This is a genomic window from Thioflexithrix psekupsensis (assembly GCF_002149925.1).
Lineage (GTDB): Bacteria > Pseudomonadota > Gammaproteobacteria > Beggiatoales > Beggiatoaceae > Thioflexithrix > Thioflexithrix psekupsensis.
Genome location: NZ_MSLT01000006.1, coordinates 1 through 461,373 on the forward strand (window position 1 = coordinate 1; position 461,373 = coordinate 461,373).

Annotated in this window: 348 protein-coding genes, 3 tRNA genes and 1 riboswitch (1 of these 352 only partly in view); of the genes, 147 read left to right on the top strand and 204 right to left on the bottom strand. The window is 42.5% G+C overall.

Annotated elements, in window-relative coordinates; genetic code table 11:
- The 9 genes from ftsW to TPSD3_RS01410 all read right to left on the bottom strand — a co-directional run.
- A partial coding sequence (gene ftsW, locus TPSD3_RS01370) for a putative lipid II flippase FtsW (protein WP_140048456.1) occupies positions 1-1,134 on the bottom strand: 1,134 nt, incomplete at its 3' end.
- A 9-nt stretch (positions 1,135-1,143) separates the two neighbouring features.
- Positions 1,144-1,692, bottom strand: a complete 549-nt coding sequence (locus tag TPSD3_RS01375) for a Smr/MutS family protein (protein ID WP_086486802.1) — start codon at positions 1,690-1,692, stop codon at positions 1,144-1,146.
- Positions 1,693-1,742: 50 nt separating this feature from the next.
- Positions 1,743-4,346, bottom strand: a complete 2,604-nt coding sequence (locus TPSD3_RS01380) for a response regulator (protein ID WP_086486803.1) — start codon at positions 4,344-4,346, stop codon at positions 1,743-1,745.
- 259 nt (positions 4,347-4,605) lie between these two features.
- On the bottom strand, positions 4,606-5,373 hold the full coding sequence (locus TPSD3_RS01385) for a type 2 periplasmic-binding domain-containing protein (protein ID WP_086486804.1): 768 nt from the start codon (positions 5,371-5,373) through the stop codon (positions 4,606-4,608).
- Positions 5,374-5,775: 402 nt separating this feature from the next.
- A complete protein-coding gene (locus TPSD3_RS01390; protein WP_086486805.1) occupies positions 5,776-6,015 on the bottom strand; it encodes a PP0621 family protein in 240 nt (79 codons plus the stop codon).
- 25 nt (positions 6,016-6,040) lie between these two features.
- Complete coding sequence (nusB, locus tag TPSD3_RS01395; RefSeq protein ID WP_086486806.1) at positions 6,041-6,499, bottom strand: transcription antitermination factor NusB; 459 nt, start codon at positions 6,497-6,499, stop codon at positions 6,041-6,043.
- Positions 6,500-6,530: 31 nt separating this feature from the next.
- Positions 6,531-7,001, bottom strand: coding sequence for a 6,7-dimethyl-8-ribityllumazine synthase (gene ribH, locus TPSD3_RS01400; RefSeq protein ID WP_086486807.1), 471 nt, complete (start codon positions 6,999-7,001; stop codon positions 6,531-6,533).
- A gap of 58 nt (positions 7,002-7,059) precedes the next feature.
- Positions 7,060-8,169 (bottom strand): bifunctional 3,4-dihydroxy-2-butanone-4-phosphate synthase/GTP cyclohydrolase II, encoded by a 1,110-nt coding sequence (gene ribBA / locus TPSD3_RS01405; RefSeq protein WP_086486808.1) that lies wholly within the window; start codon positions 8,167-8,169, stop codon positions 7,060-7,062.
- A 131-nt stretch (positions 8,170-8,300) separates the two neighbouring features.
- Complete coding sequence (locus TPSD3_RS01410; RefSeq protein WP_086486809.1) at positions 8,301-9,197, bottom strand: sigma 54-interacting transcriptional regulator; 897 nt, start codon at positions 9,195-9,197, stop codon at positions 8,301-8,303.
- A gap of 52 nt (positions 9,198-9,249) precedes the next feature.
- Here TPSD3_RS01410 and TPSD3_RS01415 point away from each other — a divergent pair, with 52 nt between their 5' ends.
- On the top strand, positions 9,250-10,281 hold the full coding sequence (locus TPSD3_RS01415; protein WP_086486662.1) for an IS630 family transposase: 1,032 nt from the start codon (positions 9,250-9,252) through the stop codon (positions 10,279-10,281).
- Between the two features lie 25 nt (positions 10,282-10,306).
- Here the strand turns inward: TPSD3_RS01415 and TPSD3_RS01420 are convergent, their stop codons facing one another.
- The 4 genes from TPSD3_RS01420 to TPSD3_RS01435 form a co-directional block, all read right to left on the bottom strand.
- On the bottom strand, positions 10,307-11,005 hold the full coding sequence (locus TPSD3_RS01420) for a GAF domain-containing protein (protein ID WP_086486810.1): 699 nt from the start codon (positions 11,003-11,005) through the stop codon (positions 10,307-10,309).
- 480 nt (positions 11,006-11,485) lie between these two features.
- Positions 11,486-13,144 (bottom strand): nitrogen fixation negative regulator NifL, encoded by a 1,659-nt coding sequence (gene nifL, locus TPSD3_RS01425; RefSeq protein WP_086486811.1) that lies wholly within the window; start codon positions 13,142-13,144, stop codon positions 11,486-11,488.
- Between the two features lie 94 nt (positions 13,145-13,238).
- Positions 13,239-14,423, bottom strand: coding sequence for an 8-amino-7-oxononanoate synthase (bioF, locus tag TPSD3_RS01430; protein WP_086486812.1), 1,185 nt, complete (start codon positions 14,421-14,423; stop codon positions 13,239-13,241).
- Positions 14,424-14,450: 27 nt separating this feature from the next.
- A complete protein-coding gene (locus TPSD3_RS01435; protein ID WP_086486813.1) occupies positions 14,451-15,335 on the bottom strand; it encodes an NAD(P)-dependent oxidoreductase in 885 nt (294 codons plus the stop codon).
- 174 nt (positions 15,336-15,509) lie between these two features.
- Between TPSD3_RS01435 and TPSD3_RS01440 the strand changes: the two genes are divergently transcribed.
- The 5 genes from TPSD3_RS01440 (at position 15,510) to TPSD3_RS01460 (ending at position 21,032) form a co-directional block, all read left to right on the top strand.
- Complete coding sequence (locus TPSD3_RS01440; protein ID WP_086486814.1) at positions 15,510-17,519, top strand: ATP-binding protein; 2,010 nt, start codon at positions 15,510-15,512, stop codon at positions 17,517-17,519.
- Positions 17,520-17,564: 45 nt separating this feature from the next.
- The gene (locus tag TPSD3_RS01445; protein ID WP_086486815.1) at positions 17,565-18,596 is read left to right on the top strand and encodes an IS630 family transposase; all 1,032 of its coding nucleotides are present in this window, start codon (positions 17,565-17,567) and stop codon (positions 18,594-18,596) included.
- A gap of 47 nt (positions 18,597-18,643) precedes the next feature.
- On the top strand, positions 18,644-20,452 hold the full coding sequence (locus TPSD3_RS01450; protein WP_086486816.1) for a WD40 repeat domain-containing protein: 1,809 nt from the start codon (positions 18,644-18,646) through the stop codon (positions 20,450-20,452).
- 82 nt (positions 20,453-20,534) lie between these two features.
- Entirely contained in the window at positions 20,535-20,765 is a 231-nt protein-coding gene (locus TPSD3_RS01455) for a DUF2281 domain-containing protein (RefSeq protein WP_086486817.1), read from the top strand.
- The gene (locus TPSD3_RS01460; RefSeq protein WP_086486818.1) at positions 20,766-21,032 is read left to right on the top strand and encodes a Txe/YoeB family addiction module toxin; all 267 of its coding nucleotides are present in this window, start codon (positions 20,766-20,768) and stop codon (positions 21,030-21,032) included.
- Positions 21,033-21,358: 326 nt separating this feature from the next.
- On the opposite strand, the gene TPSD3_RS01465 is transcribed toward TPSD3_RS01460, so the two are convergent.
- From TPSD3_RS01465 to TPSD3_RS01490, 6 genes are all read right to left on the bottom strand, one after another.
- Positions 21,359-21,622, bottom strand: a complete 264-nt coding sequence (locus tag TPSD3_RS01465) for a ParE family toxin-like protein (protein WP_086486819.1) — start codon at positions 21,620-21,622, stop codon at positions 21,359-21,361.
- Positions 21,619-21,852, bottom strand: coding sequence for a hypothetical protein (locus TPSD3_RS01470; protein ID WP_217884344.1), 234 nt, complete (start codon positions 21,850-21,852; stop codon positions 21,619-21,621). Before TPSD3_RS01470 ends, TPSD3_RS01465 begins: the two co-directional genes overlap by 4 nt.
- A gap of 130 nt (positions 21,853-21,982) precedes the next feature.
- Entirely contained in the window at positions 21,983-23,059 is a 1,077-nt protein-coding gene (locus TPSD3_RS01475) for an ABC transporter substrate-binding protein (RefSeq protein ID WP_086486821.1), read from the bottom strand.
- 7 nt (positions 23,060-23,066) lie between these two features.
- Positions 23,067-25,190: an MFS transporter gene (locus TPSD3_RS01480; protein ID WP_086486822.1), complete on the bottom strand. Its 2,124-nt coding sequence runs from the start codon at positions 25,188-25,190 to the stop codon at positions 23,067-23,069.
- On the bottom strand, positions 25,177-26,013 hold the full coding sequence (locus TPSD3_RS01485; RefSeq protein ID WP_086486823.1) for a hypothetical protein: 837 nt from the start codon (positions 26,011-26,013) through the stop codon (positions 25,177-25,179). The genes TPSD3_RS01480 and TPSD3_RS01485 overlap by 14 nt, the downstream gene beginning before the upstream one ends.
- A 2-nt stretch (positions 26,014-26,015) precedes the next feature.
- A complete protein-coding gene (locus TPSD3_RS01490; protein ID WP_176329681.1) occupies positions 26,016-27,224 on the bottom strand; it encodes a formylglycine-generating enzyme family protein in 1,209 nt (402 codons plus the stop codon).
- A gap of 783 nt (positions 27,225-28,007) precedes the next feature.
- Here TPSD3_RS01490 and TPSD3_RS01495 point away from each other — a divergent pair.
- Positions 28,008-32,003 carry a non-ribosomal peptide synthetase gene (locus tag TPSD3_RS01495; protein ID WP_086486825.1) on the top strand — a complete coding sequence of 1,332 codons (3,996 nt, stop codon included), beginning with the start codon at positions 28,008-28,010 and terminating at the stop codon, positions 32,001-32,003.
- A gap of 36 nt (positions 32,004-32,039) precedes the next feature.
- Positions 32,040-38,390, top strand: a complete 6,351-nt coding sequence (locus TPSD3_RS01500; RefSeq protein WP_086486826.1) for an SDR family NAD(P)-dependent oxidoreductase — start codon at positions 32,040-32,042, stop codon at positions 38,388-38,390.
- A 101-nt stretch (positions 38,391-38,491) separates the two neighbouring features.
- Here TPSD3_RS01500 and TPSD3_RS01505 read toward each other — a convergent pair whose 3' ends face one another.
- The gene (locus TPSD3_RS01505) at positions 38,492-39,178 is read right to left on the bottom strand and encodes a nuclease-related domain-containing protein (RefSeq protein WP_086486827.1); all 687 of its coding nucleotides are present in this window, start codon (positions 39,176-39,178) and stop codon (positions 38,492-38,494) included.
- Between the two features lie 277 nt (positions 39,179-39,455).
- Here TPSD3_RS01505 and alaS point away from each other — a divergent pair, with 277 nt between their 5' ends.
- Positions 39,456-42,071, top strand: coding sequence for an alanine--tRNA ligase (gene alaS / locus TPSD3_RS01510; protein WP_086486828.1), 2,616 nt, complete (start codon positions 39,456-39,458; stop codon positions 42,069-42,071).
- Between the two features lie 105 nt (positions 42,072-42,176).
- Positions 42,177-43,244 carry a PH domain-containing protein gene (locus TPSD3_RS01515; RefSeq protein ID WP_176329682.1) on the top strand — a complete coding sequence of 356 codons (1,068 nt, stop codon included), beginning with the start codon at positions 42,177-42,179 and terminating at the stop codon, positions 43,242-43,244.
- On the opposite strand, the gene mshL is transcribed toward TPSD3_RS01515, so the two are convergent.
- Both mshL and TPSD3_RS01525 read right to left on the bottom strand, forming a co-directional pair.
- A complete protein-coding gene (mshL, locus tag TPSD3_RS01520; RefSeq protein WP_086486830.1) occupies positions 43,233-44,867 on the bottom strand; it encodes a pilus (MSHA type) biogenesis protein MshL in 1,635 nt (544 codons plus the stop codon). The genes TPSD3_RS01515 and mshL overlap by 12 nt on opposite strands.
- A gap of 168 nt (positions 44,868-45,035) precedes the next feature.
- Positions 45,036-45,497: a hypothetical protein gene (locus TPSD3_RS01525; RefSeq protein ID WP_086486831.1), complete on the bottom strand. Its 462-nt coding sequence runs from the start codon at positions 45,495-45,497 to the stop codon at positions 45,036-45,038.
- 221 nt (positions 45,498-45,718) lie between these two features.
- On the opposite strand from TPSD3_RS01525, the gene TPSD3_RS01530 reads away from it, so the two are divergent.
- The 4 genes from TPSD3_RS01530 (at position 45,719) to TPSD3_RS01545 (ending at position 49,291) form a co-directional block, all read left to right on the top strand.
- Positions 45,719-46,120 (top strand): hypothetical protein, encoded by a 402-nt coding sequence (locus tag TPSD3_RS01530; protein ID WP_176329683.1) that lies wholly within the window; start codon positions 45,719-45,721, stop codon positions 46,118-46,120.
- 45 nt (positions 46,121-46,165) lie between these two features.
- Entirely contained in the window at positions 46,166-46,855 is a 690-nt protein-coding gene (locus tag TPSD3_RS01535; RefSeq protein WP_086486833.1) for a lysozyme family protein, read from the top strand.
- A 15-nt stretch (positions 46,856-46,870) separates the two neighbouring features.
- Positions 46,871-47,164, top strand: coding sequence for a ribosome assembly RNA-binding protein YhbY (gene yhbY, locus TPSD3_RS01540; protein ID WP_086486834.1), 294 nt, complete (start codon positions 46,871-46,873; stop codon positions 47,162-47,164).
- 255 nt (positions 47,165-47,419) lie between these two features.
- Positions 47,420-49,291 carry an SLC13 family permease gene (locus TPSD3_RS01545; protein ID WP_217884345.1) on the top strand — a complete coding sequence of 624 codons (1,872 nt, stop codon included), beginning with the start codon at positions 47,420-47,422 and terminating at the stop codon, positions 49,289-49,291.
- Between the two features lie 173 nt (positions 49,292-49,464).
- Here TPSD3_RS01545 and pheA read toward each other — a convergent pair whose 3' ends face one another.
- A complete protein-coding gene (gene pheA, locus TPSD3_RS01550) occupies positions 49,465-50,565 on the bottom strand; it encodes a prephenate dehydratase (protein ID WP_086486835.1) in 1,101 nt (366 codons plus the stop codon).
- A gap of 263 nt (positions 50,566-50,828) precedes the next feature.
- On the opposite strand from pheA, the gene rluB reads away from it, so the two are divergent.
- The 6 genes from rluB to TPSD3_RS01580 all read left to right on the top strand — a co-directional run bounded on the left by rluB (position 50,829) and on the right by TPSD3_RS01580 (position 62,508).
- Positions 50,829-51,692 (top strand): 23S rRNA pseudouridine(2605) synthase RluB, encoded by an 864-nt coding sequence (rluB, locus tag TPSD3_RS01555; protein ID WP_176329684.1) that lies wholly within the window; start codon positions 50,829-50,831, stop codon positions 51,690-51,692.
- Between the two features lie 47 nt (positions 51,693-51,739).
- A complete protein-coding gene (locus tag TPSD3_RS01560) occupies positions 51,740-53,320 on the top strand; it encodes a peptide chain release factor 3 (protein ID WP_245391500.1) in 1,581 nt (526 codons plus the stop codon).
- Between the two features lie 2 nt (positions 53,321-53,322).
- Positions 53,323-54,210, top strand: coding sequence for a class I SAM-dependent methyltransferase (locus tag TPSD3_RS01565; protein WP_086486837.1), 888 nt, complete (start codon positions 53,323-53,325; stop codon positions 54,208-54,210).
- 15 nt (positions 54,211-54,225) lie between these two features.
- Complete coding sequence (gene hldE, locus TPSD3_RS01570; protein WP_217884346.1) at positions 54,226-55,656, top strand: bifunctional D-glycero-beta-D-manno-heptose-7-phosphate kinase/D-glycero-beta-D-manno-heptose 1-phosphate adenylyltransferase HldE; 1,431 nt, start codon at positions 54,226-54,228, stop codon at positions 55,654-55,656.
- Complete coding sequence (gene rfaD, locus TPSD3_RS01575) at positions 55,653-56,597, top strand: ADP-glyceromanno-heptose 6-epimerase (RefSeq protein WP_086486839.1); 945 nt, start codon at positions 55,653-55,655, stop codon at positions 56,595-56,597. The genes hldE and rfaD overlap by 4 nt, the downstream gene beginning before the upstream one ends.
- Before the next feature lie 238 nt (positions 56,598-56,835).
- Positions 56,836-62,508, top strand: a complete 5,673-nt coding sequence (locus TPSD3_RS01580; protein WP_086486840.1) for a type I polyketide synthase — start codon at positions 56,836-56,838, stop codon at positions 62,506-62,508.
- Between the two features lie 32 nt (positions 62,509-62,540).
- Here the strand turns inward: TPSD3_RS01580 and TPSD3_RS01585 are convergent, their stop codons facing one another.
- From TPSD3_RS01585 to TPSD3_RS01600, 4 genes are all read right to left on the bottom strand, one after another.
- On the bottom strand, positions 62,541-63,500 hold the full coding sequence (locus TPSD3_RS01585) for a DUF2887 domain-containing protein (RefSeq protein ID WP_086486841.1): 960 nt from the start codon (positions 63,498-63,500) through the stop codon (positions 62,541-62,543).
- 178 nt (positions 63,501-63,678) lie between these two features.
- Positions 63,679-65,709, bottom strand: coding sequence for an Lcl C-terminal domain-containing protein (locus tag TPSD3_RS01590; RefSeq protein WP_086486842.1), 2,031 nt, complete (start codon positions 65,707-65,709; stop codon positions 63,679-63,681).
- A gap of 11 nt (positions 65,710-65,720) precedes the next feature.
- On the bottom strand, positions 65,721-65,945 hold the full coding sequence (locus TPSD3_RS01595) for a hypothetical protein (protein WP_086486843.1): 225 nt from the start codon (positions 65,943-65,945) through the stop codon (positions 65,721-65,723).
- Between the two features lie 106 nt (positions 65,946-66,051).
- Entirely contained in the window at positions 66,052-66,945 is an 894-nt protein-coding gene (locus tag TPSD3_RS01600; protein WP_086486844.1) for a DMT family transporter, read from the bottom strand.
- 112 nt (positions 66,946-67,057) lie between these two features.
- On the opposite strand from TPSD3_RS01600, the gene TPSD3_RS01605 reads away from it, so the two are divergent.
- The 4 genes from TPSD3_RS01605 (at position 67,058) to bktB (ending at position 71,347) form a co-directional block, all read left to right on the top strand.
- A complete protein-coding gene (locus TPSD3_RS01605; RefSeq protein ID WP_086486845.1) occupies positions 67,058-67,525 on the top strand; it encodes a DUF697 domain-containing protein in 468 nt (155 codons plus the stop codon).
- A gap of 41 nt (positions 67,526-67,566) precedes the next feature.
- Positions 67,567-68,544: a tetratricopeptide repeat protein gene (locus TPSD3_RS01610; protein WP_086486846.1), complete on the top strand. Its 978-nt coding sequence runs from the start codon at positions 67,567-67,569 to the stop codon at positions 68,542-68,544.
- 201 nt (positions 68,545-68,745) lie between these two features.
- The gene (locus TPSD3_RS01615; protein ID WP_086486847.1) at positions 68,746-70,041 is read left to right on the top strand and encodes a citrate synthase; all 1,296 of its coding nucleotides are present in this window, start codon (positions 68,746-68,748) and stop codon (positions 70,039-70,041) included.
- Positions 70,042-70,165: 124 nt separating this feature from the next.
- Complete coding sequence (bktB, locus tag TPSD3_RS01620; RefSeq protein WP_245391501.1) at positions 70,166-71,347, top strand: beta-ketothiolase BktB; 1,182 nt, start codon at positions 70,166-70,168, stop codon at positions 71,345-71,347.
- 411 nt (positions 71,348-71,758) lie between these two features.
- On the opposite strand, the gene TPSD3_RS01625 is transcribed toward bktB, so the two are convergent.
- The 19 genes from TPSD3_RS01625 to TPSD3_RS01710 all read right to left on the bottom strand — a co-directional run bounded on the left by TPSD3_RS01625 (position 71,759) and on the right by TPSD3_RS01710 (position 89,511).
- On the bottom strand, positions 71,759-72,877 hold the full coding sequence (locus TPSD3_RS01625) for a formylglycine-generating enzyme family protein (RefSeq protein ID WP_086486849.1): 1,119 nt from the start codon (positions 72,875-72,877) through the stop codon (positions 71,759-71,761).
- A gap of 113 nt (positions 72,878-72,990) precedes the next feature.
- Positions 72,991-73,986 carry an Lcl C-terminal domain-containing protein gene (locus tag TPSD3_RS01630; RefSeq protein ID WP_086486850.1) on the bottom strand — a complete coding sequence of 332 codons (996 nt, stop codon included), beginning with the start codon at positions 73,984-73,986 and terminating at the stop codon, positions 72,991-72,993.
- 119 nt (positions 73,987-74,105) lie between these two features.
- Positions 74,106-74,984 carry an Lcl C-terminal domain-containing protein gene (locus TPSD3_RS01635; protein ID WP_086486851.1) on the bottom strand — a complete coding sequence of 293 codons (879 nt, stop codon included), beginning with the start codon at positions 74,982-74,984 and terminating at the stop codon, positions 74,106-74,108.
- A gap of 91 nt (positions 74,985-75,075) precedes the next feature.
- Positions 75,076-76,392 carry a protein kinase domain-containing protein gene (locus TPSD3_RS01640; RefSeq protein WP_086486852.1) on the bottom strand — a complete coding sequence of 439 codons (1,317 nt, stop codon included), beginning with the start codon at positions 76,390-76,392 and terminating at the stop codon, positions 75,076-75,078.
- An 83-nt stretch (positions 76,393-76,475) separates the two neighbouring features.
- The gene (locus tag TPSD3_RS01645; protein WP_086486853.1) at positions 76,476-77,309 is read right to left on the bottom strand and encodes a PP2C family serine/threonine-protein phosphatase; all 834 of its coding nucleotides are present in this window, start codon (positions 77,307-77,309) and stop codon (positions 76,476-76,478) included.
- A complete protein-coding gene (locus TPSD3_RS01650; RefSeq protein WP_217884347.1) occupies positions 77,303-77,728 on the bottom strand; it encodes a vWA domain-containing protein in 426 nt (141 codons plus the stop codon). The genes TPSD3_RS01645 and TPSD3_RS01650 overlap by 7 nt, the downstream gene beginning before the upstream one ends.
- 155 nt (positions 77,729-77,883) lie before the next feature.
- Positions 77,884-78,753: an IS630 family transposase gene (locus TPSD3_RS01655; protein ID WP_140048457.1), complete on the bottom strand. Its 870-nt coding sequence runs from the start codon at positions 78,751-78,753 to the stop codon at positions 77,884-77,886.
- Positions 78,754-78,759: 6 nt separating this feature from the next.
- Complete coding sequence (locus TPSD3_RS17395; protein WP_176329685.1) at positions 78,760-78,915, bottom strand: hypothetical protein; 156 nt, start codon at positions 78,913-78,915, stop codon at positions 78,760-78,762.
- 9 nt (positions 78,916-78,924) lie between these two features.
- Complete coding sequence (locus TPSD3_RS01660) at positions 78,925-79,152, bottom strand: hypothetical protein (RefSeq protein ID WP_086486855.1); 228 nt, start codon at positions 79,150-79,152, stop codon at positions 78,925-78,927.
- 43 nt (positions 79,153-79,195) lie between these two features.
- Complete coding sequence (gene mazF / locus TPSD3_RS01665; RefSeq protein WP_086486856.1) at positions 79,196-79,531, bottom strand: endoribonuclease MazF; 336 nt, start codon at positions 79,529-79,531, stop codon at positions 79,196-79,198.
- Complete coding sequence (locus TPSD3_RS18275; protein WP_086486857.1) at positions 79,528-79,758, bottom strand: AbrB/MazE/SpoVT family DNA-binding domain-containing protein; 231 nt, start codon at positions 79,756-79,758, stop codon at positions 79,528-79,530. Before TPSD3_RS18275 ends, mazF begins: the two co-directional genes overlap by 4 nt.
- Positions 79,759-79,821: 63 nt before the next feature.
- Positions 79,822-81,108, bottom strand: coding sequence for a hypothetical protein (locus TPSD3_RS01675; RefSeq protein ID WP_086486858.1), 1,287 nt, complete (start codon positions 81,106-81,108; stop codon positions 79,822-79,824).
- The gene (locus tag TPSD3_RS01680) at positions 81,105-82,886 is read right to left on the bottom strand and encodes an ATP-binding protein (RefSeq protein ID WP_086486859.1); all 1,782 of its coding nucleotides are present in this window, start codon (positions 82,884-82,886) and stop codon (positions 81,105-81,107) included. Before TPSD3_RS01680 ends, TPSD3_RS01675 begins: the two co-directional genes overlap by 4 nt.
- A 160-nt stretch (positions 82,887-83,046) precedes the next feature.
- Complete coding sequence (locus TPSD3_RS01685; RefSeq protein ID WP_483439868.1) at positions 83,047-83,844, bottom strand: DUF6311 domain-containing protein; 798 nt, start codon at positions 83,842-83,844, stop codon at positions 83,047-83,049.
- A gap of 142 nt (positions 83,845-83,986) precedes the next feature.
- Positions 83,987-84,250, bottom strand: a complete 264-nt coding sequence (locus tag TPSD3_RS01690; RefSeq protein ID WP_086486861.1) for a hypothetical protein — start codon at positions 84,248-84,250, stop codon at positions 83,987-83,989.
- A gap of 223 nt (positions 84,251-84,473) precedes the next feature.
- Positions 84,474-85,400 carry a histone deacetylase family protein gene (locus TPSD3_RS01695; RefSeq protein ID WP_086486862.1) on the bottom strand — a complete coding sequence of 309 codons (927 nt, stop codon included), beginning with the start codon at positions 85,398-85,400 and terminating at the stop codon, positions 84,474-84,476.
- Positions 85,401-85,669: 269 nt separating this feature from the next.
- Positions 85,670-87,391 carry an AAA family ATPase gene (locus TPSD3_RS01700; RefSeq protein WP_086486863.1) on the bottom strand — a complete coding sequence of 574 codons (1,722 nt, stop codon included), beginning with the start codon at positions 87,389-87,391 and terminating at the stop codon, positions 85,670-85,672.
- 43 nt (positions 87,392-87,434) lie between these two features.
- Positions 87,435-88,877, bottom strand: a complete 1,443-nt coding sequence (locus TPSD3_RS01705; protein ID WP_086486864.1) for an MlaD family protein — start codon at positions 88,875-88,877, stop codon at positions 87,435-87,437.
- A gap of 22 nt (positions 88,878-88,899) precedes the next feature.
- A complete protein-coding gene (locus tag TPSD3_RS01710; RefSeq protein ID WP_086486865.1) occupies positions 88,900-89,511 on the bottom strand; it encodes a paraquat-inducible protein A in 612 nt (203 codons plus the stop codon).
- Between the two features lie 189 nt (positions 89,512-89,700).
- Between TPSD3_RS01710 and secA the strand changes: the two genes are divergently transcribed.
- The 3 genes from secA to TPSD3_RS01725 all read left to right on the top strand — a co-directional run bounded on the left by secA (position 89,701) and on the right by TPSD3_RS01725 (position 94,309).
- Positions 89,701-92,469, top strand: coding sequence for a preprotein translocase subunit SecA (gene secA, locus TPSD3_RS01715; protein ID WP_086486866.1), 2,769 nt, complete (start codon positions 89,701-89,703; stop codon positions 92,467-92,469).
- Complete coding sequence (gene argJ, locus TPSD3_RS01720; RefSeq protein ID WP_086486867.1) at positions 92,470-93,699, top strand: bifunctional glutamate N-acetyltransferase/amino-acid acetyltransferase ArgJ; 1,230 nt, start codon at positions 92,470-92,472, stop codon at positions 93,697-93,699.
- Between the two features lie 112 nt (positions 93,700-93,811).
- On the top strand, positions 93,812-94,309 hold the full coding sequence (locus tag TPSD3_RS01725) for an N-6 DNA methylase (protein ID WP_086486868.1): 498 nt from the start codon (positions 93,812-93,814) through the stop codon (positions 94,307-94,309).
- Between the two features lie 414 nt (positions 94,310-94,723).
- Here TPSD3_RS01725 and TPSD3_RS01730 read toward each other — a convergent pair whose 3' ends face one another.
- From TPSD3_RS01730 to TPSD3_RS01775, 11 genes are all read right to left on the bottom strand, one after another.
- On the bottom strand, positions 94,724-95,419 hold the full coding sequence (locus TPSD3_RS01730; RefSeq protein ID WP_086486869.1) for a hypothetical protein: 696 nt from the start codon (positions 95,417-95,419) through the stop codon (positions 94,724-94,726).
- Between the two features lie 13 nt (positions 95,420-95,432).
- Complete coding sequence (locus TPSD3_RS01735; protein ID WP_086486870.1) at positions 95,433-95,924, bottom strand: hypothetical protein; 492 nt, start codon at positions 95,922-95,924, stop codon at positions 95,433-95,435.
- A gap of 2 nt (positions 95,925-95,926) precedes the next feature.
- The gene (locus tag TPSD3_RS01740) at positions 95,927-103,246 is read right to left on the bottom strand and encodes a hybrid sensor histidine kinase/response regulator (protein ID WP_086486871.1); all 7,320 of its coding nucleotides are present in this window, start codon (positions 103,244-103,246) and stop codon (positions 95,927-95,929) included.
- A gap of 59 nt (positions 103,247-103,305) precedes the next feature.
- Positions 103,306-103,491: a hypothetical protein gene (locus TPSD3_RS17205; protein ID WP_176329686.1), complete on the bottom strand. Its 186-nt coding sequence runs from the start codon at positions 103,489-103,491 to the stop codon at positions 103,306-103,308.
- Positions 103,492-103,582: 91 nt separating this feature from the next.
- Positions 103,583-106,126 carry a methyl-accepting chemotaxis protein gene (locus tag TPSD3_RS01745; protein WP_176329687.1) on the bottom strand — a complete coding sequence of 848 codons (2,544 nt, stop codon included), beginning with the start codon at positions 106,124-106,126 and terminating at the stop codon, positions 103,583-103,585.
- Between the two features lie 84 nt (positions 106,127-106,210).
- The gene (locus tag TPSD3_RS01750) at positions 106,211-106,750 is read right to left on the bottom strand and encodes a chemotaxis protein CheW (protein ID WP_086486873.1); all 540 of its coding nucleotides are present in this window, start codon (positions 106,748-106,750) and stop codon (positions 106,211-106,213) included.
- A 6-nt stretch (positions 106,751-106,756) separates the two neighbouring features.
- Positions 106,757-107,851, bottom strand: a complete 1,095-nt coding sequence (locus TPSD3_RS01755) for an ABC transporter substrate-binding protein (protein WP_176329688.1) — start codon at positions 107,849-107,851, stop codon at positions 106,757-106,759.
- 368 nt (positions 107,852-108,219) lie between these two features.
- Positions 108,220-108,588, bottom strand: a complete 369-nt coding sequence (locus TPSD3_RS01760; RefSeq protein ID WP_086486875.1) for a response regulator — start codon at positions 108,586-108,588, stop codon at positions 108,220-108,222.
- A 256-nt stretch (positions 108,589-108,844) separates the two neighbouring features.
- Complete coding sequence (locus TPSD3_RS01765) at positions 108,845-109,660, bottom strand: response regulator transcription factor (RefSeq protein ID WP_086486876.1); 816 nt, start codon at positions 109,658-109,660, stop codon at positions 108,845-108,847.
- Between the two features lie 78 nt (positions 109,661-109,738).
- Complete coding sequence (gene zapD / locus TPSD3_RS01770) at positions 109,739-110,515, bottom strand: cell division protein ZapD (RefSeq protein ID WP_176329689.1); 777 nt, start codon at positions 110,513-110,515, stop codon at positions 109,739-109,741.
- Positions 110,516-110,640: 125 nt separating this feature from the next.
- Complete coding sequence (locus TPSD3_RS01775; protein ID WP_086486878.1) at positions 110,641-111,417, bottom strand: (Fe-S)-binding protein; 777 nt, start codon at positions 111,415-111,417, stop codon at positions 110,641-110,643.
- A gap of 95 nt (positions 111,418-111,512) precedes the next feature.
- Between TPSD3_RS01775 and queF the strand changes: the two genes are divergently transcribed.
- The gene (queF, locus tag TPSD3_RS01780; protein ID WP_086486879.1) at positions 111,513-111,893 is read left to right on the top strand and encodes a preQ(1) synthase; all 381 of its coding nucleotides are present in this window, start codon (positions 111,513-111,515) and stop codon (positions 111,891-111,893) included.
- A gap of 7 nt (positions 111,894-111,900) precedes the next feature.
- Here queF and TPSD3_RS01785 read toward each other — a convergent pair whose 3' ends face one another.
- Positions 111,901-112,719: a ferritin-like domain-containing protein gene (locus TPSD3_RS01785; protein ID WP_245391502.1), complete on the bottom strand. Its 819-nt coding sequence runs from the start codon at positions 112,717-112,719 to the stop codon at positions 111,901-111,903.
- Between the two features lie 81 nt (positions 112,720-112,800).
- A complete protein-coding gene (locus TPSD3_RS01790; protein WP_086486880.1) occupies positions 112,801-113,949 on the bottom strand; it encodes a porin in 1,149 nt (382 codons plus the stop codon).
- 515 nt (positions 113,950-114,464) lie between these two features.
- Between TPSD3_RS01790 and TPSD3_RS01795 the strand changes: the two genes are divergently transcribed.
- Positions 114,465-115,235, top strand: coding sequence for a DUF4198 domain-containing protein (locus tag TPSD3_RS01795; RefSeq protein WP_086486881.1), 771 nt, complete (start codon positions 114,465-114,467; stop codon positions 115,233-115,235).
- Positions 115,236-115,454: 219 nt separating this feature from the next.
- Here the strand turns inward: TPSD3_RS01795 and TPSD3_RS01800 are convergent, their stop codons facing one another.
- Positions 115,455-116,396: a flagellar biosynthesis protein FlhF gene (locus tag TPSD3_RS01800; protein ID WP_086486882.1), complete on the bottom strand. Its 942-nt coding sequence runs from the start codon at positions 116,394-116,396 to the stop codon at positions 115,455-115,457.
- A 210-nt stretch (positions 116,397-116,606) separates the two neighbouring features.
- The gene (locus TPSD3_RS01805) at positions 116,607-116,993 is read right to left on the bottom strand and encodes a hypothetical protein (protein ID WP_086486883.1); all 387 of its coding nucleotides are present in this window, start codon (positions 116,991-116,993) and stop codon (positions 116,607-116,609) included.
- Between the two features lie 276 nt (positions 116,994-117,269).
- Between TPSD3_RS01805 and TPSD3_RS01810 the strand changes: the two genes are divergently transcribed.
- Positions 117,270-117,632 carry a hypothetical protein gene (locus tag TPSD3_RS01810; RefSeq protein WP_086486884.1) on the top strand — a complete coding sequence of 121 codons (363 nt, stop codon included), beginning with the start codon at positions 117,270-117,272 and terminating at the stop codon, positions 117,630-117,632.
- Positions 117,633-117,685: 53 nt separating this feature from the next.
- On the opposite strand, the gene TPSD3_RS01815 is transcribed toward TPSD3_RS01810, so the two are convergent.
- Complete coding sequence (locus TPSD3_RS01815; RefSeq protein ID WP_176329690.1) at positions 117,686-120,634, bottom strand: ChaN family lipoprotein; 2,949 nt, start codon at positions 120,632-120,634, stop codon at positions 117,686-117,688.
- A gap of 49 nt (positions 120,635-120,683) precedes the next feature.
- On the opposite strand from TPSD3_RS01815, the gene TPSD3_RS01820 reads away from it, so the two are divergent.
- Together TPSD3_RS01820 and TPSD3_RS01825 are read left to right on the top strand one after the other, a co-directional pair.
- Positions 120,684-122,219 (top strand): extracellular solute-binding protein, encoded by a 1,536-nt coding sequence (locus tag TPSD3_RS01820; protein ID WP_176329691.1) that lies wholly within the window; start codon positions 120,684-120,686, stop codon positions 122,217-122,219.
- 346 nt (positions 122,220-122,565) lie between these two features.
- Positions 122,566-123,654, top strand: coding sequence for a cysteine protease StiP domain-containing protein (locus TPSD3_RS01825; RefSeq protein WP_086486887.1), 1,089 nt, complete (start codon positions 122,566-122,568; stop codon positions 123,652-123,654).
- Positions 123,655-123,676: 22 nt separating this feature from the next.
- Here TPSD3_RS01825 and ubiH read toward each other — a convergent pair whose 3' ends face one another.
- The 4 genes from ubiH to TPSD3_RS01845 form a co-directional block, all read right to left on the bottom strand.
- On the bottom strand, positions 123,677-124,978 hold the full coding sequence (gene ubiH / locus TPSD3_RS01830; RefSeq protein ID WP_176329692.1) for a 2-octaprenyl-6-methoxyphenyl hydroxylase: 1,302 nt from the start codon (positions 124,976-124,978) through the stop codon (positions 123,677-123,679).
- Between the two features lie 46 nt (positions 124,979-125,024).
- Positions 125,025-127,280 (bottom strand): response regulator, encoded by a 2,256-nt coding sequence (locus TPSD3_RS01835; protein WP_086486889.1) that lies wholly within the window; start codon positions 127,278-127,280, stop codon positions 125,025-125,027.
- A gap of 136 nt (positions 127,281-127,416) precedes the next feature.
- A complete protein-coding gene (locus TPSD3_RS01840; protein ID WP_086486890.1) occupies positions 127,417-127,761 on the bottom strand; it encodes a slr1659 superfamily regulator in 345 nt (114 codons plus the stop codon).
- Between the two features lie 22 nt (positions 127,762-127,783).
- Complete coding sequence (locus TPSD3_RS01845; protein WP_245391503.1) at positions 127,784-128,413, bottom strand: slr1658 family protein; 630 nt, start codon at positions 128,411-128,413, stop codon at positions 127,784-127,786.
- Positions 128,414-128,655: 242 nt separating this feature from the next.
- Here TPSD3_RS01845 and TPSD3_RS01850 point away from each other — a divergent pair, with 242 nt between their 5' ends.
- The 7 genes from TPSD3_RS01850 to TPSD3_RS01880 are packed head-to-tail and all read left to right on the top strand — an operon-like array spanning position 128,656 to position 134,115.
- Positions 128,656-129,273: an L-threonylcarbamoyladenylate synthase gene (locus TPSD3_RS01850; protein WP_086486892.1), complete on the top strand. Its 618-nt coding sequence runs from the start codon at positions 128,656-128,658 to the stop codon at positions 129,271-129,273.
- A gap of 53 nt (positions 129,274-129,326) precedes the next feature.
- A complete protein-coding gene (locus TPSD3_RS01855; RefSeq protein WP_086486893.1) occupies positions 129,327-130,004 on the top strand; it encodes a site-2 protease family protein in 678 nt (225 codons plus the stop codon).
- A 36-nt stretch (positions 130,005-130,040) separates the two neighbouring features.
- Positions 130,041-131,258, top strand: a complete 1,218-nt coding sequence (locus TPSD3_RS01860; protein ID WP_086486894.1) for a tryptophan--tRNA ligase — start codon at positions 130,041-130,043, stop codon at positions 131,256-131,258.
- Positions 131,255-132,088 (top strand): segregation and condensation protein A, encoded by an 834-nt coding sequence (locus tag TPSD3_RS01865; RefSeq protein ID WP_245391504.1) that lies wholly within the window; start codon positions 131,255-131,257, stop codon positions 132,086-132,088. The genes TPSD3_RS01860 and TPSD3_RS01865 overlap by 4 nt, the downstream gene beginning before the upstream one ends.
- A gap of 2 nt (positions 132,089-132,090) precedes the next feature.
- On the top strand, positions 132,091-132,783 hold the full coding sequence (scpB, locus tag TPSD3_RS01870) for an SMC-Scp complex subunit ScpB (protein WP_086486895.1): 693 nt from the start codon (positions 132,091-132,093) through the stop codon (positions 132,781-132,783).
- Between the two features lie 51 nt (positions 132,784-132,834).
- Positions 132,835-133,785: an AAA family ATPase gene (locus TPSD3_RS01875; protein WP_086486896.1), complete on the top strand. Its 951-nt coding sequence runs from the start codon at positions 132,835-132,837 to the stop codon at positions 133,783-133,785.
- Positions 133,786-133,812: 27 nt separating this feature from the next.
- Positions 133,813-134,115, top strand: coding sequence for a hypothetical protein (locus TPSD3_RS01880; RefSeq protein WP_086486897.1), 303 nt, complete (start codon positions 133,813-133,815; stop codon positions 134,113-134,115).
- Between the two features lie 229 nt (positions 134,116-134,344).
- On the opposite strand, the gene truB is transcribed toward TPSD3_RS01880, so the two are convergent.
- From truB to rimP, 5 genes are all read right to left on the bottom strand, one after another.
- Entirely contained in the window at positions 134,345-135,280 is a 936-nt protein-coding gene (gene truB / locus TPSD3_RS01885) for a tRNA pseudouridine(55) synthase TruB (RefSeq protein WP_086486898.1), read from the bottom strand.
- Between the two features lie 6 nt (positions 135,281-135,286).
- On the bottom strand, positions 135,287-135,649 hold the full coding sequence (rbfA, locus tag TPSD3_RS01890; RefSeq protein ID WP_086486899.1) for a 30S ribosome-binding factor RbfA: 363 nt from the start codon (positions 135,647-135,649) through the stop codon (positions 135,287-135,289).
- Positions 135,650-135,720: 71 nt separating this feature from the next.
- Positions 135,721-138,624, bottom strand: coding sequence for a translation initiation factor IF-2 (infB, locus tag TPSD3_RS01895; RefSeq protein ID WP_086486900.1), 2,904 nt, complete (start codon positions 138,622-138,624; stop codon positions 135,721-135,723).
- 125 nt (positions 138,625-138,749) lie between these two features.
- Positions 138,750-140,249: a transcription termination factor NusA gene (nusA, locus tag TPSD3_RS01900; protein WP_086486901.1), complete on the bottom strand. Its 1,500-nt coding sequence runs from the start codon at positions 140,247-140,249 to the stop codon at positions 138,750-138,752.
- A 125-nt stretch (positions 140,250-140,374) separates the two neighbouring features.
- On the bottom strand, positions 140,375-140,878 hold the full coding sequence (rimP, locus tag TPSD3_RS01905) for a ribosome maturation factor RimP (RefSeq protein ID WP_086486902.1): 504 nt from the start codon (positions 140,876-140,878) through the stop codon (positions 140,375-140,377).
- Positions 140,879-141,191: 313 nt separating this feature from the next.
- On the opposite strand from rimP, the gene TPSD3_RS01910 reads away from it, so the two are divergent.
- The 10 genes from TPSD3_RS01910 (at position 141,192) to TPSD3_RS18085 (ending at position 155,256) form a co-directional block, all read left to right on the top strand.
- Positions 141,192-142,484, top strand: coding sequence for a PilN domain-containing protein (locus TPSD3_RS01910; RefSeq protein WP_086486903.1), 1,293 nt, complete (start codon positions 141,192-141,194; stop codon positions 142,482-142,484).
- Between the two features lie 24 nt (positions 142,485-142,508).
- Positions 142,509-142,976, top strand: a complete 468-nt coding sequence (gene dut / locus TPSD3_RS01915; RefSeq protein WP_086486904.1) for a dUTP diphosphatase — start codon at positions 142,509-142,511, stop codon at positions 142,974-142,976.
- Positions 142,977-143,071: 95 nt separating this feature from the next.
- Entirely contained in the window at positions 143,072-144,259 is a 1,188-nt protein-coding gene (locus TPSD3_RS01920; RefSeq protein ID WP_086486905.1) for an ATP-binding response regulator, read from the top strand.
- Between the two features lie 420 nt (positions 144,260-144,679).
- On the top strand, positions 144,680-146,575 hold the full coding sequence (locus TPSD3_RS01925; protein ID WP_086486906.1) for a SurA N-terminal domain-containing protein: 1,896 nt from the start codon (positions 144,680-144,682) through the stop codon (positions 146,573-146,575).
- A 109-nt stretch (positions 146,576-146,684) separates the two neighbouring features.
- Positions 146,685-148,514 carry a PHA/PHB synthase family protein gene (locus TPSD3_RS01930; protein WP_086486907.1) on the top strand — a complete coding sequence of 610 codons (1,830 nt, stop codon included), beginning with the start codon at positions 146,685-146,687 and terminating at the stop codon, positions 148,512-148,514.
- A gap of 135 nt (positions 148,515-148,649) precedes the next feature.
- Positions 148,650-152,240, top strand: a complete 3,591-nt coding sequence (gene ppsA / locus TPSD3_RS01935) for a phosphoenolpyruvate synthase (protein ID WP_140048462.1) — start codon at positions 148,650-148,652, stop codon at positions 152,238-152,240.
- A 140-nt stretch (positions 152,241-152,380) separates the two neighbouring features.
- Entirely contained in the window at positions 152,381-152,674 is a 294-nt protein-coding gene (locus tag TPSD3_RS01940; protein WP_086486909.1) for a hypothetical protein, read from the top strand.
- Complete coding sequence (locus TPSD3_RS01945; protein WP_086486910.1) at positions 152,667-153,047, top strand: type II toxin-antitoxin system VapC family toxin; 381 nt, start codon at positions 152,667-152,669, stop codon at positions 153,045-153,047. The genes TPSD3_RS01940 and TPSD3_RS01945 overlap by 8 nt, the downstream gene beginning before the upstream one ends.
- A 108-nt stretch (positions 153,048-153,155) precedes the next feature.
- On the top strand, positions 153,156-154,910 hold the full coding sequence (locus tag TPSD3_RS18080) for a HAMP domain-containing protein (RefSeq protein ID WP_217884349.1): 1,755 nt from the start codon (positions 153,156-153,158) through the stop codon (positions 154,908-154,910).
- A 4-nt stretch (positions 154,911-154,914) separates the two neighbouring features.
- Complete coding sequence (locus TPSD3_RS18085) at positions 154,915-155,256, top strand: PP2C family protein-serine/threonine phosphatase (RefSeq protein WP_217884350.1); 342 nt, start codon at positions 154,915-154,917, stop codon at positions 155,254-155,256.
- Between the two features lie 21 nt (positions 155,257-155,277).
- On the opposite strand, the gene TPSD3_RS01960 is transcribed toward TPSD3_RS18085, so the two are convergent.
- The 10 genes from TPSD3_RS01960 to uvrB all read right to left on the bottom strand — a co-directional run bounded on the left by TPSD3_RS01960 (position 155,278) and on the right by uvrB (position 169,693).
- Complete coding sequence (locus TPSD3_RS01960) at positions 155,278-155,937, bottom strand: hypothetical protein (protein ID WP_086486911.1); 660 nt, start codon at positions 155,935-155,937, stop codon at positions 155,278-155,280.
- Positions 155,937-157,160, bottom strand: coding sequence for a response regulator (locus TPSD3_RS01965; RefSeq protein ID WP_086486912.1), 1,224 nt, complete (start codon positions 157,158-157,160; stop codon positions 155,937-155,939). The genes TPSD3_RS01960 and TPSD3_RS01965 overlap by 1 nt, the downstream gene beginning before the upstream one ends.
- A 202-nt stretch (positions 157,161-157,362) precedes the next feature.
- Entirely contained in the window at positions 157,363-158,280 is a 918-nt protein-coding gene (locus TPSD3_RS01970) for a GGDEF domain-containing protein (RefSeq protein ID WP_086486913.1), read from the bottom strand.
- A gap of 60 nt (positions 158,281-158,340) precedes the next feature.
- The gene (locus TPSD3_RS01975) at positions 158,341-160,632 is read right to left on the bottom strand and encodes an NADP-dependent malic enzyme (protein ID WP_086486914.1); all 2,292 of its coding nucleotides are present in this window, start codon (positions 160,630-160,632) and stop codon (positions 158,341-158,343) included.
- A gap of 103 nt (positions 160,633-160,735) precedes the next feature.
- A complete protein-coding gene (locus tag TPSD3_RS01980; RefSeq protein ID WP_086486915.1) occupies positions 160,736-161,281 on the bottom strand; it encodes a hydrolase in 546 nt (181 codons plus the stop codon).
- A 14-nt stretch (positions 161,282-161,295) separates the two neighbouring features.
- A complete protein-coding gene (locus TPSD3_RS01985) occupies positions 161,296-161,787 on the bottom strand; it encodes an OmpA family protein (protein WP_086486916.1) in 492 nt (163 codons plus the stop codon).
- Positions 161,788-161,960: 173 nt separating this feature from the next.
- Positions 161,961-164,171: a DNA methyltransferase gene (locus TPSD3_RS01990; RefSeq protein WP_086486917.1), complete on the bottom strand. Its 2,211-nt coding sequence runs from the start codon at positions 164,169-164,171 to the stop codon at positions 161,961-161,963.
- Between the two features lie 51 nt (positions 164,172-164,222).
- Entirely contained in the window at positions 164,223-166,433 is a 2,211-nt protein-coding gene (locus tag TPSD3_RS01995) for a DNA methyltransferase (RefSeq protein WP_086486918.1), read from the bottom strand.
- 194 nt (positions 166,434-166,627) lie between these two features.
- Entirely contained in the window at positions 166,628-167,656 is a 1,029-nt protein-coding gene (locus TPSD3_RS02000) for a CDP-6-deoxy-delta-3,4-glucoseen reductase (protein WP_086486919.1), read from the bottom strand.
- A gap of 24 nt (positions 167,657-167,680) precedes the next feature.
- Positions 167,681-169,693 carry an excinuclease ABC subunit UvrB gene (uvrB, locus tag TPSD3_RS02005; RefSeq protein WP_086486920.1) on the bottom strand — a complete coding sequence of 671 codons (2,013 nt, stop codon included), beginning with the start codon at positions 169,691-169,693 and terminating at the stop codon, positions 167,681-167,683.
- A 256-nt stretch (positions 169,694-169,949) separates the two neighbouring features.
- Between uvrB and TPSD3_RS02010 the strand changes: the two genes are divergently transcribed.
- Positions 169,950-170,273, top strand: coding sequence for a (2Fe-2S) ferredoxin domain-containing protein (locus TPSD3_RS02010; protein ID WP_086486921.1), 324 nt, complete (start codon positions 169,950-169,952; stop codon positions 170,271-170,273).
- 67 nt (positions 170,274-170,340) lie between these two features.
- Here TPSD3_RS02010 and TPSD3_RS02015 read toward each other — a convergent pair whose 3' ends face one another.
- Positions 170,341-171,750 (bottom strand): AAA family ATPase, encoded by a 1,410-nt coding sequence (locus TPSD3_RS02015; RefSeq protein WP_086486922.1) that lies wholly within the window; start codon positions 171,748-171,750, stop codon positions 170,341-170,343.
- Between the two features lie 102 nt (positions 171,751-171,852).
- On the opposite strand from TPSD3_RS02015, the gene TPSD3_RS02020 reads away from it, so the two are divergent.
- On the top strand, positions 171,853-172,290 hold the full coding sequence (locus tag TPSD3_RS02020; RefSeq protein WP_086486923.1) for a response regulator: 438 nt from the start codon (positions 171,853-171,855) through the stop codon (positions 172,288-172,290).
- Position 172,291: 1 nt separating this feature from the next.
- Here the strand turns inward: TPSD3_RS02020 and TPSD3_RS02025 are convergent, their stop codons facing one another.
- Genes TPSD3_RS02025 through TPSD3_RS02035 form a run of 3 tightly spaced genes read right to left on the bottom strand, consistent with a single transcriptional unit; the run spans position 172,292 to position 175,121 of the window.
- A complete protein-coding gene (locus tag TPSD3_RS02025) occupies positions 172,292-172,828 on the bottom strand; it encodes a cob(I)yrinic acid a,c-diamide adenosyltransferase (protein WP_086486924.1) in 537 nt (178 codons plus the stop codon).
- A 29-nt stretch (positions 172,829-172,857) separates the two neighbouring features.
- Positions 172,858-174,030: a DNA-processing protein DprA gene (gene dprA, locus TPSD3_RS02030; RefSeq protein WP_245391505.1), complete on the bottom strand. Its 1,173-nt coding sequence runs from the start codon at positions 174,028-174,030 to the stop codon at positions 172,858-172,860.
- Complete coding sequence (locus TPSD3_RS02035) at positions 174,027-175,121, bottom strand: hypothetical protein (RefSeq protein ID WP_086486925.1); 1,095 nt, start codon at positions 175,119-175,121, stop codon at positions 174,027-174,029. Before TPSD3_RS02035 ends, dprA begins: the two co-directional genes overlap by 4 nt.
- Before the next feature lie 181 nt (positions 175,122-175,302).
- Between TPSD3_RS02035 and TPSD3_RS02040 the strand changes: the two genes are divergently transcribed.
- The 3 genes from TPSD3_RS02040 to TPSD3_RS02055 all read left to right on the top strand — a co-directional run bounded on the left by TPSD3_RS02040 (position 175,303) and on the right by TPSD3_RS02055 (position 177,829).
- Positions 175,303-175,378 (top strand) — tRNA-Thr (locus TPSD3_RS02040).
- 250 nt (positions 175,379-175,628) lie between these two features.
- Complete coding sequence (locus TPSD3_RS02050) at positions 175,629-176,837, top strand: ATP-binding protein (protein WP_086486927.1); 1,209 nt, start codon at positions 175,629-175,631, stop codon at positions 176,835-176,837.
- Positions 176,834-177,829, top strand: coding sequence for a ParA family protein (locus tag TPSD3_RS02055; RefSeq protein ID WP_086486928.1), 996 nt, complete (start codon positions 176,834-176,836; stop codon positions 177,827-177,829). The genes TPSD3_RS02050 and TPSD3_RS02055 overlap by 4 nt, the downstream gene beginning before the upstream one ends.
- Positions 177,830-177,977: 148 nt before the next feature.
- Here the strand turns inward: TPSD3_RS02055 and TPSD3_RS02060 are convergent, their stop codons facing one another.
- The 5 genes from TPSD3_RS02060 to TPSD3_RS02080 all read right to left on the bottom strand — a co-directional run bounded on the left by TPSD3_RS02060 (position 177,978) and on the right by TPSD3_RS02080 (position 185,918).
- A complete protein-coding gene (locus TPSD3_RS02060; protein WP_086486929.1) occupies positions 177,978-179,171 on the bottom strand; it encodes a WD40 repeat domain-containing protein in 1,194 nt (397 codons plus the stop codon).
- Between the two features lie 351 nt (positions 179,172-179,522).
- Positions 179,523-180,200: a VC0807 family protein gene (locus TPSD3_RS02065; RefSeq protein WP_086486930.1), complete on the bottom strand. Its 678-nt coding sequence runs from the start codon at positions 180,198-180,200 to the stop codon at positions 179,523-179,525.
- Positions 180,201-180,381: 181 nt separating this feature from the next.
- Positions 180,382-182,877, bottom strand: coding sequence for an SUMF1/EgtB/PvdO family nonheme iron enzyme (locus tag TPSD3_RS02070; protein ID WP_086486931.1), 2,496 nt, complete (start codon positions 182,875-182,877; stop codon positions 180,382-180,384).
- A gap of 27 nt (positions 182,878-182,904) precedes the next feature.
- Positions 182,905-183,987, bottom strand: coding sequence for a hypothetical protein (locus TPSD3_RS02075; protein ID WP_086486932.1), 1,083 nt, complete (start codon positions 183,985-183,987; stop codon positions 182,905-182,907).
- A 65-nt stretch (positions 183,988-184,052) separates the two neighbouring features.
- Entirely contained in the window at positions 184,053-185,918 is a 1,866-nt protein-coding gene (locus TPSD3_RS02080) for an esterase/lipase family protein (RefSeq protein ID WP_086486933.1), read from the bottom strand.
- A 385-nt stretch (positions 185,919-186,303) separates the two neighbouring features.
- On the opposite strand from TPSD3_RS02080, the gene TPSD3_RS02085 reads away from it, so the two are divergent.
- A complete protein-coding gene (locus TPSD3_RS02085) occupies positions 186,304-188,940 on the top strand; it encodes a vWA domain-containing protein (RefSeq protein ID WP_086486934.1) in 2,637 nt (878 codons plus the stop codon).
- 66 nt (positions 188,941-189,006) lie between these two features.
- Here TPSD3_RS02085 and dauA read toward each other — a convergent pair whose 3' ends face one another.
- The 3 genes from dauA to TPSD3_RS02100 all read right to left on the bottom strand — a co-directional run bounded on the left by dauA (position 189,007) and on the right by TPSD3_RS02100 (position 195,424).
- Positions 189,007-190,761, bottom strand: a complete 1,755-nt coding sequence (gene dauA / locus TPSD3_RS02090) for a C4-dicarboxylic acid transporter DauA (protein ID WP_086486935.1) — start codon at positions 190,759-190,761, stop codon at positions 189,007-189,009.
- A gap of 94 nt (positions 190,762-190,855) precedes the next feature.
- Positions 190,856-193,015, bottom strand: coding sequence for a SulP family inorganic anion transporter (locus TPSD3_RS02095; protein ID WP_176329693.1), 2,160 nt, complete (start codon positions 193,013-193,015; stop codon positions 190,856-190,858).
- Between the two features lie 264 nt (positions 193,016-193,279).
- A complete protein-coding gene (locus TPSD3_RS02100) occupies positions 193,280-195,424 on the bottom strand; it encodes a sensor histidine kinase (protein ID WP_086486937.1) in 2,145 nt (714 codons plus the stop codon).
- Between the two features lie 668 nt (positions 195,425-196,092).
- On the opposite strand from TPSD3_RS02100, the gene TPSD3_RS02105 reads away from it, so the two are divergent.
- The 5 genes from TPSD3_RS02105 to TPSD3_RS02125 all read left to right on the top strand — a co-directional run bounded on the left by TPSD3_RS02105 (position 196,093) and on the right by TPSD3_RS02125 (position 203,154).
- The gene (locus TPSD3_RS02105; protein ID WP_176329694.1) at positions 196,093-197,214 is read left to right on the top strand and encodes an adenylate/guanylate cyclase domain-containing protein; all 1,122 of its coding nucleotides are present in this window, start codon (positions 196,093-196,095) and stop codon (positions 197,212-197,214) included.
- Between the two features lie 143 nt (positions 197,215-197,357).
- Positions 197,358-198,002 carry a Tll0287-like domain-containing protein gene (locus tag TPSD3_RS02110; protein WP_086486939.1) on the top strand — a complete coding sequence of 215 codons (645 nt, stop codon included), beginning with the start codon at positions 197,358-197,360 and terminating at the stop codon, positions 198,000-198,002.
- 172 nt (positions 198,003-198,174) lie between these two features.
- Complete coding sequence (locus TPSD3_RS02115; RefSeq protein ID WP_086486940.1) at positions 198,175-199,371, top strand: RtcB family protein; 1,197 nt, start codon at positions 198,175-198,177, stop codon at positions 199,369-199,371.
- 146 nt (positions 199,372-199,517) lie between these two features.
- Positions 199,518-200,633 carry a flavodoxin-dependent (E)-4-hydroxy-3-methylbut-2-enyl-diphosphate synthase gene (gene ispG / locus TPSD3_RS02120; protein WP_086486941.1) on the top strand — a complete coding sequence of 372 codons (1,116 nt, stop codon included), beginning with the start codon at positions 199,518-199,520 and terminating at the stop codon, positions 200,631-200,633.
- A 49-nt stretch (positions 200,634-200,682) separates the two neighbouring features.
- Positions 200,683-203,154: a glycogen/starch/alpha-glucan phosphorylase gene (locus TPSD3_RS02125; protein WP_086486942.1), complete on the top strand. Its 2,472-nt coding sequence runs from the start codon at positions 200,683-200,685 to the stop codon at positions 203,152-203,154.
- On the opposite strand, the gene TPSD3_RS02130 is transcribed toward TPSD3_RS02125, so the two are convergent.
- The 3 genes from TPSD3_RS02130 to speA are packed head-to-tail and all read right to left on the bottom strand — an operon-like array spanning position 203,151 to position 207,236.
- The gene (locus TPSD3_RS02130; RefSeq protein WP_086486943.1) at positions 203,151-203,975 is read right to left on the bottom strand and encodes a glycosyltransferase family 2 protein; all 825 of its coding nucleotides are present in this window, start codon (positions 203,973-203,975) and stop codon (positions 203,151-203,153) included. The genes TPSD3_RS02125 and TPSD3_RS02130 overlap by 4 nt on opposite strands.
- A 28-nt stretch (positions 203,976-204,003) precedes the next feature.
- On the bottom strand, positions 204,004-205,293 hold the full coding sequence (locus TPSD3_RS02135; protein ID WP_086486944.1) for a glycosyltransferase: 1,290 nt from the start codon (positions 205,291-205,293) through the stop codon (positions 204,004-204,006).
- Between the two features lie 47 nt (positions 205,294-205,340).
- A complete protein-coding gene (speA, locus tag TPSD3_RS02140) occupies positions 205,341-207,236 on the bottom strand; it encodes a biosynthetic arginine decarboxylase (RefSeq protein WP_086486945.1) in 1,896 nt (631 codons plus the stop codon).
- A gap of 184 nt (positions 207,237-207,420) precedes the next feature.
- Here speA and TPSD3_RS02145 point away from each other — a divergent pair, with 184 nt between their 5' ends.
- A complete protein-coding gene (locus TPSD3_RS02145; RefSeq protein WP_086486946.1) occupies positions 207,421-208,230 on the top strand; it encodes an ABC transporter permease in 810 nt (269 codons plus the stop codon).
- A gap of 104 nt (positions 208,231-208,334) precedes the next feature.
- Positions 208,335-209,942, top strand: a complete 1,608-nt coding sequence (locus tag TPSD3_RS02150; RefSeq protein WP_086486947.1) for an Rne/Rng family ribonuclease — start codon at positions 208,335-208,337, stop codon at positions 209,940-209,942.
- A 538-nt stretch (positions 209,943-210,480) separates the two neighbouring features.
- Here the strand turns inward: TPSD3_RS02150 and TPSD3_RS17400 are convergent.
- The gene (locus tag TPSD3_RS17400; protein WP_176329695.1) at positions 210,481-210,651 is read right to left on the bottom strand and encodes a hypothetical protein; all 171 of its coding nucleotides are present in this window, start codon (positions 210,649-210,651) and stop codon (positions 210,481-210,483) included.
- A 1,013-nt stretch (positions 210,652-211,664) separates the two neighbouring features.
- Between TPSD3_RS17400 and TPSD3_RS17405 the strand changes: the two genes are divergently transcribed.
- Genes TPSD3_RS17405 through pdsS form a run of 3 tightly spaced genes read left to right on the top strand, consistent with a single transcriptional unit; the run spans position 211,665 to position 214,661 of the window.
- Positions 211,665-211,880 carry a hypothetical protein gene (locus TPSD3_RS17405; RefSeq protein WP_176329696.1) on the top strand — a complete coding sequence of 72 codons (216 nt, stop codon included), beginning with the start codon at positions 211,665-211,667 and terminating at the stop codon, positions 211,878-211,880.
- Positions 211,855-212,550: a proteobacterial dedicated sortase system response regulator gene (gene pdsR, locus TPSD3_RS02155; RefSeq protein ID WP_086486948.1), complete on the top strand. Its 696-nt coding sequence runs from the start codon at positions 211,855-211,857 to the stop codon at positions 212,548-212,550. Before TPSD3_RS17405 ends, pdsR begins: the two co-directional genes overlap by 26 nt.
- Positions 212,547-214,661 (top strand): proteobacterial dedicated sortase system histidine kinase, encoded by a 2,115-nt coding sequence (gene pdsS, locus TPSD3_RS02160; protein WP_086486949.1) that lies wholly within the window; start codon positions 212,547-212,549, stop codon positions 214,659-214,661. Before pdsR ends, pdsS begins: the two co-directional genes overlap by 4 nt.
- On the opposite strand, the gene gspL is transcribed toward pdsS, so the two are convergent.
- Genes gspL through TPSD3_RS02195 form a run of 7 tightly spaced genes read right to left on the bottom strand, consistent with a single transcriptional unit; the run spans position 214,641 to position 221,160 of the window.
- Complete coding sequence (gene gspL, locus TPSD3_RS02165) at positions 214,641-215,876, bottom strand: type II secretion system protein GspL (RefSeq protein WP_086486950.1); 1,236 nt, start codon at positions 215,874-215,876, stop codon at positions 214,641-214,643. The two genes, pdsS and gspL, sit on opposite strands and share 21 nt — an antisense overlap.
- 10 nt (positions 215,877-215,886) lie before the next feature.
- Positions 215,887-216,570: a hypothetical protein gene (locus TPSD3_RS02170; protein ID WP_086486951.1), complete on the bottom strand. Its 684-nt coding sequence runs from the start codon at positions 216,568-216,570 to the stop codon at positions 215,887-215,889.
- 42 nt (positions 216,571-216,612) lie between these two features.
- Positions 216,613-217,560, bottom strand: a complete 948-nt coding sequence (gene pip, locus TPSD3_RS02175; RefSeq protein ID WP_086486952.1) for a prolyl aminopeptidase — start codon at positions 217,558-217,560, stop codon at positions 216,613-216,615.
- 20 nt (positions 217,561-217,580) lie between these two features.
- Positions 217,581-218,627 (bottom strand): type II secretion system minor pseudopilin, encoded by a 1,047-nt coding sequence (locus TPSD3_RS02180; protein ID WP_086486953.1) that lies wholly within the window; start codon positions 218,625-218,627, stop codon positions 217,581-217,583.
- A gap of 18 nt (positions 218,628-218,645) precedes the next feature.
- The gene (locus TPSD3_RS02185; RefSeq protein ID WP_176329697.1) at positions 218,646-219,491 is read right to left on the bottom strand and encodes an Npun_R2479 family HD domain-containing metalloprotein; all 846 of its coding nucleotides are present in this window, start codon (positions 219,489-219,491) and stop codon (positions 218,646-218,648) included.
- Positions 219,492-219,550: 59 nt separating this feature from the next.
- The gene (locus tag TPSD3_RS02190; RefSeq protein WP_086486955.1) at positions 219,551-219,961 is read right to left on the bottom strand and encodes a Uma2 family endonuclease; all 411 of its coding nucleotides are present in this window, start codon (positions 219,959-219,961) and stop codon (positions 219,551-219,553) included.
- Between the two features lie 32 nt (positions 219,962-219,993).
- The gene (locus TPSD3_RS02195) at positions 219,994-221,160 is read right to left on the bottom strand and encodes a glycoside hydrolase family 3 protein (protein WP_176329698.1); all 1,167 of its coding nucleotides are present in this window, start codon (positions 221,158-221,160) and stop codon (positions 219,994-219,996) included.
- Positions 221,161-221,456: 296 nt separating this feature from the next.
- On the opposite strand from TPSD3_RS02195, the gene TPSD3_RS02200 reads away from it, so the two are divergent.
- Both TPSD3_RS02200 and nqrM read left to right on the top strand, forming a co-directional pair.
- Positions 221,457-223,817 (top strand): nitric oxide reductase activation protein NorD, encoded by a 2,361-nt coding sequence (locus tag TPSD3_RS02200; protein WP_086486957.1) that lies wholly within the window; start codon positions 221,457-221,459, stop codon positions 223,815-223,817.
- A gap of 53 nt (positions 223,818-223,870) precedes the next feature.
- Positions 223,871-224,068 carry a (Na+)-NQR maturation NqrM gene (nqrM, locus tag TPSD3_RS02205; protein WP_086486958.1) on the top strand — a complete coding sequence of 66 codons (198 nt, stop codon included), beginning with the start codon at positions 223,871-223,873 and terminating at the stop codon, positions 224,066-224,068.
- A gap of 90 nt (positions 224,069-224,158) precedes the next feature.
- Here the strand turns inward: nqrM and TPSD3_RS02210 are convergent, their stop codons facing one another.
- The 3 genes from TPSD3_RS02210 to TPSD3_RS02220 form a co-directional block, all read right to left on the bottom strand.
- On the bottom strand, positions 224,159-224,875 hold the full coding sequence (locus TPSD3_RS02210; RefSeq protein WP_425353081.1) for a hypothetical protein: 717 nt from the start codon (positions 224,873-224,875) through the stop codon (positions 224,159-224,161).
- Between the two features lie 207 nt (positions 224,876-225,082).
- Complete coding sequence (locus TPSD3_RS02215) at positions 225,083-231,760, bottom strand: ExeM/NucH family extracellular endonuclease (RefSeq protein ID WP_176329699.1); 6,678 nt, start codon at positions 231,758-231,760, stop codon at positions 225,083-225,085.
- A 177-nt stretch (positions 231,761-231,937) separates the two neighbouring features.
- A complete protein-coding gene (locus TPSD3_RS02220; RefSeq protein ID WP_086486961.1) occupies positions 231,938-233,692 on the bottom strand; it encodes an ATP-binding protein in 1,755 nt (584 codons plus the stop codon).
- Between the two features lie 44 nt (positions 233,693-233,736).
- Between TPSD3_RS02220 and TPSD3_RS02225 the strand changes: the two genes are divergently transcribed.
- From TPSD3_RS02225 to TPSD3_RS02235, 3 genes are all read left to right on the top strand, one after another.
- Positions 233,737-234,510 carry a hypothetical protein gene (locus TPSD3_RS02225; RefSeq protein WP_086486962.1) on the top strand — a complete coding sequence of 258 codons (774 nt, stop codon included), beginning with the start codon at positions 233,737-233,739 and terminating at the stop codon, positions 234,508-234,510.
- A complete protein-coding gene (locus tag TPSD3_RS02230) occupies positions 234,507-235,208 on the top strand; it encodes a hypothetical protein (protein WP_140048463.1) in 702 nt (233 codons plus the stop codon). The genes TPSD3_RS02225 and TPSD3_RS02230 overlap by 4 nt, the downstream gene beginning before the upstream one ends.
- A gap of 82 nt (positions 235,209-235,290) precedes the next feature.
- The gene (locus TPSD3_RS02235; RefSeq protein ID WP_086486964.1) at positions 235,291-235,917 is read left to right on the top strand and encodes a prepilin-type N-terminal cleavage/methylation domain-containing protein; all 627 of its coding nucleotides are present in this window, start codon (positions 235,291-235,293) and stop codon (positions 235,915-235,917) included.
- Positions 235,918-236,006: 89 nt separating this feature from the next.
- Here the strand turns inward: TPSD3_RS02235 and TPSD3_RS02240 are convergent, their stop codons facing one another.
- On the bottom strand, positions 236,007-237,836 hold the full coding sequence (locus TPSD3_RS02240) for a TonB-dependent receptor domain-containing protein (protein ID WP_086486965.1): 1,830 nt from the start codon (positions 237,834-237,836) through the stop codon (positions 236,007-236,009).
- A gap of 116 nt (positions 237,837-237,952) precedes the next feature.
- A riboswitch (cobalamin riboswitch) is annotated at positions 237,953-238,159 on the bottom strand.
- A gap of 274 nt (positions 238,160-238,433) precedes the next feature.
- Here TPSD3_RS02240 and argE point away from each other — a divergent pair.
- Positions 238,434-239,603: an acetylornithine deacetylase gene (argE, locus tag TPSD3_RS02245; protein ID WP_086486966.1), complete on the top strand. Its 1,170-nt coding sequence runs from the start codon at positions 238,434-238,436 to the stop codon at positions 239,601-239,603.
- Between the two features lie 37 nt (positions 239,604-239,640).
- On the top strand, positions 239,641-241,107 hold the full coding sequence (gene ubiD / locus TPSD3_RS02250; RefSeq protein WP_086487356.1) for a 4-hydroxy-3-polyprenylbenzoate decarboxylase: 1,467 nt from the start codon (positions 239,641-239,643) through the stop codon (positions 241,105-241,107).
- A gap of 221 nt (positions 241,108-241,328) precedes the next feature.
- On the opposite strand, the gene TPSD3_RS02255 is transcribed toward ubiD, so the two are convergent.
- Positions 241,329-244,241: an insulinase family protein gene (locus TPSD3_RS02255; protein WP_086486967.1), complete on the bottom strand. Its 2,913-nt coding sequence runs from the start codon at positions 244,239-244,241 to the stop codon at positions 241,329-241,331.
- Positions 244,242-244,295: 54 nt separating this feature from the next.
- Between TPSD3_RS02255 and TPSD3_RS02260 the strand changes: the two genes are divergently transcribed.
- The 6 genes from TPSD3_RS02260 (at position 244,296) to TPSD3_RS02285 (ending at position 253,962) form a co-directional block, all read left to right on the top strand.
- Entirely contained in the window at positions 244,296-244,898 is a 603-nt protein-coding gene (locus TPSD3_RS02260; RefSeq protein ID WP_086486968.1) for a hypothetical protein, read from the top strand.
- On the top strand, positions 244,850-248,227 hold the full coding sequence (locus tag TPSD3_RS02265) for a mechanosensitive ion channel domain-containing protein (protein WP_086486969.1): 3,378 nt from the start codon (positions 244,850-244,852) through the stop codon (positions 248,225-248,227). Before TPSD3_RS02260 ends, TPSD3_RS02265 begins: the two co-directional genes overlap by 49 nt.
- Before the next feature lie 46 nt (positions 248,228-248,273).
- Positions 248,274-250,316, top strand: a complete 2,043-nt coding sequence (locus tag TPSD3_RS02270; protein WP_245391506.1) for a PhoX family protein — start codon at positions 248,274-248,276, stop codon at positions 250,314-250,316.
- A gap of 563 nt (positions 250,317-250,879) precedes the next feature.
- Positions 250,880-252,100 (top strand): BACON domain-containing protein, encoded by a 1,221-nt coding sequence (locus tag TPSD3_RS02275; RefSeq protein ID WP_086486971.1) that lies wholly within the window; start codon positions 250,880-250,882, stop codon positions 252,098-252,100.
- Entirely contained in the window at positions 252,084-253,115 is a 1,032-nt protein-coding gene (locus TPSD3_RS02280; RefSeq protein WP_086486662.1) for an IS630 family transposase, read from the top strand. The genes TPSD3_RS02275 and TPSD3_RS02280 overlap by 17 nt, the downstream gene beginning before the upstream one ends.
- A gap of 118 nt (positions 253,116-253,233) precedes the next feature.
- Positions 253,234-253,962: a hypothetical protein gene (locus TPSD3_RS02285; protein ID WP_086486972.1), complete on the top strand. Its 729-nt coding sequence runs from the start codon at positions 253,234-253,236 to the stop codon at positions 253,960-253,962.
- Positions 253,963-254,168: 206 nt separating this feature from the next.
- On the opposite strand, the gene groL is transcribed toward TPSD3_RS02285, so the two are convergent.
- A complete protein-coding gene (gene groL / locus TPSD3_RS02290; protein WP_086486973.1) occupies positions 254,169-255,809 on the bottom strand; it encodes a chaperonin GroEL in 1,641 nt (546 codons plus the stop codon).
- A gap of 66 nt (positions 255,810-255,875) precedes the next feature.
- On the bottom strand, positions 255,876-256,166 hold the full coding sequence (gene groES, locus TPSD3_RS02295; RefSeq protein WP_086486974.1) for a co-chaperone GroES: 291 nt from the start codon (positions 256,164-256,166) through the stop codon (positions 255,876-255,878).
- Between the two features lie 452 nt (positions 256,167-256,618).
- Here groES and TPSD3_RS02300 point away from each other — a divergent pair, with 452 nt between their 5' ends.
- Positions 256,619-259,222, top strand: a complete 2,604-nt coding sequence (locus tag TPSD3_RS02300; RefSeq protein WP_086486975.1) for a penicillin-binding protein 1A — start codon at positions 256,619-256,621, stop codon at positions 259,220-259,222.
- 22 nt (positions 259,223-259,244) lie between these two features.
- Here the strand turns inward: TPSD3_RS02300 and malQ are convergent, their stop codons facing one another.
- Positions 259,245-260,819 carry a 4-alpha-glucanotransferase gene (malQ, locus tag TPSD3_RS02305; protein ID WP_217884352.1) on the bottom strand — a complete coding sequence of 525 codons (1,575 nt, stop codon included), beginning with the start codon at positions 260,817-260,819 and terminating at the stop codon, positions 259,245-259,247.
- Positions 260,820-260,866: 47 nt separating this feature from the next.
- On the opposite strand from malQ, the gene TPSD3_RS02310 reads away from it, so the two are divergent.
- Genes TPSD3_RS02310 through TPSD3_RS02320 form a run of 3 tightly spaced genes read left to right on the top strand, consistent with a single transcriptional unit; the run spans position 260,867 to position 267,436 of the window.
- Positions 260,867-261,637: a hypothetical protein gene (locus tag TPSD3_RS02310; RefSeq protein ID WP_086486976.1), complete on the top strand. Its 771-nt coding sequence runs from the start codon at positions 260,867-260,869 to the stop codon at positions 261,635-261,637.
- Positions 261,638-261,686: 49 nt separating this feature from the next.
- Positions 261,687-266,108, top strand: coding sequence for an NHLP family bacteriocin export ABC transporter peptidase/permease/ATPase subunit (locus TPSD3_RS02315; protein WP_140048464.1), 4,422 nt, complete (start codon positions 261,687-261,689; stop codon positions 266,106-266,108).
- Positions 266,102-267,436, top strand: coding sequence for a glycosyltransferase family 4 protein (locus TPSD3_RS02320; RefSeq protein ID WP_086486978.1), 1,335 nt, complete (start codon positions 266,102-266,104; stop codon positions 267,434-267,436). Before TPSD3_RS02315 ends, TPSD3_RS02320 begins: the two co-directional genes overlap by 7 nt.
- A gap of 299 nt (positions 267,437-267,735) precedes the next feature.
- Here TPSD3_RS02320 and TPSD3_RS02325 read toward each other — a convergent pair whose 3' ends face one another.
- Positions 267,736-267,924, bottom strand: a complete 189-nt coding sequence (locus TPSD3_RS02325; protein WP_086486979.1) for a Trm112 family protein — start codon at positions 267,922-267,924, stop codon at positions 267,736-267,738.
- Complete coding sequence (gene lpxK / locus TPSD3_RS02330) at positions 267,905-268,906, bottom strand: tetraacyldisaccharide 4'-kinase (RefSeq protein ID WP_086486980.1); 1,002 nt, start codon at positions 268,904-268,906, stop codon at positions 267,905-267,907. Before lpxK ends, TPSD3_RS02325 begins: the two co-directional genes overlap by 20 nt.
- A gap of 341 nt (positions 268,907-269,247) precedes the next feature.
- Here lpxK and hemC point away from each other — a divergent pair, with 341 nt between their 5' ends.
- The 3 genes from hemC to yidD are packed head-to-tail and all read left to right on the top strand — an operon-like array spanning position 269,248 to position 270,845.
- Positions 269,248-270,186, top strand: coding sequence for a hydroxymethylbilane synthase (gene hemC, locus TPSD3_RS02335; protein ID WP_086486981.1), 939 nt, complete (start codon positions 269,248-269,250; stop codon positions 270,184-270,186).
- Positions 270,173-270,601 (top strand): phosphoribosyl-AMP cyclohydrolase, encoded by a 429-nt coding sequence (gene hisI / locus TPSD3_RS02340; RefSeq protein ID WP_086486982.1) that lies wholly within the window; start codon positions 270,173-270,175, stop codon positions 270,599-270,601. The genes hemC and hisI overlap by 14 nt, the downstream gene beginning before the upstream one ends.
- On the top strand, positions 270,594-270,845 hold the full coding sequence (gene yidD, locus TPSD3_RS02345) for a membrane protein insertion efficiency factor YidD (protein ID WP_086486983.1): 252 nt from the start codon (positions 270,594-270,596) through the stop codon (positions 270,843-270,845). Before hisI ends, yidD begins: the two co-directional genes overlap by 8 nt.
- A 159-nt stretch (positions 270,846-271,004) precedes the next feature.
- On the opposite strand, the gene TPSD3_RS02350 is transcribed toward yidD, so the two are convergent.
- The 4 genes from TPSD3_RS02350 to TPSD3_RS02365 form a co-directional block, all read right to left on the bottom strand.
- Positions 271,005-271,916, bottom strand: coding sequence for a DUF2202 domain-containing protein (locus TPSD3_RS02350; RefSeq protein WP_086486984.1), 912 nt, complete (start codon positions 271,914-271,916; stop codon positions 271,005-271,007).
- Positions 271,917-272,071: 155 nt separating this feature from the next.
- On the bottom strand, positions 272,072-273,298 hold the full coding sequence (locus tag TPSD3_RS02355; RefSeq protein ID WP_086486985.1) for an adenylate/guanylate cyclase domain-containing protein: 1,227 nt from the start codon (positions 273,296-273,298) through the stop codon (positions 272,072-272,074).
- Positions 273,299-273,382: 84 nt separating this feature from the next.
- Complete coding sequence (locus TPSD3_RS02360; RefSeq protein ID WP_086486986.1) at positions 273,383-273,910, bottom strand: cytochrome b/b6 domain-containing protein; 528 nt, start codon at positions 273,908-273,910, stop codon at positions 273,383-273,385.
- A 4-nt stretch (positions 273,911-273,914) separates the two neighbouring features.
- The gene (locus TPSD3_RS02365; protein WP_086486987.1) at positions 273,915-274,214 is read right to left on the bottom strand and encodes a PepSY domain-containing protein; all 300 of its coding nucleotides are present in this window, start codon (positions 274,212-274,214) and stop codon (positions 273,915-273,917) included.
- Between the two features lie 503 nt (positions 274,215-274,717).
- Here TPSD3_RS02365 and TPSD3_RS02370 point away from each other — a divergent pair.
- Both TPSD3_RS02370 and TPSD3_RS02375 read left to right on the top strand, forming a co-directional pair.
- Positions 274,718-274,903 carry a hypothetical protein gene (locus TPSD3_RS02370; RefSeq protein ID WP_086486988.1) on the top strand — a complete coding sequence of 62 codons (186 nt, stop codon included), beginning with the start codon at positions 274,718-274,720 and terminating at the stop codon, positions 274,901-274,903.
- 174 nt (positions 274,904-275,077) lie between these two features.
- Entirely contained in the window at positions 275,078-276,244 is a 1,167-nt protein-coding gene (locus tag TPSD3_RS02375) for an ABC transporter substrate-binding protein (protein ID WP_086486989.1), read from the top strand.
- On the opposite strand, the gene cysG is transcribed toward TPSD3_RS02375, so the two are convergent.
- Positions 276,241-277,653 (bottom strand): siroheme synthase CysG, encoded by a 1,413-nt coding sequence (gene cysG / locus TPSD3_RS02380; protein WP_086486990.1) that lies wholly within the window; start codon positions 277,651-277,653, stop codon positions 276,241-276,243. The two genes, TPSD3_RS02375 and cysG, sit on opposite strands and share 4 nt — an antisense overlap.
- A 209-nt stretch (positions 277,654-277,862) precedes the next feature.
- Here cysG and TPSD3_RS02385 point away from each other — a divergent pair, with 209 nt between their 5' ends.
- Together TPSD3_RS02385 and dsrE2 are read left to right on the top strand one after the other, a co-directional pair.
- The gene (locus TPSD3_RS02385) at positions 277,863-278,093 is read left to right on the top strand and encodes a sulfurtransferase TusA family protein (RefSeq protein WP_086486991.1); all 231 of its coding nucleotides are present in this window, start codon (positions 277,863-277,865) and stop codon (positions 278,091-278,093) included.
- A 49-nt stretch (positions 278,094-278,142) separates the two neighbouring features.
- Entirely contained in the window at positions 278,143-278,613 is a 471-nt protein-coding gene (gene dsrE2, locus TPSD3_RS02390) for a sulfur carrier protein DsrE2 (RefSeq protein ID WP_086486992.1), read from the top strand.
- 56 nt (positions 278,614-278,669) lie between these two features.
- Here dsrE2 and TPSD3_RS17410 read toward each other — a convergent pair whose 3' ends face one another.
- The gene (locus TPSD3_RS17410) at positions 278,670-278,828 is read right to left on the bottom strand and encodes a hypothetical protein (protein WP_176329679.1); all 159 of its coding nucleotides are present in this window, start codon (positions 278,826-278,828) and stop codon (positions 278,670-278,672) included.
- 172 nt (positions 278,829-279,000) lie between these two features.
- Between TPSD3_RS17410 and TPSD3_RS02395 the strand changes: the two genes are divergently transcribed.
- The 7 genes from TPSD3_RS02395 to TPSD3_RS02425 all read left to right on the top strand — a co-directional run bounded on the left by TPSD3_RS02395 (position 279,001) and on the right by TPSD3_RS02425 (position 284,584).
- Positions 279,001-279,870 carry a TAXI family TRAP transporter solute-binding subunit gene (locus tag TPSD3_RS02395; RefSeq protein ID WP_086486993.1) on the top strand — a complete coding sequence of 290 codons (870 nt, stop codon included), beginning with the start codon at positions 279,001-279,003 and terminating at the stop codon, positions 279,868-279,870.
- A 31-nt stretch (positions 279,871-279,901) separates the two neighbouring features.
- A complete protein-coding gene (locus tag TPSD3_RS02400) occupies positions 279,902-280,288 on the top strand; it encodes a gamma-butyrobetaine hydroxylase family protein (RefSeq protein WP_342587064.1) in 387 nt (128 codons plus the stop codon).
- A 15-nt stretch (positions 280,289-280,303) separates the two neighbouring features.
- Entirely contained in the window at positions 280,304-281,050 is a 747-nt protein-coding gene (ubiE, locus tag TPSD3_RS02405) for a bifunctional demethylmenaquinone methyltransferase/2-methoxy-6-polyprenyl-1,4-benzoquinol methylase UbiE (RefSeq protein ID WP_086486995.1), read from the top strand.
- 50 nt (positions 281,051-281,100) lie between these two features.
- Positions 281,101-281,580, top strand: a complete 480-nt coding sequence (msrA, locus tag TPSD3_RS02410; protein ID WP_086486996.1) for a peptide-methionine (S)-S-oxide reductase MsrA — start codon at positions 281,101-281,103, stop codon at positions 281,578-281,580.
- 56 nt (positions 281,581-281,636) lie between these two features.
- Positions 281,637-282,416, top strand: coding sequence for an alpha/beta fold hydrolase (locus TPSD3_RS02415; protein WP_086486997.1), 780 nt, complete (start codon positions 281,637-281,639; stop codon positions 282,414-282,416).
- Between the two features lie 91 nt (positions 282,417-282,507).
- Positions 282,508-283,692: an AAA family ATPase gene (locus tag TPSD3_RS02420; protein ID WP_086486998.1), complete on the top strand. Its 1,185-nt coding sequence runs from the start codon at positions 282,508-282,510 to the stop codon at positions 283,690-283,692.
- Entirely contained in the window at positions 283,685-284,584 is a 900-nt protein-coding gene (locus TPSD3_RS02425) for a DUF4435 domain-containing protein (protein WP_086486999.1), read from the top strand. The genes TPSD3_RS02420 and TPSD3_RS02425 overlap by 8 nt, the downstream gene beginning before the upstream one ends.
- 141 nt (positions 284,585-284,725) lie before the next feature.
- On the opposite strand, the gene TPSD3_RS18090 is transcribed toward TPSD3_RS02425, so the two are convergent.
- The 4 genes from TPSD3_RS18090 to sucC form a co-directional block, all read right to left on the bottom strand.
- Positions 284,726-285,265 carry a methylated-DNA--[protein]-cysteine S-methyltransferase gene (locus TPSD3_RS18090; RefSeq protein WP_086487000.1) on the bottom strand — a complete coding sequence of 180 codons (540 nt, stop codon included), beginning with the start codon at positions 285,263-285,265 and terminating at the stop codon, positions 284,726-284,728.
- Positions 285,255-285,593, bottom strand: a complete 339-nt coding sequence (locus TPSD3_RS02435; RefSeq protein ID WP_086487001.1) for a P-II family nitrogen regulator — start codon at positions 285,591-285,593, stop codon at positions 285,255-285,257. The genes TPSD3_RS18090 and TPSD3_RS02435 overlap by 11 nt, the downstream gene beginning before the upstream one ends.
- A gap of 220 nt (positions 285,594-285,813) precedes the next feature.
- On the bottom strand, positions 285,814-286,692 hold the full coding sequence (sucD, locus tag TPSD3_RS02440; protein WP_086487002.1) for a succinate--CoA ligase subunit alpha: 879 nt from the start codon (positions 286,690-286,692) through the stop codon (positions 285,814-285,816).
- A 4-nt stretch (positions 286,693-286,696) separates the two neighbouring features.
- A complete protein-coding gene (gene sucC, locus TPSD3_RS02445; protein WP_086487003.1) occupies positions 286,697-287,860 on the bottom strand; it encodes an ADP-forming succinate--CoA ligase subunit beta in 1,164 nt (387 codons plus the stop codon).
- A gap of 181 nt (positions 287,861-288,041) precedes the next feature.
- Here sucC and mutM point away from each other — a divergent pair, with 181 nt between their 5' ends.
- A complete protein-coding gene (gene mutM / locus TPSD3_RS02450) occupies positions 288,042-288,863 on the top strand; it encodes a bifunctional DNA-formamidopyrimidine glycosylase/DNA-(apurinic or apyrimidinic site) lyase (protein WP_086487358.1) in 822 nt (273 codons plus the stop codon).
- 24 nt (positions 288,864-288,887) lie between these two features.
- On the opposite strand, the gene thiL is transcribed toward mutM, so the two are convergent.
- The 8 genes from thiL to TPSD3_RS02490 are packed head-to-tail and all read right to left on the bottom strand — an operon-like array spanning position 288,888 to position 302,557.
- The gene (gene thiL / locus TPSD3_RS02455; protein ID WP_086487004.1) at positions 288,888-289,865 is read right to left on the bottom strand and encodes a thiamine-phosphate kinase; all 978 of its coding nucleotides are present in this window, start codon (positions 289,863-289,865) and stop codon (positions 288,888-288,890) included.
- Positions 289,866-289,871: 6 nt separating this feature from the next.
- Positions 289,872-290,510 carry a hypothetical protein gene (locus TPSD3_RS02460; protein WP_086487005.1) on the bottom strand — a complete coding sequence of 213 codons (639 nt, stop codon included), beginning with the start codon at positions 290,508-290,510 and terminating at the stop codon, positions 289,872-289,874.
- Positions 290,511-290,513: 3 nt separating this feature from the next.
- Positions 290,514-291,032: an archaeosortase/exosortase family protein gene (locus TPSD3_RS02465; RefSeq protein WP_086487006.1), complete on the bottom strand. Its 519-nt coding sequence runs from the start codon at positions 291,030-291,032 to the stop codon at positions 290,514-290,516.
- Between the two features lie 3 nt (positions 291,033-291,035).
- The gene (lipB, locus tag TPSD3_RS02470) at positions 291,036-291,683 is read right to left on the bottom strand and encodes a lipoyl(octanoyl) transferase LipB (protein ID WP_425353083.1); all 648 of its coding nucleotides are present in this window, start codon (positions 291,681-291,683) and stop codon (positions 291,036-291,038) included.
- A 23-nt stretch (positions 291,684-291,706) separates the two neighbouring features.
- Positions 291,707-298,852, bottom strand: a complete 7,146-nt coding sequence (locus tag TPSD3_RS02475; protein ID WP_086487008.1) for a glycosyltransferase — start codon at positions 298,850-298,852, stop codon at positions 291,707-291,709.
- Between the two features lie 59 nt (positions 298,853-298,911).
- Positions 298,912-301,059 carry a GumC family protein gene (locus TPSD3_RS02480; protein WP_086487009.1) on the bottom strand — a complete coding sequence of 716 codons (2,148 nt, stop codon included), beginning with the start codon at positions 301,057-301,059 and terminating at the stop codon, positions 298,912-298,914.
- 10 nt (positions 301,060-301,069) lie between these two features.
- Positions 301,070-302,212 carry an SLBB domain-containing protein gene (locus TPSD3_RS02485; RefSeq protein ID WP_086487010.1) on the bottom strand — a complete coding sequence of 381 codons (1,143 nt, stop codon included), beginning with the start codon at positions 302,210-302,212 and terminating at the stop codon, positions 301,070-301,072.
- 9 nt (positions 302,213-302,221) lie between these two features.
- On the bottom strand, positions 302,222-302,557 hold the full coding sequence (locus tag TPSD3_RS02490) for an STAS domain-containing protein (RefSeq protein WP_086487011.1): 336 nt from the start codon (positions 302,555-302,557) through the stop codon (positions 302,222-302,224).
- A 167-nt stretch (positions 302,558-302,724) separates the two neighbouring features.
- Here TPSD3_RS02490 and TPSD3_RS02495 point away from each other — a divergent pair, with 167 nt between their 5' ends.
- Entirely contained in the window at positions 302,725-303,765 is a 1,041-nt protein-coding gene (locus tag TPSD3_RS02495) for a tetratricopeptide repeat protein (protein ID WP_176329700.1), read from the top strand.
- A gap of 71 nt (positions 303,766-303,836) precedes the next feature.
- Here the strand turns inward: TPSD3_RS02495 and TPSD3_RS02500 are convergent, their stop codons facing one another.
- The 3 genes from TPSD3_RS02500 to TPSD3_RS02510 all read right to left on the bottom strand — a co-directional run bounded on the left by TPSD3_RS02500 (position 303,837) and on the right by TPSD3_RS02510 (position 309,905).
- Positions 303,837-305,810, bottom strand: a complete 1,974-nt coding sequence (locus tag TPSD3_RS02500; protein WP_086487013.1) for a sodium:solute symporter family protein — start codon at positions 305,808-305,810, stop codon at positions 303,837-303,839.
- A gap of 327 nt (positions 305,811-306,137) precedes the next feature.
- Positions 306,138-308,378, bottom strand: a complete 2,241-nt coding sequence (locus tag TPSD3_RS02505) for a methyl-accepting chemotaxis protein (protein WP_086487014.1) — start codon at positions 308,376-308,378, stop codon at positions 306,138-306,140.
- Positions 308,379-308,630: 252 nt separating this feature from the next.
- Positions 308,631-309,905, bottom strand: a complete 1,275-nt coding sequence (locus tag TPSD3_RS02510) for a hypothetical protein (protein WP_086487015.1) — start codon at positions 309,903-309,905, stop codon at positions 308,631-308,633.
- Between the two features lie 80 nt (positions 309,906-309,985).
- Between TPSD3_RS02510 and TPSD3_RS02515 the strand changes: the two genes are divergently transcribed.
- A complete protein-coding gene (locus tag TPSD3_RS02515; RefSeq protein ID WP_086487016.1) occupies positions 309,986-311,017 on the top strand; it encodes an IS630 family transposase in 1,032 nt (343 codons plus the stop codon).
- A gap of 42 nt (positions 311,018-311,059) precedes the next feature.
- Positions 311,060-311,305, top strand: coding sequence for a hypothetical protein (locus tag TPSD3_RS02520; RefSeq protein WP_086487017.1), 246 nt, complete (start codon positions 311,060-311,062; stop codon positions 311,303-311,305).
- 32 nt (positions 311,306-311,337) lie between these two features.
- Here the strand turns inward: TPSD3_RS02520 and TPSD3_RS02525 are convergent, their stop codons facing one another.
- The 6 genes from TPSD3_RS02525 to TPSD3_RS02550 form a co-directional block, all read right to left on the bottom strand.
- The gene (locus tag TPSD3_RS02525) at positions 311,338-311,865 is read right to left on the bottom strand and encodes a transposase (protein ID WP_176329666.1); all 528 of its coding nucleotides are present in this window, start codon (positions 311,863-311,865) and stop codon (positions 311,338-311,340) included.
- 55 nt (positions 311,866-311,920) lie between these two features.
- Entirely contained in the window at positions 311,921-312,370 is a 450-nt protein-coding gene (locus tag TPSD3_RS02530; RefSeq protein ID WP_086486671.1) for a helix-turn-helix domain-containing protein, read from the bottom strand.
- A gap of 657 nt (positions 312,371-313,027) precedes the next feature.
- Positions 313,028-315,058, bottom strand: coding sequence for a sodium-translocating pyrophosphatase (locus tag TPSD3_RS02535; protein ID WP_086487018.1), 2,031 nt, complete (start codon positions 315,056-315,058; stop codon positions 313,028-313,030).
- A 242-nt stretch (positions 315,059-315,300) separates the two neighbouring features.
- Positions 315,301-323,706, bottom strand: a complete 8,406-nt coding sequence (locus tag TPSD3_RS02540) for a non-ribosomal peptide synthetase (protein WP_086487019.1) — start codon at positions 323,704-323,706, stop codon at positions 315,301-315,303.
- Between the two features lie 180 nt (positions 323,707-323,886).
- Positions 323,887-324,252, bottom strand: a complete 366-nt coding sequence (trxA, locus tag TPSD3_RS02545; RefSeq protein WP_086487020.1) for a thioredoxin — start codon at positions 324,250-324,252, stop codon at positions 323,887-323,889.
- A 148-nt stretch (positions 324,253-324,400) separates the two neighbouring features.
- Positions 324,401-324,679, bottom strand: coding sequence for an oxidative damage protection protein (locus tag TPSD3_RS02550; RefSeq protein WP_086487021.1), 279 nt, complete (start codon positions 324,677-324,679; stop codon positions 324,401-324,403).
- Between the two features lie 245 nt (positions 324,680-324,924).
- Here TPSD3_RS02550 and TPSD3_RS02555 point away from each other — a divergent pair, with 245 nt between their 5' ends.
- Positions 324,925-325,614 (top strand): LOG family protein, encoded by a 690-nt coding sequence (locus TPSD3_RS02555; protein WP_245391507.1) that lies wholly within the window; start codon positions 324,925-324,927, stop codon positions 325,612-325,614.
- A 9-nt stretch (positions 325,615-325,623) separates the two neighbouring features.
- Positions 325,624-326,529, top strand: a complete 906-nt coding sequence (gene lpxL, locus TPSD3_RS02560; RefSeq protein WP_086487023.1) for an LpxL/LpxP family Kdo(2)-lipid IV(A) lauroyl/palmitoleoyl acyltransferase — start codon at positions 325,624-325,626, stop codon at positions 326,527-326,529.
- A 13-nt stretch (positions 326,530-326,542) separates the two neighbouring features.
- Here the strand turns inward: lpxL and TPSD3_RS02565 are convergent, their stop codons facing one another.
- Positions 326,543-328,225, bottom strand: a complete 1,683-nt coding sequence (locus TPSD3_RS02565; RefSeq protein ID WP_086487024.1) for a sigma 54-interacting transcriptional regulator — start codon at positions 328,223-328,225, stop codon at positions 326,543-326,545.
- A 1-nt stretch (position 328,226) separates the two neighbouring features.
- Positions 328,227-329,918: a sensor histidine kinase gene (locus tag TPSD3_RS02570; RefSeq protein ID WP_086487025.1), complete on the bottom strand. Its 1,692-nt coding sequence runs from the start codon at positions 329,916-329,918 to the stop codon at positions 328,227-328,229.
- Between the two features lie 204 nt (positions 329,919-330,122).
- Here TPSD3_RS02570 and TPSD3_RS02575 point away from each other — a divergent pair, with 204 nt between their 5' ends.
- The 4 genes from TPSD3_RS02575 (at position 330,123) to phoU (ending at position 335,864) form a co-directional block, all read left to right on the top strand.
- Complete coding sequence (locus TPSD3_RS02575; RefSeq protein ID WP_086487026.1) at positions 330,123-332,423, top strand: ABC transporter permease subunit; 2,301 nt, start codon at positions 330,123-330,125, stop codon at positions 332,421-332,423.
- Positions 332,420-334,132 carry a phosphate ABC transporter permease PstA gene (pstA, locus tag TPSD3_RS02580; RefSeq protein WP_245391508.1) on the top strand — a complete coding sequence of 571 codons (1,713 nt, stop codon included), beginning with the start codon at positions 332,420-332,422 and terminating at the stop codon, positions 334,130-334,132. Before TPSD3_RS02575 ends, pstA begins: the two co-directional genes overlap by 4 nt.
- A 52-nt stretch (positions 334,133-334,184) precedes the next feature.
- Positions 334,185-335,024 carry a phosphate ABC transporter ATP-binding protein PstB gene (gene pstB / locus TPSD3_RS02585; RefSeq protein WP_086487027.1) on the top strand — a complete coding sequence of 280 codons (840 nt, stop codon included), beginning with the start codon at positions 334,185-334,187 and terminating at the stop codon, positions 335,022-335,024.
- A gap of 120 nt (positions 335,025-335,144) precedes the next feature.
- The gene (gene phoU / locus TPSD3_RS02590; RefSeq protein ID WP_086487028.1) at positions 335,145-335,864 is read left to right on the top strand and encodes a phosphate signaling complex protein PhoU; all 720 of its coding nucleotides are present in this window, start codon (positions 335,145-335,147) and stop codon (positions 335,862-335,864) included.
- Between the two features lie 80 nt (positions 335,865-335,944).
- On the opposite strand, the gene TPSD3_RS02595 is transcribed toward phoU, so the two are convergent.
- The 3 genes from TPSD3_RS02595 to TPSD3_RS02605 form a co-directional block, all read right to left on the bottom strand.
- On the bottom strand, positions 335,945-336,484 hold the full coding sequence (locus TPSD3_RS02595; protein ID WP_086487029.1) for a hypothetical protein: 540 nt from the start codon (positions 336,482-336,484) through the stop codon (positions 335,945-335,947).
- A 9-nt stretch (positions 336,485-336,493) separates the two neighbouring features.
- Complete coding sequence (locus tag TPSD3_RS02600; protein ID WP_086487030.1) at positions 336,494-337,048, bottom strand: hypothetical protein; 555 nt, start codon at positions 337,046-337,048, stop codon at positions 336,494-336,496.
- A gap of 135 nt (positions 337,049-337,183) precedes the next feature.
- Entirely contained in the window at positions 337,184-339,496 is a 2,313-nt protein-coding gene (locus tag TPSD3_RS02605) for a 3-hydroxybutyrate oligomer hydrolase family protein (protein WP_086487031.1), read from the bottom strand.
- A 158-nt stretch (positions 339,497-339,654) separates the two neighbouring features.
- On the opposite strand from TPSD3_RS02605, the gene glnE reads away from it, so the two are divergent.
- Positions 339,655-342,567, top strand: coding sequence for a bifunctional [glutamate--ammonia ligase]-adenylyl-L-tyrosine phosphorylase/[glutamate--ammonia-ligase] adenylyltransferase (gene glnE / locus TPSD3_RS02610; RefSeq protein ID WP_086487032.1), 2,913 nt, complete (start codon positions 339,655-339,657; stop codon positions 342,565-342,567).
- Positions 342,568-343,019: 452 nt separating this feature from the next.
- On the opposite strand, the gene TPSD3_RS02615 is transcribed toward glnE, so the two are convergent.
- The 4 genes from TPSD3_RS02615 to mnmC form a co-directional block, all read right to left on the bottom strand.
- Positions 343,020-343,592, bottom strand: coding sequence for a hypothetical protein (locus tag TPSD3_RS02615; protein ID WP_086487033.1), 573 nt, complete (start codon positions 343,590-343,592; stop codon positions 343,020-343,022).
- On the bottom strand, positions 343,549-343,854 hold the full coding sequence (locus TPSD3_RS02620; protein ID WP_086487034.1) for a DUF4435 domain-containing protein: 306 nt from the start codon (positions 343,852-343,854) through the stop codon (positions 343,549-343,551). The genes TPSD3_RS02615 and TPSD3_RS02620 overlap by 44 nt, the downstream gene beginning before the upstream one ends.
- Before the next feature lie 5 nt (positions 343,855-343,859).
- A complete protein-coding gene (locus TPSD3_RS02625) occupies positions 343,860-344,906 on the bottom strand; it encodes an ATP-binding protein (RefSeq protein WP_086487035.1) in 1,047 nt (348 codons plus the stop codon).
- A gap of 164 nt (positions 344,907-345,070) precedes the next feature.
- Positions 345,071-347,086, bottom strand: a complete 2,016-nt coding sequence (mnmC, locus tag TPSD3_RS02630; RefSeq protein WP_086487036.1) for a bifunctional tRNA (5-methylaminomethyl-2-thiouridine)(34)-methyltransferase MnmC2/FAD-dependent 5-carboxymethylaminomethyl-2-thiouridine(34) oxidoreductase MnmC1 — start codon at positions 347,084-347,086, stop codon at positions 345,071-345,073.
- A 30-nt stretch (positions 347,087-347,116) separates the two neighbouring features.
- On the opposite strand from mnmC, the gene htpX reads away from it, so the two are divergent.
- The 4 genes from htpX (at position 347,117) to TPSD3_RS02650 (ending at position 351,568) form a co-directional block, all read left to right on the top strand.
- A complete protein-coding gene (gene htpX, locus TPSD3_RS02635; protein ID WP_176329701.1) occupies positions 347,117-347,956 on the top strand; it encodes a protease HtpX in 840 nt (279 codons plus the stop codon).
- Positions 347,957-348,035: 79 nt separating this feature from the next.
- On the top strand, positions 348,036-349,490 hold the full coding sequence (gene gcvPB / locus TPSD3_RS02640) for an aminomethyl-transferring glycine dehydrogenase subunit GcvPB (protein WP_086487038.1): 1,455 nt from the start codon (positions 348,036-348,038) through the stop codon (positions 349,488-349,490).
- A 28-nt stretch (positions 349,491-349,518) separates the two neighbouring features.
- Positions 349,519-350,679, top strand: coding sequence for a molybdopterin-binding protein (locus tag TPSD3_RS02645; protein WP_176329702.1), 1,161 nt, complete (start codon positions 349,519-349,521; stop codon positions 350,677-350,679).
- A gap of 1 nt (position 350,680) precedes the next feature.
- Positions 350,681-351,568: an AEC family transporter gene (locus TPSD3_RS02650; RefSeq protein WP_086487040.1), complete on the top strand. Its 888-nt coding sequence runs from the start codon at positions 350,681-350,683 to the stop codon at positions 351,566-351,568.
- Positions 351,569-351,646: 78 nt separating this feature from the next.
- Here the strand turns inward: TPSD3_RS02650 and TPSD3_RS18095 are convergent, their stop codons facing one another.
- Entirely contained in the window at positions 351,647-351,778 is a 132-nt protein-coding gene (locus tag TPSD3_RS18095; RefSeq protein ID WP_280938405.1) for a hypothetical protein, read from the bottom strand.
- Here TPSD3_RS18095 and mfd point away from each other — a divergent pair.
- Positions 351,764-355,231, top strand: coding sequence for a transcription-repair coupling factor (gene mfd, locus TPSD3_RS02655; RefSeq protein WP_086487041.1), 3,468 nt, complete (start codon positions 351,764-351,766; stop codon positions 355,229-355,231). The two genes, TPSD3_RS18095 and mfd, sit on opposite strands and share 15 nt — an antisense overlap.
- Before the next feature lie 112 nt (positions 355,232-355,343).
- The gene (gene cobC / locus TPSD3_RS02660; protein WP_245391509.1) at positions 355,344-355,937 is read left to right on the top strand and encodes an alpha-ribazole phosphatase; all 594 of its coding nucleotides are present in this window, start codon (positions 355,344-355,346) and stop codon (positions 355,935-355,937) included.
- A gap of 46 nt (positions 355,938-355,983) precedes the next feature.
- Here the strand turns inward: cobC and TPSD3_RS02665 are convergent, their stop codons facing one another.
- The 3 genes from TPSD3_RS02665 to TPSD3_RS02675 are packed head-to-tail and all read right to left on the bottom strand — an operon-like array spanning position 355,984 to position 361,445.
- Positions 355,984-358,362 (bottom strand): sucrose synthase, encoded by a 2,379-nt coding sequence (locus tag TPSD3_RS02665; protein ID WP_217884353.1) that lies wholly within the window; start codon positions 358,360-358,362, stop codon positions 355,984-355,986.
- Positions 358,346-360,517 carry an HAD-IIB family hydrolase gene (locus TPSD3_RS02670; protein WP_086487043.1) on the bottom strand — a complete coding sequence of 724 codons (2,172 nt, stop codon included), beginning with the start codon at positions 360,515-360,517 and terminating at the stop codon, positions 358,346-358,348. The genes TPSD3_RS02665 and TPSD3_RS02670 overlap by 17 nt, the downstream gene beginning before the upstream one ends.
- 4 nt (positions 360,518-360,521) lie before the next feature.
- Entirely contained in the window at positions 360,522-361,445 is a 924-nt protein-coding gene (locus tag TPSD3_RS02675) for a PfkB family carbohydrate kinase (RefSeq protein WP_086487044.1), read from the bottom strand.
- Between the two features lie 153 nt (positions 361,446-361,598).
- Between TPSD3_RS02675 and TPSD3_RS02680 the strand changes: the two genes are divergently transcribed.
- The 3 genes from TPSD3_RS02680 to uvrC all read left to right on the top strand — a co-directional run bounded on the left by TPSD3_RS02680 (position 361,599) and on the right by uvrC (position 365,050).
- Positions 361,599-362,870, top strand: a complete 1,272-nt coding sequence (locus TPSD3_RS02680) for a glutamate-5-semialdehyde dehydrogenase (protein ID WP_086487045.1) — start codon at positions 361,599-361,601, stop codon at positions 362,868-362,870.
- Between the two features lie 132 nt (positions 362,871-363,002).
- Positions 363,003-363,079, top strand: a tRNA-Met gene (locus tag TPSD3_RS02685).
- A 150-nt stretch (positions 363,080-363,229) separates the two neighbouring features.
- Positions 363,230-365,050, top strand: a complete 1,821-nt coding sequence (gene uvrC / locus TPSD3_RS02690) for an excinuclease ABC subunit UvrC (RefSeq protein ID WP_086487046.1) — start codon at positions 363,230-363,232, stop codon at positions 365,048-365,050.
- Between the two features lie 55 nt (positions 365,051-365,105).
- On the opposite strand, the gene TPSD3_RS02695 is transcribed toward uvrC, so the two are convergent.
- Genes TPSD3_RS02695 through TPSD3_RS02705 form a run of 3 tightly spaced genes read right to left on the bottom strand, consistent with a single transcriptional unit; the run spans position 365,106 to position 368,827 of the window.
- Positions 365,106-365,666: a PIN domain-containing protein gene (locus TPSD3_RS02695; protein WP_086487047.1), complete on the bottom strand. Its 561-nt coding sequence runs from the start codon at positions 365,664-365,666 to the stop codon at positions 365,106-365,108.
- Positions 365,648-366,925: an AAA family ATPase gene (locus TPSD3_RS02700; RefSeq protein ID WP_086487048.1), complete on the bottom strand. Its 1,278-nt coding sequence runs from the start codon at positions 366,923-366,925 to the stop codon at positions 365,648-365,650. The genes TPSD3_RS02695 and TPSD3_RS02700 overlap by 19 nt, the downstream gene beginning before the upstream one ends.
- 6 nt (positions 366,926-366,931) lie before the next feature.
- Positions 366,932-368,827 carry an ATP-binding cassette domain-containing protein gene (locus TPSD3_RS02705; RefSeq protein WP_086487049.1) on the bottom strand — a complete coding sequence of 632 codons (1,896 nt, stop codon included), beginning with the start codon at positions 368,825-368,827 and terminating at the stop codon, positions 366,932-366,934.
- Positions 368,828-369,212: 385 nt separating this feature from the next.
- Here TPSD3_RS02705 and TPSD3_RS02710 point away from each other — a divergent pair, with 385 nt between their 5' ends.
- The 3 genes from TPSD3_RS02710 (at position 369,213) to TPSD3_RS02720 (ending at position 372,066) form a co-directional block, all read left to right on the top strand.
- Positions 369,213-369,875: a Bax inhibitor-1/YccA family protein gene (locus TPSD3_RS02710; RefSeq protein ID WP_086487361.1), complete on the top strand. Its 663-nt coding sequence runs from the start codon at positions 369,213-369,215 to the stop codon at positions 369,873-369,875.
- A gap of 129 nt (positions 369,876-370,004) precedes the next feature.
- Positions 370,005-371,081: a TRAP transporter substrate-binding protein gene (locus tag TPSD3_RS02715; RefSeq protein WP_086487050.1), complete on the top strand. Its 1,077-nt coding sequence runs from the start codon at positions 370,005-370,007 to the stop codon at positions 371,079-371,081.
- A gap of 106 nt (positions 371,082-371,187) precedes the next feature.
- On the top strand, positions 371,188-372,066 hold the full coding sequence (locus TPSD3_RS02720; RefSeq protein WP_086487051.1) for a DUF2726 domain-containing protein: 879 nt from the start codon (positions 371,188-371,190) through the stop codon (positions 372,064-372,066).
- Positions 372,067-372,136: 70 nt separating this feature from the next.
- On the opposite strand, the gene TPSD3_RS02725 is transcribed toward TPSD3_RS02720, so the two are convergent.
- From TPSD3_RS02725 to TPSD3_RS18100, 3 genes are all read right to left on the bottom strand, one after another.
- The gene (locus TPSD3_RS02725) at positions 372,137-372,550 is read right to left on the bottom strand and encodes an RNA-binding S4 domain-containing protein (protein WP_086487362.1); all 414 of its coding nucleotides are present in this window, start codon (positions 372,548-372,550) and stop codon (positions 372,137-372,139) included.
- A 4-nt stretch (positions 372,551-372,554) separates the two neighbouring features.
- On the bottom strand, positions 372,555-373,274 hold the full coding sequence (locus TPSD3_RS02730) for a DUF3108 domain-containing protein (protein ID WP_086487052.1): 720 nt from the start codon (positions 373,272-373,274) through the stop codon (positions 372,555-372,557).
- A gap of 400 nt (positions 373,275-373,674) precedes the next feature.
- The gene (locus TPSD3_RS18100) at positions 373,675-373,797 is read right to left on the bottom strand and encodes a hypothetical protein (RefSeq protein ID WP_280938406.1); all 123 of its coding nucleotides are present in this window, start codon (positions 373,795-373,797) and stop codon (positions 373,675-373,677) included.
- Between the two features lie 466 nt (positions 373,798-374,263).
- On the opposite strand from TPSD3_RS18100, the gene TPSD3_RS02735 reads away from it, so the two are divergent.
- From TPSD3_RS02735 to TPSD3_RS02765, 7 genes are all read left to right on the top strand, one after another.
- Entirely contained in the window at positions 374,264-374,617 is a 354-nt protein-coding gene (locus TPSD3_RS02735; RefSeq protein ID WP_086487053.1) for an H-NS histone family protein, read from the top strand.
- 220 nt (positions 374,618-374,837) lie between these two features.
- Complete coding sequence (locus tag TPSD3_RS02740) at positions 374,838-375,878, top strand: SH3 domain-containing protein (protein WP_086487054.1); 1,041 nt, start codon at positions 374,838-374,840, stop codon at positions 375,876-375,878.
- A 15-nt stretch (positions 375,879-375,893) separates the two neighbouring features.
- Positions 375,894-376,868 (top strand): quinone oxidoreductase family protein, encoded by a 975-nt coding sequence (locus TPSD3_RS02745; RefSeq protein WP_086487055.1) that lies wholly within the window; start codon positions 375,894-375,896, stop codon positions 376,866-376,868.
- A gap of 165 nt (positions 376,869-377,033) precedes the next feature.
- Positions 377,034-378,776 (top strand): SulP family inorganic anion transporter, encoded by a 1,743-nt coding sequence (locus TPSD3_RS02750; RefSeq protein WP_086487056.1) that lies wholly within the window; start codon positions 377,034-377,036, stop codon positions 378,774-378,776.
- A gap of 413 nt (positions 378,777-379,189) precedes the next feature.
- Positions 379,190-379,618, top strand: a complete 429-nt coding sequence (locus tag TPSD3_RS02755; RefSeq protein ID WP_086487057.1) for a YjfI family protein — start codon at positions 379,190-379,192, stop codon at positions 379,616-379,618.
- 13 nt (positions 379,619-379,631) lie between these two features.
- Entirely contained in the window at positions 379,632-380,348 is a 717-nt protein-coding gene (locus tag TPSD3_RS02760) for a PspA/IM30 family protein (RefSeq protein WP_086487058.1), read from the top strand.
- A gap of 59 nt (positions 380,349-380,407) precedes the next feature.
- Complete coding sequence (locus TPSD3_RS02765; protein ID WP_086487059.1) at positions 380,408-380,770, top strand: hypothetical protein; 363 nt, start codon at positions 380,408-380,410, stop codon at positions 380,768-380,770.
- 34 nt (positions 380,771-380,804) lie between these two features.
- Here TPSD3_RS02765 and rnhB read toward each other — a convergent pair whose 3' ends face one another.
- The 8 genes from rnhB to TPSD3_RS02805 all read right to left on the bottom strand — a co-directional run bounded on the left by rnhB (position 380,805) and on the right by TPSD3_RS02805 (position 389,502).
- A complete protein-coding gene (gene rnhB, locus TPSD3_RS02770) occupies positions 380,805-381,395 on the bottom strand; it encodes a ribonuclease HII (RefSeq protein ID WP_086487060.1) in 591 nt (196 codons plus the stop codon).
- A 15-nt stretch (positions 381,396-381,410) separates the two neighbouring features.
- Complete coding sequence (locus TPSD3_RS02775) at positions 381,411-382,727, bottom strand: DUF2066 domain-containing protein (RefSeq protein ID WP_086487061.1); 1,317 nt, start codon at positions 382,725-382,727, stop codon at positions 381,411-381,413.
- A gap of 31 nt (positions 382,728-382,758) precedes the next feature.
- On the bottom strand, positions 382,759-383,328 hold the full coding sequence (locus TPSD3_RS02780) for an NUDIX hydrolase (RefSeq protein ID WP_086487062.1): 570 nt from the start codon (positions 383,326-383,328) through the stop codon (positions 382,759-382,761).
- 26 nt (positions 383,329-383,354) lie between these two features.
- Positions 383,355-384,020: a lipoprotein insertase outer membrane protein LolB gene (lolB, locus tag TPSD3_RS02785; RefSeq protein WP_086487063.1), complete on the bottom strand. Its 666-nt coding sequence runs from the start codon at positions 384,018-384,020 to the stop codon at positions 383,355-383,357.
- Complete coding sequence (locus TPSD3_RS02790; RefSeq protein ID WP_086487064.1) at positions 384,017-385,768, bottom strand: tetratricopeptide repeat protein; 1,752 nt, start codon at positions 385,766-385,768, stop codon at positions 384,017-384,019. Before TPSD3_RS02790 ends, lolB begins: the two co-directional genes overlap by 4 nt.
- Before the next feature lie 29 nt (positions 385,769-385,797).
- A complete protein-coding gene (locus TPSD3_RS02795) occupies positions 385,798-387,147 on the bottom strand; it encodes an adenosylmethionine--8-amino-7-oxononanoate transaminase (RefSeq protein WP_086487065.1) in 1,350 nt (449 codons plus the stop codon).
- A gap of 116 nt (positions 387,148-387,263) precedes the next feature.
- Positions 387,264-388,856 (bottom strand): CHAT domain-containing protein, encoded by a 1,593-nt coding sequence (locus TPSD3_RS02800; RefSeq protein ID WP_086487066.1) that lies wholly within the window; start codon positions 388,854-388,856, stop codon positions 387,264-387,266.
- A gap of 25 nt (positions 388,857-388,881) precedes the next feature.
- Positions 388,882-389,502, bottom strand: a complete 621-nt coding sequence (locus tag TPSD3_RS02805; protein ID WP_086487067.1) for a hypothetical protein — start codon at positions 389,500-389,502, stop codon at positions 388,882-388,884.
- Positions 389,503-389,554: 52 nt separating this feature from the next.
- On the opposite strand from TPSD3_RS02805, the gene TPSD3_RS02810 reads away from it, so the two are divergent.
- Complete coding sequence (locus tag TPSD3_RS02810) at positions 389,555-390,352, top strand: DUF3050 domain-containing protein (protein WP_086487068.1); 798 nt, start codon at positions 389,555-389,557, stop codon at positions 390,350-390,352.
- 15 nt (positions 390,353-390,367) lie between these two features.
- On the opposite strand, the gene rsmI is transcribed toward TPSD3_RS02810, so the two are convergent.
- The 3 genes from rsmI to TPSD3_RS02825 form a co-directional block, all read right to left on the bottom strand.
- The gene (gene rsmI, locus TPSD3_RS02815; RefSeq protein ID WP_086487069.1) at positions 390,368-391,222 is read right to left on the bottom strand and encodes a 16S rRNA (cytidine(1402)-2'-O)-methyltransferase; all 855 of its coding nucleotides are present in this window, start codon (positions 391,220-391,222) and stop codon (positions 390,368-390,370) included.
- Between the two features lie 225 nt (positions 391,223-391,447).
- Positions 391,448-394,117, bottom strand: coding sequence for an aminopeptidase N (gene pepN / locus TPSD3_RS02820; RefSeq protein WP_086487070.1), 2,670 nt, complete (start codon positions 394,115-394,117; stop codon positions 391,448-391,450).
- 46 nt (positions 394,118-394,163) lie between these two features.
- The gene (locus TPSD3_RS02825; protein WP_086487071.1) at positions 394,164-395,021 is read right to left on the bottom strand and encodes a PEP/pyruvate-binding domain-containing protein; all 858 of its coding nucleotides are present in this window, start codon (positions 395,019-395,021) and stop codon (positions 394,164-394,166) included.
- A 209-nt stretch (positions 395,022-395,230) separates the two neighbouring features.
- On the opposite strand from TPSD3_RS02825, the gene TPSD3_RS02830 reads away from it, so the two are divergent.
- Entirely contained in the window at positions 395,231-395,503 is a 273-nt protein-coding gene (locus TPSD3_RS02830; protein ID WP_086487072.1) for a hypothetical protein, read from the top strand.
- A 76-nt stretch (positions 395,504-395,579) separates the two neighbouring features.
- Here TPSD3_RS02830 and TPSD3_RS02835 read toward each other — a convergent pair whose 3' ends face one another.
- The 3 genes from TPSD3_RS02835 to TPSD3_RS02845 all read right to left on the bottom strand — a co-directional run bounded on the left by TPSD3_RS02835 (position 395,580) and on the right by TPSD3_RS02845 (position 398,287).
- Positions 395,580-396,224, bottom strand: a complete 645-nt coding sequence (locus tag TPSD3_RS02835) for a response regulator (RefSeq protein ID WP_176329703.1) — start codon at positions 396,222-396,224, stop codon at positions 395,580-395,582.
- 296 nt (positions 396,225-396,520) lie between these two features.
- A complete protein-coding gene (gene pal / locus TPSD3_RS02840) occupies positions 396,521-397,048 on the bottom strand; it encodes a peptidoglycan-associated lipoprotein Pal (protein ID WP_086487074.1) in 528 nt (175 codons plus the stop codon).
- 675 nt (positions 397,049-397,723) lie between these two features.
- Positions 397,724-398,287, bottom strand: coding sequence for a thioredoxin family protein (locus tag TPSD3_RS02845; protein ID WP_086487075.1), 564 nt, complete (start codon positions 398,285-398,287; stop codon positions 397,724-397,726).
- A gap of 360 nt (positions 398,288-398,647) precedes the next feature.
- Between TPSD3_RS02845 and TPSD3_RS02850 the strand changes: the two genes are divergently transcribed.
- Positions 398,648-399,217: a hypothetical protein gene (locus TPSD3_RS02850; RefSeq protein WP_086487076.1), complete on the top strand. Its 570-nt coding sequence runs from the start codon at positions 398,648-398,650 to the stop codon at positions 399,215-399,217.
- A gap of 13 nt (positions 399,218-399,230) precedes the next feature.
- On the opposite strand, the gene TPSD3_RS02855 is transcribed toward TPSD3_RS02850, so the two are convergent.
- The gene (locus tag TPSD3_RS02855) at positions 399,231-401,312 is read right to left on the bottom strand and encodes an EAL domain-containing response regulator (RefSeq protein ID WP_086487077.1); all 2,082 of its coding nucleotides are present in this window, start codon (positions 401,310-401,312) and stop codon (positions 399,231-399,233) included.
- A gap of 746 nt (positions 401,313-402,058) precedes the next feature.
- Entirely contained in the window at positions 402,059-402,667 is a 609-nt protein-coding gene (locus TPSD3_RS02860; protein ID WP_217884354.1) for a winged helix-turn-helix domain-containing protein, read from the bottom strand.
- A 45-nt stretch (positions 402,668-402,712) separates the two neighbouring features.
- Between TPSD3_RS02860 and TPSD3_RS02865 the strand changes: the two genes are divergently transcribed.
- Positions 402,713-403,744 (top strand): IS630 family transposase, encoded by a 1,032-nt coding sequence (locus tag TPSD3_RS02865; protein WP_086486662.1) that lies wholly within the window; start codon positions 402,713-402,715, stop codon positions 403,742-403,744.
- Between the two features lie 32 nt (positions 403,745-403,776).
- Here the strand turns inward: TPSD3_RS02865 and TPSD3_RS17210 are convergent, their stop codons facing one another.
- A complete protein-coding gene (locus tag TPSD3_RS17210) occupies positions 403,777-403,920 on the bottom strand; it encodes a response regulator transcription factor (protein WP_140048465.1) in 144 nt (47 codons plus the stop codon).
- A 365-nt stretch (positions 403,921-404,285) separates the two neighbouring features.
- On the opposite strand from TPSD3_RS17210, the gene TPSD3_RS02870 reads away from it, so the two are divergent.
- Positions 404,286-404,558, top strand: a complete 273-nt coding sequence (locus TPSD3_RS02870; RefSeq protein WP_086487078.1) for a hypothetical protein — start codon at positions 404,286-404,288, stop codon at positions 404,556-404,558.
- Positions 404,559-404,642: 84 nt separating this feature from the next.
- Positions 404,643-405,674, top strand: coding sequence for an IS630 family transposase (locus TPSD3_RS02875; protein WP_086486662.1), 1,032 nt, complete (start codon positions 404,643-404,645; stop codon positions 405,672-405,674).
- Between the two features lie 229 nt (positions 405,675-405,903).
- Here TPSD3_RS02875 and TPSD3_RS02880 read toward each other — a convergent pair whose 3' ends face one another.
- The 12 genes from TPSD3_RS02880 to nhaA form a co-directional block, all read right to left on the bottom strand.
- On the bottom strand, positions 405,904-407,202 hold the full coding sequence (locus TPSD3_RS02880; protein ID WP_086487079.1) for a Ni/Fe hydrogenase subunit alpha: 1,299 nt from the start codon (positions 407,200-407,202) through the stop codon (positions 405,904-405,906).
- Positions 407,199-407,993, bottom strand: coding sequence for an NADH-quinone oxidoreductase subunit B family protein (locus tag TPSD3_RS02885; protein WP_086487080.1), 795 nt, complete (start codon positions 407,991-407,993; stop codon positions 407,199-407,201). Before TPSD3_RS02885 ends, TPSD3_RS02880 begins: the two co-directional genes overlap by 4 nt.
- Positions 407,994-408,169: 176 nt before the next feature.
- Positions 408,170-408,245: transfer RNA gene (locus tag TPSD3_RS02890), tRNA-Phe, on the bottom strand.
- A 177-nt stretch (positions 408,246-408,422) separates the two neighbouring features.
- Complete coding sequence (locus TPSD3_RS18280) at positions 408,423-411,146, bottom strand: microcin C ABC transporter permease (protein ID WP_086487081.1); 2,724 nt, start codon at positions 411,144-411,146, stop codon at positions 408,423-408,425.
- A 41-nt stretch (positions 411,147-411,187) separates the two neighbouring features.
- Positions 411,188-412,273 (bottom strand): microcin C ABC transporter permease YejB, encoded by a 1,086-nt coding sequence (locus tag TPSD3_RS02900; RefSeq protein WP_086487082.1) that lies wholly within the window; start codon positions 412,271-412,273, stop codon positions 411,188-411,190.
- A 37-nt stretch (positions 412,274-412,310) separates the two neighbouring features.
- Positions 412,311-414,206 (bottom strand): MFS transporter, encoded by a 1,896-nt coding sequence (locus tag TPSD3_RS02905; protein ID WP_217884355.1) that lies wholly within the window; start codon positions 414,204-414,206, stop codon positions 412,311-412,313.
- A 45-nt stretch (positions 414,207-414,251) separates the two neighbouring features.
- A complete protein-coding gene (gene hypA, locus TPSD3_RS02910; RefSeq protein WP_086487083.1) occupies positions 414,252-414,596 on the bottom strand; it encodes a hydrogenase maturation nickel metallochaperone HypA in 345 nt (114 codons plus the stop codon).
- 3 nt (positions 414,597-414,599) lie between these two features.
- Positions 414,600-414,860: a HypC/HybG/HupF family hydrogenase formation chaperone gene (locus tag TPSD3_RS02915; protein ID WP_086487084.1), complete on the bottom strand. Its 261-nt coding sequence runs from the start codon at positions 414,858-414,860 to the stop codon at positions 414,600-414,602.
- A 75-nt stretch (positions 414,861-414,935) separates the two neighbouring features.
- Complete coding sequence (gene pmbA / locus TPSD3_RS02920) at positions 414,936-416,264, bottom strand: metalloprotease PmbA (protein WP_086487085.1); 1,329 nt, start codon at positions 416,262-416,264, stop codon at positions 414,936-414,938.
- Positions 416,265-416,349: 85 nt separating this feature from the next.
- Complete coding sequence (locus TPSD3_RS02925; RefSeq protein WP_086487086.1) at positions 416,350-417,231, bottom strand: alpha/beta hydrolase; 882 nt, start codon at positions 417,229-417,231, stop codon at positions 416,350-416,352.
- Positions 417,232-417,270: 39 nt separating this feature from the next.
- A complete protein-coding gene (locus tag TPSD3_RS02930; RefSeq protein ID WP_086487364.1) occupies positions 417,271-418,122 on the bottom strand; it encodes an SIR2 family NAD-dependent protein deacylase in 852 nt (283 codons plus the stop codon).
- Positions 418,123-418,156: 34 nt separating this feature from the next.
- Positions 418,157-419,353 carry a Na+/H+ antiporter NhaA gene (gene nhaA, locus TPSD3_RS02935; RefSeq protein WP_086487087.1) on the bottom strand — a complete coding sequence of 399 codons (1,197 nt, stop codon included), beginning with the start codon at positions 419,351-419,353 and terminating at the stop codon, positions 418,157-418,159.
- 180 nt (positions 419,354-419,533) lie between these two features.
- Between nhaA and TPSD3_RS02940 the strand changes: the two genes are divergently transcribed.
- From TPSD3_RS02940 to purE, 8 genes are all read left to right on the top strand, one after another.
- A complete protein-coding gene (locus TPSD3_RS02940; protein WP_086487088.1) occupies positions 419,534-420,463 on the top strand; it encodes a hypothetical protein in 930 nt (309 codons plus the stop codon).
- Between the two features lies 1 nt (position 420,464).
- Positions 420,465-421,205 (top strand): DUF3426 domain-containing protein, encoded by a 741-nt coding sequence (locus TPSD3_RS02945; RefSeq protein ID WP_176329704.1) that lies wholly within the window; start codon positions 420,465-420,467, stop codon positions 421,203-421,205.
- A 154-nt stretch (positions 421,206-421,359) separates the two neighbouring features.
- Positions 421,360-422,436 carry a histidinol-phosphate transaminase gene (gene hisC / locus TPSD3_RS02950; protein ID WP_086487090.1) on the top strand — a complete coding sequence of 359 codons (1,077 nt, stop codon included), beginning with the start codon at positions 421,360-421,362 and terminating at the stop codon, positions 422,434-422,436.
- A 48-nt stretch (positions 422,437-422,484) separates the two neighbouring features.
- On the top strand, positions 422,485-423,840 hold the full coding sequence (locus TPSD3_RS02955) for a TRZ/ATZ family hydrolase (protein ID WP_086487091.1): 1,356 nt from the start codon (positions 422,485-422,487) through the stop codon (positions 423,838-423,840).
- Positions 423,841-423,981: 141 nt separating this feature from the next.
- A complete protein-coding gene (locus tag TPSD3_RS02960) occupies positions 423,982-425,529 on the top strand; it encodes a CYTH and CHAD domain-containing protein (protein WP_086487092.1) in 1,548 nt (515 codons plus the stop codon).
- A 38-nt stretch (positions 425,530-425,567) separates the two neighbouring features.
- Positions 425,568-426,812, top strand: coding sequence for a GAF domain-containing sensor histidine kinase (locus TPSD3_RS02965; RefSeq protein WP_086487093.1), 1,245 nt, complete (start codon positions 425,568-425,570; stop codon positions 426,810-426,812).
- A gap of 34 nt (positions 426,813-426,846) precedes the next feature.
- Positions 426,847-428,013, top strand: coding sequence for a 5-(carboxyamino)imidazole ribonucleotide synthase (locus TPSD3_RS02970; RefSeq protein WP_086487094.1), 1,167 nt, complete (start codon positions 426,847-426,849; stop codon positions 428,011-428,013).
- Positions 428,006-428,533, top strand: coding sequence for a 5-(carboxyamino)imidazole ribonucleotide mutase (gene purE / locus TPSD3_RS02975; RefSeq protein ID WP_086487095.1), 528 nt, complete (start codon positions 428,006-428,008; stop codon positions 428,531-428,533). The genes TPSD3_RS02970 and purE overlap by 8 nt, the downstream gene beginning before the upstream one ends.
- Here the strand turns inward: purE and waaC are convergent.
- Positions 428,530-429,546 (bottom strand): lipopolysaccharide heptosyltransferase I, encoded by a 1,017-nt coding sequence (gene waaC, locus TPSD3_RS02980; RefSeq protein WP_086487096.1) that lies wholly within the window; start codon positions 429,544-429,546, stop codon positions 428,530-428,532. The genes purE and waaC overlap by 4 nt on opposite strands.
- Positions 429,547-429,628: 82 nt before the next feature.
- On the opposite strand from waaC, the gene trmL reads away from it, so the two are divergent.
- Positions 429,629-430,084 (top strand): tRNA (uridine(34)/cytosine(34)/5-carboxymethylaminomethyluridine(34)-2'-O)-methyltransferase TrmL, encoded by a 456-nt coding sequence (gene trmL / locus TPSD3_RS02985; RefSeq protein ID WP_086487097.1) that lies wholly within the window; start codon positions 429,629-429,631, stop codon positions 430,082-430,084.
- 70 nt (positions 430,085-430,154) lie between these two features.
- On the opposite strand, the gene trpA is transcribed toward trmL, so the two are convergent.
- From trpA to TPSD3_RS03000, 3 genes are read right to left on the bottom strand one after another with little or no spacing between them, the layout of a single operon-like run.
- Positions 430,155-430,967, bottom strand: coding sequence for a tryptophan synthase subunit alpha (gene trpA, locus TPSD3_RS02990; protein ID WP_086487098.1), 813 nt, complete (start codon positions 430,965-430,967; stop codon positions 430,155-430,157).
- A complete protein-coding gene (gene trpB / locus TPSD3_RS02995) occupies positions 430,964-432,181 on the bottom strand; it encodes a tryptophan synthase subunit beta (protein ID WP_217884379.1) in 1,218 nt (405 codons plus the stop codon). Before trpB ends, trpA begins: the two co-directional genes overlap by 4 nt.
- Before the next feature lie 36 nt (positions 432,182-432,217).
- Positions 432,218-432,847 (bottom strand): phosphoribosylanthranilate isomerase, encoded by a 630-nt coding sequence (locus TPSD3_RS03000; RefSeq protein WP_086487100.1) that lies wholly within the window; start codon positions 432,845-432,847, stop codon positions 432,218-432,220.
- A 249-nt stretch (positions 432,848-433,096) separates the two neighbouring features.
- Between TPSD3_RS03000 and ppa the strand changes: the two genes are divergently transcribed.
- Positions 433,097-433,645, top strand: coding sequence for an inorganic diphosphatase (gene ppa, locus TPSD3_RS03005; protein WP_086487101.1), 549 nt, complete (start codon positions 433,097-433,099; stop codon positions 433,643-433,645).
- A gap of 70 nt (positions 433,646-433,715) precedes the next feature.
- Here ppa and lysA read toward each other — a convergent pair whose 3' ends face one another.
- Positions 433,716-434,981, bottom strand: coding sequence for a diaminopimelate decarboxylase (lysA, locus tag TPSD3_RS03010; RefSeq protein WP_086487102.1), 1,266 nt, complete (start codon positions 434,979-434,981; stop codon positions 433,716-433,718).
- 51 nt (positions 434,982-435,032) lie between these two features.
- Entirely contained in the window at positions 435,033-435,176 is a 144-nt protein-coding gene (gene lptM / locus TPSD3_RS17215; protein WP_140048466.1) for an LPS translocon maturation chaperone LptM, read from the bottom strand.
- Between the two features lie 162 nt (positions 435,177-435,338).
- On the opposite strand from lptM, the gene TPSD3_RS03015 reads away from it, so the two are divergent.
- Positions 435,339-436,925, top strand: coding sequence for a SpoIIE family protein phosphatase (locus tag TPSD3_RS03015; RefSeq protein WP_086487103.1), 1,587 nt, complete (start codon positions 435,339-435,341; stop codon positions 436,923-436,925).
- 16 nt (positions 436,926-436,941) lie between these two features.
- Here the strand turns inward: TPSD3_RS03015 and TPSD3_RS03020 are convergent, their stop codons facing one another.
- A complete protein-coding gene (locus tag TPSD3_RS03020) occupies positions 436,942-437,601 on the bottom strand; it encodes a hypothetical protein (protein ID WP_086487104.1) in 660 nt (219 codons plus the stop codon).
- Between the two features lie 342 nt (positions 437,602-437,943).
- Between TPSD3_RS03020 and TPSD3_RS03030 the strand changes: the two genes are divergently transcribed.
- A complete protein-coding gene (locus tag TPSD3_RS03030; protein WP_176329705.1) occupies positions 437,944-440,877 on the top strand; it encodes a TIR domain-containing protein in 2,934 nt (977 codons plus the stop codon).
- Positions 440,878-440,906: 29 nt separating this feature from the next.
- On the opposite strand, the gene TPSD3_RS03035 is transcribed toward TPSD3_RS03030, so the two are convergent.
- On the bottom strand, positions 440,907-442,379 hold the full coding sequence (locus TPSD3_RS03035; protein WP_086487107.1) for a hypothetical protein: 1,473 nt from the start codon (positions 442,377-442,379) through the stop codon (positions 440,907-440,909).
- A complete protein-coding gene (locus tag TPSD3_RS03040; protein ID WP_086487108.1) occupies positions 442,366-444,990 on the bottom strand; it encodes an SEL1-like repeat protein in 2,625 nt (874 codons plus the stop codon). The genes TPSD3_RS03035 and TPSD3_RS03040 overlap by 14 nt, the downstream gene beginning before the upstream one ends.
- A 174-nt stretch (positions 444,991-445,164) precedes the next feature.
- Here TPSD3_RS03040 and TPSD3_RS03050 point away from each other — a divergent pair, with 174 nt between their 5' ends.
- Both TPSD3_RS03050 and TPSD3_RS03055 read left to right on the top strand, forming a co-directional pair.
- Positions 445,165-446,898, top strand: coding sequence for a PHA/PHB synthase family protein (locus TPSD3_RS03050; protein ID WP_086487110.1), 1,734 nt, complete (start codon positions 445,165-445,167; stop codon positions 446,896-446,898).
- Between the two features lie 238 nt (positions 446,899-447,136).
- Positions 447,137-450,853, top strand: coding sequence for a PAS domain S-box protein (locus tag TPSD3_RS03055; protein ID WP_086487111.1), 3,717 nt, complete (start codon positions 447,137-447,139; stop codon positions 450,851-450,853).
- Positions 450,854-450,950: 97 nt separating this feature from the next.
- Here the strand turns inward: TPSD3_RS03055 and TPSD3_RS03060 are convergent, their stop codons facing one another.
- The 6 genes from TPSD3_RS03060 to TPSD3_RS03085 form a co-directional block, all read right to left on the bottom strand.
- On the bottom strand, positions 450,951-451,457 hold the full coding sequence (locus TPSD3_RS03060; RefSeq protein ID WP_086487112.1) for a chemotaxis protein CheW: 507 nt from the start codon (positions 451,455-451,457) through the stop codon (positions 450,951-450,953).
- Entirely contained in the window at positions 451,441-453,837 is a 2,397-nt protein-coding gene (locus tag TPSD3_RS03065; RefSeq protein WP_176329706.1) for a chemotaxis protein CheA, read from the bottom strand. Before TPSD3_RS03065 ends, TPSD3_RS03060 begins: the two co-directional genes overlap by 17 nt.
- A gap of 5 nt (positions 453,838-453,842) precedes the next feature.
- Positions 453,843-454,205, bottom strand: coding sequence for a response regulator (locus TPSD3_RS03070; RefSeq protein WP_086487113.1), 363 nt, complete (start codon positions 454,203-454,205; stop codon positions 453,843-453,845).
- A gap of 153 nt (positions 454,206-454,358) precedes the next feature.
- Positions 454,359-454,964 carry a cation diffusion facilitator family transporter gene (locus TPSD3_RS03075; protein ID WP_086487114.1) on the bottom strand — a complete coding sequence of 202 codons (606 nt, stop codon included), beginning with the start codon at positions 454,962-454,964 and terminating at the stop codon, positions 454,359-454,361.
- Positions 454,965-454,994: 30 nt separating this feature from the next.
- Positions 454,995-456,083, bottom strand: a complete 1,089-nt coding sequence (locus TPSD3_RS03080) for a hypothetical protein (RefSeq protein WP_086487115.1) — start codon at positions 456,081-456,083, stop codon at positions 454,995-454,997.
- Positions 456,084-456,121: 38 nt separating this feature from the next.
- Positions 456,122-457,798, bottom strand: coding sequence for an NB-ARC domain-containing protein (locus tag TPSD3_RS03085; RefSeq protein ID WP_086487116.1), 1,677 nt, complete (start codon positions 457,796-457,798; stop codon positions 456,122-456,124).
- A gap of 485 nt (positions 457,799-458,283) precedes the next feature.
- Between TPSD3_RS03085 and TPSD3_RS03090 the strand changes: the two genes are divergently transcribed.
- Positions 458,284-461,373: the 5' portion of an Ig-like domain-containing protein gene (locus TPSD3_RS03090; RefSeq protein ID WP_086487117.1), read on the top strand. The gene runs 2,382 nt beyond the window's last position; the window shows 3,090 of its 5,472 coding nt (coding positions 1-3,090); its start codon is at positions 458,284-458,286; its stop codon lies off the right edge, out of view.

Sequence of the window (461,373 nt, forward strand, 5' to 3'; positions counted from 1 at the left end):
AATTAAATGTTGACGTGTCTCGAAATCCACCCGCAATAACACCGCTAATAAAAAACAAACCGTGACCAAACTAGAGCCACCATAACTCATTAACGGTAAGGTTAATCCTTTCGTCGGCAATAAACCCATATTGACACCTAAATTAATACTCACTTGCAAACCCAATAATAAACCAATACCATAACACACATAAGCCGAATAATAATGTCCCAATCGCTCCGTTTGAATCGCAATCCAAAACGTACGCAATACCAAAAAAGCAAAGCCCGCAATAACAATAATCACGCCAAATAAACCTAATTCTTCGGCTAAAATCGCAAATAAAAAATCCGTATGAGCCTCAGGTAAATAAGTTAATTTCTGCACACTATTACCCAAACCCACGCCAAACCATTCTCCGCGCCCAATCGCAATTAAGGCTTGCGTCAATTGAAAACCGCTATTAAAAGGGTCTGCCCACGGATCGAGAAATGCCGTCAAGCGCGCCATACGATACGGTGCCAACCACACCAACGCCGATAAAGCCACTGACACCAGTCCCAAAGACAGCAAAAATTGCCGCATTGGCACGCCCGCTAAAAACAACATTCCCATGACCGTGACAAATAAAACCACCGCCGTCCCATAATCAGGTTGTAATAAAATTAATCCCGCAACAATAATCACCACAAATAACGCATTCATTAAGCCGCGCCATTCCGTGCGAATTTGCATACTGCGCCGCACTAAATAACCTGCAAGATATAAGATTAAAAATAATTTCACCAATTCCGAAGGTTGCCACTGGAAATAACCCCATTTCAACCAGCGTAAACTGCCATTCACCTCATGTCCTAATCCTGGGATTAATACCAAAATTAATAATCCCATTCCTAATAACAATAAAGCCACACTCAATCGCTGCCATATCGCCATTGGAATCAGAAAAATAAACGCGCCCATTCCCACGCCCATTCCCGCAAAAGCCAATTGTCGCAAAAAATAATAAAAAGGCTGTTGCATTCGCTGTGCAGCTAAGTCCATTGAAGCCGAAGCCACCATCACCAATCCCAACAACATTAAGCCAGCAATAACCAATCCTAATAAAAAATCAAATCGGCTTATTTCAGAATAAATCACACGAGAATCAGACATGGTATTTAATTAAGTTTTCAATAAAACATAAATAGCCCCTGTTCCCCCATCGACTTGGCGGGCGGAACAAAAGGCCATGACTTCATCGCGTTGTTGTAACCACTTGTTTAATTTGGCTTTTAATACAGGTTTACGCTGCCAAGAACCATACCCCTTGCCATGAATAATCCGCGCACAACGAACTCCACGCGCTCGACATTCGTGCAGAAATTCGCCCACCGACACCCGTGCGACAGACACCACCATACCGTGCAAATCCAATTCAGCATGAATACTGTATTGCCCACGGCGTAGTTTTTGTAAAACAGAATGCTGAACCCCTGGCCGCATAAACAACAACTCCTCCCCCGTCTCCCACTGCGACGGGTCATAATGCTCTGACAACATGTCATGAATGACTTGCTGCTCATCTAATTGGCGTTGGCGGGCGATGGGTTTGGGTTTGGGCGCGGATAAAGGCAAGCGATCCGTATGCAGCGGAGTCACGTCTTGCACCGCTTGGCGAAATAAAGCCTGATCTTCAGGACGAATCAAGTGAGATTTTTTACGCTTAGACAAAACATTTATATCTCAATAAACATAATCTTAGCGCAATTTTAACAGAAAAATTAAGAACGAGAAAGTACATTAGTCGCGCTCATTAAATTGTGTATTCTAGCTAACAATTGCTCCCGCGAATAACTGCCTTTTTGAAAAATCATTTCCACTTGTCCATGCAATTGGGCGCGATCTTCAATCGTCAAATCTTTAGCCGTTAAAACCACCAAAGGAATAGATCGCCATTGTGGGTTATTACGCAAATGTTGCGTGAATTCAAAACCGTCCATTTCAGGCATCATTAAATCTAATAAAATTAAATCAGGCAAATTTTGCAATTGAGACAATTCACGTAAAGCTTCACGTCCATTACGCGCCAAATTCACATGCCAACCTGCCCGCTCTAACATCTGTACCAACATATCACGGGTGGCATTATCATCTTCAATCACCATCACATACAATTGCTGTTCTAATTGATATTTTTTTAAAACTTGTTGTAATTGATCTCGATTAACAGGTTTAGTCAAATATTCAGAAGCCCCCAAATTATAACCGTGATTGCGATCTTCAACGATACTTAAAATAATCACAGGAATATCACTTAATTCTGCATCAGCTTTTAAGCGAGATAACACCCCCCAACCATCCAAATCAGGCATCATAATATCCAGCGTAATAACACGCGGTTTTAAATGACGTGCCAGAATTAATCCTTGCTCACCGCTGCTCGCTAATGCCACTTGATAACCTAATTTTTTTAAACAACCCGCTAATAATTCTTGTGTCGCAGGATCATCATCAATTACCAAAATTAATTGATTTTTATTTAACTGATCGGGAGAAATGACTTTAGGATGAACCGAATGGGTGCTGGCTTGTAAAGGTAAAGTCACCGTAAATAAACTGCCTTTTCCCAATTCACTGTATACAGTAATAGTACCGCGCATCATTTCCACAAAGCTATGCGCAATGGCCAACCCTAATCCCGTGCCACCATAACGCCGTGTCATTGAGCCATCGGCTTGGGTAAAAGGCGTAAATAAACGATTTAATTGCCGCGCATCCATTCCAATACCCTTATCTTGAACTTGGAAAGAAACCCATTGAGAATCATTAATATGATGCTGCCAAATGCGCAATGTCACTTTACTGTTTTCGCTGAATTTATTGGCATTGTTAATCATATTCAATAAAATCTGCCGCACTTTATTCACATCTGCACACATGGTTACAGGTGCATTAGCCGTTCTTAAAATTAAATAATTATTTCGTTCCTTAAACAAAGGCTGCAAATTAGCCGTGATAGCCCAAATTAATTCAGCCACTGAGAAATCTTCATAATGCAATTCCATTCGTCCCGACTGAATTTTAGCAATATCCAGAATATCGCTAATTAATCTCAACAAATGCGTGCCTGCAAATAAAACGCGCTCAACATCAGGTAATAATTCAGGTTGTGTATCGCCTAATTCATCTTGTAAAATTTCGCTATAGCCAATAATCGCATTTAATGGCGTGCGCAATTCATGACTCATATTTGCCATAAATTGGCTTTTGGCTAAACTGGCTTCTTCTGCGGCAATGCGGGCTTGTTGTAGCGTTTCCTCAGCGCGTTTCTGCTCGGTAATGTCTTCTACTGAAGACCAAATTAAATTTTGTTGATTTTTCTTAATCAGCAAGCCCGATAAACGCACGGGAACACGCTCCCCACTCTTACGTAACAATACTTTTTGATAAGGGCCATAACGCCCATTTTTTTCTAATAATCGCCGTTGAATGCGATCCGTTTCGACATAATCAGAAGGCGTTAATTCTTTTTCATTCAACATTAACGTTTCTGCAATCGTGCGCCCAATAATTAAAGCATAAGCCAAATTAGTATCTATAATTTTCCCATCTGGTTGACTCAAGACTAAACCAATGGGCGATTCTTCAATTAAAGTACGATTATAATTTTCACTTTCCCTAATCATTTGATAGGAATGTAATAAATTTAAACGCATTCGATTAATGGCCGTGGCCACGCGCTCTAATTCATTTTGTTTTAATTCGGGTAATGCCACTTCATAAGGCGCAGGTAATGTTAAGGCTTGATTCAATTTCCCTACATCCAATTCATCCATATAACGCATAATATGATTCAAAGGATGACCAATGAGGCGACGAATTAAAGACAAAATAAAAATAATAATTAACACCACAATAATCAAATTGGTCAATAATAAACGTTGCGCCTCTTTTAAAATACTTTGGTAAATATCATCTAATCCAATGATAATTTCCAATTGACCTAACTCAATGTCTTTTTGATTTTGTTGGTGAATTAAAGGCAGGTAATGAGAACGAACATGTTGTGATTGTAAACTGCCTTGACTGGCCGCTTGTGTGTCAGAAATAATAGCCACTTTTTCAATATGCGGTAAATGCAATAAACCCGCTAATTGCAATTCTAATTGTGTTTGATCATAAGCCCATAAACTATTGACAATTCCCGCTAAAAAACTGCTTTCAATCTGCGCTAATCCCTGCTCTAATCGCGTTAATTGATGGCGATAATCAAAATATAATTGCACACTGGTCAGCAACATCATCGCCACCACACCTAAAGACAATATGTAAACCGTCACGTGCGCAGCGACGCTTCGCGGATGAAAACGAATTGAGTTAAACATTTTTTTTATTAAAATTGCAGGGGTTAGTAAGTACCTAAAGGAAAATAATCTGGCATATCAATATTTCTACCGCCCCCCAGCCCCCTCCTGCTAGGAGGGGGAGAAAGAGGTTATTTTTAGGGTTAAAATTTAACAAGATAACCTCATCTCTTCTTTTCTTCTTTCCCCCTCCTAGCAGGAGGGGGTAGGGGGGCGGTAGAAATGTGAAAATTCTGAACGCTTTTAATACCTGAATATTTTTATTTAACGACTTATTTAATTAGTGTTCAGAATGTTCAAATTGTTTTTGCAAAGGCAACAATAATTCTTCAAATAAACGCTGATACGTACCATCCGCTTTTATTTCGGCTAAAGTGTCGGCTAATTTCGGCACTAATTCCTCTCGCGTATGATTCACATATAAAAACATTTCTTGCACCGTTAAAGGTGGACTCGCCACGTGTATCCGATCTTGCAATTGCAAACGATGCGCATACGATAAACCATTCCAATACGTAAAAACCACATAATCCACCCGATCCGCAGTTAATAATTGAAATAATTGCAACGGTAATGTCACGCGAGTTAAATTGGGATGCTCTTTCAAATTGCTTTCTATAATTTTCATGCCCGTCACAATACCCACCCGATAGCGATACAAATCTTGCCAATTTTTTACATCAGGCTCTGGCTGCAAAGTAAAAGCCACAAAGTCCATTTCTATCATCGCACCTGGTACTTGTCTAGTATTCGGATAAAGCTGCGTTAATCCTGCAATTTTCGCCACATTCCCATCGGCTAAATTCTGATTTAAATTAATAAATGCCCGTTCTGTCGGTAAAAAACTAATGTCCACCGTAAAGCCATTTCTCCGCAATATCTCTTGCGTCAGACGATCTAAAAAGCCCGTCTGTTCTTCGTTATTCAATAAAGGGTAATGATTGGTGTGGAAAATTAAAGGCGCGGCGGGTTTTTCTTCAGCAAATAACAAGGAAGTTTGACAAAAAATAATTGCCACTAAAAATAGGCCAATATGGGCAAATGACATGATTAAATTCCTCCTTTTTTTTAATTGTCAGAATCAGAATTTACAGAATTTTAAGATTTTCAGAATTAAAGAATAAAAAATTTAAGTACCTAAAAGAAAATAATCTGGCATATCAACATTTCTACCGCCCCCCAGCCCCCTCCTGCTAGGAGGGGGAGAAAGAGGTTATTTTTATGGTTAAAATTTAACAAGATAACCTCATCTCTTCTTTTCTTCTTTCCCCCCTCCTAGCAGGAGGGGGGTAGGGGGGCGGTAGAAATGTGAAAATTCTGAACGCTTTTAATACCTTAATATTTTTATTTAACGACTTACTAAAAATAAACGACGTGCAAGAATCAATTTTGAAAATTCTTGTGTCTGTAAATTCTGATTCTGACAAACTATCTATGATAAAACAAGAGGTTACGATTTAACATGCTCTCGCGCACACCGCGTAGAGCAGAAAACCGTCTCGCCTGATTTCACACCCTCTTGCTCAGGAAAATGCACGCCACATTGCGGGCAGCGTAACATTTTTTGAGTGGATAATTCGGTGGGTTGTTGCGCCTGCAATTCACGTTTTTGATGCTCGCGCCATAAACGACGCGCCACATGCCACGTCAACCACAGAATTATCGCTAATACTATCCAACGAAAAAACATATTTTATTATCCCAATCATGTGACGTTATAACTGTTTTCTCGCTAACTTGTCTAATACGCCATTGACGTATTTATAACTTTCGTCGGCTGCGCCAAATTTTTTCGCCAATTTCACACCCTCATCAATCACCGTGCGCCAAGGGACTTCTTTTTGATACTTCAATTCGTAACAACCCATGCGTAAAATACTGTGTTCAATCGGGTCTAATTGGCTTATTTTTCGATCTAACAACGGAGAAATTTCCTGATCTAACTCGCCAATGTGCGCAGGAACGCCGTGTAGTAACAAAAGAAAATAATCCACATCCACTCGCTCCATCGGTTGTTCAGCCAAAAATTGTTCTTCGATGGTCTTGATGTCATGTCCCGCCAAACTCCATTGATACAGAGCCTGCAACGCCCGTTCACGGGCATAAGTACGCGCCTGCGGCACCACAACGCGAGCCTGTTCGCTCACCCCAACAAGCGGATGAAGGTCTGCCATAATGAAAACCTCGTCAGTGCGAATTACGCAGTTATTGTCCCAATTGACGCAGTAAATTGACCATTTCTAATGCCGATAAAGCCGCATCTGCGCCTTTATTACCCGCTTTAGTGCCAGCGCGCTCAATGGCTTGTTCAATGGAATCGACCGTCAGCACGCCAAAAATAACGGGTAAATCATACTGTAAAGACACTTGTGCCAATCCTTTAGCACATTCACCTGCGACATATTCAAAATGAGGCGTGCCACCGCGAATCACAGCCCCTAATGCAATAATAGCATCATAACGTTTAGAAGTGGCCAAGCGTTGTGCAATTAAAGGCATTTCATACGCGCCCGGTACGCGCACCAGCGTCACCGAAGAATCAGCCACGCCGTGGCGTTTCAGCGTATCTAATGCGCCTGCCAATAAACTTTCCGTAATAAAACTGTTAAAACGCGAAATAACAATCGCAAATTGCCCCTCACAAGGAGTTAAAAGACCTTCAATAGAATGGTACATAAAAAGCTCTTATTTTCTCTATAAAAATGTTAAATCGATAAAAACGGAAAAATCACCATTAATGCGTGACATAATCAACCACTTCTAAACCAAAACCCGAAATGGCATGTATCTTTTTAGGCGCACTGAGAATGCGCATTTTCTTCACGCCCAAATCCAGCAAAATTTGCGCGCCCAAGCCATAGGTGCGTAAATCCGTGGTAGACGGCGTGGCAGGAAGTTCTACACCGTGATCGCGTCGGGAATAATGCTGAATCATGCGGATCACTTGTTCACTGCTTTGTGGTTGCTGTAAAATCAAGACGATACCACGTCCTTCTTGGGCGATGCGTTGTAGTGCATTTTGTAAAGGCCAGCCGCATTCTTCACGAGTGCTACTGGTCAAATCACATAATACATTACTAATATGCACCCGCACCAACACCTCATCATCAAACACATGCTCACCCATCACCAACGCAAAATGGACGGTTTCATCAATCACATCTTGATAAGCGAATAAGGTAAATTCTCCGTGTTCTGTGGGCATTTGACATTGGCCAACTCGTTTCACAGCTTTTTCATTTTCCACGCGAAAACGGATCAGATCGGCGATTGTGCCGATTTTCAACTGATGCACCGCCGCAAACTGTTCCAAATCAGGACGGCGCGCCATACTGCCATCTTCGTTAAGAATTTCTACCAACACGCCCGCTGGCGGCAAACCCGCCAACCGCGCCAAATCACAACCCGCCTCGGTATGCCCCGCCCGACGTAAAACACCACCCGGTTGCGCCATCAAAGGAAATACATGCCCCGGTTGCACCAAATCCGACGGCTTGGCATTTTCCGCCACAGCAGCCTGAATCGTCGTTGCCCGATCCGCGGCAGAAATTCCCGTGGTCACGCCTCTCGCCGCCTCAATAGACACCGTAAAATTGGTGGCATAAGCGGCTTGATTATCACTGACCATTAGAGGTAATTGTAATTGCCGACAATGTTCTGGTGTAAGTGTGAGACAAATCAAACCGCGACCATAACGCGCCATAAAATTAATATCTTCAGGTCTGACTTTAACGGCGGCCATAACCAAATCGCCTTCATTTTCGCGGTCTTCGTCATCCATCAACACCACCATTTTGCCTTGACGGATGTCTTCAATCAGTTCTTCAATGCGGTTTAAAGCCATATCCCAAAATCCTACACAAAAATTGCAAAGCCTATCGTGATGTGCATAAAGCTGCAAGTCATGGATGCAAAAAAAAAGCACGGCGATCATTGCGTCCCGAGCGTCCCAACCGACTGAAGCCTGCGCCATGATCAAATATTCTTCACCTTAATATTTAAGGTTTGAATACGATAAGCGATTTGGCGCGGAGTCATATTCAGTAAACGCGCCGCTTTGGCCTGCACCCAGCCCGCTTGTTCCAACGCCGCAATGACGCGGTCACGTTCATTCAGTGAATCGTCGTTTAAATCCACCAAGTTGTCTTGTCTGCTGGCACGAGATGGCTCGAAGGTATCGGCTACGCTGGTGCGTTTCTCAAAACCCGAAACGCCCAAACTAATCGCTTCATCATCAATGATTCCATTGCCCGACATAATGGCAGCGCGTTCTAAACAATTCGCCAATTCCCGCACATTCCCTGGCCAATCATGACGCATTAATAAACGAATGGCACTGTCGGTTAAATCCAATTTGCGATCTTGCATTTTCTCAATTTTCTTAATTAAGAATCGCGCCAATTCGGGAACATCTTCCAAGCGTTCACATAAAGGCGGTAATTTAATCGGCATCACATTCAAGCGATAATATAAATCCTCTCGAAAGTGTCCCGCTTCCACTGCGCCTTCCAAATCCACATGAGTGGCTGTGATAATGCGCACATCGACTTTTAACGTTTTCGTGCCACCGACGCGCTCAAATTCGCCCTCTTGCAACACCCGCAATAATTTGGCTTGAAAACTGGGAGAAATTTCGCCAATTTCGTCTAAAAATAAAGTGCCACGATTCGCCCGTTCAAACAAACCTTTACGCTGTGCGACTGCACCACTAAACGCGCCTTTCTCATGACCAAATAACTCAGATTCTAATAAACTTTCTGGTAATGCTGCACAATTCACTTTAATAAAATTCGCATGATGGCGCGGCGAATTATAATGAATGGCATTGGCAATTAATTCTTTCCCCGTTCCTGACTCACCGCGAATTAAAATATACCAATTTTTTCAGAGTCGTATAATAATACTTTTTAAATAGGAGAGAATAATGAACAAGAGATATGAAGATTTAGAAGAGTTAATGTCAACAGGTGAAGCGAGAGAAGTGAAGCGAGCGATGGCAGTAAGAATGTCTTTGCTTGGTTTTGTGCGTGCGGAAGCGGCTTTAGCGTGTTGTGTCAGTGTGCAATTTGTGGATAAATGGAAAGCCATTTATTTAGCGTCAGGGGTGGAAGGATTAAAGTTAGCGTATAAAGGCTCGCCAGGGTATTTAAAGCCGCGTGAACGAGAAGATGTGATTAATTGGATACAAGAAAAGAAGACAATAACAATAGAGGAACTAAAGAGATACTTAAAAGAGGAGTATGATGTTTTCTATTCTTCAAATACTTCTTATACTAAATTATTAGAAGAAGCGAATTTAAGTTATAAGAAGACACACAAAGAGAATTCGGCAAAAGATGAGGTAAAAGTAGAAGCTAAAAAAAAAGAGATTAAGGATTTAATAGATAAGGAGCGTGAACAGATAGAAAGTGGAGAGGTAATGTACTGGATGCAAGACGAAAGCCATCAGTTGTGGGGAGATATTTGTGGTTATGTTTGGTCGAAAAAAGGAGAAAGAACGTCAATAAAGATGAGTAATTATCGCACTTCTCAAACGTGGTATGGAGCGGTGAATATTTATACGGGAGAATTTATTTTAGATAGGGCAAAGAAAGCTGATACAAAATATACGATAGACTTTATTAACTGGCTCATTTACAGATATAAAGAAGCCCGTCATGTGATTATTTGGGATGGTGCAAGTTATCATCGTTCTGAAGGTTTAAGAACTTATTTAGAGAAATTAAATGGGGGACTTCCAGAATCAGAATGGAAAGTTCGTTTATTAAGATTTGCGCCCAATGCCCCAGAGCAAAATCCAGTCGAGGATATTTGGCTTCAAGGTAAGAATTGGGTCAGAAAGAATTTTCATCGTCTATCAAGCTTTAAAGAAGTCACTAGTATGTTTGAGACCTTTTTGTCAGGTAAAGTGTTTAAGTTTAATAAAATTAAACAGTATCTTATACCTAATATCTAGCTAGATATTAGAACTTAATTTGTTTTTATATCTCACATAATTTTGGTATAGTGGTGTTCCATTTCGCCACCTGCCGCACCATTTCAAATACGCGCTGCATTGCCTTAGAATGCCCCACAATATTGTCAAAACCGTAATTTAAACGAATAGTTCGTTGCAAACGGTCGCGTTCATCGGTTAAATCCTGACGCTCTTTTTCGATTTCATTGGCCAAACGCACACTTTGCGCGATCAATTGCGCTACCATTTCCATAAAACGAGCGCGTTCATCCAACAATTCGCTTTGTGAAGAATGGGGTTGTGCGGCTAATACGCCTTCGACATCTTGATTCACATAAATTGGCACGCCAATAAATGGCAAACGCCGCTCATATAAACCCAATCGATCCAAAAAGCGCGCATCGTCTCCTGCTCGTGGTACAATCAAGGTTTTTTTCGTTTCCATGACCGAGCCAATAATTCCCTCACCGGGACGATAGCTAAATTTAGGCGGTTCTTCCTTGTCACCCGCATACACCGCATTGACAAATAATATGCCTTGTTCATCCCGCAAAGTCACCACACCGTATTGCATTCCTGTACGTTCGTGTAAAACTTTTAAAACTTCTTGTAGTGTTTCTTGTAAATCAAGAGAACGCCCCAAAACTTTCCCCACTTGAAACAGAGCTTCTAATTCTGCTTCAATCAGGTGAAAACGATCCAGCGATACATTATGAGCAGACACATTAACGCTTCCTTAAAAATGTGCAAAATGTTGTGAAAAGAATTTTGTCCAAAATTGCTTTAATTCTTATTGTAATAAGTACCTAAAGGAAAATAATCTGGCATATCAATATTTCTACCGCCCCCCAGCCCCCTCCTGCTAGGAGGGGGAGAAAGAGGTTATTTTTATGGTTAAAATTCAACAAGATAACCTCATCTCTTCTTTTCTTCTTTCCCCCTCCTGCTAGGAGGGGGGAAAGAGGTTATTTTTATGGTTAAAATTCAACAAGATAACCTCATCTCTTCTTTTCTTCTTTCCCTCCTCCTGCTAGGAGGGGGAGAAAGAGGTTATTTTTATGGTTAAAATTCAACAAGATAACCTCATCTCTTCTTTTCTTCTTTCCCCCTCCTAGCAGGAGGGGGGTAGGGGGGCGGTAGAAATGTGAAAATTCTGAACGCTTTTAATACCTGAATATTTTTATTTAACGACTTAACACACCATCTAACGAGTTAATGCCACAGGAAACTCGACAATAAAACGACATCCTTGATGATAATGGGGATCAATGTGCAACGTGCCAGAATGTAAATTAACCACCTCTTGTGCCGTCGTCAATCCCAATCCTGCGCCGCGGTTGGCTTTGCTTTTGGTGGTAAAAAAAGGTTCAAAGACCCGAAAATGTAAATGTTCGGGGATACCGGGGCCGTTGTCTTGTACAACAACTCTAACCCGATCCTCTACGGCTAAGGTTTGAATAGTCAGTTCGGGGGCTTTGGTGCCTGCATCGCGCATGGCATCAATAGAGTTATCGACTAAGTGCTTGAATAAACTGCGAAAACGTCCTACCCGCGCCAACACCGCAGGCAACACCGGGGCCGGCTCCCAATCCACAATCACCCCCTGCGCTAACAAGCGTTGCGTTGAAATACTTAATACATCGCGCAACACCTCATTTAAATTAACGGGCATCACGGGTTCTTCGGTAAACGCAGGAATACTTAACCGCAAATTTTCAATTGCCGTTTCTGCCGAATTAAGCGCGTTTTGCAAAGCCTCGCACAACGGATCGGCTTCCCCTTTATGCTCGGCGCGGCGTTCTAACATCCCCACCGCCGCGGCGATCATGTTCAACGGCCCTGCGAATTGATGAATGGCACCGGCCAAGGTTTCGCGCATATTTTCAATGGCTTCACCTTCGGCCACCATCGTGCGCAATACATTCATTTTCATTTCTTCTTGTTGGCGTTTTAAATCGGTGATTTCTTTGGCCACCAGCAGAAAATAACTCTGTTTACGCGATTCAAAAAAAGCATCCGCCCGCGGATCGCGCTCCCGAAACCAAGTCCCCGAACACACAAACCAACGCGGCGAACGTTTTCCGCCTTGATCAAAACGCACTTCACGGTCTACAAAACTTCCCCCATTGTTTTTCAAATTCAACCACCGCTCCCCCAATTCGTCTTGAATTGCTTGTAAAAAAACCGCGGCAGGATCGCGGGTACGTAAATCACCCAGTAATTTTTTATACTCCTGATTATCAAGAATGACTTGATGATTCTCATCTAACAAAGCAATCACCACAGGCGCGGCATCGACCACCGATTCAATCAAGGCTTTTTGATTTTTAACTTTCTGTTCCAAATCATAAACTTCTGTGACATCGCGGTGCATTCCCAAATAATAAACCGTTTCCCCTTGTGGATCGAGAACGGGCGCAATCGTGACTTCAGCCAAATAGCGTTCGCCATTTTCTCGACGATTGACCAACATCCCTGTCCATGGTTTTTTTTGTGACAAACGTCCCCACAGCGTTTTATAAACAATGGAAGGCGTTTTGTGATCGGATAAGTAAGACTCATTGAGTCCCATCATCGTCTCCAAAGGATAACCCGTCACCCGCTCAAAAGCAGGATTGGCATATAAAATATTGGCTTGCAAATCCGTAATCGAAATAGCCACTTGCGCTTGTTGTACTGCTTCATAAAACAAATTAGGCGGCAACAACGGATTTTTTTGTTGCGCCGCAAAACGAAACGCCGCTAACACTTCAGGGGCTAAATCACGAGGCGGATGCGCTAATAAAGCCGTTATCGCCGCGGTTAAATGCGTAAACTGCTGGGCTAAGGGTAGGTTTTTAGGAGGATTGGAATGTTCAGTCATGGCGTGCTTCGCTCGTTGACAAGGGGTCAGTGCGTCAATTTTAGGGAGTTAAAAACAAAAGTTTTTTTTATCAGAAACCGCTTATTCTATCTCATCATGCGGTGTCAGTGGAAATAAAACAAGGTGACAATAATTCGGCTAATGCGCTGAGTAATTGATCGACTTGTTCTTTTTGGTGCAACGCCGAGAAAGTGATGCGTAAACGTGCGCGATGAAGTGGCACGGTCGGCGGCCGAATCGCCGTGACGAATAAACCCCGTTGCCATAAAGCTTGACTCACCGTCAATGCCCGCTCGGCAGAGCCTAAAATAATCCCTTGAATGGGAGTTATAGAAGGCATTAATGGAATATTTAATATTTTTGCCTGCTGACGAAAATAATCAATGAGAAAATGTAAGTGTTCACGTCGCCAAGATTCGGTTTGTGCGAGGTGTAAAGCGTGACGATTCACCTCAGCTAATGCAGGTGGTAATGCCGTGGTGTAAATATAACTGCGCGCCGCTTGAATCATATAGTCAATCAATAGCGCACTTCCCGCGACAAATGCCCCCATGCCACCAAAGGCTTTACTGAATGTCCCCACCAAAATAGGGACGGAATTAAGCGCATTAAAATAAGCCTCTGTGCCGCGCCCCGTTTCTCCTAAAACCCCTAAACCATGCGCATCATCCAGCATCAACCACGCATCATATTGTTGGGCTAAATGAAGCAATTCAGGTAAAGGCGCAATATCCCCATCCATACTAAATACGCCATCGCTAATGATTAAACGATGTTTTTTTTCACTGCGCGCTAATAAATTGGCTAATGCAGCCATATCAAGATGGGCGTAACGCTGTGATTGGGCGCGAGATAATAAACTGCCATCGACTAAAGAGGCATGATTGAATTTATCGGCAAAAATGGCATCTTCGCGCCCCATTAATGCGGTCATTACGCCGATATTGGCCATGTATCCTGTGGAAAAGACTAAAGCCCGTTCCCGTCCCAAAAATTTCGCTAATGCACTTTCTAATTCTTGGTGCGCTTGATGATGACCACTGACCAAATGAGAAGCCCCACTGCCTATGCCATAATCTTTACTGGCGTGCTGTAATGTGTCTATTAACCGCGAATCGCTGGCCAGTCCTAAATAATCATTGCTGCAAAAACTTAAATAATCACGTCCATGGTGACGTAATAAAGGTTGTTGTTTGCCATGATGCGGCCAGGGTTGGCGATATAATTGATCGCGGTGACGTTGGGCTAATTGGGCGTTTAAAAAATCGTGTAAAGACATGAGGCATTCTCTGCGATTAACCCGCTTTTAAGCCCGTGAGCGAGGCGTGGACAAACGTGCGATTAAGCTGGAGGTGTCCCAACGGTGGCCGCCCAGTTGCTGCACTTCGGCATAAAATTGGTCTACCAAGGCCGCGACGGGTAAGCTTGCTCCATTACGGCGCGCTTCGGCTAAACATAATCCCAAGTCTTTACGCATCCAATCGACCGCAAAACCAAAATCAAATTCCCCTGCGATCATGGTGTTGCCGCGCTGTTCCATTTGCCACGATTGGGCTGCGCCGTGACGCAGAACCCCTAGGACTAAGGACATGTCTAATCCCGCGTGTTGTCCAAAATGGATGGCTTCGGATAGGCTTTGTAATAGGCCTGCGATGGCGATTTGGTTGACCATTTTGGCCAATTGTCCGCTGCCTGATGCACCGATATGGGTCACGGCTTTGGCGTAATGGCGTAATATGGCTTCTGCGCGGGCAAAAATGGCCGCGTCTCCGCCCACCATGATGGTGAGTATGCCTTGTTGTGCGCCCGATTGACCGCCTGATACGGGGGCATCTAGGAAATGGGCTTGATGTTGTTGTGCGGTGTGGGCGAATTCTTGGGCGATGTCGGCGGAGGCGGTGGTGTGGTCGATCCAGATGGCATTGGGTTTGATGTGGGCAAAGATGCCGTGGGGGCCTAAGCCGATCTGGCGCAAGTCGGCATCGTTGCCCACGCAACTGATGACAAAATCAACGCCCGATACGGCGGTGGCGATGTCGGTGACGGCTTGGCCGGGATAAGATTGTTGCCATGCGTAGGATTTGGCGGGGGAGCGATTGTAGACGCGCAGGTGATGGCCGTGTTGGGCGAGATGTGCGGCGATGGGGAAGCCGATCACGCCCAGTCCGATAAAGGCGACTGTGGGGTTCATGGTGGAGTCCTTTTTTCTGGTGCTTGAGTATTGAGGTGAGTCAAGGTGATTGTAACCGATTTGGGAGATTGAGGTAAGATACGTAAACCATTTCATTTTGCTTTTGTATGTCTTATCATACTCAACTATAGGATTTGCGCTGTATCCGTTTGCCATCATCAAGAGACCTGCCCCATGAATTTAGAACAACGCATTGTATTTATTAAAGAAAATTTGTTAGATAAAGGTGGTTATACGATTGCTGCTAAGGAATGTTTAGGCATTATTGAACATGCCTTGCGACAGTTGTTGTTGCGACATTTGGCGGTGTTGCCGAGTGCGGTACAGCAGCGGATTCAGCAGGAAGCACAGAAAACGGCAAAGGGAAGCCGAGCCAGTGGGATTGAAGATTTTACGATGGGGCAGTTGTTGGGCTTGATTCGGACGTGTGATTTTATTAATGAATGGGGTAAGGTGACGGGACGGGATTTGATCAATATTCGCATGATTAATTTGGATAGTTTGAGCGATATTCGTAATCCATTAATCCATAACGGGGCGGAGGCGGATTCTTCGCAGGCATTTTTTTTGTTTTCTTGTGTGCGTTTATTGTTGGAAAATTTTGGTATTGAAAGTTTAGAAGGCGGGGCGGAGGCGTTGCCTGATTTGGCGACCTTGCCCGTGTTGGACAATCCGTATCAAGGTTTGGCGGCGTTTCAAGAAGAAAATGCGCAGTTTTTTTGTGGGCGATCAGCGGAAATTGCCGATTTGCAGCAATTGGTGAGTGATCGGGCGTTTGTCGCGGTGTTGGGCAATAGCGGCAGCGGTAAGTCCTCGTTGGTGTTTGCGGGTTTGGTGCCAGCGTTGAAGCAGGCGGGCGGTTGGTTGGTGATGGCGTGTCGGCCGCTGGATCAGCCGTTGTATCAGTTGGCGGTGGCGTTGATGGATGGGTTGTATCAGTCGGAAGTGAATGAGGTGGCGCGGTTGGCAGAGGCGAAGGCGTTGGCTAAGTCGTTTGCGGCGCAGGATTTAACTTTGGATATGGTGATACAGCGGATTGCGTCGAAGTATCGCGGGCGGGTGTTGTTGGTGTTGGATCAGTTTGAAGAGTTGTACACCTTGAACGACGCGAAAACGCAACAGCAATTTTTAGCCTTGTTGTTGCCGTTTTTAGCCCAGCAAGCGGCGGCGTTGACGGTGACAGTGTTGGTGACGTTGCGGGCGGATTTTTTGGGTGCGGCGTTGGCAGATGCGGCATTTGCGGCGTGGTTTGATGGTTATCGTAATAAGATGTTGGGCAATTTGAATGCGGCTGGGTTGCAAGATGCGGTTACAGTGCCAGCGCAAAAGCTGGGGGTGGGCTTTGAGTCAGGTTTACCTGAGCGAATTGTGCGGGATGTGGGGACAGAATCTGGCAGTTTGCCGTTGTTGCAGTTTGCCTTGCATCAGTTGTGGGGATTGCGACAAGGGCAGCAGTTGACTCATGCGAATTATGAAGCGTTGGGGACGGTGACGGCAGCATTGGCGAATTATGCTGAGGTGGTGTATGGGCGTTTTAGTGCTGAGGGACAGGCGCAATGTCGTTATGTGTTGGTGCAGTTGGTGCGGCCGGGCTTGGGGACAGCGGACACGCGGCGGGTGGTGGCGTGGTCGCGTTTTTCGTTGGCACAACAAACGGTGTTGCAACAGTTAGCGGGAGCGCGCTTGGTGGTGTTGGGGCGGGATGTGGAATCAGGACAGGAAATGGTGGAGGTGGTGCATGAGGCATTGATTTATGGTTGGGTGCGGTTGCGGGAGTGGATGGCGGCGGATCGGGAATTTCGGTTGTGGCAGGAGGGATTATGGCGTTATTTGGCCGATGGCGTGTTGTTGTCGGGTACACCATTGTCGGTGGCGGAGTCGTTTTTGGCGGAGCGGTCGGATTTTTTGGCGGAGTCTGAGCGAGATTTTATTGTGCGAAGTGTGGCGGAGCGGGATCGGGCGTTGGCGGAGCAGGCGCGGCAGCGTCGGGTGTGGGCGACGTTTGTGATGGCGTTTTTTGTAGTTGCGGTGGGCTTGAGTGGGGTGGCTTGGTGGTTTTGGGGGGAGTCGGTGGAGAAAGCAGAAGAGGCAAAACGCCATGAAACAGAATCTCAGAAAAATTTAGCACAATCTAAGGAAAACTTAACAACCTCTATTCGTAATCAATCATTAATGCTGTACTAATTTTTTCAGAGTCGTATAATAATACTTTTCAAATAGGAGAGAATAATGAACAAAAGATATGAAGATTTAGAAGAGTTAATGTCAACAGGTGAGGCGAGAGAAGTGAAGCGAGCGATGGCAGTAAGAATGTCTTTGCTTGGTTTTGTGCGTGCGGAAGCGGCTTTAGCGTGTTGTGTCAGTGTGCAATTTGTGGATAAATGGAAAGCCATTTATTTAGCGTCAGGGGTGGAAGGATTAAAGTTAGCGTATAAAGGCTCGCCAGGGTATTTAAAGCCGCGTGAACGAGAAGATGTGATTAATTGGATACAAGAAAAGAAGACAATAACAATAGAGGAACTAAAGAGATACTTAAAAGAGGAGTATGATGTTTTCTATTCTTCAAATACTTCTTATACTAAATTATTAGAAGAAGCGAATTTAAGTTATAAGAAGACACACAAAGAGAATTCGGCAAAAGATGAGGTAAAAGTAGAAGCTAAAAAAAAAGAGATTAAGGATTTAATAGATAAGGAGCGTGAACAGATAGAAAGTGGAGAGGTAATGTACTGGATGCAAGACGAAAGCCATCAGTTGTGGGGAGATATTTGTGGTTATGTTTGGTCGAAAAAAGGAGAAAGAACGTCAATAAAGATGAGTAATTATCGCACTTCTCAAACGTGGTATGGAGCGGTGAATATTTATACGGGAGAATTTATTTTAGATAGGGCAAAGAAAGCTGATACAAAATATACGATAGACTTTATTAACTGGCTCATTTACAGATATAAAGAATCCCGTCATGTGATTATTTGGGATGGTGCAAGTTATCATCGTTCTGAAGGTTTAAGAACTTATTTAGAGAAATTAAATGGGGGACTTCCAGAATCAGAATGGAAAGTTCGTTTATTAAGATTTGCGCCCAATGCCCCAGAGCAAAATCCAGTCGAGGATATTTGGCTTCAAGGTAAGAATTGGGTCAGAAAGAATTTTCATCGTCTATCAAGCTTTAAAGAAGTCACTAGTATGTTTGAGACCTTTTTGTCAGGTAAAGTGTTTAAGTTTAATAAAATTAAACAGTATCTTATACCTAATATCTAGCTAGATATTAGAACTTAATTTATTTTTATATCTCACATAATTTTGGTATGTCTGGATTTGCTGAAATTGAATTGAATAAAGGTCAAACAGCAACAGCCATGCGATTGGCTTTAGAAGCCTTGCCAAACAGTTCAGAAACGTACCTTGATCGGCCATTTGTGGGAACAGCTAATCATGTTTTATCCAGAGGGATTAATCGGCATTATCAAGGCATTTTGCAACATGATGGTTCTGTAAGCGATGCTGTTTTCAGTCCTGATGGCACACGCTTGCTTACTTACGCTGGCAAACTGGCTTTTGTCTGGGATGTTGAAACGCGCCAACTTGTTGTCACGCTCACGGGGCATGGAGGAAGTGTAAATTCAGCGTCGTTCAGTCCCGATGGTCGCCGCATCGTCACCGCGTCTGATGACAACACCGCCCGCGTGTGGGAAGCCGACAGCGGCAAAACACTCGCCACGCTTACGGAGCATATAGGAAGTGTAAATTCAGCGTCGTTCAGTCCCGATGGTCACCGCATCGTCACCGCGTCTTCTGGCAACACCGCCCGCGTATGGGAAGCCGACAGCGGCAAACCCCTCGCCACGCTATCGGGGCATGAGGAACGGGTATATTCAGCGTCGTTCAGTCCCGATGGTCGCCGCATCGTCACCGCTTCATGGGATTACACCGCCCGCGTGTGGGAAGCCGACAGCGGCAAAACCCTCGCCACGCTATCGGGGCATGAGGAACGGGTATATTCAGCGTCGTTCAGTCCCGATGGTCGCCGCATCGTCACCGCGTCTGAGGACAAAACCGCCCGCGTGTGGGAAGCCGACAGCGGCAAAACCCTTGCCACGCTCACAGGGCATAAAGGTAATGTACGGTCAGCGGCGTTCAATCCCGATGGTCGCCGCATCGTCACCGCGTCTGTGGACAACACCGCCCGCGTGTGGGAAGCCGACAGCGGTAAAACCCTCGCCACGCTCAGGCATGAAAATTGGCTGAATTCAGCGGCGTTCAGTCCCGATGGTCGCCGCATCGTCACCGCTGGTGGATATGACACCGCCCGCGTGTGGGAAGCCGACAGCGGCAAAACCCTCGCCACGCTCAAGGGGCATGGACCACTTAGTGGAGTAAAATCAGCGGCGTTCAGTCCCGATGGTCGCCGCATCGTCACCGCGTCTGTGGACAACACCGCCCGCGTGTGGGAAGCCGACAGCGGCAAAACCCTAGCCACGCTCACGGGGCATGACGGTTATGTCAATTCAGCGGCGTTCAGTTCCGATGGTCGCCGCATCGTCACCGCGTCTGATGACAAAACCGCCCGCGTGTGGGAAGCCGACAGCGGCAAAACACTCGCCACGCTCAGGCATGAAAGTTGGCTGAATTCAGCGGCGTTCAGTCCCGATGGTCGCCGCATCGTCACTGCTTCATGGCATAACACCGCCCGCGTGTGGGAAGCCGACAGCGGCAAAACCCTCGCCACGCTCACGGGGCATGAAGGTTCTGTTAATTCAGCGGCGTTCAGTCCCGATGGTCGCCGTATCGTCACCGCGTCTGAGGACAAAACCGCCCGCGTGTGGGAAGCCGACAGCGGCAAAACCCTCGCCACGCTCACGGGGCATGAAGGTTCTGTTAATTCAGCGGCGTTCAGTCCCGATGGTCGCCGTATCGTCACCGCGTCTGAGGACAAAACCGCCCGCGTGTGGCTATTCTTCCCAACCCTAGAAGAACTAATCATCCACGCCAAAACCTTCCTCCCACCCCGCGACATCAGCAAAGAAGGCGAACCACCCCAACTCCTCCCCGGCCACCTCCTCACCTGCGCAGAACGCGACCGCTTCTTTTTAGAGAAAGTGCCGAGATGTGAATAGCGGACTAAACTTGAAAAACATCCTAACTAACAGCAACAAACGCGCTTTAAAGCAAACCCAAATAAAACCAAGGCAACTGACCATGAACATGCTCGCTGAAGAAATTTATCAACAAGTGCAACAACTACCTGCTGAAAGTGCTAAAGAAGTCTTGAAATTCGTTGAATTCTTAAAATTCAAGCAACAATGCTCAGAAACTGAATACGTCCGCAACAATCCACAATTAATGCAACAAATCCAAGTAGCCGATAGCAACCCCGATCAATGGTTTAAGCCCTCAAAAGCACAACTCAACTTAGAGGGAAATGAGTGAATGCGTGATATTGTTTTTCAGCAATCGACATGGGAATGTTACGAAACATTACGCGAACGAGATAAAAAACTGCACAAGAAACTGCGCGATATTTTGAAAGAAATGCAGCGTAGTGACGATTTAACCCAAGGTTTGGGAAAACCTGAAGCATTAAGACATGAATTAACGGGTAAATATTCTCGTCGTTTATCCGATAAAGAACGTCTCATTGATAGCTTTGATGATGAACTTATTTACATTTACGCAATCGGTGGACATTATGATTGAATAATAACAACAGCAGCAAGCGTAGGCTCGGTTGAGAACAGCGAAGCCCATCAATCGAATGACGCGACTGAGGGGCTTCCTTCGTCAGTCCATCCTACAACACGCCGCCTCACCTGCGCAGAACGCGACCGCTTCTATTTAGAGAAAGTGCCGAGAGGCAAATAGCGGACTAAACATCATCTCGTTCCCCCAAGTTTGTGGCAATGCCGTTCCGACGTGCAAGAACGCGGCGCATCGGGACGGCCGGCCGACAGGGTCGGTGGGAACGAGATATATTGAAAAAATGAGGTTCTTTGTCGCTCTGCGGCACGTAAAAAAGGAGTCCACTAACCAAAAAACGCCTCGTAATCATCATGATTCCCGATCCAAAACCACGTCACCGTATCCCCATCAAGAATTCCCACTGCACGATACCCGCGACTAATCCGTACCGACCAAACCGACTCCCCCCGATGGATACACTTAAAATGCAACGAAGGATGAAAAGGATTCTCTAACCACAACCGATAGGCTTTTCGTGCTTGCTGACATTGCGACTGCTCAAGCCGCCGATAAGCCTCCCAAAATGAAGGCAAAGTTTGCGAATTCATAACCCATCCCAATTCATGGGACGCGCCAGACCTTCAGCAATCTGCTGTCTCGCCAACTGCGCGGCACGTCCCAATCCGTCATAATGCGATTGCTCTAATTGTTCCCAACGCCGCTCACTCTGCAACTCTGCAATATACTCACGTAAATGCACCAAAACCTGTTGCTGCAATTCAACAGATAATGGCTGTATCATTTTCTCAATGGTTGTTAAAGTCTCACTGTGCATCATCAAGCTCCTTATATCCGTGTCATTTATCTCGCTTAATCATCGCCGTTCCGACGTGCAAGAACGCGGCGCATCGGGACGGCCGGCCGACAGGGTCGGTGGGAACGCGTTATAAATTATCCCCCTGTCTCTCCTAAGGCCATTTAAATGTCAATGGCCTTTTATCCCTTAATCGCTTCACCAGCTCTACATGCTCCGCGCGCTGTTGATATTTCGCATAGCCTGCCACAAACAAGGGCGGATAATTCGCCAAATAATTGATAGAAGGCGTATTGACGATAAAGGTAAATTTCTTTAATGGCTCAATGGGAATTTCTTCAGGTTTCTTACCGTGCAATAAAATTTGTTCCGCTTGATAGGCCGCAAATTGTCCTAATGATTTATAAGTACTCACTAAACCAATACTGGCATAACCCCCCTCTTTCTCAATGGCACTTTCGGTCGATGTAAAGGTCATTACTCTTAACCATAAAGCCGTTAATGTCGTCACCCGTTGGTGTGCGCCTGCGGTAAACGAATCAGGCCCCATATACAACACATCCACTTGTGCGGCAATCTCTTCTAATACACTGGGAATCATTTCAGGAATAGGCTGACCTTTTGCGTCTAATGGAATGGAACGTTCGATAAACATAAATCGCTCTTGTTGGGCTAATTCTCTTAATTCTTTCACATTGGCTTTTGAATTATCTTCCTCAGAATTATAAATAATTCCCAAACGTGTAAACTCTTTATAACTACGAATGGCATTGATTTGATTGGACAATGACGCGAGATGACTGCTGCCTGTGATATTGCGCCCCGAATATTTATCCACCGCCAACTTATCAAAAGGATAAGAAACAATCGTAAAAACCACAGGAATATCTCGAATATAACTTAAATCGCCTCGCTGAAAACTCTCATAAGACCCCACTAATTTTTCTGTGACCGTTGTTCCCCATGAAAAAATTAAATCAGGTTTTTTCTCTTTAATTTGAGTCACTATTAAGGGTAAATTATCCTTATTTGACTTGGCATCAAAATATTCAAATTCAACATCAATATTTTTGATACGAAAATATTGTTTAAAACTTTTATCAATATCGGTTTCTCCACGCCATAACGCCATGGCAATGCGAAAAGGTTTTTTCTCAGGCACAATCGATTGCGCACAAACCGCTCCAATTTGTGCCAATAAAAGACATAATGCAATAACATAAAACATCATGATCACCTTACTTTAAACGAGTGGAGTCAAAAGAAAAAATTAAACTAAAAATTAATGCACTCATCGCCAAGCCGCCCCCTAAAATAAAAACGGCTTCTTCTTTATAATAAGTCAATAAAGCCGCCATCACCAAAGAGCCTAACACCGCGCCTAAACGTTCAATTAAACGGAATAAACTAATAATGGTGGCTTGTCCGATTCGTTTTGCTTCCTCTTGACATAATTCAGGCACTAATGCCAATTGAGGCGCGATGCCAATGGCGTGAGCCACACCCAATAAAGCCACACTAAATCCCGTCGCCATTGTTCCATCAAAAAAAACCATGAATAACACACTCATTCCCGCTAAGAAACCACTGCTTGCCACAAAATACCATTGTGCTTTCCATTTGTCGGCTAATTTCGCCGAAATAGGCGTGATAATAATCGCCGTAATGCCATATAACATCAAGATGCGACCAATCGTCGATTGGGTATTGTCACCTGATTCGCTTAAATAAATCGGAATGAAATAAAAAATAAATCCTGTTAATGCAAACTTAGTGGGTAAAGCGGCAAAAAACGATAACGTCACAAAGCGAATATTTTTTAATAGTAATGCAAAATCTGACCAGTGCAACTTGGAATATAAACTATTTTTTCCTGCGGTTGATTCTTTATTATTTTGTGGGGACACCAGAAAATAATAAACCATTAAAGCCGAAGGAATAGCCAACAATGCCGCAATCATAAATACGGCACGAAATCCAAGCTGATCCGCCAAAATTCCACCCACAGGCGGCCCGCACATCGCCGCCCCCATAACCGCAGCCACAAACATCGCCATGCCTTGCGTGCGGGCTTTGCCTGTGGTGTGATGCGCCACATAACCCTGACAGGCAATAAACATCATGCCATAACCAAATGCAGATAAACACCGTGACGCTAATAATTCGTAAATATTCTGAGAAAATGCAGTTAAAATAAAACCCATTGTTGATGGAATTAAACCAATTAAAAAAATGCGCCGACTTCCATATTTATCAGACAATCTTCCAGAAATAGGCATCGCAATAGCAACCACCAGCATAAATAAAGAAATCGGTAAACCCATCGCCACTTCTTTGGATAAATTAAATAATAATGCTTCTGAATTTTGATATAAATCTTCAACATAACGTGGAAAAAAAGAACGCGGCAACTCCTCAGCAAACATAAATAAAAAAACAGGAATCCGAATATTAATTAAAACATTATCCACCAACTCATTAGGACGACCATTTTCCGCAAAATGATAAGCTAATTTGACTTGCAACGCTTTTAAAGAGTGCTGTCCTTGTTGATAATATTCATTTAGGCGAATAATAACTTTATTAAAAGTTTTAATAAAAATCCCCACTTCATCACTAGAATGATTTCTAATGGTATGGGTAAAATTACCTTTTTTGGCTTGATTTATAGCCACGTTAATTAGGTGAATCGGTGCAGCAATATTATGATTAATTAAAAACCTTAAAAACTCAGAAGTGATTAATAATGAAATAATCAACAAGGTAATAACATCATAAATCACTTCTTGAGTTTTATTTTTTACAAATTGTTGATTGACTCCTAAATGCAATAAGCCTGCGATTTTGTTTTCTTCACCGTAGGCAATAATCATTGTGGTATTGTAAACCGTATTGATTAATGAAACATGACTGCTATTTTCATGAATGCGAGCAGATTGATTTAAGGGATATTTTTGCCAAAATTCCCGTGAAGCCTGCTGGAGTAAAGGTGCTAATTCTAAGGATAAAGGATTTGTTTTATATTTTAATTTTCCTTGTTCATCAGTGATAGCAATATAAATAATTTCTTTATGATTTTCTAAATGTTTTTTAAAAAAAACCTCCACATCAACCATGTTTTCAAATGGCATATCATGGTTTAAATTTCTGCGAATAGGCTGAATCACAGAATGTCCCACCGCAACCGATTTTTTATCAATCTCTGGAATTAATTCCTGCTCAAAATAAAACCATGCTTGATAAGAAAGCCAGACCGAAGCCACTATCATGACCATTGCCGCAATAAAAGTTAATTGCCAACTCATCTTATTGGCATAATAAGTGGTATCTTCTTGGGGAGAATGTACTTTATTTGAAAACATCTGGTTTTTCTTCCGTGACGGGATAATCAGTGATTGAATGAGTTAATTCAAATTGCTTAATTTCATCAAAAGCATCTTTTGCTTTTTGATAGAAATCGTCACAATGATGCTCCAGATCATTTTGCTTTATTCTCGAATATCGATCTGTCTCTTTTGATTCAGAAATAGGCGCATCTGTTTTAATTAATGACATCAGTTGTTGGTTCATTCGTTTAAAACTATGCGCCGTTTCACGAAACACATTAAATATCCAAAATGCAGTCAGTATTGTAATGATCGACAACACCAAAATAAAACTAGACAATAAATGCTTAAACATAGTGGCTATTTTATCTTGATGATAATCTTTAGAGCTTTCTAAATAAATGCCTCCAATTTGTTGAGAAAAACTGTTTTCTAAATTAAGACACGCATCTACCGTTTGTGACCGCGCATTTTCATTACATTTCGCCACTTTCCCTCCTGTATTGTCGCTCACCATACGTAAGCGCGCCGCCAACATGGCTTGTCCCTTGTAGTTTTCATCTGTACTGGACAGCACCACACCATCTTGACCAAAAATATAAATTTTTAAAATATGGTCATTTTGCTCTTTAGCCCGATCTAAAATATCTTTCAAATTAGAAATTTCAGATAAAAATAATCCCAAACTTAAATTTGACTCTATATTATTCTTTATATCCATCGCCACCACATCAGAACGAGAACGCACTAAATCAGCCAATGTTTTATCATATTTAAAATAATTAAGCAGGCTAATCATGGCTAAGGATAAACTGAGCAAAATAAAAATAGTAAAAGTAATTTTTAAGGTAAAATTCATCTTTATTCCTGAGGCACGAATTCTTTTAATACACGAAAACCTGTATAATGATTTCTACTGTTCATTTTTTCAGGATAACGCATGGCTGAACGGATAAAATGAACCCGAAAACTCCAGCCACCTCCCTTAATCACTCGCGTCATTGTTTCGGAAGAAGAAGTGCATTGTAAAGCCAATTCTCGCGTGATTTCTTCATTTAAATAAGCCGAACAAGTCCATTCCCATACGTTACCTAATGTATCGTATAAACCAAAAGCATTCGCTTGGAATTGTTTAACAGGGGCTGTGACGCTAAAGCCATCTTGACAGCGATGCCAATTTTTATCACCTGCCCAACTAGAAAAAGGATTAGTAGAAAGCGTGATTTCGTCTAAAACATTGGCGAATTGACAGGCTAAATGCGGATCATCCCCCCAAAATCGAGACGCATTTGCACCCGCCCGCGCCGCATATTCCCATTCAGCCTCAGAAGGTAAACGAAAACGAAATTTACCGTCATACTGTTGGGTCAACCAATCAGCAAAAGCAACCGCTTCATCCCATGAAACGAATACAACAGGCTGTTCATCGTCATTCAAAGTACGCTGCAAATAGTTCCGACTGTCGTGCGCCGCGACAAATTTTCGATATTGGGCGTTGGTCACTTCTGTTTCTCCCAGCCAAAATGCGTCAAGACACACCTCAGAACGAGAATACTCATCGGGATAACGTCCTTCCTCCGCTTCTTGACTACCAATGGTATAACATCCTGCGGGAATTTTTACAAATCGAATTCCTGTCACAGACTCTTGCCAAACAGTGGTGTAACGTGGTACTGTTGTAGAAGTAATCGTCGTATCTGTTTTTTCGCGGGCAGAAGTGGAGGGAGTGGAAGAGCTGATTTTGGCTATTTTTTCCTTTAATTCAGTCAATTGCGGGTAATCAGGCGCAACGACCTCTAAACGCTGTACATATCGTTTTGCTTTATCAGGCCGCTGATCGTGTACCGCTTGTCGTATCCACACCTCATAACGCTGCGCAATTGCCGCCAAACCCGCTACGGCATCAGACTGCTTGGGGTATTTTTCTAAGATTGATTTGTAACATTGATAAGCCGTCCCCGGTTGCCCAGTTAATAAGCGATCAGCCTCAAAATGAATCTGGCACGTTTGTAGCCTGGAACGCAACGCTTCGGAATCTATCGCGGATGGTGCTTGTGCTTGGGATGCCACACAAAAAGATAACCCGATAATCCCTATAACATGCTTATAACAAAAAACTTTTTTACTCATTTCTCAACCTGTTATCGCTAATGCAATTCTGGATTAAATCTTATCTTTCTCAAAAAGATTATTTTTGGTAAAATCACTTTGTTTTATTCTTCACTATAAAAAATAAAAGACCCTATTTTTAGTCAAATTAAGCCAAACGGTTAAGTTTTTATCGCAAATAATAACGCATTTTCTCGCGGTTCAAGCACCGACTTACTTAGTCAGTGGGCGCATGGTTTCAGTTGTCTGTTTCAATGGTTATTTTGAATCATAAGTACCAAAAGGAAAATAATCTGGCATATCAACATTTCTACCGCCCCCCAGCCCCCTCCTGCTAGGAGGGGGGGGAAAGAGGTTATTTTTATGGTTAAAATTTAACAAGATAACCTCATCTCTACCCCCCTCCTAGCAGGAGGGGGGTAGGGGGGGCGGTAGAAATGTGAAAATTCTGAACGCTTTTAATACCTTAATATTTTTATTTAACGACTTAATTAAAATCTTTTGACTAAACATTAACCGCCTATTTATATTACTTATTACCAAGTAAAGTACTACTTAATTAAGGTGGCGATTACAAAAAAAACGAGCTTCTGTTTAATGCTCTAAAGTAAGACTAGAAAAGCAACGCCCATTGACTCCAAAGCTAAGTTTATCATTAAATCACCGTTTTGGTCGTTATTGATAAAAATGATAATGCGGATAAATTGTCAGACTAAATAATAACCCGATTAGGGAGAACACATCTTGCTTACACACTCTGCTACGAAAAATACAACACAGACTTGGCCGACACCCATCACCTTACCTCACACCGCTGTAAACAATACAGACTCGGTTGCGGCAACTTTGCGCTTAACTCATCAATGGAACGCCTCACTTATTCAATCTTTACAAGGCGTTGCGTTTAGAGAACAATGTCCATTGGCACAAATTTTATTGGCAGGCGCATTGAGCGTTTATGCGCGCTATTCTCAACAAGAATCTATTTTGCTCAATTGGCAAGGCTCTGATAATAAAAATATTTTTCCACTTATTTTTGAAATTTCCCTGCTTGATCCGTTCAACGAAACCTTAACAAAAATTCGTGCCAACCTTATTGCTGCTTTGCAACAACCATCTATTGCTTCTGATTCATTAACTTATCCTATTGATAAGATTGATAATTATGAAAATACGCTTTATCCTGTTTTGACTCAATTGTATTTTTCTGAAACCGCACAACAGCCACCTGCTTGGCTGACAGGTTGGGGAATTACATTAGAATGGCAAGATAAGCAATTGATTTCAAATCTCTATGCTCCAGCTCACGTGCCAATAAATACGTTATCGCGCTGGTTTGGACATTGGCAAAACCTACTGGAATCTGCGCTAAATTTACCGACAGTGCCTGTTGCGCGCTTGCCTTTATTGTGCGCTGCGGAATGGCAATATTTGATCAACCACCTCAATTCCACCCCCAAACCCGTGTCAATCGGTTCTGTGTTGACGCGCTGGCAGCATTTTGTCGCACAAAAACCGCATGATTTGGCTTTCATTTCTGAGTCGGATCGTTATTCTCATTATCAATTAAATCAAAAGGTTAATCGTTTAGTGCAGGCGTTAATTGCGGCGGGTGTGCATAAGAATACGTTGGTAGGGGTGTATGTATCTCGTTCAGCGGGAATGGTGATTTCGATTTTAGCCGTGCTGAAGGCGGGCGGGGCTTACGTGCCGCTAGACCCCAGTTATCCCGCGTCCCGTTTAGCCTACATGGTTGCCGACACGCAATTGAGCGTATTAATTACCGAAAAAGCCCTGCAAAGCCACCTGTCTGCGCCCCATGCGCATTATTTGTGCTGGGACGAGGAGCAGCAGGAGCAGCAGGTCGGAGTAGAGGAAAATGCGCACACAACGCCTCTGTCAGAGCCAGCAGTTGCCCTGACAGGCGATGAATTGGCATACGTTATTTACACGTCTGGCTCGACGGGAACGCCCAAAGGTGTGGCTGTCACCCATCGTAATCTGTGTCATTATGTGGATGCCATGCCCGAACCGTTACAGTTCAGTGCGGATTCAGTGTATTTGCACACGGCTTCGTTTGGTTTTTCGGCTTCGGTGCGTCAACTTTTTGTGCCGTTATGTAACGGTGTTCCTGTTGTATTAGCCAGTAGCGCGCAACGTGCTGATCCCAGTGCTTTATTTGCTTTAATTCAGCGGGAAAAAGTGACACATGTTGATTTTGCGCCCTCTTATTGGCGACATTGTTTGGAGCATTTGCTGCATTTACCGCCTGCCACACGGGAAATTTTATTAAATAATCGCTTATCTTGCATTTTATCTTCGGCTGAACCTTTATGGTCAGATTTGCCGTATCGTTGGCGGTATGAATTGGGGCAATTAACCCGTTGCGTGAATATGTACGGGCAAACAGAAACAGTAGGCATGGTCACGGCTTATTCGGTGAATAATCAAGATTTATTAGAGTCCGCATTAACCCATATTCACACCGTGGCAATTGGTCGTCCAATTAAAAATATTCAAGCCTATATTTTAGATCAATATCAACAACCTGTTCCCATTGGCATTCAAGGTTATTTGCATGTTTCTGGGGGGCAAATTGCTCGCTATTATTTAAATTTACCTGAGAAAACGGCGGCCACTTTTATGCGCCATCCTTTCTCCACTGATACTCAAGCAATTTTATGCAACACAGGAGATTTGGCGTGTTTTCGAGAAGAGGGGACGATTGAGTTTATTGGGCGACAAGATAATCAGATTAAAATCCGTGGTTTTCGGGTTGAATTAGGCGAAATAGAAATTGTTTTATCTAAGCATCCTGCGATTAAACACATTGCGGTATTAACCGATGAAATAGGTTTAGACAATAAACGTTTAGTGGCGCATATTATTCCTGCCGATACCTGCGTTCTGACTCAAGAAAAGCAAAAGCAAGATTTAATTCGTGAATGGCGGAATTTTGCGGAATCTCATTTATTTCCTTATATGGTGCCAAATCTTTGGTTATTACATGCTGAATTTCCGCGTTTACCTAATGGAAAATTAGATCGTTGTGCTTTATCGGAACAGTCTAAAAACTATTCTTATCAAGAAGTTAGTATTAGTTCTGAGTCAGAACAGGTTGCCAAATTAACTCAATTGTGGCAACAAGTTTTGCAGTTAAAAACACTGAATCTTCATGATAATTTTTTTGAATTAGGTGGGGATTCTTTATTGGCAGGTCGATTAATTCAAGCCATCAATCAAGCCTTTAATAGTGAATTTTCTGTTTTAACTTTATTTGCTGCACCCACCATTGCCCAATTCTCTCAACAATTGCAATCTGCTATTGTTATGGAATGGCCAAAATTACAAGCCATTTCTCGCACGGATCATTTGCCTATTTCTGCCACACAACATCGTTTATGGTTCTTAGATCAATTACAACCCAATAATCCTGTTTATAATATGTTAGGGGTGTTTCGATTGCGTGGTGTTATTGACGTGATGCGTTTAAAGCAAACTTTTTACGCTATTTCTTTGCGTCAAGAAGTTTTAAGAATGTTTTTTAAGAAAACTGCACACCATGATATTGAAGCGCAATTAGTACCCACCATTAACCTTGATTTTAGCCATGCTGATTTGCGTTTAATAGCCGCTACGGTTAAAGAGCGGGAGCAGATAGCAGAGCAGTATTGTTTAAATGCTGCACAACAGCCTTTTGATTTATCAATTGCGCCATTGTGGCGGGTTTTAATATGGCAGATGGATGAAAATCATTATTGGTGTGCGATTATTATGCACCATATTATTTCTGATCAATGGTCTTATCGGATTTTCTTACAAGAATTATTGGCGCATTATCAAGCGAATTTAGAGCCATATTCTATTGCGCCATTACCCTTTCAATATCTTGATTTTGCCGCATGGCAACAGCACATATTGCGACAACAACGGTTTGCACAACAAGTGGATTATTGGTTACAGACCTTAGCCAATGCGCCGACGTTATCTACTTTTCCCACTGATTTTCCACGTCCTGCACAACAAAACTTTATCAGTGCCTGTATTAAATTTCAATGGAGTGAAGAATTAACGCGCCAATTAAAAGCGTTAAGTCGTGCGGAAAGTACCACGTTATTTACGACGTTATTAACTGCATTTAAAATTTTATTACACCGCTATAGTGAACAAGATGATTTATTAATTGGTTTACCTGTGGCTTATCGTCCTTTTCCTGAATTAGAATCTTTAATGGGTTTCTTTGCCAATACCGTCGTGGTGCGCAGTGATTTATCGACAGTTTCTCATTTTCGCCAATTATTACAACAAGTGAAGCAACGCACCCTAGAGGCCTATAGCCATCAAGATGTGCCATTTACTCAAGTGGTGGCTTTAGCGCGTCCCATTCGTCAAAATAACCATAATCCGTTATTTCAAATTATGCTGAGTTTTTTAGATGAATCTTGGTCAGAATTAATGCAAGGTGAGCAATTCACCATTGAACGCATTCATTTATCTAAATCAACCAGCGATTTTGATTTATTTTTGACTTTATATGAAGATGAGCATTGTCTTTGTGGAACAATGGCTTATGATGTTTCTCTCTTTCGAGAAGAGACGATTAATCGCTTGCTTTATCACTATGAAATTTTGTTAGGCAACATTTTACAACAGCCTGATAAAAAAATAAGTTTGTTGTCATTTGATACAGAAATAAGTGTCAAAAAAACTCAAGCTGAATGGGAAACTTTTGAGCTTTAATTTTCTACAGACAAAATTTAATAATCGGAGGCAAAAATGACTTTAAGTCAATTATTAATGACTTTAAAACAGCTTAATGTTAAGCTTGTTTTAGAGCAAGAAAAATTACATATTGATGCACCTAAAGGTATTTTAAATAATGAATTAAAACAGGCATTGACTCAATATCGAGAAGCACTGATTAATTATTTAAAGCCGCCTATGATTTCTCTTTTTGAAAATCTGGCTTATTTTGCTGAAAAAACACCAGAAGCGATTGCGGTGATTGATAGTGAAGGACAGCAATTAACTTATGCCGAATTGGAGAAAAAAACCAATCAATTAGCACATTTTTTACATCAACATCATTTGACTAAAAATCGGCAAATTGGTTTATATACCCATCCGTCATTGGCGCGAATTATTGGTTTATTGGGGGTGTTAAAAGCGGAGTCGGCTTGTTTTGTGTGGCATCCTGATTATGTGCTACCAAATACGCAGCAAAAACACATTCAACGCCTAGATGCCGTGTTGACACAGGATGATTTATTTGCGCATTTGTTTCCGATGGCGGGGGATAAATTGCTGAATCTTAGCGATCCGCATTGGTCAGATTACCCAGATACGCCACCCACTTACCTTTCACAACCCTTTGATTTACAAACAATTGCCTATCAAATTTACACCAGTGAAAACATGGTGATGGCCATTTCCCACCGCGCCGCGTGGCAGCGTTTAAATGAGCTACAACACTTACACCCGTTATCAGTAACCACGACACTGTTACATAACACTTTGTTACACCGTGAGGTTGGATTTTGGGAAATTTTGTGGCCGCTACAGCATGGGGCAACCATTGTTATTGCAGGGCGCGACGTAATAAGCACTTTGCGAGAACAAGCGGTTAATGTGGCTTTTTTAACGCCGCCGCAATTGGTTTGTTTAAGTGAATTACTTAACGAATTACCTAATTTACAAGTCATCATTGGTTGTGGTCAGGTGTTGGCGCAATATGTTGCACAAAAATGCTTACATTTACGTCCCGACATTCATTTGTATCATCTGTTTACCACGCCAGAAGCCGAGCCTGTATTATCTTACTGTTGCGAAATAATGCCAGAAAATGAAGAGGTTACTGGTTTTGTTCCACTGATGCCGCCATTTTCTTCTGATCATCTTCAGATTGTAGATCGTTTTATGCAGCCCACGCCAACAGGTGTTGTGGGAGAATTGAGTTTATTGGCCAGATGTCATGCCTATGATTTGACTCACCCGCAAGTGGAGACCCTTTTGCGCACGCATAAACGCGCTCGTTGGTTGGAAGGAAATCGTTTAGAATTGCTTGGTGGAACAGAACGTTATGCGTGGCATCAAGGGTTACGCATCAATTTGAACACCATTGAAACCTTGTTGCTGCGTGAACCCAGCGTGTCCGAATGTGTGGTGTTAGAAAAAAATACAAGTCAGGTCACTGATACGGTATTAATCGCTTTTATTGTATCTCAATCAGGATTTTCCGCACAACGTTTACAACAATTTTTATGGGATCAGGCTGCGACATCATCGCAACTCCCTGATTATTATGTTTCTTTAACGAATTTGCCGCGGCTGTCTAATGGTGCAGTTGATGAGGCCTTGTTATTAAGTTTACCGATTTTTGATGAAAAAATAACGAATAAAAAAAATACAAAATGGGCAATGATCCAGCATGATTGTATTTTAACAACACCTCCTTTGCATTTAAGTCAATTATTACCCGCACATTTATTGCCAAAAAATAGTTTTCATTCCACCGTTCATTCCGTTTCTGATAAGGTAAAACTTGATTCTGATTCCAGCGTTATTCCTGAACGTCCTTTGGCTTTTAGTGACGGTGGTGCATTAACTCTTCCTCAAGATGCCCCTTTAACTTTAACTGAGGCTTTATTACGCACGGCTAAAAATCATCCGAATAAGGGAATTATTTATGTAGAAAATAGCGATACCGTTATTTTCCAAAGCTATGCTGATTTATTGCAGCAAGCACGGCAAATTCTGGCAGGATTGCAAGCAAAGGGCTTAAAACAAGGGGATCGCGTGATTTTGCAAGTGCAACATTTGCGGGATCATTTCAGTAGTTTTTGGGCCTGTGTTTTGGGTGGATTTACTCCTTTAACAGTGGCGATTGCGCCCACTTATCGCAGTAAAAATGCGGTGGTGAATAAACTTTATAATATTTGGACATTACTAGAACAGCCTGTTATTTTAACCAGCGACAATTTATATGCAGAAATCGCGCAGTTAAAAGAGTTATTTAACGATAATCAAATAAATTTATTATCGGTAGATACCTTAAAATCCTATTCATCAGAACAAGCGGTTTTATATCCTGCTAATCCTGATGACATTATGTTTTATCAATTAAGTTCTGGCAGTACAGGAACGCCTAAATGTATCCAAGAACGGCATTATAGTCTGGTGTGTCACATTCATGGATCGCAGCAATTTAACGGGTATTGTAGCGATGATGTTTCACTGAATTGGTTGCCTAGAGATCATGTGGTGCCTATTTTAACTTATCATTTAAAAGACACTTATTTAGGCTGTCAGCAAATTCAATTAAAAACTGAGCATGTTTTAAATGATCCGCTGTGGTGGTTGACTTATTTAGAGCGGTATCGCGTGACGCATTCTTGGTCGCCTAATTTTGGTTTTAAATTGGTCAGTGATCGTTTAAAACAATTAAAAGAACCGCGTCATTTTGATTTATCAGCGATTAAATTTTTAATGAATGCAGGCGAGCAAGTCACTCGTTTAGTGGTGCAAGATTTTTTAGAAATGACCGCACCTTTTGGCATCACCGCACAGCGCATTCAACCCGCATTTGGCATGGCTGAAGTCTGCACTTGCATGACTTATCACAATGATTTTGATTTAAATCAAGGTGTGATTCGAGTGGCTAAATCCACTTTAGATCGAGACTTGCAATTCACCGATCCAACAGATACCCATGGGATTGATTTTATCCATTTAGGGCCGCCCATGCGCGGAGTGCAAATTCGCATTGCCGATCATGAGAATAAAACGGTTAAAGAAGGCGTTATTGGTCGCTTTCAAATTCGCGGCGAAGTGGTCACACCAGGTTATGTGAATAATGACGCGGCAAATACAGAATCTTTTGTGGGAGAAAATTGGTTTAATTCGGGTGATTTGGGATTTATTTTAAACGGCTGTTTAACGTTAACAGGGCGTTTAAAAGAAATGATTATTGTGCGCGGTGCAAATTTTTATTGTTACGAAATTGAGGATGTCGTCAATAGCATTGATGGCGTAGAACCTACGTTTACAGGCACGTGCGCGGTCAACAACGAACATGAAGGCACAGAAGGCTTGGCGATTTTTTTCGTCCCTAAAGCCTTTACAGGCGACATTACGCCCGCAATAAAGGCATTAATCGACACCATTCGCCGTCAAGTGAGTCAAACATTAGGCATTTCTCCTGCGATTATTATCCCGTTAAAACAAAATGAATTTCCCAAAACCACCAGTGGAAAAATTCAACGCGCACAATTAAAAACTAATTTATTATCTGGCAATTACCAAACCATTTTACATCAAATTGATGTGGCGCAAGCCAATGATCAGACTTTACCCGATTGTTTTTATCGTCCCATTTGGCAATTAGCCCATATTTATAGTCAACAATCCAGTCAAAATATCTTGGCGATTTTAGTTTTTTCTAATCAAGTAGAATGGGTAACAGCCATTGCCAATCACTTTAAAAATGCAGTGGTCAATGTGCAAGCGGGCGATTGTTTTCAGAAATTAAATAGTTACTGCTATCAAATTAATCCCACTCAGCCCTCAGATTATGTGCAGTTATTCTCTGCATTAGCTGAACAAAAAATGTTATTTAATCGCATTGTGCATTGTTGGAGTTATGAAAATAGCACGTTGCCATTCAGTTTTGATCAAGCCCAATATTATGGGATTCATAGTGTGCGTTATTTGCTACGCGCTATATTGCCTTTTCAAGATACTTTATTGACTGTCGATGGTTATTATTTACCGCGATTACTGGTGATTTCTCGCCACACACAAATTGTTTTTGAACAAGAACCATTGCATTATTATCATGCTCATTTACCTGCGTTATTGAAAACATTGGCGCAGGAATTAATGGGTTTAACATTAAAACATCTTGATTTAAGCCATGAAACCACAGGTGGTTTATTAAAGATATTAGCTGCTGAATTTAATAGCGTACATTCCGCCGTAGAAATCGCTTGGCGACAACAACAGCGTTGGCTGCCTTTTTTGCAAAAAGTGAGCTTCCAAGCACCTGACAATCATTATTCTTTGCCATTAAAAACCACAGGTTTTTATTTAATCACAGGCGGTTTAGGTGGTATTGCCGCTAAAATCGCACAAGAATTGCTGCAACAAAACGGCTATCATTTGCTATTAATTGGGCGTAAAGAAAAGACTTCTTTAACGCCAGAACAGCAACAACAATATCGCCAATTACAACAACAAGCAAAAGCGCATGATTGCCATTTGGCTTATGTGTGTGCAGATATTACTGATTTGGATTCATTACGAACGGTAATTAGCCATTATCAAAACGACTGGCAATTACCCTTATTAGGGGCTTGGCATTTAGCGGGCGTTTATGAAGAACGTTTGTTAATAGAATATGATGATTCCGCTTGGCAATTAGCGATGGCTGCGAAAATAAATGGGGCTTTGGTTTTGCATGAATTATTGCAACATAGTGAACAACCTTTTATTGTCTATTTCTCTTCGGTATTAAGTCATTTTAGCGGTGCAATGATTGGTGCTTATGCGTGTGCTAATCGTTTCTTAGAACGTTTTGCCTATTATCAACGTCAACAAGGGATAGATAGCCGCTGTTTTAGCTGGAGTACATGGCAAGAATTAGGCATGAGCGCGGGTTATCAAGGTAAAGCGGCTTTAGAAGCACGCGGAATGCTTTCTTTATCGCTCACACAAGGTTTACATGCGGTTAATATTGCGTTGTGGCATCAATTACCTTATGTTTTAATTGGCTTAAATGGACAACAACCTTTTGTTCGAGCGCATCGCTTAATTCCTTGTCAATTAACACAATGTTTAACGCTTTATTATGATAAAAATTACAGCGAATTAGCCGAAATTAAACAGCCTTGGTATGATCATTTTGGGACGGCATTAATTTATGAAAAAGTGGCTTTGGAGCAATTGCCTTTAACCGAACAAGGAGAGTGTGATAAAGCGGCATTATTGGCTTTAACGTTACAGGAACATCACTCAACGCCAATAGCCCCACGCAGTGCTTTAGAACAACGTTTATTAAGCATTTGGCAGCGGGTTTTAAAGCAAAATAATATGGGAGTGATGGATAATTTCTTTCAATTGGGTGGCCATTCGCTTTTAGCGATGCACTTAATGACTGAAATTCAAAATGAATTTAAAGTGACTTTGCCTTTATCTGTTTTATTTGCTCAACCTACAGTGGCGCATTTGGCAGAAAAATTAAGCCAAATGGAAACATCGGTTTTAATGCCTTCGGAACAAGAGCATTTATGGGTATATTTTAGTGAAATTGCTCCGAGTTCTTCTAAACCGTTATTATTCTGCTTTCCGGGCTTGACGGGGAATCCTATTTATTTGCAAACGTTAGCGAATTATTTACAGCCTGATATTGATTTGCTCAGTATCCAAACACCGAAAATTGAGGAAAAAACGGTTGAAGCTTTAGCTGCGTTTTATTTAAAAATGATTCGGCAAAAGCAAGCGACGGGGCCTTATTATTTAAGTGGGCATTCTTTCGGCAGTTATTTGGCTTTTGAAATCGCACAACAATTGCTGGCACAAGGAGAAACGGTGGCGCAATTAATCGTGATGGATATTCAAGCTCCCGTACCCGCATTTGCTTTGACAGATACCATGCCATTAGACACTTTTCAATGGTTAAAGAAATGGCAAACATTATTGATGCGATTATCAGGAAAAACTTTACTTATTCCTCTTGATGATCAAACAACATTAAGTGATGAATTAGCAAAAAATGTAGCCTTTGATTGGCTCAAACAATCTGAGTTATTACCCGATAATGCCGATCAGACGCAAGCGGAATCTATTCTGTCTATTTTCCAAACCAATACGATGGCTTATTATCGCTACCAAAGCCCAGCAAAATGGCAAGGAACGCTGCATTTATTGCACTGTCAACATACGGTATCTGGTAGAATGGATGAGGCAAAAACAAATGATTCTGTTCCCGTCGATTTATATTGGCAATCACTTTGTGATCGGGCAGTGAATGTTCAATTCATTGCAGGAGAACATTTCACCATGACTAAAGAGCCTTATGTTCGTACTTTAGCCGAAAAAATTAAGGAATTATTAGGTGTTAAATTAAAATAATGGTTGATTTTATTTAGCGAGCAGATGCAATGACAAAAGACAGTTTGTTTTAAGAAACAGACTGTCTTTTTTTATAAAAGATCGCATTATTCATGCGTTATTTACAATGGCTTAATATAACGACATTGCGGATAATGGCTGCAACCATAGAATGGTGAGCCAGCATGGTGTCCACGTTTTGCCATGCGCAAAACCAGCGCATGACCGCATTTAGGACAAATATTTGGGTTAGAAAAGCGTTTTTCTAATGTGGCAATATGCGCCCGATGAGTCGCCCAACTTTTAGGCAGCATTCCACTTTTTAAAGTAGCCACCATATACCGCACTTCTGCATCGGAAAATAACACTTGGGTATGGCTTTTAATATAGGAAATATAACCGCTTTTCATCACATTTTTAGGCAGCGGTGTTTTAAATTCACAATTCCCCCAAAACATCACAATAGAAAATAATTTATGATGTTCCACATCTAAAAATGCAGATAAGGCTTTAGTGTGGCGATAATTCTGGTGTAATGGATTTTGAAAAGGATACTTTTTATCAAAAAATTGTTGCATCCATTGTGGACTTTTCTCATCTCCAAAAATCCAGCCATTCATATTTTTTGTTTCCACCACAAATAAACCATAACGGGAAATAATGACGTGATCAATTTGCGTGGTGCCATTTTCTGTGGGAATGGTCACATTATTAATATCAATATAAATACTGGAATCGAGAAATATCTTTTTCGCTAATGTCCCCTGAATCTCCCCCATCCAACCTTTAAACCATGATCGAATTGACATGTGAATACACCTCTTTTTTCTAAGATGCTTTAAGTTTACTTTTTATGCCATTTTTGTACTATTGTATTTTTAACGCGACGCTATTGCAAGTCCATTTTAAAGGGCTTGAATCAAAAAATAGCCTGTCTTTTCTGTTTAAGATGACTCGCCCCATTAAAAACGGTTTTGTCGTTTGCACGCTTGTGGTAAATTGGCCATAAAACTCATAGAGATACTTGCTGATCGACATGTAAAGCGAGTGTTATTGTATTCAACAACTGATAAGATTAATAATACCATGATTCGTAGTGTTGCTGATATTCGTCAAGCCTTTTTAGATTATTTTGCAAAACAAGGACATACTATTGTTGCCAGCAGCCCTTTAGTTCCCGGTAACGATGCCACTTTGTTGTTTACCAATGCGGGAATGGTGCAGTTTAAAGAAACCTTTTTAGGTCATGAATCGCGTCCTTATGTGCGTGCGACAACAGCACAGCGTTGTGTACGTGCGGGCGGCAAGCACAATGATTTAGATAATGTAGGTTATACGGCACGTCATCATACTTTTTTTGAAATGTTAGGCAATTTTAGTTTTGGTGATTATTTTAAACGCGAAGCCATTGAATATGCGTGGGATTTTCTGACTCGTGTGTTGCAATTGCCGCCAGAAAAATTATGGGTGACAGTGTACGAAGAAGATGATGAAGCGGCTGATTTGTGGTTGAAACACATTAAAGTCGATCCACAGCGTTTTTCTCGCTGTGGTAAAAAAGATAATTTTTGGATGATGGGAGATACAGGGCCTTGTGGGCCGTGTTCTGAAATTTTTTATGACCACGGAGAAGCGGTTTTTGGCGGGCCGCCCGGTAGTCCAGATGAAGACGGAGACCGCTATATTGAAATCTGGAATTTGGTTTTTATGCAGTATAACAGAAATGCCAGCGGTCAATTAACGCCGTTGCCGCGTCCTTCGGTGGATACGGGCATGGGTTTGGAACGGTTGTCTGCGGTTTTACAAAAAGTACACAGTAATTATGAGATTGATTTATTTCAACATTTGCTCGCTGCGGTAGGCGAGTTAGCTGGCACGAGCGATTACACGAACAGTTCAATGCGGGTCATTGCCGATCACATTCGGGCGTGTGCGTTTTTGATTGTGGATGGGGTGGTACCGTCTAACGAAGGCCGCGGTTATGTTTTACGTCGTATTATTCGCCGTGCCATTCGCCATGGTCATAAATTGGGTTTACGAGAGCCGTTTTTTCATCAATTGGTGGATGCCTTAGATCGAGAAATGGGCGAGGCTTATCCCGAATTACGCGCCTCTAAAGATGTCGCACGCAAAGTATTATTGCAAGAAGAACAACGCTTTGCCGACACTTTAGATCAAGGTATGAAAGTGTTTGAGCAGGCGATTGGGGAATTGACGGGGACAGAAATTCCGGGTGAGTTAATTTTCCGTTTATACGATACTTATGGTTTTCCGACGGATTTAACGGGCGATATTGCGCGGGAACGGGGTTTACGCTTAGATATGGATGGTTTTGAGGCGCAAATGTCGGCACAACGGGCGCGAGCGCGGGCTGCCAGTCAATTTACTGCCGATTGGTCGCAAAATCAGGCGCAATCCGACTTGCAAAGTGAGTTTAAAGGCTATGAAACGGCGCAAATTCAAGCGGCCGTCGTGGCAATGTATGAAAATGGTAACGCCGTAGAACAAATAACCGCGGGACAAAAAGCGCAGGTGATTTTGAATGACACGCCGTTTTACGCTGAGTCGGGCGGTCAAGTGGGAGATCGCGGAGAATTACAATTAGCCCATGGGGGCTGTTTTGTGGTGGAAGACACGCAAAAAATGGGCAAAGCCATTGTTCATATTGGAGAATTGACGCAAGGTATTTTGCGCGTTGGCGACCGTGTGACTGCCCACATTGATGAATCGGCACGCACAGCCATTGCGCGCCATCATTCAGCCACTCATTTATTACATGCTGCATTACGCAAGCAATTGGGTGAACATGTCAAACAAAAAGGCTCTTTGGTCAATGCAGATCGTTTACGCTTTGATTTTTCTCATTTTGAACCCGTTTCACCCGATCAATTACGTGCTTTAGAATACGCTGTAAATCAGCAAATTCTAAGCAATTATCCCGTAGAAACTGAGTTAATGGCTTTAGAACACGCCATGAATAGCGGTGCAATGGCTTTGTTTGGTGAAAAATACGAAGAACAAGTTCGTGTATTGCGTATGGGGCAGTTTTCCACTGAATTGTGCGGCGGAACACATGTAAAACGGGTGGGCGACATTGGTTTGTTCAAAATCGTCAGTGAGACGGGAGTCGCCGCTGGAGTACGCCGTATTGAAGCGATTGCAGGCTTAAATGCCTTACAGTGGGTGAATCACACCGAACATTGTTTAACCCAAGCCGCACAATTATTACGCACCGTGCCTGATGAATTAGAAGCGCGCATTAAACAGTTGCAAGAACAAGTACGGCAACAAGAGAAAATGTTGGAGAAAATGCAGGCGAAATTGGCCAGTAATCGCGGTCAAGATTTATTAAGCGAATCTTGTGAATTGGCCGCAGGGATACGTTTATTGGTGGCTGAATTGGAAAGTTTAGACGCAAAACAATTGCGCGACACTTTGGATCAAGTGAAAAGTAAATTAGATCAGAGCGATGGCGTGATATTATTAGCCAGTATTAAAGACGCTAAAGTGTCCTTAATTGCAGGAGTCACCAAAGGCTTAATGAATAAGGTAAAAGCAGGTGATTTGGTTAATTTTGTGGCGCAGCAAGTCGGAGGGCGCGGCGGCGGCCGTCCCGACATGGCACAAGCAGGCGGAACACAACCTGAAAACTTAGCTTCTGCTTTGGCCAGCGTTGCCGCTTGGGTGAAAGAACGCTTGTGATTTTTTCTTAATCACTAATTTAGCGCGCATTAAGAGGAATAATGTTAGATTAAAAATAACATTATTCCTCGTTGTTTTTTTCTTACCATAAAGAGGGTTATGTGCATGAAATCGCCACTGGTATTGCAACCAATTACGGCCGAGAGAAATTTATATGATGTGCTGAAAGTGCCTCATGATGCCACTGATGCTGATATTCAGAAAGCCGCAGAGCAATTGATCACGCTTTATCAAGCACAAATTGAACAAAATCCACAAGCCCAACTGTGGCTTGATGAAGTGCAAGATGCTTATAAAATTTTATCAAGTCCTTATCGTCGTAATGCTTATGATATTTCTTTAGAAGAACAGCATTTAGAAACGAAAATTAACGCGAGCGTTTTAGATAAATTAGAACAAATTAAAAAACTTGGCCAACACACGTTAGATCAAATTTTAAATCATTTATCCGATAAGACCGAAGCTTTAAAAAATCATTTGGCTAAAATGGAAAAATCGAGTGAATCCGTCGCTGAGGAGTCGCCACCGATTCAAGCTGTGCAACAGAATGCGCCCGTGTTGGATGAATCCCCTGTGCGTATTATTACTTTACCCATTCCCTTAGCGCAAACGAAAAAAGATAATTTATTGCCTGATGAAAAATTATTAAAACGGGCTTATATTCATCCTTTATTTATCTTTGATTTTTGGGGTTTATTTTTAACGGTGATTGCGGGTTATTTTCTTTATACTGATTCTTATGAATTGCACCAAACCAGTCCTATGGTCAGTGTCATTTTTCCTGATATGATCAACCGATTTTTACCTGCGACTTGGATAGAATTTTTAAATCCTATTTCTATTTGGACTTTGGGTATTTTATTATTATTTATGATTGGGATTTTAATTTTATTAGAAGTGATTTTGACGCAATTAAGCACTCAATTTTTAATTACTTCTCGTCGTTTGATTTTGAGAAAAGGGATTATTTGGCGCACGGAAGTTGAATTAAAAATGCCGCAATTAGACAGCATTTCTATTCAAAGCAGTTTATTAGGACGATTATTAAATTATGGCGAATTTACTGTAATTGGCGTGGGAGGAACTAGACTTTATTTTCCCCATTTAATGCAGCCCAAGAAAATACGGCAATTGTTATGGGAAATGTTAGCCGTTTCTGAATTAAGGCAATAAGCCTGTTGGTGCGTAAGATTCAGGCGATTGTACATTGGGTAAATAGCGTTGAAAATCTTGCAAATCACCGTTTAAACTGGCCGTTTTGACCACCACAGGACGTAAGAAAATCACTAATTCCGTTTTAGTATATTGATCATTGCGATAGCTGAATAAATCGCCCACCCATGGCAGTTTAGACAACACGGGGACACCCGCGGTTTGTTTTTCCATATTGTCTTGCATTAACCCCCCAATCACGGCAATATCTTGGTGATTGACCTTTAATATAGACTCAATTTCTCGCACTTGAATCTCAGGAATTTCACTGATCACATTAGCTTCAGCCAATTCAGGATTAGGGTCTTTTTTAAAGCCTAATACTCTGGAAATAGTCGGGCGAATATTTAATGTCACCACGTCATCACCACCAATTTGAGGCGTGACCGCCATCACCAATCCTACGGGGACGGTGTTGACTTGCGTCTCATAAGTCACTCGTCTCGCACCACTGACTAAAGAAGCCTCAGCCACTTCCACTTTAATGGTGAAATAAACTAAATTATCCACCACTTTTAATATCGCGGTTTGATTATTTAATACCATTAATTTAGGACTCGATAACACTTTCACCGAGCCAAATTGTTCCAGCATTTTTACACTGGCAGAAATATCGCCAATTTTACTGTTTTTATTTTGGTATTGAATGGCGTAAAAAGGTGCGCCTGATAATGCCGCCGCAATGTTTTGTTGAAGATAAGTAAAATCACCATCAATTCGTTGCCAATCAATTCCCGCTTGATACTGATCATTTAAACGCACCTCAGCCACGGTGGCTTCAATTAAAACTTGTCTTTTTACACTGTCCACCACTTTATCTAAAAATCGGCTAATGTCTTCGTGTTGTTTACGCGTAGCCAATACGCTAATGGTGCCGCTTTCTGGATTGATAACAATATGATTTTCTACATTAGCCGCGGTGGTCACAGAATTTTGTAATAAAATGGCTTTAATATTTTGCGTTAAGCGTCCCCATAAATCATGAGTCGCTTGATTTTTAATGGTGGTGGTAGAATTATTGCCTTCTAATGACCCGCCGCTGCCTTCAGTGACATTGACACTGCCAGTTTTTGCCACTTGAGTCGCTACGCTGACTTCGCTGGTGCTTTCTCGCGCCATGTTGACGTAACCGACAGAATAAACACGAAAAATAGGTTTATCAGGGAAAATTTTAATGTAATTATCACTCACTTCATACACCATATCCAGTTGCTGTGAGAGTCGCTCTAAAATCTGCACCAGCGTTTGATTCAGTGCGTTTAGGCTGATGTTGCCTGTTACATCGGGATGAATATCAATGTTATACTTTGCTTCGCGGGCTAGGGCAAACAGTAGTTTTTCAATCGGCACATTATCGACCACAATAGTATACTGTTCGGGTACGGTGACAGGTTCTGGCGGCGGCAACAAAGGAACGTGTAAAACAGGTGGCGGTATTTCTGTTGCAGGCGCAGGGATTTCCTGTTGACTTAAATGCCCCGGAGAATGAAGCGGCGGCTTGGGCGCACATCCAAACGAGAAGGTAACGCTGCCGAGCAATAAACTCACACGCAAACGGGTGGAAAAGCGATCAAGCAATATCATGAAAGTGCGATTGAAAACGATGAAATGGAGAGGTGATTTGTTTTAAAGATAAGCCTAAAAACAGATGGTGTAAATTCTAGGAATCTCTACGGTATTTTAATCGAATTTGTTTTTAGAAAAAAGGGGAGTAAAATGAATTTAAAATCTGTTTTGCTCCCCTGTTTTGTTTTAGGGCAAAGGGCCAATATAATTGGCTTCAAAACGAATATCAGTACTCAGACAAGTGGTGGCTTCGCCACCGTTCCCCGTGAAGTAAGTCACGGCGTGCCATATTTCACCAGCAATATGCGTGGGAGTGTCAAACTGACCAAAGCCATACAGTGGAAAACTACGCCCCGGTGTTAAGGCCGCAAAATTGCCATTTTCGTCAAAATCAACATATTGGGAAAAAATCACCATTCCATCTGGACTGGTTCGCAGTCTAAATGTCGTACCTAAACCCCAATTCAGCCCCATACATGCGGGCTTTAATTGGAAACGTATTTTTTTAACCTGACCGCCAACCACTTCAAATGTGAATGATTCACCTTGCGTCGTGCCTCCACCGTAAACACCGTCTTGCGGAGTCACCGCATAAACGTTGATTAAACCAGTAAAGAAAAAAAAGACTAAAGCAATAATAATTTTCATTGTGAATTCCTGAGCATAATCACCAAAATAAAATAGAGAATGAAAACTCTAAAAATAAACATATCATTCGTTATAATTTATTGCAATTCTATTGCAAAATAAGCGAGTAATTAACAATAGATGTTAAATGAATCTTTTTAATTCTAGCAAAATTATTGTCATTATGCCAGTATTGTCTGAAGTGTTTTAGTATGGAACTGTTTTATCTGGGGATCAAAAATATGTCATTATTTTTTAAAATGCGTTTTAGTTTTTTGCTGATGCTGCTCGCGCTGTTGAGTGCGTGTGCTAAAGTGCCGACCCATGAGGGCTGCTATGTGGCGGAGCCGTATGTCAATGGGCGTTATGTGGGCGCATGCGATACGTTTCGCCGCGCCCACGGCCAAGGTGTCGCACAAGGCACAGACACTTACAAGGGCGAATTTAACGCCGGGGTGATCGAAGGTTGGGGGCTTTATACGTGGTCGAATGGGGCAACGTTTTGTGGACAATTTAAAGCAGGAAAAATGTCAGGCGTGGGTATCTACACAGACAGCAGCGGCAAACGTCAGGAAGGCATTTGGAACGGCACGCAACGGGTCGAAACCTATCAAACTGGCCGTTTAACCTGTACAATTCGATAATTCGTTATTTTAAAATTCTACCTTTCACATGGAGGATATTCCATCATGGAACAACCCGGCAGTTCGATGTTTAATTTTTTTCGGCGTATTTTCAATCCGTTGAGTGCGCCCAGTGGTCCTTCCGTTCCCAATACGCCACCCAACGCCCCATCACAAGATATACCGGGACGTTTTCCCACAAATCTCAGTCAAAATAATCCCACTATGATGCGACAATTACAAGAAGTATCGCAATATAAAGGCATTATTGAATTGGCGGCGAACCGCTACCAATTCCCGCCTGCTGTATTATGTGGCATTGGTTCGCGGGAATCGCATTGGGGATTGGCGTTAAAACCGCAGGGGCCGGGGGGACGTGGTGATTTTGTGCGGCGACCGCCGCGTGGTTCGCGTACCACACCAGAACCGCCAGATGGTCCCGGTTATGGTCGTGGTTTAATGCAGATTGATTACGACTGGCACGAATTCGCTCGCACGGGAGCATGGCATGATCCCAGAGAAAACATTTTATATGCTTGTCAAGTTTTAGATCAAGCCAGAACATTTTTAACGCGTAAAGGTTTGCCTAAAGAATTATTATTGCGTGGTATTTTAGCCGCTTATAATGGCGGTGCAACGGCCGCTTGGAATGCGCACAGTGCAGGTTTGGATATTGATGCCAATACAACCGGTAAAGATTATTCCAAAGATGTATTAAATCGTTCGGGTTGGTTTCAATTACAAGGTTGGCGTTAATAAGGATTTAATACGATGCCATTAAACAGTGAACAAGTGCGTTATTTGCGCGGGTTAGCACACCATTTAAAACCCGTGGTGATGGTGGGACAAAAAGGGGTGAGTGAAACGCTATTAGCAGAAGTGGATCAGGCGTTGGCACATCATGAATTAATCAAGGTGAGCATTGCCAGTGATGATCGTGAGGAACGGCAATTGTTGGGGCAGGAAATTTGCGCCCATTGTCACGCGGAGACCATTCAACGTATCGGTAAAATTACCGTGTTATATCGCCCCGCAAAAAAGCCTAAAATTCAATTGCCTCATTAAATGCTCAAGCCCGCACAAGAGGAATAAGACAACAAAGTGCCTCACTGCGTTGTCTTTTTTTATGGGAAAAATAAGAAAAATCGCAGAAAATCTTTATATTAACATTAGCTTATTTAATAATCTGTACAAAGTCAAAAAATCGCCGTAAAGTGGAATAACCGTACTGAATGTGCGGTCTCATTTGGCGTATGTTTACCCAATGCCAATGAAAATAATCCCTTCTTTTTCACATCAAATTATTGCAGAGGATATCAAGTGGGCGATTTAACAATAACAACAGAAATGGTCATTGTGCTTTGCATTTTAGCATTGACCATGTACTTATTTATTTCTGAGATTGTGCGCGTGGATGTTGCCGCGGTTTCTATCATGGTTTTATTGGGAATGATTTCTTATGTCTGGCCGAAATTAACGGGGGGGCATTTATTAGAAATAAAAAGCCTATTTAGTGGTTTTTCGAGTAATGCTGTCGTGTCGATTATTGCGGTCATGATCATTGGTGCGGGTTTGGATAAAGCGGGCTTAATGGGACGCTTGGCTGGACAAATTGTAAAAATTGGAGGAACGACAGAAAAACGCATTATTCCGCTTATTTCTGGGACGGTGGCGTTTATTTCTAGTTTTATGCAGAATGTGGGCGCGGCGGCGTTATTTTTACCTGTGGTCAGTCGCATTGCCAATCGCACGGGCTTACCGATGTCGCGTTTACTGATGCCGATGGGGTTTTGTGCGATTTTGGGGGGAACAATGACAATGATTGGTTCTAGCCCACTGATTTTGTTGAATGATTTAATTTTAAATTCTAATAAAATGCTTCCGACTGACATGCAACCGATGAAAACCTTTGAGTTGTTTGATGTCACACCGATAGGCATTGTTTTGGTGATCACGGGGATCACTTACTTTATTTTAGCTGGGCATTATGTGTTACCTGAGAATCCGCAAAGTGCGGGAATTCGTGCGGGAGATACAGCGGATTATTTGCGTCAAACCTATGGTTTAGAAGGGGATATTGTTGAAGTGAGCGTGGCTAAAAACAGCACCATTTGCCAGCTTACAGTAGAACAATTAGAAAACTTAGCTGATCACAAAATCGCCGCCGTGGCGTTGAAAACAGGCGACAATACTCGTATTTCTCCTGCACGCGATGTGCCGATTGTGGAAGGCTCGACGTTAGCCATTTTAGGCACAAAAGCGAATTTATTGGCTTTTGCAGAAAAACAACACTTAAATGTTCAAGAACAACTTCCTACCCTTGCCGACGCGCTGTCACACACGCAAGCGGGCATTGGGGAATTGGTGATTCCCCCCAGTTCGCACCTCATTGGTAAGACATTATTAGACATCCGAATGCGCAAAACTTATGGCGTAAATGTCTTAGCCGTGCATCGTGGTAATCAGTCATTTCGAGATCATTTGCGTCATTGGGTGTTACAGTCGGGTGATACTTTGGTGGTTCATACCAGTTGGCAAGATTTAAAAGCCTTAGAAAGCAATAAAGATTTTATTGTGGTGACAACGGATTATCCACATGAAGAATTGCGGCCGCATAAAGCGATTTTTGCTTTATTCTTTTTAGTGCTGACATTAGGCTTAGTTTTATTTACCAATATGATATTACCTTTAGCGTTATTTGTGGGCGCAATTGGTATGATTTTAACGGGCGTGTTAAAGATGGACGAAGCCTATGGAGCGGTGAATTGGAAATCAGTCTTTTTATTAGCGAGTTTATTGCCCTTGGGATTAGCGGTAGAAACCACGGGAACAGCCGCGTGGATTGCGCAGGAAACGCTGCGCTTATTAAGCGGTGTACCGACTTGGGTTTTACAAGCGGCATTAGCGGTTTTAGCGACGATTTTTACGTTATTAATGTCGAATGTGGCGGCGACGGTTTTATTAGTGCCATTAGCGGTAAATATTGCGGTGGGAGCGGATGCTGATCCGCGGGTTTTCGCGCTAACTGTGGCGTTGGCAACGTCGAATTCTTTCTTTATTCCCACGCATCAGGTGAATGCGTTATTAATGGGGCCAGGAGGTTATCGGGTTAAGGACTTTATGCGGGCAGGTGGGGGCATGACGATTTTATTTTTAACCATGCTGCTCATTATGTTGAATGTTGTGTTTTAATGGCTTGAAAAGTTAGTCATTCACTAAAAATATCTTTCGTCTGAATCAGAATTTACAGAATTTTAGGATGTCCAGAATTTAAGTGATTTATTCTTGGTAAATTCTTTATTTCTTAATTCTGAAAATTCAGAAATTCTGTAAATTCTGATTCAGACAAATTAACCGTTTTATTATCACGCAATCGCTCGCGGATAAGACCCTAAATGTTTCACTAAAGAAGCGTGGGTTGTTAATAAATCTAATGCGGTTTTTACTGCTTCATCTTCAATATGTCCATCTAAGTCAATAAAAAAAACATATTCCCATAAATTTTGCCGAGAAGGTCGGGATTCAATACGGGTTAAATTTAAGCCGTTATCCGAAAAAGGTTTTAATAAACGCAATAACGCGCCCGAATGATTGGATTGTGCTGCGGATAAGAGAAATGAACTTTTATCGCGTCCCGTGCGTGGCACAAAATGTTTACCTAATACCGCAAAACGAGTGGTGTTTTGGGGATAATCTTCAATATTCGCTTTCACCACTTGTAAATGGTAACGCTCGGCGGCGGTTATTCCTGCAATGGCGGCGGTGTCGGGTTCTTCAGCGGCGCGGCGAGCGGCTTCTGCGTTACTGCTTACCGCAATACAATTAACTGCGGGCAAATGGCCTGACAACCAAGATCGGCATTGTGCCAGTGATTGTTGATGCGAATACACGCGCACCAGCCGTGTGATGTCGCCGCTCTGCGAGAGCAAGCAATGGTGAATGGGTAATTCAATTTCGCCGCAAATTTTTAAATCGCTGGACATAAAACAATCTAAAGTTTGATTCACTCCGCCTTCGGTGGAATTTTCCACAGGAACAACGCCGTATTGGGCGCGGTCGGTTTCCACTTCACGAAATACTTCTTCAATGGTTTGTACGGGAACAGTGTGCGCACCGTGACCAAAATGCTTGGCGGTTGCGGCTTGGGAATATGTTCCTTGTGGGCCTAAGTAGGCGACTTTTAAAGGTTTTTGCAAAGACAAACACGCCGAAATAATTTCTCGAAAAATAGGGGTTAAAGACTCATCAGGTAGCACTTTTGGCTGGTTTTTCTGATTGCGTTCAATCACGCGCAGCAAAATATCGGCTTCGCGCTCTGGACGGTAAAAATTGGGTTGCGCCTCTTGAGCGTATTTGGCGCGTGCGACAGATTGGGCGATTTCAGCCCGTTGGGTGATCAACGTTTGAATTTTTTCATCAATGTTGTCAATTTGTTTGCGTAATTCTTCTAAATTAAGTGTAGTCATGCGTGGTTTTCAATCCATTGGGGACTTTTTTTGGAAAGCACTTTTATCGTTATTTTAACACAAGACAGGTCAATGCGTGCTGCAAAAGCCATTTTTGGGTGAGGCGACGGCTTTCTCAAGTCGCACAATCGGCGCACGGTAAATGTCGGTGGCATCGTTTATTCCATTGGCGTATAATCACGGCGCAAAACGGATGGGATTGAAATTAATTTTTTGTGGGAAATGGATGTCGATTTTTTTTAAAAGAAACGAGTAATTTTGTTATGGTTGATTCTCAGGTGACGGAAAGATTGCAGAAAGTATTGGCGCGGGCGGGTTTAGGATCGCGGCGCACGATTGAGTTGTGGATTCAAGAGGGACGGGTGAAGGTGAATCAAGTCGTTGCCACGCTAGGGCAGCGCGTGGGCGCGGAGGATCAGATTGAAGTCGATGGGCGTAAACTCAGTGCGCGAGTGCTGTCGCCCGTGACACAACAGGTGATTTGTTACCATAAACCCGTGGGCGAAGTGTGTACACGCGACGATCCCGAAGGGCGGCCGACGGTTTTTGAGCGTTTACCGCATTTGGCACAAGGGCGATGGGTTAGTGTAGGACGTTTAGATATTAATACTTCTGGGCTGTTGTTATTGACCACCGATGGCACGCTGGCGAATCGTTTAATGCACCCTTCTTATGCGTTAGAGCGGGAATATGCAGTACGAGTTTTGGGTGAAGTGACCGAAGAAGCACTACGAAATTTGACCAAAGGCGTGTTATTAGAAGATGGCATAGCGCGTTTTGCGCGGGTCAGTGACGCTGGCGGACAAGGCGCAAATCACTGGTATCATGTGGTGTTAAATGAAGGGCGTAAGCGAGAAGTGCGGCGATTGTGGGAAGCCCAAGGGGTGCAAGTGAGCCGTTTAATTCGCATTCGTTATGGTCATTTTGTTTTACCTAAAGGATTACGCGAAGGTCATCATCAAGTCTTATCCGAAGCGGAAACTTCGGCGTTATATTCCAGTGTGAATTTGCCTGATCCTTTCGCGCCTGTGGTCGTGCCTAAAACCAGCCGAATTCCTACACGATCCCGTGCGTCTAAAGCCGTACCCAAAACCGCTACATTAAATCGTTTCTCACGCAAACGTTAATCTTTTTTCTTACTTTTCTTTATCAAAAATTTTAGATTGCAATGTCGATGACTTTACTTGAACAAGAAACCGCAAAACGCCGAACGTTTGCGATTATTTCTCATCCCGATGCGGGAAAAACCACGGTCACTGAAAAATTATTATTATTCGGTGGTGCGATTCAGTTGGCAGGGACGGTAAAAGGTCGTAAAGCCGCTCGCCATGCGACTTCTGACTGGATGGAGTTAGAAAAACAACGGGGAATTTCTGTCACTTCTTCTGTGATGCAATTTCCGTATCGAGATGCGATTATTAACTTATTAGATACCCCTGGACATGAGGATTTTTCCGAAGACACTTATCGCACATTAACCGCAGTGGATTCCGCATTAATGGTGATTGATTCGGCTAAAGGGGTGGAAGAGCGGACGATTAAATTATTAGACGTGTGTCGATTGCGCGATACGCCTATTTTAACGTTTATTAATAAGCTAGATCGAGATGGTCGAGAACCGATTGAATTATTAGATGAAATTGAAACGGTTTTAAAAATTCAATGCGCGCCCATTACGTGGCCGATTGGCATGGGTAAGCATTTTCGTGGCGTTTATCATTTAGCCACTCGTCAGGTGACTTTATTTCAATCAGGTCATAATGAAGTGGCGAATGAAGGGCAGAATTATACTTTAGATGATCCGCAATTGATCCATTTATTGGGGAGCGTTACTTTAAACCAATTGTTAGAAGAATTGGAATTAGTGCAAGGTGCCAGTCATCCTTTTCATTTGGATGAATTTTTAGCAGGAAAACAAACGCCTGTTTTCTTTGGTTCAGCCATTAATAATTTTGGCATTCGGGCATTATTGGATAAATTTGTCGATTACGCGCCTGCACCACAAGCGAGAGAAACAGAACATCGCGCAGTGCAACCGACTGAAGAGCAGTTTTCGGGTTTTGTCTTTAAAATTCAAGCGAATATGGACCCTGCACACCGAGATCGCATTGCCTTTTTGCGTGTGTGTTCGGGACAATATCAGCGGGGCATGAAAGTGCGTCATGTGCGCTTAAATCGAGATGTGCAGATTGCGAATGCCTTGACTTTTATGGCGGGCGAACGTGAACATGTGGAAGAAGCGTGGCCGGGCGATATTATTGGACTACATAATCATGGCACGATTCAAATTGGTGACACTTTTACGCAAGGTGAAGTGTTAAAATTTACAGGCATTCCTTATTTTGCCCCCGAAATTTTTCGCCGTGCGCGGCTGCGCGATCCCTTGCGAATGAAGGCCTTATTGAAGGGTTTATTGCAATTGAGTGAGGAAGGCGCGACTCAGGTATTTCGACCGCTGGCGAATAATGATCTGATTTTGGGCGCGGTGGGTATTTTGCAATTTGATGTGGTGAGTTGGCGATTGAAAAATGAGTATAACGTAGAGTGTAGTTTTGAATCGGTACAAGTGGCGACGGCGCGTTGGATTTATTGTGATGACGAGAAAATGTTAGAGGAATTTAAGCGTAAAGCCTTTGAAAATCTCGCCTTAGATAATGCCGATAATTTAACGTATATTGCCCCCACACGAGTTAATTTAAGTTTAATGGAAGAACGCTGGCCAAAAATTAAATTTCTCGCCACCAGAGAGCATTAATCATGATGCAAATTCGTCGTTTTACTACCTGCCAAGATTTTTTAAATGAATTAACGCATTCTTCCGATTTCTACGAACAAACGCAATATGAATTGGCCATTGCCCGCCGTTATCAAAATGAAGCCGTTTTTCATTTAGATGGCTATTGTAAAGTGTGTGAAAAGCCTACTTTATTTCAAGTGGATCATATTTCTAGTTCGGGAGCGAATGAAGAAGGGATTATTATCCCGAATTGGCGCGAAAGATTGGTGTGTGAATGTGAATTAAATAATCGACAACGTGCCATATTGCATCAAGTGAAATGTGCGGTACAACATATTTCCCCTGCGATGGCAAATAAACCTTTCATTTATGCGATGGAACAAGTGACCCCATTGTATCAAATGTTAGCGCGTTTATTTCCCAATGCGCAGTGTATTGGCAGTGAGTTTATTGATGAAAAATATCCCAGTGGTACGGTTGTTAATGGCATTCGTCACGAGAATGCAGAAGCCTTGAGTTTTGCAAATGATCAGTTAAATATCGTGATTTCTAACGATGTATTAGAGCATGTGAATGATCCACAACAGGCGTTAGCGGAGATTTTTCGCGTGTTGGCACCGGGGGGAGAATTATTTTTAACGATTCCCTTTCACATTACGACAGAAGAAACCGTGCGCCGTGCTGAATATAAAGCGGGTCAATTAACCCATTATTTACCCGCACAATATCATGGCAATCCAATGTCGAGTGAAGGTTCATTGGTGTTTCATGATTTCGGTTGGGACTTTTTAAAACAGATGCAAGCGATTGGTTTTGAATCGGCGGCATTATGTTTATATTGGTCACGTTTTTATGGTTATTTAGGTGCGCCTTTATCTTATTTTTATGCGCGGAAACCTTATGGTTAAAAATGGTTTATTATCATGACCACACTTCCTCCTTTTCATGCGGCACATATTTTAGTGATTGGCGATGTGATGTTAGACCGTTATTGGTATGGCAATGCGTCGCGGATTTCGCCAGAAGCTCCTGTGCCTGTGGTGCATGTTCAGCAGCAAATGGAGCGTCCTGGGGGGGCGGCGAATGTCGCGCTTAATTTGGCCGCTTTGCAAACCCAAACCACGCTCATTGGCTTGGTGGGCGACGATGCGCATGGGGATACTATTCAAACACAATTGCGGGCGCATTATGTCGATTGCCAATTTACTCGTTTGGCTGAACAACCGACGATTACTAAATTACGGGTATTAAGTCGGCATCAACAATTAATTCGTTTAGATTTTGAACACTCTTTTACACTTGAGCAATCGCAACATATTGCACAACAAAGTGTTGATTATTTTTCCAATGCCAATGCGATTATTTTATCGGATTATGGTAAAGGTACATTAAGCGATCCACAAGCCTTTATTCAAGCCGCAAAACAAGCGCAAAAACCCATTTTTATTGATCCCAAAGGCACTGATTTTTATAAATATCGAGGGGCGACTATTTTAACGCCTAATCGCAGTGAATTTGAAGCCGTTGTTGGGACTTGTGCGGATGATGAAACTTTGGTGAGAAAAGGGGAACAATTACGCCAAGAATTGGCTTTAGAAGCCTTGTTAATTACCCGCAGTGAACAGGGCATGACGTTGTTGCGTGAAAAGCATTCTGCGGTGCATTTGCCCGCGCATGTGCATGATGTGTTTGATGTAACTGGGGCTGGTGATACAGTTATTGCGGTGCTGGCTGCGGCGCGGGCAACGGGCTGTGATTGGTTGCAAGCAACGGCGTTGGCGAATGTGGCCGCGGGCTTGTCAGTGACAAAATTGGGTGCAAGTTCAGTGGGTTATGATGAATTGGCTTATGCGGTTAATGCGCATCGTGGCGATCAGTTGAGTCTCACTGCGCTGTCGGCGGCTGTGCGCGCCGCGAAAGCAAAAGGCAAAATTGTGGTGTTGACCAATGGTTGTTTTGATATTTTGCACGCAGGGCATGTACAGTATTTGACGCAAGCACGGCAATTAGGAGATCGCTTAATTGTGGCAATTAATGATGATCATTCCGTGCGGCGATTAAAAGGCAAATATCGCCCAATTCATTCTTTAGAACAACGCATTGCGGTTTTAAATGCGCTGTCTTGTGTGGATTGGGTGATTCCGTTTTCTTCTGATACGCCACGCGATTTAATTTGTGAAATTAAACCTGATATTTTGGTGAAAGGTGGCGATTATAAAGTTGAAGATATTGCAGGCAGTGATTGTGTTTTAAATCAGGGCGGTCAAGTGCAAATATTAAGTTTTGTCGATGGTTGTTCTACCACCGCAGCGGTGGCTACATTAATGCGAGAAATAGAGGCAGATAAACGATGATCATTGTGACTGGAGGCGCAGGATTTATTGGTAGCCGTTTAATTAAGGGATTAAATGATCGCGGAATTCGTGATATTTTGGTGGTGGATAATTTAACGCAAGGAGAAAAATGTGTTAATTTAGCCACATTAGATATTCTTGATTATCAAGATAAAAACGTGTTTTTAAACCATTTAAAACAGCGTTATTATTTTGGTAAAATAGCGGGCTTTTTCCATCAAGGAGCTTGTTCAAGCACGACAGAATGGAATGGGCAGTATATGATGTCTAATAATTACGATTATTCCAAAGAAGTTTTGCATTATTGTTTATATTATAAAATTCCATTATTGTATGCGTCTAGTGCTTCGGTTTATGGCAATCATCAGGAATTTAAAGAACAACGAGAATGCGAATTGCCGCTTAATGTTTATGGCTATTCTAAATTTTTATTTGATCAATACGTGCGGCAACGGCAAAAAGAATTTAAATCGCCTGTGGTGGGTTTACGTTATTTCAACGTGTATGGCCCACATGAACAACACAAGGGAAGCATGGCCAGTGTGGCGTATCATTTTAATCGTCAAGTGCAAGCGCAAGGTTATGTGAATTTGTTTGAGGGATCAGGCGGTTATGGCAATGGAGAACAACGACGAGATTTTGTTTATGTCGATGATGTTGTGGCATTAATTTTATGGTTTTTTGCGCATTCTGAGCATTCAGGCATTTTTAATGCGGGAACAGGGCGCAGTCAAACCTTTAATGACGTGGCACACGCGGTTTTAGCTTGGTATGGACGCGGTGAAATTCGCTATATCCCCTTTCCTGCAACATTACAGGGACGTTATCAAAGTTTTACTGAAGCGGATATGTCGGCGGTGCGGGATTTAGGCTGTGATGTGGCATTTCGTTCGGTAGAAATTGGAGTAAAAGATTATTTGGATTGGTTGAATCGACATTGATGCTTGATTTATTTTAGCCCTAAATTCTTTTAGGAGAAATCATTTCTTTTTCGATATTGCGTTCGTTTTGCTTGAATGTTATTTTTTTTAATGCGACCCATTTTAACCATTCAGAAATTCTGTCAATTCTGATTCTGACAAAAAATGTGATGAATGGCTTAATTTGGGTGTAGAAAATTGAGATGAAAACCTAACTCAACAATTATTGACAGATAGCCAACTAATAGGAGTCGCGGGAATGGGTCGGCCCCCGCCGACGTGCTATCCCCACCGTTCAAGGTGTCCCGCATCGCGTCGAATGACTTTAGAGAATCGCCACATTGAATCGCTAAAACGCGCTTACAAAGCCATAGAGCAATTAGAACAACGTCTACAACAACACGCTCAAAATACAGAACCCGTTGCCATTGTGGGTTATGCCTGTCGTTTTCCCGGTGGGGCAAATCATCCCCAAGCCTATTGGGAATTGTTGCAACAAGGCATTGATGCCATTTCTGAAGTGCCAGCAGATCGCTGGAATGTCGATGACTATTATCATCCCGACCGTAGCCTTCAAGGTAAAATTAACACCCGTTGCAGTGGTTTTTTAGATCACGATGTTTATGCGTTTGAGCCGCAATTTTTCGGTATCGCGCCCAAAGAAGCCTTACAACTCGATCCCCAACAACGTTTATTATTAGAAATCACTTGGGAAGCCTTAGAACACGCCAATATTATTCCTGATCAATTGTTTGGCAGTGCAACGGGCGTGTTTATTGGTATTAGTAGTGTTGACTACGCGATTCGTCAATTGGGCATGTTGCCCGCGCATGAGATCGGCGCGTATGTGGGAACGGGCGCGTTATTGAGTCCGGCCGCAGGGCGAATTTCTTATGTGTTAGGTTTGACGGGGCCGAGTACCATTGTCGATACCGCGTGTTCTTCTTCTTTATTATCCGTACATTTGGGCTGCCAGAGTTTGCGCAGTCGAGAATCGAATATGGTGATCGCGGGTGGCGTTAATTTAATTCTCGCGCCCGAAGTCAGCACGTATTTTTCTACCGCCGGCATGTTGTCTTCAGATGGCAGATGTAAGACTTTTGATCAGCGTGCTGATGGTTATGTGCGTTCGGAAGGGTGCGGCATTGTGTTATTAAAACGATTAAGCGATGCGTTAAACGATGGCGATGTCATTCATGCAGTGATTCGTGCTTCAGCCGTGAATCAAGACGGCCCAAGCGGTGGCTTAACCGTACCCAGCGGCCCGTCGCAACAACAAGTCATTCGTCAAGCCTTAGAACGTGGCAAAATTAACCCCGCTGACATCGATTACATCGAAGCGCACGGCACTGGCACGCCTTTGGGCGATCCCATTGAAGTGGGATCATTGGCGCAGGTTTTTGCTGCCAATCACAACGCCCAACATCCCTTAATTATCGGCTCAGTGAAAACCAATATTGGCCATTTAGAAGCGGCCGCGGGAGTCGCGGGATTAATTAAATTATTACTCGCCTTAAAACATCAACAAATTCCCCAACATTTGCATTTTACGCAAGGCAATCCGCGAGTAGATTGGGACAGTTTACCCTTTAAAATTCCTGTAAAACCCATCGCATGGACAAAAACGGCCGATAAACCGCGTTTAGCGGGCATTAATTCCTTTGGTTTCAGTGGCACTAATGCGCATGTCATTCTCGGCGACGCGCCAAATTCCTCTGCGATAAAGACAGAAGAAGCCGATCCGCGTTCCCATCATCTTTTATTATTAAGCGCGAAAACGCCCGCGGCATTAATGGCGATGGTACAGCAATATCAGGATTTTTTAAATCACAATTCTGATTCATTAGCCGATATAGCTTACACCAGCCAAGTGGGACGGAGTTATTTTACGGAACGCCTCGCCCTTATCGCTGAAAATAAAGCCCAATTACAACAACAATTAGCCGAAATTACAGCCGATCATTTACCTGATTTTGTTTATCGCAGTACAACACAGAAAAAGCCACAAATTGCTTTTTTATTTAGCGGTCAAGGTGCGCAATATATTAATATGGGGAAAACCTTGTATGAAACGCAAGCTTTATTCCGCCAAATCATAGATGATTGTGATGCGCAATTAAAAGATATTTTGCCGATTTCTTTATTAAAGGTTTTATATCCTGATGCCTTAGCAATAGACGGCGAATCGCCTTGGCTGGATCACACGCAATATACGCAACCTGCGTTATTTGTGTTGGAATATGCTTTAGCCAAATTGTGGCAGGCGTGGGGCGTGCAGCCTGCGGCGGTGTTGGGGCATAGTGTAGGGGAGTATGTGGCGGCTTGTATCGCGGGCGTGTTCAGCTTAACCGATGCCTTGACGCTGATCGCAGCGCGGGGGCGTTTAATGGCCAGTTTGCCTGCGGGTGGAGTCATGATGACTTTATTCGCGCCATTGGAACAGGTCAAAATCGCCGTCGCACCTTATGAAAAAACCGTGTCTATTGCCGCGATCAATAGCCCTGCTAATATTGTTATTTCTGGCGCGGCTAAAGAGGTGCAAACCATTGCCGATTATTGTCAGCAGCAAGGTATTAAAACGCGAGCTTTAACCGTTTCTCATGCGTTTCATTCGCCGTTAATGCAGCCCATTTTAAGCGAATTTAAAGAGATTATTGCCAAAGTCACTTTATCTCCGCCACAATTGCCTTTGGTGTCTAATTTAACGGGAAAAATCGTCACCAATGAAGTCACTCATCCCGATTATTGGTGTGAACATTTACGCCATACCGTACAATTTGCACCGAGTTTGCATTATTTGCGCGATGAATTAAACATTAATGCGTTTTTAGAAATCGGCCCCCGTCCTGCATTAACCGCGATGGCGCAGCAAACTTTAGGAGAAGAAGGCTTATTGTGGTTAAATAGTTTGCGTCATGGCCATTCAGATTGGCAGCAAATGTTAAATGCGGCGGGACAATTATTGGTGTCGGGTTGGCGATTGGACGGCGCAGCCGTCGCACAAGGGCATTCTGTGCGACGAGTGACACTGCCGACTTATCCTTTTCAACGCAAACGTTATTGTATTGAACGGCCGCGCACCGCGGCTTTATCGCGTTTGCATCCCTTAATTGATCGACACTCTCCATTACCCACGCAACACGCGCATTTATTTGAAACGAATTTTCATATTGACGCATTACCCATTTTACAAGATCATCGCGTTTATCAACACGTTGTGGTATCAGGTGCGAGTCACCTTTCTTTTATTTTAGGGGCTTTTACGCATTTATTGGCGAAATCGGGTAATTTTGACAATACTAACCCAACATCTTGTGTGTTATCCGATGTTTTTTTCCAACATGCCTTAGTGATTCCGTCGCAAGGGCGCACGGTGCAACTGTGGGTTGAAGAACAATTGCCGCGTAAACAGGCGAATTATCACTTGATCAGCTTCGATCCCGCTCATCCCAGCGATCCCACAACCCACGTCACCGGGCAATGGTCGGCTGACATCATGCCGCCCCATTATACGGAATTAAATTTGGCGCAATTGCACCAGATAAAAAGCCGTTGTCCCCAAGTATTCACGCCTGAACAGGTGTATCAAATTCAAGCCCAGCGTCATATTGATTTGGGCGTGAATTACCAATGGGTGCAGCAGATTTGGCGCGGGGAGCGCGAGGCTTTGTGTGAAATTAAAGTGCCTGCTGCTTTAGCCACAGAAATCGCGGGCTATCAATTGCATCCGGGGTTATTGGATGCGTGTTTTGGGTTGTTAGCGGTGTCGGTGGATTTGGCGGTGTCAGACACTTTTGTGCCATTTGGCGTACAATCTTTGCGCTTTTATCAAGCCCCTTCAGAACAACAACATTTACTCGCCTATGCTAAAGTGCGTTCCGATGCGCGAGAAGGCTGGTTAGAAGGGGATATTTCCCTGTTCGATGCCAGTAATGGCGCGAGAGTGGCTGAATTTATCGGTTTTGAAGGGCGAGAAGCGCGCCGCGACGCATTTTTACCACAATCTACCTCGCCATTAGCCGATTTATGCTATCAAATGACGTGGCAAGCGGCGGATTTGCCTGTGGGTTTACAGGTATTGGATTTCAATTTGTGGACAAATGGGGTGATTTTCGCCGATCAAACGGGAATCGGGCAGGCGTTGGCGCAGGCGATTTTGACTTCAGCCCGCTCTGTTGATATGAATACAATAGCGATTACTTTGGTCTATCTCGGTACGGCAAAAGGGATCGATGATCCCGCGATTCGCGTGTTAAATATCACCGATCCGCTGTCCAGTGACGAATATCAGGCGATTTTTGCCCAAATCGGCGCAAAACCGCTGACTTCGGTGCTGCATTTGTGGAGTTTGGACGCAAAATCAGACGATTTAGCCAGTACACAACGGGAAAGTGTGGGATCGGCTTTATTATTGAGTCAAATTGTATTGGCGCGTGCGGATACGCCTTATTTATGGTGGATGACACAAGGGGTTTTTGCGCATCAGACGACGCATTCCGTTTTACAATCGAGTTTATGGGGTTTTATTTCTGTTTTACACAATGAACAGCCACAACTAAATAGCCGTTGTATTGATTTTACCTTGATAGAACAAGGGCTTATCTCTGAAATGGTTACGCCATTGATGCGCGAAGTGTTGACTAAAACAGAGGATAAACAAGTCCAGTGGCGTGGCACACAACGCTTTATTCCCCAACTCACGCCCTACACACCCGCACAAAAAACCAAGCCTGTCGCCATTCAAGCCCATGAAACTTATGTGATTACAGGTGGCACGGGCGCGTTAGGTCTGGCGTGTGCGGAATGGTTGTTAGAGCAAGGCGCGGAGTCCATTGTTTTACTCAGCCGCCGTGGCACAACGGACAATATTTTGTCTGACAAAGTGCGACTGGTCGCGGTCGATGTGACGGATAAAGTGGCATTGTATGCGGCATTGGATCAGGTTTTGGCGGATTTACCGCCCTTAGCTGGCGTGTTTCATGCCGCAGGAACGTTGGATGATGGCTTAATTCAAAATTTATCGTGGCCGCGTTTGGAATCGGTGTTAGCGGCTAAAGTGTACGGCGCGTGGCACTTGCACGAATACACAACAGCTTTACCTTTACGCTTTTTTGTATTATTTGCTTCGGCCGCGTCCGTACTCGGTAATGCAGGACAAAGCAATTACGCCGCCGCGAATACCTTTTTAGCCCATTTAGCCGCATACCGACAACAACAAGGGATGACAGGTCTTAGTGTCCACTGGGGCCCGTGGGAATTGGGAATGGCCGCTGATTTGATGCCAAAATTGCGCGAACAAGGCATTATTCCCTTAGAAAAAACACAGGCTTTGACCACTTTAGGGCATTTATTGTCGATTACTACAGATTTACCTGCGGAATTGATGGTGATCTCGTGTGATTGGGCGCGTTATTTGGCGATTCGTGGGGGAAATGCGAGATTTTTCGCGCATTTTGCCACGCTTTCCCGCTCAACAGACACCCCCACACATTCCACCGCTGTCACGTCCTCCGCCGCGGGCGCGGGAGAATTAGTACAACGTTTGGCTGATGCGCCTGCGGAATCGCGTTTGAATTTGTTACGCGAATATGTTATTTCAGTCACACGGCGCATTATCGGCATTGAAGCCAATGACAATATTGATGTAGAAAAGCCGTTAATGGAATTGGGAATGGATTCGTTAATGGCTGTGGACATTCGCAACGCTTTAGCCAAAGCATTAAACACCAGTTTGCCTGTGAGTTTGTTGTTTAATTATCCATCAATTGCTGAATTATTAGGCTATTTAAGTGAGCAATTTATTCCTAAAGAAACCATTGCACCCACCACAACGGATAAAGCCGATAATCACACGGAAGAATTCGCCTATTTAGATGATTTAGATGAAGCCAGTTTAGCGGCGTTAATTGAGCAGGAATTGGGGGGGAAATAGGGTATTAAGGTGGGCATTGCCCACCTGAAGATTTATTCTAATTCTTGAAAAACATTATCAATTGTTTTCGCATCCAAAACATTCAAAATCCACTGTTCTAATTCGGCGGAGGTGGCTTTTTTAATTTTGGCTTCGGCAGTTTTGGGTAGTTTTCCAAAACGCTTTTTTAACAGATTAACAAGCGCGATGCGCTGGCCTTTAAGTTCGCCTATGGCCTTGCCTCTTGCCTCGCCTATGGCCTTGCCTCTCGCCTCACCTTTAACCTCACCTTCAGTCATCCCCATGCGATAAAGGTCTTGTCCTGCGCGGGTGTCTAATAAGTCTAAATTTAACATGTTAATCACCTCTTCTTGAGTTAGATAACGAAAACGGTTTAATAGGAATAAACCAACAATATCTAATGCCTTATTTAGCTTGCTAATGTCGGGATAAAGATCGTTCAGTTGTTTATACCAATTTTTTACTTTCAGTTGAAATTGAGGAACATCTAATTTCTCCGAAATAGTAAAAGGCGCAAGCATGACTAAATGCGGATCAATCGCTATTAATTGTTCTTCGGTATAATCGGTTAAAACAATTTCTTGAATGAAATTATTTTCTGGTGAAAATCCGTCTAATATTTCGCTGAATGGTAAAGCGGCTTCCTGATATTTTTTATCAGTATAGACGATAATGCCCGTAATTTTTATGCCATCTTGGTTGGTTAAGCTCATTCGTAACATGTTGCTTAAACAACGATAGCGAATGTAAGGGTCTGAATAGCCTTGAAATTCCAGTGTTACCCGTTTTTTATTGGCGATGTCGATCACAGGAATACCTTCGACATCGGGACGTTGTAGTTGTTTTTCCTTCAATTCAACCGCTCTAAATTGGTAGATTTCAGCTAATTTGGCATCAAAACCTGCCAATTTTAATAAGCCTGCACCAGTTAATTGCATTAATTGTAGAAAATTTTCATCTGTACCGCGTAGGATTTTTGGAGAGCGGGGCATTGTGGGGTGTCCTTTTTTTTTGTCAGAATCAGAATTTACAAAATTTCAGAATTTCCAGAATTAAAGAAAAATTTATTTCTTGAACGGATTAATTCTGAAAATTCTTTAATTCTGAAAATCCTGATTCAAACCAAACCCAAATTCAACCAAAAAGCGAGCCTCAAAGAAAAAATGCAAATCACTGTCCGCCGCGCACCAACCGAACGTTATTACTGCCGTAGCGAGGGCTGTTGTCGTCACTACCATTGTTGAAACCCACGCCCCACGCGTTGCTTGTGCCGCCCGCAACAGGGGAGCAAGACCAAACGAACCATTCAGACGCATCAGGAAACGCTTCCTGCACCAAAGTCGGACGTTGATAGTCCCCTTCACACTTTTTGCCATTATTCGGAAAATAGGCAGGTTTTCCGCTGCTACAGTAAACCAAGCTGCGCAGTTCCTCAATCGTCGGGAGTCGCCAATCGCTATGTCCTGCGAAATCAGCTTTTAGTGCCACCGCTGTATCGCAATACATTTCCTGTGCCTCTCCGTGACAGCGACCATCCTGCCATGTCTGCCCAACTAAGCAGCGCATCCATTGGAGATTGGTTTTAATATCAGTGACAGTACCGTCGCCGTTGTCTCGATAACGGTCTTTAATCAAGACGGGCTTGGAAGCCACAGGCACAACTTTAGAAACCACAGGCACAACTTTAGAAACCACAGGCACAATAGGAGAAGCACAAGGCGGCAATTTCTTAGCCTTATCCAAATACGGCGTTGCCAATTTTCCACGCCCTAATGCAGATAAAGTTTCAGACAAATGCAACCAACCATCGGCACAATCAGGATTCAACTCTACCAATTGCTCAAAACACGTTAAAGCCGCTGATAATTGCTTTAAATGCAACAAACTTAATCCATAATAATTCAACGCAAATACATTTTGCGGTTCTTGCTTTAATACCGCGGCTAATTGCTGTTCTGCTTCGGCATAACGTTCTGCCCCGCATAATGCAATGCCCAAGTACAATTCCGCCTCTGAAAAATCCGCCGACAAACGCAATGCCGTTTGAAAATGCGTCACCGCTTGCGCAAATAATTCCAAACGCAAACACTGCACCCCATCATCATAAGCACTACAGGCTAAATTCCGTTGATGTACGGCTTCTATTAACTCAATTTGAAAAACTAAATCTTCTCTGGGAAAGTCCGATTTTATCGCGGGCAAAACAGGCAAATAATGACGGTCTGAATTAAGATAATACCAATCCACTAAGAAACTGGATAAAACCTTATACATATCAATAACTTCTAAACGCAATTGATATAAACACTCATCGACATCAGGCTCATCTTTTTGCAGGCGATTTTTCTCATCGCGCCAATTCCAAGGTTCGGATGTCACTTCAGCAAATTCAGCATTTCCCCAACCCCAACTGCCCACATGAAAATACACTTCTCTGTCGGTAATGTCACAATAAATCACCACCGTAGGCAAAGGCGATAACACATGACGCAATTGTTTCACATCAATATCAAAAATATCCCGATTAAAATAATCTGCATAAAGCTCTACGGGATAAGTTGAATTTCCGTATTGGGTTTTAATAAACGCCTTTAAATGATTGCGCAATTCTTGTGGTAAATTATTCTGAAAAGAATCAGGACAACTGCGGCTAATATTTGGCGGCGCAATCAACAATAACAACGGATATTCAGTACGACCTTTTAACAACAACTCTTCCGTATCGCGGCGATTTAAACGAGATGGCCAATTTTTTTCTATGGCATCCCATTGCGTTTGAATTTCCTGCAATTTCACATCAATTTCTTGCGTTTTTAACTCGCGCAATAATTCACGATATAACGCACTTTCTTGAGCGCGAAAAACCTGTTCTTGTTGCGCCAAGCGTTCTGTTAAGCGCAATTCTTTGGCTTTTAACTCCAATAATTCGCGTCTATCCTCATGGTCAGATAGCGCAATGGCTTTTTCCATTTCAAGGCGCGTCATTTCAATATCATTACGCTCATGATAAATGATGGCCAATTGCTTTTGATGATTGGCTTGCAGTTCTATTAAACGGCTGTTTCCGCGAATCATCTCCATGAAATCGCGGTTATTTCTCTTGTTGCCATGATTTGCAACCACTTGACCCAAAACCCGTGGGACAGCGTGAATAATTGTTTGTGAAGCGGTAAGCAAGAGAAAGGAAGTAAAAGGTTCCATAAAATTGTCCTCTAATCACTGCTGACATCGTCACAAAAATCATCACTATGGGGAGGTTCGTATTGATCATTGGCATGATGATTAAAATCATAAGACACTATATCATCACTATCCACACCGTAAAACCCATGCAAATCATCAGAAGTATCACAGCAAGAATCAATACTTTCCTGCGCCTCTCTTCTACGACGGCGTAATTCCTCAGTCAAACCATCCAAACTATTTTGTAAACTCATGATCGCCTCCTAAAAATGAATCCAAAGCACAACCGAACTGACAATGTATAGCTATCGTAGCCTATTTTCACTGTTTTTTCTAAAGCGGGGAAAATTCATTTCCTGCTCAAAGAACTGACCCCACCGCTCCCCGATGACCGCGTTGAGATTCAAACATAATCATCAAACCCGCACAACCAATAAATACTGCGCCAATAAAAAACCAATAATCTAATAAATCATCCCACAATAACCAACCATATAAACTAGAAAAAAGCACCGCCACATAACTAAAACCACCCAATTGTCCCGATGGCGCAAGACCATAGGCTTTTGTCATTAATAACTGCCCTAATGTCCCAAATAAACCCAACATCCCCAACAATATCCACCCCTGCTCATCAGGCGTGCGCCAAGCCCACAATAAAGGCAATGCAGCCACCACCGCACTAATGGTTGAAAAATAAAACACAATGCGCGTACTGGGTTCTGTACTGGCCATTTTACGAATGCCCACTTTAGCCAACGCCGCTAATGCACTGCCTAATAAAGCAAATAAAGCAATATAATTAAAATGCTCCCAATTCGGTTGTAAAATAATTCCCACACCCACAAAACCCACACCAATCGCCAACCGAATAAATCCTGAAATGCGCTCATCTAACCATAACCAAGCAATGATCGGAAGAAAAAACGGCAATGTCATTTTTAATAACGCCGCCTCCGCCAAAGGAATATTCGCTAAAGTATAAAAAAAACAATACATCGCCCCCAAACCCGCTAAAGCGCGAATAAAATGCAAATGCAATTTTTCCGTACTTAACAAAGAAAAACCATAATAAAAAACCCAAGGCAATAACAAAATAATAACAATTAAATTGCGAAAAAAAACAATAACCTCAATAGGCAACGCCACCGAAGCAATTTTAATCGTTGCCGCCATAGAGGCAAACATCAACTCCGAAGCCACAATCAACAACGCACTTAATAACAATGGATTATTCTTTAATCGTTCAGGCATATAACACACACTAATGGGGAGATAACACAATGACAAACTTTACTTTTTTTCCCAGATCATTCTATCATGGCCACGATTTCATCCCTTCAACTCACTTTTCAAGGAAAAACCAATGGCCACTCAAACCGATGTCCTAATTGTAACAGAAGAAGGCGATGCCTCTTCTTCAGCCAACCCGCCCAAATTGAGCTATCGAGAACGCAAAGCAGTGCGTAAAGACGCGCTGAATATCGTAAAAAAATACTCCCTGATCGCGGGCGGAGTGGGTGCGATTCCTGCGCCGTTTTTGGGACAAGTGACTGTGGGCGCGTTACTCGCCAAACTGACTTACGACTTATCCAAACTCTACCAAACCCCATGGACAGACCACAAAGCAAAAGTGGCTGTTGCCTCCGTATTGGGTGGTGCGCATACCAGTTGGATTAGTCATTACCTCATTCATTACGCCACCAAAATCACCCCATTAACCACTATCGCCACACTCATTACCAAACCAATTATTTCGGCTGCTATTGTTTATGTCATTGGAAAATTATTTGTGCGGCATTTTGAAAGTGGCGCATGGTTAAAAGAATTGTAATAGAATAGGGAAACTTGACCATTTCCCAAAAGGACAGTTCCATGACCTTGACCAGCACACTCCTCTGTGCCGTTTGGCTGCACACCGCGATTCTAAATGAAGCCCTCGCCACTCCGAATACTTCAGACGAGTCAGAACGCGCTACGGTAGAAATCGCTGCCGATACCCTACACGCCGCCGCACACGCTGACTCGGATTATCAACAAGCCATGACCTTGTTAGAACAAGGGCAAGGAGCAACGGCCGCAGGATTTTTAGAACAAGCGGCTCATCGAGGGGTGGTTATGGCGCAATACCGTTTAGGCTTGATGTATGCGCAGGGAGAGGGCATAGATCGGGATTTAAGTTTAGCCTTACGCTGGTTAAAAGCCGCCGCGCCGCATTACCCGCTGGCGATTGAACCGTTGCAACGTGTGCGCTACGAATTGCGTACCGCTTACACAGACGAATTTGATCGCACATGGACAGCAGCCCAAGCGGGTGATGCGCTGTCAATGTTCAAATTAGCCATCATGTTTCAAGACGGCGTAGGAACTGCACCCAACAGCGCACGCGCTTTAGAATGGTTACAACAAGCTGCTCAGGCCAATGTTGCCGATGCCCAAGCGCGTTTAGGCACGTTCTACTTGACGGGAGAACTGCTTACGCAAGATTTTCAACAAGCTGAATATTGGCTGACACGGGCAGCTTCGTTGGGCGAATCCGTATCAATGGCCTTATTAGGGACACTGTATCGAGATGCTAAGGGAGTAAAACGTAACGTGATTACAGCGATGCAATGGTTTATTCTCTCGGCCTACCACGGCAACACAGAAGCCCTAAGTTCCCTAGATGAGCTGGTGCGCTGGCACAGCACGCCCATACAACAAGAAGCCGCACAACATGCCGCACTCATGTGGCTGCTACAACAACGCGGAATTTCTCCTCCTGCCGAATCCACGCCCACGCCACCCACCCTTCCCCCACAAGAACAGACAACCGAACCACGCCACGAAGACAATTTGGATACAGATGGGTGAAAAATTGCACAGCCATTTATCTCAATGATAAACAAAAATTATAAATCCATTGCCGCTAACCACCAGACAGGTTAAAATCTAATGACATTGTTGTGACTGCAAACCTGTCGTTTACGCCGTGTTGCTGCCATGACAATGCGCCTACCGCAACGCGGATCAAGAGCCTACGCATTTCAGCTCAACCACTGAAAAGGGAAACGTATGAATACTAAAACCGTCACCATTACGGATGATACCACTGGCAAATCGTTTAAATGTCCCGTGCGCGAAGCCGTACACGGCCACCCTGTCATCGATTGTCAAGCCCTACCCAAAGAGTTGGGGATGTTCACTTTCGACCCTGCCTTCATGACCACTGCCAGTTGCGAAAGCAAAATCACCTTTATTGATGGTGACAAAGGCATTTTGTTACATGGCGGCTATCCCATTGATCAGCTTGCTGAAAAAAGCAGTTTCTTAGAAGTATTTCACCTGCTTTTTTATGGGGAACTGCCCAGTGCAGAGCAGTTGATCAGCCTAAAAACTTCCATGAACAGCCACAGTATGCTGCACGAAGGATTGCGCAGTGTTTACAACGGCTTCCGCCGTGATGCCCATCCTATGGCGATGTTGGTGGGCATTGTGGGTGCGTTGTCGGCGTATTATCATGATTCTATGGACATCAATAACAAACGACATCGTGAATTGTGCGCGTTGCGTTTGATTGCCAAAATGCCAACGATTGCCGCAAACTGTTACCGTTATACCAAAGGCTTGCCTTATGTTTATCCGCGTAACGATTTAAGTTATGTGGAAAATTTCATTTACATGATGTTCTCTGCCCCGACAGAAGAATATAAATTTAATAAAACGGCCGTTCATGCCTTAGAAACCATGTTAATTTTACATGCGGATCATGAACAAAATGCCAGTACTTCTACCGTACGTTTAGCGGGCAGCTCGCAAGCCAATCCGTTTGCATGTATTGCAGCAGGGATTGCGACCTTATGGGGGCCTGCACACGGGGGCGCGAATGAAGCCGTAATTCGCATGTTGCAAGAAATTCAAGACGTTAAGAATATTCCTGATTATATTGCTCGCGTTAAAGACAAGAATAATCCCACGCGCTTGATGGGTTTTGGGCATCGTGTTTATAAAAATTTCGATCCCCGTGCGAAAATTATTAATCAAGTGTGCCACGAATTGCTGCACGAACTGAATGCTGAACATGCGCCATTGTTTGAAATCGCCATGGAATTAGAACGGATCGCCTTAGAAGACGAATACTTTATTGAACGTAAACTGTATCCGAATGTTGATTTTTATTCGGGTATTATTTTAAGTGCGTTAGGGATTCCGTTGAATATGTTTACTGCAATGTTTGCTTTAGCGCGGACTGCGGGCTGGATTTCTCAATGGAACGAGATGATGGAAGAAGGCAATGTGAAAATTGGCCGTCCACGTCAGCTTTATGTGGGCGCGGCGATGCGCGATTATGTTGATTTGGGTAAACGTTAAAAAATAGGTTATTTTTAACGTGCCTTAATTAACCTATTATGTAGAGCAGCTTAGGAAGGTTTTTTTCTAAGCTGCTTTCTTTATCTGATCAGAACAAGTAAAACACCCAAAGGAGATAATGAGTATGACACAAGATGTTGTTTTTTTAAGTGGCGTAAGAACCGCTATTGGTGACTACGGTGGCAGTTTAAAAGATCAGCCAGCGACCGCATTGGCCGCTGCGGTGGTGCGCGAAGCGTTAAAACGCGCTCAGGTGGATGTCACCGATGTGGGACAAGTGGTTTTTGGTCACGTCATTCATACGGATGCGCGGGATATGTACTTGTCACGGGTGGCGGCGATTGAGGGCGGTTTGCCGATTGAAACGCCGGCTTATACGTTAAATCGTTTGTGTGGCAGTGGCTTACAAGCGATTGTTTGCGCGGCACAAGCGATCAGTTTGGGTGATGCTGTGGCTGCCGTGGCGGGCGGAGCGGAATCGATGAGTCGGGCGCAATATTGGGTGCCGGGCTTACGTTGGGGACAACGTATGAACGATGCCCAAGTGGTTGATGCGATGGTTGGGGCATTAACAGACCCCTTTGACAGTTGTCACATGGGTGTGACGGCGGAAAATGTAGCCGCTCGCTGGGGAATTTCCCGTGAAGATCAAGACGCGCTGGCCGTAGAAAGCCATCGCCGCGCCGCCAATGCCACTGCACAAGGTTATTTTGCGGATCAAATTCTTCCTATTGAATTAAAATCCCGCAAAGGCACCACTTTATTTACGCAAGATGAGCATATTCGCGGCGATGCCACAGTCGAAGGCATGGCAAAATTACGCCCTGTTTTTAATAAGGAAGGTTCTGTCACTGCGGGCAATGCGTCGGGTTTAAACGATGCCGCGGCGGCGGTGGTGTTAATGGCGCGGGATGCGGCTGAAAGCAAAGGGTTAACACCGATGGGACGCTTAGTCGGTTACGCGCACTCGGGCGTTGAACCCAAGTATATGGGCATTGGTCCCATTCCTGCGATTCAAAAGGTATTGGCACAAACGGGTTTAAGCATCGCTGACATGGATGTAATCGAATTAAACGAGGCTTTTGCCGCGCAGGCTTTGGCGGTGGCGCGGGAGTTAAATTTACCCGCCGACAAAACCAATCCCAATGGTAGTGGTATTTCTCTCGGTCATCCGATTGGTGCGACAGGTGCATTAATTACGGTTAAAGCCTTGTACGAATTACATCGCACGGGTGGCCGTTATGGTTTAATTTCCATGTGTATTGGTGGGGGACAAGGGATTGCAGCGGTGATTGAGCGGTTGTAGTCTTTTTGTTGGAATGGTGAATAAAAGACCTGTTAGAAGTGATTCTGGCAGGTCTTTTTTAATTTTGGCTTCGATCTAACTTCCAGAATTGAAGAAAAACTGATTTTTTGAAGGGATTTTCTGTCTGAATCAGAATTTCAGGATTTTCAGAATTGAAGAATAAAAAAATCTGTTTAAAATAAACGACTGGCAAGAATAAATTTTGAAAATTCTTGTGTCTGTAAATTCTGATTCAGACATTATGGTGTTTTTAAGAGTTCTTTTACAGCCTCGCCATGTGGGAACAAGGAAAGTTCTCCACCTAAATTAAAGTTTACAACTATACCTGATTTTGGTATTACTCTATTTTCCAAAGCCAGCGTCCCCTACGGGGACGCTCTTAAAAAGGGTAAAAGAGTAAAAGTAAAAAGCCTAAAGAATACTTGGGGAAGAGCGCACGACACGGAACCCGAGATTGTAGAACGAGTAGTCAGGAGAATTCCTGCTGCGGAGGGCGGAACGAAGATTGCTGGGGAGGTTGCTCCAAGAACCACCACGCAGCACTCGCATACCATCACCACCTTCCCACGCTGAACCGTCTGTTGGCGCACCTTTATAATCCCCATGCCAACCATCCTGACACCATTCCCATACATTGCCGTGCATGTCATATAAACCAAAAGGATTGGGCTTAAATGAACCCACTGGCGCAGTCTGCTGATTACCCCACCGACTCCCACAACCATCACAATTCGCCTTGTTTTTACCTATCTCATCTCCCCACCAATATCTGGTTGTCGTTCCCGCACGACACGCATACTCCCACTCTGCCTCCGTCGGTAAACGATATGCCTCTCCCGTTTGCTGACTCAACCACTGACAATACTTTTGCGCATCGTTCCAACTTACGTTAATCACAGGACGTTTTCCTCGTCCCCAACCGTTATCGTTCGGCTTGCTTGTTCCTGTCGCTTTACAATATTTGTCGTAATCCTCAAACGTCACCTGATATTTTCCCAGCGCAAAGGGTTTGGTTATCGTAACATCATGAATGGGTTTTTCGTTGTTATCATCATTAGAACCCATCATAAACTTCCCCGCTGGCACAATGACCATCTCTGGCGCAAGTGAACCGTCTTTGAGTTTGTCTTGGAAAGTGTCGCCTGATTTAGGTGTAAATATGGAAATGGAAGGATTTTTCTGAACAGAATTGGCCGCAATAATCTGATTAGACAACGGCTGCTTAATCACACCCAATGCCAATGCCCAAGTTTCTACTGTCCAATGTGCTGCTTCGGGTTGAAGTGATAACTCTTCATGCAACCTTTTAATTAACTGCTGCAATAACATCTCCATAGGAATTCCATTGGGAGGATTTAATAGACTGTTACCAATATCTTCCTCCAATGCACTAATTAATAAACGAATCTCTTTTTTAGCATTAGGGCATAAGTCATTAAGTATCGCTTTACATCGTTTAGGTTCTCCACATAAACTTGTGCCATAACGACGAATCATCTCTTGTAAATGTTGACGAATAGAGCTATCCATTAGATTGTTTCCTAATGACTTTATAGTAAAATTAAAAATAGAGACTTTAGGTTTTGTTTAAGAATATTTTGGGGGAAAGCGCATAACACAGAATCCATAAAGAAAAATGCAAATCACTGTCCGCCGCGCACCAGCCGAACGTGATAGTCGTTGCTGCGATAGCCGTAGTTGCCATTACCATTACCGAAATTCACGAGCCACGCGTCGTTTGTGTAGCCCGCAACAGGGGAACTAGACCAAACGAACCATTGGGGTGCATCAGGAAACGCTTCTTGTACTATGGTTGGACACTGATAGTCACCTTCACACCGTTCGCCATTATTCGGAAAATAGGCAGGTTCCCCGCTGCTACAGTAAACCAAGCTACGCAATTCCTCAATTGTCGGGAGTCGCCAGTCGCTATGTCCTGCAAATCTAATCTTTAGTTTTCGCGCTTCATCCCAACTCATCTCTCGTGCTTCTCCGTGACAGCGACCATTCTGCCATGCCTGCCCAATTAGGCAGCGCATCCACTGGAGATTGGTTTTAACATCGGTTACAGTGCCGTCACCGTTGTCTTGATAACGGTCTTTAATTAGGGGTTTCTTATGTGTTTTAGATACAGGCGTGGAAGGATTTTTCTGAACAGGATTAGGGGTAATGACGTTATTAGACGATGACTGCTTAATTATACCCAATGCCAGTGCGCAAGTTTCCACTACTTTAGACATGAAAGACGGGGAAGGATTTTTCTGAACAGGGTCAGGGGTAATGACGTTATTGGAAATGTTATTAGGTTTTATATTACCAGAGAACGGCTGCTTAATCACACCCAATGCCAATGCCCAAGTTTCTACTGTCCAATGTGCTGCTTCGGGTTGAAGTGATAACTCTTCATGCAACCGTTTAATTAACTGCTGCAATAACATCTCCATAGGAATTCCATTGGGAGGATTTAATAGACTGTTACCAATATCTTCTTCCAATGCGCTAATTAATAAACGAATCTCTTTTTTAGCAGTAGGACACAAGTCATTAAGTATCGCTTTACACCGTTTAGGCTCTCCACATAAACTTGTGCCATAACGACGAATCATCTCTTGTAAATGTTGACGAATAGAGCTATCCATTAGATTGTTTCCTAATGACTTTGTAGTAAAATTAAAAATAGAGACTTTAGGTTTTGTTTAAGAATATCTTGAAAAATAGCGCATGACACAGAATCCATAAAGAAAAATGCAAATCATTGTCAGCCGCGCACCAGCCGAACGTGATTGAAGCTGTGGTGATAGCTGCCGTAGCCACCACCATTATAGAAATCCACGCTCCACGCGAGGAACGTGTTGCCCGCAACAGGGGAACTAGACCAAACCCATGATGCAGGTGAGTCAGGAAACGCTTCTTGTACTATAGTTGGATGTTGATAGCCACCTTCACACCGTTTGCCATTATTCGGAAAATAGGCAGGTTTCCCGCTGCTACAGTAAACCAAGCTACGCAATTCCTCAATTGTCGGGAGTCGCCAATTGCTATGTCCTGCAAAGTTAATCTTCTGTGCCTTCGCCTCTTTCCAATTCATCTTTCGTGCTTCTCCCTGACAGCGACCATTCTGCCATGTCTGCCCAATTAGGCAGCGCATCCATTGGAGATTGGTTTTAACATCGGTTACAGTGCCGTCACCGTTGTCTCGATAACGGTCTTTAATCAGAGGTTTCTCATGTGCTTTAGATACAGGCGGGGAAGGATTTTTCTGAACAGGGTCAGGGGTAACGACGTTATTGGAAATGTTATTAGGTTTTATATTACCAGAGAAGGGCTGCTTAATCACACCCAATGCCAATGCCCAAGTTTCCACTGTCCAATGTGCTGCTTCGGGTTGAAGTGATAACTCTTCATGCAACCGTTTAATTAACTGCTGCAATAACATCTCCATAGGAATTCCATTGGGAGGATTTAATAGACTACTACCAATATCTTCCTCCAATGCGCTAATTAATAAACGAATCTCTTTTTTAGCAGTAGGACATAAGTCATTAAGTATCGCTTTACATCGTTTAGGCTCTCCACATAAACTTGTGCCATAACGACGAATCATCTCTTGTAAATGTTGACGAATAGAGCTATCCATTAGATTGTTTCCTAATGACTTTGTAGTAAAATTAAAAATAGAGACTTTAGGTTTTGTTTAAAACATAAAGTCTTCTTAATAATCCATAATACTAAATGCGGATTTCACCTTCAACCTTTCCGAAATTGATTTTTATCCCATTCGCCAAGGTGACACTGCGTCCGTGTTCTACATCGGAAATCGTCCCATCAGCCAAAGTAACCACCCATTTTTCTGCACTAAGGTTTTTCATTCCCCAAATAGCAGGATTTTTAGGATGGCGGGTCACTTCGCCCTCTACACCAGAATAATCAAAAAGTTTACTGGGGTTAAGATGATGCGGATACAATTTAGTGTCGTGGTTGAGCATCACCACATGCTGCCCTATTTTAATACGTGGTGGCGGCGTGGGAGTCTTTCCGCAGTTCCAACAATTTTCTAATTGTCCGTTGTTTTGCAAGGCCGTTTGATCATAAAACACTTCTGCCCCGCAATGCCCACAATAAATACGGCTATCACGCAACTTAGCCAATGCCTTACGCCATTCCGTTTCCCGTACTCGTCCATGCTGTGGATCACGAATCCCTTCAGTGAACGCTTTGGTAAATATCTCACGAATAAAAACAGGATAAATTGGCCAAAAAATAAGGGCATTATCATGATAACCGCGTTGCGGACGATTGCTGTCATTATGAGGGTCATAAATAAACACGGGATCAGTCCCGTAAAGTTTATTCATCGCAGGCAAATCAAAACATCTAATATCTGACTCTTTTTTACCCTCTAATGGATGATGTCCCATCAACAAATAGAACAACAAAACCGCCAATGAAAACAAATCCGATTGCGTATTGGGATCAGTCTCACCACGCACCACTTCAGGAGCCATAAAACGCGGTGTACCTCGCACTAGCGAATCCGTTTGTCCATCAACGCTAACGTTATCATTATCACAAATCAGCACCTCCCCCGTATTAGGGTCAAAAAACACATTGCCAAAAGAAATATCTCGATAACACAAACCTTGAGAATGTAACTGAGAAAAGCTATCAGCAAGTCCTATCCCCGCAGTCACCAAAGCCAGAAAACTTGGTTCAATGCGGCGCGTCATAAGGTCATTCAAACTTTTAAAACGCGCTTCACGTAAAGGCATAAAGTAACCAAAACCCTGCACACTGTCCGATTCAGCCAAAGCAAACGGCCATAAAAAACGCGATGTCGGTGCGCCTTTTTGAATAATGCTATGGAGTGCTTGATGCTGTTCGGGTGTGGAGGTATTAGGCAGATACCATTTTAACGCCACTGGTTTTTCACCCAGCTTGGCACGATACACTTCACCCTGTCCGCCACCGCCTAAAAAACTTTCGATATAGCAGTCATGCTGTGACTTCAAAGGTAATTTTTGTTTTAATTTCAACAATTGGTTCATGTCAATTTTCCTTGAATGAAACACTCAACATTTTCAGTATTTTCAGGTTAATATAACCCTTTAATTTGTTTGAGTTTTATATTTTAAAACTCACGCCAAATCAAACCCAAAGTGGTATCATCTCCACTGCCTGCTTGTGCCGTTTGTGCTAACCAATTTTCTAAATTGTGCTGCACAAACGCCATGCCTTCGTTTTCTAGCAAGGCCAAAAAATCGCGGCCTGCTTGGAAAAAGTCATCTTCTTCTACAAAAGAGTTACTGTAACCATCAGTACATAATAAAATTAAATCAGGTGGATCATCAATTAAAGGCTGAATCAAAACACGAAATTCTTTCCACGCATCGGGAGAACACAAAGAAGTCGTTTCATTGGCGATAAAACGCGCATCTTTGGACAATGGGCGATCTACTCGTCCATCGCGCCATACTGCAAGAATATCTCCGTCGCCGAGTTGCCAATAACCAATAAAAGTTTCCGTCACCACCACAGTCAACAACGTTGTGCCATACGCCAGTAAAGGGTTTGCATCGCCTAATATTTCACGTTCAGCAAGCGTAAACGGTTGCACATTATCATAATGTTCATGTACCGCATGTCGCCATTGTTTCAGCAATGTTTTTGGAAACTTAGTGGTTGCTTGGTTTTTTATTTCGCTTAAAAATAACTCATTATTTTTCAAGCCACTAAGTATTTCTGAAGCGCATTCAACAGCGCAACGACTCCCCCAATCACTACGCATACTGCGCTTACTGCCATGTCCATCTGCGATTGCAAAAAACAGAGGAAGATCATTAGGACAGGTATATTTCAATGCGTCTTGATTCGGTAAATCACCACGCACATGCTGGGGGCCGCGAATACTTGCCCCCAATGTCAGCCAGCGTTGTTCATTAACAGAACATGTCACGCCTACCATACGTCATCTGCTCCATCTGGGCCTGCGCTGGCAATCGTGACCGTTGGCATGGGTACATTCATTCCTACAGGCAAATCCCCTTTAGCTTGACTGGCAGGACTAGAAGCGGCTTTTAATACCGCAGTCGAAACCCAACGAATAAAACGCACCAATTGTTCTGCGTTATTCGCAAGCAAAGGCTGAATTTCAGAATGTCCGATAAATTCTTGTAAAATATCCATATCGGCATCTTTACCAATCGCAATTGAAATGCGAACGGCTTTTTTACCCCAAGGTGTTTCCATTAACGCCTTTAACCCACCATGAAAATCATCCGTAGGTTGACCGTCAGAAATCAACACCAACACAGGAGGCAAAGCACGTTCTCCCATTTTGCCGATTTCCAATTGTTCAGCCACCATACGCAAGGCTTTACCCATATCCGTCAGACCTTCGATCCCCAAATCTGTCCATTTAAACTCGGCTACAGGGGTTGGCTGTGAAATATGCCATTGTGCGCCACTGGAAAATTTAATGGCACGGACTATACCAAAATTATGTGAGATATAAAAACAAATTAAGTTCTAATATCTAGCTAGATATTAGGTATAAGATACTGTTTAATTTTATTAAACTTAAACACTTTACCTGACAAAAAGGTCTCAAACATACTAGTGACTTCTTTAAAGCTTGATAGACGATGAAAATTCTTTCTGACCCAATTCTTACCTTGAAGCCAAATATCCTCGACTGGATTTTGCTCTGGGGCATTGGGCGCAAATCTTAATAAACGAACTTTCCATTCTGATTCTGGAAGTCCCCCATTTAATTTCTCTAAATAAGTTCTTAAACCTTCAGAACGATGATAACTTGCACCATCCCAAATAATCACATGACGGGCTTCTTTATATCTGTAAATGAGCCAGTTAATAAAGTCTATCGTATATTTTGTATCAGCTTTCTTTGCCCTATCTAAAATAAATTCTCCCGTATAAATATTCACCGCTCCATACCACGTTTGAGAAGTGCGATAATTACTCATCTTTATTGACGTTCTTTCTCCTTTTTTCGACCAAACATAACCACAAATATCTCCCCACAACTGATGGCTTTCGTCTTGCATCCAGTACATTACCTCTCCACTTTCTATCTGTTCACGCTCCTTATCTATTAAATCCTTAATCTCTTTTTTTTTAGCTTCTACTTTTACCTCATCTTTTGCCGAATTCTCTTTGTGTGTCTTCTTATAACTTAAATTCGCTTCTTCTAATAATTTAGTATAAGAAGTATTTGAAGAATAGAAAACATCATACTCCTCTTTTAAGTATCTCTTTAGTTCCTCTATTGTTATTGTCTTCTTTTCTTGTATCCAATTAATCACATCTTCTCGTTCACGCGGCTTTAAATACCCTGGCGAGCCTTTATACGCTAACTTTAATCCTTCCACCCCTGACGCTAAATAAATGGCTTTCTATTTATCCACAAATTGCACACTGACACAACACGCTAAAGCCGCTTCCGCACGCACAAAACCAAGCAAAGACATTCTTACTGCCATCGCTCGCTTCACTTCTCTCGCTTCACCTGTTGACATTAACTCTTCTAAATCTTCATATCTCTTGTTCATTATTCTCTCCTATTTAAAAAGTATTATTATACGACTCTGAAAAAATTGGTATAACACCTCCGCATTTGGATTTTCCTTTGCCACATCCTGCATGTGCGGAATGGCATCACGAATTGCAGTGTTCAACGCTTGAATTTTGCCATCAATACTCATCGAACCTGAACAATCAGCAATCCAAATAAAATGTAAAGGGCGAGTCGCTATTGCACCGCCAGGAAGTTTTGTACTTAAAGTCATTTTTTACCTACTCCGTAGTGAAGACAATTGATATTGAATCCGTTTAGATATTAAGAATTGTAGAAATTAAATCTTTTACCCTGCTAATGCAGGAATTATCGACTTTATCTACCTTGTGAAGATTTCTTGCTTGTCTATCTAAAGACTTCATTTGGTCTGTCAAAACTACACCCGTAGTCTTGTTTGTACCTGAAAGGGGAACTTCAAAAGGATAACCTTTTGCTTGGTTAGTTATTGGACATAACCATGCGAACCCCGTTTTATCGTTAAAGCAATACGGACTGATGACCAAAGCAGGCCGTTTACCAGCCTGCTCGTGTCCCGCTTGTGGATCAAAATCAACGATTACGACATCACCAACATCTGGAATTTCACTCATAAGAGTTCATTTCCCGCGGGTTTTGATAGCATATCCTGATGTTTGTTTTCTTCAGTAATTTGGGAAAGGAGATCGTTCAGATTAGGTTTACATGGTTGAATGACTAAAGTTTTACCCTTTTGCACCAAATCAACCGTATCGCCTATATGTAAAGACGAAGTGTCTAAGATACTCTTAGGTAAACGAATTGCGGCACTGTTGCCCCATTTTGAGATTGTGGCTAACATAATTTGACCCTCTTGCTTGATTTTGTATCATCATTGTAGATACTCTTCGCAACTGGATCAACCTTATTCCGCTCTCAATTGCCCCCACGCGCAGGCATAATTATCTAAATCTTGTAACCAAGCCAACAAGGGCGCAGGAGTCCAATCTAAAGGGTGCATCGGAATTGTGCCTGTATAACCATTGGGATCGTCCAGCTCACAGTGCGGGCGATGAATCGGCGCAGCCGACCATGCCCGTAAAGGCGTACGACTCACTGGTACGCCTGCGATACTCGCTTGTGTTTCCAATGTGTCTAAATAACGCCCTTTGCTACGACGAATTTCTACATCCGCCGTCAAAGTTGGGTCTAAAATAAAGGCATCCACCCCATGCGGTCCCGGAGTCACTAACATGTAATCTGGATGGGTTTCCAACACTTCTCGACATTGAAAACCACTGGGATGCGATTCGTGACGCACAAAACGCGGTTCAATCCACAAAGTCATTTTCACATTGCGTTTGACAAATTGTACTTTTCCACCCAAAAACAACGCCCCCAACGGATCATCTTTAGAATACCAACCGATGTGCGCGAGACATTTCAAAATGTGCAAACCACACCAGCGTTGATACAAATACGGCGTATCCGCGACTTCTACCGTGTCGTTTAATACACGATGTAAAAAACTCGGCAATCCTTCTTCGGGCTGTTGTAAATAGCGGGCGTATTGCCGCAGACGTTGCCAATTGCGGGTGCGCGGAAAAGGCAACGGCGGCGCAGGAGTCGGCAATAACCGCACCTTCGCCCCCCGCACTAACAACAAGCGCGCATGATTCAATTTGGCTTGTGCGTTATAAAGACGGCCGCGCATCGCTAATAAAGTATTGCGATCATGTTGGGCGTAATCGGAGTGACTGTTTTGCAGCAACAAAGAATCTTCAATGTATTTACTCATTTGCGCGATCACTTGCTGCAAAGAATTGTCTTGTAATTCCAACAGATGCAACAACCAACGCAACGGCTGTAAATGCCCGTGATCGCGTGCCAGCGGCCGCTGCCAACGCACAGGCAACAAACGACGAGTCGTATCTTGTTGATAATCCATAGGTCGGTGCGAAAATTTACCTTGCTTGGGAACGGGACTGGCGTATTGCTCTGCGGCAAATCCCCCCTGATCCTGTTGCCATTCTTGTAATAATTTCGGCACCAAACCCGTCAACCAATCAATCGCTTGGAATAAAGCCGACGTACTGGCCACCGTACTTGCTGTGTTACCCACCAAGGTTTGTCCCGACTGCAACCCCGGAGCCAGCAATTCGCTAGAAAACGCTTTTAAATCGTCAATTAACTGCTTTAAAAACGCGCTCATGCTTGAATCACATCCCGTCCATCTTTTAAGGCTTCACCCCAACTGCTGATTAAATTGGCACATTTACGCAGATATTTACCGTAACTTTCGCGCCATTCTTCTAAACCTTGCAATAAACCATCGTTAGACGGATCGCCCACCAATAAACGCACTTTCGTTAATACTTGCTGTAATAACACCACATCTAACGCATCCCAAATACTGCTTAAATTCAATTGTTCTCGATATTCAATGCAGCGTTTCAACGAATCGGCAGCGCGTAAAGAAAAAGTCGCATCTTTGTACTTGAGTAATTCTTCTAATTCCTCAATGGCCATGATTTGCTTTTCTTCTAAAGTGAGTGCGGCGCGTTCTAAAGTGGATCGGGCTTCTAAAGTTAATTCCACAATGGCCGCTCGGTCTAACACGCGGGGAGATAAGGATAAAGTGGTGTGATCGTTATTAATCGTGGCGACAAAACGTAACGCGGGCGTTAAGAAAATTCGACTGCCTTGACTATTACTTACGCCGCGAATACTTTTACCACCCAATTCTAAAGTTCTTAATTTTTCTTGATCATCAGGATATTGCGAACGCACTAAAATATCGGCAAACCAATATTCAGGTTGACTTAAATTAAATTCTTCAAAAATAATTAAATAAGTACGCCGATCATTTTTACGCCAAGCGGCTTCTGCGCGAGCTAAAAAACGAGTAAATTCAGTGGGTTCAAATTCGTTACTGATGGGATTCACATAACCCAATAAATCTTCTCGTCCGCGCCACGTTGATCCGACGGTGACGATCAATTTACGTTCTGGATCGTCGATCAATTCGTTGGCCAGCGTACTTTTTCCTACACCGGGATTGCCCGTTAAAATCAACATATTACGACTGATCGACACGGTGATCAGGGCTTCTAACACTTCGCGGCCATACACAGAGCGGATTTTATCTTGACTGGTTTCTTTTTCTAACAAGCCGTAGGGAGGTAAACGTTTTAGATCGACGGTGGGGATATTTTCGGGCGGGATTTTTTTTACATCTAGGTTTTTTAACTGCTCAAAAGGCCCGCGTTGGATTTCTTGAATGACGGGGGGGAGTTCGGAGGGAGGCGTTTGCGCAGACAGCATTTTTTGTTTGACGCGCTGTACATCAATGCGCGCTTGTTCAAACCAATCGGCTAACCGTTGATGAAAATGGGCAAAACGCCCTTCATCTTCGGGTTCAAACCATGTTGAACTGGGGCCGATGGCTTGTTCTGCGGTTTTAAATAAATTTTCTACCGCGACGCGGTTAATTTCTTTGAGATAAGGGCCTTCTTGAATGGTGCGGTAATAAACCGTTAATGCGTGGGGTTGTTGAAAACGCACCCAACCATCGCTGTAAGGGATAATTTTCCATACCGTTTTAAAATCATTAATGCGAATACACTCCACATGTTGTACTCGATACGCCCCAAACACATAATCTTTGCTACGGGTATTAATTTCACTGATGCCACGCGGTTCTTGAAACCGTTTACCCCAAAATAACATAATCTGATTATTTAAGGCTTCGGGATAACGTTCTAATAACCAACCAATTCCTAAGTCATCAATTAAACAATATGGCGTTCCTTCTTCATACACATGAATGTGATAACAACGTGGGTCTCCCTGTTGGCAATAATCAGTACGAAATTGTTGTTTTGCTGAACAATTCCATGTTTCGGCATTGCGACAAATGCTGCCATCCCAACCTCGCCGATGTGAATTAATCGTACAACCCACAGCATTTCCAGCCGTAATAAAGTTCATTGTGTCTTTTTCCTTTGTGTTTTTTGTTTAAATAAACAATTGTTTAAAAATAAAAAGTCCGTATCGCTCATATCGTATTGATTCCCATTGATTAGGCGATTTTGGCATTATACGATACTGTGTCATGGATCGCTTGAATTTTGGTGAAGCATGAGGCGGATCAATGTTCTCCCTGCACGCAGGTCATAAAACCATCTATTTCACGACAGGAAACAGGATATTGAGCATTGTTTTGAAAATCAGATAAATAAAGAGGATGAACCACATAAATGGTATCAGACTTAATCACGCCTGTTCGTAATTCTTCAAACAAATCCTGACAATAAGCCGCGGTTCGTTCGACATCAAATCGCGCCACTTGTCCCGTATTAATGCTCAAGCCATGACGACCCGCCCAGTAAGCAAAACCCTGATAAGGTGCGGGCGGCTCGCCACAAGCGATAGGTGGCAGGAGGGTGATGTGTTTGTATTGGGCTGCTTGAGTCGCCCAAAATTCAGATTGTAAAGGATTTTCCCAAACAGGCAGCGCAGGATTCCAATGAAAAGCAGGATTACCCCGCGCTTGACGATGGGAGTAATAAACAGACGATAAATCAATCAGTTGAAGTGTTAAACCTAAGATTAAAAGCGATGCGGCCATGATTTGGGAGTTTCTTTTTATTAAAATGGCTAAAATCACAAAGATAATAAAGTAATGAACAGGCCAAAAAAATCGTCCAGTGCTTCTAAACATATTAAAAATATTCCAGAAACCACCTGAGAATTCAACCAAAACTAAACTGCCAAAAGTGATTTTATTACTCAATGCCAATAAGGTAAAAAAGAAACTGGCCACGATTAAAGGTAAAAAATAAAGTAACGTTTTGCGTTGGACAAATCTTTTTTGCATTTCATAAGCAGCCCACAATCCCATCATTAATACTCCAGCTCCCAAATAATTAAAGCCTTCATAAAATATACCAAAATTAAGTCATTCATAAAATTTTTCTGTCAGAATCAGAATTTTAGAATTAAAGAATAAAAAATCTGTTTAAAATAAATGAGTTGCAAGAATAAATTTTGAAAATTCTGATTCTGACAAAATAAGGATTCTACGAACCCTATCTTTTTGGTATAGCACCTAAAAATCCTGAAATAAGTACATTTTTTGATGTCGTAAATGGCGCAGTGAATAATAACGCCATCACCATTAAAATGAGTGAATAACTGCCAAAATATTCCCACCACGCATACGAATTAAGATCAGCAGGAGCTTGCCAAAATGACCACAAACCCGTTATCAATATTCCACTGATAAATAACGTCACTATAAAGCCCTGTAATTGAGACAATGGTTTTTTTAAGAAAAAAGTTGTTTTTAGCATATCATAATCACCTGAATGATTTTAACTTTAAAAAAACAAATGAAACCATAATTTATCAACAATAGAAAAATTAATGGATTTTATAAAGATTGGCAGGGTAACAAATGGGGATTCAATGAGGAATGGTAGAGTAAAATTAAAATTCTGACATTTATTTTTCTGTCTGAATCAAAATTTCCAGAATTCTTGAAATTCTGAAAATTCAGATTCCGACAAAATTAGCCTAATACATCCGCATCAACACCTTAATGTGCGTGGCAACGCTGCGTCCCAGTGAGTGCAATTCATAACCCCCTTCCAATGTCGAAACCACACGCCCTTCGCCAAATTTGTCCGCAATTAATAATAACTCTTGCGTAATCCACGCATAATCGCGCTCACTTAAACTCACGTGAGACATGTCATCATCTCGGTGCGCGTCGAATCCCGCCGAAATAAAGATCATTTGTGGTTCAAATTTATGCAACGCAGGAATACAATGATTCAGCATGGCTTCGCGGAATTTTTCACTTCCTGTATTTGCGGCTAAGGGAACATTGATAATGTGATCGCTGACTGTATCCGCGCCACAAAAAGGGTAAAACGGATGTTCAAAGGATGAACAAAATAAGACACGCGGCTCATTGCGAAAAATATCTTCTGTCCCATTGCCATGATGTACGTCAATGTCCACAATCGCCACCCGACGTAATCCGTAATGGTGGATCGCATGAGCCGCACCCACCGCAACATTGTTAAAAAAGCAAAACCCCATCGCCTGATCGTGTAACGCATGATGTCCCGGCGGACGCACGTTACAAAATGCCGCTTTCGCTTGCTTTTTCATCACCAAATCGGTCGCCATCACCAACGCTCCCGCAGCATGTAATGCGGCTTTAGGCGTTTGTGGCGTAATCAGGGTGTCGGGATCGAGGTAAGTGCTGGGTTTATGTTCAAAAGACAAAACATGTTCAATGTATTTTTTATCATGCACTCTGGCCAATTGTTCGCGTGTGGCTGCGGGGGCTTCGTAATGTCGAATAAAATCAAACAGTTTCGAGGCAATTAACTGGTCTTCAATCGCACTAAAACGTGCGGGGCATTCAGGATGTCCTACCCCCATATCATGGTGCATACAATCTGGATGGTAAAGATAAGCAATGCTACTCATAATGAATACGTCTCCTTAAAAAAATTATTCTTGTTTTCGGTCGCCAAATCAGAGTTAAAACCGATTCTTTTTTAGGAAATGCGCGATTAGAAACATTTCCCAATTGCCACATTATGTTGTGGAAGTGATCTACCAAAGCCTGTTATAAAATATCATGATTGATTCACTAATAACAAACCCCACGCGAAGTCCATGTAAAAAAATCTAAACGGCGGCTTACCCTACAGTGTAATGTGATTTTTATTTTATTCTAAATAAAGCCCAAATTCTCACGATTCCACTTGAAACACACGAAATCCCTGATTACCAAAACAATAAATCACAAATTGGCTAATATTTGCTTCAGGATATTCGCTTTTTAATCCCTCCACATAACCTGCAATTTGTTGGGTGTCTTCTGCTTGCAATTTAAAGTTTTCAATAGTCGTTTTAAATTTAGCAAATTCGGTATTGGAATAATATTTAAACTCAATCACCCAACGCAATCCTGCATAACATTCATTAAATTTTCCTACAAATTCTAAATCACTGCGCCCCGTGGGATAAGAACGCTCCACATGCCAAATAAACCAACGCGATAAATAACGACGACATAATTCGTAAAAAGTGGTGCGGTAAAAGTTTTCATTCATTTTCTGAAACACCGCTTCAGGCAATTGAGACACATATTCACGCCAATAGCCCGCAAATAACGGTTCTAATTGCGGCTCATTAGAAAAAGCCTGCATATATTCAGTGTGGCGTGTTGACACATCAATATGGTGCAATTGATTAAAATATTCAATAAAAATTGTCCGCATATTTAAATTAGGCAATTGCAAATAATAATCATCTTTGCGTGTCAACATGCCTAAATAAAAAAATGAAATAGGAAAAAAACTGGCATCAAAAAATTGATAACTATCAAATTTTTCTGTTAAAAAAGTTTTATCATAATGAATCGTGTTATGAACCACTAAACGATCCACAAATTCTTTAGTTAATTGTGGATTAGAAGCCGTTAAACGACGCACCCATGATAAATCTGTTTTTAAATTTAAATCAGTGAGATATTCAGGAATAGTATAATAATCTTGAAACCATGTTAAAAAGTACATGACTAAAGTAGAATTATATAAGGCTTCGCCATTAGGACTAACAAAATGATAGCCGTTATATTGATTTTTCATGACCGCAGTTACTGCTTCACGAGTGTCTGGATTAATATCATAATCGCGGTAAATTTCATCTAATAACGCATTGGTTTCATTTTGAGTAAATCCAAGCATATTTTCAAATTTAGGGTGTAAAGTAATAAAGCTGGCGACATTAAAACCAGAAGCCATGTCGTCAATTGCAATAGGCAATACTCCCGTAATAAAAATATTATAAATAGCACCGCTTTCTCGTCCTTGTTTTAAGGTTTTAAAAAAGGTTTTGAAAAATCCATTGTCAGCAGTCAATTGGCGATAAAGTTGATCGTGATTAGAAATAATTAATTGATTGGCAAAATTATCATATTCGTCGATAATGAGATAAATCGGTGGCGCATCTTGTTCACGTATATAGCGCAATAAATTGGTTAAATTTTCTGCCACTGATTTGTCAATATCTATTTCAGGCATATTATTGAGTTGATAACGTTTGCGTATAAAATTTAATTCTCCATTACAATAATGTCTAAAATTCTGCTCTATTTGCGCAATAGTTGCTCCTAATTCAATCACGGAAAAATTTAATGATAAAATCATAAATTGATTTTGATTGCCTGTGGGATTTTGTCCAATCCAAGTGTGTCCAAATAACGAAGCAAAACGCGCTTTTTCGCCTATATCATAATAATAACGCAAAATAGAGCAAAATAAGGATTTTCCAAAACGGCGTGGACGTAAAAATATGGGATTTTTAATGGTTTCTAATTTAGCAATATATTCCGTTTTATCGACAAAATAACCCTGATTGCAGACTATTTCTGCATAGTTAGCGACGCTATATAAAACTCTTTTTTTCATGATGTTACCCGAAACATTAGAAATCCCTGATGACTAAAACATGTTAATCCCCCCACAACACCACTTTTCCCTGCCCCGACTCCACCAATAAAATGCCCAATAACGCTTGATCTTTTTCCGCAATGACCGCCGCACCATGCCATTCTTCGCGCATGGGTGTTTCTTTAGAAATAAGCCATATTTCTGCGGATTCGGCGGGATTATTTTCATACTGGTGGCTGGCAATATAAATCGGCGAATGGTCAGGATTGGCAATGATCAAGGTGTTTTCTGGCACGGTGGCATGACGGCGCGATGTCCACGAATCAAACCCATGTGGAAAAGACAAAATCGATAAATCCCCCGATCCTTGCGCTGTCACAGAATCACTTTTTATGTCAACAACTTGCCCCGCAATCGTTAATTGTGCCGTGTTAGGCAAAGCATCAGACGGCGGCGTGACGATGGAACTTGGCACTAATAACTGATTTTCCGCGGAAGGTAAAACCCACGCCGTGCGCCGTTCATCTACTGTAAAACGCAATAAATTACGCCGTTGCCACGTTAAAACCGCTAATAAAGGTTTAGGATAATTTTCAGCTTCTGAATTCAGTGGCGCATAAGTTTCCCATTCTAACCATTCATTCTCAGGTTTATCGTGTAAAGTAAATTGCTGGCCATAATGTGCCAATGTCCCTGGATTAGGAGGAATGGCTAAAGTAATTCCACCCAACAATAAAGATTGGAATGAACCAATATTCATAGAAAAACCAGACCAACCTACCCCCATTTCTAAGCCACTGGTTTTCCAAAAACGAGTCTGCTGCCGAATTAAACCCACATAATCGGGTTGAATATAAACTTGAGCGCGAACCGCTCGCCCATTCGGGGTTAAATCTACCGCTAAAATCGTCCCTATTTTCACATCTCGATACAACACAGGCGCATTCACTTTTAAATTGCCGCGTGCCGTTGTGATTAAATCAATACTTAATCCGCCTGTTTCTAAAATCGCTAAAGCAGGAGTGGATTCTAATCCCGTAAATTTAAATTGATATGGGTCTTCGGCATGGTTGATTCTACCGGGCAACACATTGATATAATTGGCACCTAACATGGTTTCCAAACCGCCCACCGTGGTCATATCCACTTGCGGGCGAACAATCCAAAATTGACTTTTTTCTGTGGCCACATCCATAGCATTTTTCGCTAATTTAACATTGATTTCAATACGATCTAATTGTTCTGTCAATTGCACCGAATGCACCACACCAATATCAATTCCACGATAACGCAACGCATCGCCGATTTTTAAACCATGTCCTTGTTGAAAATAAAGTGTTAAAGACACCGTCGGCCGATGCCAATAATGATAAGCCAATAATCCCAACACCGTCATAGCTAATAATAAAAACAATAATAACGCCAATACTCCCCGTCGTTGTATTTTAGGCTGAACAATTTCTGTCACGGCTTGTGGAAAAGTCGGGTTTTCTAAATCTGCCATATTAAAACTCTCATTAAAAGTATCAATTTAACTTAGATTGCCACATTTGTTGTGGATTAAATAACATGCTGGCGATTAAACTCAATAATACCATCATACTAAATGCAATTAAACCCACACCAATATGAATCGTCACCAAATCACCCATTTTAATAAATGCCACCAATATCGCCACCAACATTACATCCAACATACCCCAACGCCCTAATAATTCTACAATATGATACATTGAGGCTTTATGATGATGTTGCATCATAAAACTGTTTAAAGAAAGCATAAATAAAGTGCTTAATTTAAGCAAAGGCAACACCATAGAAAAAATAAAAATCACAATGGCAATAAACCAATTGCCATTTTCTAATAAACTTAATACTCCCGTCCATAAACTATTCTCATGGCGATGTCCCAATTGCTCCACACTCATAATCGGCAATAAAATAGCAGGCAAATAAAACAATAAAGCCGCCGCGCTTAAACTGGCAACCCAATATTGTTTTTCTGGTAAGGTTTTTATTTTTAACACCGTTCCACAGCGACAACAGCGAATTCGCTGCCGTTTATAAATCAATTCAGGCACTTGTTGAATTAAACCACAACAAGGACAACTGGTTAAATGATCTTGATGATGAGGCATTGCGATTTATCTCTCCAGAAACCAAAATAGCAGAATAAACCTAAAAATAATACTACGACAACTTCCACTGCCCTTTGCTAGCGACATTCTTTGTGAATCGGTACAATAGCGCAAGTATTTGTCCTAAACGGCATCGTTAGTTTAAGGCATGAGCCTTTATTTTTCTCAACTGTTGATGATTAAACACGCATGATCACAAAACTTTTCACCAAATTATTTGGCAGTCGCAATGATCGCCAAGTGAAACGACTTTTTAAAATTGTTGAACAAATCAACCAATTAGAACCCTCTTTACAACAATTAAGCGACCACGATTTGCAAGAAAAAACAGTGGAATTTCGCACGCGCTTGTCACAAGGTTTGCCTTTGGACGATTTGTTGCCTGAAGCCTTTGCGGTGGTACGCGAGGCTTCCAAACGGGTGCTGAATATGCGCCATTTTGACGTACAATTGATTGGCGGCATGGTGTTACACGAAGGCAAAATCGCCGAAATGCGCACGGGCGAAGGAAAAACGCTGGTGGCTACCCTGCCCGCTTATCTTAACGCTTTGACCGGTAAAGGTGTACATGTCATCACCGTCAACGATTACTTAGCGCGCCGCGATGCCGAATGGATGGGCAGAGTTTACCAGTTTCTCGGCTTAACCACGGGTGTTGTGGTGCCGGGCATGGAGCCTGAACAAAAACGCCAAGCCTATTGTGCTGATATTACCTATGGCACGAATAACGAATTCGGTTTTGATTATCTGCGCGATAATATGGCTTTTAGCGTTCAAGATCGCGTACAGCAAAAAGGGCTTAATTACGCCATTATTGACGAAGTCGATTCTATCTTAATTGACGAAGCGCGTACGCCGTTAATTATCTCTGGGCCGACTGAGGATAATTCAGATTTATATCAACGTATTAATCAACTGATTCCTCATTTAACACGCCAAGCCAAAGACCCCGAAGCTCCCAGCAAATTTGAAGAAGCCGAATATGTGCCGGGGGATTATTATGTGGATGAGAAAAGCAAGCAAGTTTTACTCAGTGATGAAGGGCATCAGAAAATTGAAGAATGGTTGATTCAAGAAGGCTTATTAAGTCCCCAAGAAAACTTATATGATGCCACCAATATCAACTTAATGCACCATGTGAATGCGGCGTTGCGGGCGCATACTTTATTCCAAAAAAACGTTGATTACATCGTCAAAGAGGATCAAATTGTCATTGTGGACGAGTTCACCGGACGCACCATGCCCGGACGACGTTGGTCAGAAGGGCTACATCAGGCCATTGAAGCCAAAGAACAGGTGAAAGTGCAAAATGAGAATCAAACCTTAGCCTCGATCACGTTCCAAAACTTATTCCGTCTTTATCGTAAACTGTCAGGAATGACCGGTACGGCTGACACAGAAGCCTATGAATTTCAAACGATTTATAACTTAGAAGTGTTAGTGATTCCCACCCATCGACCAATGATTCGTAAAGATTTAGGTGATTTGGTGTATTTAACCGCAGAAGAGAAATATGCGGCGATTTTGCAAGATATTCGTGAATGCCAACAACGCCAACAACCTGTTTTAGTGGGAACAACATCGATTGAGACTTCAGAATTGTTGTCAAAACGCTTGGTTAAAGAAAAAATCCCGCACCAAGTGTTAAATGCTAAGTTTCACGAGCAAGAAGCGCATATTATCATCAACGCCGGGCGGCCGGGTGCAGTCACCATTGCCACCAACATGGCTGGGCGCGGGACGGATATTGTGTTGGGTGGGAATTTGGAAGCAGAACTACACGCCCAAGCCGATACGCTGACTCCAGAAGTGGAACAACAACTGCGTGCTGAATGGAAAGAACGCCATGAATTGGTTTTAAAATCAGGTGGTTTACACATTATCGGTACAGAACGTCACGAATCCCGACGGATTGATAACCAGTTGCGTGGTCGTTCGGGTCGTCAGGGCGATCCGGGGTCGAGTCGCTTTTATTTGTCTTTGGAAGACAGTTTGATGCGTATTTTTGCCTCAGAGCGGGTTTCTACGCTGATGCAGAAATTAGGCATGGAATCAGGCGAGGCTATTGAACATCCTTGGGTGTCTAAAGCCATTGAAAATGCACAGCGTAAAGTGGAAGGGCGTAATTTTGATATTCGTAAGCAATTATTAGAATATGATGATGTCGCTAATGATCAACGTAAAGTGATCTATGAACAACGCAATAGTTTAATGGAAGCTGAATCAGTATTAGATACTGTTTTAGCGATTCGTGCTGATGTATTGGATAATCTAATTGATCAATATATTCCGCCGCGCAGTTTGGAAGAATTGTGGAATGTACCAGAGTTAGAACAAGCGTTAATTCAACATTTCGCCATTGAATTGCCCATTAAAGAATGGTTGGATAAAGACCCTGATTTACACGAAGAAACTTTGCGCCAACGCATTGCTGAAGCCATCGAAACGATTTATGAGAAAAAATCGCAACAAGTCGGCAACACTGTTTTACGCCATTTTGAAAAAGTGGTGATGTTGCAAGTGTTAGATACGCGCTGGAAAGAACATTTAGCGGCGATGGATTACTTACGTCAAGGGATACATTTACGCGGTTATGCGCAAAAAAATCCCAAACAAGAGTATAAACGCGAGGCTTTTGAGTTATTTTCGCGGATGTTGGAGGATTATAAGCGCGAAGTGGTGCAAATTCTTTCAAAAGTCCAAGTTCGGACGGATGAAGAAGTGGCCGCAGTGGAAGAACAACGCCGTCAAGAAGCCTTATCATCGGGTTTCCAATTCCGTCATGCTGATTTTTCGGGATTAGGCGAAGGACAAAAAGAACCCGCCGCGGCACGCCCAGACGCAGGTGCAGTCGCACAACAACCTTTTGTGCGTGACATGCCCAAAGTGGGACGCAACGATTTATGTCCGTGTGGTTCTGGTAAGAAATACAAACATTGTCATGGAAAATTAACCTAAATGGCTGTTAATCCTCTTCCTCTCAATACATTACACCCCGTGGCAGGTATTCATTTAGCCACGACCAATGCGGGTATCAAGCAAACCGTACGCGATGATCTGTTAGTCATTCAAATGCAGCATTTAGCTGCGCGAGAAGGCACGGCGGCCGCAGTGTTTACACGTAATGCGTTTTGTGCTGCGCCGGTGGTGGTGGCGCGGGAAAATGTGGCGCAGTATCGCGTGGATTACTTGTTGATCAATTCGGGCAACGCTAACGCGGGAACAGGCGAACAAGGTCTGGTCGCCGCTCGCGCCACGTGTCAGGCGATAGCCGAACAACAAGGCTGTGATCCGCGGTCGGTATTGCCTTTTTCTACGGGTGTCATCGGGCAGCCTTTGCCCGTATCGAAAATTGTAGCCGCTTTGCCTAAAGCCTTGTCCAATTTGCAGCCCGCAAATTGGGAAGCGGCAGCCAAAGCGATTATGACTACGGATACATTGCCCAAAGGTGTATCTCATCAATTTTCACTGCAAAATCAGTTGGTTACAATAACGGGTATTGCTAAAGGGGCGGGGATGATTCGCCCTGACATGGCCACGATGTTGTCGTTCATTGCCACTGATGTTGCATTACCTAAAAATTTATTGCAGCAGAGTTTACAGCAAGCTGTCGAAGCCAGTTTTAACCGCATTACCATTGACGGTGATACATCAACCAATGATGCGTGTGTTCTATTTGCCACGGGACACAGTGGGGTGGTGTTGGAACATGCGGATGATTCGGATTACGCTATTTTTCTGGATCAACTGACACAAGTGTGTCGAAAATTGGCACAAGCCATTGTACGCGATGGCGAAGGCGCGACTAAATTTATCACCGTCGATGTTTCGGGCGGCGCAAATGAGGCAGAATGTTTAGCCGTCGCCTACAGTGTAGCCCATTCGCCCTTAGTAAAAACGGCATTTTTCGCCAGCGATGCCAATTGGGGGAGAATTCTCGCGGCAATCGGTCGGGCAGGTTTAAGTGATTTAGCGATTGAACGCGTACAAATTGATCTCAATGACGTAGCAATTGTCAGACAAGGCGGAGTCGCTGCGAGCTACACCGAAGCCCAAGGCCAAGCCGTCATGCAACACAGCGAAATCACTATTCATATCGATCTCGGCCGTGGCACGCACCGAGAACAAGTCTGGACTTGCGATTTTTCTCATGATTATGTGAGCATTAACGCGGATTATCGGACGTGATAAGAAGGGTGTAAGGCAGTAAAGATGTAAAGTTCAGGGATGGCAAGAGTTTTGACTGCCATCCCTCTTTTCTTGTGCCAGTGATCATTCAAAAATTTTACTATATTTATTCTTGCAAGTCGTTTATTTTAAGACGTTTTTAAAACAAGTTTATGAGGATTTTTACACCGCTTATAATCCTAAAGATGCCGATAAATTAGGCATTGTTTATACGCCACAAGAAGCGGCGCGTTTTATTATTTCGGGTTGTGATTGGTTGGCACGGGAGCATTTTGATAAGTTTTTGATTGATAAGGATTTAGATATTTTAGACCCTTGCATGGGAACGGGAACTTTTATTATTGATTTATTGGATTTTTGGCGCGGTCAACAGAAGGATTTAATGCGTAAATTTGCGCAGGAAGTTCATGCCAATGAAGTGTCTATTTTGTCTTATTATATTGCGTGTTTAAATATTGAACAAACTTTTTATGATATAACGAATCAATGGCAGGAATTTAAGGGCTTATGTTTCGTTAATACATTGGATAATGTCGGCTTTAGTAAACGCATCGCTACGACCGTTAATTTCTTTTCTAATAATAATTCACGGTCAAAAAGTCTGGCTTGATTGCCTAACATCGGGTCTTGCAAAGAATACCAACCCGCTGTGTCAACGCCTTCAAACATTTTTGTTTTTTCTAAATAAAAAATATTCCCGTCTCTATAAACGCCATTAAACTCAATAAGCCCTTGTGCCAATAAAACCACATATCCCTGTGGTAATAAAGTGGCAATTATATCGCCATTATTCGGGTCTTTAATGGATAAAGAATCCACCGTATAGCGGGGACGGCTTCCATACTTGAGTTTACACTCATGGCGCGAGGCTTCTAATTCTTTGGGTAGCCAATTTTGGATTTGTGATAAAAAATTATCGACGCGCTTAATATAAATTTTCTCTCTTTCTTCAAGTTTTATCTTTCTAGGTTTCTCTGTTGCATTCACGGCCATTTTTAAGGTTCTCCTAAAAAAATAAATATCCCTACCACTGATACGACACCCCCGTTCTAATTGACAAAATTTGTTCGGAGATATTAAAGTCTAAATCCTCAAAATTTTTATAATAATAATCGTGACGAATTAAAGATAAATCATAAGATAAACGTGGAGTAATATGCGTTTTCCAGCGAATCCCCAAACTCGTACCCGACGCATCACCACGACCGTGACGGATTTGTTGGGATTCGTCATATTGGGCGCGTAAGTGCGCATAAGCCGCACTGAATGACAACAAATGATTGTCCGCAATCGCCCAGCCGCCGCCCGCACCCACGTAAAAACCACGCCCTTCCAAACTCACCTCGCTCCCAATCGCAATGGCTGTGGGCGGCGCGACAATTCGGGTTTCCCCGTATTTGTAACCTGCAAAAAGACTGATCGATTCATTCATGCCATAACCCACAGAAACAGCCGCATCTTGCCGCTCAAAATACGCAGTACCTGTGGGTGAAGGTTCTTTGCCTGACGTGGTATTTTTTTCCGCACTCAGATCGACGTATAAACGCCCATAAGTCGCGGTTAAGCCCACGCCCAGCGAATATAAATTATTGTCAATGCCGCCGCGGCCGACTGAGTATTCAAAATAACGGTAAGAAGCGAATACATTAGGCGTTAGACTTAACTCGCTCGCCTGCGCCACACCACAAAACAGTAGAACTGTTAAAAAATAAGGTTTCATAGTGGAATCAATGTCAATGCGGCTGTTGACTGTCTTGCCAACGGTCTGAAAGCAAGCGCAGATAACGCACCAACGCCGCTCCGTGACACACCACACCCACTTGATCTTGATAATGCGCCAATTGATGAATAGGCATTTGTTCTAAGTGCATCACGGGCGGGAGACGTTGAATTTCAATTTCAACTTGTCGCAAATAAATAGGTTCTACTTCATCACAAGTGATACCGACAGGATAGGCACTGTCTTTCAGCAAAATAAAGTATTCTCGATTTTCGGGTAAGTCTGTCAACAATTGCAATTTATTAGAAAGGCAAAAAATCGGACATTCCTGCCCGTGACCAAACCAACCAATCGCCCCCAACGGAGAGCGTAAAGGATGAATGTCACTGATGATTTCCACAGAACTGACCTCATCTTGTGGCACAAACAGATTCAAGCCGTCAAATTGCGTCAGTACATAACGCTCATAAATGTCATAAGCACGAAGATCGGTGATATTGACCACGGTTACATTTTTCCTGCCAAGCCTTTATCAATCAAATCAAGCAGTTCTGTGTCTTGATAGGGTTTAGTTAAATACGCAGAAACGCCTGCGCTGCGGGCTTGTTCGCGGTGTTTTTCTGTGGTACGCGAGGTGATCATGAAAATAGGCATGGTCTTTGTTGTTGGATTGGCGCGCACGTGAGACGTGAGTTCTAACCCGTTCATGCGTGGCATTTCCATGTCCACTAGCATCACATTGGGTTTATTTTGGCTCATGACTTCAATGGCTTCCACGCCATCTTTTGCCAGTAACACTTCAAAACCCGCATCTTCCACCAAAATCGATAACGATTTACGCACGCTCAATGAGTCATCCACAATCAATACTTTTGGAATACCTTGCGGAGTTGCGGCCAAATTGTGCGGATCAAGCCCTTGTTCAGCCATGTAACTGTTCATTGCCGCTTGCATCGGCGAACGCAGCAATTGCGGTAAATCCAATAAGGGGACAAGACTACCATCACCGAGAATGGACGCACCCGCAACCCCGTGAATATTTTTCACGTATTTGCCCATGTTTTTCATGACCAAATCATGGGTATCGAGTAATTCATCTACAATCACCGCGGTCACGCCTGTTTCCTCATGCACAAGGACGATAGGACGGTGTTCATAGCCTTCAATACTGGGTTTATCACCGGCCACACCCAGTAAATCGGCCAATGATTTCAGCGAGTACATGTGTTTGCCCATTTTCAAGGTGACTTCATCGCCGACGCGGTGAAATTCGCTGACTCCTGCGGCCAGGGCTTGTTCTAAGTGGTTGGTGGGAATACCGTAGCGATTTTGTCCCACACGCACCAGCAATACGTGTACCGTCACCAACGACATGGGCAGTTTGATCAACATTTGCGTGCCGTGACCCGTTTCGGAAATGATGTCTAATGTGCCTTTCATTTCTCGAATATTAGTGTGTACCACGTCCATGCCCACACCACGCCCAGACACTTGCGTTACGCCTGATTTGGTGGAAAATCCTGACATGAGAATTAAACGCGCCAATTCAGGTTCGCTGAGTTCTTGCGTTTCGGTGATGAGACCGCGTTGAATTGCGGTATAACGAATGTTGGTGTAATTCAGTCCTGCACCATCATCTTTACAACTCACCACGATATTATTCCCTTCGCGGTAAAATTTCAGTTCAATACGCCCCGATTCATCTTTACCGAGAATAGCGCGTTCGTCGGCAGGTTCAATACCGTGGTCAATGGAATTCCGCAGAATGTGCATCAATGGATCGCCCAGTTTGTCGAGTACATCGCTGTCGATCATGATGTCCGTACCGAGAACGTCCAATTCAGCTTTTTTCCCCGTAGCGCGACAGGTTTGGCGCACGTTACGCTGTAGTTTTGACACAATCGTGGCCACAGGCACCATGCGCGTGGTCATAATGGTGGCTTGGAATTCTTTATTCAGCCGCTCTTGTTGAATAAACATACTTTCCAATTCGGCCAAATCCGTGCGAATGGAAACGGCTAATTCGCGGGAGTCCGCGATGGACTCGATAAAGCTGTGGGCGACGCTGTGTAATTCGTTATATTCTTCAAACTCTAAGGGGTCAAAATCTTCGTCAAATTCAGCCGTTTCTGCATAACGGGTTTCTACTCCCGTGATTCCGCGCACGTCCACCAGATTTTCTAATTCAAACGTTTTACGTTGTAAAATCATACTTTGGTCGATCAACAACCGCGTACTGCCCGTGACATGGCGTAAACGTTCCTGAATTTGTCCCGCAGCAATTGATAATTCTCCAACTAAACGCATGAGGTCATCAACCGTTCGCGTGGGAACGCGCAAGAATTGTTCGGGAGAACCCGCGGCGACTGCTCCGCCTGCGTCTTGGGTTTTTTCTTCGGTGGTGGCGGCTTCGGTTTTTTTCGCTTTGGGTGCGGCGGCGGGTTTGCTGCCTCCCGCAGAAGCGGCAGCGGCGGGCGGAGCGTTTAACTTGCCTTTGTCGATCTGATTCGCCCAGTCTAACACCGATTGTAAGACTTGTAAGGCATTATCAGGCGGATCGTCTTGTCCTGTCAGCGCGTCCACCATGCTTTCTAAACAGTCGGCGGCGGCCACCATGGTATCAGTGAGTTCTTTGGGTGGCGTGACTCGTTTTTGCGCCAAATATTCCAGTGTGTCTTCAAGGTGATGCGCAATATTGGCAATGCCCTTGATACCAATAATATTCGATGAACCCTTGAGCGTGTGCGCAATCCGTTGGGCGCGTTCAATATCTGGCACTTGCGGATCGGCAATAATATTTTGAATCACTTCAGAAAAGTCCGCGGCATGTTGCGGCACTTCCTGCAAATAGGCTTCTAACAGCTCACGATTGACATCACCGGGTATGGTGAGTAAAACATCTTCGGGTTTGGCTTCGGTTTGACGCGCATAGGCCGCGGCTTCTTCTTCGCTTTCTTCAACCGTAGAACCTTGCATCAATTGATTGAGCAAATGGTGTGCGGTGTCATCGGATAAAGGACGCGCCCATTCGGGTTCACGGAAATTATTAACCAGTGCCACCACGTGTTCTTGGGGAGATTGTAAATAGGCCATGATTTGTTCTGGCCATAATTCCAACCATTTTTTCGCTTTTTGTCGTGCGGCTTTGTCTTTTTCGCCCAATTGGCGCACATTTTCAGATAAGAAAATACAAACGCTCTGCAACCCTTCCAAACCTAACATTTCGGCCGCAGTGTGTAAGCGCATGATAATGTCGGTGTAATTTTCGGTGGCTTCGGCAAAACCAGGGGCGTTACTCTCTAAACTGAGATAAATCGCCATTTGTTCGGCTAATTCATCTTTAGACTCTTGTAATTCGCCCGTTAAAATTTCTAAGGCTTCCGCACTGCCTAAAGACACTTCACCGCTGCTGTCAACAGCGAGTTCAGAGGGTGGCTCACGTTCACTGTCATCTTCCTCTTCGGCTTCGCTTTCGCTTTCGTTGTCAGCAGTGGGCGCGTAGGCGGATTCGGTAGCCAGTTGGGTTTCGTAAGCGGCTCTTTGTTCTACAGAACTGGAGGGCTGCGTTAAAAGCGCGTGCAAATGTTGGGTTTGTGCTGCGTCTAGGGGTTGTGGCCACTCCGCCGCTTGTAAGTGCGCTAATAGCGGTTGTACACCTGTCAGCGGTTGACTCAAGTAGTCTAATACGAGCGATGGCCATGCCGCTAAGTAAGGGCGCAAGGTGTTGCGTTGTTCTACGCTTTGCGCACCCATCGCCATTAAATTGTCGTTGACAAAGGTACAAACTTCTTGTAATCCCTGAAGCCCAGCCATGTCAGCCGCATCCCAAAGGGCTTGCACTTGGTTGGTGTAGTTTTCTATGGCTTCTAAAAGGGCGGGGTTTTCGGTTTCCATCGCTACGCATTCCTCAAGGGCTGCCGTGAGTTCCGGCATCATGTCGTTAAGTTGCTCCCGCACAAGGTCTAAAGTCTCTGGTGCGGCTAGGATAAATTCGGTTTGGGGTTGGCTGGCCACGTTTTGGCGCGGTGTGGGCAGTAAATTATCACGCCATGTGGGAACATCTTCTGCGTCAAGTGGCTGCGGCCAACGCGAGTCTTGTAAGTGTTCTAGTAACGCCGTCGCACCAGACACGGGAGACTCCAGATAATTCTGCACGTTTGTCAGCCAATCGGCAAATATTCCTTTGCGTTCGGCGCGCTGCGGTGTGTCAAAACTGGCAAGTAACATCACGTTGTCATTGATATGACTACAGATGTTTTGTAATCCTGTGAGTCCGGCCATGTCAGCCGTTTCCCATAAACCTTGTACACTCTCCGTATAAGTCGCCGCCGCCGTGAGTAATTCGTCGCCTTCGCTGGTCAGTAATTGTTCTAATAATTCATTGGTTTGTTCTTGTGTATCCACCACTTGACCAATAACCAGTGATAACGTGTCTGGATCGGCGAGTTGCACGATCAGTTCAGGTTCTGATTCGGGTAAGGATGCGGTGACGGATAGATCGCTGGTTGGCGTGAGTTGTTGTTGTAATTCTTCGGCAGCGGTGTCGTCTAAGGGTGAAGGCCACGCGGGGTGTTGTAATTGTTTGACCAGTGCCTGAATACTGTCAGCGGTGGTTTGTTCTAAGTAAGCCAGTAAATAGCCCGGCCACTCGGCAAATAATTGTTGTGTTTCTTCTGCAATGTCGCCTTCTTCGGCCGCCAAACCCATGATGTTATTGTTGGCAAATTCGCATACGGCTTGAACGCCCGTTAATTTTGCCATATCAGCCACATCCCACAAGGCTTGGACTTGTTCGGTGTAGGCTTCGGCTAAGGCGAATTTATCGGTGTCGGCAGTGGGTTGGGTTAAATTGACACGCAGTTCTTCTAAAGATTCGGTGCTGTCGATCAGTTGTCCGATAATGAGTTGTAAGGTATCGGGATCGGTGAGGGTCAGTACCGCTGTGTGAGCAGGTTCTGGTGCTTCTGCGGGAGCAAATGGGTGTGACTGTTCCTCAGGGGTCTCGTCAAGCGGTAAATCGATATTTTGCCCTTGTGTTAATCGGGATAAAAGGGCGTGGGCTTGTTCTGATTTCAAAGGCATCGGCCAAGCCACATGGGTTAAGTGCTTGACCAATAAAGGCGCGGCAATGTGGGGCTGCTGCAAATAGTGTTGCAACAGGGACGGCCACGCCGACAAGTAAGGCCCCGCCGCACGACGGATCGCATAGCCATGCGTGCTGAGTTCAAAAAAGTTGTCATTGATGAACTGGCACACGTTGGTAATGCCTGCGATTTGGGCGCGTTCGCTGGCATCGCTGATGGCTTGGACGTTGTCGGTATACTGCTCTACGGATTCTAATAGGGCTTCGCTGTCATCCTCGGCGGATAAAAATTTATGTGTGGCTTTTTCTAGTTCAGCCATCGCCTCTGCAATTTCTTGACGCAGCACATCTAAGGTATTGGCATCGGTAAGTGACCAATCGCTTTCGTTGGTTGTGATGTCGGATTCGTTTGATGGGGCGATTGCTTCGGGGAGTTCGTCGAGTTCTCCTAATGTTTCTGAGTCTTCTAACGCTCCTAATGCGTCAAGTTCACCCAATTCGCTTAGGGCTTCTGAGGCTTCTAATGCTTCTAACGCATCGAGTTCACCCAATTCTTCCAGTGCTTCTGAGGCTTCTAGTGTTTCGGGTTCATCTTCATTAGGAGACGCGAGTTCATCGGTTAATTCTTCTGTGATTTCTGCCGTTTCTAAGGGGTCTGTCTCATTGGAATCGTCGATGAATGGATCGTTGTCATTTTCCAGTGTTGATTCTGGTGGGGGAAAATCGGCAATGTCGTTTTGTTCTGTTTCTTGTTCTAATAACAGCGATTCGGAGAATAATGGCAGATCGATTTCTGCATCGTCAGCAGATTCGTTTGTCAATTCGTCTGACGTGTCGTCTTGGGTCACGTCTGTCGCGGGCAGATTTGGCGTAACGGTGGCGTTTTCCGAAGCCAAAGCCGTGTCATCATCAATGAAAGCATCGCCTAAATCGGCACGAATAAAATTGTAATTTTGTTCGATCTGTTGGTTGATGTAATCATCATCAAGATCGTCAAGATCGTCGAGTTCATCAAGATCGTCGAATTCGTTTGTAGGTTCTGCTGGGGGGGTTCTATTTTCTGGCGGCGCAGGTTTTACAACAACAGCACGGGTCGCCACAGGAGTCACCGCCGTCACTACGGAAACCACTTTGGTAGCAGAAGAGGTGGGACGACTTGGGGTGTATTCAATTTTAGAAACGATGGTTTCTTGAATCAGTTGTTTTTGTAACGCTTCGGCTTTTTCTGGTGTTAAGGGTTGTGGCCATTGGGGATGTTGTAACTGTTTAATGAGATGGGGCGCGCTTTCGCGGGGCGTTTGCAAGTAATCCAATAGCAAATGGGGCGTTTGTGCCAGAAGATCGTGCGCGGCAAAACGGGTGGTTTGGCTTTGCGCACTCAATTCAAAAAAATTATCATTGATAAGCGTGCAAACCTCTTGCACACCTTTGAGTTGTGCGGCCTCCGCTAATTCCCACAGCCCTTGAATATGATTTGTATAATATTCTACGGCATTTAAGAAATCTTCACTGTCTTCGTCTTGCGTGACAAATTGTTGTAAATTTTGCGCTAATTCGTCGCTGATACTGACAATGTGGTTGGATAATTGCTCGAATTTGTTGCGCGTGAGGCGACGATTGACATCTTCCTCGTGGTTTTCAGAGCTGGAAATATCCGTTTTTTCTGGCGTGAGCAACTGCTCATCCAGCATGAGGTGTTCTTGACTGGGGTCGGCAAAAGACACTTCGTCAATCAGTGCGTCCAATTGTTCGTCGGGTAAAATGACGGGAAGGTCGTTTAGCCCTTCGTCGTGAAGGTCGGCGGTGTCGTCATGCTCAAGGAGGTCTTCAATGGAGTGTTCCTCTTCGGCAGGCCAGTATTTTTGCAGATCGATGTCGTCGAAGACGAGATCGTCTAGTACACGGTTTGATTCTGAGGAATCAAGAGAAAGATTGACATGGGGGGTGTCATCTTCTTTTTCTGTGCTTTCCTCGGTGTCTGCTAATGCAGGCATGTCAAGTTCTGGCCGTGTAGGCATGTCTTCTTCTAGTAAATCATCAACTTGTGCATGAAATAATTTTTCGCTGAAGGCCTCCTCTGCGGCGTTATTTTCTGTTTGTGCTTCTTCGGCTTGTGCGAGAGACAACAGTTTTTCATGCGCGTCATTGGGCATTTCTAGTTCAGGCACCGCCCGCGCCTCTTCCCAATCCAGTTCGGAATCTTCTTTGGCAAGAAGTAATTCGTTGGGGGCTTCTTCGGCTAATGTGTCTAAATCGGTCTCTAGCAGTAAAATATTGTCGGTGGGGATTGGGGGAGAATCCTCTGTGAGCGGGGGATGCTCTAAATGGGTGATGTCTTCGGCCAGTTCTTCACTGAGACCGATTGACTCGTGATCATTAAATAAGCCTGTGGCTTGAAGCAGACGCAAACGCACCCGCTCATCTTCTGGAGAAACCAAATAATGACTGATATGCTGCGGCCAGCGTTCCATATCGCGGCAGCGTGCTAGGCGGGGAGTGATTTCTGAGGGAAATTCAGACAGTTGGTTTTGCATCCGCAGGCAAATTTTTTGAAGGGCGTGCAGACGCAAGCGATCCGCAGACGCTTCAAGCTGTTGCAAGTAGTGTTGGGCTTGGTGTAAGGCGTGTTGCTGCGCGGCGGTATCGCTGTCAACATCCGCCAACGTCGCCAGTGCGTCGTATAGTTGATGAGACTCAGCGGCGAGGTGTTGCTGTAAATTTTCCAAGTATTCCGATTTGAACATGTCTCTTATCCCTAACTCACCTGACGTGGTCTAACCTATTCTTATCTCGTTATCTCGTTTTACCTCATTCCCACATGCCATGTGGGAATGCCGTCTTGACGCGCCGCGTCATGAACCCACATCGTTATTCTTGTTGATACTCGACGTGGCACGTCGTGACTGCGTTCCCACATGGTGTGGGAACGAGATGCAATGAGATGCAATTCAAACCGCACCAAGCCGCTTTCCTCTATATATTCCCACATGGCATGTGGGAACAAGATAAACGAGATAAATGCGGGAACGAGATAAGTTCCCTTGAGAATGCGCAATGAGGACAATGAGCCATTCTTCTCGCTACAACGACGGCAATTTGAACACGCGAATCGAATCAATGAGTTGTTTTGAATAATCCACTAAGCGGTCAGTTTGCACGGCCTGTTCTTCTAACTGCTTACCCGTCTCTTGGGTACTCATTTGAATGGTTTGGGCGCGTTCGCGTAACTCGTTACTGATTTGTGCCTGTTGCCGTGAAGCCATCGCAATTTGTTCTACCACTTGTACCAAGTTAGCCGTGGTGTTTTGCGTCTCTTTCATCTGTTCCCCTGCGCGTTCGGCAAGGCGAGACCCTTCAATCACCTGTTGAATGGTTCTGTCCATCGTGGCAATCGTGTCGTTGGTTTCAAGCTGAATGTTTTTCACCAAGGCAGAAATCTGTGATGTCGCGTTACGGGAACTTTCAGCCAAACGTTGTACTTCGTCAGCAACCACCGAGAACCCCCGCCCTGCTTCCCCTGCGGCTGCCGCTTGCATGGAGGCGTTTAAGGCGAGTACGTGTGTCCGTTCTGCGATGTTGTTAATGATGTCCACGATAGAGCTAATTTCTTGCGAACGTTCGCCTAAGCGTTTAATCCGTTTTTCCGTTTCGTGAATGGTTTCCCGAATTTCACCCATCCCGTCCACCGTACTGGTTACCGTTGCCAACGCGGTTTGGGTGGAGCGTGTGGCTTGGGTGGCGATTTCGTTACACGATTGCGCGACTTCGGCAATTTTATTCATGGCTTCGGCGGCGGCGGATAATTCGGCCATCGTGGCATCTACCACTGCCCGCTCGGCTTCTGCCACTTTGGAGACGTTATCCGCCTGAATTTTCACCTGTTGCGAGGCGGATTCTACGTCATCAGTAATGCGTCGCACATTGAGCAATACCTTACTGGTTTCGGTCGCCATCTGGTTGATCGCGTCGGCTAAGGGGCCTGTTACGTCTTCGGTCACAGGCACTTGCACGGTCAAATCTCTTTGTGACAATTGGAACGAGGCTTTGAGCAGTTCAATGATTGAGTTGTTCAACATTTCGTTTTCTTTTTCCGCTTTAGCCAGAGCCGATAAGCGGTCATCTAACAAGCCGTTGAACGCATTGGACAGCGTTTCTAATTCATCGCCCGTTTGAATTTCAGCACGTGCGGTAAAGTCACCCTCTGCCACTCGCGTCACGATCTGTTCTAGCTGTGAAATCGGTTTGGCAATTCGTCCAAAGAAGAATAACCCCACAATCCCCCCGAAAATCAATACGATCACCGCAACAGGAATAGAACCACGGGTAATTTCAGCGTTTAAGGCTTGCAAGCGTTCCAATGATTCTAATTCTTGCAAATCCGAGAAGATAAACCATTGCAATCCATGCACATCAATGGGGGCGTAAGCCGACAGTACAAACTCACCGCGGTAATCTTCGTAAAGGTCAAATCCAGTGACTCCTGATGCAGCGGCACGGGTACCGGGGTTGTCTACAATCATGAGGCCTACGGTGGTGTCTTTGGTTTCAATATTGGCAATAACCTCTGTGGGCAAACCCGTGCGTTCAATGGAGATCAAAAAGCCTTCTTTGTCTTCCACCATCATACGGCTGTCATTGCGCATCGTGCCGTCGGCAGCCACAATGTAAGTTTCGCCCGTTCTCCCTGATTCATCGGGTCGCCACGCTCGTCCGTAGGTCATGATGTCGTTGATACGGTGAATGGGCAATTGGAAAATCAACACGCCAATTTTACGATCTCGACGGTCAAAAATCGGTACGGCAAGGAAAGCCGCTTGCGCATCGTAAGCAGGAAAGTAAGCCGTAAAATCCACCAACACATATTGGTCAGGACTGGTAAATTGACTGGCTTGCTCAAAAGCCATGCCCAAACCCGTTTTAGCAAAGGGGCCATCGGTCAGAGAGGTGGCAAATTCGATGTTTTTTAATACAGAATAAACCACATTTCCCGTCGTCACGTCCACCAAAAACAAGTCCTGCACATCGAATCGCCGTTGGAAGGCGTTGAAAATCGGGTGGTATTTTCGATGCAATTTGGTATAAGCCGTTTGTTCGGGTGCGGCAAAATACTCTTCCTTCGTCCCAATGGGATTGGGGTTATTGGCAATATAATTGTACTGCAAAGCCGTGGCGTTATCCGAGAGTTGACTTAAAATGGGATTTAAGTCAGGCATGGGATTGGCGTTGGCTAATTCGTATTCTTCTGTAAAATGCGTGGTATAATATTCTTCTACTGCTTCGCGGTAGTCGTCAATGGGGACTTCTTTGGGCGGTGAAGGCCCCTCTTCAGGACTGGCCGCTAAGTCGCGTAAATAACGTGGATAGGCTTTAGCAAACAAACTCATCGCGTCGATCACAGTTTCTGATCCCGCGTACATCTGAATTTGGTTGATTGCCTGCGAAAAATAATCTTCTACTTGGGCTTTTTTGGTGTCTCGAATCGCACTAATGTGACTTTGCGCCGATTCGGTCAAGGCTTGTTGACCCAAGGTGGCGGCAATTCCCCCCGTAAAATAGGCGGTAATCACCACTGGGATCACCGCAAGAAACGCCGACCCAAGAAACATTTTTTGACGAAGTTTCATCGTAGTTAATCTCCGTAGGGCGCAGCGCACTGCCCCAGTCGCCATCACTAAAAATAAACAGGTCTAAAAACCTTATCTCTTTTTTTATACTGCCACACGGGTGGCTAAAGATTCAAAAAATCCTTTGTGTTCAAAATTAAACCACACCTCCCCATTTTTTTCATAGGCCACCGTGGCAAACGGCTTGATGGCCGCAGGCAACGGCGGAATCGTTTCTAAGCGATCCAAAGCGGTCAGCGCAATGTGAATCGGCAAATCATCAATCACAATTCCACCCGCCTCTTCCCCTTGTCCTAAAATTAATAACATGCGTTTTTTCTTCTCCGCGGTGCGTTCCAAACCCAAGAGTAAATTTAAATCAAACACAGGGATTAAATTACCGCGCAGGTTAATAATGCCCATCAGCCAGTGGGCGGTGTTAGGAATGGGGCAGAGTGTGACCCATTCGCGTAATTCGCTAATCGCCCGCTCCCCAATCAATAAGCCGATGTTCCCCACATGAAAGCCTAAACGTCGATTCACCTGAACGTGTGTTAAACCATGAATGCGATCATCCACTTGACGGTTGAGCGGACGGTTGAGGGCTTCACTGGGTTTTAGCCAAGCAGAAGGCAACTCGTTCATGGTGCGTTAGGTTCCCTGATGTTTGCGCACGGGGGCAATGTAGTGTTGCAGCGGGTCGGCGTTAAAGTGGAGTAACGCGGGGGTTCGCCCTGGATAAGAGACCCAATTGGTAAATTCTTCTTCGCCCATCAGGTCGTTTCTTTCGACAAAATAGCGAATGTGGCGCATGGTTTTACGAATAATCCGATCTCGGCGAATCGCCGACAAGGCAGCCGCTGGAGTCATGCTAAAGCTAATGGTGGCGATTTGGCGATCAAATTCTTCGCGGCTCATGTTGGCAATGCGTGCCATCGCTTCGAGGGTACTGGCACGGCGTGTGCCTTGCAGACGCTCCATCGTGGGAAACCAGATGGCTAACAAGGCTTGGGAAAAACCAGGATTATCAATTAAGACTTCTCGATGCACCACGATTAAATCGACAATTTCGTTGGGAATTTGGCGCGAATCGAATAGGGCAACGGCTTGGCCTTGTTGTAATAAGCGCGAGAGGTTGGGATTTTCGGTGACGACGGCATAGGCTTGTTCTGTGCCGAAGACATCGGTGATGTTGTTTTCTGGCACGTCGAGTATTTCCACGCTGTCAAAATCAATTTGTCGTCTGACCAAATAGCGTTCTAGCAAGTAGTGGCGCGAAGAGTGTGGCGTGAGGGCGATGCGTTTGCCATTCAATGAGTGGGTTGCGGTGTTGGGGACTAAGATGGCTTCATTGCCGTTGCTGTAGGCGGCAATCAAAATCACATCGGCTTCGATGTCTTGACGGACAATCTGGGCAATGGCATCGACGCTGTTTATCGAGATGGCATCAATTTCTCGCGCCATAAAGCGGTTCAGATTGACGCGATAATCGTCTTGTTCTATGCGTAGGCGTACGCGGTGGTTGGCGGAGAAATCTAGGCGATTTTCGTCTTGAGCCAGTAGCCACGGTAAGTCAACGGCACGGTTGGAGACGGCTAGGCTCAATTCGGCCACGGTGTTGTCGGTCTCTGGGGCGGCTTCTTTGGTGAGACTGAGCATTTTGGGGTCGAGTTCGCAACCTGCGATAAACAAGACTAAGCTGAGGATAAGTAGACGCATGGCGGTGATGTGTGTTGGGTATGGCATGTTTGGGAAGTCCTCGTGAGGGTGATTCATCTGATGGGGATTGGCACCGCGCCGCTAGGGGATTGGGGAGCGGTGGGTGGGTCGGTGAATCGTGTCACATTCGCTTGGAAGTTCAGCGGGGTCTAGCATAGTGAATTTTTGAGGAAATAACAAGTAAATAACGACTTAGGCTGTTTTCTTGAGAATTGACTTTAAGCGGCGTTGGACGATGGGCTGTGGGGTGAGGTTCGGTCGCGGTGGTGAGTGCGGCGGGGTGTGGCGCGGCACTCACTCATTTCTACATCGCTAGGCGGGGTTATCGCTCAGTGTTTTCACCGTCGGCTGTTCCTCTGTTCCCTCTGTGGTGAGGGGATGGTGGTTTGGGTGATTTAGCCCTTGAAACGGTCGATTTGTTCCAAAATTTGGTCAGGCGTGTAAGGTTTTTGAATCAGTGCTTTTCCGCCTTGCATTTCCGCCCACATGCGGTCGGCTTTTTGTCCTTTGCTGGTGACGAAGATTATCGGGATATTTTTGGTGCTGTCGTCGTGGGTGATTTCTCGACAGGCTTGGTAGCCGTCCATTTGTTGCATGACCACATCCATAAAAATCAGGTCAGGTTTTTCTGACTTGGCTTTTTCGATGGCTTCTTGTCCTGAGCTGGCGGCGACGACGGAATAGCCCGCGTCGGAGATGATGTTTTGGATATTCATACGGTCAACGGTCGAGTCATCAACGACTAATATTTTGTTAATTCCCATGTTGTTGTACTCCAATCTTTGTTGTCGGTGAATGATGGGTCATGATTTGAAGGGTTGGTGTCCATGCAAGGTGCAAAACGGGTGAATTTTTTGGCGTTTGAATCGCGTTTCAATTCGCCCGTGCTTTATGTCAATAATCGTTGTTCATTCTAAGTGGCTTTAGTGTAGAAAGCAACGATAAGACTTATTTCCTCGTTTCCTCGTTGGCATCAGTGCGGTGGGAACGAGGAAATAAACATGGCTAATCCCCGTTTAATTAAGCCGATTTGGTTTCTGGCAGTTTAAATTGCTTAATCACTTCGGCCAGTTTTTCAGGTTCAACGGGCTTGGTGAGGTAAACACTGGCACCGGCCATGGTGCCTTTGAGTTTGTCGAAGCGAGAACCTTTCCCAGTCAGCATGACTACGGGCGTATTTTTCGACATTTTATCGGATTTGATGGTTTTACATACTTTGTAACCATCGACACCGGGTAACATCACATCTAGGAAAATGATGTCGTAAACCGTGGTTTTTACCAATTCTAAGGCTTCTTCGCCCGTTTCGGCAAAATCAATGTCCATTCCCAACAGCCCTAAATGAATTTCCATCGATTTGCGCACGGGTAAGCTGTCATCGACCACGAGGGCTTTTACGCCGGTGCGGGAGGCTTGTTGTGCGCTTTGTGCGGCATCGCGTAAGGCGGCGTTGGTTTCTTCGTCCAATACGCCATCTCCGCCAACGACCAATTCTGGTACGTATTTGTGCGATTCAATGGTGACGCGATCCAGTATTTCTAATACGCGCTTTAAGGTCAAAGGACGACGCAAATAGGTTTCCTTTGTTTCTGCGGGGACGGCTTTGGACACTTTGACCACTGGGGCGGTGGTGTTGTGAACACTGAAGCTGCGCCATTCGTTGACGGCGTTGGGATCATCGGCATCAACCAGTATAATCTCCGCTTTATCCCGCTCTGCGGCCGTCACCAAACGGTATTGCCGACTGCGCGACGCGGCTAATTTAAAAATACTGCCTAATGTATTTTGTTCGTTTGAGGCGAGGCCGAACACGCCTACGGTAAAAACTTTGTCCATTGTGACTGATTCCTGTAAAAAAAGTCGGGTTGTCTCACGATTCGATGTGAAGGTCGCCGTGCCATGTGAGGGTTCACGTTAGAGCAGACAACAACTCAACTCAAAAGAGACTTCTTGTTGGGTTTGTTGTGGGCGTTCCTTGGCATCGGGTTGTTCGTAAAAACGAATACTAAATCGCTGTTTGCCGCCGTTGATTTCGGGATAACACGGGTGATCGTCGGGCAAATGCACTTGAATCAGTTGGTATTCGCCTTGCGCCACCGCTTCCAAGGTGGATTGGTAATAACCCGCATGAGCGCGTTCTTGGGTTTTAAGGGCATTATTACGCAGCAAATATAAAGTAAATTCAATCGCATGGCGCAAAGCCTCTAAGGGAGTCAGCCACTCAATCAGCGTATCTACCCGTTGTTTGGGGGGTTGATTCAGCCAGAAATGATAACTGGCGACATCGGTTGGCGCACACCCTCCAGCAATGCTACCCCGCTGTCGCACTGCGGTGAGTAGGGCGTATTGGGTTAATGCTTCGGGATAGCCGCTGTGGTATTGAGTCAGTTGATGGTGACAGAATTGGGCTTGTTGCTGTAATTGTCCCAGACGTTCGGTGTCAACTTTGGGCAAAGTACGCCAGCGTTCTAGGCGATGTTGATGTTGTTCTAACTCTTTGAGCAGTTCATCGCGCAATTCAAGACGAGTCAATAATTCCAGCAATTCGTTCAACCATGTTAAGGTATAACGACTGTCCCAAACCGTAGGGCCTTTGAGTCCATAGTAGAGTCCTTCAAATAAGTACTCCAGCCGTAGCAGGTAGCGAATACGGTCATTGAGCGGTTGCTCATAGGTAATCTTTTTCTTCACAAGAATCAGCCCTGATAATGAACGACACGGTGGATTTCTCTAGCTCTGTTGCCATCAGACTATCTTAACCCAAAAAGTGGCACATTAAAACGAGTCCCCAAAAAACATCGTAGAACCCAAGCCTTTCACGGTTGGCCGACCGCAGGAATTTCTGTGGCCATTCCTGCCAACACCTCAGCGACATGATAAACGGCAATGGGGAGATGATGTCGGTGCAATCGTCCTGCGATATTTAATAAACACCCCAGATCACCCGCTAATACCACATCGGCGTAGGTTTGGGCGATGTGGGCAATTTTATCATCGACCATTTTGGTAGAAATTTCAGGATACTTGACGCAAAACGTCCCGCCAAAACCACAACAAGCTTCCGTTTCTTTTAATTCGGTGAGGGTTAATTGTTTGACTTGGTTTAACAGCGCACGGGGTTGTTCTTGCACGCCCAATTCACGCAAACCCGCACAAGCATCGTGATAAGTCACGGTATGCGGATAAGTGCAATCGATTTTCACGGGGCGCACGTCGTGTAAAAATTGCGTCAATTCGTAACAACGCGCCGCAAACGCCGCGGCACGTTCTGCCCATACGGGATCGTCAGCCAGTAATGTAGGATAATGTTGCCGTAACATGCCCGCACAAGACCCCGATGGAATCACCACATAATCAAATGATTCAAATAAAGCGATATGCTGTTTTGCCAAGGCTTGTGCGGTGTGTTTATCGCCGTTATTGAAAGCGGGTTGACCACAACAGGTTTGTTGGGTGGGGATGGTGACGTGACATTGTGCGTGTTCTAACAGGCGCAACGCGGCAAATCCCACGCTCGGACGGCATAAATCGACCAAACACGTGACGAATAAAGCGACTTTGGGGCGATGGTTGTCAATTTCTGTGATAGGCATAAAAAAATACTGTCAATAAAGCCAAAATAAACGATAATGCCGCTTTTTTCAAAACAGCCTGATGGTTACCGATTCACTTTTAGGAGACTTGCGTTATGCCAAGCGTACCCAGCCGCGAGTTAGAGGTATTTGCCAATCCGCATCCTCAGCGGGATTATACGATTGAAATGAAAATTCCAGAATTCACTTGTCTTTGTCCTAAGACAGGTCAACCGGATTTTGCCACTTTACACGTTAAATATATCCCCGATTTATGGTGTTTAGAATTAAAAGCGTTAAAACTTTACTGTTGGTCTTATCGCAACGAGGGGGCTTTTCACGAGGCGGTGACCAATCAGATTTTAACCGATTTGGTTGCGGCCTGCGCGCCGCGTTACTTGCAATTGCGTGCTGAATTCTACGTACGCGGTGGCATTTACACGACGGTGACAGCGGAATACCATCAAGGCGAACAGAAAGAACAAGGGCAAGGATAAAACTGCTTTAAACCTTATCCCGTTCCCAATGGGCTAACTGCGCTAATTCTGCCTCTGAAAACCCCGCCGCTAAACGCGCCGCATGATTAAAAGGAGGACGTAATTGGCCGGTGAAATGTTTTTTTAGCAACTGATAAAAAGTGCTTTCCGGTGGCAACCCACGCTGCTGGCAAAGGTAGCAAAACCAACGCGAACCAATCGCCACATGACCAATTTCATCGTGTAAGATAATATCAAGAATGGCAGCCAGTGCGTTATTTTTTTGAGTTTTTAAGCGATGGATCAAGGACGGTGTGGCATCCAGTCCGCGAGCTTCCAGCAAACGTGGCACCAATGCCATGCGCAATAGCGGGTCAGTCTCCGTGGCTATCGCCATCTCCCATAAACCGTTGTGAGCGGGAAGATCGCCGTAATCGAGTGAAAAATGTTGCAATTGTCTTTGCAATAGCTTGAAATGAAAAGCCTCTTCATAAGCCACTTTAACCCAATCATCGTAATAAGCCCGCGGTAAATCCCGAAAACGATACACCGCATCCCATGCCAAATTAATCGCATTAAACTCAATATGCGCCAAAGCGTGCAGTAAAGCGGCTTGTCCGTGTAGCGTGCCTAAGCGACGACGCGGAACGGTCTTGGGATCGACTAACTGCAAAGTCGATGGATGTCCGGGCTGATGAATGTGTTGTGGTGGGAGTGGGGGCGGGGTTAATGTGAGATGATTTAATTGCCAGGCTTGCGCACTGAGAAGGGTGAGATATGTTTTTTCATGCGCGGTTTGGCTCATCAAACAGCGGTGCGCTTGGCTGAATAAATCGGAACAGTCCATGAGAGTTAATACAGTCAGAGCAGAAAGGGATAACACCACATGGCAGTGGGTTATCCCTCGTTGGCAGGAATATGTCTGTGCTTAGAATTTGACCCGTGCGCCTGCTGTCACCACGAAGATGTCTTCAATGTCGCTGACACCTTTACGCTCTAATTCGTGATTACGCAAACCTAAGTATAATTCTGTGCTAGCTGAATCAATCGCTTGCACCATACCGACCCCATAGCTGGTGTATTCGTCATCAACCATAACTTGGTGTTCGGTGTATTTGTAGTCGATAGCAAAACTGGTTTTACCCATTGGCACTAAATTGCCTGAGTAACCCAATTTACCGTAGTAAGAAACAGGATTGTCTTCACCAAATAAAGAACTCAAGGGGTCTTTCAGATCGATGTCATCAAAAATGTCGCCTAAACCACGAGACTCGTCATCATACTCTTGACCCCCCGCGGCTAAGGTTAAACTGAAGCCTGAATGCGCCACAGACAATGAGCCGTTGTACTGATGTTTCCAATCATACACGTCACCGGGATCCGCATAAGCCACCGCAGCTGCAAAACTTAATTCACCAAAAGAAGCGGCATAATTCACAGAAGCATCCCATTGCTTGGCCGTGCCAGCAGCAACGGAGAGCATAAAGCCGTGTAATTTAGGGGTGTCGTAACGCACCCGATCATCACGGCCTAAACCGTCAAAGTTATTAGCGACATCGCCGATGACTGTGTCAATGGCTAAGGCTGCGCCGTTGCTGTCACGAAACCCAAGGTTACCCCCAAAATCCGCCGTGTAGGAATAAATCCCGGCCAAGCTGGCTTCGTTTAAATCGACTTCTGAGGTATTTTCAGAGGCCATTTCGCCTTGACCTAACCACAAAGTCCCCATTTTGTCGCTGCGGAAGAAGACTTCTAACTTGCGTTCTTGGAAGGAGTTTGTGCCGACGGAACTTTTTTGTCCGATGGTGACGGCATGGCTGTTGTTGGAACTGTGGGTGGCTTCGATTTGCATGCCCATCGTCACATCTTCATTCAGCGCATGTTCGCCCATGATGTTGAACAGAGTAGGCGCAACTTCGGAATCAACGAAGAAAGTATCAGAATCCGCTCCATCATCCGCATACATGATGGCACGATTGGCTTGACCCGAAAATGTCACATCGGCGGCTTGTACCGCAGGGACTAGACCAAATACCGCGCTGGCTACGCCAAGAGCAATAAGGTTGCGTTTTTTCATTTGTAGAGTGTCTCCATAGAAGTAAAACAAAATCAGGGGAATCGAGACTCCATTATTTCTGTTTCTGCCTTTGGGCGAGCCGCTTTTCGCAGAGAACGGTCATAATCTTGTCGTGATTAAAAAAATCTTTTGGCATTGACACAGGGCGTTCCTGTGAGACATTAATGCGATGTGGTTTACTTTATCTTAGCTGCAAGAAAAGTGCAACACTTAGTATGCAAAAAAACCACATTTCTTATTTTGTGGTAAAAAAGAGACAATCAAGGTGCGCCCAAAAATTTATCGCCACACCGCTAACTCATTAATAACTATTAAAAAGATAGGATTCACTTCTTTTTTTTGTATTTATTCCGTACCGGTCATCATCCCCACGCCTAAAACTCTATTTTTGTCACACAACGCTGTCGCTGAGGTACGCGGTGGGGTTTTGCCATCTGTTTATGCCGCTCTGGTTTTCCTAGCTCACTTGGCTTAGAATCCCACTGTTTCCTATCCCAATCTTTAGGCGTTCAATCATGTGTTATCGTTTTTTTACCCTTCCCCTCCTCTTGCTTCTCTCTACCGTCTGTCACGCCCATTTTCAAACCTTACTTCCCAGCAGCGATTCTGTCGCTGACGCGGATGATAAAACCCTCACTTTTCTCCTTGCCTTCACCCACCCGATGGCACAAGGGCCGCTGATGTCCATGGAGATGCCGCGCCAATTTGGCGTGTTTTTGGACGGTAAAAAACACGACTTGTTAGCGCAATTAACTGCCCAGCAAAGTCCCAACGGCCAACAATTTTTTCACGCCCGCTTCACCCTCACCCAACCTCGTGATCATCTTTTTTATCTTGAACCCGCACCTTATTGGGAGCCTGATGAGGGTCAGCTCATCATTCACTACACCAAAGTGATTGTCGATGCGTTTGAAGGGGTTTCTGCATGGGATCAGCTTGTGGGTTTCCCCGTAGAAATTGAACCGCTGGTGCGTCCCTATGGCTTATGGACAGGCAATCTCTTTCGCGGTATCGTCAAACACCACGCCCAAGCGGTGCCGTTTGCTGAGATTGAAGTGGAGTATTTTAATGATGACGGCGTAAAAATTCCCGCCAGCCCTTTTCTCACTCAAGTCATCAAAGCAGATGCCCAAGGCGTTTTTTCTTACGCCATGCCCAAAGCGGGTTGGTGGGGATTCGCCGCCCTCATCGAAGCCGAACATCCCCAAAAAAATCCCCAAGGTGAACTTGTTCCCGTCGAATTAGGCGGCTTAATTTGGGTGCGTACCCGTGATATGATCCGTTAATATTACCTCGTTCCCCCAAGCTTGTGGCAATGCCGTCCCGACGTGCAAGAACGCGGCGCATCGGGACGGCCGGCCGACAGGGTCGGTGGGAACGAGATAAGTCGTTAAATAAAAGTATTCAGGTATTAAAAGCGTTCAGAATTTTCACATTTCTACCGCCCCCTACCCCCCTCCTGCTAGGCAAAGGTATCTACTACACAAGTCTATTCAGGTACTAATTTAGCGAATGCGGAGGAGGTTTTTCGGAGTAGGTTGCGGAATTGATGCAACTCGAACACAGGCCATACTCGCAATTAACAGACGTTTGGCTAATGCCAGACCACTTTCTTGTTGCCAACTCTCTAGTTGATGCCCTGCTTGCTTGAGCAATTTGAAAAACGATTCAATACGCCAACACCAGTAATACCATAACGCCGTCGTTTTCGCGTCAACATCCCAAACATTACTCAACAATACCCATTCTGCCAGTACATGACCTTCATTATCGAGAATTCGACTGACTACCAGGCGTACTCTGAGTGGCTTCCCTTTTATCGGTTTGACCCGCTTACCGTCGGCATCACATCGCTTTGGCTTGGCTGGACGAGTCATCGTAACTTCAGCCTCGCCAACATATTGCATCGCTTTTTTGCCTTTAATTTCAACTTCGTGGGTTATTTGAAAAGTCAGACTGTCCGCAACCTCGCCCAGCTTAACTTCTCGACCGTTAAACTCCACTTTAGAACCCACTTTATCACGCAGCACAAACAGATGGTTTGCTTCGTCCCACTGGCGTTGATGTTGTACAGATGCCGCTTCTCGGTCAATGATATGTACCACTCGATGCACAAATTCTTGACTCGCTATCCACGCCATACGTGAAGTCAATTCTTCCAAATGGGCTTGGAACTTAATCCGTTCGTCATGGTAACTCGACCATACACCCGCATCCGTCACCACATTCTGCACCATTGGCGCAAGCGGCTCTCCGTTACGGTCATTCAGTAACAAGGCCGTTTGCAACTCGTAACCGATGTCGTTTTTATGCGCACGCTGCTTACGGTCGAGCTTACTTTGGTGCTTGCCAAAATTCACCATCGACCAATCATGCACACATAATGCGTATTTGTCGCAACGTTCTGCTACCCCTTTATGCGCCTCCATCAATAGAAGATGCTCCATGACCAAACGCCGATAGCGTCCCTGAAGCCGACTTTCAATATTAGGTAAGTTAAATTCATACCGATGATTTATACTCTATTTTCACTTAATTTTCACTTGTGTAGATACCTTTGCCTAGCAGGAGGGGGTAGGGGGCGGTAGAAATGTGAAAATTCTGAACGCTTTTAATACCTGAATACTTTTATTTAACTACTTAAATACAACTTGCGCCTAACCATAACGGGGCAAACAAGCCACTCGATAATCGCCGTGGTCTATATCTTCATCCTCCTCATCCAGCCAGTCTTCCTCATCCCAATCGTCATCATCCCAATGCAATCCTTGATACATTTCTTCAATTAATTCTAAGACTTGCTCGCGGTTTAATGGTTCGGGGCGTTCTTGCTGACATTGATAGGCGTACGTAAATTGTCCTTGATTGGCACATAAAATTAATTCACAATCCTCATCCGTGCGCTCTTTAAAGTACAAAGTACCTTGTTCTTGCGCCACCTGTTCTAAAGCGCGCAACAACATTTCGGCATTGGCAAAATGCGCACTGATCTGATTGAAATAACTGTAAAGATAAAGCGTCACAAGACGCGATAGCGGTGACATGGGCGGGGTATCCTTTTTTTTGCAGTGGCTCAACTATCAGGATACAATCATTTTATTGCAAAACGATGCCAATAGAGTGAATTTTTAACCCCATTTTGTAGTTAAGAATTCACTAAACCCAAGCACAAGGAAATCATAAAAAACATTTTTCGGTTGCCGCAAAAATAATGAATTTAAGCATAGACAGTTTGGCTAATAAGTATTAATATAGTTTTATTGTAATCCACTGGCATTGAGTGCCAGTTAAAACGTAAATAACAACACCGTGAAAATCTAATGAACACACAGCAATTACTCAACATTTTTAATCGTTCCTCGCGCCGCAGCACTGCTGATAAAAAGCAAGTGATTACTGCCCGCATTCCCGAACGTTTAGCGATTCAAATCACAGAATTAACCGAATCTTCTAAATTAAAAAGAAGTGATGTGATTCGTTTATTATTAGAATATGCGTTAAGCAATTATAACGAAGCCACCCAAAGCGAATGGGCGATTGAATTTTCCACCGCAGTACAACAAGTATTGGACATTTACAAACGCGGAGAAGAATCTCCAGAAATATTGCGCGCCAAACTACAAGAAATGAACGCGCTATTACTGGATCATTATCCCGCAAAAAAAGCAGATACCACAGAATAACGCATTGATAGCCTTTCTCGCGTCCTAACGTGTGTTGGGACGCGAAGTGGCTCTTATTCGGGTAAAAACGACACCATCACTTCTATTTGTTGTTTTCCGCGTTGCACAATGAATGAGACGGTTTCGGTGGCATCAATGTGGACTAGAATACTTTTTAATCGCGCCACACTGTCCAGCGTTTTGTCAGACAAACGCAACAATTGGTCGCCTTTTTTGATGCCTGCACGCGCCGCGGCCGAATCATTTTGTAATTCGATAACAATCAATAGTCCTTCTTTTTCTTCCAACATCACGCCCAAACGCGGAGACATGTCTCCATCAAGCGGCGGAGAAAGCAACACGTAATCAGCCACACCGGGACTCACTTCTTCCCCTTGCACAAAGGTCAACGCCGATACCTCCACGCGCCGCGCTACCCGTGCGGGAATCCCATAGCCATGCCGAATATGCCCATTGCCTGCCAATACAATTAGGCGATGTTCAGGGTGTGTGAGTAAAAATTGGGCGGCCGTCTCCGCCATCGCCTCATCCCATAGCAATTGCGCTTGTAAAAATTGCGCCGAATCGGCATGTCCTTGATCACGCTGATGTTGAGAAAAAATATGGCTTAATTCTTGTTGGTAGCGCGTATCGGTGGTATCAATGTATTGCGGCAATTGCGCCCGCTGTTTATCGTCTAAACTGTCAAGACCTTGACGCGCCACTTGACGCGTAATTTCTCCTGCAATATTCAGCGCAATCAACGGGATATGATGTTGTTTAGCGTAGTCAATAATTGGTTTATACAAGCGATAATCGTAACCCCAGCGGGTAAAATATTCACTGCGCACCAAAAATTCCTCCTCCGACAATTCGCCGCGCAAATAAGCATCTAACACCGCTTGCTGTCCATGCTGGAACATTTCCAACCCCACGGCCAGCGGTTCTCCCAAACGATGCACTTGTTGAATCAAATGCAACTGATTGATATGGTGCATCATATTATCGTGCTGCTCGCCAATGTAAATCACCCGATGACGGCGTAATTCTTCGCTGAGATGAGCCAATGGCTGCGCCGCGGCGACGGGAACGGCTTGCGGTGCGGGACGAGAAAAGACCAGTATTCCTTTTTGTGCGATGGTTTGTTGTTTATCGATGCTTTCAGCATTAAAACGTAATTCACTATATTGGCCATAATGGCGAATTCGTCGGGCATGATGTTCTACAGAAGACGCATTGTCGCTGTGTAATAGCGTGATGTATCGTTCTGCATGATACGGATGGCGATGAATTTGTAACCAAAATTCACTGTTTTCTGGTGGTTTTACCGCGGCAAATAAATGGCGCACTAAAGGATGATCGAACGCATTAGTGAGAATATTATGTTGACGCAATTGAGAAAAATTCATTTCATCAGGATGAATCAGCGTCCAATGTTTAAAAGGTTCTTGTTGTAATAAAGCGTGATATTGCGGGCGATCTTCGGGCGTAATGGCAATTAATCCTGTGGCTTGTCCGCGGATTTGATCCACAGTGGGAATTTGCTCTGCCGCGCTTAATTGTCGCCAAGTATCATAATGCGGATCAAGATAAACCGCTGTAGGAATGGCAGGCAATAACCAAGTGATTATCTGTTCTTTCTGATCCAGAATAATTGTTTTGCTCATCACGTCATCGGAAAAATGCAGATCAGCATTTAATAGCAGTTGATAAGGCTGCTCCGTATTTTGCTGCACGGTGAATTGCAATTGAATGTCGTTTTTAACCGCTTTAATTTGTGCGTTGGCCACCGTAATATTGGGGATGTCGCTGCGATCTAAATATTGCGAAAATAAGGCCGTCAGCGGCTGTTGACTCAAGTTGGAATAAGTGTCTATTAAATCTTGCCAACTTAACGTTTGAAACGCATAATGATGCAATAAGTGTTGCAAGCCTGAAAAAAATAAAGTATCGCCTAATTGTTTTCTTAAATGATGAAATAAAAACATCACTTTATTGTAACCTATTACGCTACTGATTTGATCATGCCGCACAGTGAAATCTCGGGCTTTTTGTGCGGTATTGGGCGTGATATAGGCTTGGTATTTTAACAGGGCATTTTTACGATAATCGCTGTCTTGATCGTTATCGGCTTGCAAAGCATGATCGGCTAAATAACTGGTTAATCCTTCCGACCAATTGCCGCTGGCATAATCGGTATATAAAAAATGACCTAACCATTGGTGTAAAATTTCATGCGCCAATGAGGTTTCTAACACGAAAGGAAGCGATAAAATTTGCTGCCCCAATAAGGTATAAGTCGCCATTGCGTAACCTGTCGGTTGGGGATTGGCAACGATGGCAAAACGCTTAAATGGATAGGGAGTGAGTAAAGTTTCATAGCGTTGTAAGTATTTGCGACTATACTCAAAATAAGTGTCTATTAAATGCGCGTGTTGGGGAAAAAAATAAGCCGCTAATTCAATGCCGTTATAATCAGCCGTTTCGTAAATATAATCTTTAGATGCAACAAGATGTAATTCTGTACGCGGATGGGGAAAAATAAACGTGAATTCAGTCTGACAAGCGTCTGATCTTTCTATGATTTCATCGGCTTCAGAATTGGCTACGAATCCTTCGGGTAAACGCGCTGTGAATTGGTATTGCGTTAAAGTATTGGGTTTGGGATACCAATTGTGTATTAATACCAAATGGCGATCATCCACCCAATTATACTGATCTGTCGTTAATAAAACATGGTAAGAAAAAGTGACCGCTTTTCCCGCTGTCAACGGAATGGCCAAATGAGAAACCAAATGTACCCAATCAGGATTTTTTGTTAAAAAATGGGTATCAGGATTTATTGCTAATTCAACAATGCGATCTGTCTCGCTGTGCAAACGCACATGACCCGTTAAACGCCCTTGTGCAGGATCAATCTCAACTGTTAATTCGTATTGTAATGGTGTGGCGAATGCAAAAATAGGCAGAATCAGTAATAAACATAAAATTACGCCTTTAAGTAAAGATAAATATCGAACCATTTTTATTCCTCTAAAACCGCGTCGCGGTGTCATGTTAATAGGAGTTACAGTGAACATTCATTATTATTTTGCCATAGGATTATGGGGCAGTGGCAGTTTATTAACGGTTCAGGCCAGGGATTATGTGGAAGAGTTTCCGATTTTTTTTGTTTCGGATGGCCCTTATTCTTATTCCAATATGGATAAAAAAGATTATACGGGAGTGAAATTAAATATTATTACTTTATCTCCTCCCGTGATGGGCGGCCCCACACAATTACATGCGGCGCAATTTAGCGAATTAACCGGCGCGGAAATGAATGTGGTGACAGTGCCATTATCGGAGTTATTTCAAAAAGTCATGACTCCTTTTTTTACGGGAACACCCACTTGGGATGCGATTATTTTTCCACCGAATTGGGCGGGAGATATTATGGCACCGGGTTATTTAGCCACCGTGCCTAAAGAAATGTTAGCCTCACCACAATGGCAAGAAACCTTACCTATTTATCGCCATTTAACCTTGTGGGGGGGCAAAACTTACGGCATTCCCATTGATGGCGATAAGCATTTTTTAAGTTATCGTTTAGATGCAATAGATAATGCGGATTATCAAGCGAAATTCCAAGATAAATATGGTTATCCTTTGCAAACACCACAAACGTGGAGCGAATATCGAGATGTGGCTGAGTTTTTTAATGGTTGGGATTGGGATGGGGATGGTAAAGTTGAATACGGTTCTATTGAGATGACTGAGCCAAACGCACAATTGTTTTGGCAATTTGTCGTTCGCGCCGCGCCTTATGTCAAACATCCAGCGGTGACAGGAGGCTTTTTTTTCGATGTGGAAGACATGACTCCCTTGATCAATACGCCCGGTTGGGTGCGAGCTTTGGAAGATATGATACAAATTCAGGCTTTTTATCCACCTGATGGGCGTAAGTTTACTTTGGCCGATGTCATTTATAGTTTTGGGGAAGGCGAGGGCGCGTTACAGGTGAATTGGGATGATGGTTTTATACAGGCAATGGGCGAAAAATCGCCCATCCGTAACAAAGTCAGTGCAGCCCTCGCGCCCGGTGCCAAGCAGGTATGGAATCGAAACACGCAACAATGGGATGAATTTCCAGAGATTAATCGCGCTCCATTTATTGCGTGGGGGGGCTGGATTATGGGCGTACCCGCCGACAGTCCGAATCAACAAGCGGCTTTTGATTTTTTAGGTTTTATGTCGAATCCTGAAAATCAAGCCTATGATTTAACCATCGGCAGTTATGGGGTTAATCCGTATCGTGAGGCGGATTTTGCGCCTGAATTTTGGGTAAAGTACGCGGGGTTTGATGAGAAAGTGGCCAAAGAGTATACGCAAACGTTACAAGAGACTTTGAATCATCCGAATCGCGTCTTTGACTTACGTATTCCCGCCAATCAGTTGTATGTTAATGCGCTGTCAACAGCGGTTTCCCAAGCCTTAACCAGAAAAGCCACCCCGCAACAAGCCTTAGATCGAGCGGCTAAAGAATGGGATAGAATCACTTTGCGCGTGGGATTGGAACAGCAGAAACAAGCCTATCGGGAATTGGTTAAATTGCAGGAAAGAAAATGAGTGAGTAAAGAAAACTTCTCTGCCAAAGGATTCTAAAAACACATCAGCTTTGACTGAGCAATTTCCTCGTTTTCCTCGTTCCCATGCCGCGGCTGTAAAAAAACCTCATTTTCTCAGTATTCGATAACGAAAAAATGGTGTTTTTAGGAGTTCTTTTACAGGCTTGCCATGTGGGAACGAGGTAATAATATTTTTATTTAACGACTTAATTTAGTTTTGACTGCCGAAATAGACGCTTTATTCTGATACATATCACATCCCCTTGAGTTTGCCCAGTTTCGCCTGAAAATGTTACCATACCACGTCTTATTTTTGTTCATTCACCTTATCCCATTTAAAACCTGATATGTCTGATTATTCAAGTTCTTATTCGAGCCATTTTCATGGCAGTTACGCCGCCAGCGATGTGCATTTGCTGTTCACCCCGCAGATCATCAGAGAACAACCCTCTGAAGAAACAATTGACGCAGTTTCCGGCGTGCAAGCGGTGGAATATCAACCCTCTGAAGCCTATTTAAAATTTTTTTACGCCGCATTTGCCCAAAATCGGCGGCGATTGGCGCAAGATATTTTGTCTTTAGCGCGTCAACTGATGTTTCGTTCTCGTAAACGTCCCCGTTTACTGGTTTCTTTGGCGCGAGCGGGCATTCCGATTGGTGTTTTACTGAAGCGTACTCTGCAAGAGCATTTGAAAGTGGATATGGCGCATTATAGTGTATCACTTCTCAGCGATGCAGGGTTAGACGAAAACGCTTTAAAATACATTTTACAACATCACGATCCCTTAGGACGTGATATTACTTTTGTCGATGGCTGGACAGCAACAGGAACAGTCGCACGAGCTTTATGGCAAGGCATTTCACAATTTAATCGTCAATATCAAACGCAAATTTCACCCGATTTGCATGTTATTGCCGATTTAGCGGGAATTGCCACGATTGCAGCTACTACGGAAGATTATTTAATTCCTTCTGCTTTATTAAACGCCACAATTAATGGCTTAGTGAGCCGTCCTTGGCGATCTGAAACGGAATTAGATTCGTTTTTTAATTGCTATTTTTTTGAATATCGCTTAGACGAAGATTTATCTCGTTGGTATGTGGAGCAGTTATTGGCAGAAATTAAGCAATTAGATAACACGCCGCCTTGCATTCAACCAGAAGTGCGAATTCGCCAGCAAGAAACCAGTCAAACGTTTATGGATGAAATGATAAAAACTTACCGCTTGGCCAGTTTGCGTCAATTTAAACCCGGATTAGGCGAATCTACGCGCTTATTATTGCAAGGGAATGGTCAAGCCAGTGAATTATTGGTGAGAAATCGTCGGGCTTCGGATATAGAAGGTTTATTACTCTTGGCAAATGAGCAGGGAATTCCTGTCACAGAAATGTCTTCTATGCCTTATAAAGCGGCTTTGGTGATGACTGAAGAGTGAGGTGAATTTTTGGGTGCGGGATTTAAGTATTTTTTTCTCCCGTCCCCGACGGCGGCAAGCCGCGCAACAAATGTGATTGGTGTCCGTGTAATCCAATCATCTGGGTCATTAACCATTGTTTTAACGGTGGAAAATGATTGAGAGCCACCAGTCCCATATTACGTACCAATGACAGCAGCATATTTTCATTAGAAAAAAGAGTGACCAGCGAATCTGTCAAACGAATCATGCGTTGTTGATCAGGTTGTTGCCAATTGTGGTAAGCGCGCAGAAAATCCGCGCTGCCCAGTTCTATCCCTTCTTGTTGTGCCATCCCGATGGCTTCGGTGAGACTGGCAACATCGCGTAATCCTAAATTTAACCCTTGTCCAGCAATGGGATGCAGCGTATGCGCGGCGTTGCCAATGATCACCGTACGATTTGGAATGCTCTCCGCATGAACATGAGCCAATTTCAACGGATAACTGCGACGCGGACTGACCCGAATAAATCGCCCCGCTCGCCAACCAAATGCCTTTTGTAATTCAATTAAAAAATCTTTATCGGACAAATGCAATACTTCCGTCGCTTGCGCGCTGGGAACTGTCCACACCAATGAGTAATCTTGATGCGCCAAAGGTAACAATGCTAAAGGGCCTGTCGCTGTAAATCGCTCATAAGCCACTGTTTCTGTGGATAATTTTTGAGATGACACAGTGACTGTGGCAATCACGGCGGTTTGTTGATAATCGTGGATGTGGTGTTGAATCCCTAATTGTTCTTGTAACGCAAAATTTCCCCCATCCGCTAACACCAATAAACGAGTACACAGCGTGCGGGTTTGCTCTGCATTTTGTAGAGTGACTGCGAGATAATCAGCCTGATCTTGGACGTGTTGTAGTTGACTGGAGGGGAATAATTGCGTCGTCGCATATTGGTAAACGGCCTGTTGTAAACTTTGTCCCAATACTCTAGCCGACACTGTATAACCTAAAGCGGGTAAACCCAGTTGTTGCCTTGTCAAATGCGCCGCCCCAAAATGACCCCGATCCGACACATGAATACAATGAATAGCTGTACTCTGTTTCGCCACGTGATGCCATACACCCAGTCCTGAAAGAATACGTTGTGAGCCGTAATTTAACGCAATGATTCTGTCATCATAGCCCGCAGGCAAATGCTGCGGAGTCCATGCGCTGGCCTCAATTAATCCCACACGCCATTCACTGTTACGCAAGGCCACCGCTAAACTTGCCCCCACTAATCCCGCGCCTACAATTAATACATCATAGTCGATAGGCGTTGTTTTATGGCTTGCGTCATTTGATGGGATAGGGTGATTCATTGTTGTTATTTCTTTGGCTGGTTTTAAAAAAATTTGACACGGTTCTTTAAGAGGACATTGGCGCGTCAGATAAGTCAGAAGATTCATGGTTTAAATTTAATAAACATTGATGAATTTCAAATAATAATTCATCACGTTGATACTGCCCTTTTTGGAAAATACGCTCTACTTTATTATTTAAAACATCTCGATCTTGGGGCGTTAAATCTTTGGCAGTGAGAACCACCACGGGAATTTTTCGCCAGACTTCAGTGTTTTTTATGGTAGAAATAAATTCAAAACCATCCATTTCAGGCATCATTAAATCGGAAATAATTAAATCAGGTGAGGTTAATGCCAAATATTTCAAGGCTTCCACGCCATTTTCTGCCGTTTGAATTTGCCAACCTGCTTTACGCAACATGGTGGCAATCATATTGCGCGTGACGTGATCATCTTCAACCACTAAAATTAATTGTGAGCCTTTATCATTCACATCTAAAAATTTCTTTAATACCTGATTTAATTCTTCTCGATCAATAGGCTTCGTTAAATATTCAGCCGCACCGAGAGAATAACCAATGCTTTTATCTTCGATAAACGACACCACAATCACCGGAATTTTTGTCAATTCAGGGTCTTTTTTCAAGGCATTTAAGACCATCCAACCATCGACCCCCGGCATCATGACATCTAAAGTAATGGCATGGGGTTTTAATTCTCGTGCCAATGCCAAGCCATTTTGTCCATTATCAGCCAGTGCCACTTGATAGCCTTGTTTGTTTAAATAATTTTGTAACAACTCCCGCACCACCGCATCATCATCAATCACCAAAACCAATCGATTGCTGATTAAGACATGGTCAGTCGTTGTTTCACTGTCTTGGGGGGGAATTTGTGACAAACGATGGGCTAAGGTTTGATTTTCTTTATTTTCCGTATGTTCCGCGGCCAAGGCGGGCAAGGCCACGGTAAAAGTGCTGCCTTTTCCGTATTCGCTTTGTACGCGAATATAGCCGCCCATCATGGTGGCAAAACGTTGCGTAATGGTCAGCCCCAATCCCGTGCCACCGTATTTGCGGGTGGTGGACATGTCGGCTTGAGTGAACGGTTGAAACAGTTTATTCACCTGTTCTTCCGTCATGCCAATGCCTTGATCATGCACCGTCATTTGCACCCAATCGCGGGCTTCCAACGCATAACGAGTAATCGTTAAATGAATCATGCCATTTTCGGTAAACTTGGCCGCATTACTTAATAAATTAAACAAAATTTGCCGAATTTTCGTTAAATCGCTATAAATTTCCCCAATCTGCCCTACGGTTTCAAACATTAATTTATTATTTTTACTTTGAATTAAGGGGACAACGGTTTGCACCACATCTTTTACAATTTTAGTCAGATCAAAATGTTCATTATAAATATCCATTTTGCCTGCTTCAATTTTAGAAATATCTAACACATCATTGATCAAGCCTAATAAATGCTTTCCTGCATTATGAATTTTATCAATATCAGGCGTTAAATCTTCACAAGCCATTTCCGTCATATCTTCTTTTAAAATTTCACTATAACCGATAATGGCATTTAACGGCGTGCGCAATTCGTGACTCATATTGGCTAAAAAAGCACTTTTGGCTTGATTGGCTTCTTCAGCGGCTTCTTTAGCGGTGCGTAAGGCTTGTTCGGTCTGTTTACGCTCGCTAATATCCACCATCATGCCCACCAAACCCACCACTTGCCCTTCGGAATTTTTAAATACCGTTTTATTAACAATACAATCGTGTCGAGATTTATCCGCATAAATCAGTGTGGTTTCATAACTTTGCAATTCTTGCGTTTGAAACACCACTTGATCTTTCGTACAAATATCAGCGGCCACTTCAGGAGGAAATAAATGAGTGGCATTGCGCCCGACAATATCGGCTTCTTTCATGCCTAAATATTGCTCAAATGCAGTGTTGCATCCCATGTAATAACCATTTAAATCTTTATAATAAATGGGACTGGAAATACTGCAAATAAGGGTTTTTAGAAAAATTAAACTATTACGCTGTGCTTCTTCGATCCGTTCACGTTCATGAATTTCTTGTTTCAGCAACTGGTTTTTTTCGGCTAATTCTTGCGTGCGATCCAACACTTGTTGTTCTAAATTATCTCGTGCCTCAACCAATTGCTGTTCAAATTCATCGGCGTGTTCGGTCATGGTTTCCAGAGAAATTTCTAAATCTTGTTTCTCTTGCTGTGCCTGTCGCAGTTGCAAGGTTATCGCTGCCAATTGCTCACGTAATTGCAAATTTTCTGCGTGTAAATTGTCCGTCATAAGAATGATAACGTCTCAATGAAGAAAAAAATGGGAAATAAGCAATTTGTTATTATTGTGGCGGTAAAAATAGTTAAAAATACCTGTAATAACAACTCATCAAGCTCACATTCCTAACTTAATAAAACTAATAATTCTATTCTAAATTCAACTGCAAATCAGGCATTAGGCGTTTTAAATTTTTCAGTAAACGCACCTGCCAAGGAATTTCTTCATAACCCATTCCCGTGAGTTGTAAAGTTTGCCGATTGCGCACATTAATCACAAATTTAGTCAAGGTATTAATCCCTGAGCTGTTTAAAAACTCCAATGGCCGCAAATCCAAAACCAACTGTTCTGCTTGTTGTTCGGCGGCTTGATTGAGCAGGTCAAGAATGGGTGCGTATTCTTCTGTGCCACTTAACAGCAGCGATCCCTTACAAATCACCGTCGCAGAGGGTTTGTCGAAAATAATGTGATAATCGTCAGTTTTAATTTCCATGATCGTTCCATTTTCCTTGTTATTAGAGGCTTAAATAGACCATTGTGGTCACCGTAGTCATGTTTTGGTTATGCAGTTCTAATACTTCAAATCGCCAGCCCAACTTTGCCTCATAATCGCAAATCATACTCAAAAAACCCAAACCAGAATGTCCTTGACTGCCTTCATTTGCATTGGCTTCCATCTGAAGAAAATAAAGGTCATGCGGGTCTTCTCGTTCTATCTTTTCAATAAATGCCTTCAGTTTTTTAGCATTTTCTGGATTAATGCTATTGGTGACATGAAAAATCAAACTGTCGCTGTGCAAATGAAACGCGATTCGTGTAGAATAATGAACCGCTTCATCACTAAATTTCATTGCGTTTTCTAATAATTCATTAGCGATATATTTAACCGCATTTTTTTTCACCTGAATTTGCTTTTGACTAATGGCTTGGTCTTCAGTCACAAAAAAAGTCTGTAAATAATCCGCAATAAAATCAGCCGATAATCCATTGTTACGCCAACGTCGTTTTAATGGAATCGAAGTGGGGGAAAAACCCACCACCAAATATTCAGAATTTTCGGGAAATTCATTGATATAATTGCCAAATACTTCAATCATAACGTGCAGCAACTCCGTGAGTGGATTGTCTGTGGTCACTAGTCCCATAAAAATTTATGGGTGCCGCGCTTGTCAATGTACAGCATAGCGTGCAAAAATGACAAGCGATAGGTATTATTATCACCTCAGTTTAAATGCAGACGTGGATACCTTTAGTTTTTAAAACCGCAGAGCGTTTTATTTTTAATCAACTCGCGCCTATCATAAAGCCTGTACATTAAACGATTCAAGCAGTTTTATCACCTTTAACTTCGGACAATTTTTGCAGATTTAAGACCACGGATGTCATCATGAGCCAATTTTTTGCCATTCACCCCGAAAATCCGCAACCGCGTTTAATTCATCAGGCGGTGGGCATTATTCGCGCCGGGGGGATTGTGGTGTATCCTACGGATTCCAGTTACGCGCTGGGCTGTCATATTGGCGATAAAGCGGCGATGGAAAAATTACAACGCATCAGACAAACTGACAAAGATCACAATTTTACACTGGTTTGTCAAGATTTGTCAGAAATTGCCAGCTATGCCAAAGTAAAAAATGAAGCCTTTCGTTTAATGAAAAGTTTAACGCCGGGGCCTTATACCTTTATTTTACCCGCCACGCATGAAGTTCCCCGCCGCTTACAACACCCAAAGCGTAAAACTATTGGTTTGCGTGTTCCCGATCATGCCATTGTGCAGGCCTTATTGCGCGAATTAAATGAACCGATTATGAGTTCTACTTTAATTTTACCTGATCAAGCATTACCCGAAACGGATGCCTACAGTATCCGTGAACAATTAGAACATTGCGTTGATTTAATTATTGACGGTGGATATTGTGGTTTTGAAGCGACGACCGTGTTAGATTTAACCGAAGATGTTCCCAAAGTGTTGCGTGAAGGTAAAGGAAAAATTGATCATTTATAATGATTTAAAATCGTGATTATCGTTATCAACAAAAAAATGTAAAGAGTGATTTCATGTTTAGCGAATTATCTGTCACGCAACAAATTGCGATTTGGGCATTACCGGTTTTACTGGCGATTACCTTGCATGAAGCGGCTCATGCGTGGGTGGCGATGAAATTGGGAGACAGTACGGCCTATTTACAAGGGCGTGTCACCCTCAATCCGTTTAAACATATTGATCCGATTGGAACGGTGGTGGTGCCGGGGATTTTGCTGTTATTAAGCACGGGATTTATCTTTGGTTGGGCAAAACCCGTTCCCGTACAATGGCAACATTTACGCTCACCTCGTCGGGATATTGCCTTAGTGTCTGCGGCAGGTCCGGGGGCGAATCTGCTTATGGCCATTGGTTGGGCGATAGTGGGTAAAATCGCTTTTCTCATGTCACAATACACTGAACTGCAATCAATCACCGGTGAGTCCTTAGGTTTTTTGTTTTTTGTTTCTCAGGCAGGTTTAATCATTAATTTATTGTTGATGATTTTAAATTTATTGCCTATTTTACCGCTAGATGGTGGTCGAGTATTGTGCAGTTTATTGCCGCCGCGTTTAGCGTTTTATTATGCCAAAACAGAGCCGTTTGGTTTTTTTATTTTGTTAGGCTTACTGCTGTTAGGTGTGCTTAACTTAATTCTTTATCCCTTACTGACTTTATTTTACCGAATTTTTAGAGCCATTTTTGGGCTTTAATCCGAACATTTTTTATTGCACCCATTAATACAGGAGATGACCTTGAGCTTATCGACACCGCCTCGTGTTTTGTCTGGTATGCGTCCGACAGGACAATTACACTTGGGACATTTGCACGGTGTGCTGAACAATTGGCTGACTTTACAGTATGAATACCGCTGCTTTTTTTTCGCTGCCGATTGGCACGCCTTGACCACCGAATATGAAAATACGCAACATATTACTCAGCATGTGTGGGATATGATTGTGGATTGGTTGTCTGTGGGCATTAATCCGAATGAAGCCACTGTTTTTATTCAATCCAAAGTGCCAGAACATGCCGAATTGCATTTGTTATTGTCGATGATAACGCCCCTGAGTTGGCTGGAACGGGTGCCGACTTATAAAGATCAACAACAAAAGTTGAAAGATCGGGATTTAGCCAATTATGGTTTTTTAGGTTATCCGTTGTTACAAAGTGCGGATATTTTAATTTATCGTGCGGGATTAGTTCCCGTGGGTGAAGATCAGGTGGCGCATATTGAAATGACCCGCGAAATTGCGCGGCGATTCAATTATATCTATGGTCGTGAGCCTGATTTTGAAGAACGCGCCAAAGAAGCCAAGCGCAAAATGGGCAAGAAAAACGCTAAATTATACAAAGAATTACGTAAACGCTATCAAGAACAAGGCGATGGCGAAGCCCTAAGCACCGCACAAGCTCTGGTCAACAGTCAGCAAAATTTGACGTTAGGCGATAAAAAACGCTTATTGGGCTATTTAGAAGGCGACACACGCACGATTTTACCCGAACCCGAAGCCTTATTGACCAAAGTCAGTAAAATGCCCGGTTTGGACGGTCAGAAAATGTCCAAATCGTATCAAAATACGATCAGTTTACGCGACAATCCCGTGCAGATTGAGACGAAAATCCGCACGATGCCGACTGATCCCGCGCGGGTGCGCCGCACGGATCCGGGAACGCCAGAAAAATGTCCCGTGTGGCAATTTCACCAGATTTATTCCGATCAAAAAACGCAAGAATGGGTACAAGCGGGCTGTCGTTCGGCAGATATTGGCTGTTTAGACTGTAAACAACCGATTATTGACGCAGTGCAGTTAGAGTTAAAACCGATTCAGGAGCGCGCCGCCCGCTACACGGACGATCCCGATATGGTGCGAAGTCTATTGAGCGAAGGCTGCGAAAAAGCCCGCGCCACCGCCCGCGAAACGATGGAAGAAGTCAGACAAGTCATGGGTTTACATTACCGTTGAATCAGGAAAATTTGACCGATACTCCCGATCTCACTACGCCTCCCATTCGTGTGGGCGAGGCGTTGTTGGCTGATTTACCGACGGATTTATATATTCCACCCGATGCGTTGCAAGTTTTTCTCAGCTCATTTGAAGGGCCATTAGACTTGTTGTTATATCTGATTCAACGCCAGAATTTAGATATTTTAAATATTCCCATTGCAGAAGTGACACGGCAATATTTACATTATATTGAATTAATGCAGGAATTGCGCTTAGATTTAGCCGCAGAATATTTAGTGATGGCGGCGGTATTGGTGGAGATTAAATCACGTTTATTATTGCCAGTGCATAAGGCGAATAAACAAGATAATGCCGAAGACCCACGCATCGAATTGGTACGGCAATTAGAAGAATATGCACGCTATAAAAAAGCAGCTCAAGCTTTATCGGTATTGCCGCAAGTGGGGCGAGATGTATTTTTGGCGCGGGTCGAATCGCCAGACATTGCCCGCGAACGGGAAATTCCACCGGTGAGTTTATCGGCTTTGTTGTATGCGATGCAGGGGGTTACGGAGCGATTAACGCTGTACACTTCCCACCAAATCGCCCGTGAGCCGTTGTCTGTCCGAGAACGCATGAGTCACATCATCAGCGAATTGGCACAAGGGGAACAGCTTGAATTCAGTCAACTTTTTAATATCACCGAAGGACGCGCAGGTGCTGTGGTGACACTGTTAGCGGTGTTGGAATTGGTGCGAGAAGCGGTCATTCGTCTGTCACAACACGATGCGTTTGCGCCTATTTATCTCAATTTAATCAGCGCGCCTGAATCGGTTAAATCATTTTAATTATGAGCAGTCATTATAAAGCCATTTTAGAAGCGGCCTTATTGTCTTCAGGGCGGCCATTAGATTTAGATCATCTGAGTTTATTATTCGCTGAAGAATCGCAACCGCCGAGTCGTCGAGAATTGCGGGCGTTATTGTCCCAATTACAAGATGATTGTGCGGAACGGGGCATTGAATTAATGGAAGTGGCTAGTGGTTTTCGGTTTCAAGTCAAATCGCATTTGCATCCGTGGTTAAAGCAATTATTAACACGGCGTGCGCCGCGTTATTCACGGGCTTTATTAGAAACTTTGGCCTTAGTTGCTTATCGTCAACCGATTACCAGAGCTGAAATTGAGAAAATTCGCGGAGTCAGTGTAAGTACGCAAATTATGCGAACTTTGCAGGATTATCAATGGATTCGCGTGTTAGGCCATCGGGAATCACCGGGACGACCTGCTTTATACGGCACCACCAAAGCCTTTTTAGATCATTTCAATTTGAAACATCTTAATGATTTACCCACATTAGCTGAGTTGAAAGATTTGGAATTGCAACCTGATTTGTTGGAAGATGACAGCGAATTAGAGGAAGAAGAATTAGCTGCCAATCCAGATATGTTGCCTGAGTCTTTATCGCCTTCTTTACGGGCCTTACCGCCGTTAAAAACAAATATCGATAAAGAGGATAATCACTCAGAATTAGACCCTTCTTAATCATTAAAAGAATATCACTTTTATCGTGTTTTCTAGCGTTGAACTTTTACCATGCCAAATGACTCTTTTTCGCCACTGACCATTTACCACAATATCCAAAGTAATTTAGAAAAAGTGGTCAGTGGACAAAAACAATCTATTCGTAAATTATTAGCTGCTTTTGCCAGTGGCGGTCATGTGTTATTAGAAGATTTGCCCGGTACGGGAAAGACCACTTTAGCCAAAGCCTTAGCGCAATCATTACAAATCGAATTCCAACGGATTCAATTCACGCCTGATTTATTGCCTTCAGATATTTTAGGCGTATCGATTTTTGATCAAAAAGATCAGACATTTCATTTTCATCAAGGGCCTGTTTTTACCGAAATTTTATTAGCCGATGAAATTAATCGCGCTTCGCCGCGCACGCAATCGGCGTTATTAGAAGCGATGGGCGAGCAGCAAGTGAGTTTAGATGGGGTGCGTTATCCGTTGAGTGATTTATTTTTTGTGGTTGCGACGCAAAATCCAATGGAATTTCATGGCACTTATCCATTACCAGAAGCGCAAATGGATCGGTTTGCGATTCGTTTTCGTTTGGGTTATGTCGGGGTGGATCAGGAAGTTGAAATTTTAACTGCCCGACAATATCAACAATTGCCGCATTTAGATTTGCCACCGTGTGCGAATCGGGAGCAAATTCGCCAATTACGTCAAGCGGTGTGTCAGGTGAGAATGAGCGAAGAATTAAAGCGTTATATTGTGGAATTGGTGCGTGCCACTCGTGAAGCCGACGGGGTGAAAATGGGGGCGAGTCCGCGGGCATCTTTGGCGTTAATGCGCATGTCGCAGGCTTTGGCGTTGTTTGATGACAGTGGCTTTGTGACCCCTGATCATATTCAAGAAATCGCCGTGGCGGTCATTGCGCATCGCATGAAATTAGATTCCCAAGCCCATTTTGCAGGTTATGAAGCGGATCGGATTGTGGAAGATATTTTGCGTAAGGTGGCGGTGCCGATTTGAGGTGTTTTTTTGATATTGGAGAATAACATGAGTGAAGATAATGTTGAAATTAAAACTAAAGAAATAGATGTGACTGAGGCAGTTGCTATTGCATGTCAGCAGATCAAATTATTGTTTAAAGATGAATTGCCTATTCGTAATTTAGCATTAGAAGAAGTGGAATTTGATGAGAGCGGTGGAGAATGGTTAGTGACATTGGGTTATGATTCTCCGCATAAAATCGTTAGAAAAACAGGAGTCACCTCAATGCCTCTTATGCCTCATGATGTTGAAGAAGAGGTTAAAGATGTCATCATTTTGGATGATCTTTTGAACGGAAAAGAGGTATGATGAATATCACAAACAGGCAAATAATTTTGATATAGAATTCGCCCTTAATTTCGGAGATCGCCCTGCTCCTGATATTGAGCAAGTCCGCGAAATTCTTAAAAAACTCCACCGTTAAGTGAACTGCTCAAAACAGAGGAATTGTAATAGTGGACAAATGGAAAAAATTTTTTCTTAAATTCCATAACTTCTGATTCAGACTTATCATTTTGCCTTAGAAAAATAAGTTTACTCAAGCCTCATTAAGCAAACGCTTAGGCATCACCACATATTCGCCTTCTTCAGTCACTGCAATTTCACCTAAACCGAAAAAAACACGATTTTCCCCTTCTTCACGGTGTAAACAGACCGATGTCCCCGCACAATAACAGGTTTCTACCGCAATACGTTGTCCCTGTGTCAGACGCAAGGCTTCCGCAGGTGAAACACAAAGCACCGCAAAATGAGGCAACGCCGTCTCTAATGGCAGTAAACATTGATCTAATCCTGACATGCCCTGCGCTTGTAAAATCGATTCCAATTGTGAAAAAGAATACATTTCTCGATAATCGCCCACCGTCACCCGACGCAAAGCCGTTAAATACGCACCGCAACCCAATCGCTCGCCGATGTCTTCGGCCAAAGTGCGTACATAAGTGCCTTTGGAACAATGCACGTGAAATTGCAACTGTTCCCCTGAAAAAGACAGCAATGTCAACGCAATAATTTCAATTGTTCTCGGCGCACGCGCCACCGTTTTTCCTTGCCGCGCTAACTTATACAGGGGTTGTCCTTGTTGTTTTAGTGCAGAATACATGGGTGGGATTTGCTGTTGTATGCCAAGAAATTCGGCAAAAATTGCTTGTATTTTTTCTGCATCTAGTAATTCAGGTAAAGCCCGCTGCTGGATAATTTGCCCCTCGGCATCGCCCGTGTCTGTATTGTAACCCAGCCGACAATCGGCAATATATCCCTTATCCGCCGCCAACAGAAAACCCGATAACTTGGTCGCTTCACCAAAACAAATCGGCAATAATCCCGTCGCTAAATTATCTAAACTGCCCGTATGCCCTGCTTTTTGGGCTTGAAATAAGCGTTTAGCCTGTTGCAACGCCGCATTAGAACTGATGCCAGTGGGTTTGTCTAACAATAAAATGCCGTCTATTCGACGGCCACGTAATTTGGACATGAGATTTTATTTTTTCGTGTCGGGATGTAACGAATCAATTAAAGCCGATAAACGACTGCCATATTCTACCGATTCATCGTAGATAAATTGCAACCGCGGCATATAACGCATGTCTTTTAAACGTTGCGCTAATAAATGTCTTAATAAACTGGATTGTTGATTTAAATAATCACTGATTTCTGAATGTGTTAATGCACTGTTCAGGCTGGTTATGTAGATTTTAGCGTTTTTTAAATCAGGCGATACATCCACCGCAGAAATGGTAATTAAACCTAATGCCTGATGTTGGATTTCTCGACTGATAATATCAGCCAATTCGCGTTGAAATAAATGCGCAATTCGTTGGGTGCGACTAAATTCTTTTGGCATGAGAATAATACCTTAAAAAAAATGAGCCAACACCAGCGATGTTCTGGGTTGGCTCTGAGAAAAAAACACGTTTAAATGGTGCGGGCAATACTGGTGCGTTGATACACTTCGATTTGGTCGCCCACTTTGACATCGTTGTAATTTTTTACGCCGATGCCGCATTCTGTTCCGGCTTTGACTTCGGCAACGTCGTCTTTAAAGCGGCGTAACGATTCCAATTCGCCTTCGTAAATGACCACGTTGTCGCGCAATACACGAATAGGATTATTACGTTTAACCGTACCGTCCACCACCAAACAGCCGGCAATTGCGCCAAATTTGGGTGAACGGAATACGTCGCGCACTTCGGCCAAGCCGATAATTTCTTCTCGAATTTCTGGGGCTAACATGCCGCTTAGGGCTTGTTTAACCTCATTAATGGCTTCAAAAATAATGCTGTAATAATGCAGATCGACGTTTTCTTCTTCGATCATGCGACGTGCGCTGCTGTCGGCGCGGACATTGAAGCCCATGAGAATTGCGCCCGATGCTACGGCTAAGTTTACATCAGATTCCGTGATTGCTCCCACACCGCTGGCAATAATATTCACGCGCACTTCGCTGTTGGACAGTTTACGCAATGCGTCGGCCAGAGCTTCTACTGAGCCGTTGACATCGGCTTTTAAGACGATATTGAGATTGGCGGTGCCGCCGGCTTCCATTTGGGAGAAGACGTTTTCCAATTTAGCGGCCTGTTGCCGTGCCAATTTGACATCACGGAATTTACCTTGACGGAATAAGGCAATTTCCCGTGCTTTGCGTTCGTCGGGAACAACGACCGCTTCATCGCCTGCCGACGGAATGTCAGACAATCCCAAGACTTCCACAGGAATAGAAGGCCCAGCGGATTCGACGGGTTTACCCACTTCGTTCAACATCGCCCGAACGCGACCAAATACTTGACCTGCCAGTAAAATATCGCCTTTGCGCAAAGTCCCTTGTTGCACTAATAAGGTGGCTACAGCACCGCGTCCCTTGTCTAAACGTGATTCGATCACTACGCCGCGTGCGGGGCCATCAACGGTGGTAGAGAGTTCTAATACTTCGGCTTGTAATAGAATGGCTTCGAGTAAGTTATCTATTCCCTGTCCTGTTTTGGCGGAGACGTTGACAAACATGGTATCACCGCCCCACTCTTCGGGGACAACTTCTTTGCCGGCGAGTTCTTGGCGAATGCGTTCGGGATCGGCACCGGGTTTGTCAATTTTGTTGACGGCCACCACAATGGGAACTTTGGCCGCTTTGGCGTGTTGAATTGCTTCTAAAGTCTGTGGCATGACCCCGTCGTCTGCGGCGACGACGAGAATAACCAAGTCTGTTGCTTTGGCTCCGCGGGCGCGCATGGCGGTAAAGGCTTCGTGACCGGGGGTGTCTAAAAAGCAGATTGATCCGCGTTCTAATTCCACATGATACGCGCCAATGTGTTGGGTAATGCCACCGGCTTCACTTTCTACCACTTTGGCGGTACGAATGTAGTCGAGCAGTGAGGTTTTACCATGATCCACGTGTCCCATAATGGTGACCACTGGCGCACGGGGATGTTGTTCGCCATCGTGGCTGTGACTTTTGGCCAGTTCATCTTCCAGCGCATTTTCGTTGAGTAGTTTGGCTTTGTGTCCCATTTCTTCAACGACAATACTGGCCGTTTCTTGGTCAATCACTTGGTTAATCGTCACCATGACCCCCATGGTCATCATGGTTTTGATGACTTCGGCGGCTTTAACGGACATTTTTTGTGCCAAATCGCCTACGGTAATCGTTTCTGGCAACGCCACTTCCCGCACAATCGGCGCGGTCGGTTTGGTGAATCCATGTTGTTGTTCAACGGGTTTGGCGCGGCGGGTGCGTTTGCGATTGCGACCACCACCTTGTACTTCTTGGCGATCAAATTTGTTGCCGCGGTCGTCGCGTTCTCTGGGAGAGGCGGCTTTGCTGTCTTTGGCAGCTCCTGCGCCTACTTTGCCACCTGCGGCACGGGGAGTTGTCGTTGTTTTTTTCGGGCGCACGCCTTTGTTGAGTTTTTTGTCGCCCAGAGCGGCGATGTCGTCGTCTTCTTCGTCAAGTAGGCGCGTTGTTACTGGTTTGGGCGCACGTTTGGCCGCAGCAGGCGCGGCAGCAGGAGTTGCTTCGGTTTTTTCTGGCTTTTTTGCCGCCGGCGACGGGGCGCGAGAATCTCGGTTGTCTCTGGATTCTCTCGGTGGCTTGGATTCTTTAGCGTCTTTGCTCTCTCTGGGTTCGCGGCTGTCTTTTGCGTCTTTCGGGGCTGGATTGTCTTTGTTGCTGTGGGCGTGACTGCCTTGAGTTTTGGGCGCGGGTTTGCCTTGGGAACGGGGTCTGTCGGATCGATCCCGTTCGGAACGTTCGGTTTTCTCTGAAGTTTTTGGACTACTAGAAGCGGGCGCAGTTCGTTCGGAGGCGATGGCTTCGTTGGCTTTGGCTTCGGGTTTGACCGGTTTGCTGTCTTTGGTCGCCTCGGTGGCTTTGGCGGCTTTTTCCGCTTCCACAGCGGCTTGGCGTGCCGCTTCTTCCTGTTGGCGCGCTAACATTGCCTCGGCCTCGCGTTGAGCCGCCTCTAGGCGATTTTTTTCTTCTTGCTGTTGTCGCTCTTCTTCGGCACGCGACGGACGTTTGACGAATGTGCGCTTTTTACGAACTTCTACGTTGACCGTCTTGGTCTTGCCTTGTGAACCCGGCACGCGAATTTCGCTGTGGGTTTTGCGTTGTAGGGTAATTTTGGACGGGTCTCCGGCGGCAACATCAGTATTTGATTTGCCATGTGATTGCCGCAAATGGGTTAGTAATTGCAGTTTCTCTTGGTCATTAATATTATCGTCTGCTGCTTTGGTGGGTAGTCCAGCGTCCCCCAGTTGAGACAACAGGCGTTCTATTGGGATGCCGACGGTTTCGGCAAATTGTTTTACGGTTACTTGTGCCATTCTGACTTCTCTATCAATCGGTTGATTGTTAAGGTGTCGTTTGTGGCTGTTGAACCTGCGCAGGAGCCGGGAAATTCTTCACCATCCAAGTCCCTATTCCGCCCAACAACCCTAAAAGACACCACTTAACGGGGCTGTTCATTTGCAAACCAAGGTGCGCGTGCGGCCATAATCAGCGCACCTGCACGTTGTTCGTCCATTTCATCTAGGGTCATGAGTTCGTCTATTGATTGTTCGGCTAGGTCATCCATGCTGGTGATGCCACGCTCGGCAAGAGCGCGGGCGAGGGTTTCGGTCATGCCGTCTAAGGCAAGCAATTCGCTGGTTGGAGGTGGTGTTTCAGCGTGTTCTTCTTTGGCAATGGCGGTGGTGACAAGGATGTCTTTGGCGCGGTTGCGTAATTCTTTGACAATGTCTTCGTCAAAATCTTCGATTTCCAGCATTTCGTTGATTGGCACGTAGGCCACTTCCTCTAGGCTGGAAAAACCTTCTTGTACCAGTACACTGGCCACTTCTTCGTCTACACCCAGTTGGGTGACGAAAAGATTGATCAAGGCACGGGTTTCATTTTGTTGTTTGACATCGGCTTGGGATTCGGTCATGACGCTGAGATGCCAGCCGGTAAGCTGGCTGGCTAGGCGTACGTTTTGGCCGTTTTTGCCAATGGCTTGAGACAATTGTTCTTCGCGTACGGCAACGTCCATGCTGTGGGCATCTTCATCGACGATGATGGAGACCACTTCGGCGGGTGACATGGCGTTGATGACGAATTGGGCGGGGTTTTCATCCCAGAGAATGATGTCAACGCGCTCACCGGCCAATTCGTTGGAAATGGCTTGAACCCGTGCGCCGCGCATTCCCACACACGCTCCCACCGGATCAATCCGAGAATCGCGGGTGCGCACAGCAATTTTGGCACGCAATCCAGGGTCTCGTGCCGCGCCGATGATGTCGATCAGTTGTTCGCCAATTTCTGGTACTTCCAATTTGAACAATTCGATCAGAAATTCAGGCGCAGTACGACTGAGAAAAAGCTGCGGGCCACGAGGCTCTGGGCGCACACTTTTGAGGTAGCCGCGTAAGCGTTCCCCAACGCGGATCGGTTCTCTGGGAATAATGTCTTCACGTAAAATCACTGCTTCGACGCTGTCGCCTAAGTCTAAAATCACTTGGCCGCGTTCGCTGCGTTTAATGGTGCCGTTGATCAGTTGTCCTTCGCGGCTGCGGTAGGCTTCGAGGACGCGGGCGCGTTCGGCTTCGCGGATTTTTTGAATAATCACTTGTTTGCCGGTTTGTGCGCCGATGCGTTGAATTTCGATAGAATCGGTGAGGTCTTCTACGCAGTCGCCCACTTGACAATCGGGGTGATTTAGTCGGGCTTCTGACAGACGCATTTGTTTGTTGTTGTGTTCTAATTTGTCATCTTCGACCACGAGCCAACGGCGATAGGTGCGTTGTTCACCCGTGTGTCGATCGATGCTGACGCGCAGATCGATGTCGTGATTTTGACTTCTTTTGGTGGCACTGGTGAGCGCGGATTCGAGTGCGTCGAAAATGACATCTCGGTCAACCCCTTTTTCATTGGCAACCGCGTCAACAACCAGAAGAATTTGTTTATTACTCATGGGCGTTATCCGAAATTATTTGGTTTAACAACGAAAATAGGTTGTTTATCGTTGTTCACTGTTCTGGGCTGGGAATGTAGATAGTAGAATTTAGGCATTAGACCTGAAGAATTTTGTTTATGCGGTTAATTTAAGGCATCGGTTCGGGCTTTTAATAGGGCTTGAATGTCTTCTTCTGTGGGGTCTAGTTGGGCGTGGTCGATGAGGGTGTAGGCAATGTTATACTCTTTTTCGTCGCACACTAAGGTAATTTGTTGTTGTTCCAGATCAACTTGTTTAAGAATGCCTAAGAATTTACGTCGTTGTTCTAAGGTTTTATTCAAGCGCACACGCACCCGCGAACCACAAAAACGAGGGTATTGTTCCAAATGAAAAAGCGGCCGATCTAAGCCCGGCGAGGAGATTTCTAAGGTATATTGGCTGGCAATGGGATCGGTGACATCAAGGACGCTGCTGAGTTGTTGACTCACCCGCTCGCAGTCGGTGATTGTGATACCGTTGGGGTGGTCAATATAGATGCGCACGAGGGTACGGAATCGGCCTTGTGTCAGGCGTTCAATGCCCAGTAATTCATAACCTAAGTTGTTGATAGTGGGAGCAAGCTGAGTTTCTAAAACGTGATCTCGCATGGTCTGGGGTGTCGTTAGCCGTCGGGTAATGCAGAAATAAAAAAAGGGCATAAAGCCCATGAGTCAAGTCGATCTCTGCGAGATGCAGGTGCGACAATTGAGTTCGATTCTCGGCCAAAAACTGGCTTTAAATCGCTGATCCGTTAAACATTCTAGTGTACTTTTGTGGCTATCGCAACTATTTTTGCGTATATCGACGCAAATCGTGTGATTGAGGCGGGCTAAATTGCACGAGCCAATGCCTTTAGGCGATTTCAATGATAAAATGGCCTTTGTGTTCTTCCACACTCGACCTAAAATAGCTCTACCTAACATGAAGTTAAAACTCTCTTTTCCCAAACGTTTTATTGCTACAAAACCGCATCGTCCCCAAATGATTGCGCAAACGTGCTTATTGGTTCATAACAATCAATTATTGCATGTTGAACAGCCTGATTTAATTGCACAGCATGATGAATCTTTACTGGCCATTTCTGCCACTGAATTAGCCGCGGCGGCACGACGCTTATTACCTAATACGGATGAAAAAATTCCCTTAGCATTAGCCTTACCCAATCATGAATTTATTGCTACGCCATTAACCTTACCCACAGGAATTGGTGAGCAAAATTTGCGCAGTGCGGTGAGTCTGCAACAAGCGACTTTATTACCGGGGCTGCCTGTGCCGTTATTGCTTGCTGTGCGGCCGTCATTAGAAGCGCATTTACCTACGATTGCCTTGTGGTTACCTGCATCACGCGCAGAGGAATTATATCAGGCTTTTGCTAAAGAGAAATTATTTTTAGCGGCGTTATTTCCGCGCATTTTATTGTCCATACAACAGGCTGAAAAAACCGCACAAATTTGGGACGAAGATGAACACAGCATTACTTATTGTCACTGGGCATCTCATCGAATTCAGCAATGGATACAAGTGGCTAAAACCGATTTAGAATTAGAGGAATTTAAAAATCAATTTGAAGAGTTGCTCAAGAAAAATGCGGATGAAAATGATAAAAGTCGAATTTGGAAAATTGACAGCAATGATTGGGATAAAATTCCTATGCCCAATCCTACGATTTATCAATACAGCTTTACTCCTCCCAGTACGCTCATGCGTTTGGCACAACAACGCCAACAACAACGCCGACGGACTTTATTGGCTTTAGCCAGTGCGGCGGCAATGAGCTTATTATTAGGTGTTGCCGCTGCCGCCGCTTATCAATATCATTTAACGTCTCAATTAGACGAATTAAAACGCAGCACCCGCTCCATTAGTCAATTGCAAGCTGAAGTGGTGGCTATGGAGGATGATATTGCGCCTGTTATTAATTTTCCTCAACCGCCTTTAGTGGAAATTTTAAATCGTTTAAATCAGGTAATTCCTAAAGACAGTTGGTTTACAGGCTTTCGGATTGATGCGGGAGTGATTGAGCTGGAAGGATATAGTCCAAATCCTTCACATTTATTAGAAATATTATCCAATGATCCGATGTTTACAGGAGTGACTTTTAATCAGCAAATTCGTGCTGAAGGCGGACGAACAGAAAACCGTTTTGGCATTCGTTTGTTATTGCCAGAAATTAATATTGCACAATATTGGCAAACTTATTTTCCTGTCGAATAATTCTTATTTTTAAAGGCATTTTTCATGCAACATAAACCTGTGGTTGAAGCAAAAATTGTTAATCCCTTATTAGGGCAATTATTTCCGTTTCCTGATTATGCCACCTCTGGTGCGGCGGGTATTGATTTAAGAGCCTGTTTAACCGCGCCATTAGAACTATTGCCGGGCGACAGCGTCATTATTAACAGTGGGTTAGCCATTCATATTCACAATCCCCAATTGGCAGGGGTTTTATTACCGCGTTCGGGTTTAGGCATTCGGCATGGTATTGTCTTGAGTAATTTGGTGGGATTAATCGACAGCGATTATCAAGGAGAAATCCAAATCGGAGTCTGGAATCGCGGACAAATCCCTTACACCATTCAACCCGGTGATCGCATTTGCCAATTAATTTTCGTTCCCGTTGTGCAAGTGGCGTTAAAAATAGTTTCAGAATTCGACCAAACCAGCCAACGTCATGACGGCGGTTTAGGCCACACTGGCATTCAGTGAATATGTGTGCTTTTGCGCATTGATGACAGGTAGGCTATCAAAAAATTTTTTGATACGGTGACATTTTTCATACATTAATACCCTGAATTAAAAAAATGAGAACAAAACCATTAGTACTTATTATTGACGACAGCATGGTTAATTTAGCCTTGCTTAAAAAGACCTTGCAAAAATATGAATTCAGTGTGGTATTAGCCAATAATGGGGAACAAGGCTTAATGCGTGCGCGTCAATATCGCCCTGATTTAATTTTATTAGATGTAATGATGCCGGGGTGGGATGGTTATGAAACGTGTCAGCGTTTAAAAAGTGAACCTGAATTAGCCAATATTCCCATTTTATTTTTATCCGCATTGAATGAAACGGATAATAAATTAAAAGCCTTTCAGGCCGGCGCAGTCGATTATGTCAGCAAACCTTTCCAAAAAGAAGAATTATTAGCACGGGTAAAAACCCATGTTGAATTGTCCCATTTACGCAAAGATTTAGAGCATGAAGTCGCCTGTCAAACGGAAGAAATTAGAGCATTATTAGAAGCCTTACATGATTCTTATGAAAAAGCCCAGCAAGCCTCTATTTTAAAAACACAATTTTTGCGCAATATTAGCCATGAATTTCGCACGCCCATGAATATTATTTTAGGTATGACGGATGTCTTGTTAGAAGATACGCCTTTAGACGATGAACAACGTCATTGTGCTGAAACCATCCGAGATGCCAGCACGCAATTAATGGATATGCTTTGTGATATGTTGAATTTCGCCCAGCAATTTAGCGAAGAATTGCAACAAGAAACGGGTGATTTTTCGGTGCGAGAAATGATCGAAGAAGTGTTTCGGGTGATGTATAAACGCGCCGAAATAAAAGAATTAGAATTACGGTCAGAGATTCATGAAAAATTAACTCATGCTTTACACGGTAATCACGCCCATATTAAGGAAATATTAACAAAATTGGTCGATAATGCCATTAAATTTACTTTAGTGGGAGAAATTGTGGTGCGGGTGTATTTATTAGAAATTTCTCAAGGACAGCACGCCCTGCGTTTTGAGGTACAAGATACCGGTATTGGCATTCCAGAAGACCGTCAAGATCGTCTTTTTGATGCGTTTTCTCAAGTCGATGGCTCAACGACACGCTCCTATGACGGCATGGGCATGGGTTTGGCTGTGGCAAAGTTATTTACTGAAAATTTAGGCGGCAGCATTGGCGTAAACAGCACTCCCAATCAAGGCAGTTTATTTTGGTTTGAAATTCCTATTACATTAAGCCATATTTTTTAACGCAGGATTTGTGCTGATTTTATTTGCTTTTTAGTCCTGTTATTGTACTAAATAAGTTGGTTTGCTTTCACTTGTGTTTCGCTGCGATTGTCCCAATCCACGTCCCTGTTGAAAAGCTGTTGAAAACCTGTTGAAAAGTTGTTGAAAACTTATCCCCACCCACGCAATAACACCACCAAAACCGGCATAACTAAAAAGTTTTCAACAAGTTTTCAACAGGCTAACCTTTTGAAGATAAATATAAAAATAGAGTTTTCAACAGGAAAGTTGTTACACTACTACCACTTATTTATTGATAAGATCAAACAGCAGTAGCGAGAAATTGGATCGTCATAAGAGCGCAATGCTGTAAAATAGACACACCAATACCCTCATTGCAGTGTATTTTTTCACACATTACAACAAGTAGAGCATTCAAACATGTTACAAAGTATTCGTGACAATTCCAAAGGCTGGATTGCTTGGGCGATTGTTATTTTGATCTCGATTCCGTTTGTCCTGTGGGGTATTAACGAATACCTCAGCCCTACCCAATCTCTCGCTGTCGCTAAAGTCAATGACACTGAGATTTCTCCCAATGATTACCGTCAAGCGGTACAGCAACGCCGCAGCCAATTGCGGGCAATGTTCCAAAATCCAGACATGGATTTGTCGTTCATGGACGCACAAATTCGTCAGGACACTTTGCAGCAATTGATCAACGAAGAACTGTTGCTGCAAACGGCGATGGCTAATGAAATGCGTATTGGGGATGGTTTACTGGCGAGTCATCTACACAATTATCCCGTGTTTCATGACAACGGCGTATTTTCACAAGCGCGTTATGAGCAGTTATTGAGCAGTCAAGGTTATACGCCGCTGGGATTTGAAGCCCAAGTGCGCCGCGATTTATTGACCATGCAATTGCGCAATGGGATTGAGCAAACCGCATTTGTCACCCCAGCCGCTACACAGCGTCAAAGCGTCTTGCAACTGCAACAACGACAAATCAGTTATTTAATCCTCTCCTCTGCCAACATGGCACAAGACCTTAATCCCAGCGACAGCGAGATCGAAGCCCATTATCAAAAAAATCTGTCTCTCTATCAGACCGATGAACAAGTGAGCGTGGAATATGTCGAACTGAGCGCGAAAGACCTCGCCAATGTTTACACACCAGACGAAGCGACGTTAATGCAGCGGTATCAAGAACGTATTGCGAATTACACCAATCCCATGCAATCGAAAATCAGCCACATTCTGTTGACAGAAACCGCAGGCAGCGACACCAATCCCCAAGCCCTTTTAGCAGAAATCAAGGAAAAATTGGCACAAGGACAATCCTTTGCCCAATTAGCCCAAGAGTATTCGCAAGATACGGATACCAAAGACAAAGGCGGCGATTTGGGATGGTTTACGCACGGTCAAGAACGCCACATTGCCGCGATTGAAACCGCCGCCGCGCAATTGGCTGTGGGAGAAGTCAGTGAACCCATACAAACGCCTTTCGGTTACCAATTGATTTATCTGGCGGATCGCAAAGCAGAAGAAGTCAAACCCTTTGAAGAAGTGAAAACCGCTTTAGCCGAAGATTGGGTTCAAGAACAGATTGAAAGCGAGTTCTACGCCCAAGTGGAACAATTTGCAAACTTGGCGTTTGAACATCCCGACAGCTTAGACACATTGGCAGATACTTTACATTTACCTAAGAAAACCAGTGCGTTATTCAGTCGTGCAGGGATTACGGATGATCCTGTTTTCAAAAATCAAGATATTTTACGGGTGGCCTTTAGCGACGATGTGGTAAAAAATGGGTATAACAGCGAAGTGGTCGAATTGGAACAGCAGCATGTTGTTGTTCTACGTTTGGCAGAACATCGCCCCGCAGAACCCAAACCTTTAGCTGAAGTACGCGATTTGGTCAAACAATCGCTTGTACAAAACCTGCAACAAAACGCCGCCAAAGCCCGCGCCGACGAATTATTAGCCGCGTTAAAAGCCGGAGAAAATCCCAATACCTTAGCTCAAAATCACCAATTGACATGGCCAGCCGCGCAATGGGTGGCACGCGATGCCCAATTGGCCGATAAGACCTTGTTGGTGCAAGAAGCCTTTAAAATGGCACTCCCACCCAACGGACAAGCCAATTATCGCCTAGTTTCCCTAGCCAATGGGGATTATGCCTTGTTAGCCTTGTTAGCGGCTAAAACGCCTGACATCGACACGCCAAGCCCCATCGCCAGCGCAGGAAATGTGGGTGAATCTCATTTTAACCAATTACTCGGCAGTTTACGCGCAGAGGCAACGGTGAGTATTTTTGAGCAAAATATGGAGTAATCACCATTTAATCCGCATTAATCTGTAAGAAAATGGAGGCATCTCATTGTTTTAATTCATGGCTGCCTCCATTTCTTTTGCCTTGCCATCAGAGAATAAGGATAAAATCATGTCATCAGAAAAATTACAAACACCCTTTGATCCGTTTACCGCATGGACAAGTTTATTATCGCCGTGGGGCGTGCAGAAAACCGATTTAGCCGAATTAAACGCTTTTTTTGACACCTTTTTTGATCCCTTTGGCTGGTTACAAGCACAACGACAACAAGCAGTGATGGATTGGCTCGATCCGTTGGGGATTGGCGCGGCTTATTGGGAAGTACAACAAGGCTGGGAACGACATCCCCATGAATTACTTCGCTGGATCGGACGCTTAAACCAAGATCAATGGCGCGTGCAATGGCAAAGTTGGGAGCGGTTTATGGGTTTGCCCGCCGAAGACCCTATTCCTCCCGTGCAGTATGATGAGCGGTTTCAAGAGGCTGATTGGACTGAAAATCCTTATTTGGACACGATTAAAGAATTTTATTTGCTTTATACACGCTGGATTGAAGATTTAATTTACGCCACGCCCGATATTGAAGACAAAGCCCGCGATAAAACAGGATTTTGGGTACGACAGATTTTAAATGCCATCGCGCCCACCAATTTTTTCTGGACCAATCCCATCGCCATTAAAAAATATGTTGAAAGCAACGGACACAGTTTATTAAGTGGTTTAAAAAATCTACAAACCGATTTGTCTTATAAAACCATTAGAATGGTCGATGAAACGCCTTTTAAAGTCGGTGAAAATATCGCCACCACTCGCGGCCAAGTGGTCTATCGCAATGAGTTATTTGAATTGTTGCAATATGCGCCAAAAACCGAAACGGTGCATCACATTCCTTTATTATTTGTGCCGCCGTGGATTAATAAATTTTACGTGTTAGATTTGGGAAAACGTAGCCTTGTGCAGTATTTGCTGGAACAAGGTTATACGGTATTTATGATCAGTTGGCGCAATCCACCGCCAGAGATGGGTAATACGCATTTTGAGGATTATATGCTTAAAGGTGTGTTGCAAGCGGTTGAAGTGGCGAAAAATATTACTCAAGCTCCCCATGTGCATCCGATTGGTTATTGTATTGGTGGGATTGTATTGACCGCGTTAATGGCGTGGTTAAATCACACCACTGAAGATAAAGCCAATTTACCCATTCAAAGTTGGACTGTTTTTGCAACATTGGTGGATTTTTCTCAGCCCGGTGAAATTGGAATTTTTATTGATAAGCCAACGATTGGTTTTATTGAAAAATTAATGGATTCGCAAGGCGGTTATTTAGACGGCAATCAATTGGCGGATACTTTCCGTTTATTGCGTTCTAATAGTTTAATTTGGCATTATTATGTTCACAGTTATTTATATGGTGAAGATTTGCCGCAATTTGATGTGTTATTTTGGAATATGGACACGACGCGCTTACCGGCGGCGATGCACTCTTTTTATTTGCGCGAATTTTATTTAAATAATCGTTTTATGAAACCTGATGATTTGGTATTGGGTGGCCGTTCGATAGATGTGCGACGCATTACACAACCGTTGTATGCGGTGTCAGCGGAGCAGGATCATATTGCGCCTTGGTTGGAAACCTTTAAATTATGTGGTACGGTGAGCAGTCCTGTGCGCCATGTATTAGCCACATCGGGTCATATTCTCGGTATTATTTCCCCACCGGTACAGCCACCCAAACGGCGTTATTGGGTGGGCGATGCGACGGGACAATGTGACGGACAGGCTTGGTTAGCCACGCAAGCTAAAATCCCCGGTTCATGGTGGGAAGATTGGAGCGAGTGGTTACGCCAACCCTGCGGTGAACGTCAAGCCCCACCCAGCATGGGTAACGCCGAATATCCCCCACTGTGCGCTGCACCGGGAACGTATGTATTAGAAAAGTGATATAAAACAATCACTTATTCCGAAACCATCCCACCTTGCCCCTTTGTTTTACGCACTGTGGGATAAAAACAAACGGTTATCGCTCAACCGTTATCAATGACAACAAGTTTCTATCACAACAATATTGGAAAAAAAATGCAAGATTATGTCATTCCTTTTACAGCATTAGGTATGCACGATGTGCCTAAAGTGGGCGGAAAAAATGCGTCTTTAGGTGAAATGGTCAGCCATTTGGCGCGTGTGGGCGTATCCGTACCGGGCGGATTTGCCACCACAGCCCAAGCATTTACTGATTTTCTGTCACAAAGCGGATTACGACAACACATCATGGCGCAATTAGATTCGCTGGATGTGGATGATGTGGACAAATTGGTGGAAGTCGGGCGTAAAATTCGCCAATCTGTAGTCGATACCCCTTTTCAACCCGAATTTACCGCCGCCATTGCTGAAGCGTATCAAGCCTTAATTGGCGATCATCCGGGAGACATTTCAGTGGCTGTGCGCTCTTCGGCGACGGCTGAAGATTTACCCGATGCCTCTTTTGCAGGGCAACAAGAAACCTTTTTGAATGTGCGCGGTTTGGATAATGTGTTATTGGCGATTAAACATGTGTTTGCGTCGCTGTTTAATGATCGCGCCATTGCTTATCGCGTGCATCAAGGCTTTGCGCATCATGAAGTCGCCTTGTCCGCAGGCATTCAAAAAATGGTGCGTAGCGATGTCGGCGCGAGTGGAGTCATGTTTACCTTGGACACCGAATCGGGATTTCGGGATGTGGTTTTTCTCACATCGTCTTACGGTTTAGGTGAAATGGTCGTACAAGGTGCGGTCAATCCTGATGAATTTTATGTGCATAAACCGACTTTACGCGCAGGTCGTCCTGCGATTTTGCGGCGTAATCGCGGCAGTAAATTGATCAAAATGATTTACAGTCCCGATCAAACGCATGGCCGATCAACTCAAATTGTCGATATTGACGTGGCTGAACAACAGGTTTTTTCGCTCAGTGATGCGGATGTGATGGATTTGGCGCGTCAAGCGTTATTGATCGAAGAACATTACGGCCGGCCAATGGATATTGAATGGGGTAAAGACGGCATAGACGGCAAAATTTACATTTTACAAGCCCGCCCCGAAACGGTAAAAAGTCGTATAACTCAAACGAATACTGTAGAGCGTTTTCATATTCAAAAAGGCAACGCTGCCGTATTAACCACAGGTCGCAGTATCGGCCAACGAATTGGTGCGGGGCCAGCGCGGGTTATTTCCAGTTTAAGCCAAATGTCGCAAGTGCAAAAAGGCGACGTGTTGGTGACAGACATGACCGATCCCGATTGGGAGCCAGTGATGAAACGGGCTTCGGCGATTGTCACGAATCGCGGTGGCCGCACTTGTTTCGCGGGCGACACCCAAATTCTGACCAATCAAGGCTTTAAACGCTTGGCAGATATTTATGAACACGGTTATGACGGCTTGACGACTCCCGCGTTAAATCGCCAGAGCCTGAAAATGGAATGGAAGCCGATTACTGATGTCATGAAACGTCGCGCTCCTTTGATTAAAATCAATGTGTCACAAACAGGACGGATGCAAGGCAACGGCTTAAAACTCACGCCCAATCATAAAATGCTCAATTTGCGTGCGGCTGAATTAGTCGATACGGAAATTCAAGACATGCTGGCGGCTGAAGAATCCGTGTTGTTGGCGCGGCACATTCCCCAACTGTCGGCTTCAACGGATAAGCAACGCTCCTTAGCGTATTTGCTGGGCGGCATCATGAGTGACGGCCATATTTATTTAAATCGGACTCATGGCGAAATTACCTTTATTCAAAAACCCACCGAACAAAAGCAAGCCTTTATTCAGCGAATGAATCAGGCTTTAGAAGAAAACTTCGGCGGCGTTTTTAAAACAACGGTAAAAAACACATCGCAAGGCTTAATTCGCGGTCAATTGGTCATCGGCAATGCCAATGCTTACCGCTATTATTCCAAAGCCTCCGCGCAAATTTTGCAACAAGAACAAGCAGATATTGTCACCAGTTTGCTTAAACATGATGTAGAACTTGCCGCGAATTTCTTAGCGGGTTTAATTGATGGCGATGGTTGTTTTCAACAAGGGCGCGTGAATTTATACGTGTCTAATGAGCAAACTTTACAAGCGGTTATTGTGGCTTGTTTACGTTTGGGGACTGCGCCGCAAGTCTCTGTTAATCGGACGATTTATAATGTGCAGATTGTCGAAAAACTCGACGTGATAGGACAATATACCCAACGGGTACGTTGTTTTGATCAACGCACAATGGGCAGTCGCTTTTTTAATACTCGTCAATTATTTACGACTCCTGTTAATTCAGATATTAACAACCGTTGTCGTAAAAATTATTTATTAGATGAAACCCGTTTGCGCACGCATTTAAGCCATATTCAAGATGAGGCTTTGCACGCTAAATTGCATCAATTGCTGCATTCCGATTTACAACAAATTCGCGTGCAGCAAGAAGCAGAATTAGGTGAAGCGGATGTTTATAATATCACGGTAGATGAACATCATAATTATATTGTTTTCACTGAGCGTTATTCGCCTGTTTTAGTCAATAACTGTCACGCCGCAATTATCGCACGAGAATTGGGAATTCCTGCGGTGGTGGGTTGTGGCGACGCAACGGATCACATTGCCGACGGCGCACCTGTGACGGTTTCTTGTGCGGAAGGGGATACGGGCTACATTTATGAAGGCATTTTGCCCTTCCAAATGAGTACATCCGATTTAGCCGCGTTGCCTGAATTGCCTTTTAAAATCATGATGAACGTGGGCAATCCTGAGCGGGCGTTTGATTTCGCCAGCATTCCCAATGCGGGAATTGGTTTGGCGCGATTGGAATTTATTATTAATCGCATGATTGGCATTCATCCTAAAGCCTTGTTGAATTTTTCTCAACAATCGCCCGAATTGCAAGCGGTTATTAAGAGCCATATTGGTGGTTATGCTGATCCAGTGAGTTATTATGTGGATCGTTTAGCGGAGGGCGTTTCTACTTTAGCGGCGGCATTTTATCCGCAACCTGTTATTGTGCGTTTATCTGACTTTAAATCCAACGAATATGCCAATTTAATTGGCGGCAAACAATTCGAGCCACATGAAGAAAATCCCATGATTGGCTTTCGTGGGGCTTCGCGTTATATTGCGGAGTCGTTTCGAGATTGTTTTGAATTAGAATGTCGCGCCATGAAAAAAGTGCGCAATGACATGGGATTGACCAATGTTGAATTGATGATTCCTTTTGTCCGTACCGTCGATGAAGCCGCCCAAGTGATTGATTTATTGGAAGAAAATGGCTTAAAACGCGGAGAAAATGGCTTGCGCATTATTATGATGTGTGAATTGCCATCTAATGCGTTATTAGCGGATGACTTTTTGCAATATTTTGATGGTTTCTCGATTGGTTCTAATGACATGACCCAGTTAACTTTAGGTTTAGATCGGGATTCGGGGTTAATTGCGCATTTATTTGATGAGCGTAATCCTGCGGTAAAGCAGTTGTTACATTTATCAATTCAAGCCTGTCGTCGGCAGGGGAAATATATTGGCATTTGCGGTCAAGGGCCATCGGATCATCCCGATTTAGCCAAGTGGTTAATGGATGAGGGAATTACCAGTGTGTCGTTAAATCCCGACACCGTGATTTCGACTTGGCTTTATTTGGCGGGGCAGGCGGGGAATTAGGGATAATTTTATCGCTCGCTAAAACGGTTCAGAATTTTCACATTTCTACTTTCTTTGCCCCTTCTAGCAGGAGGGGTAGGTGCGGTAGAAATGTGGATAGTTCAGATTGTTTCTGTTTAGGTATTTAAAGGTGTATTCTAATGAAAGATATTCATGTTATTCTGCAAGACCCTGCATTGGAAAAGAAATTGATGCGTTTAACGGAGCAAAATCAACAAAGTTTGCAAGAACTTGTTATTTCTGCTTTACATTATTACGCTAAAGAATTTGATCAGCCGCTTAATATTCCAAAACTTGATCCGCTTCAACATGCCCAAATGCCTACAGAACCTTTCTCGATTGCATTAGAGGAAGAATTAACGATGTTTCAAGAGGTAGAAAATAGTGCTGCATTCGGAAAAATGTTGAGAGCAAAGGCTTGGCGAAATGAGTGAGAAAATACTTTGTGATACTTGTGTGTTGATTGATTTTTTTAAGGGGTGTAATGATGAGATTATAGAATTAAATAAAAAAGGAATTTTTTTATTCATTAACTCTATTATTGAATTGGAAATTTTACAAGGAGCGCGAAATAAAAGAGAAATGCAACAACTTGAAAGAAAGTTACAAATATTTTATCGTTTGGATATACCACTTGAAAATTTTCAAGTGGCGCGGAGTTTAATTAAAATTTATTCACTTTCTCACGGTTTACGTCTCGCTGATGCCTTAATTGCTGCTAATGCGTTGATTTATGATTTAAAACTCTACACGTTAAATCATAAAGATTTTAAATTTATTCCTGAGTTGGTGTTGTATGGTAAATAATAATTTTGAAGACAATCACAAACACCATCACACCCTTGTCATTTCTATTGCCTATACTCATTAAGACAGGAAAATCTTTTTCATTCTAACAGAGTCAGGTGCGCCATAATGTCCAGTTCAAAACTTTCCCATTTACATTACTTAATGGGATTTTTCCGTTTACGGACAATTTTAATTATTCCATTTATCTTACAAATCATTTTAGTAGTGACTTTAACCAGTTATTTATGCCTGAATAACAGTCATTATGCTGTACAAAATTTTATTGACCAAATTCGCAGTGAAATGTCACAAAAAATTCATGATCATATTCACGCTTATTTAAAAATCACTGAAAAAACCAATCAAGTGGTTATTGATGCGTTAAATTTAGGTGTAGGTGACGTGCATCAAGTCAGAACTTTAGAAAATTTATTAGGTAAAACATTACGTGCTTTTCCCGAAATTGATTATATACAAGTGGGACATGAAGAAACAGGACAATTTATTGGTTATGAACGAATTTCAACAGGTTATCAATTAACGCTAGTGGATGCCGAAACCGATTATAGTTATAACACCTATCCGATTGATAATAAAGGAAAACGTACAGAAGAATTATTAAAAAGTGTCCCTAATTATAAACTGCACATTCGCCCTTGGTATATGCCCGCAGCACAACGACAATTACCCACTTGGTCAGGCATTTATTCTTACTTTGCGGATGACGCTCATTTAGCAGTGACATTAGGCACACCTTATTTTGAAAAAGAAAAATTTGTGGCTTTAGTGGCTACAGATTTATCTTTAAAAGGAGTTAGCCAATTTTTACAACAACAAAAAATCTCCACCACAGGTTTAGCTTTTATTGTAGAAAAAGCAACTCACGAGATAATTGCCACATCCACCAACGAATCCTTTTTTTATAAAGATGAAACAGGCGATGTTAAGCGAATTTCTGCTTTTGCCCATAAAAACTTGCTTATCGCCGAATCAGCCAAAGCAGCCCATTCTCATTTTTCCCAAATGCCATCAGATAAAGAGCGTAATGCCTTATTATTTGATTTTCAATTCAACGAAAATCGAGTGTACACGCAAGTGTTACCGTATCGAGATGATAAAGGTTTAGATTGGCTAATTTATGTGGTTATTCCAGAAATAGACTTTTTAGCGTCAATTCATGAAAACACGAAAGTAACTATTATTTTGACATTCATCGCATTAATTATTGCCATTATAATAGGATTAATGACAGCGAATTGGATTGTCAAGCCGATTACTCGCTTAAATGAAGCAGCACAAACTATTGCACAAGGTCATTGGGAATATTCTATTGATGATCGTTATCGTAATGAAATTGGACAATTAGGACGCTCTTTTATTACCATGGCTGTTCAATTGAGAGACGCATTTGAGAATTTGGAAAATAAGGTAGCGGAACGCACGCATGAATTAGCACAAGCCAATGAGGAAATTCAAACCCTTAATGAATATTTACAAGAAGAAAATCGTCGCATGGGTATGGAATTAGAAATTACCCGCCAATTACAACAAATGGTGTTGCCACGTGATGAAGAATTAGCGGCTATTCGCAGTTTAGATATTGCCAGTTTTATGGAGCCTGCTACGGAGGTGGGTGGCGATTATTACGACATTTTGCAGGATGAGGGACGCATTAAAATTGGTATTGGGGATGTGACTGGGCATGGTTTAGAAAGTGGCGTGTTAATGCTGATGGTGCAAACGGCGGTGCGCACTTTATTATCTTCTAATGTGAATAATCCTAAAGACTTTTTAAATATTTTAAATCGCACTTTATATGGAAATTTAAAAAGAATGCAAAGCGATAAAAATATGACTTTATCCATTAAGTGGGCAACATGAAGATGTGTTATATGTCAATCAAGCGGGATTGGTGGAGCGAATTGACACCTTTCCTTTGGGTTTTATGATTGGGCTTGAGCCTGATATTGCTGACTTTGTGGCGTATCGAGAAATGAATTTGACGGCGGGAGAAGGCGTGGTGTTATATACTGATGGCATTACCGAAGCCTTTAATGAGCAGAAAAAGCCCTATGGTTTGGATCGTTTATGCGAAATGGTTAGCCAACATTGGTCACGTTCGGCAAAAGAAATTCAAGACGCAATTATTGAAGATTTACGTCGCCATATTGGCACGCGCAAATTGCAAGACGACATTACTTTATTAGTCATTAAACAACGTGCTTAATCATAATCTTTATCGATAACATTAACGCAAACATTCCAGATGTAAAGTTAAATAATTAGAGCCGCCATCCACATGATTAAACAAAGCAAGTTTACCAAAAACACCAGAGCGGTGATAAATGCCCGTGCCAAAATAACAAGATTTCCCCGCCTGCCAATTGAATAAATCTCCCACATTGACATCTACAGTCAAATCTAAATGATTTAATAAACGAGAGGTTTCTTTTTGTCGATCTCGTACTAGACTTTCATATTCAATATAAGGAATCTTTTCCACATAAGACAAGCCTTGTGCCAAACCTAAACGGGTTCTCAATCGAGACTGCCAAGGAAAGCCCGAATAATAGGCTTTAATACCCAGCGTATATTGATTAAAATCGTCCTGCCACCCGCGCTCGAAATGACGAATAACGCCCACTTTTCCCGTGACATCAAGCGGCCAATCAAAAACAGAATTCCACAATAAATAACTATATTCAAATCCAACAATTCCCGTGCGGCGATCATCAATTTCAAAATCACCCGCCAATATTTCTGTCAATTTAGTATCAATAAAATAACCTGCTAGAATACGATAATAATGCCGTTTTATTTCATCTTGATTTACAGCAGGCGCATCATTAGCATTTGTTGTCTGATAAGCTAACATTAACACACCGATTAAGATAACTCTTAAAAACATTATTTATCCTGCTCCATCACCCATTGTGCCAATAATTGTAAAGTATCTGCTTTTGATAATTTAGGCAAATAAAAATAAAACAAACTCCCTTGCCCCAATTCACTTTCTACCCCAACACGCCCGCCCAAACGCCGCAAAATGCTCTCCACCACGCATAAACCCAAACCTGTGCCTTCCGCTTGTTTACGGTGCAAACGAGTAAAAGGAGTGAATAAACGTTTTTGCTGTTCTTCACTTAAACCATTCCCGTTATCGCGCACCCAAAATTTAACCTCAAATTCATACACATCAAATCCAAGATACAATACGGGATATTTTGCGCCGTACTTAATGGCGTTACTTAAATAATTCACCCACACTTGCTCAATCCAAGGTGCGTAGCTATAAACAGTTGGCCATTCGCTGGCAACATGGAATTCCGCTTGCGTTTTTTCTAACAAAGGCATTAACGCATAACGTGCCGATTGGATAATTCTATCCATATCTAATGGCTCAATGTCTATATTTTCTAATTTTGACGTTTGCGCCAATAACATAAGCGATTCAATAATGCTTTGAATTTTACGTCCTGATAATTCAATATAAGACAAAAACTCTAATTGTTTCTCTCTCAATTCAGGATCAACATTTTTTAAAACAGAATTTTCTAATAAAGTCACAAAACCAAATACATTACCCAATGGATTTTTTAAATCATGCGCTACGGTGTGAGAAAAAGCATCTAATTGCGCATTTTTTTCAGCTAAGGCGCGATTTTTTTTCTCTAACATGACATTGTTTTCTAACAATTGCTCATTTTGCGCCGCCAATTTTTTCTGCAATTGACGCAACATTAAATGCGTGTGAATGCGGGCTAAAACTTCCTCTTGTTGGATGGGTTTAGTCACATAATCCACCGCCCCCGAAGCAAAACCTCTCACCTTATCCGAAACGTCAGATAATGCCGTCATAAAGATAATCGGAATATCCGCAGTATTAGCATTATTTTTTAATTGCTGACACACCGTAAATCCATCTAACCCAGGCATCATGACATCTAATAAAATTAAATCCACCGCTTCAATTTGCAACACCTCCAAAGCACTTTCGCCATCTTGAGCAATTAAAACTTGGTAATTATTTTTAAGTAAAAAATCAAATAACACACTTAAATTATCAGGCACATCATCAACAATTAAAATATTAGCCGTACCATCAACTGGATGGGATTCTGTTTTATCCATAACCATAACAACCCATTGAGAATGAATTAAAAATAACCAAGTGGGCTATCCTATCACAAATCGACTATTTTTGTGACAATACTACGCTATGTTAGCCGTTCTCAATTTAAACGCTTACAACCAATTTTGATTGACCAGTATTAGGGGAGCAGTTGATAGAAATACCGACAATCCAAATTATTTCTATTGGAGTACTCATATTTTAATCCCTAATTCCCCCAAATTGATTGCGCAACCAAGCATGACAAAACTCACAACGAGAATCTTTTGCTTCAACTGCCCGCTGCATAGCCGATTCCGACAACTCAAATAAAACATCTAATGACATACCATCTTCAGGATAAACTGCCACGCCAATGTGAATTAAAGGTTGGACGGTAATAGAATGTGTGGGACGAGATAAAACCATCTTTTGCGTTAATTTAAATAACAGCATATTAGCCACCAAAGCCACATCCCGCAATTGCGCCAATTCATCCAAACTCACACAAAACACATCCCCACCATAACGCGACACCGAATCACTGTCACGCACAGTACTGCGAATAATTTCTCCTAATGTTTTTAAAAACTCATCACCTAATTCATAACTATAATTATGGTTAAATTCTCTCATATCTCCCACCGCAATCATCAGCAATCCAAAACGCCGTCCATACCGTTGTGCAAAAGTATAAGTTTTTTGTAAGAAATAGCGTAATAAATGGCGAGTCGGTAATTGCGTTAAGGGATCAATTAACAATTCAGAATGGGCTTGTTTTTGATTTAACAACACCAGCCCTTGTTCTACACTATTAGCGTCTTGATAACGCACCCAGCGCGTAAAATAATGACAAATCGCACCCGACGCATGACGCAACCACAAATCCCCTTCCCAAGCTCCAGCCATTTGCACTTGTTGAGAAATATCAGGATAACTTTTTTTAGCCTCCACATTAATCGCAAAATGCGCCAATGATTGCGCAACTAATTCAGCATTAGAATAACCTGTTAATACCGACACCGCAGGATTTGCATAACGAATTTTTAGCTCGCTTAATTCAATCAACAATATTCCTTGAATACTGTATTGCCATAAAGTATGTTGCAAAGATTTGGCGATAAAAGTGGACTGGCTCATGAAAAAAGTCCCGCAATCAAAAGCATTCTGTTACACAAATCCATTGGATAACGCATGGAACTAATCGTTGCCGCGAATTCTGGCGGCGCGTTGGGCTTTCGCCGTGGCGATGGCACTCATGTTGAGCAATCCCCGTACCGTAATCGAAGGCGTGACCACGTGTACGGAGCGATTTGCGCCGACTAAAATAGGCCCAATAGCCACCGCGCTGTCCACGGCCATTTTTAACAAATTAAAGCTAATATTCGCCGCATCTAAATTGGGCATTACCAACAAATTAGCGCGTCCTTTTAAGCGAGAATTAGGAAAACGACGCGAGCGAATTGTTTCTGACAAGGCTGAATCGGCGTGCATTTCGCCTTCTACTTCTAATTCTGGCGCACGTTGCGCTAATAATTGCAATGCCTGCCGAATTCGCGTCACACTTTCCGCAGGGCGCGTGCCGAAATTAGAATGGGACAATAAGGCCACTTTAGGCGTAATTCCGAATTGTCGAATTTCCTCTGCACATAATAACGTCATTTCGGTCAATTCTTCGGCGGTGGGTTCAATGCAGACTTGAGTATCACAAATAAACAGCGTTCCGGCGGGCAAAATCAACGCATTGAGCGAATACATTTTATGAATTCCATCCGCCTTACCGATCACATTCATCACTTGTTCCAAGTGCTGATGATAACGCCCAATCGTGCCGCAAATCATGGCATCTGCATCCCCCAACTCCACCATTAACGATGCAATGGCTGTTGTATCGGTTCGCACTACAGTGCGGGCTTCCATCGGAGAAACGCCACATCGTTCTGTAAGTGTATGATAAGTTTGCCAATATTTACTATAGCGTTTATCACTTAATGGATTGACCAATTCAAAATCAACATCAGGTCTTATCTTTAACCCCAGAATTTTCAAGCGACGTTCAATCACATCAGGGCGACCGATCACCAACGGATACGCCAAACGTTCAGCCACAATTTGTTGTACGGTTTGTAAAACCCGTTCTTCTTCTCCCTCAGCGAAAACTAAGCGCATGGGCTGTTTACGGGCGCGCTCGAATACAGGTTTCATCATTAAACCCGAACGAAACACAAACTGATTGAGTTTTTCAATATACGCTTCAAAATCCTCAATAGGACGAGTGGCTACACCACTTTCCATTGCCGCTTTAGCCACCGCCGGCGCAATAATGGAAATTAAACGCGGATCAAAAGGCTTTGGAATTAAATAATCAGCCCCGAATTCCAACGATTGATCTTCATAAGCCGAACGCACCACATCAGAAGTTTCAGCCATTGCCAATTCAGCAATGGCATGAACGCAAGCAATTTTCATGGCTTCATTAATTTCCGTCGCGCCCACATCTAATGCGCCGCGAAATAAAAACGGAAAACAAAGCACATTATTCACTTGATTAGGATAATCAGATCGCCCCGTGGCAATCAACGCATCGGAACGGACTTTTTTCACCTCTTCGGGCATAATTTCTGGCGTTGGATTGGCTAAAGCAAATACCAAAGGTTTAGGGTTCATTTTTTCCACCATTTCTGGTTTTAAAACCCCGCCTGCTGAAAGTCCTAAGAAAATATCCGCGCCCACCATAACCTCTGCCAATGTTCGCGCTGAAGTTTCTTGCGCATAATGGGCTTTATAATCATCCATTGAAGCGGTTCTACCGCGATAAACCACACCTGCAATATCGGTGACAATAATATTTTCAATGGGCATTCCCAAAGTCACTAACATATTGAGACAAGCCAATGCGGCCGAGCCTGCGCCTGAAGCGACTAATTTCACGTGGCGAATATCTTTTTCTACCACCCGCAATCCATTCACAATTGCCGCTGCCACCACAATGGCTGTTCCGTGTTGATCATCGTGAAAAACAGGGATATTCATGCGAGAACGCAAGGCTTTTTCTACCACAAAACATTCAGGAGCTTTAATATCTTCTAAATTAATGCCACCAAAAGTGGGTTCTAAACGCGCAATGGTATCAATTAAATGCTCGACATTGGTTTCATTAATTTCAATATCAAACGCATCAATCCCCGCGAATTTCTTAAATAAAACCGCTTTACCTTCCATCACAGGCTTGGCCGCTAACCCTCCAATCGCGCCTAAACCCAGCACAGCCGTGCCATTGGTGATGATACCGACCAAATTACCACGAGCAGTATAATTAGCTGCATTTAAAGGGTCTTTAACAATTTCTTCACAGGCATAAGCCACCCCTGGAGAATAAGCCAATGCCAAATCGCGTTGTGTGGCTAATGGCTTGGTGGGAATAATTGCCAATTTGCCCGCACGAGGAAAAGAATGATATTGTAAAGCACTGTCGCGCATTTCTTCACTCATTTTAATAATCCTTGGTCATCTCAATATTGCTATTTTTATCAAAAATAAAACAAGATAAAATAATCATCTTGTTTTTTCAAATTTTTGATAGAAAAAATATGAATTAACGTAAAAATTCTCGATTTAATTGACGGAATTTTTCCGTAGCTGCTTGGTGCGCCCATTCAAATAACACCATTTCACGAGTGACAATGTGAATTCCCATGTCACGCAAACGCGCTAAAGCCATTTCTTTATCCTGCGGATGGCGCGAAGAAACCGCCTCAGAAACCACAAAAACTTCCTTACCAATTTCTTGCAATTCTAAAGCCGTTTGCAACACGCAAACATGGCTCTCAATTCCTGCTAATATAAATTGATGACAACCTGTTTCTTCAATTTGCGTTAAACAAGGTTCTGAAGAAACACAGGAAAAATGAATTTTTTCCATTAACGATTCTTGTGGAATAAATGGCAATAACGCACTCACGGTGCGACCTAATCCTTGCGGATATTGTTCTGACACTAAAATAGGAATTGCCATGAATTGGCTCAAGCGCAACAACCACGCGCAATGCTCTACAATCTGTTGTGGATTTTGCACTGCACCGATTAAACGTTCTTGAACGTCAATCATTAAGAAACAACTGTTATTCGCCTTAATCAGCATGAGAAAGAAAACCTTTATGGATTTAAAATAATAATTTCTACGCGACGATTTTTTGCCCGTCCTTCAGGCGTGTCATTGCCGGCCATTGGGCGACTTTCGCCATAGCCCATTGTGCTGATGCGTTCGGGTTCAATTCCATATTCTATCAAGACTTGACGCACCGCATCGGCACGACGCTTAGACAGCACTGCATTGTAATCTTCTGCGCCCAGATCATCGGTATGACCTTCGACCAAAATGGGATTTTCTGGATTGGCTTTGAGATAAAGGGCAACTTTTTCAATGGATTCTCGTCCCGCAGGCAGGACTCTAGCACTGTTGAGACGAAACAACACTTCGTTTTTGTAGGAGACATAGATGCCGCGTTCTGTTTGTATGCCTCCTTCTAAGACGGCACTGGGGTCGCCTTCGGGTTTGGTGCTTTGGGTCACGCAACCCGTTAATGTGGCAAGCAGCAGGATAGTGAGAAACAGAGGGGTTAAAAAAGGTTGATTGTTCAATGACATGGTTTTTTTTAATGATCGTGTGATTTGGTAAAAGTGGACAAAATGATGCGCAAGTGCGCATCAGCAAGGGTTATGATAACAAAGCGGTGTTAATTTTGAAAAAGCAAAAACGGTTGAAGCGACAAAAAAAGTGAGAATGAATAATGAGTAAAAAAACACGCTATCGTTACTTTCTAAAACAATCCCGCCTGCCCTTCCACTTTCAATTTCCACCCATCGCCAACAGGGAAAGCAATTTGTTCTAACACATTAAGAATAGTTTGTTCTTCGGGAGTATTGCCATTTTTTAATAAAGGCATAATGTGCAGAACAATTTGATCAAAATAAGCAGTTTTATTTTCCCGTTCCATGCGGCGTAAATAAGAAATTAAATAATAACGCACCCGCAAATTTAAATCGACATAAGTTTTAAAACGTCCATCTTGTTTAATGGTGAACAATTCCGTTTCGGAATGATAATCAAAGGTTTCTAATAAGAATGGTGTTAAATCGGAATATTCCTTTTTCAATAAGTCTAAAAATCCCAATTCTAACCCCTTAATAATCAGCTCATCATTAATCTGTTCTAAGGTTGCGCCATTATTTTTAGCAATAATGCCTTCAATGGTTTGCATAACCACATCACCAATTTCCATTCCTAAACTGGCTCGCATGATATATTTAGGACGGCGAACCTTTTTAAAATTAATAATCAATTGCCCTGACAATACCGTAAATGGATTTTGTCGTTTCTTAAAACTGGTTTGTCCATTCTTTTGCGCCACTGCGCCCGCATATTCAAAACCACATCGCTCGGCAGTATCGATAATTAAATGCCAAAATTCAGGGTCTTTATGCGCAAAAACAAAAGACATCCAACGGTCGAATTTTAACACGCGATACATTTCTTCAATACTTTTCGCCATGAGCGAATTATATTGATCTTTAGTTTTCTCATGCTCACCGCCTTCAATCGCTTCTAAAGCATAATCTTCTTCAGAAACAGGTAAATCCAGCCACGCATTCCACATCACCGATAAATCTAAATAAGGAATTTTCTTACCATAAGGCGGATCAGTATAAATATAATCCACACTTTCTTTTTTAAGAAAAGATAAATCTGTGGCCGTCCCACGAATAATTTGCAAATTATCTACAGTTTGCTCATTAATTCTGGGTTCAATTTCGCGTTTAGCATTAAGCATAGATGAGAATTTTTTCTCATAAGTTTTCATTAAATCTAAACTCACAGGGCGCGGCGCAATGCGATAGCGGTAATAACGCATAGGGCCGCTGTCGCCTGCATTTTTACTGGCATACGTTGAATGATGATAAGTCAAGTTAGATTTATTAATGCTGCTAGAAAACGCTAATAATAATGCCTTTCTAATATCCAAATTTTTCTCTTGTAAAATTAAATTCTTTAAAAAAGCCAATTGCGCCAATTGTTCTGGACTAAATAAATCTTGAATAAAGCGAACATCAGAACCTTTGGGCAAAGAAAAATCTTTAGGATAAGGGTATTTTTTCAATGCTTGTTTAACAGAAATAGGCAAAGCGGATTCATAAGCGGCTTTTATTCGTTCAAAACTGGCTTGTAAATCTTCTAATTTCACAGGACGAATCAAACTGTCTACCAAAAACGCGGACATCGGATTTAAGTCAAGATGAATCGCTCGACGCTCTAACATCATCGCTTCAATAGCGGTCACACCACTGCCGCCAAAAGGGTCTAACACTAAATCACCTTTTTGAGAAAAATTCTGGATATAACGATTGACCACATTCCACGCTTGTTTCGTAAAATAGCCATGTACACCAAAATGTCGTCTTGCTGCTCTTTTTTTAACATCAATTTCTTCTAATAATGGGCGATTTAAATAATCAAAAGGCTGGGCATGAAAATTGGTTTTTAAGGGCAGATAACTAAATACTTTCCCCATTTGAAACGAATGAATCGACAAATAACCTTGTAAAGTTTCCCAATAATCCGCAATTTCTGCTAAATCGAAATAAAGCAACGGTGAGATTTCATCCGAACGAAATAAGGAAAAAGATCGCCCATTACATAGCGCAAAAAACTTACTGCGCACTTCAGGATGAATACTGTAAGAATAAACCTGTTCTACTGCATCTCCCATTAAAATATTTTCACTGGGAGATTTAGCCTCTAAAACCCACGCATAAGCATTTTCAATTTTTAATAAATAATCAGGAATTAAGGTAATAGGACGCTTTTTAGAACCTGTTTTTAAAAATGGATGTTGCAACATTTTACTGCGCACAATATTCTCTTGCTGATAACCCAATGCGGTTAATAAAGGTAAAATTAATGTTTCGCGCACACTGTCTTCTTTAAAATCAGGCGAATCTAATTGAGAAAAATCAAAATCGTTAAATAACATTTTGGGTTATTCCTTTGGGTAAAATTATAAATAAGATCGGTTATTTTAACGCTAAAACAATCCCGCCTGCCCTTCCACTTTCAATTTCCACCCATCGCCAACAGGGAAAGCAATTTGTTCTAACACATTAAGAATAGTTTGCTCTTCGGGAGTATTGCCGTTTTTTAATAAAGGCATAATGTGCAGAACAATTTGATCAAAATAAGCAGTTTTATTCTCCCGTTCCATGCGGCGTAAACAGGAAATTAAATAATAACGCACCCGCAAATTTAAATCGACATAAGTTTTAAAACGTCCATCTTGTTTAATGGTGAATAGTTCCGTTTCGGAATGATAATCAAAAGTTTCTAATAAGAATGGTGTTAAATCGGAATATTCCTTTTTCAATAAGTCTAAAAATCCCAATTCTAACCCCTTAATAATCAGTTCATCATTAATCTGTTCTAAGGTTGCGCCATTATTTTTAGCAATAATGCCTTCAATGGTTTGCATCACCACATCGCCAATTTCCATTCCTAAACTGGCTCGCATGATATATTTAGGACGGCGAACCTTTTTAAAATTAATAATCAATTGCCCTGACAATACCGTGAATGGATTTTGTCGTTTCTTAAAACTGGTTTGTCCATTCTTTTGCGCCACTGCGCCCGCATATTCAAAACCACATCGCTCGGCAGTATCGATAATTAAATGCCAAAATTCAGGGTCTTTATGCGCAAAAACAAAAGACATCCAACGGTCGAATTTTAACACGCGATACATTTCTTCAATACTTTTCGCCATGAGCGAATTATATTGATCTTTAGTTTTCTCATGCTCGCCGCCTTCAATCGCTTCTAAAGCATAATCTTCTTCAGAAACAGGCAAATCCAGCCACGCATTCCACATCACCGATAAATCTAAATAAGGAATTTTCTTACCATAAGGCGGATCAGTATAAATATAATCCACACTTTCTTTTTTAAGAAAAGATAAATCTGTGTCCGTCCCGCGAATAATTTGCAAATTATCTACAGTTTGCTCGTTAATTCTGGGTTCAATTTCGCGTTTAGCATTAAGCATAGATGAGAATTTTTTCTCATAAGTTTTCATTAAATCTAAACTCACAGGGCGCGGCGCAATGCGATAGCGGTAATAACTCATAGGGCTGCCATTACCTGCATTAATATCTCTGGAACTTGAATTGTGATAAGTTAAATTTGTTTTGGTAATTGTGCTAGAAAATGCCAATAATAACGCCTTTCTAATATCCAGATTTTTCTCTTGTAAAATTAAATGCTTTAAAAAAGCCAATTGCGCCAATTGTTCTGGGCTAAATAAATCCTGAATAAAGCGAACATCAGAGCCTTTAGGTAAAGAAAAATCTTTAGGATAAGGGTATTTTTTCAATACCTGTTTAACAGAAAGAGGCAAAGCGGATTCATAAGCGGCTTTTATCCGTTCAAAACTGGCTTGTAAATCTTCTAATTTCACAGGACGAATCAAACTGCCTACCAAAAACGCGGACATCGGATTTAAATCAAGATGAATCGCTCGACGTTCTAACATCATCGCTTCAATTGCGGTCACACCACTGCCGCCAAAAGGGTCTAACACTAAATCGCCTTTTTGAGAAAAATTCTGGATATAACGATTCACCACATTCCATGCTTGTTTCGTAAAATAACCATGCACGCCAAAATGCCGTCTTGCGGCTTGTTTTTTAACAGGAATTTCTTCTAATAACGGGCGATTTAAATAATCAAAAGGCTGGGCATGAAAATTAGTTTTTAAGGGCAGATAACTAAATACTTTCCCCATTTGAAAGGAATGAATCGACAAATAACCTTGTAAAGTTTCCCAATAATCCGCAATTTCTGCTAAATCAAAATAAAGTAAAGGCGAAGTTTCATCCGAACGAAATAAAGAAAAAGATCGCCCATTGCATAAAGCAAAAAACTTACTGCGCACTTCAGGATGAATACTGTAAGAATAAACTTGCTTTACCGCATTCCCCATTAAAATATTTTCCGTAGGAGATTTGGCTTCTAATACCCACGCATAAGCGTTTTCAATTTTCAGCAAATAATCAGGAATTAAGGTAATAGGACGCTTTTTAGAACCTGTTTGTAAAAAAGGGTCTTTTAACACCTTACTGCGCACAATATTCTCTTGCTGATAACCCAATGCGGTTAATAAAGGTAAAATTAATGTTTCGCGCACACTGTCTTCTTTAAAATCAGGCGAATCTAATTGAGAAAAATCAAAATCGTTAAATAACATTTTGGGTTATTCCTTTTAAAATAGTGGTTTAATTATTCTAAGGGAGTGGCAAAATCGGTGATATTATATTAATTGGTGGGTTAGCGGTAGCTAAAATGGTGCATGTGAAGTGATTCATAAAATTTTTTTAGATAAAAAGATATTTTTATGAATCACTTATTTTTCTATCAGGCAAAATAGTTCATTTAAAAAAATTAGCCTGTTTTTTTCGGCCGATCATAAGCATATTCAAACGGATCAGAAAAAAACTGCTCCACAGGCAAACCGAGTGCAGTGAATTCCGCTTGCGCCGTCGCCACCATGATCGGTGGCCCGCTGGCGTAAATTTCATAAGTCGCTAAATCAGGCACATCAGCCAAAACCGCTTCATGCACCCAACCCACACGCCCCTGCCAATTATCCGTTGCATTCGGTTCTGATAACACGGGAATAAATTGCAAATAAGGCGATTGTTTTAACCACGATTCAATCAAATCCAATTGATAAAAATCGCGTTTTGATTGCACGCCCCAATACAATAACATAGGGCGTTTTAATTGCTCAATAATAGCCTGTTCAATCATGGCTTTAATCGGCGCGAAACCTGTCCCACCTGCCACAAAAATAATAGGAAAATCATGATGGCGTAAATAAAAATTTCCTAATGGGGCTTCAATGCGCAAAATATCGCGCACTTTTAATTCATTAAACACATAATGCGTAAAATCACCATCGCGCACATAACGAATGTGCAATTCCAAACGTTCATCATGTTCAGGCGCATTGGCGATAGAAAAAGCGCGCCGCCGCCCATCGCGCAATAAAAACACCAAATATTGACCCGCTAAATACTGTAAACGTTCATTGGCAGGCAGAGTTAAATACATTTGCATGACATCGTGGGTCAATTTCTGTAATTCGGAAACGCGGCAGGGCATTTGTTTAATTTCAATCTCTTCAGCGCGTTCAATTTCGCGTACTGCAATGCGTAAGTCACTTTTCGCCCGTGCTTGGCACAATAATATATCGCCTGATTCGGGATCGATTTTATTCAAACCCGATAAATTGGCGTGTTCATAATCAAATGTACCTTCTAATATCCGCCCTTTACATGCGCCACAACTGCCGCTACGACAGCCGTAAGGAATCACTAAACCTTGGCGCAATGCGGCATCTAATAACGTTTCATGATCTTCGCACATAAAACGATGTTGTTCTGGTTCTGTTGTTACCACATAAGTCATGCTGAATTTTCCTCAATTATTTTCTTATTCAATTTCTAATAAATGATGTCGTAATGCCTTAATTTGATCGCGTAATTGAGCCGCGATTTCAAATTCTAAATTTTCGGCATGTTGCAACATTTTTCGTTCTAATTGCTCAATTTGTTTAGCCAAAGGTAAATGCGTATATTCGGCTATTTCTTCAGCCACTTGCAACATCACAGGCGCATCAGTAGCCATCACGGGACGCGCCCCTTCTAAAATATCAACCACCGCTTTTTTAATGCTTTTTGGCACAATTCCCCATTGCGCATTATAAGCCATTTGTTTATGACGACGGCGTTCTGTTTCTTCAATGGCAAAACGCATGGAATCGGTTATTTTTTCCGCATATAAAATAGCGCGACCATTGACATGACGTGCTGCCCGGCCAATGGTTTGAATTAAAGACCGTTCCGAACGCAAAAAGCCTTCTTTATCGGCATCAAAAATGGCGACTAAAGCCACCTCAGGCATATCCAAGCCTTCGCGCAATAAATTAATCCCCACTAATACATCAAAAATTCCCATACGCAAATCTCGAATAATTTCCACTCGCTCTACCGTATCTATATCAGAATGTAAGTAGCGAACTTTTATTTTTTGTTCTAATAAATAATCGGTTAAATCTTCAGCCATTTTTTTGGTTAAAGTGGTGATTAATATGCGTTCATTCTGCGCCACATGTCGGTGAATTTCAGACACCACATCATCCACTTGGGATAAAGCTGATCGTACTTCAATTGATGGGTCAAGCAAGCCTGTTGGTCTTACAACTTGTTCAATCACGCGCTGGGTTTTTTTCATCTCATAAGGCCCCGGAGTCGCAGAGACATAAATCGTTTGTGGGGCTAATTTTTCAAATTCATTAAACATTAAAGGACGATTGTCTAAAGCCGAGGGCAAACGAAAACCGTAATTAACCAAGTTTTCTTTACGCGAACGATCCCCATGATACATGCCTCCAATTTGCGGAATGGTCACATGGCTTTCATCGATAATGAGCAAGGCTTCTGGCGGTAAATAATCGAATAATGTTGGCGGGGGTTCTCCTGCTTGTCGGCGCGATAAATAACGGGAATAATTTTCAATTCCTGAACAATAACCCAATTCCACAATCATTTCTAAATCAAATTGGGTGCGTTCGGCTAATCTTTGGGCTTCGAGTAATTTATTATTAGCGCGTAATAGCTCTAATTGTTGCTTTAATTCAACTTTAATATCATCAACCGCTTTTAATAACACATCTCGCGGAGTCACATAATGGGTTTTAGGATAAATGGTTAAACGAGACACATATCTTAATGCCCGCCCTGTTAAAGGGTCAAAATAACTTAATCGTTCGATTTCATCATCAAATAATTCAACACGAATGGCTTCTTCTTCAGATTCCGCAGGATAAATATCAATGACATCGCCCCGAACGCGATAATGTCCGCGCTCTAATACCATATCATTGCGGGTATATTGCAATTCGGCTAAACGGCGCAAAATAAACCGTTGTTCTAAACGTTCGCCGCGAATTAAATGCAACACCATTTGCATATACCATTCGGGATCGCCCAAGCCATAAATTGCCGAAACACTGGCAATAATAATGGCATCGGCACGCTCTAACATCGCTTTAGTCGCCGATAATCGCATTTGTTCAATGTGTTGATTAATTGATGCGTCTTTTTCGATATAAGTATCTGAGGCAGGCACATAGGCTTCAGGCTGATAATAATCGTAATAAGACACGAAATATTCGACTGAATTATACGGAAAAAAAGCACGCATTTCACTGTATAATTGTGCAGCTAATGTTTTATTATGCGCGAGGATTAATGTAGGGCGTTGCGTTTGCTCAATGACATTGGCAATGGTAAAGGTTTTTCCCGATCCCGTCACGCCTAATAAAATCTGCTCAGGAATGCCTTGATTTAAACCTTGTACTAATTCTTGAATCGCCGTGGGTTGATCGCCCGCGGGCGCATAATCAGCTTGTAATTTAAACGCATCTACAGCGCGAATGGACATGGGTTTTTCCTAAAAAAGCAGAGTGGCTCATTGGCTCATTAGACTGGAAATTAAAAATAGTCATTCATAACATTTTCTAACCGAGCCATAATAGTGTTCTTGATCTGTCATTGCAAGACGATTGCTTTAGGCGGGTAAGCGATTTTTTTTAATAAAGTTTCATACCGATTGCAATTTTTATAAAAATAATCTACATTAACCAATTAATTTTTATAAATTTAATTTTTCTTTACCTCTGACGAAAGGAGTTTTGTCAATGCCAAGACCACAGAAACATGTGTTTATTTGTAATCAAGCTCGTCCTGCGGGGCATCCTCGCGGGTCTTGTGCGGAAAAAGATTGTAAAGCGGTGACGGATGAATTTTTTCGCCAATGGCAGGCGCGTAATGCGTTTGGGCAAGTGTCTGTGACTTATTCGGGCTGTTTGGGGCCGTGTAGTATTGGGCCAAGCGTGTTGGTGTATCCTGAAAATGTCATGTATGGCAATGTCACTGTGGATGATGTCAGCGAAATTTTTGAAAAACATCTGCTCGGTGGCGAAATTGTCACCCGTTTGCAAGCCCCAACAGACGTTTGGTAAAATAAAACTATCCTTAATAAAGGACGAATGCAAAAAATGGCTTTCGTCCTTTTGTTTATTAACGCCATTATTCGCCTAAACGTCTTTTAATTTGGGCTTGAATATTCGCCATACTTCGCGGCCAAGGACGGGTGGCTTGACGTAAATCCATATCCAATGATTGTAAAGCCAACATCGCTTGACTTTGGTCAGGATATACACCATACAATAACACGTACCAATCCCGTTGCCGATATTCTGTTTTAAAGAGCGCAATATTTTTTAAAGAATGGTGTTTTAAAAAAGTTTTTAACGTGCTTGGATCGTGTGCGCCTAATACCTGAATCGTATAAGTATCAGGATGTTGACTGAGTAGCCAATCTTCGTTATATACTGTTTCTATTCCCAATAAAGTTTGTGGATCAATCCGTCCATGATGCGCAGGAGATTGTTCTAACATTTGCGGGGGGTCTTGCAAAAGTTCTGGCGAGACAATTAAGAGCGGTGAAGGAGGCAGTGCCGAAGGCGGAGCCAAGTCGGCTCTTAAATCAGGAATAAACGGTAAATTAAGATCAGGCAAATCCGTTTCATTTCCAACAGGCAAATGAGCCAGTGGTCTATGATTAATTAAAGGTAAAATAATAATTTTTTCCGTACTTTGTTCAGTGGTTTCTTCAATAAAAATATCGGCATATTTCCAACGTATTGTAATTGCAAGGCCAATGATTAATAATAAAGACAGCAATCCCCACAACCAACGATTAGGAACGCCACTGGGATTGTTTAATAATAAAGGCGGCGGCCGCTGTTTTTTAATTAAACTATCAATAAATCGGTTAATTTTGGCAGGATTTCCCTCTGTTTCTAAATAAACATGGCGAATCCATTCGTGACTAATTAACGGAGCTAATGCGGGTTGTTGTTGGGCTAAACAAAATTCGACATATTCTTTCGTTTGCGCTTTGGTGAGCAAAGGCAAATCCACCGTATGGGTGAGCGTGTGCTGCACTAGGCTAAATTCAGGTGTCGCAAGAATGCTGCTTATTTGCGGCTCACAAAATAATACTGCACGTAATTGTTTGATATTTTCCCCTTGTATGGCGCACTCAATCACCAGTTTTAACGTGGCTAGGGGCAATAAATGGGCATCATCAACAAATAAAATAGGAATTTGTCCGTTATAACGCTTGGCAGCAATATGACTGCGTAAATGTTCTTGTAATGTTTCAATACTTTTTCCTGTTTGCCGCACATTGAATTGGTTTAATAACAGCGTTAAACAATGTATGGGAGATAAAGCAGGGCTGCTTTTTAATGTGTAAATCCAACTGTGTTCAAATGACATTTGTTGCAATTCTTGCAATAAAGTGGTTTTACCCGCGCCAAAAGGAGCCATCACAAATAATAATTGCTCACTATTTTGTAATAAATGGCGAATTAAATGCAGCCGCTGCATTCGTTGTGGCGTTTGGTAAAAATTTTCATTTAATGTACTCATGGAGTTTTTTATCCTTCTGCAAATAGAATTCGTATTTTTTCATGTTTTCGACTAAACTGATGGATAAAACATCATTGGTTTCTTCACGATGGGGATAAAAAAATGACACTACGCGTATTGGTGGCGGAGGATGAGCCAATTAATCGATATATTGCGTTGGCTTTACTGCAAGAATTGGGACATCAAGCGGATGCGGCTTTAACGGGGCAACAAGTTTTATTGGCGTTGGAGCAGCGGCGTTATGATGTCATTTTGATGGATGTTCACATGCCAGAAATGGATGGCTTTGAAGCCACGCGACATATTATTGCGCGTTATGCCCAACAACGTCCTGCAATTATTGCGTTGACTTCAGTGCAGCAATGCCACTGTCAAGCGGCCGGCATGGATGCTTATTTAAGTAAGCCATTAAGCCTAGATTCATTAAAACATATTTTAAAAGAATATGACCCGCCCCAGCCACCTAAAAAAGAACCGGCTAATAACGATAAATCGCCCACTTTTAATTTTTCTAATGCTTGGTTATTGCGTATGGCGTAATTTAGTCGTGATGCCAGAGCGTTTCTGTTTCTGCGAGGTGGCGTGCCATGACGAACAGTAGATCGGATAAACGATTTAAATAAAGCAAAGCGGTTTGGTTAATTGTTTCGGGTTCTTCTCGCATCAGCGTGACCAAACGTCGCTCCGCTCGACGGCACACCGTGCGGGCAACGTGTGCCAATGTGCTAGGGCGAGTTCCGTTGGGTAAAATAAATTCTTTCAGTGGCGGTAAGGCGTTATTTAATTGGGTTAATGCGTCTTCAAGATATTCGACGTGTTCTGCTTGAAGCAAACGGTAATGAGGAATGCTTAATTCTCCCCCTAAATCGAATAAATTCTGTTGAATCTGCTCTAAAGTTTGCCGCAGTGCATCGGGTAATGTTTCGCTTAATAAAACGCCTAAAACACTGTTTAATTCATCCACTGTCCCCATCACTTCAATGCGCGGTGAATCCTTATCAACTCGGCTGCCATCGCCTAAGCCTGTGGTGCCTTGATCGCCTGTGCGGGTGCAAATTTTTGAAAGTCGGTATCCCATAATGATGGTGCTGTAGTTTCCTATTTTTTTTAACGTGTTTTAAAATACATCCCGCCTGCCTGTGAGGCCACCATTCCACGTAATTCAAGAATGAGCAGCATAGAAGAAACGGCCTCAACCGTTAATCCACTGAGTTCCACCAAACTGTCTACGGTAATCGGCTTATCCACCAAATGCGCCAGTAAACGAGCATAATCCGGATCATCTGTGGTCATCGAATCGGAGTGAGAAACGGTTTGGGTTTCAGAAAAGGACGTGGTGGGTGGAGAAATGGTTTTTAACGGGAAATCAAAACCTATTGTTTGGCCATTAAGCGGCAAATGAGCGAGCAATTCTTCCATGACATCGTTGGCTGTTTCAACCAATTTTGCCCCTTGTTTAATCAAAGTATGACAGCCACGCGATTGCGGGTTGCGAATTGAGCCGGGAATGGCAAATACATCACGCCCTTGTTCTACGGCAAGGTGGGCTGTAATCAAAGAACCACTGCTGGACGAAGCTTCTACCACCAATACGCCTAAACTTAACCCACTAATAATACGATTACGTCGGGGAAACTGGCCAGCTATCGCCGGTGTACCGGGGAATAATTCTGACACTAACGCCCCTTTTTCTGCAATACGATGTGCCAATTCCCGATGTTGACGCGGATACACGCGATCCAACCCGGTGCCAGTGACGGCGAGCGTATAGCCTGTGGCCTGTAATGCGCCTAAATGCGCCGCAGCATCAATGCCAAACGCCATACCACTGGTAATAACAAATCCCGCTTGTGCCAAATGTTCTGCAAATTCGCGGGCAATTTCTTCCCCTTGACGACTGGGATGACGCGTCCCCACCATCGCAATTTGTGGTTGCGACAACAAAGCCACATCCCCATGCACAAATAAAATCGGCGGCGGATCGTGAATCGTCCGCAGCAAAGGCGGATAATTCGGATCGGTTAAGGTCAACAGATGATTATTTGGATTCGCCTGCAACCAAGCCAAATCTTGTTTAACCTTAGCCCATTCAGGCTGTTGCAAAGCCGAGATCGCAGATGTTTTTAACCCTGCTGCCAACCATTCGCCAGAAGAAGCCTGAAAAACCGCTTTAGGACTACCAAATTGAGACAATAAACGCGCATACGTCACCGCGCCCAGCGTAGGAATCCGCGCTAAGGCCAGCCAATATTCGTAATCATTAGAATCGGTGTGGTTCAAGGCGCAGTCACAGGGTCAAATAAATTAATAGGCAATATCGCTTTGATCACCAGCGCGTAGCTGATGGTATCAAAAACACGAAAGATTAATAATGTCCCCGCTTGTTGATCGGGAAGTCTGACCATTTCTGGCGTATCGGTTAAGTCGTCTACAATTGAGCCGCCCCGCTGCTTTACGTTAAGCAAATGGCCAACCACTAAGCCATCATTTTCACCCAAATTGACCACTACTACGTTATACTGACCAATTTGAGACACGCCATCTACCACCGCCACAATATAGGCGTTCTCTCCCACCAAATCTTCAGGCGCAGCCACTAACTCAAAGTTTTCGCGGAACTCTCTCGTGCCAACCGGAATGACTAAGTCACCTTTCAACACCTCACGCACCACATGGGTCAAACGTAAAGTGCTAACTCCATCTTCAGCGTCTTCTATCCACTCCGCATCCCCAAGATAAATCGCCTCATAAGCGTACACCACTTCACCATCCATACTGGCAAAACGCTGTCCTGGCCGCACCACAATAAATTGTTCTTCGTTGAGATAACTTAGATTGCGCACAAAAATGCGATCATGCAGACTGGACATCAGACTTTTGCTGCTGTTAGCGATAACATAACCTGCGGTTTCTCTTTCTTGTTCGGTGAGCAGAGAGGGGCGATTAAGAAATTGTTGAATGGCTTCAACGGGTAAAATTGGCGCGCTGCGGACAGTTTCTCCTTCCACCACACGGACACGGGGTTGTAATTTAACCGTGCGTCCTTGTCGGATCGTTAAACTCACTAAGTTGCCTTGTTTTTCCAACAAAATCACATCGCCCGCCCCCAATTTTGGCAAGCGTCCCTGCCAACGTTGCAGCCATGGTTCGGGATCAAGGACAATTTTGGATAAAATGTCACTCCACTGTTCAGCCTCTTGCACCACATATTGCGTAGGCGCGTCGGGAACTAAGGGCGTGTGTGCGTCGAAAACAAAAGGTTGCGCGTAAACCCGCGAAGTTATTAAAAATAAAGCAAAAATAGACAATAAATGTTTCATGGCAGTTTGCACAGAGCAGTGACAATACGCATAATAAACCAGCAGAAGCATAAAAAAATCCGCTTCATCACCCAGCGGTCAGGTGACCCAACGCATTGTATAATGTAAGTTTCATTATTTTTTATTGCAATTTAACCAATAAGTGGTGTATATTAGCACAGGTTGGTTGGCGGTGCGTATGATTCACAGATAAAAGCCAGTCAATTTTCTGTTTTCCCTTCTCGTAATCAAAGCCGACGTAGCACAATTGGCAGTGCAACTGACTTGTAATCAGTAGGTTGGGGGTTCAACTCCCTCCGTCGGCACCATATTATCCCCACTTTTTTAAAAAATTCCTAAGCTTCATTAAGTCCTCATTCTTTTTGCGTTGGTTTTTATAGCCATTCTGTCTGAAAAAGAGGTAATTTAAGGAAAGCGACAAAAAATGATTCTCTCGCTTATTATTCAGCAATAACCGCACAAGCTGGCCATGCAATCCCTTCCACATCATTGTGATTGGTTTCAACGGTCAGAGACACAAGCAATTCGCAAGTCGCATTAATCACACTCGACATCAAAATGAAAAGATTAACAGATGAAGAACTTGAAGAGTTACTGAGTGATTTGGAATCAGATCGTGTAGAACGTAAAGAATCGGATAAAGGCGATGCGCCCGAAAAAATCCGTCAAGCAATTTGTGCGTTTGCTAACGATTTACCTAATCATAAAAAACCCGGCGTAATTTTTGTCGGTGTTAGAGATAATGGTCATTCTGCTGGTCTCACTATCACCGATGAGTTACTGCTGAAACTTGCAGATATGCGTTCAGATGGTCAGATTTTGCCGCCGCCTAGTATGACTGTGGAAAAACGGCGTTTACTAAGTATGGATATAGCAGTAATTACTGTGCAACCAGCAGACGCACCGCCAGTCAGATATAAAGGACGTACTTATATTCGCACAGGTCCCCGTCGTGATATTGCCTCTCGTCAAGATGAGCGGATACTTAACGAAAAGCGACGTTATAGAGATTTACCTTTTGACTTGCATCCTGTTTCCTTCGCTAAACTGAGTGATTTGAACCGACTCGCTTTTGAGCAGGAATATCTTATTCATGCGGTTGCTCCCGATATTCTCGCAGCAAACCAACGTAGCTATGAGGAACGATTGGCTGCTTGTCGTTTCATCGAATCCCCTGAAAATCCTTGCCCTACCGTATCAGGTTGTATCGTGTTGGGCATCCGTGCGCAAGATTTAATACCCGGTAATTACATTCAGTTTTTACGTATAAATGGCACTCAATTGACTGACGCAATTCAAGACGAAGCAGAGATCAGTGGAAATCTAGGGGAAATATTGCGCCGTTTGGATGAAAAACTAGAAGCCCATATCCGCACAGGGATAGACATCATCAGCGGCAGGACTGAATCTCGTCGTCCTAATTACCCATTAGCGGCATTACAACAATTGACACGTAATGCAGTTATGCACCGCAACTATGAAGGGACTCGTGCGCCAGTGCGCTTAACTTGGTTCAACGACCGCATAGAAATACACAGTCCGGGTGGGCCATTTGGACAGGTGACAGTAGAAAATTTTGGTAAGTCTGGGTTTACAGATTACCGTAATCCTAATATTGCCACTGCGATGAAAGTGTTGGGTTATGTACAAAAGTTTGGTATGGGCATTCAAATCGCGCAACAAGAACTTAATAAAAATGGCAATCCGCCTGCACGCTTTGAGGTAAACGCAAATTATGTACTGGTCGAAATACGGAGTGCATCATGACAATTCCCGTCCTGAGTGTCTTCAATAATAAGGGGGGCGTGGGTAAAACCACATTGGTCTACCATCTGGCGTGGATGTTCCACGAATTAGACATAAATATCTTGGCGGTAGATATAGACCCGCAATGTAATCTCACTGTGATGTTTTTAGAAGAAGAGCGTTTATTAAATATCTGGAATGCGCCAGAGGGAAAAATAACGACATTATTTCGTTCTATTGAACCTTTAATGAATGTAGGAGATATTCAACCTGTTGAGCTAGAACAGATTACCCAAAAACTTTATCTGTTAGCAGGAGAATTAAGCTTATCTACTTTTGAAGACGAACTTTCGGAAAATTGGCCTAAATCTATGGACGATAAAAATTTGGAGCGTCCTTTCAAAATACTCACTGCTTTCTGGCAAGTGATTCAAAACGCAGCACAAAGCGTCAACGCAAAATTGATAATCGCAGATGTCGGTCCTAATCTAGGTGCTATCAATCGTTCGGCATTAATTGCCTCAGATTATGTCTTGATTCCCCTAGGAGCAGATTTATTTTCGCTACAAGGGTTGCGCAATTTGGGACCAACATTACAGCATTGGCGCAAATCGTGGAAAAAACGTATTGATAATTGGGAAAAAGCAACTATTCCATTGCCTAAAGGAGAAATGCAACCCATAGGCTATGTAGCGCAACAACACGGTACGCGAATTTCGCGCCCCGTTAAAGCCTACAACCGTTGGTTGAATCAAATACCTAATGAATATCGCATAAATATACTTAAAGAACAGAGAGATAATTCATTGGAAATTGAAAATGACCCTTATTGTTTAGCCCAACTTAAACACTACCGCAGTTTGATACCATTAGCTCAGGAAGCTAGAAAACCTATATTTTCTTTAAAACCCGCAGACGGTGCTATCGGCTCACACGCACTCTCAGCACAAGAGGCTTATATAGATTTTGCACAATTAGCGAAGAAAATGCTGCAAAATATTGGCATCACATAAAAAATGTGGATACCAGCTAACTTACTGATTTTTCTATAATATTCAGACGCACATAAAAAGGTGACACCAAAACCTTTAGTGTCACCTTGTAAATAGTCGCCGTTTTATCGCATCAATTCAACAGCGAAATAAAATTAACATACGCTGATTATTCAGGAACAGCCGCACAAGCCGGCCATGCAATTCCTTCTACGTCATCGTAATTGGTTTCAACAGTCTGAGATACAACCAATTCGCAAGTAGCAGGATTGATCACACCCAACATCAAGCCGCTATTGCCATGAACACTAACCGCTAAGGTATCGTCAGGCAAAGTTTCTAAACCTTCGATTTCGCCCAATTGATGGGTCAAAGCCTCACAAATGGTAGAAATTTGACCCGTTGCAGGGACATATTTCCACAAAGTCATAGGGCCAGAATCCATGCGTTCATCAGGGTCTTCGCCTTCATCTTTTGGCACTTGAGCCGCATAAAGCGTGCTGCCGTCAAGACTCCACGCTAAATCACCGACTTCAACTTCACTAGACGGAACAATAATTTCCGCAGCGACGCTGGTTGCTGGATCAGCAATCACGAATAAACCACTGTCTTGCGCCCAACCCCACAACGTGCCATCGTTTCTAAAACTCAGCCCGTCGATTTCTCTGACTCCAGTAGAACCTAAATCAGTTAAAGCCCCAGTATCTTTATCAACGATATACAAATGCCCTTGCTGTTCACTGTTATCACCAGAACCTGCATACAGGACTTTCGTGGTGGGATGAATGTCTAAGGCTTCGATGTCATAAGCGGGATACATTGCGCCTAAGGCTTCTACAGCAAAACCGCTGGCAGGATCAATGCTAAAGAATTGACTGTCATTCAAACCTTGATCGTGAACAGCATAAACTTTGTCTTCACAAGGCGGAGGCGTTTCTACGCAGCTTGGCCCCGTGATAGAACCTGCACCGTGATTTGTACTAGATTTAGCAATGGCTTGCACAGGCACTGCGGCATAGGCTTGGTCTAAAGTGAAAGAAAATGTCCCACCTTTTGTATTCCATTTAATCCCCACGGGATCGCCTGCGACCGCAGGATTTTTACCGATTTCCGCGCCTTCTGTATAACTGACGTACTTGTCTTTACAGTTAGGTAATACTAACATCCAGTGACTGAGATCGCGTCCAGCCACATAAGATATTTTATAAGTCCATGTGTTTCCAACATTCGACACAAATTCGATAGCAAATGTTGTATTTTTATTGTCTGGCAAACTGACAGAAATCGTTTCTGCAAAAGCATTCGCAGCACCGAACATGGCGACTGCACAGCTAATAGCCAGAATATTACGTTTGGCGTTCATTGACTTGCTCTCCTTACAAAAAGAGTTATTTGTGGATCATTTGGCGTGTGGATTAAAACGTAATTCTTATGCCAAAATGGTGGGGTGTAATTGTTAAAATAAAAACAGAAAAATACACCTCGATTCTCCTACTTATTACGCTAGAGCAAGGTTGAGAGAAGTCCTTATCTAATTATAGTTCTTTTTTACCGATTCAATATGGCACGCGCATAAAAATAGGCAGGTTTTATGCCTGCTTTTGTAGTGTTAAAGAGTGGCTATTTTGTCGCTTATTGAAGGGTGTCGTTCACTGTTTTTTATAATTTTAATCCAGTGGTCAATGAGTGGACAAATGTAGATGAATCTAACAGATTAATTTTTAAAAATTTGTTCCCATTCTAGTTGCGTTAATTTACGAATACCCGCCAATAAAAACCATAAAGAAAAGACTAAAATCAGCATTGACGGTACAACAATTACAGGGTAACTCAACGCGGTCATTTTACCTAATTCCGCATTAAATGCCTCTGTCCCCGGTGGACTCACAACAATAATACGCGCCAAAACAAAATTTAAAATAGCCGAAACAAAAAAAGACCCCGCCAATAACCATGAAGCCTGCATTAATCGCACTTGAAATGCAGCACCATTATGATGCTGTTCTAAAGCCTCATTGACTGCATTAATGTCAATGATATTGTCATTATAAATAATTAATTTCACCAAAGGATAGCGTGTCTTTAATGACACTAAAACAGCCACACCAATTAAAAATGGAATGCTGGCTTCTTTCACCGCCAACCAAAACGGGTCTAATTGCAATAACCCAATACCACCAGTCAGTAAAATACTCACCAAACCCAAAATTGAAAACGCATTAAAATGCCGATTCTTCAATAAATCATACACACCATAAGCCAAAGGAAAACTTAATGCTAAAACTAATCCCCACACCGGGCCTAAGTAACTTTCTTTACTTAAAACCATCAAAATAACAACGGGAATGGCAATATTAATCAGCAAATTAATAAATGGGTTTTCTTGACGCATCGCACAGTGTCCTCAGTGAAACAACAAAGAAAAAATCACTTGGGCTATTCTTGCCTTATTGCAAGACATAGGCAAATGATTTTTTGTTAAAATAACTTTATTATCAATTAATTACCAGTATTAATCAATAATTAACAAGTTGGTTAATTAAAAAAGTCCGCCAACAGATAACGGATGAAATTCACAAAACAGGCAACCACACCAACCGAAATCCCACTCCTCCTGCGGCTTGTGGAGCTTCGATCCAACCGGCGGTTAATTGTGTGGCTGAACAGAGATAACCGCGAATGACTTTTTCATTCCCCAACGCACCCGCCGAAGCCGATGGGCCAAGCGGGTCAATTTTCAGACTATCCGCTTCAAAATACGACCAATCCGACCAATCTTGTACCCATTCCCGCACATTGCCGATCATGTCGTATAATCCCCACGCATTGGGTAATTTTTGTGCAACAGGATATAAGGCAGGTAACTGCGATTGACCACAACAAGTTAATTCTTGTTCACACCAACCATAGCGTCGTCGATTCGGAGAAGACAACCATTCTGCATCCATGATTCCACTGGCACGTGCGCCGTATTCCCATTCAGCATTGGTGGGTAAACGGTATATGCCCTCGTTTGCGGCATTTAAACGCGCTAAAAAGGCCTGAATATCTGACCAAAATAACCGATCTACCGGACAAGTCGGGCATTGTTCGCCTAAAACCCGCCATTCTCCCATGACCTTATGCCACTGTTCATGTGTAACTTCCGTGGTTTGCAAGTAAAAATCTTGCGTCAAACGCACAGGATGGCGCGGAATTGGTGCATTATCGCCCATTGTAAACTCTCCCGCAGGTAAACGCACAAAACGCATTCCCACTTGATTTTCTTGTTGTGGCAATGGTTGTACTATTACGGGCGCGGGCAATTCTGCTTGCGGCTGCCAAAGTAACACACGCTCTCCCCCCTCAAATTGTTGCCATAAGGTTAAACGCAATGGGTCTGCGCCTTCATCTCCGTATTCAGGGGTGTTATGTCCGAAATTTTTACCATAAAACAATTGCATCTCCACATTTTGCGCCTCTGCCAGATAAAAAGCCGCAAAACCATCACTGTTTACACCAAAATCACCATCAATACTGCCCCCCACATTCACACCACCCACTAAACTTTGCGCATTAACCGATAAACCAAATCGTCCGCGGGCTTTTTGGGTGTCATTTGCCCGCACATCAACCACGTAAAAGCCCGGTGTTAATGGTTCAGTAAACACAGATTCACCGGGCGACACCTGTGGCGCATAAAATACAGGTTCTCGTTGTGCCGATCCGTCTAAACGAACCCGTTGAATTTGCACGGCTAAATGGGAAATCGCCCCCGTATATTCTTCAATTTTTAATAACACCCGTTCCGTTTGCGTGAGATAAAAAGCAATAAATCCCGGTACTTTTCCGCCCTCAGCCAACACCGATCCCGCATTAAATCCGCCAACATTAGTGCCTTTACTGGTATTCAGACTCAATCCCCACGCGCCCGCTCTCAAACCGTAATCGGAACTGATTTGTGCGATATAAAAGCCCGGTGGAAAATAACGCCGATAATAACAGCGTTCCGTATGATCACAAAAATAACTGGCTTGTGCTGGAAGCTGTTCTGGTATTTCGTATTCAATCAGGTAAGATTGTGCATACATTGTAGAATTCGGAGTATAACTCTGCCATGTCGCTGGAGATGAAAGAGAATCACTGCGTTGCAGCGGTGGATGGACTATTTTCGCATAATCGCCTTGTGTTGCTGCGTCGGGAGAAGCCCAATTGCTGTAATCCCAAGTGTCGCCGCTTAACCATTGCCATGTGTGTGTACTGGGATGGCGACGGGCACCGATTAAGTATTCTCTCGCAACACTATTGCCATATTGACAGCCAATGCCTTGATTGGGCGTGATTGTATACAAACAACGATCAAACAAACTGCGCAATAAACGTTGAGTAATCCATTGATTTTCCGCCTCTGAAGTGATGCTTACTAAACGTCCGCGTTGTCCAGCCCATGATTGTGCGGCCGCGTGTTGTTGTAGTCGTTCCAAATTAAGTGTCGTCTCTCCCAACGGATCAGGCGTGTAAGTCATGATACCATACCAATGATCTTGTCCTCCTTCTGCCGCTGACCACTGCACAATTTTGGGATCATATTCCACAATCACTCCCGCCACTGTCATTTCCCGATCTAATCCTAACCAATGACCTTGTTGATCCATTGCCAAATAATGAGCCATTTGGGCGTTAGAAAAAATAGGATGATACTGCCAAGATTCTCCTAAATTAACCCATTGCCATTCTTGTTCATTTTCCTTTATTCCACCAAGCCAAAAATGATCTATAGAACGCTCAATTAAGGGAAGCACATGATGAACAATAAATTCATGTTCAGCCACATGGGTTATAGTGGCAGGATAAATGGTGTAATGGCGTTCATTGATTAATGTGGGATGAGGCGGATTATAATAAATTTGCGCATAACTATTGCGCCAATTGACTTTTTCACTGAATAAAACCCATTGGTAAAAATGACCATTACCGCCTTGATTCACTTTCCATTCTATCAATGGACTGGTTTCAAGATAATAATTTTGTGCAGCTAATCCATGATAATAGATTAACCCTATAATTAATAATAATAGTTGTCGTGACATGGTGTTTATTCCGTTGTGAGCAGAGATTTACGGATTAATTTCATTTAACCAATGAATAAGCTGTTCTCGCATGGATTCTGGCGCGTATTGCTCCCATTTCCGTAATTGTTGGACGGCGTGATCATTATCATTGATGGCTAAAGCCATTAATCCATGAACTGTAGCTTGTTGCGTTAAGCTATTTGGAGGCGCGTGATAAAGTGTTTCTGTAAGTAGCGTTATTGCATCAGGATTGTTGAGATTTTTAAAGGCTTGAAAGGCAGATAAAGGGACAATTTGATTATTTTTTTGTAACGTTTCTAAAGAAGAAAAATTAACAGGTTCTAAGCTATTAAATAGCTGTTTTAATCCATTTTCTGCACCAATAGAGACAAGTCCTTCACTAATGGTATTAACCAATGCAATATCTTGGCTGGTTTGTAACTGTTGCCATGCTTGTTCTAAAGGCGGTGATAATTCAGTATGAAATTGGTTATTCCATCTTAGGCGAGTGCTGTAGCTAATGGCTTGTAAAATGGGAATGCGCGGCTCGCTATTTGGCAATAGAATTAAGGCTTGTTGAACAAGCGCAATTAAAGCAGGTTCTGTAGCGGTTTGTCCAAGTAATTGAGCGATTTGAGAAACATAGCCGTAAGGCGTGGTTTCTGGTAAAGTTAAATGGGCAGCTAAAGCGTGGTAAACTGCTGCATCAAATTCGTCTCGTAAACGCAAGGGTAAAGCGATTGCAATTAATTGTCTGGCTCTGATGGCGTTGGGATTTTGAGTGTGTTGTAAGGTTTGCCATTGTTGCCATAACACTGCGGGAGATTGAGTTAATAAATTCTCATAATAATGTTGACGATTTTCTAACTGGCTTAAATTGGGTAAACTGGATGCCAGATCGATCTGATTAAAAGTGCTTAAATCATGGGTATCAGGTGTGGCGAATGAATCAAGAATTGGCTTAGAAGAAATTGGTGGTGTAATTATTGTATTGTTTTCTGATGAGGTGATAGGGTTATCTGTTTTTAATGGTTTATCGGGCATTTTTTTTGTGGTCAGTAAAAATAATAAAACAATAAGCCCAAGCAGTATAAATACCAGCCAGAAAAATGAAGATAATGATTTCATAATGAATCTAAGAATTTATTCCGTTTTGACAATAAGGGTGGGCATTACCCACCCTTGATGATTTATTACCAATGCGGTAACAGTTCTTTTAACCCATTAGTAATGTGAATTTCTTCTTTGGGTTGTTTAGTGTGATATACCCCATTTTTAGGATTGCCATCGTAACTGACAATACCTGCTGGAAAGGCTTGATTGAGATACGGCACGATGCCATCACCAATCAGATGGCTGGCTGTGGGTTGTGAACCCTCTAATATTACATACTGGGCATCACGAGAAACTTGATCGCAAATATCGGGGCCAGCTAAATCGAAAATTCGATAAAGTTCTGTTAATTTTCCTAACTCGACTCCACTGTAACGCAAAGACCCATAGCGCACTGCTTTAGGCAACTTGTTGACATTTCCGTCTAATGTTCTAATTGGCGTAGAATTATCAGATAAATCGGCCACGGTGGGTTTACGTACATCTAACGTTTCGTCAGCGACTTTAAAACCATTACACTGACCAAATCTAAGCGTATCAACCACTTGCCAATCATCATAACAGGCATCATTGGAGAAAAACCCCCAATCACCCAAGCGAGTGACGTTGTTACTCAAACAATTTCTCTCAAGATACCCATAAATTCGTCCTAATGGACTGCCATTGTGAGGTGTTCCTGTGGTCAACAGAGCGGCGACAGCGGTTTTAGTACTGTCTGCGATGTTGTCGTTTTGCAAAAAGGCACGCGCCGCCAACCCACCGCGACTGTGTCCTACTAAGGCCACTTTTAACACCACATTTTCTCCATAATACCGCTTATACGCCTGTTGTAATGCGGTGACAGCGTCGGCCACTTCTTGCCCTAATTGGTCAAAGGTAGAAAAATCGCCTTTTTCTACTCCGCTTGTTCGCATATTTTCTAAACCAATGCGTCCACTAAAGCCGTCATAAGCCCCAAAACGTACCCGAAAACAGCCCAACTCTGGGGGAGTTTGGCGTGATGATAATAGGCTAGGTTGTGTTAATACCCCATCAAACACCACAGGACAATTGTCCACGTCGAACTGATCGTGTTGATCCAAATAATTATCCCAAGTCAATTCATCAGAATTCATTCCATGCAGCAAAACAATGGCGCGGGCTTCACGGGCAGCAGGACGAAAATCGACCGTTAAAACAAGTACATCGCCAGATATATCATTTTGTGATACTTGACACCACTCCTTTGACGCATCAACAGAACAATTGCTGCTCCATCCCACCAACTCTGAACCAGCCGCAGGAACTGCACTTAATTGCAAGGTTTCACTTCGAGGAACGGACAACGTACAATCTTGCTGACACGTATGATTTTCTAAGGTTACACTGCCTTTTCCCGCCCCAACAAATACAATTCGCACATTCAACGGGGATATTGTAGGGGCAGGTTGCGTGGGAGTGGCAGGAGGTGTGGGTTCTGGCTTGGGTTCGGTGGGGGATGGAGATGATGTTGGAGCAAGACGCGCTTCAATGTGATTGACCCCAAAAAACGCACCCATGAGATTGGGATTTAATTGCAAGGTTGCTGAATAACCTAAATCCATTGCATCAGGCACATTCAAACAAGGCAAAAATAATTCTCCAGAACTGGGCATATAACGACTTAAACAAGTTGCATTTTCAGGTAATTGAGTGTCCACTTGACCATTTAATAATTCTTCAACTAAAAAACCTGTCGTTCCATTGGTTTCTGCAAATCGCAAACGCACTTCATAACTGGGTAAATGATTCGGTTCAATCACCAAACAAGGTAGCTTTAATAGTCCCGTATTAGGATAATATAGAGCCTGACAGTTTTGTGGCGTGTTCGTTGGTGCGAATGGAAAAGGCAGTTGTGCTTTAACGGTAACAGAAAAAGCAGACAATGCCAAAAGTAAAGTGAATCTGGTTAGAGAAGGACTCAACATTTAAAATCTCACTCAATAGTAGCTTGGTAAAAAATATCCATGGGACGACTTTATTGTCTTACTCATTATAGATATTTTGTGAGACTTTTGCACGAATAAGAATCATTTTTTACGTTCTTCATCAGATCGGCAATCTCAAAATGCGACAGAAAGAGAAGTGATCAGCATCCAATTAAAAACTAAGTAATTCAAAAAGATAGCCGCATAGCCGATATAACAGAATGATGTGATTCATCATTGAAATGATGCTATTTTACAAGTGGACAAATGCTGTCTTATCTATTTTTTCTACTAGACTGTGACCGGGACGCACTGTGTTTGCTTTATTGACCGATAACATCCCAGAAACCTTCCCCATTTTGCTTTTCTTTTTTGAGAAACCATCATGCCCACATTGCGATTTTCTCATTCGTATCCTTTTATGATTGGTTCGCTGCTGCTTCATGCCAGCATTGCGCCTCAGGTTTTTGCCCAAGAGGCGTGTACTGCGCCTGTTTTTGACCCCAGTAATTTTGATCTGCGCTTTTCTTGTGTCAGTTATGAAGGGCAGCATTTTCGTTTTGATCTGAAAAAAGCCCAGTTACCCGGACAAGCCCTGTCTTGGAAATTGGACACTGACAGCGCAGGAAGTCCCACGTGTGACACTAACGCTGGTGGCTGTGTTGTGGTGGGAAAAGATTTACGACTGGCTTTTGGCGGTTTACAACTGGCTAATGCGCCCTACGGGATTATTCTCAATTTTACCCCCAATCCCGACGATCCCAACGGGCTTTATTGGTCTTACAATAAACACTATGCAGAACAAGCCCAAACACCTAGTAACACAGTAACCAGCACAGACATTACCGATCCCAACGCCACCACCCCGATAAGTCGTGAAATTAATTACAAAGTCTATGATGTACGGGTTTCTTATTACGGTTCTTACGCTCAAGCGATGCAGCAAAAAGCGGCGATTGAAGACAACATTTTGCATTTTGCCGATGGAGTCTATGAAGCCAGTAACGGCGCGCAAAAATTAGGACGAGTGACCATTTATACGGATGGCGGTTATGCGGATAATACGGATATTCTCTGGGTGCTAAAATGCCATCCCAACGCCCATGTGGCTGGCCGCGGCAACAAAGGTTCACGAGTCGAACATTGTGACACTTTCCAACAAGACAATGATTTACTGATTAAAACCCGAATCGGCGGTTATACGCTATTGCACGAATGGGGACATTTTTTTTATGGTCTCATGGACGAATATCAGGGATCAGGAACGGCTTGCGATGCTGAAAGTCCCACTTCTCCTTGTGACAGTGATGTGCCGGTGGATAAATCGGCCATGCACCAAACGGATAATGCTGTCAATGTGGAAAACAACAGCTTAGTGGCACCCATTTGGTTAAATTTTTCGACCGCGTTAAACTTTGACCCATCGGGTGGAAAAACCGCCCAAGCCCACGTTTACGGCAAAAGCGGCTGGGATACGCTGTTATCCGATCCCAGTACAGACCGTAAAAATATCGGCCGTGCGTTTTATCCCGAATTGGCCGCGGTGAAACCTGAACCCGGTCGCCTACCCACTGTCGAATTGGGAACGGAAGAAGCCACACAAAAAGCCCGATCTGATTTAAAAATCGAATGGAAACAAGGCGCAACCCAAGCCGAAAGAACCCAATTACGCGCCACCCGCGACGGACATGAAACCCAAGCCAATGATGAGGTTTTTCTTGTGCGTCAATTCGTTATTGACACCTCGGCAGCCATGAGTATCAAAGACTTAGAGGCGATCAAAGCCACTTTACAATCTCTGGTGAGTCGGGCTGAATCAGACGAAGTGATTGGGATTGTGACTTTTAGCGATACGCCAAATGTGTTAGTGCCGCCGACCCGGGTCAGCTCGGCACAACAACGTCAACATCTCATTGATCAGATCAAAACCATTAAACAAGAACCTAAAGCCACCGCATTAGGCAATGCTTTAGATCGGGCGCAAATGGATTTGTTAGCGGGTCAATTTTCTGATGAGGCCAATTGGTTGGTGTATTTATTTGCCAGCGGCAAAAATACCACGGGCTTATCGCCCGAATCCGTCACGCGCTCGTATCGAGATGAAGGCATTTTATTAATGTCTTTCATCACCGAAAAAAATGTGAATTCAGAATTAGACGAATTGAGTCGCGCCACAGGCGGTGGTTATTGGACAATTGAAGACACGAATCGCCTCGCTGAACTGATTGCCGAAGCCGAAGCCGAAGCGTCACCTGAAGTGGTCACTACTGTGGCCATGGGTTACAAAGAAATCACCGGACAAGATGCGTTTAGCTTCTTTTTGGACAACACATTGAGTACGGCTGAAATTACTGTGAGCTATTTTGGCAGCAGTGCTATGGTCACTTCTCAACTTATCGCACCCGATGGCAGCGTCATTGAAATTCCAGAAGACCAATGTGAAGTCGCCGACATAGAAGCGGAAGAAGAAGGACAAGACGCAGACAATTATTACTATTGCTGGTTTGATGTGGCCTTACCGATGGAAGGCGCGTGGCAGTTGCAGGTCAACAGTGACAATCCCGTTGGTGTAGAATACTATGTAGACGGTTTGCCCAAAGACAATAGCAATACTTATTTTGCCATCGTCACCACAAGCGACGACGAAGAATATGTCACTCCCGGATCCACAGTGACGCTCCACGCCAAATTATCGGGTAAATTGCCGATTACCGAATTACCATTAACTGCGGTGATGGAAGGGGAATATGGCGAAAAAACCGTGTCATTCCGTGATGATGGCGTTGCGCCCGACCACAAAGCCAATGATGGCGAATATGTTGCAGTGATTGATGCCATAGAAGCGGGTTATCACTTTATCACCGTCAACTTTGACAACAGTGCCGGTACGGCTAAATACAGCAACCACGGCGTAAGTTATTACAACGCCCCCGGCAATTTCTTCTCCATTCCTAAACGAGAGTTAGAAACGGTAGCGACTCGTTTCCAACGCGCTGCTTATACGCAACTGATTGCTGAGTAATTATTTCCATCTTTGCGCCCCATAAAACATGCACCTGAACGTAGGTGCATGTTTTTTTATGGGAATTTATGACGACAACGTGGACAATAGCAGTTTCGCCTTATCCGCACTTTCTGGCAAACTGGCACCGAACAATAAGCGTCCGGGTTGTTCGCTAATACCGGCTCGTTTTAATTTTTCCAATATGCGTGGTTGCAAATTGCTAATGACCACCCCCATTCGATTGCGGAATAAATTATCTAATAACGATTCTAATGCGACAATACCCGTCATATCAATCATTGGCACATCAGTCATATCAATAATTAACACTTTTACATTAGGATCAATCTGATGTAAAGTTTTAACGGCTTTCTCGGCCGCACCGAAAAACAAAGGGCCATTAATTTCATACACACTGATTTGTTCGGGCAGATTTTTCAAATGCTCATGTTCATGGGTACTGAGCAATTCCGTACCGGTCAATTCAGCCATACGGCGGATAAATAACAACGAAGCCAGAATTAACCCCGCGCCCACCGCCAACACCATATCAAATAATACGGTTAAACTAAAACAGGTTAATAAAACAGCCACATCTCCGCGGGGCGCAGTACGTACCAAACGCATAAAATGCTTGGCTTCGCTCATATTCCACGCCACGATAAACAACAGCGCAGCCAAAGCCGCCATCGGCACATAAGAAAACCATTCCGCCAAACTCACCACCGCCAACAAAATCACCAAAGAATGCACAATCGCCGAAATCGGAGAACGTCCTCCCGCACGAATATTGGCTGCGGTTCTGGCAATGGCTGCTGTGGCAGGAATTCCCCCGAAAAAGGGGGCGACCACGTTACCCAAACCTTGACTGACCAATTCTGTATTAGGATTATGCCGAGTGCCTGCAATCCCATCAGCCACCACCGCACACAATAACGACTCAATCGCCCCCAACATCGCAATGGCAAACGCAGGCCCCAATAAATTACGAATTAACTCAAAAGATAAGCCAATCGGCTGCCCATTGGCATCTGGCAAATTCCACGGCAAAACAAAAAACGGCGGTAAAGGTGGAATACCTGTCCCTTGCTGCCCATTCACATCGTATTCAAAACGAGAACCAATTGTGGCCACATCAAAATCAGTCCATATTGTCCCGAATAATAACGCCGCCAATGTGCCAGCAATTAACGCCACCAAATGACTGGGAATTTTAGTGGTAATTCTCGACCACGTTAATAACACAAATAAGGTTAAGCAACCAATCAAAAAATCTTCAATACGAAAACTCGGCAATGCCGCGATAAGAGACATTAATTTTTCCGTATAATGTCCCTGTAAATTTTCCACGGTCAAACCAAGAAAATCCTTAACCTGAATGGTCGCAATCACCACCCCAATGCCCGCAGTAAATCCCATAATCACGGTATAGGGAATATATTCCATGAGTTTCCCCATTCGCGCCAAGCCCATGATAATGAGCATAATTCCCGCCATTATCGACGCGATAAGCAAACCGCCTAAACCGTATTCATGAACAATCGGTAATAAAATTACCACAAATGCAGCCGTAGGGCCAGAAATATTAACCCGCGATCCACCCGCTAACGCAATAATAATTCCCGCCACAATGGCAGTGTATAAACCATGTTGAGGCGGAACACCAGTGGCAATCGCTAATGCCATTGATAATGGAATGGCAATAATGCCCACAGTAATGCCCGATAAAACATCATTGTGCAGGTGATTTAAACGGTATCCCTGTTGAAAACTTTCCCTTAATGCAGAAGCGAATTGTGGTTTATGTTCTTCTAAGGGGGAATTGTGTGATCTGGTCATAATTTTTAATCAATTGTACCTCTTAATTAAGATAACTTTTCCATCCCCATGCGCTAACAGGGGATGGATGTTTGTCTTGAGAAAAATAAGCGTTTTATGAATCTACGCGCCCTTGGCTTTGCTGGGCTGTAATGTAATCATACAATGCAATGGGATGGCGAAAAAATTTTTCCTCGCCGTGCCATGCCACAAAACCAGTACGCCCTAACATGTCCTTAATCGGTGCTTTCACCCGATTAAATAACACTTCTACGCCCGCTTGTTTCAAACTGGAAACCACAGCGCGTAACATTTCTTCCCCACTGGCATCGACTTCGTTAATTGACACCGCTTCCACCACCAAATAGCGCATTTTCGGGAGTTTAACTAACAATTCTTGCACTTTTTCCTCAAAATAATTCACGCTGGCGAAGTATAAAGAACCTTCAAAGCGTAAAATGCCCACATCATTTTCTTTATTGGCTTCTTTGAGCTGGCCTAAATTTTCCAATTCACCGCTGCTGTCATTGCGTTGTAAAAATACAACTCGTGGCTCCATACGACGATACAAAAACAAGCCCAACGACAAGGCCACACCGGCCAAAATTCCCAAATCCAAATGCGGCGCAAACACCAAAGTCAACACAAAAGTGATAATGGCCACGCTGCCATCATGTTTATTGGCGTGCCACGCATGTTCTACGGCTTTAACGTTAATCAAACTGACGACAGCAATCATAATCACCGCGGCTAAGGTGGCTTGGGGCAAATTGTATAATAGCGGCGTAAACCACCACAACGTCATCACCACCACAATACTGGTAATCACCGCAGAAAAGCCCGTCACCGCCCCCGCACCAATATTAACGGCAGAACGGGAAAAAGAACCCGATGTGGGATAACTTTGAAATAAACTCCCCGCGATATTGGCCAAACCTTGTCCGATTAATTCCTGATTGGCATCAAGACGTTGTCGGGTACGTTCTGCCATCGCTTTGGCAATCGAAATCGCCTCCATAAACCCAATCAGTGAAATCACAATCGCTGCCGAAATCAATTGTAAAATAACACCTAAGTCAAAATGCGGCCATTGAAAACTCGGCAAACCCGACGGCACCGTACCCACCACCGCGCCCCCAGAATGCAATAATAAATTCCCTTGGGCATCCAATTGCTTGACTTTCCATACAGTTAAGGTGGATTCGGAGGGATTCATTTCATTGGTTAAATACACGCTACCCGCTTGATGACGCACTTGTTTATCGGCTAGGGGATAAGTCACTTCACTGTTTGGCTCTGGAACAAAATACAGTGTTTTGGCTTGTAATTGTTTAAAAAGCTGCTTTATATCGTTTTTCATCGCATCGCGCTGTAATTTCAAATTTTCTACAATAAAACGCGCTTGCAACGCCGACAAATCATAAGCACCAAATTGCACAATCATGTCCTTGTATATTTCTTGTGCTTCTGTAATCTCTTGATCCAACGTGACGAGATGTTGACGCAATCGCAATTGTTTTTCAATATTTTGTTTTACAGACTCACTCACAACTTGCTCGTTCGTAATCCAATGTAGTTTTTGATAATCCAATCCCCACGCCAATCCCGTCGTGACCACCACCGCAATAAGCACGTTTGGCCAGCGCGGACGGTAACGTCTTAACCCCATCATAATGGAAAAAGCCAACACCGCCATGAAGAATGTCGGCCAATGCGTGTGATCCAGCGCGGCGGTTATAGTATTCCAAACGGTCTGATAATGGTGATCCATTTTTTCCACTTCGACCCCAAAAATTTTATTGAGCTGCGAAGTGACAATAATAATCGCCGCCGCATTGGTAAAACCCACCACCACCGGATGCGAAAGAAAATTAACCAATATCCCCATGCGCAATAAGCCCAAAGACAATTGGAATAATCCCACGATAAAACTGAGCAAAATCGCGTAGGCAATAAATGTTTCACTGCCCGCCGTGGCCAGCGGTTCTAAAGCCGCCGCGGTCATCAAAGACACCACCGCCACAGGCCCTGTGGCCAATTGCCGCGATGAACCAAATAAAGCCGCCACCATCGGCGGTAAAAATGCCGCATACAAACCGTAGTAAGGCGGCAAACCCGCTAATTGCGCATACGCCATAGACTGCGGAATTAACACTAAAGCCACAGTCAGCCCCGCTAGAAAATCAGCCCGCAGAACTTTTCCCTCTTTTAGTTCTGGTAGCCATTTTAAAAAGGGCAAAAAGCGTTTAATAAGAAGTTCTTTAATGAAAGACACCAAAACATCTCCTTAAAATTTATATTAAGTTATTGGGCTTGGAATGTTGGTGGTGGTTTTGGTGGATGAGGTATGATTGCTGTTGGGCGGGTCATTCTAGCTTATTTTGGCTATATTTAGCCAGTTTTTGCCTGAAATCCTACGGATTCATACCCTAATCACGCTCAATAAATGAGATAAATTATGATATAAATTATTTTTTTGTCTTTTTAAGAGTGGCGGGATAAGAAAAGATGGCAGGTAAAAAAATAATGATTTTCAAGATTAAGTCACAGGATTTACTTTGGCCGGTAAGCGCATAATAAAAGTGCTGCCTTTACCGAATTGGCTTTCTACACTAATATCTCCTCCCATAATTTCACAAAATTGTTTGGTAATAGCCAGCCCTAAACCACTGCCCCCATAACGGCGAGTTGGCGAAGAATCGGCTTGAGTAAAGGCTTGGAATAATTTTTTAATTTGCTCAGAGGTAATGCCAATGCCTTGATCGCTGACTTTAAATAAAATCCAATCCATCGCATCTCGAGTTTCTCGCATTACCACCAGAGTAATGGTACTTTGTTGAGAAAATTTATTGGCATTGCTTAATAAATTCAATAAATTCTGTCTCACTTTGGCTAAATCAGCCGACATAGTCCCCAATGCGCTGTCGCAATCGACTTTTAAAATATTGGATTGTTTTTCTAATAAAGGCGCAGCGGTTGCGGCCACATCTTGAATCATGGGAGCAATATCAAAAGTTTCTAAATATAAATCCATGCGACTGGATTCAATGCGCGACATATCAAACAGATTATTGATCAAATCTAATAAATGATAACTGGCACCGTGAATTTTTTGTAAATCAGGGATAAATTCATCTTGATGCCGTTCTCTGGCATCCTCTTGTAAAATTTCGGTATAGCCAATAATCGCATTCATTGGCGTACGCAATTCATGGCTCATATTAGCCAAAAATTGCGCCTTAGCTTGATTGGCGGCTTGAGACTGCACTTTGGCGCGTTGGGCTTCCAGTTTATATTTCTGAATTTCTACGCGGGCTTTTTGCACTTGTAAGCGGGCTTTTTGCGCTTCGGCTTTGGTGTTTTGCGCTTGCAAACTGACCTTATCCAAATCCGTTTGATAACGCTCCAGCAAACGCCCTTGTTCTAAAATTTGAATTTGGCTATTTTGCAAACGTTTTTGACAATCATTTTTTTCTTGACTGAGTTCACCAATTCGATTACCCAATTGTTGAAAAACGTAATTAATCGGCTGCAATTCCCGAATACTTTTAAGTGTCGGTAATAATTCACCCGGATGTCCCCGAATGGATTCAAAAATAATGGCCAATTTCTTTAACGGGCGTAACAACAAATAATATAAACTAAAAAATAATAAGAATAATAAAACAGAAACCAGTGTAAAACTGATCACATATTGTTTAATGCTAATTTGTTTTAATTCATCGGTGCGCTGATAAGCCACCACAGTCCAAGGGACAGCGTTTAATTTTTGTGAAGAAACGGTATAATCAATATTGTTATTACCAATTTTAATTTCACGAAAAGGCGTACTTTCAGACAAGATTTCTCGCCAAAAACCAAGTTGCTGATTGCCAAATAAACTGGCAGATAAACGATCAGGCACATTTAAAAATGCCAATTGTTGCGGATTGCTTCTACCAATTGCACTAATGACCGTTCCATCTTGGTAATTGGCTAAAAATAATCCACCACTTTTTCCTAATTTTAACCCTTCAATTTCTTCTAAAAATAACTCTAATAAAATGCTCACGCCCACTGAACCTAAAAATTGACGATTATCATATAAACCTTGCGTTAAACTGAATAATTGCATTTTTAAAAATTCATCATCATAATAAATTTCCGTGATTTGTAAATCACGGGTATTTTTACCCTTATGATACCAAAAATTACGCGGATCATTGGCATAACCCGGCTCCAAGCGCGTAATAATCCCCATCGCTGCGGGAAGATTGTAACGGGTACTGTCGCGTAATCCAATATTTTTATGCGCCATAATTAACTGCCCTCGTTGTTTAAAAAAACGACGGGCGTAATTGGGTTCAAAAGCCACAAAACTGCTGTATAAAGAACGAGAAAATTGTAAATTTTCCGTCATCATTTGTTGTAAAAAATTTAGATTTTCATCAGGATTAATTTGCCCACTTTCTAATAAATCAACAAAGGTTTTTAAACGACGAGTGCTTTCTTCTGCTTTTTCAATTTCTTGATTTAATCGCTTGACTTGTTCGGCAACTTTATCTTGAATACCAACATACGCCAACTGATTTTGTAAGCTAATATATTGATTCACAAATAGCGTCAAAAACACCGCCAATACCAGCATAATTAAGCCAGTAAAAGTGAGTGTAATAGTCTTTATGCTCAATGCACTATAATTCATGCACGATGTCCTCAGAAACGTGGCTTGATACCTGCTTATCTATCAATTGATTAAGCCCTTTATTTCAATATCAATAAGCTCACTTTATAAAATCAGTAAGCTCGATTAAAGCGTGATTTTTATCAGAAATAGTTTAATAAAGGCGTGATGATCGCAGTATATCCTAAGAGGTGATGTCGGGTTTTATCGGGAAAACGGAGGCGGCGCGAGATATGGACACCATGCAGCGATTTCTGTGCCATCCGTGAATAAAATCTACATTGTCCATAGTATTGTGCAATGTTGCCTGTTTACACAAGGTTTTGTCAAAATCTCGTCTGCATTGCGCCTGTCAAATGGCGTTTTTATGCGCCCGTCACCCTTTTTCTGCTTCATTTGACGAAAAGATAACACGTCAGAACCGGTGACATGCTGGGTATAGTGTGGCAGTACGGGGAAATTTAGCAAGTACCTATTTGATTTTGTTTAATTTTTAACTGTTTGCTTCCCATTCGGAACATATTTTGCCAGTGTGATTACGTAAGACGTAATGGCTGAGGACATCCTTAAAAAAAACACATTATCAATAACCGAATCGAGAAGTGATCATGTTAGATTTTCTTTCTGTTTTATTTCAGGTTAAAAATCGTCAATGGCTAATATTCTCATTGCTGTTGGCATTGCTCCTGATGCAATGTATTTTTTTGTTATTATTAACGCTACAATTGAGCCACAGTTTAACGACATTAGAACAATATGGCTATGCGTTATTAGGGTCTCAAGTGGGGTGGTTTGCTGTCTTTTTAAATAGTGCCATTTTGGAAAAAGAATTATTAAATGGATTACATGAGTTATCCGCATTCACACCATGGCAAATGTTATTATTGCTTTGGGGAGTGTGTTTATTGGGTGGGATATTGGGGTTTATTTTTTCCCGCAAAAAAATGTCATTACGGCTATTGGCTTTTATTTTATTAAGCGGATTAAGTTTAATACAAAGCATTTTATTTTATGCGTGGCAATGGCCTGTGGTATTATTTTTATTGGCTTTGTGTGGAACGGCAGGGATAGCCTTTATTTATTTTTCTTATTTAAGTGCCTTGCAACAAAAATATTTGGCTCAATTATTTTATCCCCAATTGTCAGAAAATCAGTTAAAACACATTGAACGGCAACAAACTCAAGATCAATGGTTAGCACAGCGTTTAACGGCGACCATTTTATTTGTTCAACTATATGATTTGAAAAAGAATTTTGATACACTTGACCCAACGCTACTCATGGAATTATTAAACGATTATAACATGATTGTGGTCAATATTGTGGCGCGTTATGAAGGGCAGGTGCTGCGATGTGCGGCAAATACGCTTATTGTGGCTTTCGGCGTGCCAATAGCCAGCGATTCTGCCGAACAAATCGCTTGCGATGCGCGTCGCGCTGTGGATTGTGCTTTGGCGATGCGGCGTGATTTGGAAGCGTGGCGACAACAGGCTATCATGCAAGGCATGAGCGCGGCTCGGGTGCGTATGGGAGTTTACACGGGCGCATTGACGACGGGGCTATTATCCGATGGACAAAAATCCCATTACGCCATTTTAGGCGATACAATTAATGTGGCCATGCACATCAGTGATTTTAATCCCCAATTAGACGGACAAAGTGGTTATCGCATTTTCATTGGAGACACCACATTGACGCTATTGGCTAATTATTACGAAACTCAATATGTGGGAACGATGAGTGTTAATAATAAACGAGAAATGAATATTCATCGTGTGACTGGACGAATTTTATTATTTAACTCAATTTAGTTTTATAAATGTGAATTAAAATTTCTTTTTGTTTACCAAAAAAAAATTTATCTAAAAATTAGAATTGAACTGTTAAAGAAATTTCAGTATCATGTCTAATCTAACCCAATCACAGCGGATATTTAACGCAAGGAGAATGAGCAATGCAAGTACGTGTTTTGTTACCTTTGGGGCTTCTTTTGGCCAGTTTTTCTTATGGCTTAAATGCTGCGGTGGCTGCGCCTTCGGTAGAGGCCAGTGATGAGGCCGTGCCAGAGGCGGTGATTAAGTATTATAAAAAGACTTTAATGTCTTTCACCAAAACCTTACAAGGTGAATTGAAAGGCGCAATTGAGTCTGGTGGCCCAACCAATGCGATTTCTGTTTGTCATTCAAGCGCGCCAAAAATTGCTGAAGAAGCCTCGCAAGCGGAAAACATGCACTTATCACGAGTGAGTTTAAAAAATCGTAATCCGAATAATGAGGTGGTGGCCGGTTCTTGGCAAGAGAGCGTATTGCAACAATTTGAGCAACGCAAGGCCGCCGGTGAAGACCCCATGCAAATTGATTATGCAGCGACTCAAGTGATTAATGGTGTAGAAACTTATGCTTATATGAAAGCGATTCCTACGCCTGATTTGTGTTTAACCTGTCATGGTGCGGATGTCAAGCCAGAAGTACAGGCAAAATTAAGCGAGCTGTATCCTGAAGATAAAGCGGTAGGCTATGCGGTGGGTGATTTGCGCGGGGCATTTTTGATTATGCAAGCCAAAGAGGTTGCATTGAAAAAAGTAGAAACAGCGCAATAATTCATTCAGCAAAACAGTCAAATTGATCCTAAGATAAAATAAAAGGACAACGCTGTCAGTGCTGTGTTGTCCTTTTTATTTTAAGCGCAGGTAACACCAAGATATAAAAAGTGAATCCTTATAATATTTGCTTTTTTGCTGTGTTATTTTCTTGATGATTAAGGAGAGAAAAATGCCTGTACAAATGACGTTAAATAAGGGACACGTTCCTGTTAAGATTTACACGCAAGAAATCGAATCACAAGCGATTGATCAACTGGTTAATATTTCAAAATTGCCTTTTGTGCATCACCATATTGCGGCGATGCCGGATGTGCATTTGGGTATTGGTGCTACGGTAGGTTCTGTCATTCCCACTAAGGGGGCGATCATTCCGGCGGCGGTGGGGGTGGATATTGGTTGTGGGATGAATGCGTTGCGTTTATCCTTACACGCCAATGAGTTACCTGATAATTTGCGTCGGGTTCGTTCGGCGATTGAAGCGGCGGTGCCGGTGGGTTTTAATGAACATGATCGCAGTGTCAGTTTAAATTCGACGTTAAAACCGTTGGACAAAGGTTTAGAGCCGATTTTGAATAAACACCCTGGTATTGCTTCCATGCAGAAAAATTTTGCCCACACTTGGGCAAAACAATTAGGTACATTAGGCGGCGGCAATCATTTTATTGAACTTTGTTTAGACGAAGCCCAAGCGGTGTGGATTATGTTGCATTCAGGAAGTCGTGGCATTGGTAATGTGATAGGGCGTTATTTTATTGAATTGGCAAAAAAAGATATGGAAAAACATTTTGTTCAATTACCTGATAAAGATTTGTCTTATTTTAAAGAAGGAACAACTTATTTTGATGATTATGTGAATGCAGTACATTGGGCGCAAGATTATGCACTTATTAATCGTCGGGAAATGATGCGTTTAATTTTAGCCGCATTAAAAACGGTATTTCCTCCTTTTGAAATCACTAAAGAAGCGATTAATTGTCATCATAATTATGTGGCTAAAGAAACCCATTATGGTGAATCAGTTTATTTAACCCGTAAAGGCGCAATTAGTGCCAGAGAAGGCGAATTAGGGATTATTCCGGGGAGTATGGGGGCGAAGTCGTATATTGTGAAAGGTAAGGGGAATCCTGAGTCGTTTTGTTCCTGTTCTCATGGTGCGGGTCGGCGCATGAGCCGCAGTGAAGCGAAAAAACGTTTTAACACACAAGATGTGCAAACCCAAACCAGCGGCGTGGAATGTCGTAAAGATGAAGGCATTATTGATGAAATTCCCGGTGCTTATAAAGACATTGATCAAGTGATGCAATTACAAACAGATTTGGTAGAAGTAGTGCATACGCTTAAACAAATTGTGTGTGTAAAAGGTTAAAGGCGGTTACAACCAGTGGGATATGTCTCAGCTAGGTAAAGAAATTTTTATTGCGCATTTTGAGATTGGATAAATTGACGCTTCAATTCCAATCCAATTTTCTATTGAAATAAAACCCATTCCCATCCACAAAATAAGTTTTTCTTATGCACAACGAAATCACCATTAAACGACGCATAAGCCGTCAAATTCGAGTAGGCAATGTCTTGGTGGGCGGAGATGCCCCAATCACGGTACAAAGTATGACAAATACAGACACTTGTGATGTTGCCGCTACTGTAAAACAAATTCAAGCCCTACAGCAAGCCGGTGCGGATTTGGTTCGCGTTTCCGTGCCGACGGCGGAAGCCGCTGAGGCGTTTGGCGCGATTAAAAAGCAAGTCACCATTCCCCTAATCGCCGATATTCATTTTGACCACAAAATCGCCCTGCGCGTGGCAGAATTGGGCGTGGATTGCCTGCGTATCAATCCCGGCAATATTGGGCGCGAGGATCGGGTGCGGGCGGTGGTTGAAAGTGCGCGGGATAAAGGTATTCCCATTCGTATTGGGGTGAATGCGGGATCATTAGAAAAAGATTTACAAAAGAAATACGGAGAACCCACGTCAGATGCTTTGGTTGAATCGGCATTGCGTCATGTTGAGATTTTAGATCGCTTAAATTTTCCTGATTTTAAATTAAGTTTAAAAGCCTCCGATGTGTTTATGACCATTCAAGCCTACCGCAAAATTGCCCATCAAATTGAACAACCACTGCATTTAGGCATTACTGAAGCGGGCAGTTTTCGTTCAGGAACGGTAAAATCAGCCATCGGATTAGGGCTGTTATTAATGGAAGGCATTGGCGATACTTTACGGGTTTCTTTAGCGGCTGATCCCGTAGAAGAAATTAAAGTGGGTTTTGATATTTTAAAAAGCCTGAATTTACGCCAAAAAGGTATTAATTTAATTGCCTGTCCGTCTTGTTCTCGGCAAAATTTTGATGTGATTAAAACGGTCAATGAATTAGAACAGCGATTAGAAGATATTTTAACGCCTTTAACCGTCGCTGTGATTGGTTGTGTGGTGAATGGGCCGGGGGAAGCGCATCAAGCCGATGTCGGCTTAACCGGCGGCGATCCCAATCATTTGTTGTATTTAAACGGAAAACCCGCTAAAAAACTCAAAAGCGAAGAATTAGTCGATGAATTAGAACGTCGCATTCGGCAACAAGTGGCACAATTTGATGGGGATTCAAAAGTAATTCCTATTAAGCCTATTTAATTCTTTTTTTAACGATTTTTAATGATTTTTAATGACTGCTTAAATTGCCATGACTAAACGTTCCTCTTCTCTTTTAAAACCCACTGAACAATTATTAGATAAACCCGCATTGCGTCGCGGAATTGCCAATCATTTGCATTATACCGTGGGTAAAGATGCCGAACAGGTGACAGACCGAGATTGGTTTATGGCATTAGCACATACAATTCGAGATCGTTTAACAGAACGTTGGATGAAAACCACACGTCGTTATCAAGAAAAAGATGTGAAACGGGTTTATTATTTATCTTTAGAATTTCTAATTGGACGCAGTTTAAATAACAGCGCGTTAAATTTGGGAATTGCGGAAAATTTTCGGCAAATATTAACCGAATTTGAAATGAATGAATCCAGAATTGCCGACACCGAAGCCGAAGCCGCTTTAGGCAATGGAGGCTTGGGGCGATTAGCTGCGTGTTTTTTGGATTCATTAGCGACCTTGGATTTACCGGGCGAAGGCTACGGCATTCGCTACGAATACGGTATGTTTCACCAGCATTTACATCAAGGTTGGCAGCGGGAACAGCCTGATAATTGGTTGCGTTATGGCAATCCGTGGGAATTTCCGCGCCCTGAAATTTTATATCCCGTTGAATTTGGAGGGCGTGTGGTGGAATATCGTCACGAAAACGGACAAGCCGCGCATCAGTGGACAGATACAGAACACGTGATGGCAATGGCTTACGACATGCCAATACCCGGCTACGACACCGATACGGTCAATAATTTGCGGCTGTGGTCGGCTAAATCTTCGCGTGATTTTGATTTAGAATTTTTTAATGCAGGCGATTATATTAAAGCGGTTGAACATAAAAATTTGTCTGAAACTTTATCCAAAGTTTTATATCCCAGTGACAGCACTTCATTAGGGCGAGAATTGCGGTTAAAACAGGAATATTTCTTTATTTCTGCCTCACTGCAAGATATTGTGCATAAACATGTGCAGCATTATCACACGATTGAAAATTTATCGCACAAAATTGCCATTCAATTAAATGACACCCATCCTGCTTTAGCCATTCCTGAATTAATGCGTTTATTACTGGATAAATTTTATCTCACTTGGGATCGGGCTTGGGAATTAACGGTGAATACTTTTTCTTACACCAATCATACTTTATTACCCGAAGCATTAGAAACATGGCCAGTGCCTTTATTAGAACGGTTATTGCCGCGTCATTTGCAAATTATTTATGAAATGAATCACCGTTTTTTGCGTGATGTGGCGCATCGTTATCCGGGCGATGGCGAGCGATTGCGTCGTATGTCTTTGATCAGCGAAGAAGGCACGAAACAAGTGCGTATGGGACATTTGGCTTTTGTGGGCAGTCATCGCGTCAACGGTGTGGCGCAATTGCACACGCAATTAATGCGTGACACCACCTTTGCTGATTTTGAACAATTTTTTCCGCAACGCATTGTGAATAAAACCAATGGCATTACGCCACGTCGTTGGTTAAATGAAGCCAATCCGCCATTAACTCAACTCATTAGCGACACATTAGGGCATAAACATTGGTTAAAAGATTTAACGTTATTAAAGCAACTGATTCCCTTTGCAGATGATGCCGCATTTCGCCAACAATTTCGTGCCGTTAAGCAACACAATAAAGTGCAGTTAGCGCATTTTGTGCAGCAGAGATGTGGCATTATTTTAAATCCTCACAGTTTATTTGATGTGCAGATTAAGCGCATTCACGAATATAAACGGCAATTATTAAATTTACTGCACGTGGTGACGCATTATGTGCGCTTACGCGATAATCCGCAGATAGATACAGTGGCGCGCACGGTGATTTTTGCGGGTAAAGCGGCACCGGGTTATGCGCAGGCGAAATTAATTATTAAGCTCATTAATGATATTGCTGATGTGGTGAATCATGATCCGCGTATTGGTGATCGGTTAAAAGTTATTTTTATTCCGAATTATGACGTATCTACCGCGTTAAAAATTATTCCTGCGGCTGAATTATCTCAGCAAATTTCTACCGCAGGCACAGAAGCCTCTGGCACAGGCAATATGAAATTGGCTTTAAATGGCGCATTAACCATTGGGACTTTAGATGGTGCGAATATTGAAATTCGAGAAGAAGTGGGCGCGGATAACTTCTTTATTTTCGGTATGAATGCGGAGGAAATTAGCGCGTTAAAACGCAATGCTTATTCTCCTCTTTTTTATTACCATGCTCAGGCTGAATTAAGAATGGTATTAGATATGATTGCGGGGGGATATTTTTCTCCAGACGCGCCGGATCGTTTTCAACCTTTAATTGATGCGTTATTAAGCGGTGGGGATTATTATTGTTTATTAGCGGATTATGCGGATTATATTCGTTGTCAAAATGAAGTCACGCAGCTTTACCGTGACAGTGAGGAATGGACGCGCCGCGCCATTTTAAATACCGCAAATATGGGCAAATTTTCTTCTGATCGCACGATTAAAGAATATGCTCAAGATATTTGGAAAATTGGCGAGATTTAATCAGTGCGATGTAATTGCCCATATCCCAGTAATTTGAATAATAAACGCACGCTGGTCAACCATTTTAAACACAATACACTATAAACCAGTAATTTCTTATAAAAAACCCGTCTTAATATCGGATAAGGATCAACTTGCGTTTCAAAATGTTCGCAGACTAAACGAAAATTATGATAATTGCGACAATAATGCCCTTTATGGGTTAATTGATCAGGACGATTATCCATATTCCACACCGCGACAATATCGGATAAATAAGCAATTTGACAGGACAATGAAGCCGATAAATAAAAGTGCATGTCATCGTATTTACTTAATCGTTCATCAAATTGCAGGCGTGGAAAAATTCGCCGTCGAAATAAACTAGAATTAGTATGAATGGTATTTAAATTAATAAAATTATTAAACCAGCCATCATAACTGTTTTCATAACATTCTTTTTGTCCGTTGCCATAATGATATTCGACACGAGAAAAAACCATGTCTATTTCAGGATGTGCTAATAAATAATTTAACTGCACCTGTAATTTATGCGGAAAATAATAATCGTCGTCATCTAAAAACGCGAAAAATTCCCCGTGTGCCTGTTGCATTCCCAGATTGCGGGCAGCGGCTGCGCCATGCGCCGTTTCCTGTCGCCACACGCGCACGCGGGCATCTACGGGCAATGTCGCCGCGTCCAGCGCAGGCTGCGAGCCGTCATCAATAATAATCACTTCTACATGGGGATAAGTTTGCGCTAACACGCTTTGCACAGCGACAGGCAATAAATGCGGACGATTATGGGTAGGAATAATCACCGAAATTAAAGGCAAATCCATAGACTCATTCCGTTTTATTTTCGTTTTATTAAGACAACGAACGCGATGCGATAATTTTTTGATAATGGGTGATCCATTCGGCCATTACTTTTGACCATCGCCATTCTTCGGCTTTAGCGCGGGCTTTAATCGACATTTTTTCTGCCAATTCGCCATCCATTGCTAATCTGTCTAAATGCTGTGCCATTTGCGTCACAATAAATTCTCGACTGGTGGGTTTAATTAAATACCCTGTCACGCCTTCTTCAACCAATAATTGCGGCCCCCCCCAATCTAAACAAATGCCCGGTAATCCCAACGCCATTCCTTCTTGCACCACAATCCCATTAGCATCTTCAATACTGGGCAAAATAAAACCGCGATAATGAGTAAAAGAATCTAATAAATCGCTGTGCTGCGGATACCAATCTAAAAAATGAACCCGATCTTCAACATTTAATTGTTTCGCTAATGCTTTGCAATGCGCTAATTCTGGCCCTCTACCGACCACATCAAGCGTAATCGGATGTTGCGTGTGGGCTAAACTTTCAATAATCAGTGCCGTTCCCTTGTGAAACACCAAACGCCCAAAATGGACAAAACGCATATTTTGCCCCTGATGTTGCACCCTAGGGCGATTTAAAATGTCATCTTTCACACCGCAATCCAGACATTCCACCATTTTTGCCTCTGGCACGCCCCCAATACGCATTGAAGACCACGTGCGATCTCCGCCCGCAATTAACAATAAATCAGCTTTGGTCGCACCCCGAAAAAATAAACGGTTTATTTTTTGAAAAGGAATGTGAAAAATGCGCCGTAATTTAGCACTTAATACTTCATGCTGACGAAACATTTTAGGATAATAAATATTGCCGTTAATAGGGCCAAAAACATTATAAAATGATCGCGCAATGACCCTAGGCATCACAGGAGAATTGGGTTCAGTCTGATGTACAATCACTTTAGCGGGATTTAAGCCTTTTTCTTTGACATAATTTTCAATTAATTTAATCGCCGATTGACAAAACCATATATTCACAAACCATTGCAAGGCTTTAGAACGCCATAAAAATATCGCTTTGGCATCGTCTCTGACAAATAATACGTCAGGTAATTTTAATTGATTGACAATTTCTGCTTCTGTGCGTTCATGAGTCACTTGAATGGTGTTGGGATGTAATTTTTTTAATTCTTGAAATATTTGTAAGGCTTTCATCCCCTCTCCGCCCATTTGTTCAGAAACATTGGGTGCCACTAAAAAAATGGTGACATCACTGGGAATAGACATGGTTAAATCCTCTTTAATTAAAACTGGATTAAAAATTAAGGATAACATTCAATAAATATCAAATGTCACCCTTAATAGAAAAAATAATAACGCGCTTAATGTTCTTCTAAATAAGAATAACCCATTAAGCCCGCATCTAATTCCCGCGAATAGGATAAACGCTGTTCTGCGGTCAAATGTTTGGCGGCTTGCAGGCGTTTGCGGTAAATATTACGCACTTGATCCGTGTCAATATTGACATATTGCAACAATTTTTGCACCGTATCGCCTTCTACGGGTTCAACCAATTCATAGCCGCCGTCGTCGGTTAAATGCACGTTGACCGAAAAAGTATCGCCAAATAAATTGTGCATATCGCCTAAAATTTCCTGATACGCGCCCACCAAAAAAATGCCCAGCAAATAAGGCTGATCATTGTCGGGTAAATGCACCGGCAAACTGGTGCCAATGCCCTCACTGTCCACATAATGACGAAATTGACCGTCCGAATCACAGGTTAAATCTTGGATTTTGGCACGTCTTGAGGGGCGTTCATTCAAACGATGCAACGGCATAATAGGGAAAACTTGCTTAATTCCCCACGCATCCGGCACCGATTGGAATAAAGAAAAATTGCAAAAAAACTTATCCGCCAATTTCTCACTGAGTTCATCAGAGGCTTCACGATGCAAGCGGGCTTTACTTTGCAAAGCGACTTGCACTTTCTGACAGGTAATATGATAAAGTTGTTCGGCGTGAGCGCGCTGGGCTAGGCTTAAATGACCTTGCGCAAATTCGGTGTGGGCTTCGGTGAGAGAATAACACGCATCATAATAAATTTCTAATGCCGAACGTTGATTTAAACGATTTAAACCCTGCCACAAACTTTGCAATATTTCAGGTTGCTGCTCATCCACAGGGGTGGGATCTTGCACACCGGGCGCGAGTTCGGTATCAATCACATTGGTAATTAATACCGCATGATGAGCGGTCATGGCGCGGCCGGATTCGGTAATAATATCTGGAAAAGGCAAATTAGCTTGCGTGCATATTTTATTAAATTCATGCACAATGACTCTGGCATATTCTCGCACATTGTAATTAATAGAAAAGCTATTGCGCGAGCGAGAACCATCATAATCAACCCCTAATCCGCCGCCCACATCTAGGGTATTAATTTCCACACCCAAAGTGCGCAATTCAGCATAATAACGACCGGCTTCGCGGATGGCTTTTTGAATATCGCGCACATTGCCAATTTGTGAGCCTAAATGGAAGTGCATTAAATGCAAACATGATAATAAATCAACAGATTTTAAATGCTCAATTAATTGTAAAATTTGCGCAGCAGATAAACCGAATTTTGCTTTTTCTCCGCCGGTATCTTCCCACAAACCGCGTCCCACCGAAGCCATACGAATGCGAATCCCCAAACGGGGTCGAATCCCCAAATTACGGGATTCTTCAATAATCAAATTCACTTCGGATAATTTTTCAATCACCAAACAGGGTTTCATGCCCAATTGCTGCCCGATTAAGGCGAGACGAATATATTCGCGGTCTTTATAACCGTTACAAATCACCGTGCCACCGTTGGCGGGAGCTAAAGCGAGGACGGCCATCAATTCTGATTTACTGCCGGCTTCTAAGCCCACGCGATCTCGTCCGGCGTGTAAAATTTCTTCGACCACGTGGTGTTGTTGATTGACTTTGATGGGGTAAACGGCCGTGTAGCGTGCGCTGTAGTTCTCTGCGTGCATGGCTTCATCAAAGGCTTCGCATAATAATTGAATCCGATGATGTAAAATATCAGGAAAACGCACCAATACCGGTAAAGATAAGCCGTGTGCCGCAAAACTTTGGGCGAGTTCTTGCAGATTAATCGCTTGTTTACCGGGCTTTGGATAAACAATCATTTCACCTTCCGCATTAATGTCGAAATAACCCCCTCCCCAATATTCCAGATGATATAAAGCACGTGATTTTTCATAATTCCAGGTGCATTCTGACATGCGTTTGTCCCCTAAGCAGAAGATAGAAAATAAAAAAATGTTGAAAATATTAACCCTTGAGAAACAGCAATCTCAAGAAAATTAGGATATTGCAATAAAATCCGAAATTCGCGCTATTTTATGTTATGATATTGCGATGTGTTGGCATAAAATTGTCGATATTTTTAGGAGAGTGAAATAGTTTATGCGCCTTGCCCATGCCTTACAAGCCTTTATCGCAGTGAGTCATCGAGAATTTTTAAAATTTATCACCCAAACAGGGCGATTATTCGCAGCATTAGTTCGCCCTAGTTTGTGGTTAATCGTTTTTGCGGCGGGTTTTCAAAATATTTTCGGTATTTCAATCACGCCTCCCTACCAAACTTATGTCACTTACCAAGTGTATATTGTGCCGGGCTTATTAGCCATGATCTTATTGTTTAACGGAATGCAATCTTCGTTATCCATGGTTTATGATCGGGAAATGGGGATTATGCGCTTATTATTAACCGCTCCATTGCCGCGTTGGTATTTATTGGGTTGTAAATTAATGGCAGGGAGTTTATTGTCGGTGATGCAGGCTTATTTATTTTTATTCATTTGTGTGTTATTGGATATTGATTTACCGCTTTCTGGTTTTATGACTTTATTGCCTGTTTTATTATTATCGGCATTAATGTTAGGGGCTTTGGGTTTATTGTTATCGGTTTATATTCAACAATTAGAAAACTTTGCAGGAACAATGAATTTTGTGATTTTTCCGATGTTTTTTATTTCCTCTGCGCTTTATCCTTTGTGGCGATTGGAAGAATCGGGAGCGATTTGGATTTATTGGCTGGCTTATTATAACCCTTTTACTCATGCGGTTGAGTTCATTCGTTATAGCCTCTATGCTGAGTGGAATGGCGTGGCTTTTATGGTGATTTTAGGCAGTTTAATGGGCTTTTTTTTACTGGCTGTTTTGGGCTACGATCCACAGCGTGGAATTCTCCCAAAAATGCGACGCGGTACGTAAATGATTGCCATTATTCAATCGATTAATGACAGTAAGATGACTCTATTGTATTTTCTTAGAATTCAATTTACTGTCGGGTTATTATTCCATGATGTGTTTTTAACATGAGTGAAGAAATTTTAATCAATGTCACCCCCAGAGAAACGCGGGTGGCTGTGGTGGAAAATGGTGTATTGCAAGAAGTTTTTATTGAACGACGCAGTAAACGTGGTTTGGTGAGCAATATTTATAAGGGAAAAGTGTGTCGCGTTTTACCGGGAATGCAGGCGGCATTTGTTGATATTGGGTTGGAGCGGGCAGCGTTTTTACATGCGTCGGATATTGTGTTGTCGTTAAATCCCAATGAATCTGTGCGTAAGGCGGATTTATCGATTAGTGATTTGTTGTACGAAGGGCAGCATATTGTCGTTCAAGTGATTAAAGACCCCTTAGGTACAAAAGGCGCACGTTTAACCACGCATATTTCTATTCCGTCGCGTTATTTGGTGTTTATTCCTTATTCAGCTAATACGATTGGCATTTCTACCCGTATTGAAAATGAAGAAGAACGGCGACGATTAAAAACGATTGTGATGCGGCAAATGGGGATGATTCCCAGCGATATTCAAAACACCGAAACGCTAATGGCCACCGAAACCCCAAATCCCCCCAAAACAGAAACCAGCAGTGATAATGAATTTGTTGTGGTGCAAACCATCGAAGTTCCAGCCAATCAAACCGCACCTTGTGGTCGTTATGGTTTTATTATTCGCACGGCGGCTGAGGGCGCGGATGAAGCGATGTTGGTCAGTGATATGAATTTTTTGTGTCGTTTGTGGAAAGATGTTTGTGAAAAAAGTGATAAAGTTCAAGCACCTGCTTTGATTTACGAGGATTTTTCTTTAATATTTCGCACCATTCGGGATTTAGTGGGCAGTAGTGTGGAAAAAGTGCGTATTGATTCTCGTGAGATGTATCAGGAAGTGATTAAATTTACTGAGAAATTTTTAACCGATTTAACCCCGCAAATCAGTCATTATCCCGGTGAGCGGCCGATTTTTGATTTATATTCGATTGAAGATGAAATTGGTCGTGCTTTAGAGCGCAAAGTGCAGCTTAAATCAGGCGGTTATTTGGTCATTGATCAAACCGAAGCCATGACGACGATTGATGTAAATACTGGGGCTTATGTGGGCAGTCGTAATTTGGAAGAAACGATTTTTAAAACGAATTTAGAAGCGGCTCAAGCAATTGCGCGTCAATTGCGTTTGCGTAATTTGGGTGGCATTATTATTTTAGATTTTATCGATATGATTGATGCGGAACATCGTCGCCAAGTGTTAAAAACATTAGAGAAATGTTTAGAAAAAGATCATACCAAGAGTCATATCAGTGAGGTGTCGTCTTTGGGTTTGGTGCAAATGACCCGTAAACGTACACGGGAGAGTTTGGAACACGTTTTATGTCAAACTTGTCCCACGTGTGGCGGCCGCGGTACGATTAAAACGGCAGAAACGGTTTGTTATGAGGTGTTTCGAGAAATTTTACGCGAAGCACGGCAATTTGAAAATCAACGCTTTTTAGTCATCGCCTCGCAAGAGGTAGTGGATATGATGACCGACGAAGAATCTGATAATGTCGCCGAATTGGAAGTGTTTATCGGGCGACCCATTCGCTTTCAAGCCGAACATTCCTACACTCAAGAACAATATGATATTGTGTTGATTGCGTGATGGCGCAATTTAAAAACGCACCTTATTTGCCCTGCGGGTTATCCTCTAAAAACTGCATAATAGACCTCCTGCAGAAGTCATGCTGAGTATTGAATTTCAAAATTAAGGATAGCGGATATCAAGTTAAAACGTAAAGCAAAGCACCTCCATCGATTGCGATTTCAATCAAGATGCGTTTTTTGGATAAAATTCGATTTTCTTAGAAGCAAGTTTAGCAACAACTTTATCACTAAAATAACACCCTTTCTGCGTGTTTTTAAGTAACTCAGTATTTGAAGCGGATAGTTTTTGAATATCCAGTGTCTGCACCATTTCCTTGATTTAGTGCAAGTCATTATGAAATTATTCATAAAAATTTTGCCTGAACTCTAACTCTCAAAATTAAAAGATTTTTTCTCATTTCCAAATGCTGAGGCTGTAAAAGCCTCATTTCTCAGCGTTCGACAAAGATAAATCAATAAGTTACGAACAAAAAAATGGTATTTTTTGGGAGTTTTTTTAATCTCGGCACTTGGATGTAAATAGTGTTTATATTGATTTATAAAACTGCATAATAGCTAAGAACACTTATAATCAAAAAAATACCTGCTAAAAATGCGTAAATTATTCCAGCTTCCATTTGCTTATGGATTTCATTATTCTTTTCTGCACAATATCGGTCAAGTTCTATCATTTCTTTTTCAGAATTATCACGCACTTCTTGTGGCAATGCTTTATAACGCTCTTCAAGTTCTGTACAATACCAAAATTAAGTCATTCATAAAATTTTTCTGTCAGAATCAGAATTTACAGAATTTTAGGATTTTCAGAATTAAAGAATAAAAAATCTGTTTAAAATAAATGACTTGCAAGAATAAATTTTGAAAATTATTTAATTCTGTAAATTCTGATTCTGACAAAATAAAGGTTTTATAAATCACATCATCTTGCTAAAGATAATTTTCCCTGCCCAACATACCAAGGTAATTGATATTTTGCACCAATAGCTCGCATAGCATTATGATAATAGCGTCGTAAAAAACCTATACGCCATACACCAATGGTGTTTCTAAGAAGAAAGTAAGCAATAATTGTAATTGCAGATGTTATCAGCGGGTTATGAAGAAAATATTCATACCAAATTGGTAGTGTTCTTGAATATTCAAATAATCCAAATAATTTGAGTACATTAAGGAGTGTAAGAAAGGTATAAAAGATTGCTATCACTCCTATACCAAAAAGATATGATTCATAGAATCCTTAATTTGTCAGAATCAGAATTTACAGACACAAAAATTTTCAAAATTTATTCTTGCAAGTCGTTTATTTTAAACAGATTTTTTTATTCTTTAATTCTGAAAATCCTAAAATTATGTAAATTCTGATTCTGACAGAAAAATTTTATGAATGACTTAATTTTGGTATAGGAACAAAGTGATCAATATCATCCAAAAATATCCAAATAGACTATTTATCATCATCAATAATAATCGCCTCTTCGCGCTGTTCATTATCGGGGTAAATCTTGCGAATTTATAGTTTTTCTAATGGTGATGCTTTGTTTACGTCAGAGACGATAATTATTTGCACTTTTTATGGCAAGTTGATGACTAAGAAAACTATCAAGCATCTCAGTTGATGCAGTTATTTTGCCATTAAAATAATCAATCCATAGGCTAGAATCAACCGCTATCATTATTTTGCTATAATAAATCAAACAAAAATAAACCCCACCCTTTAAATATGACTATTGTTAAAGCGCAACAAGGGCAAACAGTGCCTTGTTATTATTCCAATTGGGGCAATTATCTCGTGAACCGCTTGCAAAAATACAACATTTCTGTCATCAATGCAAATTCAGAAAATAAAGAAATCAATCCACTTAAAGCGTTAATGACTAACGAGCCACATCAGCTTAGAAGGAGTTTTTCTCATGGGAAAGCGCATTGCGATTGTTGAAGATGAATTAGCCATTCGAGAGAATTATGCAGCGGTGCTGCGTCGTCAGGGTTATGAAGTTAATACCTATTCTAATCGGCGGGAAGCGATGCACACTTTTCGCATTCGATTACCTGAATTGGTTTTATTAGATATTGTGTTGGAAGATGAAGCGGAAGGGGGATTTGATTTATGTCGAGAAGTGCGCAGTTTATCCCATTATTTACCGATTATATTTTTAACAGCGCGTGACAGTGAATTTGACATGGTTTCAGGCTTGCGTTTAGGCGCAGATGATTACCTCACAAAAGACATTAGTTCGCACCATTTATTAGCACGAATTGCGGCTTTATTTCGGCGCGTTGATGCCCTGCGCAATCCACCCAGCGAAGAAAGCATAATGGAACGTGGCCCATTATTAATGGATAGCCACCGTTTAACCACCACTTGGCGCGGTACATTAGTGGAATTAACACTGACAGAATTCTGGATTGTTTATGCGTTAGCTAAACATCCTGGACATGTCAAAGATCGCGATCAATTAATGCACGAAGCCAATGTATTGGTAGACGACAGTACCATTACTTCACATATTAAGCGCATTCGTAAAAAATTCATGGCCATTGACCCTCAATTTAAAGCCATTGATACGGTTTATGGCATGGGGTATCGTTGGAAAACCAATTCATGAGTTTAACCATACGCAGTAAAGTGCTGTTATTATCTTTTACGTTATTTAGCATTCCTTATGTCGGTTATGAATATATCCGAGAAATGGAGACTTATTTGCGCAATAATTTAGAAGATGCTTTACGCGAAGCAGCGCGCACCCACGCCAGCGTTTTAAATGGGCGCGTAGAATTATTTAACCGTAGCTTAGTCGATACATTAAGCGAAGAAAGTTTATTATTTGCGCATTCTTTTAAAAACCCGATTAAGCTAGATGGTGTGGTAGATGAATGGACAGATTATTTAGAACAGGCAGAATATTATGCGGACAAGCATATTTTAAAAAATCAAGGTATTTACGATCCCAATTCCTTATCATTTAGACATATTTTAGGGAAATATCGCCAATATTTATATGCACTTTTTATCATCAAAGATCAGCGTCTTATTTACCGTGATGCGCGTGCATTGCGTTTAGATCGCAGCGATCATATACAAATCATGATGCAACAGCCTGATGAAATGTTTGGTCGCTACTTAATTGCCCCTTCAAATTCGGGTTGGGTGAATGCTTATAAAGTCGATAATTTTATGGGCGATTTAACCAGTGTTATTGAGCCGCGCATTCATGGAATGTGGTTAGAACAAACGGATGGTTATCTTTTAGAAATTCGCATTCCATTAAATATGATTGGCGATAAATTAGGTTTTGCGATTGCGGATGTGGATGATGTAGAAACGCGAGAAGTTAAAACGCTCATTGGCACTTCAGCCATTCATAACATTGACACTTTGGGTAATGTCTTTATTCCATCACCCGATATAGAACAAATTATGCAAGGATTAGGCACGACAACAGGGCGGCGCATTTGGGTTTTAGATAAACAACATCGCGTCCTCAGTCGCACGGGTGATTTACGCCAAAACATTCCGCTACATCCATTAAATAAGTTATATACTTTTTTATTGCCGCCCGCTTCGGAAAATTTCCGAGACGATCAAGCGGGTGTGTCGCATTTGGGGGGAGAAGAGGTGAATCGTGCCTTGCTTGGCGAGCCGATGACACGCTGGCGTTCGACTTCGGACGATCAAGCCGTAATCGTCTCGGCGGCGCATCCAATATGGGTAGGAGATCAGGTGATGGGCGCGGTGGTGGTGGAAGAAACCAGTAATAGCATTCAAACAGTACAACGCCAAGCCATTGCCAGTTTATTTAATCGTACGATTGTGCTTTTTTTAATCGTGACTATTATGCTGCTTTTATTTTCTAATTGGCTTTCTTTTCGCTTGCGCAATTTAAGAAATCAAGCCGAAAAAGCGATTGATAGTAATGGGCGTGTCAATGTGTCGCATATTGATTGTTCAGCGAGCGATGAAATTGGTGATTTAGCGCGCAGTTTTTCTAGCATTTTAGATAAATTGCAACATTACAATATTTATTTAGCCAGTATGGCCAGTCGGCTTTCGCACGAATTAAGAACGCCATTAGCGGTGGTGCGCTCTTCTTTAGAGAATTTGGAGCAAGAACCTATTGCCGAAGATTCCAATGAATCGCAAATTTATATTGAGCGCGCAAAAGCAGGCATTCATCGGCTCAATACCATTATTACGCGCCTTAGCGAAGCCACTCGTTTAGAGCAGGCTTTACAACATGCCGAAAAAGAAATTTTTGATTTAGTGGAAGTGATCAGCAGTTGTGTGGCGGGTTATCGTTTGATTTATCCTGACAATATATTTCGATGCGATATTTTACACGCGCCTTTAATGATGGAAGGTTCTCCCGATTTAATTGCGCAAATGCTGGATAAATTGGTTGCTAATGCGGTGGATTTTGCAGAAAAAGATACACCTATTCGCATTCAATTAAGTCGAGAAAAAAATATGGCGCGTTTAGAAATTATAAATCGTGGTGCGTTATTACCAATAGAAATGCAGGAGCGTTTATTTGAATCGATGGTATCCGTACGCTCCCAACCCAGTTCTAAAAAAGAACCGCATTTGGGTTTAGGATTATATATTGTGCGTTTAATTGTGGATTATCATGAGGGCATTGTGCGCGCTCAAAACAATCGTGAAGCCTCTGGTGCGGTGTTTAGTATTTGGCTGCCCATGTTATTGCATTCGCAAAATTAAACGCGCTTCAACCCGTTGTTGGCGATTGCTGGCGGCGGAGGCGATTTCGATGTGCATATTTTGTTGTTGCCACTGTTGTTTTAACGTTTCTAAGGCTTCAAAACTGGCCAATTCTAATTGCAATTCTAGCTGATTATTGCGATATTCTAAGCGCGTTAATAAAAATCCAGAAACTGCTTTAATAAAAGGGCTTAATCGCACCAACCAAGGCAGAAAATGGGTCTGAGTTTGCTGTTGACCGTAACTGGCTTGTAATTGTCGCAATCGTTGTTCCATTTGTACGCGGGGATTAACGATTCTTTGGGCATCGGGAAAGGTATTTTTATATAACGTTTCTATGTCTTGGGTTAATTGTTGATGATAATTTTTTTGTTGTTGATACCCCTGCCATTCTGAACCCAAATAAACCATTATCAGTAAACCCATTAGCGTGGCCGTCATGCGCCATGCTCGCCACATAAACAACGGATGCGATGTATGTTGTCGATAATCGCCTTGCAATAAATTAAGGGTAGGCATTTTGAGTGGAAAAGCCGCCCATAACGCAGTGACATGCGGCTGCACCACCTGTACCGTTAAGGGAATATTTAATGCTTTTAATTGGTCGATTAATTCAGGATGAGAGTCCGCTGCATTGCAATAAAGCGTTAAAGATTGAGGTGGATTATTTTCTTGTTCGGCTAATGCCAGAGAAAGCGCAACAGAAACCTGCTCTAATTCAATAGCAAATCCTTGATAATAGCCCGTGCGAATTAGCAGTTGATCGGAGAGTAACATAAAGCTCCACGATTCCGCCACATAAGGCACGGCCAATACATCGGGCAGTAATTGTGTTATTTTTAATGGATTTAATGTATTGAGCCAATGTTGCAGCAAATCACGAGAAAGGACGGCGGCTGTGACTTGGGTTTCTGCGTGACGGTGGGGCGCGACGGCAACGTGCAGGGTGTCCACGTCGGCAGCCAGATCGTCTTCTAAGGCGTAAGGCACAGCCTGCAATACGCGCTGCCATTGACGGGTGGGAATGTGGGCTTGTGTCAAAAGCAGCGAGGAAGTGGGCGCGAGGGCAATTAGCGTGTCCGCAGCAGGCAACTGATTGATTTCATTGATTTCGCTGCATCCTGTGGCTAATAACTCGCCCTCTTGCGTGGCGTGCGTCCATAGGTAATGGGCGGTGGTCGATGTGGGTAGGCGTAGAAAAAGTGAGGTGCGCATGGTGTCTGAATTAATCGGTTTGTGCTTTTTCTTCCACTTCCACGGGCTGCACTTCTTTGGCTTTGGTGGCGGCGCGATCAGCCATAATTTCGCGATAACGGGTTAAATAGCCTTCAAATTCTCGGCGTAAATCTTCTTTTTCCCGCAATTTTGCATTTAGAATTTCTTTTTGTTTCTCAATGCGGTGGCTGACATCGGAAATATCTCGACGAATTTGGGCTTTTTGCTCTTCGGTTAAATGGCGACTGGATTCCACTTCCAAACTGTTTCTCAAATCGGCTAAATTCTTCTCGGTATTAAAAATAAAGGTTTTAATCCGTTCAATGGCCAAATCAGTGTTATTTAAGCGGGCATCCAAAGTGGTTTTAATATCGTCTTCATTGCCGAATAAATCCAGTAATTTCTGATCTTCGGCCAGTTTTAATTCTCGGGCTTTTTCAGCCTCTAGAGCGAGACGGGATTGGCGGCGTTCTTCGGCTAATTCTTCTTCTGTTTTAGCGCGTTCAAATTCTTTAATTCTCACCGCTTGATCGTTGTATTGGGTATGTTCTTTTTGGCTGTATTGAGGGGGGACGGAATTGCCACATTGGGTCATGCCATCTTCGTCAGTCCAGCAACGAATTTCTTGCGCCCATAACGGTGACGCGCTCATCATTAAGCCGCACAATAAGCCAATACGCCAATGTAACGTCATGATTTTTCTCTCCTATTTTAATTGGAAATGTGACGGGTTTTCTTATAATAAAGCAAATTCGTCCGTTGCCGTCAATAAGGCATTAACAATACCTGTTTCCATAACGGCATGTCCCGCATCAGGGACAATCACCAATTTGGATTCTGGCCACGCTTGATGCAAGTCCCACGCGGATTTAAACGGACACACCACATCATATCGCCCATGCACAATCACCGCGGGAATATGGCGAATTTTTCCTACATTATCTAATAATTGCGTGTCGCTTTCAAAAAAACCATGATGAACAAAATAATGATTTTCAATACGCGCAAAAGCCGCGGTAAATTCATCTTCCGTAAAATGCGCAATTAATTCTGGATCAGGCAATAAACGACACGTTGCGGCTTCCCATAAGCTCCATGCTTTTGCGGCCACTCGACGAATTTCTGGATCAGAACTATTTAAATAACGGTGATAGGCTTGAATTAAATCATGGCGTTCTGAAACGGGAATGGGCGCAAGATATTGTTCCCAAATATCGGGGAATAAAAAGCTGCATCCTTGTTGATAAAACCAATGCAATTCTTCGCGGCGTAACATAAAAATGCCGCGCAAAATTAAACCACGACACCGATCAGGATGTGTTTGGCTATAGGCGAGGGCTAATGTGCTGCCCCAACTGCCTCCAAAAACTACCCATTGCGCAATGCCTAAATGTTCGCGTAATTTTTCCATATCGGCGACTAAATCCCACGTGGTATTGTCGCGCAATTCAGCATAAGGCGTGCTGCGCCCACAACCGCGTTGATCGAATAAAATAATTCGCCATAATTCAGGGTTAAATAATTGGCGATGTATAGATTCTATTCTTGCTCCAGGGCCACCGTGTAAAAAAACAATCGGTTTGCCATTTGGATTGCCGACTTGTTCATAATATAAGTTGTGCAATTCAGAGACTTTTAATTGACCTTGATAATAAGGTTCAATGGCAGGGTAAAGTTGACGCATTTAATATGCCCGTAATGGTTTTAATTAATATTATCTTCTGCTTTATCTATAGCGGGTAAAAAAGCATATCCCGAATCGGGTAAAACACCATAAGGATCAACCCGCAAAACTTGCGGCGGCCGCGATGTTCCCATGACCTGCACCGTCACCATAAAAGCCTGTTGGACTTCATCGGGATCAGGAGGTGTAGTGATATTGGGGTCAATGATTTGCAAAGCAATGGTGTAAAATGAGCTGTTAGTAAAATGAATCCAAGGGATGAATTCGTTTAATTCTGTGGCTTCCATAATTTCGTTTAAATCTTGATTATTTTTAAATTCTTTTTCTTGCCGTGCTTGTAAAATTTTTTCGATGCTTTCCGCAGAAAGACCGGGGACAGTTTCTAAAATTTCTCGGCTGGCTAAATTGGGATTAATACCATTATTATTACCGTAAATGGTAAATGCAGAATTTAAATCCCGCAACGTAAAGATTTCTGCAAAACCCCGAATTAATAATAATTCTTCCACTGTTTCTAATAAACCTTGACGCGGCTCATAAGGATTTTCTAAATCCTGATAATATTTTGATTCTGCGCCATTTAGGCGTTCTAAATCATCAGGATCAATCCAATCTTGCCATGCGTCCATTAATTGATTTAAACGTTCTTTATCCTCCGTGCCAATATAGCGCGTTAATAAAGCCTGCATTTGGTGCGGTGCTAATCGACGTAAATTTAAACGTCCTGCATGATCATAAATGCGGATAACAATGTTTTCGGGTTGATTGGGATAAGATAAGGTTAAAGGACGGCCATCAAAACGATAATAAGGGTTTTTACGATCTTCCAATTCTTCTTCATTATCTTTTTTGGGTGGCTCTGGCATTCTGGACAATAATAATTCCATTTCCGCCAAACGCAAGGCTTTTAACAAATCAGCACGTTGCATCACTGCCTGTTGATGATGAGAAACCATCGTGGCCGACAAGCGCGTTTCACTGGCTAAAGTGAACACCAAAATGGTCACTAATATGATAAACCAAAGAACAATAATTAAAACCATTCCTTGTTGTTTTTTGTTCGGCATAATTTTTACAAATAAAAGTTAATAAATAACGCCAGAAAATTCGCGGTGTTCTGAGGCAAAAACATGAGCGTATAAATTAGCAATCCATTGTCGCCCTTCTTGCGTAATTCGTAAATAATTTAAACCATCTTGAATATAATGACTGACCATTCCCCAATAAAATGCAGGGTAACTTTTTCTTAAATCCGCAGGAGAATGATAGTCTAAATGTTTATTAATACCTGTCTCTTCAAATTCGTAAAATAAAGCAGGTAATTTACGCAAATAATGTGGATCGGCCAATTGTCCAATTAAATCCGCAGCACGAATCAAAGCAGGATAAGAATGAGTGCTTTGATGATCGCGATTATCTGGCACAGGAAAACGGGTTAATTCAATATTCGCCGCAATAATTTCTGCATCGATAATGGGATGCCCACCAAAGCGTTCTCGCACAAATAATTTACCGCGATCCACATGGTAAGGAGACATCGCAGCATCAGTCGCTCCTTCGGGTAAAGTGACAAATTCTCCCCCTAATCCCGTCGCATAACGACCATGACTATCAGCCCGACAAATTCCCCGAATGTGACCAATATCATGGCATAATAAAGAAATAATAAAATTCAGCCAATCACGGTGAGAAACACCTCCATCTCGGATATGTTTTCCGCGTAAAATTTCTTGCCCCACACAGGTGACCATAATGGTATGTTCCATATTATGATAGAGTGCATCGCTGTTGGCAAAATGTTCTAAAGCCATGCGACCTGCCCACGCAATAATAGAGCCACTAGCTGCCTCTGAGGCACCATAATTGCGACGATAAGCCTGCTCTAATTGTTCAACGAAAGCATCAATAACTAAACCCGTTGGATTGAACATGATGGCACGATCCGTAATTTTAGTAAATGTAGATTGAGAAAAAGAAAAAATAAGTCATATTATATTGTCATTTCTGCCCAATTAGCAACCAATTGGCTCCGCTCTATTTTGCCGTGCGATGAATAAATATCTATGGTTTTATCTTCGTGAATTATCCATACTTCTAATGCACCGCGATCTAAATAAAGTTTTATCTTTTGCTGCATTTCTTGTTGAGAATTGGAAGGCAAAATAATTTCTATACAAATTTCAGGAGCTTTGGGATAAAGGGTTTTATACGCATAATCTTGAATAAACGCATTCGATGCCCAAACTAAATCAGCCACTTTAACATTATCATCTGTTTGAATAGAACATTCGGCAATCACTTCGCCATGAGGCAAATAATGCGCTAACTTTTGACCGATTTGCATTTGCAATCGACCGTGATAATTTGAAGAAGGATATTCAATAACTTCATGCCATTGCATTATGATAAACTCTCTATTAAGCCGTAAAAATATTATATCACCCAACCTTTTAAGCGTTGAATGCGTTGAAAAGATTGTTCTATGCGTTGGGGAGAAATTTCTCCTTCTGCGACTGCTTTTTTAATGATTTCTATGCCTTTACTGGCGACATCGGGATCGAATTTTCCAATATTATTTCCCATAATAATTATATCGACACCGGCATGAATGGCTTTTTTTAAAGCCGTCTCTAACGTGTACTGTTTGCGGATTGCGCCCATTTGAATATCGTCTGAGAAAATAACCCCATTATAGTGTAATTTTTGGCGTAATAGTCCATTAATGATCGCTGGGGATAAGGTGGCAGGATAATCAGGATCGAGTTTACGATGAATTAAATGAGCTGTCATAATGGCATCGGCCTTGCCTGCATTAATAATGCTGCTAAAGGGGTTTAATTCTTGTTCTGACCAAGTTTCAGTAATGTCCACTAATTGTAAATGAGAATCTTCCGTAGAGCTGCCATGACCAGGGAAATGTTTTAATGTGCATTTAATGCCATATTGATGGTGGGCATTAATAAAGGCTAAAGCATGGTGAATCACTTGTTCTGGATCGGGAGAAAAGCTACGTTCTAATTTGCCAATAATTGGATTATTCGGATAAAGGTTTAAATCCACCACAGGCGCAAAGTTAAGTTTAATCCCTAATTCACTGAGTAATTTTGCCATTTCGCTGGCTGCATTAAAAGTAAATTCAATCGGTTTATTCCCCAAAGATTGTGCCGAATAAGTAGGCGGAAACGCATAACGGGGTTTTAAGCGATCCACTCTTCCTCCTTCGTAATCAATACACGTCAGCAGAGGAATTTGACTAAAAGACTGTAAATCAGCAATTAGATTTTTTAATTGCGTAAAAGATTCAATATTGCGTTTATTGCGTCTTAATTCAGTATCATAATCAAAAAAAATTACGCCACCTAAATGGTATTGTTGTATATCTTTTACAATTTTTTCTTTAGCAGTGGCGATTAAACCACGAAATCCAACCACAAACATTTGTCCTATTTTAATGTCTAATGGTACGGAAGAATTGGCAAAATAATTATTTTCTGCACGGCATAAACTCGTAGGCAAAGCCATCGCTACGCTACTGTGTAAAGCATATTTGAGAAATTGACGACGAGAAAAAGAAGATGAGAAAAAATGGGACTTAGACATAAAATAGTTAATCTCTCTTTTAATTGTAGCAATAATAGCCCGCATTTTTAAATTTAAAATGCGTTATTTATTGTTCTTTATAAAAACGCCCTAAGTGTAGGAGTTAAACTAAAATTCGTCAAGTAAAGTCAATTAGAAATGTATTTATCTTTTCTTTTTGGTTATCATTAGATTTCTCGCCATAACAATTAAAAAAACTAATTATTTTCTTAAAAAAGATTAAGTTGCATTTATAAATAGAGCAGATGACAATGAGATCGCAACCTTTTTAAGTTCAACCGCCATAGGAGAAAGCCATGAGTATTGAATTTGCTGACTATGTTCCCTGTTTAAAGCTAAATGATCCTGAGCAGATCGCCGTTTTGACCGCCACTTGTCAAGAAGCGTGCCGTCTCATGTCACCACGAGGCGTACAAAATTATTTGGAAGGGGCGCGGGCTGTCTGTATGTTGGGACGCGGGGAGGATTTGGTGTTGACTTATTTGCAAGAAATGTCAGGTGTGGTTAAAGAAATTGGTGAAGATATTATTCCTGATATTGCGCAGTTTTTAATGAAACTTTCTTCGCATACCTCTGGAACAGTTTTGGCATTAATGATGGCTAATTTGCCTTTAGCCGCACAACGATTAGGTGATGTGGAAGTGGTGCGCGGTTATTTAAATTTAGTGCATCAATTAGCAGGAAAAGCTCCTCGCGGTTTGCGCCCGATGTTAGAAAATTTAGATGAATTATTGCATAAACTGACTTTAGGTGGATTGCGACGTTGGGCGATGTGGGGGGTACAGGCGCATCAACGTGATTTAGATGGACAGATTGCTTATTTTGGTTTAAAAACAGAATCTTCTAAAGCTGTTTTGCAAAAAGAACGGCGTGGCACTTTATTGGTCGATAATCAACGCAAATTAAACTTTTATTTACGGGCGTTGTGGGGACGTAGTTTTTTTATGCGACCGACAGCAGGCGATTATGAAAATCGTCAAGGTTTGCGCCCTTTTATTGCGGATTGGCAGTTGTATCTGCCTGATGCGTTTGACGATATAACAGGAATCGATGGAGTCAGTGTTTATCGCGCAGCCGTCACGCATTCAGCCGCACATTTGGTTTATACGCGCCAAGCGATTAGTGCTGAACAATTGTCACCCGCACAAATGCAATTTATTGAATTATTTGAAGATGCACGCATTGAATATTTAGCATTGCAAGAATTCCCTGGTCTGCGCAAATTATGGTTGCCTTTTCATATTCAAGCTACCACAGAGAACACTGAAACGGTTGAACAAGGTGTTGCTTTATTACAGCGGTTGGCTCGCGGTTTAATTGATCCTAATTATCGAGATGATTTACCGCTGATTAACCAAACTATTGATAGTTTTAATGCAGAATTGGTTAAGCATCCACATCGCAATCAAATCAGTTGGGATGCTGGCGTGACTTTTTATAATGCTTTACAGAAAAATGTCCGTTTGCCGAATGTCCGCGTTTTAAGTCAATATCAAGTGGCTTATCGGGATGATAATCGTTTTGTTTGGTCGTTTAGCGAAAAAGACTTTTTAGAACGTGGTGGCCCTGATTATATTCCGCTCAGTCAAAAACAGGTAAGAAAACATGTTTCTCTCATGGAATTTGTTAATGAAACGGATGTAGAAACCGCAGGGGATGATGCGCAAGAAATTTGGGTATTAGGAACGGAATTGTTCCCTTATGAAGATGAGGGCGTTTCTTTTAATGAAATGGAAGGTAAAGAGCCTGTTTCTGATCCTTTTCATTATCATGAATGGGATTATCAAGTGCAATTGCATCGCCCTGATTGGGCAACGGTTTATGAGCGTCGTCAAAATGTAGCAGACCCGCAATTGATGGATGATATTTTGATTAAATACCGTCCATTGGCTTCTCGCATTCGTCACTTAATTGATGCTTTACAACCACAAGGTATTGTGCGGCGACGCGGTTATGAGGAAGGTGAGGAAATTGATTTAAATGCAGCCGTTCGTGCTATGATTGATATTCGGCGAGGAATTATGCCCGATCCGCGCATTAGCATTCGCATTACTCGGCATATTCGGGATTTGGCGGTCATTATTTTGTTGGATTTGTCCGAATCGACCAATGAGAAAATTCGCAAAGATGATGCAGACAGCCCTAGTATTTTGCAATTAACCCGCGAAGCGACGGGATTGTTGGCGTGGGCGATTGATTCGATTGGTGATCCTTTTGCAATTCATGGTTTTGCGTCGGACAGTCGGCATGATGTGCAGTATTATCGTTTTAAAGATTTTCATCAATCTTATGATGAAACGCCTAAAGCTCGTTTGGCGGGTATGAAAGGGGGCTTGTCCACGCGAATGGGGAGCGCGTTACGGCATGCGGGTTGGCATTTGAGTCAACAGCCCGCGCAAAAACGACTTGTGCTACTTATTACCGACGGTGAACCTGCGGATATTGATGAGCGCGATCCCCAATATTTGCGTCAAGATACGAAAAAAGCGGTTGAAGAGTTGATGAAACAAGGTATTTTCACCTATTGTTTGACGCTTGATCCGTTGGCGGATCAGTATGTGTCTCGTATTTTCGGTGCCAATCGCTATGCGATTGTGGATCAAGTGGAGCGTTTGCCTGAGCGTTTACCTGCGATTTTTGCGGGCTTGACGGGGTAAATACAATACAATAGGGCAGACTTGTCTGTCTGCCCTGTTTTCAGGAGTGGCTTATGGAAATTTTTTTTATGAGTTTTGTGGTGTTGTCTCTGGTTGTGCTGGGTATGGCGATTGGTGTGATTTGGGGCAGACCGAGTATTAAAGGCAGTTGTGGTGGGTTGAATCATTTGGGAGAGGCTTCAAGCTGTGTTTGTTCGGCTGAAAAACAAAGCCAATGTGAAAAACGCCGCGAAAAACTCCCCGTAAATTGAATTTAAAACATAAGTACCTAACGGAAAATAATCTGGCATATCAATATTTCTACCGCCCCTACCCCCTCCTGCAAAGGTATCTACACAAGTCTATTCAGGTACTAATTTAGCGAATGCGGAGGAGGTTTTTCGGAGTAGGTTGCGGAATTGATGCAACTCGTCAACGCTGTAATTTTCAATGACTTCCAACATGGAGAGCAAGCTCCAAAAACCTGCCAGCAACGCAGACCAGGTGACAGGCTTGCTCCGTTTCATCTGTCGACCACTGAGCTTGACTAAAAAGCTCTGAATCTCTTTGGCAGCGGGCAATTCCGAGTGTGCCACTTGCCAAACAACAACACAGGCCATACTCGCAATTAACAGACGTTTGGCTAATGCCAGACCACTTTCTTGTTGCCAACTCTCTAGTTGATGCCCTGCTTGCTTGAGCAACTTGAAAAACGATTCAATACGCCAACGCCAGTAATACCATAACGCCGTCGTTTTCGCGTCAACATCCCAAACATTACTCAACAATAACAATGCCGTTTGCAACTCGTAACCGATGTCGTTTTTATGCGTGCGCTGCTTACGGTCGAGCTTACTTTGGTGCTTGCCAAAATTCACCATCGACCAATCATGCACACATAATGCGTACTTGTCGCAACGTTCTGCTATCCCTTTATGCGCTTCCATCAATAAGGGTTGCGCTAAGGTCGCCACACAGGTTCGCTCGTTTCGGTAAAATCTCCACGCCGCCTGGGTACTGGCGAAACTGCTCTTGGCATCAGGAAGAGAACGTAAACCCGCAGCCAGTTTCTCGCTCACGTGAAGATGCTCCATGACCAAACGCCAGTAGCGTCCCTGAAGCCGACTTTCAAGATTAGGTAAGTTAAATTCATACCGATGATTTATACTCTATTTTCACTTGATTTTCACTTGTGTAGATACCTTTGCAGGAGGGGGCTGGGGGGCGGTAGAAATGTGAAAATTCTGAACGCTTTTAATACCTTAATATTTTTATTTAACTACTTATTACTCTAATTGCCAATAAATAATTTCACCGTCTTCTAAACGATAGCCAAAATAAACAGCATTAAAATAATGCGTTGCAGGTAAATCTAACTCTACTGTTAATGGCAATTGTTTAAGGTGCTGTGCGCTCATGATTGCGCTGATTTCAACAGGAATGACTTGCCAATTTTCGCCATCAAAAGTATAGGCACGTTCGGATTTATCGGCTGCGGCAAAAATAAGGTCTGCGGATTTGCCACGATGTTCTGATGCTGTGGTGATGCGCAGACGACGCGCCGTCTGTTCTAAGCAACTGTCTACGTTAGGCACGCCGAATAAGGATTGACCGCGTGGCTTGTGTGGGTGGCAGCTCAGTTCATGGGCGAAGCGCACGCCAATCCCCATAAAAACATCTGGAGAAAGGCTGACATTTTCGCCAATAATGACGTGAGAAAGTTGGGTTTTGGGTAAAACTTTTACGTTTCTCAACACAACAGGCGCAACGGGATCACCTTGAATGATTCCAGTTAAATAGCCGCCCCATAAAACGCTATTGGGTTCAAAAATAATGTCCATAATAACCGCAGAAACAGAACTGTTATTTTTTATGATTCCCCCCAAATAACCGCCCTGTATTTGTTTGCCGACAAATTCAATATCACGAATCACACCTCGATTATGAATTGTCCCTGATAATTTCCCGCCTATTAATACTGCCGTTTCAGTTAATTGAGCGTTAATTAACCAGCCCCGATTTTCTACTGTCGTGCTTAATACCGCATCGGCAATCACGCCTGTTTCTGTAATGAGTTCGCTTTGAATGTCTTGCCAACGGGCATTACAAACAGTACGTTGTACAGAGTGTGGCACACATACGGCAGTGGATTGAACACCCGCATGAGGTACATCAGGAACGCTAGGCGTTGGCTCTTCTGGGCTGGGCGTTGGCGGTTGTGGAGTCACTGGAGTCGTCGGGGTTGTTGGCAACTCTGGTTCTTTTTCCTTTTCAGGAAGTTGTGGATCGACAGGGACAACGGGCGGTTCAACAGGAACGATAACAGGCGGCTCAACAACGGGCGGCGTTATCGGTTCTTCAGGATCGGGTGTTGGTTGTGGCGCAGTTTCACGTTGGACAAATTCCGCAGTACAAACGGTGTCTGTATTAAGTGGAAAACCACTGCCACAGTAACTCGGATTCCAGTTTTTAAATAGGGAATCTGTAGATGCTACTGCGGTTAAATTAACCCACGTTCCTATCGGATAACTTCCTGCGGGTGTGCCTGTGAATGTGCCTTGACCGGTTCCCGTTTTCTGTAAGGTTAAATCAAAATACTGCGTTTGCGGTGTATTTTGTATAAATGTTGCCGTGCAAACGGTGTCAGCATTCAGGGTTTGGCCGGAAGTGAACGCAGGACTACATGACCACCCCGTAAAAGTCGATCCTGCATTTGCCGAAGCCTGAAGTTGAACGGCTGTAGAACTGGTATAACGCAAGCAATTTGTCCCACAAGCAACTCCCGCAGGCGTGCCATTACTGCTGATTGTACCACTGCCATTGCCTGCTGCGGTCAGGGTTATGTTGTAAAACGGAGACAGTTTTAATCCTATCAATACAGGGTCATGATCAGAGGAGCGGTAAGGGTCAGCATTGTAGAAACTGGTTTGTTGCCCTGTGGATTTGAAATTGGTGTTGTAATCCAAAACGCTGGGTTCATCGCTGTTAATATGCCAATCATCCGTGCCTGTCACTTGGGGTACAAGAGAACTGCTTGCAAGTGCATGATCTAAATAGCCTATTTGACCATCGAACACATACGAATACTTGCTGCTGCCGAGCAAATCGGTATAGCCCGCGTTTTTGATCGTGGTAATGGGGTTTTCTTGAGCATAAGCATTCATATCGCCCATCACCAAAATGTCCGGATCGTCGGTCAACGTCGCCAAAAATGTCACCAATGCTTGCGCTTGAGCAACTCGTGTCGCATTTGAATTGCCCTGCCCATCGTTTTGATCGGTATCGCCAGCGAGTGAACCCGCAGAACCTTTTGATTTTAGATGATTAACCACGACGGTGAATTTTTCATTGCTGGTTTTATGCTTAAATGTGGCAGCTAACGGACGGCGATCAAAAATGGCATCGTTACTGGTTTTCACTGAACCGGCAACTAATTCCACTGCATTGTCGTCATAAATCAAGCCAATCTTAATCGCATCGGTGCCGAGTGCGTTGGTGCTACCAATCAAAGTATCGGCATCAACCATTTTGTAATTTCTGCCACTCAAGCTCGCGCCGTTGATTAAATTCAGCAAATCTTGCTGTGCACTCGTACTATCGTAGCCATCGTTTTCCAATTCCATCAAACCAATCACATCCGCATTTAAACCAACAAACACCTGTTTATGCTTGTCTTTTTGGCGAGTGAACTCGGTGGCATCATCTGCCCCGCGACAATCGGCGGCTGTGCCACCGACACCATTGTTGCAATTATCAACCGTGTTAGGAAGTCCATCAAAGGTATTGAAATAATTAAGTAAATTAAAACTCGCCACTTTCACATTTGCTGCACCGACGGATGGCGCGGAGGCGGGACGTGTATTCGCGGCGGTGAAATTGACTCCGCTCGTCGTTTGGACGCGATAGCCTTCGTAACGGTGGTCTAAAATGCCTGTTACGCTGCTTACGGTGTCGCCACTGCGGAGCGTGTTGCTTGCGCTGAGCGGATTACCGCCGCGTGCGAAAATTTCAGGGTCGGGATTTTGCGCACTACTGCCATCATCTAAGTAAATGATACGTTTAGCAATATTGGCTAAATGGGTAGGATAGCCGCTGGTGCTGGGTAAGTTGGCATGGGTGAATTGTTGCAAACGGCTGTCTGCAAGAGTGGCTTGTCCATATTGACCTAAACGATACGTTTCTGTCACGACTAGATTGCCGTTGGTTGAGCTGACATTCACCAGCATTCCTTCAAAGCGTTCTAAATCGCTGACATTAGTCACAGGAATTTGTACCGTAGCGGCTGTGGGTAACGTATTACCCGTGCTAATCACGGTGACATTGGTTAGGCTACTCAGTTGTGTGCTGCTACTGCTTCCGCTAGTGTATTCTGCGACAGTCCCCGTGATACGCACTAAATCACCGACATTACCAGTGAATAAGTTACTGTTATCATAAATGAAAATGCCTTCAGAAGCGGCGGGGTCATTGTCCGCGTCTGTGTTTTCTTCTTGCACGAAAAAGCCCGTTAAACCTGAGAATTTTTTAGTGACAATCCCTGAAATGGTTTGTACGCCCGTCAATGCGGCGGTTGTACCCGTGCCTTGAATGGTGTGAATTGGAATGACTGTTGGCGAACCTGTGCCATTTGCAGCCGTTGCTTGACTAAATGCGCCGCGTTGTCCTGCTTGTGCATAGGTATATTTGGGTGTGCTGGTGGATTGCTCATCCCAAATTGCTGAGGCTTTAGCATCACCTCCGCCCATTGCAAGCCCCGTATGACCACCGACAGAAGTTGTAGCATCGCTGCGTGTTGCGGGCGCAATGACTGTACTGTCCGTAGCGTTAAGCGTTGCTGTACCGTAATTAAAGAAGGCGACTACTTTACCCGCACTGTCAAAAACCACTACCGCATCGCCACCGCCTAATCCGGGTCCACCGTTGGCATGAATCGGTGCGCTGGCAGGTAGATTCCAAGCTGGCAAGAATGCGCTGGTATCAGCACTGGCGACGATAACCAGTCTTGCGCCAGCCGCTAACGTGGTAGCAGTCGCGGGGAATGCTGTGGCAATGCTGGAGTCAGCCGAATCGTCATTCCATTTCCAACCCGTTAAATCAATCGCTGTTGAACCATAATTGTACAGTTCAAAGAAATCTCCACCCGTAGCATTAGAGTTGACTTCAGTGATTAATACACTGGGAAGCGATGTAGCGATAGCCGTTGTAAAACTATAAGCCGTGCTGCCTGATAACCCACCCCATTCATTATTAGCGGTATCGGTAATAACGGTATTGCTTGCTTCAACATAATAAGCCGTGTTGTAGTCAAGGTTTGTGGTGGGATTAAGGGTCACGGTATTGTAGGCAATGCTGACATTCGCACTGCCCAATGCTAATGTTTCTACTGTGCTGTTATCACTTGCTTTTTTAATAACAAAATTACCCGTTCCCGCTTTCACCGCTTTGTTAAATTTCAACACCATATCCGCATTAACAGTTGCATTCGTCGTGCTATTAATGGGAGAGGAACTGACAAGCGTTGGTGGAGTTGTATCTGTTACAACATCAGCATCTAAACTCACCCAATTGCCTTGAAATTTCTGTGCAGCAGCGGCTAAATTTTTGGAAGGTTGAGTTTGACCAGACCAGATTGTATCGCCATTGTCTTGTAACAACTGAATTAATGTACCTTGAGCAGTAGAAAGCACATCTACTAAAGTTTCAAAACTACCCCCCGTGCTGACTAATAAAGTATCTAAATCAACATCTAACTCCGTTGGCGTGCTGCTGCTCCCATCCCAGCGATACAAACGAAAATCGTGAGTCACTTCCGTTGTTGCCGATACTGAAGGTCCTGCAAGAATTAAATAATCGCTCCCTGTTACTGCTTTTTCGATAGAACGAACACCACGCCCGCCTAAATTGAGTTCAAAAGGCGTTCCAAAAGTAGGACTTCCACCAATTAAACCCGTCACACTCACCGGCACAATCACTGCCTTATCGCGCACAGTGGTATTCGCCATCGGCGCACGGAAGGCTAACAATAATTGTGTACCATCTTGGGTTGCAGTCATGCCCTCAATAGAAAAGCCATTGACATTTTCAGGAATCACACCCGCTCCCGCAGAAGCCGTGAAACCGAAATAATCCGCGCCTTTACCGTGTGTATTGCCATTATCCCAAGTTTTTAGAGCTGTTTCTAAGCCAGTTTGTTTGCCGACATAAGTAAATTGGGTATTCGCGCCCGTCCCCGTGACGGTGACTTCAAACAAATGCTCACGACTAGATTGTGCCGTGCCGTCTTTTTTATTGCTATGTGAACCAATGAAATACAAAGAATTCCCAATGCGCGTGCTGGCTTCTAAATCAATTTCACTTGTCCCCGTTCCTAATCCTGTCGCAAAACTCCATTCCATGACCGCCGCCCCGCCCGCACGCGGATACACGCGCAACACGCTGGCTTCGTCATCGGCAACTACCATCCAATTTGCATCTAACGCTAACGCGGTTGAAGCATCAGAATTATCTAGGGTTGTCCCAGTATTAGGCGTGAAAGTTTGCGTTGAACCTGCTGCACCTGCATCTCCAAAATCAAGATTTAAATCATTTTTTGTAGAATTCAGCACGGCATTGCCACTGGTGAATGCACTGTTCGCAAAAACAAGCGTAAGCGTATTTACATCATTGCTATTCGCATGACTGCTTGCTGTGCCACTGAAACTTAATTCTGCGGTGGTTGCACTGGTGCGCGTCACGGTAGCAGTTAAACCAGCGGGAACATTGCTTACAGCCACTTTGCTGGCAGTGACAAAATTATCGCCATCGCTGCCCGTGAAAGTATCGCCACTCAAAGTAATGGTGATTTTATCGGCAATTACGCCATCTAATGTGCGTGTTTCTGATAGTGAGGTGGGGCTGTAACTGAGTGTGCCGCCCGCGTCATTATCGGTAATGGCAATCGCTTGACTGGTTGTGCTACTTAATGAAATACCAGCAGAAGGCGTGCTAATAGTTAGAGTAGCGGTTTCGGCACTTTCAACGTCTGTATCATCTGCGATAGTGAAAGTGACTGAACCAGTGGTTTGTCCACTTAAAATGGTGATTGTCGTGTTAGTTAAACTGTAATCGCCCGCAGTAATGTCTGTTCCAGTGACGGCTAAATTAACGGTTTGGTCGCCTGAAACGGCACTCGATGCGGTAGCAGTGACGGTGATGTCGGTAGCTGGAGTAGCTTCTGTGCCTGAATTGGAAGAGACGGAGAGGGTGACGGTGGGAGAACCACTACTGACACTCACACTGACATCATCTAATGCAAATTCATCACGAGAACCACTGCCACTGGCATCATTACCCGTCCATTTCAGTTCGATATTGTGACCTGATGCTAATCCTAAGCTAGTTAGAGTTGCACTACGATCATTTGATTGCCAACTGGGTGTTGCATCAGCAGTCGCTGCTGAAGTGAAGTTCAATGCTGAAACATTAGTGAATGCTCCACCATTAACAGAATAAGAAAAGTTAAAGCTATTAGCGCGTGCTTGATCATTTCGTACCCAAATTTTGTAAGAAACATCAAGACTGTCTACAGTAGAGCCAGTGTTATTGTTAATTCTCAAAATAAAATCGCCTGGCGTGAAATCAGAACCACCAGGTTGCACACCTAGAGCTATACTACTCCCCGTATTGAAAGCGTAAACTCCGCCTGTACTAACTCCACCAGTAGAACTACCTCGCGTGGGGTCGGTACTTGTTGTTGTTTCTGTCCCACCGAATGCCACATTGGTATCAAAACCAGCAATACTCCATATATCAGAATCCAGTTGCCCAGCGGCTGGTGTAGGAGAGAAACCGCTGCCAGTAAAATTCTGGAAATTTTCTGAAAAAGGCAATTGAGCTAATGCAGCATGACTTGAAAACATCAAAACCAGAGCCGCCAGCATCTGACGCACAGAAACCAATCCAACATACTTAGGTGTTCTAAACATTAAAACGCACCCAACCAAAACCACAACCCATTGAATGGGTAAAAGAAAAACGCGCTTCATTATAAAGTATCCCGTTTTAGAAATAGAAAACTATTTTCTATTAATTTAAATGAGCGCGCATTCTAACAATCCAATGTGAAGAAAACGTAACAGAAAAGTGACAATTGAAAAAAAACCTCACCCCACCATCTGATTAGTAAAACAAAAACACACCTGCAAATCATTCTCCGTCACCGATAACACATAACCGTTGTTTCTTGCCTGAGTCGCGGCGTGAAATAAACCCGTCCCATAACCGTTATGTTGCGAAGTGACGGGCTGCGTGAATAAATGGCGCAATACCTCCTCTGCTATCGGACTGCCATTATCACAGACATTTAACTCAATAATTCCACGATGCACAAATAAACTCACCTCAATTTTTAATTCAGGTTCTTTCATGCGCTTTTTTAAAGCATTTTGCAATAAATTCTCAGCCACATGATTAAATAAATTCTCAAAAACAAGCGGCTTTGGTTCTTCAATGCGGCTAATAAACTGAATATCTTCATTGTGATAACGCGCTTTTAAACTGTCCCACCACGATCCAATCGCAATATTCGTTTGGGTTAAATCATTAATTCTCCCCACACTGTCTCCACTTTGTTTAATCGGATTCTCTAATTTATCTAAAATCCGCTTTAAACGATAGGTTAATTGTGGCACTTGACCTTGTAATAAACGTTGGGTATCGCCAAACTGCTTGGGTTGCGAAGATTCAATGGTTGCACTGATATTGCACAAGGTTTGCAAAATATTCTTAATATCATGCGTTAATTTTGCCCCTGTTTCATGAATCACTTTTAAACGCGCTTGTTGCGAAAAATCGGTTTCGCGGCGTTTAATTTGATGAAAATATTCTAATAATTGCACCAATAATTTTAAATGCAAATAATGGCTACCACTAATACGATGTGTCGAAAATGCCGTGATTTCTAACGAGCCAAAAGCAATGGTAATGTAATAAGCCTGATCCACAAATCCCAATTGTTTTTCCCCATATAAAGTATGGGCGCGTAAACCACTGATCCACGTCAAAGTATTTAATTGTTCTAAACCCGCTTGTAAAAATTGTTCGGGAGATAATTGGGAATAATTATCAGGTTTCGCCAACTTATCTAACCATTGTTCAAATGTGACTCCGAAATTAATTAAATGACGCAACCATAATTGCTCAATTCCGCCATCTCCAACAAATGTCACCCAAATCCAACTTAATAATAACATCGATAAAGCCGTCATTAATGACATTTGAAACACCGCCAAAGGATAACTCACCCGCGTTTCATACATCATCACCAAACTGCCCAGCGCAATAATAATCAATAATAACACCAAAATTAAACCATGAAAAAAATCGAAATGATGCCGATATTCTTCATCCTCTTGCGTCGCAATAAACCAAAATGTCGCAGGAATAAATAACAAAAAATATTTTAACCATTCCCGACTTTCTAAAACCAACCATTCAATAATAATCGGTTCGGTAATCACAAACAAATGATGAATGCTCACCACGAATAAATTGACCGTTAAAAATAGAATCGCTACGATGTTCACCATTCTATCGCGTGGTTTGACTAAATCACGCCCGCCTAATAAACTAATCAATAAAATTTGCCACGCAGCAATAAACCAATCACTAAAAAAAACCAATGCCACTAATGCCATTAATCCTAAACCTATTAATACCATTGGATCAGGTAAATCGCGCTCTAACCAAAATGGTTGCCACAGTAGAAATAATCCAATATGCACCAACATCAATAATTGCAACCACGGATCAGCAGGCATCCACCACAGCACAATATGCAAACTGATCAATAATAAACTTAAATTGCGATGTTCATATTTGGCTTGGCGCAAAAAAGCCCATTGTGTTGAAACCGACATGGAAATAATCACCTTATTTTTCTAAATCAATACGAATATTTTTTATGCTAAAAACCATTCTAAGTTTCAGCCATTATACCCTGTTAGAAGCATGGCACACACGTACTCCAGCGTTGTTATTTGCCGTGTTGGGATTGGCGTATTTTTTAACCGTTTTCCTCAGCCACATCACCTTGACCGAAACACAAGCCATGCAGGTGGCTTTATCGGCTGCTTTTCTACGCTTGACGGGAATTTATTTACTTTGTCTATTCGTCATCAGCAGTATGGTGAGAGAACAACAGCAAACCACAGTTTTATTGTGGTTTTCTCTGCCTGTGGCACGCTGGCAATACTTACTGGGGCGTTGGTTAGGTTATGCGGGATTAGCGGCCATTATGGTGATTTTTTTGGCTGTTTTTTTGCTTGCCTTTGCGCCCATAAAAGGCGTGTTATTTTGGGCTTTATCGCTGTGGTTTGAACTGCTTATTTTATTGAGCATTAGCCTGTTGTGTGTGTTGACTTTACCGCATACTGTTTTAGCGTTTAGTGCAGTCGCGGCGTTTTATCTGTTGGCACGCAGCATTCACACCATTGAATTGATGGCCACAGGCATTTTACCTAATATTACGCAAACCGTCGTGGATCAATGGATTGCAGGATTTATACAGGTGTTGGCCTTGTTATTACCCGATTTGGCACGATTTACTAAAACGGATTGGTTGCTTGATAATACTTTTGCCTTCGATGAATTAAGTTTATTATTCCTGCAAACTTTAATTTATTTAGCAGTTATTTTAAGTGCTGCATTATTTGACTTATATCGGAAAAATTGGTGAACATGCTTTCTCGTCCATTAACCGATGTGCCGCGCTGGATTATTCTAGGCTTATTAATCGCACTATTATTACAAATGACTTGGCGATGGCATCAAGGGCGCGATCAGGCAAGTATAACGCCCTTGCAACCACCGCCGCCGCAGGGCGTTTTACGGGTACTGAGTTTTGGTGATCCCGTGGCCGCGGCCAAAGGCTTAACGCTATGGTTACAAACGCAAGAAGTACAACAAGGGCAGTTTTTAAGCTATCGCCAATTGGATTATATGGCGTTGACACAATGGCTTGGTGCGATTTTGGACTTAGACCCTAAAGCCGAATATCCCTTGTTCGCAGCCAGTTATCTTTATTCTTCGGTGCGAGATGACGAACGCCTAAGACAACTGCTAAACTTTATTGTTAATCAATCAGTTGTGGATATTGCCACACGATGGCGATGGTTGGCACATGCGGCAATTTTGGCTAAACATCGTTTACACGATTTGCCTCGCGCTTTGCGTTATGCGCAAATCGTCGCCAACCACGCAACAGCCGATATGCCCCATTGGGTACAACAGATGCACGTGTTTATTTTAGAAGACATGGGCGAATTGGAACGGATGCGTTTAGAGATTGGTGGGCTATTGGCGAGTGGCCGCTTGACCGATCCTAATGAGATACGTTTTTTTGAAGAACGTTTACGACAATTATCGTTAAATTGACTTTAACTATTGTCCGTTTGTGGTATGATTTTGGTAATGGCATTCTCGCAAGTAAACGCAATAAATTGCGGAGGATTTAGAAATGAAACGGCAACAGGCAGGATTTACTCTGGTAGAAATTGCAATCGTATTAGTGATTGTAGGTTTGTTATTGGGCGGGGTATTAAAAGGGCAAGAAATTATTACCAACGCTCGCATTAAAAATTTAGAAAATGATTTTAACGGCATCTCAGCCGCAATTTACAGTTACCAAGATCGCTATCGGCGTTTGCCGGGGGATGATCCCGGTGCCACTCGTTTTGCGTCTGTATCGGGAATCACGACGCAAGCAGGTGGTGGTGATGGAGTTATTACGGGAAACTTTGACGAGCCATCAGACAACACAAAGGAAAGTCGCCTATTTTGGTTGCATCTCCGTTCGGCAGGATTAGTTTCTGGGATAGCGGATGTAACAAAGTTGCCAGAGTCGTGTTCCCAACCGCTTAATGCTTTTGGTGGGATTGTTGGCGTGAGTACTGATCCATTCACAGGCGGCGCAACGACCATGCCCGGCTTATTTGTCGGCTATACCCGAATTCCGCAGGAAATTGCCATCATTTTGGAGTCTCGAATTGACGACAACGAGGTGAAAAAAGGCGCAATTCAAAGTGATCAGACGAACTACACGGCAACCACCAATCCATTACACAAATTGTATTTTGCTCTGTAGTGATTCCGCAACTGCCTTAGCCGAAAAAAACCGTCTCCTTCATTTTCTGGAGACGGTTTTTTTTAATGTAGGTTTTTATCGCCGCATGATTACTGACGATAATGCACGCTAAGAAAAATCGCTCGTCCTTGTGCGGGAAAATAGCGCGCTTCTTCATAATCTTTGTCTAAAAGATTGCTTAATCGCCCTTTAAAAGTCCATTCGGACGACCAACGATATTCGGTCAATAGATCAAGCGTTAAATAACCGGGTAAATGAACCTGATTCAAAACATCATCATGACGGGCTGATTGTGCGATGCCTTGCGTGGTGATTTGCCAGCGGTCAAAATGTCCCGTGACCCCAAAACGCCCCGTATAATCCGCACGACGCGGCAAATCTAAGCCCGTTTGTTGATCCTCTGCCCGCAACACATCAATTTGCCCTTCTAACGACCATCGAGGCGATAAAGCCCACGTCGCTGCGAATTCAATACCTTTTGCGGTGGTTTCGGCAATATTTTTAGGAAAAAAAGCCCCCGTATTGGCATCAAAATAAGTCGCAATTAATTGCGTTGTTTCCGTATAAAAACCGCTTAATTCCCAAGCGAATGCGGCATAATGTCCACGCAACCCCACCTCCCAACTTTGGGCTTGTTCGGGTTCTAAATGGGGATTGCCAAAATGAGGAAAATAAAGTTCATTAAAACTAGGGGCTTTAAACGCCCGTCCCCACGATGCAAAACCCCGTATCATCGGCGACCATTCATAACCTAAACCAAGATGTCCCGTCCAATAATCACCAAACTGCTCATTGTCATCAAAACGGCCACTGATTTGAAAGTGTAGCGGTTGAAAATCAACTTGATACTGCGCGAAAACGCCGTGATTATCCCGACGGGTCATTGCATAAGGCGAATCGCTGTCAATAGTGGCGCGGTGAAAATCGTAACCAAATGTGGCTAATTGTGCGGCGGACAGTGTCCAATCATGCTGCCAACTGAAGGTGTATAAGCGGGTATCATATTGATTTTTTGGCAATTCGGCGCGGCCAAAATTTTCTGCCTCATCTCGACTTTCTCCCAATTGTAAACGGCTGATTTGGTGATCGTGAAATGGAATTTCAGCGGAAATCCCGATTACTTGTTGCACAAAATCAACTTGATTGTTGAAAGATGAATCGTAGTCAGTGCGTCCTTGACTACGCAACACTTGTGCGCTGACAGTGAGGGGATCAAATTCGTGTTTCACTTGTGCGCTTAGTGCGTGTTGGCGATGTGCGTCGTTGTCGGGTTCAATGGTAAAACAACCGCCTATGCCTTGATTGCGGGTTGAACAGGCGTTGTAGCCTGCGGTTTGGGTGTGTTCTAATCCGATTTGATATTGGGTGCGTTCGGTGAGATTGGCATAATTGGCGGTGAGTTGTGCGGTTTGTTCGCTGCCAATCCCAACGGAAAAGGTTTGGTTTTTTTCGCCAGTGCGACGAGTAAACAGTTGAATCACGCCGCCTACTGCCTCCGAACCATATAAACTGGCACGGGGGCCACGGATCACTTCGATGCGCTCAATTTGGGATAAGGGTAAAAATTGCCATGCGGTCAACCCTGCCGTAGCCGATCCCACTTTGACCCCGTCAATTAAGACCAAAACATGATCCGATTCTTGGCCACGCATAAAAATACTGTTATTTTGTCCTGAGCCACCATTTCGGCTGATTTGGATACCGGGTAATGTTTTTAATAAACTAGGTAAATCAATGGCTTGACTGCGTTCAATTGCGGGTCTATCTAATACGGTGACAGCGGCGATTGTTTGATCTACGGCTCGACTGGTGCGATTGGCGGTAATTAAAATTTCAGGTAAAACAATGGGTTGTGCTTGAACGCCCGCACCAAATCCTACGCAAAATAATAAGGAAAAACGAGTTTGAAACGAAAACATGGACACTTTCCTACAAAATAACAAAAAACGTAAAAAGTGTTCCGAAGGTGAAAAGAAACGGAGTTGTGAAAAATAACAAACAAGCACACTCCGCCATCTGTTGCCCTCCGCAACACGACAGGGAATGAAAAGAGGCCGGTCTCCGGACTGATCAGCGGCGTATAAAATGCCCATATTGTCGCCTTCCCGCACGTATGCAGTGGCGTAATGACAAGATGTTGACTGAATTACCGTTGCGGGGGCAGTGTTGGTTTTGCACCAACTTCCCGTTTACTCTCACAATAGATAAGCAATTGTGAGACACCTCGATTCGGGTGATTTTGGGTCAAAAAACATGACCAAAACAAGTGATTATACCGCTTTTTATCATTCGCAGTAAGCCATTGTTGCTTGAGGCAATTCTCAATTTAGACCTTTACAACTAATAATGTTTTTATAACAGATTGAAAGTAAAGATGATGAATAAACTTGAAGTATTTTTCCAAAAAAGTCAGCACTATTTTTTTTGACGACTTGATTGGTAGGGCTTAAATTGAGAATTGCTGCTTTTATAGCCCTGAGTTAAACTTATTTTGCTTTATTTTAAAGGTATTTACCATGACAAAACCGCTGCCTCCCTTATTGCATTTAATTAAACAACTCATTGCGATTCCATCGGTCAGTTGTGTAGATACGCGCTTGGATCAGAGTAATTTAGCGGTGATTGAACAATTAGCCGAATGGGCGGAGAATTTGGGATTTCGTTGTGAATTAATGCCCGTTTCTACGCCGCATCCCGACATTGCCAAATGGAATTTAATCGCTACATTGGGAACGGGATCGGGGGGTTTGGTGCTGTCAGGACACACCGACACCGTGCCGTACAATCTCGAACGCTGGCAATGTGACCCGTTTAGCCTCACTGAACGCGATCACCGCTTGTACGGCTTGGGAACGTCGGACATGAAGGCGTTTTTTGCCTTATGTTTACACGCAGCCCGTGAATTTTGCCACACTCCGCTGCAACATCCTTTGATTATTCTCGCCACGGCCGACGAAGAATCGAGTATGCACGGTGCTAAAGCGTTGATTAAAGAGGGAAAACCTAAAGCCCGCCACGCGATTATCGGCGAACCCACTGGCTTGCGTCCCGTGCGAATGCACAAGGGAATTTTTATGGAAAGTATTGTGATCACGGGCGTTTCTGGTCATTCTAGCGATCCGCGTTTGGGTAATAATGCTTTAGAAGGAATGCACCGTGTCATTAGCGATTTATTACAATGGCGAGAAGAATGGAAAAGCCATTATCATCATGCCGCTTTTAACGTTCCCATTCCCACTTTAAATCTAGGCCACATTCACGGTGGAGATAACCCCAATCGTATTTGTGGCGATTGTGAGTTGCATATTGATGTGCGGCCGTTGCCCGGTATGGACTTAAATGAATTAAAAGCCTTGTTACATCAACGCGTGCGGCAAGTTTTAATAGACACAGGATTAACAGTAGAATTTATTCCGTTATTTGAAGGCATTCCTGCGGTAGAAACGCCCGCCAATGCTGAAATTGTGAGAATCGCGGAGCAATTAACAGCGCATTCTGCTGAAGCCGTCGCGTTCGCTACGGAAGCCCCTTATTTAACGGAATTAGGCATGGATACGATTATTTTAGGCCCCGGCAATATCGAACAAGCCCATCAACCCGATGAATATTTAGCCTTAGATCGCCTTGAACTCATGCTGGCAATTTTACGCCAAGCGATTACTCATTTTTGCGTTAAAAAAAGCTAATTTTATTTTTTCATTATTCGCTGAATTTAATCCCATGATACATTACCAAGATTTACGTGATTTCTTACATTTATTAGAACAACAAAAAGAGTTGCATCGCGTTTCTATTCCCGTCAATCCTTATTTAGAAATGACTGAAATTTGTGATCGGACATTACGTCGATCTGGGCCTGCGTTATTATTTGAAAATCCACAGGGTTTTACTGTTCCTGTATTAGGTAATTTATTTGGCACGACGCGGCGCGTGGCTTTAGGGATGGGACAGGAGTCTGTTTCGGCTTTGCGCGAAATTGGCCAATTATTGGCTTATTTAAAAGAACCTGAACCCCCAAAAGGTTTTCGAGATTTTTTTGATAAATTGCCCATGTTAAAACAAGTGTTAAATATGCCGCCTAAAATCATTAAACGCGGCCTCTGTCAAACGCATGTTTTAACAGGTAATGACATCGATTTAAGTCAATGGCCGATTCAAACCTGTTGGCCTGAAGATGCTGCGCCTTTAATTACCTGGGGATTGGTGGTGACAAAAGGGCCGCATAAATCACGGCAAAATATGGGAATTTATCGCCAACAAGTCATTGGGCGTAATAAGGTGATTATGCGGTGGTTATCGCATCGCGGCGGGGCTTTGGATTTCTTAGAATGGCAAAAAGTTAATCCACAACAACCGTTTCCTATCGCGGTTGTTTTAGGCGCAGACCCCGCGACTATTTTAGCCGCAGTCACGCCAATTCCTGACAGTTTATCAGAGTATGCGTTTGCGGGATTATTGCGCGGCAGCCGCACGGAATTAACGCCTTGTTTAACGCATGATTTGCAAGTGCCAGCGCGGGCTGAAATCGTGTTAGAAGGCTTTTTATATCCCGGAGAAATGGCCGCAGAAGGCCCCTTCGGCGATCACACGGGTTATTATAATGAAATCGATCAATTTCCTGTTTTTACGATTGAACGATTAACGCATCGAGATGCGCCCATTTACCACAGCACTTACACTGGCCGGCCGCCGGATGAACCCGCTATTTTAGGCGTGGCATTAAATGAAGTTTTTGTGCCGATTTTACAAAAACAATTCCCAGAAATTAGTGATTTTTATTTGCCGCCAGAGGGTTGTTCTTATCGAATGGCGATTATTAGCATTAAAAAACGTTATCCCGGCCATGCCAAGCGCATTATGTTGGGGATTTGGTCTTTTTTACGGCAATTTATGTACACTAAATTTGTGATTATTACCGATGATGATATTGATATTCGTAATTGGCAAGATGTGATTTGGGCTATGACCACGCGCATGGATCCCGTCCGCGATACCACGTTATTGGAACATACGCCAATTGATTATTTAGATTTTGCCTCGCCCGTGTCGGGTTTAGGTGGAAAAATCGGCTTCGATGCCACTCATAAATTGCCCGGTGAAACGTCACGAGAATGGGGCCGACCAATTACCATGAGCGCGGCGGTGAAAACGCGCATTGATGAATTATGGGGGGAGTTGGGGATTGGGTAAATAAGATAGCTGGGGATGGTTTCTTCTTTTCAGGATTGGATATACTGAAAAGATAGAATTCGCAGAATCCTTATTTTGTCAGAATCAGAATTTACATACACAAGAATTTTCAAAATTGATTTTTGCCAGTCGTTTATTTTCAGCAGATTTCTTATTCTTTTTCTTTAATTCTGAAAATCCTGAAATTCTGTAAATTCTGATTCTGACAATTAGAAAATTACTTACAAAACCTCTCGCGTAAACGTCAATTCAGGAACTTCCGCAAGAAAATGCGCAGAACTCAATACTACCGTACTGGCAAAATGCGCTTGTAAATAGGTCATGGCCACCCGCTGCAAATCGGTAATCGTGACTTTTAACACACGTCGTCTGAATTCTCGGCGTTGCTCTGGTGTACGACCGTTTAATTGCGCGAAAAAAGTACTATTCGCTTCTCCCGAAGGCGACAACGGCTGATCAATGCGCCCAATTACCCCTAATATCGCTTCTTCTAATGCCTGTTCGTTATGGGTATTATTTTGCAGCCAAATTAAAGATTGATCAAAAGCCTGTAATGTTTCCATTAATAGCGGATCACGAAAAGAGAAAAAACGAAAACATCCCGCATCCGCATGATAACTGGCACTGGCACCATAAGCCCCACCTTGTTCTCGAATGGCACGATGTAAGAAACCATTGCGCAAAAAATCACCTAATACGGTTAAAGCGGGCGCATCTCGATGCTGAATAGCCACCGCAGGATACGCCTTAGCACAGAAATTGACTTGCGTATTAAGCTGCCAAATTTTCTCCATTTTCTGCTTAACAGGAATGGTTTTAAACGGAGAAAAATCAGTGAGAGAAACAGGAATAGAGTGCCAAATTTGTGCTAAATCATGGGCAATTGGCGCGTGATGTTCTTCTTCACTAATGATTAAAAATTGACGCGGCGCATTGAGTAATAATTCATGAATTGCGGCCAATTGTTGCGAGAAATGAATGAGCGCGGTTTTATTAGCCATATTTTGTTCTAATTCGCGCACTAAATACACGTGAGGAATCCCATTCCAACGGTGATGCCATGCCGCCGCTGCACTAAAACCACTCGCGGCTGCCGTCATCGCCAACTGATGTCCACGGTGAGTTAAATGGCTGTCAATGCTGGATCGCAATTGCACCATTAATTCTTGTAACCGCTCTAATTCATCAAAACGCACCGACATCAAGGTGTCATGCAACAATTGACTTAAATCCGCTTGATGCCGCGCCAACGCTTTGCCTTCCAACGCGAAAAAAAGGTGTGTCTGCTGCACATCGTCAACGCCACAACGCACTGATAAACGCGCATTTAATCCCCCTGTTACCGCCGCTTGACGCGCTGCCGTATCTAAATAAGATTCTCCCGCACAACCCAACTCCGTAATAAACTCGCAATAAATCGGTAATAAATCCACTAATTCAGGCGGTAATTGCGGTAATTGCATAATGATCGTTTGATACACCAAACCATTAGTACCTTGCGCAAACCACGTGGCAGGATAATGCAAAATATCACGCTGATAACTTTCAGGTAATTTTAACGTATCAGGAATATCATCAACGGTGACTTTGGGCAAAATATCAGGATTATCTATTTTTTCCTGACGTGCTTTTAAAATGGCGGCTTGCTCAATAATTGCCTGTCGTTCAGCGGGAGATAATTGGGCTTTTAATTGGGCTAATTTCTCTTTTTCCGCTTGTAATTGTTGCTGTGCTAAATCAGGATCGGGAGACATGACTAATGTCACGCGATGCGCATTATTTAACAATAAATCTTTCACCAATTGAGGAATAAAATCAGGTCGTTGACAATCTTCGCGTAACGCCTGTAATAACGGATCAATATCTAAAAAAGGAATCGGATCAGCCCCATGTAAAGCAGGCACTAAGGCATTAAATAACACATGCAAGCCATAAGGCATTCCATCGCCCGTAATTTCCCGCTGTTGCAATTCCATTTGATGCAACACGCTTTCTACTTGCTCTTGCGGCACACCGTGTTCGACCACATCCATTAAAACATCATTCACTAAAGTTTCAAATGCCGTTAAATATTCCGCATCCGTGCCTTCTAAACCACAAGAGAAAAAGATTTCATGCGTAGAATCATCAAAACCACACAAAGAAGACGGAGAATCCGCAAATTCACAACTTTCTAAAGCATAGCGTAATGGAGAAGCACTATTATCTAATAAAATATCGGATAACAACTGTACATTAAGCACCGCTCTGGCATCGGTAATTTCATTTAATAACCACGCGGTGACAAGATGCGTTTTGCGCGCTAATTCAGGTTTATCTACGGCATAACGCGCATGTACCACTTGGGGTGAGGAAAACCGTTGTTCATTGGGGACAAAAATGCGATGCGGTAAGGCGTGAAAATGAGTTAAAACACATTCTTGAAATAAGGCTTGATGATGACTGGCCGGCAAACAACCATACGTCATAAAAATCGCATTAGACGGATGATAATGAGAAGCGTGAAAGGCTTTTAATTGGGACGGGGTTAATTGCGGAATGATTTCTGGATCACCACCGCTATTATAGTGATAAGTGATCGTGGGAAATAAGGCCTCATTTAATTTTTGGCTTAAAACTTGCGAAGATGAACTCATCGCGCCTTTCATTTCGTTAAAAACCACCCCACGATAGACCAATGGAGCATGCGAATCATCAGGTGTTTCAAACTCTAAACGGCAGCCTTCTTGGGCAATATCAAGCGGATCAAGCAAGGGGAAAAAGACCGCATCTAAATAAACCCTTAATAAATTATCAAAATCTTTTACATTTTGACTGGCAAAAGGATAAGCCGTCCAATCGCTTCCTGTAAACGCGTTCATAAAAGTATTGAGCGACCGCCGCGTCATCATAAAAAATGGATCGCGCACAGGATAACGTTGGCTGCCACACAAAGTGGTATGTTCTAAAATATGAGCAATCCCTGTTGAGTCTTCAGGCACGGTTAAAAAAGCCACTAAAAACACATTGTTTTCATCTTCACCCGCCAAATGATAATGAATGGCACCAGTGGCTTGATGTCGATATTCTTCAAATTGTAATTTTAAATTTTCAATGTGGTGGGTACGAAGACAAATAAATCCAGATGGGGTCATGCTAAAATCAACCTAAAGTTAAGCCAAAAAACCATGTTATTACGAGAACCAATCATGTACATTAAATTTCGCTATCTCATAGCCATAATAGGGCTATTTTTTCTGTCTGTAAATTTATTACAGGCTCAAGATTCATCTGTTGATAATACTCCATTAAACGCATTAACACCAGAAGTATTAATGCAGCGCGGTACACAACTGGCGATTTCCTTAGAAGAAATCTATCAGCGCATTGTTGCCTTAAATCAACAATCACAGGAGATAAACCAGCAATTAGAAGCTCGCGCCATTGAAAGAGCCAGCTTAGAATTGCCAAAAATTCCCGATGCGGTCGATGCGAAAATGGGCGCAGAAACGGTGCAACTCGCTTTGAGCGCGTGGGAAAATAGAGGCCAACAATTGGCTGCTTTGCAAACGCTATTAGAATCTCAACAATTGCTGGCAAATAAACAGCGAGAAAATATGTTAAAACTGATTGCAGAATATCAGTTAGTAGAACAAGCACAGCAACAATCACAACCCTTAATGGAAGAATTATATAAGCGGTGGCAAGCTAAAGAAATCACGGTAGAAAATTTACCCGCTTCCATGCAAGATTTCTTAAAAAAATGCAAATCACCACAGAAAGCGGCGAAACCACTCCCGAAGCCAATTTAACGTCCAGTATTGTGGAAGTATTTAGCAATCCTTCGCAAAAAAATCAGCAATTCCAAGCCAGTATTGGGCGCATTGAACTCATGCTCAGTGAGTTAGAAACGGCTTTAACCACGGTTAAAATGGATCAACAGGCGATTCAAGTAGAAATCCCTAAGATAACCATCATTTTACAAGAAGCCAATTATCGTTTAGAGTTGAGAAAAGAATTTGAAAATCGAGAATTTACTGATTTAATTTCTTTATTCAACACACGCCATGAGGCATGGCGCAATAATGAGCAGTTAAATCATGCGCAATTGGATTTGCTCAAGCAAAAAATACTCGAATTAGATGAAAAAGATAACGCATTGAGTGAACTTCAATCTCCCAGTGCCGATCAATTTATTGTTGAAGAAAGCAATACTTCTCTTAAAGAAGCCAAAGAAAGTGCCTTGTTAGCTGAAGCCACCTTAAAATTTAGAGAACAACGCCAACAAGACACACAACAATTGCAAAGCCAATTGCTGGATTTAACCACCCAAATCGAAACCAGAGAAACTGACATCGATAAACTGGTTAAGGAAACGATTGAGTTAGAAGTATTAGGGCAAACCATTGAGACATTCAGTCATGCCGATGAAAAAAATAAATTGCCTGACGCTTTTTCTTTAGAACCTATTGCCAAAGCCCTGTTAATTTGGCATCAGGAAGATGAGCAATTGAAACAGCGAAAACAACGCGATGCTGACCGATTAGCACAATTAACGGTGTCATTAGAAGAATCGGCAGTGACTTTGGAAGAAAGCCGCAAACATTTAGAACAACAACAAGCGCGCTTAGACAGCGAAGCGCGTTGGGCTTCTTTTTTAAGCGAAGTGAATTCGCAGTCTAGTCCTGCTTTGGTGGATACTTTTCGACAAACATTAATCGATTATGAATTAGAAAAAGATAAATGGGTGGGCGGTCAAATCAGTGTAGACATTAGTGCCACGCTATTAAATCTGTTAAAAACAGATTTAAATGCTATTCATAATCCAATGGTATTGGAACAGACCCAAAAACAAACGGATTTTATTAAATGGCGCGAACAACAAGATGTTCGTGTGGCGATTTTTGACGGCGTGGGGAGTCCATCCACCGCTGAAGCCACCGCCGAACCCGTACCAGAGCAAACTCCAGTGAATGACACGGCGACTGCGCCCAATTCTCCTGAAATTCAAACGCCCACCGCCGCCGCACTCACAGAGCAGGTCATTGAAGAAACACGACAAACCCGCGATTTGATGGCTACCCGCAATTTATTAACCTTGCAAAAACAAAATCAAGTGATGGCTGATTTATTAATCACTTACGACATGGTTTTAGCCCATTTGCAAACCCAACAAGCCGCTAATCAACAATTATTAGAACTCGCTCGTCGCGCTTGGGGCAGTGCCACTGCTTTACAAATTCGTCAAGGAAATGGCGATAACACATTGTCCGACTTACCTAAAGAAACCGAAAAATGGACTTCGCGTGAACAAGTATTGCTGCTGCAAAAACAAGGCGAAGATTTAAAACTGGAATATGAGCGGATTGAAAAAGAAAAAGCGGTGTTATTAACCCAACAAGTGAACCCTGATTTTTATACTTTACTCAGCGATTGGGAAAATAACTTAACACGGCAAATTGCGCAGTTAAAAGAACGGCAAGAACTGGAAGAAAATAGCACGCCTCCCGATCCTAAAAATATGGATGAATTTGAAAAGCGTCGCTATGATCGGCAAGTCAATGATCGGTTGCAAACAGAAACCAGTTTATATGAAACGTTCTTGGTTTTATTGGTGTCTAAACAAGCCGAAGATACCACGCAATTATTAGAAGCCTATTATCAACGCTTATTAGGCTTAGAATATCGTTATAATAATCTCCAAGCCCGTAAAGAAAGAACAGAGGCTTTAATTCGCTTGGTAAAAGGAATGCGTCCTTTATTTTCTAGCATGACTGAAACCTTGCAACCTTTTGTTTATCAACAACAAAAGGATTTGGATATTGAAATGGCTAAAGTAAAAATAGCCTTATCGCCTGTCCAAAGTACTGTTTTATTAGCGAGTTTAAAAGAAAAAACAGGGGTGACCCTAAGTCCATCCGATATTCCCCAATTGCCTTCTACGGCTGATGAAGCGGCTTATAAAACGGCTTTGGACCAACTTGTCAATGGTTTATTAGAACCGTGGGCGGCCACTACTGTTTACAGTTCATGGTTGGATTGGTTTAAACAACAACAAGCTAAATTAGGCGGTATTGATACGCGCATTAATACCCTAAAAGATTTGGTCGCCAATTTAGAAGCCAGCCAAAAAGAAATCATGGATCAAATTTATCGCGTGGCTGGTCATTCTGAAGAAAGTATCGCCGCAATGCCCGTAGAAGAACAACCCGCGAATAAACAAATTCGTGACACGCTATTGTTGGGCGAAATTGGTTTGTTAAGACAAGAGCGTTTAGACGAAATGGAAATGGAAGCGTTTAAAACCTTTATTTGGTTATTAATTATTCCATTGATGGCGTTTATAGCGATTCGTATTGTAGTCGTTATGGGTCGTCGTGCCGTGGCGAAAGCCCGCAAAGAAGCCGAACAAGACGCAATTCACAGTATAGATCGAGAAGAGCGGGTTAAAATGCTGGTGCATGTCTTTAGTGTGGGTTGGAAAATGTTGGTGGTTTTATTAACCATTATTTACATGTTTAAAGCGGTCAATATTGACGTGCTGCCCATTCTGGCATCGGCTGGGGTATTGGGTTTGGCGGTGGCGTTTGGTGCGCAACAATTAGTGCGGGATTTCTTCTCAGGATTTTTTATTTTATTAGAAAATCAATTTCGTGTCGGTGACAGTGTGATTATTAATGGATTAAGCGGACAAGTGGAACGAATCACGCCAAGAATTACGCTGGTGCGCAGCCTAACTGAAGGCAGTCTGCATTATATTCCCAATGGCAGTATTTCTCATGTCAGCAATAACAGCCGCGAATGGGGCGCAATTAAATTGACTTTACCCGCCAGTTATCAAGCAGACCCCAGTGAAGTCTTAGCCTGTTTGCAACAGGTCACAGATGAATTATTGGCTGATTCCACTTATGGTTCTAAATTGCAAAAAGTGCTGCATTTAGGTATTGAAGAATTTGGTGAATTAGCCGTGACTTATGCCGTGTTATTAAAATGCAAACCCACCGAACAATGGCCATTAGCCAGAGAATATCGCCGTCGGGTCAAATCGCACTTTGAAGCGGCAGGAATTGACATTCCTTCTTTATCCGATTTAGGCGGAGACAATAAGTCTGCTTTAGCCAAACGTAAAAATAAACCGTAATCATCTAAAAACATCCGTTTGGTGCGTTTTAATCCGATTCATTAAAATGTCATCAAACGGTCATGTGAATCTCATTATTTTGCAACTTGCTTGTGTTATATCTTTCGTTTCTTTACTGATTTTAACCCCAAGAGAAACACAAGCCATGAAAGATGATGATTTAATCTATAATTCCTCACAAAATCCTGTTTTTGCTGATATTTTAGAAAAACACCTGTCTCGTCGCCAAGTTTTGCGCGGCGGTTTGGGTGCGGCAGCGGTGACGATGTTTGGTGGTGTAGTGGGTTGTAACAGCAGCGACGGCGACAGTACCACGACCAGCACAACAACAACGCCTAAGTCATTGATTGGCTTCCAATCTGTAGCCACTAATTTTGAAGATGCGGTGCATGTTCCCAAAGGTTATACGGGAAAAGTTTTATTTGCCTGGGGCGATCCCGTGTCTAATGGCCCTGCGTTTTCTTTTGATGCCCAGAATTCTGCTGCCGACCAAGCACAACAGGCAGGAATGCACCACGACGGTATTCACTTTTTCTCCCTCCCCTATGGTTCTAACAGTTCTACGCATGGCTTATTGGTGATGAATCACGAATACATCGATGATGTGGTCATCCATATTGACGGCGGTTACAGATACTCTCCCAGCACTTATTCCGTAGAAAAAGCCAATAAAGAATTGGCAGCGCATGGGGTTTCTGTCATCGAAGTTAAAAAAGTCAATGGACAATGGGATGTCGTGCGTCCTTCGCAATACGCTCGCCGCGTCACAGGTAATACCCCTATGACTTTAACTGGCCCTGCGGCGGGTTCTGATTTTCTCAAAACCGCCGCCGATCCCACTGGCCGCGAAGTACTCGGCACACTGAACAACTGCGCTCATGGTTATACACCATGGGGAACGTATTTAACGTGTGAAGAGAATTTTCACCAATATTTCGGCTCAAAAAGCGGTAGCGATTTGGTTGATAACGATTTAAACGCTTATAAACGCTATGGCGTGCCGAAAACCAGCAGTTATGGTTGGGAAACGCAGCTTGAGCGTTTCGATTTAGACAAAACCCCTAATGAACCCAATCGTTTTGGTTGGGTGGTGGAGTTTGATCCGTTCGATCCCAGCAGTAAACCCGTTAAACACACCGCATTTGGACGTTTTTCGCATGAAAACGTGGCATTTTTAATTGCACCCGATAAACGAGTTGTATTTTATTCGGGGGATGATGCGCGCTTTGAATACATTTATAAATTTGTCACCGCAAAACCTTACGATGCCAATAACCGCGCTGCCAATGCCACATTGTTAGACGAAGGGACATTATACGTTGCCAAGTTTAACGCGGATAAAACGGGCGAATGGTTGCCTTTGGTACACGGACAATTGGGGTTGACGGCGGAAAATGGTTTTCGTAGTCAAGCAGAAGTGTTGGTTAAAACCCGTTTAGCGGCTGATAAAGTCGGCGCAACCAAAATGGATCGCCCTGAATGGATTACCACTGATCCGAAGAAACAAGACGTTTATGTGACGCTCACGAATAATAATCGTCGTACCGAAGCCCAGCAAGATGCTGCAAATCCGCGTGCGGATAATCAAATGGGTCATATTCTCCGTTGGCGCGAGACGGGCGGCAATCCTACGGATACACGTTTTACGTGGGATATTTATGTGTTTGCGGGTTCACCGGACTTACCTTCAGCCCAACATAAGGGGAATGTGAAGGGTGATATTTTTGCTTGTCCAGATGGGTTGTGGATGGATTCCAATGGGTTGTTATGGATTCAGACGGACATGAGTTCAGATTCTATTGGCAAGGGTGCATTGGCTCCTTTTGGTAACAATCAGATGTTGGCTTCTGATCCGACAACGGGCGAAGTGCGTCGTTTTTTAACGGGACCGAAAGGCTGCGAAGTGACGGGCGTTATTGCTACGCCTGACATGAAGACGATGTTTGTCAACATTCAGCACCCCGGCGAAACTGAAACAGATGCCAATCCCGCCAATCCCACTAAAGTCAGTTCTTGGCCCAACGGACAACGTCCCCGTTCGGCGACGGTGGTGATTGTGAAAGATGATGGTGGGGTGATTGGGAGTTAGATTGTCAGTTTACTCCTCCTAGTTAAAGTAGTTAAAGTAGGGTGGATAAGCGATAGCGTCATCTACCAAGTTGGTAGTCGTAAGGTGTATGGCACTGCGTTTATACACCCTACGCTTGCTTATCATTTATTTTTTCTGTAAAAAAATTTTATAAATAATATACCAAAATTAAGTCATTCATAAAATTTTTCTGTCAGAATCAGAATTTACAGAATTTTAGGATTTTCAGAATTAAATAATAAAAAACATGTTTAAAATAAATGACTTGCAAGAATAAATTTTGAAAATTCTTGTGTCTGTAAATTCTGATTCTGACAAAATAAGGATTCTACGAACCCTATCTTTTTGGTATAGGTTATCTATTTTTTCTTTTCCAGAACGCATCAATTTCGCCAACTCCTCAATTCTGTCAATTTTGATTTAGACAAAGAATGTTTTGCGAATTACATTATTTTTGTGTTTTACTATGAAATCTCTGTTGTAATGTGGAGAAGATTTTGTGTATACTTGATTGTGTATGTTTCGCCTCTTAATTCAATGGAAATTTAATTGAGGAAATCTCTATGAAGAAGCTATCTATCAGATATTTATCGTGGCTTTTCGCTGCGATGATCTTACTCATAAATACGTCACATTCTGCGGAATTAAATCCCGATGTGCTAATACCGAAAAGTAACCAATGCCACGCAATTTATTTTCCAGAAAATGGAAAATTTCTAATTCCGTGTGTAGATTACGGCACTACTGGCGATATTCAGAGCTACACAGCGACACTGGAACAATCGTCTATTGCTGATCCACTGCAATTTATGGTCAAAGAGTGGTCATTGATTCCCTATGATACCGACATGGGGGCAGATTTTGCTTGTCGTGCCGCCTATCTTCCCGAAGATAATAAACTCTTACTGCCTTGTGTCGATGTTGTGAATCCGCCAGAGCAAACAGAGAGCTTTCATCAAGTCGTTATGGAACAGGTAAGTTCTAATTTTGTAGAAGTGCCTCAGTGGAAAGTAACTAGCGTGGATGGTATTGATGTAGAAGAATTTTCTCGGAAACAATCCAGAAGAGCAGAGGCATCTCCTGTTTGTACAAGTGGGAGAGCTAATGTTACATATAATGGTCTTATAAATATTGCCTGCAATAGCACTAGTTGCCAGTGGTGTAATTTAAAAAGCAAGCAGTGTGGAGGTATTTTATATAATGGTACTACCAGTATCGGAGATGTTTCCATTAACTGTGTTAATGGAAAATGTAAGTCAAACATAAAAATACCACAGTTGGATATCCCTTGGTTGTCCGAATTAAAAATTCCTGGCAATAATTTCAGTTGTCAGAGCAATCAAACTAATACGGTTACTTCACCATGTAATTACACTATCTCTCCAACAAGTGCTGATATTCTTGCTACAGGACAAAAAAATAGCACAATTTCTATAATCACGACCAGAACTGATTGTGCATGGAAAGTTACAAGCAATGTAAAATGGATCACATTAAATGTTAGTAGCGGAAATGGAACTACAAAAATTAGCTATGATGTGGCTGTTAATACAAGTAACGGGATGAGAAATGGTATTATCACAGTAGCAGATAAACATTTTTACGTCACACAAAAGGCGGCTACAAATCCTGTAACTTTGCCAAACAAGCCAAGCAACTTATCGATAAATCCACTGTCAAGTAGCAGTATCAAGCTTGCATGGACGGATAATTCTATACCAATTTTTTCAGAGTCGTATAATAATACTTTTCAAATAGGAGAGAATAATGAACAAGAGATATGAAGATTTAGAAGAGTTAATGTCAACAGGTGAAGCGAGAGAAGTGAAGCGAGCGATGGCAGTAAGAATGTCTTTGCTTGGTTTTGTGCGTGCGGAAGCGGCTTTAGCGTGTTGTGTCAGTGTGCAATTTGTGGATAAATGGAAAGCCATTTATTTAGCGTCAGGGGTGGAAGGATTAAAGTTAGCGTATAAAGGCTCGCCAGGGTATTTAAAGCCGCGTGAACGAGAAGATGTGATTAATTGGATACAAGAAAAGAAGACAATAACAATAGAGGAACTAAAGAGATACTTAAAAGAGGAGTATGATGTTTTCTATTCTTCAAATACTTCTTATACTAAATTATTAGAAGAAGCGAATTTAAGTTATAAGAAGACACACAAAGAGAATTCGGCAAAAGATGAGGTAAAAGTAGAAGCTAAAAAAAAAGAGATTAAGGATTTAATAGATAAGGAGCGTGAACAGATAGAAAGTGGAGAGGTAATGTACTGGATGCAAGACGAAAGCCATCAGTTGTGGGGAGATATTTGTGGTTATGTTTGGTCGAAAAAAGGAGAAAGAACGTCAATAAAGATGAGTAATTATCGCACTTCTCAAACGTGGTATGGAGCGGTGAATATTTATACGGGAGAATTTATTTTAGATAGGGCAAAGAAAGCTGATACAAAATATACGATAGACTTTATTAACTGGCTCATTTACAGATATAAAGAAGCCCGTCATGTGATTATTTGGGATGGTGCAAGTTATCATCGTTCTGAAGGTTTAAGAACTTATTTAGAGAAATTAAATGGGGGACTTCCAGAATCAGAATGGAAAGTTCGTTTATTAAGATTTGCGCCCAATGCCCCAGAGCAAAATCCAGTCGAGGATATTTGGCTTCAAGGTAAGAATTGGGTCAGAAAGAATTTTCATCGTCTATCAAGCTTTAAAGAAGTCACTAGTATGTTTGAGACCTTTTTGTCAGGTAAAGTGTTTAAGTTTAATAAAATTAAACAGTATCTTATACCTAATATCTAGCTAGATATTAAAACTTAATTTGTTTTTATATCTCACATAATTTTGGTATAGTAATGAAACAGGATTTTATATTTATCGCGGTGAAGGTGCAGCACCAACAAATTGGACAAAAATTGCTGTGTTGGGAACAAACATAACTTCCTACTCCGATAGTGGCTTAAAAACAAACACTATTTACTCATACTATGTTGCTTCTTATAACAATGCTGGAGAAAATAAAAGCACTCACTCCTCTGCGCAAACACAAAATGCAGCACCTGTTACGCAGTTAAATATTACAATTGTCGGTTCTAATGGTGCTGATAGTTGGATACAGATATACACAAAGGTGAATAATAAACATGATTATTGTAAAACCTCTTGTAGTTACACAATTAACTCTCCAGTGACTCTCTACGCTCATAGCACACAAGTTGGAGGGTGGCAAGATGGTAGACTGCTATCTTACAACGAATATGAGCTTGATAGATGGGAAGGTGCGTGCAGTGGAAACGGCCACCAATGTGTTATTACTCCAAATAATCAGAATCAATATGTAACTGCACATTTTTATTACGCTCGTATGAAGATAAACTCAGGCGATACTTATCCGAAAAAAGGATGGGCATTACAATCAGTAATGTCCGAAAATTTCATAGCCAACGGCAAATCGGGGAAGATATGGAAGGAAATCCTATTTAACTATTCTCGAGCACCGATTGGCACTAAAGTTAGAGCTGACTTGTATTCAAGTGTTGGGCTTAATGTGGAAGGTTGGGTCAAGAGCGATTATGAGGGGTGTGGTTGGAGTGGTTGGAGTAACGCTACTCCTGAGCGTTGTAGCTTCACACTCACTAAAAAATGGTAAACCTCCTCCCTTTGTGTTTGTTCTCAGCACGGTATGGGTTTTTATGCGCTTTGATAAATATTGGCACAGTCTTGTACGTGCTGTTGTTGGGAGGAGAATAACAGGTAGAAGGGTGTAAATTCTCACCCCAAAAAAAGCCTCGTTTCCAAATAATACTTAGAAACGAGGCTTTAATTTTGATGAAAACAGGACTCAGCAGCAGATAATTACATCATGCCCATGTCGCCCATGCCACCCATACCGCCGCCAGCAGGCATTGGCTCATCTTTCTTAGGTAATTCAGCAACCATCGCTTCTGTGGTGATCATCAGACCTGCTACAGAAGCCGCATTTTGTAATGCTGAACGAGTCACTTTGGTGGGATCAAGAATACCCATTGCCACCATGTCACCGTATTCTTCTGTGCTGGCGTTGTAACCGAAGTTGCCTTCGCCTTCGCGTACTCGGTTTAACACCACAGAAGGCTCACCGCCTGCATTGGCAACGATTTGACGTAAAGGGGACTCCATCGCACGACGCGCAATTTCAATACCTGCGTCTTGATCGCTGTTGATGCCTTTTAAGCCTTCCAACGCTTTGATCGCACGTACTAAAGCCACACCACCACCGGGAACCACACCTTCTTCTACCGCAGCACGGGTGGCGTGTAATGCGTCTTCAACGCGGGCTTTCTTCTCTTTCATTTCCACTTCGGTGGCTGCGCCGACTTTGATTACGGCTACACCGCCAGCCAATTTGGCCACACGCTCTTGTAATTTTTCGCGGTCGTAGTCAGAAGTGGCTTCTTCGATTTGCGCACGAATTTGGTCAACACGCGCTTTAATATCGGCTTGGTTGCCTGAACCGTCAACAATCGTGGTGTTTTCTTTGGTGACTGTGATTTTCTTGGCATGACCTAAGTCATCTAAAGAAGCTTTTTCTAAGCTCAAGCCCACTTCATCAGAAATCACTTGTCCGCCTGTTAAGACCGCGATGTCTTGTAACATGGCTTTGCGACGGTCGCCGAAACCGGGGGCTTTCACGGCGGCTACTTTGACGATACCACGAATTGTATTAACCACCAAAGTCGCTAAAGCTTCGCCTTCCACATCTTCAGCGATAATTAACAAAGAACGACCTTGTTTAGCCACGCCTTCCAGAATTTGTAACAAATCACGGATGTTAGAAATCTTTTTGTCATAAAGCAGAATTAAAGGATTTTCTAATTCCGCGCTCATGGTTTGTTGGTTATTGATGAAATAGGGAGACAAGTAACCGCGATCAAATTGCATCCCTTCTACTACATCCAGTTCATTTTCTAAACCAGAGCCTTCTTCAACGGTAATCACGCCTTCTTTGCCGACTTTTTTCATGGCTTCGGCGATAATATTACCGATGCTGTCGTCAGAGTTAGCGGAAATCGTACCGACTTGGGCGATGGCTTTGTCATCTGCACAGGGCTTAGACAGATTTTTTAATTCTTGTACCGCGACAGAAACGGCTTTATCAATACCGCGTTTTAAATCCATAGGATTCATGCCAGCGGCAACGGCTTTTAAGCCTTCTGTCAGAATAGACTGTGCCAATACGGTGGCGGTGGTGGTGCCGTCGCCTGCGGTGTCAGAAGTTTGTGAGGCGACTTCTTTCACCATTTGCGCGCCCATGTTCTCAAATTTGTTTTCTAATTCGATTTCTTTTGCCACAGAAACGCCGTCTTTGGTGACGGTGGGCGCGCCAAAGGCTTTGTCTAATACGACATTACGACCTTTGGGGCCTAAAGTGACTTTCACCGCATTGGCGAGAATATTCACGCCTTTAATCATACGTTGACGGGCATCATCGGAAAAGCGGACTTCTTTAGCAGCCATAGTATCCTTCCTTTTAAAATTTTAAAAACAGTCAATAAGGGTTAAAAATAAAGGTCTTGGGAGAGATTAATTGGCTAATACGCCCATAATGTCGTCTTCGCGCATCACTAAGACTTCTTCACCATTGACTTTGACTTCGGTGCCTGAGTATTTACCGAATAAAACAACGTCGCCCACCTTGACATCTAAGGGACGGACTTGGCCGTTTTCCATGATTTTGCCATTGCCGACGGCCAAGACTTTACCACGGGCGGGTTTTTCTTTGGCGGTGTCAGGAATCAAGATACCGCCGGGTGTGGTTTGTTCTTCTTCCATGCGTTTGATAACGACACGATCATGTAAAGGACGAATGTGCATCGCGGTTTTCTCCTCAGTTTTGGTTCTGTGCGATTGGGACAAAAAAGTTTTTGATAACTTATTGGTTTAATTAACAAATATGGAATATCCATATCTAGGGTGAATGCGGTCAATTTTGATCGTCCCTGATTCAGAAAATTTGATTAGCACTCACCTCTATCGGTTGCTAATAATAGTGTCGCTTGGTGAGATGTCAAGAGTCGTTGGGTGAAAAATTTTTAGTATTTCTTTTTTACGCGCCCTTGGGGGGTGCAAAACACAATGTATTTTTTCCTTGATTATTTCAGATGATCGCCTAAAAAGGTTAAAAAGGGTCACTTAATCAGTGTTATAATAACCAAACGCCTGTCCCTCACAGTAAACAGGGACAATCGTGTTGAATCTATTTATTATTTTTTTAATCGAAATTAATATTAATTAATATTGACTTGTTTTTTGGCGGGTATTAAGGGATGAGTGTGAAACGACATTTTCTGAGATTGGTTCGGCTCAGTTTTTACATGGCCTTGTTGATGGTGCTGCTGGTGGCGGTGGGTGTTGCGGTGATTTACGTGCATTTTATGCCGCAATTGCCTTCGACAGACAGCTTGCGCGAGGTGCAATTGCAAGTGCCGTTGCGTGTTTACACTAAGGATAAAAAGTTAATTGCCGAATTTGGGGAACAACGGCGTATGCCATTGCAAGCCCAGCAAATTCCTCAAACCATGATTAATGCCGTATTGGCCGCAGAGGACAGTCGTTTTTTTGAACATCGCGGAGTCGATGTCAAAGGCTTAACCCGTGCCGCGGTTAATCTACTTTCTACGGGCGAATTGTCGCAAGGTGGAAGTACCATCACCATGCAGGTGGCACGAAACTTTTTTTTAACGCCTGAAAAAAAATTCGTGCGTAAAATAAGAGAAATCTTATTAGCCATTAAAATTGAAACTGAATTAAGCAAAGAAGATATTTTAGAACTGTATTTAAATAAAATCTTTTTCGGTCATCGGGCTTATGGGATTGGCGCGGCCGCTCAAGTGTATTATGGACGTTCGATTGAGGACTTGAGTTTGCCCGAATATGCCATGTTGGCGGGTATTCCAAAAGCACCCTCCAGCAATAACCCCGTTAGTAATCCAGAACGTGCCATGCAGCGGCGCAATTACATTTTGCGGCGCATGATGGAATTGGAATATATTACTCAAGCAGAGTATGAAAACGCCATAAAAGCTCCCATGACCGCGAGTTTACGTCGCACGGTGATGGAATCAGAATCTTCTTACGTGGCTGAAATGGTGCGCGCTTACATGCAAACGCATTACGAAGATGCTTATACGGGCGGGTATCGTGTTTACACGACCATCACCACCCCGCTGCAAGAAGCCGCCAATCAAGCCCTGCGCAAGTCTCTGTACACGTACACCGAACGTTACGGTTATGGGGGCGTACTGGATAAAGTGACGCTGCCTGCGGAAAATGTGGAAGCCTTCGCTGAAAAAACCTTGGCCAATTACCCGCGTTATGCCGATTTATATCCCAGTTTAGTGTTGGCCGTGGAAAATAATACAGCCACAGCCTATCACGCCCAAGCGGGACGTTTTACTTTATCGTGGGACAATTTGAATTGGGCGCGACGTTACGCGGGCGAAAATCGCATTAATCCCTCTCCGCGTCGTGTGACAGATGTAGTCAATGTGGGCGATGTGATTTATGTGCGGCCGGTGAAGGGGAAAGTGGCACCGCCGGCCTTACGCGAAGCCGACGAAGTAGAAGTAGAAGAAGCCCAACCCACAGACCCGGTAACATGGCGATTGGCCGAAGTGCCGCGTATTCAAGGCGCATTGGTTGCCCTCAATCCCAATGATGGCGCAGTGATTGCGTTGGTGGGTGGTTTTGATTTTTATCACAGTAAGTTCAATCGCGTGGTACAAGCCCTACGTCAACCCGGTTCCAATTTTAAACCGTTTATCTATTCGGCGGCTTTGGAAAACGGTTATCACCCTGCCACCATGATCAATGACTCGCCGTTGGTATACAAAGTGGGCAATAAAATTTGGAAACCTGAAAATTATAGTCATCGTTTCTATGGCCCAACCAGTTTTCGTAAGGCCTTAACTTATTCCCGCAATTTGGTGTCTATTCGTATTTTAGAAAAAATAGGTGTGGACACGGCTATCGATTACGTGGTGAATTTCGGTTTTAAACGCGAGCGCATTCCTAAGAATTTAACCATTGCTTTAGGCACGGGAGAAATTACGCCGATGGAGTTAGCGCGGGCTTATGCGGTGTTTGCCAATGGGGGATTTTTAATTGAGCCTTACGTGGTGTCGCACATTGAAGATTACAATGGTAAAGTGGTTTATCAGGCCAATCCCTTAGTGGTCTGTCACAGTTGCGAGGTGGAGGCGGTACAAGTCACACAAGAAGCAGAACCCTCCACATCTCCCCCGCCCAGCACTAAACCAGTCAGTCGGGAAGAAGCAGAATTAAATGCGTTGGCTGAATTTTCTGTTCCCACCGAAAGCGGAACATCCCCCACAACCCGTTATGCACCGCGGGCGATTCGTCCTCAAAACGCTTGGCTAATGACATCGATTTTGCAAGATGTGATTTCACAAGGCACAGCCGCCCAAGCTAAACGCACCTTCACTGAGCGCAGCGATTTGGCCGGCAAAACGGGAACAACCAATGGGCCAAATGATGCGTGGTTTTCAGGTTACATGCCCGACATCGTCGCTACGGCATGGGTAGGCTTTGATCAACCCCGTCCGCTGGGAAAAACGGAGACTGGTGGACGTGCTGCACTGCCCATGTGGATTGAGTTTATGAAAACAGCCCTGCAACAATGGCCAGAGCGTCCCGTAGAAAAACCTGCGGGGCTGGTCACTGTCCAGATCGATCCCCGCACGGGACTGCTCGCTCGTCCGGGGCAAGCAGGGTCTCGATCAGAAACATTTTTTACCGAAGCCGTGCCAAAACGCCGTGCACCCGCAGCGGCCAGTTCTTCGACTTGGAGCAGCGGTCAAGGCAGTGGCACCAGTTCACCGCCGCAAACCCAAAGTCAAATGTTATGGTGATACAATATAAAACAATAGGGGCTTATTCGGTTTTAACTTTTTTGTGTTTTTTGCGTCCGAATCGTTCATAGGTTTTTGACAACAGGGACAAATGTTGAGCCACTTCAGGGGTCAACGCCGCGGCGGTGAATCGCCAGCCCCACTGCTGTGACGTGGTGGTGCCGGGGCGATTCATTCGTGCGTCTTCGCCCAAATTCAGCACATCTTGCAACGGCACAATCGCTATACGCGCCACAGAAGCCCATGCCAAACGCATCAATTCCCCACTGGCCGCATCGCCCATAAAAAAACGCCCAGTATAACGACGTAAACGGGCGCGGTCAGGTTCGGATAATTCACTTTCAAACCATGCTCTTGTTGTATTATTATCATGCGTTCCCGTGTAAACTACGGCATTGACTTCATAATTATGCGGTAAGAAATCGGTGGCTTCATCATCAAAAAAAGCAAATTGCAATACTTTCATACCGGGAAAACCACAATGACGGCGCAATGCTTCCACTTCGGGCGTAATCACGCCTAAATCCTCGGCAATGATCGGTAATTGACCCAAATAACGCGCCACGGTATCGAAAAAATCCGCTTTCGGCCCATCTACCCAACAGCCATTGACAGCCGTCTCTTCTGAGGCGGGAATTTCCCAGTGCTGCTCAAAACCGCGAAAATGATCAATACGCACCCAATCCGCCAACTCAAATAAGCTGCTAAAACGAGCGCGCCACCACGCATAATCATCTTGTGCCATGCGCGCCCAATCATAAATCGGATTCCCCCAACGTTGTCCCGTTTCACTAAAATAATCGGGAGGAACACCCGCAATCACTGTGGGTTGACCGCCTGCGTCTAGTTTGAACAATTCTGGATTTGCCCACACATCCGCACTGTCATAAGCCACAAAAATGGGTAAATCACCAATAATATCAATATGATTTTCGTTAGCGTATTGTTTTAAGGCTGTCCATTGTTGAAAAAATTGGAATTGTAAAAAGGCATGAAATTCGATTTCATTGGAATGATCGTGTCGAAATTGTTGCAAGGCAGCGGGGTCGCGTTGTGCAAAAGCACGTGGCCATTCGTGCCAACTTTTTTCTTGATGGACGGATTTTAGTGCGGCAAATAAGGTGTAAGTGTCTAACCACGGTTGTTTTTGGGCAAAAGTGGCGAAAGCGGTGTGTTGTTCTGGGGTGGCATGTTGCAAAAATCCTTGATAGGCTTGGCGCAGCCAGCGCATTTTTTGCTCAATGACACGGGCAAAATCAACTTGATGTGCGTTTGTAAGGCCATCGACTGCGTCACTGAATTCGGGTAGAAAGCCTTGTTGTTGTAAACGCTGGATACTGATCAGCAATGGATTACCCGCAAAAGCCGATAAACATTGATAAGGTGAATTACCAAATGACGTTGGACCCAGAGGTAAAACTTGCCATAATGTTTGCCCTGATTTGGCTAAAAAATCAACAAATTGAAAGGCTTGATCGCCTAACTCTCCGATTCCATACCGTCCGGGCAGAGAGGTTGGATGTAATATAATGCCAGAATAACGTCCCATAGCTTGAATCCCATTGGCGGTATAAATATGTTCACAAAGAGCAAGCATAGCATGTTCAAAAACTTAATACATTCAGAAAATACAAGGTATTTTTTATGCTAAGAATCATTGAAATTATTATTATTTCTGTGGCAGTGGGTGGCGCATTAGGGGTTTTATTGCATCGCGGATTAATGACGCTGATGCAAAAATCCAATCCATCGACGGCAAGTCATCCACATGAAGAACAGCCTATTATTTATGCTTCTTACGATAACGCCTTGCCCGACACAGAGGAATTATTAATCCGCCGCGAAGAATTAGCCACGCTCACCGCCATTAAAAATCCTGATCATTTATTATATCCCAAAAATTATTATTGGAAACAAGCCATTATTATGAGTACCTTGCTGATGGTGTGCTTAGGAATCACGGATTATTTCAGTATGGACAATTGGCTTTATATTGTTTTACCATTATTGAGTAGTTTAATTTTAGCGTTATTACAGATTAAGCAAGATAAACAAATTATTCGTTATGCGACCCTGATTGGATTATTAAAAGAAGTAAAGAATTATAATCAAATTATTCAACACATTCGCGTCTTAGATCAATTAAAAGCGGTGGGACATTCGGTACATTTGACGGATCGCACTCGTATTATTCAAGCCTTGCATTTAACTCGCCGTGATTTGGTGCGGGCTTTAAGTACGGAACGTATTTTTCGAGAAAATCCTGAATTTGACCCTGCGCATTTTGAAATCGATTTAAGCAGCTTAGAAGCTCTGCAAGTCGATGAAAAAACAAGCGAATATAGCGCATTATTAGAGACTGCCTTAAAAGTCAGTGTGCGCTTGCAAGAAGAAATGAGAAAATTGCGCTTGTAAATCGTTACGCAAAAATAATACTCTTCCCTTATTTTTAAAGGCTGATCCTGTGCCGTTGCACTCCCTATTCCGTCCATCCGCTCTACGTCATCATCACGCTCCAGAACCGTTGGATCAACCACTCATCGTCACTGCCCCCCGTCATTGGTGGCGGATTTTGTTGCCGAAGATGCCAGAGATTGGGCGAAAAGATCGCGTTCAAACGCCCACTTTATTGCAAATGGAAACGGCCGAATGTGGCGCGGTGGCGTTGGCTATTGTGTTGGCTTATCACGGGCGACATGTTCCCATCGAAACGTTACGCAATGAATGTGGTATTAACCGCGACGGCAGCAAAGCCAGTCATTTAATCCACGTCGCCCGAAGCTACGGACTACGCGCCAAAGGTTATCGCCGTGAACCCGCACAATTACAGCAAATGCACTTGCCATTGATCGCTTTTTGGCGATTTAACCATTTTTTGGTGATCGAAGGTTTTGGCAACCATTGCGTGTATCTCAACGATCCCGCCAGCGGACGGCGCACAATCACCGCACAAGAATTTGATACCGATTTTACAGGCGTTGTACTGGAATTTATTCCCAGTCCTACCTTTACCCGCAGTGAGAATAAACCCAGTTTATTGAATCGCTTGGGACAACGTTTGTGGACGCATTGGCGAACATTGTTGGGTTTGGGCGTGTTTGGGCTGGTGCTACTGCCTTTACAGGTGGCGATGCCTGTATTATTACAACTGTTTATCGATCAATATTGGCTGGCACAACAAACGGATGGGCTGTTTTTGCTACTGATCGGTATGTTGTTGGCTGCTGTATTGCGCATGGGCTTCACTTGGGGACAAACACAAGGCCTTAACCGTTTCCAAACCCATTTAAATGTGACGTGGTCAGGACAGTTTTTATGGCATGTGTTGCGTTTGCCACTGCACTTTTATCGACAACGATCCGCCGGTGATATTCTCCAGAGAGTGGCGTTAAATCAACGGCTGGCCGCTTTGTTGGCCGGAGAAACTTTAGCGGGTGTGCTGGCTTTATTCATGGCAGTGGCTTACGCGCTGGTGATGCTCACCTTTGATACGCTGATTGCATTACTCACTTTTGGCGTTGTTTTGCTGAATGGGGCGTTGTTGCATTGGCTGACACGCCGTCATACTGAGTGCAGCCCGCCCACGGCGTTGGCACAAAGTCGTTGGCAGGGAAATGCCTTAAATGGTTTGTATTCGATTGAATCGATTAAAGCCGCAGGTCATGAAGCTCATTTTTTCACCCGTTGGAGCAGTTTACACGCCACCGTTCTCAATGCACAACAACAGTGGCGTAACAGTATTTTATTACTCAGTACCTTGCCCAGTTTGCTGTATGTTTTGTTGAGTATTGGCATTTTGCTTGTGGGGGGATTGAGTATGATGGACGGTACGCTGACTTTGGGCGCATTGGTGGCCGTGCAAAGTCTCGCCATGAGTTTGAGTGGTGCGATTCATCGGGTATTTGATACGCTCGGCAATGTTCAGGCATTAAGCGGAGATGTACAACGTCTTGATGATGTGTTGACCCACGCCACGGATCCCTTATTGACAGAAACGCCCAGCCAATCTGATACGCCATTATCGGGTGCGATTGAACTGCGTCAAGTGAGTTTTAAATTTGGCGCATTAGCCCCGCCAATATTACATAATCTGAATGCCCGTCTAACGGCCGGCCAACATATTGCCTTAGTCGGCATGTCGGGCAGTGGTAAATCAACGTTGGCGCATTTACTTGCGGGCTTGTATCTGCCTGATCACGGTGAAATTTTTTTTGATGGTCGTCGTCGTGCCGATATTTCCCGCGCCGCGTTTAATAAAGCGGTGGCTTTGGTGGATCAAGATGGTGGTATTTTTGCGGGCAGTATCCGCGATAATTTGATTTTGTGGCAATCAGATATTACCGAAGCAGACATGATCCAAGCGGCACGCGATGCCTGTCTTCATGAGTGGATTGAATCGCGTACGGGCGGTTATGACCATGTGTTGCTAGAAAATGGCAGTAATCTCAGTGGAGGCGAATGGCAACGCTTGGAAATCGCTCGCGCTTTGACGCGCAATCCCACCATTTTAATTCTTGATGAAGCCACGCGCATGTTGGACATCACCACCGAACAACGTATTTATGCCCATTTACGACGACGCGGTTGTACTTGTTTTATTCTCAGCCATCGTTTATCGACGTTACGGGATTGCGATGAAATTTGGGTGTTGGAAGCGGGGAAAATTGTGCAACGCGGCCATCATACTTCCCTATTGGCACAAGAAGGCGCGTATCAACGGTTGATGGCTGATGCTCAACATCACGCCATTGCTCAGGATGCGATTGAAACCCCTACATTATTAGAATTGCCATCAGAATCTGAAGCATCTGCCTTAGAAATAGACTCACCGCATAGATTTACCTCACCATCAGAATTACAACATGTGTGGGCGGCGTGCCAAATTTTAGGCCAGCACAACGGATTGACTTTTAACGCGCCATTGGAAAATACAACTCATCCCTTAGCCCATATTGCGGCCGATGTGCCACAGCGTCAAGTGCGTTTAGAGGAAAATTGGTGGCAACAAGACAGTGGTGATTTGCTGGCTTTTAATCGCATAGACCATCGCCCATACGCGCTGCTTCGTCATTACGGCAAATATGTGGCACACGATCCACAACATCAGACCACACATGCTGTTAATGCTGCTTTTGCCGCGTTACTAAAACCTAAAGCGTTGATGTTTTACCGTCCTTTGCCATCGCATCCTGTGGGTTTAGTGGATTTATTGCGTTTTGCGCTGCGTGGGCAATCGGTGGCGGCTGCGATTTTAATTGTAATCAGTGTGTTGACGGCGGGATTAGGTTTGTTAATGCCGTGGGCAATGGGACATTTGATTGAAAACTTATTACCTACAGGGAATCAACGTCAATTGTTGTTTCTGGCATTGGGATTAAGCAGTATTGCAATAGGAACGTGGTTATTGGGTTTGTATCAGCACTTTGTCTCACAACGTATGGGCGTATGGATGGACGTGGCCACGCACAGCGCGGCATGGGATCGTTTATTAAAATTACCTGCGGGATTTTTTCGCCATTACAGCGCGGGCGATTTGGCCGCTCGTATCAATGGGATCGCGGCTATTCGCCAGCGGTTAAGCGGTGCGATGTTGACGGGATTATTACACGGATTATTTGTTGTATTCACCGTAATGTTGATGGCCGCATACAGTGTGCCGTTGACGCTGTTGGCAGTGGGAATGGTTAGCGTTGCCGTGGCAATCACTTTGGCCGGCGGAATGCGCATTGTTAAATATGAACGCGAAGTCAGTGAACAAGCCGGCCATTTGTCTGGATTATTGCTGCAATGGCTTAATGGTATCACAAAATTGCGCAGCAGTGGCACGGAAAATCGGGCTTTCGCGCAATGGCACACGGCCTTTACCCGCCAACAAACCTGTGCCTTACAAGCCGCCACGTGGCGTAATAGTCTACAATCGGTAATGGGATTGTTGACCTTATTGAGTTTGGTGGCGATTGTGGCTGCGGTGAGTGTGTGGGGTTGGGCGACGCATTTGACCACCAGTCAATTTTTTGTGTTTAACGCGGCTTTTGCTGTGTTGACGGGGTCAATGTTGAGTTTGACTTATGTGGGTTTGGGGTTGTTGTCTGTTATTCCGTGGTACGAGCGGGCGCAGACCATTTTACACGCGTCTTTGGAGCGACGCGGTGGATTATCTGTGAAATTAGACGGCAGTATTGATATTGAACGGGTATATTTTGCTTATCAGGCTGATCAATCGCCCATCGTACGCGATTTGACGGTGCATATTGACCCCGGTGAATGGGTGGCGATTGTGGGCGCGTCGGGTTGTGGTAAAACAACTTTATTGCGTCTGTTGCTGGGTTTTGAACAGCCTACAAGTGGCTGTATTCGTTATAATGGTTATGATTTGACAACGATTGATGTGGCAGAATTACGCCGTCAACTCGGTGTAGTTTTACAAAATGGTCAATTGGTGGAAGGGGATATTGGCTCTAGTATTATCAGTGGCCGTCCGCTGACAATTGCTGATGCTTGGCAAGCGGCTCATCTCAGTGCGGTGGCAAGCGATATTGCGGCATTGCCCATGGGAATGGATACCATTTTACATGATCGGGCAGTGACTTTGTCCGGCGGCCAGCGACAACGTTTACTTTTGGCCAGAGCCTTAGCCCATCGACCACGTATTTTATTATTGGATGAAGCGACCAGTAGTCTGGATCATTTTACGCAAGCGCAAATTATGCGTCATCTGCGACAACTCCGTGTGACGACTTTGTTTATTGCGCATCGTTTGAGTACGCTGGTTGATGTGGATCGGATTTTGGTTTTAGAACAGGGGGTGATTGTTGAACAAGGCAGTTATTCTGAATTGTTGGCAAAAAAGGGAGTGTTTGCGCAATTGGTAGATAAATCATGTTGAATGTTTTGTATGATATTTCTTTACTCGGCATTGCTTATCGCAATCGTTCTACATTTGGTTTGTCCCGTACCACTGATCATTTATTGCGGGCTTTGTTGGCTTTGCCTGATGAGGTGCGTTTGGCAGCGAGTAGTGATGTGTCTTTTAATGTGTGGTTATTCAGTCGCTTGTATTGGCAGCAGCAATCGTTTCGTGAGGCAATGCCTTGGTTTTCCGATGCGTTTCAGGCGAGTTTTAAGGATACGCTACGGGAATGGTGGTTAAAAGATGCGTTATTCGCTAAACAAGTGGCCCTATTCAAGCGATTGGGTTTGATTAAAGATGAAACGCAAGTTTATCGCTGGCGTAATGAATTTATGGAATTAGGTTTTTATGGTACGCCGCGGGGGCGTTTGGCAGATGTGGACGTGTACCATTCTAATTATCATTTGATTCCAAAACGAATACAGCAACATGCGGGTGTTAAAGCGGTGTTGACGGTGCATGATATGATTCCCATTTTGCATCCTGAGTGGTGTGGCATGTTGGGGGACGCGGATAAGTATTTTCATCCTGAATTTAATTTGCCTGCGACGTTGAAAGGTTTGAACCGGGATCATTGGCTTATTTGTCCTTCGGCCGCGAGTCGTGATGATGTGTGTAATTATTTGGGTGGGCAAATTGATGCGGATAAGGTGCGGGTGATTCCTTGGGCGGCTTCTGAGTTATTTTATCCTTGTACCGATCCAGAACGTCTTCGTGCGGTACGGGAGAAATATAAGTTGCCTGTGGGGGGCCATTATGTGCTGAGTTTAAGCACGATTGAGCCGCGTAAGAATTTACCTACCTTATTACGTAGTTTTTACCGTTTGTTGCAACAAGAGCGGATCGGGGATTTATATTTGGTGTTAGCGGGAGCTTGGGGATGGGATTATGGGGAAATTTTCACCGAATTGCGTAAAAGTCGAATGTTGGCCAGTCGAGTGATTTTACCGGGTCATATTGCGGATGCTGATCTTGCCGCGTTGTACAGTGGGGCGTTGGGGTTTGTTTTTCCGTCGTTGTACGAGGGTTTTGGATTACCGCCGTTGGAGGCGATGCAGTGTGGTACGCCTGTGTTGGTTTCGGATGTGTCGTCCTTGCCCGAAGTGGTGGGCGATGCGGGATTATTGGTGAATCCGCATGATGAGGCAGGATGGGCGCAGGGATTGTTGACCTTGTATCGGGATGAAAATTTACGCGCCGAATTGTCGCATCGTGGAATCACTCGTGCGGCACTGTTTAGCTGGCCAAACTGTGCGCGGGAAACGGTGGGGGTGTATCGGGAGGCGGGGAATGGTGCAGCCTGATAAGGTTTAACTTGTGCCAATTCAAGTTTACGTATGGCTACTATACTAAATGCAGAAAAACGAATAACTCGCTCCCGTTGTACATTTGAAACTTTTAATCATACTTGAGTCACTACTAAAATAGACTGTCCATTTTTTTCATATACCAAAATTAAATCATTTATAAAAATTTATTTCAGAATCAGAATTTCTGAATTTTCAAAATTAATTCTTGCAACTCGTTTATTTTTATTAGATTTTTAATTCTGAAATTCTGTAACTTCTGATTCTGACAGAAAATTTTATGAATGGCTTAACGCTTACGCCAACTTATCCATTTCCTCCAACGACAAACGACGCGCTTCTTCGGGTAACATTACCGGAATGCCGTCCCGAATCGGATAAGCAAGGCGTGCGCCTTTGCTAAGTAATTCCTGTTTTGTTTTATCGTAAATTAACGCGCCTTTAGTCACAGGGCAAACCAAAATATCAAATAGCTTTTTGTCCATGTTTATTTCTCTTGTGCAAACGGGCTAATAACTGCTTACCAAAGGCTTCTGGTAAACGCGCCGTAATGGGTAAATACCAGTGTTGCGATGCGGCCATAAATTCACATTTTACCGCATCCTTTTCTGTCATAATAACAGGCAAATTATCTTTAAACTTAATGTCCTTAACCTGATAAACGTAATGATCAGGGAAAATATGCGTTTTTAATTTTAAACCATGATCGCGTAAACGATTAAAAAATTTCTCAGGATGTCCAATTCCCGCAATCGCATGAACCGTTTGCCCACGCAAAGCATCTAAAGGCATTGATAATTGACGATTGGCAATATTTTGTAAAGGATTTAAAGTATATTGTATGGAAAATTCATGTTCTAATGTCGCGCCTTTGGTCACTAAAAAATCAATGTTTTCTAAACGACTCACCGGCTCGCGCAACGGCCCCGCAGGTAAACAACGGCGATTGCCATAACGACGAATATCGTCTAACACCGCAATCTCAATATCACGCCCTAAACGGTAATGTTGTAATCCATCATCGCTGATAATCACATTACACGGGTGCTGCGCCAGTAAACGCTCCACCGCCCCCAATCGATCCACACCCACCACCACCGGACAGCCACTGTGACGCGCCAATAAAATCGGTTCATCACCCACAAGCACCGGATCGCTGTCAGCAACCACCGTTTCAATTGAAGCACGAGGACGCTGCCCCCCATAACCCCGACTGACAATCCCCGGTTGAAAACCTTGGCTTTTTAAAAATTGCGCCAACCAAATCACTAAAGGTGTCTTACCCGTGCCGCCTACGGTAATATTACCCACCACAATCACGGGAACTGGCACGGAATGTATTTTTAACAGTCCCTTATGATAAGCCTGCCGTCGTACCGCAGCCACACCACAATACAACCAACTCAATGGCGCAAGGAGTAAACTAAAAGGATGATTTGTACTATACCAAATATTATCTACATTCATGATCGCTAACGCATAGAAAAATAGTGCATTGATGCGCCCAATAGTTTACCAAAATTGCACCCAATCACGCATATTTTTTTATCACAACAACCCGGTTTCTAGCCGCTAGATTAAAGAGATAATGAACCGCTTTTAAAAGGTTTTTTAACCCACACGGCGATAACATCAATAAAAAAGTGAGATAATTTTTTAGATCATGGCTTTGCCTTATTCTCGTGTGCTTGTTAAAATCACCTTAATTTGCGTCATATCACGTTGTTGCTTTTGCTTGTCAATGTGTTGATGTAGGATAAAACCATTTTATGGCCACTCAAAAAAACACCGAATGATTAAACCACGTCATGAGCAGTCAAATTCCCCTACGCATCGCCACCCGTAAAAGTCCGCTGGCCTTATGGCAAGCACACCATGTTCGCCAGCATTTAGTGCGACTTTATCCTGATTTGCCGGTTGAGTTGGTAGAAATCACCACGAAAGGCGATAAAATTTTAGACACGCCATTAGCTAATATTGGTGGTAAAGGCTTGTTTGTTAAAGAATTAGAACATTGTTTATTAGAAAACGAGGCGGATATTGCGGTGCATTCGATGAAAGATGTCCCGGTGGAATTGCCAGAAGGCTTGTATTTACCGGTGATTATGCAGCGCGAAGAGCCACATGATGCGTTTGTGTCAAATGATTACAATGATTTGAACAGTTTACCCGAAGGCGCACGAGTCGGCACTGCGAGTTTACGGCGACAATGTCAATTGTTGGCGTTGCGGTCAGATTTAACCATTCTCACCTTGCGCGGTAATGTGGGAACACGTTTACAAAAATTAGATGATCAACAATTTGATGCGATTGTTTTAGCCGCGGCGGGGTTAAAGCGACTGGGCTTGTCACAACGTATTCGTTACCTTTTTCCATCGGAATTGATGTTGCCTGCGATTGGACAAGGCGCAATTGGAATCGAATGTCGGCGCGGCGATCAACATACCTTATCGCTTATTGCGGCGTTAAACGATCCGATTACTTATCAGCGGGTGAGTGCCGAGCGGGTGATCAATCAGGCGTTGGGTGGAAGTTGTCAAGTGCCGATTGCGGCTTATGCGACGGTGGACGGGCATCATCTTTGTTTACGGGGATTGGTGGGCGATGTCAAAGGGCAGCGCATTATACGCAGTACGAAATTAGGCCGTTTTGAAGACAGTCTTAAATTAGGACAACAATTAGCCGATGATCTCAAAGCACAAGGCGCAGATCAATTATTAGCCGAATTAAGCCATGAAAATCACTGAAAAATTGCATCAAGGACAACACATTTCTTTAGATACAGCCTTGTCTCAACTCCAATTTAATGCCGAAGGTCTCATTTCTGCGGTCGCCCAACAACATGATACGGGTGAAGTGTTGATGTTGGCGTGGATGAACCGCGAGGCATTGTTGGAAACGTTGACGACGAAACGGGTCTGTTATTGGTCGCGTTCGCGGCAACGGCTGTGGCGTAAAGGCGAGAGTTCGGGACAAACGCAACATTTAATTGCTTTGTATGCGGATTGTGATGGGGACAGTGTGTTGTTAAAAGTGGATCAACACGGCCCTGCTTGTCACACGGGGCGACGCAGTTGTTTTTATAATTTATTTCAAGAACAACAGGTTATCGTTGACAGTGAACCGTTGATTGCGCCTGAAACTTTGTATCGCCATGTTTAATCGTTTTTTACAAAAAATATTACTTTTGTTAATTAAGGGCTATCGTTATGTGATCAGTCCTTGGTTGGGGAATAATTGTCGTTTTTATCCGTCTTGTTCATGTTACACAGAAGAGGCGATCCAACGTTATGGCGCGTGGCGCGGTACGTGGATGGGAATACGAAGAATTTCCCGTTGTCATCCATTTTGTGAGGGGGGATACGATCCTGTTCCTGATTTGTCGGAGAGGGAAAAAGAGAAATGATAGACCAAAATTAAGTCATTCATAAAATTTTTCTATCAGAATCAGAAGTTACAGAATTTTTATCTCGTTCCTACATGCAATGTAGAAATGCAGCCCAAACGTGCTGCGTCACATAAATTAACTTAACGTGGCACGTTGTGACTGCATTCCCATTCATTTTTAATTAGGCAATCGTTGCACTTGAATCACTTGCAAGGTGTCGCCAGAAATGGCTTTTAATTCCAAGTGATAAGCCCCTTCATTAGGCAATAATTGGCCGTTTTGTTTAATTTGAATTTCAGGAATAGAAAGCGTTCCCCGATCCAAATCAAATACAGCTACATTCGGCGCGGTATTAGACAAAATACGCTCTACTTCTTCAGATGGCAATACTTGTGCGGTATAAGACTCGCCTTGCTGTGCCAAATTTTTGACAAATGCCCGCAGATGATTTTCCGAGCCTGCAATTAAATTCTGGTAAACAACCCGAATTTCTGGGGTTTGCGTTTCTAACAGCGCATCTTGTAAATCCTTAATGTCCACTTCTTCAATTAACGCGCCCACCCGTAATGCTTCGCTTAAAGAAGTTTGACCGCGTTGGGTTAATTGATCGTATAAGTTTTGCAATTCAGGATTATTAAATTGTCCTGCCATTGTCGAAGCTGAATCAGGCAATTGATACGCATCAAGCAAACATTTCACTTGTGCGGTGTGATTTTCTTCAGAACTGGCGATATTGTCAAATACGGGTAATTGCCATTTTTCACCTAAGAAAAGATACACATCACGCGCTAATTTTTCCTCTTCGCGCATAAAACCTAAAGAATCCGCTTCTGCGGCTGTTATCGATGTGCTGGTGGGAGTTGGGCAATTTAACGCGCCTGTGGCGGTTCTGGTGGGTTCTGCGGCTTGATTGCCGCCGCCTGCTTGTCCGCCTGCTTGTTGTTGTCCTGCTCGTTGTTGTGCTGCGCCGCCGCCTGCACCACCACGATAACCCTGTCCATTGCCCTGCTGCGCTAAAACGACTTGATTTAATGCCACCGCTAATAAGGAAGAAACCACTATAGATTTCAGTAATTGTTTATTATTCATGACGTGTTTTCCTTGAGAAATTAATATTATTAACTTAGGTTAAATTAATAATGTTTGTATTGAATAATCGCAGTATAGTTGATTATTTTATAAATAAACTTAACTTGGATTAACTTAATGATAAATTAGTTTAATTTATGTTTCATAGAAACAATCTATAATTTCACAATCGAATAAACCAGTAATGGGTCTTTTTTTCCTTTTACAATAATTTCTTTTTTAGAATGAATTTGAACCGTGTCTTGTACGGTGTTGTAAATGCGGTCTGATATGAGAATTTCTCCCGCTTGGGCAGCCCCTTCGATGCGTTTAGCGGTGTTTACTGTATCACCAATCACGTCGTAAAACCTAACGCCTGTGCTTCCAAATAAGCCCTCCACCAACAATCCACCATCCACCCCAATTCCCGCGCCAATCGATTCTCGTTTTAACAGCGGCTCAATTTCTTTAGACAGCACAATAGCAGCTTGAACGGCCAATTCAGCACTAGGAAATACTGCCATCACTTCATCGGCAGATAATTTGAATTTAATCGCGCCATATTGAGACAATACCAATTCAGAAAATTCATAATATTTATTAAGCAAATCCGCTACATTTTTAGGGTGTTGTTTTTCGCTCCAAGACGTGAATCCACGAATGTCCATAAATAAAATAAAACGAGTAGATTGAACAAGACTTAATGCCGATGGATTAATAAAAGATTGTTCCAGTAAATGTTTTCCCAATAACCATTCAGAATATTTGTGTAATTGATTTGAAGTTGTTTTTAACAGATTTAAATAACGTTCTGCTGTCCAATTAGCCAAGCCAATGACAAAACCTAAAGAAACAAGAGAAAATGCAATAAATCGATGGCTTTCATCACTGAAAAATGTCCCCGCTAAACTGAGGTGTTGGGCATGGAAATAAGTACTGTGTGTTTCAAATAAAACATACATCGCCAGTAATATTGAAGTACGAAAAATACTTTCAGTGACGATAAAGAAAGGGGAGAAACGTCTAGGTAGACATAATCGTATTTCTTGCAGCAAACCAATGATAATACTAAATAGCCAATAAGCCAGATGATTTGTACTGTCAAAAAATGACATTCCTTCAAGCGAGACTTCAATTACAGTGTAAACTAATGGCCCAATTAAATTTCCCAAAAAACGCCGAGGACGAGAGGTATTCTGCCAACGCACCAACACATAACTTTGTAACAGGCTGCCGATTAAAAGCACATAAGGATCAGGACTACGGAGATAAGTGCTGCCTCTTAATACCATTTCAAACAAGAAATTAGCCAGTGCAAAATGAACCGAATTGCCAAAAAATTCAAGCCAAAATCGAGTGCGAAATGAGCCAAAAAGTCTGGATTCAATAAGCGAATATTTCATATTATTGAGCCAATACAAAAAAAGACACAACCACTTTTTTAAGATAAATCGATTATAAAGCGGTTGTGTTTTATTAAAACTGAATTAAAGTCGTCGTTTACCCGTAATCATAGGGCGAATGAGAGAAATCCCCAGCACTTTTCCCATGATCACCACGGCACTGACATGAACAATCACGGCAAGTAAAGTCAGATTTGCCGCCATTTCATGCGTTTCTTCAACCCATTCCACTCCCCAGAATGTATCTAAAGTCAGCATCCAACCACTAATGACCGTCAAACTCAGCAGCAAAAGCAGTAAGAAAATCATCAACGCCCCGATGGGATTATGTCCTTCTGTGGGATCGAATTGGCGAGCGCGCACGGCTGTCAAATGGTGGCAAATACGCTCGTAAGTGGGGAAAAAATGGCAAAAACGCGCATTATGAGACCCAATAAATCCCCAAACAAAGCGCAATAGCAATAACGCCCCCACCACATAGCCTGCCCATTCGTGCCAACGTTCGCCATCTTCCAAAATAAAAAAATTCAGAAAAAATAACACCACAATAGACCAATGAAATAATCTGACAATACCATCCCAAATGGGAATTTCATGGGGAGTAGAATTCATCGCATTAATCCTTCATTTTCTTTTTCACGATGTCGCCATTACTGGGATCAAAATAAACTTCAATTTTCTCCCATTGGCTTGCGTCGCTCTCTTTGGAGGCTGCGCCGTAAATTTCGTAACAGTTGTCATCAATTTTGAATTTGTAAATGACAAAACCATAGTCATTGACAATTTTCTTTTGCATGTCCAATTCAGACAACCATTGCTCTCTTGGCACACTCGGACAGTCCGCGCCCGCTAACACCACTGAAGTATTCGCCAACACCACTAAACCAAAAGTAAATCCCACTATCGATTTCAACATAAAAAACTCCTTGAGTCGCTTGCTAAAAAAAATGTGCCATCTGGCGGGAAACAGCATGGACAAAATCCCCCCTCCCAACAAGCGACAAACCCCCTAAACACATCCGATAAACCACTTATGTTTTATTTAACATTTTGATTTTTAACATAAAACTATCCTGTTAAATCATCACTTGTGAGTCTATTCTGCTTATTCCGTTGGCAATTACTCTTTAAACCTCAAACCTATCCACATTAAAAATCACCCCAAAAACACCCCCATAAACACCACAATTGTGCAAAATGTGGTAAAAACGCAAAAATTTTTAAAATTATTAATTGTGACAGCTTGATTACTGTCACCAATTCTGTAAGAATCTTAACACTGCTGATTGTTTCAATCATGGAATCTTAACAAAGATAGCATTTATAAAAACGGAGGAAGCGAGACCAGGCGGCATGGTAAGCCGGTGCTATCCCTCTTGTCTTGGCAACAACGACGAGATTTCTCGCGTAACGTGTGAGATGAAATCTAAAAACCGAGAATTTATCGCCGAACGGATGCCCCACGGTTGGGTCATCTGCGAACGGCACATCGACGGCGCATTAAGTATTATTGACAACGATTGCAGCAATAAACGCGAAGCGCATCTAAAATTACGACAACTCTATGACAGTCAACAAGAAAATCCCGCTAATGCCTTGCATTAGTGTCTCCTAACGTGATGGAGGAGAATGGATGGTGACGAGATGGGTTGTGGCATGATTTGGGTATTGGCTTAACTCGCCAAAATTCTATAAAATAAATAGGTTCTCACCGCTTCCATTAAAAATTAACTGATTCAAATTTTGCACTCAACCGCTCTAGTGACCACAACAGGAGACATGATGAGTCGCGTCCCTTTGTTTTTAAAAATAATCGTAGGCTTATTTTTTTCGGCAGTCCTCGCCTTTTGTGTGCAGGCGAAGCAGGAGTGTTTCTCCACCTCTCCCAATTTGAAAAATGGGCAAAAATGGCGAGTGGCTTATGTACAAGGTGGGCCTTACATTCATTACCGCACCAATTTAATTAGTTTATTAGAAGCCTTACGCGATTTAAATTGGGTTGAACCTTTTCAATTACCCGAAGCCAAAAGTAACGATGACACAGAAGAGTTATGGCAATGGTTAAGTAAAAATATTCGCAGTAATTATATAGAATTTGTCGCAGATGCGTATTGGTGTGGTCAATGGCCGAAGCAAGAAGAAGAAAAAGCAGCTTTTAAAGAAAAAGTATTGTCCCGTTTGCGAACCTCTTCAGATATTGATTTGGTATTGGCATTTGGCACGTTAGGCGGGCAGATTATGGCCGAGAAAGTTCACCGTATCCCTACCTTAGTCATGTCCATTGCCGATGCGGTGGCGGCGGGTGTGGTGGAAAGTGCCAGTGATTCGGGTTTTGATTATATTCATGCTCGCGTTGATTCCACTCGATTTGAGAGACAACTGGAATTGTTCCATCGCATTGTACAATTTGATGTCTTGGGCATTGTCTACGAAGATTCTGATATTGGCCGCAGTTATGCGGGCGTAACGCGCATCCAAAATATGGCCAAAAAATTAGGCTTCCATTTGACAGAATGCAAAGCACCATCGGATAAGACTGTGGTGGTGCAAAAAACCATTGAATGTTACCAATATTTAGCTCCCATTGTGGATGCGGTTTATTTAACTTACGATGTGAATATAAAAGAAGCCCATTTACCAGATATAATTGCGCCTTTATTGGCTTATAAACGCCCTTCTTTTTCTCAATCGGGGCCGCGTGAGGTCAAATATGGCGCACTCATGGGTATGACGGATGTCAGTTACAAAGAAGTGGGCTTTTTTCATGCCAGCACAATGGCAAAAATCTTTAACGGTGCTAAACCCCGTCAATTAAATCAGGAATTTCCTAATCCTTATCGTTTAGCGATTAATGTGGAAACGGAGCGACAGATAGGTTTTCAATTTCCTGATTCAATTTTAATGATGGTGGATGAAGTTTATACGGATATTAGAACTGTTCCTTAATGTTCACTTACTCCCGGTGGTGGCGTGAACCAAGACAATTGTTGTTGTAATGTCACCACCGTGCCGACGATAATTAAACTTTGCAAATGAATATCGGCTTGATGCACTAAATCGGGTAAAGTTTGCAACGTGCCGACAATCGTTTTTTGTTCCGATGTCGTGGCTTTTTGCACCAAAGCCGCAGGATAATTCGCCGGTAAACCATGTGCGATCATTTGCCGACAAAATTCGTTTAATGCCCGCAAACCCATATAGACCACAACGGTTTGATTCAATTGCGTCAACATTGACCAATTCAAATCCAATGAGCCGTCTTTCAAATGTCCCGTGACAAAAACACAGGCTTGCGCATGATCTCGGTGAGTTAAAGGAATCCCCGCATAAGCCGACGCACCCAAAGCCGCTGTAATGCCCGGCACCACTTGAAAAGGCACGCCTGCGGCCATTAAGGTTTCAATTTCCTCTCCCCCGCGTCCGAACACGAACGGATCGCCGCCTTTTAAACGCAACACTTTTTTACCTTGTAAGGCTAATTTGGCTAATAACTCATTAATTTCTTCTTGGGGTAAGGTGTGATCATTGGGTTTTTTACCGACATAAACCCGTTCTGCTTCGCGTCGCACCAAATTTAGCACCGCCGGCGACACCAAACGATCATAAACCACCACATCCGCTTGCTGCATTAAACGCAACGCCCGAAAAGTCAACAAATCCGGATCGCCAGGCCCCCCACCCACTAAATACACCTCACCTCGCGGCAATGGCGCATCATTCGCATCGACCTGCGCCAAATACTGCGTTAAAGCGGCTTGAGCGCGTTCCTGTTGTCCTGACAACACCAATTCGGCAATTGGCCCTTGCAGCACCGATTCCCAAAAATCACGGCGTTCTGTGGTGTTTTGAAAACGTTGTTTTAAGGGTTCGCGGAATGCCGCCATTAATGCGGCCAATTGACCGTAGGCCGCAGGAATTAAACTTTCTAAACGCGCCCGCAGTAAGCGCGCCAGTACGGGAGCCGCGCCGCCGGTAGAAATCGCCACTTGTAATGGTTCCCGCGACAACATTGACGGCACAATAAAATCGCATGATTCCGGTGAATCCACTACATTAACCAGAATTTGGTGTGCTTTTGCTGCATTAGACACCTGTTGATTAATCGCGTTATCATTAGTCGCTGCGATCACCAGACGGCATCCCGATAAATCAGTTTCGACAAAAGTACCACAACGATAACTGATTCGTCCTTCATCCACCCAAGATTGCAAAAGTGAACTGATCTGCGGTGCCACCACATGAATGCGCGCATCGGCTTGCAACAGCAGGTCAATTTTGCGCGTCGCCGTATTTCCTCCACCCACAACCAAGCAGGGATGATCTTTAACCGTTAAAAAAATAGGGAAAAATGCCATAACATCTCGTCTCCAGTTTAAATCTTTTTGATTATTTTTGTGCGTTGCATCATAGACTTACTTGCAATCAAGGACGGATTAGTATATAAGAATAAACTTTAATACTAAAGCACTTTCCATGAGGATGTCTGCGCAACAAAGCGATGGCTAAAACTGTGCCTGGCATCATTATTCTTTCTTCACCATTGATCAACTAAAGGAGCTTTTTCATGGCTGACTTCGATAAAGAACTGGACGCAAGCGGTTTAAACTGTCCTCTGCCGATTTTAAAGGCAAAAAAAGAACTCAATGCCCTCAGCAGCGGTCAAAAACTGCGCATCGTGGCCACTGATCCGGGTTCGGTGAAAGATTTCGACGCATTCGCCAAACAAACCGGCAACAAACTGTTGTCCTCTGGCGAAGAAGGCGGCAAATACGTTTTCTTAATTGAGAAGGCCTAATTCTCATCTACCGAATCCACCTCAGACACTTCACTCAGGAGTCAAGGGCATGTCCGACACAAAAAAAATGGCCATTATCGCCACCAAAGGCACGCTAGATTGGGCTTATCCGCCTTTTATTTTGGCTTCGACGGCGGCGGCGTTGGGTTATGACACCCAAATCTTTTTCACTTTTTACGGGCTGCAATTGTTGCGTAAAGAGTTGAAATTGCAAGTTTCTCCGTTGGGCAACCCTGCGATGCCGATGCCGATGCCTGTGCCTGTTCTGGTGCAAGCCCTGCCGTTTATGCAAAGCGTCATGACCAGCATGATGAAAAGCAAAATGAAGCAGAAAGGAGTCGCCAGCGTAGAAGAATTGCGCGATCTGTGTTTGGAAGCCGAAGTCAAAATGATCGCCTGCCAAATGACCGTTGACCTGTTTGAATTCGATACCAAAGAATTTATTTCAGGAGTCGAATACGGTGGCGCGGCCAGTTTCTTTGAATTTGCTGGCCAAGCGGACATTACGCTGTACATTTAGTATTGCGATAGATTTGGGTGTGACAGAGAAATGGCTTATTTCTCTGTTTACCCCAGTTACAACAGATCAAAAAACAACACCCGCAAACAAAATAATAGGGCAATACAACCGAATAATAAATGTCCCCATTCGGGCTGTCCTTCCGCGTCTCGGTACGTCAACCCATGCCACGCCACGCCCGCCGTCACCAGCACAAAGACAACATCCCACAACATTTCTCCTTCTCCTTTGTTTTAATTTAGGTTGTGAATACGTTTTAAACCACTTATTCTAGGCCGTCTTTACCACTTAATGATTCACTTGGTGTGTTTTTACCGTAGAAATTATAGAGATCATCCCCACAGTGTAAAATTATTTTATTGACTTTGATGAGGAGAGATTTATCCCATGACTATCCGTCTTGTAATAACAGGATTATTTTACTTATTATTGTCATCAAACAGCATGGCAGAAACTCAGGAAATAACCGTTTGCACGGGCAGTAAAGAAGGGGCTTATTATCCCGCCGTAGAACACATCCGACAACACGCTGAACCAGAATTAATCGTAACGGCTTTGGAAACAAAAGGTTCTGTCGATAATTTAAAGGGATTAGAGGATCAGATTTGTCAGGCTGCAATTATCCAAGCTGATGCTTACTTTTTAGCGCAGACACAAATGATAGAATTATCAGTGGAACGCACAGCAGAATTATATGATGAATATGTGCATTTAATTTGTAATCGTCAAGCGGGAATTGACCAGATTAATGATCTCAAAGAAAACTCCCAAAATAACACGTTATTAATTGGTACAAAAGGCAGTGGTGCGGCCTTGACTTGGGAAGCGTTTGTGGCATTGGACAGTGATTATGGACGCATTCCCACATTACCGTTTGGTGGGGAGCGAGCATTAACGCAATTAATCGAAGGTCAAAACTCACAATGTATGCTGATTATTAGCGGTTTACGTTCCAAAATGATGCGAGAAATTGATCAGCACGGTGATATATTGAAATTAGTACATGTCAGTAATTCTAATTTTAAAGATAAAAAGGACGGACGTGGGGATTCTATTTACCGTTTTCAAAAAATCCCATCAGGGACTTATGAGCAATTGCAACGTCGTTTTTTTGGGGGAATTGAAACAATCATTGTTTCAGCCGTATTAGTGACAAATCGCCATTGGATTGATCAGAATCCACTGGCTTACCAACAATTTGCTAAAGCTGTGTTGGCGGCGCGGCCATATATTTTAGAAATGATGGCGACATTTTGATTTTTTTTATTGTTTTATTCAGGGAGATTAAATGATGAGTTACCAAACACCGATTCCAACAGAAATTCGTTTACATCAAAAATCCAGAAAAATGGATATTGCTTTTGAAGATGGTTTGTCCTGTGAATTGACTTGTGAATTTTTACGGGTATTTTCTCCTTCAGCCGAAGTGCGCGGGCATTCAGCAGATCAAGCGGTGTTGCAATTTGGTAAAGCGGACGTGAATATTGAGAAAGTCGATCCTGTGGGAACTTATGCCATTTGTTTGCATTTTGATGATGGACATAACACGGGAATTTATTCATGGGATTGGCTGTATCATTTGTGTAAAAATCGGGATCAATTATGGTCAGAGTATTTGTCTGAATTAGAAGCCGCAGGTAAAAAACGTTTCCCTACTGAAAACGCCGTACAGTAATTGGGTGATTCAAATATGAATGATCAAGAATCCACCACTCATTTTGGTTTTTCTCAAATTCCGCGTTCGGAGAAAGTGCGCCGCGTGGGACAAGTATTTAGTTCAGTGGCACAACGTTACGATGTGATGAATGATTTAATGTCATTCGGTTTGCATCGTTTATGGAAACGTTTTGCTGTAGAATTAGCCCATATTCGGCCGGGACAATCCGTATTAGATTTGGCTGGAGGCACGGGAGATTTAACCCGTCTAATAACCCCGCTTATTGGGGAAAAAGGGCGCGTGGTATTAGGCGATATTAATGGTGCTATGTTAGAAGTTGGGCGTGAGCGTTTATTAAACGAAGGCATTGTGGTGGATGTGATTCAATTAAATGCCGAAAATTTACCCTTTGCCAATAACAGTTTTGATTTAATTACCATCGCTTTTGGCTTGCGCAATGTGACTGATAAAGAAGCGGCTTTAGCATCGATGTATCGGGTATTAAAACCTGGTGGACGCTTAATTATCTTAGAATTTTCTCAAGTCTATTTGCCGCCATTAAAACCCATTTACGATCTTTATTCTTTCCGCATTTTACCGCTGATGGGTAAATTAGTGGCAAAAGATGAAGACAGTTATCGTTATTTAGCCGAATCGATTCGGATGCACCCCGATCAAGAGACGTTAAAAAACATGTTAATTGACGTGGGATTTGAACGGTGCGATTATCATAATGTAGATGGCGGAATTGTCGCGGTGCATCGTGGTTTTAAATTGTGATTGAACGAAAATTAAACAGGGATTTTAACGGGATTTAAGGAGCGAATATCATGAGCGAATATGCCACCGTTGCCGCTGGTTGTTTTTGGGGCGTGGAAGCCCTTTTTCGCCCATTATCAGGCGTAATCAATACCGCCGTGGGTTACACGGGCGGCCACACGGAAAACCCCAGTTATGAGCAAGTATGCAGCGACACCACCGGCCATGCTGAAGCCGTATTAATCGAATTTGATCCCAGTCAAATCAGCTATGAAGCCTTATTGCGCGTTTTCTGGGACAATCACGATCCCACCACCCTAAATCGCCAAGGCCCCGATAGAGGCAGTCAATACCGTTCTGCGGTTTTTTACCATTCAGAACAACAAGCCCATATTGCGCAACAATTAAAAGCCGAATTAGCCCCTCATTACCAGCAACCCATTGTCACTGAAATTGTGCCAGCCAGTCGCTTTTATTACGCTGAAGATTATCATCAACAATACTTTGCCAAACGAGGTATTGTTGCCCATTGTCACGCTAAATTAAAATAAAAAATTACCGCATTACATGCGACCATCATTCACACTTTTACACACTAGGATTGACAATGCCACACGAATTGGCTTATCAACATTATGGCGATTCAGGAGAGCCGCTGATTATTCTACATGGTTTATTTGGTTCTGCTAAAAACTGGCATTCCATTGCGCGCCAATTAGAATCTCAATTTAATATTTGGGCATTAGATTTACGCAATCATGGGGCATCGCCTTGGGATGTCACGATGAATTATCCCGAATTAGCGGATGATTTGCGTTATTTTATCGAACAACATCAATTAGCACCCGCGAATTTATTAGGGCATAGTATGGGCGGAAAAACGGCCATGACCTTAGCTCTTGCTTTACCGACACTGGTTAAACGTTTAATTGTGGTGGATATTGCGCCTGTTAATTATAACCACAGTTTTATCGATTATGTGCAAGCCATGCAACATATTGATTTGTCTGGGTTAAATCGCCGCAGCGAAGTGGATCAGCGACTCAGTGAAACCATACAAGACACCAGCATTAGAATGTTTTTATTACAAAATTTGGTGTTCAATACGGATCATTATGATTGGCGTATTAATCTTTCGGCATTAGCGGCTAATATGCACTATTTAACGGCTTTTCCTCAAATTGATTCTGATATTCAATTTAAAGGAGAAACGGTTTTTTTACGCGGGGAGAAATCAGACTATATTTTGCCTGTGCATGAAGAAACGATTTGCCATTATTTCCCCAATGCGCGTATTGAAACCATTGCCAATGCGGGGCATTGGATTCACGCCGATCAACCGCAGTCTCTTCTGGCACAATTACAAAAAATTTTGGGAACAGAATAAGAAAAATAAAATGAGGAGTCGTGATCTGAATCAGTATTTTTTCAAGAAATGTTGATTCAGATTTTCTTTAGCAAGTATCAGCGAGGATAACATGTCGCATATTATAAAATTTAGCATCAAAGAGTTAGCAGGGCGTAAAAAAGAATATACTCGAATTCTTAATGAAGATATTAATATCTTTTTCGGGCTGAATGGCAGTGGTAAAACTTCGTTATTAAAAATTTTACATGCTGCAATGAGCATGGATAGAGATATTTTACGCAATGTGCCTTTTAAGCAAGCAAACATTGAACTTTCGTCGAAAAAAACGGAAGAAACTTTTATTTTTGAGATTAAAAAAAATCTAACTCATATTGCAAAAGAACGGCTTGATTTACCTGAAATTTTGTTTCAAGAAAATATTCCTGAAGAAATAAAAGCGGAGTTAGAAATCCTATCTCAACATCACCATAAACAGGAAAAAATAAGTGTAGAGGTCAATTCTAAGGAACCCTTTAGAGGATTGCGTCACACTTATTTACCCGTTTCTCGTCCTTACCCCACTAAACGTCCAGAACGTTTGCCGCTTTCTGAAGGGCAATTAGACTTGCTTTTTGCCAAGAATTTGCAGGATTTATGGAGACGTTATTCAACAGAAATGTTAAGCCATATTCGTAAGATACAAGAAGATGGATTGGCAAATATTTTAAAAACAGTTTTATCTGCCGAAGAATCTAATCACCTTAATGAGGTGATGACAGAAAAATCAATTTCTGAAGAAATGGCTTATGAACAAATGCGTAATTTCTTGAATCGACAAAATACTAATATTGATATATTAGGAACTCGTGATAATTTTATACAACGTTATGCTAAAGATACTCGTTTGCAAAAAGTAGTGAGCGATATTAATGCGGTAGAAAAGGAAATTGAACATACTTTATTACCACGCCAACATTTGCAGCGGCTAATTCAAAAAATGTTCAGCCATAAGCACATTGAATTTACAGACAGTGATATTTTAGTAAAAACAGAAGATGATAGGGCATTAGGCTTACATTTACTGTCATCGGGTGAACGTCAATTAATGCTAATTTTTCTGGAAACATTTCTTGCAGGAGAAAGCATTATTCTCATTGACGAACCAGAAATGTCAATGCACATTGATTGGCAATTAGAATTGGTTAATGCTATGCGTCAGCTTAATCCTAAAGCACAATTAATTCTAGCCACTCATTCTCCAGAAATTATGGCAGAAGTTTCTGATGATAAGATATTTAGATTAAACAATGAATAGATTACAACATTCCGCATCGGCCACTCAACGCGCCATGCAAATTTCTGATTATCGATTGTTTGTTTTTGTGGAAGGTCAAAGTGATTCGTTTTTTTATGGAAATATTTGTGAGGATTTGTGCAGTGAAAGATTGAAATATCATATTTATTGTGCAAATAAAACTCCATTTTGTGAAGAATGGGGAGAGCAGAAAAAACTTTCTGGAAAAAGTGGAGTGCTTGAATTATATTCTTGTTTTAAAACAAATGGGTTACTTCTTTTTGAATTTCAAGGTAATAAAAAAGCTTCTGTTTTCTTTTTGGATAAAGATATTGATGATTTGTTGAATAAAAAAATTAATTCTGAACATGTCATTTACACAGAATATTATGATATAGAAAATCATATTTTTGTAAATGGTAATGTGATTAAGGGTGCGGCCTCTGCAATGAATATGGATATTCAAGAAGTTCGTGGAATAATTCCAAATGTTCATGAATGGACAATTAAAGTAGCAACTCAATGGAAATCTTATGTGGAATTTTGTTTTTTTGCGATTAAGGCACATAAAGTAGTGGCAAATTGCCGTTATGGAGAACATCAACTTCCTAAACAATTTGACTTTGTGGGTGAGCCTGATATTTTGTCTGATGATATTGACCGTGATATTTATCATCAATGTATCCAATCACTAGATAATTTATATCAACAAAACAAGCACAACATGGTATTTAAAGGCAAATGGTATGCTGATTTATTGGATCGTGACTTGGGTGGTAAAGGAAAACATAAAGAACTATTAATTGCTATCGCAGCTACTTTGAATTTTAACGAAGAATGGGCAAATTACTTTAAACACCCTTTAAGAAAATTACTCCGTCAAGTGGATTATCCCGAAAATATAGTGTCGTGATATGATTTACAATAAGCCCCTCATTTTCTCTGAATCATAATTTATAAAACCAAAGAATCCCCAGAATTTTTTCTTAGAAAAATTAATTCTGAAAATTTCGTAAACTTCTGATTCAGACAATCCCCATCTCCATTCTTTTTCTTAGAAAATGCAAGTGATATTTGTTTTACCACCCCCCTGCTCATGCGCCAACAACCACGCCTTTAACGCCAAACCCGCTCCGTAACCGACTAAACGTCCTGATTGTCCGATGACGCGATGGCAGGGGACAATGATGAGAAAAGGGTTATGATGATTGGCTTGCCCGACGGCACGCGCCGCTTTGGGTTGTCCCACGGCGGCGGCAATTTCTCCATAACTGCGTACTTCTCCATAGGGAATGTCACACAAGGTCCGCCACACCCGCTGCCGAAACGCCGTCCCTTGCCAACGCAAAGGTAAGTCAAATTGTCGGCGTGTCCCCGCAAAATAATCGTTTAACTGCGCACACGCCGCTTGTAATAAGGGAGAATTATCAGAGGGTTCTGAAATAGTTAAGTGATCTGCACGCGCTGGAAGCTGAAACTCAGGCCACGCCGACACCACATCGCAGGACAATAACGCAGATTGATCCGCCGTGATTTTAAAAGTCCCTATAAGACAATCGCAATAAGCCGTTTGTAAGGACAGACTAGATGGCATCTGCGTCCGTTTCGCCCGTGCGAATCCGAATCACGCGCTCTACTGAAGTGACAAAAATTTTACCATCACCAATTTTTCCCGTGCGAGCGGATTGAATAATGGCTTCAATACACGTATCCACTTGCGCATCAGTCACAATGATTTCTAATTTGACTTTAGGGAGAAAATCGACAATATATTCCGCGCCGCGATATAATTCAGTGTGTCCTTTTTGACGGCCAAAGCCTTTGACTTCAGTCACCGTAATTCCTGTTACGCCAATGCTAGATAAGGCTTCTCTGACATCGTCTAAACGAAAAGGTTTAACAATCGCTTCTATTTTTTTCATAATACCGTATTGGAAATGCTTATTCTAAGAGGAATTAAAGAATAAGTTGGGATAGCACGCTGAGTTTTGACTCAACCCAATTTCCGTTCTCCTTCAGTTGTCAGGCTATCTTTAAATTAACGCAAACTAATGGGCAGAGATAACGCTTTTTTAATACCTTATTTTTAGTAAAAAACAGCGTTATTCTGCCATGAATTTTTTTATCAATAATAAACGGCAATTAACCGCCTAAAACAGCCAGCATTTTCGCGCCCAATTCAGTGGGAGAGCGACATACATTGACATGAGCCGCTTCTAAGGCTGCGAATTTATCGGCTGCTGTGCCTTTGCCACCGGCGATGATTGCGCCGGCATGTCCCATGCGTTTGCCCGGAGGTGCAGTTACGCCCGCAATGTAGGCTACAACAGGCTTAGTGACGTTAGACTTGATAAATTCGGCCGCTTCTTCTTCCGCAGAACCGCCAATTTCTCCCACCATAATAATGCCTTCGGTGGCAGGGTCTTCTTGGAATAAGGCCAAGCAGTCAATAAAGTTCATGCCGTGAATCGGATCGCCCCCGATACCTACGCACGTGCTTTGACCTAAACCGTTATTTGTGGTTTGGAAAACCGCTTCATAAGTCAAAGTACCAGAACGCGATACAATCCCAATTTTACCGGGTTTATGAATTTGTCCGGGCATAATGCCGATTTTACAAGCACCGGGGGTAATTAGACCGGGGCAATTTGGCCCAATTAAACGGGTATTCGGATAATGATCCATCAATGCGGTTTTCACTTTCAACATGTCCATGACAGGAATGCCTTCAGTGATACATGCAATCACTTTAATTCCCGCATCGGCTGCTTCTAAAATCGCATCCGCGGCGAAAGGCGCAGGAACATAAATCATAGACGCTTCGGCACCGGTTTGAGCGACGGCATCGTGAACGGTGTTAAATACCGGCAAGCCTAAATGGGTGCTACCACTGCGGCCGGGTGTGACTCCGCCGACCATTTTAGTACCGTAAGCAATCGCTTGTTCGGAGTGGAACGTGCCTTGTTTGCCGGTGAAACCTTGACAAATTACTTTGGTGTTGGCATCAATTAAAATACTCATCGCTTTATCCTTTTACCGCTTTAACGACTTTTGCCGCTGCATCGGCCAAATCATCGGCCGGAATCAGGGATAGACCACTGTCTTTTAACAATTGTTTACCCGCAGCCACGTTAGTGCCTTCTAAACGCACCACCACCGGCAAACTAATGCCCACTTCTTTCACGGCGGTGATAATCCCTTCAGCAATTAAGTCACATTTCACAATGCCACCAAAAATATTGACTAAAATGGCTTTCACATTTTTGTCAGATAAAATCAGTTTAAAGGCTTCCGTCACTTTAGCGGCGGTGGTGCCGCCGCCTACGTCTAAGAAGTTAGCGGGTTCGCCACCATATAACTTGATAATATCCATCGTGGCCATCGCCAAGCCCGCACCATTCACCATACACGCAATATTACCGTCTAAGGTGACATAATTCAGGTCGAATTGACGCGCCCGATCTTCTTTCTCATCCACTTGAGACGGATCGTACATTGCCGCTAAATCAGTGTGACGATATAAGGCGTTGTCATCAATATTCACTTTGCCGTCTAAAGCCATTAATTCGCCTTTATCATTGACGATTAACGGGTTGATTTCGACTAAGCTCAAGTCTTTTTCAACAAATAAACGGTATAAATTAGACAATAAGAAAGTCAATTGTTTGGCTTGGTCGGCATTTAAACCGATGGCGAAAGCGATTTCGCGGCATTGATAGGCTTGTAAGCCGGTGACAGGATCGACGTGGCGAGTAATGATTTTTTCGGGGGTGTGTGCGGCGACTTCTTCGATGTCCATACCGCCTTCGCTAGATGCGATCACGGCAACTCGGCGTTTTGCTCGGTCAACCAATAAACTCAAATACAGTTCAGTGACAATTCCCGTAGGCGTTTCGACCAGTACACAACCAATCGGTTGGCCTTTGCTGTCGGTTTGGTGGGTGACGAGGTTTTTTCCGATGAGCTGAGTGGCGATGCTTTGAACTTCGTCTAAGGATTTAACCTTTTTTACGCCACCGGCTTTACCGCGTCCGCCCGCGTGAACTTGGGCTTTAACCATCCAAGAATCCCCACCTAATTCCTCGGCTTTTTGTCGCGCTTCGGCGGGATTAAATGCAGGATACCCTGTGGGGACAGGAATGAGATAATCGGCAAATAATCTTTTTGCTTGATATTCGTGTATATTCATCAGTTAGCCTCTTGAAAAGAGATACTTATTGTGTTGTTTTGTGTTTGGGGTCAGAAGCGATTCTGACTGGCTCACACGGGTTACGAAAAATGTGCATCGTAACGCCTATGCCGTTTTGCAGCAAGCGTTCCGTTTCAAAAAAGATTTATTTTTTACAGACTGCCTGAAAGCAGGTGATATTATGCCAGAATTACCAGAAGTCGAAACCACACGTTTAGGTTTATTACCGCATCTTGCAGCGCAGCAAATTGCGTGGGTACACGTCCATCAACCGCGTTTACGCTGGCCAATCCCCGAAAATCTGGCTGAAATGCTGTCTGGACAGCTCATCACTGAAATTAATCGTCGCGGTAAATATTTATTATTTATTTGTAAAACAGGTGATTATTTTTTAATTCATCTGGGCATGTCGGGCAGTTTGCGTTTGGTGGAGGCAGAAACAGCGTTGGCCAAACATGATCATGTGGAGTTAGGTTTGGCATCGGGGAAAATTTTACGTTACCACGATCCGCGTCGTTTTGGTTGCGTGTTACTCGGAGAAGGCGATGTGATGCAACATCCGTTATTGGTCAATTTGGGGCCAGAACCCTTGTCTGATGCGTTTAACGCCGCTTATCTTTACAATCAGACCAGAACACGACGCAGTGCCATTAAAACGGTGATTATGAATGCGCATATTGTCGTTGGCGTGGGGAATATTTACGCCAATGAAGCGTTATTTTTAGCGGGCATTGACCCCCGACGTGCGGCCTGTGAAGTGGAAGAAAATCAATGTGATGCGCTAGTTCTCGCCATTCGACAAGTGCTGACCGCTGCGATTGCGATGGGTGGAACGACGTTACGCGATTTTGTGAATAGCAGCGGACAGCCGGGCTATTTTCAACAAACATTACAGGTTTATGATCGGGCGGGTCAACCGTGTGTTCGCTGTGATAAGGGTATTGTAGAACATACCGTGTTGGGAAACCGCAGCAGTTATTTTTGTGCGGGGTGTCAAAAGTAGGGGGAAATTTTTGTTTGAATCACATTATTCTGATGATGAATGACCAAAATGCTGATACCCCGTCTGATTTAAAGTAAACAATTTTCCTTGTGCATCAAAGCAACGTAATCCTTTTTCTGTTTCAATTGTACCAATTCGAGTACAACGCAAGGTTGGTGGGAGCAGATTGGGAAGCAGAGGACTCAAGGCCTCAGGCACAGTAAAACACAATTCATAATCATCGCCCGCGCTCAAAGCCAAACGATAAGCCTCTGATAATTCGACCGATTGACGCAACGGCAAAGACAAAGGCAAATTTTCCAACTGTAAACTCGCGCCCACATCGCTGGCGGTCAAAATATGACCCAAATCCGCCGCTAAACCATCAGAAATATCCACCGCACTGCTGGCGATGTCTAACAAAAGCTGCCCCGCCTGCCAACGTGGATTGGGATAAAACAGGCGAGAAATCAAATAGTTTCGATATTTTTCTTCTGATACCACGTGACGATTCTGCACAATCGCCAAACCCAATCCTGCATCTCCCAAAGTGCCTGTGACATAGATGCCATCACCGACTTGTGCGCCGCTGCGTCGCAAGCCACAGCCCGCAGGTACTGTTCCCATGATTTGTATTGTAATCGTTAATGTGCCACGCGTAGTATCACCACCGATCAAGCTCACCTGCGCTTGTTCTGCCAACGAAGCAAGCCCTTGCGTAAACTCTGCCCACCATTTGGGATCGTGATGCGGACACGTTAAGGCTAAAGTCATCCACGCAGGAGTCGCGCCCATTGCCGCTAAATCACTCAAATTAACTGCTAACGCCTTGTATCCAATGGCAAAAACAGGTGTTTCTTCAGGAAAATGCACCCCAGCCACCAGCGTATCCACAGACACCACCAATTGCTGTCGTGCATCTATACGACAAATAGCCGCATCATCTCCAATTCCTAAAATCACATCGTCCCGTTTAGGATAATGCGCATTAAAAAAAGTATTAATTCGTTCAAACTCATTCATTATTTTTTATGGATAAGTGTAATTTTTTGCGAGATAATGTGTCTGCAATTGTAGCCACCATTCTCGATTAAACCAATAAGCTAAATACACAGGTAAAATTAACACGGTAAAATAAACTAAAAAGCCACCAAAAACCTCTAATGTTTTGCCAATCCAAGCCGAAACAGGTTGATGAATCGTTTGCAAATTAGCACTGATATAAACCAAAAAAGGATCATCCGCGGCCAATAGATTTAACATCGCAATATTGACTTTTAAATAAATCGCTAAAAAAGTAAATATAAAAACTAAAACTGTACCAATTAATGTTTTTTTAATTTTTCCCGTTGGACTGGCTAATAATAACAACCAAACTAAAGGAAATCCTAAAGTTAATGCTGTCATATTGCCGACTTTAGCATTCCACGTAAATAGCGCGGTTTCTCCTGCTTTTTGTGGCAATAATAAAAAAGTATTAATATGCCAATCGATCAAATTAGAATAATTTAAGCTGGCGCGGGCGCGATCATAAGTCACTTGCAATAAAACATCTTGCACAGGCGCAATAGCAGCCAAAATAACGGGCTGTAATAACCACCACCATAAGAAAAAAGCAGGAATAAGCCACAAGGCCATTTGTGCAAAATAACGGGTTAATGTGTTCATTTTTTACACCGCCGTAGCTGGATCAGAAGAAGGGAAAGAAACAGGCTTAGTTTGAGTTAATAAAACCCATGCGAACAACATTAATATTAATACATTTAATAAAATCGGCCAGAAATAAGAATGGAATATATCAAATGTTTCAAATTCAAACCAATGTCCAAAATAAATTAAAGAGATTAAACGCAACACATTAATCACTTGAATCAAGAATAATCCCAATGCAATAAAAAAGGCTTTTTTAGCAAAATTAAACCACGGATAAGCCAAAATACTCGACAAATATAACCAAGACACAGAAAACGCCGTACAGGCTTCCGTGACTTCTATGGCAAAATTAGACACAGAATGTCTTAATATGGCTTTATCCAGCACAATTTGGCTGTCAAATAATTGCATAATATAGCCCGTAATGGTCGCCAAAATGAGGCTAAATTGATCTGAAAATGGAGCAAATTCTTCCAATTTTAATATATTTAAACCAATAATTGACAGAATCGAAAAAACCAAGAAATAACCCACCACGTATCACTCCTCAATGGTATTTAACCAGTGATGATTTCTATAGTCTAAAGCAGACAATAAGCAATCTAAAAATTCTTGGCTTAATGCAGAGAATTCTTTTTTAACCCCTAAATCTACCAATTGCGTCATTTTTAAATCAGCATAACCACAAGGATTAATCCATGAAAATGGCGTTAAATCCATAGCGATATTTAAACTTAATCCATGATAGCTGCAACCACGACGAATGCGTAAGCCTAAAGAGGCAATTTTTTCTTCATTCACATAGACCCCAGGGGCATGATCTCGACGATTTGCAGTCAAAGAATAAAGGGCTAAAAAATCAATAATTGCCTGCTCTAATGCCGTGACTAATGTCTTAACGCCCCATTGGGGACGGCGTTTTAAATCCATTAACACATAAACCACCAATTGACCCGGCGCGTGATAAGTCACTTGCCCACCCCGATCACAAAAAAAGACAGGAATATCATGGGGTTTAATAATGTGTTCAACTCGTCCCGCCTGTCCCAAAGTATAAACTGCGGGATGTTGCACCAGCCACAATTCATCAGGCGTATTCTCGTCCCGTTGTGCAGTAAACTGCTGCATGGCGTGATAAGTTTCCGCATAAAAACACAAGCCAAAATCTCGAATAAATACGGTATCTATCATAGAATGAGAAAGCTAAAAAATTATCGAATCGCATGATTAAAAGCCACAAAAGCATCATAAAATGATTTAGGCTGGCCATTTACATCTAAAACACCATGTTCTTGACAAATTTGATATAAATAAAATCCTGTTAAAAACACGTTATTATCGCTGTGATTTTCGACAATTAAAGTATCCCCCATTAAGAAATCTGGCACGGATAAAGTCACCGTTTGCCAATCTGTAACATTGTTTAAATGAATGGATTGTTGCCATGTTTCTCGTTCGCTATTAGGACGGGTTAATTTAACCGTTAATTCCAGCGCATGAGATGCAGCACGAACTTGAAATAACAGCGTAAAAGGTTTCTCTGGCCAAGTCACTAATTCATGATTAATGGGAACGTGTTGTGACAATTGGCCATCCGCTTGTAATTGCGCGGCATGGGCTTGTAATGTTTCATCAAATATCACTATTCCACGCTTCAATTCCCAACACGAATAATGTCGCTCAAATAAACCATTACGTAATAAATTAATGCGTTTATCTTGCACTGTCCACAAACTATAACCCATTGTTTGTTCACGTAAAATTTTAGCCGCATAATGTAAGAAATCAGGCAAGGCTTGCGCATCAAATTGCGCATTTTTCTCAAAACCAGGGGTATTGTCAATAAAATTAAACTGGTCAAAGAAAAGTGTATTTTGCGTGTGTTTGCGTACGGTATTGATCAGGTGTTGTAACCGCTCTAATGCGAGCTTTGCGCCAATCATTTCTCCCTGATTATGTGCGCCCCAAGAGATCGAATAATAAAGCATGGTAAAATGAGTATCGCCATCGACATCAAATAAAGGATAATGACAGAAATAATCATCATGATTATTCATCAATTCACAATCCACGCGCACTTCCATCGTTAAAGGTGGAAATGCAGCCCGCCCTATGGTAAATATTTTTTGCAACATCATATCGCAATAAGTTAAATATAATTCTTGTGCAGGCGTGCGATGTAAAGGAATAGGCACTTCGGATAAATGAGTGAAATGCGCCTGATATTTGGCATTAATTTCTTCTAGCGAATAATGCTGCTCTAAATAATCTTGATAACCACTGAATTTGGCATAATCTAATCGCTCTTGATCCGACACCACAATTCCACCAATCGCATGAGAAAATAATTGGAAATCTTCCCACGTAATAAAACCACCTAAAACATGCAATTCAGACTTTACCATTGACCATAAACGAGTTAAAAATAAAGTCCATGCTTTTTGTATTAATTCATCCGTCATAAAATGTAAAGAACGAGTGAGCATAGACGTTTTAATGTCAACTCCATGATCAAAAGCAAAACCAATTCTTAAAATAACCTGCAAACCGATATTTTTTGCTTGCGTTAATAAAACCGCTAAAGATTCCCAATACTCTTCATAGAATTCAACAGGATTAATGTTGGGTTGAAATCCCGTCCAAGGAATGACTAAAATAATGGTGTTAAAATCCATTGCTTTTAAATTAAGCAATTGTTGTTCTGTTTGGCGTAAGTTTAAATAACTCCAACAATCAATCGCACTGCCTTGAGCGAAGAAATGAGTGGCTCTAATTTTCTCACGTGGCGTTGGAAATGTACCTAATTTTGCCAAACGCCAAGCGGCTGATTCTGGTGAAATTTGTGGCGGAGGCGGCAATTGTTGGGCTAAAATAGTTTGCCATTTGTCATAGAATTTTTGACGATTAATAGTCTGATAAGCTTTATAACCACTGTTGACATCCGTGCCTGCGGTAATTCCCTCATGATGAATCACCACTGATTCTGGACAATACATAACAGAATAACCCGCTACCCAAGTGGAAAGACACAAATCCGTATCTTCATAATAAGCAGGCGCATAACGCAAATCAAAACCACCTATCTTTTGCCATAATGATTTGCGAATCATCAAGCTCGCACCTGAACAATAATCAACAGGGCGTATCCGATTAAAACGCGGGTCTGTAGGGTCTTGCATTCGCCCATAATTCCAACCGCTGGCATCATTAAAAATAATGCCGCCTGCTTCTTGTAATAAACCATTGGGATAAACCAATTTAGAACCGACAATGCCAATTTTCGGATCGCTGTTAATCAGCGATAATAAACGGCTTAACCAATTCGGAGTCACTTGCGTGTCATTATTGAGAAATAACACGAATTCTCCTCGTGCCAATTCCGCCCCTTGACGACAGGCTTCAACAAAACCTTTATTATCCGTGTTATTAATCACGCGGAAATTGCCTGTTAATTCGGCTAAAAATTCCGCCGTTTCATCAGAAGAAGCGTTATTAATAATAATCACTTCTCGATTAATATGATTATCGTAAAGCTGTAATGTTAATAAGCAATTATAAGTATATAAAACTTTATTAAATACAGGAATCACAATACTGACTTGCGGCGGCGCATCCCATTCTCTTAAATGCAACGATTGTAAAGTGAATTGCGACACGAATGGCGGTGGTTTTAACATCGCCCAAATGGCAATATAAGCCTGATCCGTGGCATCTTCACTAAATAGGGTTAATGACAGCGATTCTCCGGCCGTAATAAACAAGGGTTCAGGCAAGTCTAAAGTCACCCAATCATTATCTTTCCAATGTTCGGTATTGACACGCCATTTTAGCGCACCTAATTCCAGCGATAAATGACAAGCATTAACTCGCCCATACGTGCCAACGCGCAGACGTACACTGTAAACATGCCCTTCTGTGGGCTTAAAAACGGTTTTAAGGCGTTGATGACGGGTCAAGGCTATGGGGGTATCGCCATAGGGAATTATCGCTGTGAGCGGCGTTTCCTGCGCGTTTAACAACTGCGCGGCCAATTGCCACTGTTCATCCGCAGGGCGTGGCGGTAATGCAATGGGATGTGGGGGGCGTTTTGGGGGAAATTGTCGCAATAAATCCTGTAAACGTGCTTTAACGGCAGTCATTCCATAGGTTTTTTCAATATGATCGCGGCCATTGGTGGCTAAAGTCTGCCAAAGTGCCTCATTTTGGTACAAACGCAGCACGCAAGCGGCAAATTCGGCTGGATCATCGGCAATTAATGCTGTTTTTTCGTGAATTAAGCCCATTCCTTCTGCACCAATGCGTGTCGTGACCACAGGCAATCCCAGCGACAAGGCTTGGCCAAGTTTGCCTTTCATGCCTGCGCCGTAGCGCAAATAAGACACAAAAACGCGCCGTTTCTCAAATTCTGGAGCCACTTCATCCACCCAACCAATCACATCAACAATATCGCTGGCAAGGGCTTTTAAACTGGGTTTTAAATGGCTGCCAATTAAATGCAATTTTACCCCTGCTAATGTCTCTTGAATAATAGGCATGACTTCATCCATAAAAGCCAACATGCCATCTTCATTGGGTTGGTGATTATAATTGCCAATAAAAACTAAACCATTTCTTTGTTCAAAAGTAGTTTTTGCTTCGGGTTGTTGAACATGAACATTCGGCAAAACGGCATAAGGCAATTGTGGCAATTCTTGACGCAAATGCTGCCCATCATCTTCTGTGACAGTAATTACACAATCGGCTAATAAACAATTAGACAATTCTTTACGGCGAGTTTGTTCTGCCATTAAAGCTAATTTTGGATTATTTTCAATTTCAGCCTGACGACGTTCACGAATATAATGAATATCTACCGTGTCATAAAAAATGCAAGTCTGCTCAGAAACTAAGCGAATAAAAGGAATATAACGATGCCCTTCTGCTACGCGACAAATAAAAGCAAAATCATAATGCCGATGTGCGATGGCATCAGCAAGACCATATTGCCCACAAAAAACTTCTATTCCTAAATTTTCTAATGCCACGCGATATTTAGGATTAGTATCTAAATTATCAGGCAAGAAAGTAATTCGATAACCCAATTGTGTCCAAATTTGCAATAAAGTATAAATGCGCAACGATCCCGAATCTTCATCAAACATCGGTAATGTGGCATCAATGACGAGGACGGTGGGACGGCGTTCAATATTAAATAAAGTACCTAAATGATCCGCAAAAGCAGGAATAGAATGGGTTAAATCATTTTGCCAACGGCCATAAAATAAACGATTATCTTGTTCATAATCATTTTGTGCAATATTTAATGCAGATGTATCGTTAATATAAACGATATGTCCCTGATAATAACTGAACCAAGAACGACTTAATAATTGCCAAATAAACTCGGTAATTTGATATAAAGTGGTATGGTATTGAGTAATGATAGAAAAATCTATCTCAGACAATATGGATCGGCGAATCATCAGTAAATCACAACCCGCGGCTTTTAATTGTCTTCGATAACCATGATAAGGGTGATCAACGGCTTGTCCACAAGGCGTATGTTGAATACTGCCTTCCCGTAATAAAGAAGCATAACCTGCACGAATTTGTCCACTGCTGTGTTGTTCTAATGGAACAATTAATGCGGTTTTTTCTGTCATTAACGATTCTGCGGAAATAAGCAAGCGATCAGTGGCTGGAATCGCTTGAATATTCAAGTAAATAAGCCAATTAGCCGTTGTTTTTTTCGCTAATTCAGGTGCGCTATGACACCAAGATTGATCTGGAATTAATTTTAAATGATGCGCTTGGCAAAATTGAATTAACTGATAATTCGCTGAACCCATAAGTAATAGATTAGCGGTGCGGTGTGCGGTGGCTAAAATTCGTTCTAAACGTTTTAAATAAACTTGTAAATGTAAGGGAGTAATGTTGCTGCTTATATTTTGCACAATAAACAAATAATCAGGATGGCTTTGTTCCTGATGAAATAAGGGAATATCATCTAATATTCCTTGTTGTAACCAAAACGGTAAGGGTGCGGGTAAAGATTCTTGAGATAAATGCGTTATTTTTGGCAAAACGGCGGCACGTTCATGACACCAAACGGCAACGGTCGCTTCAGCAAACGCATCTGGAGAGTCTAATTCAATCTGATAAGTTTTATCGGCGGAATCTGCAATCGGTTCAAATTCTACGGCATAAAAGCGATTATCCAGTAACTTCATTCCATCTAAATAGACAACTCGAAGCGGATTGTTTTGTCCTAATTCACGAATAATAACCCGCACCTGACAAGAATTAATTCGCATATAAGTGGCGAATAAAATATCAATGCGAAAAAAATTATCTAAATGACAGTGCGTGGTAAAAACTAAAACATTTTCTTGCGTTAAAGCAAAAGGCGTTGTGCCTAAAGATTCTACCACTTCCATAAAACGCGGGGTTTGATTTGAACCTGCAACACAAGCAAAAGTTGGATACAAAATAGAAAGAGGGCGCGGTTCTGGAATAAAAGCAGCTAATTCTTTGGGTAAAGTAGAAGTTAATAAATGGCTTGTTTTAATCGCTAAATCAGCATCTAATTGATGCCGTAATGTGGTGACGGATTGTGTCGTTAAATCACGAATATGCTGCGCCAAAGGAACATAGCGGCGCACTTGTGGCCAACGTGAAGCCGATAATAAATTTAATAGATGTTGTAATTGCTGATCAATGGGCTGGAAATTGGTTTGTAATTGTTCCAATGCCATTTGTAGCATTTGTTTTAATTGGGTGGTATTTTGCAGCGATTCATTGGCTCTTTCTCGAACCCAATTTAACAGACGCAAATAGTCATCAATAACCCCACCTGTTTGCGTTGCTAAGGCGTAGGCATTTTCTGGAGTAATTGTTAATTTTGTTAGCGTATCTTTACTCACTCCAACGGCGTTACGACGTGCCATTTCATGCAAAGCCGATTGCAAAGTTTCATTACGTTGATATTCCACGTGATAATGCTGTTGCAAAGTCTGATATTGATTGTGTAATGACAACCACTTTTCTTGCAAATCGCTTAATTGTTCTTTATGCGTTTTTTCGGCAATAGATTGGGTTTTCTGTTGAGTAGAAATAATCTTGTGTTTTTCCAACTCAAACCCCTGCCGTTCTTTCAACAACTGTGCTTGCCATTCCCGATATTGTTGTTGAAACTGCTCCTGTTCATTTTGCCGTTGCAATTCAAATTGTTGCCGCTCATCTTGCAATTGTTTTTGCAATGCTTGATGTTGCTGTTGAAAATGATCGCGTTCTGCCTGATGCTGCAATTCAAACCGCTGCCGTTCTTGCAATAATTGGGTATTTAGATTCTCATATTGCGTTTGAATGGCCACGATTTGTTGGCGAGCAATTTGGGTCTCTCGTTGCCATTGTTCAATTTGGGTTTGATATTGGCTGCGATCATGTTCTATTTGCGCTTGCTGTTGTCGGGCATGGGCGACGGTTTCTTGTTGGCGAATTAAGTCTATTTTTAGGTTTTCTAATTCGCGTTGATTTTGACCAACAATACCTCGCCGCTCTTGGCTAATAATCCAATAATGGGTGAGTAATTTAAGTTGTTTTTCGGGCGATAAAGATAAAATATGTTTTTGCAACATGCGCGCATAAGCATCAAACCATTCCGATGCTGCCGTGCGTTGGGTGATTTGCTGGCGACCCCACACCGCATATTCTGTGGTTAAACGATTTAAATGATAAAAACGAGTGAGTTGCGATAAACGCAATAACATATCCCAATCTTCAAACACATCAAAATTCGGATCAAAACCATTTAACCGCTGCCATAATTCCCGCGAAATGAGCAGATTAATTAAGGGAATATAATTTTCATAATATAAACGTTGCGGATCAAAAGCGTCGTTATATTCGCCAATAACTTTGGTTTGTAAAATACCTTCTTTATCTTCTCCTAAAGCATCTCTTTGCACCAATTTACAACCCGAATAAGCCACTTGTGCATCAAAATTTAATAGGCATTTTTCTAAACGCAATAAATGATCGGTTAAATAACAATCATCATCGTCTAAAAAACCAATAAAATCACTGTGACAAGCCGCTACCCCTTGATTGCCTGCATTAGCACGGCCTTGGCTGGTTTCATTCTCGATTAATTGCAGATTTAAAGTGCGATAATTCGCCACAATTTTTGCCACAGATTCTCCGCCATCATTCACCACAATCACTTCATCAGGTAAACGTTTTTGTTCGGCTAAACTACGCAAAGCCCGCTGTAGTAAATGCGGCCGATTTAATGTCCGCACAATAATCGCAATTGTCGGTGCATTTGCAGGTTTACGATGTAAATGAATGGGGTTAGCAATAGGGCTTTTGTTTGGCATTTTTTTATCAAAATCCTTAAATTAATTTATTGTTCTGTGTTTTTTTTACGAATAAAAAGTTAATTATTCCACAGCAGTCTTTTAACCCAACTGGGTTTTTGTTTATCGCCTGTTTGATATTCGGTCATGAGATTGGAAAAATAATCGCTACCATGAATGGTTTTAACGCGGTTAAATATGGCCGCAACCACAGGCGGGTCTAAACGTTCTAATAAACTGACAGCACGTTTTAATTCATGCGGATAAATTTGTCCTGCTTCGATCACTAATAAAATTCCTGCACCCAATTCACCTAATAATTCCGTATCAGCAGATAATAAGATGGGGGGAGTATCCAGTAAAATGACATCGTAAAGCTGATTTAAATGGCTTAATAAAGCTGGTAATCGACCATAGGTAATTAGATGGCGATCTGCAACATTTCCCACTGATAAACGCGCAGGCATTTCAGACGTTTCTGGAATAATTAATCGTTCAATCTGTTCTGGAGTCCAATCAGGTTTCGCTAACACGTCAGCCAAGCCTTCTTTTTTACGCGATAGGGGATCGTGATAGCGTGTATCGGGTTTAAACGCATTTAATTCTAAAGCCAATGTTCTCGCCCCCAATTCGCTTAAACGATGGGCTAATTCTAAAGTTAATGTGGTCGCGCCACCATCGGGTTTTACTGAGGTTAATGCAAAATAAAATGTGTCATGCTGCTGTCGATCTCGATATAACGCCATCGCTAAACGACGCAATTGATCAAAAATTAACGCTTCATGTTCTCGACTTTCTCGTTCTAATACCCACGCCAAGGGAGGAAATCCTAAAACTTTATTCACTTCATTAATTGTATGCAAACGACGATCTAATAAGTCAATTAATGTCGGTAAACTTAACCCTAACAATAACCCCAAAGCCATTAATACTAATAATGCTTTTTTACGTCCTCCGCCTTGCGGAATTTCGGGAGGACGTGCATAAGCATAAATACGCACAAACCCCGGCGCACTGGATTCAATCATTAAGGCTTCAATTCGACCATTAATACGATCTAATTGCTTAAATGCACGATCAATATCTTTATTAATATCTAAGGCCTCGTTATATAAACTGGCATAACGAGTGGCTTCACGACGTTGTTGATTGATTTCTTCGGCGAGTGAATTCTCAATTTGACGGGCTTCATAAATCGCCGCACGGCGTTGGGCTAAAATGCGTTCTTTAATTTCTCGATACAAGCGCGTTTCGGCATCGGCTAATTCTATATCTAATTTATCGACTTCACGCTGCAAACGTTGATAAGAAGGATTTTCTGGAGTCATTCCTACCATTTCGCTGGTTAATAAACTGCGACGTTCTAATAAGCGCGTGGTTAACGTGGTGAGCGTTGAATCGGCTGCCACCAATTCTCGCACCAATGCCTCTAAAGTTAAAGTGCCTTGCTGTCCTTGCTGTAAAGCATCCAATTGTGCTTGGGCTTGCACCCGATTTCGACGCGCTTGTTTATAAGCCGTTTCCATTTCAATTAAAATACTGTCGTAAGGATTTAAACTGCCTTCTTGAAAAGTGGTGACTCCTAATTCTTGGGCAATTTGCAATCGTCTGGTTCGACGCACTTCAATTAAACTTTGGAATTCTTGATGCACTCGATTTAATTCAGCAATTCGACCATCGCTATCATAAATCGTTTCTTCTTGTGATTTGCGAAGATAAATATCTAATAAAATATTTAAAATCACATCAGCCCCTGCTGGATTTTCTTTTTGTAAGGAAATCGTAATAAACGGATGATTCGCAGGCTTACTGCTTAAATCTAAGGCACTTTGCAGACGTTTTAAGGCTTTTTCTTCTGATTCTACATTGCCATCTTCATCTTTTTTAAACCACAATCGCCGTGCGGCTGGCGTTTGCAATGTTTCTTGCAACACGTCATAACGTTTTAATAAATGGCGTTGTTGGCTGACATAACGGTTATAATCTTGGCCACGCAATTCATCTCCGCGTTCTAAATTCGTTTCTGCTTTAGGAGTCACCAAAATCGTACCATAAGCCACATAATAAGCCTTAGGTAAATTGATGGCAATAATAAATGCAATAACCCAACCGATAAAAACCACAAACGCCGCTAATCGCTTGCGACGTTTTAAACTGGCTAAAGGTTGGAATCTTCCCATCGCAATGGAAGCTGATGCAGAAGCTGTGGCAGAAACCGATGTTGTCATTCATGCGTTCCTATTCAAAGCCTGCCTGTTCTCTGATCTGTTCTTCCAACTTCAATTGCTCTTCTTTGAGCTTATCGGATTCTTCTTTGATTCGGTCAGCTTCTTGGGATAATAAACGCCGTTCTCGGTCGGCACGAATAGACTCAATATCAGAATAAATACTCAAAATTTGACTCACTGGTGTCAGGAATTGTAAGGCATAATTAATCTTCGTTGCCAAGCCCGGCGGCACATAAATAATATCCCCTGTTTGTAAAGCCACATTTAATTCTTTATTAGGGCTTAATAATTCGGCTAAATTAACTTGTACATTTAACGATTCGGAAGGACGAATAAGCTGAATTCTTCCCTCAGCCGCACTGCGGGTTGTTCCGCCAGCACGAGATAATGCGTCTAAGAAACTCATTTCTAAGGTTAAAGGATAAGCTCCCGGTTTCGCCACTTCACCCAAAACATACACTAAACGCTCTTCCACATCCGGCACATAAACCACATCATTGCGGCGCAAGCGTAAATTTAACGACAAATCACGCCCCATTAACAACGGAGCTAATTCAATCCAAATCACCTGATCGCGTCCACGAAATACCGCACAACGTGTTAAGGGCAATGATTCAGCCACACTGACACTGCGACCGGGATCAAAACCACCCGCCATCGCCAAGGCTTCTAATAAAGTGGGCGCACCCATCCCAAAACGCACTTCACCCGGCCGCGCCACACGGCCTAAAACTAATATTCGATTTGACGCATAATCTTCAATTTTCACCGTTGTGGTTAAATCCACATAATAGGTTAAAAATTGCTGATTAATTGCGATAGCGGCTTGTTCTCGTGTTAAGCCAGCTAAAGTAAATTCTCCAGAAATCGGTAGTGTAACACGTCCGTCCGGGCCAATAACATGCTCTCCCGACAATTCAGGATGATCCCAGACCTGCACCGCAACCCGATCTCCCGCACCCAAACGATATAACTGGTCAGATTCTTCGTCATCTTGGGTAAACGCCGCCAATTCAGCCATAGGCGTAAGCGGCTGGGGAGACTGTGCTTGGGGCAGTTTTAACCCCTCAGGTAGCGTTGACACAGAAGAACAAGCCGTCATCACCACAGAAAATGTTAATAAAGTCAACCGCTTCACAGAAAATATCGGCATAACCAACGATCACTCATAACGGGTGGCGACATCGTCGTCATAATAAAAAGCAAAGGTATGTTGTAATCGAACACGTTCCAAACCAGTCACCATTTCTGGAGAAGGATGGAGCAAACGCAATTCTCCCCCTTCTTGTCGGGCGATCTGTTGCAAAAAAACCAACAGTCCCAAACTCGTCGCATCAACATGACTGACTTGGGAACAATCAAGTACCAAGCGTCCGTGGTATTGTTTAATACATTCGTACCATGAGTGACGTAACGGCAACAGAATATCCGCGATTAACCGACTTTCACAAGATAAAATCGGGATGTCATTGAGCCAGCGAGTTGTCATAAAATTCATGGAAATGCCGTAAATCCATACGATTATCTGTGCTTAGGATTGAGTTTTTAATGTTGGCCATGATGATATTTGCAGACTTTGTTATCGTTAGAGAATAACGATAAAACATGTCAAGATCATTTTTGGGCAATCTTATTTTTCCACGCATTATAACAGGAGTGACGCTAATGCAAAAATTAAGTCCTATTTTTCTGGCAATCGCGCTGAGTCAGGCGTTAAACGCGAGTGTTTGGGCCAACGAAACGCCCGAAACCTCGTTTAATGCCGGTTTAACCGCCTTACAACAGCAATTTTTTCCCCAAGCCGAGAATTATTTTCGTCAAGCAGCGCAATCAGGACATGCTTTAGCGCAATATCAACTGGCGAAATTGTACGATATGGGACAAATGGCGGGGGGATCGGATTGGATTCAAGCCGCATTTTGGTATCAAAAAGCCGCTGAACAAGCCATTCCTGAGGCGCAAAATCGTTTAGGAGAATTATTAGCGGCGGGGCGGGGTGTAACGGCTGATTTACAACGAGCCAAATCCTTATTTCTCGATGCCGCACAAGCGGGGGTGGCCAAGGCTCAATACAATTTGGGCGATTTATATTACCGCGTTGAAAATGATGCCCAACAGGCTTTAATGTGGTTTGAAAAAGCCGCCGCACAAGGTTTATCCGAAGCACAATTCATGGCAGGAACACTCTACGATCAAGGGATTGGCGGAGTGGTGCAAGATTTTCTACAGGCCGCCGACTGGTATCGGCAAGCGGCTGAACAAGGAGACAGTCGAGCGGCTTATCGTTTAGGTTGGTTTTATATTGAGGGACGCGAAGCGATTGCGGCGAATTTAGTCGAAGCAGCGCGCTTACTATTACAAGCCGCCCAGCAAAACCATGCCGCCGCACAATTTGATCTGGCAGGTTTATATTATGATGGGTTTGGGGTGGAAGTCGATCAAGCCAAAGCCTACGAATGGTATCGTCGGGCAGGAGATCAAGGTTATGCGCGGGCATGGAAGAGCTTAGGTGATCTCAGTGAACGCGGCGAAGGCACACCAAAAGATGACCAAACCGCTTATCAATGGTATTGGTTGGCCGCACAAGCCAACGTAGAAGGCGCGGCGGCTGCACTCCAAGAGATCAGCCAGCGTTTATCTCCAGAACAACAACGCCAAGCCATTGCCACCGCTCAACGTTGGCAGAGTTCGTTAGAACAACGGTAATCGTAACAGCACAAACAATCTGCTCTCTTGCGACAAGGAAAAACGCACAGAGAGCAAATTGTCCATGTTTATTAGGACGGACGTTCAACATCTAAACGAATGTCGCCAATATCTTCTTGTAAGGCTTGGATTTCACGAGAAGGGACGGTTGACATTTCCATCTTGTAGGCTAAGAACCACATCATCGCCACGCCCAAAGCCCAGAATAATAATTGCCACGCCCAAATTGACGGAATACCGAATAACCAGCTACTGGGATCATTCGGATTGCCAAAAATCCAGTTGCCAATCACCGCACCCGGCCCTATACCAAAGAAAAACCACGCCAAAGTGATGATCCATGCAATCGGCACTAAACCCTTCTTACTCTCCGGAAGACTGGCATGTTCACGCAAGAAACGGTGGAAGGTCATGCGATGTTCTAACTCTTTCGAGTCTTGGGTCAAAGCGGAGACTCCGATGGCCAAGGTTAGATTAAACAAAATGCCCCACCCCGCAGAATGAATGGTTAACGGCCAGCGTCCCCATAAGGGATCAATACCCAACCACGCAAATAAACTCATGCCAATGCTCTCCGTCATCGTGACCGCAATCAAACCCGCAACCAAACCAATCACCACCCCCGCACGAGTTAAAAACGGCCAAAAACAAATCGCAATCAACGCCGGAAACATTTGGAAACCATAAGCCACCGCTAAACCACCAAGCAACACCAAAGCATCCGTAGCCGTCGTGGCGACCACTAACGCAGCTAATACAATGACCACAACCCCGATTCGTCCCCAGAATTTTTGTTGCGCATGGGTGGCGTTAGGCATTAAATAACGTTTTAACAAATCACGGGTCAACATTCCGCCTGCGGTGGACATGTAAGCAGACCCTGTGGATTGCATGGCCGCCAGTGCGCAAACCGACAGTAAACCCACCAACCACGGCGCACTTCCCGCCATCAAGTGAATCAAAGCCGGGACTAAAGCCCCTTCTTTACTGGATTGCTGCATAATGTCTTGATTATTAAAAATCGGCCCTAACACATTATTCACCAATTCAGGATGAGCATTCATAAACGCTAAATTTGCCCCCAAAAAATGCCCGCCGATCCCTTGAATGGCTGTAAACACCATTAAAATAAAACCAATAATAAAAGAAGATGCCCACACTTGTTGAGGCGCGAAGGGTTTGGGACTGTTATTAGAGAAAGCCCACATGGTAAACGCCGGCGCAGACTGAATGCCCATCAATGCAAACATGTAAGTCAGAATCATAATCCCCGTCCACATGCCGCCAATCGATTTAGTGCCATCACTAATAAACTGAATCACCCCCGGAACAGCGATATAACTACTGTATCCGTCGGGGGTTCGTTTATCATCGAACTGACTCAAGGCGGCGATGCCTTTGTTGAGTTCGGTGAAGCCTCCGATATAATACATTGCAATGATCCCGATGATCACAATCCCCAAAGCCAATAAAATCGCCTGCATCGTATCCACATAAGCCACCGCACGTAATCCGCCAGAAGCGACATAGATAAGCACCACAGCCGAGAGCAACCACATCCCCACTTCCACTCCCAACATGCCATCGGTCAAGACATTAAATAGGAATCCTGAAGCCCGCAATTGCACACCTAAATAGGGAATAGAAAAAATCAACGCCACCAAAACAACTAAAATACGTAACGTATCAGATTTAAAATAATCCGCAAACATTTCACCCGGTGTCACATAACCAAAGCGTTTGCCAATCATCCACTGCCGTTTTAAAAATAAAACCCCAGTAAAGGGGATAGTAATCGCATAAAAAGACGCATAAGCATATTGCAAACCGTCTCGATAAATCAGACCGGGGTGTCCCATAAAAGTCCAGCCTGAAAAAGACGTTGCAGTGGCTGCCAGTACGAAAACCCAAAGTGAAATGGAGCGACCTGCAATAAAATAATCGCTGGCTGTTCTGGAACTTAGCGCACCTTTGATACCCCAAAAGATGCAATAAGACCAATACAGCGCAACAAAGATGAACAACCACATGATTTTAGGGTCCATGGTTTTCTCTCCTCTGTCGCCGCAAGGGGCGGTTGTGATAACTGAAGCGTGACTAAATGTAAGACCTGCCTAACAATCTAAAGGCGAGCGCGTCAAGATAATGGTTAAAGACGCATCTTAAAATAAAGTAGTTCAGAGAAGGATAAGCGACAGCGGCAGCTCCAGTGATCCTTATAATTTGCGGATACTGAAGTGCCGATAAGACAGGACTGACGTATTCTCCTTTGATGATGTGGAGTCCGCTTTTGACACAAAGCCGATTTCACACACGCTCATCATAAGATAAAGTCATCACCAATCACAATAGTGTTATCAAGAAAATTTGGATTAAAACTCATCCCATTTATCATCATCTTGTCGATGCGGTTCTTCTGTGCTGTGCTTGCGGTAGGTTTCTTTAACGCGACTGCGTTTAATGTGGGGTTTAGGTATGCTGGCTTTTTTAATCACGACACTTGGCATACTTTGGTGCGCGCTATAAGTGAAGAAATTGATCAAATCTTGCAAGATATTAATTTGATCGCGTAATAAATTACTATTCGTTGATAATTCTTCGACTAATGCTGCATTTTGCTGCGTCATTTCGTCCATTTGAATCACTGCTTTATTCACTTGCAAAATGCCTGCGGATTGTTCCTGACTGGCGGCGGCGATTTCTGCGATAATGTCGCTCACTTTTTTAAAGCTAATGCTGATGTCATGCAAAGTTTGGCCAGATTGCGTCACCAACGCAGAGCCATTATCCACTTTAGCCAAACTGTCTTGTACTAAGCGTTTGATTTCCTTAGCAGAAGAAGCACTGCGTTGAGCCAAATTACGTACTTCTGTTGCCACCACCGCAAAGCCGCGTCCTTGCTCACCTGCACGAGCGGCTTCCACGGCCGCATTGAGAGCCAACAAGTTGGTTTGAAACGCAATCTCATCAATAACCGTAATAATATCAGCCACTTGCTTACTACTGCGATTAATTTCGTTCATAGAATCCGTGGTTTTCACAATCACCTTATCACCCGCACTGATATTGTCTCGCGCACTGGATGACAGTTGATTGGCTTGTTGTGCGTTGTCGGCATTTTGGCGCACGGTATCCGTGATTTCCTGCATACTGGAGGCGGTTTCTTCCAAAGCGGCGGCTTGTTCTTCAGTGCGTTGACTGAGGTTTAAACTGCCTTGCGCGACTTCCTCGGTGGCGTTGCTGATTTCTGTGATGGTAGCACCGATATTAGCCATCATGCTATTGAGTTTAGCCACGGTTTCATTGACATCTTTTTTCAATTCTGCCAAACGTCCGCCGTATTCATCTTGCATGGTTTGGGTTAAATCGCCCACCGCTAAGGCAGAAAAGACGCGCATCAATTCCTCCACCATTTTTTGATTGGTGTCTAAATTTTGATTTAAACTCTCAGCAATAGTGGAGAAAAATCCTTTTTTATTGCTGGTATCAACTCGTTTATCAAAAATACCATTTCCTGCGGAATGTACAGCCGATTGAATATCGGTCATCACTTGATTCAATTGGCGCACAGAACTGTTAATGTCATCCCTTAATTGCGCCAAATTACCCGAATAATGGGCTGTCATGGTTTGGGTTAAATCACCCTGCGCTACTGCGGAAAAAACCCGCATGATTTCTTGCACTATGCTTTGATTGACTTCAAGATTTTTATTGACACTTTCAGACAGTTCTTTAAAAAAGCCTGATTTATCATTTACATTAATACGCGAATCAAAGACACCTTGTGCAGAAGAATTAATGTGGTGTTTAATTTCAGAAACCACTGCATTAAGTTGCGCAATAGACAGACTAACATCTTGCTTTAATTCAGCCAAAGCACCGATATAATGTTGCTGCATGGTTTGGGATAAATCACCTGCTCTAATCGCAGCAAATATTTGGCGCAATTCCACAATAATATTCTGGTGATTATCAAAGTTTTTATTCATACTTTGCGCCAATTCATCCATAAAACCCAATTTCGCATTGACATTAATACGTTGGGTTAAATTACCAGCGGTATTAATTTCAGTCACTTGGCGAATTTCCTTAATAGCCACTTCTAATTGTTCAAGAAAATGGTTAATATTTTGTTTTAACGGGACTAATGCGTCGGGGTAATGGCCGCGAATTCTCTGATTTATTCCGCCCGTTTGGATAGTGGCGAACACTTCCTGTAATTCATTAAGGCAATGTTGGAACTGGGTGTTGTCATCCAGTTTTTTATGTAAAATGCCTGCCGTTTGTTCTACCTTACGTAAAACAGAAGCGATCTCTGGTGGCGCACCGTGATCCGTCTGGTATTGGCCGTGTTCCATCTGCTCAATGGCAAGGGCAATGCTTTGTATATGCCCATTGACGTAGCGAACGAGCCAAGAAAACGCCACGATAATTAGCATTATCACCGAAAAAGCAATCACCATTAACCCAATAAATGTAGTATAATTTTGAGTATTTTGTGCCAATTGGTAACTCTGCTGTAAAACATGAAGCAATAACAGCCCTGAAATGGCACTGGGAATCGCCACGATAAATGCCGCCGCCCGTGAAATAGAAAGTTGTTTCAACATCATCACTATTTTCCTAAAATTCTTAGATGATAAAGCGAGTAAATGAAAGAATAAATTATTAGCAAACAGAGTTGTTGTATATTAAATATTTTCGTTAATTCTTAATATTTTTATAAAAAGCAGCAAGCGTAAAAAAGAGGTATCAATATCACTCACTGTCCGTTGGAGGAACTTACCGCTTGTCAATTATCTTAGCATGACATTGTGGTATTTTAGTAGTTTTTTTTAGCCACAAAAACGAGAAATTTACCCACTCTATGACATGCGCCTCCACGCTTTATATTGCGTAATGTTTTGCGCCAATAATAAGCCAATACTGTCTTGTAAAAATACCTGTCGCAATAGCGGAATAGTTAAGACATAAGTTGCTTTTTCTAGTCGAAAAATTCCCGCTAACGATAATCGTTGTATTGTGCTTTGAATTAAAGAGTCAGATAAAGAAAAACCAAAATTCTCTAAAATTCTACACATGTCTTGTTGAGAAAAATAAGATTGTTGCGTAAATAAAGCCGTTAAAATCAAAATTTTCTCTAAAATCTGCTCTGCTTCTCCAGAGGACAATCCCACCTGTGCTAATAAATTGGGTTTTAATCCATTTAATACTTTTTCTACATCGTTTTTTTCAACTTGTTGTTTTTCTAAGCTTAATAAGTCTTGGCAAGCGGTAATGATTAAATTAGGCCGGCCGCCCAGCATTTTAATAAATTGCGTCAGTGATTCTTGCTCGATAAAACGACAATTTAAATATTGTAATGAATTTTCAATAAATGACTGACAGGTATTGATATTAAAAGTTTCCACTAAAATCGCTTCGGCAAAATCTCGATAAGGTGAGTTTGAATGCCACTCAGTCAATAATTCATAATGTCCAGCGAAAATAATAGAAATTTTACCATTTAAGTGTAAATGTTGTAAGTGCTGTAAAATGGGATAACCTTTGGCGCGATCATGGGCGATAAAATCATCGGCTTCATCGAGTAAAATCAGTTGTTTCTTTTTGCTTTTTAAAATTGATTTTAATAACTGCAATAAAGAATTATCTCGCACGATTAAATAGTGACATTCAAGCGATTTATTTTGATAATAATTCAGTAAAAACTTTAAAATGCTGGTTTTGCCTAATTGTCGCCCACCGATTAAAGCATAATTCTGCATAGGATTGGCTAATATTGTTTTTAAAATAGATTGGCGCGTTAAAAATACATTGTGTAAATGTACCGTGCCATAATTTTGAAAAGGCGATAATTGTTTTAATTCCATATTTTTAGCCAGTAAATGGCAAAAATTTAATAATGGATTTTTATGTAACAGCCATGCGGTTAATTCGCTGCTTTGAATAAAAATAAATTGTGAAGTAGAAACGCCAGAATTATTATAAATAATTAGCACGGTTTCAAATGGGCAATCCTGTTGTAATTGCGCTAAAATTTGCGGGGCAGTCTCATTTTGATTTGGGAAATAAACCTGTAAATGATGTAAATTTAAAGGAAATTCTTCTGTAAATTCGATATAAAATAAACCATTTAACAATTCATCTTTTGGCTGAATATGACAAGGTATACCAATTTTTTCAGAGTCGTATAATAATACTTTTCAAATAGGAGAGAATAATGAACAAAAGATATGAAGATTTAGAAGAGTTAATGTCAACAGGTGAGGCGAGAGAAGTGAAGCGAGCGATGGCAGTAAGAATGTCTTTGCTTGGTTTTGTGCGTGCGGAAGCGGCTTTAGCGTGTTGTGTCAGTGTGCAATTTGTGGATAAATGGAAAGCCATTTATTTAGCGTCAGGGGTTGAAGGATTAAAGTTAGCGTATAAAGGCTCACCAGGGTATTTAAAGCCGCGTGAACGAGAAGATGTGATTAATTGGATACAAGAAAAGAAGACAATAACAATAGAGGAACTAAAGAGACACTTAAAAGAGGAGTATGATGTTTTCTATTCTTCAAATACTTCTTATACTAAATTATTAGAAGAAGCGAATTTAAGTTATAAGAAGACACACAAAGAGAATTCGGCAAAAGATGAGGTAAAAGTAGAAGCTAAAAAAAAAGAGATTAAGGATTTAATAGATAAGGAGCGTGAACAGATAGAAAGTGGAGAGGTAATGTACTGGATGCAAGACGAAAGCCATCAGTTGTGGGGAGATATTTGTGGTTATGTTTGGTCGAAAAAAGGAGAAAGAACGTCAATAAAGATGAGTAATTATCGCACTTCTCAAACGTGGTATGGAGCGGTGAATATTTATACGGGAGAATTTATTTTAGATAGGGCAAAGAAAGCTGATACAAAATATACGATAGACTTTATTAACTGGCTCATTTACAGATATAAAGAAGCCCGTCATGTGATTATTTGGGATGGTGCAAGTTATCATCGTTCTGAAGGTTTAAGAACTTATTTAGAGAAATTAAATGGGGGACTTCCAGAATCAGAATGGAAAGTTCGTTTATTAAGATTTGCGCCCAATGCCCCAGAGCAAAATCCAGTCGAGGATATTTGGCTTCAAGGTAAGAATTGGGTCAGAAAGAATTTTCATCGTCTATCAAGCTTTAAAGAAGTCACTAGTATGTTTGAGACCTTTTTGTCAGGTAAAGTGTTTAAGTTTAATAAAATTAAACAGTATCTTATACCTAATATCTAGCTAGATATTAAAACTTAATTTGTTTTTATATCTCACATAATTTTGGTATATAAATTATTTAAAACAATTCAGGAAGAAAAACGCAGAGAAAATTCTCAATATTGCCCTTTAAATATTGCTTGTGTTTTTTCTCCACCGCCCAATGTTTCTGACAATCCTGACAGCAATCGAGAGAATCAACAAACTCAAGAAGATTTACTGCAAGAAAAAATCGACAACCAAGAAGAACCAGAGCAAAAAAAAGCGGCATTAATAAGCATTATTAACGACTATACCAAAATTATGTGAAATATAAAAACAAATTAAGTTTTAATATCTAGCTAGATATTAGGTATAAGATACTGTTTAATTTTATTAAACTTAAACACTTTACCTGACAAAAAGGTCTCAAACATACTAGTGACTTCTTTAAAGCTTGATAGACGATGAAAATTCTTTCTGACCCAATTCTTACCTTGAAGCCAAATATCCTCGACTGGATTTTGCTCTGGGGCATTGGGCGCAAATCTTAATAAACGAACTTTCCATTCTGATTCTGGAAGTCCCCCATTTAATTTCTCTAAATAAGTTCTTAAACCTTCAGAACGATGATAACTTGCACCATCCCAAATAATCACATGACGGGCTTCTTTATATCTGTAAATGAGCCAGTTAATAAAGTCTATCGTATATTTTGTATCAGCTTTCTTTGCCCTATCTAAAATAAATTCTCCCGTATAAATATTCACCGCTCTATACCACGTTTGAGAAGTGCGATAATTACTCATCTTTATTGACGTTCTTTCTCCTTTTTTCGACCAAACATAACCACAAATATCTCCCCACAACTGATGGCTTTCGTCTTGCATCCAGTACATTACCTCTCCACTTTCTATCTGTTCACGCTCCTTATCTATTAAATCCTTAATCTCTTTTTTTTTTAGCTTCTACTTTTACCTCATCTTTTGCCGAATTCTCTTTGTGTGTCTTCTTATAACTTAAATTCGCTTCTTCTAATAATTTAGTATAAGAAGTATTTGAAGAATAGAAAACATCATACTCCTCTTTTAAGTATCTCTTTAGTTCCTCTATTGTTATTGTCTTCTTTTCTTGTATCCAATTAATCACATCTTCTCGTTCACGCGGCTTTAAATACCCTGGCGAGCCTTTATACGCTAACTTTAATCCTTCCACCCCTGACGCTAAATAAATGGCTTTCCATTTATCCACAAATTGCACACTGACACAACACGCTAAAGCCGCTTCCGCACGCACAAAACCAAGCAAAGACATTCTTACTGCCATCGCTCGCTTCACTTCTCTCGCTTCACCTGTTGACATTAACTTTTCCAAATCTTCATATCTTTTGTTCATTATTCTCTCCTATTTAAAAAGTATTATTATACGACTCTGAAAAAATTGGTATAGTAACCTATATTGGTTATTATGAGTAAGTTACTAAACGTTTCAGAGTTGCTAAAGTATTAGGTCTGCCAGAATCCATGCTGAATAAAAACTAGTCTTCCATGTTATAAGCAGCAAAACGGTCAAAAACAACAGTTTTTTTGAGAAAAATGGCCAAAAACAACAAAATATGTAAGTGATATATAGAGCCTTTTCATATAAGGTGTTGTTTTTATTTAATTCATTAAATTTGGCATCATTTCTGCCCTGCTATAATTGTCATTCAATTAAGCAAGGAGAAACGTATGTGTAAAACAAATACCCTCAAAGCCATAGAATGTATTATTTCTGAATATAATACAAACACAAATGGTAGCACAATTTGCGGTTTTGCGTCGTTGTCTCACATTGAAAAATGCAGCGGGCAATCGCGTAGCACCGTATGTCGGGATATTAGAATACTTGAGGACGCAGGAAGTATTACTTTTATTAGAGACTCAAATCTGTTCTACGGTCACTTACCCAACTTCTTTGTATTAAAAAAACAACAATAAATCCCCCACAAAGCTCAAAAAAAAGCCGATACCGCATGTTATACAGTATTCGGCTTTTTATTACTGAGTTACTTTAGATCAATGGCACAATCAATAACGCCACAATATTAATGATCTTAATTAACGGATTCACCGCAGGGCCTGCCGTATCCTTATAAGGATCACCGATGGTGTCTCCCGTCACCGCCGCCTTATGCGCTTCTGAACCTTTGCCGCCGTGATGACCGTCTTCAATATACTTCTTCGCATTATCCCACGCGCCACCACCTGCCGTCATTGAAATCGCTACGAATAAACCCGTAATGATCGTCCCTAATAATAACCCCCCTAAAGCCATCGGCCCTAATGTCACCGCGACAATAATAGGAATTAATACGGGCAGTAAAGAAGGAATAATCATTTCCTTAATGGCCGATTGCGTTAATAAATCCACTGCACGAGAATAATCTGGTTTTGCCGTCCCTTCCATAATGCCGGGGATTTCTTTAAATTGCCGCCGCACCTCTAAGACCACACTACCCGCCGCACGTCCCACCGCTTCCATCGCAAACGCGCCAAATAAATAGGGAATCATTCCCCCAATAAATAGGCCAACAATCACCATCGGATCGGTTAATAAAAAGATAACATCTTGTCCCAAATGGGCTTCTAATTTATGCTCAAATTCAGCAAATAAAACCAACGCCGCTAAACCCGCTGAACCAATCGCATAACCTTTAGTGACCGCTTTAGTGGTGTTACCCACGGCATCTAATGGATCGGTAATATTGCGTACTTTTTCATCTAAACCCGACATCTCCGCAATACCGCCTGCATTATCCGTAATTGGCCCGTATGCGTCTAAAGCGACGACGATACCCGTCATGGATAACATGGCCGTGGCCGCAATTGCAATACCGTACAAGCCCGCTAGCCAATGTGCCACTAAAATCGCCACACACACCGCTAATACGGGTAATGCCGTCGCCTTCATCGACATGCCCAAGCCTGCGATAACGTTGGTCGCGTGTCCTGTTTCAGAGGCTTTGGCGATTAACTGCACGGGGCTATATTGCGTTCCCGTGTAGTATTCGGTGATAAACACCATTAACGCCGTCAACACCAAACCTACCAATGCCGCGCCGTAAATGCCCATGATTGAAACGCCCTCATGGCCGCCCATCATTAACCAAATCACAGGGAAAAAAGCCGCCGCAGAAATCACGGCCGACACCATTAAGCCTTTATACAAAGCGGGCATAATTTGGCCGCCTTCGCGGGTTTTGACAAAAAATGTGCCGATAATCGAGGCAATAATAGAAACACCACCCAATACTAAAGGCAATAACACCGCATTTTCGCCCACACCAGGGGTAGCCACAAACGCCAAACTGCCCACCAACATCGTGGCAATAATCGTCACTGCATAAGTTTCAAATAAATCCGCAGCCATACCCGCACAATCACCGACATTATCACCGACATTATCAGCGATAACTGCGGGATTACGGGGATCATCTTCGGGAATACCCGCTTCGACTTTACCGACCAAATCCGCGCCGACATCTGCGCCTTTGGTGAAAATACCGCCGCCTAAACGGGCAAAAATAGAGATTAACGATCCGCCAAATCCCAAGCCGATTAAAGGCGCAAGATTAACAGTTTCGCCTTCTGGTGCCAGCAAGCGCATCAAAATGTAGAACAAAGCCACACCCAATAAGCCCAAGCCGACCACTAACATTCCCGTAATCGCGCCACCGCGGAAAGCCACAGCAAGGGCAGCATTTAAGCCATCATGTGCGGCTTGTGCGGTGCGAACATTGGCACGCACAGAAATGTACATCCCAATATAACCCGCTGCAGCCGAACAAACCGCGCCAACCAGAAAACCCAGCGCAGTCAGCCAACCTAAAGTAAACAGGATAATCACGGCAATAATGCCGCCAACAACGGAAATAGTTAAATATTGACGATTAAGATAGGCTTGCGCGCCTTCTTGAATGGCACTGGCGATTTCTTGCATTCGTTGATTACCAGCGGGTTTACTCAAAATCCATTTAACCGAAACCACGCCATAAGCCAACGCCGCCGCCGCACATAACAGGGCAAATAATAGGCTCAACATAGATACAAAGCTCCTCTGATAGTTTTTTGTGTTTACTGGTGGTGATAAACGACAAGACACAAGTTGTTTTCATCTTGCAACTTGTAACGGTGCAACTATACGCTGTTATGCGGGGAATTGACAAGCATCTTGCAAGGTTATGGGGTTTCAAGGGACGCCGTGAACAAAAGCCTTGCGTAAACCACAACGTTCCCTCACTCCCACGCTGGAACATGGGAGCGAGAAATTATCAACAGATTCGCTTATTCCTTATTTTCCCAATATTCCCCTAATAACTGCGCCAATGTTTCCACATGAGGGGGATTTAATAAGGTCAAATGATCGCCCGGTACGGATTTAACCGTAATCGCTTGCTGCAACAAATCTGACCAGCCTAAATCATCGGCTTTATTCGGCGAATGAACAGGCGAATGATCGGCAATTAATTCTTCAGGTTGTGCATCGCTGGCTTTAAACAAAATCAACGGCACAGACAATAAAGAATGTGGATAATAGTGCGTCATAATATTGGCTTTATAAACCGCGACTAAACCTTTAAATTGCTTAATTGAAGCCTCTGGCGGATACACCTGCGCCCGCTTTAACGATTCGTGTAAAGCAACTAATTGCATTTCGCTGGATTGTTCGGCTAATGCCTCCCAATTTAAATCTAATTTCACATTAAACAAATGTTCAGTAATGTGTGCCAAATGGGTCAACCATTGTATATCCGTCCAATCGGCTTGAATAGAACGGGGTTTATTTTCTTGGGGAGCGACGGTATCTAAAATGGCTAATAACGCAATCTCTTCACCATTTTTGCGCAATTGCTGCGCCATTTCAAACGCCACCAAACCACCAAAAGAATGCCCACTCAAATAATAAGGGCCATGCGGCTGAATTTGCTTAATTACCGCGAGATAATGTGCGGCTAAATCTTCAATATTATCATGGGGTTGACTTTCCCCATCTAATCCCAACGGTTGCAAACCATAAAAAGGAATTTGCGCATTGCATTGACTTAATGCGTTGGCTAATGCGTAAAAATAAAGCACATGCCCACCTGCGCCTGCAATAGCAAAAAAGGGTGGCTTATTGCCTTGCGTTTGCATGGGTACTAATGAAGACCATTGCGTTTCAACAATAGACTGCCGTAATAATTGCGCTTGTTGCTCAATGGTTGCGCCTTGAAATAGACTGGCTAAAGGCAAACGTTTATTAAAATCTTGTTCGATTTGCGCCATTAAACGAACCGCTAACAAAGAATGGCCACCCAATTCAAAAAAGTTATCTCGAATGCCAATCGGATGCACATTTAAAATCCGCTCCCAAATTTGAATTAAACGCAATTCCTGTGCATCACGCGGAGCCATAATGGCACGCCCAATGGTTTGATAATCTTCAATAGATCGTTTTGCCAAAGTATTGCGATCAATTTTGCCATTGGGTGTTAAAGGAAATTCGGTTAAAGCAATAAAATGACTGGGCTGCATATAATGCGGTAAACAGGGTTTTAAAAACGTGCGCAATTCTTGTTGCCAATCGCTAATTGCGTCATTTTTTAACAATAAATAAGCAATTAATCGCTTGTCATCGCCTTGTTCATGCACCACCACCACGACATCTTGAATCAAATCATTTTCTGCTAAAATCGCCTCAATTTCGCCCAATTCGATGCGGAAGCCGCGTATTTTAACTTGATTGTCCATGCGTCCGAAAAATTCTAAACACCCATTGTCGAGCCAACGCGCTGCATCGCCCGTGCGATAAACCCGTTGGGTGTGTCCGAATAAGGTTAATTCCACAAATTTTTCTGCGTTCAATTCGGGTCGATGGCGATAACCCAAAGCCAAGCCCTTACCGCCAATACATAATTCTCCCGTAACGCCAACGGGAACAGGTTGTTGTTGCGCATCTAAAATGTAAATTGTGGTATTTGCCAGTGGTTTTCCAATTAAATCCACTCTTTCTGCAAAATCAACACAATGCGCTGTTGACCAAATCGTCGTTTCAGTCGGGCCATAGACATTCCAAAATTGTTGACTTTGTTGTACCAAAGCTTGTCCCAGTGCAGGCGGCAAGGCTTCACCCCCACATAAAACGGTTAAAGGCGTTTTTTGCTGCCAACCGCTGTTTAATAACAATTTCCACGTGGCAGGCGTGGCTTGCATGAGGTTAATCGATTGATGAACAAGTATATTTTTCAAAGATTCCCCATCAACCGTGCTGTCCCGATCTGCAATAATCACGGTGGCACCGCTGATCAATGGCAGGTATAATTCTAAACCTGCAATATCAAAGGATAACGTGGTGACAGCCAACAGCCGATCTCCCGCTTTGACCTGCAAACGATCTTGCATATCCAATAAAAAGTTAGTTAAAGCAAGGTGTTGAATCATGACCCCTTTGGGTTTTCCTGTTGAACCCGATGTATAAATGACATACGCCAAGCCTTCAGGACAAGCGACATTATTGATATTTGCGGGGTCTAGCGTGATTTTATCCAAGCAAATGACTTGCGCTTGATGTTCGGGTAAACGTGCTAATAAATGGCTTTGCGTCAATAAAAGCGGTGCTGCGCTGTCTTCTAACATTAATTGCAGGCGATGTGGTGGAAAATCAGGGTCTATCGGCACATAAGCACATCCTGTTTTTAAAATCGCCAACAAACCGACCAACATTTCCACTTGCCGATCCACACAAATGCCGATGAGCGCATTGGCTTGAATACCCTGTTTTTGTAATAATGCCGCGAGCGCATTCGCCTGTTGATTTAATTCCAGATAAGTCAATGCGCGATTGGTTTTAGTTTCAAGCACAGCCGTGGCATTAGGGGTCTTTTTAACCTGTTTCTCAAATAAACTCACCACCGTTTCTTTATCCAGCGGATAATCCCGAATAACAGCAGAATTCCACGCGATCAATTGCGCTTGTTCATGGGGAGTTAATAAAGGCAAACGGGTCACTTTTTCTTGCGGATTTTCTACAAATCCCATTAACAAGGTTTGGAAATGTCCCATTAAACGCGCAATCGTTTCTGCTTTAAACAAATCGGTGTTATATTCAACCCGACCTATTAACTGCCCATTTAATTCTTCCATAGACAGCGTTAAATCGAATTTGGCAATAACATTATCAGCCGCTAAAGGTTCAATACTTAAGCCTTCCAATTCAACCGCCGTATTAGGCGCATTTTGCAGCACAAACATCACTTGAAATAAAGGCGAATGGCTCAAGTTTCTGACTGGGCGCAATTCCTCCACCAATTGTTCAAAAGGAATATCTTGATGTTGATAAGCCGCTAAAGCCACTCGACGCGCTTGCATTAATAATTCATTCACATTTGGATGTTCAGAAAGATTTAAACGCAACACCAAAGTATTAACAAATAAACCGATTAAATCTTCAAATTCTTTTTGCGTTCGCCCTGCAATGGGAGAGCCAATGACAATGTCTTGCTGTCCACTATAACGGCTTAATAACACCGCATAAGCAGACCATAAAGTCATGAATAAAGTCACGCCTTGTTTTTGGCTTAATTGCTTTAATTGTGTGGTTAAATGAAGGTCTAAAGAAAAATGCGCATTCGCACCCGAAAAGGTTTGTAAAGCAGGGCGCGGATAATCGGTTGGCAAATTTAATAAAGCAGGTAATTGCGCCAATTGTTGTCGCCAATAATTCAATTGTTTTTCTAACACATCACCACTTAACCACCGCCGCTGCCAATCCGCAAAATCGGTATATTGCAGCGTTAAAGGCAATAATGGATTGGGTTTATTTTGCACAAAAGATTGATATAACGCGCTGCATTCTCGAATTAAAATCCCCACTGACCAACCATCGGAAATAATATGGTGCATATTGAGTAATAAAATGTGAGCATCTGGAGCTAAAATCAGTAATTGCGCACGAAATAATGGGGTTTGTGCAATGTCAAAAGGCGTGTTTAAATCTTCTGCAATATAATGTTGAATCGCTTGTTGTTGCGCCTTATTGTCTAAGGATTGCAAGTCAATGGTCGATAAAGAAAACGCATAATCAACTAAGGCGACAACAGGCGCACCTTTAACCGTAGGAAAACAACAACGCAAACTCGAATGACGTGCAATTAATGCAGCTAAACTTTTGGTTAATGCGGCAATATTTAATTTCCCTTTTAAATGCAAAGCCGCAGGCATATTATAAGTGGAACTTGCGCCTTCCAATTGTGCCAAAAACCATAGGCGATTTTGCGCAAAAGACAGCGTTAATGGTGCGTTTTCTTGTCGAGAAACAGGCAATAAAGCAGTGTGATTTTTTGCAGGAATATAGCCGAATGATTCAGCTAATTGCCAAGTAAAATCACTTAAAAAATCGGTTTGATAGTGATCCTGCCAACGATAAGCAGCTTGAGCGTTAATCCCTTGATGCGTATGGAATTTGGCATCACCGAGCATTTTAGAAACCGCATGAACACCATCGGTCATGCGCTGCTTTTGATCGGCATAAGGTTTTAACATATTATCGTCAAAAGGCAGATTTAAAAACGCGCATAAGTTCTCAATGGTTTCTTCTGGATTTTGCGTTAATTGTTCAAATTGCACGCGGTATTGACGATGAGCAGGAATGTCTTGTAAAAAAGTTTGAATATTGCGATGGCTTTGTGACCAAATTAACTCCGCTAAATGACGCGGCGCATAATCGTGTGGATAATGGAAAAAGACTTGATGTAATTTCGCCTCTTCAAAAGAATGAATCATGCCATAAGGATGGCGTAATAAATGAATATAAAGCGGCTGCTCAAAAATCGTTTCGGCATGGCGTAAAACTTCAATATCTAAGGGATAAGAAGGCGATTTATCCACCAATATTTTATCGCCAATCCAAGACTGTAATTGTCGATACATTGCCGCTACGCTTAAATTGCGCAATTCATAATCAGCCATTAATTGTTTTGCCCGATCCGCATCGCATTCTAAAGCAGACATCATCGCACGAATTAAACCTTCTTTAACATAACTGCGTGAGCCACTATATAACACATCGCGTTCTTGCAAGGTATTAAATGACAATAATTCTAATTCTGGCGGGGCAAATAATTTTGAATTGCCACCCAAAATGACCCGCATTAATGTCGTGCCTGAACGAGGCGGCGCAAGGACAAAAATAGCCGATGGATTTTTAACCGTCATGCTATCGGCAATCGCTAAACGCGGAATCAGTTGATTAAAACGCGAAAACTCCACCGTTTCTAATCGCGGTAAATCAGAATCTAATGTGTTATTATCCGTTAAAATTTCGGGATAATGTTGATTTAAATAATCGATAAATTCGGCAATTGTCGGGGCTTCAAATAAAGCCACCACATAAACAATTTTTTGCAAACGCTCTTGCAAACGATTGATAAAAATTGCACCCTTAATCGAATCGCCGCCCAATTCAAAAAAGTTATCATTTAAACCCACCCGCGCCACACCCAAAATATCTGCCCACAAATCGGCTAATAAGCGTTCAATTTCGCTATTTGGCGCAACATAAGGCACTTCACTTTGCGCGCTATTTTGGTCAGGCGCAGGCAAAGCGCGGCGATCCACTTTACCATTCGGACTTAATGGCAATTGATCTAAAATAATAAATGCCGATGGCACCATATATTCAGGCAATTTATCGTGTAAAAAATGGCGCAATTCGCTGGCCGTAGGTTTCACATTTTGCGTCACGCCTAAATAAGCAATTAAACGCGGTGGTAATTCTTTTTGCGGCTGCCAGCCAATCACGACGCTTTCTTTAACGCCAGAATATTGCATTAAAGCGGTTTCAATTTCGCCTAATTCAATGCGAAATCCGCGCACTTTAATTTGATTATCTAAACGCCCTAAATATTCAATACGGCCATCGTCTCGATAACGGGCTAAATCGCCTGTTTTATAAAGCCGTGTTTTGCCCTGATCAAAAGGATTAGAAATAAATTTTTCGGCGGTTAATTCAGAGCGATTAAAATAACCCCGTGCCACGCCAATTCCCCCAATATGCAACTCCCCTGCAACACCAATCGGAACGGGCTGTAAATGCGCGTCTAAAATGTGAATTTGAATATTGGCAATGGGGTAGCCAATGGGGACATTAGAAAGCGGCGAATGGGCTTGGCAAGTCCAATGCGTCACATCTACGGCAGCTTCAGTCGGGCCATATAAATTGTACAAGTTAATATGCGGCAAATGCGTAAAGAATCGTTCTTGCAATTCTAACGGTAATGCTTCCCCGCTACACACCACTCGTTTTAAGCAATTCATATTGCGAAATAAAGGGCTTTCTGCTTTTTGCAAAAAGATTTGTAACATTGACGGCACAAAGTGTAATGTGGTCACGCCTTTTTTGGCAATTAATTCGATTAAATAATCGGGATCACGATGTCCGCCTGGTTTGGCTAATGTCAGGCTTGCACCCGTCATTAATGGCCAGAAAAATTCCCAGACAGAAACGTCAAAACTAAACGGCGTTTTTTGTAAAATCACATCGCTTTCTGTCAATGAATAAGCCGCTTGCATCCACAATAAACGATTGACAATGCCGCGATGCGTGTTCATTGCGCCTTTGGGCTTTCCTGTTGAGCCTGAAGTGTAAATCATATAGGCTAAATCATCAGGCCGCGTGCGCAATTCAGGCGTATTGGAGGGGTAATTGTCCAGCGTTTTGTCTAGGCTATCTAAACAAATTACCGTGTGTTGATTATTTTTAGCAAAGGCTTTAATGGGCGTGATTTGTTCCAAGCAATGCGCTTGGGTTAATAATAGCGTTACTGCGCTATCTTCTAGCATAAATTCCACCCGCGCTGCGGGATAATCGGGGTCAATTGGTACATAAGCCGCGCCTGCTTTTAAAATCCCTAATAAACCCAGCACCATTTCTAAAGAACGGTCTAAACAAATCCCAATAAATTGATCCGTTTTTGCACCTAATTCCCGTAAATAATGTGCCAATTGATTGGCTTTAATGTCCAATTCGGCATAAGTCCATTGTCGCTCTTCATCACTCACGGCAATGGCGTGCGGTGTTTTCTCAGCTTGTGCGCCAATCCATTCGTGCAAACAACGGTCTAATGGATAAGGTTGTTCCGTATGATTCCATTGCGCGAATTGTTGATAATCCGCAGGACTTAATAAATTTAAAGTCGCTACGGATTGATCGGGATGCGTTAAAATGCTATTGATTAAGGTTTGAAAATGGCGAATAAAACGTTGAATGCTGGGCTTATTAAACAAGTCAATGTTATAACGCAATTTGCCTTCTAATCCCGTCGCTAATTCTTCCATAGACAGAATTAAATCATAAATCGCGTTAATATTTTCTGTCGGTAAAGGTTGAATGCGTAAATCGCTTAATTGCGTATTTTCTAATGGCGCATTTTGCAAAACAAATAAAACTTGAAAAATAGGACTGTAACTTAAACTGCGTTCTGGTTGTAATAATTCGACCAGTTTCTCAAAAGGTAATTCTTGATGTTGATAAGCCGCTAAAGCGGTTTGTTTCACTTGCTGCAATAATTCAAGAAAACTGGGGGCTTGTGTAAAATCCGTGCGCAATGCCAAAGTATTAATAAAAAAGCCAATAAGCGGCTCTAATTGGCTGTGGGTGCGGTTCGCAATGGGAGTGCCAATAATAATATCTTCTTGACGAGTATAGCGAAATAATAAAGTGGCATAAGCCGCAAATAAAGTCATAAATAATGTGACTCCATTTTTTTGGCTTAATTGCTGTAATTGTTGCGTTTGCGCTTTGGAGAAATAAAAATATTCCGTTTCGCCATGAAAACGCTGCACGGGACGGCGAGGATTATCCGTTGGCAGTTCTAATAAAGCAGGCGCACCTTGCAATTGTTTCTGCCAATAATTTTTTAATGTCTCTACATAATCGCCGCTTAATCGCTGCCGTTGCCACGCGGCAAAATCAGCGTATTGTATCGCTAATTCAGGCAAATGGTGGGGTAAATTTTGATTAAAGGCATTATATAAAATCGCTAATTCTTTCACTAATACATTAATTGACCAACCATCACAAATAATATGGTGCATGGTCAATATTAACACATGAGATTCCGCGCTTAATTTCAGCAATAACACGCGAAATAAAGGACATTCGCGCAAGTCGAAAATTAAGCCCGCTTGTTCTCGTGTTATTCGTTTAATTTCTAAGGCTTGTTCCGTTTCAGGATAGGCTTGTAAATCGATAATAGGCAGGCTTAATGACAACTGTTTTTCCACGCATTGCACGGTGTTGCCTTGGGCATTGGTGGAAAAATGACTGCGCAGCACTTCATGACGCGCTAAAATCACATTAAATGCTTGTTCTAATGCCGCATGATTTAATTTCCCTAATAATTTCATGGCCAAAGGCGGCATATTATAAGTGGCGGCGTTGCCTTTTTCTAATTGATTTAAAAACCACAAACGTTGTTGCGCGAAAGATAAAGGCAAAGGCTGATCACGAGAAATAACAGGAATGGGCATTTCTACGGATGTAGATTGACGACTTAAAAAATCGATAATATCCGCTTTCTTTTCCGATAATAAGGTCTTTAATTCGGCCGTCATTTTGTGCTTAGGTGCGTTATAACGCAAACGCCCTTCATCTAACCATAAATGAATTTCATCTTGTTGTAATTGGTTCAGTAATTGTTCAATAGATGACATGAAAATGATCCGTTTTTCTGGTGGTGTGGATGATGTTTTGGAGGCGAGACAAATTTAGCAGAATGACATGATTTTCTACCGTATAAGTTTTATTATTCCGCAATAATTTGGCCATTTTTACATAAAAAAAACAGGTGCATATTGACCATATACACCTGTGATAGATGATGAATTCGTTAATTACTCCGCTTGTTGTTTGGCGATTTCAGCGCGGACATCGTCCATATCTAATTCGCTGGCTTTGGCGATGATTTCGTCCAACGCTGCGGCAGGTAAAGCCCCTGCTTGCGAATAAATAATAATTTGTTCACGAAAAATCATTAAAGTGGGAATAGAGCGAATTTGGAAATGAGCAGCTAATTGCTGCTCTTTTTCCGTGTCCACTTTACCAAAAACAATATTAGGATATTTTTCTGAAGCCTTCTCAAAAACAGGCGCAAACATCTTACAAGGCCCGCACCATGAAGCCCAAAAGTCAATCAACACGATGTCATTGGTGGTGACGATATTTTCAAAATTAGCCGCTGTTAAATCAATAGTTGCCACGCGCTACACTCCCACGGGTTAAAGCAAACAACAAAAATTTGCTGTTTTTTATATGAAATAGAATCCCCAATGCCTGTTACAAAGGTAGATTTTAAAGTGCGATTTTTATTCCACATTAAGGCTAAAAATTCGCGGTTATTCTTGCTATTTATTCGCTGGTTTTAGGGGGAACATAACCTTGTGGTTGTTGTGAACCCGCGCCGAATAAAAATTTTTCCATTTCGGTTTCCAGTAACTTCCGTGCATCTGGATTGACAGGAGTCAAGCGGTATTCATTAATTAACATGGTTTGTTGTTTTAACCACATTTGCCATGCTTCGTTAGAAATTTCCAAGTAAATCCGCTTTCCTAATTCACCGGGATAAGGCGGAGCTTTTAAGCCTTCTGCTTGCCGTCCTAGTTTTGCACAATTAACCATTCGTGTCATCTGGATTATCTCCTTATTATCGTCATTGACTGCGGTTATAATAACACAAATTGTTGTGTTATTTATCTTTTTTCAATTGGCCACATGTTACCTTTTTTTTGAAAAAGCAACAACTTTTGTTTCTCGTTTTCAGGGTAGACTTGCCAGCAAGCCGCGGCTCACGTAACCTAGAGCAGCAAAAAAAGAATCATGGTTTTGTCCCGTTTTTATCGGGTCATTTTTTAAAAATAATCTTAGGAATCAGAATGATGTCAACTCGCAAGCCGTCCGAATCATGGCAAATTTTACAAATCATGTCAGAATTTGTACAAGGCTTTGATCAATTGGCGAATATTGTCCCCGCAGTGACAATATTTGGTTCAGCGCGCTTTTCTCAACAGCATCCGCATTGTGTTTTGGCGGAGGAAATCGCCTACACGCTGTCTAATGCGGGTTTTTCTGTTCTCACTGGGGGTGGGCCTGGCATTATGGAAGCCGCCAATCGTGGGGCTTTTAATGGGCGCGCTAAAAGCGTGGGGTTGAACATTCAATTACCCCATGAACAACAGACCAATTCATATCAAAATATTTCGCTTCATTTTCATTATTTTTTTGTGCGAAAACTAATGTTAATGCGTTATTCTTCGGCTTATGTGGTATTGCCCGGTGGTTTTGGGACATTAGACGAATTAGCCGAGTTATTAACGTTGGTGCAAACGGGAAAATTACCACGTGCGCCGATTGTGTTGGTGCAACGGGCGTTTTGGCAAGGCTTGTTGGATTGGTTTAAACACAGCCTAGCCGCCGAAAAAACCATTGATTTCAGTGATTTAAAACTGGTAATGACGGCGGACACCAGCGATGCGGTGGTGGATTGTATTTTTCAATTTTATCAACAAACTGAATACGATGCAACTGCCATTCCCAAAAACGACGCATTATCGCGCTTATTTTAACCTGAATTCATGACAATTCCAGCACATTTATTTGCGCCGCGTTATTGGTTGCTTTGGTTTATTTTAGGGATATTTTTTATCCTCACTTATTTGCCTTATCATTGGCAAATGGCCATGGGGCGTTTTTTAGGTTTATTGGCTTATTATTTAGCGCGGCGGCGGCGTAAAATTGCGGCGATTAATATTGCCTTATGTTTTCCTGATGATTCGCCACAGCAACAACAGGCATTATTAAAACGACATTTTGCTTCTTTAGGGATGGGATTATTGGAGATATTTAATGCGTGGTGGACTTCGGATAATCGTTTGCAATCATTGGGAACAATTGAAGGTTTAGATCATTTGCAACAGGCTTTAGCTAAAGGACGTGGTGTTATTTTATTAAGTGCGCATTTTACTTCTTTAGAAATTGGCGCACGATTTTTGACTTTACATACGGTGATTCATGGAGTTTATCGGGCGCATGAAAATCCGTTAATTGAATTCTTTATGAAAAAAAGTCGAGAATTGCACGCTGAAAAGGCGATTCCGCGAGATAATATCAGGGAAATGGTGCGCAGTTTAAAAGCCAATAAACCCGTTTGGTTTGCGGTGGATCAGAATTTTGGGCATAAGGGCAGTGTTTTTGCAGAATTCTTTGGCATTCAAGCGGCAACCAATGCGGCAACTGCGCGTTTGGCGCAATTGACAGGGGCGGCCGTGGTGCCTTTTTTCACGCAACGATTGCCGAACGATCAAGGTTATCGTGTGATTTTACAAGCGGCATTAACGGATTTTCCCAGCGATAATATGCAGCACGATGCCCGTCGAATTAATGCCCTTATTGAAGCGCAAACAAAACTCGCTCCAGAACAATATCTTTGGGCGCATCGTCGCTTTAAGGATCGACCGAATGATGAGGCGCGGTTTTATTAATTCACATGACGTATTAAAGTTTATATTTGCGCTCAATACGATAACGCAGTGAATTCACACTGATGCCTAATTGTTGACTGATTTTAGTTAAATCATCCTTATGGTTACGAATAGCGGATTTAATCATTCGCTTTTCTAATTCGTCCACAATTTTATCGATGGGAATTGTGGGGGTTTCTGGAGAAAAAAACGGCCCAAATAGCACGCGCAATTGATTGGCGATGGTGACATTATTTCCTACAAGCAATTTTTTTTCTTCGCAGGCTTTGCTGCGGTAGCGCAAAGAATTTTCCGTTAATTCCAAGAAATCAGCGGATTTGCGTTGGCCATTTGCGTAGTATTCCATCGCCATTTTAATCAAAACACAATAGATGCTTTCCATCATATCTGGCAGTGTTAAATGGCTGCTTGCATATACGGTTAAGATTTGTTCAAGAAAAGAATTATTATTCCACTTATTGGTCGTGATATTTATCTTTTGTGGAGCGATTTTTTTGGGATTTTTTTCCAAACGCGGATTTGGGGCGGGAGTGGGTCTTTCTTGAGGGGGAGAAAGGCGCAAATCATCGGGTCGAATGCACTCATCACGGCATAGAACACTTGCTGCTTCCAATAAATTTTCCAATTCGCGCACATTACCGGGAAAATCGTATTGTTCCAAGACTTTTATAGCGGCTTCGGAAATGTCAAGTTTAGGTTGATCATTTTTAACTCTCAAACGTTTTAAGAAATGATCGATCAATAGGCGTACATCACCTATTCTTTCTCGCAGCGGGGGAACTCTCACTTCAATGACATTAATGCGAAAAAAAAGGTCTTTTCTAAAGCTATTATTTTCTATTAATGCTTTCAAATTGCGATGGCTGGCACTCAAAATTCTCACATCAACGGTTTCTTCTTTATTCGATCCGACGGGACGAATGGCACGCTCTTGAATTGCCCGTAATAATTTAATTTGAGCCGAATAAGATAAATCTCCAATTTCGTCTAAAAATAAAGTACCTTTATCCGCTTCTTTAAATAAACCTTTCTTATTTTCATAAGCTCCTGTGAATGCGCCTTTTTTATGGCCAAACAATTCACTTTCTATTAACTCGCCTGAAATAGCACCACAATTAAGAGGCACAAAAGGAGCTTCACTGCGATTACTGGCAGAATGAATTAATTGCGCCACCACTTCTTTACCCACGCCCGATTCACCGCTAATAAATACCGCCGCTTGGGTATGGGCAACACGTTGAATATCGTCACGCAATTTTTCAATCACAGGACTTTCTCCAATCAAACGGGTTAATTTCTTTTGGTAATTTAAATTGCGTTTAAGAGCCGATTGCGCTAAATCACATAATTGCTGCGGCATAACTTCTTTACAAACAAAATCATAAGCCCCTAATTGCAATGCGCGAACGGCTGTGGGAATTTCCCCATAGGCGGTCATAACAATAATGGGCATAAAAGGGAAATGTTTCTTAATATATTCAACTAAATCTAAACCTTCTCTACCCTCTCCTCCCATACGAATGCTTAAATCAGAGATACATAAATCATAATTATTTCTTTCTAAGAAAATATAAGCCTCACTTAAAGACTGTGCCAAATGCGATTCAATCCCAATACTGGCAAGGCTTAATGAGAATAACGTTAAAATATCTTTTTGATCATCTACCAGTAAACAGAGTGGTTTTTTTTGTCCCATTTTAATCCTCCGATTCGATTTGGGGTTCTGTGATGGTATGAAAATGAATGCGAAAACGGCATCCACTTTGACTATTTTCCCATAGCGTTAAATTAGCCCAATTGGCATTGGTTAATTCTTTAGAAAAATAAAGTCCTAAACCCGTGCCTGAAGATTCCGTGGTGGCGAATGGTTCAAACAGTCGTGATTCTATTTCGGGTGACATGCCATCACCATAATCTTTCACTTCACAATAAACTTTACGTAAAGCCATATTAAAGCCAATGGTGATGTTTAATAAAGGTTGTTGCGGCTCATTTCTACGCATAGAATAACGAAGTGCATTGTCGCATAAATTATATATCACTTGATGCAATTGATGCGGATCAAAATTAATCCACAATGGCTCATCAGGACAATGCAACACCACATCTTCTTGGTCTAAATATTTTTCTTGCATTAACTCCCAAATAAAATCCTGAATCCACTCATTTAATAACAATGGTTGCATCACTGAATTATGTTGACGACTGAGTTGTAAAATACTGTTGACAATCTTTTGTATTCTTTCGCCATTTTTAATAATCATATTAAAAACTTCTTTTTCAGTCTCGTCTAATCGATGTTCTAATTTTCCTGCCAATAAATGACCCGAATAATTAATTGGTAATAAACGATTTCTGACTTCATGCGCAATGCCTGCGGCCAAGCGTCCCAATGAAATTAATTTTAATTGTTGCGCCCGCTGTTTGGTTAAAGCCGCATCTTCTAATACAATAAGGGTACTCACCGTTTTTTCATGCCACAATTCTTTAAAATTGACAATGAGTTCAAAACCATCAGATGAAAGATTAAAAGCAATTTTGCCACTTTTTTTATCTTGCCATTGTTTTAATAAATCAGTTAATTCTGGCTTAATTTCATATAAACTTTCACCACTAGAAACTTCGTCTAAATTGGCATCTAATCCTAATAATCGTTTGGCCGTTTCATTCACCAATTGAATTCGATAAAAAGTATCAATAACAATGATACCTGACTGAATATTCTGCACGATTTGTTCGTTCAATTGCGCCAAAAATAACACATGCAAACCACGTTGTTGGGCTAAAATTTTACTTTCTCGAATGCGCTGCGCTAAAAATAAAGACAATACCGCTGTAGAAAAAAAAGAAATCCCCAACATACCCGCATGAGTATAACTGGTCACAGTAAACCAATAATATAAATCCGCTAAACTCACATGAAATAAAATAGCTAAACTGGCAATCGCCGCAAAAAATAATCCATTTCGACCCGGTGCCAATAAACTGCCCGCCGCAATCACCACCGTAATTAATACCCCCATCCCACTTTCAATCCCCCCACTGGCGTGCATCAGTAAAATAATCGCCAAAATATCCACCAAAATCTGCACCAAAACCTGAATTTGAAAATCAGGACGACGGTAATAAGTGGCCACACTACTCAACAACGCAAAACCAAAATAAAGCCAACCTGTCATTAAAAATAATGCCCCATCATAACGCCCTAAAAAACTAGGCGAAATGTCAGAAATAAAAAATACTAAAAAACTAACCACAATAATCATTCGATAAATATTAAATAAGTACAAAGGCTGCCATTCGATTTCGTTTTCTGTGGGGGCAGACACGTGTTCTAAGATTAAATCGCGGATAGAAAAATGTTCTAAATGGGAATATTCGGTTTTCATCGCTAATATCACGGATAAATTTGTAATAGCAGAGGATAAGGGAGCGTTTAGTCACGCTTTAGTCATCTTTCAATGATAGCATGACAATGTAGCTCGGTGTATCAGTTAAAACCTACCCTAGTTATATTACATAAATGAACGGGCTAATTGGCCTCGTTTAACGGCTGTCACAGTTCTGTCATAAAGCTAAAATACAATGCAAGAATGAACACATCCTCATCTAATCATTCATCCTCCTCTGTTATCGTATCCGCACTCAATGAACCCGCGACCATCCGACGGCGCGCATGGCGAATGTTGAAAGACAAAATTGTTCGACATAGCATGACGTTTGGTGGTTTAGGGGTGATTGCGGCGATTTTGCTTATTTTTTTCTACTTGTTGTATGTGGTCATGCCGTTATTAACGCCGGCCAGTTTGCAGTTGGTGACACAGTTTCAACTGCCGGGCGTAGAAAATGAACGGACATTGCACCTTGCCGTTGAAGAAAAAAATGAGTTAGCGGTTCGTTTTACGGATGATGCCCGCGCGGTTTTCTTCCGATTACAAGATGGACACGTGATTTCCGAATATGCGGCTTCCAAACCCGATGGCGTGGAAGCCAGTGCGTTTGCTGTGTCTGATTCGACCAGACAAGTGGTGGGTTATGGATTTGCCAATGGAACGGCTATTGCGCTACAACACAGTTATAATATTGTTTTTACGCAAGACAGTGCGGGCAATCGCGTTCGTACCATTGACCCCAGTATTGTTTATCCGCTGGGTCAAGACCCCGTCACCGTAGACCCACAAGGACAAGCCCTGACCCATTTGGGAGTACAGATCAGTCAACATTCCAATATGATTGCGGCGGTAACTGCTGATCAGCGTCTCGTGGTCGTACGAGTGAGTAAAGCCGTTAATTTCTTAACCGAAGAAGAAACACTGAACACGGTTTACAGTGAAATTGCGCTGGATAAAACAGGACAAGTCACGCATTTGCTGTTAGAAAAAGACCAACGCTATTTGTATCTAGCCGATACGCAAGGTGTGATAACCCGTTATGACGTGCGTGAGCAGGAAATTCGTAAAGAATATCACGCTCAAGTCGTGCCTCAAGGCGATAAAATCACCAGTTTGCGCTTTCTCACCGGGGATATTTCTTTGTTGGTGGGCGAGTCTAATGGGATTGTGACGCAGTGGTTTCCGGTGCGAGATGCGAACAATGTGTTTTCTCTGCAACGAATTCGGGAATTTCAAGGCGGAAAAAGTGCCATTGTTGATCTAGCCCCTGAAGAGCGTCGTAAAGGCTTTGTGGCGGCGGATGCACGGGGTTATTTGGGCATTTATCACACGACGGCGCATCGTACGGTATTAAGTTTACAGGCTGAACAACCTTTGGTCAGTGTGAATTTGTCACCGCGGGCTGATTTCCTGATCGGCGAAGACAGAACCGGTAAATTGTCTGTGTGGGAAGTGCATAACCCTCACCCTGAAGTGTCTTTTCAAGCCTTGTGGGGAAAAGTATGGTATGAAAATTATCCCGAACCCGACCATATTTGGCAGTCTTCTTCTGCCACTTCAGATTTTGAACCTAAGTTTAGTCTTGCGCCGTTGACTTTTGGTACGTTTAAGGCGGCGTTTTATGCCATGTTGGTGGCAGTGCCTATTGCGATTTTAGGGGCAGTTTATGCTGCTTATTTCATGTCTCCAAGAATACGTGGCGTGGTAAAACCAACCATCGAAATTATGGAAGCACTTCCTACGGTGATTTTGGGCTTTTTGGCTGGGTTGTGGTTGGCTCCGTTTATTGAGGCGAATTTACCGGGCGTGTTTCTCTTGCTCTTGCTCTTGCCAATAGGAATTATTTTATCTGCTTATTTGTGGCGTTTTATGCCTGAGCGGATTCGCTACGCTTTTTCTGATGGTTGGGAAGCGGCGTTGTTGGTGATTCCTGTTTTGCTTATGGTGTACATTGCTTTTTATTTTAGCCATCCTTTAGAAGTTTGGTTTTTTAATGGCAATATGCCGGAATGGTTAAATCAAAATGGTATTCCTTTTGATCAACGTAATTCAATCGTGGTCGGTGTGGCGATGGGATTGGCGGTTGTCCCCAATATCTTCTCTATCGCCGAAGATGCCATTTTCAGTGTGCCTAGACATTTAACGTCGGGATCATTGGCTTTGGGCGCAACCCGTTGGCAGACCATGACTCGTGTGGTGTTATTAACGGCGAGTCCGGGGATTTTCTCTGCGGTGATGATCGGTTTAGGCCGTGCCGTCGGGGAGACCATGATTGTGTTAATGGCTACAGGAAATACAGCGGTTATGGATTTTAGCCTTTTTCAAGGTTTGCGCACTTTATCGGCCAATATTGCGGTGGAAATGCCAGAATCTGAAGTGGGCAGTACCCATTTCCGTGTTTTATTCTTAGCGGGTTTAGTTTTATTTATTTTGACCTTTTTCTTTAACACGTTGGCTGAGATTGTCCGCCATCGCTTACGACGGAAGTACAGTTCGCTATGAGTACGCAAGACATGAGTACGCAAAAGAATATCCAACGTCAACAAAGCTGGTGGGGCAGTGGTGATCCGTGGATTTGGCTCACTTCGTCGGCTGTGACTATCAGTGTAATTGTTGTATTTAGTTTATTGACTTTGATTGCCGTACGCGGCTTGGGGCATTTTTGGCCTTCTGATGCCTTCATGGCTAATTACAAAGATGACAAAGGCAACACCTATCGCTTAATCGGTGAAGTCCACACCCACGAAAAAGTCCCTGCCGATCAATTGGACGGTTTAGGCTATGATAAGGTAGAGGGTGCATTTGCTGATCGCTACTTGGTGAAGACGGGAAATCGAGAGTTAGTGGGTTTGGATTTCCGTTGGATCGTGGCGCAACAGTTGACGGATGTGGAATATCCTGAAACCTTGATGGTGCTGGAACGACGTAAGGGCGGTAATTTTTACGGCTTTTTGCGCAGCATCAAAGAGAGCGGACAAGTCGTCGCTGAAGGACATGAGCGGATTTTGCCCGAATTGTGGCCGCGGTTGGAACGGGCGCAGACCCTGTATCTGGAGATTAATCGCATTGAACGCCATGAAATCGGACGAGTCAATTATGCGTTAGAACAGTTGCGTTTGGCGCATCGTCGTTTGGAATTGCGGCAAGAGCGTACGGGCGAACCCATTACTGCGCAAGAATTGGCCGATCTTGAGACGCAACGCGAAGTGCATGATGTTGAATTTCAAAAACTCAGCGAACGCTTAGGGCAATTGTATCAGGAGATTGACCGCGACAGTATCACGGCTGAGGTCATGGATGGACAAGTGGTTGAGATTCCATTAGCCAATGTGGTGTATATTCATTTTCCCAACGCAATGGGGGTGAGTGAGAAATTATCCCATTATTTTATGAAATTGGGTTGGTTTGTCAGCAAAGACCCCCGCGAAGCCAATACGGAAGGTGGTGTATTCCCTGCGATTTTCGGCACGGTCATGATGGTGTTTGTCATGTCGATTATTGTGACTCCGTTTGGCGTGATTGCTGCGGTGTATTTGCGCGAATATGCGAAACAAGGCTTTTTAACCCGCACGATTCGTATTGCCGTGAATAATTTGGCGGGCGTGCCGTCAATTGTTTACGGGGTATTTGGTTTGGGCTTTTTCGTGTATTTTCTGGGGGGAACGATTGACCAATTGTTTTATCCAGAAGCCTTGCCCGCGCCTACCTTTGGTTCAGGGGGGATTTTGTGGGCTGCTTTGACCTTGGCAATTTTGACGCTCCCTGTGGTGATTGTTTCGACAGAAGAAGGTTTGTCCCGCATTCCCAGTTCTATTCGTGAAGGCAGTTTAGCTTTGGGCGCAACTAAGGCGGAAACCTTGTGGCGTACGATTTTACCCATGGCCAGCCCTGCGATTATGACGGGTTTAATTTTGGCGATTGCGCGTGCTGCAGGTGAAGTTGCGCCGTTGATGTTGGTGGGTGTGGTGAAACTTGCGCCGTCGCTGGTGTTAGATGGTAATTATCCCTTCTTGCATTTGGAGCGTAAATTCATGCACTTAGGCTTCCATATTTACGACATTGGTTTCCAAAGCCCTAACGTTGAAGCGGTGCGCCCTCTGGTTTACGCGACCTCGTTTTTATTGGTTGCGGTGATTATTATTTTAAATATCGTGGCGATTTGGATTCGTAATCATTTACGTGAAAAATACAAATCATTGGAAAGTGCTTGATCACTCTCCCATGCCATCACGATGACCAACAAGGATTTAGGACTTGACAACCATGAGTACCAGTAATGAGCCGCTGACGCACGGCGTGGATATTGCGTCTTTAGGCCGCGGCGAACCCACTTTAGATATTCATAAAGAACGGATTTGCCTAGAGGTTAAGAATTTTAACCTGTATTATGGGGAAAAGCAGGCGTTGCGAGACATCAATATGCTGATCCCAGAGAAGCGTGTCACTGCGTATATTGGCCCTAGTGGTTGCGGTAAATCGACTTTGTTGCGCTGTTTTAATCGAATGAACGATTTAGTGGATTCTGTCCGCGTTCAAGGCGAAATCAAGCTGGAAGGGCAGGATATTTTTCATAAATCGGTCAATGTTGCTGAATTACGGCGGCGGGTTGGGATGGTGTTTCAAAAACCCAATCCTTTCCCCAAATCGATTTATGAAAATGTCGCCTACGGTCTGCGTTTACAAGGCATTAATAGCCGCCGTATTTTAGATGAAGTGGTAGAAAGATCGTTACGCGGTGCGGCCTTGTGGGACGAAGTGAAAGATCGTTTACACGACAATGCCTTAGGCATGTCTGGTGGACAGCAACAGCGTTTAGTGATTGCGCGTGCGATTGCGATTGAGCCTGAAATTTTGTTGTTAGACGAGCCAGCTTCAGCCTTAGACCCAATTTCTACTTTGAAAATCGAAGAACTCATTAACGAGTTGAAAGAGCATTACACCATTGTTATCGTCACACATAATATGCAGCAAGCCGCTCGTGTATCGGATTACACTGCGTTTATGTATTTGGGCGAGTTGATTGAGTTTGGTGATACCAGTTCTTTATTCACCAATCCCACCAAAAAACAAACGGAAGATTATATTACGGGACGTTACGGTTAAACGGGGATTGCTCCTTTTCTCCGTGCCGTTATTGTGAAAACCGAAATAGAACTTGTGGTGACACAATGTCATGTTTTGGTTTTCATTTTTCATGAATCATTACCGTGAGGTCTTTGTCACATGGCTGAAGAAGTGTTGACACAACATATTTCTCATCAATTTGATACTGAATTGCGCACTTTGCGCAGTCAAATGTTAAGCATGGGCGGTTTGGTGGAAGAACAACTGGCCAATGCCTTGCAGGCCTTGAAAACCAACGATGAAATGTTGGCCAAACAGGTTTACAATAATGACTATAAAGTCAATGCCTTAGAAGTGACCATTGACGAAGAATGTACGCGAATTCTAGCGCGTCGCCAACCGACAGCAGGCGATTTACGTTTAGTATTAGCGGTGATTAAAACGATCACTGATTTAGAGCGGATTGGTGATGAAGCGGAGCGTATTGCGCGTATGTCTTTGCAAGTGCAAGGGGGGATTCAGGCACGTTATTATTTATCGGTGCATCATTTGGGTGAATTGGCGCGGCAAATTTTACACGATGCCTTAGACAGTATTGCACGTTTAGACACCGAAGCGGCATTGGCTGTGATTCGGGAAACGCATCGTATTGACGGCGAATCGGAAAGTGTCAACCGTCAAGTGCTTACCTATATGATGGAAGACCCACGTATGATTCCCCTGGGGTTAACGTTAATGTGGTCGGCTAGAGCGTTAGAGCGCGTGATTGCGCATTCGCGTAATGTATGTGAATACTTGATTTATTTTTTGAAAGGCAAGGATATTCGTCACATCAGTTTACAAAAAGTCGAAGAAGAAGCGCGACAACCGCATTATTAAACGCTTTTACGGGATAATTTAAAAGGATAACGCTTTTTTATGATAGGGGCGTTATCCTGTTTTTTTGCAAGTTTTGTCACTTACTGCGTGACGGTTTTATACAGTTTAATCAACTTGATGTCTTCGGCTTGGGCGCGCAGCGTAAAATAATCTGCACCAATTGCCACCACCTTGCTGCCGTCGGGAAGGGTGTCTGATTCACGGTAGGCGGTCATTTTGCCTTCTTGGGTATCGCTTAACAAAATGTAACGCTCCCTGCCCACTTGCACCACGCCTTTAAATGCCCCGTTTAATTTCGTTTCTGGCAAAACAGAAGCATTCTCTTGATTGGGATCGTTCTCTGTGCTTGTTGTGAGTGCTTCACCGCTTGCGGATGACGGAGTCGCCACGGAAGTACTGGCCGCTCTGCCCCACGGCGAGCTGGCTGACAAAATAATGTGAAAGCCTTGTAAATTGCTCTCCGCGGGTAATTCCACCCGCCATTCGCTTTCCTGAGCAACCGCAGAGCTATCCAAAGTGGGGAGTTCAAACCATGCCCGCGCCAATAAAAAATTCCCCGCGGCGACAGCGAACACCGTCATTGCCATGCGCGACTTATTGTCTAACCACTCATTGATCATGTTTAAACTCTAACTCTCTGAATTAACTTGAAAAAAAGCAACAACTATCAATTGTAATCGAGTGCTTCGAGTGGTTTGTGAAATATCTAATCGTTCTACAACCACCCATTGTGGTGATTCTGCCAGTAACAACAGCAAATCAAACAAACGCTCAGGATGAAATTCTGCGTCTAACTGGGCTTTGATTTGCCACACGTTGACTTTCTCTAGAGTTGTTGCGGGGTCAGCGCGCACGGTGTGGTTTTGTAAACCAACTTGTTTTGCTTTGCCGTCTAGCCAAGACTGAAAACTGGCTTGGGCTAACCCTTCTGAATTGGCTTGCCAGAGTCGGGCTTGTAATTGGGTATATTGTTCACGGGCTTGTTGGGCGCGGCGTGGCCATTCTGGTTGCGCAACAATTTGCTGAACTTGTTCCCAGCGACGAGCGGCGGCTTGGTAATCGTTTTCTAGTTCTACTCGCCAATCTCCCAGCCGTAAAAGTCCATAACTGGCTGAAATAGCGAAAATCGCCCAAATTCCCCAGCGTAATCGATCATTATTGCGAATTTCGGTTAAAAGCGTCATAGGTGAGAGTTAAAACGGGAATTTGTAAAAAATAAAAAAATAACCCACAATTATCCAAATCAGAATTTACAGAATGACAGCATGAATAAAGATAAATCGCTGATTGATTCTGAAAATTCTGAACCAGAAAAAATTTTACATATCTTCAAAACGACTCGGATCGCCAAATCCCGTACATTCAGGAATGGTCAACACACGATTGCGATAAGTAATATCACAATTACTCGCGGCATTCAATGCGGGTAAATGCGCCGTATTAATCCGTCCGCCCGTGGCATTGGGAGGCGAGGTGGCCACCACTTGACTGCGAGGTAAAGCGCGTCGATTTTTCAAATGATCCAATAAGCTATCCAAAGCCGCATTGAAATAATACTGTAATGGCACTTGGTTAATTAATCCATATTGTTGATTATAACCGTCGAAATGATGCGCGTTTTTAATTTCTAAATAAATCAAATTATCCGCACCTGCTCGCGTGACCTGATTGCGCGCATAATAAGCGCGGGCGTGAAAATTGGCATTGGCCAGCGGATCGTCACGCCCTTGTACGATTAACGTGGGTTTGCCGCGTAAATTAGCCGTTGCCGTCACGGCCGCTTGCCCATTTTGTACGCGATTGGCGCGCACGGCCGCATTGCCTGACAATAAAAAGCCTGTTTCTCCTGAAATAAGGCTAGGATTCAAGGGTTTATGTATGCCTGTTGTGCCTGTCCATAAATTGCGCAAGCACAATGCCCCTTGATAAAAATCGTCTTGAATACCTTGAGAATTTTCACTGTAACGGTGGTCGATGCCCAAATTAGAATTGCCTAAGTTATTGATTAGGCTTAAATAGTCAGGCAAAATAATGCCGTTGCTGTGACTGAAAAAACGCGCCCGATCCGCAATGCGCAATGCGGTGGGAGTGTTTACGCCTTGTGTTGCACCTAAGCTGTAATCACATAAATTTTCCACAACACTAAAACGACCATACGCACTGGCATAAGTATAAGCCAAGCTGGCATAGTATTGATTTTGATAATAATAAGGAGCTAGAGCTGTGGCCGAAGGCAACATACCATAGCTGATAAGTAATTCACGAGCGGTATTGACTTGTTGTGCCAGTGGTGCATCGTCTAACAAATCTTGTTGCGCCAAAATACGACAACGTCCCGCGGCCGCAGGTAATCCCGTTGCCAACGCGCTGGCACAAGGTTGATATAGATTTAAATAGGTGAGTACATCAAAAAAAGGACGTTGTAAGGTCTCTGCTGTAATTGGTTCCTCCTTTTGCACCTCTTCAAATTCAAACACGTTTTGTTGCAGGCTTACGCTTTGCGTTTCGGCCAAAGTAGCAGGGGTGATTAAGGGAGCTACAGCGACGACACCATCAATCCAACCCTGCGTGTCTTGTTCTACGGCATGCAGAGCCGCCGCCCCACCTGTTCCCCAGCCCGCGGCTAATACGAGCGTGTTATTTGGGGTTAAAGTGGTGGTTTGGCCGTAATTTTCGGTTAAATTTAGGGTGTAAAAGGCAAAATTAAGGCTATTTAAGACATCTCTGCCCCATTGTGACTCAGGATTTTGTTGGGAATGGGCGTGTTTATACGCGACGCGGGCAGGATAACGCGAATGATAGCTGCTTAAATCGCTTTGTTCTGTGCCTCGCGCCCGAAAATGGGCGTTTTCTCTGGCATTGCTGCTGGTGGTGCGTGTGCCGTCGAGTACGTTGACGGTGTCTGAGGTGAAATCGTGTAAACCTGTGCCTGCGCCTTTGTCAGTGTAAACGACGGCACAATTGTGTTTCAATCCCCATTCGCCCACCGTGGCAATCGCTCCGTAAACGCCGCGTGATTCCGGCGCAGGCGCAGCCACAAGACAGGCTGAATTGACATTAAACGTGTTGGGAATTTGCAGCATCACCACCACATTTTGAACTTGACTGCCATCGTCGTAATAAGCAAGGTATTCTTTCCCTGCCACGCGACCATCATTGCGTGGTACAACGCTACGACTCGCCACCGCAGGGCCGTAAAAACTGCCAAATCCCGATTGAGGACGCAAGTCTTGAAATGCTTTGAATTGTTCTACAATAGTGATGCGACGTAATTCAGCCGCGGTGGGATTTTGCGCATCGACGGCGACAGGCCGGGCATTGCCCAAGCCCGTTTGTCCGAAACCTGCGGTTAATAAGTCATCGGTATTGCCGTCATAGGTTTGGACGGTCAGTGTTTTTATCACCGATTCTGGCACGGGATATAATTTAGAAGGTGCGGGCGGTTTTGGTGTGGTCGGTGTGGAATCGCCGTCACCACCGCCGCCACCGCCGCTGACGGCCGCCACGCCCGCCAAAGCCGCAATAATACCAACCACCACCGCTGCCCCTTCGGCACAAGCCGTTAAGGTGACACTTAAACCAATCACCACGGGCAAACGGATGAATATTTTTTTAAAAGGGAGCATAGGCATGTTATCCTGTTGCACAAAAGTTTTTTAATGTTTTTTCAGTTTTTCCAAACGACATGCAGATTGTATCAGTTTATTGGAAGGCTGGCTTTTTTGTAAAACAATAAAAACAGTATTTTCATTTCTTTATTAAAAATAACATGTAATGTGAGGGAGAAATAATGACAATGATAACCGCTAATTTACCCGAATTATTGCAATCTCAAGTGGCCGATTATTGGCAAGATTATCAAAGTAAAGCCAGTCCTGAAATGGTGCAATTCATTCTCGATACGCCATCATTACGCGACAGTATAGGAAAAGTGTGGGCGTGCAGTCCTTTTGTGGCGAAATATGCTTTGCAACAAACGCAGGCTTTTGCTGAGTTATTGCGCAGTGGTGAATTGTTACAAGTTGCAGAGGATTGTCAGGCGCGTTTAACGCAGTATTTAGCGAGTTTTGAACCGTTAAATGAGCCATTATTAATGAGTGCATTGCGTCGCTTTCGCCGACGGGAAATGGTGCGCATTGCATGGCGTGATGTGGCGGGGTGGGCTGATTTGCCAGAGACGTTATTGGCTTTATCGCGTTTGGCTGATGCCAGTATTGAGAGTGCTTTAACGGCGCATTATGAAATCTTATGTCAGCAATTCGGTGAACCGATTGGGCAACATACGGGAACAAAACAGCATTTAATTGTTTTAGGGATGGGGAAATTAGGGGGGCAGGAACTCAATTTTTCTTCGGACATTGATTTAATTTTTGCTTATCCCGAAGCGGGAGAAACGCAAAGCCCTCGCCGCAATCGTACGAATCAGGAATTTTTTGTGCGTTTAGGGCAGTTATTAATTAACACATTAAATCAAATTACCGCAGATGGATTTGTGTTTAGAGTAGATATGCGTTTGCGGCCATTTGGTGACAGTGGCCCTTTGGCGATGCACTTTGACGCAATGGAAGAATATTATCAAAGCCATGCCCGCGATTGGGAACGGTATGCGTTAATTAAGGCACGTGTAGTGGCTGGAGATAAAGCACAAGGCGAGTCTTTATTAAAAAGTTTACGTCCTTTTATTTATCGCCGTTATTTAGATTATGGCGCGTTTGAATCTTTACGCAATATGAAAGCCTTAATTGATCAAGAAACCCGTCGCAAAGGCTTAGAAAATAATTTGAAATTAGGCCCAGGTGGCATTCGAGAAGTGGAATTTAGTTGTCAGGTGTTTCAATTGATTCGCGGGGGCAGACAGCCCGATTTGCAAAGCCGTCATTTATTAATTACTTTAACTCGTTTACAACAACACGGTTTATTAACCGCTGAAGAAACAGAGGGATTGAAACAGGCTTATTATTTTTTACGTTTTGCTGAGAATCATTTGCAAGCCATTGATGATCGACAAACGCAAACGTTACCCGATGATGCGTTAAATCAATTGCGTTTGGCTTTTGGAATGGGTTGTGCGAATTGGACAGAATTTATGACGCAATTAGCCGCGCATCAAGAGCAAGTGCAACAGGTTTTTTCTCGCGTGATTGCACCTGTAGAAAATATCACGCCAGATACTGAGAAAGAATTAAGCCGTGAATGGCAAACATTTTGGCTGCATACCCGTCAAGATGACACCCAAGCAATAGCGAAATTAACAGCCGCGGGTTTTAACCAAACGGAAGAATTATTAACCCATTTACAACGTTTTGCGCAATCTAGCGTGGTGCAGCGTTTGTCGGCACGCGCTCGTGAGCGTTTGGATAAAATTGTGCCATTAACTTTGCAATTATTAGCGGCTGAAAAACACACGGATTCTCAAGATTATGATGCGGCTTTTCATCGCTTATTAGATTTAATTGAAGCGATTGCATTGCGTAGTGTTTATATGGCCTTATTAATTGAGCGGCCAAAAGTGTTGCAACAAGTGGTTAAATTGTGTTTAAAAAGTGCGTGGATTGCCGAACAAATGACGCGCTATCCTTTGTTATTAGATGAATTATTAGAGCATCGGGATTTATATAATATTTTAAATCCTGCCGAATTAGATAACGCTTTGCAAGCGCAATTGGCGCATTTACCGCACGATGATGTTGAAATGCAAATGGACAGTATGCGGCAATTTAAACGGGCGCATGTGTTAAAAGTGGCGGCTTCGGAATTGTCGGGGAATTTGACCGTAGAAGTGGCCAGCGATTATTTAGCCGCTATTGCGGATACGTTGACTCGGCGCGCTTTGTCACTGGCGTGGGATCATGTGGCGAGTAAGCATGGACAGCCAAGTTATACAGAACAAGGGCAGCGTCAAGTGGCAGGATTTTGTATTGTGGCTTATGGCAAAGCGGGTGGGATTGAATTAAGTTATGGTTCGGATTTGGATGTTGTTTTTTTGCACGACAGTCATGGTGAGCAGCAACATACGGATGGCGAGAAATCCGTTGATAATAATGTGTTTTTTGCGCGTTTAGCTCAGCGAATTATTCATATTTTAACCACGAATACTGCGGCGGGGCATTTGTATGAAGTCGATCCGCGGTTGCGTCCTGGGGGATCGTCGGGTTTGTTGGTGAGTGCTTTTGATGCGTTTTTGGATTACCAACGCAATGACGCTTGGTTGTGGGAACATCAGGCGTTGGTGCGGGCGCGAGCGATTGCTGGAGATTTGGCGTGTCAACAGCGTTTTGAAGCGATTCGCCATGAAATTTTATGTTTAAGCCGCGATCCTGAGAAAGTGCGCGCAGAGGTGCGGGAGATGCGTTTGAAAATGCGCAATCATTTGGATAAATCTACTTCAGAAATTTTTGATATAAAACAAGGAACTGGCGGAATTACTGATATTGAATTTATCGTTCAAGGGATGTTATTAACATGGGCGGCGCAATATCCACATTTTACGCGCACCACGGGGATGTTGCCTTTATTGCGTTTATTTAATGAGCATCATCTTTTAACATCAAGCTGTTGCGATGAGTTAAGTGAGGCTTATCGTCTGTATCGTGCGGAAACGCATAAATTGGCTTTGCAAAACAAACCCGCACTTGCCCCCGCAACACACTGGGAACGTGTGCGACATAATGTACAGCATTGGTGGACGACGTTGATTGAGTGAGTTGTGAAATTTTTGGTGATACTCGACGTGGCACGTCGTGACTGTGTCCCCACCCCATATATAGCTACGGCAACGTAAAAAGAATATTCAAACCTGTGAAGTTTCCTACAAATTTGACAGGTTCAGATTATCTTTTTATAGTGCCTCAACTATAGCATGTGGGGACGAGATAAATCGCTGTTAAAGTGGTGGATAATGACGGCTTAGAAAGTTTAGAATTTATTGATTTAAAAGTGAATGGGGGAATTAAGAAGGGGAATTAAAATAGAGTGATTTTTCTCATCCCACATGCCGAGCCTGTAAAAGAACTCCCAAAAACACCATTTTTTCGTTCGTAACTTATTGATTCTTCGTCATCGAATACTGAAAAAATGAGGTTCTTTTACAGGCTCGCCATGTAGGAATGAGGTAAACTTATTGATTATTTCTGATTAAATCAAAATTTACAGGATTTAGGCGTTTTCAGGATTTAACCCCATTCTCTCCCAAATAAAATCTAAATCACGGATAGAGTCTCTGTTTCTGCTTAACTCTTTAAAAAGATTAAAGAAACGTTCTTTGCTTTCTTGTTGACCTATTAGCGTATTTAAGCAGGGATCAACCACTTGTTGATAAAAACGTTTTCCATGTATATGTAAAGCCAATTGTTCCTCTAATGGTTTTGTTTTAATGTGTTCTAATTTCTCTTGAAAATCGTTAAAAATATTTTCAGCATTAAGAAGATTATACCATGTTTGAAGCATTGCTTTAATTTTAGTATCGTCTGTGGCTATTTCAGGCGTTAATAAATCTTTGTTAAAACCTAACCTCCGCAACTTTTCCCACAGTGGATTAATCACTGACCATAATGCGCCATGTTTTCGCCAGCGATCAATATCTTTTATTAAACACTCTTTAAATTGCTCTTCCTTGCCTATAACCTTTTCCCTTTTAGTGGGCGGTAAAGCAGACAAAAGTGCATCAGGATTAATAAGATAATTTTCAAATACAATAACGCGGTAAAACCAGTAAATTGGCTTGTGCAAGAGACGATATTTTTTCCTCGTCCCATTCATCTCGATCAATAATCCCCAGCCAATCGCTTTCTTCTTTCAAGATGTCCAAAACAGCTTGTTTTTTTCCTGCTTCCGCAACAACCCAATGGGTTCGCCAGCTTTGATTTATTTTTGATAATAAAATTTCAAAAGCCCGCAAATCATAATCACCTTCAACAATAAGTGCTTTTCTTGTTATGTTTCCAATACCATCTTTAATATCACGTATCTTATTAGCTACATTCTCGTTCACGTTATTTAAACCTCACCCTGAAGATCAATACGCATTCCCATGTTCTCATAACGTCGCCATACATCGACATTATGCGACGTTATAATTAATTGAGTATTTTGTTTGGCGGCGGCTTTTTCTATTGCATCTAATAACAGATCAATTAGCGAAGGATGTAAATATAAATCAGGTTCATCTATTAAAATAACCGCATTAGGTTGCAACCAACGATGCAATAAAAATAATAAAATTAATATTTGACGCTCTCCCGAACTAAGATCATCAAGCAGATGCGGAGGCTTGCCTTTAACTTTGACATATAAACGATTTTCACCCATTTTAATATTTGGATCGATGTTTTTACCGACTAAAAAATCATTAAAAGCGCGTATTGTTTCATGATATTTATGCAGCGCGGTGGTTTTAAGATTAATGAGCGAAGATTCCAGTTGCCCTTTCCAATCGTCGGTTGCACTATACCGAGTCAGCCAACGTTGAGTTAAATCATCGGGAAATGAGGCAGAAATGTTTTTGCGCGGAGACACCCAGCGGCGTTCCTCAGCATCAAGATAGATAAGGTTAGGGGCTTCTACTTTTTCTGCATTTAAAATCAATCGCTTACGCTTCTCTAACCATTCGTCTAACCACGCATTGGCAGGTAATAATAGCGTGCGTTTTGGGTCATAAACTTCACCGATCCAGCAAATAGGCTGCTGATTATTTTCAGCAGTTAATTGTTCAAGCCAGTCATTTGTCCCAAAAAATAAACCTATTTTTTCAGGAATATGCGCGTTAATAGCGGTTAAATCTTCCAAAACAACGGCAAAACCACCCCACTGTTGCAACCATTGTTTTATAGGGTGTTTTCGGGGCAATGGCTTGCGCTGATCCAGCCAATAAGCCAAAGCCTCCCAAAGCGTTGCAATGCCGCGTAATAAAATAGATTTACCGCAGCCATTTGGCCCCGTTAGCAATATTTTATCGGCTGTTTTTTCTGTCCATTCATGTTCAAATAAAATCGTTTTATTAAACAAAGGACCCACTGCATTGCAATAAATTTTAGTTATTTTCATCTAAAATAATCACTGTGATAATTAAATGATTCATCTGAATTAAAATTTTCAGAACTAATTCCCCACAACTCTATTCTTTCAATTCTAAAGCCATTGGAATATATCCAAGAAATCTGTCCATTCCAAATTATTATAGCGTATTTAAGAAACACAAGAAATATTTGTTATCCCCTCCCCCCTTTCAACCCCCGCACCCAAAACCGTTGCGGCGCAATTGCTCGCATCACCGCCTCAGAAATCGGTAGCGGATAGCCGCACAATTGCGCGCAGATAATCTCAGCCGCAAGTGGCGTTGAAACAATCCCCCGCGATCCGTGGGCGACACTCACGTATAACCCTGTCCCTGTTAATTCGGGATAAGCCGAATAACGATGTCCTTTGGCCATTTCCGCGTAATCACGCATAAATGCCGTTTCATCGGGTAAAAAACCAATTAACGGCAAATGATCCCGACTGGCACAACGTAAACTGGCGCGAGCAGGTGTATTTTCATCAATCATCACCTCAGCCGCAAAATGGGGAATTGCCGTAGCCAGCGCGTAAGCGTTGGCTATATTATCGGCTGGAGAAACAACAAGTTCTGTAGAATCAAGCTGGTAGCTTGCCCCCACACTATGCGCTCCGTCCCACGCAGGTGTTACATATCCCGAATGACACAACACCTGTTGCAAGGACAAACTGCGTTTAGTGGCTTTTGGGTAACTCACTTGACCGCGCACCGCAGTGACAGGCAAATGCGGAAAAAAATGAGACACATCATAGGCATTGGCTAAAATCACCACCGAGGCTTGCGTGACACAATGTTGATTTTCATCAAAAAGATGCCATTTTTCATTAATACGGGCTAATTTTACTATTTTTTGACCTAAAATCACTTGATTATCCGTAGTATAAGTACAAGATTTTTTCCACAAATAATCTGCCCATTGCCGCGGCGACAACCAACCGCCTTGCGGAAAAAATAACGCAGGATAATCAAGATGAATACCAGATAATGCCGTGATTTCCGCCGCAGAAAGCCCTTTTAACACCGTATCAGGCAATGGCAGTGCCTCAAGAATCGCTTGAAATCGTTCCCATGTTTTACTGTCCGTCGCTAATTGTGCGACACCACAACGCGCATGAGCAAACGCGCCCTGTTCCTCTTGCGATTGATGTAACCAATTGATTAAATAAAGAAAAGCCGAAACATAAAATTGCGTTGCGGCATCCTGCCATTGACGAGTTAATAAGGGATAAAATGCCCCTTGCCGATTTCCCGAAGCCGCACTGGCAAGGCTATCTGCTTGATCAATCAAAGTACACTGCCAACCTTGCTGACTCAAACGATAGGCACACGCACACCCCGCCAACCCCGCGCCAAGAATCGCCACATGACGCGCTTCCGTATTCGACAAATCCCATAGCGGCACACGCCACCACGGCGGCGTAAGCTGATTTTTTGGCATTTTTTGCGTAGAATGGGACAAATAACCGCGCAACATTTCGCGTTTACGTCCAAAACCTGCGATTTTCTCCACCACAAACCCCGCGGTTTGTAAATTTTTTCGCACCCAGCTTGCCGCAGTAAAAGTGCTAAAACGGGCATTAGGGCGACTAAATCGGGAAATATGCTGTAATAAATCAATTTGCCATAATTCTGGATTGCGAGCGGGCGCAAAACCATCTAAAAACCAAACATCTACTGTCCCTTGCTGCGATTCTGGCCACGTGGATAAAAGCTGAAATGCCTCGCCAAAGTACAATTGTAAAGTCAAATGCCGCCCCAATCGTAACGTGTGGCAGCCTTCGACTAAAGGCGGATATACAGACAATAACTGTTCTCCGTATTCTTTCAGACTCGGCCACGCCGCTATCGCTCGCCGCATATCATCGGGCAAAAACGGATGCAATTCAAATGCAATATAACATAATTGTTGATGACTATTTTCAGGCAATAACGACACACAGCGTTGCCACGTTAAAAGAAAATTTAAACCACTGCCAAAACCGATTTCACCAATGACAAAAGTTTTTTGTTCAGAAGAATTTAAAAAAATATTCGGTAAATCATTTGCTTGTAAAAAAACATACTCACTTTCAGCTACACCGTTTTCAGTCGAAAAATAAATGTCTTTAAATTGAGAAGAATAAGGCAAACCTTGTTCATTCCATTGTAAATCAGCGGGAGTTATTATCATGGTTTTATTTGCAACAACGGAGTCGAGATAATGAAAAGAATCACTTTATTTTTATTAACCAATATTGCTATTGTTTTATTATTAGGCATTATTGCGCGCATTTTTGGCATTTATTCCAATGGCTTAATTGCCAGTGCATTATTATTTGGAATGGGTGGTGCTTTTATATCCTTACTTATTTCTAAATGGATGGCGAAAAAAGCGACGAATGCGCGTGTGATTGAACAACCTCGTTCTAATGAGGAACGTTGGTTAGTCGAAACCGTGCGCCGTCAAGCCCAGCAAGCAGGGATTGGAATGCCTGAAGTGGCAATTTATGAGAGCCAGGAAGTCAATGCGTTTGCCACAGGAGCGAATCAAAACAATGCCTTAGTGGCAGTCAGTCGTGGTTTATTAGAGCGCATGAGTCAAGACGAAATCGAAGCCGTTTTAGCCCACGAAGTCAGCCACGTTGCCAATGGTGACATGATTACAATGGCTTTAATACAAGGCGTGGTCAATACGTTTGTGATTTTATTGGCGCGATTAGTCGGCTCAATTGTCGCATCAAATAGCCGCGGTAATGGCCATGCGGTTTATGCTTTAACCAGCTTTATTGCAGAGATTATTTTTGGTTTATTAGCCATGCCAATTGTCATGTGGTTTTCGCGTTATCGAGAATTTCACGCCGACGCAGGCGCGGCTAAATTGGCAGGCAGTCAAAAAATGATCGCCGCTTTACGATGTTTACAAACGGTAAGCGCAGGACAATTGCCTGAGCAATTATCCGCATTTGGCATTAACAGCAGCCCAAGCCGTGATTTTATTAGAAAATTATTTTCCAGTCATCCTCCCTTAGAAGAACGGATTGCCGCTTTACAGAACCGTTAATTTTGTTTTAATCTTGCATTCCAGCCCAAGTTCGTCTTGGGCTGTGATTTTTACTTTTTTCTTCATGTTGAGCCATACCATGTTAATTTTCGATCACAGCCGCCCACAACACAGCAATCCCAGTCATTATTCAGCACAAAAAGCTCCTGAATTAAGCGATATTCCTGAATTATTTTTGCGTAAAAATCCCCCGCCATTACCTGCCGTTTCAGAATTGCAAGTGGTGCGTCATTACACCCGATTATCTCAAAAAAATTTCTCGATAGATACCCATTTTTATCCACTGGGTTCTTGCACGATGAAATATAATCCACGCATTTGCAACACGTTAGCTTTACAAGCGGGTTTTTTAAATGTGCATCCGGCCACGCCCGATAATTTAATGCAGGGATTATTAACTTGTTTGTACGAATTGCAGGAGATGTTAAAAACATTAACGGGCATGTCAGCCGTGTGTTTAACGCCTGCTGCGGGCGCACAAGGCGAATTTGCGGGCGTGGCCATGATTCGCGCCTATCATCAAGCGCGGGGCGATGTGGCGCGTACAGAAATACTTGTCCCCGATGCCGCACATGGCACTAATCCCGCTTCAGCCGTCATGTGTGGTTTTACCGTTAAAGAAATTCCTACGGATCAATCGGGTGATATTGATTTAGCGGCATTAAAGCCATTAATTAGCGAAAAAACCGCAGGCATTATGCTCACCAATCCTTCCACCTTTGGCGTATTTGAACGCAATATTAAAACTATTGCGCAATGGGTGCATGAAGCGGGTGGATTATTATATTATGACGGGGCTAATTTAAATGCAATTTTAGGAAAAGTTCGCCCTGGAGATATGGGATTTGATGTGATTCATATTAATTTACACAAAACATTTTCTACACCTCATGGCGGCGGTGGCCCGGGTGCGGGGCCAGTGGGAGTCAGTGAGCGTTTACAACCTTTTCTCCCCATACCTCGCGTGGCCAAGCGGTATGATCAGTATTATTGGTTGACAGAGCGCGATTGTCCGCAAACGATTGGGCGCATGAGTGCGCACGCGGGCAACGTGGGCGTATTATTGCGAGCGTATATTTATGCGCGGTTGTTGGGACGGGAAGGGATGACGCAAGTGGCTGATTTTTCAACGTTAAATGCGAATTATCTCATGGCACGCTTACAAAAAGCAGGTTTTGAATTGGCATTTCCCCAACGTTTCGCCACGCATGAATTTATTTTGACTTTGAAAAAAATACTTAAAAATCATGGTATTAGTGCGATGGATGTGGCAAAACGGCTGTTAGATAAAGGATTTCATGCGCCGACCACTTATTTTCCACTTTCAGTTCCTGAATGTTTGCTGATCGAGCCAACCGAAACCGAAGATCAAGACACGCTGGATGCTTTTGTTGCCGCGATGACGCAGATTTTACAGGAAATTGAAACACAACCCGATACGGTCAAACGTGCGCCACACACTTTACCCGTGCGCCGTTTAGACGATACGCGAGCGGCAAAAGATTTGGATATTGTCGCGCCTTTTTGTCGTTAAAATAATCATTAAAATCAGGAGCATGGCAATGATTCGGCATATGGTAGAATTGACAGCGGTGTGGGCATGGTTGGATCAATATTACACAGCTTTGCCTGCGGAATCATTGCCCATTGCACAAGCACAAGGGCGAATTTTGGCAAGTCCTTTATACACACCGTACGATATTCCTATCAATAATTGTGCGGCAATTAATGGTTACGCGCTACAAGGACAAGACACTTTCGGTGCCAGCGATTATCAACCCTTGCTATTTATGTTACATCATGACCAATTTTATTCTACGTCACTTCCAATTACGTATCCTATAGTGACAGGGCAGGCGATGTTTAACCACACTGATGCAGTGCTACCTTTGGATTATGCAGAGCTGCAAGCACAGCAATTATGGGTACATCAAGCGGTCGCGCCTTATCATGGTGTTTTACGTGCGGGGGGAGATTTTACAACGGGAGAAGTGTTATTACCCGCAGGGAGAATTTTGCAAGCGGTTGATTTAGCGATTATTCAGGCATTGGGTGAGCAAAAAATAGCGGTGATTGCGACACCAAAAATACGATTGGTGATTTTAGGCGCACCGTCTCCCGCGCAAGATATGAATGCAATCTGGTTGTTTGCTCACGTAAAACGAGATGGCGGGCAGGTAGTAGAAATCTGCTATCCTTCTGATAATAAAAAAGAATTAGCCGCTATTTTAACCAAAACTGACGTTGATCTGGTGATCACCACAGGACAAATCGGTTGGGGAAGTAACGATGGTTTTATTGATTGGTTTGCTGAACAAGGGCAAGTGATTGCGGCAGGGATTGCGGCGCGACCGTGTCCGCGTGCGGGATTAGGCGTATTCGGACAAGTGCCTGTGGTTTTTTTGCCCGGACATCCTGCCCCTGCCATTGCCGCTTACGATCTGCTTGCGGCCAGAGCGATTCGACGCGCCGCAGGGTTGACAACAATGTTACCTTATGCCCTGCGAAAAATGCCCGCCGCTAAAAAATTGGTGTCCACTATCGGTTTTTTTGACTACTGTCGAGTTAAATTTGTAGAGCAAGGTGTCATCGCGCTGGGTATGGATAACCGCTTACATCACTGTTTACATGCAGAAGGGGTTGTATTAATTCCTGCGCATTTAGAAGGCTACGCCGCAGGGACAGAAGTATCCGTTTATTGTTACAGGGATATGAACAATTAACATGTTAATGACACAAATTTTTACGGTTTTATTTCCTATTTTCTTTATTATTTTAGCGGGTTATTTATACGCCAGAATTAGACCTTTAGATATGGCAGTAGCTAATCGTTTAAATATGGAATTTTTCACACCTGCTTTATTATTTTATATTTTAGCGGATCAGAATTTTGATTTAGTGTCTTATTGGCCGTTGGCTTTGGCGGGAATTTGGATTATTTTAGGTTCTGGATTAGTGGTGTTGCCGTTGGTGTGGTATTTAAAATTGCAAATCCGTACTTTTATTCCTCCCATGATGTTTACTAATACGGGAAATATGGGATTGCCAATGGCTTTATTTGCTTTTGGTGAAGACGGATTAAAAGCCGCGGTGATTTTATTTATTATGGCTAATCTGATTCATTTAACGATTGGTGTTTCTATCGTCAATCCTTACATTAAATGGCGTAATTTTCTCAAAACGCCCATGATTATTGCGACATTGGCAGGCGTGTTATTTAGCTTGTTCCAGTGGCACTTGCCTGCATTATTTGCTATTCCTATCAAGATGTTAGGGGATGTGGCGATTCCTTTAATGTTATTTTCTTTAGGTGTGCGTTTAACGGATATTAATTTAGCCGATTGGCGTATTGGTTTACTGGGTGGGATTCTGTGTCCATTAAGTGGATTAATAGCCTTACTGCTTATTTGGCCGTGGCTGACTTTAACGCCGTTGCAATTGGGGGTTTTAATCAGTTTCTCTGTGTTGCCGCCTGCGGTCATTAACTTTATTTTCGCAGAACAATATTGTCAAGAACCGCAAAAAGTAGCCAGTATTGTTTTAATGGGTAATGTACTGAGTTTATTTAGCTTACCGTTGGCGTTGGCTTTTGCGCTTTCACAGTTACATTAAAAATGATTTTTAATTTCCTCGTCATTTCCGTATTCCTACATGCCCTGTTGGAACAATATAATGATATAAATCAATAAATTACACTGGAGTGCGAAAGCGAGAATGCACCACTTGCACGAGGCTAAAAAAACCACCATAGCCAGCCACCCCCCCACGCGGTAAAATGAGGTGTTTTTTTAACCATCGCACACCATTATGACGGATAAACACATCTCACATTCTCCTTTGCATCCCACCGCTATCGACTCCACCGCCCAAAAACAACGTTGGTCAAATTTACACGGCAGCAGTTTAGCGTTGGCACTGAGCCAATTGGTGACGCATCAAAAAATGATGCTCATTATTATCACCCCCGATAACCTGCGCGCACAGCAACTCACTGACGAAATCCGCTTTTATAGCCATCATAGCGCGCCATTGCTCAATTTTCCCGATTGGGAGACTTTGCCTTACGATGTTTTTTCACCGCATCAAGACATCATCTCCGAACGCCTAACCACTTTGTATCACCTGCCGCATCTTTCACATGGTATTCTTATTTTACCGATCACGACCTTAATGCACCGTTTACCGCCTTGTCATTATGTGCAGCAAAATGTTTTACAATTTAGTATTGGACAGAAAATTTCTTTAGAACAGTTTCGACGGCAATTACAAAACAGCGGTTATCGTCACACCTCTCAAGTGGTAGAACACGGAGAATTTAGTGTGCGCGGTGGTTTACTGGATTTATTCCCTATGGGCAGTGATGTGCCGTATCGCATTGATTTAAATGATGATGAAATCGATACGCTGCGCACTTTCGACCCAGAAACACAACGCTCTTTGGATAAAGTCACTCAGATTAATTTATTGCCTGCGCGAGAATTTCCGCTTACCGATAACGCCATTGAACATTTTCGTACTCGCTGGCGTAGCCAATTTCAAGGTGATCCACGTCGTTCAACGGTTTACCAAGATGTCAGTCAAAAATTTGCACCGGCGGGTATTGAGTATTATTTGCCGCTTTTTTTTGAAGAGACGGCGACTTTATTCGACTACTTACCGCCCGGTGGCTTGATTTGTACGGTTGATAATGTCACCGAAATCGCCGATCAATTCTGGCAAGAAGCCAATCAACGCTACGAACAACTGCGACACGATATTGAACGGCCACTGCTCGCGCCTTCCACGCTTTTCTTACAGACACACGAGGTTTTTGCGGCCATTCGGCATCATCCTCATTTGGATATTCGCCCTGACCATCCGTCGGCGCATATTTTTCTGACTCAACCGCCGCCCCTTCTCACCGTCGAAGCGCGACAAGCTGATCCCCTTGCCACCTTAAAACAGTTTTTAAACAATTTTCAAGGCCGGGTTTTAATTGCCGCAGAAACGATGGGGCGACGTGAGTCTATGATGGAGTTATTCCGTACTCACGATATACGTCCTGTTGTGGTGGAGAATTGGGCCGATTTTTTACAACACTCCGCTGCCTTGTGTATCACTGTTGCGCCATTGGAACGCGGGTTATATTTAACTGATCCTTTGTTGGTGGTGATTTGTGAGGCGCAATTGTTTGGGGAGCGGGTCAGTCAACGCCGCCGCCGCAACAAAATTACCCGCGATACCGATACCGTCGTTCGTAATCTGACTGAATTGAGTATCGGCGCGCCCGTCGTTCATGAAGAACACGGTGTGGGGCGTTATCTTGGTTTGGTCACCTTGACTTTAAACGGCATCACGGCTGAATTTTTACACCTAGAATACGCAAATCAAGATAAACTTTATGTGCCTGTGAGTGCCTTGCATTTAATCAGTCGTTTTACAGGCGTTGATCCAGAACACGCGCCTTTGCACCGATTGGGATCGGGGCAGTGGGAAAAAGCCAAACGCAAAGCCGCACAAAAAGTCACCGATGTCGCCGCTGAATTGCTAGATATTCACGCCAAACGCGCCGCACGTCAAGGTCATGCCTTCCGTTACGATCCCAAAGATTACGCTGCATTTGTACAGCGTTTTCCTTTTGAAGAAACACCCGACCAACAAGAAGCGATTTTGGCGGTCATTCGGGACATGACTTCAGAAAAAAGCATGGATCGGTTAATTTGTGGGGATGTGGGTTTTGGTAAGACTGAAGTGGCGATGCGAGCGGCATTTATTGCGGTCTCTGATGGTCAACAAGTCGCGGTTCTCGTTCCCACCACGCTCTTGGCACAACAGCATTATCAAAATTTTCAAGATCGCTTTGCCGAATGGCCGGTGAAAATTGAACAATTATCGCGTTTTCGCAGCAAAAAACAGCAAGAAACCGCATTAAGCCAGATTGCCGATGGACAAATTGACATTATCATTGGCACGCATAAATTATTGCAAGACCCTATTCATTTTAAGCGGTTGGGTTTGGTGATTATTGATGAAGAACATCGTTTTGGTGTGAAGCAAAAAGAGCGTTTTAAAGCCTTGCGCGCTGAGGTGGACATTCTCACGCTCACTGCCACGCCCATTCCGCGTTCGCTTAACATGGCCTTGGCGGATTTGCGGGAATTATCGATTATTGCCACGCCGCCGTCGCGTCGTTTAGCCATTAAAACTTTTGTCAAAGAATGGCACGCCCCCTCAATCAGTGAGGCGATTATGCGCGAATTGCGCCGCGGCGGACAAGTGTATTTTTTACACAATGACATCGACAGTATTGAAAAAATGGCACAAACCGTATCAGAATTAGTGCCAGAAGCCCGTGTGGACATCGCACATGGTCAGTTACGTGAACGAGAATTAGAGCGGGTGATGCGTGATTTTTATCACCGTCGTTTTAACGTGTTGGTTTGTACAACAATTATTGAGACAGGCATCGATGTTCCCAGTGCCAATACGATCATTATTCATCGGGCGGATCGCTTCGGTTTGGCGCAGTTGTACCAGTTGCGCGGCCGCGTGGGACGCTCGCATCATCGTGCTTATGCCTATCTGATCGTGCCACCGCAAAAAAACATGACCAAAGAAGCCATTAAACGTCTTGATGCCATGACTTCGTTGGATACTTTGGGAATGGGATTTACGTTGGCAACGCATGATTTAGAAATTCGGGGCGCAGGCGAGTTATTGGGTGATGAGCAGAGCGGCCATTTACAGGAAATTGGTTACACGTTATACACCGAGTTGTTGGAACGTGCGGTGAACGCGCTTAAATCAGGACAGATTCCTGATTTGGAACGGCCTTTGCGACACGGCACTGAAATTGATTTTCATGTATCCGCTTTGATTCCTGAAGATTATTTACCCGATGTGCATACCCGTTTAATCTTGTATAAACGCATCGCCAACGCACAAACCGAAGCGGCTTTGGATGAGATTCAAGTGGAGATGATCGACCGTTTTGGTCTGTTACCTGAGGCGGCACAGGCTTTGTTTAGATTGGCTGAGTTACGGTTGCAGGTGATGCCGCTGGGAATTCGTAAGATTGATTTGGGCGAAACAGGGGGTTATGTGTGGTTTGATCGCACGACTCCTGTGGAGCCAATGCAGTTGGTGCAGTTGGTACAACGCCAGCCTTCGGCATACCGTTTTGACAGTGAGGATCGGTTGCGATTGCAATGGTCGATGCCTGATTTTGCCAGTCGCTGTGAGGCGGTGTTGGCGGTGTTGCGGGTGTTGCAAGTATCGCTGCAAGCCGTTTTTTAGGGATGGAGCGATTGGAGGAGGGGTGATGGGCAAGCAGCCGCAAGCCTTTCGGATCGCTGCATTGTAATGTGATAACCGACTTTCCGAATGCGCGATGGTTGAGGCGCGGCGGATGGGTCATAGAACCAATGGTGAGCCAGTTTTGGACATTTTTTTAATCCGACATACACGTGTGCAAGTGGCGGAAGGCACTTGTTACGGTCAGACTGATGTGCGTTTGTCTGATACTTTTGATGCGGAGTTTGCCGCAATTCAAGCAAAACTTCCTGTTTTTTCGCAGCCAGTGCAGGTGATTTCAAGTCCTTTATCCCGTTGTTTGCAACTGGCGGCGCGGCTGAGTTATAAAATTAAAACAGACCCGCGCATTATGGAGTTGCATTTTGGGGATTGGGAGATGAAATCTTGGGAGGATTTAACCAATAAGCAAATTAGCCAATGGGCAGAGGATTATATTCATAGTGCGCCACCGAATGGGGAAAGTTATCAGGCTTTGTATGATCGTTGTACTGCATTTTGGACGGAGTTGGTGGCACAGGAGTTAGAACAAGTGGTGATTGTTACCCATACGGGAGTGATTCGGGCTTTGGTAGCACATGTATTGGAGTTACCTTTGCATAAATCGTTTAGTTTGCATTTTGATTATGGGGCGGTGAGCCATTTGGTTTTTCACCGCGATTGGACACGAGTGGTTTATTTGAATCGGTAATTGGCTAAGGGCAGACGGGGTGTGTCTGCCCTTTGCTGTTTTTAGGCTATTTGACCAATTGCCGATACATTAAGCTATACAGCATTTCTAAATAACGCTGAGTTTCGGCGCGTTCTAAATTGGTGGCATATTTCCAAAAACCATAAACCCGCGATAAAGTCATTAAACGCTCGGCATATAATCGCCAATTATAACGCGATTGAATGCGCGCAATTGCGGCATGAGAAATCTGCTCCCAATAACCTGATTCGCTTTGACAACGTTGAAAGAAGGCAAGCAATTGTTCTGCGACTTTATCGCCACTATTGGGATCGATATGAAAACCTGAAATGCCATCTTGAATAATCTCCGATGGCCCCCCGTAAATCGTCGCAAAAGTCGGCAATCCCGAAGACATCGCTTCAATCACCGTTAAGCCAAAAGCTTCAAATAAAGCAGGTTGAATAAAAACCCCTTTTTTATCGGCAATATAACGGTAAATTTCTCCCGATAAACGTTTATCTAAACGCTTCCCTAACCAACGCACACAACGATCCAATTGATAATGGTTCATTAAATCGTGCATTCGCTGAATTTGATAGCGTTCTTCATCATCTCCCGATTGCTGTACATCAATATGTCCGCCAATAATCACCAAATTAGCACATTCTTGCAATTGGGGATTGCGTCCATACCATTCGACCAAATTAGAAATATTTTTAATCGTGTCTAATCTGGCCATAGTAAAAATTAACGGTTTATCAGAATGCACCAATTCGCCGCGACATTCAGCACTGGCTTGGCCATAAATTAAGGCTTCAATATCGCTGATTAATGCGGGAAAACGGCGTTCTGTTTCGGTGGTGGGGAAATAAATCGTTTCATCGGCACCGGGTGAAACAATATTAAATTTCGGATCAAAAACATCAATCCCATTCACCACCCGATATAAGCCCGGTAAGGTATAAGCCCCATAGCTCTCATATTGGCCGACACTGTTTTTTCCTCCTGCAATTTCTTGATACGTGCTGGTGATAATAAAATCAGCCGCATTCATGGAAATTAAATCTGCGGTAAATTGCGCAGAAAAATGATAATTGGCTTCGTTTTCTTGCCAATATAAATCAGAATAAAGATATTTGGTTTTTTCCAAAGCATGAGCAATAATACATTGCGTCACTTTAAGCCGCTGTGACAATAAAGTAGCCACCAAATTACCATCCGAATAATTGCCAATAATTAAATCAGGTCTGCCGCCCAATTCGGCTAATAATTCTTTTTCAACATCTAAAGTAAATCGCTCTAAATGCGGCCAAATATGAAAACGAGAAATCCAATGTGGAATAATTTCTCCCGTTTCAGTACGGAAAGGAACACGTAAAATAACCGCGTTTTTAGTGCCTGCAATGGGTTCTAAAGGTTGATGGCAAGTTGTTTTGCCTGAATCGGGAATTAGACGGGTAATTACGACAATTTTTGGCTCTAAATCAAGACCCGATTCATCTAAACGTTTGCGCATTTCTCGTTCTAAGGCTTTGACCTGATCTAAAATATAAACCACCTGCCCTCCCGTATCGGGTAAACCAAACACATTGGCTTGTCCAAAATAACCGTGTGGAGAAAGAATGGCCAATTTAAAAATCATGGGAATTCGCGTTAAAAACTGCTCTAATTGGCTGGGATCGGGAGCTTGTAAAATATCGACTAATAAATTCATCGTGTCCCGAATCTGTGCCACCGTGCGCCCCCAACCGCGTTCAAAACCCATCGTTTGCAATTCATGCCCCACATTTTCCCACGTATGGGATTGCGGTTTGCTGGCCAATAACAGATCGACTTTACGCAAACTTTCACGCAATTCACTCGCATTTTTAATGCGATCATTGAGCATTAATTGCTGTCCTTCGACTTGATGCACGCGCAAAAAATTAAAAATTAAATTATCGCCTTGACGCATATCGGCAAATAATCGCGTAGAAAGATGTCGATTTAAAAATTCAACCCCGCGCCCAATTGACCGTTGTTCGCGCAATTTAGGAAAATCACGTTGAAACGGCGCAAAATCAATTTCTAATCGCCACGGATCAACGTGTTCTCTTTGCACCACTTGTTCTTTAAATTGCAAAAATTCGCCAATTTGCACCGATTCTTGCACCAAAGCTTCAATATGAAAGCGAAAAAATGCCCATCGCCCCGGCCCAAAACGAGTAGAAACATAAATCCATGGATCAATCACCACCGCTTCTTGGATAGTGTGAATAAAACTCGCCATAGGGGTATTTTTAAGCTCTAATTCACTGTGATTCTCACACAGTTTCTCAAAACGATCCACAATGTCAGAATGCAAATATAAATGGCGATTTTCTTCACTCAGTAGCATTTTAAAAAAGGAATATAAAGCACTTTGATAAGGCTCTAAATTAAAATTTTCATTGTGCATCATCATTCTCCTCTGTAATGCTGTCTAAAAAGCTGAAATGAAAGATACCTTCAAGGATACCTTTAGCATAGTGATTTTTTGCAAAATAAACTTGATGTCTGCCCCTTAATTTTTCTAATTCAGGGCTATAATTACCGACAACAATAGCCAAAGTATTGCCTTTTAACATTTCTTCATCATTTCCCGAATCGCCCGCGACAATAAATTGATTTAACGGCAATCCCCAACGAAACGCCAAATAACGCACCGCTAAACCTTTAGAAGCGCGCAAAGGAAGAATATCCAAATGCACGCCCTGCGATAAAGACACATTGACCGAAAATTGCCGTTGTCGCAAATAACGAATCACATCCCGACGACGCAACCCCGGCCGAGTCACATAATAACTCACTTTAAATTCTCTTTGATTTTCAGGCGGTTGCAATTCAATGCCTTCAAAATCCATTAATGCCGCTTTAATTTTCGCGGCATTCCAACGAAAATTAATATGACTGCGCCAGCCTTCATCTAAAATCATTTTGGGACTGTAATGAATTTCTGTCCCCACAGAAGTAATGAAAATATCCACAGGAATTCCCCAAGGTTCAAGAACGCGCATGGCACTTTCTAAACTCCGCCCCGTGGCAATTCCAAAAGTGACTTTCTCACGTTTCTGCTCTAAATAATCTAAGAATTCATTCAGGGCTTTTTCATCACCAATTAAGGTGTTATCAATATCCGTAATAATAACTCGATCTGTCACGGCTAATTTACGGCTAAAAGGAACTTCCATTCCGCGTCCTCGCAAATGATAGGGATAATCGGGTTGAATTTTAATCATCGCATTTTGAATTAAATCAATATAACGATTGACATGGCTTTGCCACGTATAATATTGCTTAATTCCCAATAAGCCATTATTCGCCCATTCTTGCCAACGATGGGGGTCAGAAATCGCGTGATAAATTGCCTCGCCCATTTCCGCATAATTAAGCGGATCAATTAATAAACCATTTTGGCAATTTTTAACAATATCCACCGGCCCCCCGTCTTGCGTCGCCACAAAAGGCAAACCCGTCGCCGCCGCTTCTAGCAGAGTTAAACCGAATGGCTCCGTCAACGCAGGGTTAATAAAAACGCCTCCGCTAAGGGCAGCCATGCGGTATAAATCTGGGACATCACTGGATTGGTGATGTTTGGGATAAGCGACTTTGCCATATAAATCATGCTTATCAATCGCATATAACATGCTTTTCAATACCTTACGTGAACTGTTGTCCATCGTCGCCAAATTGTCTCGATTTCCCGCCACAATCACCAAATTGGCTTTATGTTTTAATTCGGGATGTTGACCGTAAGCATGAATTAAACCTGGAATATTTTTACGTTCATCCGCCCGCGATAATGCCAATAAAATAGGCTTATTTGGCTCTTTAAGAAATCGGCTTAATTGCGGGTAAATGGGAAATTGATCTAAATCAAAATCAGGCGTGGAATAAAAGCGGGTAATGTCAACCCCAGGCGGCAGCACGTGCATTAATTGTGGATTGTAACGTTCATATAAGGCATATTGCTGTTTCACTTCTTGAGATGTGCTGGTAATAACCAACGATGCCGCACTTAATGCGCGCTCTTCGGCTTCAATACGATAACCGATATTATAACGCTCTTTAATTTGGGTGTCTGTTAACCCTTTTTCTAATAATCGTTGTCGTTTAACTCGCCCTAAAGAATGCCCTGTAAAAATAAAAGGCACTTCTAAAAGACTCGCTAACATCGAGCCAATATAACCCGCATCGGCATAATGACCATGAATCACATTGGGAATGCAACGCATGTGATGAAAATGTTGCAAAGCCTGGTCAATAAAATCTTCTAAATAAGGCCACAAGACTTCTTTACGTAAATAGCGTTTTGGCCCGCACGGTAAGCGCACAATGCGCGCTTTTTCATTCAATAATTCAATCGGCTGCGCATAATCAGAACTGACTTTAGGATCAATAAGTTGTCGCGTTAAAAGCTCGACTCGTTCCACTTGATCATGTTTCGCCAATTCTTTTGCTAATTCAACAACATAAGTAATCTGTCCTCCCGTATCCGCATCGCGTCCAAGTTCAATATTTTTTCCGCGAATTAAACCATGTAAGCTAATAAGAACCACATAAAGTTTTTTTGAAGTCATCCGTTTATGTCCATGTATTGGTGATTTGACGGTAGAATAAAATGTCTGTGCAAATGGCTCCTCTCATTTGACAAATGGCAGCAGCAAAATGTAACGCCCGTTCTAAGAGTAAAGAAAATGGCCAATTCTGTAATAAACCCATCAGGCAAACAGCACTAAATGCGTCTCCTGCACCGACAGAATCGATCACTGAAATAGAAGGGGGTAATTGCTTTAATAATGGCTGTTGGGGGATTTTTAATATCGCGCCCTTTTCGCCGAGGGTGACAATGACCGCTTTCAATTGATATTGTTGGCAGAAATCGTCGAGTAAAGTTTCTCGTGTGCTGTCTGTGGCATTCTTAAAATGAGGATTAAGAACAGACATTTCATCTTCATTAATTTTGAGCCAAGTGGCCGCTTTTACAACCCTTGTGATCAAATCAGGTTGCCACCAGGGCGCACGTAAATTTAAATCTAAGAAAATCGGCACGGCCAATTTTTCTACCATCGCCTGCCATGTTTGACGTGAACAAGTATCACGCAAAGCCAGCGTTCCATGATAAAATACTTTAATATCAATATGTTGTAATTGGGAGAGTAAGGGATCGGCTTCGATTTGATCATAAGCCTGTTGAGCAGGAATGGTGAATTGAGGGCTGCCATTTTGTAACGAAACTTGCACTTGTCCCGTGGGATAATCGCTGTTTTGTTGTAAAAAACGGCTGTCCATGTCCCAATTTTGCAGGGTTTGTATGATATTTTGTCCGTCGGCATCTTGTGCCACGCGGCTGATTAACAGCGGCTGTAAACCAAAACCACGCAAGTGCCACGCCACATTAAACGGCGCACCACCCAATACTTTCTTGTTTTCATTGATAAAAATATCATGAAGCACTTCGCCGAAAATTAAGGGATGTCCTGTGGGAACGGCTTTGGAAGGGAACATAAGGCTTTCCTTTGTTGAAAAATGGGTGTTAAAGTGAAGGGTTAGTTTTACATTATTTTATTCAAAATCCATTAAAACAATCCCACAAGACAATTTTCACAAGAAAAGATACAATAAAACCGTTTAACCCCCAGAAATAATCGGATGACCCTCATGACCAATGAAACGAATACAGTTAAAGAAATGATGGAAAATATCGGTCAAGCGGCGCGCCAAGCCTCTTACGTGTTGGCGCATAGCTCGACGCAATTAAAAAATGCCGCGCTCGCGGCGATTGCCACGGAATTGGAACAACAACGGGTGTCGCTGAAACACGCCAACCAAGAAGACATTGAACGCGGCCGCGCCAATGGTCTCAGCGAAGCCTTGCTGGATCGCCTGACATTGAACGACAAAGCCATTGACACGATGATCGAAGGCGTAAAACAAATTATCACCCTTCCCGATCCCATCGGCAGTATCAGTGATTTAAATTATCGTCCTGAAGGCTTTCGCGTGGGAAAAATGCGGGTGCCGTTGGGCGTGGTGGGGATTATTTACGAATCGCGGCCGAATGTGACTATTGATGCAGCGGCTTTGTGTTTAAAATCGGGTAATGCCACGATTTTACGCGGGGGGTCGGAGGCGATTTCTTCTAATCAAGCGATTGCTGAATGTATTCGTATTGGTTTAGCCAAAGTCGGCTTGCCACCCGAAGCAGTACAAGTGGTGAAAACGACGGATCGCGCCGCGGTGGGCGAATTGGTGCGTTTGTCTCGTTATGTGGACGTGATTATTCCGCGGGGCGGAAAAGGTTTAATCGAACGAATTACAGAAGAAGCCAGAGTTCCCGTGATCAAGCATTTAGATGGCATTTGTCACGTGTACATTGATGATTTTGCAGATAAAGCCAAAGCCATCGCGGTTGCTTACAACGCCAAAACCCAACGTTATGGCACATGCAATACAATGGAAACGCTGTTGGTTGCCCAGACGATGGCTGATAAAGTGTTACCCGAATTGGTGTCACGTTATCGGGAAGCTGGGGTTGAGTTGCGCGGCTGTAAGCGGACACAAGCCTTGATCACCGATATAAAGCCCGCAGTGGCTGAAGATTGGGATACGGAATATTTAGCACCGATTTTAGCGATCCGTATTGTTGACGGGCTTGATCAGGCGATTCAACACATTCGCAATCACAGTTCACAACACACGGACTCTATCATTACCGAAAATTGGACTCATGCGCAACGCTTTTTAGCTGAGGTGGATTCCAGTTCTGTGATGGTGAATGCGTCTACCCGCTTGGCAGATGGTTTTGTGTACGGTTTAGGTGCGGAGATTGGTATTAGTACGGATAAATTTCACGCCCGCGGCCCTGTCGGTTTGGAAGGCTTGACTTCGCAAAAATATATTGTACTCGGTGATGGGCATATTCGCAGCTAACTTATTGATTTATTGAGAGATGTGGTGTTTAATTTTTTGCATCTCTCATTAAATTTTAATTAATTTCATTTTTTTCTAAAAAAACGCTTGCCAAACCCATTCAGCTACTATAGAATGCGTAGCTTCAGTTGATGCGGGGTGGAGCAGCTCGGTAGCTCGTCGGGCTCATAACCCGAAGGTCGTAGGTTCAAATCCTGCCCCCGCTACCACTTAGCCAGACGTTGGCGAGTTTATTGGTTTTTGCTGCTTGAAACTAACAACTGACCCCTTTCTTTATTCCTCATGTCGTTTTTTCTACTTTTTCCCCTATTTTTGTTTATTCGTTTAAATCGCCGCAAACACTATCATGAGCGGTTTTCATGATTACACCTTGTTTTGATAAAACCAAACTGGCCACTTTGCCATCGCGTCCCGGTGTCTATCGTATGTTAGACCCAAAAGGGCAGGTGATTTATGTGGGCAAAGCGAAAAATTTAAAAAAACGAGTTTCTAGTTATTTCGTTCATTCCGCGCAACAATCGCCTAAAGTGCAACGGCTGTTATTACAATTAGCCGATATAGAAATTACGGTGACACAAACCGAACAAGAAGCGTTAATTTTAGAAAGCACTTTAATTAAACAATACCAGCCGCGTTATAATGTTTTATTACGCGACGATAAAAGTTATCCTTACCTTTTTCTTTCTGCTGATCCTTTTCCGCGTTTAAGTTTACATCGTGGCGCAAAACGGCCGGCGGGGCGTTATTTTGGCCCTTATCCGCACGCGCACGCGGTTTATGACAGTTTGCGCTTATTACAAAAATTATTCCCAATTCGTCAATGTGACAATCGTTTTTTTCAAAATCGTTCCCGTCCCTGTTTACAATACCAGATAAAGCGTTGTACTGCGCCTTGTGTGGGGTTAATCAGTGAAGCGGCGTATCAAGTTGACGTGCAGCATACAGTATTATTTTTACAAGGACGCAGTCAGCAGGTCATGGAAGCCCTAATGGTGCGCATGAATACGGCTGCGCAAGCCTTAGAGTATGAACAAGCGGCAAAATTCCGCGATCAAATCAGTTTATTACGTCGTTTACAAGCCCAGCAAATTGTCAGTACTGATGATGACAGTAATATTGACATTATTGCTATCGTACAAGAAAACGACACCGCTTGTTTACAATTACTCACCATTCGCCATGGGCAACAATTGGGCAGCCGCGCTTATTTTCCTAAACAGACTCGTGATCAAACGACGGATGATATTTTAACGGCTTTTTTAAGTCAATATTATTTAAATAATTCACATGACATTCCTGAAGAAATTGTGTGTCCTTTTGATTTTTCAGATAGGGAATTATTTGCCCGCACATTAAGCCACCATTATCAAAAAACAATTCGTGTTACTTTAGGTTTGCGGGGTATAAAACAACGTTGGTTAGCCATGGCCGAAACCAACGCCCGCGTGAGTGTAGAACAACACCGTCCCAGCCAATATCGAGATCGGTTAGCCGCGCTCAGTATCGCGTTACAATTAGACAGTATGCCGCAACGCTTAGAATGTTTTGACATCAGTCACAGTTTGGGCGAGGCGACGGTGGCTTCTTGTGTAGTATTCGATGCAGAAGGAGCTTGTCCGCGGGCGTATCGCCGTTTTAACATTCGTGGCGTGGCTCCGGGCGATGATTTGGCGGCGTTGGCACAAGCGGTCACTCGCCATTACACTCGTGTAGCGCAACAGGGCGCGGATTATCCCGATGTATTATTAATTGATGGCGGGCGTTTACAAATTAATAAGGTAAAACAAGCACTGGCGGACATAGACTGTTTAAAAATACGTTTGTTCGGTGTGGCTAAGGGAGAAAAGCGGTTAGCGGGTTTAGAAGCGATTATTTTACCCGACGAAGAAAAGCCGTTGCTGTTGCCTTCGGATTCGCCGGCCTTGCATTTAATTCAACAGATTCGTGACGAGGCGCATCGTTTTGCCATCACCACACATCGTAAACAACGTGCCAAACAACGGCAACAATCTCTTTTGGAATCCATTCCCGGTATTGGGCAGAAACGTCGTCAGCAACTGATTCGTCATTTTGGTGGTTTACAAGGCGTGACACAAGCGGGTGTGGACGATTTAGCCAAAGTTCCCGGTATTAGTCGGCAATTGGCGGAGAAAATTTATGCGTTTTTTTTGAAAAGTTAAGGGGATTATTTAGGTTTTTGGTTTTGCTTCGCTGCCGGCTAAATTATTGGGATTGTTATGCACCTGTAAATGAATTTTCTTCTTCATCAGGTTCATGGGCTTTTAAGGTTTTGTCTTTAGTCCAAATATGAACTTTAACTGGCTCTATTCGCCTTTTAGATTTATCTTTTTTTAATTTACGGGCTTCTTCAATAATTGTAGCATCCACTAAACCAATACTTTCACTGCTATTTTTACCTCCTTTTGTACATTCAATATATTCTTTCGCAAATTTTTCCCATAAATCAATAAAATTTCCAATATCTATTGCAGGAACAATTTCCCAAGGCTTTTGATTTTCAATGCTCTTTTTAATGGTTTCAGCAATTTTTAAAGCCAATTCTTTCTTGCGCTCGAAAGATCGAACATCTGCAACATGATTACCCAATTCATAAAGACAGGGCAAAGGAACAATGAATCGATAAGGGGCTTCTATTGCTTTCTTGAAACGCTGGTGAATTTCTTCGGCATCTTTTTCATTAAAAGAACCATCGACTTTAAATAATTCTAATAAATAACTGGTATCTATCACATAGATTTTAAAAGGCTCTTTACGCATTAAAGATGATTTAACCATTCTAAAGCCTCTTTTTTACGATCTTCAGCAAAATTTGTAGCCAAGTATTTTTCCAAGAAGCTACGAGTAACTAAATCACCTAATTTTGCATGATCAGTAAATTCAAAATAATAAGATAATTCAGATAAAGGGACTAATGTTGTGGCTTGTTCTTTAGCTTGATAAACACAATTAACCACCCCTTCTAATTGTGAAGATTTTAAAGCATTTAATGTAGCGGGATTATGGGTGGTAATTAATACGTTGAGCTTGCGTCTTTCGATACAATCTTGAGTGGCTTTTAATAAAATATCCACTCGACTGGGATGCACGCCATTATCAAATTCCTCTACAATCAAACGGGAATGTTCTGGAATGGTTTCCAAAGCAGTTAAAATGGCTAAACACCGTAATGTCCCATCAGATAAAAGCCTTGCATCACTCAAACGATGCGTTTCTACTTCACGCAAAGCAAAAAGCACATCATTTAATTCTGAAACGGTGACAAATTGAAAATCTTCATAACATTCATTAGGAACTTGTTGAATCCAATTTAAAATGCGTTTAAGGCTTTGTTGCTGTTCTTGCGTTCCTTGTGATAACCCGTATAAAACCGCAGAAAGATTAGAGCCATTTTTCGCTAAAATCATATTGCCAATTCGTTCATAAGCCCGCATTAATTTTGGATTGGGATCAAAAGTAAACGAGTTTTGTAGATGTTTAATAATGAGAGAAATTATTTCACTACTTTCTTTAAATTTTCTATTTTTAACTGCCAAATTTTTATATTGAGATAAAAATGATTGGGTGGCTGAACTTTCGGTAGATGATTTATATGATTTTTCAAGATTGGAAAAATTATGATAGCGAATTTTTATATGATGAATATCCGATTTTTTGGGGACAACTTCAAAATAAAGTGTGTCATTTAAATAAAGTGATTCATCAATAATTCTCAATGGCTCTTTTGCAATAGATAAGCGATAGGTAAAAGAATATTCTTTTTCCTGAAAAATAATTTTCGATGACACACCCAAAGTAAAGAAAGAATGGCCATAACGCGGGCAATTTTGCAATCCCCCGCGAATTTCTTGTTTGCCTTCCTTATTTATATCGGTGACTTCATACAGCAAGCCACCTTGTGCTAAAAAGCCTAATAATTCAATGGCTTCAATTAAATTACTTTTACCAGAACCATTCGCTCCAATTAAAACAGTCAATGGCTGAAACAAATCGATTTCAGATGTGGAAAATCCCTTGAAATTTTCAATAAAATACATAAAAAACTACCCCTCCAATTCCTGCCAACGCGCATAAGCCGTTTCTAGTTTCTTTTCTAAATCGCGTAATTGATTAATGGTGCGATTCATGGCGGCATTTTCTCCTTTATAAAAATTGGGATCGCCCATTTCTAATTGCAAGGCAGCAATTTGTTTTTCTAAGGTTTCAATAACGCTGGGTAAATTAAGCAATTCGCGTTGTTCTTTGTAGCTTAATTTACTTTTTGTGCTGTCGTTATTTTGTGGTTTTTTTACCGTTTCTGTTTTGGTTTGGGGGGGATTGGTTTGTGTGGAAACAGATGGCGATGGCCGTTGTCGTAACCAATCGTCATAACCGCCGACATATTCGGCAATTTTGCCGTTTTCTTCAAATGCAAAACAACTGGTGACGACGTTATTTAAAAAATAACGATCATGACTGACCAATAACAATGTACCGGGGAATTCGGATAACATTTCTTCTAATAATTCTAAAGATTCAATGTCTAAATCATTTGTCGGTTCATCCATCACAATCACGTTGGCAGGCTTAGTTAATAAGCGCGCCAATAATAAACGGTTTCTTTCTCCACCCGATAAAGTTTTCACGGGAGATCGCACGCGGGCTGGAGCAAATAGAAAATCATTTAAATAGGACATGACATGTTTACGTTGTCCATTAATATCAATAAAATCCTGTCCTTGTCCCACCGCATCAAATACGCTTTGTTCGGGGTCTAATTCTTCGCGCAATTGATCAAAATAGGCGATATTTAATTGCGTGCCGTGTTTAACCGTACCGCTGTCGGGTTCTAAGGTTTTTAATAGGATTTTTAATAACGTGGTTTTGCCCGCCCCATTCGCGCCAATAAAACCAATTCTATCCCCGCGCATAATCACCGTAGAAAAGGGATTAAAGACCACTTTATCTTGCCACGATTTACTGATCTTTTCCGCTTCAATCACAATTTTTCCAGATGATTCGCCGCTATCCAAACTAAGGCGCATTTTTCCGATTTGTTCGCGGCGTTGTTGTCGTTCTTGGCGTAATTGTTTTAAACGGCGCACGCGGCCTTCATTGCGGGTTCTTCGGGCTTTAATTCCCTGACGAATCCACACTTCTTCTTGGGCGAGAAATTTATCAAATTTAGTGGCTTGAGTGGCTTCAGCGGCTAATTGATCGGCTTTGCGTTGCAAATAGGTGTCGTAATTACCGGGATAACTGCTTAATTGACCGCGATCTAATTCAATTATTCGCGTGGCAATGCGCTGCATAAATCGCCGATCATGGCTGACAAATAATAACGCTCCCGTAAAATCTAACAATAATTCTTCTAACCATTCAATCGCTTCTAAATCTAAATGATTGGTTGGCTCGTCTAATAATAAAACATCAGGCTCAGTAATTAACACTTGTGCCAAAGCCACGCGCCGTTTCCAACCACCTGATAATGCCTCCATTTTCTGTTCCGCAGGCAATTGCAAACGGGATAACATCGCTTCTACTTTCTGTTCTAATAACCAGCCATTATTGGCTTCTAATTGATGTTGAATATCGGCTAATTTTTTTAAGGCTTGGGTTTCGTTTTCTTGTTCATTAAAATGGTGGGTTAAAAGATAATATTGTTCAATTAATTCGCCCAATTGACCCAAACCCGCTGCGACAGCTTGAAATACTGTCTGATCGGCGCGCCATTCGGGTTCTTGTGCCAAACGTGCCACGCGACAGCCTTGTTGGTATTCGATTCTGCCTTTATCGGCGTGTATTTCTCGATTGATGATCTTTAATAAAGTGGATTTACCCTCGCCGTTACGGCCGATCAAGGCCACCCGCTCCCCCTTGTCTAAACGAAAATTGGCCGCATCCAATAAGTTGACATGACCAAACGCAATGCTTATATTTTCTAAATTAATCAACGCCATAATTATAATTTAACCTTTTTTGACCGATAAATACTGCCCAGAGGATTACCTTTTTCGCCATTTTATGGCAAAATAGTGTTTGTGACCTCTTGTGTTCAGATAATTCGATATTATAAACAGAATGCAGTCCCGTGATCGTAAGAAAGTACAAGAGTTTTCAACCGTTTTAATGTTTTAGCGTGTCTGCGTTGGCACAGACTTTTTTCCACTGCCACCCGTTCGCAAACCGGCTTGTTTGCATCCCACTTAAATGTTTTTGTTTTACTTCAATGCCTTATTCTGAAATTCAGAGGTGACAGCCATGCTTTTTGATAAAATGAACGCCAATAATACCAACAATCCCAATCCTGCCAATGTCAAAGTCGCAACCATGAACGCGGGCAGTATGGAAGATTACGCGGATGAAGCCCGTCCGTTGTCGCAAGCAGAAGCCAATAAACTGATTCGTAACACTTATACCCTGTTGGCGATGACGCTGGCCTTCAGTGCTGTTACTGCGGGGATGGCTCTGGTTATGGAAATGCCGCGCATCCATTGGATCGTGACTTTAGTGGGTTATTTCGGTCTGCTGTTTTTGACCCAATATTTGCGCAATAGCGTGTGGGGTTTGGCTTCTGTATTCGCATTGACGGGCTTTATGGGCTTGACCTTGGGGCCTATCATCGGCATGTATTTAAGCGCGTTTAGCAACGGACATACGCTGGTCATGATGGCTTTTGGTTCGACCGCCGCCGTTTTCTTAGGCTTGTCGGGTTATGCCTTGACCACCCGTAAAGATTTCAGCTTTTTAGGTGGATTCTTATTCGTCGGTATTTTAGTCGCCTTTTTGGCGGGGATCGGCGCGATTGTGTTCCAAATGCCCGGCTTGTCCTTAGCGGTCTCAGCGATGTTTGTATTGCTCATGTCCGGTTTAATTCTCTACCAAACCAGCGATATGGTACACGGCCGTGAAACCAATTATATTATGGCTACCGTAACCTTATACGTTTCCATTTATAACTTGTTCTTGAGTTTGTTGCAATTATTTGGTTTGATGGGTGAAGAGTAAGCGGATTTGATTGCGATCTACGCGACGTTTTAATTGCAATGTGCAGTAAAAACCCCCATAGGTGCGTTATTGGCCTATGGGGGCTTTTTTTTGCGATATAATCTGATTTTTCACCAAAGGAGTTTGTTCATGTTGAAATTTTTTAAGTCTTACGGAATTTATGGCTTAATGGCTTTGCTGTTGGGTTTGCCCTTGTTGAGTGTCGCACAAGACAATGTGCGATGGAAAATGGTGACGACTTGGCCGCCTAATTTTCCCGTGTTTCAAGAAGGCGTAGAACGATTCGCCAAAGAAGTCGAAGTGATGAGTAATGGGCGTTTACGGATTCAAGTTTTTCCCGGTGGGAAATTAGTGCCGCCCTTGCAGACGTTTGATGCTGTCTCACAAGGCACAGTACAGATCGGCCATGGCGCAGCGTATTATTGGGCGGGGAAAGTGCCTGCCGCGCAGTTTATGACCACTGTTCCCTTCGGCATGACCGCTAAAGGCATGAATGCGTGGTTTTATCACGGCGGCGGTTTGGCGTTGTGGGATGAGTTGTATCAGCCATTTGGCTTAAAAGCCTTTCCCGCAGGCAATACAGGCGTGCAAATGGGCGGCTGGTTTAATAAAGAAATCAACACTATCGCCGATTTACAAGGCTTAAAAATGCGCATTCCCGGTTTAGGCGGTAAAGTGTTGTCCAAAGCAGGCGGGACTCCGGTCTTGTTGGCTGGCGGCGAAATTTATACCGCTTTAGAACGCGGCACCATCGACGCAACGGAATGGGTTGGCCCTTATCATGATGAGCGATTGGGTTTGTATCGTACCGCGAAGCATTATTATTACCCCGGCTGGCATGAACCCGCTACGGCTTTGGAATTGATCGTGAATTTGAAAGCGTGGGAAGCCTTACCGGCTGATTTACAAAAGATTGTTGAAGTGGCCGCACGCGCTTTGAATTTGGACATGTATGCTGAATTTGAAGCGAATAATTTGCGGGCTTTGCGCGAATTACGCGAAAAATACAAGGTAGATGTGCGTGAATTTCCTGCCGAAGTGTTGGCTGAATTGCGCCGTTTGACCGAGGAAACGCTCAACGAAGAAGCCGAAAAAGACGCAAGTTTCAAGAAAGTCTATGAAGCCTATCGTGCGTTCCAAGCGGATAATGACGCATGGAATGCGATTTCTGAAAATGCTTACAATCGCGCCCGCACACAAGAATAGTCGCTTAGTAATGAGAAGATAAGGGAAATTATCAGGGATAACATTGTATTAAGCGGTGTTATCCCTGTTTTTTTGCAGTGCTTTTAAGCCAGTGGAATGAAAAATAATGATGCTATGGTCAGGATTATTATTGGGGACGGTGATTATTGGATTATTGCTGTGGGTGGGTTATCAGCGGTATCGCCAGCAACAATGGCGTAATCTGATGTCTTTGGGGCCTGCACCGGGTAAAAATAGTTTTCGTAATTATCGTAAAGGGCGTTTTTGGCTGCGGGATCGGTATTCGCCGTGGTTGCCAAATATTAGCCGTTATGGGGGAAAGCGTGACTTAACCGTGTCGCAGGTCATCGCCACGGAATATCCGCGAGCCGTCGATGTGAATACTGAGCCATTGGAGCAGCAACGTCCTTGCTACGTTGTTCGTGAGCCGTTGCTGTCGGAGAGCCATTTGGCGTTGTTGCGAATGTTGTGGCAGATTTTGCGGCCGAGTGTTTATCAGGTTTTTCCAGACTGGTGGTTAAGTCAGGTGGTGGACATTCGTAAAACAGAAGACGGCAATATTCATGAAGCCCACGCCCAACGTTTACAAAATAAGCGCGTCGATTTTGTGATCTGTGATTCGCAGGCGAAAGTGCGCGGAATTATTTTATTAGAACCCGAAAACCGAGCCGAACAGAAATTAAAACAACAAGTTGAAGCCCGTTTTATTGAAAGTTTATTAACAAATGTAGATATTCCTGTTTTATTTTTAGCAGAAAATGAAAAGCATGAGATAAAGCAAATAGCGTGTTTATTGTCTGAGCGATTTAAATTAAATTTAACTCAAAAATCATCCATATCCAAGCCTGCGATGCCGGCTTGTCCCAAATGTGGCGCGGCCATGAAAAAAACACAAGCCAAAACAGGACAGTATGCCGGCCAATGGTTATTCGTCTGTTCGGATTATCCGCGTTGTCGCACGGCGCGAAAATGTCCAACCCATTAACTCTATTGGAAGTTTTAGCTGATGGTTCGTGGGGGTTTAGGACAGACGGTTGTCTGCCCTGACGATACCGTTAAGACCAGCCCTGATCCTTTTTAAAACGATGTATTAAGCGGCGATCTCGCTTATTCGGACGCGAGTCTGGGGCGGTGAATAAACCCGCTTGAGACTTGCGCAAAATCGCTTCTGCTTCGCGCTGTTGAATGCTCTCTGGTGTTTCTTCATACAGCAACGCGGCCACCGTTGCCGGCCCGCGTTGTCGGGATAAGCCTCTGACCCATACCACTTTTTCCCAAGCCGGTGTGCGCACCGTAATCTGATCACCCACGCGCACCGCCCGTGAGGGTTTACAACGCTGCTGATTCACCTGAACTTTACCGCCGCTAATCGCTTCCGTTGCCAGCGACCGCGTTTTAAAAAAGCGAGCCGACCATAACCACTTATCTAAGCGAATCGGCTCTTCTGCGCTGATTGTCGCGTCTTTCACCAATTTATAAGCCCTCCACTCGCTCTAAAATTAACACGCCTGCGTCGCCTTTTTCCACATGTTCGACTTTTATGGGGAGAAAATGCCACTGTGGCGCACACCATAGTGTGGTTTGTCGCTTGCCATCGTCGCTAATCCGTTGATATTTAAGTGTATTAACTTGTTGTGCGCCAATATTTACCGCTTCCTCGCCCAAGAAACGCGGCGTATAAGTTCTCACTTCCCCTTTGTAAGCAACTTTGAATGACAAATCACGTTCGCCCGCCGCTAATTGTTGCATTAACACCAGTTGATACAACATGTTATCCAACACGCCTTCGGATAAAGGCACAGACCATTCTTGTCCAACAATCGTATTGTTAGCCACACCGTTTGTCCAGTCAAACTCAATAAGATCATGTCTGGGATTTTTTTTGCGGGCGTGTTTGTATTCATAGCGCAAGGGTTGAATCAAGCCACTGGCCGTTTGAGAAAATAAACTGCGTTCCATAATGACATCTCCGCGAAATAACGCCGCAATGCCACTGGTTTCAGTTTGAGTCTCAAACACATAATTTTCGCCTTGTGAATAGAAACGTCTAACCCCCTTTCCTACGGGTAAACCCTTGAGATAAACCGAATAATGTGCCGTAAAACTCGGCGGTAATGGCCATATTTCTCCCGCAAAACCACTTCGTGTCAAACTCAAGGCTAAAAACAAAGCCAAAAAATAAATCCACTTCATCTTAATAAGCTCCCGATCAAAAAATTAAGCCACTTAGCCAAAACAATGTCCCATCACCTCACCAGGACTGTTAAAAATCAATCGATTATCACCATTATCAAAAAATATCCCTCATTCTAAAGAAATACAAAAAACAAGCATAAGCTCCAACACTAAATAGATAATTCAAACTAAGCTAAACTCAAGCCCTACTCTCGATAAAAATAGAGACTAAAAGCAACGAGAGCTAGACAAAACCCAATAAAAAATCTACACTACTCTCCTAAGCACAAAAGAAATTAGCTTTATCTACAGAATAATCCCATCAACTTCCGCTATCATCCAATAAAAAGACCTGTTGTCAACCGCATCGCCAACGACTGGCTTTGTATCAATGTCAAAATATCCCTTTTAACAAGAATCATCCCGCCAAAATTAAACTAAACCCAGCCGCTAATCTGGCCTTATCCCACAGATTTGTGGCAAAAAAATGGCAAGCCGCTAATCGATAATGTAAAGCGATACAGATTACATTAGAATCCATGAAAGAATCTCCTTAATGAACCCCTTAAATTTCTCTTTTTATTTATAAAAATATCAAGCTATTCAATAAGTTATTTTATATACTTCTCTTAAATTCTCCGTTAAAATACACTTGAAAAAGGCTGTCAAACCCCATCGCAATTCTCTGCAATATAACCTTATCCTAAACGGCAAATGCAGCACGGACAAGCCCGATCTAAAAAACACTAAAATTTTTATCTCAACCCCTTTAAAAAATAAAACATTTACTTTATTATAGATTGCGATGGTACTTACTATTTATCCCTTAGCTATCCTGAGCCTTCTGAAAAGACTAAACAGGACAAAAAATAAGCTCCTTTTTTTGTCCCCATCCCAGCAAGACTTAAAGCCACTAAGGATAAGACCATTAATAAAGTGAAGCATTTCACATTCATCATAAACACGAACGTGTTGAGTTTAACATTGAGATTGGGAATATAACGACTATGGATACATCACTGGAAAAAACCTTAGAAGGCCTGGAATTACAGGACTTGATCGAAGTGCAAGACAAGGTCGCAGAGCTGTTAAAATCTCGCCAAAAGGAAGAGAAAAAATCTCTGATAGAACAGATTCGTGAGATGGCTGATAAAGCAGGTTTAGAGATCGACAATGTCGTTTGGGCCGACGAAATCAAGCGCAAACAGAAATCAAGAAAGCTCTATCCGCCAAAATACTACAATCCACAAAACCCAACCCAAACATGGACAGGGTTAGGCAGACAACCCTCTTGGATTAAAGAACATCTGGCTAAACACGGTAATTTAACCGCCCTTTTGTTGCCTGAAGAAAAACAATAAGCCACACCCTGTTGTTCGACTTATTTCTTCTTAAATACCCAGCTTAATCAAGCTGGGTATTTTTTTGCTTGCTAAAATCCGTCCCCAGCCATTAAATACAAATCTTTTACCCTACACCCTGCCAGAATGCCCATAAATAGGGTAAAATTGTCTGATAAATCAAACAGACATTCGCTACTCTTCAGGTAATTTATCAGGTCACTTCATTAGGAATCTTGCCATGTCAGCAGTTATACGTTTTTTTAGTGTTCTTCTCCTCAGTGGATGGGTTGTGTCAAGTGGTGCAGCTCCGATTCCCGCTCTGCCGCCCGAGCCGCCCACACTCAACGAATTGGGCTACCAAACCGACACCCACCACCGTCTCACCATTGTGTCGGGAGCCAGAGTGCGCAGCCAAGCCAACAACCAAAGCGGTGTCGTGGCAACCCTAACCTTGGGGACAACCATGAAACAAATTGGCCGCACAGCCCAACCCAGTGCGTTAGGCGACAGTAAACATTATTGGTATCAAGTGGAGTTAGACAATCAACGCCGTGGCTGGATTTTTGGTAGTCTGACTTTGCCTTATCATCCTTCACAACACCTTGAAATTTACCGTAAATTAGTGGAAGAACGCATGGGGCAATCCCTCAGTTTTGCCGATCAAATGGAATTAACGCGCCTGTTACAAAAACTGATTGCCGAAATTCACGAAGGCGATACCCCGCCCAAATCTCTATTAGCCGAGTTGCAATTGGCTTATTTAAAATCCATTCAAAAAACCCTAGATGTTTACAATCAATTATCCCCCACACAACGTCGTCAAAATCCCTATTCAGCGTGGTTACGCCATTTGGAACAAACCGCTAAAGAAGTCATTTTTTTTGACGAAATTAGCGCACGTCAATTGGTGAAAAATGAGGCGTTTTGGGAATTGTACGAAGCAAATCCACGCATGAATCAACTCAGTGACCACATCGCATGGACAGCCGCGAATCACCCTATCGGGGGAGAATGTGAAGGGGATTTAAACTGTTATTTTAGCTATCAATTAAACAGCGGTTTATTGCGTTATTTAAAACATTTTCCCAACAGCAGTTATCAACAACAAGCCCTTGACACTTTATTAATGGAAACAAATCCCAAAGATGCTTATTGGTCAGCCAGCGATGCCAGCGAATTAACGCAGCAATTGGCGCAAATGACTGCTATTTTAAGTCAAATTGACACCCCGGCATCGACTCGCTTACTGGCACAATTACGTCGTTTATCCAAAAGTTAAAGGAGTTGGTCGGAAATGGCACACGCAATTCGTATTCACAAAACGGGCGGCACTGAGGTCTTACAATGGGAAGAGATCGAAGTCGGACAACCCGCCGCTAGACAATTACGCTTAAAACAAACGGCGATTGGGTTGAATTTTATTGATATTTACTTTCGCACGGGCTTGTATCGGGCGGCGCAATTGCCTTTTATACCGGGTATGGAAGCTGCCGGTGTCGTGGCCGAAGTGGGCGCGGATGTGACGGAGTTTGCTGTTGGGGATCGCGTGGCTTACGCGCCGATCATGGGCGCGTATACGCAAGAACGGCTGATTGATGCCGATAAAGTGGTGAAATTACCCGATACGATCACTGACGAAGTCGCCGCCGCTATCATGCTTAAAGGCATGACCGCGTACTATTTATTACGGCAAACGTATTGCGTAAAACCGGGTGACACCATTTTAATTCATGCCGCCGCGGGCGGGGTAGGTTTACTGGTTTGTCAATGGGCGAAACACTTAGGCGCAACGGTGATCGGTACTGTGGGCAATGAAGCGAAAGCCGCATTGGCTAAAGCCAACGGTTGTGATTATCCTATTGTTTATACTAAAGAAGATTTTGTACAGCGCGTGAAAACCTTGACGGATGGCCGCGGTGTTGCTGTCGTTTACGATTCGGTAGGCAAAGACACTTTTATGGCTTCTTTGGATTGTTTACGTCCTTTGGGGATGATGGTGAGTTTCGGACAAGCCAGTGGTGCGGTTGATCCGTTGGAATTAAGCGTGTTGAGCCAAAAAGGTTCGCTTTTCCTCACGCGCCCCACTTTAATGGATTACACTGCGACCCATTCCCAACTGGTGACTTGTGCCAACGGTTTATTTGAAGCGTTGGCGCAAGGTGCGTTGAGCATTGCCATCCCTCAGCGTTTTGCATTGGCTGACGCAGCCCACGCCCACGCCGCGTTAGAAAGTCGCCAAACGACGGGCGCAACGTTGTTATTGCCGTAGTTTTTACTGTCTATTATCATCTCTCTTCATTTCCAGCCTTCTCCGATTGAGGAAGGCTGGGAACGGGTCTGATCATTTGGGTTTGATGGAATTGCTCAAAATCCATTATTTCTTTAGAATATTAGCAACTGCTACTTTTCTTCATCTCAAAATAGGTCGTCACTTGTGAACCATCAATCAACACCTTCATCCATTTGGATTCGTATTTTTCCATTTTTACTGTGGTTGCGGCAGAGCAATGCCCAAAGTATACGTGCGGATGTCATGGCGGGCGTGACTGGGGCGGTCATTGTTTTACCGCAGGGCGTTGCGTATGCCATGATTGCCGGAATGCCACCGGAATATGGGTTATATGCGGCAATTGTTCCTGCGATTATTGCGGCTTTATTTGGTTCTTCTTGGCATTTAATTTCAGGGCCGACGGCGGCTTTATCCATTGTGGTTTTTACCACCATCAGCCCAATGGCCACACCGGGCAGCAGTGAATTTGTTCAATTGGCTTTGACATTGACTTTATTAGCGGGTTTATTCCAATTGGTATTGGGTTTAGTCCGAATGGGAACATTGGTTAATTTTATTTCTCATTCTGTGGTAATTGGTTTCACTTCAGGCGCAGCGATCTTAATTGCCACTAGCCAATTAAAAAATGTGTTTGGTATTGATATTCCTTCAGGCGAATCTTTTGCGCATACATGGGTAGAACTTTTTCATGAAATTGATCAAACCAATTACTATAATTTGCTTGTTGCTGTAGTGACCATTATGGTGGCGTTAGCCATTAAGAAATGGCTAAATAAAATCCCGAATATGTTAATTGCGATGATTGTGGGCAGCGTGTTGGCTTTTTTTCTGGGGGCGGAAGAACATGGGATTGCATTAGTGGGATCAATTCCTGCGGAGTTACCTCCATTTTCTAGTCCTTCATTTTCATTTTCTATTCTTCGAGATTTAATGCCAGGGGCATTAGCGATTGGTTTATTGGGATTGGTAGAAGCGGTTTCTATTGCGCGTTCGGTGGCTATTTATTCCAATCAGCGTATAGATGGCAATCAAGAATTTATTGGGCAAGGTTTATCGAATATTGCGGGGGCTTTTTTCTCAGGTTATGCCAGTTCGGGATCATTTACGCGCACGGGAGTTAATTACAGTGCGGGGGCTAAATCGCCTTTAGCGGCTATTGTTGCGGCGGTGGCGTTGGCGTTGATTATTTTGATGTTAGCTCCTTTAACGGCTTATGTGCCCATTGCCAGTATGGCGGGCATTTTGTTAATTGTTTCTTACAATCTAATTGATGTGCATCATATTAAGAGTATTGCTTTGGCCAGTCGCTCTGAATTTGCGGTATTAATGGTGACATTTATAGCCACTTTATTCTTACATTTAGAATTTGCTATTTATGTGGGAGTGATGTTGTCATTGGTGATTTATTTAAATCGCACGTCTAAGCCTAATATTGTTACTTTGGCTCCAGACCCCAATAGCATTCGGCATCGTTTAACCAATGTTTTACGTAAACCATTAACCGAATGTCCGCAATTAAAAATCATTCGGATTGATGGATCGTTGTTTTTTGGGGCGGTAGATTATGTGCAGAAACATTTACAGGAAATTCCTGAAGCCCATGTTTTAATTGTGTGCAGTGGAATTAATTTTATTGACGTGGCAGGCGCGGAAATGTTGGCACATGAGGCGAAAAGACGACGGGCATTAGGCGGTGGATTATATTTTTCTAATATGAAAATCCGCGCCAGAAATATTTTTGAACGGGGCGGCTATTTAGCAGATATTAATCCTGAAATGATTTTTGATGTTAAAACCGATGCCATTAAAACAATCATTGCTCGTTTAGAAACCGCGCGTTGTCACTCGTGTTCAGCTCGTATTTTTGAAGAGTGTCAGCAATTTTAAGCCCATTTTAAAGTGCATTCCCAAGTTGTTAAGGCTGTAAAAGAACGCCCAAAATACCATTATTTCATTCGTAACCAGTTATCAACGACTGAAAAAATGAAGTTTTTTTACAACCTTGTGACTTGGCAATGAACCTCAATAAAAACCAACCCCAACACACAAAAAAATTCCCCACCAATCCCACGCCACCTTGTAAATTCAGTCAAACACTCCCATCATCACTGCGTCGTTTTAGCCGAATAGTTTGAGATGAGATTTTTTCCGACGTGTCCTTGACATATTATGTCTCCACCACCATGATTATCATGGTCGATACTTAGAAATGCAGAGGGACACCGTATCGCCGCTGGAGGCATGTTACACACTTAAAATGCGAACCACTGCCTTTAAAACCTCATTGGGAGCAAGCCTGTATGAATTTGGAAGAAAAATTGAACCAACTCGCTGTAGGACTTAATGGAGTCACTACAGAGACGGGTTTAACCTTTAGCACGGAAATCATCACCGGAGGCGATGTCGATGTCCTCATGGTGACTGTGAAAGATCGGGAAGAATTCCCTGTTTACATCACTGTCGATGAAAGCCAAATTCTCTCCATCACGCACCTGTGGACAGAAGATGAAGTGCTTCCTGAAAAACGCACCCATCTGCTGGAAACCTTGTTGGCCATGAATGTTCCTGTCCCCTTGTCTTCGTTTTCGATTGTGGGCAAGCAGTACATCATTTTTGGGGCCACATCCATCAAATGTAGCATCGACGAAATGATCGAGGAAATCGCGGTATTAAGCGATAATACATTAACGGCAATTGAAGAAATGACCGAATATTTGGTTGCCAATTAGGAGGTAAATGAAGATGGGATTTTTTAGTAAATTATTTTCAGCCTTTCGCGGCGCAGCCACCGAAGCAGGAGATGCCATTATTGACACTCAAGCATTACGCATTTTAGATCAAGAAATTCGTGATTCTAAAACGCATTTAGAAGGCGCAAAAGAAAATTTAGCCAAAGTGATGGCTGAACAAATGGGCGTAGAACGCGAAGTAAAGAAGTTACAACGCGCTGTACGAGAATATGAAGATTACGCCATGCAGGCTCTCAACAAAGGCGATGATCGTTTGGCCGGTGAAATTGCCGAGAAAATTGCCGATTTAGAGAACGAATTGGAAGCCCATCAAAGCGTATTGGACGGCTACAATAACAATATTAATAACCTGAAACAAACCATCCGCGATACCGAACGCAATATCAAATCGATGGAACGGGAAATTAGTGTGATTAAAACCACGGACAAAGTGCAGAAAGCCAATGCAGCGGTGGCCAGCAAATTTTCCGGAACGAATTCAGCATTGCGTTCAGCAACTGACTCACTGGAGCGGATCAAACAACGCCAACAACAACGGTCGGATCAAATGACCGCCGCGATGGCATTGCAAAAAGAGGAATTGGGCGGAGATTTACAAGATCGCTTACGTCAAGCGGGCATTGTGAAAAGCAACTCATCAAGCAATTCGGTGTTGGAACGTTTGAGAGCCAAACAAAATCCACCGCCGACTAATGTAAGCAGTTATTAATTTAACCAGACATCCCCAGCGGGCGTAGGTCATTAAGCGCAATAATAACGAGGTGGTGCATGAAAGAACTCCCTAAGTCGTGGCAAACATCCGACCGCAGTATTCGTGCGGTACAATTGGCATTTGAATTTAATCGCGCTATTGCTGATGTGATTCGAGAAGAAGCCAATCGACACGGGGTCAGTTCTTCAACACAAATTCGTGCCATCATTGGCTTGCCTTCTAAGAAACCAAAACGCCCGCGCTTAACGGTGACATTATCCGAAGAAGATTATCATATTCTCGCTGAACGTTATCAATTGCCCGTCGAAGATCGCAATGCCATTCGAGAAGCCATTGCTCAAGAATTAATTACCCATTGCGAATCAGTTTTGTATGAACAAAACGAAGAAATGGCTGTTTCTTCTTTAGATGAAAAATAACGCGATCATTATCCGTTATTTTTAATACTTCTAATTATTTATTTAAACACGCCCGAACGGGTGCAAATGATCGCCGATGAATGGGTGTCACGCCAAGTTGTTGTAAAGCCTGTACATGTTGGCGTGTGGGGTAGCCTTTATGTTGGGCGAAACCATAACCGGGATAAACCTGTTCCCACGCTTCCATTTCCTGATCACGAGCGACTTTGGCAATGATTGAAGCCGCACTGATTGCAGGTACGCTGCTGTCTCCTTTAACAATCGCTTGCACGGCCATATTAGGCAACTTGGGACAATGCAGCCCATCCACCCATACCCGCTGCGGCACACACGACAATTGCATCACCGCACGCTGCATGGCTAATAAACTGGCTTGCAAAATATTCAACTGATCAATTTCTTCGACTTCAGCCCGTCCCAAAGCCCATGCTAATGCAGATTCTCGAATTTGTTGTGATAATTCATTGCGACGTTTCTCAGTCAGTTTCTTAGAATCATTTAAGCCAACAATCGGCCGCTCAGGATGTAAAATAACCGCTGCTGCAATTACCGCTCCCGCTAATGGCCCACGCCCAACTTCATCAACGCCTGCCATTAAGCCTTCTGGAGAAGAAAATAAATCCATAAATATTCCCGATGATTAAGGACGTTGATAACGATAAAAATTAACCCCCGGCAAAATCGAATCTCCCGCCAACGTTCTTCCATTACCAATCGCCGTTTGCAGTGCCATTTCATCTCCCATTAAAACCAATTCATAAGTCACTTCCTCTGGAGTCATCGTATGAACATTTACCGCTCGCACTAACGCTAAACTGGCTAAATAATTTTTAACCGCAATATAATCTTGTAAATGCTGAATACCGGTCACCACAATTTTCACGGTTTGGGTGGGCGCATGGGGATCAACAGGCGCAATCGGAGCAGCATCCACCACTGGATTGGCACTGGGATTGGCATGTTGCTGCGCCAAATGCTGCAAAGTCATCCCCAAACCCGATGCAAATATATCGTTTAAACCCTTCTCCGATTTGCTTTGCCAACGATTTGATTGTACAGTATTTTTTCTTGTATATAGCTGCCAATCACCTGTCCACTGTTCACGTTTACGGGTGATTTTATGCGGAATGGGTGGGGGCGATGGCTCGGTTTTTTCGTGGGAAACCGGCGTAATGCTGTGCGATGGCGGTAAATTTGACATGGCAGGATCGGCCATGACAGGCGGTGAAGTTGGCGTGCGTACTTGCGCCGCTTGCGCTAAAGGGTTCACGGCGGCTTTTTCGGGAGAAACAGGCGCATCTGGCGTTGGCTTCGCAGCCACTTCAATCTGCTCCGTTTTTACCGTCGATTGCACTTGTCCTATGAGTATAACATCTATGCCGTAACGATCCATCACCGCTTGCAACACCGAAGCTTCAATATTTGCCAAAGATTCTGGGGTTAATAAACGCCGATCTTCCACATCCATTAAAGGAAAAATAATGGGCAAACCTAAAGCATCCGCTTGATTTTTTAACACCTCTGCTTCACTGGGACGATCTTCAGGGGTAATCACCCATTGAATCTCATCAGGGCTAGTCCAAATCCAACTTAATACCACAGGTTTTTCCGCAGTCCATACCGTTAAATTTAGCGTTTTAATTAATCCATCAATCGCTTCTGGATCAAAATCAACCACCAAAGGAAATTGCCCCATGGTATTAGGGTTTAAATAATGGTAGCCTTCCACATAACGTTCAGCTAAACCAATCTGTTGTTTTGCTTCTTTGGTTTTAATTTGATGTGCTGCCCCTGTTAATTTAATTAACACTTGATGCAAGGCTTGTTCAAAGGCTTGATTTAATTCCTTAGATTCTTGAGTGCGCACCATTACTTGCGCTTGATACGGTAATGTATTTGGATGAACTGCCCATGTTATTAAGGGAAAAGAAAGCAAAAGAATCAGTAATAATTTCACGGATTTTTCCTCAAAAATTCGTTTAAAACAATTAAGCAATAACAGCAGAAATAGAAACGGTAGAATCCACAATTTCTCCTATTCTCATGGGAAATTGTCCTGTTTTTTGATCTTGAAAATAATGGGTTAATGTGGTTTTTATCACGGTAAAAGCCAATTTTTCCCAAGGAATGCTGTTTTCATCAAATAAATCCACCGCCAAACTTTCCGTACCTGCGGCAAATGTGGGATTTTCTGGAGATAATTGCGCCAAAAACATCACATAAACTTGACTAATATAAGGAATGCTAAATAAAGCATATAAACGCAATGCAGTGACTTTGGCTTGGGCTTCTTCCCACGTTTCTCGCATAGCCGCTTGTTGCAAAGTTTCCTGATTTTCCATAAAACCTGCGGGAATTGTCCATAAACCATAACGCGGTTCAATGGCGCGTTGGCACAATAACACTTTACCCTGATGCTGCACTAAACAACCCGTAATGACTTTAGGATTTTGGTAATAAATCATGCCGCAATTCGCACAAATGTGGCGCGGACGATTATCCCCTTCAGGAATTTGAATCAACAATTGATCAGAGCCGCATTCACTGCAATATTTCATGTGAATATATCTACCTTAATCAGTGGCTAATAAAACCATATTTTATTCGATAATGGCATTTCTAATTTTACTTTTAAAGCGGAATTAGAAATGGGCAAAGCATCAAGTTGCCATTCCGAGATCACAAAGCGAGCAGAAAACTGCTCATTTTCTAACCAAATTCGCCCTGGTAACTGGACATTCTGCACGGCTTGATAACGGTCAAAATGCACTTTCCAATCCGCTTGCACTAAGCTGTACAAATAGCCATTTTCGCTGGGTAAATAATCCTGAATTGCCACATGCGGCACAGGAATTCCGCGCACCCAATAATATAAATAACTCACGGGCAAAGCTAATTTTAACACTTCACGCATTAATTCATCAGGATTATCGGCATAATAAGTTTTTTGTTCGGCTGTGCGTAAAATAACGCCTTGTGCCGTACCATCTAAACGCAATGCCCCTTGTCCCATAGGTGCGGTAAAGCGCAATTCATAATTGGGCGTGTGCTGCTTCCAATAAACATTCGCTGTCCAATTATCCTCATTGGTTTTTACCGCTAAACGGCCATTTAATTGAAACCGTTCAATTTGACTTAAACGCGGCTGCTGTACTTGCCATAATGCGTCGCCTATGGCGGAGCGTTTTGGCGGCGCAGGCGCGCAAGCCGTAATTAAGATAAATGAGAGCGCAAATAAAAATAATTTCATGGCGTTAAAAACCGTTCCATTACTCGTAATAATTTCTTATCATTGGGGAATTGTTCCAATGCTTTTTCCAGAATTTCTCTGGCTTCTTGTTCTGCCCCTGTTGCCCATAATACTTCGCCTAAATGCGCCGCAATCTCTGCATCATATTCAATCGCTAATGCGCGACGTAAATAATCAATGGCTTGATCATTTTGTCCCAAACGATACAACACCCAACCCATACTGTCGATAATATAATGGCTGTCAGGGCGCATAGACAAGGCTTTTTCAATTAATTCATAGGCTTCACGATAACGATCTGTGCGATCTGCTAGGGTATAGCCGAGTGCATTAATGGCTTCCACATGATCCGGATCAATGCTTAAAATATGACGTAAATCCTGCTCTAATATATCTAAACGATCGATGCTTTCAGCAGTCATAGCGCGGGCATAATATAAATCTAAATCGTCAGGATATTGCAATAATCCCCGTTCAAAAACAGCCAAAGCCGCTTCTTTTAAATCACGCTCAATCAGTAGATTGGCTTCAAACTGCAATAAACTGCGCATTTCTTCTCTATCTTCAGTTTGAATTTGCTGCAAATGGTTTAATGCCGCCTCGAATTGATTCTGCTCAATGAGTAACTGCACAATTTGAATTTGCGCACTGAGAAAAAATGATTTATCAGAAACTTTTTTATACCAATCAATTGCCAATTCGGGTTTATTCTCTTTTTCTGCAATCTGCCCTAGATAATAATAGGCTAATTCTTGTTGCTGAGTATTTTCTAATAAATCCATTAAATACTCACGCGCCACATCAAATCGCTCCAATTCAATGGCAATTAAAGCCGAAGCGTAAATAATATCTGGAGTGTCGGGATTATTTTCTAAAACAATAGAGAATTGTTCAAATGCCGCTTCAAATTCACCTTCTCCCGTTAATAAGCGACCGTATAAAAATCGCCAATTATCGCTGGGATCGGCATGGTTGCGCATTTTTTCTTCTAAGAAACCTAAAGCCACTTTACTGTTTTCTTGCTGATTTAATAAATTAGCATAAAGAAAAACAGCCGATTCATTCATAGGGTCTAATGCCAATAAACGATTTAAAACAAGTTTCGCTTCAGCAAATTGTTCTGCACGATAAAGCAAGCGAGAATAAGCCAATAAAATATCAATATCATCGCCTCGTTTATCCACCAATTGTTTCATTAATTTTAAGGCGATTTCTTCATTGCCTTGTTGCGCAGACAATAAGCTAATTAAATCTAATTGCTGTTGGTTATCTTCGGTTAAATTTTCCAACATCGCTTCTAAATGCACTAAGGCTTCTTCAGTACGATTTTCTTGCAACAATAAACTGCCTAAAACTTGGCGTGCTTCTGGATTATCAGGCACTAATTTAACCCACAAATGCGCCGCAGATAAAGCCAAAACAGGTAATTTAGCGTATAAAGCAATTCTGGCAGCGCGTTCAGCTAATTCAGCATGATTGGTTTTCTCCGCCACTTCTAAGAAATGCGTTGCAGACAATTCATATTGTTCTCGGTGAGCGGCAATTTCAGCCACTAATATCTTATAAAAATATTCTTGTTCTGAAGAAATAAAATAGTTATTTGCTTTGGCAATAAGCATTGGCTCTGTTGCTTCTTCATTATCAGTAATGGCATGGGCATGACCTTGCGGATTGGTCAAGCCCGCACAACCCGTAATAAAGTTGGTTAAAATCACCAAAATAAGATGGTAAATAAAACGATTTTTCACTGGATTAATACTCCAAATAAAGTAATAAGCTAAACGTGTGTCGCTATATCAATTGCACGGTGCGCTATGGTGACTAAATCTTGTAATTGTGCTGCGGTAATGACATAGGGCGGCATAAAATATATCACATTTCCCAACGGCCGCAGCAATGCACCTTGATCTAAGGCAGCACGATAAAACTGCAAGCCACGCCGCTCCTGCGCGGGATACGGGACGCGACGCGCCTTATCCGCGACCAATTCCACCGCCGCGATCATGCCCAATTGTCGCACATCGCCAACATGGGGATGATCACGCAAAGGCGTAAGGGCTTCTTGTAAGGTTTTGGCTAAATTTTTATTATTTTCAATAACTTGGTCTTGTTCAAAAATAGCCAACGTTGCCAATGCCGCTTGGCAGGCTAAAGGATTTCCCGTATAACTGTGAGAATGGAGAAAACCCAAGCGTTCATCATTTTGATAAAAAGCCTGATAAATATTTTCTCGCGTTAAAATTACAGATAAGGGTAAATAGCCACCCGTTAATCCTTTGGATAAACATAAAAAATCAGGGCTAATCTCTGCTTGTTCACAGGCGAATAATGTCCCTGTTCTCCCAAATCCTACGGCAATTTCATCTGCAATTAAATGCACACCATAATGATCGCAAGCTTGACGTAATAAACACAAATAAATGGGATCATAAATGCGCATTCCTCCCGCACATTGTATCAAAGGCTCGACAATGACCGCAGAAATTTCCTCTGCTTTTTCGGCTAATAAACGTGCCATGATTTCAAATTGTCGTTGGGCATAATCGGCATAAGATTCTCCTGACTCAGCATCACAACCCGCCGGAGAAGGGACAATAAATGACTCCATTAACAAAGGCTTATACGTTTTTTTATACAAGGCCACATCACCCACAGCCAACGCGCCCAAAGTTTCGCCATGATAACTGTGTTGTAACGTGATAAAGCGAGTTTTCTTTAATTGTCCTTGATTTTGCCAATAATGAAAACTCATTTTTAAAGCCACTTCAATCGCTGAAGAACCATTGTCAGCATAAAAGCAACGGGTTAAATCTTTTGGTGTAATAGCAATTAATTTTTCTGATAATTCAATCACAGGTTCATGGCTAAATCCTGCTAAAATAACATGCTCTAATTGTTGTAATTGAGCAATAATTGCCGCGTTAATTCTAGGGTTAGCATGACCGAATAAATTAACCCACCATGAGCTAATGCCGTCAATATAACGACGACCTTCAAAATCTTCTAACCAGATGCCTTCTCCACGTTTAATGGGAATTAAAGGCAATTGGTTTTCATGGTCTTTCATTTGGGTGCAAGGATGCCAAACGCTGGCGAGGTCTCTTTGAATAAAATGCTGGTTTTTCATTATTGGGGACAAAATAGGCAGGAAAATATCAAGTTAATGCGGCGTGTCAAGCCAATGCGTCTATTGTAACCTGAGTGGGGCAAAAAATGCGCGGCATAAAGTGGATTTTAACGATTTTATTTGTCGGACAATAAGGGAACAGAGGAGGCTAATTCTTGATATAAACATCGTTTAATTTGTAGCAATTGTTGTTGTAATTTTTTTCCGTTTTGCGTCGGCAGCGTGCGTAAAATCTCTAATCCGCGAAATCGCGCCCCCCAAATTCGGTACATTAAACGAATTTGCAAAGCCGAATGCGGCAATCCCAATTGCTGCGCATAAGCGAGAAAATCCGCGTAATTAGCTAAGGGAATAATCACTGTTTTTACCCAAGTTATTTCGCTTATTTTATGATCAGTAATTAAAAGATAACGCGGTGGTGAATTCCATTGCCATTGTTGCTGAATTTTTTCCCATTGTGCAGAGTTTGGATTGTCGATAAAATAAATGATATGGGTGGAGTTATTTTCTATTTCTGCAATTTCTCTTTTAATTATTATCTGCTGTTGTTTTAACAAACGAATCAATTCCTCAGCTAATGCAGTTTTACCACAACCTTTAACGCCTTGCAATAACACGCTATTAAAATTTTTTTCTATCAATATTGAAAAAATAGATTGGACTAACTCCCGTCTCCCAATGAAAATGGAAGATGGCGGCGGAAAAATAGCTATTGGATTCTCAGCATGAATTGCAGAACAATTAGGCAGTAAAATATCGTCAGGACATTGGCTATAATAAACAGGTAAAAACGATTGATAAGCACTGGGGTCAAGGCGATGAGAGGATTGCCAGATTTCATTTTTTTCTAATAATTGTCGCATAGATTTGCGGCCGCATTCTACTGAATCTAATATGGTTTTAGCCTGAATTAAACCGTGTAAAAAACCGTGTAAAAACTTTAAAGCGGCTCGATCTAAAAGCTGTCCTTGCATGGCAATTAAATGGGTGATTCCACTTCGTAATAATGGATATAATAAGCTGTGATTGGGATTTTTTGGAATCATGCCTGATAAACAGGTATTTAATAATAATAAATAAGGTGGATTTTTTTGTAATAATTCAGCAACTTGTTGTCCTGTTAATGAACATTGCGCATTAATCAGTAGTTTAATTTTATCTTGTTCATATTCTCGCGTTATCGCTGCATGACCACTGATGATAATAATTGTCCATTTTTTTTGTGATAATAATGTGTTGAATTGGGCTAAAGAATCAACCATCACCGCAGTTAAAATTATTGCTTCAGAATAGGGTAATAATTGTTGTTGAACTGCCCATTGTTCTTGTTCTAAAGCCAAGCGATGGTGTTGTAATAACACGGGAAATTGTAGGAATAAAATAGATAAAGGTTCTGTGATAACTTGTTTTAAAACAGGTAAATGCGCATGACTGCGATAAATGCGACGAGGTTGCGCTGATAACAATTCCCATGCCACACTTTGCCATGTAGGATGGGAACTGTGCAGATGAAATGGGACGTGAATGGCGCGAGAGAAAATGTGCAAACTTTGCGGTAAAGTGTGCCATAATGCGTTGCGATAAGCCCTTACCCATAAACTTTGATCTGCCGCTTGAATCGCATTAGAATAAAACGGATAAGGTAGAGTGAAATAAATATTCGGTAATGAGAAATCACTGGGAGAAAAGCTAAACGTCGCAAGTGACATAATAAATCGCTTTTATTTTGATGATTTAGCGTTTGATCACTTTTAAAACATAATTCGGCCACTGCCGTTTTAAGCGCGCTAAACTGGTGCGGGCTTGATCGGCTGTTTCATAGCCGTGTCCTTGTCCTTGTTTTTGCCAGCTTTTTGCCGCTTCTGACCATTCAGACACTGTCCCCTCTGCCACCCAGCAAATGACGAAACGAGGCGCAGTGGCGGTGGTTGTTGTGGTTTTTTTTGCAGGTGTAGCCGCTTTATTTTCGGATGTAGCGGTAGATTTAGCGGGATTTTTTTGCGGTAAACTGCCCAATTCTAAGCGCAGTTTCTCAATTTCATCAAAATAACGATCATCTTCACTGTTTCCACTTTCTTTGGACACATTAACGGACGTGACTTTGATACCTTTTAACTCCCGCTCTAGCCGATTAATTTCTTTCAAATCACGCATTTGATTAAAATCAACAGGCTGGATATTAGATGGTTCATGATCACCGCTTTGAATCTCCTGTAAGCGATTTTCTAAACGCATCACTTCTTGTTCTAAATCGCTCAGTTGCGTTAATTCAGAACGTTGTCGATGTTGTTCTGCTTCAACTCGATTTAGACGCTGTTTTAATTCTTCAAAAAAATTAGCTGTTTTCGCGCTCATTTTTCCTACCTATTCACCTTGTGATTGACCCCAATTAAAGGATAACAAGCCCATGATAAACCAATCCACATTACCTTTTCATGACGATGCGTTGATTGATTTGCAACAGCAATTAAATCAACATCCTATTTACCACGCCTTGCAAACATTGGAAGATTTGCAATGTTTTATGCAGCATCATGTTTATAGTGTTTGGGATTTTATGTCATTAATCAAATATTTACAACAACAAATTGCGCCCACCACAGTGCCTTGGTTGCCACGCGGCGACCGGGGGGTGCGACGTTTTATTAATGAGTTGGTTTTAGAAGAAGAATCAGACCAAGTGCCGACAGAAGAAGGGCAAGACGCGGTTTTTAGCAGCCATTTTGAGTTGTATTGTGGGGCGATGCGTGAGATCGGTGCAAATACGCAAGTGATTGAAAAATTTACTGATTTACTCTCACAACAGCATTCCGTAGAACATGCGCTCACTGCGGCTCATGTGCCTTTGCCGGCGCGAGATTTTACCCGCACTACTTTTACGTTCATTCACAGCGGACAGCCTCACGCGGTGGCGGCGGCTTTGGCTTTGGGACGGGAGCATATTATTCCTGCTATGTTTCGCTGTTTTTTAGCGCGCATGGGAATTACTGAAACCCAAGCCCCAACATTCCATTTTTATTTAAAACGCCATATTCATTTAGATGAAGATTTTCACGCGCCATTATCGCTTCGTTTACTCACGGCATTATGTCACGATTCTCCCGAATTCTTACAGCAAGCTCAACAAGCCGCGGTGCAAGCATTAACGGCACGGAAAGCCTTTTGGGATGGCGTTTTATTATCCTTACCGAGTCAACAACTTTAAAGAAAAACTTAAAAATTATTCGCCCGTTTCTTTCGGATTTTCTTGCAAACCAAGGGCGTATAATTGATTGCGATGAATGCCTGTTATTTGACTGGTTAATTTAGCGGCTTGTTTTAAGGGTAATTCCTCGCGTAATAAATGAAAAATGCGCACCGCTTCGGCAGGGATTTCCTCATTGGATTGTGGGGGTGCGCCCGCGATAACAAGAACAAATTCACCTTTTTGTTGTTGCGTATCTTGTTGTAACCATTGAAATAATTCGCCTAAACTGCTGCGATGGATAGTCTCATACACTTTGGTCAATTCCCGTGCCATCACCACTTCACGCGCTGCACCGAAAATGGCGATCATGTCGGCTACACTGTCAACAATTCGGTGGGGCGTTTCGTAAAAAACCAGAGTACGGGATTCTTGACGGAGGGCTTCTAATTGTTTACATCGTGCGCCTGATTTTGCCGCTAAAAAACCTTCAAAAACAAAGCGATCTGCAGGCATTCCCGCAGCCGATAAAGCGGAAATTAAGGCACTTGCGCCCGGGATTGGACTGACGACAATTCCTGCTTGGTGGCACGCCGCGACCAGATAATAACCGGGATCGCTGATTAGTGGTGTCCCTGCGTCGCTGATTAAGGCGATTGATGTCCCTGATAATAAACGAGAAGTTAGGGTTTGACTGTGATGGTATTCGTTGTGTTCGTGTAAGGCGTATAATGGCGTTGTGATACCAAACTGATCCAGCAAACGACGACTATGACGGGTATCTTCAGCCGCGATCAGATCGACTTGTTTTAAAATCTGAATCGCTCGCATTGAGCAATCTTGTAAATTGCCAATTGGCGTGGCGACGATGTATAAAATCCCTTGGGTCATTTTTTCTCGCTATTTTTATTGGTTTTGCATACCAAAAAGATGTGGTTCTTAAAGTCTTTATTTGGTCAGAATCAGAATTTACAGAATTTCAGGATTTTCAGAATGAAAGAATAAGAAATCTGCTGAAAATAAACCACTGGCAAGAATTAATTTTGAAAATTCTTGTGTCTGTCAATTCTGATTCTGACAGAAAAGTTTTATCAACGGCTTAATTTTGCTACAGAATTACCGATAATTTAAACTGCGGCTGACAATTTCATACACATCTGTGGATAAATTAGGTTGAGCAATAATGGTATTTAATTGTGACTCCATTAAATTACGCCGTAATTTGTCAAAACGTCGCCATTGATTAAATGCACCCACTAAACGCGAAGCCAATTGAGGATTCAAGCGATCTAATTCTAACACCAATTCCGCTAAGAATTTATAAGCACGCCCATCTGCACTGTGAAAACGAACCTGATTGAGTGAGCAAAATGTCCAGATTAACGAACGCACACGATTAGGATTGCGCAAATTAAAATCAGGATGCGAGGCTAAACTTAATACCCGATCTAATGTTTTGGGTAAAGAAGAACTGGCTTGTAACGCAAACCATTTGTCTAAAACTAACGGATCATGTTGCCAACGCCCATAAAATTGTTGCAAGGCTTGTTCGCGTTCGGGAATTTCTAATTCCATTAAACAACTTAATGCCGCTTGCATATCTGTCATATTATCGGCGTGTTGGAATTGTTGCCCAATTAAAGCAATCACTTCTTCATCTTGCAAGGCGGTTAAAAAATGTCTTAATACTGTGTTTTTAAGACGACGCGCATCAATCGCAGAACGACTGTTAGAATAAGGACTTGTGCTGTGATATTGTTGATATAAAGCCAATAATTCACGGCGAAATGTTCGCGCTAATACGCGAGTCATAAAACTACGCGCTTCATATAGCGCATCAACGTCAATGGGTTCTATTTGCTGCCCTAAGAATTTCTCATCAGGCAACATCATCGCCATCGCTTTTAACGAAGGATTTAAACGAGAATCGGTTAATATTTTTCCAAAACTTTGAATAAATAACGGGTCTAATTTTAACTCCCGTCCTGCCGCCCAATCTTGGGCTAAATTTAGCAGCAATTCTTGCGCTAATATCTGCCCGGCATCCCAACGATTAAAACTGTCATTATCGTGTGCCATTAAAAAGGCTAAATGTTCGCGTGGACGTTGCATTTTAACCTGCACGGGCGCAGAGAATCCACGTAAGAAAGACAGCACCGGTTCTTGAGGAATATTCACAAAAATGAATTGCTGTTGCGTTTCACTTAATGACAATAGCCGTTCTTCCCCAATAGGCACATTTTCATCCGCTAATTGCAGCGGTAAAGCCTGACCTTTGGGGTCAAATAAACTCACGCGAATGGGAATTAAACACGGCATAAAAGCAGGCTGTACGGCGGGCGTAGGGGCGCGACTTTGCGTCACTTGCAAGGTGTAAGTCATTTGCTCGGCATCATAGCGGCCGCGTACTTCGCAAACGGGCGTACCCGCTTGACTGTACCAGCGATCAAGGGGGGTCAAATCGATTTGATTCGCCTCTGCCATTGCCACGCGAAAATCATCACAAGTCACTGCTTGACCATCATGTTTCTCAAAATAACGCGCCAATCCTTTTGCAAAGCCTTCCTTGCCCAATAAGGTCTCATATAAACGCACCACTTCCGCGCCTTTTTCGTATACGGTAATGGTGTAAAAATTGTTCATTTCAATATAAGATTCAGGACGAATCGGGTGTGCCATTGGCCCTTGATCTTCGGCAAATTGTAAAGTTCTTAACTTTTTCACATCTCGAATTCGTTTCAAGGCGAAATCAGTCATATCCGCAGTAAAACGCTGGTCTCGATAAACCGTTAAGCCTTCTTTTAAAGTGAGTTGAAACCAATCTCGACAGGTGACGCGATTTCCCGTCCAATTATGAAAATATTCGTGTGCAATAACCGCTTCAATATCTTCATAATCATCGTCTGTGGCGGTGTCGGGACGGCATAAAACAAATTTGGAATTAAACACATTTAATCCCTTATTTTCCATTGCGCCCATATTAAAATCATTCACCGCCACAATCATGTAAACATCTAAGTCATATTCTAAGCCAAATGTTTGCTCATCCCATTGCATGGCTTTTTGTAAAGAAAGCAGTGCATGTTCACATTTATCAATATTTTGCGGTTCTACCCAAATTTCTAAGCGAATTTCTCGCCCGCTCATGGTCTTAAATGTGCCATGATGACAAACAAGCTGGCCTGCGACAAGGGCAAATAAATAGCTGGGTTTACGAAAAGGGTCTTCCCAACGCACCCAATGGCGATTGTTTTCCAACTCCCCCGTGGCCACTCGATTTCCATTAGATAACAACACGGGATAACGGGCTTTATCCGCGCTAATGGTGGTGCTGTAGGTGGCCATGACATCAGGGCGATCTAAAAAATAAGTGATGCGGCGAAAACTCTCCGCTTCGCACTGTGTGCAATAATTGCCATTAGATTGGTATAATCCCACTAATTCCGTATTTTCATGCGGTTTGATCGCCACAACCGTCGATAATTCAAAGTGATCAGGGACAGAAAAAATAATTAATGCTTCACGATCTACTTGATAAGCGGATTCGGGTAACGGTTGCCCATTTAAGGCAATTTCTTTTAGGGTTAATTTTTCCCCATTTAATACCAACGGTTGACCTTCGCTGGCGGTGTCTTTATTACGTCTTATTTGCAAAATACTGCGGACAATGGTGACATCGTCATGTAAATCGACGGCTAATTCTACTTTATCAATCCAATAATCCGGTTGACGATAATCATGGCGATAAATCGGTTGAGGAATAGTTTGCTCGGTTTTCTTGTTCATGTTGCAATGTCTCTTAACGTGACTCAATAACGAGGTCATAAAATCATTATTCGCTGAGTTCTAAGGGTCTTGTTTGCAGCAAATAAAGGTAGTTTTTAGCTAAACACCAATCAATACTTTGTGGGGTATCGTAAAGGACTTTAATGCGTTGAATCAGGTGATATAGCTGTTCAATTTGGGCATCAGTTAGACGGCTGTGTTGGGGGTGGGGGGTGCTGTCGGTTAAATCGGCATATCGCAATTGTCCATTGTCTCGGTGCATTAACCATTGTTCAATGGTAATTCCGCATTTAATACTGAGTAAATACTCATTAGAATTTGGGTTGACAATATTGTGTGTATAAGCCACGCCCGATAATTCAGGCACAATCATTTGTTGAATCACCACGGCAGTGCTGGCTTCTAATTGTGGAATTTCATGGCGTTTTCGTTCTATAATCGCTCTTTCTTTCCATAAAGATAAAAAACAATCACGAATACGTTCAAAAACAGCCTCTTCCCCAATATGATTTAAATAAGTTTCTCCTTGCCCCAAGCTGGACATGGCAGGATTAGGAAGTAAAGAAGAACGCACGGCAAAAGCCTGATCTGTAGGATATTCACTCAACATTTCATAGACTTGAGTGATCAAATTTTTATGCAGCGGTAAGGTAAATAAAGCAGCACGCAAGGCTTCACTTTTACGACGAACTTGCTCAAATTGTTGAAAATCCCAATGATTCACACTTTCTAATAAATGTTGTCCATTGGCGATAAAATCCTGATAAGCCCGTGCCGTGACAATAAATCCTGTAGGGACGGGAAGGCGTTTTTGCGTTAAAAAAGCCACATTAGCTCCCTTATTGCCACTGTGTTCTACATGAGTGGCCGCGGGATCGGTAAGACGTAAAACATAACTGATCATGGTTTGTGTTTGATGACGAAGACGGTTATAAGGAAAATACAGAGTGTTACTTTGTGTTTCATCAAGCCCAATCGCACGATTGATCACACAACAGTTTAAAATGAGGTAAAATGATAAACGGACGATGAGTAATTATTACACAAATTAGATAAGAATCGTCCTCATTGATTGCAATTTGGTAGGAATTTTGTTAAAAAAACGAGGTTGCCATGTCACCACACTTGACTACTTTAGCGTTGGGTTTTTATGTATTGCTATTAACCACTCCCGTGGCCGCTAACCACCCAACCAATATCACTTATAAAACAAAGGGAAACGGCGAAATGGAAGTTTATTCCGTGAGCTGTGCAGATGGCTCTAAACGCACCATTAGCGCGTGGAATGGACGCAAAAACTGGTGCATCGGCACCACCACCAGACACTGCACCAACGATCAGTTGGAAACCGCTAAAAAAGCCTGTCTTTCTTCTGGCGATGCCTAAAATATAGGCTTATAAAAAAGAAACGGAATAACACCCCTTTTTTAGCCCAAAAATAGGGAATATTATTCCGTTTTTTTTAGGGTGTCTCTGCTTCTTCGGTATTAAGCAGATTCTCTAGGATAATTTGGATCATGCGATTGCTAGAATCTTCGATTTTCTCAATGTCTCGATACGTTTCCGCAGGTGACATAATTTGAAAATTATTTTTTAGATGTTTAGCGGAGTTAGTAATGGTACTTAATGGCGTAAAGAGTTCATTCGCCGCCGTACAACGGAATTCTTCTAGGCGTTCATTTTGCTTTTGTAGGCGTTCATTTTGCTGTTGCAATTCGCGGCGCATTTCGCTAATGGATAAATGGGTATAAACCCGCGCCAATACTTCTGCTTTTTGAATCGGCTTACAAATATAATCCACTGCACCCGCACTGAAACTTTTTACTTTACTTTCCGTGTCCATTAATGCGGTCACGAAAATGACGGGAATAGATTCTGTGATGGGGTTTTGTTTTAGACGCTCGCAGGTTTCAAAACCGTCCATTCCGGGCATCATGACATCCAGCAAAATTAAATCAGGTAAAACAGCTTGAGTTAATACCAGTGCATTTTGACCACTTAAAGCGGTCATAATTTCCATTCCTGTTTCTTCTAAACAATCCGATAAAACCGACAAATTATCCGGAGTATCATCGACAATCAAAACAGTAGTATTTTTTTTGTCCATAGTCATGCTCATGCGATGGGTAAGGGCTTATTATGGCAGAATTGTTTTATTGAGGTAAAGCCAATCTTTTTGATTTAAATTCGGCAAAAAATACTTTTAGGAATGATCTCATTTTAGCACGGACAATGTATGATGTAAGCGTATAAGCGAAATCCCCCATTAATACACTTTGATGATGGCGATGTTTGGGGCTTAAAAAAAGCATAAAAAAAACTGATGCGTGACTCATGGGAAACACGCATCAGTAACTAACTGCTTTAAAACGTGAGGGAAGTTAGGCGAGAGCAACGGATTGATTAAGGATAAACAATCTCAACGCGACGATTCCGCTGCCAAGAGCCTTCGTTACTGCCTGTGTCCAGTGGCATTTCTTCGCCGTAGCTCAACGTGGTCATGCGATTGTCGGGAACACCAAAAATGCCTAATGTGCGTTTAGCGGCGTTGGCGCGACGCTCACCCAGAGCTAAGTTGTATTCACGAGAACCGCGCTCGTCGGCATGGCCTTCCAAACGCACGACAACATTAGGATTCGCTCCTAAATAAGCGGCATGTGCTTGTAAAACAGCTTCGGAGTCAGCACGAATGTCACTGCGGTCAAAATCGAAATAAATCAAACGTTCTACAGGAATAGCACTCATAGAACCGCTACCGAATTGGTTACCATCTTGACCAAAACGATCCCCTGCTCCTTGTGTCGTGTCTGTCGCATTGGGTTGGTTTTGAACGCCGCTGGCATTAGGGTCTTCTTTTTGTAACGCACTTTTAGAGCTACAACCTGTAGCCACCAATACCGCCAGTAATAACGATAAATGGGTTTTTTTCATGTAAAAACTCCTTGAAAATTAATAAATTAAGAACAAATAACCACTAAAAAAAATAATACTCAACAGAACGGTACATTCATATTTCGCACAAAAACCCAGCCTTGACATACAAAACCGTTCTAACGATTGATTTAGTGTGTTACATTGGCTGGGTTAGCACCGTGATAAAACTTTGCAAGCGACTGTTTATATGACTTAGGTGGTAATTTTACCACTTTTTTGACATTTTTGTTAATCCTTTTCGCTTAAATACAATAAAATCATTCTGAATACAAAAAAGCCAGACAGGACAAAATAACCCGCTCTTTCTGTCAAACTCCCCAGATTGAGCGGGTATCAAAAATTTTTCCCTATTTTGTCAAAAAAGACTTTACAATCTAAATAAGAATCGTTATCATTACCAACAAGTGACGGGTATTGGCTTGCTTCATCCTCCTCACCGCAACTCTGTCAGGGTTCGCCCGTCACTGTTTCTGCCATAAGACATCTCACTTTCGCTCACAACCGCTTCCTTGTTGTGGGCTTTTTTTGTGGGTTAGTAGCAATAACGCCTTCTAAGGTATAACCCTTATTTAAAAAAGTGATTGATTGCGATAGCCTTATACGTAGTATAGGCGAATTGTGAAGGTGGGTCTTGACACCTTCACATGAGAGTGGAAATAATACCGTATATTATTATGTTGTTTTACGCCATTTAATATTGCAGCCAATGCTGGGCTTTTGCGGTTCAGGCACGTTTTGATCGGACAGCACGGCATCTATGGCGCGACGTACATCTTGTCCCGTCACTGGAATGCCGTTATTCGGGCGCGAATCGTCTAATTGACCGCGATAAACACAGCGCATCTGCCCATCAAATAGGAAAAAATCAGGCGTACAAGCCGCTTGGTAGGCTTTGGCAACTTCCTGAGTTTCATCATAAAGATACGGAAAAGGATACTGCCATTCCAACGCGGTCGCTTTCATGGCTTCGGGGTTATCTTGTGGATAAGTTTCAGCATCATTGGCATTGATCGCAATAATCGCCACCTGTTGGGGTAAATAATCTGTGGCAAGTTGCACCAATTCGCGTTGAATGTGTTTAACAAAAGGGCAGTGATTGCAAATAAACATCACTAATGTGGCTTTTTCTGATCTTAATTCAGTGAGACTCACCGTCTGACCGCTGACCACGTCAGGTAAAGAAAAATCAGGAGCCACTGTTCCTAATGCAATCATTGTTGATGGGGTTTGTGCCATTTTTTAATCTCCCTCGGTAATGAAAAAAGCCAGAAGATTATAGCGCATCATTCTGTTGATTAAATCCTATCACTCTTCCATTCGTGTGTTATACTTATGTGGAGACGGTGGCAAGTGGCTTTTAAGAAAATAGAGCGAGGCTGTTGTGTATCATTCATATACAAATGTTGACACAAATCTAGCCTTACCGTCTCAATCAAGCCAATGATAGCAAAATGATACGATGGCACTTTCTGCGTTTTTCTCCCCAACATCACCTTGAAACTGAAATTGGATAAAACAATACTTTCCACTTCATTCGCCAAGTTAATCGCAAAACCTCATAAGGGATTTTAAAGATACAATATAGGGGAACAATAAATGGCTAATACTAACGAGTTATATGCCCATTTCGCTTCGACAACAACCAAAAGCACGCCTTTTATGACACTATCCGCAGGTACTGATGTCGCAAAATTGGTTTTTGCCGGTACGGCTGTCGCCAGTAAATACCACGCGATGGAATTATTGAGCGAAATTCCAATTATCGGCTTATCGTCCACAGGACAACAAGATGTTTTGCGTTATGGATTTCTTACCTTAGACGAAGGACAACAATTACACCTTTATTCTTTACCCGAACAAATGCCAGAAAGTGTGAAAGAAGAAGTGGTAGAAAACGCATTGGGTATGGTGCTATTGTTGGATAATGCCAGAGTCGATCCATTAGCCGATTTACAACGCTATTTAACCGAATTTGAAGAATTAATTTCTGATACGGCTTTGGTGATTGGTGTGGTGAATGCGGAGCGTGGACAAACCATGTTAAGACAGTATCATGAAATGCTGCATCAATATGGTTATATCACGCCCGTATTTGAAGTGAATGCCAGTCACGGTTACGACATTCGTTTAATGATTAACGCGCTTATCACCGTGCTGGACATTTGATAATTGTTACATATTATTCTTCATCTTCAAAGTGATAACTGGGTTCTTCCAGTGGACTTTGAATGTAGTTGCCTTGTGCGAAATCCACACCACATTGCCACAGTACCGTTAAACTATTGACATCTTCTACGGCTTCAGCAATGGTTTGTTTTCCCGAATCGTGGGCTAATTTAGTAATTTCTTGCACTGCTTTTTGGTTATCAGGATTAGCCGATAAACCGCGGCTAAATGAAGAATCAATTTTGACATAATCCACAGGAATATGTTTTAAGGTACTGGATGAATTTAATTCCGTGCCAAAATGTTCTAAAGCGGTTTTGCAGCCCATCGTATTAACAGTGGTAATAAAAGCTTTAGCCAATTTAACTTGACTGATGGCCACCGCTTCGCTAATTTCAAATACCAAACGTTCACCGGGCAATTGGGTGGATTTTAATAAGCGTCGAATAAACAACAACACATTTTCATCTTTTAACGCTTGATCGGTTAATTTAACCAAGAAAGTGGTGTGTTTATTTTCTTGCTGTTCTTTCATCAAGACTTTGAACGATTCTTTTAACACCCACTTATCCAAATGAATCGTGAGATTGGCCTCTTCAGCAGCGGCAAATAATTGTCCGGCCGGGACAAATTGGCCTTCACTGTCAGTCATGCGCAAAAACACTTCATAAATGGGCAATGTTCCACCATGTAAGCTCACAACAGGTTGATAACGCAAAGAAAAACGATTTTCTTCGATAGCCGTTTCAATCATTTTAGCGATGTCTCTGCTGCCTGTTCCGCCTTGTTCAGAGGTTTTGACTACGGCTTTATAGACTTCATGCCCGTTGCCGCCACGTTGTAACACTTTTCGACAAGCCGTGTGCGCGTCGGCTAACACATCGTGTACACTTCCCGAAGAAGCCATTACCGGCGCAATCCCAATACTACATGTGGTGATGACAGACTGTGTTCCCAATTCGGTGACGGTGGCTTCTACTTTTTTACAAATAGTTTCAGCCAATTGTGTCGCATACGGTATGTCCTTGTCTAACAATAACAAAGTAAACACATTATCGCCAAACCGCGCCACAGTGGCATGTTCGCCTAATTTACCCAAAATCGCCGCGACATTACGCAATAATGGATCGGCACTAACTCCTAAATTTTCTCGATTATTTTCTAAAATATCCAACACCACATATAGCAGAATACTACGCACATTGCTTTCCATCACTTTAGCCAGTGCTTTTTCTAAAATAGCGATGAAATATTGGCGATTAAATAAATTAGTCAATAAATCGCGGCGGCTGACTTCGCGTAATTGCCGTTCTAATTCTTGATTTTGCGATTGATCGCGGATAACAATCTGAATACAGCGTTCACTGTCGTAAATGGCTTTACTGACTTCCATTTTCAGTTTAAACCGCTTGTTATTGGATTTTACGCCTTCCAGACTGATTTCTTGTTCTTCTTCTTTGTCCTCCATCATGTATTCGCGCATAAAGTCTTTGAATTTCGGCTGATCTTCCAAAGACACCAAATCCATGACGGGCATTCCTTCCAAATCATCCATCGTTTTATAACCAAACATCTCCAGATAACTGGGGTTAGCATGGATGTGCATTCCGTCATGCACGTAAGCAATGGCATCACGCGACGATTGCAACAACATAATGTTGTGTCGTTGACTTTCTCGATACAATTGTTCTAAATGTTTGCGGCGGCGGCGTTCGGCTAAATTTTCTAATTCTAGCCCGACGACGCTTTGTAAGGCGACATCGTTGTTATTGGGTAAAACGTTGCGTACTCCTGCTTGATACAGCAGAGCCATCATTTTGTTGTCCATTTTCGACATCAGAACAATGACAGGAATATCCAACTTTGCTTGTTGTACCATTTCACACACTTGTTCTGCGGTCAACTCGCCCACCACAGGAACAGCAATAATCAAATCCCATTCATGTTCATTTAACGCAGTAGCCAAATCTTCATCATCTTCAACATGTGTGGGACGAATGGGATAGCGTGCCTTGCGCAAACTGTTCAGAATGACTTCTGCATCATTAGCTGATTCTTCGATGACAATTAAACGAATAATGTCATTCTGTATCACGTTAGCAATCTCCCTGTAAACCTGTGATTGTGGATTTTTTGAATCTATCTCTTTCCATTATCCTATTGTTCAGATAGAAATGCCATAGTGATCTGCGTTAATAGGGAGTAGGCTTTTTTGAAATTAATTTGATTTTCTGCATAGGACATATTCATAACAAAATTTTGATATTCAGTATGATATTGGGAGTTTTCTTTGAGTGTTTTTAATGATTTAATTAAATAATCACCTAGACAAAAATAATCTTGAGTATTATACCAAAATTAAGCCATTCATAAAATTTTTCTGTCAGAATCAGAATTTACAGAATTTCAGGATTTTCAGAATTAAAGAGTAAAAAATCGATTGAAAATAAACGATTTGCAAGAGTCAATTTTGAAAATTCTTGTGTCTGTAAATTCTGATTCTGACAAAATAAAGGTTCTATGAACCACATCTTTTGGGTATAGCATTTCTACCGTCCCCCCTGCCCTTCCTGCTAGGAGGGGGAAAAATAAGGTTATCTATGTTAGATTTTAACAAAAAAACAAACCCTTCTTCTTTTATATCAATTGCCGTCATCATCGATTTATTCCTTAGTCTTTGATTCGTCCGAACCAGAATTTACAAAAAAACCAATTTTATATCAATTGCCGTCATCATCGATTTATTCCTTAGTCTTTGATTCGTCCGAACCAGAATTTACAAAAAAACCAAAATTCTGATTCAGACCCTTCTTTTATTGGGTAATGATCAGAAACAGTGGCTCAATCCATCGTTTCTTCGGGTGAAAATAAATAGCCTTTGCCGCGAACAGTGCGAATATAACTGGGATTTTTGGGATCGGGTTCGATTTTGCTGCGTAAACGGCTGATGTGAATATCGATTGTGCGATCATAAGGGTCACAGTCATAGCCTTTCAAGTGATTCATTAAATCATCCCGACTCAATACACAACTCGGATGCGTCACCAAAATCGACAGCAAATAAAATTCTGTCGAAGTCAGCGGGATCACTTTTTCATGACGCAACAAACGACGATTGATCACATCTAAGTCAAACTCACCAAAACGATAGCGATGCGTTTGCTCCTTTTTAGGCTCATTTGCCGCATGAATACGACGCAACAACGCCCGCACCCGCGCCAATAACTCCCTTAAATTCGCAGGTTTAGCCATGTAATCGTCCGCGCCCATTTCCAAACCCACAATACGATCCACATCCTCCCCCAAAGAGGATAAAACCAAAATCGGCAAATGCGCGTACCGATCCTGTGACCTTAACCAGCGAATCAATGCAAAACCGTCTTCTTCTGGCAACATTAAATCTAAAAGCAACAACTGAATGTCCTTGTGTTGGTTTAAATACTGTACCAATTTTTTCAGAGTCGTATAATAATACTTTTTAAATAGGAGAGAATAATGAACAAGAGATATGAAGATTTAGAAGAGTTAATGTCAACAGGTGAAGCGAGAGAAGTGAAGCGAGCGATGGCAGTAAGAATGTCTTTGCTTGGTTTTGTGCGTGCGGAAGCGGCTTTAGCGTGTTGTGTCAGTGTGCAATTTGTGGATAAATGGAAAGCCATTTATTTAGCGTCAGGGGTGGAAGGATTAAAGTTAGCGTATAAAGGCTCGCCAGGGTATTTAAAGCCGCGTGAACGAGAAGATGTGATTAATTGGATACAAGAAAAGAAGACAATAACAATAGAGGAACTAAAGAGATACTTAAAAGAGGAGTATGATGTTTTCTATTCTTCAAATACTTCTTATACTAAATTATTAGAAGAAGCGAATTTAAGTTATAAGAAGACACACAAAGAGAATTCGGCAAAAGATGAGGTAAAAGTAGAAGCTAAAAAAAAAGAGATTAAGGATTTAATAGATAAGGAGCGTGAACAGATAGAAAGTGGAGAGGTAATGTACTGGATGCAAGACGAAAGCCATCAGTTGTGGGGAGATATTTGTGGTTATGTTTGGTCGAAAAAAGGAGAAAGAACGTCAATAAAGATGAGTAATTATCGCACTTCTCAAACGTGGTATGGAGCGGTGAATATTTATACGGGAGAATTTATTTTAGATAGGGCAAAGAAAGCTGATACAAAATATACGATAGACTTTATTAACTGGCTCATTTACAGATATAAAGAAGCCCGTCATGTGATTATTTGGGATGGTGCAAGTTATCATCGTTCTGAAGGTTTAAGAACTTATTTAGAGAAATTAAATGGGGGACTTCCAGAATCAGAATGGAAAGTTCGTTTATTAAGATTTGCGCCCAATGCCCCAGAGCAAAATCCAGTCGAGGATATTTGGCTTCAAGGTAAGAATTGGGTCAGAAAGAATTTTCATCGTCTATCAAGCTTTAAAGAAGTCACTAGTATGTTTGAGACCTTTTTGTCAGGTAAAGTGTTTAAGTTTAATAAAATTAAACAGTATCTTATACCTAATATCTAGCTAGATATTAGAACTTAATTTGTTTTTATATCTCACATAATTTTGGTATGTCTCATTTGACGACCATCTTTAGCCAATTGAGCTGAATAACCTTGATAGGCCAAGTAATCCTTCAGCAATTGACCAAAAGCCTCGTCATCATCAACCACCAAAACTGTTCCCGTTGATTCAGACATGATGTTAAGTCCTTGTTAAGTTTTTGTTTGTTTTTCGTTACATGTTGTCATTACATTTGTAATGTGCTATTTACAAAAAAATGACTGACGCAACGCACCATTGATAAATTCCCTTTGTCTCATAGTGAGTTTGCACGCCGTTTTATCCCTACGGCGAATCAATATCCACTTGTGTTTCAAATTCTAACACATCCCATGTTAAGAATTATGATTTAACACCCGCATTTTCGTTACCAATCTTTACAAAAAACTAGAGAAAAAGAGGAGTAAAAAAAATAAGGTCACCTATAATTATAGTCAAGTAATAAATAAAACCTATTGCCACACAAGTTCTATATCACCTTGAATATCTACGGAGATTTAACATGCTATCCCCCCATCCTTTCCGTTATTCCTTCATAATAACTTTAACTGAATTACCCGTAACAATTTGCGTGATATGTTATTGGAAGGCGTTTATTGGATACTTTGCTCATCAATTTTCTCGTTCATGGACAAACCTCAAAAACGAGTACAAAGAGATTGCTTTTGAATACGAAGAGAGCGAAAACGCTCAAAACATTCACGAAGCCACCCGTGCCGTTATCATGCGTGAACTCAGTCCAGATGCGTTTGGAGATGAATACGATTGGCGGTAAACATGTCGTTAGACACTTCACGTTTATATTATATACCAATTTTTTCAGAGTCGTATAATAATACTTTTTAAATAGGAGAGAATAATGAACAAGAGATATGAAGATTTAGAAGAGTTAATGTCAACAGGTGAAGCGAGAGAAGTGAAGCGAGCGATGGCAGTAAGAATGTCTTTGCTTGGTTTTGTGCGTGCGGAAGCGGCTTTAGCGTGTTGTGTCAGTGTGCAATTTGTGGATAAATGGAAAGCCATTTATTTAGCGTCAGGGGTGGAAGGATTAAAGTTAGCGTATAAAGGCTCGCCAGGGTATTTAAAGCCGCGTGAACGAGAAGATGTGATTAATTGGATACAAGAAAAGAAGACAATAACAATAGAGGAACTAAAGAGATACTTAAAAGAGGAGTATGATGTTTTCTATTCTTCAAATACTTCTTATACTAAATTATTAGAAGAAGCGAATTTAAGTTATAAGAAGACACACAAAGAGAATTCGGCAAAAGATGAGGTAAAAGTAGAAGCTAAAAAAAAAGAGATTAAGGATTTAATAGATAAGGAGCGTGAACAGATAGAAAGTGGAGAGGTAATGTACTGGATGCAAGACGAAAGCCATCAGTTGTGGGGAGATATTTGTGGTTATGTTTGGTCGAAAAAAGGAGAAAGAACGTCAATAAAGATGAGTAATTATCGCACTTCTCAAACGTGGTATGGAGCGGTGAATATTTATACGGGAGAATTTATTTTAGATAGGGCAAAGAAAGCTGATACAAAATATACGATAGACTTTATTAACTGGCTCATTTACAGATATAAAGAAGCCCGTCATGTGATTATTTGGGATGGTGCAAGTTATCATCGTTCTGAAGGTTTAAGAACTTATTTAGAGAAATTAAATGGGGGACTTCCAGAATCAGAATGGAAAGTTCGTTTATTAAGATTTGCGCCCAATGCCCCAGAGCAAAATCCAGTCGAGGATATTTGGCTTCAAGGTAAGAATTGGGTCAGAAAGAATTTTCATCGTCTATCAAGCTTTAAAGAAGTCACTAGTATGTTTGAGACCTTTTTGTCAGGTAAAGTGTTTAAGTTTAATAAAATTAAACAGTATCTTATACCTAATATCTAGCTAGATATTAGAACTTAATTTGTTTTTATATCTCACATAATTTTGGTATAGAATTCATTTGTACTTTTGAAATATCTAAACGAAAAAAAATCAAAGCAAACAAATGACAATTAGAATCCAAACGGATTATATAGACTGGCGAAATCAAAGCGTCCTATCAAAATCCCACGATGCACTGAACCGCAATTCACATCAATAACTTGATGATGAAAATTGCGATTCAGGCAAACTAACCTTCCCGCAACACGTTCAATTTCAAAAAATGAGTCGCACAAGAAATGCACGGATCGTAATTACGAATCACGGTTTCTGCGCGCAACCGCAAGGCTTCATCGCTGTGATCTAAGCCCATCGCCTCCAATGACCACTTTAAATCTTCTTCGATACGCGGTTGATTTTGACTGGTAGGGGGAACGATGCGCGTTGCCAAGACTTGACCGCGCTCATCCAACGTCCACGTGTGCCATAACATGCCTCGCGGAGCTTCAGTACAACCAAAACCTGTCCCCGCTCGCGGAGTCACCTCCACATAAGGGCGATCAGGTAATTCGTATTGTTCTAAAATACGCAAGGCTTCCAACAAGGCAAAATGCACTTCTACCGCCCGCGCCACAATACTGTGAAACATATTATTACTGGGAAATTGTACTGCGGTACGTTCTACATTTAAACGCACGGATAAGGGTAATTGCGCATAATTTAAATTTACCCGCGCCAATGGCCCTACCAAATACGGTTTTTCATGCAGTAAAGAATGCAAAGCCGTTGAATGCGGCACATGAAATTCTCGAAAATGTTGTTCATATTCACTAATAGGAATGAATAAACCTACATCTGACATTAAATCGCCTTCATTTAAAGGATATTCCTCAGAATGATGCAAGGCAACCGAAACAAAATCTTGATGATTATCAGGCAGTCCCAATGAAGCCGTCCAGCGCACTAAGGCCTCGGCTTGGGGAATCGCTGCCCGCAAATCCGCGATTAATTTTCTCACATCTTCATGGCTAGGGGCTTTATAAAAACCACCCACTTTAACCCCAACAGGATGTACCGAACGTCCGCCCAACATCCGAATAATTGCATTACCCAAATGCTGCAAACTGAGACCGCGTTTTAATTCAGCCGAATACTGTGCCGCCATTTCTGTCGCACTTTTATAACCAAGAAAATCAGGCGCGGCCAACAGATGAATATGCAAATTATGACTTTCTAGCCACTCGCCACAATAGAGTAAACGACGCATTTTCCGAATCCAAGGCGTTGTTTTCACACCAAAAATCGACTCAATCGCATGAACCGCACTCATTTGATACGCCACAGGACAAATTCCACAAATCCGTGCCACAATATCAGGCACTTCGTGGTATTCTCGCCCTTCGAGAAATTTTTCAAAAAAGCGCGGCGGCTCAAAAATTCGTAGAGCCAATTGCTCAATTTGTCCTGCTTTGACAACGATGTCTAACCCGCCTTCGCCTTCGACTCGCGCCAAAACAGGCACGGTGATGGTTAAATCACGTGTACTCATGTGGATTCCCCCAGTTGAGCGATAGCTTTAACGTATTCTGGACTTTGATTATTAAACAGCGCAAAACGCCGCGCAATAGTATCACGTGCCAAGCCGGTTTCTTGTAAACATTGACTTAACGAATGGGTATTAATAGTTTCTGCGGGGCCGTAGCAGGAATAACAATCACGTTGCTGACGCGGACAAATTACGCCGCACCCCGTGCGGGTGACAGGCCCCATGCAGGGCATTTGTTGTGTCACCATGACGCAAACTTGGCCTAAGCGTTTGCATTCACTGCATAATTTATCTTGTTCTAAGGGGGGCGTAACGCCGAATAATAAGGCGCGAATGGTGGATAACACTTGATAACTGTTCACAGGACAGCCGTGGAGTTCCAAATCAACATGGACGGCTTTAGAAATAGGGCTGGCGGTGCTTAGGGTGCTAATGTAGTCAGGAAGGGCGTAAACACTGGTTGTCCATGCGTGGGCATCGTGAAGATTTTTTAGGGCTTGTATGCCGCCTGCCGTGGCACACGCGCCAATGGTGACTAAATATTGGCTTTGTTGTCGCACGGCGTGGATACGTTCCACTTCTTCTTCCGTAGAAAGACTGCCTTCGACAAAAGCAATATCAACCGGCGTATCGAACTGAATCGCCCCCGCTTCGACAAAGTGAACAATATTAACGGCATCAGCGACTTGCAACAATTGTTCTCCCAAATTGAGAAACGCCAATTGACAGCCGTCGCAAGAACTGAATTTATGAATGGCAACCGTGGGTTTACGGTTTACCGTGGTGTGGCTCATGATATAGACTCCTCAACACGCTAACAGTGCTGGTCTAGTATGTTTTTGATGAAAAACTAAGACTTATGTTAGGGCTATTTAAGAAGATTAACAAGGCAAACCACGCGCAGGAAACGCGAAAGAAATTAAAAGAGAAAAGGGAGAATGGTAAAGAAAAGCGGCGAGGAGAAATAAGATGGTGGCCAGAGGTGGAATCGAACCACCGACACGAGGATTTTCAGTCCTCTGCTCTACCGACTGAGCTATCTGGCCGTTGCTTGGATTGAAGCTGTGCATTAGACCATATCTAATTATTGCTTGTCAAGCGTTTTGTAAAAATTCGGTAAAATTTCCTAACTTTGACAAACCCGCTGCCAGCGATCTATCCAAACAAGCGATTATTGTAGCGATTGTGAGGTAAATTGTAAAGGGGGGATTCAATTTTTTCCGTTACTCACCCGCATTCACACTCAAATCAAACGCCGCTGACAGCAATGCTTTGGTGTAATTTTCTTGTGGATGATTAAACAAAATTTGCGCCTCGCCTTGTTCAACCACCTGTCCATTTTGCATGACAATTAATTGATCACTTAATGCCCGAATTACCGCCAAATCATGACTAATAAAAATATAGGCTAATTGATATTTTTGTTGAAAACTTTGCAACAATTCAATTACCTGTTTTTGTACCGAACGATCTAAAGCTGACGTTGGCTCATCTAAAATAATTAATTTCGGCTTTAATGCCATGACTCTAGCAATCGCAATGCGCTGCCGTTGTCCGCCTGAGAATTCATGAGGATAACGGTGGCGCGTTTCTGGGTCTAATCCCACTTCAATAAGAGCCTGAATAATTTGTTGCTCTTTCTCAGCCTTATTCCGTGCCAAACGATGCAAAGTAATGCCTTCGCCAATAATTTGCCCAATCGATAAACGTGGACTTAAACTGCTAAATGGGTCTTGAAAAACAATCTGCATTTCTCGACGCAAAGGACGCAATTGCGCCCGCTGCATTTTATGCAATAAACGATTTTGAAAAATAATTGATCCTTCACTGCGAATTAAGCGCAAAATAGCCAACGCTAATGTTGTTTTTCCCGATCCACTTTCTCCCACAATGCCCAAAGTTTGCCCTGCGTGCAATTGGAAAGAAACCTGCTCTACTGCACGAATATAATCCACTGTGCGTTTTAATAAACCTTGTTTAATGGGAAACCAGACTTTTAATTGCTCGACTTTTAATAACGGTTCGCCTTGTGCGGGTGTGGTTTTTAATTTTGGATTTGGTTCTGCATTTAACAATTGTTTAGTGTAAACATGCTGTGGTGCATTAAACAATTGTTTCACGGGAGCAGATTCCACAATTTTACCCTGCTGCATCACACACACATGATCTGCAATTCGCCGCACAATATTTAAATCATGGGTAATAATTAATAATCCCATATTCATTTTTTGTTGCAATTCTTTTAATAACTGCAAAATCTGCGCTTGAATTGTAACATCTAATGCCGTGGTCGGTTCATCAGCAATTAATAAATCAGGTTCATTGGCTAATGCCATCGCAATCATAACCCGTTGCCGCTGCCCACCCGACAATTGGTGTGGATAAGCCTGTAACCGTTGTTCAGCTTGAGCTAAACCCACTTGGGTTAACAATTCAAGAATTCGCGGCCGCGCCTCAGCCAGCGACGTTCCGCGGTGCAAAGCCAACACTTCTCCCACTTGTTGTTCAATGGTATGTAGCGGATTAAGTGAGGTCATTGGTTCTTGAAAAATCATGCTAATTTTATTACCGCGAATCGATTTTAAAACCGCTAATGATGCGCCTAATAATTCAGTATCGTAAAAGCGAATCTGTCCTTGCGGATGAGTGGCTAATGGATAAGGTAATAATTGCAAAATAGACAAGGCTGTAACTGATTTTCCCGATCCACTTTCCCCCACAATCGCCAGCGTTTGCCCGCGGTCTAAAGTAAAAGACACCCGATCTACGGCCAAATTTTCAGGAGAAGTATGAGTAAATAACACGGATAAATCAGAAACTTGCAAGGTTTTTGTATGAGAATCAGTAGCGTATTCACTGGGTGTTGCTGTGCCAACAGAGGCGGCGGGAATCAGTTTGTTTTTTGCAACTTTAGGGCTTTTATGAATAATTTTACGCGGATCAAACGCATCTCGTGCGGCTTCACCAATAAAAATAAGTAAACTCAATAAGATAGCCAATATCAAAAAAGCAGTAATCCCCAACCACGGGGCTTGTAAATTGGCTTTACCCTGCGCCAACAATTCCCCTAATGAGGGCGAACCCGGTGGCAAGCCAAAACCCAAAAAATCCAATGAAGTCAAGGTGGTAATCGAGCCATTAAGAATAAACGGCAAAAAAGTCAGCGTCGCCACCATCGCATTGGGCAGTGTGTGACGAAACATGATCACCGTTTGACTCACTCCCAAAGCCTGAGCGGCGCGAATGTAGTCGAAATTACGGGCGCGCAAAAATTCAGCCCGCACCACCCCGACTAAAGCCATCCAACTAAACAACAACATAATGCCCAATAACCACCAAAAACTAGGCACAATAAAGCTGGATAAAATAATAATTAAAAATAAAACAGGCAAACCTGACCAAATTTCGATAAAGCGTTGAAATAATAAATCGACCCAGCCGCCTAAATAGCCCTGAATTGCCCCTGCAATAATGCCAATAATAGAACTGGTAATAGTCAGAATTAAACCAAATAAAACCGATAAACGAAAACCATAAATTAAACGCGCTAAAACATCTCGCCCTTGATCATCCGTTCCCAACCAATTTTCACTCGATGGGGGCGCAGGCGCAGGCACAGGCAAATTATAATTAATCGTGCCATAATGATAAGGAATTAACGGCCAAATCGCCCAACCATTTTCCTCAATTAAATCACTTAAATAAGGGTCTCGATAATCCGCAGGTAAATCTAAATCTCCACCAAATGTCGCTTCAGTATAATCAAATAAAACAGGAAAATAATAAGCCTGTTGATAATGAATTAATAACGGGCGATCATTGGCGATCCATTCTGCAAATAGACTAATGAAAAATAACACCGCAAAAATCCACAATGACCACCAACCTCTGCGATTGTGGCGAAAATAATGCAAACGACGTTGATTCAGTGGGCTTAATTGAATCAAGAAAATCTCCTTATTTTGCGTTATGTCGATAAAGAAAAAAATTAAACCTGTCTGCTTTCAAAATCAATGCGCGGATCAATAAGAACATAAATTAAATCACTGATTAAATTCAACACCAATCCCAGTAAAGAAAAAATAAATAATGTTCCAAACATAATCGGATAATCCCGATTAACCGTCGCTTCAAATCCCAACAATCCCAGACCATCTAAAGAAAAAATAACTTCGATCAGTAAAGAACTGGTAAATAAAATGCCAATAAAAGCACTGGGAAAACCTGCAATGACAATTAACATCGCATTTCTAAAAATGTGACCATATAAAATTCTTTTTTCACTTAATCCTTTGGCTCGTGCAGTAATCACATATTGCTTATTAATTTCGTCTAAAAATGAATTTTTAGTCAACATCGTTAATGTGGCAAAACCACCAATAACCATCGATAAAATCGGTAAAGTTAAATGCCAGAAATAATCAAGAATTTTTCCCATTAAATCTAATTCAGCCCAATTATCCGAAACTAAACCCCGTAAAGGAAATAAAGTAAAAAAAGAACCTCCCGAAAATAAAACAATTAATAACACCGCTAATAAAAACCCAGGAATCGCATAACCCACAATCACAATTGCACTTGTCCATACATCAAATCGACTCCCATCCCGCGTGGCTTTGGCAATGCCTAATGGAATCGAAATAAAATAGACTAATAAAGTTGTCCATAATCCCAAAGAAATAGACACAGGCATTTTTTCAATAACCAAATCAATCACCGCCTGATCTCGGTAGAAACTATGACCGAAATCCAAGCGCAAATAATCAGTGAGCATTTTAAAAAAACGCTCATGGGCAGGCTTATCAAAACCATACATGATTTCCAATTCTTTTATCAACGCGGGATCAACACCCTGCGCACCACGATATTGATCGTTAAAAGAAAAAGACACCGTTTCACTCTGATCCGCACCACCAAAGCGGGCTGTGGCTTCAATTTGATGGTGTTTTATTTTAAACAACATTTGCTCAACAGGGCCACCGGGTGCCGCTTGCACAATTAGAAAATTAATCAGCATAATTCCTAATAAAGTAGGAATAATTAACAGCAGACGGCGTAAAATATAAGTTCCCATATTTTTTATCCTAAAACTTAAATCTAAAACGCATTATTTAACGCCAATCTCCTCTTAATTCGGAGACGTATTGTTGTAATTGTAACGCGGTAATTGTTTCGGGCAATTGTGCGGGCGCAATGGTTAATTCAATTTGAGAACCAATGCCTCGCGGCAAACGAAATATTTTTCTTTTTCGACTAAAAATACTGCCCCATAAACCGCGTAATGCCATCGGAATAACAGGCACAGGCGCGACCGCTAAAACCCGCTCCACACCCGGCCGAAATGGCTGCAATTCGCCATCTTTAGTCAATCCGCCTTCAGGAAAAATGCACACCAATTCACCGTTATTTAAGGCTTCTTTAATATCAACATAAGCTTGTTCTAAAATTTCTGGATTTTCTTTACGTCCCGCAATGGGAATGGTACGCGCTGTTTTAAAAATAAAATGCAATAAAGGCAGTTGATAAATTTTATAGTACATCACAAAACGAATCGGCCGAGAACAACACGCCATAATCACTAAAGAATCCACATAACTCACATGATTGCATACCAATAATGCCGCGCCTTTTCTCGGAATATGATTTAATCCCACTTTTTTAACGCGATAAACCGTATGAATTAATAACCACGCTAAGAAACGAATGAAAAAAACAGGGATAACCGTAAAAATATAAATCGCCACAATGGCATTTAATAATGCCGCAATTAAAAACAATTGCGGAATGCTAAAATTTAACACGGTTAAAATAACAATGGCAAGTAATGCCGAAGCCACCATAAACAGCGCATTTAAAATATTATTTCCCGCAATTAATCGTGCTAATATATTAGAATTGCCTTGTTGTTGAATGTAGGCATAAAGCGGCACAATATAAAACCCACCAAACATGCCAATAAACATAATATCCAACATCACGCGCCAATGCGTCCAAACCGCGATAAAAGCCATTGCGCCAATGAATTCTCCCGTATCATGCAATGGATTTTGCACGGCAAAAGATAAATCTATACTAAAAAGGGTAATTCCAATCGCGCCAAAAGGCACTAATCCCACTTCAACTTTATGCCCTGACAATCGCTCGCACAATAAAGAACCCAAGCCCACACCAAAAGAAAATAAAGTTAATAATAAGGTCACCACGGTTTCATCGCCACCCAAAATAAAACGGGTGTAATTGGGAAATTGTGCCAGATATAATGCACCATAAAACCAAAACCAAGAAATCGCTAAAATAGACAGAAAAATATAACGATCTTGCGCCACTAATTTTAACATAATCCAAGTCTGTGAAAATGGATTCCAATTTATTTTCAATTCAGGTTCAGGTGCAAGAGCTAATGGAATAAAACGACTGGCGAAATAACCTAAAAGTGCAATGCTAATGACCGTGATAGAAACTAATATTATTCCAGAGTTAAAAGAAATTAAAACTCCCCCCGTAATTGTTCCTAATAAAATCGCTAAAAATGTCCCCATTTCCACAATGCCATTTCCACCCATTAATTCATCTCGCTGCAAATGTTGCGGCAAAATGGCATATTTAATGGGGCCAAATAAAGTAGATTGCGCTCCCATTAAAAATAAAATTAACATTAACAAAATAATATCTTGTAAATAAAATGCCACAGCAGCCAATAGCATAATGACGATTTCTAATAATTTAATATAACGAATTAATCTTGATTTTTCATACTTATCGGCCAATTGTCCCGCGGTCGCAGAAAAGAGGAAAAATGGCAAAATAAATAAAGCCGCACTTAAATTGACTAATAAATTGGTATCTGTTTGAGCTTGTGCGGCTTGGAAAGCGATTAAAATAACCAATGCGTTTTTATACACATTGTCATTAAATGCGCCTAAAAATTGCGTGAAAAAATAAGGGGCAAAACGACGTTCTTTAAACAAAGAAAATTGGCTGTGTTCAGGATTTTCATTCATATTCATAACAAAAAGAATCGCCCATAAATTAAAAAAATAATATCAAGTCAATTAACGCAGTAATTCTACTCGCATTAACAACAATTCATCGCCACTCATCACTTGAGTATGCCAACTGCCACAGTGCAAACAAAGCAGTTTATTCACACTGACTTCCGATTCTTTTTGACAGTCTGAACAACGGACTTTAATCGGAGCCGTTTCTAAATGTAAAATGGCCGATTCGGCCACCGTTCCCAATTTAGCAATGCTAAACGCATTGGCTAATAATTCGGGTTCTATGCCTGATAATAAGCCAATTTTAACCGTAATGCTTTCGACTTGACGCGCCTCATTTTCATGAGTAATTTTCTGCACTTGATTTAACAAGGCTTGGCAAATTGACATTTCGTGCATAATTTAAATTTCACGGCTGGCCAATTGGGCGTTAATTTCATCTTGTAAACGCACCATTTCATCTAATAATTCCCAAGAAGATTGCGCTTCTTGTTCGGTCATTTTTTGAATGGCATAACCCACATGCACCATCACATAATCGCCCGCACTCAACGCTTCATGTTGCAGCATAAACAAGCTGACATCACGCTCTACCCCTTTCGCCGCACAACGTGCAATAAATTGGTTAATTTCCACAATTTGCATCGGAATTCCTAAACACATTTTACAATCCTCATCTCTCAATTAAACACAATTATTATAGTCTAGCAGCAAGTCCATTGATTATCTGTATTTAAATTAATTTTTTCCTGCGACCATCACTTGATCAATTAAGCAAGAACCCACTCGCCAATTACCGCGTGTTTCTATATCCATTGCCATCGCTTGTAATCCTAGAAACATCTCTTTTAAAGAACTGGCAATAGTAATTTCTTTAACAGGATATTGGATTTTTCCCCCTTCTACCCAAAAACCATCTGCACCGCGGGAATAGTCTCCAGTGACTAAATTAACGCCCATGCCAATTAAGCCTGTTATTAATAAACCTTTATCCATTTTCTTTAATAAGGCGGTTAAATCAGGTACAATTTCTGTTGTTTCTAAAGTTAAATTGCGCAATCCGCCTGCATTTCCCGTACTTTTTGCGCCCATTTTACGCCCAGAATAACTGCTAAACGCATAGCCTAATAATTCGCCTGCATTAACCCATTCTTTAGCTTGCGTGGCAACCCCCTCATTATCAAAAGGCGCACTGCCTAATCCTTTTAATAAATGCGGTTGTTCATAAATGCGGACATGAGCGGGAAAAATAAGTTGTCCTAATTGATGTTGTAAAAAAGAAGCGTTTTGATATAAACGATTGCCATCAATTGCAGCCGCAAAATGAGACAATAAAGAAGTGGCAATGGGCGCGGCAAAAATAACAGGAATGCGTTGCGTTTTTAAATGCACCGCACCTAAGCGAGAAACCGCACGCCGTGCTGCTTCTCGGCCAATTGCCTCCACAGGGGGTAATTCATCAAGTACACGAGAAACCCCATACCAAAACCCCGGCTGTTTTTCGTCTTTCTCTTCAGCCGCCACAGCACAGGTTAAGCTGTAGCTCGTCGCCGACCAACCCCTTAAAAAATCGTGTGAATTGCCATAGATGCGTGTGCTAGAATGACTTGTAAATTCAGTCCCTTGCGCATGAATAATACGAGAATCATGCGCGAATGCAGCCGCCTCCGTTTTTTCCAACCAAGTCATCACTTGTTCTTGTGTGAGAGATGCAGGGTGATACAATTGTAGATCGGGAATATCGGTCGCCATCAATTCGGCATCTGCTAAACCCGCGGCAGGGTCTTCGCTGGTATAACGTGCCGCCTCACAAGCCGCTTGCACCGCGTTTTGAATCGTCTCTGCCCTAAAATCGTGCGTGCTGGCTGAACCCGAACGCTGCCCAAAATACACCGTAATCGCCAAATGACGGCTTTGTTTAAACTGCACCGTATCCACTTGTCTATGGCGTATTTCTGTAGTCTGTGCGGTAGAAAGAGACGCGACCGCCTCAGCACTACTCGCACCTTCACGCCGTGCCTGCGCCAACAATTCGCGCACATGTTGCATTAACTGATCCAGTTCCATAACAATAACATCCTTTTTTAACTATTTTAACGATTAAGAATAATGCCATATTGATTATCGCATTATTCCTAATCATGAATCATCATTAGCGATTTAAAAAGCCATTCATTATTTCTACGACATCATCGGCATATAAATCACGAAAGAAATGATCCGCGCCCATAATATCATGATGGACAATATGGCTAAATTGCGCAGTTAATGCAGCCATTTCATTGGCTAAATTAACCGAAATATTATCTTCACTGCCACTGATCACTAAAGTGGGTATTTTAATTGAAGGCAATAAATAAGGCGTGTGCATTTCTGGCACAGGCTCATAATAGGATACAAAAGTAGCCGCAGTGGCCTGGGTTTCGGGACAATACAAGAAAGCGATTTTAGACAATAATTCGTTGGCTTTATCATCATTAACCAGTTGTTTTGCTTTGGTTAATAAGGCTTGTTGGGTCTCAGTTAAAGTGACATTAACTCGCGTCATCGGTGCCAATAACACTAATGCAGTGACTTGAGGCACTTCATTTTGTGAGACAAACCAAGCGGCTTGATTGCCACCGCGAGAATGTCCTAATAAAACAATATTGCCCGCATTTTGCGCTTTTGCCCATTGCAACCAAGCGTTAATTTCTTCTAAAGCATCGGTGTGGCGATGAGTGTGCGTTTGCTCACAAGGATATAATTGCAAAGCACGATCATTTTGTCCCAAACTTAAATTAATTGACAGCACATTAAAATCATGATCATTTAATGTGGCTTGCAATGTACTTAACGTGTCCATTTGCGCATGACCTAATGTACCATGCACCATGACAATCAGCGATTCATTCGCTAAAGATTTACCTTTAGCCAGTGTTAAAACACCATTTAACATCACATCATGATGCTTAATTTGTACCGATTCAGCATATACAGGTAAATTAAATACCATTAAAAATAACGCAAAAAACACAGAATAAAATTTCATCATAGCTCCTTAATTAATTGGTGAGAAAAAACAGAGAAAAAACTAAAATGAGACTGGCACAATCTGCTCAATAGCCGCTAATGCACCCAAAGGCAAAGTAATATCACTTTTTTTAGGCACTTGATAATCACGTGGATTAATGCGAATTAAAGACATTTTTAATAAATGCGCCACATATTCTGATTGATGACGGACTGTGGCCACATTTTCTCCTGCGCCCATTTCAACAATTGCCGTTTTTACTTTTTGTTGCCGTAATGTATTAAGATAATGTTGCCATTTTTCTATTTGCATATCCGTGCGATCACTAAGCCAATAACAATCGCCAAACATTAAAATATTGGGACGCGCTAATGCACCACAATGTAGGCAAATAGGTAACGGTAATTGTGCCTTAAAAGAAACCATATCCACTTCCACTTGCGTTTCCTCTGCTGACCAAATCATTTGACCACAATGCTTAGTGCATTGCAAATGGTGAATAGAACCATGACACTCTACAATATTTTCTGGATTAAATCCTGCTTTTTGAAACTGTCCATCTACATTAGAAGTAAAAACGAAATAACCATGTTTTTTCTTCTGCACAAAAGACAGTAATTGGTAAAAACCTGGATGCGGTTTTGTTTCTCGATATAAATTTAAACGATGCCCATAAAAAGCCCACGCTAATTTAGGATCGCGTTTAAACCAAATCGGATTGGCCATATCGCTAAAGGAATAGCCAAATTTAGCCAAAGGCGGATAGGCTCGCCAAAAGCCTTCTTTACCGCGAAAATCAGGCAAACCCGAATCCACGCCCATGCCTGCACCCGCTAAAATCACCACCGCATCCGCTTCTAACATCACTTGTTGCGCTTGACTCAAGGCGATTTGTACCTCAGAATTGCTCATTTTTTCTTCATCCTTATTATCCATAAATGTCATTCTATTTGCTGTGCATTCGCAATAAGAAATAACCCAATAATGCTGAAGCCAATGAACCGACAATAACACCTAAGCGAACTTGATTCATATAATCTTCTTGCGTAAATGCTAATGAACCAATAAAAAGACTCATGGTAAAACCAATACCGCATAAAATAGAAATCGCATATAATTGCCACCAATTACTATTATCAGGTAAACGCGCTAAACCAAAACGTATCGCCATCCAAGAAAAACCAAAAACACCCAATTGCTTACCAATAAATAAACCTAAAATAATCCCTAAAGGAATGGGTTCAAATAAACTGCCTAAGGATAAACCTGTTAAAGAAATTCCTGCATTGGCAAAAGCAAAAATAGGCATAATCCCAAAAGCCACAACAGGATGCAAAGAATGTTCTAATTGGTATAGTGGAGATCGTGAATGACTCACGTTATTATCTTGATCTTTCACTCGTAACGGAATGAAAAAAGCAAGGATAACTCCAGCCAATGTTGCATGTAAACCTGATTTTAAAACACAAATCCATAAAAATAAACCCACCACTAAATAAACCGCTAAATTACTGGCATGAGCATAATTTAATAAAAATAAAATCGCAATGGCAATAAGAGCTAAAAATAAAGGCGCAAAATAAAGATGCTCACCTGAATAAAAAATGGCAATAATTAAAATCGCACCTAAATCATCAATAATGGCTAAAGCCATTAAGAATAATTTTAAAGAAGTTGGTACGCGACCGCCTAAAAGAGCCAATACCCCCAAAGAAAAAGCAATATCAGTGGCAGAGGGAATTGCCCAACCATTTAAAGTATCACTACTAATGCCATTAATGCTAATATAAATTAAAGCAGGCGTAAACATACCGCCAATCGCCGCAATAACAGGTAAAATCACCTGAGATATTTTTGACAATTGACCTTCTAACATTTCTCGTTTTAATTCTAAACTGACTAATAAAAAGAAAATTGCCATTAAACCATCATTAATCCATAATAATAATGGCTTACTAATTTCGAGTTCTCCCACTCGAATTTCCACCAAAGTGGCTAATAATTTATTGTATAATGGGGACAAAGGCGCAATATTGCTCATCAATAAGGCTACAACAGCCGCAGTGAGGAGTAAAATGCTGCCAGCGGTTTCCATCTGCAAAAAACGGCGCAGGGCTTGCAGCGAAGCGTGAACAAAATTCATAAATTACAATTTCCCTCTCATTAACAGACTAATTCTATTTTAATTTTTTACCGTGAATAACACCATGATGTCACATTGATTTTGCGTTTAACGCTTGGCATTATACTGAAAATAGCGGATTGGTGTTATTATCGTGATGTTTAATTTAACTTTCTTTTTATCCGATTCGAGGAAATATCTATGAATGCGTCTGATTCAGACTCTAAAGAAAATCACTTAACTTCCCAAGTTGCCCCTACCAAATCTGTATCACCAGATGCGGTGATGAATTGGTTAAAAACCACGCAAGGGGTTATCACTTCCATTATTGCAGTTTTAGTGGTATTGCCTTCGTTAATTAATGCGACAATGGATATTTATATTTCCTTGTTTAATATTCCACGCACAATCAGCGAACAGTATAATCAAGAATTGTTTAAAAAACATTTCCAAGCTCTGCCTATTCACACTGGCTCTAGTGTGATTAAGACCAAAGATGGAGCGGAATTGGCGATTAAACTCAGTGTTTATGAAAATGGGGATATTTATGTCGAATATGGCAATTATTCCCAATGGTTTCCTTTTAAGCCCAGCGATAGAAATGTCCAGCTTATGGATCGTCTTATTCCTACGGCATTGGCAGCGCAAAGTGTGCGGGCTTCTCCTTGTGAAGATGCGGAGGCAAGTACGTCTAAATCTTCTGATTTTTTCGCGCCTATGCACTATTATATCCAAACCGATTCTCCTTTAACGGGACGCACTTTTCAACGGGAACGTTTATATGATGATGGTTGTCAAGAATTGATCACCATTGATATTAATTCAGGTAAAATTGTTGAGCGTCATTTTAAACGTATTGAATTGTCAGAAGCCCAAAAAACCTTGATGGAAGAACGTGCTATTCATTTATTTGCGCCACAAGTGATTGATATTCAAAAAATCCAACGATCTTTGTTTGATTTTTCTCCCATGACGGTGACTGAATCGCCATCTCACTCGCCAGAACTTTCTATTTCTGAATCTGACTCTGACTCTGAAGCAGGAATTCAACCCGAATCTGGCTCTCAATCTGATACAGAAAATGATGTGAAACCTTCAGATTCTTTAGAACCTAATGCCGAGCGGAATTAGAATGGCTAATAAAGTTGCAATGTATGCTCAATGTCCAGAATGTGATGAAGTATTTGGAATCACTAAAGCTGAATTAAAAAAACCGACAGAAATGTTAATTTGTCCAGCATGTCAAGCTGAATTTTTGCCGGTGGGTCACTTGCATAAAACTCCACCGAAAACTGAGAAAAAACCACCGCCAAAAATTGAAAATGAGCCTGTTATAACCGAAGAATTGCCCCCTGCATTGCGGGTGGAGAAAAGTTTTTCTTTGGGTCGTTTTTTATTATGGACAATAGTGGTGCTTATTTTAGGAACATTATTGGCAGCGCAATATTTATGGTTAGCTCATCCCAAAATGATTTTAACACATTCCACATTACGTCCTGTTTTAGACGATGCTTGTGTGTTACTTAATTGTCGTTTGCCGCCCGTACAGGCTTTGGATCAATTTCAAGTCAGTAATCACATGGTGCGCTCGCATCCAAATGTGTCTTATGGTTTGCAAATTGACCTCACTTTTGTTAATTTAGCGGACTTTCCCCAGCCTTATCCCAAATTGCACCTTATTTTTGAAGATTTAAACGGAGAAGTGGTGGCCAAACGCCAATTTGAGCCATTTGAATACATGAGTGAGTCACGCGACACATGGCAGCAACGTCTGATCGCGCCCAATGAAAGTGTTCACGCTAAATTAGAACTAGCCGATGCCGCGCCCAATGGCGAAACGCGGCTACATGGCTATCGTTTTGAGTTTTTATAAGCCCATTTTTCATCTTTCTGTCTCTCGGTTTACTTTATGTAAAACGGAAAAGTGGCAGCAAGTGAATAATGGATTTTTCTCATTTTACCGTCAAAAAGCGGATTTTTTGCTCTTTTTAACAAAAATCTGCCATGACCTCTGTTAGAGTGTTGTTATGAAAACTGCCGTTACGGATTGGATACGCCCAGAAATCTTAGCCTCATCCGCTTATCATGTGGCTAATGCCGACAATCTAATTAAATTGGACGCAATGGAAAATCCCTATCGCTGGGATGAAAGCCACGTTGAGGCTTGGTTACAACGTTTGCGCCATGCGGCGGTGAATCGCTATCCCGATCCTCAGGCCAATGCGGTAAAAAATCATTTGCGGGCAGTGATGTCTATTCCTGAAGAATTTCCGTTATTATTAGGCAATGGTTCTGACGAATTAATTCAGTTATTAATGCTCGGCATTCACGCGCCCAATCGTGCTATTTTATCCGTAGAACCTAGCTTTGTGATGTATCGTTTATTAGCGCAATTATTAGGTTTAAATTATATTGGCGTACCGTTGCAATCGCCTGATTTTAGTTTAGATTTACCGGCCATTTTAAGCGCGATTGAGACCCATCAACCCGCCCTTATTTTTCTCGCTTATCCGAATAATCCAACGGGTAATTTATTTGATGCCCAAGCGATTCATCAAATCCTTGCCATTAGCTCTGGAATTGTGGTTATTGATGAGGCTTATGCACCGTTTACTGAGGCGACTTTTTTATCGCAATTAAAAATTTATCCTAATTTATTGGTGATGCGTACTTTATCCAAGTTGGGATTGGCTGGATTACGTTTAGGCTTATTAACGGGCGCAACGGAATGGTTACATCAGTTTGAAAAATTACGTTTACCTTATAATATCAATGTATTAACACAACTTTCTGTCAGTTACGCACTGGATAATTATCAAGTTTTACAACAACAAACCCAATGTATTCGTGAAGATCGCGCTCGCTTAATCGCTGACTTACGTCAAATACACGACGTGCTTCAGGTGTGGGACAGTGAGGCAAATTTTGTGTTATTTAAGGTCGCACATGCCAGAGCCGTATTTGAACAATTGCGCGCCGCGGGTATTCTAATTAAGTGCTTAGACGGCAGTCATCCCCAATTGGCTGATTGTTTACGAGTGACTGTGGGAACACCAGAAGAAATACGTATTTTTTTGCAGGCTTTAGAAAGAATCATTGCATAACTTTTTGTTTTTATTATCTTTATTACTTCTCTGAATTTTGGATAAATCATGCAACATGTTGACACGCTTATTTATGCGGGCTGGATTATTCCTGTCGTTCCTGAAAACGTGGTTTATGAACAGCACGCGCTGGCCATTCAAGATGGAAAAATTGTTGGTTTACTGCCCAATAGTGAAGCGGTAAGTCGTTTTTCAGGTCGAATTACGCATCGTTTACCCAGTCATGTCCTCATTCCCGGCCTGATCAACACGCATACCCACGCGGCGATGAGCTTGTTGCGGGGAATTGCCGACGATTTACCGTTGCAACAATGGTTGCAAACGCGCATTTGGCCAGTGGAACAAGCATGTATAACTCCAGAATTCGTTGCCGATGGAACACGTTTAGCGGTGGCCGAGATGCTGCGCAGCGGTGTAACGTGTTTCAATGACATGTATTTTTTCCCTGATGTGGCGGGAGACGTGGCGGCTGAAGTGGGTATTCGTGCAACAATTGGTTTGATTGTATTAGATTTTCCCACCGCATGGGCGAATCAAGCCAGTGAATATTTAAGTAAAGCCAAAGATGTGTATAAAAAGTTTCAACATCACCCTTTGATTCGTACTGCAATGGCACCGCATGCGCCTTACACCGTGTCAGATAATGCGCTACAAGAAGCATCGGAATTGGCTGAACAATTTAATATTCCCTTACATATTCATGTGCATGAAACCATAGAAGAAGTGGAAGCCGCAGAAAAAGAATTCGGTGAACGGCCAATTAGCCGTTTACATCGTTTAGGATTGATTAATTCTCGTTTAATTGCGGTTCATGCCACGCAATTGCAAAATGATGAAATTAAATTATTTGCACGAGAAGGTGTAAAAGTGGCACATTGTCCTGAATCTAATTTAAAATTAGCCAGTGGATTTTGTCCTGTGCCGAAATTAAGTCGAGTTAATATTGTGACGGCATTGGGAACGGATGGGGCAGCCAGTAATAATGATTTAGATGTTTTAGGAGAAATGCGCACCGCAGCCTTATTAGCCAAAGGGTTAAGTCGAGATGCCAGTTGTGTGCCTGCGGCAGAAGCTTTGAGAATGGCCACATTAAACGGTGCTAAAGCACTCGGTATTGATCACATTACAGGTTCATTAGAAATTGGTAAATCAGCCGACATTACGGCTTTAGATTTAAACCATTTAGAATCTTTACCGATTTATAATATTTTGTCGCAATTGGTTTATGCGATTGGACGGGATAAAGTCAGTGATGTGTGGGTGGCGGGGAGACATTTGTTAAAAGCACGTGTTTTGACTTCCATTGATATTCATGAATTGCAAGCAAAAACATGGCTTTGGCGTGAGCGTATTGTTAAGATTTTGCAAAAACAAGCCAAAGAAGCCGCTCAAAGCAGCGAATAAGGAATTTTTTCATTAAACAGGGATAACGCGGATGGCGTGGCGTTGTCTCTGTTTTTTTATTTTGTTAGACCCGCCGCGAAAATCGTTATAAGATAGCCACAAGCGACTGTCCGCACTTTGCATACCTAAAGAGTTGATAAAATGAGTATAGAAACTGAATTAAAATTGCAAATATCCCCCGAAAAAATCGTTGATTTTCAACAACATCCTTTGTTACAAACCGCTAAACAAGGTTTAACAGAAAAATGGTTGCATAATACTTATTTCGACACCCCTGCGCACGATTTGCTGGCGGCGGGTGCGGGATTAAGAATACGTTTAATAGAGGATCGGCGTTTACAAACCTTGAAAACGGGCGGACAAACCCAAAACGGACTCCATCAACGCCATGAATGGGAAGTGGAAGTGTCGAGTGATACGCCAGATTTGAAATTATTGCCCAAATTTATGCGCATTAAAGGTTTATCTCGCAAATCATTACAACAACAATTAATTCCTGTCTTTATCACTGAATTTAAACGCAGCACGTGGGATTTACAATGGGATAATGATACGCTCATTGAAATTGCTTTAGATCAAGGGCAAATTCGCACGGAAAAAAATGAGCAATTAACTCTTATTAGTGAGATTGAATTGGAGTTAAAATCAGGCTCGCCTTCTGCTTTATATCAAGTGGCATTGGCCTTGCAAATGGACATCGCTTTAACTTTAGAAAATCGCAGTAAAGCCGAGCGAGGTTATGCCCTGCATCATCCACCTGAAATTGTGGCGCATAAAGCAGGTCAAGTGGCTTTAATGCCAGAAGATAATGCCGAAACCGCTTTTATGACCATTTGCTGGCATTGTTTGAATCAATTACAGGCGAATGAAGCGGCTATATTGCAGCATAATGATCCTGAAGGCATTCATCAAATGCGGGTGGCATTGCGGCGATTGCGTTCGGCTTTTACTTTATTTCGTGATTTAATTCCTAAATCCACGCAAGCGGTGTTTTATGAGGATTTAAAATGGATCACGGAACAATTAGGGATTGCCAGAGATTGGGATATTTTTTATTTGACTCTTGCTGAAATGGCAACGCAATTAATAGCAATCGATTCAGATTATGATTTGTCTCCTTTAAAACAAACCGTTATTGATTTGCAACAAACGGCTTATCATCATGTGCATTCGGTGTTAATGGGACAACGTTATCACCGTTTATTGTTGCAATTGGGTTATTGGTTGACAGAGCGAGTGTGGCGATTGCATTTAAATGCAGAACAGTTATTGTTATTAACGCAACCTGCGATTGAATTTGCGAATCGTACTTTACACAAGCGTTATCAAAAATTGCAAAAGAAAGGCGAGAAATTGTCTATTTTATCGGCTAATGAACGCCATCAAGTGCGAATTGAAGTTAAAAAATTGGCTTATGGCAGTCGTTTTTTTGCAGCCCTTTATCCAAGTAAAGTTACGCATCAATACAGCCAGAAATTAAGCCAAATGCAAGATGTTTTAGGGGTGTTAAATGATGGTTATGTCGCCGATCAATTGTGTCAAAAAGCCCAGATTTTGCCTGACAGTTATTTACATGCTTTATTAAAAGGTTGGTATTTGCATCAATACGCGCTGCAACAACAGCAATTAGATGCTGATTGGCAGGCCTTATTAACCCAGAAAATTTTTTGGCAAAAACCAAATCCTTAAATTGATCGCCAAATGATGCCATTTTGATAGGTTTAATTATGAAGTTATTTAATCGCTATATTCCTGCGCCAAAACCTGTGAATGAAACAGAGCGTTTGGCCGCATTAGCCCGTTATGAAATTTTAGATTCTGAATTTGAGCAAAATTTTGATGATTTAGCCCAATTGGCTGCGCATATTTGCGGCACGCCCGTGGCATTGATCAGCCTAATTGATGACAATCGCCAGTGGTTTAAATCGCATGTGGGCATAAAGGCTACGGAAACACCGCGTGATGTGGCATTCTGTGCGCACGCAATTTTGCAGCCTAATCAAGCCTTTATTGTTCCTGATGCCCATAAAGACCCGCGTTTTGCCAATAGTCCGCTGGTGATGGAGCAACCGTTTATTCGTTTTTACGCGGGCGCGCCGTTGGTGACAGCGGAGGGGTACGCGCTGGGGACTTTGTGCGTGGTAGATTCCATTCCACGCGATTTAACGCCACAACAAACAGAAGCCTTGCAAGCATTAAGTCGCCAAGTGATGGCACAATTAGAATTGCGGCGTAATTTGATTCAATTAAATCAAAGCAATCTGGAATTAACGCGCTTAAATCAAAGCAAAAATGATTTTTTAAATATGGCTGCTCATGATTTAAAAAATCCGTTATCAGCAGTTAAAGGTTATGCTGAGGAAATTATTGAGACGAGCCATGATCTTCGTATAGAAGAGGTAGAAGAAATGGCTAAAAATATTGCTAAAGCCAGTCAGCACATGTTTGAATTGGTGATTAATATTTTAGATGTGAATGCCATTGAGCATCAAATGGATAATTTAAAATGTGAACCTGTAGATATTGCCGAAATTTTACAGCAATTAAAAGTGCAGTATCAACAACGTGCCGCATTAAAGCAAATCGAATTGAAATTGCAAATTGACAGTCAACGCTTGGCTTATGCTCACGCCGCTTCTGCACAGCAAGTATTTGATAATTTAATTTCTAATGCTTTAAAATATTCGCCCTTTGGTCGCCAAGTGACGATCCATTTGCAAGTGCTTGAAAATAAATTGCAAGTGGCCGTGCAAGATCAAGGACAAGGACTCAGTCAGGCTGATCAACAAAAATTATTCCAAAAATTCACCCGTCTTTCTGCACGTCCAACAGGTGGCGAGCATTCGTCAGGATTGGGTTTATTTATTGTGAAACGATTGGTGGAAGCCATGCACGCCGAAATTTATTGTGAAAGTGAATTGGGAAAAGGCGCACGTTTTATTGTGCGCTTTCTTCTTGCCGCTGATACTTGAAACTTTTTAATGAATTTAGTTTTTATTACTGACAATGAATACAACACGTTTTTCTTATCCACTAAAAAAAATTGGCTTAATTGGCGGTGGTCAATTGGGCAAAATGACCGCTCAAGCGGCACGAGAAATGGGTTTTGCCATCTATGTGTTAGACCCGCAAATTCAATGCCCTGCGGCCTCTATTGCCGATAAGCATATTATTGGCAGTTTATATGATTCGGTTAAAATTCGGGAATTAGCCCATTTAAGTGATGTTTTAACTTATGAAATTGAACATGTTGATATTGAGACGTTAAAACAATTATATGATCAAGGTTATCCCATTTATCCATCGCCTTATGTATTAGAAGTGATTCAGGATAAATGGCGACAAAAACAAGTGTTAGCACAACATCATATTCCCGTGCCTAAATTTCAAGCCGTTGATGATTTAAATGCCACGTTTTTAGCACAGGCTAAATTTCCTTTGGTACAAAAAGCCCGCCGTGGGGGTTATGATGGTAAAGGCGTGGCGATTTTGCGCAGTATAGAAGATAAAGAAAAAATTCTTCCCGTGCCTTCCATGATCGAGGAATTTGTGGCGTTTAAAAAAGAATTGGCCATTATGATTGCCAGAGATAAACAAGGCAATATTGCCTGTTATCCTGTGGTGGAAATGGTCTTTGATGATCGCACGAATATTTGCGATATTGTCGCCGCTCCTGCCACGATTTCTCCCGCTTTAGCTGAACAAGCGAGAAAAATCGCTGTCGATGCGATTTGTGCATTAGATGGAATTGGGGTATTTGGGGTGGAAATGTTTTTAACGCAAGACGATCAAATTCTGGTGAATGAAATCGCGCCGCGGCCGCATAATTCAGGGCATTATACCATTGAAGCCTGTCTCACCAGTCAATTTGAACAATTGGTGCGTATTGTCAGCGATTTGCCGTTGGGAAGTGCAAAATTATTAAGTCCTGCGGTGATGTTGAATTTATTGGGCGAAGCGGGTTATCAAGGTCGTCCCGTGATTACAGGATTGGTGGAAACATTAAGTATTGCGGGTTTATCTTTTCATTTTTATGATAAATCAATTACGCGGCCATTTCGCAAAATGGGACATATTACTTTATTAGCCGATGATATAGAAACGGCATTGATGGCATTAGATAATGTGAAGAAAACCCTTAAAATCCAAGGTGAGGATATGATTCATGACTGATATTGTGGTGGGTATTGTGATGGGGAGTGATTCGGATTTGCCCGTGATGCAAGGCGCGGCTACGGTCTTAGAAACGTTGCAAGTGAATTTTGAATTAACCATTGTTTCGGCACATCGCACGCCTAAGCGTTTGTTTGATTATGCGCAAACCGCAGAGGCGCGTGGTTTATCCGTGATTATTGCGGGTGCGGGGGGTGCGGCGCATTTGCCCGGTATGGTGGCTTCGTTGACGTGTTTACCCGTCATTGGCGTGCCAATTAAAACATCGACTTTAAATGGACAAGATTCGTTATTATCGATTGTGCAAATGCCCGCGGGCGTTCCTGTGGCAACGGTAGCCATTAATAATGCACAAAATGCAGGCATTTTGGCCGCGCAAATTGTGGCGATTAAATTTCCTGCTATTCGGGCGCAAATTTGTCGTTATAAATCTGAATTAGAACAGATGGTATTGGCTAAAGCTGAAAAATTAGAACAATTGGGTTATAGTCAATATTTGGCGGATTATCAATTGCCTTAAATCAACATTTCTATCGCCATCCACACACGTTCTACACTCAAATCGCGGGCGCATACAGGAGAAGTGTAATATTTTCCCTGATAATAACAGTGGCGACGTAAACACGGAGAACAGGGAAATGCCGCTTGTAAATGGACTTGTTTTGTGCCGTAAGTGCCAGTGCGTTCGGGAGCGGTCGCGCTATACACCGTGACAGACGGCACAGACAACGCGGCTGCCAAGTGTGACAATCCCGTATCCACACCGACTACCGCTTTGGCTTGTAACATCACTTGCGCCATGCCCGCCAAATCGGTGCGCGGAATCAAACTGACATGGGGATGCACGGCCATAATGGCACTGGCACGCGCTTGTTCTAACGCACTTCCCCAAGCCACTTGCACGTGATACCCCGCGTCCACTGCTAATTGTGCCAACGATTGCCAGTGGGCAATAGGCCAATGTTTACTGCTCCATGTCGTACCATGTAGAAAAATAAGCGTGGGATGTGCCGCGTGTTGTTTTTCAAAATGTCCCGCAATCCCGTAATCTGGTGGCGTAGTCGGACACGCATAACCCAGTATTCGCGCAAACAATTGGCGTGTCCGTTCTACCGCATGGGCTTGTTTTGGCACGGCAATGTGTTGTTGGTAAAACCAATGGCTTAAAGATTCACGACTGGAATGGCGATCAAAACCATAACGAGTTCCCCGCGCTTGCGCAGCGACAATGGCACTTTTTAATAATCCTTGTGCATCAATCACTTGATCGTAGGTTTGCGCCCGCAATTGCGCACGAAATGGGGGAAATTCTCGCCATAAATCACGCCAATGGTGTCGCCAGCGTCGTAATGCGATAGGTATAACAGTACGCACCGCCGGATGCCAACCCGCCACCGGCACAAAAGCCTCTTCCACCACCCAATCGATTTGTAATTCTGGCCAAATTCGGCGCGCATCACTCAGCGCAGGCAAGGTGTGAATCACATCGCCCAGTGAAGACAGTTTGATGAGTAGAATAGCGGACACCGTCATGCCTTTATTTTTGGTTAAATTGATTGAAATAATGAATTAAAATGAGCTTTAATTATTTATCAACATTCATTTTGAGTTTACTATGTTTCACTGCATTTTATATCAACCCGAAATTCCACCCAATACAGGCAATATTATTCGACTTTGTGCGAATGCAGGGTTTACGCTGCATGTCATAGAACCTTTGGGTTTTGTGTGGGATGATAAGCGGTTAAAACGAGCGGGCTTGGATTACCACGAATGGGCGCGGGTTCGGCATCACGCGAATTTGTCCGCGTGTTTGGTGCAATTGTCCGAATCTCGCATTTTTGCATGCAGCACCAAGTCGGAAACTAATTACAGTCAAATCAATTATCGCGCCCAAGATGCGTTTTTATTTGGCCCTGAAACGCGAGGTTTGCCTTTAGATGTATTGCATCAATTTCATACTGAACAACGTATTCGCATTCCCATGCAAGCCAACAGTCGCAGTTTAAACCTTTCTAATTCGGTGGCAATTATTTTATACGAGGCATGGCGGCAAGTGGGATTTTGTTGAATAATTTTTGCGGTTTTTTTAGGGGCAGACGGGGGTGTCTGCCCTATGTGTTTGTTTTTACAAGCTGTTTTTAATTCTTGTTTGCGACGGCCACCACCGCGTGATGTAATGCGCCAAACCATGTGGTCACTGTTTGGGTCAGTTGACTGGGATCGGCTTGCTCAATTTGTTGCAACAACGCACTGCCCACAATCACCGCATCGCTGATCTGCGCAATTTGTGCCGCTGATTCCGCATCACGTATGCCAAAACCCACCCCAATCGGTAAATTTGTTATACTCCGAATATCGCGTAACTTTTCTGCCACCGCGTGTGTATCCAATTTAGCACTGCCCGTTACCCCTTTTAAGGAAACGTAATATAAATAACCACTGGCCACTTCGCTAATACGGGCAATGCGCTCATGGGTTGTGGTGGGAGATAACAGAAAAATAGGGTCTAATTCATGTTGACGAAATAAATCGCCTAATTCCCCAATTTCTTCAGGTGGTAAATCCACCAATAAAATGCCATCCACTCCTGCTTGATGTGCGGCTTTAGCAAATTCCGCATAGCCCATGTTTTCCACAGGATTCACATAACCCATTAATACCACCGGCGTATCAGAATTGGTTTGTCTAAAGGTACTGACAATATGCAACACATCATATAACGTCGTTCCCGCAGCCAACGCCCGCTCACTGGCACGCTGAATCACAGGGCCATCCGCCATCGGATCAGAAAAAGGCATTCCTAATTCAATAATATCCGCTCCCGAATCCACTAAAGTGTGCATTAATGTCACCGTTAATGGCACAGAAGGATCGCCCGCGGTAATAAACGGAATTAACGCCGCTTGTTGTTTCGCTTTTAACTGGTTAAAACAGGCGTTAATTCGCTTCATATTTGAATTCCTTCCAAAGTCGCTACAGTATTAATATCTTTATCCCCGCGGCCTGACAAATTCACAATAATGCTTTGTTCTGGTGTCAAGGTGGGTGCGAGTTGTTGACAATACGCCAGCGCGTGGCTTGATTCTAACGCAGGCATAATTCCTTCAATGCGGGTTAATTGGTGAAACGCTTGCAAGGCTTGCGTATCGGTCACCGTGACGTAATGGGCGCGGCCAATGTCTTTCAACCACGCATGTTCAGGCCCTACACCGGGATAATCCAAACCCGCAGAAATAGAATGTGTTTCTGCAATTTGTCCGTGGGCATCCATCATCAAATAAGTGCGATTTCCATGCAACACACCGGGTTTACCTGCATTTAATGGCGCGGCATGGCGGCCGGTTTCAACGCCATCTCCTCCCGCTTCCACACCGTATAAAGCCACATTTTCATCCGCTAAAAACGGGAAAAATAAGCCCATCGCATTCGATCCGCCCCCCACACAAGCACATAAAGCATCCGGTAAACGTCCCGTCATCGCTAACATTTGCTCGCGGGCTTCGCGGCCAATAATCGCTTGAAAATCGCGCACCATCGCCGGATAAGGGTGTGGCCCCGCCACCGTGCCAATAATATAAAATGTATTATCAACATTCGTCACCCAATCGCGCATGGCTTCGTTGAGTGCGTCTTTTAACGTTTTAGAACCAGAAGTGACTGCGCGCACTTCCGCGCCGAGTAAACGCATTCGATACACATTCACCGATTGCCGTTTAATGTCCTCCGCGCCCATGTAAACCACACATTCCAAGCCCAAACGCGCTGCCACCGTCGCACTGGCCACGCCATGTTGACCTGCGCCCGTTTCTGCAATAATACGAGTTTTACCCATACGCTTGGCGAGTAAAGCCTGACCTAATGCACTGTTAATTTTATGTGCGCCGGTGTGGTTTAAATCTTCTCGTTTTAAATAAATTTGCGCGCCACCCAATTGGTTTGACCAGCGTTCAGCGTGGTACAAAGGTGAAGGACGGCCGACGTAATGGTGTAAATCGCGGTCTAATTCCGCTTGGAATTGGGGATCGTGGCGATAATATTGATAGGCTTGTTGTAATTCTGATAAAGGCTGCATCAGCGTTTCCGCCACAAAAATGCCGCCGTAACGCCCAAAATGACCCGACGCATCAGGTAAGGGCGAATCTCCCAATAAAGTGTGGTGAGTCATCGTCATTCATTTATCTCGCTAAATATTTTAGATTTTTTAAGAGGATACGCGACAAGCACGAATAAAGGCGGCCATTTTTTCAGCCGATTTGATGCCTTTAGCGGTTTCAACTCCGCCACTGACATCCACGCCATAGGGAGACACTTGCTGTATCGCTTGTGAGACATTTTCAGGCGTTAATCCCCCCGCCAAAATGATCGGCTTGGCACATGGACGAGGCACGTATTGCCAGTTAAAACAAACGCCGGTGCCACCTTTGGCGGATTCGACATAGGTATCTAATAAAATCGCTTGGGCGTGAGGATAGTCGGCAATGGCAGCGGTAATATTGCCATTTTCCCGAACCCGCAAGGCTTTGATGTAAGGACGAGCGAAGGCATGGCAATACTCAGGAGATTCATCGCCATGAAATTGTAACCGATCTAAGGGAATTTGCTGTAAAACATGCTGGACAAATTCCACCGTGGCATCCACAAATAAACCCACCGTGGTGACAAACGGCGGTAAGATTTGAAAAATAGCCTGAGCTTGTGCGACAGTGACAGCGCGAGGACTGGGTTCATAAAAGACAAACCCCAACGCATCCGCCCCCCATTGGCAAGCCAATAACGCATCTTCACAGCGCGTTACACCACAAATTTTGATACGGGGTTGAATGGGAATCATGAATATGACCGTCTTAATACGTTAAGAAACATCGAATTAGACCGCATAGTGTAGCATAAAACCTCAGGCAGAGTGTCAGCGATGGCTTGACATTACCATTCTCTATTTAAATCGAATAAAAAAACACCCGTTTGATTTTAGGCGAGAAAGTTTTTTGTCAGCGTATTTGTCAACAACGTATTGGTGGAAGTAACAAATTTACGGTAAAATAGCCCTTTTCACCCTTTTTAACAAGAACAGGAAGTTATCATGAATTTAGACCGCGTCCCGCCCGGTAAAAACCTCCCTGATGAAATCAACGTCATCATCGAAATCCCTGCGCACAGTGATCCCGTCAAGTACGAAGTGGATAAAGAAACAGGGGCGATGTTTGTTGATCGATTCATGAACGTGGCAATGCACTATCCCTGCAACTATGGTTACATTCCACATACGCTGTCTGAAGATGGCGACCCGGTGGATGTGTTGGTGATTACACCGATTCCGATTATCAGTGGTTCTGTCATTCAATGTCGTCCGTTGGCGGTTTTGCGTATGACTGATGAATCTGGCCCTGATGCCAAAATTGTCGCCGTGCCAAAAGACAAGTTATCCACTTTATACCGCGAAGTGAAAACTATCGACGATTTGCGCCCCGAACTGCTCAAACAAATCTCCCATTTTTTTGAACATTACAAAGACTTAGAAGCCAATAAGTGGGTGAAAATAGAAGGCTGGGCAGACGTTGAAGCGGCCAAAAAAGAGATTGTCGATTCTGTGGCGCGCTACAACCAAGCACAACCTAAACCGATGTTTTAAGTCAAACCAATTTGCTGGTTTTATTTTGTTCTTCGTTCCCGCCGTGGGGTGGGAACGTGGATTTTCCACACTAAATTGTGGCAATGCTTTCCAAAGCCAGTAGGTCTTCGACCGTTTCGCGCCGTCGCACACATTGCCATTGATGACCAGACACCAGTATTTCTGCGGCGCGGCCGCGGGTATTGTAGTTAGAACTCATGGCAAAACCATAAGCCCCCGCCTGATGCACCGCTAATAAATCGCCTTCATTCACCCGTAAATACCGATCTTTGCCCAAAAAATCTCCCGTTTCGCACACAGGCCCCACGATGTCGTAACAAAGTGGATCGGCAGACGGCGTGTCGGCCACAAACACAGGCTCAATACGTTGCCATGCGCCATACAATGCGGGACGAATCAGATCGTTCATGGCCGCATCAACAATCGCAAAATTTTTCGCTTCACCGTTTTTTAAAAATTCCACCCGCGTCAACAAAATACCCGCATCCGCGGCGATTGCCCGACCGGGTTCTAACAGCAAAGTGTAAGGCAGATTTTGCCATTGTTCTAATAAAACATTCGCATAATCCACTATTTCTGGTGGTTCTTCTTCTCGGTAGCGCACGCCCAAACCGCCACCAAAATCAATATGATGCAATTGAATTTTTTGTTGTTCGAGTTGCTTGACCAATTGCAAAATGCGTTGTAGTGCATCGGCAAAAGGAGCTAAGTCTAACAACTGAGAACCAATGTGACAATCCACGCCTGTTATTTCAAGATGTGGCAATTGCTGTGCTTTCGCATACAAACTAGGGGCTTCAGTAATCGCAATACCAAATTTATTTTGTTTCAATCCCGTTGAGATATAAGGGTGAGTGCGGGCATCGACATCAGGATTGACCCGCAAAGAAATGCGCGCTTTCAATCCCATTTCTCCAGCCACTTGATTAAGGCGCGTCAATTCTGCTTCTGATTCCACGTTAAAACATAAAATATTAGCCTCTAAGGCTTGTTTCATTTCAGCGATACTTTTACCCACTCCAGAAAAAACAATTTTATTAGCGGGTGCGCCTGCGGTTAATACGCGGGTTAATTCTCCACCAGAAACAATGTCAAATCCAGAACCTAATTGCGCTAAAATAGAAAGAACCGCTATATTGGAATTGGCCTTGACCGCATAGCATATCAGATGAGGAATGGGTTGCAAGGCGCGATCAAATGCCCACCAATTGTCTTGTAATCGCTGTTTAGAATAAACAAAACAAGGCGTTCCCACTTGATCAGCAAGGTGTTCTAAATTAACGGCTTCGGCATGTAACATGCCGTTTTGATAGGAAAAAGGAGCATTAAGCGTCATGAATAAGACCTATTTCGTTGGTTTTTTTAGCGGAAAGCCATGTTTTTTGGATTAAGGCGATTTTTTAGGCGCGGCGGGGTCATCTACCGAAGTAGAAGCCACCGGCGGTGCGACATCAGCGGGGCGTTGTAAAGCCCCTTTTTGCCCACATCCTAATAATAACAAGGAGAATAAGCTGAGTATTAAAATTTTCATTGTTTACAAAAAATGACAAAAAAGATCACTTAATCTGAACCCACTATTTAGGGTAAAATAAGCCCAAATAGGGCATCAATCGGTTGGAATAGGCGATACGCTGCTAAAATTCACCGTTTGGTCTCGCTGGGCGATCATTCATCAACTTCTAGGAAATATAGGATGCGTTTATTACGTGATTTACCGATTAAGAATAAATTACGCATTATTAATTTGTTTTCAAGCGCATTGATTTTGTCACTGGTTGCGACGGCTTTCATTGTGTATGATCGGGAGACTTCTCGTCGAAAAATGGAGCAAGATTTGTACATTTTAGCACGGGTTGTGGGGATGAACAGCAACGCAGGTTTGGTTTTTGACGATTCCAATATGATTCAAGAAAATATTACTACGTTAAGAGCCGATTCCAGTATTATGCTCGGTCGCGTGTTTAAACAAAATGGAGAATCTGTTGCCAGTTATTACCGACAAGACCTAAGCGATTTAGCACAACAACAAGCCCATTTATCCAAATTAAGCTATTTCTTTTTCCACAGTGCGCGGTCGTCTGAATTTCCCACCGTAGATTATCACCCTGAGGGAGAATATGTTTTTTTTCACGATGATTATGTGAATGTTTATTTGCCCATTATTTTAAGTGATAAGTTTCGGGGAACTATTTTTATTCGTTCGGATTTGGAGGCGTTAAAATCCCGTTTACAATGGGCATTAATTATCGTTGCTGTGGTACTCACCATTGCGCTGTTTATTTCTAGTTTATTAACCAGTTTTTTTCAACGTTCGATTACTTTACCATTATCCAGTTTATTGCAAACGATGAATAAAGTTTCTCATGAAAAAATTTATTCGTTACGGGAAGAAAAGGAAAGTAATGACGAAATTGGTATGTTGGTTGATGGTTTTAATCAAATGCTCATGACCATCGAATTGCGTGAGCAAGAATTGGCCTTAGCCAATACCGAAATTATGGAGTTAAATGAACGCTTAAAAGCTGAAAATTTACGCATGGGCGCGGAATTAGAAGTGACTCGTCGTTTACAAACCATGATTTTACCGCGAGATCAGGAATTGGCGCATATTGCTGATTTAGAAATTGCTGGCATCATGGAGCCAGCCGACGAGGTGGGCGGCGATTATTATGATGTATTGCATCATGAAGGTCAGACTAAAATTGGTATTGGCGATGTGACGGGACACGGTTTAGAAAGTGGCGTGTTAATGCTCATGGTGCAAATGGCTGTGCGCACTTTATTAATTAATGGCGTTAAAAATAATCGTCAATTCTTAACGGTATTAAATCGCGCTGTCTATGAAAATGTAAAGCGCATGGGAACGGATAAAAATTTAACTTTATTGCTATTAGATTATGAAAAAGGCCATTTGCGTTTCACCGGGCAACATGAAGAATTGTTGGTGGTAAATCGCAACGGACATGTGGAACGAATTGATACTTTAGATTTGGGTTTTATGGTGGGTGTGGAAGCGAATATTGATCATTTGGTGCATGAACAGGAAATATTTTTACAACCCGGTGAAGGTGTGGTGTTGTACACTGATGGCATCACAGAAGCTCGTAATCCAAACAAGGAAATGTATGGTGTAGAGCGACTGTGTACCGTTATCAGTAAACATTGGCATTTGGGCAGCATTGGACTGCGAGAAGCCATTTTAGCGGATTTGCATCATCACATTGATTACCAGAAAATTGCTGATGATATTACTTTGGTGGTGTTAAAACGGCGTTGTTAATACGTCGGAATAAGCGTTAATTGATTCGTCCTGTATTAATGACTTGTTGTTTGCCGCCCACGTCAATTAAGCCTTTTTCTGTTTGGCGTTGGGGGGGTTGGGCTGAGATGGTGCCGCGGAATTCGGTCTTTTGATTAGACCAAACAAACACTTGTCCCGCACGGCCTTGCTGTAGTGCATCGACAATAATCTTCACTTTTGGTGCGATAAAGGTGGTATCCGCCGTGGGAATATTACCTCGTCCCTGATAATCCCCCCCAATTCGTACTAAACCACCACCTTGTTGTCCGCTGGCGTTTAGTGTGGTGTTACCGAGTAAATACACGCTATCACCCAAAATCTGAATTGTTCCTCCGCGTGTACCCGAAGCATACAAATGGCTCATGATACGAGTGACGCGCCGCCCATGTAACAATTGATTGGGACTGGATAAGGACGCATTCACATTTAATGTATTGTTTGCTAATAATTGAATCGACGCTTGACTGTTAATCGAGGCGTTAATATTAATCGTATCTGCCCTTAAAGAAAAGCCACTGGATTTTAACAGTAAACTACTTTCCAATGTCACCGTATAAGCCGATAAATCTAAATCCACCGAACGATCTAAAGAAATGTGCTGAATGGTTTTATCTTGTTTATCTTTGACCAGTAAGAAACCCTCTTGTTCAAACACGGTCAAATGCGAATTGGCAAAAACAGGCTATACCAATAATAAAGATACCCCATAACCCAATAATGACCGTCTTAAAAAAGCACTATTCATCAATGAAACTGTCAATATGAAACACATAATTAATTCCCTAGTTGTTTTCTGGCATTTTACTGAGAAATGGATTGTCGAAAAATGGACAACTGTCCAAATGTCAAATAAGCCGCTGTTTTACTCGAAATTTAGGCCATATTCTAAAAAACAGATGTCTATTTTTAATTTTTATTTTAAAATGAGGACGATTGATTAAATGTCATCGGTTTGGTTCTTCTCTAAAATCAACAGGGTTAAATGGATATTACATATATGATCACTAAATTAAATGTATTAATTTGCTATGCACAGCAAGATCACGCATTCGCCGAGACGTTAATGAATCATTTAGTGAGTTTGGAGCAGCAAAATTTATTAACATTTTTAGATGACAGTAAATTGGAAACGTTACCTGAGCCGTTATCTTATTTGCGTCAGGAATTAACGCGATGTCATACTGTTTTATTATTAGTGAGTCGTTATTTTTTAGAATCACCGTGGTTAAATCAGCCACAATTCGCACCGTTATGGCGTGAGGCACAACAGCAGCAATGTCGCGTTGTTCCTGTCATTTTAAGCGCGTGTAATTGGAGTGCTTTAGACTTCTGCAAAGATCAGGCCTTGCCTAAAGGATTTGTTCCTTTAGAACGGGCTTTATATCCAAGCCGAGCGTGGGCAGTGATTGCGCGTAAAATTGAGGAATGGTGTCATTTGGCCAATAGCGATTTACCGTTGGAAAGTGAGCGTTTACAGATGCGTTTATCCGCGTTGCCCGTGTCGCAAACGCCGCTGGTCGGACGACAACATTATCTCAGTGCCTTAGATAAAGCCTTCAACGGCGCAGACACGGACATCGTCGGGATTTATGCGGGCGGCGGCGTGGGAAAAACCGCATTGATCAACGCATGGTTAAAACGCATGGCACCTTATTACGGTGGCGCACAGCGTGTTTTTGGCTGGTCGTTTTATAATCAAGAGGGGGGGTATCGACAAAGTTCTTCACTCATTTTTTTTGAACAAGCCCTGCCATTTTTCGGCCATCAAGGCCCTTTGCCTAAAACAGAAGAAAGCCGCGCTCGACGTTTAATTGAACTGATGCAAGATCGCCCTAGTTTGCTCATTCTCGACGGCTTAGAACCTTTACAACGTCGTCCTTATTCACGTTATGGTGAATTATTAGATATGGGCATTAAAACTTTATTACAAGAAATTCAAAAAAAACGTTTAGGTAAACAACGTTTATTAATTTTATCTTCTCGCCAAAGTCTGCCTGAATTAAACAGCAGTAAGAATTATCGAAAAATTGAATTAGAAAATTTAAGTACAGGTGAAAGTGCCAGTTTATTAAAAATTTTAGGCGTAAAAGGCAGTCCATGGCAATTAATCCCTATTGCGCGGGCTTATAGTGGCCATGCTTTGGCGTTATTATTATTCGGTAATTTGTGCGTAGATGCTTATGCGGGAGAAGCGAATCATCATTTAGAATTGCCTGTTTTTTCAGCCCAAGAAGATGATGGCGCGTATGCTTTGCAAATTATTCGTTTTTACGATCAACAGCACTGGTTAGAACAGGCTCCAGAGCGTTTATTTTTACAACTGTTAAGTTTGTTAGACCGTCCTATGACCGGGATGGAGAGAAATGTGTTATTAGCCGAGGCGGAATTGGCTTGGCCGTTACGTGGTTTAACGGAATTAGATTGGTATCAAGTGCATCATCATTTGGGAAAATTGGGTTTATTTTCTGAGCGTCGTTCAGGGGCGCAGGTGCATTATGATACGCATCCGTTAATTCGCCACTATTTTAGCCAGCAATTGCGCGCAAATCAATCGACATTATGGCAACAAGCGCATTTTGTTTTATTTGAATATTTCCAACGTTTACCGCGAGATGTACACCCTGATTCATTGTTGGCTTTAGAGCCTTTATATCGTGCGGTTCATCATGCTTGTTTAGCAGGAGAGTTTCGTCAAGGGCTTAATTTATATCGAGATCGGATTTTACGCGGTGATGATTATTACAGCACGCGCCAATTGGGTAGTTATTCTTTAGATTTATCGTTAATTGCGGATTTTTTTGAAGACAATTGGCAGCATCCAACGCAAAGTGATTTAAGTGTTGAAGATCAAAGTTGGTTATTGGCACAAGCGAGTTTTTATTTATTATCTTTAGGTCGATTGCAAGAAGCGTTATTACCACAAAAGATGGCTTTGCATATTCGAGAAGAAATGCAGGATTGGAAAAATGCCACTAATCTAATTCTTAACCATGTTGATTTGTTGTCAACTTTGGGACAATTAGAAGAAGCATTAAAGCAAATTCAACAGGGTTTAATTTGGGCAGAACGCAGTGATAATTTATTTATTCAAATGCAAGGCTATGCTAAATATGGTCGCGTGTTATTTTTACTCGGTCGTTTAGAGGAAAGTCGTCAAGCCTTTATGACGGCCGAAACAATACAGGCTAAAGATCAGCCTGAACACCCCCAATTATATTCGCTCAGTGGCACTGATTATGCGGCGTTATTGTTAGAATTAGCAAAAGATGAATCGCAGCGTTTAATGTTATTAAAACGAGTGGATAATGCGCTGGATTTATCTCAAGCAGAATTAGGTTTAATGAGCGTGGCATTTGATCATTTAATGCGCGGGCGTATTTATGCGCAATTGCAACGTTGGCAAGACAGTCAACGCGAATTAGATACCGCAGTGGCTGGAATGCGTAAAGCGAATTTGGTTATTTTTATTCCTGAATGTTTATTAACTCGTGCGGAATTGTGCCGACAACAAGGTAATTTAGATCAGGCTCGTCAAGATTTAGAAGAGGCGCAATTGTTAATTCAACGTTGTGGAATGCAGCGTTATGAAGCGGAGGCTTGTTTAATTGAAGGGCATTTGTTATTAGATGAGCGATGTGAGCAAATTAATCGCATTAATTCTCACACAGTGCCGCGTTTGCAGGTGAGTTATGGTGATTACAGTTTCTTTCGGGCTGAACAGGTGTATATGCAGGCGGCGCGTTTAATTCGGGAATTGCCTTATCCATTAAAGCAAGCTGAATTGTCTTTATTAGCGGCGCGTTTAGCCTATTATACGCAATATCCTGAAGATGCTTATGCGCATTTAGATTTGGCTAAAACGCATATTTTTAAGCATCAACAATGGCGATTATTAACCCGCTGGGAACAGATACACGAAGAAGTGGCATAAGAGGTTTGAATAGGGTTTACATTGTCCCTCTAATTCGTATAATTCGTAATTGTCCATAAAGCACGGGAAAAATGCCAGAGAAATTCATCAGGCTGATTTTTTCCGTAATTTTCAGCGGTGACATTAAAGCGATATTCATATTTACATTCTAAAAATACGCTATTATTATCTTTTTTAAAATCACAAGAATTATCTGAAATCAGAGATACAGGCGAGAATCCATGCCAAAATATATCGATTAATCCTTGCAAGTACTTAAACTCACTAATATCACCTAATCTTTGCAAGTACTTAAACTCATTGTAGTGCATATTTTTAATAGTAGCAATAAAATAGTTTCCTTTAGGGTCTTTAAATCCATCTATCTTTATTCTCTTCAAAATATTGCTATATCTTTCCTGTGTGCTAATATAGCTGTCAATTAAATGCTGTTTCAATAAACCTATATCTAACTCATCAGGTTTATCTTCATAAATTTCCAAAAGCAATTGTTCATAATCCTGCAATTCATCTGGAAAGCAAAACATAGCCCGCATAGCCACCATAAATAAAAATGCCATTTGAGCTTCTGTTAATTCATCAAATTCGCGGCTATGGGTACTCCAATTGCGGGCGCATTTCATGATTTCTCCTAAAGTAAATAAAAATTTATCATTTTTATCTTCAAGATGATCTGAATTGGCTTTATCTTCCCATTCATGAACCAATGTCCGATTAAACAATTTAAATTTTTTCCCGCTCCATTCCCGCACAGGTAACAGCGTTTTTAAAGTGTTCAAATAATCTTGCATTTCGGGCAGAATTTCTTCTGTTTTAGCGTTTTTAATAAATTTTTTGAATCGAATATTCTCTGGGTTTGCTTCAATCAATTCCTCCGCCTTTTCACAAGCCAGAAAAACACCTTTACGCAAAATATCATAGTTTGTTTTTGGATTGGCGCGTTTTTCAATCCAAGCATGGATGTTGACTCTATCTTCTGGAGCTTTGGTATAAATGCTGTCATCACTTAAAGGAATTTTAGCTTCTTTAATTGCATCCTTAATACTTTTAAACTCACGCACATGATTAGAACAAAATAAAATCCGATCTTTAGGAAATCTCAAATTCATTACTAATTCTAAGTAAAGTTGATAACCTGCTTTTTGTTGCAACTCATCTTTATTCTCATAAAAGGATAAAATACGCGCATGATCTTCTAATAACCCAAATTCTCCAAGCTCTAAATCAATATCAAGAATAATATAATCTATTCGTGCTAATTCGTCTGGATTGCGAATAAACTTAATGGCTTTGGTAAAATCTAATACGAGAGAAATATTGCCTTTAGTGTGTTCAGCCAGTTCGTCTACTGCGTCATATTTATCATCTATATCTAGCGTATTTAACTCTTCTCCAATCACACCACCAAACACAGCCTTTATCACCGCCTTAACATTCATAGTCGCATTGGGGTCTCCACGACCAAAATCTTCAACCCACAAAAAACGGTTATAAATCACCATGATTTACTCCTGATGCAAAAAGGTTTACGGGAAAATTGCATTGGGCAGTATAATATTTTTCTGTTGAATGTGCAACAAATTCGCCATTCAATTTTAAGGCAATCAGGTTAAGAAAATCATGCCCTTTGCCACTGCCTTTTAAGTCATTTTGTTCTGATTCAATCGGATTCTCACAACGAAGTTGATAATATTTATCAGATTTTGTTAAGGCAATTTTTACAGGTTCACGAGATGAAGAAGAATAATATTTAAGCGCATTCACTAAAAATTCGGTTAAAATAATTAAAAGCAAAGAATATTTTACCTCATGTTGTTTAAAATTAATTCGGGATTCTATAATGCCTTCAATTTGCAGGGGAAAAAGATGTGTTGCTAACCAATCTTGCATTGAAGAAAACTGTCCAGTTTGACAAGTTTTATTCCATTCTTCATACCATTTTTTTTGCAATTTTTTCCAAACAGTACGATAATTTTTATTATAGCCTAATTGTGATTTATCAGATAAAATTTCTATGGGCAATAAATCATTTTCAATTCCATAACGAATATAATGCTGTTTAATATATTCCTTTCCACTGATATTTAGTATCTGATTAAACGCATTAATACACGCTTGAATTAATACAGTAAAAAGATTAGCTTCGCCTTGTTGATCTTCACTCAAGCGTTGTTGCAGCACTTTTTTATCCGCAGAAACAATAGAAAGTATTTTTAGCAATCCAGACATTTGCCGCACAACTTCTAATGAATCTTTAGCAGGAGATTCACTTTCTAAATTATAATTCAAGGTAACTAAAGACCCTTGCATTTTATGCGCTAACAGTGCCATTAAATTTTCTAATTCTGAATTAGCTTGTTGTTCTTTTAATTCACTTAATTTACTGTGTGCAATTAAAGCAAGCCATTGTTTAACATTTTGCGGATAATCGGATTTATTTTTGTCGTCTTTTTCTGTGTTTATATCCGTTAAAGCAAATTCAGAAAAATGAACAGTAATTTTACTGTCTTTCTCTAATAATTGGATAAGATTTTGAAAATCTTGAATGGCTTGGCTTTTTTTAGATTCAAGCAAGGCGCACAAATATAAAGCCAGTGGGTCTTTTTTTGCTTTAGCTTTCTCTAACCATTGCAAAGCCAATTCCTTGTCTGCTTTAACTCCATTTCCATCTCGATAAAGGAAATATAAGATAACTTGGGCGGGAGTATTTTCTAGTTCGGCTTGTTGGTGTAAATAGTTAAGGACAGTAATATCATAAGGATCATCAGGTTCAAAAAGAGCTTTATTACCAGCTACCCAATTCGCAGCCACTCTATGTAGCCAACCACCTGATTCTCCGATAAAACTTAAATATAATTGAGCAATAATACTTTCTTTAATTGCTGCTTTATTAAAGCATTCAATGGCTTTTGACTCATCTTGTTCAATACCCTCCCCTTCATAATAAGCAACTCCTAAAGCAGTTTGTGCATTTACATGACCCTGTTCAGCCGCTTTACGAAACCATTTAACCGCTTCAGAATAATTCTGTTCAATACCTTCTCCGTTGTAATAAGCTACTCCTAAATTAAATTGCGCTTTTGCTAAACCCTGTTCAGCCGCTTTACGAAACCATTTAACCGCTTCAGAATAATTCTGTTCAATACCTTCTCCTTTATAATAAGCAACTCCTAGAGCAGTTTGTGCATCCGCTTCACCTTGTTCAGCCGCTTTACGAAACCACTCAATCGCCTCGAAATAATTCTGTTTAACACCTTTTCCTTCGTGATAGGCTACTCCTAAATTAAATTGCGCTTCTGCCAAGTTCTGTTCAGCCGCTTTACGAAACCATTTAACCGCTTCAGAATAATTCTGTTCAATACCTTCTCCGTTGTCATAAGCTACTCCTAAATTAAATTGCGCTTCTGCCAAGTTCTGTTCAGCCGATTTACGAACCCATTTAACCGCTTCAGAATAATTCTGTTCAATACCTTCTCCTTTGTAATAAGCTGCTGCTAAATTAAATTGTGCTTCCAAATGGCCTTGTTCAGCCGCTTTACGAAACCATTTAACCGCTTCAGAATAATTCTGTTCAATACCTTCTCCTTTGTAATAAGCTACTGCTAAATTAAATTGTGCTTCCAAATGGCCTTGTTCAGCCGCTTTACGAAACCATTTAACCGCTTCAGAATAATTCTGTTTAATACCCTCCCCTTCATGATAAGCAAATCCTAAAGCAGTTTGTGCATTTACATGACCTTGTTCAGCCGCTTTACGAAACCATTTAACTGCTTCAGAATAATTCTGTTTAATACCCTCCCCTTCATGATAAGCAAATCCTAAAGCAGTTTGTGCATTTACATGACCTTGTTCAGCCGCTTTACGAAACCATTTAACTGCTTCAGAATAATTCTGTTCAATACCTTCTCCTTTGTAATAAGCTGCTCCTAAATAAAACTGCGCCTCTGCATTTCCTTTTTTTGCCAATTTACACCATCTATTTACTTGTTGTTTCATTTCACCATTAGAAATGCCAGACTTAATCTCTCCCAATTGACGAGACGGAATTGAACGCCCTAATGCAGCTTTTACCGCATCAGAAACCCGATTACCCGCTTTCGATGTATCACTCATCACTCAATACTCCTAAAAAAAACACAAAAAAACCCATTTCCAAAATCCCACCCCATCCGAATATGCGTAGAATGGGACAAACAATGGTAGAATAACCCTGCTTAAACCGCGTTTCAATCACGCAAGCGTCCGACTTAAAACGCAACCGCGCAAAATCATGAGGAAGCAACAACAATGGCTGAACAACAACCCTTTTATACCAATCCACAAGAACTTTTCCAAGCCCTCAGCAAAACAGGCAACGAATTCCTAGAGAGTTTCGCCGCCGCACAAGGGCAGGAAATGTTTAAAGAATTCAACAAAGCCTGGGGCGCATGGACTCAAGAAACCGCACAAAACCCCAAAGCATGGCTTGACCTCGTCAACCAATATCAACAAGAACAGATGAATCTCTGGCTTAATCTCCTCGGCATGGGCGAAAACCAAGCCAAAAAAGCCGAAGATCGCCGCTTTTCTGCCAAAGAATGGCAAGAAAACCCCGTATTTGATTACTTAAAGCAATCTTATTTGATGGCTTCTAAGTTACTGAGCGACATGGCAGAACACGCCCATCTTGATGAAGACAACAAGAAAAAACTACGCTTTTACACCCAATACTTCATTGATGCCATGTCCCCCACCAACTTCGCGGCCACCAACCCCGAAGTGTTAAAACAAGCCGTTGAAACTCGCGGCGAAAGCCTGTTAGAAGGCTTAAAAAACCTGTTACAAGACCTTGAAAAAGGTCGCATCACCATGACCGACGAGACCGCATTTCAACTCGGTAAAAATCTCGCCACCACACCCGGTGCCGTCGTTTACCAAAACGACCTCATGCAAGTCATTCAGTACAAACCCACCACCGAAACCGTACTGGATCGCCCCATGTTGATTGTGCCGCCGTGTATCAATAAGTTCTACATTCTTGACTTACAACCGCAAAACTCCTTTGTCAAATACTGTCTGGATCAAGGTAACACCGTCTTTATTATTTCATGGTTCAATCCCGAATCCAAACAAAGCGATTACGCTTGGGATGATTACATCAGCACGGGAGTCATTAAAGCCCTAGACGTGGTGAAAGACATTACGGGCGCGAAAAAAATTAACACCGTCTCCTGGTGTGTTGGCGGAACATTACTCGCCACCGCATTGGCTGTACTCCACGCCCAACGCAAACAAAGCCTTGTTGCCTCAGCGACCTTTTTCACCACCATGTTAGACTTTTCTGATCCCGGTGAAATTGGCGTATTTATCGACGAAAACCAAGTGGCGCAACGTGAAAACATGTTGAAACACAGTGGGGTATTATCTGGTCGAGATTTAGCCACCGCCTTTTCCATGCTGCGTGCCAACGATTTAATTTGGTCTTATGTGGTCAATAATTACTTAAAAGGCCAAACGCCTGCGCCGTTTGACATTCTTTATTGGAACAGCGACCCCACCAATTTACCCGCACGCATGTACAGTTATTATTTGCGCAATATGTACATGGAAAATAATTTGGTTAAACCCAATGCCTTAACCTTATGCGATGTCGCGATTGATTTGGGCAAAATCAAAACACCTACTTATTTTCTCTCCACCATTGACGATCACATTGCCCCGTGGAAAACCACTTTTAATGGCACGACATTATTATCAGGCAATATTGAATTTGTCTTAGGCGCAAGCGGACATATTGCGGGCGTTATCAACCCTGCCAATAAAAATAAACGCAATTACTGGCTCGGCGGCGAATTAGGCAAAGGCGCGGATCATTGGTTAGCCACGGCCACCTCTAAACCGGGCAGTTGGTGGCCGCACTGGGATCAATGGTTAAAAGCCCAAGGCGGAGAACAAATCCCCGCGCTTGCACAATTGGGGAATAACCAATATTCTGTCATTGAACCTGCTCCCGGTCGTTATGTCATGAAACGCATCGGCTAAATAGAAAAGGGCAGACCCATCCGTCTGCCCTACAATGTACAATAATCGTTATTGTTTTTTAAAAATTTTAATTCTTAATTCCGATTCAAACAGACCCCATGTTGTTTAAATCCCGCTAAAATACCCATTAACGTCTGTGAGAACAATAGCGTTAATGAATCTTGAAGACACCTTGACTTTACGTCAAAATCAACGACTTTAATCTGAAGAGTCCCGCGTGTTTGGGCAAGGGTGAAATATGGCTGTGAATAATCCGCGACATTCCCGTTTTTTTTGGCGTTCCTCTGCCATGTTCTGCATTTTGGACGAACAACGGGCATTTAAAGAGGTCAATACCGCGTGGGAACAAATTCTAGGATTATCCACGGGACAGTTACTGGCCAAGTCTTTTCTTGATTTTGTTCATTTGGAAGATCAGCCTTCTACCGAATATTACATTGATCAACTGGGCAAAGGCTTGCCTTCGGTATCTTTTTCGGCGCGGGTGCAACACCGTGACGGCAGCTATCGTAATGTATTATGGTTGATCAACAGCGCGGCCTCGATTGAATACGCTTACTATGTCGTCGGCATGGATATTACTGGCCGTGAACAACCCATGATTGCCGACGAAATGATCAGCGTATTAAACGAAGGTGTTGTTTTACAATATGCCAATGGGACGATTGGCGCATGTAATCCAAGTGCCGAGCGGATTTTAGGACTGTCTTCTGATCAAATGATGGGCTGGACGCTCATTGATCCCGATTGGCGGGCGATTCATGAAGATGGCTCCCCATTTCCTACCGAAACCCACCCGGCTATTTGTACGCTACGCACAGGACAAGCCTATTCTGATGTGGTCATGGGCGTGGTCAAATCAGATGAATCTGTAATATGGATTCGGATTAACGCTTATCCCTTATGGCGCGACGATGTCACCACACCGTATGCTGTTGTGATTTCTTTTTCAGACATTACCCACTACAAAGCCACTGAAGCTGAGTTACGAAAAGCCAGCGAACAACGCAGCAGCGGCATGATTCCCGAACAAAGTTATGACTTATGGGATTGGGATGTGGAGAGCAACGAAGCCAATTTTTCTCCCCGTTGGAAAAAAATGTTGGGATTTGAACCCCAAGAATTACCCAATACCATCGACGCATGGCATCAACGAATCCACCCCGCCGATTACAAGCGCGTCATGGCAGATATACAAAATCTGCTCACAGGCAACAGCGAAATGTGCGAAGACACTCACCGCGTACAACATCGAGACGGCACTTATCGCTGGATTTTAAGCCGTGCCGTATTGGTGCGCGATGTCAGCAATAAGCCGCATCACGTCGTCGGCACGCATGTTGATATTACAGAACCGCGCCGCATTGAAGACGAATTGCAAGAAATAGAAAAAAAATATTTGCAATTAATGGAATTAGAAAGCGACGGTGTTTTTTTAATTGATGCGGATAATTATCAAATTTTAGAACATAATAAAGCGGCAGTAAGAATGTATGAATATAGCCGCAATCAATTGGCAAAAATGAAATTATTAGATTTATCGGCACAACCCGATAAAACCGCTAATGTGTTAAAACGCGCCAGCAAACAAGTCTCACAACAATATCATCGTCGTCAAGATGAAACGGTATTTCCTGTCGAAGTGTCTCTGGGCAGTTTTGTATTAAAAGGCAAAAATGTGTTAATGATCACCGTGCGCGACACCAGCGAACGGCAGCAAATTGAGACCGCATTATGGGAAAATGAATCAAAATATCGCCAATTATTCGAGGCCGCTTCCAATCCCACCATTGTGTTTGATGCCAATACACAACAAATTTTTGATGTCAATCATGGCGCAACCGATTTATACGGTTACACGAAAGAAGAATTCATGCAAATGACCACGATGGATGTTTCCGCAGAAACTTCGCGCAATCGGGCTGCATTTACTTCTAGCAATAAAAAAGTTCAAACCATTCCATTACGCTGGCATAAAAAGAAAGATGGCAGTATTTTTCCTGTCGAAATTTCCACAGGCAATACTTATTTATTTCAAGGTCGTTCTTTAATTTGCGCCACCTTGCGCGATATTACTGAACGTAAAGCCGCTGAAGAAGCTCTGCGCAAAGAACGCGATTTTATCAATACCTTAGTGCAAGCCTCGCCTGCGTTTTTCTTTGCGGTGAATCCCGACGGGCGCGTGCGCATGGCGAATCGTGCGATGTTGAGTGCTTTAGAATATGAAATGAATGAAGTGGTTGATCAAGATTTTCTTTCAATATTTGTCCCTGAAAATGAGCGCATTGCCGTGGCGACAGAATTTGAAGTGTTGAGCAAATCCATGCAGCCTTCCATGATGGAAAGCCATGTTTTAAGCAAATCGGGTAAACCTTTATTAGTCGAATGGCATAGCCGTGCCATCGTCAAAGCTGATGGTACATTAGACTATTTCTTTGGCGTGGGCATTGATGTCACCGAGCGGAAAAAAGCCCAAGGTCATTTGCGTTTATTTAAATCGATCATTGAGTCTTCTTCAGAAGCCATCGCCATTGCTAATCCTGATGGACAATTGGTTTATGTGAATCCTGCTTATGAGCGATTAATTAACTTCTCATTAAAAGATTCGCGCCATATTCATTTCCAAGACTATTTCACTGAGGCTTCTAGTGAAATTTGGAAAAATGATATTTTGCCTGCTTTGGATCGTGGCGAAAGTTGGGAAGGGGAATTGGAAATGCACGACAGTGAAGGGGCTATTTTTCCCGTATGGAAACGCATGGATTCTGTGCGTGATAATAAGGGCAATATTTTATTTAATTTTGCTTTATTACACGATATTAGTGAACGTAAAAGAATGTGGGAAACGTTACGCAAACAATGGGAAGAACATCAGACCATTTTTAATAATGTCCCTGCGATGATTTGGTATCGGGATAAAGACAATAAATTGGTGCGTAATAATCGCGTTGCAGCGGATGTTTTTGGCCCTGATAATTCTTTTGTGCAGCACATTACGGATTGTGATGCGGTGATTCAATTAGGCCGCGCCGAATATGGCACGTTGCAGACTTATCGCAATAAATCAGGGGATGAACGTTGGTTGCAATTGGATAAAATCCCTTATCGAGATGCACAAGGACATATTGCGGGCGTGATTATTTTCGCTTTTGACATTACGGAATATAAACAAGCCGAAGTGTCTTTAAAAGACAGCGAAGAGCAAATGTATCAAGTGGTCGAAAATATGCCCTTTTTATTCAACGCTTTTGATGACAGTGCGCAGATTTTAGTTTGGAATCGCAGTTGTGAGGAAATTAGTGGTTATAGTGCCGATGAAATTATTGGCAATCCGCGCGCATTAGAATTGCTTTATCCTGATGATGAAGAGCGTTATTTAATGATTAATCAGTGGCGTAAAGTCGATGCCGAAAAAAACCATTGGGAAACGCATTTAACGTGTAAAAGTGGCGCGGTGCGTACTGTTGTTTGGTACAGTATTAGTAAACGTTATCCGATTGATGGCTGGGAATATTGGTTAATTGGGCAAGATGTCACAGAACAATATCAATTGCAATTACATTCTCGCTCGAATGAACAATTATTAGCCGCGGTATTAGAAACCAGTAAATTGGGTTTATCGCTCAGTGATGATCGCGGACGATTCTTACAAGTCAATCGTGCTTTTGCGGATATGTATGGTTATCGCATTGATGAATTGGTGGGCGAACCATTTACCACGATTTTACCTTCTGCATTACACGGCGAAGCGGTGCGGGAATATTATAGTTTGCTCATGACCCATGAGAGTCCTACAGTTGTGCGACAACGCCAAGAGCAACATCGCACGGGACAATTATTTGAGGCGCAATCTTTGGTCAGTCGAGTGATTTTGGAAGATCGCCGTCGGTTGTTAGTGACCGTGATGAGCAAATTGGCCGAACCCGCATTGTCCAGACGAACATCGAATAATTAGTACATTACAGTTTGTCATTAAGGTTTTCATTATCGCCAATAAAGCCTGTGAAGCGTATTTTCGCTTTATAGGTTTCATTGGCTGCAAAATGGATAACTTAATGTTTGGCGATATTTTCTATCATGGCCAATTCATCGGAATTTAATAAGCGATCAATTTCCAACACAATGACCATTTTCTCGCCCACAGTGGCCAATCCCTTAATAAATTCAATACTGATCACACTCCCAAAATCCGGCGGCGGTTTAATTTCACTTTCAGCCACATCGTAAACATCCGATACTGCATCCACCACAATGCCCATGATGCGCTCGCGCCCGGAATGTCCCATGACTTTAACCACCACCACCACGGTCATTTGTCCATAATCCAAACGCTCTAAATTAAAACGCAAACGCAAGTCAATAATCGGCACAATAGTCCCACGCAAATTAATGACTCCACAAATGTAATTAGGCGTGTTGGGAATGACTGTGACTTTACTCCAGCCTTTGATTTCTTGCACCCGCAAAATATCAATGGCATATTCTTCTGTCGCTAAGACAAACGTTAAATATTTATTGGTCGCTATTTGCGCGACACTGGTGTTAGTGTTGGTACTCATGTTCTCTCTCTTTCGCTAAACGACGCATAATAGGCACTGATGTTTGACTGAGTTTAATTAGACCCGCTACGTCCAAAATTAACGCCACACTGCCATCGCCCAAGATGGTCGCACCAGAAATGCCCGCCACGGATTTATAATTGGTTTCTAAACTTTTGATCACAATTTGTTGTTGTGATAATAATTCATCTACAAATAAACCAATTCTTTGCCCATCCCCCTCGATAATCACCAACAATCCTTCTTCTAATCGAGTCACCGCATTAGGAATATTAAACAAAGAATATAAACGCAACACGGGAATATAATCATCCCGTAACTTATAGACTTCAGCTTTACCCGCTAATGAATTCACTTGTTCTGAATTCACCCGCAACGATTCAATAATAGACAGTAAAGAAAGAATATAAATTTCCTCTCCCACACGCACCAATTGGCCATCCAAAATCGCTAAAGTCAACGGCAAACGAATATTAAATGTTGTTCCTTTACCGGGTATAGAGCGAATGTCAATTGATCCCCCCAATGAACGAATATTTCTCCGCACCACATCCATGCCCACCCCACGCCCCGATAAATCACTGATTTGCGAAGCCGTAGAAAAACCAGGGTGAAAAATAAATTCATACAACTGTTCATCGGTCACCGGGTCATCAGGATTGAGCAAACCCGAACTGATGGCTTTTTCATGAATACGTTTCATGTCAAAGCCCGCGCCATCATCACTGATTTGGATCATAATATTGCCGCCTTGATGAAAAGCATGTAGATGTAACAAACCTTTTTCGGGTTTACCGGCGGCGAGACGTTCGGCGGGTTTTTCGATGCCATGATCCAGCGCATTACGCACCAAATGCACGAGGGGATCACTCATTTTTTCCAACACCGTTTTATCTAATTCGGTGTGTTCGCCCGACATTTTTAATTCAACCTTTTTCCCCAAAGACACACTTAAATCATGCACCAAACGCGGAAAACGATTAAAAGAATAACTGATCGGCAACATGCGAATTCGCATCACACTTTTTTGCAATTCTCTTGTGTTTCTTTCTAATTGCGTTAAGCCATCGCGCAATTGTGCCAATTTCACAAAATCAAAATTTTCACTCACTTGATCTAACATGGATTGGGTAATCACCAATTCCCCAACAATATTAATTAAATCATCTATTTTATCAATACTGACGCGAATAGAACTGGCTTCACTGCTTGGTGTATTTGTGGCCGACAGATGAGCGGAAGTGCCATTCAATGTGGCTTGATTTTTTAGACCTAATGCGTCTTCGACTTCTGCTTTGTCTATTTTGGGCGTGGGGGGGGCTTTATCCACGGGTTTGGTCACAGAAATGTCCATTTCAGAGGTAAACGCCGTTGTTTCTTCGGGAGTTACCGATTCAGAGACTTCAAAATTTCTCGGAATTTCAAGGGATTCTTCAGGAGTAAACGTGTCAGGGACTTCAGAAACCTCCAGCGTTTCGGGCGCACAATCAACCACTTCAGAAACAGCAGCGGAAAGCTCTGAATGAATTGCCCCTTGCGCTTCAATCGGTTCAGATGCCACCGTTGGCGGAGTCACCGATTCGACACTGCTGGATTCTAGCGCAGATTCTGCCGCTATTTCCACCGTGGGTGCGTCGTTAGAAACCAATTCTGCACTGAGATCAATAATGGTTAATTCACAATCGCCTTCTACCCATTCAAAAATCTCTTCAATATGCTGGCGTTGCACATTGCCTTCTAACATCAAAACCCAATTTAAATAACAATTTTGAACCACTAATTCTTGCCATGTAGGCAAATGATCTAATTCCGCTTCTACCGTTAATGTACCTAACAACGCTAATTCGTTAAATAAATTAATCGGATCATTTCCCGTTTTTAATAAAGATTCATCGGGTTTAAAAATAATTTTCCAATACTGCGTTGATTTTTTCTCAAAAACAGGCGCAGCAGAAACCACCGCAGACGGAGCAGTTGTTGTGTCTGTCTCATGAGTTTTCAAAAAGCCCCGCAAACTTATTAAACAAGTATTTACCGAAGATTCATCATAAGGTTCAGAGGCTTGCAACTGCGTCAACATCATGCGCAAGACATCGACCGTCTGCAACAACACATCAATCATCGCCTGCGTGACGGAATGTTCCCCACTCCGAATTTCGTCTAACAACGTCTCAGCCGTATGGGCGAATCCCACCATACTTTCAAACTTAAAAATGCCCGCGCCTCCCTTAATGGAATGCACCACGCGAAAAATACTATTGATCAAATCTTTATCGGCATCTCCAACTTGCAAATCGAGCAAATTAGATTCCATTGTATCTAAACTTTCAAAACTTTCTTCAAAAAAAAGCTGACGAACCTCGGTCATATCAATAGACATGATAATTACCCCAATACTTTTCTAACAGCGGCTAATAATTTATCAGGATCAAAAGGCTTATTAATCCAGCCTGTTGCCCCGGCCATTTTGGCTTCTTTTTTCACTTCTGGATCCGTCTCAGTGGTAAGTAGTAGAATGGGTTTAAATTGATAATCGGGCAAATGACGCAATGCCCGCACCAAACCCAACCCATCTAAGTTTGGCATATTAATATCTGTAATGACCAAATCGAAGGAATGCCGCTTGGCCAGTTCCAACGCCGCAGAACCATTGCTGGCTTCTTGCACTTGATGATGAGCTGCCGTTAAAGTAAAACACAGCATTTGACGCATCGAAGAAGAATCGTCACTAATCAGTATGGATGCCATTTTAAACGCCGTTTGAAGATAGAATCTGGATTTTTAAGGTCTAAGTATAGGGTTGATGCAGGACAACAGCAATTCTATTCAATTTTACACCTAAGCTCACCTCATCACACGGTTTTTTGGCGTTTATGATACGCAAGAACAAGGGGGCGGGTTTTACTGTGCCATTTCTGTTTGTGCATCGCGTAGAATTTGTACTCCACCCCAAATCACCACCACCGCAATGATCGCGCCGATGAGTAAATCTGGCCAGGCTTGCCCCAGAAAATAAACCAAAACTCCGCCACCAATCACGCCGATATTGGCAATGACATCGTTTTTAGAAAAAATCCAACTGGCGCGCATGTGAATTTCTCCCTGACGATGACGCGCAATCAATGATAAACAAATCACATTGGCAATTAAGGCGATTATTCCCACTGCAATAATGATTAAAGATAACGGTTCACTGCCCCAAACAAATCGCCGCAATACTTCTAATAAAACCCCAATCCCTAATAAAATTTGAAAAATACCACTTAAACGCGCCGCATCAATTTTCACCTGCGCCGCCCGACCTATGGCGTATAAAGCAATACCATAAACCACAGCATCAGCCAACATGTCTAAAGAATCCGCAATTAACGCAGTTGATTCGCTCCACCATCCCGCCGTTAATTCGACAACAAACATCACTGCATTAATCAATAATAAAATAATTAAAACTTGCTTTTGCGACGCATCTTTAACCGTCACTTGGCAATCACAACCACAACCTGCCATTTATTTTTCCTCTTATATTGAAAATAAACATTAAGAAATTTGATAAGGATTTTCCCACACACGATTCGCTTTTTCATAAATCAAATGATGCGTCATGCGCAAAATAATAGGCAAATTCAACGGATCAGCATAACTGGCTAATTCAGCAATATGCGGTGAGAAACGTTGTAATAATTTAGCCAATTGCGTCACGGCCTCATGTACATTACCATCACCTGCTTTTAACATTTGTTTTATTTTGGGGTCTAATTTGGGATGTTCTTGTAATTGTAAATAATGCTTGGTGACGGTAAAAATTTGTTTAATCGAATCGCGCAATTCAGTCATTTTTTGCAAAATATCTAAGGTACTCATCGCTAAAAACAATACTCGTAATTCGTCAGGCAAACGCTGCTCCGCAGGCACATCATGACTGGGATCATATTCTATCCCTTCCATTAACGTCTCTGAAACACCAATAATTAATAATAATTTATCATTCAACAAACCAATCAATTTATCACTGACATCGTTTAAATCTTCAAAAGTTAATACATCCATTGATTTCGCTGTTTTTTGCTTACTCAATAAGGCTTTTAAACTTAATAAAGGAGGTTCGGTGATATTCTCTTTTAATAAGCGACTAATTTCTAATAAAACAGGATCATGCGCTAAATCTTCCTGATCCTGCATTTTTAATAGCGATTTGATGATCGGAATTAACTCTGTGCAACGATTTATTTTACGCACAATCTGCGTACCATGCACCACAATTTGATGCAAATCTTTGGTGATTTCATGCAGCAATTGAATTTGTGGCGAAAACTCCTTACCCCGTAGATAATTCTTAATCAGGGTATTTTTTTTATTCATATTTTGAATGGAGGTACTCGCCAAAGAAGGGTCTAGCGTATGGGTGAGATTAATCTCAAAAATGTGGTCGGCAGCAATATTTAACGCCTGTTCTACCGCCAGTAACATGCTGCACTCTTCGTGTACGCGCATGTACTTTTTTAATTGGCGATATTCCTCGTCCCGATCTTCCAAACTGTGATGAATACGCTCAAAGTAGGTTTCGAGAGAGGCGTGGGCTGTATTATTACGCGCTTTGGGACGGTTTTTTGGAATCGGTTTCGCCATAGCTGTGTGTCAGTTTACGCATCCCATTGCGTGACTGTTTAGCGGGTCGGCGGTTGCCAGTCGTGAGCGTATTCTTTGGCATGATTGAGTAATTTTTGTATCTCCATCGAAGGATTCACCCACAATTGCGTCAGTAAAGTACTGGCAATGCCTTCGATATCCCCCGTCTGTTTGACTAAAGTATCTGCTGCACGCTGTAACGCGGTGTCTAAACGCGCAATATCCGCATCCGTTTCGCTTAACCAAGCCGTATCGTTGAGCAGTCCATGCAGGCTGGTATAGCTTAGTTTGCGATAAATCCAGTCAAAATCCAACAACAGACTTTTTAATTCTCGATGTCGTTGACTGAGGTGCAAGTGTAAGGTGAGGTTTTCAAAAAAATAACCATCGTTCGGCCCCGCTGCCCAACCATGTTGTCCGCATTGGCGACGGTAGGCGGCCAGTAGGTGTTCGTGCAGCTTTTCTGGCTCGGCTTCGGCCACTAAATAGCGATGTTGTGCCACTTGTAACGTTAAAACCCCCGTTTTTACATCGCCCACGGTGTCAATCAAACCCCGCGCCACCAGCTTAGACAAAAAATCACGCGATTGATCCGGCGTTAAATGGTACAAATAATGCCAAAACATGAAAACCGCTTGTAATGGAATACGGTTATAATCCGCAAATACCGCCAGTGCGATATAGTATTCACTTTCATCGCCTAAAGCATCGACACTCACCCGCATCGCCCGCATCAACGGACACGGATGATCGTCCGGTAAGTCCTGACAAGCCTGTTGCGACAATTGATGCAATAAAGTTTCGGGATCAAACACGTTTTGTTTCAATAAACGCGCCATTAAATCTAACACGGTTGGAATGCCGCGACTAAAATCAACTAATGCGTCAATGGCTTTATCTCTTTTGCTGATGTCGCTGCGCAATTGTAATAAGGTAAAACTTTGTGCGGAATCCAGTGATTTTAACGCATAAGTTTGTGCGCCGTTGAGCAAATGTCCGGCATATTCGACCACTTCTTTTTGTGTGGTGGTGATGAGCAATTGACAATGTTGTCCCAATTGGCTAAACGCTAAAACATCTCGAATATCCCAAGCATTGTCTAAAATAATTAAACACGCTCGACCCCGACAATGGCTGCGTAATTCTTCTCGGCCTTGTTCGCTGTCTAAGGCGTTAAAAGGTTCTGTGGTGAGGTGGTGTAGAATGTGTTGTTGCCGTGCTACCAAATCGGGTTCTTCGCCCAAAGAAATCCAAAAAATACCACTGACAAAATTACGCCGCACCGGATCGTCGTGCGCAATTAAACGCGCAATCGTTGATTTTCCCATGCCACTGGGCGCATGTAGAATTAAGGGGTTTTTCTGGGTATTGTGTACTTCTGAAGGGCTGGGTTGGATCACCAAACGCGCCTTAATGTCGCTAACAAACGCCGGTAAGGTATCCGATAACAACGGCAATTCGGGCGTATCATACAGCGGACCCGGTACATTTTTCTGATTTTCACTCCAAGCCAATTGTGTTTTTAGGTGCTGCAAGCGATTTTCTGTTTCTTGGAGTTCTCGTTGGGTGTGTTGAATTTGGGCGAGGAGTTCGCTTTGTTCCTGTTGGGGGGCTTGAGCGAGTTTAGTTTGCTGATCGTTGAGGGTATCTTTGAGCAGCATTTGGTCTTGTTCTAGGAGCGTAAGTTCTTGTTCTATTGTATATTCGTCTGACATAACGACTCTCTTCTACAGAAAATAAGTGGCAGGATGGCGAGATACGCTTACTATTTTTATGCCAAAAAACGCGCACAACACCTGAATTAATATTTTAAACCAATTTGAAGGGAGAAATGAGAGGACAATTCTCCCCTTCCAGTGTTACTTTTTTTCTTTTCACCAGAATAGTGGGAAATGAATGGGGGTAAAATTTTATGTTCACAAAAAATAGAAGGTTATCTTATCGTCAATTGCAAATTTAATCGGTGAGTCATTCTCTATTTAAACCCCACCAAGCCACTGCGAATTCCGATCAACACGCCTCTGAATTAAGCTAAAATACCAAGCAGGTGTCCGGCCTTGTTATTGCCTTCCTGACTGGTTTGTAAAAATACCATTGTCTGTGGAGGGTACGGCAAAACATAGGCCATAGAAAAGCTGATATTATGAATCACGTCATTCTTTTATAATTCATCCTTCATCATTGATTAAAGAGGGCAAACATGCACATGTGGAAAGCGTTAAATATCCGTTGGCTGCTGACAACGTTCCTACTCCTGCTCCTTGCAGGTTGTGGCGGTGGCAGTGACGGTAATCCCAGTGGTCTGCTTAGTGGCAGCACCAACACGGACGGCGGCAATGTTGACGGCGGGGGATCAGACACAGATAGTGTTGTCACAAGCATTACTCCTATCTTGCGTGGAGTTTCTGCTGTTCCTGTGGGTAGAGATCGGGCCGATTATACTTTAACCGCTTTTGAACTTTTTGACCCCGACACTACGGGTTCAGATGGCCCTTTTCCTCCTGTGATACCAGGGGTGTCTGTAAATCTGAGCGTTACGGGAGATGCCTATTTCGCGCATAACGGTTTAAAAAGCCTAGATGTTCGTACTGATGGCACAGGACAGGCTTTTTTCTCTTTGGTCAACAAAACTCATGAGCGGGTTTTGCTCAGTTATAAAGCTGTGGGCAGATATAGTGGAGGTATTACCTACCCTATTTATTTTGGCGCGCAATCAAAAGTCTCCCTGAGTCACTCAGCAACCCCTGCGGATGGCACCAGTTCTGTCAAATTAGTTGCGACTGCATTGGAAAGCTCTGGGCGGCCGATTGTTGACATACCTGTGACGGTATCTACACCAGACAGTTTTGCTACGGTCACTGTGGCCGAAGGTGTCACCGATACTCAAGGTAAATTTATTACCGAAATCAGCAACACAGTGCCACAATTAATCCAAGTTCGCACCACCGTGGGTGGCGTGCCATTTGTTAATCCGATCAGCTTTACCAGTACCGCTTCTACCGATGACGGCAACGGAGGCAGCGCACCCATTGGCAGTAATTTGGATCGGATTGATGTGTTAGTGGTCAGCAATAACGTTGTCCCCAATGCCCGCGATCAAGCCAGTATTGTTGTGGTGGCACGTAATGAAGCGGGCGTTCCTATTCGTAACTTGCCCATTGGGGTCAGCAGTAATTCAGGCACTGCCATCTTATCCGTTCCCAATGGCGAAACAGGACAATTTTTTGTTTTAGGAAATACGGGATCAACCGGTAATTTTACCGTGAATATTCGTAACACTAAAGCAGAAACCGTTAAACTCACCGCAGCCTTTAACCGTGTAACCAGTGAAGAAGAAACTGTTATCAGCAGCGATGATATTGAGATTATTTTCCAAAATGTCGAAGCCACCGCAGGCGTTGCTGTCAGTGAAATTACCTTAGAAGCCCCCATTCAAAACCCCAACCCCGCTAAAGCCAACGGCCGCGATACCATTACCCTAAGCGGTATGGCCAAATTATCCGATGGTAAACCCGCCGGGGGCGTTTCTGTCAGTTTAATTAGCAGCGGGGGTTCAGCACGTTTCCCCGCCAACGTGACCACGAATCAAGCCGGTATCTTTTTCGCCACCTTTACCGATAGCGTCGCAGAGAGTTTTACCGTGCGCGGAGTGGTTGGCAGTGTCAGCAGTACGCCAACGACTTTAACTTTTGCAGCCGTGCCAGAAACGCCCGCGGGCGAAGTGCCAATTGTTCCCAGTTCCTTGAGTTTATTGGTGTCTCCTGCCCAACAAGAAGTTGGTAAAAGCACAACGTTAACCGTGATTGCGCGTGATTCCGGTCAATCTCCCTTAGCGGGCGTGACCTTAAATGTGTCGGCGCGAGGTGGCACCAGTAACAGTGCAATTTTTGATTTTACAGGCGAACTGGTGACAGGTACGAATGGTACTGTGACATTTACGGTAAGTAATGCCCAACAAGGCTCATTTGATGTGACTGTCACGTCCAAAAATGGTGGATTAAGCGCGACACAACAAGTCACCTTTGTCCCGCCCGATGCTGTACAACAAACTGTACCCGCGACATTGACCTTGCTGTCTAATATCAAACAAGCGGTGATTAATGAACCCATTCAATTAACAGCGATTGCCTTAAATGCGGATCAATCGCCATTGGCTGATGTTAAATTACGGGTATCCGTTGCAGGTGCGACAGGAAACAGTGCCGTTTTCGATTTTGCGGATAGCAATGATTTAACCACCAGTGCTAACGGAACAGTGACTTTTGCGGTGACCAATCCGATTGCAGGCTTATTTGACGTGGTGGCTGTAGCGATTGGTGGCGGCCCCACTGCTACGCAAACCCTGAGTTTTACCGATCCCAGTGTGACGGTAGGCACGCCCATAGCGCGCTTAGATGTCAGTGTACGGAATAATAATCAACCTGCCGACGGTTCATCGGAAATTCTCGTGGAAGCCGTGGCCTTAACCGCCAGCGGTGAACCCATTCCCGATGCTAATATTACCTTACTCACCGACAGCGGCAATGCCGGTGCGACGTTGATTGATCCCGCCAAAGGTAAAACTAATCCTAATGGTTACTTTACTGCGGCAGTGACTTCTTCAACGGCAGGAACGGTTAAATTAACTGTACTTGCGGATAATTTGCAAACTACGCCCCCCGTGGTGGAATTGAATTTTAGAAGCACCACGGATCCGGTGGTCACCACGCCCGTAGCGCGTTTAGATGTCAGCGTGCGCAATAACAACCAACCTGCGGACGGCGCATCAGAGGTAATCGTAGAAGCCGTGGCCTTAACCGCCAGCGGTGAACCCATTCCCAATGCCAATATTACCTTACTCACCGACAGCGGCAATGCAGGCGCGACGTTGATTAATCCCGCTAAAGGCAAAACCAATGTAAATGGTTACTTTACCGCGGTAGTGACTTCTTCGACGGCAGGAACGGTAAAATTAACCGTACTTGCGGATAATTTGCAAACCAATCCACCCGTGGTGCAATTGAACTTTACGACCTCTTCACAAGTGAATCCTGACAGCATCGAATTACGCGCCGAGCCAGCCCAACAAGTGGCGAATGGTGCGGCGGGTATTGTATTGATTGCGACTCCGCGAGATGCGCGAGGCGTGCCGATTGCGGGCATTGACGTGGAAATTTTGGTGACATCAAGCAATTTTGCCGAGTTATCTTTCCCTGGTCCTGCTGGAATCACCAATGCCATTGGCGAATACCGCACCATTGTGACTTCAAGTAAAGCAGGCACGTTTACGCTAAAACCGGTGGTGAAAAAT

What these genes read in the sequence shown, in the direction of transcription:
- TPSD3_RS01605 (WP_086486845.1), top strand. Translation starts at nt 67,058, where the DNA reads ATGGCCACTCAAACCGATGTCCTAATTGTAACAGAAGAAGGCGATGCC.
- TPSD3_RS01810 (WP_086486884.1), top strand. Translation starts at nt 117,270, where the DNA reads ATGAACACACAGCAATTACTCAACATTTTTAATCGTTCCTCGCGCCGC.
- TPSD3_RS17205 (WP_176329686.1), bottom strand. Translation starts at nt 103,491, where the DNA reads ATGTGGGAATATATAGAGGAAAGCGGCTTGGTGCGGTTTGAATTGCAT.
- TPSD3_RS02215 (WP_176329699.1), bottom strand. Translation starts at nt 231,760, where the DNA reads ATGTTTAGAACACCTAAGTATGTTGGATTGGTTTCTGTGCGTCAGATG.
- TPSD3_RS01995 (WP_086486918.1), bottom strand. Translation starts at nt 166,433, where the DNA reads ATGTTATTTAACGATTTTGATTTTTCTCAATTAGATTCGCCTGATTTT.
- nqrM (WP_086486958.1), top strand. Translation starts at nt 223,871, where the DNA reads ATGGAAATTTTTTTTATGAGTTTTGTGGTGTTGTCTCTGGTTGTGCTG.
- TPSD3_RS01920 (WP_086486905.1), top strand. Translation starts at nt 143,072, where the DNA reads ATGAGAACAAAACCATTAGTACTTATTATTGACGACAGCATGGTTAAT.
- TPSD3_RS02395 (WP_086486993.1), top strand. Translation starts at nt 279,001, where the DNA reads ATGACTATCCGTCTTGTAATAACAGGATTATTTTACTTATTATTGTCA.
- TPSD3_RS01595 (WP_086486843.1), bottom strand. Translation starts at nt 65,945, where the DNA reads ATGAGTTTACAAAATAGTTTGGATGGTTTGACTGAGGAATTACGCCGT.
- TPSD3_RS02260 (WP_086486968.1), top strand. Translation starts at nt 244,296, where the DNA reads ATGTACATTAAATTTCGCTATCTCATAGCCATAATAGGGCTATTTTTT.
- sucD (WP_086487002.1), bottom strand. Translation starts at nt 286,692, where the DNA reads ATGAGTATTTTAATTGATGCCAACACCAAAGTAATTTGTCAAGGTTTC.
- TPSD3_RS01460 (WP_086486818.1), top strand. Translation starts at nt 20,766, where the DNA reads ATGCGTGATATTGTTTTTCAGCAATCGACATGGGAATGTTACGAAACA.
- TPSD3_RS01965 (WP_086486912.1), bottom strand. Translation starts at nt 157,160, where the DNA reads ATGGATAAAACAGAATCCCATCCAGTTGATGGTACGGCTAATATTTTA.
- TPSD3_RS01875 (WP_086486896.1), top strand. Translation starts at nt 132,835, where the DNA reads ATGCCAAATGACTCTTTTTCGCCACTGACCATTTACCACAATATCCAA.
- lpxL (WP_086487023.1), top strand. Translation starts at nt 325,624, where the DNA reads ATGACAATTCCAGCACATTTATTTGCGCCGCGTTATTGGTTGCTTTGG.
- TPSD3_RS02020 (WP_086486923.1), top strand. Translation starts at nt 171,853, where the DNA reads ATGACACTACGCGTATTGGTGGCGGAGGATGAGCCAATTAATCGATAT.
- TPSD3_RS02535 (WP_086487018.1), bottom strand. Translation starts at nt 315,058, where the DNA reads ATGTTGAGCCTATTATTTGCCCTGTTATGTGCGGCGGCGGCGTTGGCT.
- TPSD3_RS02085 (WP_086486934.1), top strand. Translation starts at nt 186,304, where the DNA reads ATGCCCACATTGCGATTTTCTCATTCGTATCCTTTTATGATTGGTTCG.
- TPSD3_RS03055 (WP_086487111.1), top strand. Translation starts at nt 447,137, where the DNA reads ATGGCTGTGAATAATCCGCGACATTCCCGTTTTTTTTGGCGTTCCTCT.
- TPSD3_RS01525 (WP_086486831.1), bottom strand. Translation starts at nt 45,497, where the DNA reads ATGAAAATTATTATTGCTTTAGTCTTTTTTTTCTTTACTGGTTTAATC.
- TPSD3_RS02235 (WP_086486964.1), top strand. Translation starts at nt 235,291, where the DNA reads ATGAAACGGCAACAGGCAGGATTTACTCTGGTAGAAATTGCAATCGTA.
- phoU (WP_086487028.1), top strand. Translation starts at nt 335,145, where the DNA reads ATGGCTGAAGAAGTGTTGACACAACATATTTCTCATCAATTTGATACT.
- pstB (WP_086487027.1), top strand. Translation starts at nt 334,185, where the DNA reads ATGAGTACCAGTAATGAGCCGCTGACGCACGGCGTGGATATTGCGTCT.
- TPSD3_RS02125 (WP_086486942.1), top strand. Translation starts at nt 200,683, where the DNA reads ATGACTAAACGTTCCTCTTCTCTTTTAAAACCCACTGAACAATTATTA.
- TPSD3_RS01925 (WP_086486906.1), top strand. Translation starts at nt 144,680, where the DNA reads ATGTTACAAAGTATTCGTGACAATTCCAAAGGCTGGATTGCTTGGGCG.
- TPSD3_RS03080 (WP_086487115.1), bottom strand. Translation starts at nt 456,083, where the DNA reads ATGGCGAAACCGATTCCAAAAAACCGTCCCAAAGCGCGTAATAATACA.
- cobC (WP_245391509.1), top strand. Translation starts at nt 355,344, where the DNA reads ATGGGTCATAGAACCAATGGTGAGCCAGTTTTGGACATTTTTTTAATC.
- htpX (WP_176329701.1), top strand. Translation starts at nt 347,117, where the DNA reads ATGAAAAGAATCACTTTATTTTTATTAACCAATATTGCTATTGTTTTA.
- TPSD3_RS02275 (WP_086486971.1), top strand. Translation starts at nt 250,880, where the DNA reads ATGAAGAAGCTATCTATCAGATATTTATCGTGGCTTTTCGCTGCGATG.
- TPSD3_RS01745 (WP_176329687.1), bottom strand. Translation starts at nt 106,126, where the DNA reads ATGAAACTTCGTCAAAAAATGTTTCTTGGGTCGGCGTTTCTTGCGGTG.
- TPSD3_RS17405 (WP_176329696.1), top strand. Translation starts at nt 211,665, where the DNA reads ATGACTATTGTTAAAGCGCAACAAGGGCAAACAGTGCCTTGTTATTAT.
- TPSD3_RS02835 (WP_176329703.1), bottom strand. Translation starts at nt 396,224, where the DNA reads ATGGACAAAAAAAATACTACTGTTTTGATTGTCGATGATACTCCGGAT.
- purE (WP_086487095.1), top strand. Translation starts at nt 428,006, where the DNA reads ATGACTGATATTGTGGTGGGTATTGTGATGGGGAGTGATTCGGATTTG.
- hldE (WP_217884346.1), top strand. Translation starts at nt 54,226, where the DNA reads ATGACCACACTTCCTCCTTTTCATGCGGCACATATTTTAGTGATTGGC.
- yhbY (WP_086486834.1), top strand. Translation starts at nt 46,871, where the DNA reads ATGCCATTAAACAGTGAACAAGTGCGTTATTTGCGCGGGTTAGCACAC.
- TPSD3_RS02375 (WP_086486989.1), top strand. Translation starts at nt 275,078, where the DNA reads ATGATGAGTCGCGTCCCTTTGTTTTTAAAAATAATCGTAGGCTTATTT.
- pdsR (WP_086486948.1), top strand. Translation starts at nt 211,855, where the DNA reads ATGGGAAAGCGCATTGCGATTGTTGAAGATGAATTAGCCATTCGAGAG.
- TPSD3_RS02970 (WP_086487094.1), top strand. Translation starts at nt 426,847, where the DNA reads ATGAATACAACACGTTTTTCTTATCCACTAAAAAAAATTGGCTTAATT.
- TPSD3_RS02170 (WP_086486951.1), bottom strand. Translation starts at nt 216,570, where the DNA reads ATGACGTTACATTGGCGTATTGGCTTATTGTGCGGCTTAATGATGAGC.
- TPSD3_RS01845 (WP_245391503.1), bottom strand. Translation starts at nt 128,413, where the DNA reads ATGGGACTAGTGACCACAGACAATCCACTCACGGAGTTGCTGCACGTT.
- TPSD3_RS01515 (WP_176329682.1), top strand. Translation starts at nt 42,177, where the DNA reads ATGAAATCGCCACTGGTATTGCAACCAATTACGGCCGAGAGAAATTTA.
- sucC (WP_086487003.1), bottom strand. Translation starts at nt 287,860, where the DNA reads ATGAATATACACGAATATCAAGCAAAAAGATTATTTGCCGATTATCTC.
- TPSD3_RS02595 (WP_086487029.1), bottom strand. Translation starts at nt 336,484, where the DNA reads ATGATCAATGAGTGGTTAGACAATAAGTCGCGCATGGCAATGACGGTG.
- TPSD3_RS02925 (WP_086487086.1), bottom strand. Translation starts at nt 417,231, where the DNA reads ATGATGAAATTTTATTCTGTGTTTTTTGCGTTATTTTTAATGGTATTT.
- rluB (WP_176329684.1), top strand. Translation starts at nt 50,829, where the DNA reads ATGGTTGATTCTCAGGTGACGGAAAGATTGCAGAAAGTATTGGCGCGG.
- TPSD3_RS02025 (WP_086486924.1), bottom strand. Translation starts at nt 172,828, where the DNA reads ATGGGATACCGACTTTCAAAAATTTGCACCCGCACAGGCGATCAAGGC.
- mutM (WP_086487358.1), top strand. Translation starts at nt 288,042, where the DNA reads ATGCCAGAATTACCAGAAGTCGAAACCACACGTTTAGGTTTATTACCG.
- TPSD3_RS01985 (WP_086486916.1), bottom strand. Translation starts at nt 161,787, where the DNA reads ATGTCATTGAACAATCAACCTTTTTTAACCCCTCTGTTTCTCACTATC.
- TPSD3_RS02575 (WP_086487026.1), top strand. Translation starts at nt 330,123, where the DNA reads ATGAACACATCCTCATCTAATCATTCATCCTCCTCTGTTATCGTATCC.
- TPSD3_RS02700 (WP_086487048.1), bottom strand. Translation starts at nt 366,925, where the DNA reads ATGTATTTTATTGAAAATTTCAAGGGATTTTCCACATCTGAAATCGAT.
- mfd (WP_086487041.1), top strand. Translation starts at nt 351,764, where the DNA reads ATGACGGATAAACACATCTCACATTCTCCTTTGCATCCCACCGCTATC.
- TPSD3_RS02800 (WP_086487066.1), bottom strand. Translation starts at nt 388,856, where the DNA reads ATGTCACTTGCGACGTTTAGCTTTTCTCCCAGTGATTTCTCATTACCG.
- TPSD3_RS02385 (WP_086486991.1), top strand. Translation starts at nt 277,863, where the DNA reads ATGGCTGACTTCGATAAAGAACTGGACGCAAGCGGTTTAAACTGTCCT.
- gspL (WP_086486950.1), bottom strand. Translation starts at nt 215,876, where the DNA reads ATGCGCACCTCACTTTTTCTACGCCTACCCACATCGACCACCGCCCAT.
- TPSD3_RS02425 (WP_086486999.1), top strand. Translation starts at nt 283,685, where the DNA reads ATGAATAGATTACAACATTCCGCATCGGCCACTCAACGCGCCATGCAA.
- TPSD3_RS02900 (WP_086487082.1), bottom strand. Translation starts at nt 412,273, where the DNA reads ATGGGAACTTATATTTTACGCCGTCTGCTGTTAATTATTCCTACTTTA.
- TPSD3_RS01500 (WP_086486826.1), top strand. Translation starts at nt 32,040, where the DNA reads ATGACTTTAAGTCAATTATTAATGACTTTAAAACAGCTTAATGTTAAG.
- TPSD3_RS02680 (WP_086487045.1), top strand. Translation starts at nt 361,599, where the DNA reads ATGACCAATGAAACGAATACAGTTAAAGAAATGATGGAAAATATCGGT.
- TPSD3_RS01435 (WP_086486813.1), bottom strand. Translation starts at nt 15,335, where the DNA reads ATGAACCCCACAGTCGCCTTTATCGGACTGGGCGTGATCGGCTTCCCC.
- TPSD3_RS01855 (WP_086486893.1), top strand. Translation starts at nt 129,327, where the DNA reads ATGTTTAGCGAATTATCTGTCACGCAACAAATTGCGATTTGGGCATTA.
- TPSD3_RS02940 (WP_086487088.1), top strand. Translation starts at nt 419,534, where the DNA reads ATGAATGCGTCTGATTCAGACTCTAAAGAAAATCACTTAACTTCCCAA.
- TPSD3_RS02360 (WP_086486986.1), bottom strand. Translation starts at nt 273,910, where the DNA reads ATGAATTCTACTCCCCATGAAATTCCCATTTGGGATGGTATTGTCAGA.
- TPSD3_RS02355 (WP_086486985.1), bottom strand. Translation starts at nt 273,298, where the DNA reads ATGAAATATTCGCTTATTGAATCCAGACTTTTTGGCTCATTTCGCACT.
- TPSD3_RS02105 (WP_176329694.1), top strand. Translation starts at nt 196,093, where the DNA reads ATGCAATGTATTTTTTTGTTATTATTAACGCTACAATTGAGCCACAGT.
- rsmI (WP_086487069.1), bottom strand. Translation starts at nt 391,222, where the DNA reads ATGACCCAAGGGATTTTATACATCGTCGCCACGCCAATTGGCAATTTA.
- TPSD3_RS03065 (WP_176329706.1), bottom strand. Translation starts at nt 453,837, where the DNA reads ATGTCTATTGATATGACCGAGGTTCGTCAGCTTTTTTTTGAAGAAAGT.
- TPSD3_RS02765 (WP_086487059.1), top strand. Translation starts at nt 380,408, where the DNA reads ATGAAAGAACTCCCTAAGTCGTGGCAAACATCCGACCGCAGTATTCGT.
- TPSD3_RS03075 (WP_086487114.1), bottom strand. Translation starts at nt 454,964, where the DNA reads ATGGCAGGTTGTGGTTGTGATTGCCAAGTGACGGTTAAAGATGCGTCG.
- TPSD3_RS02810 (WP_086487068.1), top strand. Translation starts at nt 389,555, where the DNA reads ATGATAAACCAATCCACATTACCTTTTCATGACGATGCGTTGATTGAT.
- TPSD3_RS02525 (WP_176329666.1), bottom strand. Translation starts at nt 311,865, where the DNA reads ATGCAAGACGAAAGCCATCAGTTGTGGGGAGATATTTGTGGTTATGTT.
- scpB (WP_086486895.1), top strand. Translation starts at nt 132,091, where the DNA reads ATGAGCAGTCATTATAAAGCCATTTTAGAAGCGGCCTTATTGTCTTCA.
- TPSD3_RS02870 (WP_086487078.1), top strand. Translation starts at nt 404,286, where the DNA reads ATGCTATCCCCCCATCCTTTCCGTTATTCCTTCATAATAACTTTAACT.
- TPSD3_RS01675 (WP_086486858.1), bottom strand. Translation starts at nt 81,108, where the DNA reads ATGAGCGCGTTTTTAAAGCAGTTAATTGACGATTTAAAAGCGTTTTCT.
- TPSD3_RS02370 (WP_086486988.1), top strand. Translation starts at nt 274,718, where the DNA reads ATGAAATCTAAAAACCGAGAATTTATCGCCGAACGGATGCCCCACGGT.
- nhaA (WP_086487087.1), bottom strand. Translation starts at nt 419,353, where the DNA reads ATGAATTTTGTTCACGCTTCGCTGCAAGCCCTGCGCCGTTTTTTGCAG.
- TPSD3_RS02070 (WP_086486931.1), bottom strand. Translation starts at nt 182,877, where the DNA reads ATGTCACGACAACTATTATTATTAATTATAGGGTTAATCTATTATCAT.
- rbfA (WP_086486899.1), bottom strand. Translation starts at nt 135,649, where the DNA reads ATGCCAAAAGAATTTAGTCGCACCCAACGAATTGCGCATTTATTTCAA.
- TPSD3_RS02875 (WP_086486662.1), top strand. Translation starts at nt 404,643, where the DNA reads ATGAACAAGAGATATGAAGATTTAGAAGAGTTAATGTCAACAGGTGAA.
- TPSD3_RS01440 (WP_086486814.1), top strand. Translation starts at nt 15,510, where the DNA reads ATGAATTTAGAACAACGCATTGTATTTATTAAAGAAAATTTGTTAGAT.
- TPSD3_RS01695 (WP_086486862.1), bottom strand. Translation starts at nt 85,400, where the DNA reads ATGAGTAGCATTGCTTATCTTTACCATCCAGATTGTATGCACCATGAT.
- queF (WP_086486879.1), top strand. Translation starts at nt 111,513, where the DNA reads ATGCCAAGCGTACCCAGCCGCGAGTTAGAGGTATTTGCCAATCCGCAT.
- TPSD3_RS02255 (WP_086486967.1), bottom strand. Translation starts at nt 244,241, where the DNA reads ATGACCCCATCTGGATTTATTTGTCTTCGTACCCACCACATTGAAAAT.
- ribBA (WP_086486808.1), bottom strand. Translation starts at nt 8,169, where the DNA reads ATGGCTTTAAACCGCATTGAAGAACTGATTGAAGACATCCGTCAAGGC.
- TPSD3_RS01860 (WP_086486894.1), top strand. Translation starts at nt 130,041, where the DNA reads ATGACCTTGAGCTTATCGACACCGCCTCGTGTTTTGTCTGGTATGCGT.
- TPSD3_RS17210 (WP_140048465.1), bottom strand. Translation starts at nt 403,920, where the DNA reads ATGTCTGAATCAACGGGAACAGTTTTGGTGGTTGATGATGACGAGGCT.
- TPSD3_RS02885 (WP_086487080.1), bottom strand. Translation starts at nt 407,993, where the DNA reads ATGAGCCACACCACGGTAAACCGTAAACCCACGGTTGCCATTCATAAA.
- TPSD3_RS01700 (WP_086486863.1), bottom strand. Translation starts at nt 87,391, where the DNA reads ATGAAAAAAAGAGTTTTATATAGCGTCGCTAACTATGCAGAAATAGTC.
- TPSD3_RS02650 (WP_086487040.1), top strand. Translation starts at nt 350,681, where the DNA reads ATGTTAATGACACAAATTTTTACGGTTTTATTTCCTATTTTCTTTATT.
- TPSD3_RS01765 (WP_086486876.1), bottom strand. Translation starts at nt 109,660, where the DNA reads ATGGACAAAGTTTTTACCGTAGGCGTGTTCGGCCTCGCCTCAAACGAA.
- TPSD3_RS02720 (WP_086487051.1), top strand. Translation starts at nt 371,188, where the DNA reads ATGATGCTATGGTCAGGATTATTATTGGGGACGGTGATTATTGGATTA.
- TPSD3_RS01635 (WP_086486851.1), bottom strand. Translation starts at nt 74,984, where the DNA reads ATGGATAGCTCTATTCGTCAACATTTACAAGAGATGATTCGTCGTTAT.
- nusA (WP_086486901.1), bottom strand. Translation starts at nt 140,249, where the DNA reads ATGAGTAATAAACAAATTCTTCTGGTTGTTGACGCGGTTGCCAATGAA.
- TPSD3_RS02415 (WP_086486997.1), top strand. Translation starts at nt 281,637, where the DNA reads ATGCCACACGAATTGGCTTATCAACATTATGGCGATTCAGGAGAGCCG.
- TPSD3_RS03070 (WP_086487113.1), bottom strand. Translation starts at nt 454,205, where the DNA reads ATGGCATCCATACTGATTAGTGACGATTCTTCTTCGATGCGTCAAATG.
- cysG (WP_086486990.1), bottom strand. Translation starts at nt 277,653, where the DNA reads ATGGCATTTTTCCCTATTTTTTTAACGGTTAAAGATCATCCCTGCTTG.
- TPSD3_RS02320 (WP_086486978.1), top strand. Translation starts at nt 266,102, where the DNA reads ATGTTGAATGTTTTGTATGATATTTCTTTACTCGGCATTGCTTATCGC.
- TPSD3_RS02600 (WP_086487030.1), bottom strand. Translation starts at nt 337,048, where the DNA reads ATGACGCTTTTAACCGAAATTCGCAATAATGATCGATTACGCTGGGGA.
- TPSD3_RS01850 (WP_086486892.1), top strand. Translation starts at nt 128,656, where the DNA reads ATGAGCCAATTTTTTGCCATTCACCCCGAAAATCCGCAACCGCGTTTA.
- TPSD3_RS02325 (WP_086486979.1), bottom strand. Translation starts at nt 267,924, where the DNA reads ATGGACAAAAAGCTATTTGATATTTTGGTTTGCCCTGTGACTAAAGGC.
- TPSD3_RS02735 (WP_086487053.1), top strand. Translation starts at nt 374,264, where the DNA reads ATGGATACATCACTGGAAAAAACCTTAGAAGGCCTGGAATTACAGGAC.
- TPSD3_RS03060 (WP_086487112.1), bottom strand. Translation starts at nt 451,457, where the DNA reads ATGAGTACCAACACTAACACCAGTGTCGCGCAAATAGCGACCAATAAA.
- TPSD3_RS02065 (WP_086486930.1), bottom strand. Translation starts at nt 180,200, where the DNA reads ATGCGTCAAGAAAACCCATTTATTAATTTGCTGATTAATATTGCCATT.
- TPSD3_RS02500 (WP_086487013.1), bottom strand. Translation starts at nt 305,810, where the DNA reads ATGGACCCTAAAATCATGTGGTTGTTCATCTTTGTTGCGCTGTATTGG.
- lysA (WP_086487102.1), bottom strand. Translation starts at nt 434,981, where the DNA reads ATGACGCTTAATGCTCCTTTTTCCTATCAAAACGGCATGTTACATGCC.
- hypA (WP_086487083.1), bottom strand. Translation starts at nt 414,596, where the DNA reads ATGCACGAAATGTCAATTTGCCAAGCCTTGTTAAATCAAGTGCAGAAA.
- TPSD3_RS02100 (WP_086486937.1), bottom strand. Translation starts at nt 195,424, where the DNA reads ATGAATTATAGTGCATTGAGCATAAAGACTATTACACTCACTTTTACT.
- TPSD3_RS01485 (WP_086486823.1), bottom strand. Translation starts at nt 26,013, where the DNA reads ATGAATTTTACCTTAAAAATTACTTTTACTATTTTTATTTTGCTCAGT.
- TPSD3_RS02830 (WP_086487072.1), top strand. Translation starts at nt 395,231, where the DNA reads ATGTCACCACACTTGACTACTTTAGCGTTGGGTTTTTATGTATTGCTA.
- TPSD3_RS01930 (WP_086486907.1), top strand. Translation starts at nt 146,685, where the DNA reads ATGTCATCAGAAAAATTACAAACACCCTTTGATCCGTTTACCGCATGG.
- TPSD3_RS01660 (WP_086486855.1), bottom strand. Translation starts at nt 79,152, where the DNA reads ATGACTTTAAGTACAAAACTTCCTGGCGGTGCAATAGCGACTCGCCCT.
- TPSD3_RS02780 (WP_086487062.1), bottom strand. Translation starts at nt 383,328, where the DNA reads ATGAAATATTGCAGTGAATGCGGCTCTGATCAATTGTTGATTCAAATT.
- dut (WP_086486904.1), top strand. Translation starts at nt 142,509, where the DNA reads ATGCAACATAAACCTGTGGTTGAAGCAAAAATTGTTAATCCCTTATTA.
- TPSD3_RS01880 (WP_086486897.1), top strand. Translation starts at nt 133,813, where the DNA reads ATGAGTGAAGATAATGTTGAAATTAAAACTAAAGAAATAGATGTGACT.
- TPSD3_RS01640 (WP_086486852.1), bottom strand. Translation starts at nt 76,392, where the DNA reads ATGAACCAATTGTTGAAATTAAAACAAAAATTACCTTTGAAGTCACAG.
- rimP (WP_086486902.1), bottom strand. Translation starts at nt 140,878, where the DNA reads ATGCGAGATCACGTTTTAGAAACTCAGCTTGCTCCCACTATCAACAAC.
- TPSD3_RS02555 (WP_245391507.1), top strand. Translation starts at nt 324,925, where the DNA reads ATGATGTCAACTCGCAAGCCGTCCGAATCATGGCAAATTTTACAAATC.
- TPSD3_RS18090 (WP_086487000.1), bottom strand. Translation starts at nt 285,265, where the DNA reads ATGCCATCTAGTCTGTCCTTACAAACGGCTTATTGCGATTGTCTTATA.
- TPSD3_RS01645 (WP_086486853.1), bottom strand. Translation starts at nt 77,309, where the DNA reads ATGGTAGGCGTGACATGTTCTGTTAATGAACAACGCTGGCTGACATTG.
- TPSD3_RS01805 (WP_086486883.1), bottom strand. Translation starts at nt 116,993, where the DNA reads ATGTCACCGCTATCGCGTCTTGTGACGCTTTATCTTTACAGTTATTTC.
- TPSD3_RS03040 (WP_086487108.1), bottom strand. Translation starts at nt 444,990, where the DNA reads ATGAGTGATACATCGAAAGCGGGTAATCGGGTTTCTGATGCGGTAAAA.
- TPSD3_RS01470 (WP_217884344.1), bottom strand. Translation starts at nt 21,852, where the DNA reads ATGATGCACAGTGAGACTTTAACAACCATTGAGAAAATGATACAGCCA.
- TPSD3_RS02675 (WP_086487044.1), bottom strand. Translation starts at nt 361,445, where the DNA reads ATGTTCCCTTCCAAAGCCGTTCCCACAGGACATCCCTTAATTTTCGGC.
- pal (WP_086487074.1), bottom strand. Translation starts at nt 397,048, where the DNA reads ATGAAAAAAACCCATTTATCGTTATTACTGGCGGTATTGGTGGCTACA.
- dsrE2 (WP_086486992.1), top strand. Translation starts at nt 278,143, where the DNA reads ATGTCCGACACAAAAAAAATGGCCATTATCGCCACCAAAGGCACGCTA.
- trmL (WP_086487097.1), top strand. Translation starts at nt 429,629, where the DNA reads ATGTTTCACTGCATTTTATATCAACCCGAAATTCCACCCAATACAGGC.
- TPSD3_RS02730 (WP_086487052.1), bottom strand. Translation starts at nt 373,274, where the DNA reads ATGAAGTGGATTTATTTTTTGGCTTTGTTTTTAGCCTTGAGTTTGACA.
- TPSD3_RS01740 (WP_086486871.1), bottom strand. Translation starts at nt 103,246, where the DNA reads ATGTTCAAATCGGAATACTTGGAAAATTTACAGCAACACCTCGCCGCT.
- ubiH (WP_176329692.1), bottom strand. Translation starts at nt 124,978, where the DNA reads ATGAATCACCCTATCCCATCAAATGACGCAAGCCATAAAACAACGCCT.
- TPSD3_RS02400 (WP_342587064.1), top strand. Translation starts at nt 279,902, where the DNA reads ATGATGAGTTACCAAACACCGATTCCAACAGAAATTCGTTTACATCAA.
- TPSD3_RS02645 (WP_176329702.1), top strand. Translation starts at nt 349,519, where the DNA reads ATGATTCGGCATATGGTAGAATTGACAGCGGTGTGGGCATGGTTGGAT.
- TPSD3_RS01475 (WP_086486821.1), bottom strand. Translation starts at nt 23,059, where the DNA reads ATGATGTTTTATGTTATTGCATTATGTCTTTTATTGGCACAAATTGGA.
- alaS (WP_086486828.1), top strand. Translation starts at nt 39,456, where the DNA reads ATGATTCGTAGTGTTGCTGATATTCGTCAAGCCTTTTTAGATTATTTT.
- TPSD3_RS03000 (WP_086487100.1), bottom strand. Translation starts at nt 432,847, where the DNA reads ATGATTCCCATTCAACCCCGTATCAAAATTTGTGGTGTAACGCGCTGT.
- pmbA (WP_086487085.1), bottom strand. Translation starts at nt 416,264, where the DNA reads ATGGAACTGGATCAGTTAATGCAACATGTGCGCGAATTGTTGGCGCAG.
- TPSD3_RS01980 (WP_086486915.1), bottom strand. Translation starts at nt 161,281, where the DNA reads ATGCTGATTAAGGCGAATAACAGTTGTTTCTTAATGATTGACGTTCAA.
- TPSD3_RS02190 (WP_086486955.1), bottom strand. Translation starts at nt 219,961, where the DNA reads ATGCAATGGCATGAAGTTATTGAATATCCTTCTTCAAATTATCACGGT.
- lpxK (WP_086486980.1), bottom strand. Translation starts at nt 268,906, where the DNA reads ATGAATGTAGATAATATTTGGTATAGTACAAATCATCCTTTTAGTTTA.
- uvrC (WP_086487046.1), top strand. Translation starts at nt 363,230, where the DNA reads ATGATTACACCTTGTTTTGATAAAACCAAACTGGCCACTTTGCCATCG.
- speA (WP_086486945.1), bottom strand. Translation starts at nt 207,236, where the DNA reads ATGTCAGAATGCACCTGGAATTATGAAAAATCACGTGCTTTATATCAT.
- TPSD3_RS02865 (WP_086486662.1), top strand. Translation starts at nt 402,713, where the DNA reads ATGAACAAGAGATATGAAGATTTAGAAGAGTTAATGTCAACAGGTGAA.
- TPSD3_RS02480 (WP_086487009.1), bottom strand. Translation starts at nt 301,059, where the DNA reads ATGACAACATCGGTTTCTGCCACAGCTTCTGCATCAGCTTCCATTGCG.
- TPSD3_RS01800 (WP_086486882.1), bottom strand. Translation starts at nt 116,396, where the DNA reads ATGGAGCATCTTCTATTGATGGAGGCGCATAAAGGGGTAGCAGAACGT.
- pdsS (WP_086486949.1), top strand. Translation starts at nt 212,547, where the DNA reads ATGAGTTTAACCATACGCAGTAAAGTGCTGTTATTATCTTTTACGTTA.
- glnE (WP_086487032.1), top strand. Translation starts at nt 339,655, where the DNA reads ATGACAATGATAACCGCTAATTTACCCGAATTATTGCAATCTCAAGTG.
- TPSD3_RS02930 (WP_086487364.1), bottom strand. Translation starts at nt 418,122, where the DNA reads ATGAGCAATTCTGAGGTACAAATCGCCTTGAGTCAAGCGCAACAAGTG.
- TPSD3_RS02485 (WP_086487010.1), bottom strand. Translation starts at nt 302,212, where the DNA reads ATGCCGATATTTTCTGTGAAGCGGTTGACTTTATTAACATTTTCTGTG.
- TPSD3_RS01625 (WP_086486849.1), bottom strand. Translation starts at nt 72,877, where the DNA reads ATGGATAGCTCTATTCGTCAACATTTACAAGAGATGATTCGTCGTTAT.
- TPSD3_RS02740 (WP_086487054.1), top strand. Translation starts at nt 374,838, where the DNA reads ATGTCAGCAGTTATACGTTTTTTTAGTGTTCTTCTCCTCAGTGGATGG.
- thiL (WP_086487004.1), bottom strand. Translation starts at nt 289,865, where the DNA reads ATGAATGAGTTTGAACGAATTAATACTTTTTTTAATGCGCATTATCCT.
- TPSD3_RS02435 (WP_086487001.1), bottom strand. Translation starts at nt 285,593, where the DNA reads ATGAAAAAAATAGAAGCGATTGTTAAACCTTTTCGTTTAGACGATGTC.
- TPSD3_RS02060 (WP_086486929.1), bottom strand. Translation starts at nt 179,171, where the DNA reads ATGAACGCCAAACGTAATATTCTGGCTATTAGCTGTGCAGTCGCCATG.
- groL (WP_086486973.1), bottom strand. Translation starts at nt 255,809, where the DNA reads ATGGCTGCTAAAGAAGTCCGCTTTTCCGATGATGCCCGTCAACGTATG.
- TPSD3_RS01480 (WP_086486822.1), bottom strand. Translation starts at nt 25,190, where the DNA reads ATGTTTTCAAATAAAGTACATTCTCCCCAAGAAGATACCACTTATTAT.
- TPSD3_RS02505 (WP_086487014.1), bottom strand. Translation starts at nt 308,378, where the DNA reads ATGATGTTGAAACAACTTTCTATTTCACGGGCGGCGGCATTTATCGTG.
- argE (WP_086486966.1), top strand. Translation starts at nt 238,434, where the DNA reads ATGACAAAACCGCTGCCTCCCTTATTGCATTTAATTAAACAACTCATT.
- TPSD3_RS02745 (WP_086487055.1), top strand. Translation starts at nt 375,894, where the DNA reads ATGGCACACGCAATTCGTATTCACAAAACGGGCGGCACTGAGGTCTTA.
- TPSD3_RS01390 (WP_086486805.1), bottom strand. Translation starts at nt 6,015, where the DNA reads ATGTTTTTTCGTTGGATAGTATTAGCGATAATTCTGTGGTTGACGTGG.
- yidD (WP_086486983.1), top strand. Translation starts at nt 270,594, where the DNA reads ATGTTTAATCGTTTTTTACAAAAAATATTACTTTTGTTAATTAAGGGC.
- TPSD3_RS01785 (WP_245391502.1), bottom strand. Translation starts at nt 112,719, where the DNA reads ATGGACTGTTCCGATTTATTCAGCCAAGCGCACCGCTGTTTGATGAGC.
- TPSD3_RS01560 (WP_245391500.1), top strand. Translation starts at nt 51,740, where the DNA reads ATGACTTTACTTGAACAAGAAACCGCAAAACGCCGAACGTTTGCGATT.
- TPSD3_RS01795 (WP_086486881.1), top strand. Translation starts at nt 114,465, where the DNA reads ATGTGTTATCGTTTTTTTACCCTTCCCCTCCTCTTGCTTCTCTCTACC.
- TPSD3_RS02150 (WP_086486947.1), top strand. Translation starts at nt 208,335, where the DNA reads ATGAGTGAAGAAATTTTAATCAATGTCACCCCCAGAGAAACGCGGGTG.
- TPSD3_RS02710 (WP_086487361.1), top strand. Translation starts at nt 369,213, where the DNA reads ATGGAAGATTACGCGGATGAAGCCCGTCCGTTGTCGCAAGCAGAAGCC.
- TPSD3_RS01535 (WP_086486833.1), top strand. Translation starts at nt 46,166, where the DNA reads ATGGAACAACCCGGCAGTTCGATGTTTAATTTTTTTCGGCGTATTTTC.
- ppsA (WP_140048462.1), top strand. Translation starts at nt 148,650, where the DNA reads ATGCAAGATTATGTCATTCCTTTTACAGCATTAGGTATGCACGATGTG.
- TPSD3_RS03030 (WP_176329705.1), top strand. Translation starts at nt 437,944, where the DNA reads ATGATCACTAAATTAAATGTATTAATTTGCTATGCACAGCAAGATCAC.
- TPSD3_RS01960 (WP_086486911.1), bottom strand. Translation starts at nt 155,937, where the DNA reads ATGTTTTTAAGAGTTATCTTAATCGGTGTGTTAATGTTAGCTTATCAG.
- TPSD3_RS01380 (WP_086486803.1), bottom strand. Translation starts at nt 4,346, where the DNA reads ATGTTTAACTCAATTCGTTTTCATCCGCGAAGCGTCGCTGCGCACGTG.
- TPSD3_RS02015 (WP_086486922.1), bottom strand. Translation starts at nt 171,750, where the DNA reads ATGAGTACATTAAATGAAAATTTTTACCAAACGCCACAACGAATGCAG.
- TPSD3_RS02010 (WP_086486921.1), top strand. Translation starts at nt 169,950, where the DNA reads ATGCCAAGACCACAGAAACATGTGTTTATTTGTAATCAAGCTCGTCCT.
- TPSD3_RS01835 (WP_086486889.1), bottom strand. Translation starts at nt 127,280, where the DNA reads ATGACGGACAATTTACACGCAGAAAATTTGCAATTACGTGAGCAATTG.
- TPSD3_RS02795 (WP_086487065.1), bottom strand. Translation starts at nt 387,147, where the DNA reads ATGAAAAACCAGCATTTTATTCAAAGAGACCTCGCCAGCGTTTGGCAT.
- TPSD3_RS02270 (WP_245391506.1), top strand. Translation starts at nt 248,274, where the DNA reads ATGTCATCAAACGGTCATGTGAATCTCATTATTTTGCAACTTGCTTGT.
- TPSD3_RS02180 (WP_086486953.1), bottom strand. Translation starts at nt 218,627, where the DNA reads ATGCCGAACAAAAAACAACAAGGAATGGTTTTAATTATTGTTCTTTGG.
- TPSD3_RS18275 (WP_086486857.1), bottom strand. Translation starts at nt 79,758, where the DNA reads ATGTTAGCCACAATCTCAAAATGGGGCAACAGTGCCGCAATTCGTTTA.
- TPSD3_RS02110 (WP_086486939.1), top strand. Translation starts at nt 197,358, where the DNA reads ATGCAAGTACGTGTTTTGTTACCTTTGGGGCTTCTTTTGGCCAGTTTT.
- TPSD3_RS01630 (WP_086486850.1), bottom strand. Translation starts at nt 73,986, where the DNA reads ATGGATAGCTCTATTCGTCAACATTTACAAGAGATGATTCGTCGTTAT.
- msrA (WP_086486996.1), top strand. Translation starts at nt 281,101, where the DNA reads ATGAGCGAATATGCCACCGTTGCCGCTGGTTGTTTTTGGGGCGTGGAA.
- TPSD3_RS01465 (WP_086486819.1), bottom strand. Translation starts at nt 21,622, where the DNA reads ATGAATTCGCAAACTTTGCCTTCATTTTGGGAGGCTTATCGGCGGCTT.
- dauA (WP_086486935.1), bottom strand. Translation starts at nt 190,761, where the DNA reads ATGACCAGATCACACAATTCCCCCTTAGAAGAACATAAACCACAATTC.
- TPSD3_RS02200 (WP_086486957.1), top strand. Translation starts at nt 221,457, where the DNA reads ATGAGTATTGAATTTGCTGACTATGTTCCCTGTTTAAAGCTAAATGAT.
- TPSD3_RS02265 (WP_086486969.1), top strand. Translation starts at nt 244,850, where the DNA reads ATGCAAATCACCACAGAAAGCGGCGAAACCACTCCCGAAGCCAATTTA.
- TPSD3_RS01650 (WP_217884347.1), bottom strand. Translation starts at nt 77,728, where the DNA reads ATGGGTAAAGCCTTGCGTATGGTGGCTGAACAATTGGAAATCGGCAAA.
- TPSD3_RS02035 (WP_086486925.1), bottom strand. Translation starts at nt 175,121, where the DNA reads ATGCTTCTGCTGGTTTATTATGCGTATTGTCACTGCTCTGTGCAAACT.
- TPSD3_RS02945 (WP_176329704.1), top strand. Translation starts at nt 420,465, where the DNA reads ATGGCTAATAAAGTTGCAATGTATGCTCAATGTCCAGAATGTGATGAA.
- TPSD3_RS01760 (WP_086486875.1), bottom strand. Translation starts at nt 108,588, where the DNA reads ATGGGAATTAACAAAATATTAGTCGTTGATGACTCGACCGTTGACCGT.
- pheA (WP_086486835.1), bottom strand. Translation starts at nt 50,565, where the DNA reads ATGACTACACTTAATTTAGAAGAATTACGCAAACAAATTGACAACATT.
- TPSD3_RS02080 (WP_086486933.1), bottom strand. Translation starts at nt 185,918, where the DNA reads ATGTTGAGTCCTTCTCTAACCAGATTCACTTTACTTTTGGCATTGTCT.
- TPSD3_RS01775 (WP_086486878.1), bottom strand. Translation starts at nt 111,417, where the DNA reads ATGCCTATCACAGAAATTGACAACCATCGCCCCAAAGTCGCTTTATTC.
- secA (WP_086486866.1), top strand. Translation starts at nt 89,701, where the DNA reads ATGATCACAAAACTTTTCACCAAATTATTTGGCAGTCGCAATGATCGC.
- TPSD3_RS01615 (WP_086486847.1), top strand. Translation starts at nt 68,746, where the DNA reads ATGAATACTAAAACCGTCACCATTACGGATGATACCACTGGCAAATCG.
- TPSD3_RS02695 (WP_086487047.1), bottom strand. Translation starts at nt 365,666, where the DNA reads ATGGTTAAATCATCTTTAATGCGTAAAGAGCCTTTTAAAATCTATGTG.
- TPSD3_RS03035 (WP_086487107.1), bottom strand. Translation starts at nt 442,379, where the DNA reads ATGGTGATTTATAACCGTTTTTTGTGGGTTGAAGATTTTGGTCGTGGA.
- TPSD3_RS01505 (WP_086486827.1), bottom strand. Translation starts at nt 39,178, where the DNA reads ATGTCAATTCGATCATGGTTTAAAGGTTGGATGGGGGAGATTCAGGGG.
- rnhB (WP_086487060.1), bottom strand. Translation starts at nt 381,395, where the DNA reads ATGGATTTATTTTCTTCTCCAGAAGGCTTAATGGCAGGCGTTGATGAA.
- hisI (WP_086486982.1), top strand. Translation starts at nt 270,173, where the DNA reads ATGAAAATCACTGAAAAATTGCATCAAGGACAACACATTTCTTTAGAT.
- TPSD3_RS02220 (WP_086486961.1), bottom strand. Translation starts at nt 233,692, where the DNA reads ATGTCGGTTTCAACACAATGGGCTTTTTTGCGCCAAGCCAAATATGAA.
- ppa (WP_086487101.1), top strand. Translation starts at nt 433,097, where the DNA reads ATGAATTTAGACCGCGTCCCGCCCGGTAAAAACCTCCCTGATGAAATC.
- TPSD3_RS01710 (WP_086486865.1), bottom strand. Translation starts at nt 89,511, where the DNA reads ATGCCTCATCATCAAGATCATTTAACCAGTTGTCCTTGTTGTGGTTTA.
- TPSD3_RS01755 (WP_176329688.1), bottom strand. Translation starts at nt 107,851, where the DNA reads ATGCCATACCCAACACACATCACCGCCATGCGTCTACTTATCCTCAGC.
- TPSD3_RS01840 (WP_086486890.1), bottom strand. Translation starts at nt 127,761, where the DNA reads ATGGAAATTAAAACTGACGATTATCACATTATTTTCGACAAACCCTCT.
- trpA (WP_086487098.1), bottom strand. Translation starts at nt 430,967, where the DNA reads ATGAAGCGAATTAACGCCTGTTTTAACCAGTTAAAAGCGAAACAACAA.
- hemC (WP_086486981.1), top strand. Translation starts at nt 269,248, where the DNA reads ATGAGCAGTCAAATTCCCCTACGCATCGCCACCCGTAAAAGTCCGCTG.
- TPSD3_RS02905 (WP_217884355.1), bottom strand. Translation starts at nt 414,206, where the DNA reads ATGAATATGAATGAAAATCCTGAACACAGCCAATTTTCTTTGTTTAAA.
- TPSD3_RS02530 (WP_086486671.1), bottom strand. Translation starts at nt 312,370, where the DNA reads ATGAACAAAAGATATGAAGATTTGGAAAAGTTAATGTCAACAGGTGAA.
- TPSD3_RS02300 (WP_086486975.1), top strand. Translation starts at nt 256,619, where the DNA reads ATGAGTGTGAAACGACATTTTCTGAGATTGGTTCGGCTCAGTTTTTAC.
- TPSD3_RS17395 (WP_176329685.1), bottom strand. Translation starts at nt 78,915, where the DNA reads ATGAACAAGAGATATGAAGATTTAGAAGAGTTAATGTCAACAGGTGAA.
- TPSD3_RS03085 (WP_086487116.1), bottom strand. Translation starts at nt 457,798, where the DNA reads ATGTCAGACGAATATACAATAGAACAAGAACTTACGCTCCTAGAACAA.
- pstA (WP_245391508.1), top strand. Translation starts at nt 332,420, where the DNA reads ATGAGTACGCAAGACATGAGTACGCAAAAGAATATCCAACGTCAACAA.
- TPSD3_RS02135 (WP_086486944.1), bottom strand. Translation starts at nt 205,293, where the DNA reads ATGTTATCCTTAATTTTTAATCCAGTTTTAATTAAAGAGGATTTAACC.
- TPSD3_RS01990 (WP_086486917.1), bottom strand. Translation starts at nt 164,171, where the DNA reads ATGTTATTTAACGATTTTGATTTTTCTCAATTAGATTCGCCTGATTTT.
- TPSD3_RS02805 (WP_086487067.1), bottom strand. Translation starts at nt 389,502, where the DNA reads ATGAGCGCGAAAACAGCTAATTTTTTTGAAGAATTAAAACAGCGTCTA.
- TPSD3_RS18080 (WP_217884349.1), top strand. Translation starts at nt 153,156, where the DNA reads ATGTCCAGTTCAAAACTTTCCCATTTACATTACTTAATGGGATTTTTC.
- TPSD3_RS02365 (WP_086486987.1), bottom strand. Translation starts at nt 274,214, where the DNA reads ATGTTGAAATCGATAGTGGGATTTACTTTTGGTTTAGTGGTGTTGGCG.
- TPSD3_RS02605 (WP_086487031.1), bottom strand. Translation starts at nt 339,496, where the DNA reads ATGCCTATGCTCCCTTTTAAAAAAATATTCATCCGTTTGCCCGTGGTG.
- TPSD3_RS02130 (WP_086486943.1), bottom strand. Translation starts at nt 203,975, where the DNA reads ATGGATTTGCCTTTAATTTCGGTGATTATTCCTACCCATAATCGTCCG.
- TPSD3_RS02755 (WP_086487057.1), top strand. Translation starts at nt 379,190, where the DNA reads ATGAATTTGGAAGAAAAATTGAACCAACTCGCTGTAGGACTTAATGGA.
- TPSD3_RS02050 (WP_086486927.1), top strand. Translation starts at nt 175,629, where the DNA reads ATGAAAAGATTAACAGATGAAGAACTTGAAGAGTTACTGAGTGATTTG.
- TPSD3_RS01815 (WP_176329690.1), bottom strand. Translation starts at nt 120,634, where the DNA reads ATGGTTCGATATTTATCTTTACTTAAAGGCGTAATTTTATGTTTATTA.
- TPSD3_RS02310 (WP_086486976.1), top strand. Translation starts at nt 260,867, where the DNA reads ATGCTAAGAATCATTGAAATTATTATTATTTCTGTGGCAGTGGGTGGC.
- TPSD3_RS18100 (WP_280938406.1), bottom strand. Translation starts at nt 373,797, where the DNA reads ATGGATTCTAATGTAATCTGTATCGCTTTACATTATCGATTAGCGGCT.
- mnmC (WP_086487036.1), bottom strand. Translation starts at nt 347,086, where the DNA reads ATGATAATAACTCCCGCTGATTTACAATGGAATGAACAAGGTTTGCCT.
- TPSD3_RS01680 (WP_086486859.1), bottom strand. Translation starts at nt 82,886, where the DNA reads ATGAACTTTATTACGGCTGGAAATGCTGTGGGTTGTACGATTAATTCA.
- TPSD3_RS01530 (WP_176329683.1), top strand. Translation starts at nt 45,719, where the DNA reads ATGTCATTATTTTTTAAAATGCGTTTTAGTTTTTTGCTGATGCTGCTC.
- uvrB (WP_086486920.1), bottom strand. Translation starts at nt 169,693, where the DNA reads ATGTCCATTCGCGCTGTAGATGCGTTTAAATTACAAGCTGATTATGCG.
- bioF (WP_086486812.1), bottom strand. Translation starts at nt 14,423, where the DNA reads ATGTCTTTACACGATTTTTTAAACGCCCAATTAGCCCAACGTCACCGC.
- TPSD3_RS02145 (WP_086486946.1), top strand. Translation starts at nt 207,421, where the DNA reads ATGCGCCTTGCCCATGCCTTACAAGCCTTTATCGCAGTGAGTCATCGA.
- TPSD3_RS01455 (WP_086486817.1), top strand. Translation starts at nt 20,535, where the DNA reads ATGAACATGCTCGCTGAAGAAATTTATCAACAAGTGCAACAACTACCT.
- mshL (WP_086486830.1), bottom strand. Translation starts at nt 44,867, where the DNA reads ATGATATTGCTTGATCGCTTTTCCACCCGTTTGCGTGTGAGTTTATTG.
- TPSD3_RS02705 (WP_086487049.1), bottom strand. Translation starts at nt 368,827, where the DNA reads ATGGCGTTGATTAATTTAGAAAATATAAGCATTGCGTTTGGTCATGTC.
- TPSD3_RS02225 (WP_086486962.1), top strand. Translation starts at nt 233,737, where the DNA reads ATGCTAAAAACCATTCTAAGTTTCAGCCATTATACCCTGTTAGAAGCA.
- TPSD3_RS02965 (WP_086487093.1), top strand. Translation starts at nt 425,568, where the DNA reads ATGAAGTTATTTAATCGCTATATTCCTGCGCCAAAACCTGTGAATGAA.
- TPSD3_RS02850 (WP_086487076.1), top strand. Translation starts at nt 398,648, where the DNA reads ATGGCTAATACTAACGAGTTATATGCCCATTTCGCTTCGACAACAACC.
- TPSD3_RS03050 (WP_086487110.1), top strand. Translation starts at nt 445,165, where the DNA reads ATGGCTGAACAACAACCCTTTTATACCAATCCACAAGAACTTTTCCAA.
- TPSD3_RS02665 (WP_217884353.1), bottom strand. Translation starts at nt 358,362, where the DNA reads ATGATGATGCACAATGAAAATTTTAATTTAGAGCCTTATCAAAGTGCT.
- TPSD3_RS01690 (WP_086486861.1), bottom strand. Translation starts at nt 84,250, where the DNA reads ATGCTAAAAACAACTTTTTTCTTAAAAAAACCATTGTCTCAATTACAG.
- TPSD3_RS02495 (WP_176329700.1), top strand. Translation starts at nt 302,725, where the DNA reads ATGCAAAAATTAAGTCCTATTTTTCTGGCAATCGCGCTGAGTCAGGCG.
- TPSD3_RS02055 (WP_086486928.1), top strand. Translation starts at nt 176,834, where the DNA reads ATGACAATTCCCGTCCTGAGTGTCTTCAATAATAAGGGGGGCGTGGGT.
- TPSD3_RS01750 (WP_086486873.1), bottom strand. Translation starts at nt 106,750, where the DNA reads ATGAACGAGTTGCCTTCTGCTTGGCTAAAACCCAGTGAAGCCCTCAAC.
- nusB (WP_086486806.1), bottom strand. Translation starts at nt 6,499, where the DNA reads ATGGCAGACCTTCATCCGCTTGTTGGGGTGAGCGAACAGGCTCGCGTT.
- bktB (WP_245391501.1), top strand. Translation starts at nt 70,166, where the DNA reads ATGACACAAGATGTTGTTTTTTTAAGTGGCGTAAGAACCGCTATTGGT.
- TPSD3_RS02845 (WP_086487075.1), bottom strand. Translation starts at nt 398,287, where the DNA reads ATGGCACAAACCCCATCAACAATGATTGCATTAGGAACAGTGGCTCCT.
- TPSD3_RS02570 (WP_086487025.1), bottom strand. Translation starts at nt 329,918, where the DNA reads ATGAAAACCGAATATTCCCATTTAGAACATTTTTCTATCCGCGATTTA.
- TPSD3_RS02475 (WP_086487008.1), bottom strand. Translation starts at nt 298,852, where the DNA reads ATGCCAAACAAAAGCCCTATTGCTAACCCCATTCATTTACATCGTAAA.
- TPSD3_RS02115 (WP_086486940.1), top strand. Translation starts at nt 198,175, where the DNA reads ATGCCTGTACAAATGACGTTAAATAAGGGACACGTTCCTGTTAAGATT.
- TPSD3_RS01790 (WP_086486880.1), bottom strand. Translation starts at nt 113,949, where the DNA reads ATGAAAAAACGCAACCTTATTGCTCTTGGCGTAGCCAGCGCGGTATTT.
- TPSD3_RS01385 (WP_086486804.1), bottom strand. Translation starts at nt 5,373, where the DNA reads ATGTCATTTGCCCATATTGGCCTATTTTTAGTGGCAATTATTTTTTGT.
- TPSD3_RS01565 (WP_086486837.1), top strand. Translation starts at nt 53,323, where the DNA reads ATGATGCAAATTCGTCGTTTTACTACCTGCCAAGATTTTTTAAATGAA.
- gcvPB (WP_086487038.1), top strand. Translation starts at nt 348,036, where the DNA reads ATGTTAATTTTCGATCACAGCCGCCCACAACACAGCAATCCCAGTCAT.
- TPSD3_RS01705 (WP_086486864.1), bottom strand. Translation starts at nt 88,877, where the DNA reads ATGGCAGATTTAGAAAACCCGACTTTTCCACAAGCCGTGACAGAAATT.
- infB (WP_086486900.1), bottom strand. Translation starts at nt 138,624, where the DNA reads ATGGCACAAGTAACCGTAAAACAATTTGCCGAAACCGTCGGCATCCCA.
- groES (WP_086486974.1), bottom strand. Translation starts at nt 256,166, where the DNA reads ATGCACATTCGTCCTTTACATGATCGTGTCGTTATCAAACGCATGGAA.
- TPSD3_RS01450 (WP_086486816.1), top strand. Translation starts at nt 18,644, where the DNA reads ATGTCTGGATTTGCTGAAATTGAATTGAATAAAGGTCAAACAGCAACA.
- TPSD3_RS02350 (WP_086486984.1), bottom strand. Translation starts at nt 271,916, where the DNA reads ATGAATAATAAACAATTACTGAAATCTATAGTGGTTTCTTCCTTATTA.
- ubiE (WP_086486995.1), top strand. Translation starts at nt 280,304, where the DNA reads ATGAATGATCAAGAATCCACCACTCATTTTGGTTTTTCTCAAATTCCG.
- malQ (WP_217884352.1), bottom strand. Translation starts at nt 260,819, where the DNA reads ATGCTTGCTCTTTGTGAACATATTTATACCGCCAATGGGATTCAAGCT.
- TPSD3_RS02880 (WP_086487079.1), bottom strand. Translation starts at nt 407,202, where the DNA reads ATGAGTACACGTGATTTAACCATCACCGTGCCTGTTTTGGCGCGAGTC.
- TPSD3_RS01590 (WP_086486842.1), bottom strand. Translation starts at nt 65,709, where the DNA reads ATGGAACCTTTTACTTCCTTTCTCTTGCTTACCGCTTCACAAACAATT.
- ispG (WP_086486941.1), top strand. Translation starts at nt 199,518, where the DNA reads ATGCACAACGAAATCACCATTAAACGACGCATAAGCCGTCAAATTCGA.
- lolB (WP_086487063.1), bottom strand. Translation starts at nt 384,020, where the DNA reads ATGAAATTATTTTTATTTGCGCTCTCATTTATCTTAATTACGGCTTGC.
- TPSD3_RS02715 (WP_086487050.1), top strand. Translation starts at nt 370,005, where the DNA reads ATGTTGAAATTTTTTAAGTCTTACGGAATTTATGGCTTAATGGCTTTG.
- TPSD3_RS02960 (WP_086487092.1), top strand. Translation starts at nt 423,982, where the DNA reads ATGAGTATAGAAACTGAATTAAAATTGCAAATATCCCCCGAAAAAATC.
- TPSD3_RS02490 (WP_086487011.1), bottom strand. Translation starts at nt 302,557, where the DNA reads ATGAATTTTATGACAACTCGCTGGCTCAATGACATCCCGATTTTATCT.
- hisC (WP_086487090.1), top strand. Translation starts at nt 421,360, where the DNA reads ATGAAAACTGCCGTTACGGATTGGATACGCCCAGAAATCTTAGCCTCA.
- TPSD3_RS01610 (WP_086486846.1), top strand. Translation starts at nt 67,567, where the DNA reads ATGACCTTGACCAGCACACTCCTCTGTGCCGTTTGGCTGCACACCGCG.
- TPSD3_RS02915 (WP_086487084.1), bottom strand. Translation starts at nt 414,860, where the DNA reads ATGTGTTTAGGAATTCCGATGCAAATTGTGGAAATTAACCAATTTATT.
- TPSD3_RS02625 (WP_086487035.1), bottom strand. Translation starts at nt 344,906, where the DNA reads ATGAAAATAACTAAAATTTATTGCAATGCAGTGGGTCCTTTGTTTAAT.
- TPSD3_RS01910 (WP_086486903.1), top strand. Translation starts at nt 141,192, where the DNA reads ATGAAGTTAAAACTCTCTTTTCCCAAACGTTTTATTGCTACAAAACCG.
- ribH (WP_086486807.1), bottom strand. Translation starts at nt 7,001, where the DNA reads ATGTACCATTCTATTGAAGGTCTTTTAACTCCTTGTGAGGGGCAATTT.
- TPSD3_RS02195 (WP_176329698.1), bottom strand. Translation starts at nt 221,160, where the DNA reads ATGTCTAAGTCCCATTTTTTCTCATCTTCTTTTTCTCGTCGTCAATTT.
- TPSD3_RS02185 (WP_176329697.1), bottom strand. Translation starts at nt 219,491, where the DNA reads ATGTTCAATCCAACGGGTTTAGTTATTGATGCTTTCGTTGAACAATTA.
- trpB (WP_217884379.1), bottom strand. Translation starts at nt 432,181, where the DNA reads ATGACTCACCACACTTTATTGGGAGATTCGCCCTTACCTGATGCGTCG.
- TPSD3_RS02670 (WP_086487043.1), bottom strand. Translation starts at nt 360,517, where the DNA reads ATGACTTCAAAAAAACTTTATGTGGTTCTTATTAGCTTACATGGTTTA.
- TPSD3_RS02760 (WP_086487058.1), top strand. Translation starts at nt 379,632, where the DNA reads ATGGGATTTTTTAGTAAATTATTTTCAGCCTTTCGCGGCGCAGCCACC.
- TPSD3_RS02000 (WP_086486919.1), bottom strand. Translation starts at nt 167,656, where the DNA reads ATGACTTATGTGGTAACAACAGAACCAGAACAACATCGTTTTATGTGC.
- lptM (WP_140048466.1), bottom strand. Translation starts at nt 435,176, where the DNA reads ATGAAAATTTTAATACTCAGCTTATTCTCCTTGTTATTATTAGGATGT.
- TPSD3_RS02515 (WP_086487016.1), top strand. Translation starts at nt 309,986, where the DNA reads ATGAACAAAAGATATGAAGATTTAGAAGAGTTAATGTCAACAGGTGAG.
- TPSD3_RS01580 (WP_086486840.1), top strand. Translation starts at nt 56,836, where the DNA reads ATGGGTCGGCCCCCGCCGACGTGCTATCCCCACCGTTCAAGGTGTCCC.
- TPSD3_RS02565 (WP_086487024.1), bottom strand. Translation starts at nt 328,225, where the DNA reads ATGGGACAAAAAAAACCACTCTGTTTACTGGTAGATGATCAAAAAGAT.
- mazF (WP_086486856.1), bottom strand. Translation starts at nt 79,531, where the DNA reads ATGAGTGAAATTCCAGATGTTGGTGATGTCGTAATCGTTGATTTTGAT.
- TPSD3_RS03015 (WP_086487103.1), top strand. Translation starts at nt 435,339, where the DNA reads ATGCGTTTATTACGTGATTTACCGATTAAGAATAAATTACGCATTATT.
- TPSD3_RS02460 (WP_086487005.1), bottom strand. Translation starts at nt 290,510, where the DNA reads ATGAACACATTAACCCGTTATTTTGCACAAATGGCCTTGTGGCTTATT.
- TPSD3_RS01970 (WP_086486913.1), bottom strand. Translation starts at nt 158,280, where the DNA reads ATGAGCCAGTCCACTTTTATCGCCAAATCTTTGCAACATACTTTATGG.
- TPSD3_RS01940 (WP_086486909.1), top strand. Translation starts at nt 152,381, where the DNA reads ATGAAAGATATTCATGTTATTCTGCAAGACCCTGCATTGGAAAAGAAA.
- TPSD3_RS02420 (WP_086486998.1), top strand. Translation starts at nt 282,508, where the DNA reads ATGTCGCATATTATAAAATTTAGCATCAAAGAGTTAGCAGGGCGTAAA.
- TPSD3_RS01945 (WP_086486910.1), top strand. Translation starts at nt 152,667, where the DNA reads ATGAGTGAGAAAATACTTTGTGATACTTGTGTGTTGATTGATTTTTTT.
- pepN (WP_086487070.1), bottom strand. Translation starts at nt 394,117, where the DNA reads ATGAACAAGAAAACCGAGCAAACTATTCCTCAACCGATTTATCGCCAT.
- TPSD3_RS02540 (WP_086487019.1), bottom strand. Translation starts at nt 323,706, where the DNA reads ATGTCATCTATTGAACAATTACTGAACCAATTACAACAAGATGAAATT.
- TPSD3_RS01585 (WP_086486841.1), bottom strand. Translation starts at nt 63,500, where the DNA reads ATGCCCCGCTCTCCAAAAATCCTACGCGGTACAGATGAAAATTTTCTA.
- TPSD3_RS01445 (WP_086486815.1), top strand. Translation starts at nt 17,565, where the DNA reads ATGAACAAAAGATATGAAGATTTAGAAGAGTTAATGTCAACAGGTGAG.
- TPSD3_RS01730 (WP_086486869.1), bottom strand. Translation starts at nt 95,419, where the DNA reads ATGAAACCTTATTTTTTAACAGTTCTACTGTTTTGTGGTGTGGCGCAG.
- TPSD3_RS02280 (WP_086486662.1), top strand. Translation starts at nt 252,084, where the DNA reads ATGAACAAGAGATATGAAGATTTAGAAGAGTTAATGTCAACAGGTGAA.
- truB (WP_086486898.1), bottom strand. Translation starts at nt 135,280, where the DNA reads ATGTCCAAATTACGTGGCCGTCGAATAGACGGCATTTTATTGTTAGAC.
- TPSD3_RS02550 (WP_086487021.1), bottom strand. Translation starts at nt 324,679, where the DNA reads ATGACACGAATGGTTAATTGTGCAAAACTAGGACGGCAAGCAGAAGGC.
- TPSD3_RS02955 (WP_086487091.1), top strand. Translation starts at nt 422,485, where the DNA reads ATGCAACATGTTGACACGCTTATTTATGCGGGCTGGATTATTCCTGTC.
- pip (WP_086486952.1), bottom strand. Translation starts at nt 217,560, where the DNA reads ATGCGTCAACTTTACCCTGCCATTGAACCTTATTATCAAGGTCAATTA.
- TPSD3_RS01825 (WP_086486887.1), top strand. Translation starts at nt 122,566, where the DNA reads ATGTCTGATTATTCAAGTTCTTATTCGAGCCATTTTCATGGCAGTTAC.
- waaC (WP_086487096.1), bottom strand. Translation starts at nt 429,546, where the DNA reads ATGACGGTGTCCGCTATTCTACTCATCAAACTGTCTTCACTGGGCGAT.
- rfaD (WP_086486839.1), top strand. Translation starts at nt 55,653, where the DNA reads ATGATCATTGTGACTGGAGGCGCAGGATTTATTGGTAGCCGTTTAATT.
- TPSD3_RS01975 (WP_086486914.1), bottom strand. Translation starts at nt 160,632, where the DNA reads ATGAGTGAAGAAATGCGCGACAGTGCTTTACAATATCATTCTTTTCCT.
- TPSD3_RS02075 (WP_086486932.1), bottom strand. Translation starts at nt 183,987, where the DNA reads ATGAAATCATTATCTTCATTTTTCTGGCTGGTATTTATACTGCTTGGG.
- TPSD3_RS01600 (WP_086486844.1), bottom strand. Translation starts at nt 66,945, where the DNA reads ATGCCTGAACGATTAAAGAATAATCCATTGTTATTAAGTGCGTTGTTG.
- TPSD3_RS02825 (WP_086487071.1), bottom strand. Translation starts at nt 395,021, where the DNA reads ATGATCAGTTATGTTTTACGTCTTACCGATCCCGCGGCCACTCATGTA.
- nifL (WP_086486811.1), bottom strand. Translation starts at nt 13,144, where the DNA reads ATGACTGAACATTCCAATCCTCCTAAAAACCTACCCTTAGCCCAGCAG.
- TPSD3_RS02240 (WP_086486965.1), bottom strand. Translation starts at nt 237,836, where the DNA reads ATGTTTTCGTTTCAAACTCGTTTTTCCTTATTATTTTGCGTAGGATTT.
- TPSD3_RS17410 (WP_176329679.1), bottom strand. Translation starts at nt 278,828, where the DNA reads ATGTTGTGGGATGTTGTCTTTGTGCTGGTGACGGCGGGCGTGGCGTGG.
- argJ (WP_086486867.1), top strand. Translation starts at nt 92,470, where the DNA reads ATGGCTGTTAATCCTCTTCCTCTCAATACATTACACCCCGTGGCAGGT.
- TPSD3_RS01415 (WP_086486662.1), top strand. Translation starts at nt 9,250, where the DNA reads ATGAACAAGAGATATGAAGATTTAGAAGAGTTAATGTCAACAGGTGAA.